The organism is Acinetobacter sp. BEC1-S18-ESBL-01 (assembly GCF_014169935.1).
GTDB lineage: Bacteria > Pseudomonadota > Gammaproteobacteria > Pseudomonadales > Moraxellaceae > Acinetobacter > Acinetobacter pittii.
Genome location: NZ_AP022302.1, coordinates 1149551 through 1610923 on the forward strand (window position 1 = coordinate 1149551; position 461373 = coordinate 1610923).

General features: G+C 38.3%; 415 protein-coding genes, 8 tRNA genes, 7 pseudogenes and 1 riboswitch (2 of these 431 only partly in view). Of the genes and pseudogenes, 247 read left to right on the forward strand and 183 right to left on the reverse strand.

Annotation, left to right across the window (positions count from 1 at the left end):
• From bauE to bauA, 3 genes are all read left to right on the forward strand, one after another.
• Positions 1–710: the 3' portion of a ferric acinetobactin ABC transporter ATP-binding protein BauE gene (gene bauE / locus H7R46_RS05370; RefSeq protein ID WP_005068026.1), read on the forward strand. It extends 61 nt beyond the left edge of the window; only the last 710 of its 771 coding nucleotides appear in the window; its start codon lies beyond the left edge, outside the window; the stop codon is at positions 708–710.
• A gap of 6 nt (positions 711–716) precedes the next feature.
• The gene (bauB, locus tag H7R46_RS05375) at positions 717–1685 is read left to right on the forward strand and encodes a siderophore-binding periplasmic lipoprotein BauB (protein ID WP_005068029.1); all 969 of its coding nucleotides are present in this window, start codon (positions 717–719) and stop codon (positions 1683–1685) included.
• 85 nt (positions 1686–1770) lie between these two features.
• Complete coding sequence (gene bauA, locus H7R46_RS05380; RefSeq protein ID WP_025469794.1) at positions 1771–4071, forward strand: TonB-dependent ferric acinetobactin receptor BauA; 2301 nt, start codon at positions 1771–1773, stop codon at positions 4069–4071.
• Positions 4072–4137: 66 nt separating this feature from the next.
• On the opposite strand, the gene basC is transcribed toward bauA, so the two are convergent.
• Both basC and basD read right to left on the reverse strand, forming a co-directional pair.
• On the reverse strand, positions 4138–5448 hold the full coding sequence (gene basC, locus H7R46_RS05385; RefSeq protein ID WP_005068041.1) for a putative histamine N-monooxygenase: 1311 nt from the start codon (positions 5446–5448) through the stop codon (positions 4138–4140).
• A gap of 47 nt (positions 5449–5495) precedes the next feature.
• Positions 5496–8438, reverse strand: coding sequence for an acinetobactin non-ribosomal peptide synthetase subunit BasD (gene basD / locus H7R46_RS05390; protein ID WP_005068042.1), 2943 nt, complete (start codon positions 8436–8438; stop codon positions 5496–5498).
• 161 nt (positions 8439–8599) lie between these two features.
• On the opposite strand from basD, the gene basE reads away from it, so the two are divergent.
• The 8 genes from basE (at position 8600) to basJ (ending at position 18696) form a co-directional block, all read left to right on the forward strand.
• Positions 8600–10228, forward strand: a complete 1629-nt coding sequence (gene basE / locus H7R46_RS05395; protein ID WP_005068044.1) for a (2,3-dihydroxybenzoyl)adenylate synthase BasE — start codon at positions 8600–8602, stop codon at positions 10226–10228.
• 17 nt (positions 10229–10245) lie between these two features.
• A complete protein-coding gene (basF, locus tag H7R46_RS05400; RefSeq protein ID WP_005068047.1) occupies positions 10246–11115 on the forward strand; it encodes an acinetobactin biosynthesis bifunctional isochorismatase/aryl carrier protein BasF in 870 nt (289 codons plus the stop codon).
• A 115-nt stretch (positions 11116–11230) separates the two neighbouring features.
• The gene (basG, locus tag H7R46_RS05405) at positions 11231–12382 is read left to right on the forward strand and encodes an acinetobactin biosynthesis histidine decarboxylase BasG (protein WP_005068053.1); all 1152 of its coding nucleotides are present in this window, start codon (positions 11231–11233) and stop codon (positions 12380–12382) included.
• 244 nt (positions 12383–12626) lie between these two features.
• Complete coding sequence (barA, locus tag H7R46_RS05410; RefSeq protein WP_005068056.1) at positions 12627–14237, forward strand: acinetobactin export ABC transporter permease/ATP-binding subunit BarA; 1611 nt, start codon at positions 12627–12629, stop codon at positions 14235–14237.
• Positions 14234–15829: an acinetobactin export ABC transporter permease/ATP-binding subunit BarB gene (gene barB, locus H7R46_RS05415; protein ID WP_005068059.1), complete on the forward strand. Its 1596-nt coding sequence runs from the start codon at positions 14234–14236 to the stop codon at positions 15827–15829. The genes barA and barB overlap by 4 nt, the downstream gene beginning before the upstream one ends.
• A gap of 72 nt (positions 15830–15901) precedes the next feature.
• Positions 15902–16636: an acinetobactin biosynthesis thioesterase BasH gene (gene basH / locus H7R46_RS05420; RefSeq protein ID WP_005068061.1), complete on the forward strand. Its 735-nt coding sequence runs from the start codon at positions 15902–15904 to the stop codon at positions 16634–16636.
• Positions 16637–16646: 10 nt separating this feature from the next.
• Complete coding sequence (locus H7R46_RS05425; protein ID WP_005068063.1) at positions 16647–17402, forward strand: 4'-phosphopantetheinyl transferase family protein; 756 nt, start codon at positions 16647–16649, stop codon at positions 17400–17402.
• Between the two features lie 124 nt (positions 17403–17526).
• Positions 17527–18696, forward strand: a complete 1170-nt coding sequence (gene basJ / locus H7R46_RS05430) for an acinetobactin biosynthesis isochorismate synthase BasJ (protein WP_005068065.1) — start codon at positions 17527–17529, stop codon at positions 18694–18696.
• Positions 18697–18814: 118 nt separating this feature from the next.
• Here basJ and H7R46_RS05435 read toward each other — a convergent pair whose 3' ends face one another.
• Positions 18815–20056 (reverse strand): L,D-transpeptidase family protein, encoded by a 1242-nt coding sequence (locus H7R46_RS05435; RefSeq protein WP_005068067.1) that lies wholly within the window; start codon positions 20054–20056, stop codon positions 18815–18817.
• A 301-nt stretch (positions 20057–20357) separates the two neighbouring features.
• Here H7R46_RS05435 and hemE point away from each other — a divergent pair, with 301 nt between their 5' ends.
• The 4 genes from hemE (at position 20358) to H7R46_RS05455 (ending at position 24802) form a co-directional block, all read left to right on the forward strand.
• Entirely contained in the window at positions 20358–21431 is a 1074-nt protein-coding gene (gene hemE, locus H7R46_RS05440; RefSeq protein ID WP_002118698.1) for a uroporphyrinogen decarboxylase, read from the forward strand.
• Between the two features lie 6 nt (positions 21432–21437).
• Positions 21438–22232, forward strand: coding sequence for a DUF817 family protein (locus H7R46_RS05445; protein ID WP_002118932.1), 795 nt, complete (start codon positions 21438–21440; stop codon positions 22230–22232).
• A gap of 145 nt (positions 22233–22377) precedes the next feature.
• Positions 22378–22848, forward strand: coding sequence for a DUF3015 family protein (locus H7R46_RS05450; protein WP_002118800.1), 471 nt, complete (start codon positions 22378–22380; stop codon positions 22846–22848).
• A gap of 61 nt (positions 22849–22909) precedes the next feature.
• Positions 22910–24802 carry a DUF4105 domain-containing protein gene (locus H7R46_RS05455; RefSeq protein ID WP_025469795.1) on the forward strand — a complete coding sequence of 631 codons (1893 nt, stop codon included), beginning with the start codon at positions 22910–22912 and terminating at the stop codon, positions 24800–24802.
• A gap of 67 nt (positions 24803–24869) precedes the next feature.
• Here H7R46_RS05455 and H7R46_RS05460 read toward each other — a convergent pair whose 3' ends face one another.
• Both H7R46_RS05460 and folE read right to left on the reverse strand, forming a co-directional pair.
• A complete protein-coding gene (locus H7R46_RS05460) occupies positions 24870–26021 on the reverse strand; it encodes an extended-spectrum class C beta-lactamase ADC-132 (protein ID WP_005068074.1) in 1152 nt (383 codons plus the stop codon).
• Positions 26022–26181: 160 nt separating this feature from the next.
• On the reverse strand, positions 26182–26730 hold the full coding sequence (gene folE, locus H7R46_RS05465) for a GTP cyclohydrolase I FolE (protein ID WP_002118643.1): 549 nt from the start codon (positions 26728–26730) through the stop codon (positions 26182–26184).
• A gap of 261 nt (positions 26731–26991) precedes the next feature.
• On the opposite strand from folE, the gene xdhA reads away from it, so the two are divergent.
• Genes xdhA through xdhC form a run of 3 tightly spaced genes read left to right on the forward strand, consistent with a single transcriptional unit; the run spans position 26992 to position 31858 of the window.
• Entirely contained in the window at positions 26992–28491 is a 1500-nt protein-coding gene (gene xdhA / locus H7R46_RS05470; RefSeq protein WP_005068077.1) for a xanthine dehydrogenase small subunit, read from the forward strand.
• 1 nt (position 28492) lies between these two features.
• Positions 28493–30868, forward strand: coding sequence for a xanthine dehydrogenase molybdopterin binding subunit (gene xdhB, locus H7R46_RS05475; protein ID WP_005068080.1), 2376 nt, complete (start codon positions 28493–28495; stop codon positions 30866–30868).
• Between the two features lie 6 nt (positions 30869–30874).
• On the forward strand, positions 30875–31858 hold the full coding sequence (gene xdhC / locus H7R46_RS05480; RefSeq protein ID WP_005068082.1) for a xanthine dehydrogenase accessory protein XdhC: 984 nt from the start codon (positions 30875–30877) through the stop codon (positions 31856–31858).
• A 10-nt stretch (positions 31859–31868) separates the two neighbouring features.
• On the opposite strand, the gene H7R46_RS05485 is transcribed toward xdhC, so the two are convergent.
• From H7R46_RS05485 to trpD, 3 genes are read right to left on the reverse strand one after another with little or no spacing between them, the layout of a single operon-like run.
• Entirely contained in the window at positions 31869–32564 is a 696-nt protein-coding gene (locus tag H7R46_RS05485) for a Smr/MutS family protein (RefSeq protein WP_005068085.1), read from the reverse strand.
• 9 nt (positions 32565–32573) lie between these two features.
• Entirely contained in the window at positions 32574–33380 is an 807-nt protein-coding gene (gene trpC, locus H7R46_RS05490) for an indole-3-glycerol phosphate synthase TrpC (protein WP_005068087.1), read from the reverse strand.
• 9 nt (positions 33381–33389) lie between these two features.
• Positions 33390–34439, reverse strand: coding sequence for an anthranilate phosphoribosyltransferase (gene trpD, locus H7R46_RS05495; protein ID WP_080631172.1), 1050 nt, complete (start codon positions 34437–34439; stop codon positions 33390–33392).
• 357 nt (positions 34440–34796) lie between these two features.
• On the opposite strand from trpD, the gene H7R46_RS05500 reads away from it, so the two are divergent.
• Complete coding sequence (locus H7R46_RS05500) at positions 34797–37529, forward strand: TonB-dependent receptor plug domain-containing protein (protein ID WP_005068092.1); 2733 nt, start codon at positions 34797–34799, stop codon at positions 37527–37529.
• Between the two features lie 7 nt (positions 37530–37536).
• Positions 37537–40308 carry a M1 family metallopeptidase gene (locus H7R46_RS05505; protein WP_080631069.1) on the forward strand — a complete coding sequence of 924 codons (2772 nt, stop codon included), beginning with the start codon at positions 37537–37539 and terminating at the stop codon, positions 40306–40308.
• 97 nt (positions 40309–40405) lie between these two features.
• On the opposite strand, the gene H7R46_RS05510 is transcribed toward H7R46_RS05505, so the two are convergent.
• From H7R46_RS05510 to H7R46_RS05520, 3 genes are all read right to left on the reverse strand, one after another.
• A complete protein-coding gene (locus H7R46_RS05510) occupies positions 40406–40990 on the reverse strand; it encodes an anthranilate synthase component II (RefSeq protein ID WP_005068099.1) in 585 nt (194 codons plus the stop codon).
• A gap of 292 nt (positions 40991–41282) precedes the next feature.
• Positions 41283–43085, reverse strand: a complete 1803-nt coding sequence (locus H7R46_RS05515) for an aminopeptidase P family protein (RefSeq protein WP_005068172.1) — start codon at positions 43083–43085, stop codon at positions 41283–41285.
• On the reverse strand, positions 43082–44641 hold the full coding sequence (locus H7R46_RS05520; protein WP_080631071.1) for a peptide MFS transporter: 1560 nt from the start codon (positions 44639–44641) through the stop codon (positions 43082–43084). Before H7R46_RS05520 ends, H7R46_RS05515 begins: the two co-directional genes overlap by 4 nt.
• A gap of 762 nt (positions 44642–45403) precedes the next feature.
• On the opposite strand from H7R46_RS05520, the gene glnA reads away from it, so the two are divergent.
• The 5 genes from glnA (at position 45404) to H7R46_RS05545 (ending at position 50050) form a co-directional block, all read left to right on the forward strand.
• Positions 45404–46819, forward strand: a complete 1416-nt coding sequence (gene glnA / locus H7R46_RS05525) for a type I glutamate--ammonia ligase (protein ID WP_002052696.1) — start codon at positions 45404–45406, stop codon at positions 46817–46819.
• 125 nt (positions 46820–46944) lie between these two features.
• Positions 46945–47454 carry a chorismate--pyruvate lyase family protein gene (locus tag H7R46_RS05530; protein WP_001231788.1) on the forward strand — a complete coding sequence of 170 codons (510 nt, stop codon included), beginning with the start codon at positions 46945–46947 and terminating at the stop codon, positions 47452–47454.
• Positions 47451–48329 (forward strand): 4-hydroxybenzoate octaprenyltransferase, encoded by an 879-nt coding sequence (gene ubiA, locus H7R46_RS05535; RefSeq protein WP_002119072.1) that lies wholly within the window; start codon positions 47451–47453, stop codon positions 48327–48329. Before H7R46_RS05530 ends, ubiA begins: the two co-directional genes overlap by 4 nt.
• 109 nt (positions 48330–48438) lie before the next feature.
• Entirely contained in the window at positions 48439–49746 is a 1308-nt protein-coding gene (locus H7R46_RS05540) for a lipase family protein (RefSeq protein WP_002119060.1), read from the forward strand.
• Positions 49747–49849: 103 nt separating this feature from the next.
• Complete coding sequence (locus H7R46_RS05545; protein ID WP_000082753.1) at positions 49850–50050, forward strand: hypothetical protein; 201 nt, start codon at positions 49850–49852, stop codon at positions 50048–50050.
• Between the two features lie 4 nt (positions 50051–50054).
• Here the strand turns inward: H7R46_RS05545 and H7R46_RS05550 are convergent, their stop codons facing one another.
• The 6 genes from H7R46_RS05550 to H7R46_RS05575 all read right to left on the reverse strand — a co-directional run bounded on the left by H7R46_RS05550 (position 50055) and on the right by H7R46_RS05575 (position 52648).
• Positions 50055–50498: a DUF2726 domain-containing protein gene (locus tag H7R46_RS05550; RefSeq protein WP_005068176.1), complete on the reverse strand. Its 444-nt coding sequence runs from the start codon at positions 50496–50498 to the stop codon at positions 50055–50057.
• A 56-nt stretch (positions 50499–50554) separates the two neighbouring features.
• A tRNA-Asn gene (locus H7R46_RS05555) sits at positions 50555–50630 on the reverse strand.
• Positions 50631–50811: 181 nt separating this feature from the next.
• Positions 50812–50887: transfer RNA gene (locus H7R46_RS05560), tRNA-Asn, on the reverse strand.
• A gap of 8 nt (positions 50888–50895) precedes the next feature.
• Positions 50896–50971, reverse strand: a tRNA-Asn gene (locus tag H7R46_RS05565).
• 146 nt (positions 50972–51117) lie between these two features.
• Entirely contained in the window at positions 51118–51744 is a 627-nt protein-coding gene (locus H7R46_RS05570) for a superoxide dismutase (RefSeq protein WP_000208083.1), read from the reverse strand.
• A 145-nt stretch (positions 51745–51889) separates the two neighbouring features.
• Positions 51890–52648 (reverse strand): Nif3-like dinuclear metal center hexameric protein, encoded by a 759-nt coding sequence (locus H7R46_RS05575; RefSeq protein ID WP_001284932.1) that lies wholly within the window; start codon positions 52646–52648, stop codon positions 51890–51892.
• A 194-nt stretch (positions 52649–52842) separates the two neighbouring features.
• On the opposite strand from H7R46_RS05575, the gene H7R46_RS05580 reads away from it, so the two are divergent.
• Entirely contained in the window at positions 52843–54018 is a 1176-nt protein-coding gene (locus tag H7R46_RS05580; RefSeq protein WP_005068179.1) for a S1C family serine protease, read from the forward strand.
• A gap of 42 nt (positions 54019–54060) precedes the next feature.
• Here the strand turns inward: H7R46_RS05580 and H7R46_RS05585 are convergent, their stop codons facing one another.
• From H7R46_RS05585 to ahcY, 6 genes are all read right to left on the reverse strand, one after another.
• Positions 54061–55299, reverse strand: coding sequence for a multifunctional CCA addition/repair protein (locus H7R46_RS05585; protein WP_005068181.1), 1239 nt, complete (start codon positions 55297–55299; stop codon positions 54061–54063).
• A gap of 91 nt (positions 55300–55390) precedes the next feature.
• A complete protein-coding gene (locus H7R46_RS05590) occupies positions 55391–57661 on the reverse strand; it encodes an NADP-dependent malic enzyme (protein ID WP_002118176.1) in 2271 nt (756 codons plus the stop codon).
• Between the two features lie 236 nt (positions 57662–57897).
• Positions 57898–60750, reverse strand: coding sequence for a putative bifunctional diguanylate cyclase/phosphodiesterase (locus H7R46_RS05595; RefSeq protein WP_005068184.1), 2853 nt, complete (start codon positions 60748–60750; stop codon positions 57898–57900).
• A 135-nt stretch (positions 60751–60885) separates the two neighbouring features.
• A complete protein-coding gene (locus tag H7R46_RS05600) occupies positions 60886–61608 on the reverse strand; it encodes a 16S rRNA (uracil(1498)-N(3))-methyltransferase (RefSeq protein ID WP_002118152.1) in 723 nt (240 codons plus the stop codon).
• Between the two features lie 18 nt (positions 61609–61626).
• Positions 61627–62463 (reverse strand): methylenetetrahydrofolate reductase [NAD(P)H], encoded by an 837-nt coding sequence (metF, locus tag H7R46_RS05605; protein WP_002118150.1) that lies wholly within the window; start codon positions 62461–62463, stop codon positions 61627–61629.
• 70 nt (positions 62464–62533) lie between these two features.
• The gene (gene ahcY / locus H7R46_RS05610) at positions 62534–63916 is read right to left on the reverse strand and encodes an adenosylhomocysteinase (protein WP_005068188.1); all 1383 of its coding nucleotides are present in this window, start codon (positions 63914–63916) and stop codon (positions 62534–62536) included.
• Positions 63917–64137: 221 nt separating this feature from the next.
• On the opposite strand from ahcY, the gene H7R46_RS05615 reads away from it, so the two are divergent.
• The gene (locus H7R46_RS05615; protein WP_005068190.1) at positions 64138–64674 is read left to right on the forward strand and encodes a cysteine peptidase family C39 domain-containing protein; all 537 of its coding nucleotides are present in this window, start codon (positions 64138–64140) and stop codon (positions 64672–64674) included.
• A 37-nt stretch (positions 64675–64711) separates the two neighbouring features.
• On the opposite strand, the gene H7R46_RS05620 is transcribed toward H7R46_RS05615, so the two are convergent.
• The 3 genes from H7R46_RS05620 to lipA all read right to left on the reverse strand — a co-directional run bounded on the left by H7R46_RS05620 (position 64712) and on the right by lipA (position 68957).
• The gene (locus H7R46_RS05620) at positions 64712–65095 is read right to left on the reverse strand and encodes a carboxymuconolactone decarboxylase family protein (RefSeq protein WP_000043120.1); all 384 of its coding nucleotides are present in this window, start codon (positions 65093–65095) and stop codon (positions 64712–64714) included.
• Positions 65096–65201: 106 nt separating this feature from the next.
• A complete protein-coding gene (locus H7R46_RS05625; protein ID WP_005068191.1) occupies positions 65202–67664 on the reverse strand; it encodes an acyl-CoA dehydrogenase in 2463 nt (820 codons plus the stop codon).
• A gap of 279 nt (positions 67665–67943) precedes the next feature.
• A complete protein-coding gene (lipA, locus tag H7R46_RS05630) occupies positions 67944–68957 on the reverse strand; it encodes a lipoyl synthase (RefSeq protein WP_005068193.1) in 1014 nt (337 codons plus the stop codon).
• Positions 68958–69153: 196 nt separating this feature from the next.
• On the opposite strand from lipA, the gene sthA reads away from it, so the two are divergent.
• The gene (gene sthA, locus H7R46_RS05635) at positions 69154–70566 is read left to right on the forward strand and encodes a Si-specific NAD(P)(+) transhydrogenase (RefSeq protein ID WP_002118117.1); all 1413 of its coding nucleotides are present in this window, start codon (positions 69154–69156) and stop codon (positions 70564–70566) included.
• Positions 70567–70808: 242 nt separating this feature from the next.
• Here sthA and H7R46_RS05640 read toward each other — a convergent pair whose 3' ends face one another.
• From H7R46_RS05640 to map, 4 genes are all read right to left on the reverse strand, one after another.
• Positions 70809–72023, reverse strand: a complete 1215-nt coding sequence (locus H7R46_RS05640) for an MFS transporter (protein ID WP_005068197.1) — start codon at positions 72021–72023, stop codon at positions 70809–70811.
• Positions 72024–72193: 170 nt separating this feature from the next.
• Entirely contained in the window at positions 72194–73540 is a 1347-nt protein-coding gene (locus H7R46_RS05645; protein ID WP_005068199.1) for an MFS transporter, read from the reverse strand.
• 405 nt (positions 73541–73945) lie between these two features.
• Positions 73946–75064 carry an OmpW/AlkL family protein gene (locus tag H7R46_RS05650; RefSeq protein ID WP_005068202.1) on the reverse strand — a complete coding sequence of 373 codons (1119 nt, stop codon included), beginning with the start codon at positions 75062–75064 and terminating at the stop codon, positions 73946–73948.
• A gap of 203 nt (positions 75065–75267) precedes the next feature.
• The gene (map, locus tag H7R46_RS05655; protein ID WP_005068204.1) at positions 75268–76095 is read right to left on the reverse strand and encodes a type I methionyl aminopeptidase; all 828 of its coding nucleotides are present in this window, start codon (positions 76093–76095) and stop codon (positions 75268–75270) included.
• Between the two features lie 210 nt (positions 76096–76305).
• Here map and rpsB point away from each other — a divergent pair, with 210 nt between their 5' ends.
• From rpsB to H7R46_RS05685, 6 genes are all read left to right on the forward strand, one after another.
• Positions 76306–77058: a 30S ribosomal protein S2 gene (gene rpsB / locus H7R46_RS05660; protein ID WP_002118204.1), complete on the forward strand. Its 753-nt coding sequence runs from the start codon at positions 76306–76308 to the stop codon at positions 77056–77058.
• Between the two features lie 137 nt (positions 77059–77195).
• On the forward strand, positions 77196–78071 hold the full coding sequence (gene tsf, locus H7R46_RS05665; RefSeq protein ID WP_002118238.1) for a translation elongation factor Ts: 876 nt from the start codon (positions 77196–77198) through the stop codon (positions 78069–78071).
• A gap of 65 nt (positions 78072–78136) precedes the next feature.
• Positions 78137–78622 carry a DUF3465 domain-containing protein gene (locus H7R46_RS05670; protein WP_002118103.1) on the forward strand — a complete coding sequence of 162 codons (486 nt, stop codon included), beginning with the start codon at positions 78137–78139 and terminating at the stop codon, positions 78620–78622.
• 105 nt (positions 78623–78727) lie between these two features.
• Entirely contained in the window at positions 78728–79552 is an 825-nt protein-coding gene (locus tag H7R46_RS05675) for a helix-turn-helix transcriptional regulator (protein ID WP_005068210.1), read from the forward strand.
• Positions 79553–79640: 88 nt separating this feature from the next.
• Complete coding sequence (locus H7R46_RS05680) at positions 79641–80354, forward strand: AzlC family ABC transporter permease (protein ID WP_005068213.1); 714 nt, start codon at positions 79641–79643, stop codon at positions 80352–80354.
• 4 nt (positions 80355–80358) lie between these two features.
• On the forward strand, positions 80359–80676 hold the full coding sequence (locus H7R46_RS05685) for an AzlD domain-containing protein (protein ID WP_005068215.1): 318 nt from the start codon (positions 80359–80361) through the stop codon (positions 80674–80676).
• 43 nt (positions 80677–80719) lie between these two features.
• Here the strand turns inward: H7R46_RS05685 and H7R46_RS05690 are convergent, their stop codons facing one another.
• The 11 genes from H7R46_RS05690 to H7R46_RS05740 all read right to left on the reverse strand — a co-directional run bounded on the left by H7R46_RS05690 (position 80720) and on the right by H7R46_RS05740 (position 89879).
• Positions 80720–81169: a DUF962 domain-containing protein gene (locus tag H7R46_RS05690; RefSeq protein ID WP_002118194.1), complete on the reverse strand. Its 450-nt coding sequence runs from the start codon at positions 81167–81169 to the stop codon at positions 80720–80722.
• 573 nt (positions 81170–81742) lie between these two features.
• Positions 81743–82354: a septal ring lytic transglycosylase RlpA family protein gene (locus H7R46_RS05695; RefSeq protein WP_002118141.1), complete on the reverse strand. Its 612-nt coding sequence runs from the start codon at positions 82352–82354 to the stop codon at positions 81743–81745.
• Positions 82355–82643: 289 nt separating this feature from the next.
• Positions 82644–83645 (reverse strand): lytic murein transglycosylase B, encoded by a 1002-nt coding sequence (gene mltB / locus H7R46_RS05700; protein WP_005068218.1) that lies wholly within the window; start codon positions 83643–83645, stop codon positions 82644–82646.
• A gap of 19 nt (positions 83646–83664) precedes the next feature.
• Positions 83665–84807: a rod shape-determining protein RodA gene (gene rodA, locus H7R46_RS05705; protein WP_005068220.1), complete on the reverse strand. Its 1143-nt coding sequence runs from the start codon at positions 84805–84807 to the stop codon at positions 83665–83667.
• 126 nt (positions 84808–84933) lie between these two features.
• A complete protein-coding gene (locus H7R46_RS05710) occupies positions 84934–85584 on the reverse strand; it encodes a hypothetical protein (RefSeq protein ID WP_005068221.1) in 651 nt (216 codons plus the stop codon).
• Between the two features lie 23 nt (positions 85585–85607).
• On the reverse strand, positions 85608–86420 hold the full coding sequence (queF, locus tag H7R46_RS05715) for an NADPH-dependent 7-cyano-7-deazaguanine reductase QueF (RefSeq protein ID WP_005068224.1): 813 nt from the start codon (positions 86418–86420) through the stop codon (positions 85608–85610).
• Positions 86417–87190: an ABC transporter permease gene (locus H7R46_RS05720; RefSeq protein WP_002118099.1), complete on the reverse strand. Its 774-nt coding sequence runs from the start codon at positions 87188–87190 to the stop codon at positions 86417–86419. The genes queF and H7R46_RS05720 overlap by 4 nt, the downstream gene beginning before the upstream one ends.
• A complete protein-coding gene (locus H7R46_RS05725) occupies positions 87187–88122 on the reverse strand; it encodes an ABC transporter ATP-binding protein (protein WP_002118101.1) in 936 nt (311 codons plus the stop codon). The genes H7R46_RS05720 and H7R46_RS05725 overlap by 4 nt, the downstream gene beginning before the upstream one ends.
• A 117-nt stretch (positions 88123–88239) precedes the next feature.
• Positions 88240–88316, reverse strand: a tRNA-Arg gene (locus tag H7R46_RS05730).
• A 102-nt stretch (positions 88317–88418) separates the two neighbouring features.
• Positions 88419–89048 carry a hypothetical protein gene (locus H7R46_RS05735; RefSeq protein ID WP_080631072.1) on the reverse strand — a complete coding sequence of 210 codons (630 nt, stop codon included), beginning with the start codon at positions 89046–89048 and terminating at the stop codon, positions 88419–88421.
• Between the two features lie 144 nt (positions 89049–89192).
• Positions 89193–89879 carry a putative quorum-sensing-regulated virulence factor gene (locus H7R46_RS05740; RefSeq protein WP_005068229.1) on the reverse strand — a complete coding sequence of 229 codons (687 nt, stop codon included), beginning with the start codon at positions 89877–89879 and terminating at the stop codon, positions 89193–89195.
• 248 nt (positions 89880–90127) lie between these two features.
• On the opposite strand from H7R46_RS05740, the gene H7R46_RS05745 reads away from it, so the two are divergent.
• Positions 90128–91357 (forward strand): alpha/beta fold hydrolase, encoded by a 1230-nt coding sequence (locus H7R46_RS05745; protein ID WP_005068232.1) that lies wholly within the window; start codon positions 90128–90130, stop codon positions 91355–91357.
• Between the two features lie 23 nt (positions 91358–91380).
• Here the strand turns inward: H7R46_RS05745 and H7R46_RS05750 are convergent, their stop codons facing one another.
• Complete coding sequence (locus H7R46_RS05750) at positions 91381–91542, reverse strand: hypothetical protein (RefSeq protein WP_080591596.1); 162 nt, start codon at positions 91540–91542, stop codon at positions 91381–91383.
• A 60-nt stretch (positions 91543–91602) separates the two neighbouring features.
• On the opposite strand from H7R46_RS05750, the gene glyA reads away from it, so the two are divergent.
• Positions 91603–92856 carry a serine hydroxymethyltransferase gene (gene glyA / locus H7R46_RS05755; RefSeq protein WP_005068234.1) on the forward strand — a complete coding sequence of 418 codons (1254 nt, stop codon included), beginning with the start codon at positions 91603–91605 and terminating at the stop codon, positions 92854–92856.
• 62 nt (positions 92857–92918) lie between these two features.
• Here the strand turns inward: glyA and H7R46_RS05760 are convergent, their stop codons facing one another.
• From H7R46_RS05760 to adeF, 3 genes are read right to left on the reverse strand one after another with little or no spacing between them, the layout of a single operon-like run.
• Entirely contained in the window at positions 92919–94394 is a 1476-nt protein-coding gene (locus H7R46_RS05760; protein WP_005068237.1) for an efflux transporter outer membrane subunit, read from the reverse strand.
• A gap of 12 nt (positions 94395–94406) precedes the next feature.
• On the reverse strand, positions 94407–97586 hold the full coding sequence (gene adeG, locus H7R46_RS05765; RefSeq protein ID WP_005068239.1) for a multidrug efflux RND transporter permease subunit AdeG: 3180 nt from the start codon (positions 97584–97586) through the stop codon (positions 94407–94409).
• A gap of 6 nt (positions 97587–97592) precedes the next feature.
• Positions 97593–98813: a multidrug efflux RND transporter periplasmic adaptor subunit AdeF gene (gene adeF, locus H7R46_RS05770; RefSeq protein ID WP_005068241.1), complete on the reverse strand. Its 1221-nt coding sequence runs from the start codon at positions 98811–98813 to the stop codon at positions 97593–97595.
• 200 nt (positions 98814–99013) lie between these two features.
• On the opposite strand from adeF, the gene H7R46_RS05775 reads away from it, so the two are divergent.
• The 5 genes from H7R46_RS05775 to H7R46_RS05795 all read left to right on the forward strand — a co-directional run bounded on the left by H7R46_RS05775 (position 99014) and on the right by H7R46_RS05795 (position 103280).
• Positions 99014–100042 carry a LysR family transcriptional regulator gene (locus tag H7R46_RS05775; RefSeq protein WP_005068243.1) on the forward strand — a complete coding sequence of 343 codons (1029 nt, stop codon included), beginning with the start codon at positions 99014–99016 and terminating at the stop codon, positions 100040–100042.
• Between the two features lie 175 nt (positions 100043–100217).
• Positions 100218–101003 carry an ABC transporter substrate-binding protein gene (locus H7R46_RS05780; RefSeq protein WP_005068246.1) on the forward strand — a complete coding sequence of 262 codons (786 nt, stop codon included), beginning with the start codon at positions 100218–100220 and terminating at the stop codon, positions 101001–101003.
• 91 nt (positions 101004–101094) lie between these two features.
• Positions 101095–101784, forward strand: coding sequence for an ABC transporter permease (locus H7R46_RS05785; protein ID WP_005068247.1), 690 nt, complete (start codon positions 101095–101097; stop codon positions 101782–101784).
• On the forward strand, positions 101781–102494 hold the full coding sequence (locus H7R46_RS05790) for an ABC transporter permease (RefSeq protein WP_005068249.1): 714 nt from the start codon (positions 101781–101783) through the stop codon (positions 102492–102494). Before H7R46_RS05785 ends, H7R46_RS05790 begins: the two co-directional genes overlap by 4 nt.
• 9 nt (positions 102495–102503) lie before the next feature.
• Positions 102504–103280, forward strand: coding sequence for an ABC transporter ATP-binding protein (locus tag H7R46_RS05795; protein WP_005068251.1), 777 nt, complete (start codon positions 102504–102506; stop codon positions 103278–103280).
• Between the two features lie 74 nt (positions 103281–103354).
• On the opposite strand, the gene abeS is transcribed toward H7R46_RS05795, so the two are convergent.
• The 4 genes from abeS to H7R46_RS05815 all read right to left on the reverse strand — a co-directional run bounded on the left by abeS (position 103355) and on the right by H7R46_RS05815 (position 107078).
• Positions 103355–103684, reverse strand: coding sequence for a multidrug efflux SMR transporter AbeS (abeS, locus tag H7R46_RS05800; RefSeq protein WP_003650669.1), 330 nt, complete (start codon positions 103682–103684; stop codon positions 103355–103357).
• 246 nt (positions 103685–103930) lie between these two features.
• The gene (locus H7R46_RS05805) at positions 103931–104182 is read right to left on the reverse strand and encodes a YfhL family 4Fe-4S dicluster ferredoxin (RefSeq protein WP_005068253.1); all 252 of its coding nucleotides are present in this window, start codon (positions 104180–104182) and stop codon (positions 103931–103933) included.
• Positions 104183–104184: 2 nt separating this feature from the next.
• Complete coding sequence (yegQ, locus tag H7R46_RS05810) at positions 104185–105555, reverse strand: tRNA 5-hydroxyuridine modification protein YegQ (RefSeq protein ID WP_005068254.1); 1371 nt, start codon at positions 105553–105555, stop codon at positions 104185–104187.
• 56 nt (positions 105556–105611) lie between these two features.
• Positions 105612–107078, reverse strand: a complete 1467-nt coding sequence (locus H7R46_RS05815) for a PLP-dependent aminotransferase family protein (RefSeq protein ID WP_080631073.1) — start codon at positions 107076–107078, stop codon at positions 105612–105614.
• Positions 107079–107308: 230 nt separating this feature from the next.
• Here H7R46_RS05815 and H7R46_RS05820 point away from each other — a divergent pair, with 230 nt between their 5' ends.
• Positions 107309–108178 carry a PhzF family phenazine biosynthesis protein gene (locus H7R46_RS05820; RefSeq protein ID WP_005068260.1) on the forward strand — a complete coding sequence of 290 codons (870 nt, stop codon included), beginning with the start codon at positions 107309–107311 and terminating at the stop codon, positions 108176–108178.
• 55 nt (positions 108179–108233) lie between these two features.
• Here the strand turns inward: H7R46_RS05820 and H7R46_RS05825 are convergent, their stop codons facing one another.
• Positions 108234–109013 carry a ferredoxin--NADP reductase gene (locus tag H7R46_RS05825; protein ID WP_002118187.1) on the reverse strand — a complete coding sequence of 260 codons (780 nt, stop codon included), beginning with the start codon at positions 109011–109013 and terminating at the stop codon, positions 108234–108236.
• Positions 109014–109114: 101 nt separating this feature from the next.
• Between H7R46_RS05825 and tsaA the strand changes: the two genes are divergently transcribed.
• Positions 109115–109846, forward strand: a complete 732-nt coding sequence (gene tsaA / locus H7R46_RS05830; RefSeq protein WP_005068263.1) for a tRNA (N6-threonylcarbamoyladenosine(37)-N6)-methyltransferase TrmO — start codon at positions 109115–109117, stop codon at positions 109844–109846.
• An 8-nt stretch (positions 109847–109854) separates the two neighbouring features.
• On the opposite strand, the gene H7R46_RS05835 is transcribed toward tsaA, so the two are convergent.
• A complete protein-coding gene (locus H7R46_RS05835; protein WP_086260915.1) occupies positions 109855–111126 on the reverse strand; it encodes an MgtC/SapB family protein in 1272 nt (423 codons plus the stop codon).
• A gap of 255 nt (positions 111127–111381) precedes the next feature.
• Here H7R46_RS05835 and H7R46_RS05840 point away from each other — a divergent pair, with 255 nt between their 5' ends.
• The 4 genes from H7R46_RS05840 to H7R46_RS05855 all read left to right on the forward strand — a co-directional run bounded on the left by H7R46_RS05840 (position 111382) and on the right by H7R46_RS05855 (position 115687).
• Complete coding sequence (locus H7R46_RS05840) at positions 111382–113139, forward strand: GspE/PulE family protein (protein WP_005068266.1); 1758 nt, start codon at positions 111382–111384, stop codon at positions 113137–113139.
• Between the two features lie 80 nt (positions 113140–113219).
• A complete protein-coding gene (locus tag H7R46_RS05845; protein ID WP_002118236.1) occupies positions 113220–113579 on the forward strand; it encodes a NirD/YgiW/YdeI family stress tolerance protein in 360 nt (119 codons plus the stop codon).
• A gap of 108 nt (positions 113580–113687) precedes the next feature.
• The gene (locus H7R46_RS05850; protein WP_005068268.1) at positions 113688–114350 is read left to right on the forward strand and encodes a response regulator transcription factor; all 663 of its coding nucleotides are present in this window, start codon (positions 113688–113690) and stop codon (positions 114348–114350) included.
• Positions 114347–115687, forward strand: a complete 1341-nt coding sequence (locus tag H7R46_RS05855) for an ATP-binding protein (RefSeq protein ID WP_005068270.1) — start codon at positions 114347–114349, stop codon at positions 115685–115687. Before H7R46_RS05850 ends, H7R46_RS05855 begins: the two co-directional genes overlap by 4 nt.
• A 72-nt stretch (positions 115688–115759) precedes the next feature.
• On the opposite strand, the gene hemP is transcribed toward H7R46_RS05855, so the two are convergent.
• Positions 115760–115930: a hemin uptake protein HemP gene (gene hemP / locus H7R46_RS05860; protein ID WP_002118129.1), complete on the reverse strand. Its 171-nt coding sequence runs from the start codon at positions 115928–115930 to the stop codon at positions 115760–115762.
• A gap of 136 nt (positions 115931–116066) precedes the next feature.
• Here hemP and H7R46_RS05865 point away from each other — a divergent pair, with 136 nt between their 5' ends.
• On the forward strand, positions 116067–116963 hold the full coding sequence (locus tag H7R46_RS05865; RefSeq protein WP_005068274.1) for an NUDIX domain-containing protein: 897 nt from the start codon (positions 116067–116069) through the stop codon (positions 116961–116963).
• Positions 116964–116987: 24 nt separating this feature from the next.
• Here the strand turns inward: H7R46_RS05865 and H7R46_RS05870 are convergent, their stop codons facing one another.
• Both H7R46_RS05870 and mrcB read right to left on the reverse strand, forming a co-directional pair.
• Complete coding sequence (locus H7R46_RS05870; protein ID WP_002118198.1) at positions 116988–117536, reverse strand: tetratricopeptide repeat protein; 549 nt, start codon at positions 117534–117536, stop codon at positions 116988–116990.
• A gap of 21 nt (positions 117537–117557) precedes the next feature.
• A complete protein-coding gene (gene mrcB, locus H7R46_RS05875) occupies positions 117558–119954 on the reverse strand; it encodes a penicillin-binding protein 1B (protein WP_005068277.1) in 2397 nt (798 codons plus the stop codon).
• A gap of 185 nt (positions 119955–120139) precedes the next feature.
• Between mrcB and H7R46_RS05880 the strand changes: the two genes are divergently transcribed.
• Both H7R46_RS05880 and H7R46_RS05885 read left to right on the forward strand, forming a co-directional pair.
• Positions 120140–121048, forward strand: coding sequence for an NAD(+) kinase (locus H7R46_RS05880; protein ID WP_005068282.1), 909 nt, complete (start codon positions 120140–120142; stop codon positions 121046–121048).
• Complete coding sequence (locus tag H7R46_RS05885) at positions 121045–121317, forward strand: YeaC family protein (protein WP_002118245.1); 273 nt, start codon at positions 121045–121047, stop codon at positions 121315–121317. The genes H7R46_RS05880 and H7R46_RS05885 overlap by 4 nt, the downstream gene beginning before the upstream one ends.
• A 201-nt stretch (positions 121318–121518) precedes the next feature.
• Here H7R46_RS05885 and H7R46_RS05890 read toward each other — a convergent pair whose 3' ends face one another.
• Positions 121519–122532 carry a glycosyl transferase family protein gene (locus H7R46_RS05890; protein ID WP_005068284.1) on the reverse strand — a complete coding sequence of 338 codons (1014 nt, stop codon included), beginning with the start codon at positions 122530–122532 and terminating at the stop codon, positions 121519–121521.
• A gap of 503 nt (positions 122533–123035) precedes the next feature.
• On the opposite strand from H7R46_RS05890, the gene H7R46_RS05895 reads away from it, so the two are divergent.
• Positions 123036–124394, forward strand: a complete 1359-nt coding sequence (locus H7R46_RS05895; RefSeq protein WP_002118145.1) for a dicarboxylate/amino acid:cation symporter — start codon at positions 123036–123038, stop codon at positions 124392–124394.
• Positions 124395–124557: 163 nt separating this feature from the next.
• Positions 124558–125703, forward strand: a complete 1146-nt coding sequence (locus H7R46_RS05900) for an acyl-CoA dehydrogenase family protein (RefSeq protein ID WP_005068286.1) — start codon at positions 124558–124560, stop codon at positions 125701–125703.
• A gap of 41 nt (positions 125704–125744) precedes the next feature.
• On the opposite strand, the gene H7R46_RS05905 is transcribed toward H7R46_RS05900, so the two are convergent.
• A complete protein-coding gene (locus H7R46_RS05905) occupies positions 125745–126689 on the reverse strand; it encodes an alpha/beta hydrolase (RefSeq protein ID WP_005068291.1) in 945 nt (314 codons plus the stop codon).
• Positions 126690–126872: 183 nt separating this feature from the next.
• Here H7R46_RS05905 and pheA point away from each other — a divergent pair, with 183 nt between their 5' ends.
• From pheA to H7R46_RS05925, 4 genes are all read left to right on the forward strand, one after another.
• Positions 126873–127982: a prephenate dehydratase gene (pheA, locus tag H7R46_RS05910; protein ID WP_002049199.1), complete on the forward strand. Its 1110-nt coding sequence runs from the start codon at positions 126873–126875 to the stop codon at positions 127980–127982.
• A 107-nt stretch (positions 127983–128089) separates the two neighbouring features.
• On the forward strand, positions 128090–130336 hold the full coding sequence (locus H7R46_RS05915) for a bifunctional prephenate dehydrogenase/3-phosphoshikimate 1-carboxyvinyltransferase (RefSeq protein ID WP_025469799.1): 2247 nt from the start codon (positions 128090–128092) through the stop codon (positions 130334–130336).
• A 127-nt stretch (positions 130337–130463) separates the two neighbouring features.
• Positions 130464–130847 (forward strand): hypothetical protein, encoded by a 384-nt coding sequence (locus H7R46_RS05920; RefSeq protein WP_005068294.1) that lies wholly within the window; start codon positions 130464–130466, stop codon positions 130845–130847.
• Between the two features lie 170 nt (positions 130848–131017).
• Positions 131018–132478, forward strand: coding sequence for an aminoacyl-histidine dipeptidase (locus tag H7R46_RS05925; RefSeq protein ID WP_005068295.1), 1461 nt, complete (start codon positions 131018–131020; stop codon positions 132476–132478).
• Positions 132479–132586: 108 nt separating this feature from the next.
• Here H7R46_RS05925 and H7R46_RS05930 read toward each other — a convergent pair whose 3' ends face one another.
• Positions 132587–133543, reverse strand: coding sequence for a ribonuclease Z (locus tag H7R46_RS05930; protein ID WP_005068304.1), 957 nt, complete (start codon positions 133541–133543; stop codon positions 132587–132589).
• A 197-nt stretch (positions 133544–133740) separates the two neighbouring features.
• Positions 133741–134373, reverse strand: coding sequence for an alpha/beta hydrolase (locus tag H7R46_RS05935; RefSeq protein WP_005068305.1), 633 nt, complete (start codon positions 134371–134373; stop codon positions 133741–133743).
• A gap of 125 nt (positions 134374–134498) precedes the next feature.
• Between H7R46_RS05935 and yaaA the strand changes: the two genes are divergently transcribed.
• The gene (gene yaaA, locus H7R46_RS05940) at positions 134499–135278 is read left to right on the forward strand and encodes a peroxide stress protein YaaA (RefSeq protein WP_005068306.1); all 780 of its coding nucleotides are present in this window, start codon (positions 134499–134501) and stop codon (positions 135276–135278) included.
• Positions 135279–135475: 197 nt separating this feature from the next.
• On the opposite strand, the gene H7R46_RS05945 is transcribed toward yaaA, so the two are convergent.
• The 5 genes from H7R46_RS05945 to H7R46_RS05965 form a co-directional block, all read right to left on the reverse strand.
• Positions 135476–136261, reverse strand: coding sequence for a thiazole synthase (locus tag H7R46_RS05945; RefSeq protein WP_001154366.1), 786 nt, complete (start codon positions 136259–136261; stop codon positions 135476–135478).
• A gap of 13 nt (positions 136262–136274) precedes the next feature.
• Positions 136275–136472 (reverse strand): sulfur carrier protein ThiS, encoded by a 198-nt coding sequence (thiS, locus tag H7R46_RS05950; protein WP_002115323.1) that lies wholly within the window; start codon positions 136470–136472, stop codon positions 136275–136277.
• Between the two features lie 13 nt (positions 136473–136485).
• Entirely contained in the window at positions 136486–136851 is a 366-nt protein-coding gene (locus H7R46_RS05955; RefSeq protein ID WP_005068311.1) for a DUF423 domain-containing protein, read from the reverse strand.
• Between the two features lie 110 nt (positions 136852–136961).
• Positions 136962–137828, reverse strand: a complete 867-nt coding sequence (gene rpoH / locus H7R46_RS05960) for an RNA polymerase sigma factor RpoH (protein WP_002115267.1) — start codon at positions 137826–137828, stop codon at positions 136962–136964.
• Positions 137829–137961: 133 nt separating this feature from the next.
• Positions 137962–138207, reverse strand: coding sequence for a sulfurtransferase TusA family protein (locus H7R46_RS05965; RefSeq protein WP_005068314.1), 246 nt, complete (start codon positions 138205–138207; stop codon positions 137962–137964).
• A 372-nt stretch (positions 138208–138579) separates the two neighbouring features.
• Here H7R46_RS05965 and H7R46_RS05970 point away from each other — a divergent pair, with 372 nt between their 5' ends.
• Both H7R46_RS05970 and rhlB read left to right on the forward strand, forming a co-directional pair.
• On the forward strand, positions 138580–138792 hold the full coding sequence (locus tag H7R46_RS05970; protein WP_000126912.1) for a cold-shock protein: 213 nt from the start codon (positions 138580–138582) through the stop codon (positions 138790–138792).
• 109 nt (positions 138793–138901) lie between these two features.
• Complete coding sequence (gene rhlB, locus H7R46_RS05975) at positions 138902–140053, forward strand: ATP-dependent RNA helicase RhlB (protein WP_005068316.1); 1152 nt, start codon at positions 138902–138904, stop codon at positions 140051–140053.
• Positions 140054–140089: 36 nt separating this feature from the next.
• On the opposite strand, the gene H7R46_RS05980 is transcribed toward rhlB, so the two are convergent.
• The gene (locus H7R46_RS05980; RefSeq protein ID WP_005068317.1) at positions 140090–140470 is read right to left on the reverse strand and encodes a hypothetical protein; all 381 of its coding nucleotides are present in this window, start codon (positions 140468–140470) and stop codon (positions 140090–140092) included.
• A 204-nt stretch (positions 140471–140674) separates the two neighbouring features.
• On the opposite strand from H7R46_RS05980, the gene H7R46_RS05985 reads away from it, so the two are divergent.
• The 12 genes from H7R46_RS05985 (at position 140675) to H7R46_RS06040 (ending at position 153030) form a co-directional block, all read left to right on the forward strand.
• Positions 140675–141250, forward strand: a complete 576-nt coding sequence (locus tag H7R46_RS05985; protein ID WP_005068321.1) for a nitroreductase — start codon at positions 140675–140677, stop codon at positions 141248–141250.
• Between the two features lie 34 nt (positions 141251–141284).
• Positions 141285–142358 (forward strand): NAD(P)H-dependent glycerol-3-phosphate dehydrogenase, encoded by a 1074-nt coding sequence (locus tag H7R46_RS05990; RefSeq protein WP_002115297.1) that lies wholly within the window; start codon positions 141285–141287, stop codon positions 142356–142358.
• Positions 142359–142414: 56 nt separating this feature from the next.
• Positions 142415–142870: a SixA phosphatase family protein gene (locus tag H7R46_RS05995; protein WP_005068324.1), complete on the forward strand. Its 456-nt coding sequence runs from the start codon at positions 142415–142417 to the stop codon at positions 142868–142870.
• A gap of 23 nt (positions 142871–142893) precedes the next feature.
• Positions 142894–144033, forward strand: a complete 1140-nt coding sequence (gene gspL, locus H7R46_RS06000; RefSeq protein ID WP_005068325.1) for a type II secretion system protein GspL — start codon at positions 142894–142896, stop codon at positions 144031–144033.
• Positions 144033–144512 (forward strand): type II secretion system protein GspM, encoded by a 480-nt coding sequence (gene gspM, locus H7R46_RS06005; RefSeq protein WP_005068328.1) that lies wholly within the window; start codon positions 144033–144035, stop codon positions 144510–144512. The genes gspL and gspM overlap by 1 nt, the downstream gene beginning before the upstream one ends.
• 89 nt (positions 144513–144601) lie before the next feature.
• A complete protein-coding gene (locus H7R46_RS06010; protein ID WP_005068330.1) occupies positions 144602–145606 on the forward strand; it encodes a quinone-dependent dihydroorotate dehydrogenase in 1005 nt (334 codons plus the stop codon).
• Positions 145607–145612: 6 nt separating this feature from the next.
• The gene (locus H7R46_RS06015) at positions 145613–146200 is read left to right on the forward strand and encodes a CvpA family protein (protein WP_002115251.1); all 588 of its coding nucleotides are present in this window, start codon (positions 145613–145615) and stop codon (positions 146198–146200) included.
• A 25-nt stretch (positions 146201–146225) separates the two neighbouring features.
• On the forward strand, positions 146226–147767 hold the full coding sequence (purF, locus tag H7R46_RS06020) for an amidophosphoribosyltransferase (RefSeq protein WP_005068333.1): 1542 nt from the start codon (positions 146226–146228) through the stop codon (positions 147765–147767).
• Positions 147768–147845: 78 nt separating this feature from the next.
• Positions 147846–149735, forward strand: a complete 1890-nt coding sequence (locus H7R46_RS06025) for a M48 family metalloprotease (RefSeq protein ID WP_005068334.1) — start codon at positions 147846–147848, stop codon at positions 149733–149735.
• 100 nt (positions 149736–149835) lie between these two features.
• The gene (locus tag H7R46_RS06030; protein ID WP_017480785.1) at positions 149836–150483 is read left to right on the forward strand and encodes a hypothetical protein; all 648 of its coding nucleotides are present in this window, start codon (positions 149836–149838) and stop codon (positions 150481–150483) included.
• Between the two features lie 11 nt (positions 150484–150494).
• Positions 150495–151460 (forward strand): 2-hydroxyacid dehydrogenase, encoded by a 966-nt coding sequence (locus tag H7R46_RS06035; RefSeq protein WP_086260916.1) that lies wholly within the window; start codon positions 150495–150497, stop codon positions 151458–151460.
• Between the two features lie 142 nt (positions 151461–151602).
• Entirely contained in the window at positions 151603–153030 is a 1428-nt protein-coding gene (locus H7R46_RS06040) for a M48 family metalloprotease (protein ID WP_080612830.1), read from the forward strand.
• Between the two features lie 90 nt (positions 153031–153120).
• Here H7R46_RS06040 and H7R46_RS06045 read toward each other — a convergent pair whose 3' ends face one another.
• Positions 153121–153567, reverse strand: coding sequence for a GatB/YqeY domain-containing protein (locus H7R46_RS06045; RefSeq protein WP_002115302.1), 447 nt, complete (start codon positions 153565–153567; stop codon positions 153121–153123).
• 25 nt (positions 153568–153592) lie between these two features.
• Positions 153593–153808 (reverse strand): 30S ribosomal protein S21, encoded by a 216-nt coding sequence (gene rpsU, locus H7R46_RS06050; RefSeq protein ID WP_001136722.1) that lies wholly within the window; start codon positions 153806–153808, stop codon positions 153593–153595.
• Between the two features lie 145 nt (positions 153809–153953).
• On the opposite strand from rpsU, the gene tsaD reads away from it, so the two are divergent.
• Positions 153954–154964 (forward strand): tRNA (adenosine(37)-N6)-threonylcarbamoyltransferase complex transferase subunit TsaD, encoded by a 1011-nt coding sequence (gene tsaD, locus H7R46_RS06055; protein ID WP_005068344.1) that lies wholly within the window; start codon positions 153954–153956, stop codon positions 154962–154964.
• 2 nt (positions 154965–154966) lie between these two features.
• Here the strand turns inward: tsaD and H7R46_RS06060 are convergent, their stop codons facing one another.
• Positions 154967–156070: a DUF6670 family protein gene (locus tag H7R46_RS06060; RefSeq protein ID WP_005068346.1), complete on the reverse strand. Its 1104-nt coding sequence runs from the start codon at positions 156068–156070 to the stop codon at positions 154967–154969.
• A gap of 103 nt (positions 156071–156173) precedes the next feature.
• On the reverse strand, positions 156174–157055 hold the full coding sequence (locus H7R46_RS06065; RefSeq protein WP_005068348.1) for an ATP-binding protein: 882 nt from the start codon (positions 157053–157055) through the stop codon (positions 156174–156176).
• Positions 157056–157231: 176 nt separating this feature from the next.
• Between H7R46_RS06065 and H7R46_RS06070 the strand changes: the two genes are divergently transcribed.
• From H7R46_RS06070 to H7R46_RS06105, 8 genes are all read left to right on the forward strand, one after another.
• Positions 157232–158740, forward strand: a complete 1509-nt coding sequence (locus tag H7R46_RS06070) for a DUF3336 domain-containing protein (protein ID WP_005073515.1) — start codon at positions 157232–157234, stop codon at positions 158738–158740.
• Positions 158727–159542: a protein kinase domain-containing protein gene (locus tag H7R46_RS06075; protein ID WP_005068352.1), complete on the forward strand. Its 816-nt coding sequence runs from the start codon at positions 158727–158729 to the stop codon at positions 159540–159542. Before H7R46_RS06070 ends, H7R46_RS06075 begins: the two co-directional genes overlap by 14 nt.
• A gap of 92 nt (positions 159543–159634) precedes the next feature.
• Positions 159635–159719: transfer RNA gene (locus H7R46_RS06080), tRNA-Leu, on the forward strand.
• A gap of 55 nt (positions 159720–159774) precedes the next feature.
• A tRNA-Trp gene (locus H7R46_RS06085) sits at positions 159775–159848 on the forward strand.
• Positions 159849–159875: 27 nt separating this feature from the next.
• Positions 159876–159960, forward strand: a tRNA-Leu gene (locus tag H7R46_RS06090).
• Between the two features lie 66 nt (positions 159961–160026).
• A tRNA-Trp gene (locus H7R46_RS06095) sits at positions 160027–160100 on the forward strand.
• 458 nt (positions 160101–160558) lie between these two features.
• Positions 160559–160768, forward strand: a complete 210-nt coding sequence (locus H7R46_RS06100; protein WP_002115279.1) for a cold-shock protein — start codon at positions 160559–160561, stop codon at positions 160766–160768.
• Positions 160769–161036: 268 nt separating this feature from the next.
• Positions 161037–161507: an AnBLUF65 family BLUF photoreceptors gene (locus tag H7R46_RS06105; protein WP_005068354.1), complete on the forward strand. Its 471-nt coding sequence runs from the start codon at positions 161037–161039 to the stop codon at positions 161505–161507.
• On the opposite strand, the gene H7R46_RS06110 is transcribed toward H7R46_RS06105, so the two are convergent.
• Both H7R46_RS06110 and H7R46_RS06115 read right to left on the reverse strand, forming a co-directional pair.
• Positions 161508–161831, reverse strand: a complete 324-nt coding sequence (locus H7R46_RS06110; protein WP_005068356.1) for a hypothetical protein — start codon at positions 161829–161831, stop codon at positions 161508–161510.
• A gap of 706 nt (positions 161832–162537) precedes the next feature.
• The gene (locus H7R46_RS06115) at positions 162538–163689 is read right to left on the reverse strand and encodes an alpha/beta fold hydrolase (RefSeq protein ID WP_005068359.1); all 1152 of its coding nucleotides are present in this window, start codon (positions 163687–163689) and stop codon (positions 162538–162540) included.
• A gap of 432 nt (positions 163690–164121) precedes the next feature.
• Between H7R46_RS06115 and gltS the strand changes: the two genes are divergently transcribed.
• Together gltS and H7R46_RS06125 are read left to right on the forward strand one after the other, a co-directional pair.
• Entirely contained in the window at positions 164122–165357 is a 1236-nt protein-coding gene (gltS, locus tag H7R46_RS06120; protein ID WP_002115276.1) for a sodium/glutamate symporter, read from the forward strand.
• A gap of 194 nt (positions 165358–165551) precedes the next feature.
• A pseudogene (locus H7R46_RS06125) lies at positions 165552–167387 on the forward strand (monovalent cation:proton antiporter-2 (CPA2) family protein).
• A 148-nt stretch (positions 167388–167535) separates the two neighbouring features.
• Here the strand turns inward: H7R46_RS06125 and H7R46_RS06130 are convergent.
• Together H7R46_RS06130 and H7R46_RS06135 are read right to left on the reverse strand one after the other, a co-directional pair.
• On the reverse strand, positions 167536–167769 hold the full coding sequence (locus H7R46_RS06130; protein ID WP_016806139.1) for a hypothetical protein: 234 nt from the start codon (positions 167767–167769) through the stop codon (positions 167536–167538).
• Positions 167770–168290: 521 nt separating this feature from the next.
• A protein-coding gene (locus tag H7R46_RS06135) for an IS3 family transposase (protein ID WP_085944219.1) occupies positions 168291–169435 on the reverse strand; the annotation gives its coding sequence in 2 pieces (ribosomal slippage) (positions 168291–169171 and positions 169171–169435; 1146 coding nt in all).
• Positions 169436–169485: 50 nt separating this feature from the next.
• Between H7R46_RS06135 and H7R46_RS06140 the strand changes: the two genes are divergently transcribed.
• Complete coding sequence (locus tag H7R46_RS06140) at positions 169486–169959, forward strand: hypothetical protein (RefSeq protein ID WP_182924258.1); 474 nt, start codon at positions 169486–169488, stop codon at positions 169957–169959.
• A gap of 1096 nt (positions 169960–171055) precedes the next feature.
• Entirely contained in the window at positions 171056–171610 is a 555-nt protein-coding gene (locus H7R46_RS06145; RefSeq protein ID WP_005068373.1) for a TetR/AcrR family transcriptional regulator, read from the forward strand.
• Positions 171611–171687: 77 nt separating this feature from the next.
• On the opposite strand, the gene H7R46_RS06150 is transcribed toward H7R46_RS06145, so the two are convergent.
• Both H7R46_RS06150 and aspT read right to left on the reverse strand, forming a co-directional pair.
• Entirely contained in the window at positions 171688–173286 is a 1599-nt protein-coding gene (locus H7R46_RS06150) for a bifunctional aspartate transaminase/aspartate 4-decarboxylase (RefSeq protein ID WP_005068375.1), read from the reverse strand.
• 56 nt (positions 173287–173342) lie between these two features.
• Positions 173343–175028, reverse strand: a complete 1686-nt coding sequence (aspT, locus tag H7R46_RS06155; RefSeq protein WP_005068377.1) for an aspartate-alanine antiporter — start codon at positions 175026–175028, stop codon at positions 173343–173345.
• Between the two features lie 1007 nt (positions 175029–176035).
• On the opposite strand from aspT, the gene H7R46_RS06160 reads away from it, so the two are divergent.
• The 4 genes from H7R46_RS06160 to H7R46_RS06175 are packed head-to-tail and all read left to right on the forward strand — an operon-like array spanning position 176036 to position 179822.
• Entirely contained in the window at positions 176036–176644 is a 609-nt protein-coding gene (locus H7R46_RS06160) for a paraquat-inducible protein A (protein WP_005068380.1), read from the forward strand.
• Positions 176641–177450, forward strand: a complete 810-nt coding sequence (locus H7R46_RS06165) for a paraquat-inducible protein A (protein WP_005068382.1) — start codon at positions 176641–176643, stop codon at positions 177448–177450. Before H7R46_RS06160 ends, H7R46_RS06165 begins: the two co-directional genes overlap by 4 nt.
• Positions 177451–177457: 7 nt before the next feature.
• A complete protein-coding gene (locus H7R46_RS06170; protein WP_031945288.1) occupies positions 177458–179125 on the forward strand; it encodes an intermembrane transport protein PqiB in 1668 nt (555 codons plus the stop codon).
• Entirely contained in the window at positions 179115–179822 is a 708-nt protein-coding gene (locus tag H7R46_RS06175; RefSeq protein WP_005068387.1) for a membrane integrity-associated transporter subunit PqiC, read from the forward strand. The genes H7R46_RS06170 and H7R46_RS06175 overlap by 11 nt, the downstream gene beginning before the upstream one ends.
• Positions 179823–179927: 105 nt before the next feature.
• On the opposite strand, the gene H7R46_RS06180 is transcribed toward H7R46_RS06175, so the two are convergent.
• Positions 179928–180383: an Rrf2 family transcriptional regulator gene (locus H7R46_RS06180; RefSeq protein WP_025469802.1), complete on the reverse strand. Its 456-nt coding sequence runs from the start codon at positions 180381–180383 to the stop codon at positions 179928–179930.
• 105 nt (positions 180384–180488) lie between these two features.
• On the opposite strand from H7R46_RS06180, the gene H7R46_RS06185 reads away from it, so the two are divergent.
• Both H7R46_RS06185 and H7R46_RS06190 read left to right on the forward strand, forming a co-directional pair.
• Entirely contained in the window at positions 180489–181394 is a 906-nt protein-coding gene (locus H7R46_RS06185) for an NAD(P)/FAD-dependent oxidoreductase (protein ID WP_014207182.1), read from the forward strand.
• Between the two features lie 22 nt (positions 181395–181416).
• A pseudogene (locus H7R46_RS06190) lies at positions 181417–181617 on the forward strand (hypothetical protein); the annotation flags it as partial.
• Positions 181618–181675: 58 nt separating this feature from the next.
• Here H7R46_RS06190 and uraH read toward each other — a convergent pair.
• A complete protein-coding gene (gene uraH / locus H7R46_RS06195) occupies positions 181676–182077 on the reverse strand; it encodes a hydroxyisourate hydrolase (protein ID WP_005068395.1) in 402 nt (133 codons plus the stop codon).
• A gap of 10 nt (positions 182078–182087) precedes the next feature.
• Entirely contained in the window at positions 182088–182555 is a 468-nt protein-coding gene (locus tag H7R46_RS06200) for a GlcG/HbpS family heme-binding protein (protein WP_080631176.1), read from the reverse strand.
• A 125-nt stretch (positions 182556–182680) separates the two neighbouring features.
• Here H7R46_RS06200 and H7R46_RS06205 point away from each other — a divergent pair, with 125 nt between their 5' ends.
• From H7R46_RS06205 to H7R46_RS06250, 10 genes are all read left to right on the forward strand, one after another.
• Entirely contained in the window at positions 182681–183352 is a 672-nt protein-coding gene (locus tag H7R46_RS06205; RefSeq protein WP_005068400.1) for a heavy metal response regulator transcription factor, read from the forward strand.
• Complete coding sequence (locus H7R46_RS06210; protein WP_005068403.1) at positions 183349–184752, forward strand: heavy metal sensor histidine kinase; 1404 nt, start codon at positions 183349–183351, stop codon at positions 184750–184752. Before H7R46_RS06205 ends, H7R46_RS06210 begins: the two co-directional genes overlap by 4 nt.
• A gap of 96 nt (positions 184753–184848) precedes the next feature.
• Complete coding sequence (locus tag H7R46_RS06215) at positions 184849–185412, forward strand: lipocalin family protein (protein WP_005068405.1); 564 nt, start codon at positions 184849–184851, stop codon at positions 185410–185412.
• A 119-nt stretch (positions 185413–185531) separates the two neighbouring features.
• Positions 185532–186503 (forward strand): acyl-CoA desaturase, encoded by a 972-nt coding sequence (locus tag H7R46_RS06220; protein ID WP_032012949.1) that lies wholly within the window; start codon positions 185532–185534, stop codon positions 186501–186503.
• On the forward strand, positions 186500–187762 hold the full coding sequence (locus H7R46_RS06225) for an NAD(P)/FAD-dependent oxidoreductase (RefSeq protein ID WP_005068411.1): 1263 nt from the start codon (positions 186500–186502) through the stop codon (positions 187760–187762). The genes H7R46_RS06220 and H7R46_RS06225 overlap by 4 nt, the downstream gene beginning before the upstream one ends.
• A gap of 21 nt (positions 187763–187783) precedes the next feature.
• On the forward strand, positions 187784–188575 hold the full coding sequence (locus H7R46_RS06230) for a DUF1365 domain-containing protein (protein ID WP_005068413.1): 792 nt from the start codon (positions 187784–187786) through the stop codon (positions 188573–188575).
• On the forward strand, positions 188572–189774 hold the full coding sequence (locus H7R46_RS06235) for an SAM-dependent methyltransferase (RefSeq protein ID WP_005068416.1): 1203 nt from the start codon (positions 188572–188574) through the stop codon (positions 189772–189774). The genes H7R46_RS06230 and H7R46_RS06235 overlap by 4 nt, the downstream gene beginning before the upstream one ends.
• 29 nt (positions 189775–189803) lie before the next feature.
• Positions 189804–190583 (forward strand): DUF1295 domain-containing protein, encoded by a 780-nt coding sequence (locus H7R46_RS06240; protein WP_002119679.1) that lies wholly within the window; start codon positions 189804–189806, stop codon positions 190581–190583.
• A gap of 8 nt (positions 190584–190591) precedes the next feature.
• A complete protein-coding gene (locus H7R46_RS06245) occupies positions 190592–191638 on the forward strand; it encodes an SAM-dependent methyltransferase (protein ID WP_005068420.1) in 1047 nt (348 codons plus the stop codon).
• Positions 191639–191670: 32 nt separating this feature from the next.
• Positions 191671–192999: a sensor histidine kinase gene (locus tag H7R46_RS06250; protein WP_005068422.1), complete on the forward strand. Its 1329-nt coding sequence runs from the start codon at positions 191671–191673 to the stop codon at positions 192997–192999.
• Here the strand turns inward: H7R46_RS06250 and H7R46_RS06255 are convergent.
• From H7R46_RS06255 to H7R46_RS06265, 3 genes are read right to left on the reverse strand one after another with little or no spacing between them, the layout of a single operon-like run.
• On the reverse strand, positions 192996–193691 hold the full coding sequence (locus H7R46_RS06255) for a response regulator transcription factor (protein WP_000526530.1): 696 nt from the start codon (positions 193689–193691) through the stop codon (positions 192996–192998). The genes H7R46_RS06250 and H7R46_RS06255 overlap by 4 nt on opposite strands.
• Positions 193692–193708: 17 nt before the next feature.
• The gene (locus H7R46_RS06260; protein ID WP_005068425.1) at positions 193709–194203 is read right to left on the reverse strand and encodes a chalcone isomerase family protein; all 495 of its coding nucleotides are present in this window, start codon (positions 194201–194203) and stop codon (positions 193709–193711) included.
• Positions 194170–194742, reverse strand: a complete 573-nt coding sequence (locus H7R46_RS06265; protein ID WP_005068428.1) for a nuclear transport factor 2 family protein — start codon at positions 194740–194742, stop codon at positions 194170–194172. The genes H7R46_RS06260 and H7R46_RS06265 overlap by 34 nt, the downstream gene beginning before the upstream one ends.
• A gap of 280 nt (positions 194743–195022) precedes the next feature.
• Here H7R46_RS06265 and H7R46_RS06270 point away from each other — a divergent pair, with 280 nt between their 5' ends.
• From H7R46_RS06270 to H7R46_RS06305, 8 genes are all read left to right on the forward strand, one after another.
• A complete protein-coding gene (locus tag H7R46_RS06270; protein WP_005068430.1) occupies positions 195023–195775 on the forward strand; it encodes an aspartate/glutamate racemase family protein in 753 nt (250 codons plus the stop codon).
• 135 nt (positions 195776–195910) lie between these two features.
• On the forward strand, positions 195911–196897 hold the full coding sequence (locus H7R46_RS06275) for a quinone oxidoreductase family protein (RefSeq protein ID WP_005068432.1): 987 nt from the start codon (positions 195911–195913) through the stop codon (positions 196895–196897).
• A gap of 11 nt (positions 196898–196908) precedes the next feature.
• Complete coding sequence (locus H7R46_RS06280; protein WP_005068433.1) at positions 196909–197757, forward strand: TauD/TfdA dioxygenase family protein; 849 nt, start codon at positions 196909–196911, stop codon at positions 197755–197757.
• Positions 197758–197817: 60 nt separating this feature from the next.
• On the forward strand, positions 197818–198870 hold the full coding sequence (locus tag H7R46_RS06285; protein WP_004791385.1) for a 3-keto-5-aminohexanoate cleavage protein: 1053 nt from the start codon (positions 197818–197820) through the stop codon (positions 198868–198870).
• Positions 198871–198987: 117 nt separating this feature from the next.
• Positions 198988–200337 carry an MFS transporter gene (locus H7R46_RS06290; RefSeq protein WP_005068436.1) on the forward strand — a complete coding sequence of 450 codons (1350 nt, stop codon included), beginning with the start codon at positions 198988–198990 and terminating at the stop codon, positions 200335–200337.
• Positions 200334–200990, forward strand: a complete 657-nt coding sequence (locus H7R46_RS06295; protein WP_005068437.1) for a DsbA family oxidoreductase — start codon at positions 200334–200336, stop codon at positions 200988–200990. The genes H7R46_RS06290 and H7R46_RS06295 overlap by 4 nt, the downstream gene beginning before the upstream one ends.
• Positions 200991–201004: 14 nt before the next feature.
• Positions 201005–201313, forward strand: coding sequence for a Rieske (2Fe-2S) protein (locus tag H7R46_RS06300; RefSeq protein WP_080631178.1), 309 nt, complete (start codon positions 201005–201007; stop codon positions 201311–201313).
• Positions 201306–202316 carry a YeiH family protein gene (locus H7R46_RS06305; RefSeq protein ID WP_005068440.1) on the forward strand — a complete coding sequence of 337 codons (1011 nt, stop codon included), beginning with the start codon at positions 201306–201308 and terminating at the stop codon, positions 202314–202316. Before H7R46_RS06300 ends, H7R46_RS06305 begins: the two co-directional genes overlap by 8 nt.
• Before the next feature lie 92 nt (positions 202317–202408).
• Here H7R46_RS06305 and H7R46_RS06310 read toward each other — a convergent pair whose 3' ends face one another.
• A complete protein-coding gene (locus tag H7R46_RS06310) occupies positions 202409–203419 on the reverse strand; it encodes an AraC family transcriptional regulator (protein WP_005068441.1) in 1011 nt (336 codons plus the stop codon).
• Positions 203420–203709: 290 nt separating this feature from the next.
• On the opposite strand from H7R46_RS06310, the gene H7R46_RS06315 reads away from it, so the two are divergent.
• From H7R46_RS06315 to H7R46_RS06350, 8 genes are all read left to right on the forward strand, one after another.
• A complete protein-coding gene (locus tag H7R46_RS06315) occupies positions 203710–204315 on the forward strand; it encodes an RBBP9/YdeN family alpha/beta hydrolase (protein ID WP_080631075.1) in 606 nt (201 codons plus the stop codon).
• Positions 204316–204415: 100 nt separating this feature from the next.
• Positions 204416–206245, forward strand: coding sequence for a DUF1302 domain-containing protein (locus H7R46_RS06320; protein WP_080631179.1), 1830 nt, complete (start codon positions 204416–204418; stop codon positions 206243–206245).
• A gap of 69 nt (positions 206246–206314) precedes the next feature.
• Entirely contained in the window at positions 206315–206725 is a 411-nt protein-coding gene (locus H7R46_RS06325; RefSeq protein ID WP_005068448.1) for a PH domain-containing protein, read from the forward strand.
• 70 nt (positions 206726–206795) lie between these two features.
• Positions 206796–208169: a PQQ-dependent sugar dehydrogenase gene (locus H7R46_RS06330; RefSeq protein WP_005068449.1), complete on the forward strand. Its 1374-nt coding sequence runs from the start codon at positions 206796–206798 to the stop codon at positions 208167–208169.
• A gap of 177 nt (positions 208170–208346) precedes the next feature.
• Entirely contained in the window at positions 208347–209624 is a 1278-nt protein-coding gene (gene salA / locus H7R46_RS06335; protein WP_005068451.1) for a salicylate 1-monooxygenase, read from the forward strand.
• A 42-nt stretch (positions 209625–209666) separates the two neighbouring features.
• Positions 209667–211022, forward strand: a complete 1356-nt coding sequence (locus tag H7R46_RS06340) for an MFS transporter (RefSeq protein WP_005068453.1) — start codon at positions 209667–209669, stop codon at positions 211020–211022.
• Between the two features lie 89 nt (positions 211023–211111).
• Positions 211112–212002 carry a LysR family transcriptional regulator gene (locus H7R46_RS06345; protein WP_005068455.1) on the forward strand — a complete coding sequence of 297 codons (891 nt, stop codon included), beginning with the start codon at positions 211112–211114 and terminating at the stop codon, positions 212000–212002.
• A 122-nt stretch (positions 212003–212124) separates the two neighbouring features.
• A complete protein-coding gene (locus tag H7R46_RS06350) occupies positions 212125–213276 on the forward strand; it encodes a sterol desaturase family protein (RefSeq protein WP_032013134.1) in 1152 nt (383 codons plus the stop codon).
• A gap of 39 nt (positions 213277–213315) precedes the next feature.
• On the opposite strand, the gene H7R46_RS06355 is transcribed toward H7R46_RS06350, so the two are convergent.
• Positions 213316–214518, reverse strand: a complete 1203-nt coding sequence (locus tag H7R46_RS06355) for an MFS transporter (protein WP_005068460.1) — start codon at positions 214516–214518, stop codon at positions 213316–213318.
• Between the two features lie 138 nt (positions 214519–214656).
• Here H7R46_RS06355 and H7R46_RS06360 point away from each other — a divergent pair, with 138 nt between their 5' ends.
• Positions 214657–215217 carry a TetR/AcrR family transcriptional regulator gene (locus H7R46_RS06360; protein WP_005068462.1) on the forward strand — a complete coding sequence of 187 codons (561 nt, stop codon included), beginning with the start codon at positions 214657–214659 and terminating at the stop codon, positions 215215–215217.
• Positions 215218–215674: 457 nt separating this feature from the next.
• Positions 215675–216973, forward strand: a complete 1299-nt coding sequence (locus H7R46_RS06365; protein WP_182924247.1) for a dicarboxylate/amino acid:cation symporter — start codon at positions 215675–215677, stop codon at positions 216971–216973.
• A 159-nt stretch (positions 216974–217132) separates the two neighbouring features.
• Here H7R46_RS06365 and H7R46_RS06370 read toward each other — a convergent pair whose 3' ends face one another.
• The 11 genes from H7R46_RS06370 to H7R46_RS06420 all read right to left on the reverse strand — a co-directional run bounded on the left by H7R46_RS06370 (position 217133) and on the right by H7R46_RS06420 (position 227598).
• Positions 217133–217336 (reverse strand): hypothetical protein, encoded by a 204-nt coding sequence (locus tag H7R46_RS06370; RefSeq protein ID WP_002119766.1) that lies wholly within the window; start codon positions 217334–217336, stop codon positions 217133–217135.
• A gap of 360 nt (positions 217337–217696) precedes the next feature.
• Positions 217697–218428 carry a hydroxyacylglutathione hydrolase gene (gene gloB / locus H7R46_RS06375; RefSeq protein ID WP_005068466.1) on the reverse strand — a complete coding sequence of 244 codons (732 nt, stop codon included), beginning with the start codon at positions 218426–218428 and terminating at the stop codon, positions 217697–217699.
• 152 nt (positions 218429–218580) lie between these two features.
• Positions 218581–219276 (reverse strand): methionine ABC transporter permease, encoded by a 696-nt coding sequence (locus tag H7R46_RS06380; RefSeq protein ID WP_002119707.1) that lies wholly within the window; start codon positions 219274–219276, stop codon positions 218581–218583.
• A complete protein-coding gene (locus H7R46_RS06385) occupies positions 219273–220298 on the reverse strand; it encodes a methionine ABC transporter ATP-binding protein (RefSeq protein ID WP_005068470.1) in 1026 nt (341 codons plus the stop codon). Before H7R46_RS06385 ends, H7R46_RS06380 begins: the two co-directional genes overlap by 4 nt.
• 75 nt (positions 220299–220373) lie before the next feature.
• Positions 220374–221246, reverse strand: coding sequence for a MetQ/NlpA family ABC transporter substrate-binding protein (locus H7R46_RS06390; RefSeq protein ID WP_002119639.1), 873 nt, complete (start codon positions 221244–221246; stop codon positions 220374–220376).
• A gap of 487 nt (positions 221247–221733) precedes the next feature.
• The gene (gene purD, locus H7R46_RS06395; protein ID WP_002119643.1) at positions 221734–223020 is read right to left on the reverse strand and encodes a phosphoribosylamine--glycine ligase; all 1287 of its coding nucleotides are present in this window, start codon (positions 223018–223020) and stop codon (positions 221734–221736) included.
• A 123-nt stretch (positions 223021–223143) separates the two neighbouring features.
• Positions 223144–224718 (reverse strand): bifunctional phosphoribosylaminoimidazolecarboxamide formyltransferase/IMP cyclohydrolase, encoded by a 1575-nt coding sequence (purH, locus tag H7R46_RS06400; protein WP_025465553.1) that lies wholly within the window; start codon positions 224716–224718, stop codon positions 223144–223146.
• 85 nt (positions 224719–224803) lie between these two features.
• The gene (gene fis / locus H7R46_RS06405) at positions 224804–225073 is read right to left on the reverse strand and encodes a DNA-binding transcriptional regulator Fis (RefSeq protein ID WP_001086304.1); all 270 of its coding nucleotides are present in this window, start codon (positions 225071–225073) and stop codon (positions 224804–224806) included.
• A gap of 376 nt (positions 225074–225449) precedes the next feature.
• Positions 225450–226295 (reverse strand): zinc-ribbon and DUF3426 domain-containing protein, encoded by an 846-nt coding sequence (locus H7R46_RS06410; RefSeq protein WP_002119660.1) that lies wholly within the window; start codon positions 226293–226295, stop codon positions 225450–225452.
• A 12-nt stretch (positions 226296–226307) separates the two neighbouring features.
• Complete coding sequence (gene prmA / locus H7R46_RS06415) at positions 226308–227213, reverse strand: 50S ribosomal protein L11 methyltransferase (RefSeq protein ID WP_002119634.1); 906 nt, start codon at positions 227211–227213, stop codon at positions 226308–226310.
• 154 nt (positions 227214–227367) lie between these two features.
• The gene (locus tag H7R46_RS06420; RefSeq protein ID WP_002119672.1) at positions 227368–227598 is read right to left on the reverse strand and encodes a hypothetical protein; all 231 of its coding nucleotides are present in this window, start codon (positions 227596–227598) and stop codon (positions 227368–227370) included.
• Positions 227599–227830: 232 nt separating this feature from the next.
• Between H7R46_RS06420 and mnmG the strand changes: the two genes are divergently transcribed.
• Complete coding sequence (gene mnmG, locus H7R46_RS06425; RefSeq protein ID WP_005068479.1) at positions 227831–229711, forward strand: tRNA uridine-5-carboxymethylaminomethyl(34) synthesis enzyme MnmG; 1881 nt, start codon at positions 227831–227833, stop codon at positions 229709–229711.
• Between the two features lie 378 nt (positions 229712–230089).
• Here the strand turns inward: mnmG and H7R46_RS19285 are convergent, their stop codons facing one another.
• The gene (locus H7R46_RS19285; RefSeq protein ID WP_005068485.1) at positions 230090–231097 is read right to left on the reverse strand and encodes a helix-turn-helix transcriptional regulator; all 1008 of its coding nucleotides are present in this window, start codon (positions 231095–231097) and stop codon (positions 230090–230092) included.
• 225 nt (positions 231098–231322) lie between these two features.
• Here H7R46_RS19285 and H7R46_RS06435 point away from each other — a divergent pair, with 225 nt between their 5' ends.
• The 4 genes from H7R46_RS06435 to H7R46_RS06450 are packed head-to-tail and all read left to right on the forward strand — an operon-like array spanning position 231323 to position 235025.
• Positions 231323–232873, forward strand: a complete 1551-nt coding sequence (locus H7R46_RS06435; RefSeq protein WP_032012647.1) for a circularly permuted type 2 ATP-grasp protein — start codon at positions 231323–231325, stop codon at positions 232871–232873.
• Between the two features lie 22 nt (positions 232874–232895).
• Positions 232896–233492 carry an alpha-E domain-containing protein gene (locus H7R46_RS06440; RefSeq protein ID WP_002119585.1) on the forward strand — a complete coding sequence of 199 codons (597 nt, stop codon included), beginning with the start codon at positions 232896–232898 and terminating at the stop codon, positions 233490–233492.
• A 2-nt stretch (positions 233493–233494) separates the two neighbouring features.
• Positions 233495–234274 (forward strand): transglutaminase family protein, encoded by a 780-nt coding sequence (locus H7R46_RS06445; RefSeq protein ID WP_002119692.1) that lies wholly within the window; start codon positions 233495–233497, stop codon positions 234272–234274.
• A 16-nt stretch (positions 234275–234290) separates the two neighbouring features.
• Positions 234291–235025, forward strand: coding sequence for a proteasome-type protease (locus H7R46_RS06450; RefSeq protein ID WP_002119721.1), 735 nt, complete (start codon positions 234291–234293; stop codon positions 235023–235025).
• A gap of 59 nt (positions 235026–235084) precedes the next feature.
• Here the strand turns inward: H7R46_RS06450 and alr are convergent, their stop codons facing one another.
• From alr to ppsA, 12 genes are all read right to left on the reverse strand, one after another.
• Positions 235085–236155, reverse strand: a complete 1071-nt coding sequence (gene alr, locus H7R46_RS06455; protein WP_002119694.1) for an alanine racemase — start codon at positions 236153–236155, stop codon at positions 235085–235087.
• Between the two features lie 32 nt (positions 236156–236187).
• Positions 236188–237633, reverse strand: a complete 1446-nt coding sequence (gene dnaB / locus H7R46_RS06460) for a replicative DNA helicase (RefSeq protein WP_002119718.1) — start codon at positions 237631–237633, stop codon at positions 236188–236190.
• Positions 237634–237831: 198 nt separating this feature from the next.
• A complete protein-coding gene (rplI, locus tag H7R46_RS06465; RefSeq protein WP_000382591.1) occupies positions 237832–238278 on the reverse strand; it encodes a 50S ribosomal protein L9 in 447 nt (148 codons plus the stop codon).
• A gap of 8 nt (positions 238279–238286) precedes the next feature.
• Positions 238287–238514: a 30S ribosomal protein S18 gene (gene rpsR, locus H7R46_RS06470; RefSeq protein ID WP_000090661.1), complete on the reverse strand. Its 228-nt coding sequence runs from the start codon at positions 238512–238514 to the stop codon at positions 238287–238289.
• A gap of 11 nt (positions 238515–238525) precedes the next feature.
• Complete coding sequence (rpsF, locus tag H7R46_RS06475; RefSeq protein WP_002119610.1) at positions 238526–238909, reverse strand: 30S ribosomal protein S6; 384 nt, start codon at positions 238907–238909, stop codon at positions 238526–238528.
• A gap of 182 nt (positions 238910–239091) precedes the next feature.
• A complete protein-coding gene (cyoE, locus tag H7R46_RS06480) occupies positions 239092–239970 on the reverse strand; it encodes a heme o synthase (protein WP_005068494.1) in 879 nt (292 codons plus the stop codon).
• Between the two features lie 10 nt (positions 239971–239980).
• Complete coding sequence (locus H7R46_RS06485; RefSeq protein ID WP_000094534.1) at positions 239981–240310, reverse strand: cytochrome o ubiquinol oxidase subunit IV; 330 nt, start codon at positions 240308–240310, stop codon at positions 239981–239983.
• Positions 240310–240930, reverse strand: coding sequence for a cytochrome o ubiquinol oxidase subunit III (gene cyoC / locus H7R46_RS06490; RefSeq protein WP_002119759.1), 621 nt, complete (start codon positions 240928–240930; stop codon positions 240310–240312). Before cyoC ends, H7R46_RS06485 begins: the two co-directional genes overlap by 1 nt.
• Before the next feature lie 4 nt (positions 240931–240934).
• Positions 240935–242926 carry a cytochrome o ubiquinol oxidase subunit I gene (gene cyoB, locus H7R46_RS06495; protein ID WP_005068497.1) on the reverse strand — a complete coding sequence of 664 codons (1992 nt, stop codon included), beginning with the start codon at positions 242924–242926 and terminating at the stop codon, positions 240935–240937.
• Positions 242927–242929: 3 nt separating this feature from the next.
• On the reverse strand, positions 242930–243982 hold the full coding sequence (cyoA, locus tag H7R46_RS06500; protein ID WP_002119579.1) for a ubiquinol oxidase subunit II: 1053 nt from the start codon (positions 243980–243982) through the stop codon (positions 242930–242932).
• Positions 243983–244298: 316 nt separating this feature from the next.
• Positions 244299–245054, reverse strand: a complete 756-nt coding sequence (locus tag H7R46_RS06505) for an RDD family protein (protein ID WP_002119677.1) — start codon at positions 245052–245054, stop codon at positions 244299–244301.
• A 64-nt stretch (positions 245055–245118) separates the two neighbouring features.
• A complete protein-coding gene (gene ppsA / locus H7R46_RS06510; RefSeq protein WP_005803576.1) occupies positions 245119–247506 on the reverse strand; it encodes a phosphoenolpyruvate synthase in 2388 nt (795 codons plus the stop codon).
• 147 nt (positions 247507–247653) lie between these two features.
• On the opposite strand from ppsA, the gene H7R46_RS06515 reads away from it, so the two are divergent.
• The 5 genes from H7R46_RS06515 to pgaD all read left to right on the forward strand — a co-directional run bounded on the left by H7R46_RS06515 (position 247654) and on the right by pgaD (position 254847).
• The gene (locus H7R46_RS06515; RefSeq protein WP_002119749.1) at positions 247654–248490 is read left to right on the forward strand and encodes a pyruvate, water dikinase regulatory protein; all 837 of its coding nucleotides are present in this window, start codon (positions 247654–247656) and stop codon (positions 248488–248490) included.
• A 387-nt stretch (positions 248491–248877) separates the two neighbouring features.
• Positions 248878–251319 carry a poly-beta-1,6 N-acetyl-D-glucosamine export porin PgaA gene (gene pgaA / locus H7R46_RS06520; protein ID WP_005068503.1) on the forward strand — a complete coding sequence of 814 codons (2442 nt, stop codon included), beginning with the start codon at positions 248878–248880 and terminating at the stop codon, positions 251317–251319.
• Positions 251319–253145, forward strand: coding sequence for a poly-beta-1,6-N-acetyl-D-glucosamine N-deacetylase PgaB (gene pgaB / locus H7R46_RS06525; RefSeq protein WP_005068505.1), 1827 nt, complete (start codon positions 251319–251321; stop codon positions 253143–253145). The genes pgaA and pgaB overlap by 1 nt, the downstream gene beginning before the upstream one ends.
• Positions 253145–254392, forward strand: a complete 1248-nt coding sequence (gene pgaC / locus H7R46_RS06530; RefSeq protein WP_005068507.1) for a poly-beta-1,6-N-acetyl-D-glucosamine synthase — start codon at positions 253145–253147, stop codon at positions 254390–254392. Before pgaB ends, pgaC begins: the two co-directional genes overlap by 1 nt.
• Positions 254389–254847 carry a poly-beta-1,6-N-acetyl-D-glucosamine biosynthesis protein PgaD gene (pgaD, locus tag H7R46_RS06535; protein WP_005068508.1) on the forward strand — a complete coding sequence of 153 codons (459 nt, stop codon included), beginning with the start codon at positions 254389–254391 and terminating at the stop codon, positions 254845–254847. Before pgaC ends, pgaD begins: the two co-directional genes overlap by 4 nt.
• 40 nt (positions 254848–254887) lie before the next feature.
• Here the strand turns inward: pgaD and H7R46_RS06540 are convergent, their stop codons facing one another.
• From H7R46_RS06540 to H7R46_RS06560, 5 genes are all read right to left on the reverse strand, one after another.
• On the reverse strand, positions 254888–255451 hold the full coding sequence (locus tag H7R46_RS06540) for a hypothetical protein (RefSeq protein WP_005068510.1): 564 nt from the start codon (positions 255449–255451) through the stop codon (positions 254888–254890).
• Between the two features lie 148 nt (positions 255452–255599).
• Positions 255600–256604, reverse strand: coding sequence for an LLM class flavin-dependent oxidoreductase (locus H7R46_RS06545; RefSeq protein WP_005068512.1), 1005 nt, complete (start codon positions 256602–256604; stop codon positions 255600–255602).
• 133 nt (positions 256605–256737) lie between these two features.
• Complete coding sequence (locus H7R46_RS06550) at positions 256738–257244, reverse strand: hypothetical protein (RefSeq protein ID WP_002119687.1); 507 nt, start codon at positions 257242–257244, stop codon at positions 256738–256740.
• Between the two features lie 235 nt (positions 257245–257479).
• A complete protein-coding gene (locus H7R46_RS06555) occupies positions 257480–257899 on the reverse strand; it encodes a glycine zipper domain-containing protein (RefSeq protein ID WP_005068514.1) in 420 nt (139 codons plus the stop codon).
• 192 nt (positions 257900–258091) lie between these two features.
• Positions 258092–258994: a LysR family transcriptional regulator gene (locus H7R46_RS06560; RefSeq protein ID WP_002119752.1), complete on the reverse strand. Its 903-nt coding sequence runs from the start codon at positions 258992–258994 to the stop codon at positions 258092–258094.
• Positions 258995–259113: 119 nt separating this feature from the next.
• On the opposite strand from H7R46_RS06560, the gene H7R46_RS06565 reads away from it, so the two are divergent.
• The 3 genes from H7R46_RS06565 to prmC all read left to right on the forward strand — a co-directional run bounded on the left by H7R46_RS06565 (position 259114) and on the right by prmC (position 262146).
• Positions 259114–259953: a type 1 glutamine amidotransferase domain-containing protein gene (locus H7R46_RS06565; protein WP_005068517.1), complete on the forward strand. Its 840-nt coding sequence runs from the start codon at positions 259114–259116 to the stop codon at positions 259951–259953.
• Positions 259954–260242: 289 nt separating this feature from the next.
• The gene (gene prfA / locus H7R46_RS06570; RefSeq protein WP_002119588.1) at positions 260243–261331 is read left to right on the forward strand and encodes a peptide chain release factor 1; all 1089 of its coding nucleotides are present in this window, start codon (positions 260243–260245) and stop codon (positions 261329–261331) included.
• Positions 261331–262146 carry a peptide chain release factor N(5)-glutamine methyltransferase gene (prmC, locus tag H7R46_RS06575; RefSeq protein ID WP_005068520.1) on the forward strand — a complete coding sequence of 272 codons (816 nt, stop codon included), beginning with the start codon at positions 261331–261333 and terminating at the stop codon, positions 262144–262146. The genes prfA and prmC overlap by 1 nt, the downstream gene beginning before the upstream one ends.
• Before the next feature lie 2 nt (positions 262147–262148).
• Here the strand turns inward: prmC and H7R46_RS06580 are convergent, their stop codons facing one another.
• The 3 genes from H7R46_RS06580 to H7R46_RS06590 all read right to left on the reverse strand — a co-directional run bounded on the left by H7R46_RS06580 (position 262149) and on the right by H7R46_RS06590 (position 265237).
• The gene (locus H7R46_RS06580) at positions 262149–262988 is read right to left on the reverse strand and encodes an ABC transporter permease (RefSeq protein WP_005068522.1); all 840 of its coding nucleotides are present in this window, start codon (positions 262986–262988) and stop codon (positions 262149–262151) included.
• Between the two features lie 3 nt (positions 262989–262991).
• Positions 262992–263966: an aliphatic sulfonate ABC transporter substrate-binding protein gene (locus H7R46_RS06585; RefSeq protein WP_005068523.1), complete on the reverse strand. Its 975-nt coding sequence runs from the start codon at positions 263964–263966 to the stop codon at positions 262992–262994.
• 242 nt (positions 263967–264208) lie between these two features.
• Positions 264209–265237, reverse strand: a complete 1029-nt coding sequence (locus H7R46_RS06590) for an AraC family transcriptional regulator (protein ID WP_005068525.1) — start codon at positions 265235–265237, stop codon at positions 264209–264211.
• A 169-nt stretch (positions 265238–265406) separates the two neighbouring features.
• On the opposite strand from H7R46_RS06590, the gene H7R46_RS06595 reads away from it, so the two are divergent.
• Positions 265407–266177 carry a 3-hydroxyacyl-CoA dehydrogenase gene (locus tag H7R46_RS06595; RefSeq protein WP_005068527.1) on the forward strand — a complete coding sequence of 257 codons (771 nt, stop codon included), beginning with the start codon at positions 265407–265409 and terminating at the stop codon, positions 266175–266177.
• Positions 266178–266196: 19 nt separating this feature from the next.
• Positions 266197–267333: an acyl-CoA dehydrogenase family protein gene (locus tag H7R46_RS06600; protein WP_005068530.1), complete on the forward strand. Its 1137-nt coding sequence runs from the start codon at positions 266197–266199 to the stop codon at positions 267331–267333.
• 92 nt (positions 267334–267425) lie between these two features.
• Here the strand turns inward: H7R46_RS06600 and H7R46_RS06605 are convergent, their stop codons facing one another.
• Positions 267426–268004 (reverse strand): flavin reductase family protein, encoded by a 579-nt coding sequence (locus H7R46_RS06605; protein ID WP_005068532.1) that lies wholly within the window; start codon positions 268002–268004, stop codon positions 267426–267428.
• 173 nt (positions 268005–268177) lie between these two features.
• On the opposite strand from H7R46_RS06605, the gene H7R46_RS06610 reads away from it, so the two are divergent.
• From H7R46_RS06610 to H7R46_RS06650, 9 genes are all read left to right on the forward strand, one after another.
• On the forward strand, positions 268178–268954 hold the full coding sequence (locus H7R46_RS06610) for a HesA/MoeB/ThiF family protein (RefSeq protein ID WP_002119624.1): 777 nt from the start codon (positions 268178–268180) through the stop codon (positions 268952–268954).
• Between the two features lie 58 nt (positions 268955–269012).
• Positions 269013–270311: an ABC1 kinase family protein gene (locus tag H7R46_RS06615; protein ID WP_002119658.1), complete on the forward strand. Its 1299-nt coding sequence runs from the start codon at positions 269013–269015 to the stop codon at positions 270309–270311.
• Between the two features lie 15 nt (positions 270312–270326).
• Positions 270327–270707 carry a dihydroneopterin aldolase gene (folB, locus tag H7R46_RS06620; RefSeq protein ID WP_000338783.1) on the forward strand — a complete coding sequence of 127 codons (381 nt, stop codon included), beginning with the start codon at positions 270327–270329 and terminating at the stop codon, positions 270705–270707.
• Entirely contained in the window at positions 270664–271101 is a 438-nt protein-coding gene (locus H7R46_RS06625) for a 2-amino-4-hydroxy-6-hydroxymethyldihydropteridine diphosphokinase (protein ID WP_000993399.1), read from the forward strand. Before folB ends, H7R46_RS06625 begins: the two co-directional genes overlap by 44 nt.
• A gap of 258 nt (positions 271102–271359) precedes the next feature.
• Positions 271360–273069 (forward strand): potassium-transporting ATPase subunit KdpA, encoded by a 1710-nt coding sequence (kdpA, locus tag H7R46_RS06630; RefSeq protein ID WP_005068537.1) that lies wholly within the window; start codon positions 271360–271362, stop codon positions 273067–273069.
• Between the two features lie 8 nt (positions 273070–273077).
• Positions 273078–275117, forward strand: coding sequence for a potassium-transporting ATPase subunit KdpB (gene kdpB / locus H7R46_RS06635; protein ID WP_080631076.1), 2040 nt, complete (start codon positions 273078–273080; stop codon positions 275115–275117).
• A 13-nt stretch (positions 275118–275130) separates the two neighbouring features.
• Positions 275131–275736, forward strand: coding sequence for a potassium-transporting ATPase subunit KdpC (gene kdpC, locus H7R46_RS06640; RefSeq protein ID WP_032012641.1), 606 nt, complete (start codon positions 275131–275133; stop codon positions 275734–275736).
• A 38-nt stretch (positions 275737–275774) separates the two neighbouring features.
• Positions 275775–278429, forward strand: a complete 2655-nt coding sequence (locus H7R46_RS06645) for a sensor histidine kinase (RefSeq protein ID WP_005068545.1) — start codon at positions 275775–275777, stop codon at positions 278427–278429.
• Between the two features lie 11 nt (positions 278430–278440).
• A complete protein-coding gene (locus tag H7R46_RS06650) occupies positions 278441–279157 on the forward strand; it encodes a response regulator (RefSeq protein WP_000625746.1) in 717 nt (238 codons plus the stop codon).
• A 77-nt stretch (positions 279158–279234) separates the two neighbouring features.
• Here the strand turns inward: H7R46_RS06650 and H7R46_RS06655 are convergent, their stop codons facing one another.
• The gene (locus H7R46_RS06655; protein WP_005068548.1) at positions 279235–280659 is read right to left on the reverse strand and encodes a glutamine synthetase family protein; all 1425 of its coding nucleotides are present in this window, start codon (positions 280657–280659) and stop codon (positions 279235–279237) included.
• A 405-nt stretch (positions 280660–281064) separates the two neighbouring features.
• On the opposite strand from H7R46_RS06655, the gene H7R46_RS06660 reads away from it, so the two are divergent.
• On the forward strand, positions 281065–281613 hold the full coding sequence (locus H7R46_RS06660) for a DUF2799 domain-containing protein (protein ID WP_005068550.1): 549 nt from the start codon (positions 281065–281067) through the stop codon (positions 281611–281613).
• 44 nt (positions 281614–281657) lie between these two features.
• Here H7R46_RS06660 and coq7 read toward each other — a convergent pair whose 3' ends face one another.
• Together coq7 and H7R46_RS06670 are read right to left on the reverse strand one after the other, a co-directional pair.
• A complete protein-coding gene (gene coq7 / locus H7R46_RS06665; RefSeq protein ID WP_005068555.1) occupies positions 281658–282293 on the reverse strand; it encodes a 2-polyprenyl-3-methyl-6-methoxy-1,4-benzoquinone monooxygenase in 636 nt (211 codons plus the stop codon).
• A gap of 3 nt (positions 282294–282296) precedes the next feature.
• The gene (locus tag H7R46_RS06670; protein WP_182924248.1) at positions 282297–283619 is read right to left on the reverse strand and encodes an MFS transporter; all 1323 of its coding nucleotides are present in this window, start codon (positions 283617–283619) and stop codon (positions 282297–282299) included.
• 166 nt (positions 283620–283785) lie between these two features.
• Between H7R46_RS06670 and H7R46_RS06675 the strand changes: the two genes are divergently transcribed.
• From H7R46_RS06675 to H7R46_RS06705, 7 genes are all read left to right on the forward strand, one after another.
• A complete protein-coding gene (locus tag H7R46_RS06675) occupies positions 283786–286521 on the forward strand; it encodes an autotransporter assembly complex protein TamA (RefSeq protein ID WP_005068558.1) in 2736 nt (911 codons plus the stop codon).
• A 26-nt stretch (positions 286522–286547) separates the two neighbouring features.
• Positions 286548–291056 carry a translocation/assembly module TamB domain-containing protein gene (locus H7R46_RS06680; RefSeq protein ID WP_005068560.1) on the forward strand — a complete coding sequence of 1503 codons (4509 nt, stop codon included), beginning with the start codon at positions 286548–286550 and terminating at the stop codon, positions 291054–291056.
• Between the two features lie 271 nt (positions 291057–291327).
• Positions 291328–292563 (forward strand): lactonase family protein, encoded by a 1236-nt coding sequence (locus tag H7R46_RS06685; protein ID WP_005068563.1) that lies wholly within the window; start codon positions 291328–291330, stop codon positions 292561–292563.
• A 134-nt stretch (positions 292564–292697) separates the two neighbouring features.
• On the forward strand, positions 292698–293060 hold the full coding sequence (locus H7R46_RS06690; RefSeq protein ID WP_005068569.1) for a hypothetical protein: 363 nt from the start codon (positions 292698–292700) through the stop codon (positions 293058–293060).
• 253 nt (positions 293061–293313) lie between these two features.
• Positions 293314–295953 (forward strand): bifunctional aconitate hydratase 2/2-methylisocitrate dehydratase, encoded by a 2640-nt coding sequence (locus tag H7R46_RS06695; RefSeq protein WP_005068571.1) that lies wholly within the window; start codon positions 293314–293316, stop codon positions 295951–295953.
• Positions 295954–296182: 229 nt separating this feature from the next.
• On the forward strand, positions 296183–296617 hold the full coding sequence (locus H7R46_RS06700) for a hypothetical protein (protein WP_005068573.1): 435 nt from the start codon (positions 296183–296185) through the stop codon (positions 296615–296617).
• A 115-nt stretch (positions 296618–296732) separates the two neighbouring features.
• Complete coding sequence (locus H7R46_RS06705; protein ID WP_025469807.1) at positions 296733–297716, forward strand: ion transporter; 984 nt, start codon at positions 296733–296735, stop codon at positions 297714–297716.
• Positions 297717–297742: 26 nt separating this feature from the next.
• On the opposite strand, the gene H7R46_RS06710 is transcribed toward H7R46_RS06705, so the two are convergent.
• Positions 297743–298942, reverse strand: a complete 1200-nt coding sequence (locus H7R46_RS06710) for an MFS transporter (RefSeq protein ID WP_005068580.1) — start codon at positions 298940–298942, stop codon at positions 297743–297745.
• 224 nt (positions 298943–299166) lie between these two features.
• On the opposite strand from H7R46_RS06710, the gene H7R46_RS06715 reads away from it, so the two are divergent.
• From H7R46_RS06715 to H7R46_RS06725, 3 genes are all read left to right on the forward strand, one after another.
• Entirely contained in the window at positions 299167–299595 is a 429-nt protein-coding gene (locus H7R46_RS06715) for a hypothetical protein (RefSeq protein WP_017398490.1), read from the forward strand.
• Between the two features lie 152 nt (positions 299596–299747).
• A complete protein-coding gene (locus H7R46_RS06720) occupies positions 299748–300545 on the forward strand; it encodes a DUF4198 domain-containing protein (protein ID WP_032012960.1) in 798 nt (265 codons plus the stop codon).
• A 287-nt stretch (positions 300546–300832) separates the two neighbouring features.
• On the forward strand, positions 300833–301753 hold the full coding sequence (locus tag H7R46_RS06725; protein WP_002122195.1) for a LysR family transcriptional regulator: 921 nt from the start codon (positions 300833–300835) through the stop codon (positions 301751–301753).
• Positions 301754–301813: 60 nt separating this feature from the next.
• On the opposite strand, the gene H7R46_RS06730 is transcribed toward H7R46_RS06725, so the two are convergent.
• Positions 301814–302266 carry a DUF441 domain-containing protein gene (locus H7R46_RS06730; RefSeq protein ID WP_032012958.1) on the reverse strand — a complete coding sequence of 151 codons (453 nt, stop codon included), beginning with the start codon at positions 302264–302266 and terminating at the stop codon, positions 301814–301816.
• A 250-nt stretch (positions 302267–302516) separates the two neighbouring features.
• On the opposite strand from H7R46_RS06730, the gene H7R46_RS06735 reads away from it, so the two are divergent.
• Complete coding sequence (locus tag H7R46_RS06735; RefSeq protein WP_002122273.1) at positions 302517–302735, forward strand: hypothetical protein; 219 nt, start codon at positions 302517–302519, stop codon at positions 302733–302735.
• Between the two features lie 102 nt (positions 302736–302837).
• Positions 302838–303542, forward strand: a complete 705-nt coding sequence (locus H7R46_RS06740; RefSeq protein WP_005068593.1) for a pseudouridine synthase — start codon at positions 302838–302840, stop codon at positions 303540–303542.
• On the opposite strand, the gene H7R46_RS06745 is transcribed toward H7R46_RS06740, so the two are convergent.
• From H7R46_RS06745 to H7R46_RS06755, 3 genes are all read right to left on the reverse strand, one after another.
• Positions 303535–303978 (reverse strand): GNAT family N-acetyltransferase, encoded by a 444-nt coding sequence (locus H7R46_RS06745; RefSeq protein WP_002122286.1) that lies wholly within the window; start codon positions 303976–303978, stop codon positions 303535–303537. The genes H7R46_RS06740 and H7R46_RS06745 overlap by 8 nt on opposite strands.
• A gap of 98 nt (positions 303979–304076) precedes the next feature.
• Complete coding sequence (locus H7R46_RS06750; RefSeq protein ID WP_005068595.1) at positions 304077–304385, reverse strand: type II toxin-antitoxin system RelB/DinJ family antitoxin; 309 nt, start codon at positions 304383–304385, stop codon at positions 304077–304079.
• 110 nt (positions 304386–304495) lie between these two features.
• A complete protein-coding gene (locus H7R46_RS06755) occupies positions 304496–305404 on the reverse strand; it encodes a pseudouridine synthase (RefSeq protein WP_005068597.1) in 909 nt (302 codons plus the stop codon).
• Positions 305405–305524: 120 nt separating this feature from the next.
• Between H7R46_RS06755 and tsaE the strand changes: the two genes are divergently transcribed.
• From tsaE to H7R46_RS06780, 5 genes are all read left to right on the forward strand, one after another.
• Entirely contained in the window at positions 305525–305998 is a 474-nt protein-coding gene (gene tsaE / locus H7R46_RS06760) for a tRNA (adenosine(37)-N6)-threonylcarbamoyltransferase complex ATPase subunit type 1 TsaE (RefSeq protein WP_005068599.1), read from the forward strand.
• Positions 305991–307940, forward strand: coding sequence for a DNA mismatch repair endonuclease MutL (mutL, locus tag H7R46_RS06765; protein WP_005068601.1), 1950 nt, complete (start codon positions 305991–305993; stop codon positions 307938–307940). The genes tsaE and mutL overlap by 8 nt, the downstream gene beginning before the upstream one ends.
• Positions 307941–307946: 6 nt before the next feature.
• Positions 307947–308891 carry a tRNA (adenosine(37)-N6)-dimethylallyltransferase MiaA gene (gene miaA, locus H7R46_RS06770; protein WP_005068602.1) on the forward strand — a complete coding sequence of 315 codons (945 nt, stop codon included), beginning with the start codon at positions 307947–307949 and terminating at the stop codon, positions 308889–308891.
• Between the two features lie 93 nt (positions 308892–308984).
• On the forward strand, positions 308985–309497 hold the full coding sequence (hfq, locus tag H7R46_RS06775; RefSeq protein WP_005068603.1) for an RNA chaperone Hfq: 513 nt from the start codon (positions 308985–308987) through the stop codon (positions 309495–309497).
• A gap of 142 nt (positions 309498–309639) precedes the next feature.
• Complete coding sequence (locus H7R46_RS06780) at positions 309640–310497, forward strand: DMT family transporter (RefSeq protein ID WP_005068604.1); 858 nt, start codon at positions 309640–309642, stop codon at positions 310495–310497.
• Between the two features lie 39 nt (positions 310498–310536).
• On the opposite strand, the gene nfsB is transcribed toward H7R46_RS06780, so the two are convergent.
• A complete protein-coding gene (nfsB, locus tag H7R46_RS06785) occupies positions 310537–311190 on the reverse strand; it encodes an oxygen-insensitive NAD(P)H nitroreductase (RefSeq protein WP_005068605.1) in 654 nt (217 codons plus the stop codon).
• A gap of 138 nt (positions 311191–311328) precedes the next feature.
• Here nfsB and H7R46_RS06790 point away from each other — a divergent pair, with 138 nt between their 5' ends.
• On the forward strand, positions 311329–311559 hold the full coding sequence (locus tag H7R46_RS06790) for a hypothetical protein (RefSeq protein WP_005068608.1): 231 nt from the start codon (positions 311329–311331) through the stop codon (positions 311557–311559).
• A gap of 7 nt (positions 311560–311566) precedes the next feature.
• On the opposite strand, the gene H7R46_RS06795 is transcribed toward H7R46_RS06790, so the two are convergent.
• Both H7R46_RS06795 and H7R46_RS06800 read right to left on the reverse strand, forming a co-directional pair.
• Positions 311567–312286 (reverse strand): UDP-2,3-diacylglucosamine diphosphatase, encoded by a 720-nt coding sequence (locus tag H7R46_RS06795; RefSeq protein WP_005068610.1) that lies wholly within the window; start codon positions 312284–312286, stop codon positions 311567–311569.
• A gap of 15 nt (positions 312287–312301) precedes the next feature.
• On the reverse strand, positions 312302–312811 hold the full coding sequence (locus tag H7R46_RS06800; RefSeq protein WP_002122280.1) for a peptidylprolyl isomerase: 510 nt from the start codon (positions 312809–312811) through the stop codon (positions 312302–312304).
• A 167-nt stretch (positions 312812–312978) separates the two neighbouring features.
• Here H7R46_RS06800 and H7R46_RS06805 point away from each other — a divergent pair, with 167 nt between their 5' ends.
• A complete protein-coding gene (locus H7R46_RS06805; protein WP_005068613.1) occupies positions 312979–314706 on the forward strand; it encodes a glutamine--tRNA ligase/YqeY domain fusion protein in 1728 nt (575 codons plus the stop codon).
• Positions 314707–315306: 600 nt separating this feature from the next.
• Here the strand turns inward: H7R46_RS06805 and H7R46_RS06810 are convergent.
• The 5 genes from H7R46_RS06810 to H7R46_RS06830 form a co-directional block, all read right to left on the reverse strand.
• The gene (locus H7R46_RS06810; RefSeq protein WP_005068616.1) at positions 315307–316029 is read right to left on the reverse strand and encodes a glutamine amidotransferase; all 723 of its coding nucleotides are present in this window, start codon (positions 316027–316029) and stop codon (positions 315307–315309) included.
• Positions 316030–316195: 166 nt separating this feature from the next.
• Positions 316196–317011, reverse strand: a complete 816-nt coding sequence (eutC, locus tag H7R46_RS06815) for an ethanolamine ammonia-lyase subunit EutC (RefSeq protein WP_005068619.1) — start codon at positions 317009–317011, stop codon at positions 316196–316198.
• Positions 317012–317021: 10 nt separating this feature from the next.
• A complete protein-coding gene (locus tag H7R46_RS06820) occupies positions 317022–318407 on the reverse strand; it encodes an ethanolamine ammonia-lyase subunit EutB (protein ID WP_005068621.1) in 1386 nt (461 codons plus the stop codon).
• Positions 318408–318421: 14 nt separating this feature from the next.
• Positions 318422–319858, reverse strand: coding sequence for an ethanolamine permease (gene eat, locus H7R46_RS06825; RefSeq protein ID WP_005068623.1), 1437 nt, complete (start codon positions 319856–319858; stop codon positions 318422–318424).
• Between the two features lie 221 nt (positions 319859–320079).
• Positions 320080–321591, reverse strand: a complete 1512-nt coding sequence (locus H7R46_RS06830) for an aldehyde dehydrogenase family protein (protein ID WP_017385402.1) — start codon at positions 321589–321591, stop codon at positions 320080–320082.
• A 142-nt stretch (positions 321592–321733) separates the two neighbouring features.
• On the opposite strand from H7R46_RS06830, the gene H7R46_RS06835 reads away from it, so the two are divergent.
• The gene (locus tag H7R46_RS06835; protein WP_005068630.1) at positions 321734–322924 is read left to right on the forward strand and encodes a helix-turn-helix domain-containing protein; all 1191 of its coding nucleotides are present in this window, start codon (positions 321734–321736) and stop codon (positions 322922–322924) included.
• Here the strand turns inward: H7R46_RS06835 and H7R46_RS06840 are convergent.
• Both H7R46_RS06840 and mdh read right to left on the reverse strand, forming a co-directional pair.
• Positions 322921–323889, reverse strand: a complete 969-nt coding sequence (locus tag H7R46_RS06840; RefSeq protein ID WP_005068632.1) for an alpha/beta hydrolase — start codon at positions 323887–323889, stop codon at positions 322921–322923. The two genes, H7R46_RS06835 and H7R46_RS06840, sit on opposite strands and share 4 nt — an antisense overlap.
• Positions 323890–324084: 195 nt before the next feature.
• Entirely contained in the window at positions 324085–325257 is a 1173-nt protein-coding gene (gene mdh, locus H7R46_RS06845; RefSeq protein WP_005068634.1) for an iron-dependent methanol dehydrogenase, read from the reverse strand.
• A 230-nt stretch (positions 325258–325487) separates the two neighbouring features.
• Between mdh and H7R46_RS06850 the strand changes: the two genes are divergently transcribed.
• Positions 325488–327200, forward strand: coding sequence for an AAA family ATPase (locus H7R46_RS06850; RefSeq protein WP_002119362.1), 1713 nt, complete (start codon positions 325488–325490; stop codon positions 327198–327200).
• Between the two features lie 43 nt (positions 327201–327243).
• The gene (locus H7R46_RS06855) at positions 327244–327603 is read left to right on the forward strand and encodes a 5-carboxymethyl-2-hydroxymuconate Delta-isomerase (protein WP_005068638.1); all 360 of its coding nucleotides are present in this window, start codon (positions 327244–327246) and stop codon (positions 327601–327603) included.
• Positions 327604–327771: 168 nt separating this feature from the next.
• Here H7R46_RS06855 and H7R46_RS06860 read toward each other — a convergent pair.
• The 4 genes from H7R46_RS06860 to H7R46_RS06875 all read right to left on the reverse strand — a co-directional run bounded on the left by H7R46_RS06860 (position 327772) and on the right by H7R46_RS06875 (position 331440).
• A protein-coding gene (locus H7R46_RS06860; protein ID WP_085944219.1) for an IS3 family transposase occupies positions 327772–328916 on the reverse strand; the annotation gives its coding sequence in 2 pieces (ribosomal slippage) (positions 327772–328652 and positions 328652–328916; 1146 coding nt in all).
• 94 nt (positions 328917–329010) lie between these two features.
• Positions 329011–329838 (reverse strand): hydroxyethylthiazole kinase, encoded by an 828-nt coding sequence (gene thiM, locus H7R46_RS06865; protein WP_005068641.1) that lies wholly within the window; start codon positions 329836–329838, stop codon positions 329011–329013.
• Between the two features lie 35 nt (positions 329839–329873).
• The gene (locus H7R46_RS06870) at positions 329874–331031 is read right to left on the reverse strand and encodes a hypothetical protein (protein WP_005068644.1); all 1158 of its coding nucleotides are present in this window, start codon (positions 331029–331031) and stop codon (positions 329874–329876) included.
• A gap of 151 nt (positions 331032–331182) precedes the next feature.
• Positions 331183–331440, reverse strand: coding sequence for a hypothetical protein (locus H7R46_RS06875; RefSeq protein WP_005068647.1), 258 nt, complete (start codon positions 331438–331440; stop codon positions 331183–331185).
• 318 nt (positions 331441–331758) lie between these two features.
• Between H7R46_RS06875 and pepN the strand changes: the two genes are divergently transcribed.
• From pepN to H7R46_RS06930, 11 genes are all read left to right on the forward strand, one after another.
• On the forward strand, positions 331759–334365 hold the full coding sequence (gene pepN, locus H7R46_RS06880) for an aminopeptidase N (protein WP_005068650.1): 2607 nt from the start codon (positions 331759–331761) through the stop codon (positions 334363–334365).
• A 576-nt stretch (positions 334366–334941) separates the two neighbouring features.
• The gene (locus tag H7R46_RS06885; RefSeq protein ID WP_197697247.1) at positions 334942–335478 is read left to right on the forward strand and encodes a spore coat U domain-containing protein; all 537 of its coding nucleotides are present in this window, start codon (positions 334942–334944) and stop codon (positions 335476–335478) included.
• A gap of 72 nt (positions 335479–335550) precedes the next feature.
• Positions 335551–336255 carry a molecular chaperone gene (locus tag H7R46_RS06890; RefSeq protein WP_002119329.1) on the forward strand — a complete coding sequence of 235 codons (705 nt, stop codon included), beginning with the start codon at positions 335551–335553 and terminating at the stop codon, positions 336253–336255.
• A 9-nt stretch (positions 336256–336264) separates the two neighbouring features.
• Positions 336265–338724 carry a fimbria/pilus outer membrane usher protein gene (locus H7R46_RS06895; RefSeq protein WP_005068653.1) on the forward strand — a complete coding sequence of 820 codons (2460 nt, stop codon included), beginning with the start codon at positions 336265–336267 and terminating at the stop codon, positions 338722–338724.
• Positions 338715–339734: a spore coat U domain-containing protein gene (locus H7R46_RS06900; protein ID WP_005068655.1), complete on the forward strand. Its 1020-nt coding sequence runs from the start codon at positions 338715–338717 to the stop codon at positions 339732–339734. The genes H7R46_RS06895 and H7R46_RS06900 overlap by 10 nt, the downstream gene beginning before the upstream one ends.
• Positions 339735–339962: 228 nt before the next feature.
• Positions 339963–340649: a glutathione S-transferase family protein gene (locus H7R46_RS06905; protein WP_005068657.1), complete on the forward strand. Its 687-nt coding sequence runs from the start codon at positions 339963–339965 to the stop codon at positions 340647–340649.
• A 7-nt stretch (positions 340650–340656) separates the two neighbouring features.
• Entirely contained in the window at positions 340657–341418 is a 762-nt protein-coding gene (locus H7R46_RS06910; RefSeq protein WP_025469809.1) for an SDR family NAD(P)-dependent oxidoreductase, read from the forward strand.
• 9 nt (positions 341419–341427) lie between these two features.
• Positions 341428–342111, forward strand: a complete 684-nt coding sequence (locus H7R46_RS06915; protein WP_005068662.1) for an SDR family NAD(P)-dependent oxidoreductase — start codon at positions 341428–341430, stop codon at positions 342109–342111.
• A gap of 78 nt (positions 342112–342189) precedes the next feature.
• On the forward strand, positions 342190–342747 hold the full coding sequence (locus tag H7R46_RS06920) for a chorismate mutase (protein WP_005068664.1): 558 nt from the start codon (positions 342190–342192) through the stop codon (positions 342745–342747).
• 49 nt (positions 342748–342796) lie between these two features.
• Complete coding sequence (locus H7R46_RS06925; RefSeq protein WP_005068668.1) at positions 342797–343810, forward strand: hypothetical protein; 1014 nt, start codon at positions 342797–342799, stop codon at positions 343808–343810.
• 608 nt (positions 343811–344418) lie between these two features.
• Positions 344419–344970 (forward strand): TetR/AcrR family transcriptional regulator, encoded by a 552-nt coding sequence (locus H7R46_RS06930; protein WP_005068670.1) that lies wholly within the window; start codon positions 344419–344421, stop codon positions 344968–344970.
• A gap of 76 nt (positions 344971–345046) precedes the next feature.
• On the opposite strand, the gene H7R46_RS06935 is transcribed toward H7R46_RS06930, so the two are convergent.
• Positions 345047–347227: a TonB-dependent receptor family protein gene (locus H7R46_RS06935; RefSeq protein WP_005068671.1), complete on the reverse strand. Its 2181-nt coding sequence runs from the start codon at positions 347225–347227 to the stop codon at positions 345047–345049.
• Between the two features lie 497 nt (positions 347228–347724).
• Here H7R46_RS06935 and H7R46_RS06940 point away from each other — a divergent pair, with 497 nt between their 5' ends.
• Complete coding sequence (locus tag H7R46_RS06940) at positions 347725–349959, forward strand: TonB-dependent receptor (protein WP_005068674.1); 2235 nt, start codon at positions 347725–347727, stop codon at positions 349957–349959.
• A gap of 94 nt (positions 349960–350053) precedes the next feature.
• Entirely contained in the window at positions 350054–350737 is a 684-nt protein-coding gene (locus H7R46_RS06945) for a Fe2+-dependent dioxygenase (RefSeq protein ID WP_032013140.1), read from the forward strand.
• A 41-nt stretch (positions 350738–350778) separates the two neighbouring features.
• On the opposite strand, the gene H7R46_RS06950 is transcribed toward H7R46_RS06945, so the two are convergent.
• The 3 genes from H7R46_RS06950 to H7R46_RS06960 form a co-directional block, all read right to left on the reverse strand.
• On the reverse strand, positions 350779–351174 hold the full coding sequence (locus H7R46_RS06950; protein WP_005068678.1) for a Fur family transcriptional regulator: 396 nt from the start codon (positions 351172–351174) through the stop codon (positions 350779–350781).
• A 397-nt stretch (positions 351175–351571) separates the two neighbouring features.
• The gene (locus tag H7R46_RS06955) at positions 351572–352087 is read right to left on the reverse strand and encodes a hypothetical protein (protein WP_031945291.1); all 516 of its coding nucleotides are present in this window, start codon (positions 352085–352087) and stop codon (positions 351572–351574) included.
• 112 nt (positions 352088–352199) lie between these two features.
• The gene (locus tag H7R46_RS06960; RefSeq protein ID WP_005068684.1) at positions 352200–352922 is read right to left on the reverse strand and encodes a type 1 glutamine amidotransferase; all 723 of its coding nucleotides are present in this window, start codon (positions 352920–352922) and stop codon (positions 352200–352202) included.
• A 265-nt stretch (positions 352923–353187) separates the two neighbouring features.
• Between H7R46_RS06960 and H7R46_RS06965 the strand changes: the two genes are divergently transcribed.
• From H7R46_RS06965 to H7R46_RS07010, 10 genes are all read left to right on the forward strand, one after another.
• Positions 353188–353418, forward strand: coding sequence for a hypothetical protein (locus tag H7R46_RS06965; RefSeq protein WP_182924249.1), 231 nt, complete (start codon positions 353188–353190; stop codon positions 353416–353418).
• Positions 353419–353568: 150 nt separating this feature from the next.
• Positions 353569–353943, forward strand: coding sequence for a TonB C-terminal domain-containing protein (locus tag H7R46_RS06970; RefSeq protein ID WP_005068687.1), 375 nt, complete (start codon positions 353569–353571; stop codon positions 353941–353943).
• 262 nt (positions 353944–354205) lie between these two features.
• Positions 354206–354475 (forward strand): hypothetical protein, encoded by a 270-nt coding sequence (locus H7R46_RS06975; RefSeq protein WP_017386729.1) that lies wholly within the window; start codon positions 354206–354208, stop codon positions 354473–354475.
• 306 nt (positions 354476–354781) lie between these two features.
• The gene (locus H7R46_RS06980) at positions 354782–355240 is read left to right on the forward strand and encodes a hypothetical protein (protein WP_005068693.1); all 459 of its coding nucleotides are present in this window, start codon (positions 354782–354784) and stop codon (positions 355238–355240) included.
• Positions 355241–355425: 185 nt separating this feature from the next.
• A complete protein-coding gene (locus H7R46_RS06985; protein WP_005068696.1) occupies positions 355426–355623 on the forward strand; it encodes a hypothetical protein in 198 nt (65 codons plus the stop codon).
• Between the two features lie 183 nt (positions 355624–355806).
• Complete coding sequence (locus H7R46_RS06990; RefSeq protein ID WP_005068700.1) at positions 355807–356316, forward strand: hotdog fold domain-containing protein; 510 nt, start codon at positions 355807–355809, stop codon at positions 356314–356316.
• 16 nt (positions 356317–356332) lie between these two features.
• Entirely contained in the window at positions 356333–356905 is a 573-nt protein-coding gene (locus tag H7R46_RS06995) for a lysozyme (RefSeq protein ID WP_005068702.1), read from the forward strand.
• Between the two features lie 566 nt (positions 356906–357471).
• Entirely contained in the window at positions 357472–357714 is a 243-nt protein-coding gene (locus tag H7R46_RS07000; protein WP_042783342.1) for a hypothetical protein, read from the forward strand.
• Positions 357715–357897: 183 nt separating this feature from the next.
• Positions 357898–359004 (forward strand): minor capsid protein, encoded by a 1107-nt coding sequence (locus H7R46_RS07005; RefSeq protein ID WP_086260929.1) that lies wholly within the window; start codon positions 357898–357900, stop codon positions 359002–359004.
• Between the two features lie 144 nt (positions 359005–359148).
• On the forward strand, positions 359149–359412 hold the full coding sequence (locus tag H7R46_RS07010; protein ID WP_032013260.1) for a hypothetical protein: 264 nt from the start codon (positions 359149–359151) through the stop codon (positions 359410–359412).
• A gap of 56 nt (positions 359413–359468) precedes the next feature.
• Here H7R46_RS07010 and H7R46_RS07015 read toward each other — a convergent pair whose 3' ends face one another.
• A complete protein-coding gene (locus H7R46_RS07015) occupies positions 359469–360323 on the reverse strand; it encodes a DMT family transporter (protein ID WP_032013258.1) in 855 nt (284 codons plus the stop codon).
• A 222-nt stretch (positions 360324–360545) separates the two neighbouring features.
• Here H7R46_RS07015 and H7R46_RS07020 point away from each other — a divergent pair, with 222 nt between their 5' ends.
• The 4 genes from H7R46_RS07020 (at position 360546) to H7R46_RS07035 (ending at position 362909) form a co-directional block, all read left to right on the forward strand.
• Complete coding sequence (locus tag H7R46_RS07020; protein ID WP_005073761.1) at positions 360546–361415, forward strand: LysR family transcriptional regulator; 870 nt, start codon at positions 360546–360548, stop codon at positions 361413–361415.
• A 190-nt stretch (positions 361416–361605) separates the two neighbouring features.
• Positions 361606–361737 (forward strand): hypothetical protein, encoded by a 132-nt coding sequence (locus tag H7R46_RS07025; protein WP_002114618.1) that lies wholly within the window; start codon positions 361606–361608, stop codon positions 361735–361737.
• Positions 361738–362012: 275 nt separating this feature from the next.
• Positions 362013–362300: a hypothetical protein gene (locus H7R46_RS07030; RefSeq protein ID WP_005068707.1), complete on the forward strand. Its 288-nt coding sequence runs from the start codon at positions 362013–362015 to the stop codon at positions 362298–362300.
• Between the two features lie 246 nt (positions 362301–362546).
• Entirely contained in the window at positions 362547–362909 is a 363-nt protein-coding gene (locus H7R46_RS07035) for a NirD/YgiW/YdeI family stress tolerance protein (RefSeq protein ID WP_005068709.1), read from the forward strand.
• 91 nt (positions 362910–363000) lie between these two features.
• Here the strand turns inward: H7R46_RS07035 and H7R46_RS07040 are convergent, their stop codons facing one another.
• Positions 363001–363507, reverse strand: a complete 507-nt coding sequence (locus H7R46_RS07040; RefSeq protein WP_005068713.1) for a GNAT family N-acetyltransferase — start codon at positions 363505–363507, stop codon at positions 363001–363003.
• Between the two features lie 84 nt (positions 363508–363591).
• On the opposite strand from H7R46_RS07040, the pseudogene H7R46_RS07045 reads away from it, so the two are divergent.
• Positions 363592–363678 (forward strand): annotated as a pseudogene (locus H7R46_RS07045) (hypothetical protein); the annotation flags it as partial.
• A 36-nt stretch (positions 363679–363714) separates the two neighbouring features.
• Positions 363715–364143, forward strand: coding sequence for a hypothetical protein (locus H7R46_RS07050; RefSeq protein WP_005068715.1), 429 nt, complete (start codon positions 363715–363717; stop codon positions 364141–364143).
• Between the two features lie 68 nt (positions 364144–364211).
• On the opposite strand, the gene H7R46_RS07055 is transcribed toward H7R46_RS07050, so the two are convergent.
• Positions 364212–365795: an ATP-binding cassette domain-containing protein gene (locus H7R46_RS07055; protein WP_005068716.1), complete on the reverse strand. Its 1584-nt coding sequence runs from the start codon at positions 365793–365795 to the stop codon at positions 364212–364214.
• A 261-nt stretch (positions 365796–366056) separates the two neighbouring features.
• Complete coding sequence (locus H7R46_RS07060; RefSeq protein WP_002115225.1) at positions 366057–366500, reverse strand: universal stress protein; 444 nt, start codon at positions 366498–366500, stop codon at positions 366057–366059.
• Between the two features lie 291 nt (positions 366501–366791).
• Here H7R46_RS07060 and H7R46_RS07065 point away from each other — a divergent pair, with 291 nt between their 5' ends.
• The 3 genes and pseudogenes from H7R46_RS07065 (at position 366792) to H7R46_RS07075 (ending at position 368076) form a co-directional block, all read left to right on the forward strand.
• The gene (locus H7R46_RS07065; RefSeq protein WP_002115208.1) at positions 366792–367019 is read left to right on the forward strand and encodes a hypothetical protein; all 228 of its coding nucleotides are present in this window, start codon (positions 366792–366794) and stop codon (positions 367017–367019) included.
• Between the two features lie 175 nt (positions 367020–367194).
• Positions 367195–367367, forward strand: a pseudogene (locus tag H7R46_RS07070) (hypothetical protein).
• Between the two features lie 265 nt (positions 367368–367632).
• Complete coding sequence (locus H7R46_RS07075) at positions 367633–368076, forward strand: RDD family protein (protein WP_005068725.1); 444 nt, start codon at positions 367633–367635, stop codon at positions 368074–368076.
• A 60-nt stretch (positions 368077–368136) separates the two neighbouring features.
• On the opposite strand, the gene H7R46_RS07080 is transcribed toward H7R46_RS07075, so the two are convergent.
• Positions 368137–369312, reverse strand: coding sequence for a benzoate/H(+) symporter BenE family transporter (locus H7R46_RS07080; protein ID WP_005068726.1), 1176 nt, complete (start codon positions 369310–369312; stop codon positions 368137–368139).
• 186 nt (positions 369313–369498) lie between these two features.
• On the opposite strand from H7R46_RS07080, the gene H7R46_RS07085 reads away from it, so the two are divergent.
• A complete protein-coding gene (locus H7R46_RS07085) occupies positions 369499–369972 on the forward strand; it encodes an Lrp/AsnC family transcriptional regulator (protein ID WP_002115169.1) in 474 nt (157 codons plus the stop codon).
• A gap of 53 nt (positions 369973–370025) precedes the next feature.
• On the opposite strand, the gene leuE is transcribed toward H7R46_RS07085, so the two are convergent.
• The 3 genes from leuE to H7R46_RS07100 form a co-directional block, all read right to left on the reverse strand.
• Entirely contained in the window at positions 370026–370676 is a 651-nt protein-coding gene (leuE, locus tag H7R46_RS07090) for a leucine efflux protein LeuE (protein WP_016803130.1), read from the reverse strand.
• A gap of 74 nt (positions 370677–370750) precedes the next feature.
• Positions 370751–371740, reverse strand: a complete 990-nt coding sequence (gene tal / locus H7R46_RS07095) for a transaldolase (RefSeq protein ID WP_005068733.1) — start codon at positions 371738–371740, stop codon at positions 370751–370753.
• Positions 371741–371870: 130 nt separating this feature from the next.
• Entirely contained in the window at positions 371871–372764 is an 894-nt protein-coding gene (locus H7R46_RS07100; RefSeq protein WP_005068735.1) for a LysR family transcriptional regulator, read from the reverse strand.
• A gap of 90 nt (positions 372765–372854) precedes the next feature.
• On the opposite strand from H7R46_RS07100, the gene aceI reads away from it, so the two are divergent.
• Complete coding sequence (aceI, locus tag H7R46_RS07105) at positions 372855–373289, forward strand: chlorhexidine efflux PACE transporter AceI (protein ID WP_005068736.1); 435 nt, start codon at positions 372855–372857, stop codon at positions 373287–373289.
• Between the two features lie 65 nt (positions 373290–373354).
• On the opposite strand, the gene H7R46_RS07110 is transcribed toward aceI, so the two are convergent.
• The gene (locus tag H7R46_RS07110) at positions 373355–374923 is read right to left on the reverse strand and encodes an acetyl-CoA C-acetyltransferase (protein WP_005068739.1); all 1569 of its coding nucleotides are present in this window, start codon (positions 374921–374923) and stop codon (positions 373355–373357) included.
• A 235-nt stretch (positions 374924–375158) separates the two neighbouring features.
• Here H7R46_RS07110 and H7R46_RS07115 point away from each other — a divergent pair, with 235 nt between their 5' ends.
• The 3 genes from H7R46_RS07115 (at position 375159) to H7R46_RS07125 (ending at position 378810) form a co-directional block, all read left to right on the forward strand.
• Positions 375159–376550, forward strand: coding sequence for a 3-oxoacyl-ACP reductase (locus H7R46_RS07115; RefSeq protein ID WP_005068741.1), 1392 nt, complete (start codon positions 375159–375161; stop codon positions 376548–376550).
• A 74-nt stretch (positions 376551–376624) separates the two neighbouring features.
• A complete protein-coding gene (locus tag H7R46_RS07120; protein WP_005068744.1) occupies positions 376625–377479 on the forward strand; it encodes a MaoC family dehydratase in 855 nt (284 codons plus the stop codon).
• A gap of 71 nt (positions 377480–377550) precedes the next feature.
• Complete coding sequence (locus H7R46_RS07125) at positions 377551–378810, forward strand: serine hydrolase domain-containing protein (RefSeq protein ID WP_005068746.1); 1260 nt, start codon at positions 377551–377553, stop codon at positions 378808–378810.
• 47 nt (positions 378811–378857) lie between these two features.
• On the opposite strand, the gene H7R46_RS07130 is transcribed toward H7R46_RS07125, so the two are convergent.
• On the reverse strand, positions 378858–379436 hold the full coding sequence (locus H7R46_RS07130; RefSeq protein WP_005068748.1) for a TetR family transcriptional regulator: 579 nt from the start codon (positions 379434–379436) through the stop codon (positions 378858–378860).
• 125 nt (positions 379437–379561) lie between these two features.
• Here H7R46_RS07130 and amvA point away from each other — a divergent pair, with 125 nt between their 5' ends.
• From amvA to H7R46_RS07155, 6 genes are all read left to right on the forward strand, one after another.
• Positions 379562–381040: a multidrug efflux MFS transporter AmvA gene (amvA, locus tag H7R46_RS07135; RefSeq protein ID WP_005068752.1), complete on the forward strand. Its 1479-nt coding sequence runs from the start codon at positions 379562–379564 to the stop codon at positions 381038–381040.
• Positions 381041–381298: 258 nt separating this feature from the next.
• The gene (cpaA, locus tag H7R46_RS07140) at positions 381299–383080 is read left to right on the forward strand and encodes a metalloendopeptidase CpaA (RefSeq protein ID WP_005068754.1); all 1782 of its coding nucleotides are present in this window, start codon (positions 381299–381301) and stop codon (positions 383078–383080) included.
• A gap of 22 nt (positions 383081–383102) precedes the next feature.
• Positions 383103–383735 (forward strand): metalloprotease secretion chaperone CpaB, encoded by a 633-nt coding sequence (gene cpaB / locus H7R46_RS07145; protein WP_005068756.1) that lies wholly within the window; start codon positions 383103–383105, stop codon positions 383733–383735.
• A gap of 123 nt (positions 383736–383858) precedes the next feature.
• Positions 383859–385928: a DNA polymerase III subunit gamma/tau gene (locus tag H7R46_RS07150; protein ID WP_086260930.1), complete on the forward strand. Its 2070-nt coding sequence runs from the start codon at positions 383859–383861 to the stop codon at positions 385926–385928.
• A gap of 145 nt (positions 385929–386073) precedes the next feature.
• Positions 386074–386226, forward strand: a complete 153-nt coding sequence (locus tag H7R46_RS19290) for a hypothetical protein (RefSeq protein WP_155237546.1) — start codon at positions 386074–386076, stop codon at positions 386224–386226.
• 26 nt (positions 386227–386252) lie between these two features.
• Positions 386253–388481, forward strand: a complete 2229-nt coding sequence (locus H7R46_RS07155; RefSeq protein ID WP_032012971.1) for a phosphocholine-specific phospholipase C — start codon at positions 386253–386255, stop codon at positions 388479–388481.
• 49 nt (positions 388482–388530) lie between these two features.
• Here H7R46_RS07155 and H7R46_RS07160 read toward each other — a convergent pair whose 3' ends face one another.
• Entirely contained in the window at positions 388531–388965 is a 435-nt protein-coding gene (locus tag H7R46_RS07160; protein WP_005068761.1) for an acyl-CoA thioesterase, read from the reverse strand.
• Complete coding sequence (locus tag H7R46_RS07165; protein ID WP_005068766.1) at positions 388965–390122, reverse strand: iron-containing alcohol dehydrogenase; 1158 nt, start codon at positions 390120–390122, stop codon at positions 388965–388967. Before H7R46_RS07165 ends, H7R46_RS07160 begins: the two co-directional genes overlap by 1 nt.
• A 341-nt stretch (positions 390123–390463) precedes the next feature.
• On the opposite strand from H7R46_RS07165, the gene H7R46_RS07170 reads away from it, so the two are divergent.
• Both H7R46_RS07170 and H7R46_RS07175 read left to right on the forward strand, forming a co-directional pair.
• Positions 390464–390793, forward strand: a complete 330-nt coding sequence (locus tag H7R46_RS07170) for a YcgJ family protein (protein WP_182924259.1) — start codon at positions 390464–390466, stop codon at positions 390791–390793.
• A gap of 289 nt (positions 390794–391082) precedes the next feature.
• Positions 391083–391313, forward strand: coding sequence for a hypothetical protein (locus tag H7R46_RS07175; RefSeq protein WP_005068773.1), 231 nt, complete (start codon positions 391083–391085; stop codon positions 391311–391313).
• A gap of 181 nt (positions 391314–391494) precedes the next feature.
• Here the strand turns inward: H7R46_RS07175 and H7R46_RS07180 are convergent, their stop codons facing one another.
• Positions 391495–391962: a winged helix-turn-helix transcriptional regulator gene (locus tag H7R46_RS07180; RefSeq protein ID WP_005068776.1), complete on the reverse strand. Its 468-nt coding sequence runs from the start codon at positions 391960–391962 to the stop codon at positions 391495–391497.
• A 62-nt stretch (positions 391963–392024) separates the two neighbouring features.
• On the opposite strand from H7R46_RS07180, the gene H7R46_RS07185 reads away from it, so the two are divergent.
• From H7R46_RS07185 to H7R46_RS07205, 5 genes are all read left to right on the forward strand, one after another.
• Entirely contained in the window at positions 392025–392252 is a 228-nt protein-coding gene (locus H7R46_RS07185; protein ID WP_005068777.1) for a tautomerase family protein, read from the forward strand.
• 257 nt (positions 392253–392509) lie between these two features.
• A complete protein-coding gene (locus tag H7R46_RS07190; RefSeq protein WP_005068780.1) occupies positions 392510–393013 on the forward strand; it encodes a low molecular weight protein-tyrosine-phosphatase in 504 nt (167 codons plus the stop codon).
• Positions 393014–393032: 19 nt separating this feature from the next.
• Positions 393033–394067 (forward strand): UDP-N-acetylmuramate dehydrogenase, encoded by a 1035-nt coding sequence (murB, locus tag H7R46_RS07195; RefSeq protein ID WP_005068782.1) that lies wholly within the window; start codon positions 393033–393035, stop codon positions 394065–394067.
• 4 nt (positions 394068–394071) lie between these two features.
• Positions 394072–395196 carry a YdcF family protein gene (locus H7R46_RS07200; protein ID WP_002115205.1) on the forward strand — a complete coding sequence of 375 codons (1125 nt, stop codon included), beginning with the start codon at positions 394072–394074 and terminating at the stop codon, positions 395194–395196.
• Positions 395196–396224, forward strand: coding sequence for an alpha/beta hydrolase (locus H7R46_RS07205; protein WP_002115207.1), 1029 nt, complete (start codon positions 395196–395198; stop codon positions 396222–396224). Before H7R46_RS07200 ends, H7R46_RS07205 begins: the two co-directional genes overlap by 1 nt.
• A 56-nt stretch (positions 396225–396280) precedes the next feature.
• On the opposite strand, the gene H7R46_RS07210 is transcribed toward H7R46_RS07205, so the two are convergent.
• From H7R46_RS07210 to H7R46_RS07220, 3 genes are all read right to left on the reverse strand, one after another.
• On the reverse strand, positions 396281–396775 hold the full coding sequence (locus H7R46_RS07210) for a hypothetical protein (RefSeq protein ID WP_005068785.1): 495 nt from the start codon (positions 396773–396775) through the stop codon (positions 396281–396283).
• Between the two features lie 62 nt (positions 396776–396837).
• Entirely contained in the window at positions 396838–397893 is a 1056-nt protein-coding gene (locus tag H7R46_RS07215) for a linear amide C-N hydrolase (protein WP_005068787.1), read from the reverse strand.
• Between the two features lie 209 nt (positions 397894–398102).
• The gene (locus H7R46_RS07220; protein ID WP_005068788.1) at positions 398103–399776 is read right to left on the reverse strand and encodes an FMN-binding glutamate synthase family protein; all 1674 of its coding nucleotides are present in this window, start codon (positions 399774–399776) and stop codon (positions 398103–398105) included.
• A gap of 387 nt (positions 399777–400163) precedes the next feature.
• Here H7R46_RS07220 and H7R46_RS07225 point away from each other — a divergent pair, with 387 nt between their 5' ends.
• The 7 genes and pseudogenes from H7R46_RS07225 to H7R46_RS07255 all read left to right on the forward strand — a co-directional run bounded on the left by H7R46_RS07225 (position 400164) and on the right by H7R46_RS07255 (position 406678).
• The gene (locus tag H7R46_RS07225; RefSeq protein WP_000743262.1) at positions 400164–401096 is read left to right on the forward strand and encodes an IS5 family transposase; all 933 of its coding nucleotides are present in this window, start codon (positions 400164–400166) and stop codon (positions 401094–401096) included.
• A gap of 54 nt (positions 401097–401150) precedes the next feature.
• Positions 401151–401699 (forward strand): annotated as a pseudogene (locus tag H7R46_RS07230) (fimbria/pilus outer membrane usher protein); the annotation flags it as partial.
• Between the two features lie 74 nt (positions 401700–401773).
• A protein-coding gene (locus H7R46_RS07235) for an IS3 family transposase (RefSeq protein ID WP_085944219.1) occupies positions 401774–402918 on the forward strand; the annotation gives its coding sequence in 2 pieces (ribosomal slippage) (positions 401774–402038 and positions 402038–402918; 1146 coding nt in all).
• A 52-nt stretch (positions 402919–402970) separates the two neighbouring features.
• Positions 402971–403285 (forward strand): annotated as a pseudogene (locus H7R46_RS07240) (FimD/PapC C-terminal domain-containing protein); the annotation flags it as partial.
• Entirely contained in the window at positions 403276–404304 is a 1029-nt protein-coding gene (locus H7R46_RS07245; protein ID WP_005068802.1) for a spore coat U domain-containing protein, read from the forward strand. The pseudogene H7R46_RS07240 and the gene H7R46_RS07245, both read left to right, overlap by 10 nt.
• 548 nt (positions 404305–404852) lie before the next feature.
• The gene (locus H7R46_RS07250) at positions 404853–406019 is read left to right on the forward strand and encodes an MFS transporter (protein WP_182924250.1); all 1167 of its coding nucleotides are present in this window, start codon (positions 404853–404855) and stop codon (positions 406017–406019) included.
• A 155-nt stretch (positions 406020–406174) separates the two neighbouring features.
• Complete coding sequence (locus tag H7R46_RS07255; protein ID WP_005068806.1) at positions 406175–406678, forward strand: hypothetical protein; 504 nt, start codon at positions 406175–406177, stop codon at positions 406676–406678.
• Positions 406679–406725: 47 nt separating this feature from the next.
• Here the strand turns inward: H7R46_RS07255 and accC are convergent, their stop codons facing one another.
• The 11 genes from accC to sbnA form a co-directional block, all read right to left on the reverse strand.
• Positions 406726–408093, reverse strand: coding sequence for an acetyl-CoA carboxylase biotin carboxylase subunit (gene accC / locus H7R46_RS07260; RefSeq protein ID WP_002115704.1), 1368 nt, complete (start codon positions 408091–408093; stop codon positions 406726–406728).
• Between the two features lie 17 nt (positions 408094–408110).
• Positions 408111–408530 (reverse strand): acetyl-CoA carboxylase biotin carboxyl carrier protein, encoded by a 420-nt coding sequence (accB, locus tag H7R46_RS07265; RefSeq protein WP_000354611.1) that lies wholly within the window; start codon positions 408528–408530, stop codon positions 408111–408113.
• 17 nt (positions 408531–408547) lie between these two features.
• Positions 408548–409003, reverse strand: coding sequence for a type II 3-dehydroquinate dehydratase (aroQ, locus tag H7R46_RS07270; protein ID WP_005068810.1), 456 nt, complete (start codon positions 409001–409003; stop codon positions 408548–408550).
• A 235-nt stretch (positions 409004–409238) separates the two neighbouring features.
• Positions 409239–410564: a Y-family DNA polymerase gene (locus tag H7R46_RS07275; protein ID WP_002115586.1), complete on the reverse strand. Its 1326-nt coding sequence runs from the start codon at positions 410562–410564 to the stop codon at positions 409239–409241.
• Positions 410565–410830: 266 nt separating this feature from the next.
• Positions 410831–413080: a TonB-dependent receptor gene (locus tag H7R46_RS07280; protein WP_032012610.1), complete on the reverse strand. Its 2250-nt coding sequence runs from the start codon at positions 413078–413080 to the stop codon at positions 410831–410833.
• A 153-nt stretch (positions 413081–413233) separates the two neighbouring features.
• Positions 413234–414007, reverse strand: a complete 774-nt coding sequence (locus H7R46_RS07285) for an HpcH/HpaI aldolase family protein (protein ID WP_005068816.1) — start codon at positions 414005–414007, stop codon at positions 413234–413236.
• A complete protein-coding gene (locus H7R46_RS07290; protein ID WP_086260931.1) occupies positions 414000–417527 on the reverse strand; it encodes an IucA/IucC family protein in 3528 nt (1175 codons plus the stop codon). Before H7R46_RS07290 ends, H7R46_RS07285 begins: the two co-directional genes overlap by 8 nt.
• Positions 417524–418729 carry an MFS transporter gene (locus tag H7R46_RS07295; protein ID WP_005068821.1) on the reverse strand — a complete coding sequence of 402 codons (1206 nt, stop codon included), beginning with the start codon at positions 418727–418729 and terminating at the stop codon, positions 417524–417526. Before H7R46_RS07295 ends, H7R46_RS07290 begins: the two co-directional genes overlap by 4 nt.
• A 3-nt stretch (positions 418730–418732) precedes the next feature.
• Entirely contained in the window at positions 418733–420373 is a 1641-nt protein-coding gene (locus H7R46_RS07300; RefSeq protein ID WP_080631190.1) for an IucA/IucC family protein, read from the reverse strand.
• A gap of 71 nt (positions 420374–420444) precedes the next feature.
• Entirely contained in the window at positions 420445–421458 is a 1014-nt protein-coding gene (gene sbnB, locus H7R46_RS07305; protein WP_002115662.1) for a 2,3-diaminopropionate biosynthesis protein SbnB, read from the reverse strand.
• 21 nt (positions 421459–421479) lie between these two features.
• Positions 421480–422484, reverse strand: a complete 1005-nt coding sequence (sbnA, locus tag H7R46_RS07310; RefSeq protein WP_005068826.1) for a 2,3-diaminopropionate biosynthesis protein SbnA — start codon at positions 422482–422484, stop codon at positions 421480–421482.
• A gap of 505 nt (positions 422485–422989) precedes the next feature.
• Here sbnA and H7R46_RS19210 point away from each other — a divergent pair.
• Positions 422990–423105: pseudogene (locus tag H7R46_RS19210) on the forward strand (hypothetical protein).
• Positions 423106–423110: 5 nt separating this feature from the next.
• Here H7R46_RS19210 and H7R46_RS07315 read toward each other — a convergent pair.
• Together H7R46_RS07315 and H7R46_RS07320 are read right to left on the reverse strand one after the other, a co-directional pair.
• Entirely contained in the window at positions 423111–424133 is a 1023-nt protein-coding gene (locus H7R46_RS07315) for an ABC transporter substrate-binding protein (RefSeq protein WP_005068828.1), read from the reverse strand.
• A complete protein-coding gene (locus H7R46_RS07320; protein WP_002115726.1) occupies positions 424134–424724 on the reverse strand; it encodes an ANTAR domain-containing response regulator in 591 nt (196 codons plus the stop codon).
• Between the two features lie 384 nt (positions 424725–425108).
• On the opposite strand from H7R46_RS07320, the gene H7R46_RS07325 reads away from it, so the two are divergent.
• The 12 genes from H7R46_RS07325 to H7R46_RS07380 all read left to right on the forward strand — a co-directional run bounded on the left by H7R46_RS07325 (position 425109) and on the right by H7R46_RS07380 (position 440384).
• The gene (locus H7R46_RS07325; RefSeq protein ID WP_017385975.1) at positions 425109–425450 is read left to right on the forward strand and encodes a hypothetical protein; all 342 of its coding nucleotides are present in this window, start codon (positions 425109–425111) and stop codon (positions 425448–425450) included.
• 11 nt (positions 425451–425461) lie between these two features.
• Positions 425462–428008: a nitrite reductase large subunit NirB gene (nirB, locus tag H7R46_RS07330; protein ID WP_005068833.1), complete on the forward strand. Its 2547-nt coding sequence runs from the start codon at positions 425462–425464 to the stop codon at positions 428006–428008.
• 12 nt (positions 428009–428020) lie between these two features.
• Complete coding sequence (gene nirD, locus H7R46_RS07335; protein WP_005068836.1) at positions 428021–429643, forward strand: nitrite reductase small subunit NirD; 1623 nt, start codon at positions 428021–428023, stop codon at positions 429641–429643.
• An 18-nt stretch (positions 429644–429661) separates the two neighbouring features.
• Complete coding sequence (locus H7R46_RS07340) at positions 429662–432442, forward strand: nitrate reductase (RefSeq protein WP_005068838.1); 2781 nt, start codon at positions 429662–429664, stop codon at positions 432440–432442.
• Positions 432439–433068: a molybdenum cofactor guanylyltransferase gene (locus H7R46_RS07345; protein WP_005068841.1), complete on the forward strand. Its 630-nt coding sequence runs from the start codon at positions 432439–432441 to the stop codon at positions 433066–433068. The genes H7R46_RS07340 and H7R46_RS07345 overlap by 4 nt, the downstream gene beginning before the upstream one ends.
• Before the next feature lie 148 nt (positions 433069–433216).
• Complete coding sequence (locus H7R46_RS07350; RefSeq protein WP_032012619.1) at positions 433217–435490, forward strand: molybdopterin-dependent oxidoreductase; 2274 nt, start codon at positions 433217–433219, stop codon at positions 435488–435490.
• Between the two features lie 228 nt (positions 435491–435718).
• On the forward strand, positions 435719–436759 hold the full coding sequence (moaA, locus tag H7R46_RS07355; RefSeq protein WP_080631082.1) for a GTP 3',8-cyclase MoaA: 1041 nt from the start codon (positions 435719–435721) through the stop codon (positions 436757–436759).
• On the forward strand, positions 436760–437014 hold the full coding sequence (locus H7R46_RS07360; RefSeq protein WP_005068848.1) for a MoaD/ThiS family protein: 255 nt from the start codon (positions 436760–436762) through the stop codon (positions 437012–437014).
• A 3-nt stretch (positions 437015–437017) separates the two neighbouring features.
• Complete coding sequence (locus H7R46_RS07365) at positions 437018–437503, forward strand: molybdenum cofactor biosynthesis protein MoaE (RefSeq protein WP_005068850.1); 486 nt, start codon at positions 437018–437020, stop codon at positions 437501–437503.
• Between the two features lie 23 nt (positions 437504–437526).
• Entirely contained in the window at positions 437527–438450 is a 924-nt protein-coding gene (gene moaCB / locus H7R46_RS07370; protein ID WP_000799987.1) for a bifunctional molybdenum cofactor biosynthesis protein MoaC/MoaB, read from the forward strand.
• Positions 438450–439685 carry a molybdopterin molybdotransferase MoeA gene (locus tag H7R46_RS07375; protein WP_005068857.1) on the forward strand — a complete coding sequence of 412 codons (1236 nt, stop codon included), beginning with the start codon at positions 438450–438452 and terminating at the stop codon, positions 439683–439685. The genes moaCB and H7R46_RS07375 overlap by 1 nt, the downstream gene beginning before the upstream one ends.
• 216 nt (positions 439686–439901) lie before the next feature.
• Positions 439902–440384, forward strand: coding sequence for a winged helix-turn-helix transcriptional regulator (locus tag H7R46_RS07380; protein WP_005068860.1), 483 nt, complete (start codon positions 439902–439904; stop codon positions 440382–440384).
• A 16-nt stretch (positions 440385–440400) separates the two neighbouring features.
• Here the strand turns inward: H7R46_RS07380 and H7R46_RS07385 are convergent, their stop codons facing one another.
• A complete protein-coding gene (locus H7R46_RS07385) occupies positions 440401–441789 on the reverse strand; it encodes a PLP-dependent aminotransferase family protein (RefSeq protein ID WP_005068861.1) in 1389 nt (462 codons plus the stop codon).
• A gap of 123 nt (positions 441790–441912) precedes the next feature.
• On the opposite strand from H7R46_RS07385, the gene H7R46_RS07390 reads away from it, so the two are divergent.
• A complete protein-coding gene (locus H7R46_RS07390; protein ID WP_005068864.1) occupies positions 441913–442776 on the forward strand; it encodes a DMT family transporter in 864 nt (287 codons plus the stop codon).
• A 2-nt stretch (positions 442777–442778) separates the two neighbouring features.
• On the opposite strand, the gene H7R46_RS07395 is transcribed toward H7R46_RS07390, so the two are convergent.
• Genes H7R46_RS07395 through tusD form a run of 4 tightly spaced genes read right to left on the reverse strand, consistent with a single transcriptional unit; the run spans position 442779 to position 444174 of the window.
• Positions 442779–443090 carry a TusE/DsrC/DsvC family sulfur relay protein gene (locus tag H7R46_RS07395; RefSeq protein WP_002115694.1) on the reverse strand — a complete coding sequence of 104 codons (312 nt, stop codon included), beginning with the start codon at positions 443088–443090 and terminating at the stop codon, positions 442779–442781.
• Positions 443091–443108: 18 nt separating this feature from the next.
• Positions 443109–443393 carry a hypothetical protein gene (locus H7R46_RS07400; RefSeq protein WP_005068868.1) on the reverse strand — a complete coding sequence of 95 codons (285 nt, stop codon included), beginning with the start codon at positions 443391–443393 and terminating at the stop codon, positions 443109–443111.
• Between the two features lie 17 nt (positions 443394–443410).
• Positions 443411–443761 carry a hypothetical protein gene (locus H7R46_RS07405; protein WP_002115699.1) on the reverse strand — a complete coding sequence of 117 codons (351 nt, stop codon included), beginning with the start codon at positions 443759–443761 and terminating at the stop codon, positions 443411–443413.
• A gap of 44 nt (positions 443762–443805) precedes the next feature.
• Entirely contained in the window at positions 443806–444174 is a 369-nt protein-coding gene (gene tusD, locus H7R46_RS07410) for a sulfurtransferase complex subunit TusD (protein WP_002115623.1), read from the reverse strand.
• Between the two features lie 65 nt (positions 444175–444239).
• Here tusD and galE point away from each other — a divergent pair, with 65 nt between their 5' ends.
• The gene (gene galE, locus H7R46_RS07415) at positions 444240–445247 is read left to right on the forward strand and encodes a UDP-glucose 4-epimerase GalE (protein WP_005068872.1); all 1008 of its coding nucleotides are present in this window, start codon (positions 444240–444242) and stop codon (positions 445245–445247) included.
• Between the two features lie 116 nt (positions 445248–445363).
• Positions 445364–446758: a class II fumarate hydratase gene (fumC, locus tag H7R46_RS07420; protein ID WP_005068873.1), complete on the forward strand. Its 1395-nt coding sequence runs from the start codon at positions 445364–445366 to the stop codon at positions 446756–446758.
• A gap of 97 nt (positions 446759–446855) precedes the next feature.
• Here the strand turns inward: fumC and H7R46_RS07425 are convergent, their stop codons facing one another.
• On the reverse strand, positions 446856–447149 hold the full coding sequence (locus H7R46_RS07425; protein ID WP_005068874.1) for a hypothetical protein: 294 nt from the start codon (positions 447147–447149) through the stop codon (positions 446856–446858).
• 175 nt (positions 447150–447324) lie between these two features.
• Here H7R46_RS07425 and H7R46_RS07430 point away from each other — a divergent pair, with 175 nt between their 5' ends.
• On the forward strand, positions 447325–448026 hold the full coding sequence (locus tag H7R46_RS07430; protein ID WP_005068876.1) for an alpha/beta fold hydrolase: 702 nt from the start codon (positions 447325–447327) through the stop codon (positions 448024–448026).
• Here the strand turns inward: H7R46_RS07430 and H7R46_RS07435 are convergent.
• Positions 448021–448284, reverse strand: a complete 264-nt coding sequence (locus H7R46_RS07435; RefSeq protein ID WP_005068877.1) for a hypothetical protein — start codon at positions 448282–448284, stop codon at positions 448021–448023. The two genes, H7R46_RS07430 and H7R46_RS07435, sit on opposite strands and share 6 nt — an antisense overlap.
• A gap of 228 nt (positions 448285–448512) precedes the next feature.
• On the opposite strand from H7R46_RS07435, the gene H7R46_RS07440 reads away from it, so the two are divergent.
• From H7R46_RS07440 to H7R46_RS07450, 3 genes are all read left to right on the forward strand, one after another.
• Positions 448513–448956 (forward strand): BLUF domain-containing protein, encoded by a 444-nt coding sequence (locus tag H7R46_RS07440; RefSeq protein ID WP_005068879.1) that lies wholly within the window; start codon positions 448513–448515, stop codon positions 448954–448956.
• A gap of 241 nt (positions 448957–449197) precedes the next feature.
• Complete coding sequence (locus tag H7R46_RS07445; protein WP_005068881.1) at positions 449198–449689, forward strand: hypothetical protein; 492 nt, start codon at positions 449198–449200, stop codon at positions 449687–449689.
• Positions 449690–449839: 150 nt separating this feature from the next.
• Positions 449840–449928, forward strand: a riboswitch (glycine riboswitch).
• A gap of 176 nt (positions 449929–450104) precedes the next feature.
• Positions 450105–451349 (forward strand): D-amino acid dehydrogenase, encoded by a 1245-nt coding sequence (locus H7R46_RS07450; protein ID WP_005068883.1) that lies wholly within the window; start codon positions 450105–450107, stop codon positions 451347–451349.
• Positions 451350–451393: 44 nt separating this feature from the next.
• On the opposite strand, the gene H7R46_RS07455 is transcribed toward H7R46_RS07450, so the two are convergent.
• Positions 451394–452038 (reverse strand): hypothetical protein, encoded by a 645-nt coding sequence (locus H7R46_RS07455; protein ID WP_005068885.1) that lies wholly within the window; start codon positions 452036–452038, stop codon positions 451394–451396.
• Positions 452039–452138: 100 nt separating this feature from the next.
• On the opposite strand from H7R46_RS07455, the gene ispF reads away from it, so the two are divergent.
• Positions 452139–452630 carry a 2-C-methyl-D-erythritol 2,4-cyclodiphosphate synthase gene (ispF, locus tag H7R46_RS07460; protein ID WP_005068887.1) on the forward strand — a complete coding sequence of 164 codons (492 nt, stop codon included), beginning with the start codon at positions 452139–452141 and terminating at the stop codon, positions 452628–452630.
• On the opposite strand, the gene H7R46_RS07465 is transcribed toward ispF, so the two are convergent.
• From H7R46_RS07465 to glnL, 5 genes are all read right to left on the reverse strand, one after another.
• Complete coding sequence (locus H7R46_RS07465) at positions 452618–453142, reverse strand: protein tyrosine phosphatase family protein (protein ID WP_005068888.1); 525 nt, start codon at positions 453140–453142, stop codon at positions 452618–452620. The two genes, ispF and H7R46_RS07465, sit on opposite strands and share 13 nt — an antisense overlap.
• Before the next feature lie 192 nt (positions 453143–453334).
• Complete coding sequence (argF, locus tag H7R46_RS07470; protein ID WP_005068890.1) at positions 453335–454255, reverse strand: ornithine carbamoyltransferase; 921 nt, start codon at positions 454253–454255, stop codon at positions 453335–453337.
• A gap of 112 nt (positions 454256–454367) precedes the next feature.
• Positions 454368–455021: a TetR/AcrR family transcriptional regulator gene (locus H7R46_RS07475; protein WP_005803466.1), complete on the reverse strand. Its 654-nt coding sequence runs from the start codon at positions 455019–455021 to the stop codon at positions 454368–454370.
• A gap of 266 nt (positions 455022–455287) precedes the next feature.
• Positions 455288–456781: a nitrogen regulation protein NR(I) gene (glnG, locus tag H7R46_RS07480; RefSeq protein WP_002115702.1), complete on the reverse strand. Its 1494-nt coding sequence runs from the start codon at positions 456779–456781 to the stop codon at positions 455288–455290.
• Positions 456768–457877: a nitrogen regulation protein NR(II) gene (gene glnL, locus H7R46_RS07485; protein WP_005068897.1), complete on the reverse strand. Its 1110-nt coding sequence runs from the start codon at positions 457875–457877 to the stop codon at positions 456768–456770. The genes glnG and glnL overlap by 14 nt, the downstream gene beginning before the upstream one ends.
• A gap of 342 nt (positions 457878–458219) precedes the next feature.
• On the opposite strand from glnL, the gene rimO reads away from it, so the two are divergent.
• The 4 genes from rimO to uppS form a co-directional block, all read left to right on the forward strand.
• Entirely contained in the window at positions 458220–459563 is a 1344-nt protein-coding gene (gene rimO, locus H7R46_RS07495; protein ID WP_002115588.1) for a 30S ribosomal protein S12 methylthiotransferase RimO, read from the forward strand.
• 51 nt (positions 459564–459614) lie between these two features.
• Positions 459615–460343, forward strand: coding sequence for a UMP kinase (pyrH, locus tag H7R46_RS07500; RefSeq protein WP_000852257.1), 729 nt, complete (start codon positions 459615–459617; stop codon positions 460341–460343).
• An 84-nt stretch (positions 460344–460427) separates the two neighbouring features.
• Positions 460428–460982 carry a ribosome recycling factor gene (gene frr / locus H7R46_RS07505; protein WP_002115638.1) on the forward strand — a complete coding sequence of 185 codons (555 nt, stop codon included), beginning with the start codon at positions 460428–460430 and terminating at the stop codon, positions 460980–460982.
• A 5-nt stretch (positions 460983–460987) separates the two neighbouring features.
• Positions 460988–461373, forward strand: partial view of a polyprenyl diphosphate synthase gene (gene uppS / locus H7R46_RS07510; RefSeq protein WP_002115643.1) — the 5' portion only. 367 nt of this gene lie beyond the right edge of the window; 386 of the gene's 753 nt are visible here — the first part of the coding sequence; it begins with the start codon at positions 460988–460990; its stop codon lies off the right edge, out of view.

Sequence of the window (461373 nt, forward strand, 5' to 3'; positions counted from 1 at the left end):
ATGTTGAATTTCCTACAGGTCAGGTGACGTCACTCATTGGTCCAAATGGAGCCGGAAAATCGACTTTGCTCATGATGATGGCACGTTTAATTGAGCCGAATAAAGGCGAGATTTTTCTTAATCATCAAAATATTGCGGATATTAAAACCGCTGTTTACGCCAAGCATGTCGCGACTTTACGTCAAGCACCTGGCTTTAATTTGCGCTTAACCGTAGAAGAGCTGGTGTCATTTGGACGCTTTCCCTATAGCCGTGGTGTTTTAACCGAGCAAGATCATCAGGTGGTTGATGAAGCTATTGAGTTTCTTTCTTTAGAGCCGCTGCGCAAATCTTACATCGATGAAATTAGTGGTGGTCAAAGGCAAATGGCCTTTTTGGCGATGACGATCGCACAGCAAACAGACGTACTTTTGTTAGATGAACCCTTAAATAACCTTGATATGAAACATGCCGTTCAAATTATGCGTGCACTCAGACGCCTATGTGATGAACAAGGGCGCACTGTGATTTTAGTCATTCATGACATCAATTTTGCCACGAATTATTCGGACTATATTGTCGCGCTGAAGAACGGCAAGCTTCATTTCAGTGGGTTAACCGAACAAGTGATTACAGAGGCACAATTAAATGATCTGTACGAGCTTGATTTTGAAATTACATACAGTGAGCGTGGCTGTATGTGTAATTACTTCAACTCATCTGGAGCTTGAATACATATGAACTGGAAGAAAAAGTATGGGGGAGTAGCCCTAATCATAGCGGCAGCTGTCACTCTACAAGCATGTGATCAAAAAGTTGCAGATACCACTCAAGCTTCTCAGAAGCTAGCAGAACCGATTACGGTAAAACATGCGCTTGGAACTACGGTGATAGATCATTTACCGCAACGCGTTGCCGTACTTGATATGAATGAAGCTGACTTTTTAGATCAACTGAATGTCCCGATTATGGGAATGCCAAAAGATTATGTTCCACACTTTTTAGAAAAATATAAAAAAGATGCACAGATTCAGGATTTGGGTGCAATTGTACAGCCCAATATGGAACGGATATATGCATTAAAGCCAGACCTGATTTTGATGACGCCATTACACGTTAATCAGTATCAGGAACTGTCAAAAATTGCCCCGACCATTCACTACGATATTAACTTCAACAATAGCGAGAGTAATCATATTGGTCTGGTTAAAGACCATATGATGACCTTAGGAAAAATATTTAATAAAGAAGATTTAGCCCGCCAGAAAGTTTCTGAACTTGATGAACAGGTGAAGCAAGTACAAGCCTTAACGGCCAATCGCCCAGAAAGAGCGTTAGTCGTTCTTCATAACAATGGGGCATTTAGTAATTTTGGTATTCAGTCACGTTATGGCTTTATTTTTAATGCTTTTGGAGTAAAGCCTGCAAGTGGTGTGATGGATACAAGTCTACATGGGCAACCTATTTCGAGTGAATTCATCAAAAAAGCGGACCCAGATATTCTCTATATCGTGGACCGAACTGCTGTGATGGAACATCGCTCAAACATTAATGCTGCCAGTGTCGAAAATCCATTATTACGTCAAACCAAAGCATGGAAAAACGGTCGTGTCATTTTTGTCGATGCAGATGCGTGGTACACCACGGCTGCAAGCCCAACCTCACTCAAAATAGTGATGGAAGATGTGAAAAAAGGCTATCAATAAATTTTTGGGCACATCACTTAATCAAATTTTACAGCATAAATTTTCACTATTTTGCTATGAATTTTAAGCAGATAGTCAATAAAAAATGAAACACAACATTAAAGGTCTTTCAATGAACAACGTTAGCGATAACCGTAATTTTAAAAGTGGGAATGATCAAAGAATTAATCAACGTTCTTTTGTATTAAATGGTATTGCATCTGCACAAATGGCCCTTCGATTAGGCTATGCATTAGGCACTGTATTTGTTCTATGTGCATCAAATACCTATGCTGCTGTTATTGATAATTCAACAAAAACTCTAGAACAACAGGCTGCTCAAACAAATGTAGCAGCTTTACCCGCAATTACCGTAAAAGCTGAACAAGATGATACTTATGCAGGTGGGCAAGTTGCAACATCGAGCAATGTTGGATTTCTCGGTAGTAAAAAATTTCTAGATACGCCATTTAATACGATTAGTTATACCGATAAATATATCGAAGATAAACAGGCAAAAGATATTACAGAAGTGATTGCAGCAACTGATCCATCGATATATACCAACGGTGCAAGTGGTGGTTGGAGTGAAAACTATTATATTCGTGGATATGCTTCGAGCACGAATGATATGTCAATGAACGGACTTTTCGGTATCACACCATTTTATCGAACTTCTCCGGAAATGTTTAGCCGCGTTGAGGTGTTGAAAGGTCCTTCCGCTTTGTTAAATGGGATGCCGCCAGCAGGATCGGTGGGTGGAACGGTAAATCTAGTGACCAAATATGCGGCTGATGAACCGTTTGCACGATTGACCACAACTTATATGTCGGATGCTCAGTTTGGTGGACATGTCGATGTTGGAAGAAGATTTGGTGAAAATAAAGAATTCGGCGTTCGTATCAATGGGATGTATCGAGATGGAGATGCAGCAGTTAATGATCAGTCGAAAGAAAGTCGTTTATTTTCGCTTGGCTTAGATTGGCAAGGTGAAAAAGCACGTGTTTTTGTTGATGCTTACGATGCCTTAGATCATGTTGATGGTGTAACACGTGGTGTTAACGTCTCTACTGCAGTTGGAATTCCGAAACCACCGAAAGCGGATACCTTACTTAGTCCGGATTGGGGCTCTGTTGAAACCAAAGATAAAGGTGCCATGATTCGTGGCGAATATGATTTTTCTGATCAGTTAATGGCATATGCGGCTTATGGACAAAGTACAACCCAATATAAATATAATGGGGCAAGTGCAGGGACGATTACGAGTAGCACTGGAACACTGAGTTCAATACTTGGACAACTTGCTTTTGAAGTCGATAAAAAATCAGCAGATGCAGGTTTTAAAGGCAAGTTTGAGACGGGGTCTGTGAAACATCAATGGGTCGCTAATGCAACCTACTATAATCATGCACAAGATGATTATGGTTATAGAATTATCCCAGGTTTTGGTGATCCTGTTTTTACGAATATTTATGATCCCAATCCAAATTGGGGGCCTAAACCGGAATTTACACCGCCGTTTCTATTGCATTCGACACTCTCTACCTCTAGCTTCGGTTTAGCCGATACATTGTCGTTTGCTCAAGATAAAGTACAGTTGACTTTAGGACTTCGTCATCAGAATGTAAAAGCAACAAGTTCTGTTAATACATTACCTGAAAATGCTAAATCAGCAACTACGCCTGGTGTCGCCTTACTGATTAAAGCGAATGATAAAATTTCTGTTTATGCAAACTATATTGAAGGTTTGACAAAGGGTGATCAGGCGCCTGCAAATACATCAAATCGAGGGGAAATATTTCCGCCTCAAAAAACCAAACAACAGGAACTTGGTTTGAAGGTTGATTTGGGGACATTTGCGCATACATTGAGTGCATTTGAAATTACCAAACCAAATAGTTATTTAGATCCTTCAAAGCTTGTGAATAACTTATCTACCTTTGTTTCGGATGGAGAACAACGAAATCGTGGTATTGAATGGTCATTCTTTGGTTCACCGATTGAACATATGCGTTTAATGGGTGGCTTTACCTATCTTGATCCTGAACTTACCAAGACTAAGAGTGGAAAAAATGATGGTCATACAGCAGTTGCTGTGCCAAAAAATCAGGCTAAGCTTGGAGCAGAGTGGGATACTCAAGTAGCACAAGGGACTTTAACCTTATCAGGAAATATCAATGCAGTTTCCAAGCAATATATTAATGCAGAAAATACCTTGTCCGTACCAGGGCGTACGCTCTTAGATGTTGGCGCACGCTATAGCACGAAAGTTGAGAACCACCCAGTTACTTTCCGTGCCAATATCTACAACTTAACCAACAAAGCGTATTGGGCACAGCCACAATTGACGAATTTGGCTTTAGGCGCACCAAGAACCTATATGCTATCTGTATCATATGACTTTTAATTTGTTGTAATCTTCAACCGAATAAAAAAACCCGCAATCGCGGGTTTTTTTTATAATATTCATATTTTATTTTGGTAAACCATAGTGCTGGAAAGAAGACTGTTTAGGAATTCGATAAGCATTACGCCCCAGTAATTGATTAATAATCACTGAGTTTCGGGTTGCCCCGATCCCTAAGTCTGGAGAACCTACACCTTGCTGAAAAATCTCGGCATTTTGAATGAAAATTCGACCTTGTCCCTGATCACAACGTAAAGCGGTAAAGTCTTCTTGAACAATACAATCATTTTTATCATCAACAGCTAAAATAGAACCTTTCATATTTTGGAACCATTCAGGCCAATCATGAACATAGCCTGTAGCTGCGACAAGGGCATCAGTTTCTAATTCGCAACGTTGATCGAGTTGGGTGTGCAAACAGGTTAAACGCAGAGAACCCGATTCAAGTTCTTTAACCGATTCAACTTCACAGCTTGTGTATAGGCTTAAACCGGATTTTTCACCGGCCACTGAACGCTCATAAAGTACATCATATATATCACCAATGGTTGAGAAGCTAATTCCTTTATAGATCAGGCCCTGACTAGCAGCAATATCGCGGCGTTTATCTCTAGGCAGGCTTTGGAAATATTGCATATATGCAGGGGTAAAACATTCTTGCCCAAGTTTAGAATATTCCATTGGGTGAAAGCCGGCAGAACGTGTGATCCAACGAATAGATGCACCTGCTTTTACTTGTTCTGGTGTAAGTGAATTAAATAAAGCAAGTACACATTCTGCTGCACTCTGGCCCGAGCCAATAACAGTGACCTGTTTACACTGTTTGAGTTGTTCCTGAATTTTTGCAAACTCCGCAGAATGTTTTACTAAAGGGTGTTTGCATGTTTCAAGCCACGTAGGAATTCGAGGTTTAGTCCCAATACCAATCGCCAGATTTTGGCTTATATATTTTTGTTTTTCGCCCGAAGCTGATTCACTTTCTATAATAAATTTATCGAGCTTGGCATCATATTCCACATGACTTACGTTTTCTCCAAATTGACAATCAGGTAATTGTTTTGAAGCCCAACGGCAATAATGATCATATTCACGGCGTGGAATTAAAAAACTGTCGTAATAATAAAACTGATGTAAGCGATCATGTTGATGTAAATAATTAATATAGCCTAAGGGATGGCAAGGATTGGCCATAGTAACCAAGTCGGCAAAGAAAGGAACTTGTAATGTCGTGCCTTGCAATAGCAACCCTTCATGCCATCGAAATTCTGGTTTACGTTCTAAAAATACGCTTTTGATTTCGGGATGATGAGACAAAAGAGCAGCTAAACCTAAGTTGAATGGCCCAATACCAATTCCGGTAATATCTATTTTTTTCATGTTTATACTTTATCTGTTTCCAAAATGATGAAAGTTCAAAATACGAATTAATGTAGTGTTAGTAGTTTCTCTACATCAGCAATATTGCGACATTGAATAAGTTGAACCGGTGAGAGCTGAATCGCGTATATTTCATTGATACGTTTTGAAACGACCTTTAAATGATGTGGACGCAGCCCGAGATGAGTAAAATGAGTTGAGTTGTCCACTTCCTTATTTGGCGTGTGGCCTATCACTTCTAAATAAATGTCGAGTAGTTGATTTTGCTGTTTAGAATTATTATCAAGTGGTATAGATGAATGATCGGACTCATTATTCTTGAAATATGGTCGTTTATTTTGAAGCTCACTGAAAAAATTGCTGAGATCAAAACTAAACATTTCTGAGTCAATAGTTTGCTTGATTGCTAATTGTAGTGCATCCAAGAAATCGTCAATCATGTGGGGCGGGAATGCTTCTTGGGCATAATCAATATCGAAAATCAAAGCGCCGTCATTTCTTGTGCTAAAGCGAATATCAATTGCAACTTGAGGCGTCTGAGTAAGGCCATCTAGTTGTTGAATAGAATGAGATTCAGATAGTACAGGCCATGACAAACCATTTGTAATTACAATCGGTAATACAGGAGCAGTGCCAACTTTTTCAAATAATAGTCGAGCGAGATCAACGCCTGAAAAGGAAAGATGCTGTAAACCCTCTAAAACTTCAGTTTGCAAACGGTTTGCTTGTTCAGCAAATTGATCTGCAGTTTTCCACTCAACAACAATAAACGTAGAGCTATTGGAAAATGGTCCGGCATAGAGGGGAAGTGTAGGAACAGCAACGCATAGAGATTTGTCAGTGTTCCAATGAGATAGCACTTCCAAAATAATCGCCATGATGACTGAGTTTTTAAACAGTGAATGTTTTGCGCCAATTTTAGACAACTGTTTAAATTGAGCTTTTTCTATAACTAGACTGTTACGTTGATAACGTGAAGTTGGTAAATTCTGTAAGGGTGTTTTCCACGGAAGCGCTGGAATGTTAGATAATTTAGAAAATTTTCTTTCCCAGTAAGCCATATCTGTCTGATGAACAGACAAGCTATTTTCAGCTTCATTTTCTTCTATTTGCGTTTGGATATCATGTTGTTGTCCATCGAATAGCTCTAACATAAGTGAAGCTATAGATCGGCCATCCAAAATTAATGCATCAAAGCGGACAAAAATCGTTAGTAGATTATTTTTTAATAAAAATACGGTGATATTCCAAGGCGACTGATTTAAATCAAATAGCTCATGCGTATAACTATTTTTATAGGACTCGATGTAGTGAGAAGCACGTTCAGGTTCCCATGTAGTTAGGTCTATTTCTTTTAAATTGACCTTCACTTGATCGCTTACATATTGTGCTAACCTATTTTTATCAATATAAGTTCGTAAGCTGTCATGCCGCCGTACCATTTCTGTCAATCGTTGTTTTAATAAAACAATATCCATTTTTCCCTGATACTGCCTAAACTCTTGCATGGCAACACCACCTAAAGGAAGGGCTTGAGTTCGGCCTAATAGGTAGGCTTGCTGTAACGCGTTTAATGATTTTTGAGACGTACGATCTGATGGAGTATTTTGGGCTGGGCTTATAATTTGTGTATTAAGTTGCTCAGGATGTGCGGCAAGATTTTTAAGTAAATGAATGAAAGATTCAAATAAATTTGTGATCCATTCTTTGGGTAGAGCGTCTAAACGGATGTCCCAATTAACTAAAATACCGTCATCTACATGGGCAACCTGTGCATCAAGTGCAACTTGCGGCCCTTGTGAAATGACCCAATTCATTGAACCAAAAACACGGCGGATACGTTCAGAAAGCAAATTATCATTTTCTAAGTCGAGTGCTGCTGTAAATACCACGGGAGCAATCTGTGCACTACCATGATAACGGGACAGGTCACGTAGAACATTAACACCCGAATAATGTGAATGCTCTAATAACTCAAGCATTTGATTTGCTATTTGTTTGCAGAATGCGGCTAAGGTAGTCGTCTCTTTCATATCGACATCAAGGATGACTAAATTAGCAAAATCACCAATAGTGCCTTCGACATTTTTTAAAATCGGCTCACGCCAAAAAGTAGGAATATTTAATCGGAAGCTGTGATCTTTGGTTGCATGACCAAGCGTATATGCAAATAGACCTAATATCAGGTTGGTCACGGTAATGTGTTGTTCTCTAGCAAGTTGTTGTAATGCTTTTCGTTCTTCCGGCGATAACCACGTACTTAAACGATCACTTTTTGCTGTTTTGAATTCTTGATGAATGAAAGGTAGAGACGGAGCAGGGCTAATATGAGGCAGACGTTGTTTCCACCATAAGCGGTCTCGTTGGTTTAATTTTTTTAGGTCAGGGTCTGTCCGTTTTTTTTGATACCAGTCAAAAAAACTAGGCGGACGGGAGATTGATATTTCTGGGTCTTCATAAAACAAAGAAAGATCTTCCATCAAGTTCAAAAAACTGGACGGATCTATAGCAATCATGTCCGTATCTACATGAAAACGGAAAATATTATTTTTAAGAACACTTACAGAAAATCTTGCAGTTTGACCCTGACTTAAATCAAGTTTTTGATGGGTCCATTGCTCGCGTTTTTGCATGAGCATTTGCTCAATTTGATGATCGCTAAGCTTTGAAAAATCATCGACTTCTAATATCTGTTGAGCCTTCTCAGCCATGATGTTTGCGATGCCATCGGCACTCAAACTTAATCTCAAAATAGAGTGTTCTTTATAAAGTCGTTGAAGTGCTAAATGTAATTTTTGTAGATCAATAAATTGACCGTCAAATTCTGCATAGAGGTGGGCAGCAACCCCACCTAAAGTTGCGTTGCCAGAGCGACCAAACCAGCAGGCCGCTTGCATCGAAGTTAATTCACACATTGAACGATAACTCGGTTGACAAATTAATCTTGTTTCAGCATCATACAAACAAATGAAAATGATTACCAGTTGCATTTGTTAATCATTTCCAATTTTGCTGTGAATATATAGCTTGTCCGTCTTAAGAATTTTCTTTTGTCGGTATTCAAATTAAATATTTATGCCGATATGTAAGAAAATTTACGAAGAATCAATAGCTTGATAACCATTAAATTAAATTGAATATTTAGAATGTCATGAAAAAACAGTTGATTGAGTTTGTTCGCTGGTCTCCAGAGAGAGCGCAACACTATCGAAATAAAGGTTATTGGATTGACCAACCTTTGATGCGCATTTTAACGGTAGGGGTTCAATTGCACCCGCACTCGCCGGCAATTATTTGTGGTGAGCGTCAGTTGAGTTATATCGAGCTGGACCAGCTATCAACAAATTTAGCTTCTCGACTAGCTGAAAAAGGCTTGGGCAAGGGTGATACTGCTTTAGTACAACTTCCCAATGTTGCGGAGTTTTATATTGTCTTTTTTGCCTTGCTTAAGGCAGGCGTGGTTGTGCTCAATGCGCTATATAGCCATCGCCAATATGAACTAAATGCCTTTATTAAACAGATTCAACCTAAGCTTTTAATTGGTTCGCGTCAGCATGAAGTCTTTAGCAATAATCAATTTATTGACTCACTTCATGAAGTAAATTTAAGTCCTGAAATTATTTTGATGCTCAATCATCAAGCTACCGATTTCGGACTATTAGACTGGATTGAAACACCAGCAGAGACCTTGGTCGATTTTTCATCTACACCTGCTGATGAAGTTGCTTTCTTTCAACTGTCAGGTGGAAGTACGGGAACACCAAAACTTATTCCACGCACGCATAATGACTATGACTATAGTGTGCGGGCCAGTGCCGAGATTTGCGGTTTAAACTCAAATACCCGGTTATTGTGTGCTCTGCCAGCACCTCATAACTTTATGTTGAGTTCACCCGGTACATTAGGCGTTTTACATGCAGGTGGATGTGTTGTGATGGCACCAAATCCTGAACCGCTCAATTGTTTTTCTATTATTCAAAGACATCAAGTCAATATGGCATCTTTAGTGCCGAGTGCTGTCATTATGTGGCTAGAAAAAGCAGCTCAATATAAAGATCAAATCCAGTCTTTAAAGTTGCTTCAAGTGGGGGGAGCAAGTTTTCCTGAATCTTTAGCCCGTCAAGTTCCTGAAGTCCTCAATTGTAAATTACAACAAGTATTTGGAATGGCCGAAGGCTTGGTCAATTACACCAGACTAGATGACTCCGATGAGCAAATCTTTACGACCCAAGGGCGTCCTATCAGTTCTGATGATGAAATCAAAATTGTGGATGAACAGTATAAAGAGGTTCCAGAAGGTGAAATAGGAATGCTTGCGACTCGGGGGCCTTATACCTTCTGTGGTTATTACCAAAGCCCTGAACATAATTCACAGGTCTTTGATGAGGACAACTATTACTATTCGGGCGATCTCGTGCAGCGTACTTCGGATGGCAATTTACGTGTAGTAGGAAGAATTAAAGACCAGATTAACCGTGGTGGTGAAAAGATTGCTTCGGAAGAAATAGAAAAACTTATTCTTTTGCATCCAGAAGTTATGCACGCAGCTTTAGTCGCGATTGTTGATGAACAATTCGGTGAAAAGAGTTGTGCTTTTATTGTTTCTCGGAATCCTGAACTTAAAGCTGTTGTGCTCAGACGCCATCTCATGGAGTTGGGTATTGCACAATACAAACTTCCAGACCAGATCAAATTAATCGAAAGTTTGCCACTGACTGCAGTCGGTAAGGTGGACAAAAAACAACTTCGCAGCATTTTAAATACATCTACAACATCTTAATAAATATTGAGCAGCATATGGCTATTGCAAAAATTTCTACTTATCTCATGCCCAAACGAGAGAGTTATCCAAATAATAAAACAGACTGGCAGTTAGATCCTTCTCGAGCAGTTTTATTAATTCATGATATGCAGCGTTACTTTTTAAATTTTTACGATGCTGAAAGTGAATTAATTAAAACGGTTGTAAATCATTTAGTTCAACTAAGAACTTGGGCACATCAGAACAATGTTCCTGTTGTCTATACAGCACAGCCTTATGAGCAACCAGCGGCAGATCGCGCATTACTGAATGCCATGTGGGGGCCGGGTTTGCCAGCCTCAACAATCGATCAGCAAAAAATTATTGATCAACTTTCTCCTGCTGAACATGACATTGTCTTAACGAAATGGCGTTATAGCGCATTTAAACGTTCGGATTTGCTTGAAAGAATGCAAAACTGGAATCGTGATCAGCTCATTATTGGCGGTGTTTATGCCCATATCGGTTGTATGGTTACGGCAATTGAAGCCTTTATGAGTGACATACAACCCTTTCTGGTTGGAGATGCAGTTGCCGATTTTTCAGAAGAAGAACATCGCTTAGCTTTGAAATATGTATCTTCACGGTGCGGTCAAGTTGTGGATACCGAATTTGTAGTGGGGCAGGTGGCAACAGGCATTACACGACCTTGGCTAGAGCAAAAGGTCCAGCAGCTTATTGAGGAAGATGAATTAGATCCAGAAGAAAATCTGATTCTTTATGGACTGGACTCATTACGAATTATGCAGTTTTCTTCGGAGCTCAAAGCGCAGGGAATCAATATTAGTTTTGAAGAATTAGGACGCACACCCACTTTATCAAATTGGTGGTCATTGGTGGATGCACGGCAACGGATTGCAGGGTAGAGGGTTGCCTCATAAGGCATACGACAAATCCTGGTCGCTAAATTTTACATAAAATTTATATCTTTGATAGCGACTCCTTAGACGACTTGTAATCGTCATATTAACGGAGAAAAAAATGCTTTTATCGCCTGCTGATCAAGAGAAAATAGAGACATTCTGGAATTACTGTTTAAAACATCAATATTTCAATATTGGATATCCTGAATCTGCAGATTTTGATTATTCCGCTTTATTCCGTTTTTTCAAATTCTCTATTAATAATTGTGGTGATTGGAAAGATTATAGCAATTACGCATTGAATTCTTTTGATTTTGAAAAAGATGTGATGGCGTATTTTGCTGAAATTTTTCAAATTCCCTTTGAAGAAAGCTGGGGATATGTGACCAATGGTGGTACAGAGGGTAATATGTTTGGTTGTTATCTGGCGCGTGAGCTATTTCCTGATTCCACATTATATTACTCAAAAGATACGCATTATTCGGTGGGAAAAATCGCCAAATTATTGCAGATGAAATCTTGTGTGATCGAATCATTGGATAATGGTGAAATCGACTACGATGATTTAATCCATAAAATAAAAACCAATAAAGAAAGTCACCCCATTATTTTTGCAAATATTGGTACGACCATGACCGGCGCAATTGATGATATTGAAATGATTCAAAAGCGCTTAGCGCAAATCGGAATCATGCGCCGAGATTATTATATTCATGCCGACGCTGCCTTGAGTGGCATGATTTTACCTTTTGTTGACCATCCTCAAGCATTTACCTTTGCTCATGGCATCGACTCGATTTGTGTGTCTGGTCATAAAATGATTGGTTCACCGATTCCGTGTGGCATTGTTGTGGCCAAGCGCCAAAATGTAGAGCGTATATCGGTAGATGTGGACTATATCTCTACACGTGATCAAACCATTAGTGGTTCTCGCAATGGCCATACTGTTTTGCTGATGTGGGCAGCAATACGTAGCCAAACCAATTTACAAAGACGACAGAGAATTCAACATTGTCTAAAAATGGCCCAATACGCGGTTGATCGCTTTCAGGCCGTTGGGATTCCTGCTTGGCGAAATCCGAATTCAATCACTGTGGTATTTCCGTGTCCTTCTGAGCACATCTGGAAAAAGCATTATCTGGCAACCTCTGGAAATATGGCTCATTTAATTACTACGGCACATCACCGAGATACACGTCAGATTGATAGCTTAATTGACGACGTTATTTTTGATCTACAAGGTGCCTCTAAACGTACAGTTGGTTTTTAGTCATATCAACCAAAATGATTTAGACAAATCCATATTAATTTTACAGTCTAGAAAATGATCTAAAAATATTTTGATAGGGCGGTTGGGAAGTTTTTGATGCAATTAAAGTTTTTTAAAAAATACTTTTTATATGATTTTCTTGTTCATGCTTTTTTAAAGCCGGAAATGGCAATTCTTGCTGGTCAATTCAAGCGAAATTTTATTTTAAGTACCGCTTTTACTATGAATATAAAGAGAGATAAGCATGTCTGATTTAAAGTTATCTCATCTGATGACAGACTCTTCCTTGGCACCTGCACTCAAGCCAGCATTTCCTAAATTATTTGCAGGAACGTTTGCTGCCGTATTTTCGGGTTTAGCCATTTTAACAGCCCTGTGGGGCATGATTCAGTTGATTGGTTATTTATCTTCTTATTGGGTGATGTTTTCAGCGGCTTTTTGGATAATCGGGGCGGCATTGGCAGCACTGGCTTCATGGCTAGTGCATGATGCAGAGGCTGGATTTTCGGCACGATTACGTCGTCAAATTGCTCATCATTTAATTCGGTTACCTAACACAACCCTATCAAAACAGGGTGACCAAAACTTAAAACGACTAGTTTCAGACGATATCGCAACTTTACATCATATGGTGGCGCATTTACCGTCGGAAATTGCGATTTTTGCTGTAATCCCTTTAGTTTCTATTGTCTTATTAGTTGTGTTGGTTGGCCCGATGGCCCTTTGGGTATTATTACCTGGGGCAATTGCTTCACTCTATTATTTAATTATTGTTCCCCATGTATCAAAACGGGATGGCGCTGCGCGTATGCAGGTCATGTTAGATATTATTGGTTCTGCTGATGATTATGCGCGCGGCATTCGTGATAACCGAATATATGGGCAACAATCTGGCGCTTTAACAGCCTATACTCAATCAGCACAAAATTTCACTCAAAATATGGTGTCTTGGGTGAGTAAAGTCGCAACACTCGCTGCTGTTGCCACTGCATTACTACAAGCTGTTGCAACCTTTGCCATCGCCTATCTCGTGGCTTATCAATACGACAGCATGACCTTGGCTGCAACACTTTTCTTTAGTTTGGCCATCGTGACACCTTCACTACGTTTAGGGCATGGTCTTGATTATGTCGCTGCTGGGCGAGCTGCAGCTAGTCGTTTATCTGCATTCTTAAAAGAGCCAGTACTCTCATCGGGCAATCTACAACAGATTGAGCAAGATGTAACACTCGAAATAGTTAATGCAAGCTTTGCAATCGAAAATCAAAAAGTATTGGATCGATTAAGTTATTCATTTCCAAAAAATTCAATGACTGCAATTACAGGACCGAGTGGAGTTGGAAAAACAACCTTACTGCGAGCACTTGCTGGATTAGCCGTATTGCAAGAAGGTGTCGTTCAATTAGCAAAAACAGATATTTTGCAATTACATGAAAAACTAAGACATGAAAAGGTTTTGTTTATTCCACAAGGTGGAGATGTATTACCGACCACAGTAAGAGAAAACTTGTCCTTATCTGCCATTAATGCAAATGATGAACAACTTGAACAGGCACTACTCAAGGCACAACTAAAAGTAGATTTAAATGCAGATGCAACTTTACTTTCAGGCGGTGAAAAACAGCGCCTAGGAATAGCGCGTGCGTTTTTATCTTCAGCTCCTATTATTTTATTAGATGAGCCAACGAGCGCACTCGACCAGACCAATGCGACAAAAATAATATTGGAATTAAGCCACTTAGCTAAAAACCAGAATAAAACCATCGTCATGGTCACTCATGATCTTGCCTTAGCTGCTCATGCCGACAACAGGTTAGTGCTTAAAGGCCCAACTGACTCAGGGAAATCTTTATGAATACTCCTGCTAAATTAAATAAAGATCAGATTTTTTCGATGCTTCCTCGTGCAGCCAAGCAAAAATTAATTATTGTTGGTATCGGATGGATCATTGTTGCAGCAATTGAAGCAATCGCATATACCGTATTGGCATTTGCAATTGTCAATCAATGGTCACCAAGCTGGGTTCTCATTAGTGCAATTGCAGCAATATTAGTGACAGTGGTGGTCACTCGTGCTGGCTTCCTTACTGGTGTGCGTTTAGCAGGCGACCTATTTGCTGAGTTAGGCAAATCTTTAGCTCGTGCCAAGCTCTCTTGGTTTACCAATGAACAGCGTGCTCAGATTAAGACAATTGCTGGACAGGGAATTCCTGGGTTTATGAGTATTCCTGCTCATCAATTGCAAACCTTTTTACATGCGCCTTTTATGCCTTTATTTCTAACAATAGGAATAGGCCTGCTTGCTGGAGCAGGCGTAGCATTTGTCGCTTTAGGCTTACTTTTACTCTCTTTATTTGCTCAATTCCTAGCACAACGTGCACTCATGCATATTGATAAAAAACGTAATACTGCCGATTTAGCTGCTTCACAAGCAACGTTGGAATTGGTTGATCATGTTGAGTTATTACGCACAGCCGCGGGACCAGAACGTGCGGTCCAAAGGCTAGAACATCGTTGGGAAGAGCAAGAAGAGACATTAGTACGGATTAATCGTGCTGCTGCATTTGCAAGTTTTGTTGCAACCTTGGCAAGTGTTTTACCGATTGCTGGGATGGCAACTTATCTGGTACTTGCTGGTGTCAATCATGCTGCTTTGGTGTTGGCATTACTCGTCTTAATTGGACGTGCAGCAGCGCCATTAGGTGAACTTGCTACCGCAGGGTTGCATATCAATGATTTGTTTGCCGCACTGCGCAATTTTAATCAGATCACCCATCCACCTGAGTTGCCTGAGCCATTACACCCTCAAATTCCTACTGGCCATCATATTTCGATACAAGACGTTAGCTATGCGCCAGCAATTGAAAATATATCTCTCGACATCGCATCGGGGAGCAGAGTATGGGTTACCGGACCAAGCGGTAGTGGTAAGAGTACTTTACTTGAATTGCTTACAAGGTTTGATGATCCACAAAGAGGAAAAATTACCCTTGGTAGCATAGCTCTTGATCAAATGAAATATGAAGATTTGGTTTCGAATATCGCTTATGTCACACAAGAACCTATTTTGTTCACAGGAACACTGGCTGAAAATATCCGTTTAGGAAAACCTGATGCAACTGATGATGAAATAGAAAAGGCTGCAAGAGATGCCGCATTAGGCGCAATGATTGACCGTAGTTCAGAAGGAATTAATCAATCGGTGGGTAAGCAAGGCACCGCATTGTCTGGTGGTGAACGTCAGCGGGTCGCAATTGCGCGAGCATTACTCAAAAATGCGCCGATTTTAATACTTGATGAAGCTACCTCTGCTTTGGATGAAGAGACTGAGCAGGAAATCGTTACAACGATACGTACTCTTTCTTCTACGGTTATTTTTGTGACACATCGTGACTCAGCTATTTGGCAACCGACTCAAACTATCAATTTAGCTTCAACTTCTGTTTAAAAAAATAGCGCAGAAATCTGATTTAAGTATTTTTTATAAAAGAAAAATGCTTAATATTTGGAGAATTCTTAAGTGAATAAACATCAATATAATATGTTCTGTTTACCGCCTGCGGGGAGTAGTGCGAGTATTTATCATCCATGGAAAAAGCAGATCTCTGACAATATTCGTATTATTCCTATTGAATATTCGGGTCATGGTATAAAAATAAATGAACCATTAATTGATGATCCTGATCTATTGGCTATGCAAATTGCCAATGAAATACAAGCTTATTCAGACACACCGTTTATTTTATTTGGACATAGTGTAGGAGGTGGCTTGATTTGGAAAGTACTCAATTATTTGAATGAAAAAACAATGATTGATCAGTTGAGATTAATTGTTATAAGTAGCCGACCTGAGCATCACTATATTCAACATATGCGGTACAAGTATGAGTTAACTGATGAAAAAATTATTGATGAATTAAAACGATACAATAATTTTCCTGATGAAATTTTAAATAATCAGGATGCACTCACATTCTTTCTCAAAATCATTCGTAACGACTTCTATCTTAGTGATCAATTGCTTAGCGAGAACATACACAAAACTGAGGTTCCGATCGTTGCATTTTATGGCAAACAGGACCCTGATATTCCTAATAAGAGAATGATGGATGCATGGCAACAACACACAGAAAATTGGTTAGGAAGTATTGAGTTTGAAGGGGACCATTTCTACTTTCTCAATCCCGAGACCCGAGTAAAGATGCTTAAAAACATTGCTGCCATCGTTGAAACATTGACCGTGAATATTGAATAAAGTACAGGCTATGAATACGGAGAAGCAGTTAAGTAGAAGGGCTAACTCATGTCTGGATGAAATAAATATTCAATATGAAAAGCTAACAGCTTTCGGGCTAGATATACATAAAGTCCAGCTCAGTGAAATCAAAGAAATACCTCAGCTTGATCATATCTATCAGGAGCTGAATATATTTCTTCCACCGAAGATAAAAAGCTCACGCTTCATTCGTCAATTAGAGTTTTTGACGGGACGCTTAGCAGCAAAATATGCATTACAAAGCCTCAATTTACAAGATTCTATTGTCTATCAAGGTAGACATGGGGAACCCCTATGGCCCGAAGGAGTGCTGGGTGGGATTAGTCATGTTGGATCAAAAAAATCATGTCATGCCATCGCATATGCTAGAAATAACACGTTTCAAGAAAAAATATTTGGGATCGATATAGAGTCTCAAAAACATTATATTTTTTTTCAAAAGAAAGATGAGTTTTATGATGTTTTTCTAAATAAAAATGAACAAGCAGAAATTGAAAAGCTGCAAAAAAAACAAGCATATTTATATTTGGTAATATTCTCTGCTAAAGAAAGTATCATTAAAGCAATTTATTTAAAATATAAGCAAATTATTGATTTTAAAAATATAAATTTCAAACAACTAGATGGTGAGTTTCTTTATTTTTACCTTAGTCAAGAAAGTTTAATCGAGGTAAATCTAGAGATTAAAGTTCAATTTTTTTATACAAATAACGAGATAATTACAATTTCTTGCATTGAAAACTAATTTTATTATTGATAATAATAATCATTTGCATTAATGTGTGTTTCAGTATTTTTATACTCCTATATTTAAAAAGAAGTACTACAGAATTTGCTTGAAAAAAATCAATGTGAGAGGTGATATACAGATGATGCAGACTCAAATATCAGTAGAGCAAAATTTAGATCATATCGGTCAAAAGAAATTTTCATGTTTCTCTACGAAGAATTATTATCTCGAAGTCAACGAATTCGTTAAAACGGTAAATACACCTGCAGCAAATACGGCATTATTTAATGATGAGATTGCAAAATGTTTTGAAGAAATTAAAAAGCAAGGCCATCAAAATCCAGTTTTAATTGGTGCTATACCTTTTGATATTACAAAGAAAAGTAGCTTAAATTTTTATGCTGATCATAAAAAAATAACACAAGCATCTTCTACGATTAACTCATTAAAAAAACATAATAACATTGAGGTAATTAATAAATCATTACTTATTCAACGCCAAAAATTTGAAGGTACAGTGCAGTTAGCTTTAGATGCTTTTGAAAAAAAGAAGGTAGAAAAAGTTGTTCTTTCTCAGGCTGTTGAATATGAGTTTAACCATCATCAAGAGCCAGAAAATTTATTGGCTGCTTTATTAAAACAAAATCCAAATGCTTATAATTTTGTGATTCCAGTAGAACATAATAATTATATTCTAGGCGCAAGCCCAGAACTGCTTTTATCAAAACAAGGTCGTATTGTAACCAGTAATCCTTTGGCCGGTTCTAGACCCAAATCTCAAATTTCTGAAAAAAATTTCGTCAGTCAACAAGAATTAAATCATTCTGAGAAAGACCAGCATGAACATCGAATTGTGGTTGAAAATATTATTAAAAATTTAGCCACTCATTGTGTAGAGCTTAAGGTTTCTGAATTTCCAGATATTTTAGAAACATCAACAATGTTGCATTTATCATCAGAGTTCCAAGGTATGCTCAAACAACAGGCACCGAATGCATTAAACCTTGCATTAGAATTACATCCAACACCAGCGGTTTGTGGCTCACCAACCAATGTTGCTAAGCAGTTTATTTTAGATCATGAAGGTTATGACCGACATTATTACACGGGGTTAGTCGGCTGGATGGATGCCGAGGGTAATGGTGAGTGGGTAGTAACGATTCGCTGTGGTCTACTCAGTGAAAATAAAATGCGCTTATATGCGGGTGCTGGAATTGTTGAAGGATCAGATGCTGAAGCTGAATGGTTAGAAACAGAAGCTAAAATGCAAACCATGTTGAATATTCTAAATACAAAAATTGCTGTGTAATTAGTAAACCTAGGCTGGTTTTATTTTTATAATCAAAACAATAACTAAGTATTCTAGTGAGATATAGTAAAAATTTAATAAAAAAGCCTGCGTAAAGCAGGCTTTCTTTTTAGATGGATTACTCAAGGAATTTAACAGTTACGCCTGAACGTACTTTATTACCTAAATCGTTAGCATCCCAGTTCGTTAAACGGATACAACCGTGAGAAGCTGTTTTAGAAATTAAAGACGGGTTTGGTGTTCCGTGAATACCAAAAGATTTTTTACTTAAACCAATCCAGATATTACCTACAGGTGCATTTGGACCAGGTGGTAAAGAAAGAGGTTTCAAGTTTTTACCTTGAATAAAGTTTGATGGTGAGTAGCTATACCAAGGATTACGAGCCACACCAACTACCTTGTAAGTACCGGTCGGAGAAGGCGTATCAGTACTGCCAATTGTTGCAGGAAATGACGCAATCATTTGGTTACGGCTATTGAAGAGATACAATTGTTTTGCACCTTTATGCGCAATAATCAAATGAATGTCTTCTGGTAAATCATTGCGTACGTTTGGAACAATGATTTTTTCACCCGCTTTTTTGAATGTTGCTGTTGGATTGATTGTTTTTAAGAAAGCTTCATCGATATGAAACTTTTCGCCCAACATTTCGCTAACACGAGTGTAATACAAACCTTTCATTTTAGCCTGTAAAGCATAATCAGAAGGAATTGATTGTGCATATGGGCCTTTTAAATCAGCATCAGTAATGGTGTATTCAATAAATGAAGGTTTTGTTTGCTTAGCAACTAATGCATCCCAAGTTTCTTTAGTCAGTTCACCAGTAGGTGATAAACCATTCATTTGCTGGAATGAAGAGATTGCTTTTAAAGTGTTTTTGCCACTCATACCGTCAATTGCACCTGGTGATGCATGTGCATTATTTAGCATGACGTGAGCACGAGCGTAAACTGGAAACTGGCCTTTACCAATATTTTCATACCATTCAGCCGAATTTAAGCTATCTAATGTCCAAGAAACTGCTAGAGCTGAAGTCTTTGCAGTTGTTGTGGTCGTTTTAGCTACGGCTACCGGTGCTGAAGCGGCAATACCTGAATCAGCATTTTGGTCTTCAGTTTTTTGCAAATTTTGTAATGTTGTTGACGCTCGATTTAAGTCACTTTGTTCTTGAGCGGTAATTTGTGTCGAAGCTTGAGCTTTTACAGTTGAAGCTGCATCTACTGCTAAAGGATCAATCGGATCTTCTACAGGAGCTGATACCTTTTTAGGGTTCAGGGGTTGCTCAGTTGTTGAAGCAGCAAAAGCAACATTAGCAATAATACAACTTAAACTCATAGCGAGTAATGAGCGAACAAACATGTAATTCAACCTTAAGAATTTTCATATAAGCAATAGGGGCATGATCTAATCTAAAATTGCATAAAATTACCAATAACTCATCTCTATGAGCCCAAGATTGGCAATTTAGTGGTTAAAAGAATATCAATAGACCCGATGTAACATGTTGCAAGTATTGCAGAAAACCTTGCTGCTTGCAGTAGACTTTTGTGTAAATATGCATTTTTTAGTAGATTGACGAGTTTTTTGTGTGAAATTGAAATTATAAAAATCTCTATGTTTTTGATATGATGCTGCCACATAAAGAATATAGAGATTGGTAATGACGACTTTGAAAAATGATCGTTTCCTACGAGCTTTGTTACGCGAACCTGTAGATACCACACCGGTATGGATGATGCGTCAAGCAGGACGTTATTTGCCTGAATATCGTGAAACACGTTCAAAAGCAGGCGACTTTCTATCTCTATGTAAAAATACAGAATTTGCTTGTGAAGTGACTTTGCAGCCTTTACGCCGTTACGATTTAGACGCAGCAATTTTATTTTCAGATATTTTAACAATTCCTGATGCATTAGGCTTAGGGCTTTATTTTGAAACGGGTGAAGGCCCTAAGTTTCAAAAAACTGTTCGTACTGAACAAGATGTCGCGAATTTACCCAAGCTAAATGCAAAGTCAGACCTTGATTATGTGATGAATGCAGTAAGCACAATTCGCTCTGCTTTAGGTGGCCAAGTTCCACTGATTGGTTTTTCTGGTAGTCCTTGGACATTAGCAACGTATATGGTTGAAGGTGGTTCAAGTAAAGAGTTCCGTTTTACCAAGCAGATGATGTACGCGCAACCAGAAATTTTGCATGCTTTACTTGATCATCTAGCAGATTCAGTTACTGACTATTTAAATGCTCAAATTGATGCAGGTGCTCAGGCTATCCAGATCTTTGATAGCTGGGGTGGGGCATTAGCACATCGTGAATATGTCGAATTCTCTTTAAACTACATGAATAAAATCATTGCTGGTTTGCAACGTGAGAAAGATGGTCGCCGTATTCCTGTTATTGTTTTCACTAAAGGTGGCGGTCAATGGTTAGAGCCAATGATTACGACTGGTGCAGATGCATTAGGTTTAGATTGGACTACTCCACTTAATACAGCTCGTAATATTGTGTCGGGACGTGTAGCGCTACAAGGTAATCTTGACCCTGCTGTTTTATATGGCTCGGCTGCTTCAATTGAAAAAGCTGTAAAAGCAATGTTAGACGATGCTTATGCAAACGGTGAAAAAACAGGTTACGTTGCTAACTTAGGCCACGGTATTACCCAGTGGGTAGACCCTGCGCAACCAAAAATCTTTGTAGATACAGTACATGAGTATAGTGCTAAATATCTAGGATAGTTTTTTGTGCGCCATCTCACTTTACCAATTCATTTTATCGGCAAGGCTGTTTCGGCAGCCTTGTTTGGTATTCTACTTTTAATTGCTTTTGCTTTAACAGCACCGATGGGAAGCCATGAATATATGGGTTTTTATCGTTATGATTATTTACTCATCTATGCAGTGCTGATTCAGATCTGTCTTTTATATTTAAAACTTGAATCATGGGCAGAAGCTAAAGTTATTGCTTTATTTCATGTCATGGCGATGGTCATGGAAATATTTTTAACGCATCCTGCGATTGCATCATGGCAATATCCTCAGCCTGCGGTATTTAAAATTTTAACTGTGCCTTTATTTGCAGGCTTTATGTATTCGGCTGTAGGTAGTTTTTTTGCGCGATCACTCCGATTATTTAAGGTTTCTTTTGAAAAACTTCCAAGTTTTGGAACGATGCTTTTACTCGCATTTTTCTCATATATAAACTTTATGAGTAAATTTTTTGTACCTGATATTCGCTATATTTTATTTGCGATCAGTATTTTTATTTTTTGGAAGACCAAACTTTATTTTCAGCTAAATGAATATAAATTTAAAATCCCGATGTTACCTGTATTGTTGACCCTCGCTTTTCTAATCTGGATTGCTGAAAATATTAGTACTTTTTATAAAATCTGGCTCTATCCAAGTCAGGTAGATGCTTGGCATATGGTAGGTTGGGGTAAACTGGGGTCATGGTATTTATTATTACTTTTAAGTTTGGTTCTCGTGCTTAAAATATTAGGTCATCGAGATAATCAAGGTAACTGGAATCTAAGGTAAATTTTTTCGTTAGCACTTTTCATCATATTATTTATTTTTTAATTGCTAAATCACAGCCTTCTCGCTATCTTTAATATCGTGTAATAAGAATTACACATAACAATACATAAGAAACAATCAATAATGATTTTGGAGATATACATCTATGTTAAAAAAATTAGCTTTAGCTGCTTTGTTAGCAGCTGGTTCAAGTGTTGCTATGGCTGATAACGATGTAGGTTGTGGTGTGGGTACGCAAGTATGGGCTGGCCAAAAAGGAGTGGTGCCTAAAATTCTTGCTGCAACAACAAATGGTATTTTTACTAACCAATTACTAGGGATTACTTTTGGTACTTTAGGCTGCCGTCAAGGCGGAACAGTAACTGCGCAAGTGGTTACATTCACAAATGAAAATGCTGAAGCTTTAGCACGTGATATGGCAGTAGGCCAAGGTGAAAGCCTGAACGTACTTGCTGAGTTAATGCAAATCAAACCTCAAGACAAAGATCGTTTCTTTAAAGTTTCAAAAGCAAACTTTGGTGAAATCTATTCTGCAAATAATCAAAATACGCTTCAAGTTTTAGCATCATTACAAACAGTAATGGCTAAAGATGACGTTTTAAAAGCTTACGTATAAGTTTGAAACTGAAAACCCTGTCGTATGGCAGGGTTTTTCTTATATTTAATGATAAAAATTGATGAGCTTAATGAAGTCAGTTGTTTTAGTTTTTGCCTCTCTGGCAGTGAATATTGCTTATTCAGCAGATATAAATCCATCTATTCAAAAATATTGGTCAATTGCAGAACAACAAAATCTAGATCAAGACATTACATGGCAAAGGCTGATGTATGCCAATAAAAATCAGAAAAGTGAGGTTACTTATTCTGGCTATTTCTTATCAGAAAATGGAAAAAATAACTTAAAAGAAGAACTAAAAGCTGACATTTCAGCATTATTTGTGCCTGCTCAAGATAATCAGTCGATTCGTTGTAAGTTTCCGGCACGTAGTCAATGGCTCATGCAAAAAGTCGGCATTCAAGAAAATGAATTGCCTCAAGTAAAGTGTACCGAATTTGAAAACTGGATTGGGCAGATTAAGCCTCATAAAGCGACCTTAATTTATGCGACCGATTTTATGGGCAATCCTAGCTCAATGTTTGGTCATACGTTATTGCGTTTGGACCCAAAAGATCAACAGCAGTTAAACCTTGTCTCTTACGCCGTAAACTATGCAGCAACTGTGGCAGGCAACGACAACTGGTCATATGCATGGAAAGGTTTAACGGGGCAGTATCCAGGCGAATATTCATTGATGCCTTATTATCGTAAGGTAAAAGAGTATGGTGATTTTGAAAGCCGCGATTTGTGGGAATATGAGTTAAATCTATCACCTGAAGAAACTCGGTTTTTAGTAAGCCATATTTGGGAAATGCAACATGTGAGCTTTCCTTATTATTTTGTGAGTGATAACTGTGCCTATCGATTGTTGGGGTTAGTGGATTTAGTAAAACCTGAATCTAACTTGCAAGAGAAATTCACCTATGCATCGATTCCAATGGAAACCATTAAATCGATGCAGCAGCAGGGGCTCACCAAAGCTCCTGTATATCGACCTGCTTTAGAAACCCAATTATTGGCCCAAGCTCATCAGCATGGCGCCTCACTGGCGAAGGTGGCTCATCAAATTGCGATGCTGCCTATACAGCAGTCTTCTCAGATTTTAAAATCATTTACTGAGCAGGATCAGGCTAAAATCCTCGAGATGGCTTACGATGATTTATATCTACAGTTTATTGGTCGTAAAGTTGAAGAAAGCATTGCTCAGCCGCAGTTACGTCAGCTTTTAGCACTCAGAAGTCAGATTGATTTAGATAAGCAACGTCAAGAACCAAAAAGACCAACAAAGGAGCCGACTCAAGGCCATAACGCACGTAATCTTTCATTAAAAGCTGGTGAGGTTCAAGGCGATAAGTTTATCGAACTTGGTCATCGCCAAGCCTATCATGATTTAATAGATCCTCAAGGAGGCTATCGTGCAGGTACTCAATTACTATTTTTAAATGGTAATGCACAGTGGCGAGATGACCATTTAAAACTAGAACGTCTTGATCTGTTAGAAGTGAACTCTTATAACCCGATTCAACCATTTAAAACACCACTGAGTTGGGGTTTTAACTTAGGTTGGCGTCAAGAAGCTATTCATGATGGAAGCTTTAGTGAAGACAAACAACACGGCGTAGCAAGCTTTAATGCTCAGGTCGGTTACAGTCTTGCAGACTATGGGCGAAAGCATATTTGCTATGGACAAGTACAGACCTACGTACAAACAGGTTCAAATCTAGATAAAGGGTGGCGCGTAGGTATGGGGCCAACTTTAGGTTGTATCAATCAATGGTTTGAGCGTTTCAACTCTGTGGTGCAAATTGAATTGCCATATTGGAAAGATCAAAACCAATGGAATTTGAGAGTAAATACTCAGTGGCAATATGTGATTAATCGCAATAATGCCGTTCGTTTAAATTGGGATTATGAACAACAAAACCATCAGGACTGGATGAAATCAAGTCTAGGATATGTTTGGTTCTTTTAAAGAATAAGTGCATAAAAAAAGAGAAATGATATTATTCATTTCTCTTTTTTGTGTTTAGGCAAGACGATTATTTCTTTATTCCATTTAACACGGCATACGCTGCCTTAATGCGTTCTTCATTTGGAATACGTTTATTGGTTAACATGACTAAGCCAATATTTTCTTTAGGAATGAACACGACATAAGTTCCGAAACCATTGGTTGAACCAGTTTTGTGGAACATCTTAACTGAAGGTTCTTTTGAAATGGCAGTCACTTTATTAGGCTTCATCACAATTTGTTCTGAATTACTGTCTAATAAAGTTTGTAAAGGCGCTGGATAAGAAAATTCTTCCCAACCTAATGCTTGATACATGATGCCGACTTGATAGAAACCTTGATGTGTTTCATTAATTGCACGTTGAATATCTGCTGGATATTTTTGTGGATTTAGGTTGGCATTAATAAACTTAAGCATATCGGGTAGTGTCGATTTGACGCCGTATGCTGGAGCATCTAGCGGACCAGGGTTAACACGAATTGGCTGATTTTCTTGATTATAGCCAAAAGCATAGTTTTGCATCTGGTTCTTCGGTACATTTACATAGCTATGTTTTAAGCCAAGGCCCGGAAAAATTGTTTTTTCTAAGACTTGGTCGAAAGGTTTATTCATAGACAAAGCAACAACTTTTCCAAATAGGCCAATACTTGGATTTGAATATTGTCTGTATTCACCGATTGGGTTTTTAGGTTTCCAGTCTTTGAAAAAAGTTAAAACTTGTTGGTCTGTTTGTACTTCATCTGGGAACTGCAAGGCAAGGTTACCACTTGTATACGTTGCGAGTTGAAGTAAGTTAACTTGGTCAATCGGTGTGTTTTTTAGTTCTTTCCAATATTTACCAGGCGTATCGTCAAAAGAGATTTTTCCTTTATTTTTTGCATATCCACCTGCTGTCGCGGTAAATAATTTACTGACAGAACCTAGTTCAAAAATGGTACTGCTACTTACGGCTTTTTTATCTTGAACAGATTGAAGACCATAATACGTTTCATATTTTTTATTATTCTGAATAACGCCCACGGCCATACCCGGCACATCATATTTATCTAATAAAGGTTTAAAGTTTTGATCTACCAGTTTTTTAATTTCTTGGTCTTTTGGTGTATTGCCCGCATAAATTGAGGTACTAAAAATAAAAAGCGGGGATAAAAGTAGACAAGAAATTTTGTTAAATCGCATGATTAGCTCATAAATTATTTAAAAAGAAAGATGCCTACTTTTATAACAAAAATCACCTAATTTAATTGTTATGTTTTATAGAATTGGATCGAAGTTTATCGCGTTTAGCTATAAAAAAAGCCCAACATTGTCGGGCTCTTATTTTGGCAGTAAAACCGGATTAATAGCTTTCTGGTACTGCACTTAAAAATTCACGGCGTGCTTCTTTGTCGGTTTTAAAATCGCCGACAAATGAAACTGTACGGGTTGTAGATTCTTGTTTACCTACACCACGCATCATCATACACATATGTGCTGAATCGATGACTACAGCAACACCGCGAGCACCAGTCACTTCTGCGACAGCTTCTGCGATTTGTTGAGTCAGATTTTCCTGAATTTGCAAACGGCGAGCAAACATCTCGGTAATTCGTGCAAATTTAGATAAGCCAAGAACTTTGCCTTCCGGTAAATAGGCAACATGAACACGACCGTAGAATGGGAGGAGATGATGTTCGCAAAGCGAATAGAATTCAATATTCTTCACCAATACCATTTCATGGTTATCTGATGGGAAAACAGCATTATTGGTGACTTCTTCTAAAGTTTTACTATAGCCAGAAGTTAAATATGAAAAAGCTTTAGCCGCACGCACAGGCGTATCTTTAAGGCCGGGACGATCAAGATCTTCACCGACGGCAGTCAGGATATTTGCGTACGATTGCTGCATTGACATAAGACGTATAAATTTACTCTATTAGACAAGCTCGGCATTGTATCAGAAACATGACCTGATGTTCATAAATCCTCACACTATATTTATTTTGGTTTTGTGCGAGCTTAATAAAAGATGAATAAATTTCATGTTTTTTATCGTTAATAGTCAAGAGTTTGAACGTCAAATGTGTATTTAATGTTGATAGGTTCTAAATGATCGCGTAATGGCATCATATTTGCACAGAAGCATTATTATAAAGCATAAGGATAAAACATGTTAGAACGTCCAATCACCTTCTTTTTTCGTGGTGGTCAGCAGCAAGTAGAAAATGTAGTACCTACAATGACGGTTTTACAATTTCTGCGAGAGTATATTCAAACTGGTAAGACCAGGCAGACCGCCACAAAAGAGGGCTGTGCTGAGGGCGATTGTGGTGCATGTTCAGTAGTGATTGGTGAGCTGGTCAATGACAACCTGCAATTACGTAGTGTGAATGCGTGTATTCAGTTTTTACCCACTTTAGATGGTAAGGCCCTATTTACAGTAGAAGACCTTCGTAGCTTATTGCCTGTACAAGATGGCACACTTCATCCGGTACAACAGGCGATGGTTGATATGCATGGTTCACAATGCGGTTTTTGTACACCTGGTTTTATCATGTCGTTATGGTCAATGTATGAAAATGAACAAAATTCTCCAAGCAAAGATAAAATCAGTGATTATCTTTCTGGAAATTTGTGTCGTTGTACAGGCTATCGCCCTATTTTAGATGCAGCACAAAAAGCATATGACTATCCGCGCGTTTTATTAAACCGTCAAAAAATAATTGATGTATTAAAAGAAATCAAAGCATTACCTGCATTACATTTAAATGATCATGGTCAACAATTCTTTGCACCAAAGACTTTGCAGGATTTTGCCGCATTACGTTTGCGGTTACCGCAAGCGCGTATTGTTGCGGGTAGCACAGATGTCGGTTTGTGGGTAACAAAGCAGGGCCGCGATTTAGGCGATATGCTTTATATTGGTCAGGTGGACGAACTGAAAAGGATTGTAGTCACAGACCATGCTTTAACGATTGGGGCAAATGTCAGTTTGAGTGATGCACTCATCAAAATTTCAGAGTTTTATCCTGACTTTCAAGAATTACAGCGCCGTTTTGCTTCCATGCCGATTAAAAATGCAGGAACTCTAGGTGGAAACATTGCCAATGGTTCGCCTATTGGCGACTCAATGCCGGCATTAATTACGCTAGGTACACGATTGATTTTGCGTGTAGGTGTGCAGACCCGTGAAATTGCTTTGGAAGACTTTTATTTAGATTATCAAAAAACAGCATTACAGCTCGGTGAGTTTGTTGAGACGATTGTTATTCCACTTCGTGAAGGGCAGACGCGTTTTAAATTTGCCAGCTATAAAATTGCCAAACGATTTGAGCAAGATATTTCTGCGGTATGTGCAGCCATTTCATGTGAGCTAGATAATGATGGTGTCGCTCACAATGTAAGAATTGCTTTTGGTGGCATGGCTGCTATTCCCAAACGTGCAAAATATGCAGAAGCCATATTGGAAGGCCAACAACTTGCAACAGAATTGATCGTTCATGCACAAGAAGCATTGTCGCAAGACTATCAACCTTTAGATGATGGACGTGCTAGCTCGGCATATCGTTTACACGTCGCGAAAAACTGTTTACAGCGGTTTTATATAGAAAAAATCCTGTCTAAAACGATCACTCGTGTTAATGACTTGATTGCTATGGTGGAGATCTAATATGAATCAAACCATTGACTTAAAGATTTCTAAAAAATCAGCTAAAGCAGGTGATTCGATTCCACACGAAAGTGCACATTTACATGTGACTGGGCAGGCAACTTATATTGATGATTTACCCGAGCTTGAAAATACCATGCATTTGGCAGTGGGATTTTCAAGTTGTGCCAAAGGCAAAATCAGTAAGTTTGATTTGGATGCCGTACGTCAGGCTGATGGTGTCTATGCAGTTTTTTCTGCAAAAGATATTGAGGTTGAAAATAATTGGGGGCCAATTGTTAAAGATGACCCAATTTTTGCAGAGGAGCAGGTCGAATTTTATGGACAAGCCTTGTTTGTGGTTGTGGCCGAGAGTTATCAACAAGCCCGTCAGGCAGTTCGCTTAGCAAAAATTGAGTATGTGCCCGAAACTCCAATTTTAACGATTCAAGATGCGATTGAAAAAGAATCGTGGGTGTTGCCGCCTGTTGAATTTAGCCATGGTGAAGTTGAACAAGCATTTCAAAATGCAGCCCATCAACTTTCAGGTGCTATTGAGCTGGGTGGGCAAGAGCATTTTTATTTAGAAGGTCAGATTTCCTATGCGATTCCACAAGAAAATCAGAGCTTAAAAGTCTATTGTTCGACGCAACATCCAACCGAAATGCAGTTACTGATTTGTCATGCACTAGGCATGAATATGCATCAGGTGAGTGTGGAAAGCCGCCGTATGGGTGGAGGTTTTGGCGGTAAAGAGTCACAGTCGGCGCAGTGGGCATGCATTGCATCTTTGGCAGCGAAAAAAACAGGTCGTCCGTGTAAATTACGCTTGGATCGTGATGATGACATGAGTGCTACAGGCAAACGTCACGGTTTTGCTTATGAGTGGTCTGTAGCTTTTGATGACAGTGGTGTTCTGCAAGGCTTAAAGGTACAACTGGCTTCAAACTGCGGTTTTTCGGCTGATCTTTCTGGGCCAGTGAATGAACGTGCGATTTGCCATATTGGCAATGCCTATTATCTAAATGCAGTTGAGCTACGTAACTTACGTTGTAAAACCAATACTGTTTCTAATACCGCATACCGTGGTTTTGGTGGACCGCAAGGCATGTTTGTCATCGAAAATATTATTGATGACATTGCTCGTTATTTAGGTTGTGATCCGGTTGAAATCCGCCAGCGTAATTTCTTTGCCGAACAGCCCGGTGCAGGACGTGACCGTATGCACTATGGGGCAGAAGTCCGTGATAATGTTGCGCCAAAATTGGTAGCTGAATTATTGCAGACTAGCGATTATGCGAAACGCAAACAGGCTATTCAGGCCTTTAATCAGAACAATGACATCATTAAGCGTGGTATTGCGTTAACCCCATTAATGTTTGGTATTTCGTTTAACGCCGTGCATTACAATCAGGCAGGTGCACTGGTCTATGTCTACATGGATGGTACTGTTTCTATTACCCATGGCGGTACGGAAATGGGACAGGGGCTATATACCAAAGTATGTCAGGTTGCTGCGCATGAGTTGGGTTTACCAATCGATAGCGTTCGTTTAATTGCAACCGATACTTCTCGTGTGCCAAATACTTCGGCAACTGCAGCATCGAGTGGCGCGGATTTAAATGGTAAAGCTGTTCAAAATGCCTGTATTAAAATTCGTGAGCGTCTGGCAAAACTTGCAGCAGACATAAGCGACAGTGACGCAGGGCAAGTCCAGTTTGAAGATAGTATGGTTTCAACAGCGAATGGTCACTCATGGACATTTCCAGATTTGGTTCAACGGGCATATATGGCACGTGTACAGCTATGGGACAGCGGTTTTTATAAAACGCCAGAAATTCACTATGATCAGGTCAACCATTTGGGGCGTCCATTTTTCTATTATGCCTATGGTGCAGCAGTCAGTGAGGTCGCAATAGATACCTTAACAGGGGAAATGAAAGTATTACGTGCTGACATTTTGCATGATGTAGGACGGTCGATTAACCCTGCAATTGATATTGGGCAAATTGAAGGTGGTTTTGTTCAAGGGATGGGATGGCTTACGACAGAAGAGCTGTATTGGCAGCCGCATGGACCACACGCAGGCCGTTTGTTTACCCATGCGCCTTCAACTTATAAAATCCCGACCAGTGTAGATATTCCTCATATTTTTAATGTCAAACTGTTCAATAATCAAAATCAGGCAGACACCATTTACCGCTCCAAAGCGGTAGGTGAACCCCCATTTATGTTGGCATTATCTGTTTTCTCTGCAATTCGTCAGGCGGTACAGGCGGCTATTCCCGAAAAAGCTCCGCTAGTGCTCAATGCTCCAGCAACTGCCGAAGAAATTTTACGTGCAATTGCTATTGGATGGGGACAAGCTTTGGCTGCTCGCCCACAGGCTAAAATGTAGAAGATTATGCAACATTTACAATGGTGGACTGATTTTGTAGCGTGGCAAGTTGATGCTCTGCCTATGGTATTGGTCACAGTAGTCCGCGCTGATGGTTCTACACCGCGAGAGGTTGGTGCATCCATGTTGTTGCGGTTTAATTTGCAACAGCAATGGCAGCAGTCAGATACGATCGGCGGCGGGCATTTAGAGTTTCAGGCGATTGATATTGCTAAAGCAATGTTAAAAGAAACGGAAACTAGTGTGAGGCGTATTGAACGCTTTAACCTCAGTGCTCGGTTAGGGCAGTGTTGTGGCGGAGTAATGTGGTTATTGTTTGAAAAAATATCACCCGCTACGGTCACATCGGATTTATCCGTGAGTTTGCAAGCATGGCGAGTTGGAAAGCGTATATCGCGTACCGTCTCACATCAATATGCATCCACTTGGCAGACTATGGATATGAAGCAACAACCAAGTTTCGAGTTTGATTCTGACAGTAGTGAGCAATGGCAATTTAGCCAGCAAATTCAGCCTTATGCCATGCAAGTACTGATTTGTGGTGCAGGGCATGTGGGTGAAGCAATTGTCCGTTGTTTATTACCTATTGGTGTTCGGGTGAAATGGATTGATCCACGTGATGATATTTTTCCATCCGATTTACTGCAACAGGTGCACTGTATAACGACTGATACCTTAGAAGCCGAGATCGAGCATTTTGACCGTTCAGGCGCAATTTTAATATTAACTCATGACCATCAATTAGATTTGCAACTATGTTTTTCAGCCTTAAAACCTACGGCAAAACCATTTGCTTATGTTGGGATGATTGGCTCAAAAAGTAAAAGGGCTATTTTTGAAAAACGCATGCAGGTGCGAGGTTATACTCCGGAAACTTTGCAACGTTTGGTTTGCCCGATCGGGATAGAAGGGATTTCATCGAAACAACCTGCAATGATTGCCATTGCAGTAGTTGCTCAATTATTACAAGTATTTGATGTAAAAAAATGATCCCAAAGGATCATTTTTTTTGTTCGAACTTAGGATTTTTTTCTGCACGTTTAAGCAGTACAAGAACAGCACCTGTGCCACCTTGATTTTCTGGAGCACTTACGAAGGCCAAAACATCGCGGTGTTGACGTAACCATCCGTTGACATATGTTTTTAAGACCGCTTCAGGGCCTTTACCATGCACAATTTTGATGACATTTTGATTTTCATCTTTTGCCATCTGGATGATTTGTAAAACTGCGTCACGTGCTTGTTCAATAGTACAGCCGTGTAAATCTACAGCTTCAAACCAACGCATTTTGCCTGCTTTTAAGTCTTCAAAAACCTTATGTTGCAGAGTCGCAATGCGATAGCTTAACGTTGCTTGGCTTGCGACTGGATTTAAAGCAGCTTGTGTATCTGATAGCTCGGCATGTTCGGTGTCACGACCACCTTCGGCAGCTGCCCGTTTCGCTAACGTTTGTGCGTCGACTTTTCTGGCACGAGGTGTTTTTACATCGGCAACATTGCTATTGTTGATGCGTTTAACACCTGCAACAGCCTGTTGAAACAGATGGGTATCTTCCAATTCTTCAGGCTCAGCCTGAGATTTTTTAGTCTCAGGCTGATTTGTGATTTTGCTTGAATGAGGATTGGAGATTTGCTTTTTAAATTGCTTCAATAACTTCTGTTGCTCTTTAGAAAGCGATGAATCTTTATTACTCATATATCTTCATTAAACCGTTTGAGGTTGTCCAAAAAGGGCAGTAAAAGCTTGATCTGGACTAGGTTGTTTCATAAAACTTTCGCCCACCAAGAAGCTGTGAATATCATGCTCTTGCATCATATGTACATCATCTGGTGTAGCAATACCGCTTTCAGTAATTAGTAAACGTGAGGTCGGAAGTAATTTTTTCAATCGAATGGATGTATTTAAATCTACATCAAACGTTTTTAAATTACGGTTATTCACGCCTAATAAACATTGCTCAGAAAGCTTTAAAGCGCGTTCCATTTCTTCTTCGTCATGAACTTCAACCAATACATCAAGTTGATGTTCAAACGCAGTTTTAGACATTTCTTCGAGTTGCGGGTCAGACAAACATGCAACAATTAATAAAATACAGTCCGCATGCAAAGCACGTGCTTCAACTACATTATATGGGTCAATCAGAAAGTCTTTACGTAAAGCAGGTAGGGCACAATGATTACGGGCAATCGCAATATTTTCATCTGCACCCTGAAAGAAATCCACATCAGTCAGTACCGATAAACATGCTGCTCCAGCTTGTTCATATTGCTGGGCAATTTCGGCAGGATTAAAGTCTGCGCGAATGATTCCTTTTGATGGAGAGGCTTTTTTAATTTCAGCAATTACACCCGGACGTTTATGTTGCAAAGCATTTGCAAAGCCTCGAACTGGTGTTGCCGCTTTCGCTAATTCTTCAACATCTTGTAAATTACGTTGTTTTAAACGCGCAGCAAGTTCCTCATGTTTACGGTCAACAATTTTACCTAAAATGGTATTTTGAATATTAATCATGAGAAGTCCTTAATCTGCCTGAGATTGCTTTAATGTTTTGGTAAATTCAGCCAAAACACTCATTTTTTCTAAAGCCTGTCCGCCATAGATAATATCTTGAGCGAATGTAACAGCCTGAGCATAAGTTTTGGTAATGCCCGCCACATAGATGCCTGCACCTGCATTAAGCGCAATCATGTTTGCTGCTTTTTCACCAATATCGGATTTATTTTTGCTTAAAGCATCTTTAATTAACTTTAGACTTGCTGTTGCATCAGTAACAACCAAACCACTTAAAGTTTGCGACTCAATTCCCACATCTTCAGGATTAAGCGTCCACTCAGTAATTTCGCCATCTTTGAGTTCGGCAATAGCAGTAGGAGCTGCCAGACTGATTTCATCAAGTCCATCTTTTGAATGGACAACCATGACATGTTCAGCACCAAGTTGTTTCATCACTTCGGCAATTGGGCGACAAAGTTCATCGGAGAACACACCAATTACAAAGCGTTTTACACCAGCTGGATTGGTCAGTGGGCCGAGTAAATTAAAAATACTTCGAATACCAAGTTCACGACGTGGACCAGCAGCGTATTTCATGGCTTTATGATGGTTTGGAGCAAACAAGAAACCTACACCCATTTCACGGATGCAGCGTTCGGTTTGTTGCATATCTAAATCAAGATGAATACCTGCTTGTTCAAGTAGGTCTGATGAACCCGATTTACTTGAAACGCCACGGTTACCATGTTTTGCAATGGTTGCACCTGCTGCTGCAATGACAAAGCTTGACGCTGTAGAGACGTTAAATAAATTTTGCCCATCACCACCAGTACCCACAATATCAACTAAATGTTTGATATCGCTAACATCGATCTTAATCGCAAATTCGCGCATGACACGTGCAGCAGCCGTCATTTCGTCAATGCTTTCACCTTTCATGCGTAGGCCCATCATTAAAGCACCAATTTGTGCTTCGGTTGCCTCACCTTGCATGATGCTGCGCATAATTTCTTCCATTTGAGGCTGAGTCAAATGAATGTTCTTGGTAATGTGGTTGAGCGCCTGTTGGATATTCATAGTCATGATTTACAGCATTAATGATTAAAATTTTTAGGTGAAGTTGATCAAGAGTGGGATGTTCAGCTTGTTGCGTTCCATGTTTCACTAGCTACGGGGAGCTATGTTAGCAGAAAATAACCAAAGATTTTTGTTGTTCGATACGAGTTTTAAAAAATTTGCTGGTTTATTACTTTAGTTTGATTAATAAACAGAATTTATTCATTGAAAAAGGTTTTAGTTTGTTGTGAGTTTTTATGATAAATAATTAACCATTTGGTATATCTTAAACATCAATATATCTAGGAAAAATGCGTATAAATCAGTCAAATAAAAGTAGATATAGTAGGGCGATCTTTATTTTGTCTATTAATAAATATGTATTTAAATAACTTGAAATATGTAGGAGCTTTAAAAAAAAAGCGCTCATTTATTTTTGTATTTGTTGCACTGTTTCATCCACTAGAAAGCTATGCGCAAGAAGCTGTAGAGCAACCACAAAAACAAGCTAAAACAGATAAAGTAGTCCGTGTTGCTGTGACAGGGTCTCGGATTTCAAAAGCACAAAAAGATGGCCCGACTAGTGTGACCGTAATTACCGCAGCCGATATTGAAAAACAAGGGTTTAGTAATGCATTTGATGCGCTTAATAACCTGACGCAGAACACGGGTTTTGTACAAGGCGCCGATTATGGAAATACTTTTACGCCTGCGGCTAATGCTATTAGTTTACGGGGCTTAGGACCAAATCATACTTTGACTTTGATTAATGGGCATCGGGTTGCAGATTATCCTGTGCCATACGATGGGTCCGTCAATTTCGTGAATTTAGCCAATATTCCAACCGCTATTATTGATCGTATTGAAATATTAAACGGTGGTGCCTCTGCAATTTATGGTTCAGATGCAATCGCAGGCGTGGTGAATATTATTCTGAAAAAGAAAACAGACGGTACTCAATTTAATATTAAGGCAGGCGGAACAAAAGAAGGCGGTGAAAACTTACGTTTACAGCTGAGTGGTAGTAAAACTTTAGACAAGCTCAGCCTTGTTTATGGGGTTGAACTCAGTGGCCGTGAACCGATTTGGGCAGCCGATCGAGATTTTATGTCGAGCCGAACTCGTTTGGGAGAAAAACCAGATACGGTTGTAGGTCGTAAAAATGCCAATACTGGAAAATATCTTTCCATTGGTGGATGTCAGGCCTTTAATGGTTTATTCAAAGGTTCAGTCAGTAATATAGGACAAGCTGGTGCAGACAATTGTGCTAGTGGTTTGGCACGACCAACCTATTGGACGGTCCAAACCCAAAACCGCAGTCAAAATGGTTATCTCGGTTTAGACTATGAGTTAAATGATAAAACTCAATTATTTGCAGATTTTTTAATTGGGGCCAATCAAATTGAAAACAATACGCATGGTCCGACATGGACTTCTTTAGCTGCAACGAATGGTTATTTCCTCAATCAAGATTCGGGAAATTATGAAATTTGGAATCGTCGTTTTGCACCTGAAGAATTAGGCGGGGTAGAGCGAGTAAATAAAAAATGGAAAGAACTTTCTTCAAACTTAAATTTTGGAATTCGAGGTGATATTGGAGAAACGAGCTGGAGTTATGAGGCGGCCTATAATGGTTCCATCTATACCAGTCAGCTGCGCCGCCAAGGCTTATTACGTTCGAATGTTGATGAATATTTCTTAGGTCAGCAACTTGGCACAGATGCAGATGGTATTCCTATTTATTCACCTCATTTAGATCGTTTAAGTCGACCACTCACAGCAAACGAATTTGAGAGTATTTCGGGTACAACAAAAGAAAAAGATAAGTCATGGGCACAAAGTTTGACCTTAAGTGCGAATGGTGACGTATTTAAGTTACCTGCAGGAACTGCCAAACTTGCGGCTGTGGCTGAAATTGGACGTCAAGGCTTTTCGATTAAGCCGGATCAGGCACTTGAAAATGGTGAGTTTTATAATGCGAGTTCTAGTGGCGAATATAGTGGCACACGTACACGCCAAGCACTTGGTGCAGAATTATTCTTGCCTTTAGCGAAACCATTAAATTTAACCCTGTCTGGACGTTATGATCGTTATGCTTTGTCAGATAACAGCATTGATAAGTTAACTTTCGGTTCGGGTCTCGAGTTTAGACCACATCCGACTTTATTGGTGCGCGGTAACTACGCGACCAGCTTTCGTGCACCAGATATGAACTATCTGTTCTTAAATAAGCAAAAAGGTTATTTCGCAAGTACGACCGATTATTTACGTTGTAGCCAAACGGGACAACCTTTAGATAAATGTAGCTTTAAAGATTACTCGCCTGGGGCAAACTATACTTTAACCAGAAACAAAGAATTGAAACCTGAAGAGGGTAAATCGTATGGTGCAGGCTTTGTTTGGTCACCAACCAATAAATTTGATATCAGCGTTGATTACTGGGATATCAAAATTGATAATCTTGTGACGAATTTAAGTGAAGATAAAATTCTACGTTTAGAAGCAGATTGTCGTTTAGGCAACCAAGATATTAACTCTGCGGCCTGTATTGATGCATTGGCACGTGTAGAGCGTAATCCTGCAAATGCAGTTGTCGATCCAAATGTGATTAAGAATATTAATATTGTTCCGATTAATGCTGCATCAGACCATACTCGCGGGATTGACTTCACTAGCAGATGGCGCTGGAAAACAGACAGCTTTGGTAACTTTCTCTGGACGGTAAATTATAGCCGTGTACTAGAACATGAATATCAACAATCAAAAGATGGCGAGAAAGATGATTACCTAAAAGATTTAACCATTCCTGATTGGCGTGACCGTTTTAATACCAGTCTCAGCTGGAGCTTCGGAGATTGGGCATCAACAGTATTAGTTAATCGTTATGGCAAAATTCCAAACGGTGACCAAACTGTCTACCTAAGCCCAACCTATTTAGTGAACTGGAGTGGTACTTATCAAATCTCTCCAAAAGCTTCTGCTTCAATCATTATTAATAACCTGTTTGACAAAGTGAAACGAGATGACACGGGCGGTTGGCCGTATTATCCAGTAGGATCATATTCACCATTCGGCCGTCAAGGTTGGTTGGAGTTTAACTATAAATTCTAAGAATGATGTGTGGATGCAGCGAAGTGGTACAGCATTTGCTGCATCTTTTTATTTAAAACAACAGAGGATAAAACCCCTTATGCTGGTCAAGCCTTCATTTAAAAAAAGATTGCTACTTACAACATTATTATCTTTATCTGCGACACAGATTTTTGCATCGAATAACAGTGAACAAATCCCGATTGGTAAATTACCCGAGTGGGTCGTACCCGAATCTTATGATTTAGATTTTAAGATTGATCCCGCACAAAAAGGCTATACCGGTAAAACCACTATTCATTTAAAGCTGGCTCAAGCCATAGATCACATTTGGATTCATGGTAAATCTTTGATGGTGAAAGATGTGAGTATTACATCGGCAGAGGGCGTCAAAACCAAAGCAAAATATGAGCAAGCCTCCGAGGTAGATGGGGTGAGTAAAATTAAATTTGCCAAAACCTTGCCCGCAGGACAGTATCAACTCGTTCTAGATTTTAATGCAGCGTATGACCAGCAACTTGACGGTATTTATAAAATTGAGTTTGAGGGTAAACCTTATGTGATGACTCAAATGGAAGCAATTAGTGCACGCCAGTCATTTCCGTCATTTGATGAGCCACGTTTTAAAACGCCGTTTAATATTCGTTTGACGATTCCAAGCAAATATTCAGGTTTTGCCAATACTCAACAAACATCTGAGCAAGCAGATAAGTCAGGTTGGAAAACACTCAGTTTTGCACAAACTAAACCACTACCCACTTATTTACTTGCGTTGGCTGTCGGTCCTTGGCAATTACAAAAAGGGCCTGATATTGGTGCAACTTCATGGCGTAAGCAGCCGATCCAGTTACGTGGTATTGCACCCGATGCAAAGGCTGAAAAAATGCAGCATGCCTTATCTGAAACGCCAGCCATTTTAAAAACTTTAGAAGATTATTTTGCCTTTGGTTATCCATTTGACAAGCTAGATTTACTGGCAGCACCAGACTTTGCTGCTGGGGCAATGGAGAACCCGGGGTTAATTACTTTTAGAGACTACTTGATGTTGCTAGATAAGGACTCGCCAGTCTCTTTTGTACAGAATTCATTTAATGTCAATGCACATGAGCTTGCACATCAATGGTTCGGTGATGTCGTCACGATGCCGTGGTGGGATGATTTGTGGCTAAATGAATCTTTTGCCACATGGATGCAAAGTAAAATTACTCAAAAATTACATCCCGAATTTAATGCTGACCTAGAACGTATTACAGACACTGCAGATGCGATGAAAAGTGATAGCTTGGTGAGTGTGCGCCGTATTCGCCAGCCTATTTTAAGTAATGCCGATATTCAAACTGCTTTTGATGGTATTACTTACCAAAAAGGTGCAGCTGTTTTAAATATGTTTGAAAGCTATTTGGGTGAAGAAAAATTCAAACAAGGGGTGCGCAATTATATTAATAAGCACCAATATGGTAATGCGACAGCTAATGATTTAATTAGCGCTTTAGCAGAGCAGTCTGGACAAGGTGAGCGCTTTACTAGAGCGATGAAAAGTTTTCTTGATCAACCAGGTGTGCCTTTAATTAACACCGCATTACAGCAAGAAGACAATAAAGTCTTTTTAAATGTGAAGCAAAGCCGTTACTTACCTGTTGGCTCAAAAGGTGATGCAAGAAGCCTGTGGGGTGTACCATTATGTGTACGTTATGAAGTTCCAAATGCAGGTAGTAAAGTGCAATGTGAATTGGTAGACCAAGCAGAAACCAAGATTGAACTCAAAGGTGCCAGCCTTGGCAGTTGGTATATACCAAATGCAGATGCGGCAGGATATTACCAATTTAGTTTGCCACAAAAAGAGTTTACTCGTCTGACTGCCGCTACAGAAAAGCTTTCTAACACTGAACAGTTGGCTTACGCCTACGCGATTTCAGCGGCATTTAACCACGGTGATATTAATTTATTGGCTGTCGTAGATGCTGCGAAGAAATTTGCCAATTCAAATAGCCGACAAATTAGTACAGCGCTGTTTTCCCAGTTAAGTACGATTTATCGTCATGTATTGAAAACAGAAGCTGAACGTGAACATTTTAGAAAAGTCTTAGCTAATTTATATTTACCTAAATTAAATCAGTTGGGTTATGTCAGCAAAACAGGTGAACCAGCTGAAGACAGTTTATGGCGTAGTGAGTTGGTTAGATTTCTTGCTTTAGATATTCAAGTTTCAGAAGTTCGTACACAACTGTTAAAACAGTCAGATGCTCTCTTTGCTCAAAAGCAGCTTAATTTTGCGCAAGTAACACCTGAATTATTGCCAACTATTTTGGCTGTACGTGTACAAGAAAAAGGTCAACTAGCTTTTGATCGTTTATCTGGAGAGCTACAACGCGTGACTCAACCGACACAACGTCTTGCAATACTTACAGCTTTGGGTTCAGCAAACCAAGAAGCAACACGCCAACAAGCACATCAGTTGATTTTGAACCCTCGTGTTAAAGTCGGTGAAGTTCATACCGTGATTAACTCCATCAATAATTATGGAGATGAACAAGGTGGCTTATGGTCTTGGTTTAAGGTAAATCATGACGCCGTGTTTGATCGTTTAGGTAAATCTTCGGCTGGGCGTTTTCCTGCAATGTTCAGTGGAGCAGCATGTAGCCAACAAAAAGCGGCACAGTTAAATGACTTTTTTGCACCACGAACTAAAGAATTGGTCGGGGTTGAAAGAGGATTGAAACAAACCAAAGAACGTATTCAACTCTGCGAATCTTTGGTGGCAAAACAAGATGGATCGATTGTGCAGCAGTTAAAGTTGTAATTGATTCAGCCATAAAAAAAGCCAACTGATCGTAGTTGGCTTTTTTTATTAAGGATTCTTATCAAATTACTTTTAAAACAATCTATTTACGGCTGGCTTATGCGTAGATCTCTAAAAAGTTTTTAAAGATTTGATGGCCATGCTGACTCAAGATTGATTCAGGATGGAACTGCACGCCTTCAACAGGCAATGTCTTATGTTTAACACCCATGATTTCTTCTATTGAGCCATCTGCTTCATTAGTCCAGCACGTTACTTCAAGGCAATCAGGCAGTGTTTGCTGATCAATCACCAAAGAATGATAGCGAGTTGCCGAGAATGGGCTAGGAAGATTACTGAAAATACCCTTATTGTTGTGGTACATATCAGATAAACGCCCGTGCATCACCGTTTTGGCTCTTACAATTTTTCCGCCAAAAGCTTGCCCAATACTTTGATGCCCTAAACACACGCCAAGCAAAGGAATTTTTCCGGCAAAATGATTAATTGCAGGAATTGAAATACCTGCTTCACTTGGAGAGCAAGGGCCAGGACCAATCACAAGATATTTTGGTTGCCATCGTTCAATATCCTCTAATGTGACTTGATCATTGCGAACTACTTTTACTTCCTGATTCAACTCGCCAAAATACTGGACGATGTTGTAGGTAAAAGAGTCGTAATTGTCGATCATTAGAAGCATGATGAACTTAACCTCATGATAGTTAATATATATTTAATAAGTGACTAGAGTATTACTCAAAATGTTACTCACTTTTTAAAAAGTACTTTTATTTGATCAAATAAAAAGCCGCTTTCTAAACGGCTAATATAACAAAAAAAGAAGTAACCAGTTTAACTATTTCATTCGTTAGAAATTTGCAGAAAAAAGGCTTTGTGAAGGGGAGCTTTTTAAAATTACAGATAAGTACAAATTAGGCAGAATAAGCTTCTATTGGAAATAAAAATTATTCTGCCTTGGTCACACAAGAAGATTAAATCTTACGTGTGTTATAGATCAGCCAATCTAAAACATCGCCAGACAAGTGTTCAGCGAGCCTTTCTTGAACAGTTTGGTGGTAATCATTTAACCAATCTTTCTCTTCATTCGTTAGCAGATCAACTACGATACAATCTAAATGAATCGGGCAAAGGGTTAGCGTTTCAAACTCTAAGAAATCGCCGTAGGTTTTCTCAAATCCTGAGTGAAGTCTGTTTGCAACCAGATTTTCAATGCGAATTCCATATTGTCCCTCATGGTATAAGCCCGGCTCGTTAGAAATAATCATTCCTTCACGCAACTTACTATAGGCATGTATAGGTGCGTAATAAGAAAGTACTTGCGGACCTTCATGAACGTTAAGTGCAAAGCCCACGCCGTGGCCTGTTCCATGTCGATAATCTAAACCATGTTGCCATAAAGTATTACGACAAATTGAATCGAGTAGAGGAGCAGCTAAACCTTCTGGATAAATCGTTTTTGCCAAAGCAATGTGACATTTTAAAACCAATGTGCAGTCACGTTTTTGTTGCCCTGTTGGCGTGCCTATAGGAACAACACGAGTAATATCGGTTGTTCCATCTACATATTGACCACCTGAGTCAATCAGCAATAGACCATCACCTTCGATAAATGAATAGTGCTCTTCAGTTGCACGGTAGTGAGGTAAAGCACCATTAGCATTAAAGCCAGCAATCGTTGAAAAACTTGGCCCTATAAATCCATATTGCTGAGCACGGAAAGCTGTAATCTTTTCATCAATAGTGAGTTCTGAAATACTTTCACCGTGATGAAGTGCTTTCTCTAACCAGTGAAAAAAGTGGCAAAGCGCGACTCCATCTTTAACCATTGCATGACGGATATGAGCAATTTCGCTTTCATGTTTACGCGATTTAAAAAGTGTACTTGGGTTGATGTCGTAGACAACCTGAATATCTTTTGCGATGGCTTGTTCATGAAAAATCGAGACTTTGGCTGGATCTAAAAGTACTGAGTTATCAGTGATATTCGATAAAAACTTAGCTGTATCTTCGTAGTCACGAATCTCAATGTCATCAGCTTTGAAAGCTTGTTGAGAGGTTGAATCAACTTTGTTGCTATCAATGAATAAAACAGCCTGTTGAGTACTGATATACAAATGTGAAAGGAATACAGGGTTATACTCTACATCTTGTCCACGTGCATTTAAGACCCAAGCAATATCATCTAAAGATGAAATAAAATGACCCGCAATATTCTTGTTAGCTAAGCTCTCGCGAATTGCCTGAATTTTTTCTTTACGAGAGAGGGCATTTAATCCTTCAGGCATCAAATGGATTTTTTCTGATGGAAGTTCTGGACGGTCCAACCAAATCTCTCCAACTAAATCTTGCTGGGTTTCAAGTTTATAGTGATTAAGTCGTGCAGTATGTTCGAGCGCCTTAAATTGTTGAATGGATAATGTTTGGCCATTTACTGAAATGACCGAACCAGTTGGTAGATTTTTCTCAATCCAAGGTAGATGTGTTGAAGTTTCATCACTGGTCAGTTTTTGTAATTGAAAGCCAGTTTCAGCGAGTTGTTGCTCGGCTTGTACCCAATAGCGACCATCCGCCCAGAGACCAGCAAAGTTTTGGGTCACGACGAGTGTACCAACCGAACCACTAAAACCGCTTAACCACTGCCTTACTTTCCAATAGTCTGGTAAATATTCTGACATATGTGGATCGGCACTCATCACAATCAAAGCATCAACATGCTGATTGCGCATGAGTTCACGAAGTTTCTCAAGTTTTTCTGGAACAGTTAAAACGCTCATATAGTTTCCAACTCAGGTTGAACTTTACTGGTACTTTTGTTCATTAATCTATTGATAGGTTTCTTTAATAAAAATAACACGATTGCACCAACGACTAATGCCAAAACGCATCGCATAAAGAGATTTGGTAAATGATCAATATTATCTGCTGATACATGCCCACCAATTAAGCCAGCGATGAGATTACCTAAAGCTGTGCCAGTAAACCATAGCCCCATAATTTGACCGCGTATAACATCAGGTGCAAGTTTAGTCATGGTTGATAATCCAATTGGGCTTAAGCACAGTTCTCCTATGGTAAGTAAAAATAAAGTTCCTACTAACCAAAATGGTGAAACTAGGCCGCCAGCAATTGCGAAACGACTAGCAAAAGACATAACAAGAAAACCACCTGCTGCGAATAACAATGCAATAATAAATTTGCTGATATAGCTTGGGTCTTTATTTGATTTACCCAGTCTTGCCCAAAGCCATGCTGCAATTGGGGCAAAAATAATAATAAATAGGGCATTAATTGATTCAAACCATACAGTTGGAATCTCAAATCCAAAAAACATACGATCTGTATAGTCTTGTGCAAATAAAGTAAAAGTTGTGGGCTTTTGTTCAAAAGCTGACCAGAATAGGGCAGAGGCTGCTAATAAAACAAAGCAAATAATAATTTTAAATTTATCATGTTGTTCTAAATTCAGGAAAAGCAGTAAATATGCAAAATAAGCAATAATCCCAATACCAATCCCAACTGTTAAATAAGTTGCTACCTCGACCGGATTGATATGAATGACACCAAATAAGGTAAGAGCAATAACGACTGCAACAGATAGTAAAAAGGAGAAAGCAATTTTTGGTGCATTTTTGTTTTGCACGACAGGTTTATTCCAATTGTCATTTTCTTGACGTAACTCATTAAAAGTTTGTAGCTGAGGAATAGCCAATACACGAAAAATAAGTAATGCAACTAACATCCCAAGGCCACCAATTCCAAAACCTAAGTGCCAGTTATGATCACGTGCTAATAAGCCTGTAAGAAGAGGAGCAATAAAAGAACCTAAATTAATCCCCATGTAAAAAATGGAAAAACCAGCATCGCGCCTACTATCTTGAGCTTTATATAACGTTCCGACAATCACTGAAATACAGGTTTTAAATAATCCGGTACCTAAAACAATAAGGACTAAACCGAAATAAAAAAAGAATTGATCAAAAATGGTAGTGAGAGCAATAGATAAATGACCTAGTGCAATAATAATAGAACCATACCAGACCGATCGTGCCTGACCTAACCAGTTATCGGCAATCCAGCCACCAAAAACGGTCATCAAATACATAGATCCAGCGAATAACCCAACAATTGCGGCTGCAGTTGGACGGTCAAGACCTAAACCACCGTCATTAACCATTGCAATCATATAAAGAACGAGTAAAGGCCGAATACCATAATAAGAAAATCTTTCCCAAAGCTCTGTAAAAAATAAAGTTTTTAATGGTTTTGGATGGCCGAAAAAAGCTCTGTCATATTGTTCGAGTTCATGCTTCATTTCAAATCCTTTGAACATATTTGTAGTTTAGATAAAACAAAACTTTTAGTTTGTTTAATTATAAAAAAAAGTTATGTTTTATTTTTTAGATTTTTTAAAATGAAAAAGCAAGTTGGTCATGTATAAAAAAGGTATATAACAAATGGTAAAAAATTAGAAAGTTGAAATTATCAGTCGAAAAGATTCCTCTTGGCGCACCAAAGCTGATCAGGCCAGCACTAGCGTAAAATTACGATAAGAAAAATTAAATTAACACTTTAAAACCTCAACCTTTCTATGGATGGGCAGTGAAGAGTGGTAACTGATATTATTTAAAAAAATTGTGTAGAGTTACTTAGAAATCGTATTTATGTTCAAACTTTTTTGGCAAGGGCATATTGTAGATACCATCGTCTAATTTAGAGATTAATAGTTCTATCGGGAATAGATTATTATTTTTAAGCATTACAGTAAGAAAGTCAGATTTCTATATAAGAAAGTATTATGATCACAAATTACTGTTAGATATTGATGCGGTGATTCATATTAGCGCAACAATTTTGCACTAAATTGGGGCGATTGCGAGCTATTCTTGTATGCCATAATTTGAAAATGTCTGAATATGGTGCATTTAACTATGCAAACAGTATAATGGGTTCAAGACAAGGGGCCTAAATCATGGATAGTTATAAGCAATTCAATGTTTTAGGTAAGTCTTATAAAGTTGGTATGAGAATTGCTATATAAATACCAGCAACTAACACGCACTTAACAAGTGCAACAAAATTTCATTGGAGCAAAATGAGCATGGCGAACAAGGTCCTTCAACTCATACAAGAAAGTGGCGCAAAATGGGTCGATTTTCGCTTTACTGATACTAAGGGTAAAGAGCAGCACGTAACTTACCCAGCTGATTCTATTGATGAAGATACTTTTGAAGACGGTAAAATGTTTGATGGTTCTTCAATCGCTGGTTGGAAAGGCATTGAAGCATCTGACATGATTTTACGTCCAGATGCGGAAACTGGTTTTATCGACCCGTTCTTTGCTGAACCAACTGTAGTTGTGACTTGTGACGTTATTGAACCTTCAACTGGTCAAGGTTATGAGCGTGACCCACGTTCGATTGCTCGCCGTGCAGAAGAATACTTAAAATCTACAGGTATCGGTGATACTGCATTCTTTGGTCCAGAACCAGAATTCTTTGTATTTGACGAAGTGAAGTGGGACATCGATATGTCTGGCGCTCGTCATACATTAATCGCTGAAGAAGCTGCTTGGTCTACTGGTAAAGACTACGAGTCTGGTAACTCTGGTCACCGTCCACGTGTTAAAGGCGGTTACTTCCCAGTTCCTCCAGTTGATTCTTCACAAGATATGCGTGCAGAAATGTGTGCAAAAATCGAAGACATCATGGGCCCAGGTCGTGTAGAAGTACATCACCACGAAGTTGCTTCTTGCCAGTTAGAAATTGGTGTGAGCTTCAATACACTTGTACGTAAAGCTGATGAAGTTCAACAGTTCAAATATGCTGTTTGGAACGTTGCACATCAATATGCAAAAACAGCTACGTTTATGCCTAAACCAATGGTAGGTGATAACGGTTCTGGTATGCACGTTCACATGTCTATCTCTAAAGATGGCAAAAACTTGTTTGCTGGTGATGAATATGCAGGCCTTTCAGAAATGGCATTGTATTTCATCGGTGGTATCATCAAGCACGCTCGTGCATTGAATGCAATCACAAACCCATCTACAAACTCATACAAGCGTTTGGTTCCTCACTTCGAAGCACCAATCATGCTTGCTTACTCAGCACGTAACCGTTCTGCTTCTATCCGTATTCCATACGTTTCTAGCCCTAAAGGTAAGCGTATCGAAGCTCGTTTCCCAGACCCAATGATGAACCCGTACTTAGGTTTCGCTGCATTGTTAATGGCTGGTATCGACGGTATCCAAAACAAGATCCATCCGGGCGAAGCTGCTGATAAGAACTTGTATGATCTTCCTCCAGAAGAAGAAGCAAAAATCCCAACAGTTGCTCATAGCTTAGATATGGCTCTTGAAGCACTTCAAGCAGATCACGAATTCTTGTTAAAAGGCGGCGTATTCACTAAAGAAATGCTTGATGCATACATCGAACTTAAAACTGAAGATGTACGTCGTCTTAACACGACTACTCATCCAGTTGAATTCGATATGTACTACAGCTTGTAATACGTATTTCGTAAAAAAGCCTGCATATGCAGGCTTTTTTATTGCCTGGAATGTTGATTGAATTCTCTACGTTTTTTATCAAAAAATTGGAGTAAACTAAGTGCGAGTTTTCATGTGAGCAGATTATGCGTAAACGACAACCAGTACTTAAACAGGAAAAGGCTTTAAATCCTGAGTTGAAAACATGGTTGTATGCTTCTGGTTCTCTGACTCAACAATTAACTGAGCTCGGTGGCGGCCAGTTTAGTGTGAGGCCCTTTAAAGAACACTTTCAGCGTTTAACGTTTGTAGATAGCCAATGGATGAACATGTCTCATGCTCATACTTCATGGGTAAGGGAAACCTACTTATATGGCTGTGAAGCAGAGCCGTGGGTGAAAGCAAAAAGTATTTTTCCAATTCAAAGTTTACAAAAAAAAGCGCGTATATTTCAGCACATCGGTTCTAAACCGATTGGCTTTTTTCTATTTCAAAGAACAACTCCGCTTTGTGACCGTCGTGTCATTCGTTTGCCAGAAGGCTGGACGCGACAAAGTTGCTATACTTGGCATGGATGTAAATTTATCGTCCAAGAAACATTCTTACCGGCTTTTGAAGCTTTTTTAAATCAGCAGCACGACAAGGAATTACTATGACGACTGCAACAGGCACAACATGGCGTCAGCGTTTAGAAGCTTATTATTATCTATGTCGATTTGATAAGCCTGTTGGAACAGAACTGGTGTTTTGGCCAACCATGTGGGCACTTTGGATTGCAGCAGAGGGAATGCCACCTCTACATATTCTTTTGGCGATGGTATTCGGTACAATTTTTATGCGTGCCGCTGGCTGTGCGATTAATGATTTTGCTGATCGTAAAGTAGATGGACATGTAGAGCGTACAAAAACGCGCCCTTTGGCAACAGGGGTAATTAGTCCAAGAGAAGCGGTATATGTATTTTTAGCATTAGTATTTGCCAGTGCTTGTACGCTGTTCTTTTTACCTATCGCGACGTTCTACTGTGCATTAGGGGGCTTGGCGTTAGCATTTATATATCCTTTTATGAAACGTTATACCCATTTACCGCAAGTAGTGTTAGGTATGGCATTTTCTTGGGGGATTCCAATGTCATTTACTGCAATGGGTAAGCCTTTAGATATAACGTGTTGGCTAATTTATTTTGGTAATTTGGCATGGACAGTGGCTTTTGACACTCAATATGCAATTACAGATCGTGAATATGATTTAAAGATTGGCGTGAAATCTACAGCTATTCTTTTTGGCCGATATGACATCCAGATTATTGCTCTTTTACAAGCAACTAGTCTTGTTTTGATTGGTACTGCACTATATTTAGAAAATATTTTATTCCCCTGGGCAATTATTGCTTTAGTTGTAGTGGCCTTTGATTTTGTATATCAAACAGTTAAAACCAAAGACCGCAACCCTCAAGTTTGTTTTTGGGCATTTCGTCACAATCGTTGGGTGGGATTAATCATTTTTCTAGGAATATTTTTAAATTTCATATAGTAAAAATGACCGTGAGGTTGAAAAGTGTTCTATGCAGAGCACTTTTTTTATGTCTTAATATTTGTGCATAAAAATATGCGGAATAAATAACACATAAAAAGGATATTCTATGAAACGGTCAAAAATTGCTTTAGCTATAACATTATCAACTTCAGCACTATTTCTTACAGCGTGTAATGACGATGATGATGACTATATTGGTGTAAATCCTGATAAAACTTATGTTTCTGAAAAATCCTATTCTAAGGATACCTTAAGTGGTGCTTCATCTATAAAAGTGATGACATATAACATGGTGAATGTACAAGGGAAAACAGCTGAAGCAACTGCTTTGGTAATGTTCCCTAAAGTTGCTCAACCAAAAGATGGTTATCGCGTAGTGGTATGGGAGCACGGCACAGTAGGTGTAGGGGATAGTTGTGCACCAAGCAACAATACGATTAATCCACGTTTTAAAATTCTAGCGGATACTTTATTAGCTGCTGGTTATGTGATTGTGGCACCTGACTATGAAGGTTTAGGTACTAGAGGCATGCATCCATACCTTAATTTAGGAAGTGAGGCTAAATCTGCAATTGCAGCAGTTAAAGCTGCTAAAGATCATTACGGTAGTCAGTTAAATAGTTCATGGATGTCAATTGGGCAGTCTCAAGGAGGCCATGCTTCATTAGGAACAGCTGAATTTGCTAATAACGACACTAACTACAAAGGAGCTGTTGCAACAGCACCAGCTTCTAGCCTTGGCGATATTATTTCTAAAATTGCTCCGCAAGCAATTAGAGACATTCTTCAGAAAGAGCAGGCTGGTACCGCACCTGTTGGTACGGCTGTGGAAGTGTATGCCGAGCTACTTGCATATGCTGCATATACCACAGTGGGTATTACTGCTTATGAACCTAAATTTAATTATCGTGCAATCTTTCAACAACGTTCTCAAAGTATAGCTGAGTTTGCAGAAGGCACTACGGGTGAAAATGGAGTCTGTTTAACTGATTTGCATAATAAATTTGCAGATGATATTCGAGATTTTCTTGCGACTAATACTGGTAAAACAGTTCTAGATTATCCAGGCCTAGCTGGTAATTTCCAGGAGAATCCAACGGTACAAAAATTCTTGGTAGATAATCAACCTGCTACCAAAAAAATTAATTCACCAGTCATGATTGTTCAAGGTACTGCGGATATGGCTGTACCATATCCTGTTACTAATGCCTTACAAGAGGGACTTAAAAAAATGGGAACTGATGTGACATTTGTACCTGTTGTTGGAGCTGCCCATACTCAGGCGATTGTATGTAGAAATGCTGAAATTTATCAATTTGTTCAATCTAAGATGCCAGCTAAAACAAATATAGTGCTTGATCCATCAGTAATAGATGCCAGTAAGAATGTTGAATGTACTGGAATAGCACAATAATTTTTTGTATTTAAAATCTTCAAATTAAAAAGGTCCTGAAAAGGGCCTTTTTTGTTATATTGTTACACAGTTTGATTTGATACTATTTGAGTTTGAAGAACTTATGAGCCAGCAACCTGTTGAAAAAAAATCTGTTCCTTGGTTATTAATGGGATTAGGTTTACTTATTCCTTTTCTAATTATTGGAATACTTTTCTTGGCTGCAAAAAGCGATGCTAAGAATAAAAAACAATATGAACAACAGCGTTTAGAGATGGCAAAAAGAATAGCTGAGAAAGAAGCTGCAAATTCTGAATCGAAATAGCTTGTTAATGAATATCCTTTTGTAATTGGCGTACAGTAGGAATATTTGTGTAACGCTTTACAAGGTAGCCTGCTTCAGTAAGCATTTGATCACGAATACGGTCTTCTTCTACTTTTTCAAGATGGGTAGGGTCATCTAGTTCAATGATGGCCATGACTTCCATCTTGTCGTTGAGCACAACAAAGTCAGTAACTTTACGATTGAACTGACTACGAATTTTATAGTCATTACTGGTAATTAATGCGCTAAACGCCACTTGTGCTAACACATGATAATTTGGAAAACTTTGTTTTAAACGTATAAACATTTGAGTTTCAAAGTTTGTAATGACAGGGCGAGCAAAGAATTTTTGTTTTGGAAATAAATAAGGGCGTAAACAAACAAGAAGAAAAATACAGGTGCTTACGCAACCTAAAACAATAAAAAATAAGTGACTCGATTCGAACATGTGAAGGCATCATACAAATAAAAACCCACTCATGATGAGTGGGTTTTTAAGAATCTTGGCTCTCCCACCTGGGCTCGAACCAGGGACCTGCGGATTAACAGTCCGTCGCTCTACCGACTGAGCTATGGGAGAATCTGGAAAAGGATTTTAGGCAGGAAAGAGGGCTGGGTCAAGCCTTAATAACAGAATTAGAGTGAATATCTAATCGTTTGGTTTAAAAATACTCGAAACATTGATTTTATTCAAAATAATGAAAAATTATTAAATCATTAGAAAAGAAAAAACCCGCAATAAATGCGGGCTTTTAGAATCTTGGCTCTCCCACCTGGGCTCGAACCAGGGACCTGCGGATTAACAGTCCGTCGCTCTACCGACTGAGCTATGGGAGATTAGTAGATGGCTCTCCAACCTGGGCTCGAACCAGGGACCTGCGGATTAACAGTCCGTCGCTCTACCGACTGAGCTATTGGAGAATCTGATGCGCATTTTATGGATGAAATCTAAAAGCGTCAATAAGAATATTAAAGAAAATGAATCGTTTGCTTGATTAATATGCTTTTGCTGTATTAAAAATAAAAAAACCACCCCAAATAGGGTGGTTTTTCATAAAGAAATAAAATTATTTCTCTACACCAGCTGGTTGACCTGCAAGTTTTGCATTTGCATAGTCCCAGTTCACAAGGCTTTCTAGGAAAGTTGCGATGTATTTAGGACGTAAGTTACGGAAATCGATGTAGTAAGCATGTTCCCATACGTCAATTGTTAATACAGCAATTTGGCCATGTGCAAGTGGAGTGTCTGCATTAGAAGTTTTAGTAATAGATAATTTACCGTTTACTTCATCAGCAACTAACCAAGCCCAACCTGAACCGAATTGAGTTGTTGCAGCAGCAGTAAATTCTTCTGCAAACTTTTCGTAGCTACCAAAAGCTTCGTCAATTTTAGCAGCGATTGCGCCAGTAGGCTTACCACCACCATTTGGCTTCATGCTGTTCCAGTAGAAAGTGTGGTTCCAAACTTGAGCAGCATTGTTGAAAATACCAGCTTTAGATGCATCACCAGCAGTCGCTTTAATGATTTCTTCTAAAGTTTTACCTTCAAGGTCAGTCCCTTTGATTAAGTTGTTTAAGTTAACAACATAGGTATTGTGGTGTTTATCGTGATGGTATTCTAAAGTTTCTTTACTAATATGTGGCGCTAAATCATCATAGCCATATGGAAGTGCAGGTAAAGTAATGGTTGTCATGTTCCTATTCCTTGCATTTGCTGGGTTATACAATTAAGTGGCTCTATTGTAAATGATTCTGGTCACAATAGGGCATCGTTTTAAAGAACTATACACAATAAAGATCTAATTAATACGCATAACACAGATTGAAAAAAAGACTTAATTAAATCGGATTATTCAATTCAAAATATTCAGCTTCAATTGAAAACTGTTTTGAGATCGCTTGTGCCAAACGCTGAACTCCATAACGCTCAGTAGCATGGTGACCACAGGCGAAATAGTGAACCCCTAATTCTTTTGCTTCATAAAAAGTTCGTTCACTGACTTCACCTGAAATATAAGCATCACAATTTTGCAAAGCAGCTTTAGCAATAAAATCTTGAGCGCCGCCTGTACAGAAGCCTACTTTTTGAATGCTTTGCTTTTCTGCTGGCAAATGAATCACTTTAAAATCAAAACTGTTTTGAAGCTGTGCTTTAAACTCATCTACAGAAACTGCTTGCTCTAAATAACCAATATTACCAATCGGATGTTTCTCGGTTAAATCGAGTGGTTCTAAATTCTTCAAGTTTAGTTTTTCTGCAATCGCTACATTGTTGCCCAAAGTTGGGTGTGCATCTAAAGGTAGATGATAAGCGACTAATGAAATATTATTTTGAATGAGTTTTTTAATGCGGTTGCCTCGCATTCCAGTAATTGGATACGGTTCACCCTTCCAAAAATAACCATGATGTACGAGTAATAAATCTGCATTTTGAGCAATTGCTGCATCAATCGCATCTTCAGAAGCAGTAACTGCACAAACGATACGCTTTACTTCAGTTGAACCTTCAATTTGCAGGCCATTTGGTGCGTAATCTTTAAATTCTGCAGCTTTTAAGGTTTGGTCGCACCACTGAATAATTTCATGCAAATTTGCCATGATATTTCCTGAATTGAGTAGTAAATAATTGCTAAAGCTATAGAAACATATTTTGTTGTGTAACTAAAGCTAGACAAATCTTTTTTGACTTTTTTATGTATATCGACATATTTAATTTAAAATGCTTAACTGAAAACTCTTTTTGTTCAATATATTAATTTAATTAAAAACTTCTTTGCGTAGAGGATATGAACGTGCGCCGCACCTTTACATGGTTACCTTGGGTGTTACTTATTATTGTAATTGCCAGTTTTATTGCATGGCAAAAATACCATCAGCCGAAACCAACTGTTGCAGTTGATGGGGTGCAAATGCCTGCTGAGAAAGTTGAACCACTCGTTGATACTTCGCGAGCGGGCGGGGTGGTATCTTATAGCGCTGCAGTAAAAGTTGCAGCGCCAGCAGTTGTTAATATTTTTACGACCCAGAAAGTTAAACAAAATCATCCTTTATTAAGTGATCCGGTCTTCCGTGAGTTTTTTGGAAATCAGGTTCCAGAACAACAACAGCAAAATGAAAATAGCTTAGGCTCTGGGGTTATTGTACGAGCTGATGGTTATATTCTGACCAATAATCATGTAATTGCTCAAGCTGATCAGATTGTAGTTGCATTACATGACGGCCGTCGTGCAGAAGCAACGATTGTTGGAACAGACCCTGATACTGATTTAGCCGTAATTAAAATCGATTTAGATAAATTACCTGTATTGCCATTTAAGTTGAGTGGTAATGAAGTAGGTGATGTGGTCTTAGCAATTGGTAACCCATTTGGCGTAGGCCAAACGGTAACTCAAGGTATTATTTCTGCGACTGAACGCTCTGATTTAGGCATTAATACCTATGAAGACTTTATTCAAACAGACGCCGCAATTAACCCAGGTAACTCTGGTGGAGCATTAATTGATGTGGCTGGGAATTTAATCGGGGTAAATACTGCTATTTTCTCTCAGTCAGGTGGGTCTTTAGGAATTGGTTTTGCAATTCCTGCAAAAGTTTGCCAACAAGTACTAAACTCAATTTTGAAAGATGGCCGAGTAGTCCGTGGATGGTTAGGGATTAGTTTAGTACCGCCTACACAAGAAGATGTATTAGCACCTAAACAGCAAATTGGTGTTGTGGTTGCAGATGTCTTGAAAAATGGTCCAGCTGCATCAGCAGGTATTAAGATTGGTGATAAAATTATTCAGGTGAATAATCAACAAATCACTTCAGCATCTCATTTGATTAATTATGTTGCATTACAAGCGCCTAACAGCGAAATTAATGTAATGGTCGAGCGAGATGGGAAGCAACAAAACTTTGTGGTGACAGTAGGGGAAAGAAAAAACCAAAATACTCAATCACAATTTATACCGCTGCCTAAACAGTAAAGATAAAAAAGCCTCGTAATGAGGCTTTTTTCTTGGTGTTAATTAAGTATGAGAGAGGGCTTGATGCTGATGTTTGAACTCAGTTAAAGCATCAATACGGTACTGAATGAGCATTTCACCAATCTCAGCACCTTTAATGTTTTCAGGTAAATCCTGAACTTTAATAGAGCGAACGATTTGCATCGCATCCAACATGTACTGAGCTTGGGGGTAGGGACGATCTTCTAAACCGAGTCTTCCTTTAGCATCACATTCACATGCTTGTACAAAAGCTTCCACTCTCTCAGGGCGACGTAGTACGTCTAGACGCTGTAATAGACGCCATACTGTTCCCGGTTTTAACGACATAATCTGATGACATTTTAGATGTTCTTTACACACTGATAATGCCAACTGTCGAGTTTGAGTTGGAACTTTTAAACGTTCACATAATTCGGTAACAGGTTTCACTCCACGTTCTTCGTGCATGATGTGACGAGGGAGTTCGTTAGCTGGAGTCAAGGCTTTACCCAAATCATGTACTAAAACAGCAAATCGAACATCAAGTGAATAGTTTGATTTACAAGCTTGCTGTAACGACATTAAGGTATGTATGCCGCAGTCCACTTCAGGGTGATATTCAGGGCGCTGTGGTACACCAAATAATGCGTCAATTTCAGGGAAAAGATGTTTCAACGCCCCACAGTCACGCAATGTCTGAAAATAAACATCCGCATGATCTTCTAAAAGTGCGCGAGAAGTCTCTTTCCATACACGTTCTGGTGTTAAGGCATCAAGCTCACCTGATTCGGCCATGGTTTGCATAAGCTGCATTGTCTCTGGCGCAATCTGAAAACCATATGAAGAATAGCGAGCCGCAAAGCGTGCAATACGTAAAACACGTAAAGGATCTTCAGCAAAAGCTTCTGAAACATGACGCAAAGTTTTATTTTCTAAATCTGTTTGACCGCCATATGGATCGTATAATTTGCCATCTTGATCCATTGCTATGGCATTGATGGTTAAATCACGGCGGATTAAATCCTCTTCTAAACTTACTGTGGTATCGGTAAAAAATTGAAAGCCGTGGTAGCCTTTACCAGATTTTCTTTCAGTACGTGCAAGTGCATATTCTTCTTTCGTTTCGGGATGAAGAAACACAGGAAAATCTTTGCCTACAGGTTGAAAACCTTGGGCGAGCATGTGTTCCGGCGTTGCACCGACAACAACATAATCTTTTTCTTGATAGGGATGCCCAAGTAAAAAATCACGGACGGCACCGCCTACTAAATACACTTGCATGAAAAAACCTCTATTCTTCAAGCAATCATGCTACAGAATAGAGGTTTTCTCAAGTCATTAGAGATGCTTTTCGTAAAAAGCAGTTTCTAAATTATTTTTCTTGTTGTTGGATTTCAGCAACAGTTAAAGCAGTCATATTGATAAGACGACGAGTTGTTGCTGTCGGTGTTAAAATATGAACAGGTTTTGCTGCACCAAGTAAAATTGGACCAATAGTAACGTTGTTACCAGAAGTCGCTTTCAACAAGTTAAATGAAATATTTGCTGCATCTAGGTTTGGCATAATAAGCAAGTTTGCAGAACCTTTGAAACGTGAACCAGGGAATGCAAATTGACGAATGTTTTCGTCTAATGCTGCATCACCGTGCATTTCACCTTCAACTTCAAGCTCAGGGGCTTGCTCAGATAAAATACGATAAACTTCACGCATTTTTTGAGCACTTGAATCAGTCTGGTCACTACCAAAACTTGAATGAGAAAGTAGGGCTACACGTGGAGTAATACCAAAACGACGTACTTCTTCAGCTGCTAAAATAGTCATTTCAGCAAGTTGTTCAGCAGTCGGGTTGGTGTTTACGTAGGTATCTGCAATAAATAAATTACGATCTTCAAGCATTAATGCATTTAATGTGAAGAAGTTATTCATGCCTTCTTTAAGGCCAATCACATTGCGTACAAAATCAAGGTGAATGTTATAGCTACTGTAAGTACCACATAACATACCGTCTGCTTTACCAAATTTAACCAGTAAAGATGCAATTAAAGTTGAACGGCGACGAGCTTCACGTTGAGCATATTCAACAGTAATGCCTTTGCGTTGCATTGTTTGATAGTAGTCTTTCCAAAACTCTTCATACATCGGGTTTTGTTCTTGATCTACAATCTCAATGTTTACGCCATGTTGTAAACGTAAGCCTAATTTTTTGATATTAGCTTCAATAACAGCAGTACGACCTACTAAAATTGGTTTAGCTAAATCTTCATCAACTGCGATTTGCACTGCACGTAATACGCGCTCATCTTCACCTTCAGCATATGCGATGCGTTTAGGATCAGTTTTTGCTTGAGCAAAAATCGGTTTCATCAAGAATGCAGAGTTATAAACGAACTCAGATAATTTTTGACGGTATGCAGAGAAATCTTCGATCGGACGAGTTGCAACACCTGAATCCATTGCAGCTTTAGCAACAGCAGGGGCAATTTCTAAAATTAAGCGTTGGTCAAGTGGACGTGGAATTAAGTAGTCACGGCCAAATGAAGCAGATTTTTCGCCATAAGTTGCTGCATCTGCTTCTACGTGTGCCATACGTGCAATTGCATGTACACATGCAATTTTCATGTCTTCATTAATCGTTGTTGCACCAACGTCAAGCGCACCACGGAAAATGTAAGGGAAACATAATGCGTTGTTTACTTGGTTTGGATAGTCAGAACGACCAGTTGCCATGATTACATCAGGACGTACTTCATGTGCATGTTCAGGTAAAATTTCTGGATCTGGGTTTGCCAAAGCAAAAATAATAGGGTTCTCAGCCATCTGTTTCACCATTTCTTTGGTGAGAATACCAGCAGCAGAAAGACCCAAGAACATATCAGCACCAGCCATTACTTCATGTAACTGAGTCGCTTTAATGTCTTGAACATAACGTTTTTTCGATTCATCCAAGCCTTCACGTGAAGTAGTGAGTAGACCGCGAGAATCGGCAACAATGATATTTTCTTTATTTACGCCTAAAGCACAAAGCAAGTCTAAACAAGAAAGGGCAGCAGCACCTGCGCCTGAAGCTACAATTTTGATTTCATCAATTTTCTTATTTACAAGTTGCAAGGCATTGAGCAAAGCTGAACCTACAATGATACTTGTACCGTGTTGATCGTCATGGAATACAGGAATTTTCATGCGTTCACGAAGTTTCTTTTCAATATAGAAACATTCTGGCGCTTTAATATCTTCGAGGTTGATACCACCGAAAGTTGGTTCAAGAGAGGCAACAATATCTACAATTTTATCTGGATCGTTTTCTGCAATTTCGATGTCAAATACGTCAACACCAGCAAACTTCTTGAAGAGTACGCCTTTACCTTCCATTACAGGTTTAGACGCTAATGGTCCAATATTACCTAAACCAAGAACAGCTGTACCGTTACTGACTACGGCAACCAAGTTTCCGCGAGCTGTATATTTAGCAGCAGCAGATGGATCACGTTCAATCTCTAAACATGGCGCAGCAACTCCTGGTGAGTAGGCTAGAGCCAAATCTCGTTGGTTGACAAGTTGCTTACTTGGGGTGACGCTGATTTTCCCTGGGTTTGGATATTCATGGTAATTTAAAGCGGCCTGTTTTAAAGATTGATCGTCCATCTGAGTCTCTATTTGATACAAAAAAGCAAACTAGTCAAATTGCTCATTTAGGGAGAGGCAACTCACTTCTTTAACTACGCTTTAATTTTTACCAATTAAGAGAATAGTAGACGAATTGCCAATAGCCCCGTGGTGAGCTAAATGCTAAAGAATATAACACTACTTCTTTATTTCTCACAGTCAAAAACGCTCATTTTTGGAAAAAGCAGCATAGGTAAAGTAGATGATTGGAACAATTAAGAAATATGCGGATTTGTTTGTAGATAAGGAATAATCTGCTCTGCAGGAATAGGGCGACTAAAGAAATAGCCTTGTAAAAAATCACATTGCTGTTTTTGTAGATAGGTGACTTGTTGTTTTGTTTCTACACCTTCAGCAACTAGTTTAAGTCCCATACTTTTACCCATCGCGATCATTGCATTTACAATTGCTTCTTGTTTGTGGTCACCAATTTTAGAAATAAAAGCACGATCAATTTTTAATACATCAATTGGGTACTCTGTCAAATAGGCTAAAGAGGAATAACCCGTACCAAAATCATCTAAAGCAATTGAGATATCTCGTTGTTTTATCGCGTGTAATAGTGTTTTTACATTGGCAGTATTGTCTAAAAGGGCTGACTCTGTAATTTCAAGTTCGAGATCTGAACCTTGAATATTATATTTTTGCAAAACCTCATCTAAGTCGTTGAGTAATAAGCCTCGATGTATTTGTTGAGCGACAATATTTACAGAGACTTGAATATTGATATAACCAGCATTTTTCCACTCTTGGAGTTGCTTTCCAACCTTATCTAAAACAACTTTCCCAATATCTGAGATTAGGCTACTACGCTCAGCAAAAGGTATAAACATATTTGGCAGGATTAATCCTTTTTCAGGATGCTGCCAACGAATGAGTGCTTCAAAACCAATAATTGATTGATCGTGTAGATTAATTTTGGGCTGGTAATAAATGACAAATTCATCATTTTGAATGGCTTTACGTAATTCTTGCTCTAAATCGGCAGTTTTATATGAGTGATTTGTTTTATTGCAGTAATAGCAAATTGTATTACCACCTAAACGTTTTGCCTCGGAAAGAGCTTGCTCTGCATGATTGTTGAGATGATCAATTTGTCTGCCATGTTCAGGAAAACATGCAACACCGATAGATGCGGTAATAAAATATTCGTGATTATCAATGTAAAAAGGTGCATTCAGTGCTTGTAAAATATTTTGGCAATATTGCTCAACATTTGGATGAATTGGCGAAATCTCATAAATGATTGCGAAATCATCACTATTTAAATAGGCGACTAAAATCGCATTGATATTGATTAAGCGTAATCTTTGTGCGAACTGTTTAAGTAATTCATCACCACTATCATTATTTAAAAATTCATTGAAAGCTCGGAAGCGGTCAATATTTACCCGTATTAATGCTAAATTTTTAATGTTATATGAAGGGTTTACAAGATATTGATGTAATTGATTGTAGTAGTAAAGGCGATTAGGCAGGTGGGTGAGGCTATCGTAGTTTTTTAAGTAAGATAGATGTTGCTCTTGGCGCTTTTGCTCAGTGAGGTCACGTGCAAATCCAATATAATTGGTAATTTGATTGAATTCATCTTTGACCACATTGATATGCAACCATAAATATACGCTTTTGCCAGAACTAAACTTTTCATCAAACTGGCCCATATATTCTCCTGTCTCCAGAAGTTGTTGCGTTATTGATGTATGAAACTGTTGTTGCAATTCTTTTTGATTAATTGTAATGCTAAATAGTTCTTTATTCAGAAGTTCTGACTTAGAAAATCCGGTTAATTTTTCGTAGTAGGGATTACTATCAATATAGTTTAGGTGCTCATCTAAAATAAATATTCCTTCCGCAGCTTGCTCGAGCACAATTGCAGATAGTCTTAGATGTTCTTGGTCCTTTTTCTCTTGATGTATATCGCGGGTCATTCCCACCATACGAAGCGCTTTTTGTGTCTTTGGATCTCTAGTGATGACACGGCCTACATCATGAATCCATCTCCAAGAACCATCTCGACGTAAAATTCGAAAGGTGATATTAAAATGATCTGTAACGCCTTCCAAATGTTGTTTTAAACGTTCGTCAAAAAGTTTTTTATCGCTTGGGTGTATACGATCTAATATAGTATTGAGATGAATAACGGCGGTTTGAGTTTGTTTTTGTTGATCGAAAAATGTAATTTCCAATCTTTGACTTTCAATATCCCAATCCCAAGGTCGAATACCCGCAGTTTCATGTGCAAAAGCTAAATTATAGTGATGGCTTTCGAGTTGCTCATTCATTTTGGTGAGGTCATAGGTACGTTCACGTACTTTTTGCTCAAGTAAATGATTATTAAATTGAAGCTGGGCTTCAATATCTTTGGACTTATTCACTTCTTGTTGGAGTTGTACACATAATTCTTCAGCCCATTGGGTATGCTGGTCTGAAATTTGAACAAGCTGTTTATTTTTTAATAATAATTGAGAGATCTTTTTGTAATTGCGTTGAGTTGCATATGCACAAAGCACAGTTGCGACAAAGGTGAGGTTATAGGCGAAATAAAAAGGTAGCTGAGTAATTGGATTATGTGTGAATTGAGCAATTAGTAGAGGGAAGGTGCTAGGAATAAATAAGAGATAAAAATATCGGGGTTGTTGGGTTAAAAAAGTAAGGCCAATGATATGAGCCGAAGTAATAAATAAAGCAATTAAAATATGAGCATCTGGTAGTGCAATTAATTCAGGAGGTAGATAAAAATGAATAATTGTGACATTTATTCCAATTAAAATTCCTGAGAATAAACAAATACTTTGTAAGACACGATCAGCTTTTTTTGTAAAATCAATCGTACGATAGTGAGTCAAAATATTTGGAATAAATAATAAGCTGACAAGAGCAACGACGGTAAGACCAATAGACCAGCTAAATATTGTTATTGTAGATGAAAAATAGTAAGAAAAAATACCATATGAAATGAGGCACAGTAATATCAGGCTAATTAAATACCAGCGGATATATTGAGTTGAAAGTTTCAGCTGTTCAATTTTTGTTTGATGCTGTAGATATTCTTCCTGAAGCCCAGACATAAGATTTTTCTATCCTATTTTTTTTACATATATACAGAAAGAATCTGATTTATCAGTGAAAAAGAATTTGAAATTTTATTCATACAATAAAAGTAAGTTAACTTTAAATAATGATTTAATCAATGTGCAGAGAACTTAGGTGGATAAAAATCGATAATTTAAAATAGACAAGGCAACAACAGGGGCAGTTTCTGTACGCAAAACTCGGTCACCAATGCACCAGTTCATAAATCCAGCTTGATTGGCTTGGGTAATTTCATTTTCACTTAGTCCACCTTCTGGGCCAATCAATAAGGCAAGTTCAGGTTGTATTCCCGCCAATACATCTTTTTGTTCTTTTTCTGGTGCTAAAACAAATTTAGATTGAGGAAGCTCAGAAGAACTTAACCATTCATGAAGAGAAATAGGCGCTAATACTTCTGGAACCAAATTGAGGCCACATTGTTCACATGCTGCAATTGCAACAGCTTGCCAGTGATCTAATTTTTTTTGATCTCGATCGTATTTTAAGCGCATTTCACAACGCTCACTAGTTAGCAATTGAATCTGGCTTACACCTAATTCAGTGGCTTTCTGAATGGCATAATCCATTCGATCGCCTTTACTCATGACTTGACCTAAAACAGCTTTAAAAGGGGCATCACGGTTTGCAGGGTTAAAATTCTCAATTGTGACAAACGCATTTTTTTTATTAATTTCTGTCAAAGTCGCGAGATATTCCCCACCTTGTCCATTAAATAGAGTCGCTTGTTCTTGTAGTTGTGCACGTAAAACACGCACCCAATGATGGAATACTGATTCTGTCAGTTGAATTGTTGAGCCAACTGTAAGTTCAGTTTCGATAAAAAAACGGTTCATTGGGTACGCCTTACAAAATTAATTTAAACCAAGATCAACAACAAGTTGACGAGTTGGTTCGATTTGATTCATTGAATAGAAGTGTAAGCTTGGCGCACCACCTGCAATAAGGCGTTCACACAACTTAACAACAACTTCATGACCGAAAGCTTTAATACTTTCACTGTCATCACCATAGGCTTGTAATTGCTTACGGATCCAGCGAGGAATTTCAGCACCCGTACCGTCTGCAAAGCGAATTAAGTTACTTGCGTTGGTAATTGGCATGATTCCTGGAGCCACCGGAATGTTAATTCCAGCTTGCTCTAAACGCTCTATAAAATAAAAGTAGGAATCTGGATTAAAGAAGAATTGAGTAATTCCTGCATTGGCACCAGCTTGTACTTTTTCAATAAAACGTTGAATATCTGAATCAAGGTTTTCAGCTTGAGGATGCATTTCTGGATAAGCTGCAACTTCAATATGAAAATGCTCACCTGAGTGCTCACGAATAAAACGTACTAAATCCTGTGCGTACGGAAGTTCCCCAAGTCCAACCTGACCAGAAGGTAAGTCACCGCGTAAAGCAACAATACGGTTAATGCCTTGAGCTTTATATAAATCCAGTAACTCGGCAATACGAGCTTTATCATCACCAATACAAGAAAGGTGAGGTGCAACTGGTGTACCTTTACCATTGAAATCATCAATAGCAGCAAGAGTACGTTCGCGAGTAGAACCACCAGCCCCATAAGTAATTGAGAAAAACTCAGGGTTCAGAAGTTGTAATTCTTGGTGAACAATACGAAGTTTTTCAGCACCAGCATCAGTTTTTGGTGGAAAAAACTCAAAAGAAATAGGTGTACGTTTAGTCATGTCAAATCCTTGTAAACAGCGAAACATTTTAGAAAAAAGGGCAGTCGGTTCACCGTCTGCCCTTAAGTTCTTAGTATTTGTAAGCGTCAGACTTGAATGGCCCCTCAACAGCTACGCCTAAATAATCAGCTTGCTCTTGAGTTAACTGAGTAAGTACACCACCGAAACCTGCAACCATTGCAGCAGCAACTTCTTCGTCAAGTTTCTTAGGAAGAACTTCTACACGAATTTTTTCAGCTTTTTCACTTGCAGGAAGGTCAGCAAATTTCTCTTGGAATAAGTGAATTTGACCTAAAACTTGGTTAGCAAAAGAGCCATCCATTACACGTGATGGGTGACCAGTTGCATTACCTAGGTTTACAAGGCGACCTTCAGAAAGAAGGATAAGATAGTTATTTTCATCTTCTGAACGATAAACTTGGTGAACTTGTGGCTTAACTTCAACCCACTTGTAACCACGTAAATAAGCCGTGTCGATTTCCGTGTCGAAGTGACCGATGTTACATACAACTGCACCAGCTTTTAAGCTGTCTAACATTGCTGCATCGCACACGTGGTAGTTACCAGTAGTGGTTACAACAAGGTCAGTATTTCCAAGTAAGTCGTGGTTAATATCTTCTTTTTTGCCTGTTTGTACGCCGTTTTTGTATGGAGATACAACTTCATAGCCGTCCATACATGCTTGCATTGCACAAATGGGGTCAACTTCAGTTACACGAACGATCATGCCTTCTTGACGTAAAGATTGAGCAGAACCTTTACCTACGTCACCATAACCCACTACAAGTGCGCGACGGCCAGACAAAAGCATGTCAGTTGCACGTTTGATTGCGTCATTTAATGAGTGACGGCAACCATATTTGTTGTCGTTTTTAGATTTAGTAACCGAGTCATTTACGTTAATTGCAGGAACTTTCAAAGAACCGTCTTTCCACATTTCGATAAGACGTTGAACACCTGTTGTAGTTTCTTCGGTAATACCGTGAATACGTTCTAAAAGCGCAGGATATTTTTCATGAACAAGAGCAGTTAAATCACCGCCATCGTCCAAGATCATGTTGGCATCCCAAGGTTGACCATTTACATTGATCTGTTGCTCTAAACACCATACATATTCTTCTTCAGTTTCACCTTTCCAAGCAAACACTGGAATACCGCGTGCAGCAATTGCAGCAGCAGCGTGGTCTTGAGTTGAGAAAATGTTACATGATGTCCAGCGTACTTCAGCACCTAATTCAACAAGCGTTTCAATAAGAACAGCTGTTTGAATGGTCATATGAATACAACCAAGAATTTTTGCGCCAGCAAGTGGTTTAGAAGCTGCATAGCGTTTACGTAAGCCGATCAAAGCTGGCATTTCTGCTTCAGCAAGTTTGATTTCTTTACGACCGTAATCAGCAAGAGAGATGTCAGCAACTTTGTAATCTGTAAATGAAGCATTAACCGCGTTCATCAGGATCTCCTAGGAAAAAATAGTATTGATCATTCTGTTCGCGGATGCCGTTGTTGGTTAAAACGAGTGTTTAACCGATCGTCGAGCCTGGCAAATTGATCTTTAGTGCCGATCAATTGTCGCAGCATCCCTCGACTAGCGAAACATTGTACTTGGAAAAGCTTTTAGTGCCAATCCAGTTTTGTTTATTATCTGCGTAATTATCACTTTAGATTCTAATTATGGCATTAAATATTCCCGAGTCGTTGGCAAGCCTAGAGTCAAACTGTGGCGTTTTTGCAGTTTGGATGTTGCTTCAGCATCATGGAGTACAAATTGATGTGGTTGAGCTGATTAATGTTTGCCGACACGATGAAGGAGGCACCTATACTATTGCCTTAGCTGTCGCTTTAAAGAAACTAGGATTTGAGGTGTCATTTCATTCAGATGAGGATCCTAGCATTAGCCAAAGCGAACGAATGAGCTATAAAGAAGCAAAGGTATTAAAAATTCCAACTGGACCAGCACTAAGCTATCAAGATATTCGAGCTGCAATTGAAAATGGAAAAATGGTGATTGTCTATTACGATACTTTAGCAGGTGTTGGAAATCAGTCGCTCATTTATTCTATAGATCAAAATGAAATCTGCTTTTTTGATAGTTTTGAACCGATGTCAGCGGCAGTTTTTGAAAAGCAGCGTCAAGTAGAGGGGATTTGCCGTCAGGCTATTGTGATTGATGATTGTAAGTTTCAGATGCATTCATCCAAATTGAATTAGATAAAAAGAGCCAGTAGTGTGCTGGCTCATATTGAAGTTATTTTTGTTGATATTCTTGAATTACTTCTAAAGCAGCACGAAAAGCTTCTTGTGTAGCAGGGGCGCCGCAATATGGCAGGCTGTGCAATAAAGTTTCTTGAATCTCTTCAACTGTACAACCATTGTTTAGTGCACCACGAACATGGCCTTTGAGTTCGGTTGGTGATTTAAGTGCCGTGAGCATTGCCAAAGTAATTAATGAACGATATTTACGAGGTAGCACACCTTCACGTTGCCAAGTCGATCCCCATGCATGCTCATTAATCCAGTCTTGTAAAGGCTGGGTAAAGGGTACGGTATTTTCTTGGGCACGCTTTACAAAAGCTTCTCCCATCACTTCTGTGCGAACTTTTAATCCATTTTCGTAATCTTGCTTAGACATTAATTTCTCCTAAAAATAAAAGCGTCGATTGACGCTTTTATGGCTGTTTATTAATTAATGCGAATCAAGTGTGATTGCAATAGTGAATTAGTGGAGGCATCGGTCACTAAATTTGATGAGGGTTCGACAAAGGAAGATCTTTATTTAAATCTTCATCAAAAACATCGGTAAGCATGCTGTCGAATCGAATTGCGTTGTATTGCAATAATTGTTGAGCTTCGCTTTCAGAAATAAAGCCTTCTTTTATCGCTTGTGCAATATTTTCTTCAAAAGTAAGACCCGTAAACTTGCCTTTAGATTCAGCTTTTTTAAACTTATCCCAAAGCGGTTCAAGCGTTCGCAGAATTTGGAAAGCATGCTCTAAACGACCAGTTACATCATCGGCTTTGGTTGAATAAAATACGTGATGTTTAAGCTGTTCTCTGAAAGGGTGCTCTTGCATCATAAGTTCAGCGACTTGTTGTTTTAACTCATCATCTGGCTTTGAAATGACACGACCAAAAGGGAAACAGATCCATTTTACAAATGCTGCTGGAAGTTTAGCTGGGAAGTTTTCAAATAATCCCCAAAATGCTTCCTGAATATTCAAGAAAGCTTTTTGTAGCGCTAATTTAGCGTGAAGTTGTTCAGCTTCAGTTTTTTGTCCAGCTTCATAAAATTTTAAAATCGCAGTAGAAATAAACAGGTGCGCGTGAATATCTGCCAAGCGGCCTGATAACATTTCTTTGCGTTTTAGATCTCCTGCAAGTAAACCAAGTGACATATCCGAAACAAGTGCAAAGTTGGCACTAAAACGATTAATCGTTTTATAGTAACTTGCAGTGAATTGATCTGCTGACTGAGGCGTATCGCTTGAGCCACCTGTCCAACCATAAGCAAATGATCTTGCACCACGGTTAAAGGTATAGGCTAAATGTTTAAATAACAAATCATCAAATTTTTTGACTGAATTATTCTTATCTTCAGATTGAAGGAGTTGTAACTCTTCAAATAGATAAGGATGACAACGCATTGAACCTTGACCAAAAATCATCAATGAACGGGTCAAAATATTTGCGCCTTCTACCGTAATAGCAATTGGAATTGCCTGATAGGTAAGGGCAAGGAAATTACGTGGCCCAAGTTGAATTGCACGTCCGCCAGCAATATCCATTCCGTGATTGATAACTTTACGCATCGTTTCAGTTGCATAATATTTTGCCATAGCAGTCATCACGGCAGGTGTTCCACCTTGGTTTAGGCCACATGTCACTAAATAACGGAATGCTTCAAGCATATAGGCATCGCTGGCGATTTCGCTGGTTGCTTCTTGTACGCCTTCAAATTTACCGACAGAAATATTAAATTGCTGGCGAATTTTCGCAAAAGCACCAACGGTTAAATAGCTCATTTCACCTGCGGCTGTTGCTAGAGCTGGAAGGGAAATACCACGGCCCACGCCTAAACATTCCATGAGCATTCGCCAACCTTTACCGGCATTTTCTTGACCACCAATAATCCAGTCAATAGGAATAAAAACATCTTCTCCTTCTACTGTTCCATTCATAAATGGTGAACCAGGATAATGGCGTGCTCCTATTTTTACACCCGCATGACTTGCAGGAATTAAGGCACAAGTAATACCGTATTCTGTTTTGTTTTTATCTCCCAATAGGCCTTCTGGGTCATAAAGTTTAAAGGCTAGACCAACAACGGTGGCAATTGGCGCAAGCGTAATCCAGCGTTTAGAGAAATTCATGCGCAGCCCAAGAACTTGAGTACCTTCATATTCACCGTAGCAAACAACACCCGAATCTGGAATCGCGCCTGCATCTGAACCTGCTTCTGGACTGGTTAAACCAAAGCATGGGATTTCTTCACCTTTAGCAAGGCCCGGTAAATACTGCTGTTTTTGTGCATCTGTACCGTAGTGCATGAGTAGCTCACCCGGTCCTAACGAGTTTGGAACCATACAACTCACAGCTGTGGTGAGTGAGCGGGAAGCAATTTTGCTCATAATACGACTTTGGGCAAATGAGCTAAATTCTTTGCCGCCAAAGGATTTTGGAATAATGAGTCCTAAAAAACCCTTATCTTTAATAAATTGCCAAACTTCTGGTGGTAGATCTTTTAAGTGATGATGAATTTCCCATTCATCTAGCATGTTACAAAGGAGCTCAACTTCATTGTCGATAAAACTTTGTTCTTCTGCTGACAGCGTTGGGTAGGGATATTTTTCAAATTGTGACCAATCGGGTGCCCCCATAAATAATTCTTTTTCCCACCAACTGGTACCTGCCTCTAAAGCCTCTTGTTCAGTCGTACTGATGCTCGGCATTGAGTTTGCTAATGTTTTATATGCAGGTTGAGTAATTAGATTAAAGCGTAATGGTGCAAATAAAATAATGATACTAAGGACAATAAGGGGAATACCTAAAAGGAGAGCCCATGGCGTTAGTATGAGTGCAGTAAGTATGGCTACAGCAATCGTAATAACACTACCAATGGTTCTGTTTAGATTAAAAAAGAAAATTGCCCATATTGCAAAAAGCTGAATGACAACGCTTAAAACAAAGAGTAGGAAAATCATACTTGCTCCTTGCTAGATAAGCCCTCAAGTTAGAAGTTACAAAAAAGCGAGGAGAGATTTAAGGCTTAACTAGCTAATTTTTAATGCTGTTTAAATTTAATTTTTTATGTCGCAATTGATGTATATGCTAGAGCAGGGATATATCGTACTTTTAGGTATAAGATATTTTTAAGTGAAAGTATAATGGGTTGTTTTATCGATTTGTCAAGAAATGTTATTGATTTTCTTATACAAATAAAAAGCCCTCTAACGTAGAGGGCTTTTATAGATATTTAATTTTTAAGCTTCGACAACTTGAACAGCGATTTTTTTAGCTGGATCTACTTTGCGACGAACTTCTGGTACTGGTTCACCGTGGTATTGACGATCAGCAAAGTAACTTGAACGGACCATTGGTGCAGACCAAATATTTCTAAAGCCAAGTTTACGGCCATGCTCTGCATAACGTTCGAACTCTTCTGGCGTTACAAAGCGGTCAATTGGCGCGTGTTGTTTAGAAGGTTGTAAGTATTGACCAATAGTCACATAGTCAACATCATGAGCACGCAAGTCATCAAGCAAAGCAATAACTTCTTCTTCAGTTTCACCGATACCCACCATCAAACCACATTTTGTTGGGATATCAGGGCAATATTCTTTAAACATTTTTAATAAGTTTAAAGAATGTTGATAGTCTGAACCTGGGCGCATCGCTTTATATAGTCGTGGCACAGTCTCGATGTTGTGGTTAAATACGTCTGGCGGACATTCAGTCATAATGCGTAAAGCAATATCCATACGTCCGCGGAAATCTGGTACTAAAATCTCAAGCAATGTATTTGGGCTTAGTGTACGAGCTTCTTTGATACAGTCCACAAAGTGTTGTGCACCGCCGTCAAGTAAGTCATCACGGTCAACCGAAGTAATTACGGCATATTTGAGCTTAAGATTAGCAATTGTCTCTGCCATGTGACGAGGTTCATCTGCATCGAGTGCATTTGGACGACCATGTGCTACATCACAGAAAGGGCAACGACGTGTACAAATATCACCCATGATCATGAATGTTGCTGTACCACCACCAAAACATTCTGGTAGGTTTGGACAAGCAGCTTCTTCACAAACGGTATGGAGTTTTTGAGCACGTAAAGTGGTTTTAATACGCTGAACTTCTTCTGGTGCCGTCATCTTGACACGAATCCAGTCAGGTTTACGCGGCACTTCAACCGTAGGTACAACTTTTACAGGAATTCTTGCGACTTTTTCTGCGCCACGAAGTTTTACACCCTGTTCAGGTTTACGGTGTTCTGACATATTTAACTTTTCCACTCGTTTATAGAGACATTGACATTGTATTATAGCGAACTTCTGCAGTTAATAGCGGAAAATAACTATTCATATAATAAATGTGGTTATTCAGAAATATAGGGTTGAGAAATACATAAATTCACCGCACATTAGCCATAATTTATTATAAAATATGGTCATTCAAGTGAGGAAGGAGCTTTCAATGCCACGTAAAAAAGAGGTCGTTAGTGGGAATTTCGTTAAATACGATGCGGTAGTTCTCGGTTCTGGACCTGCAGGTGAAGGCGCGGCAATGAAGCTTGCAAAAGCGGGTAAGCGTGTTGCAATTGTAGATGTGCGTGATCAACTGGGTGGTAACTGTGCACATGTAGGTACTATTCCAAGTAAAGCATTACGTCAAACAGTTTCTAGTATTATTCGCTATCAGCGTGATCCAATGTTTCAAAAAGTAGGTGAATGGAAACAGTTCACCATGAAACAGGTTTTGCGTAATGCACACAAAGTAATTCAACAACAGGTTGATACGCATACACGTTTTTACGATCGTAACAAAATCGGTGTATTCCACGGCCGTGCATATATTCAAGATAAAAATACAGTTTTAGTTTTTAGCCATGAAGGCATTAAAGAAACAATTATCTGTAAGCAAATCGTGATTGCTACAGGTAGTCGTCCTTATCATCCGCAAGGTTTAGACTTTGATCATCCTCGCGTATTCGATTCGGACAAAATCCTTGATCTTGATTATTCAATTCAAAAAATCATTATTTATGGCGCGGGTGTTATTGGCTGTGAATATGCCTCAATCTTTATTGGTTTAGACCATAAAGTTGACTTGATTAATACTCAGCAAAAATTATTAAGTTATCTAGATGATGAAATTGCTGATGCATTGTCTTATCACTTGCGTGAACAAGGTGTATTGATTCGTCACAATGAGCAAATGGATCATCTTGAAACGTTTGATGACCATGTTGTACTACATTTACAAAGTGGTAAAAAGATTAAAGCCGATGCGATTCTTTGGTGTAACGGCCGTTCAGGTAACACAGAAGGCTTAGGTCTTGAGAATGTTGGGTTAGTACCAAATAACCGTGGTCAACTTTCAGTAAATGATCAATACCAAACTGAAGTTGAAAATATTTATGCTGCTGGTGACGTGATTGGTTGGCCATCACTTGCTTCTGCTGCTTATGACCAAGGGCGCTGTGCTGGCGCAAACATGAGTGGTGAAGATGCGAAGCCAGTACGTGATATCCCAACAGGTATCTATACCATTCCAGAAATCTCATCAATTGGTAAAAATGAACAGGAATTAACGGAAGAGAAAATTCCGTATGAAGTAGGTCAAGCTTCTTTCCGTCATTTGGCTCGTGCGCAAATTACTGGTGACACAGTGGGTGAGTTAAAAATTCTTTTCCACCGCGACACTATGGAAATTTTAGGTATTCACTGTTTTGGCAATAACGCTGCCGAAATTATCCACATTGGGCAAGCAGTTATGCACAGCCCAAACAATACCTTGAAATATTTTGTTGAAACAACGTTTAACTATCCAACAATGGCAGAAGCATATCGTGTAGCTGCGCTTAATGGTATGAATCGTTTGTTTTGATTTTAAATAAGTTTTTCATAAAAAAGCCCGCAAACTTGCGGGCTTTTTATTTTCATTAGACCATAGGTTTTTTATATTTTTATGACAATTTGCAGTATGCGTCTGGCTGTCTATATCTCTAGTGGGCACAAAATGCTTGATTAAAATATACAAATAAATCAGGAGTTTGTTTCCATAAAATGATTGAACAAGCCAGCAGAGTAATCACGAGCAAAGTCATAATTGTTTTCAAAAGTAAGGCATTATGCGTCATGAATAACAGCCTCCTCATTTACAAAGAAATGTACGATTACCCCTAATATACTCAATGCTATTGAACATAGCCAAATCGCATTGTAATTACCTGTTAAGTCATGGTTAACACCGCCAAGCCAACCGCCAAAGAAAGAACCGACTTGATGGGTGAAAAACACAATACCACTTAACATTGAAAGGTATTTAACACCGAACATATTTGCGACAATGCCGTTGGTAAGTGGAACTGTAGAGAGCCATAAAAGTCCCATAATGATGCCAAAAGCATATACCGTATAAGTGCTTAGAGGTAATAATAAAAAGGCGATGATTGCGATGCCACGGCTACCGTAAAGTGCCATTAATAATTTAGGTTTTGAGAATCGATCTCCCAGCCAACCCGCCCCATAAGTCCCCACAATATTAAATAACCCAACTAAAGCAAGAAACACGGTACCTGTAGCAGCATCAAAGCCGTGATCGATTAAATAGCCCGGCAGATGAACACCTAAAAAGACCACCTGAAATCCGCAGACTAAAAATCCTAAAGCTAACCACCAGAATGGCTTATGTTTTCTAGCAATATTCAGTACTTGTTTAAATGTGAGCTGTGGTTGAGCAATTGCTTTTGGTGTTTGATTGCTTGGTCCTTTTAGCATCCACGCTAGGGGAATGATAAACGCAATTAACAGTGCACTCACCATTAAAGCTGACGACCATCCTACCGTTTTAAGCAAGAGAAGGGTGGAAGGTAGCATAATAAACTGACCAAAAGAGCCTGCTGCACTGGCAATACCCATTGCCATACTTCTTTTTTCTGGAGGGGCAGCTCGGCCTACTGCACTCAGTAAAACCGTAAAAGAGGTTGCTGATAAAGCTAAACCAATAATAAGGCCTAAGCTTAAATTTAAAATGAGTACACTTGAACTAAAAGCCATTAAAAGTAGGCCTAGGGTATAAAGTAAGCCACCAACAGCAACCACAACTTTACTGCCATATTTATCTGCAATTGCTCCAGTAAAAGGCTGAACAGCTCCCCAGATCAGGTTCTGCATGGCTATCGCAAGACTAAAAACATGCTGTCCCCAGCCAAATTCATGGCTCATGGGTACAAGGTAGAGACCGAAACCATGACGGACACCTAATGAAAGGGCCAGAATAATTGCACTGCCAATCAGCATATAGATGAGGGACTGAGAAAATTGGTTGCCAGTTTTAGTCATGATTAATGGAAAATTATAATAATGATGATTTATTGTAGAAGATATATCGAAAAATATCGATATAGTTGGAGGGAATATTTAAGAAGAATTAAAAAGTTCTGAAGAATCGTATTTTATGAGAAGAAAATTAAAGAAGCAGACATCATTTTGATCTCTGCTTCTTGTAAAAATTAAGCTGCGGAATTACGTTCAAGTAATGCTTGTTCAAAAAGGACTTGTTCTTTTTCTTTATGTTCAGTCGTGAAGCGAATTAGAATTACGCTACAGCCTGCGACCATAACCAAACCACCTAAAATAAATAGACAAGTTTGAACATCTAGCAAACCTTTTAATAAGAAACCAGCTGCAACAGCACCCACATTGCCACCTGCGCCAATAATGCCTGCAACACCACCTAAAGCATTACGATCAATAAATGGTACGAGAGCATAAGTCGCGCCACAAGCCATGTGAGTAAACAAGGCAAAAATCGTCATAGAAATAATTGCAAGAGCGACCACATTCATTTGAGAGAAAAGAATCAAGAATAAACCTTCACCCAAAATCATGAGTACCAGTACTTTAGTGCGGCCATCTAAACCTTTTTTGAGTGCGACTTTATCGGAAATAATACCGCCAAGTGCACGAGCAAAGAGTGCAAGAAGACCAAATATCCCCGCGGTTAAACCAGCAGTTTTTAAATCCATTTTGAAATGATCAACATAGTACATTGCTGCAACGTTATGGATAAAAATTTCAATCCCGAAACATGCACCGTAAGCCACAAATAAAATCCAGACACGGTAGTTACGGGCAGCTTGCATCAAAATTGCCATGCCACCTTTTTTACCACTGCCAACTTCAATCCCTTGTGCGCGGACTTCTTTGAAGTTTCCTTGAGGACAGTCTTGGGTGAGTTTCCAGTAAAGAATACCAACAATGACCATCATTACGCCTGGTACGATTAGTGCAACACGCCAGCCCATAGTTTGTTCGACACCGAACATGACAATTGCACCAAGTAATAAAGGCATTAGAGCTTGGGTTGCACCGCCACCAGCATTACCCCAACCAGCTGCTGCCGCATTTGCTGTACCTACAACATTAGGTGCAAACATAACGCTTGTATGATATTGCGTAATAACAAAGCTTGCGCCAATTGCACCAATCAGTAAGCGGAAGAATAAAAAAGACTCATAACTGTTAGCAGCAGCAACCCCAAATACAGGAATACTGCCAAGCAAGAGAAGAGCTGTATAGGTAATCCTCGGGCCATATTTATCACAAAGTGGGCCGACAGCGAGTCGTACTAAAATCGTAATTGCAACGGCGGCAATATTGATATTGGCAATTTGGTCTTTGGTTAAGCCGAACTCACCTTTAATAACCGGCATTAATGGTGCGCAAGCAAACCATGCGAAGAAGCACACAAAGAATGCGAGCCATGTCATGTGGAAAGCGCGCATTGCAGGAGTAGAAAAGCTAAATAATTTTATTTCAGTTGCTTTTTTTGCATCTAGATTGATATTTGAAGACATACGCCGTCCCTCTGAACTGAACGAAATTTTAATTTGCATGGCAATTTATTGCCTATCTGCAGACCGATCAGAGCGGACATCGTTGGCCGTCTTGGTTTATTCATTGAATCATCGTTGACTCATCTCGCTATGAATAAAGCAAAGCTTGTGCCAAAAAATTAATTTTACTAAAAAGGAAAAATTACTTTCTAATTCTATTGAGTTAGTTTATTAAAAATAAAATTAATTAAAAAACAGAAATAAATCAGTAAATGCTCATAAGAGAGGAAGGCGGTAAATTTTTTCAATCGGCTTTATAAAAGTGCTCATTTTTTTAGCATTTTGATTTAAAAAGAAGCAAAATATAGAAAAAAAGAAAGCTATAAAAACGTGCATAAGTTTTTATAGCTTTGGGTGACACAAAAATTAGAAGCGGTAACCGACACCAACATATGTAATGAGTGGGTCAATATCAATTTTGGTATTCGCTTTAATTAGCTCTTTACCTGTATTTTGGTCAGTCACATATATTTTTGCTTCACTATTCATTTTGGAATATGAAACTGAACCAACAGCAAACCAGTTTGGGTTGAAGTCATAAGATGCACCTAAAGTCATAATAGGGGCAAAAGTATCGGTTGCTTCTAGTTTAACGATAGGATTTGCTGATGATGTGTTGCGATCTAATGCTGCACCAGCTTTACCATCATGGATATTCTGGATCATGTGACCCGCTTGAATTAAATCGGCCTCAATACCGGGATTCATTTTTAAATCATTAAAGTATGCATACATCACGCCAGCTCCGATATAAGGACGGAACTTATTTACCCCTGATTTACCAAATTGATAATGTAGTTCAACGGCTGGTAACCATGCACGAGCAGTCGCAGCCTTACCTCCCTGAGAAAGATCAGTAATATGCAGGTCTTGTTTTAAAGGAATATCTCCACCCGCCTCGGAAATTCCATCTCCTATGATTCCTCCTATTAAAGATCCGTCTTTTAGAGGAGTCGCTTTTCCAGAAAGGGGAGCATAAATATTACCTTTTCCATTAATATCTACTTTAGGAGGAATACCACCTTTAATTTCTAAAGATAAATTGTCCGTAAAGTTGTAATTAAACATAAGACCAACAGTATCAACATCAGCAGCTTCTAAGCCAGAACCTTGTTGTTGCCATTGAGAAAGACCATTAACTTCTGCTGTACCTGCAAGTGATGAGGGAAGAGTGTCTGTAAACTTATCAAGAAGGCTAATAGTGCTATACCAGAACTTTCCTGAAGTTTTACTTTGGTCGATTGCATCTAAAACGGCTTTTGTAGACACATCTCCAACTTTAGATGTTGTACCTTCTGCAACGCTAGTATTGATATTGACAGGGTTTCCTGAGCCTTGAGGCATAGCATGGAGCCAACCAGCAGAGACAGAAAAACGTTTGAAGCCATCGCCATCTTTAAAACTAAAATATGGTGAAGCGGCATAAGTGAATGTTGGCAGAGCTAAAAAGGCAGCTGTCATACAAAATAATGACTTTTTCATCATAAAAGGACTCCATGTCCGACATTTGTTTACTGATTTTTATTGAGCCCACCATACCTTGTTTTATTGAATAGATTGTGTATTAAAAATTAATAGTTGTAATTTTTTTGAAATATTTGTTTATATTTAGAAAGATTTGTTAATAAAAAGTACATAATAAATAATAAAAGGCTACATAAAGTAGCCTTTTATTTAAGATTTTTAAATTATTGGTTGAAGCGAGATAGGTCTTCTTCAGGACGAGCAGTTAAAACTTCAATGCCTGTTTGGGTGACTAAAATAGTATGTTCATACTGAGCTGAAAGTTTATGGTCTTTGGTTACGACAGTCCATTTGTCACCTAACAATTTAGTTTGCCATACGCCAGCATTTACCATTGGTTCAATTGTAAAAGTCATACCTGCTTCCAGACGCATACCTGTACCAGCTTGACCATAATGGAGTACTTGAGGTTCATCATGGAAAACAGTTCCAATACCGTGACCACAATATTCGCGTACTACACTAAAACGTTCTGATTCGACATACTTTTGGATTGCGTGGCCGATATCACCTAAATATGAACCATCTCTAACAGTTGCCATTCCACGATACATCGCTTCTTGAGCAACTTTGCATAGACGGCTGGCTAAAATAGAAGTTTCACCACCAACGACATACATCATGTTGGTATCGCCGTGGTAACCATCTTTAATGACAGTGACATCAATATTAAGGATGTCACCATTTTTTAAAATTTTATTTTCAGAGGGAATACCATGACAGACAACATGGTTAACCGAAGTACAAATAGAGTGTTGAAAAGCAGGGCGCCCAGGAGCTCCACCATAGCCTACACATGCAGGAATAGCATGTTGCACATTTTCAATGTGATTACGACAAATGGTATCAAGTTCAAGTGTACTTACACCTGCCTTAATATGGGGCTTGATCATCTCTAGAACTTCAGCCGCCAGTCGTCCTGCAATGCGCATTTTTTCAATTTCATCTGGAGTTTTGATTAATCGACGTGGAGCTGTATAAGTACTGTTCATGATCTCTAAAAACTTTTGGTAATTTACAAGCGTCTATGGTATAAATAGCCGCCCATTTTATCAAATGCTTTTCGTGAATATCTTTTACGAACAATTTTGATAGATGGAGTAAAAAATCCGCACATATATCGTCACATTACTCTGGGTGCCCGTAAAAAGGTGGAGAATGCGGATATATGGAGGCCTAACCCAACTTTTAAGGTAAAGAAAATGGCAGATTACAACGTAAGCATGCGCGACCTTCTTCAAGCAGGTGCGCACTTTGGTCACCAAACTCGTTTCTGGAACCCAAAAATGCGTCAATACATTTTTGGCGCGCGCAACAAAATTCACATCATCAACCTTGAGCACACTGTTCCTGCGTTAAATGATGCTTTGAACTTCGCTAACCAATTAGCAAGCAAAAAGAACAAAGTTTTGTTCGTTGGTACAAAACGTGCTGCTTCTAACATCATCCGTGAACAAGCTCAACGCGCTGGTCAACCATATGTAGATCACCGTTGGTTAGGTGGTATGTTGACGAACTGGAAAACACTTCGCCAATCTATCAACCGTTTAAAAGATCTTCAAACTCAATCTCAAGATGGTACTTTTGCTAAGCTTACTAAACGTGAAGCTTTAGAACGTGCTCGTGAGATGGAAAAACTTGAGCGCTCTTTAGGCGGCGTTAAAAACATGGGTGGTTTACCTGACGCATTATTTGTAATCGACGTTGATCACGAAGCGATTGCAATCAAAGAAGCTAAGAACTTAGGTATTCCTGTTATCGGTATCGTTGATACAAACTCTAACCCAGACAACGTTGATTACGTTATTCCTGGTAACGACGATGCGATCCGTGCAGTAACTCTATATGCTTCAGCTATGGCTGACGCAATTCTTGCTGGTAAAGAATACGCTCAATCTCAAGCGAACGCTCAAGCAAAAGGCGATGACGCTGCGAAAGACGCTTCTGAGGCTTAATGCGTTTTGACGCAGGCTTGTCATTTTTGCGACATGTAATGGTGGCAAATTAAGCGTCGAGAGTGCAAACGGCCCAGAGTTTCTTTGGGCCGTTTTTGTTGAAAAGATTTATTTTCTACCGATTTTAGGAGATCAACATGACTGCAATTACTGCAAGCATGGTAAAAGAATTACGTGACCGTACTGGTCTTGCAATGATGGAATGCAAAAAAGCATTAACAGAAGCGAACGGTGACATCGAGCTTGCTATTGATAACCTTCGTAAATCTGGTCAAGCTAAAGCTGCTAAAAAAGCTGGTAACATTGCTGCTGACGGTGCAATCACAATCGTTCAAGAAGGCAACAAAGCAATTTTAGTTGAAGTTAACTGTCAAACTGACTTCGTTGCTAAAGACGAAAACTTCTCTAACTTCTCAAAAGCTGTTGCTACTGCTGCTTTAGCTGCTGGTGAAACTGATGCTGCTAAAATCGCTGAATTAAAATTAGCAGACGGTCAATCAGTTGAAGAAGCTCGTATTGCACTTGTTCAAAAAATCGGTGAAAACATCCAAGTTCGTCGCGCGAAAATCGTTGAAGGCGAAAACTTGGCTATCTACAAACACGGTTTAAAAATCGGTGTTGTAGTTTCTTATACTGGTGATGCTGATACTGGTAAAGGTATTGCAATGCACGTTGCTGCATTCAACCCAGTAGCTGTAAATGCTGAAGCTGTTCCTGCTGACCTTATCGCTAAAGAAAAAGAAATTGCTGAAGCGAAAGCGTTAGAATCTGGTAAGCCAGCTAACATCGTTGAGAAAATGGTAACTGGTTCAGTTGATAAATACTTGAACGAAGTTGCTCTTGATCGTCAAATGTATGTAATCGACAATGACAAGAAAGTTGCTGATGTATTAAAAGCAACTGGTACTACTGTTGCTGAATTCGTACGTTTCGAAGTTGGTGAAGGTATTGAGAAGAAAGCAGAACTTAGCTTCGCTGAAGAAGTTGCTGCTGCTCAAGCTGCTGCGAAGTAATTCGTATCACAATAAAAAAAGCCCCATTGGGGCTTTTTTTATCTCAGTTAAAATAAGGGTATACAATGACAAATAAAAAAAATCTCAGTATTGCTGGTGTGATTATTTTATTGATTGCTGCGTATTTTGGTCTGGATTTATCTGGGCACAAGCAAAGTCAATTACCATCATCAACTATACCCGCAGCTCAGCGTAATGAAACTACACTTTCAAATAATGGGGTGGACACTGTAAAAGCTGCTTATGAGCAGAGACAAAGTAATGTTCAAGTGCAGGGAAGTGGTCGAGTCAAAGCAATTTTAAGAGATGATAATGATGGGTCAAGACACCAGAAATTCATTCTAGTATTAAAAAATGGTCTTTCAATTTTGGTTGCACATAATATCGATTTGGCACCTAAAATTTCTAATCTAAATAAAGGTGACATCGTTGAGTTTTATGGCGAATATGAATACAACTCAAAAGGTGGTGTACTACATTGGACTCATCGCGATCCACAAGGTCGTCATGAAGGTGGATGGCTTAAACATGACGGACAGATCTATCAATAAAGCTCAAGTGAACGTTTAATCAGATTATTTTCATAGAGCAATTTTGTTCTATTCAGTTTATTAAAACGTGCTATGGTTTTTTTATTGAATAGATGAGACGTATTTATGCAGCGGGAGCAAGCCGATTATCTGCATGTGCGAGAGTTGGGCGGTTTAGAGTTATTAAAAGCACATTATCACCAAACACAATTTTCAAAGCATACTCATGAAGGGTACTGTATTGGTGTGATTGAAGAGGGAGCACAGTCTTTTTTTAGGACGGGACAGCTGCATGTAGCTCCTAAAGGCGACATTATTTTAGTCAATGCTGACGAAATTCATACCGGTTCATCTGCGGTAGAGTCAGGGTGGCGTTATCGAGCGATCTATCCAACACCTGAAATGTTAGCAGAAGTTAGCCAAGATTTTTTTGAAAATCCACATGGAGCACCATGGTTTCCTCAAGCCGTGATTCGCGACCTAGGTTTGGCTCAACAGCTTTGCTTACTTTTTGATTTATTAGAACAAAAAGATAATTTCCTACTCAAAGAAACGATGTATTTAACAACGTTAGCTTGTCTTATGAAGAGACATGGTAAATCAAATCATACTTTTTGTGAGTTACCAGAAGCATATTCAAAAATATTAAGAGTTAAAGAATTGCTCGTAGAAATGCCTGAAACAAACTTTTCTTTACAAGATTTGGCTGACATGGTCGGCTTGAGCGCTTGGCATTTCTTAAGGCAATTTAAAAAATATGTAGGTCTGCCACCTCACGCTTGGCTTGTACAAGCACGTTTACAAAAAGCAAGACAGTTATTAAAACAGGGGGACCAAATTGCCATGGTGGCACAACAATGTGGTTTTTCTGACCAAAGCCATTTTAACCGTCACTTTAAAAAAGCAATGGGCGTCACACCCACTCAATATGTAGCAAGTTTGAACATATAAATAAATTAGTTTTAAAGCAATTTTATCCAATATAAGTCGGCACTCATCAAGCATGGTATAGAGATGTTTCTTATATTGGATTTTATATATGAATATTCAGCTTAATCAGCCAGTTGGGTTTTCAAAAAATAAGCCATCCTATTTATTTTTACGTGGCGCAATGGATATTTTGCCCTTATCAATTTCTGTTATTCCGTGGGCAATCTTAGCGGGATCTATGGCAATTCATGCAGGATTATCTTTCTATAAAGCACTAGCAATGTCTGGACTCGTCTTTGCTGGAGCTGCTCAGTTGGTTAGCTTAAGCATGGCTATGGAAGGTGCATCTGTTTTTACAATTTATTTGACTATTTTCTTTTTAACGGCTCAGCACTTTATTTATGCATTAACTTTAAGAAATGACATTTCTATTTTGACCCTACCGAAACGATTGAGTTTAGGCTTTTTATTAACAGATGAATTGTTTGCGGTGAGTGCTCCATTGGAAAAAAGAAGTTCGGAATATCTGTTGGGAGCAGGACTGTGTTTTTATTTATTTTGGGTTGCTTTTAGTTTAGTGGGAATACTGCTGGCGACAGTGATACCTGATCTTTTAAATTACCATTTGGATTTTTCGATCGTTGCTATTTTTATTGCCATGATTGTGCCGTTATGTAAAGGATTTCCGGTCATAGCTGGTGTGCTAACAACTTGTATAAGTGGGTTTTTATTTAAATTTTATCAAATTGAGGGTGCGATTTTACTTTCAGGATTAATGGGAATGTTAATTGCTGTTTTAACTGAAAAAATAGGTAAGGAGTAATAATATGTCTTGGTTTATGATTTTAGGCTTGGCAGCAATCGTCTTTTTTAATCGCTATTATTTTTTAGAACCTCAAGTAAAAATTAAACTGCCGCTTATTCTGAATAAGATGCTTAGCTATTCTGCACCTTGTTTGTTAACTGCAATTTGTATTCCAGTTATTTTTTTCGATGGTAATCATTTAAGAGGCGTGATAAATAATCCTTATATTTATGCAGCAATCTTTTGTATTGTAATCGCTATGTACCAAAAAAAAGTTCTTTTAAGTGTGATAGCAAGTTTAGGGGTTTTTTATTTTATAAATTTTCTAATAAATTACTAACATGCAAAAGCTGAATCGAAAGGATTCAGCTTTAAGTTAATCTTTAAGCAAGAGCTTGTTTTTGTCTGCTTTTCCATTTAGGTAAGATTTTTGAGAGATAAGCATCCATACACCAAACTGGTCCAATTAGTAGGAATTGTAAATCTTTAAAGAACGAGGGCTTTTTGCCTTCGACTTTATGTCCGTAAAATTGTCCAACCCAAGCAATCACAAAAATAGCGATATAAAACCCGACTCCTACAGGTAGGGTATAAATGAGCCATGCCATAACAACAAGTAAAGCAGCCATTGCCACAGCAAGTACAAGATCTAAACGTGCATAAAATACTAAGGTCAACACAAGTAATAAAGCAGTAAGCAATGTGCTGAAATGTGCAATGATTCCAATAATAGAAAATAAAATGGCGGGAACGCAAAGCCAGTGAATTTGTTTATTGGTTGGATTTTGATGACTTTCGCTATATTCATCAAACCATTCAGTAATGGATTTCATTAGTAGCACACTCCTTGTTTTAACTTCGATTTATTTTTGTGAGTATATTTTAGCCTGTTCTTGAGGATCTCGACAAGAAACTAACACTATTCAACTATAGGGAGCGTTGTATTAAAAATACCTAAGAAAGGGCAAACAAAAAAATAATGTGACTGTGGTTGAAAAGGTGGTCAATTCGACCTCAAGAATGGGGCGATTTTTCATAATATTTTTTCTGTGTTGCTAGATGATGAAATCATCTAAAAAAGCGTGATTTTGAGATTGATGGGAAAGTTGTATGAAAAAGCTCTACTCATCTACTCTAAAAACGCCATAAATAGCCTTTATTTTTGAAAAATGGTACTAGGGTAGCGCAAATTTAAAAAAGACGCTCTAAACGCAAATTAGACGCAAAATTGACTTGTATTAAATAAACATGATTTTTTGTTTAAAAAATATTCAAATTCAGAGATAGATAAGGGGCAAAAGAAGAAGATTTTTTAACTTTAAGTTAGGAATTATTTTGATAACTTAAAATATAAAAAAGCCGCAGAAAAAATTGCGGCTTTTTACATGAACTCGAGAGGCTATAACTTATGAAGTTGGGCCATCAACACGCTCAATATTTACTTTAGCTGTACCAGCATTGGTAATACCAAGACGTTTAGCTGCACCGTATGATAGGTCAAGTACACGGTTGCCATGGAAAGGACCACGGTCATTTACTTTTACAACCACACTTTTACCATTGTCTTTATTGGTTACTCGAATGTAACAGTTCAACGGTAGGCTACGGTGAGCAGCAGTTAAAGCATTCATGTCAAATGTTTCACCACTTGCAGTTTTACGACCATGGAATTGGCGGCCATACCAAGATGCCATACCAGTTTGGCTAAACTTACGAACAGTGTTTGAAGCTACTGTGTTAAGTTTTTCAATCACTGAAGGCTCATCTTCAGGGATTTCAATTTTTGCTGCGATAGCTTGACGACGGATTTGATCGCCAGAACGTTCAGTGATTGAAAGACTGTTAATGTTAGAAAAACGAGAATTAAAGTTTTGAGTATCTTTACTCAATACACGTGCTGCTAGATTAGGACCATCTACATCACTGTTTAATGATGATGACTGCACCATTTCAGCGTGCAGTGGGGCCATACTTAAACTAGCCGTCAGTGCAAGAACGTATTTCAGCGATAACTGCATTTGTATAAACTCCTGAGAACATGTACTTTTTTCTTTCAGCCATTGACTGAAATTTAAAGTGAACATGCCTTATTATTCACTTTTGCAATTGCTATATTGGGGTGGATAATATTCATCGGTTACGGAGAGTGTCTAGTCTTTAACGAGAAATCTTTACAAAAAGGGCAAAAACTTACAGTTTTGGGTTAAAAAATAATCAATAATGTAACAAGTTATTAAAAATGTATGTATTGTGATCTATTTAACAAAAATATTTATTGACTTTTACATAAAGTATAAAAAAGCTAGCCTATCGGCTAGCTACTTCGGTGCCTAATAACCATACAGCAGTAGCGTACATGCGGCTCTTGTTATAAGTCGTAATCACTTGAAAATTCGGGTAAGTTAAATAGTAAATTGGACCATTATAGTCTTGTAATTGAATGACATTCACCATATCGAGATCATCAATTTTAACTAAAGGATTCAATGGAGAAATACCGAGTGTCTTTAGTGCACCATATGGGAAAGGTTGCGTTAAATCTTTCGCAATAATGCTTTCTGGATTTGACCCAGTGTAACGAGCCATAAACCCGATCGGTTGATCGCGTTGCCAACCTTGTTTTGCTAAGTAGTTTGCAATTGATCCAATAGCATCTTCTGCTGAGTTTCTTAAGTCGATATGTCCATTACCGTCATAATCCACCCCATATTTACTAATATTGCTTGGCATAAATTGTGGATAGCCAATCGCACCTGCATAGGAACCTACAATACTATTTGTTGGGTAGCCTTCTTTATAAGTCCATGCAATAAGAGCAGCTAGCTCATCACCAAAATATTCAGCACGGCGAGGGTAGCCAAAAGCAAGGGTAGCTAAAGCATCACGTGTAATAAAAGAACCTTTATTTGCGCCATAACCTGTTTCAACGCCCAAAATACCTAAAATGACAGCTTGAGATACGCCATATTGTTGTTCTGCGCGATTTAACGCATCTGCATATTGATTTTTAAAACGGACACCACGTTGAATTGTGCCTTCAACTAAGAACATAGAACGATAATCATACCAAGGCTTACTTTCACCTGGACGAGTCATAATATTTAGAATGTTTGGTAAATTTTTTGCGCCACTCATGGCTGCATCAACTTGATCGCTACTTAAACCATAAGCATTCATCGTTTTTTGTTTAAAATTTAAATAATCAGGATGTGTTGCAAAATCGTTGGCCTGAGCGAAATGACTTGTACTGATTAAGCCAGTACACAAAGCGAGCATTTTTAAAGTTTTATTTAAGTGTTGAGACAACATATCGTTTTAAAATTCCAGATTATCGATGTGTATGAATGGACATGACTAAACCAAAGGTGGCCATTAAAGTAATAATAGCTGTTCCGCCATAACTCATAAAAGGTAAAGGAACACCTACTACAGGTAAAATACCACTGACCATTCCAGCATTTACAAATACATAAACAAAAAAAGACAAACCAAAGGCGCCAGCAACTAAACGTCCATAGTTATGGAAGCTTTGTAAACCGATCTGGAATGTTCTAAAAATAATGGCAAAATAAAGAATTACTAAAATAAGTACACCGATGAGTCCAAATTCTTCGGAATATGCAGCAATAATAAAGTCAGTATGTCCTTCGGGTAAAAAGTGTAAATGTGATTGGGTACCTTCAAGGAAGCCTTTACCTGAAAAACCACCAGAACCAATTGCAGTTTTAGATTGAATAATATTCCAACCCGTACCGAGTGCGTCTGCCTCGGGGTCAAGTAAAGTTAAAACCCTTTGGCGTTGATAGTCGTGTAAAAGAAATTCCCACGCAATTGGAATTACAATTGCTGCACATGCGGCAGCTGCACCAATCATCCGCCATGATAGCCCACTTAAAAATAAGACAAATATACCGCTTGCTAATACTAAAAGTGATGTGCCTAAATCAGGTTGTTCTGCAATCAGTAAAAAGGGAATACCAATTAACATTAATGATAAAACAACTTGTGAAAAACTAGGGGGAAGAGGTTTTCGTGCTAAAAACCATGCAATCATCATCGGCATGCCGATTTTCATGAACTCACTGGGTTGGACACTTCCGAAACCTGGAATATCAATCCAGCGCTGAGCACCCATTCGGACTTCACCGAATACCATAACTGCCACAAGCGAAAATAGGCCAAACAAATAAAAGTAGGGGGAAAACGCTTGATAGACCTTAGGCGGAATTTGGGCTAGACCAAACATTACTAAAAAGCCAATACCAAAACTCATGGCTTGTTTACTGACCAATCCTACATCCTGTGCTGAAGCACTATATAGTACGGTTAAACCTAATAGCGCATTTAACAGCAAAAATAGACATAACCACGGGTCAATGTGGAGTTGTTGCCACCTTGATGGTTGCATAGCGGTGCTAAGACCATCTCGAGGAGCTTGGCGTAAAAACTTATATTGTGGGCTAGGAGACATGCGGCGTTAACTAGGTCAATCAGTGCTTGGCGCATGCTAACATAAACCTGATTAATGGCAATGTATATCAATATTTTGCAATAAAAAAACCTAGCTCTCGCTAGGTTTCCGATAGGCTATTTCTTATTAGTTAAAGAATAGACTTTCGTGATATTCAGCCATCGCTTTTAGTTCAGTGCGATTTAAGCTAGGGATGAGTTTGTCGATCGCAATATGAACTGCTTTTGTTACAGCTGCCGCACCAATATCAGCTGCTTTACGCTTGATCATGCCAAGGTCTAATGTCTTATTAAAATCAGACATAAAATGTTTAACCATAGCATCTCCAAACTGTTTATACAGTTCAGCCAATGCAGCTTTATTGATATCGTTACCCACCTTAAGCTCAGTGAAGTTATGCTGAAGATTAGTGACTAAGCTAGGATCTAGAGTTACACCTACTTTATATTGACCTTGTGGATCTTTAAATAAGCTTTTTTCAGAGAACTCTACTGACTGTTTAACAACATCGTTTGGCGCTTTGCTTAACAATTGTTTTAAAAGAACAGCGACTGTTGATTTGACATAGCCTGCTAGTTTTTCGGCAGTATCGCGCTTTTCACTTGCAGGGAAGTGCTGAACTAACTGAATTAAGACATTATCAATAATCTCTTCATTAAGTTGTAAAGCAATCTTATCGCGAAGTGGATATAAAGGCTCACTAGAATTTTTGTTCGCAATTCCAGTTTGTATATCGTTCAATAAGCCTTCAGAAGGGGTAAAACCAAAAAACGGCATGGTGTATCCTCAAATTATTCGTTTTATTGTCGTGCCAATCGAATCGGTTTTGGCATCCATGAAAGATCCGATACTCGGCAAGGGTTAATATCAAGTCCGCCGCGACGAGTATAAGTTGCATAAACCATCAGCTTCTCAGGCTGCAAATTTTGCCAAATATCAGCAAAAATCTGCTCGACACACTGTTCGTGAAAGCCGTTATGCTGACGGTACGAGATAATATAAGCTAAAACACTACGATAACAAGGTTTTTTGCCCTTAAAACGGATAAAAACTGTACCCCAATCCGGTTGTCCCGTGACTGGGCAGTTACTTCTTAAAAGATGAGAATACAGTTCAATTTCGACTTCTTCATCAGACGCATCTCGTTTTAAAAGAGTCGCATCTGGATGTTGCTCTAAACGCTCTGGATCTAGGTCATCAATACAAATGCCTTGAGGCTTAGAAATCTCTAAATCATCTACTTGAAATAAGGTTAACTCAACTTTTGTACCTGCCGCAGCAGATAGATCCTTTTCAACCGTTTCAATAAACGACTGTTTAGAGTCAAACTGAGTGAAGTTAAGGCTATTGAAGTAAAGTTTTAATGACTTTGATTCAATCAAATTTGGTGAAGAAGCTGGCAGTGTAATTCTGCCAATAGCAACTTGCGGGATGGCATGAGCGTTTAACCATGAAATTTCAAAAACATGCCACCAATCTTTACCTTGCGTAATACCTTCAATATGCGAGTAAGCTTCACGAGACTGAGCACGAGCAATTGGAAATAAAACATCAGGTTGATAGTTAGTTGGATATTGAGTTTCTTTACCCAATAAAGACTGTTCGACACTCATTCACGCATTCCTGAACCACGAGCAAGTAAATAGTAGGCAATTCCGTAAAGTACAGCACAGCATAATGTCACAATGATTAAAGAGAACGTAACGTTCACGTCACTATGACCTAAAATGCCGAAACGGAAAGCGTTAACCATATACACAATAGGATTAATTAAAGAAAGTTTTTGCCAAAAAGGGCCAAGTGCACTAATGGCATAGAACACACCACCTAAATAGGTTAAAGGTGTAAGGACAAAAGTTGGAATAATAGAAATATCATCAAATGATTTTGCATAGACTGCATTAATGAAGCCGCCTAAGGAAAATAAAACAGATGTAATTAAGACTGTATATATAGTCACAAACCAGTTATGTATAAAAAGGTCTGTAAAGAACATGCTCATTGTTGTCACAATTGCTCCGACCAATACACCACGGCAAATACCACCAATGACATAGCCCCACAAAATAATATGTAGTGGCACAGGACTCATAATCAGTTCTTCAATGCTCTTTTGGAATTTCACACTAAAGAAACTTGAAGATACGTTAGCATAACTGTTGGTAATAACCGCCATCATAATCAGGCCGGGTACGATAAACTGCATGTAGCTCACGCCGCCCATTTGTCCAATGCGCGAACCAACCAAATTACCAAAAATGACAAAGTACAAACTCATCGTGATCGCAGGTGGTAACAAGGTTTGTGGCCAAATACGTAGAAATCGGCGTACTTCTTTGCGAACTAGAGTCCAGAGGGCAATTTGCAGTTGGCTAAAATTCATTTTGCCTCTCCTTCAAGATTTTTCTCAACCATTTTGACGAATAGCTCTTCTAGACGGTTCGATTTGTTTCGCATACTACGAACACGAATACCTTGTGATTCTAAAAGTTGGAATAAGTCATTTAATGTATGTGCTTTATCCATCGTCACTTCTAAAGTGCTGCTATCAATTAAGTTGAACTTCACACCAATAATATTTAACTGGAGTGGGGCAATGGGTTCTGCCAAATCAAAAATAAAAGACTCTTCACTCAGCTGGTTTAAGAAACTTTTCATGCTGGTGTCTTCTTTAATGACACCGCGGTCAATGATAGCAATTTGACGACACAACATTTCTGCTTCTTCGAGATAATGTGTAGTCAAAATAATAGAAGTACCGCTTTCGTTCATTTCGGTTAGAAAATCCCACATAGAGCGGCGTAATTCAATATCAACACCCGCAGTAGGCTCATCTAAAATAAGAAGTTTAGGTTCATGCATCATGGCACGTGCAATCATGAGTCGGCGCTTCATACCACCTGATAGCATACGTGCTTGTATATTGCGTTTTTCCCAGAGGCCTAGCTTTTCTAAATAATGTTCGGCACGTTTTTCTGCAATCTTTTTATGAATGCCGTAATAGCCAGCTTGGGTGACTAAAATATCGAACGCTTTTTCAAACTGTCCAAAGTTAAATTCTTGAGGGACAACGCCAAGTTGTTGTTTTGCCAAGGATGGATGAGTGTCGAGATTGTGTCCAAAAATCTCAACTGTTCCTTCGGTTTTTTTCGTGAGGGAACTGATAATACCAATGGTTGTTGATTTGCCGGCACCATTTGGGCCTAACAACGCATAAAATTCACCTTCAGGCACAGTGAGGTTAATACCTTTTAACGCCTGAAAACCATTACGATATGTTTTGGACAAATCTCTTAAAACCAAAGCATCAGTCATGAAATTCTCACATTATGAAAGAGGGGTATATTTTGAGCGATAATGATTAATAAACCAAGTAAAATAGTCGGAATTTTATGAAATTGAGATAAATTTATGAAGTTATTATATATAAACTGGTGCGCTCGGCGGGGATCGAACCCACGACCCCAGGCTTCGGAAACCTGTACTCTATCCAACTGAGCTACGAGCGCGCATGTGTGGGCCACATCATAGGAAAAAAACACCAATAGGTAAAGCACGAAATAGGTAACAAGTGAGTTTAATGCTTAATTAAACAGCAGCTTGTTGTTTTTTTAGATGCGTTGTTGAATAAATTGAATTGAATAATTAATAGAATGAAGCGTACGTGCTAGTTCATTAGGGGGAATACGCGACTCCTGTAAGCTGGTAATCCATTGCATTTGGCACATTTTAAGCTCTTGAAGCGTTTTTATTTGCTCTATTTTCTGAATAAGTGGTTTTGCCATAAGCCCACAATATTGACTCAAGGTTTGCTTCATCAACTGTTGTATTTCTTCAAAAGAGAGCTGTTGAACTTGAATTGGTGGCTGGGTAATTTCAGTAGGTGAAAGTTGAAAAGATGATGATTGAGTAACCTGAATTTCTCCAACTATATCGCCATTTTTATTATCATCAATAGTATTTTTTTGATGAGCTTCTATTGCAGTTACGGATGATTGTGGGAAAGATATTTGTTCATTTAATTCTGAATAATTTTCGCCAGAAGGAGCAATGAGTTTTAAGTCGATAAGCTGTTGAATAAGCTCTGGAGATGCAATACGTTTTTTAAATTCGCTATTTAAATTTTGAAAATCTTCGTGATCTATTAACAGTAGTAAACGTCTTTGTTTTGCATTTAAAGTAATGTTGCGTTGTTGAAGCGCGACTCTTCCTAAATTGGTTCGATAAAAACCAGCCATCATTCTTCCCCGAATAAAAAATAAATCAGACTGTTCAATTTTCTCAGTTGAACAGTACTGTTTTTAATAAAATATAAATGGGGTTAACGATAAAACTCAAAAATGACAATATGATGAAGAATTGATGAATATCATCTATTTAAGTCTTTAAAATGCGCCTTCTAAAGCTTTACGTAAATAGACGTCAAGTTCATCTTGACGTAATAACCATTGAATATAGTCTTTAGGAAGTTCAGCAATTGCTGTGCCTTTATGCTTACCAAAATTAATAGTCGTAGGGATACGTGCTTCTTCAGAAACTCGGTAAAGCTCTTCAATGTCTTGAATATTTAAATGATAGACAATATGCATCAAAATATTAGCAGTCAAAATAATATCCGCATCGGCTCGGTGCGCGCCTTTGAGCAATTCTCGCGCTTTAACGCTGCCTTGAGAAATCATATAGATGAGTGCAGAAATATTATGCGCTTCTGCTTCAGGCCAAGTTTTACGCGCTAAAGCTAGAGTACAAATCGGTTTGATATGAGAGACATCCACGCCACAACGAGCAATCGCGGCAATATCGTAATCAATATTGTGACCAATAATATAAGTTGTAGTCTCTGGCAATTTAAAAGTTTTATAGTGGGGCTGGTTTTCTAAATCTGACTCTAATATATGGTGTACTGCCATAGCCGCGTAAGAGATAGGGGTACCGACTTGATAGAGCTGATCGAACAATTTGCTTTTATCTAAGGTGAGCTTGCCTTCATTAATTTCAATTGGGGCATACGCAATTTCAATTGGCAAACCATTTAGTGTATGTGTTTCTGTATCTAAAATAATGGTTTGCATAACTGGCCCTTTAATCAATCACGAGTAATCAAGAATGTTAACAGTTGGCTACCCACTTTAAAACATGAAGTGAGGCCTGAGAGTAGCGAGAACGTTAATTTATATTAAAAATAGAGTTTTCTGAGATTAATTTCATCCAATAGAACTTGCGGAAAATAAAGATTAGGCGTAAATATTTTAAGACATTAGGAAATGTTGATTAAAAAACTAAAGCAAAACAAAAATGGAATTTAAGGGAAGATATACCAATGAAAATGAACCTATTAATGACGAGCGTTCTTAGCACGAGTTTATTTTTAGTCGCTTGTGGAGGAGGGAGTAGTGATGATGGCCCAGCTCCTACTAATCCATCTGGGACTCCAACTAATAATATTCAAAATCCAGTCGTTAAGGTCGAGGCTTACACAAGCACCAACTTAGGATCAGTTGCCGCAGAAAGTAGTATTTTGACTTATAAAATGTTGGGTCAAAGTGGTCAAGAAGTGCAGGCAACCAGTTTGGTATTTACACCAAACACTCCACCATCAGTAGGCGGTTGGCCAATTGTAGTCTGGGCGCATGGTACTACGGGGGTGGTAGATGCTTGCGCACCAAGTAAAGCAGTTTTAGCAGATAGTACAAAAGATTTAATTAGTAAATTACTAGCCGCAGGTTATGTTGTGGTGGCACCTGACTATGAGGGTTTAGGTACTCCAGGCATACATCCATTTTTAAATGTTAAAAGTGAGGCCTTTTCAATTACAGATGCAGTGGTTGCAACACGTAACTATTTATCACAACGTAATTTATTAACTTCAAAAAAATGGTTAACAGTAGGACATTCTCAGGGGGGGCATGCTGCATTAGGTGCTGCACAATATGCGAGCCGTGCACAACTAGACTATAAAGGTACAGTAGCGGTAGCACCTGCTTCTAATCTAGGGGGTATTTTAGTAGATGGAGAGGTGCAAGTTGCGAATGCACCGATAGATATTAAAATTGCAACCTATGCACAGCTTGATACATATACGGCTTTGGTTACTGCGGGAATTCGTAACACTCAACCTGCCTTTAATTATTTACAAGTCTTTACTTCGCAAGTGTCAAGTATTGCCGCACAAGCAGAAACGATTTGTTCTGGACCATTGGGCCAAGCCTTTGGGGCAGGTATGACTAAGTATGCTACAGATCATAATGGAACACTGGACGGTTATACCCGTACACAACCTAATTTTATGGCTGTACCACTAGTTAAAACGTTTTTGGAAAAAGATTCTCAACCTTTACAGGCCAAAGTCACTACACCAATCATTATTTATCAAGGGGTAGCAGATTCTACAGTACCTAAATTGGCAACTGATCTATTGATATCTAATGCCACTGCTGTAGGCACTAAAATTAATAGTTATGTGACAGGTAACTGGGACCATGGCACGGTGATGAGCAGTAATGTAGATAATATTGTTGGAAATGTTCAGACCTTATTGTCAGCTCAATAGAGTTGTTGATATTTAATAATTTTTTAGTATTGGCGAGAGCTAAAATTAATGATAGAGAAATTTAAAATATAAGCTTTAAACGAGCTTTTTAATTGATTTATAAACAATGGCTCATTTTTTATAAAACTTGAGCCATTTTTATTTAAAACTGAGCTAACTTCATTCTGTTTAATTATAAAGTTCATGCTACAATATGTCGCAATCTTAGCACGGCTTAAAAGCCCTAATTTATAGGACCCCCGCTAATGTTTGCCAATATTTCCATTTCTGAATTTGATCCAGAATTAGCTCAAGCAATTGCTTCTGAAGGTGAGCGTCAAGAAGCACATATCGAGTTAATTGCATCTGAAAACTATTGCTCTCCTGCTGTGATGGAAGCGCAAGGATCAAAACTTACGAACAAATATGCAGAAGGTTATCCAGGCAAACGCTATTATGGCGGTTGCGAGTATGTGGATATCATCGAGCAAATGGCGATTGATCGTGCTAAAGAACTTTTTGGTGCAGATTACGCAAACGTTCAACCACACGCTGGTTCACAAGCTAACTCTGCTGTTTATTTAGCGCTTCTTAACCCGGGCGATACAGTTTTAGGTATGAGCTTGGCTCACGGTGGTCACTTGACTCACGGTGCAAAAGTAAGCTTCTCTGGTAAAACTTATAATGCAGTTCAATACGGTCTAAACGCTGAAACTGGCGAGATCGATTACGAAGAAGTTGAACGTTTAGCGTTAGAGCACAAACCACGTATGATCGTTGCTGGTTTCTCTGCTTATAGCCGTGTTGTAGATTGGCAACGTTTCCGTGACATCGCGGACAAAGTTGGCGCTTACCTTTTTGTTGATATGGCTCACGTTGCAGGTCTTGTTGCTGCTGGCGTATATCCAAACCCAGTTCAAATTGCTGACGTAACAACAACGACGACTCATAAAACACTTCGTGGTCCACGTTCTGGTTTAATCCTTGCGAAAGCGAATGAAGAAATTGAGAAAAAACTTCAATCAGCTGTATTCCCTGGTAACCAAGGTGGTCCATTAATGCATGCGATTGCTGCTAAAGCAATCTGCTTCAAAGAAGCTATGTCTGATGACTTCAAAGCTTACCAACAACAAGTTGTGAAAAATGCTCAAGCTATGGCTGAAGTATTCATCGCTCGTGGTTATGATGTTGTTTCTGGCGGTACAGACAACCACTTGTTCTTGTTATCTTTAATCAAGCAAGATGTAACTGGTAAAGATGCAGATGCTTGGTTAGGTGCTGCTCACATTACTGTGAACAAAAACTCAGTTCCAAATGACCCGCGTTCTCCATTTGTGACTTCTGGTATCCGCATCGGTACTCCAGCGGTAACAACTCGTGGTTTCGGTGAAGCTGAAGTTCGTGAACTTGCTGGTTGGATCGCTGACGTGATTGACAGCAAAGGTGATGAAAAAGTTATTGCTGAAGTAAAAGCGAAAGTTGAAACTGTTTGTGCAAAATTCCCTGTATACGCACAATAAGTTGTAAACATAAAAAAAGCGCCATATGGTGCTTTTTTTATATCAAGTTAATTAGATAAGAATTAACTTTTAGATTTTACCGATGACTCGGCATTATGCCAGCCACCACCTAATGCGCGGATTAAATCTACACTAGCCATCATTCTAGTGCCGTTTAGCTGTGCAGAAAGTTGTTCTTGTTGCAAAATAGTCCGATCCGAATCAATCACATCAAGATAGCTAATAGCACCTTCTCTATAACGTAAATGAGACAGTTGATTTGCGTGACGAGAAGAGGAGAGTGCTTGATTTTGAGCTTGAATTTGCTGATCGAGTATTCTTTGATCGGACAAACCATTTTCAACTTCGCGAAATGCATTCAATACAGTTTGGCGATAGTTTGCGACGCTTTCTTCATAGGCAGCTCGTGCTTGAGCGACTCCAGCCTTACGTTGTCCACCGTCAAATAATGGCAAAGATAAAATAGTACCTGCCACTGGACCAAGTAAGAATGTACGGCTCGACCATTTACCCAACTCACCTAAACTTGATGATTCATAACCGAGTGCACCTGTTAGGTCTAGTTTTGGGAAGAAAGCAGCACGTGCAATTCCAATACGCGCATTATCTGCTGCCATAGCACGCTCGGCAGCCGCAATGTCCGGTCGTCTTTCCAGTAAAGCTGAAGGTAAACCTGCTGGCAGACGGAGGCTGTTTGCAGTTAAAGGTTGAACTGCCAAGTTAAACTCAGCAGGTGTTTTGCCTAATAATACTGCAAGAGCATGCTCTGCATTAGCTCTGTTACGAGCAATATTTAATGCATTGGTTTGTGCTGTAGCAAATTCGGTCTGTGCGCGAGAAACATCTAATTCACTGACTAAACCATTTCTAAAACGTGTTTGAACTAAGTCGAGTGTCTCACCAAGCAGTTTAATAGTGCGATTATAAATTGCTTGTTCAGCATCAAGCTGACGGATCAGGAAATAACCTTGGGCAACATCTGCTTGTAAGGCTAAAAGTGCCGACTGGTATAAAGCTTCTTGTTGCTGTACATCAGCTGTTGCTGCATTGACACTACTGGCAATACGGCCAAATAAATCGAGCTCATATGAAACATTGGCTTGAGCACGCCATAAGGTCTGTGCAGACGTATGGGTATTGACATCTAAACCCAATGAAGCCGGAGAGGATTTTTGACGAGTTGGGCCAAAGCCAGCACCAATATTTGGCAAACGTTCAGCTTGTGCTGCGGAACGTAACGCACGTGAAGCCTGAATATTAGCCGCTGCCACTTTAAGGCTCTGGTTTCCAGAAATGGCTTGTTGTTCGAGCTCATTTAATTGAGCATCATTAAAAACACGCCACCATTCACCTCGAACCTGCTGATCGGCAGGTTGAGCAATTTTCCAGTTATTGTCTTCAAGTTTAGGGTCAGACTCTTTAAATTTGATGGGAACTATCACCTTTGCAGGTTGATATTCCGGTGCCAAAGAGCAGCCTGCAAGCAGCAGGCTTCCCATGAGTGAGGACAATAATAAGCTTTGTTTTGCTGTAGCCATTAAATGTCCTCCTTAATGATCATGTGGGGTAGATAAAGGTGCTTCATGAACTGCTGCCGAATGCAATTTATGTTTGCTGTTCAGTGTACGAATTAGGACATAAAAGGCAGGGGTCAGGAACAAACCAAACAGCGTTACACCGATCATGCCGAAGAACACTGCAATACCCATGGCATGACGCATTTCAGAACCTGCACCTGTTGAGGTAACCAGTGGTACGACACCCATAATGAATGCAATAGAGGTCATTAAAATTGGGCGTAAACGTAGACGACTTGCTTCAACAGCAGCTTTGAATGCAGTCGCACCTTGCATTTCGAGTTCCCGTGCAAACTCAACAATTAAGATGGCATTTTTACAGGCCAGCCCGACAAGCACCATCAGACCAATTTGGGTAAAGATGTTGTTATCTCCGCCTGTTAGCCAAACACCTGTTAGAGCCGCCAAGATTCCCATCGGTACAATTAAAATGACTGCTAAAGGCAAAGTTAGACTTTCATATTGAGCAGCTAAAACCAAGAACACAAGTAATACGCTAATTGGGAATACCCAGAGTCCTGCATTACCAGCCAAGATTTTTTGGTAAGTTAAATCTGTCCATTCAAACTTGATACCACGAGGTAGAGTTTGTGCAGCAATACGTTCAACCGCAGCTTCAGCCTGGCTAGATGAATAACCTGGGGCAGGGCCACCGTTAATATCTGCTGAGGTATAGCCGTTATAACGAACGACCATTTCAGGACCATAGGTTTGAGTTACATTTACCAATGAAGATAACGGCACCATTTGTCCCGCACTGTTTCGGGTTTTAAGCTGCAAAATATCTTCAGGATTTGCACGGAAAGGAGCATCGGCTTGTGCACGAACCTGATAAACACGTCCAAAGCGGTTAAAGTCGTTAACGTATTGAGAACCTAAATAAATCTGCATGGTGTTGAAAACATCTGTCACGGCAACACCTTGCTGTTTAGCTTTCACGCGGTCCAAATCTACATTGAGTTGAGGTACGTTAATTTGATAACTTGAGAACATTGGACCCAGTTCAGGGGCTGATTGTGCTGCTTTCATAAAGTTTTGGGCAGCATCATTTAAGGCTGAATAGCCTAAGGCACCTCGGTCTTCGAGTTGGAGTTTAAAGCCACCCATGGTTCCTAAACCCATCACAGGTGGTGGTGGGAAAACTGCAATATAGGCATCTTGAATGGCTGAATATTTCTGGTTGAGTGCACCAGCAATTGCATTTGCAGATAAGTCTTTAGCCTTACGTTCATCGAATGGTTTTAAGGTTACAAAGACAATACCGGCACTTGAGCTATTAGTAAAACCGTTAATTGATAGGCCAGGGAAGGCAACTGCACTTTCTACACCAGGCTGTTTAAGAGCAGTGTCACTCATTTTACGAATGACTGCTTCGGTACGATCTAATGAAGCGCCGTTTGGTAATTGAGCAAAGCTAATCAAATATTGTTTGTCTTGAGCGGGTACGAAGCCACCCGGAACAATATAAGAAATACCAACAGTTAAGCCCAGAAGAGCAGCATATACACCCATTGCCGATGCTTTATGGGAGATAACACGACTTACGCCTTTACCATAGTTGTCTGACGCACGTGTAAATACACGGTTAAACAGCGCAAAGAAACGTCCGAATACACGGTTCATAAGGCGTGTTAATGCATCAGGTTTAGCGTCATGTCCTTTCAGTAGCATGGCTGCTAAAGCAGGCGAGAGCGTCAGTGAGTTAAATGCCGAAATAACCGTTGAAATGGCAATCGTCATGGCAAATTGTTTATAAAACTGCCCTGTTAAGCCTGTCATAAATGCAAGTGGTACGAACACGGCAACGAGCGTTAAAGCAATCGCAATAATTGGTCCACTCACTTCTCGCATGGCGCGATAAGTTGCATCTCTTGGGCTTAAACCAGCTTCAATATTCCTCTCGACATTTTCGACGACGACAATGGCGTCATCGACCACAATCCCGATGGCAAGTACCATCCCGAACAGTGATAGCGCATTGATTGAGTAACCAAAAGCGAGCATGAGCGCAAATGTACCAATAATTGAAACTGGTACAGCAAGCAATGGAATGATTGAGGCACGCCATGTTTGTAAGAATAAAATAACAACCACAACAACCAGTGCAATTGCTTCAAGTAAGGTGTGAACTACCGCTTTAATACTGGCACGTACGAATTGAGTCGGGTCATAAACAATGTCGTATTTAATTGAAGATGGGAAATCTTTTGAAAGCTCCTTCATCGTGCTGCGCACTTGATCGGAAACTTGTAAAGCATTAGCACCTGGTGCTTGGAAAATTGGAATTGCGACTGCTTGTTTATTATCGAGTAATGAACGCAAGCCATATTGTGAAGCTGCAAGTTCAACACGTGCAACATCACCCAATCGGGTAACCGCACCATCTGGTGCAGTTTTTAAAATGATATCTGCGAATTCTTGCTCAGTCGTTAAACGGCCTTGAGCATTGACTGAAAGCTGTAAAGGGGAATTACTTGGTGATGCACCGATTGTACCCGCTGCAACCTGAATATTTTGTTCACGAATTGCATTCACAATTTCAGTCGCGGTGAGGTTACGCTGTGCTACTTTTTGCGGGTCGAGCCATACGCGCATCGCGTAGTCACCAGAACCAAATAATCCGACTTCACCAACTCCTTGTAAACGTGCCAAACGGTCTTTCACGTTGAGTACCGCATAGTTACGTAAGTAGGTCATGTCATAGCGACTATCTGGTGAGGTCAGATGCACTACCATGGTTAAAGTCGGTGAGCTTTTTAAGGTAGTAACACCTAAACGCTGTACGTCTTCAGGTAAACGAGGCATAGCCTGAGACACACGGTTTTGAACCAGTTGTTGCGCTTTGTCTGGATCAATACCGAGCTTAAAGTTCACTGTAATGGTTAAATTACCGTCGCTGTTTGCTTGAGATTGCATATACAGCATGTCTTCTACACCGTTGATTGATTCTTCAAGCGGAGAGGCAACAGTTTCAGCAATTACTTTCGGGTTTGCACCCGGATATTGAGCACGTACCACCACAGATGGCGGAACAACTTCTGGATATTCAGAAATCGGTAACTGGAATACCGAAAGCAGACCGGCGAGTAAAATCAGTACTGATAACACACCAGCAAAGATCGGCCGATCAATAAAAAATTTAGAAATATTCATATGTGATTAACCTTTTGCCGGAGTTGATGTTTTATCTGTTGGCTGAGGTTGAGGAGTAGTAGCGTTAGCAGTGATTTGTGCATTTGGCATCGGAACGAGGTGCGGGGTCACAGGGTCACCCGGACGAATTCGCTGTAAACCGTTCACCACAATACGATCACCCGCTTGTAATCCGCTATTCACGATTTGCAAGCCATCTTGTTGTGCACCGAGTTTTACTTCACGGTAGGCCGTCTGATTTTTAGCATCAACTACTACGACAAAGCGTTTATCTTGATCGACCCCAACTGCGGTTGGGCTAATCAGAATTGCTGAACGAGGCTGACCTCCGCCTAAACGGATTCGTGCATATAAGCCTGGTAATAAAACACCGTTTGGATTATCAAAAGTCGCGCGAACCCGAATCGTACCCGAGGTTGCATCTAGGTTATTGTCAATTGAGTTGATGGTCCCTTCGCGAGAGAAACCAGTTTCATTGGCAAGTCCCATATAAACAGGAACTTGTGCTGAGTTGCGCTGATTACTGATATATTTCAGATAAGTTTGTTCATCAACATCGAAAGATGCATAGAGGCGAGAGACAGATACTAAACTTGTTAAGACTTGTGCACCGTTACCTGCTGAGACTACATTGCCGACTGTTACTTCGGCACGGGAAATTCGACCACTAACTGGTGCTGTAATACGGGTGTACTCAAGATTTAAACGGGCAGATTGAACGGCTGCTCTAGCGGCTTGTAGGTTGGCACTGGCTGAACGTGCATCATTTTGAGCTAAATCCAGTTCTTGACGTGAGACAGCATTACTTTGAATTAAACGTTGAATACGAGAAAGATTAGAACCCGTATAAGTGACCTGTGCTTCAGCTGAAGCGAGTTGAGCTTGGGCACGATTCAGTTCTGCCTCGAAAGGCCGTGGATCAATTGTAAAAAGTAAATCGCCTTTTTTTACGAGACTGCCATCTTTGAAGTGTACGGCAATAAGTTTGCCGGAAACTTGGGGGCGAATATCGACTTGATCAATTGCTTCTAAGCGACCGGAATATTCTTGCCAGTCTGTAATGGTTTTGCTGATAACATTAGAAATATCAACAGTTGCAGCTTGTTGGGCAGAGGTCGGTGCAGCTTTTGCATCGGCATTTTCATGTAAAAACATAAAACTGCCTCCTGTTGCTAAGAGGGCAACAAAGATGGCAGACAGTGCGAACTGTTTGCTGGAAAATGACATGAGGTGCTCCTAGTTATTTGGATACCTGTTTTCAGACTTTTAGTTTTGGTCCGTATGGGAGAAACAGGGTTTATGGGATGGACGGAGCATAAAAGTTTGTCAATCACGAATAAATATATTAAATTCGATAACACTATTCGTATTTTTATAACAATTGGTGCATTTGATTAAAAAATGCATTGATTGATAGGAGTGTGCGTGTGGATCTATTTCATGCCATGAAAGTATTTAACAAAGTTGTCGAAACAAATAGTTTCAGTTTAGCGGCTGACAGTTTAGGCCTACCGCGTGCTTCAGTGACTACAACCATTCAGGCTTTAGAGAAACATTTACAGGTTCGATTGCTTAATCGAACAACCCGTAAACTTAGTTTGACACCGGATGGTGCAGTTTATTATGAGCGTACTTCACGAATTTTAGCTGATGTGGAAGATGTAGAATCAACTTTTCATGATTCGGAACGTGGGCCACGAGGACGACTGCGTATTGATGTTAAAGCTTCAATTGGGCGGCTGATTCTGATTCCGATGCTTTGTGATTTTCATTCCAAGTATCCTGATATTGATTTGGTGATTGGAATGAGTGATCGTCCGGTCGATTTAGTACAAGATGCGGTGGACTGTGTCATTCGTATTGGTCAACTTAAAGATTCAAGTTTAGTTGCGCGTCGTATCGGAACAATTCAGTGTGTGACGGTTGCTGCACCACGTTATTTGATGGAGCACGGGGAACCCAAAACCATTGAGGATCTACAAAAACATCAGGTCGTGCATTACTTTAACAGCCGTACAGGACGCAATATCGACTGGGATTTCATGGTGAACGGTGAGATTCATAGCGTTGGTGTGAAAGGGCGTGTTTCTGTCAACGATGGTGATTCATATATTGATTTGGCAGTGCAAGGTTTTGGCTTAATTCAATGTCCATATTACATGGTAGCAAAACATTTGGAATCTGGTGCACTTAGGGAAGTATTGACTGAATGGTTACCTGCACCTATGCCAATATCAGTCGTTTATCTACAAAATCGTCATTTATCGCCTAAAGTTCGAGTCTTTGTAGATTGGGTGGCTGAATTATTTGCAGGTTGTCCATTGTTGAGTGGTTGTTCAATGTCATTAGATCAAAAATGTGAATTTGCCAGTGCCAAAGAACATAACCATGAATATACCATTCGGACATTGGTCGAAAATGAAAATATGGCGGAAGCTTACACACTTAAAAACTAGCTTAAAATTTGAGTGATTTTTCAACATTTAATCAGTTAATACAATCCATTGTTTAGACACCTTCATAAATCCTTAATTTACTGGTATAGAAATTGCAATTATTTCGGCAGAAGAGTAATTTAGAAATTGCTCAAGTTTTTATCACCTTATTAGGATTTTAAGGAGAAGCTTCAAGATGGCAAGCTTTATGAAAAAAATGTTCGTTTCAACAACCTTAGTTTTGGCTGCTGTTGCAACGAATGTTCAAGCAAAGGATTGGAAGGTGATTCGTTTTGGTACTGAGTCGTCTTATGCGCCGTTTGAATATAAAACACCAGATGGTAAGTTAACTGGTTTTGATGTGGATTTAGGTAATGCAATTTGTGCAAAACTCAAAGCCAAATGTGTTTGGGTTGAAAACTCTTTTGATGGGATGATTCCAGCACTTAAAGCGAAAAAATTTGATGGCATTCTTTCATCAATGACAGTCACTGATGAGCGTGCAAAACAAATTGCATTTAGTAGCAAAATCTACAATACACCAACCCGTATGGTTGCAAAAAAAGGCTCACCTTTATTGCCTACCGCTGCCTCTTTGAAAGGTAAACGTGTCGGTGTACAACAGGGCACAATTCAAGAAACTTATGCTAAAACCTATTGGGCGCCAAAAGGTGTAACGGTTGTACCTTATCCAGTCCAAGATTTGATTTATCAAGACATGATGTCAGGTCGTTTAGATGCGACTTTACAAGATGCAATTATGGTTGACGGTGCTTTCTTAAAACAAGCAAAAGGCAAAAACTTCAGTTTTGCTGGTGGCAATGTGGTTGATGCAAAAACACTAGGTGTAGGTGCAGCTATTGGTTTACGCAAAGAAGATGCGGATTTAAAAGCCAATATTAATAAAGCACTCGCTGCAATCATTGCAGATGGTACATACAAAAAACTCGAGAAAAAATATTTCTCCTTTAGCATTTACTAATGATGTGAAAAATGTCGGCTTAGTGCCGACATTTTTAAATCTATTCTCATCTCATCAATATTAGATATTGTTTTTAAGGAGAAGATGAGTCATGTTTTTTTCTGGCTTTGGGCCACTCCTGCTCAGCGGGACATGGATGACCATACAGCTTGCGTTGTTGTCACTTTTACTTTCTGTGATTATTGGCTTAATTGGTGCGAGCTCAAAACTCTCAAGTATTAAAATTTTACGTTATATAGCAACAGCTTACACTACGCTCATTCGAAGTGTGCCTGATTTGGTCATTATGCTGCTGTTATTTTATAGCTTGCAGTTGGGGCTTAACCAAATTACTGAAGCACTGCAAATGGACCAAATTGATATCAACCCATTTGTGGCGGGTGTGATTACTTTAGCGTTCATTTATGGTGCATATTTTACCGAGACCTTTCGTGGTGCATTTCAATCGGTTCCAAAAGGCCAAATTGAAGCAGCAATGGCTTATGGAATGTCACCTTGGCAGGTTTTTCACCGTGTATTATTCCCTCAAATGATGCGTTTTGCTTTGCCTGGTATTGGTAATAACTGGCAAGTTTTAATTAAGGCGACAGCACTAGTTTCTATTATTGGCCTGACTGACATTGTAAAAATTACGCAAGATGCAGGTAGAAGTACCATGCAACTGTTCTTTTTTAGCATCGTGGCTGCTGCCATTTATTTAGCGATTACCACCGTGTCGAATCTGATTTTAATGTGGCTTGAACGTCGTTATTCTGCTGGTGTAAGGAAGGGACAATTATGATTGAAATCCTTCAACAATATTGGCAGGCATACCTTTGGACCGATGGTTTGCAAATGACTGGCGTAGCGATGACGACTTGGTTATTGGTGCTTTCTATTGGCATTGGTTTTGTGCTTGCTGTGCCTTTATCACTTGCACGAGTATCAGAAAACCCTTGGTTACGTGGCCCAGTTTGGTTATATACCTATGTTTTCCGTGGCACACCACTTTATATTCAATTGCTGATTATTTACTCAGGTATTTACAGCTTTGATTATATCCATGAACACCAGACTCTTGATGCTTTTTTTCGAGAGGGCATAAATTGCACCATTTTGGCATTCGCGCTCAATACTGGTGCATATACCACTGAAATCTTCGCTGGGGCGATTCGTTCTATTCCCCATGGCGAGATTGAGGCTGCACAAGCTTTCGGTATGTCAAAATGGAAACGGTACACTCGCATTATCATTCCATCGATGTTACGCCGTGCTTTACCGTTTTACGGCAATGAAGTCATTTTAATGTTGCACGCGACAACCATTGCATTTACAGCAACTGTTCCTGACATTTTAAAAATTGCGCGTGATGTGAATGCGGCAACCTATGACACCTTCAATGCTTTTGGAATTGCCGCGGTGTTATATGCAGTGTTGGCTTTTATTTTGATTGGGCTATTTCGTAAGCTTGAAAAACGTTGGTTGGCATTTTTAAAGCCATCGAATCATTAGGAGACATAAATGGAACAAGTTGCAAAACTAGTGATTCGCGATTTACATAAGAAATTCGGCGATCATGAAGTGCTTAAAGGAATATCACTTGATGCAAATGCCGGTGATGTGATTAGTATTATTGGTTCATCGGGTTCAGGTAAAAGTACTTTACTCCGCTGCATTAACTTTTTGGAACAACCGAGCAATGGCACGATTAAGCTCAATGGTGAAAAACTACGCACAGTCTTTGATAAGAAAGGCAATTTAAAAGTAGTTGAACCAAAGCAACTACAAAAAATGCGTACGCAGCTCATGATGGTATTTCAGCATTTTAATTTATGGTCTCACATGACAGTGCTGGAAAATGTCATTGAAGGGCCGATTCACGTACTTGGGGTAAAACGTGCTGAAGCTGAAGAGCGTGCACGCAAATATCTGCGTAAAGTTGGGCTACCTGAAAGTGTTGAAAGTAAATATCCGGCATTTTTATCTGGTGGTCAGCAGCAACGTGTAGCGATTGCTCGTGCTTTGGCTATGGAACCAGAAGTTATGTTGTTCGATGAACCAACCAGCGCGCTTGATCCAGAGCTGGTGGGTGAGGTACTAAAGGTAATGCAGGGCTTGGCTGAAGAAGGACGTACCATGATTGTGGTGACACATGAAATGGGCTTCGCGCGTCATGTATCTAATCAAGTGATTTTCTTGCATCAAGGGAAAATTGAGGAACAGGGCCATCCTGATGAAGTACTCAATAACCCGAAAAGTGAGCGTTTAAAGCAATTTTTGACGGGCAGTTTGAAATAAGCTGTTCATACCGAGTAAGGTGAAATTTTTTATAAAAAGAGTTTCATCGTACTCGGTTTATTTTTATTTATATTTTATAAATGGGTATTTTTAGAAAACACATTAATAATGATAATACCTGCAATCATTAAAGTAAGACCAATACAGGCCGCCAAGTCTAAATGCTGTTTGTAAAATATCCAGCCAATTGCAGAAATTAAAATAATACCCGCACCCGACCAAATGGCATATGCAATCCCGATCGGAATTGTTTTTAGCGTCAGGGATAATAAATAAAAAGCAATTGCATAGCCCACAACTGTAATGATGGACGGAATGGGAACAGTAAAACCTTGAGATGCTTTTAATGCTGAAGTTGCAATAACTTCACAAGCAATCGCAATTGCTAAATAAAGATAAGACATGGGGAGCTACGCCAGAAAGAGTTTTAATCAATCTATATGAAATGTTGAAATGGTTAGACCAGTTTTAACGATTGTGCAATTTTTGGGGTACAAAAATACCAGTAAAACAAACTGAACTGATCATTTGATTTTATATTAGCAAAGTGGCTTAAGCTATTTATTCATTTATTTAATCATTGATCTGTATAGTCATTTAAGAGGATCAGCAACCTTAGCCTGATCCTCTATAGACTTTTTAAAGATAGATTAGCCGAGTAAATTTAACCCTTTAAATTTCTCTAGCAGTTGCTCTTTATTTTCAATATGTGCAGGGTCTGGTTTTATGCAATCGATAGGGCAAACCACCTTACATGTGGGTGCATCATAAAAGCCTACACATTCGGTACAACGGTGTGGATCAATTTCATAAACTTTGTTGCCTTCAAAAATAGCTGTATTGGGGCATTCCGGTAAGCACATATCACAATTGATACAGTCATTCGTAATCAAAAGTGCCATGTTTAACTCGCTGAATAAGCTAATGTTGAGGCAGTAATGTTTTCCTTGGCATGCGGCAAATTGCGTATGAGTAGGGCATAACTAACATCAACATCTTGTGAAAGTGGAATCTCAACAAAATGCCCCGAACCTTTAGCATCGGTAATTGGGTTACCTTTTAAATCGCGCATTTCGGTTAAAGTAAAGGTGATATTACCTTGAGGCGTCATCAGCTCAAGTGAGTCGCCCACCACAAAACGGTTTTTAACGTCAATGCGAATATAATCGCCTTGACGTTCTAAAACCTCTCCACAAAATTGTTGGTAGTCGAAATGCGATGAACCATCAGCATAGTTTTGATATTCGCTATGCACATGACGTCTCAAAAAGCCTTCGGTATAACCACGGTTTGCCAAACCTTCGAGTTGGTTGATTAAGCTTGGGTCAAATGGTTTGCCTGCTAAAGCATCATCAATAGCTTTTCGATAAATTTGGGCGGTACGGGCACAGTAAAAATAGGATTTAGTACGGCCTTCAATTTTTAGTGAGGCAATCCCCATTTTGGTTAAACGATCTACATGTTGTACCGCACGTAAATCTTTAGAGTTCATAAAATAGGTGCCGTGTTCATCTTCTTCGGCAGCAAACATTTCTTCATCATTGCGTTGTACCAGCAGCGTTTGAGCCGAGGTTGTTTCTAATTGTGCTGATGAGCAGCAAGGCTTTTCTGACGCGTTGAGCTGAGTAACTGGAATCACATCACCGTTTGCATCTTCTTGGGCTTCATACAACTTATAGTCCCAACGACAAGCATTGGTACAAGCACCTTGGTTGGCATCACGTTTATTCATATATCCAGAAAGTAAGCAGCGGCCTGAGTAGGCCATGCATAGAGCACCATGTACAAAAACTTCAAGTTCAATATCGGGTACGTGTTGCTGGATTTCTTCTATTTCTTCTAAAGATAACTCACGCGATAAAATCACACGGCTTAGACCGTAGTCTTTCCAAAACTTAACAGTGGCCCAATTAATAGCGTTGGCTTGAACCGATAGATGAATTTGCATTTCTGGAAAATGCTCACGCACCATCATGATTAAGCCCGGATCAGACATAATGAGTGCATCTGGTTGCATCGCTACAATTGGTTCAAGATCACGAATAAAGTTTTTTAATTTGCTGTTATGCGGTTGAATGTTCACCACAACATAAAACTTTTTGCCCAAAGCGTGGGCTTCATCAATTCCGATTTTTAGGTTGTCATGATCAAAAGCATTATTACGCACACGTAAACTGTAACGTGGTTGGCCTGCATATACGGCATCTGCACCATAGGCAAAAGCATAGCGCATGTTTTTAAGTGAACCTGCGGGAGAGAGAAGCTCAGTTTTCATAAAATAAAAGGCATAAAAAATATATGGTTTTATTTTATTAACTCCGGATTTGGGATTCAACCTACTGAATTAGTAGGGATTTGATCATTATCCTTTTGTACGGGCATCATATTTTTTGCTAGCTCTCCTAGGCGCATCAAAGCATTTAACATTTTGGGGTTTAACTCAAAACAAGCTGCAATACGTAAACAATGACTAAATCGTTTATCAGCCGAACACAAAATTCCCGGCATACATAAGATTTTTTCGTCCATTGCTTGGTGAAACAGTTCTAGTGTGTCAATTGATTCGGGGAGCTCTAACCATAAAATAAATCCCGCTTGTGGACGACTCACACGGGTACCGATTGGGAAATAGCGGCAAATATAAGATTTGATGGTGTCAATTTGCTGTTGATAGCGTTTTTTGAGTTGACGTAAATGCAGGTCATAACCACCATTCTCTAAGAAAAGTCCTAAAGTTTCTGTGAGTAAAGCTGGCTCGGCAACAGTGGTTGTAAATTTAAGCTGCTGCACAATATTACGAAAGCGCCCAGCTTCTAGCCAACCAATTCGATAGTCGGGTGCTACAGTTTTAGTATAGCTACCACATACCAAAACCCATCCGTTTTGGTCAAACGCTTTAATGTTGGGCAAGAGGGGCTCGGTGAGTTGCAATTCGGCATACATCGCATCTTCAATAACAGGAACCTGAAACTGATTAGCTAACTCTGCCAAGCGACGGCGGCTGCTCTTAGGCATGCTAAAACCGAGAGGATTGTGTCCTGTTGGAATGGTTAAAATGGCTTGGACACTTTGAGATTTTAAGAGTTCTTCAAGTGCATCAAGGCACATACCTGTATGTGGCGAGGTCGGTACTTCTACAATTTTTCGACCTAAATTATGAAGGAGTGGGTACAGGTTGTGAAATGTTGGAATCTCAAGCGCTATGCTGTCGCCCGCTTGAGTTGTTGCCATAATCGCGAGACTTAAAGCCTCCATCGTGCCATGAGTGAGCACAATATCATCTGCTGAAAGAAACATACCTAACTGTAAGCTTCGCCTAGCAATTTGAGTACGTAAACGTATAGAACCGGGCGGCAAGGTATAGCTTTTAAAAATATCTGATTGAGAGCGCAGCACCTGAGCAGTTAAGCGTTTTAAGCGTTCAATTGGATAGAAATTTTCCCCAGAAGGGCAAGCTAGGGCCAAATTGACATAGTCGGGGTCCATTTGTTTTTTAACAATTTGTGCGAGAAAACAGCTAATTCCTGAAAGAGATACTTTTTCTTCACTGACATAACGCTCTTCGAGTTCTAATAAGTTTGAAGGGGCATGACAAACATAGTAGCCAGACTGTGGACGAACTGAAATTAAACCTTGATCTTCAAGCTGGCGATAAGCTTCTTTTACGGTATTAATACTGACTTGATAATGCTGGGCACAATCTCGAATTGATGGCAACCGAGAACCAATAGGCTGCCTGCCATTCTGAATTTGTAGGGTGAGGTCATCACTCACTTTTTTATATTTGTACATGTCAATTCATTAAAAAGCCAAAGCAATGGATACACTTTATAGTGATCTCTGATTTATCTCAAATATGGTTAGTTTTATATATTTATCCATTTAATCTGAATCTATTTTTAATAACTGTGTCTATTATTTTTTATATTAACTGATACTGTGACCATTAAAAATAAATCAGTAAGATCAAGAAATGGTAAGGACTTAAAAACCATATTTTTAAATTACAAAATCAGTAGGAGAGGTCTATGTCTGTTGTTGCATTTAAACAAGTTGATGTTTTTACTTCACAAGCATTTAAAGGAAATCCTGTTGCGGTCATTATGGACGCCAGCACTTTAACGTCTGAGCAGATGCAAGCCATTGCGAACTGGACCAATCTTTCTGAAACGACATTTGTGCTCCCAGCGACCGATTCTCAAGCTGATTATCAGGTTCGAATTTTTACTCCACAAAGTGAGTTGCCATTTGCAGGCCATCCTACAATTGGTACTGCCTATGCTTTGCTTGAGGCGGGTCTAATTAAATCGAAAGAAGGTAAGCTGGTACAGCAGTGCGGTGCTGGTTTAGTGACTCTGACCGTGAGTGAGTCAAGTCATATTTCATTTGAACTACCTAAGCCTAAAATTACTCCACTAGATGCTATGCATACTGAGAAATTAGCAGAAATTTTAAAATGTGAAATTAATACTCAATGGAACGCTGCATTGGTAGATGTAGGGGCGCGCTGGATTGTATTGCAAGCTGTTAATGCTGAGGCTGTTCTAGATAGCCAACCAGACTTTGCCGCTTTAAAAGAACATGATTTAGAAATGAAAGTTACGGGTGCGACAGTTTTTGGTTTTCATGAAAATAATGATGAACAAAAACACATAGAAGTTCGTTCATTTGCCCCTTCATGTGGAATAAATGAAGATCCTGTTTGTGGTAGTGGTAATGGTAGCGTAGCTTCATTTATTCGTTATTATGGGATCCTTCCTGCTCAAAATGATGTCGTACTTTCTTCACAAGGTGGGGCGGTAGGTCGAGACGGACAGCTTCAACTTGAATTGTATCAAGATAAAATTTTGGTGGGTGGAACCGCTGTCACCTGTATCGATGGCACAATTAAGTTGTGAAAACAGATATAAAAAAACCGAGGACTTTGCCTCGGTTTTTTTATGTCTAGAAAAATTATTTTTCTACGAACGCACGTTCAATGACGTAGTCGCCCATTTCACCCATACGAGGTGATTCAACTAAACCGTGTTGGTCAAGTAATGCAGCCACATCTTTTAAGAATGCAGGGCTACCGCAAAGCATTGCACGGTCAGTTTCACGGTTGAAGCGTGGTAAACCGATTTTTTCGAATAAAGCGCCAGTTTCAATTGCAGTTGTTACACGGCCTTGAGTGTGGAAAGGTTCACGAGTAACAGTAGGGTAGTAAACAAGCTTGTCTTTAATACCTAACTCTTCAAAGAATTCGTGGTTTGGTAATTCGTTTAAGATAAGGTCTTGATAAGCTAATTCAGAAATATAGCGTGTACCATGAACAACGATTACTTTTTCAAAGCGTTCGTAAGTTTCTGGATCACGAATAATTGATAAGAATGGAGCAAGACCAGTACCAGAAGATAAAAGGTATAAGTTTTTACCTGGTAAAAGGTCATCATGAACCAAAGTACCTGTTGGTTTTTTAGAAACTAAGATTTCATCACCAACTTGTACTTTTTGCAAAATCGAAGTTAAAGGACCGTCTTGTACTTTAATTGAGAAGAATTCTAACTCTTCTTCGTAGTTTGCACTTGCAATCGAATACGCACGCATTAACGGTTTGCCATTCACTTCAAGTCCGATCATTACGAACTGACCATTTTTAAAACGTAAGCTGGTATCGCGTGTAGTTTTAAAACTGAAAAGAGTGTCATTCCAGTGGTGAACATGAGTAATGCGTTCAACGTTAAAAGCAGCCATTAAAGGTCTCGATCACGATTAAAAGAAAACAGATTGCTATTCTAATCTAATTTCATTCCCGATAAACTGAATATATTTAATTGTGTTTATAAGAAAAAGTGATGATCAATTCTGTCACCTTCCCCATCATTGGCCACATGTGCTCTCCCTATCGTGAAAAATTCGGTATTCCACGCCAGCCTAATTTGGTCAATATCGAGTCTTATATTGATATGGTAGAACCATATAACGACTTGTTAGCATTTGAGGGAATTGAGCAATTTAGTCATCTCTGGTTAGTTTGGCAGTTTCATGACAATAAAAATCAAGGCAATGCAGCTAAGTTCCGTCCACAGGTTCGTCCGCCACGTTTAGGTGGTAATGAAAAAATTGGAGTATTTGCTACACGAAGTATGTATAGACCTTCTCCAATCGGGCTTTCAGTCGTAAAACTTAATAAAGTGGAAAAAGTGGGGAAGTCTGTGCGTGTCTATGTCACTGGAAGTGATTTATTAAATGGCACCCCAATTTTAGATATCAAACCTTATATTCAATATTCTGATGCAATTGCGGAGGCTCAAAGTGGTTATGCGCATGCAGAACCAGAACGAAAGGCAGTTATTTGGAATGAAACTGCGTTAACAGCTCAAAAATATTTTCTTCAAAATAAAGAAATAGATTCGCAATACATTGATGAGCTTGAGCAAGTGTTAGCTTTAGATCCTCGGCCTGCCTATCAAGAAGATGCTGAAAGAATCTATAAAATGAAATTTTCAGACTTTGATATTCATTTTAAGGTCGATCAATTTGTAGTTACCGTCATTGATGTGGTGAAGACTTCTGCGCTTGCATAATAGATATTTTAAAACCAATGGATGTTGAGCCAAAGTAAAGTAATAAAAATAGCCATATGAATGAGCTGGGCGGGAACGAAAGCAAGGGCATAGCGTAGTCCGCCCGAAATTGCAGAGTTCACACTTTTAGCAAGAGCGTGAACTGCAAAACCTCCTAAAAAGGCAATTAATAAAGGTGTCATATGTGCGCTATCAGGTTCACCTTGCACAATGACCGCCGCTATAGCTGCATGTATTTCAAATAAAGAAGCAAGTAAGGTCCCCGCGATTAATCCCGCATCGCCTAAAGATAGACTTAAACCATAAACACCTGCCTGAATAAGGGTAAGTGTACCCGCAATAATAATGGCTTCTTTTAAGCTGAACATTCTTGAGTCAACCTCGGGCGAAGCCTTACTAGGTTCGGCTTTACGTAATAAAATAAAGGCCCATACTGCTAATACTACTAAGGCAATAAGTGTAGGAAATATAATCAGCTTGAACCAAGCAAAGCTAATACCGATCACAATAATTAAGGTTTGAATCAGTGTTGAAACGCAAGACATCAATGCAGCACCTGCATTTGTTGTTGCGTTGGCTTTGCCAGAGCGTACTTCTAAGCCTAAACTGGCAATAGTTGCTGTACTAGAAACAAATCCAGAAGCTAAAGAAGAAAGCAATAAAGCATTTTTAGATGACAAAAGTCGCTTTGCTATATGGGCAAGGGCTTGTACAAATAAGATTAAAGTCAGTAATTTTAAAATCACATGTGGATTTAAAACTGGACCCCAAAAAGGTTTATTTGGAACTAAAGGCAAAGCAATTAACAGTAAGGCAAGTAGAAAAATACCATCACGTAATTCTGATTCAGTAATCCACTGACTGGCAATACCATGCATAGACTGCTTAGCTATTAAGATAGTTGTCATGATCACAGCTAGGCCGGCAGCGAGCGAAATATTCCAAATACAAAGTGCCCCGATGAAGTAAGTCATAATAAAGGCGAGTTCGGTGGTCACGCCCGGGTCATTGGGTTGATTTTTGAGGGAAACAATACTAATGGCACCAATGAGTAAGGCACCCACAATTCCAATTTCAATGCCAAATAAAAAACAGACCGCTCCTAATAAAGCACTAATTGCAAAAGAACGGAAACCCGCAAAGGTTTTATATTCATGTTTAAGCTTACTTCGTTCTCGTTCTAAACCAATTAATAAGCCACAACCAAGCGCCGCAGCAATCACTGTAATGAATTCTTCAAATGATGCTGTTTGTAATGACATTGTCATTTGAAGTTCCATATTACTTCCTCTTTGCTTATTGTTATATGTAGATTTGAATCATTTTAAAATCATGTATTCATGTTCAGTTTATGCTTTTTATTATAGTGAGCATAGTATCTTTTTTAGACAAAACTAGGCATAAAATATTTCTATAAATATGACCTGTGACACAAAAAAATATTAAGATGAGAAGTGGTTTAATTAACTGATGTTAAAGGATATTTAAATGTAAAACATCTCTGCTATATTATAAAAATATATTGGGGATAACGCATGAATGCACATGTAGAAATAGATACGTATTGGTGTCTAGAACAACTATTACAAGAAGGCCGTATAACAGAACGAGATAAATTACTGGTACAGACAAGTCACCGCCAAAAAGACCAGTTAAAGTGGCATCCATTACAGTGGATAGCACATTTTAATTTAAAAGATCAGCAACACACACATGCGCATTTGAGTTTAAACCGCTTATGTTTATGGTTTGCAGATCGGGTTCAGCTCCCTCTATTTGTGATCGATCCTTTAAAGGCAGATGTCAGTGCTTTAACGCAGGTCATGTCACAAGAGTTTGCCATTCGTAACCATATTTTAGCTGTTGAAATTCATGCTGACCGAATCGTGATTGGAACAGATCAACCATTTCAAACAGATTGGCTTAATAACCTTGAACGTAGTCTAGCGCCTAAAAAAATTGAACGGGTACTGCTTAATCCCGAACAGTTACAACGCTATTTGCGCGAATATTATCAGGTGAGTCGCGCGGTAAACTCTGCTCAAAAAGATGCAGCTCATGACCGTGACAGTAAAAATGTTGAAGCACTTTTGCAGCTTGGCGATAGTCAAAACCCAGATGCTAATGATCAGCATATTGTGAAATTAGTTGACTGGATTTTACAGTTTGCATTTGAGCAGAGTGCCAGTGACATTCACATGGAACCGCGCAAAGATAACGGTAAAGTCAGGTTTAGGATTGATGGCGTTTTGCACACCATTTATAACATGCCTTCAAATACGCTGACCGCCGTGATTTCTCGGATTAAAATTTTAGGACGTTTGAATGTAGCGGAAAAACGTAAACCACAAGATGGCCGGTTAAAAACACGTACACCTAAAGGGCAAGAAACCGAATTACGTTTATCAACCTTACCAACCGCATTTGGTGAAAAACTGGTTATGCGTATTTTCGACCCTGATGTGTTGGTACGTTCTTTTCAGCAATTGGGTTTTGAAGAGCGTTTATTACAACAGTGGCAACAATTAACAAAAAATAGCCACGGTATTATTTTAGTCACGGGTCCTACAGGCTCCGGTAAAACAACTACGCTATATTCATCTTTAAAGCAGCTTGCAACCGAGCAGGTCAATGTCTGTACCATTGAAGATCCGATTGAAATGCTAGAGCCTAGTTTTAACCAAATGCAGGTCAATAATGCAATTGAATTAGGCTTTGCAGACGGTGTACGTGCACTGATGCGTCAAGACCCTGACATTATTATGATTGGGGAAATTCGTGATCAAGATACAGCGAATATGGCCATTCAGGCAGCATTAACAGGTCATTTGGTTTTATCAACTTTACATACCAATGATGCACCGTCTAGTTTGACTCGGTTGCATGATTTGGGTGTACAGCCATTTCTGACAGCTGCAACAATTTTGGGTGTTCTCGCGCAGCGCTTAGTCCGCCAACTTTGTCCACACTGTAAGAAAAAAACTCACATTAATGAGGATGAGTGGGAACACTTAACCTTTGACTACATTATGGAAATGCCTGAAACGGTTTATCAAGCGGTAGGCTGTGAAGAATGTCGTCATACAGGCTATAAAGGGCGAGTCGGTATTTACGAATTTATGCCGGTCAGTCTTGAGCTTAAACACCTTATTAGTAGTCATGTGACATTAAATGATTTAAGAACTCAAACTAAAAAAGAAGGTATAGAACCTTTAAGAATTGCAGGAGCCCGTAAAGTGATTGAAGGACTTACGACATTAGAAGAGGTCTTGAGGCTTGTGCCATTAAATTAAGTTTTTCTTAAGATTCACCTCATTTATGGTTGATTTAATTGCTTTATCCCAAGAGGGAACCATAAACAGAGGGTAATAATATGAATATGCTTAAAGTAATGTTGATGACTGCTGGTATGACTGCTGCTGGCGTAGTTGTCGCGAATACACCAGTGAATCAAGCTGCAATTGCTCCGGCAACTGTCACTACAGTAAAACAGGCATTAACCTCAAAAGATAATACACCGATCAAATTACATGGTCAGGTTGTAAAGTCTTTAGGTGATGAAAAATATCAATTCCGTGACAAGACAGGTAGCATTACAATTGATGTAGATGATGAACTTTGGCAAGGTCGCCCTATTTCAGCCAATACAAATGTGACTTTAATTGGTGAAGTAGACATTGACTATAAACCTTTAAAACGAGTAGAAATTGATGTGGATCAAGTTCAGTTCTAATGAATAAGGTCTGTAGATCTACTACTTTTAGCCGCATTTAAATCATGCGGCTTTGCTTTTTTTATAAAGGCTTGGCAAGATCAAATCAGGATATAACAGGAAAAATAGATGAGAATTTTGCTTGCAGAAGATGATCGCTCTCAAGCTGAAAGCATTCAATCATGGTTAGAGTTAGACGGTTATCAGGTAGATTGGGTCGAAAGAGGTGATTATGCACTTACGGCAATCGAACAGCATGATTATGACTGTATTTTGCTTGATCGGGGACTACCTCAACTGGCTGGTGAAAAGGTTTTAACAACGATCCGCCATAAACAAAAAAATGTTCCTGTTATTTTTATTACTGCACGTGACAGCATTCATGATCGGGTAGAGGGGCTAGATTTAGGTGCAAATGATTATTTGGTTAAGCCTTTTAGTTTAGAAGAATTATCGGCTCGCATCCGCGCTCAATTACGCAAACAAACTTTGAGTCAGCAATCGGTTTTAACATGGGGTGACCTACAACTTGATACACAAGCGAAAGTCGTATTAAGTGCTGGCAAATCTATCGATTTAACGGCAAAAGAATTCCAAATTTTGCGTAAGCTTATGGTGCATCCCGAGCATATTATTACCCGCGATCAATTAGAAGAAGCACTCTATGCATGGGGCGAGGAAATTGAAAGTAACGCAATCGAAGTATTTATTTATCAACTTCGAAAAAAAATCGGAAGCAGCAGTATTAAAACCATACGGGGGCTAGGCTACCGTATGGGAGATATAAAATGAAATCGAATAGCTCATCTTTGCAGTCGCAACTGGTTAAAACTACGATGTGGAGTAGTATCGTGGTGGGATTATTGGCTTTAAGCTTACTCACCATATTTTCTATCTATCACAACATGTCAGTGCAAGATGAAATCATGGATGAAATTTCAGATACTTTGCTGGTTTCCGATCTTTCTGAACACTCCATGAAACAGTTTGATGAGCTGAGTGATGAATTTGATATTCAGTATGAGTTATTAAACACAGGCCAAGTACTTACCCATTCTCATACCTATCAGCATGAACTTTTTGAGCAAGGTAACTTATCAGAAGGTTTTTCGTATTTTTTGTTTGATGGTCAATTATGGCGTAGTCTGGCTGCACAACAAGAAGACTCTCAGCTACAAGTTGAAGTTTTTCAACCAATGAGTACGCGTGTTGAAGAAGTACTTAAAGCACTTGCTGGATATAGTGGTCTTATGGTGTTGTTTTGGTTACTGCAATGGGTCATTGTAAGTTGGCGTACCGAGCATCAATTGGCTGCACTCAATTTACTTTCTAGACGAATTGCTCAAAAAACTGCATCAAATTTAGAGCCAATTCAAGAACCAGATGTCATTACAGAAATTCAACCTGTTATAGATGCGTTAAATCAATTGCTTGCGAGATTGCAAAGGGCTCTTGTTGCTGAACAGCGTTTTACCGCGGATGCTTCGCATGAGCTACGTTCTCCGTTATCTGCCATACAAATGCGTCTTCAGGTTTTACAGCGTAAATACCAACATCTTCCAGAACTTCATCAAGATTTTGAACGCATACAAGAAGACGTTTCTAGAAGTACAAAAATACTTGAGAATTTACTTCTTCTGGCCCGCTTAGAACCTAATGAAGCTGAACAGCCTGAACTTCCTAAGACAGTTATCGATTTAAATTACTTACTGGCTAGAGTGATTGAAACTGTAGATTTAGATGCGAAAGCTAAACAGATGTTGATAGAGGTAAATACCTTATCGGCAGAAACTAAAACATATGCGAATGAAGAATTACTGTTTATTGCTTTTAGAAATTTATTTGATAACGCCATTCGTTATAGCCCGACATTAGGCTCTATTCATGTTGAGATTAGTCAGCATGAACAGCAAATTAAGGTGTCTATTGAAGACACGGGAAATGGAGTAGATGATGAAGTGCTATTACGGTTAGGGCAGCGTTTTTTTCGGGTACTCGGTACTCAACAGCAAGGTTCTGGCTTAGGAATTTCAATTACTCGAAAAATTATTGAATTGCATAATGGCAAGTTACGTTTTATGCATGCTGAACAAGGTGGTCTGAGGGCAGAGATTATTCTTCCTTCATAAAAAATAGCATGGTTACCCATGCTATCCATTTTTTGTTTTCCCACGAATATTATTGAAACGCGAGTATGTTTTTTATTTAGTTAAAATTAGGCGATTGTTGCGAGTGAGGCGTAAACGATATTCCTCGCCAGCATGCATAATGCGAATTTCACGGCCTAATGCAAAGAGGTTATTAGAATGTAACATTGGTAAGGCGTGAGCTGTGTCATTGTTACGGGTAAATAAGCTAAAAGGTGCGTTCATTTGTTGTGCTCCGTGGTATGTTCTTGAACGATTTAAATGATAATCATTATCGAATAGATCTGTCAATGAGATTTTTAAGATTTTATAAAATGATAAAATTTGCTTACACTTGAGAAAAGTTTTAGAGAGTAAAAAGATGCCCAAACCAATAGTCGATGTCGCTATAGCAATCTTGATCCATCGTGGAAAAATATTAGTTGGATGGCGCGAAGAGCAGCAACATCAAGGTGGAAAGCATGAGTTCCCTGGAGGGAAGGTTGAGCAGGGTGAAACACCAGAAGAAGCCTGCCGCCGTGAAATCTATGAAGAAGTGGGTATTGGTTTAAAAGATTGGCATCAGTTTGATTATATTCACCATGAATATGATGACATTATCGTCAACCTTCATTTGTTCCATAGTTATGTACCTGATGAGTTATTAAACCTTATTCACCAGCCATGGGCATGGTATACACGTGATCAGCTACTTCATTTAAACTTCCCTAAAGCCAATAAAAACATCATAAAACGACTCTATTGGCCTCATCTCATCAAAATTAGCAATACGCTTTCAACGGTAGAAAGTAGTGATGCTTTATTGTACTGGCGTATCGAAGAATTTGAGCCGCAATATATAGAGCAATTAACTGCTTTAGATGAAGGGCAACGATCAAATTTAATTATAAATGTAGATATTTGGCGGAAATTAAGCCCTGAATTACAAAAACAAATAAAGACCGTTCATTTAAAACAATCTCAGCTCATGAATTTGCATAAAGGCGATTTAACAGTGGGCGTACGATATATTGCTGCTTGTCATGATGCGGTTTCTTTAAAACAGGCTCAGCAGATTGGTTGCGATGCTGTTTTTATTAGTCCTGTAAAACCAACAACGACTCATCCAGAAGCCGTAGCATTAGGTTGGGAACGTTTTAGTGATCTCGCTCAAAATAGCCAGATTCCAGTTTTTGCATTAGGAGGAGTGCATCCAGACGATTTAGCCACTGCACAGCAGCATGGTGCATATGGCTTAGCTGGTATTCGTAATTTCTAATGAGAAAATAAAAAGCATTAAAAGCTAGAGAGCTTTTAATGCTTGTTGTGCTTCTTGAACAGTTTTTTGATTGTTGCGTTGTTGCCCAGCTTTTAAGATAACCAACCAAAGCTGCTTTTTCATTGGCTGACTTTGGGCAAAACTCAAACCACGTCTTGCTAAAGACTCAGCATTAGAATATTGCTGTTTATGATTTGCCGTAAGTGCAAGAAATAAATAAGTCTCAGCGGCCTGTGGTGCTAAACGCTGTGCTTGAAGTGCATAGCGCTCTGCCTCTGACCACTGTTGATTTTTATAAGCCTGCTGTGTTTTTTGCATTAAAACTTTAAATGCAGGTAGCTGGCTGCCATCATCACTAAAATGTTGAGGCTTTTTCTGTTGAGGAACAATCACCTGTAAATTTTTACGTTGAATTTCTGGGTGATCATAAGGTGTAATTTTTACGCCTGATGGAGTTTCCGTCTTTTTGACTGGAGGAGTAGGTGTTTTCTCTTTGGAGTCAGAATGATCGGGCAGAGTTGTACAGCCGACCATAAGAACAGCACCAATATAAAAAACACCTTTCTTTAACATATCCTAATTTCCTGTTAACGCTTAGTTGTTATAACTACCACTTGAAATTACACGTGAGTTGTTTGACAGATCTTGTTCCATCTGGTTTTCACTTTCACGAATATAACTGTCGGTATTATCATCCTGTGAGTCAGGAATTGTGTTATCACTTTGTGGCGTATATGTTGGATCAACTTGATAATAAGGTGCTCCACATGGCGTAGCACGGTGCGGAACCGTATGCGTTAGCATCGGAATATACATTGCACCATCACATGCCTGAGCAGATAAATCACCCGTTGCACGGTCAATCCACTGCCACTGTACTGTGTCTGGTTGACGTAGATTTACAGGCGTTTGACGTAATTGTTTCATCACATTAATCCATACTGGCAATGCACCAGATGAACCTGTTAATCCTGTTACTTTGTTGTCATCTAAACCTAACCAAACTACAGCAACGTGGTTACCTGAGTAGCCCGCAAACCATGAGTCACGTGTATCGTTAGTCGTACCTGATTTACCTGCCAATTTTAAAGCAGGAGACAAGCTATTATAAGCTGCGCGACCAGTACCCGAAGACATGACCTGTTGTAGACCATAATTCATGATATAACCAACAGATGGATCAATGGTTTGTTGAACATTCAGGCCATAACGGTCAAGCAGGCGACCATTTGCATCTACGACAGATCGAATCGCACGAGTCGGATATTTAAAGCCACCTGTAGCAAAGTTCTCATAAATTCCCAGAACCTCCATTGGTGACATATTGACTGCCCCAAGGAAAATAGATGGGTAGGCAGGAATGGTCGACTCAACACCAAACTTTCTTAAGTTGTTTGTAAATGTAGATAAACCAAACTCTTGACCCAAGCGCACAGCAGAAAGGTTATATGAATTTGCTAAAGCTTCGCTCAAGCTGACTACACCATGTCCACCACCACTGTAGTTTTTAGGTGTCCAACTCTTGCCACCATCTACAGGGACACTAATCGGTGCATCTTCAATTTGGGTTGCCCAGTTGTAACGCCCAGATTCAATAGCACTTAAATAAATTACAGGTTTTAATAAAGAACCGACTTGGCGTTTCGCATCTACAGCGCGGTTAAAACCAGTAAAGTCTTGTGTAGAACCAACAGCGGCAACAAGCTCGCCGTTTTCTGGATGTGCAATCAGTACAGCACCCTGTAAGTTTTTCAAACGTGCTGGGTTGCTGCTTGCCAAGCGGTCTACTGAAGCTTTAAAAGCATTTTGAACTTGAGTTTGAGTAATTGGGTCTAGAGTCGTAAAAATACGTAAGCCCTGATTAGTTAAATCACTTTCTTGATATTCTGTGCGTAATTGACGACGCACGATATCTAAAAAGTCAGGGAATTTTGCAGGACCTAAACTTGGTTTATTTAACACATTTAAAGGACGTGCAATTTCATCTTCGTATTCTGCTTGAGTTAAATAACCCATTACACGCATGTTATTTAACACGGTATCGCGGCGTTTTTTTGCACCTTCAGGATTTTTCCAAGGATTATATAAAGAAGGGCCTTGCACTAAACCAACTAAATAAGCTTGCTGTGCAACGCTAAGCTCACGTAAAGGTAAACCAAAATAAAATTGAGAAGCCAAACCATAGCCATTAATTGAGTAGCTACCATTTTGGCCTAGATTCACTTCATTTAAGTAGGCTTCTAAAATTTCATCTTTGCTGTAATGCAGCTCAATGAGTAAAGCCATTAATGCTTCATTAACTTTACGTTTGAGTGTGCGTTCAGGTGTGAGGTAGAAGTTTTTAACTAATTGTTGAGTCAGGGTTGAACCACCTTGACGTTTACCACCTGTGATATTGCTCACTAATGCACGAGCAGTACCACGAATTGAAATACCGTGATGATGATAGAAATTACGGTCTTCTGTTGAAATTAAAGCTTCAATAAGTGGTTTAGGGACATTATTCAGTTTAATGAGAACACGGTCTTCATTATGTTGAGGGTAGATCCCTCCAATCAGAAGTGGCTCTAGTCGTGCAACACCCGTTGAAGAAGGTTTTGTACTTCTAACTTCAGCAACTTGGTCATTTGCAAAACTTAACTCTAGTACTTGTTCGGGTTCAACACTGTCGCCGTAATCAAAACCACGCGTGTGGATATACATATTGCTACCCTGAGCAACATAGGTTCCAGACTTGTCATAATTACTTGAAGTTTTGTAACCCAAGAGTTTTAATTCTTGAGTGAAATTTGCTTGGGTAATAGGTGCGTTATTATAAATTTCCAAAGGTCGTGCGAACACTTTGGCAGGAATATCCCACCGTTGTCCTTCAAATTTTTCACGGATAATATTATCTAAACGAATCAGATAGATACTAAGAGCAATAAAAGCACCAATGACCAAAATGGAAAAGATTAGTGCAAAGAAACCGATACCACGTTCAAACTTCATAAAAATGAGATAAAACCCTAACAATGCCTGTAATGATGCGATAGCTTGTCATCAATTTGCAATGATAAAACTGTGAATAATTGGAAAACTTAGATTGAATTTTACAGCATCTTGTTGTTATGTTTTTTTAAATTAATCAGGTTAATGTTATTATAGCCAAGTATCGCAGCGGAGCTTACTCATTCGTGCAAATTTCACATAAGTCCTTCAGAAACGTCGGGTTAATCGGTCGACCAGATAAATCATCAGTAGTAGAAACACTATGTTTAATTCATGATCATTTGTTGAACCTAGGCTTAAACCCCATTTTTGATCAGGAAACTGCTGAATTAGTGCCTTATGATCATGCACAAATTGTAAGTCGTCATTTATTGGGTGAAGTTGCTGATTTAGTCATAGTTGTTGGAGGCGACGGTTCTTTACTCCACGCTGCTAGAGCTTTAGTTCGCTACAATACGCCTGTTATTGGTATCAACCGCGGGCGGTTAGGTTTTTTAACTGATATCAAACCTTCAGAAGCCATTTTCAAACTTGACCAAGTACTTCAAGGGCATTTCCAGCTCGACCGTCGTTTCTTACTTGAAATGGAAGTACGAACAAATGGTGAAGTCATTTATGACGCGATTGCCTTAAACGATGTCGTTTTGCATTCGGGCAAATCGGTACACATGATTGACTTCGAACTTAATATTGATGGTCAATATGTTTACCGCCAACATAGTGATGGTTTAATTGTTTCGACGCCAACCGGATCAACGGCTTATGCATTGTCAGGTGGTGGCCCAATTTTACATCCAATTATGGATGCTATTGCATTAGTTCCAATGCATCCCCATACATTGTCATCACGTCCCATCGTAGTCGGTGGTCAAAGCGAAATTAAAATCGTTATTCGCGAAAATCGGGTGTTACCAATGGTGAGTGCAGATGGACAACATAGTGTCTCGCTCAATGTTGGAGACAGTTTACACATCCGTAAACACCCATTTAAACTAAGTTTATTGCATCCACCAGGTTATGATTTCTATATGGCCTGCCGTACCAAACTTGGTTGGAACCAAGATTTTGAATCTTTTCAAAGAGATGAATCATGAATATTGAACAAATGCTATCTGTTTTAAATCCTGAAATTGTAGAGCGATTAAAAACAGCAGTAGAAATTGGTAAATGGCCAAACGGCGTTGTTTTAACTAAAGAGCAGCGTGAAACTTGTATGCAAGCTGTAATCGCTTGGGAGTTGAAGAACTTACCAGAAGATCAGCGTAGCGGTTATATTGACCGTGGTACAAAAGAAGAAGGTGAAGAGTGTGATGATGATCATCACAAGCATGAACCAGAGTTTAAACCGATTCGTTTTGTTTAAAAATTAATAAGACAGAAAAATTATTTTTGGTTATTCCATACAGCCTTATATAGCATGTTTTTCATAAGTTATAGCATATAGGCATTTATTACTTTTGAAGGATCAAAAGTAACCAAAAATCCTCTGTATCACTGACGATACTTCCTGTATCGCAGTGATACGGTCGACATCCATGTCGACCTTCACGATAGCATTTGTTAACTACGAATTAAGATTGCTTAAATTTCGTGTATCCCATAACACTTTTGCTTTTTGCATCGCTTCTTCAAAATTAGCAACAACGCCCATGGTATATAGCGCGATTCCAATGGTTTCTGTTACGGCCATTTCTCCATATTCATGGTGCTGTTGACCAAGCCATACTGCTTTAAACGTTGCTAAATCTAATTCTTCTTCAATTGGGCTTCGTTCAGGTGTGAGCTTTGGCAACTCATGTTCATAGAGCTCACCATTTTTAATACCGCAAATGAGTGTTTTAGCATCTGGGTTTCGTTCAAATTCACCACCTTCGCCTTTAATAACGGCACTATTTTGATAGCCTAAGCGTAATGCGCTATGTTGGTGAGAAGTTCTGTAAGCAGGGTGGAATATTGCTTGTAAGGTAGCCTTAGCGTTAAAAGGATTAATTAAACGGGCCAAAGTATGAATAGGTGAACGCAATCCCATGACATTTCTTAGAGATATCAATTCGCTTAGAACTGGTGAAATCACGTCTAGTGGTAAGTAAGCAAAATTTTGCTCTGCTAATTGTGTACGAACTTCTTGTTCAGAATGGCAAATTTGATAACCAAGATATTCTAAGACTTGCTCAGTATAAACACGGTTAAGCGTGTGACCTGATGCACCATGCATAACAATTTTATGGCCATGCTGGGCAAGCGTAAGAGCGGCTAATAAAAACCATGGATAGTGTTTTCGCTTACCTGCATAAGATGACCAATCTAAATCAACAGCTAAAGGCTCAAAATGAAGCTGGTCTTTAGTCGCTTGAACGAAACCTGCGAGTTCTTCAATAGATTCTTCTTTAACCCGAAGCAGCATTAAAAATGCACCTAGCTGCACATCTAACACTTCACCTTTTAAAATCATGGTAAATGCTTGATAAGCTTCTTCATAGCTTAAAGAGCGAGATCCGGTTTTCCCCTTACCTAAAATACGGACATATTGAGCAAAGGGATGTTCAGCATCTTTATAGATATTACGTTTAGTATTCATCGTAGTTCAAAACAATAAAAATGATGGGATGTAGGCAGCTCAAAATGAAATGTCCACAAGTATTTAATCAATATGACATAAAAAACTGCTGAAAAAATATCAAAAGTGTTTCTTATACTAAAGTCTTAAGGCTACCTGAGTGTTTTTTATGCGTATTAGCTAAAAAATTAACCGAATCGTTATTTAATTCGAGTACACTTTCTCGTGCTTTTTTGAGCATTCATATCATAATTTTATGTGATTCTCCTATATCTTCAGCTTTTTATTGAAAAAGTAAGAGGTTATTTCGAGCTACTCAAAGTGGTTAGAAACTTCAGGTATTCTCCTGTTTTAGAAAACATTGATTTTGTTTTCATTGAGGTAGTAGGAAGGTTTTTTGTTCCCAAAAAACCATTTCCCTTTTGCGGTGTTAATGTGAAAGGTTAGGGCTGTGTATTCGTAAAGAATAGACGTTTCATTTTGGTATTTCCAACGGACTTGGAAATATAGATTGAAGTAAAGTTATGGCTAAAAAACCGATTTATAAATCACTTTATTTTCAGGTGATTATTGCGATTATTGCGGGTATCTTGGTAGGGCATTTTTCTCCAAGCTCAACGCAAATTGTCAATGGTGTCGAACAGCATATTCCGGGGTTAGGTGAAAAACTCAAGCCATTAGGTGATGCCTTTATTCGTTTGATCAAGATGATCATTGCTCCAGTTATTTTCTGTACCGTGGTAAGCGGTATTGCTGGCATGGAAAGCATGAAGTCAGTCGGAAAAACTGGCGGCGTTGCGTTGTTATACTTTGAAATCGTTTCAACAATTGCACTTCTAATTGGCCTTGTTGTAATTAACATTGCTAAACCGGGTGTAGGGATGAATGTTGACCCTACCACTCTCGATACTTCGGGCATTCAAAAATACGTCAGTTCTGGTGAGTCACAATCTACCATTGATTTCTTAATGCACATCATCCCTGATACGGTGGTTGGTGCATTTGCAAATGGTGAAATCTTACAAGTCCTTCTTTTTGCAATTCTCTTTGGTTTTGCTTTACATAAGTTAGGTGATGCGGGACGTCCAGTTTTAAAATTTATTGATCAAGTTGCACATGTGTTCTTTAACATTGTGAATATGGTCATGAAATTGGCTCCGATTGGTGCATTCGGTGCAATGGCATTCACTATCGGTAAATATGGTGTTGGTTCACTCGTACAATTAGGGCAGCTCATTATCTGCTTCTATATTACGTGCTTACTCTTTATCTTCTTAATTTTGGGTACAATCAGCCGTATTAGTGGATTCAGTATTCTTAAGATGATTCGCCTGATTCGTGAAGAGTTATTAATTGTACTTGGTACATCTTCTTCTGAATCTGTTTTGCCTCGCATGTTACGTAAACTTGAAATTGCAGGTTGTGAAAAATCTGTAGTTGGTTTGGTTATCCCAACAGGTTATTCATTTAACCTTGATGGTACGTCAATTTATTTGACTATGGCTGCAATCTTTATTGCTCAGGCAACAAATACACAGCTTGATATTCAACATCAGATTACTTTGTTGTTGGTACTCTTAATTTCATCTAAGGGGGCTGCGGGTGTAACAGGCTCTGGCTTTATTGTTATGGCTGCAACTTTATCTGCTGTAGGACATATTCCAGTGGCAGGTCTGGCATTGATTTTAGGTATTGACCGTTTCATGTCAGAAGCCCGTGCATTAACTAACCTTGTTGGTAACTCATTAGCAACGATTGTTGTTGCAAAATGGGTCGGTGCTTTAGATAAAGATAAGCTAAATGATGCTTTAAATAATCCAGATGAAGTCGACAGAAAAATGATGGAGCAAAAAACTCCTCAAGTTGCTGAAGGTTTAGATTAATTCAAATAAACCTATATAAAAGAGGAAGCTTTGGCTTCCTTTTTTATTGGCTGACTGAAAAGTACAGTTTTAATGAGCAGCTATGTCATGACAGTAGCTTAAAAAATGATTAGCATGCAGAGCAATGAGATTAGATAAAACAATAAAGCCGAAGGAAAATATTATGTTGGCATACGATGCAGATTTAGAATTATTCCGTAATAATTTTAAACGTTTTATGAATGAGCATATTGCACCGCAATACGACCAATGGGAACGCGAAGGAATTATGCCTCGCTCTGTCTGGAATCAACTGGGCGAAAATGGCTTTTTGTGTGTGGATGTTCCAGAAGAATACGGTGGTTACGGCGTACCAACCTATTATTCATTAATGTTGGTTGAAGAATCGGCACGTGCTGGTTTTTGTGCATTATCAACAGCGATTTCTTGCCACTCTGAAATTGCTGCACCATATATTTTACACATCGGGACAGAAGAGCAAAAACAATATTGGTTGCCGAAAATGGTAACAGGTGAAGTGGTTGGTGCAATTGGTATGACTGAACCTGGAGCGGGTTCGGATTTACAATCAATGCGTACTAGCGCCATTTTGCAAGATGACCATTATTTATTAAATGGCTCAAAAACCTTTATTTCAAATGGACAACATGCTGATCTTGTGGTGCTTGCAGTAAAAACTGATCCTCAAGCGCGTGCAAAAGGCGTGTCATTATTATTGGCAGATACGCATCTAGAAGGCTTTAAAAAAGGCACAAATTTAGACAAAATCGGTCTGCATTCTCAAGACACATCTGAGCTATTTTTTGACAATGTTAAAGTTCCTAAAAACCAGTTACTCGGTCAAGCTGGACAAGGCTTTGCTTATTTAATGCAAGAGTTACCGCGAGAACGTACAGCTATTGCATCTACCGCAATTGGCGCTATTCGTGGTGCAATTGATTTGGCAACTGCTTATGTAAAAGAGCGTCATGCATTTGGTCAACCCATTTCACAGTTCCAAAATACGCGTTTTGTTTTAGCACAAGCAAAAATTGATGAGCTTGCTACAGCTGCTTTCTATGAGAGAAATGTTGCTCTATATCAAGAAGGCAAGCTAGATGTGGAAACTGCGGCAGCGCTTAAAAGCTTCAGCACTGACATGCAAATGAAAGTCGCAGATAACTTGCTGCAACTCTTTGGCGGTTATGGTTATATGACTGAATATCCAATTTCACGTTTCTTTGTAGATGCACGTATTCAACGTATTTACGGTGGTACAAATGAAATTATGAAAGAAATCGTGGCGCGTGGATTAATCGGTAAAGCTTAATAATAGCTTCAAAAAAGCCTACCTTTGAGTAGGCTTTTTTATTATTTAGCTGTTTTCTGCGATGGTTCATCGAATAAAGATTTACAGCTTTCTAAATTTTGACATGAAGCAAACATAAGTGCTTTAGGCAAGCTCGCATACAAATTTGTAATGTGTTGTTCAGCAGGGTTATAAAAATGCCAATAACTAAATTGGTTTGAACGTTTATTTTCTAAAGCTTTAAAGAAATCTGCTTCATTTAATTTATTGTTAAGTTGAGTGCGAGGGCCACCTTGCTCATGTGTACCGACTGTGGTCATGAGTAAAGGGGAATGATTTGGTTTCTGACTTTGCCAATGATTTAACTGCTGAAATAACATGCCTTGGTCAAACCAGAGAGAAGGGCTTGCAGCAAAGTAACGCTGAAATGCATTTGGCTTTTGAAAAAAATGATAAAGCACAAATAAACCTCCAAAAGAATGTCCATAAAGACTTTGCTGTTGGCTATTAATCGGAAATTGTTTTGCAATTGTAGGCTTGAGTTCGCGATTTAAAAAAGCAATAAACTGATCAGCACCCCCATATTTATATTTACCTTGTGCTTGAAATTGGGCAGAAGGTTTTGGAGTGTAATCATAAGCACGCTTTTGCACATCAAAGGTTTTTTGCTGAGGGTAACCAACCGCTACTATCATGAGTGGATCTAGTCCTAATTTGGTAGAACCAGCGCCAATCGACTGAGCAATATTGGCAGCACTTGGGAATGTAGCATTTCCATCTAATATATAAAGTACTGGATACCCATGTTGGGGCGGGGCGACAGGCGGTTTATAAATTTGAATAAGATAATCATGGCCTGTATTTTTAGATTTAATTTGAAATTGAGCCTGATTATTTTGAAAAACGATTTTTGGTTGATTTTGTATAGGCGTTTGGGCGAAGGTAGAACAGCTTATTAAAGTACTCAATAAAAAACTAGTAGATAAAAGGAAAAATGATTTTTGCATAATGGGCGATAATAAAATTTATTATATAAATGATAAATGAAAATCATTATCAAATAAAGTAATCAAGAAATGGAAGCAAAAAGGTTAATGAAAAAAGCTCTTACAGCTATATTGCCTAACAAATCAAAGCAGACTATTGTTATACTCTCGTTTAAAAGATGATTTTACTGAGGCTGCATTCTAATGATCAACGATGATCAAAACAAAACGACTTCTCTTAGTTTAGAACAAATTCGTGAAGATATTGATAGTGTAGATCAACAGATTCAAGAATTATTAAATCGCCGCGCAAGCCTTGCTGAAGCTGTTGCTAAAGCTAAATTTGCTTCCGAAGAGAATCCTTTGTTTTATCGTCCTGAACGTGAAGCACAAGTTTTACGCAAAGTCATGGAGCGCAACCAAGGTCCTTTGTCTGATGTCACCATGGCGCGTTTGTTCCGTGAAATTATGTCTGCTTGCCTTGCTTTAGAAGCTCCGCAAAGTATTGCATTCTTAGGACCAGAAGGGACTTTTACTCAATCTGCCGTGCTTAAGCATTTTGGTAAAGATGCAGTTGTTCGTCCACTACCAACAATTGATGAAGTGTTCCGTGAAGTGGAAGCGGGTAGCGCTCATTATGGTGTAGTTCCGGTTGAAAACTCATCTGAAGGTATTGTGAACCATACTTTAGATTGTTTTAAAACATCGAATTTAAATGTGATTGGTGAAGTTGAATTACGTATTCATCATCAATTTCTAGTCTCTGAAAATACACGTAAAGACAGTATTAAACAGATTTATGCACACCAACAAACTTTGGCTCAATGTCGTCAATGGTTAGACGCGCATTATCCGGGTGTTGAACGTGTTGCTTTAAACTCAAATGCAGAAGCTGCACGTCGTATTCGCAACGAATGGCATTCAGCAGCGATTGCATCAGATATTGCAGCAGGTATGTATAACCTTGAAATTTTACATAGCAATATTGAAGATAATCCGGAAAATACCACTCGTTTCTTAGTCATTGGCCGTGAAAAAATTCCACAAAGTGGCAATGACAAAACTTCATTATTAATTTCAGCACATGACCGTGCTGGTGCTTTATTAGAAATTTTAGCGCCGTTTGCAAAACATAATATTAGCTTAACAAGTATTGAGACCCGTCCAGCATTACCTGAAAAATGGGCATATGTATTCTTTATCGATTTAGAAGGCCATATCGATCAAGAAAATGTTGCAGCAGCAATTAATGATATTCGTCCAATGGTAAAAGAGCTTCGTATTTTAGGTTCTTATCCTGCTGCTGTTCTCTAATTACTCATGTTGGAATAATGACATGCATCAAGATGGTCATGTCATTATGCTTAAAAACAAATTGCTCAAAGGTTTAAATCACTTTGAGCAAAAGCAAAGTTGAAGTTATGTCACAACCCCTATTTAAAAAAGTTGCATTTATTGGTTTAGGACTCATCGGGTCGAGTTTGGCACGGGTTATTGTTGCTGAAAAGTTGGCGACAACTATTGTGGCTTCTACACGCTCACAGAAAACTTTAGAAGATGCAAAATCACTTGGCTTAATACAAGAAGGATTTTCTGATCCTGTAGAGGCTGTGAAAGGGGCAGATTTAGTTGTTTTAGCCTTGCCAGTACGTGCGACACAAAAAGTGCTTGAACTAATTAAACCTTATTTGACAGAAACTACGATTGTAACTGATGTAGGAAGTACAAAAGGTAATGTCGTCGATGCAGCAAAAGCTGTATTTGGTGAAGATTTACCAGCAGGTTTTGTGCCGGGACATCCTATTGCTGGTAGTGAGCATACGGGCGTTCATGCAGGTAAGGTCGATTTATTTGCAAATCACAAAGTTATTTTAACGCCGTTACCCACAAGTGCAGAATGGGCAGTTGAGAAACTGATTCAACTTTGGTCTGCTGCTAAAGCTGAAGTCATTTGTATGGACGTTGCCAAGCATGATGAAGTTTTAGCACATACAAGTCATTTACCGCACTTGATGGCATTTAATTTGGTTGAGCAACTTGCGAATCGTGAAGATAATCTTGATATTTTCCGCTATGCAGCAGGTGGCTTTCGTGACTTTTCACGGATTGCAGCTAGTGATCCACAAATGTGGCATGACATTTTCTTTGCCAATAAAACAGCCATATTAAATGCTGTAGATGGCTTCGAGAAGCAACTTACCGTACTTAGAAAATTGATTGAAAACGAAGACTCTCATGCATTAATGGGTTTACTCGGTCATGCTCAGGCAGCACGTCAGCATTTCAATCATATGTTAGCCAAAAAACCTTTAATGGAGAAAAATAAGGTGACACAGCAATTCAGTATCTTACCGGGAAATAAGGCATTTAAAGGTAAATTTACCGTACCGGGTGACAAATCTGTGTCACATCGCTCCATTATGTTTGGTGCTATTGCAGAAGGCACTACGCATGTAACTGGCTTCCTTGAAGGTGAAGATGCTTTAGCAACTTTACAAGCTTTCCGTGATATGGGTGTAAGCATTGAAGGCCCTAAGAATGGGGAAGTGACCATTCATGGCGTGGGTATGCATGGTTTAAAAGCACCAGCGAGTGCCTTGTATATGGGTAACTCTGGAACGAGCATGCGTTTGCTTTCAGGTATGTTATCAGCACAAAAATTTGATTCAGTGATGACAGGTGATGCATCACTTTCTAAACGTCCAATGGAGCGTATTGCTAAACCATTGCGTTTAATGGGTGCGCAAATCCAGACAACAGGTGAGAAAGGTACACCACCTGTAAGCATTACGGGTAGCCAGCAATTAAAAGGCATTCAATACGACTTGCCAATGGCATCTGCTCAGGTGAAGTCGGGTATTTTACTTGCTGGTTTATGGGGTGAAGGTGAAACTTCAGTCACTGAGCCAGAACCAACTCGTGACCACACAGAGCGTATGCTTCGTGCATTTGGTTATGATGTTAAAACTGAAGGCAATAAGATCTCTCTTGTTGGTGGCGGAAAATTAGTAGGTACTGATATTCAGGTTCCATCTGATATTTCATCTGCTGCTTTCTTTATGGTGGGTGCTGCAATTACAGAAGGTTCCGATGTTGTTCTGGAAGCTGTAGGTATTAATCCAACACGTACTGGCGTAATTGAAATTTTAAAACAGATGGGTGCTGACCTGACTGTTGAAAATGAACGTATTGCCGGTGGAGAGCCTATTGCTGATATTCATATTAAAGGTTCACGTACTCTTAAAGGTATTCATATGCCTGAAGACCAAGTACCTTTAGCAATTGATGAATTCCCCGCTTTATTTATTGCAGCAGCTTGTGCCGAAGGTCAAACAGTATTAACTGGTGCGGCAGAACTTCGTGTGAAAGAGTCTGACCGCATTCAGGTCATGGCTGATGGCCTAAAAATCATGGGTATTGACTGCACACCGACTGATGATGGCATCATTATCGAAGGTAAAGGCAAATCTGGCGATTGGTCACCAATCTTTGCTGGCGGCGAAATTGAATCACATCATGACCACCGTATTGCCATGAGTTTTAGTATGGCAGGTCTTCGTAATTCTGGTCCGATTACAATTCATGGTACTGAAACTGTGGCGACAAGCTTCCCGACTTTCACTGAGTTGGCGAATCGTGCAGGCTTAACAATCGAAGTTAGCCAATAACTTTTGACCTGACACATTTTATAATTGCTAACACAATAGCAACGGCAGCAGCGGGCTAAAGGCTTGGCTGCTGTTTGTTTATTGCTTATGCTAAGTGCAGATAATGATAATAGTGTTAGGACAAAGGATGAAAAAATTACAATTTATTGCCAGTTGCCCACAACATGGAGTGCTTGATCATCCACCAAATGAATGCCATATCACTCAAGAATATGTAGCGGCTTTACTGTTTAAACAATTGGGGCATTATGGTTTTGATGCGCAGCACATTGTGCATGAACATGAAAAAGTAGAAGTGAGTATTGATAATCATCTTTTGCCATTATCGATTACTTGCCAGAAAACAGACCATGAAGGGCATTTGATGTGTGAAATCTCTGCCAATCCAGATGAGGAACAAGACTGGTTTGAGAAAATCGAAACACAAAGCATTATTCGTCAGCTTGCACAGGCAGTTGAAAATAGTTTGAAGGCTGATCATAGCTTTTCAGCATTTGAATGGAAAAACTAAGCGCACGGCTGTTAAGAGTTATTCATGAAGTACGGCTTTTTAGAAAAGTCGTACAATCTCTTTAGATTAAATATAAAAATACAAAATCTTTCCCGAAATCCCTACCTATCTTTAATGCATTGTGTATATTGAAATTATTAAGATATTTACATAATTAGAGTGTGGTTTTCATGACACAAGTTGATATTGCAGCGTTATCTCCTCAAGTGGTTTGGCAGCATTTTCAAACACTTTGCACTATTCCTCGCCCATCGAAGCATGAACAGCAACTTCGTGAGTTTTTAAGAAACTGGGCCGAAAGTCGAAATTTAGAAACTTACGTAGATGAAGTGGGGAATTTGATTATTCGTAAGAATGCGACTCTGGGTAAAGAACATGTGTCTGGCGTTATTCTGCAAGGCCATTTAGATATGGTCACTCAAGCCAATACTGGCACAGTACACGACTTCTTTAAAGACCCGATCCAGCCAGTCCTCGAAGATGGCTGGTTAATTGCTAAAGATACTACTTTAGGTGCTGATAATGGCATTGGGGTAGCATTAGCTTTGGCAGTTTTAGACTCAAATGATATTGCTCATGGGCCAATTGAAGTTCTTCTAACAGTTGATGAAGAAGCAGGGATGAGTGGTGCGCGACTTTTACAGGCAGGTGTACTGAAAGGGAAGTGGCTATTTAATATTGATACAGAAGAGTGGGGGGAGTTATATCTTGGCTGTGCTGGAAGTATTGATGTTGAAGTAGAACAACCACTTACTTATGAACGAATCCCTGAAAATCTGAACATTGTGAATATTCAGGTTGCGGGTCTTAAAGGGGGGCATTCTGGCGTAGATATTCATTTAGGACGTGGCAATGCTAACGTTATTTTAGCCCGCTTTTTAAATGAGTATTTAGCAAAGCTTGGTGGACACCTTGTTGAATTTACAGGTGGTACGGCCCGTAATGCTTTACCTCGAGAAGCAGTGGCAACCATTGCAATTTCGTCTAACCAATTACCCGAATTAGAAAAATTACTCGCTGAATATCAAACGATATGGAAAGACCAATTACAGGGTATTGATGATAATCTGCAATTAACTATCCAACCGAATAGTGCTGAAGTGACAGAAGTGATTGCTCAACAACAGCAAAATGAATGGTTGCAAGCTTTGGCAACAAGTCCTTATGGCGTTGCAAGTATGAGTCAAGTTCTACCAGATGTGGTTGAAACCTCAAACAATATCGGGGTTGTAAAATTAAATCGAGAGGTCGGAAAAGCTGTCTTAATGGTTCGTTCAATGGTGAACCAAGAAGCTCAAGACTTTGCAGAAAAAATTCAGGCACATTTTAGTCAATTTAATATCACTTCTTCACTCACACCGTTAGTGTCAGGTTGGACACCAAACCCTAACTCGGCGGCTCTAAAGTGCTTACAACAAGCCTATCAAAATGCTTTTAATATTGAACCAGATATTAAAGTAATCCATGCGGGTTTAGAGTGTGGGATTATTGCTGAACATTACCCACATTTGCAGATGGTTTCATTTGGACCAGATATTCAAGGTGCGCATGCACCGGGTGAACGAGTAAAAGTTGATACTGTAGATAAATGCTGGAAGCTACTGGTAACTGCTTTGGCATCTGTAGAGTAATTTTTTAAGAAATAAGAAGCTCAGTTATGAGCTTCTTAAACTTTGAACTTTACATGAAAATGATCTGGACTCAATTCGGTGAATTCGATTTCACAACAAATATGATTTTTAGTCGATTTTTAAAAGTTGTCCTGTTTCACTTAAAGTAAATTCGTCAAAATCATTCGCTAAATAAAAATGACCTTTATAAAATTGGCGAACTTCTTCGGCAATAGCTTGCTGCCCAGTTTTATCCTGATGTCTAGGGCTAAAGTGCGTCAGAATTAAATTACTCAAAGATTGCTGCTCTGCAAATTCAGCCACCATTTTTGCTGAGCTATGCATTGGACCTTTGCCAACTTTATCTAAAACCGTTTGCAAGTATGTTGATTCGTGAATAAGGAGTTGAGCATCTTTGCAAGCATCAGCTAATAGTTCAGGTTGGTCATTATCACCACCTATAATTGCATGAACTTGTTGATTTTGAATTTTGATAAAGTCTTGAGCTTTTAAAGTTTTTCCGTCAAATTGAACATCGTAGCCTCGTTTTAAATGGCCCCACATATCGCCTTGAGGTACGCCTAACTGAGTTAGAGCTTTGGTATCTAACTTCTTCTGAATAGATTTGATATAAATGCTAAAAGCAAAACTTGGAACACGATGGCTTAGAGGGTGTGCTTGAACAATGAATTCGTCAGTGATCTGTTGTGGCTGTGTTGCTTCATTTACATCAATAAATTGAAGGGAATAGGGCAAATGTAAGTCTGTAAGCTGGGCAGTGATTTCAAACCATTGCTGAATTTCTTTCGGTGCAATCACGATTAAGGGCTTGCTACGGGCATTCATGCCTGCACTTGCCAATAAACCAACTAGACCATAACAATGATCGCCGTGAACATGTGTAATACAAATGGCAACTAGGTTTTGTAATGAAAGTTTAGCTTGTTGAATGCGGTGCTGTGTACCTTCGCCAGCATCAATTAAAATCCAGTCCTTATTTTTGCTGTTGCGAACTGCTAATCCTGAAACATTACGTGTTAGGGTTGGTACACCTGAAGATGTGCCTAAAAAAGTAAAATGAAGCATATTTTTGGAATTTTTTAATCAAATGCGTACCGTATATTATAGACACTTATTAAATTTTTATAAGAATTATAGTGGCCAAATGATAATCACCAACTAAAAACCAGATTCGTTTTGCACTAAGTTGGACTAATTTTCAATAATGACACGGCTTATAAAATGATGGGCGTAGACTCAATCTATACCCATCAAGTTACCATTTATTTCATGATAATAAAGCGTGTAATGATTTGGCGAAGCTGCTTTAAATAGCCTGTAAAGAAGTGGTTGGCACCCGGTAAAATTGTGATTGGATGTTTTTGTGGTTTTGCCCACTCAATTGCATCTGAAAGTAAAGTAATATCATCTTGCTCACCATGAATGAGTAGAATATCACCTTGAATTTCAGGAGTTTTATAGTGACGTAAACCTACTACAGTAGCTGTTGGTAAACCACATAAAATTAACTGTACAGGCCGTAATTCAGGTGCAAGCTGTGCAAAGCATTTTGCTAAAACATGTGAGCCAAAGCTAAAACCGCCTGCATAAAATGGTAGGCCTTCATGAAGCTTACGAACATGTTCAATGACAGCTAAGATATCTTCAGTTTCACCATGGCCTTCATCATGAATGCCTTCACTGCCCCCTAAACCACGGAAACTAGGACGATAAACAATACAACCATATTCATTAAAAATTTGGGTTAAAAGAGCAGGGACTTTATGTTGAGGAGTTCCACCTTGCAATGGGTGCGGATGGCAAACAACCGCAAAGCCTTTGATTTCACCTTCAGGGCGGTCAACGAAAAGTTCAATTTTACCTACTGGACCCTGGATGAAAGTTTGCTCAGACATATAAGAACCGCTAAATAACAATACGTAGTGCTATTTTACCGATAGTCGTCATTGAAAACACGAGTTAGCATTAAAAAATATCTACTGTTATAGTTGGTATTAAGAATAATTTTTTCAGGTTGTCTATGCTTGCTTTAATTTCTCCTGCAAAAACTTTAGATTATGAAACAGCGTTACCTACAGATGAGTTTACTCAGCCTCGCTTGTTAGAAAACTCAGCACAATTAATTGATGTTTGTCGCAAACTTTCTGCTTCGGAAATTGCGAGTTTAATGAGTGTGAGTGAAAAAATTGCCACATTAAATGCAGATCGATTTAGAGATTGGAATCCCGAATTTAATTTCTCAAATGCTCGCCAAGCAATCTATGCATTTAAAGGGGATGTTTACACCGGTTTAGATGCTTATCATTTAAAAGACAAAGATATTGATTTTGCACAGCAGCATTTGCGTATGCTCTCTGGTCTATATGGTTTATTGCGTCCTTTAGATTTAATGATGCCTTATCGTTTAGAGATGGGTACTAAATTAAAAAATACTAGAGGTCATAATTTGTATGAATTCTGGGGTGATATCATCACTAACCAAATTAATGAAGACTTGGCCGCAATTAAATCTGAATTGCTGGTAAATCTAGCTTCAGATGAATATTACAAGTCTGTCAATGAAAAGAAAATTAAGGCTGAAATTGTGAAGCCTGTTTTTCTTGACCAGAAAAATGGCAAATATAAAGTCATTAGTTTCTATGCGAAAAAAGCACGTGGTTTAATGGCTCGTTTTATTGTTGAAAACCAATTAAATAAAGCTGAAGACATCAAAGCGTTTAATACCGAGGGTTATTACTTTGATGCTGATAACTCATCGGCAAAAGAGTTGGTATTTAAACGTGATGAGCAACAGGCTTAGTCTTACTCAACTTAAACTCTCGTAAGCGATGATTATCGTGAAGTGGCATGGATGCCACCGTTTCGCTGTATTACATGGATGTAATATCAGCGAAACAAAAGATTTTTGTTACTTTTCATCTTTGAAAAGTAAAATGCCTATACAAGTCGCATTAAAGTTAAAACGGCAGTTAAAGGCTGTATTCTCACAAGAAATGATTATTTAAAGAAATAACCTGTTTCAGGTGAGCTTGCATTTGCCATGCGTTTACGTGGCATACGACCTGCTAAAAATGCTTCACGTCCTGCTTCAACAGCTTTTTTCATTGCGGAAGCCATCAAAATAGGGTTTTGAGCAGCTGCAATTGCTGTATTCATCAATACACCATCACAACCAAGTTCCATCGCAATAGCAGCATCACTTGCTGTACCAACACCTGCATCAACTAAAACTGGAACTTTCGCATTTTCTTTGATAATTGAAATGGTGTGTGGGTTTAAAATACCTAAACCAGAACCAATCAAACTACCTAAAGGCATAATTGCAACACAGCCCATACTTTCAAGTTCTTGTGCAATGATCGGATCATCAGAGGTATAGACCATAATCTCAAAACCATCATCAATCAAAGTACGGGCCGCTTTTAAGGTCTCGGTTACATTTGGATATAAGGTTTTTTCATCGCCCAAAACTTCAAGTTTTACTAGGTTGTGACCATCAAGTAACTCACGCGCTAACATGCAGGTACGTACTGCGCTATCAGCATCAAAACAACCTGCGGTATTTGGCAAAATTGTATATTTCTCTGGCGGAATGACAGACAGTAAATTCGGTTGATCTGGATTTTGTCCAATATTCACACGGCGGATTGCGACAGTTACGATTTCTGCACCACTGGCTTGAATAGCTAAATCCGTTTCATTTAAGTCTTTATATTTGCCAGTTCCGACCAATAAGCGAGATTGAAAAGAACGTGAACCAATAATGAGAGGGGTGTCTTGCATGGATAACTCCGACTTAGCCGCCGCCAACAGCGTGAATAATTTCGATACGGTCATGTTGAGCAATAGAAATTTGCTCTAATTTGCTTTTAGAAACGATTTGCTGATTGTGCTCGACAGCAAAACGTTTTCCTTCAAGTGCCAACTCCTGAATAAGTTGCAACAGGTTTTGGCTAGGCGTGTCCGTTAATTCGCCATTTAAATAAATTTGCATGATCACATTCCGATTATTTTGCGTATTTGAAAGCATTCCAAGCCAAGATTAGCCATCCCGCAATCATTAAGGCTCCACCGATTGGCGTAATTGCACCTAATATTCGTGGTAAACCCAGCGCCATGATATAAAGCGAACCACAAAAGAATAGAATACCAATTTGGATAAGCAAGAAAGATAACTTGATTGGGAAATGAGGAAGAACCTTACTTAAAATACCAAGAGCTAATAGGCCAAGCGCATGATAAAAAAAGTAGTCGGTTGCAGTCTGCCACCAAGCAAGTTGCTCAGGACCCGCGTGAGCTTTAAGACCATGTGCTCCAAAAGCACCCAACATGACTGCAAAAGCAAGATTAAGGGCTGAAATGGCGATCCACATAACAAAAAACGCAACTGAATAATGAAAGGCAACGTTAACATAGATTGGGTTGGCTAAACATAGCCAGATAAAACAAAAGGGCGAATCGCCCTTTTATTTTTAAATTTATTTTAGCTTGCTGACATGGCAGTTTTAATCTTTTCCATCGCATTCTTTTCAAGCTGGCGAATACGCTCTGCTGAAACATTATATTCAGCTGCTAACTCGTGAAGAGTAGATTTATCATCATCTAACCAGCGGCGTTGTAAAATATTACGCGAACGGTCATCTAACTGGTCCATTGCATCATGCAAGGCTGAAGTGCTTTGCTCTTCCCAGTCTTCGTTCTCGACTAAACGGGCAGGGTCGTAGCGGTTATCTTCAAGATACAACGCAGGTGCTGTGTGTGGAGTATCGTCGTCGTCATCGCCTTGTGCTTCAAAAGCAGCATCATAAGCAGTTAAACGACCTTCCATTTCCAGAACTTGTTCTGGAGTTACATTTAAGTCATTCGCAATCGATTGAGCTTCTTCGAGCGTCAACTTTTTACTCGATTTTTTTAAACTACGCAAATTGAAAAATAATTTACGCTGAGCTTTTGTCGTTGCAATCTTGACGATACGCCAGTTGCGAATAACGTATTCATGGATTTCTGCCTTAATCCAATGGACGGCAAAAGATACTAGACGCACGCCCATATTTGGGTCGAAACGTTTCACGGCTTTCATTAAGCCTAAATTACCTTCTTGAATAAGGTCGCCTTGTGGTAGGCCATAACCTGCATAGCTGCGCGCAATATGAACGACAAAACGTAAATGCGACATTACCAGCATTTTTGCGGCATCAAGATCTTGGTCATAATAATAACGTTCAGCAAGTTCTTTTTCTTGCTCGGCCGTTAAAATAGGAATCTGATTGACAGTACTGATATATGCACCAAGGTTTACACCGGGCGCAGACAATGACAGGGGCATCAATTGATTGCTGCTGTCACTCATGAGTTCTCCTTATAGGATCGAATGGAATAACCAATAAATTCATCTTAATTTGAATCAGCTTCATAATTAAGGAAAATTGGGTAGAGAAATGTAAAATTTTATGCAATTTCTAATCTTTTAGTTTAGCAAAGAATTATTGAGTTTCAATTAAATAGTGAAATTCTCTTTCTGATATGTGTGTGGTTTGACACGTAAAATGATGTAAACCACAGTAACGAGTTACATCAATTTCACTATGAGGATCTGAAGATTTTAATAAAAATTGTTGTTTGCCTGACGCTTTTTTAAGTTCACGTTTTAGCATTAACAATGGCATTGGGCAGGGTTGTCCAAGGGCATTAATTTCAATGGGTGCTGTATTAGAAGAAGTATTGCTCATTCATCATCAAAACAACTGAAAAAAATATTCTAACAAATTTTTAATAAATACAGCATATTTTATGAAAGAAGATGCGGGAATTTCTATAAAAAATATTGTAATAAGCTGTTTAAAAAAAGAACTAAAAATAGGGGAAATATTTGAAAAAAATTCTATTAATTGTCATAAACCCGTGTTAAGCTCGAACCGTTTTAGGATTTACCACACAATCAAATTGATTTAATAACCCTATAACAAATGGATGTAACCGGAAATTGTTGATAGTTTTACAGAATGATTACAAGCTTTAAGATTATAAATATTTTAAAACCTTGTTTGCTCTGCTGTTTGCAACACCGGAAGGTCCTTTTTTCAACATCTGAGGATTGACTTATGACAGCTCGTGAACAAGGCGTAGTAAAGTGGTTTAATGACACTAAAGGCTTTGGTTTTATTCAACGTAACGGCGGCGACGATGTATTCGTTCACTTCCGTGCAATCGTAGGTGACGGTCACCGTTCTCTACGTGATGGTCAACGTGTAGAATTTAGCGTTGTACAAGGTCAAAAAGGTTTTCAAGCTGAAAACGTTCAGCCTTTAGACTAAGACTAATTCATCTTTTTGATGAATGATGGACGCTCCAATTTTTGAATTGGGGCGTTTTTGTTTATAATGATCTTCTCATTCGAGAGATTGTTTGTTAGAGCGCGTATTTATGACATCTGGTTTTGAAACCTTGAATTTACATCCGCAACTTAAAAAGGCGATTGATGCTTTAGGGTTTACTCAAATGACCCCAATTCAGCAAAAGGTTTTAAAATATACATTAGCCGGGCATGATGCAATTGGGCGAGCACAAACAGGAACAGGTAAGACAGCTGCCTTTCTGATTAGTGTAATTAATGATTTACTCAATAATCCGGTTCAAGAGCAACGCTTCCGTGGCGAGCCTCGTGCTTTAATCTTGGCACCTACTCGTGAGTTGGCATTGCAAATTGAAAGTGATGCAAAATTTCTCACAAAATTCTCTAATTTACATTTAGTGACCCTATTGGGTGGTGTTGATTTCGATAAGCAGAAGAAGCAACTTGATGCTAATTTTGTCGATATCATGGTAGCCACACCTGGGCGATTAATCGATTTTGTAGAACAAAAAGAAGTCTGGCTCGATCAAATTGAATTTTTAGTCATTGATGAAGCTGACCGTTTATTAGACATGGGCTTTATTCCTTCGGTAAAACGTATTGTTCGTTATTCACCACGCAAGGAACAACGTCAGACACTCATGTTCTCAGCGACGTTTAGTTATGACGTTTTGAATTTGGCAAGACAATGGTTGTTTGAACCTGTAACTGTTGAAATTGAGCCTGAACAAAAGACCAATAACGATGTAGAACAACGTGTTTATGTTGTAGCTAAACAAGACAAATATCGTTTACTACAAGATATCTTGCGTGAAGAACCAATCGATAAGGTCATGATTTTTGCTAATCGACGTGACCAGGTCCGCCGTCTTTATGATCATTTAAAGAAAGATGGATATAGAGTTGGTATGCTTTCAGGTGAGATTGCTCAAGATAAACGTTTAAAAATGTTAGAGCAATTTAAGCAAGGTAAACATAATATTATGATCGCGACGGATGTTGCTGGTCGTGGTATTCATGTGGATGGCGTGTCGCATGTAATCAACTTTACGTTGCCTGAACAATCTGATGACTATGTACACCGTATTGGTCGTACAGGTCGCGCTGGGTCACAAGGGGTAAGTATTAGTTTTCTTTCAGAAGATGACGCCTTTTATTTACCCGAAATTGAAAAAGCAATTGGTAAAAAATTACCACTGACCAGATTAGATGGTTACTGCTAATAAAAAATCCCAATCATTTGATTGGGATTTTTTTGATTAATTAATTTTACAATAGAAAGTAAGCGTTGTTTGGTAGTCATCATCTTTTGCTAAAGATGCATTTTTACCAGTTAATGTACCAATAACACCTGCTGCTGCTTCAACCATTTGACCGGTTTTTTCACTTACAACATCTTTTAATACACCGTTATATGTTGTTTTTTCATCTACAACGACTGGTGTAGTGCTTTTTGAGCAAGTTTTTTGAGCTGCAGTAATCGCATTATTTTTCGCAATTAAATTGGTTTTGCCAATACCTGTAACTTCAAACTGATTATTTTCTTTTTGAACTGCTAAAGTATTTTTAGGAGTAGTTGCGCAAGCACCAAGTAATAAAACAACACCGCTCATTGCGCTTGCTAAAATTATTTTTTTCATAATGCACCTAAAGTTAATCGCTAAAAGACATAGCTATTTGAACATAAGTTTTCTAGTTGATTTTGAAGACGTTGTATGAGTTTTGATGTTTTGTATTAAAAAATGTCAAAGTGAGAGTTCGCTAATTTTATAAGCTAGATTCAATGGTGGATTAACGGTAGATTATGCTAATCTATTTTGAATTTTTGAGTTAGATCAATATTAATGACGGAATCAGCAATACAAATAATTCACCAAAATATTCATCAGCGTCAGTCTATTGGCCAATTAGTTGAGCCAGCTCCAAGTACAGAGCAATTAGAGTTAGCTTTCCAAGCAGCTTTGACTGCTCCAGATCATCATAGACTTAAGCCAACCCGTTTTGTGGTTGTTTCAGGCGAACAACGTGGTGCTTTTGGTGAAGTTTTAGCAAAGGCTCTAGCAGATTTAGGTGAAACTGATCCCGCTCAACTCGACCGTGTTAAACAACATCCTTTTCGCGCACCATTACTCATTTTAGCGCTTACACAACTACAAGATCACCCGAAAGTGCCGCATTTCGAACAAATCTTAAGTACGGGTGCTGCAGTACAAAATCTTTTATTATCTCTACAAGCTCAAGGTTTTTCGACCATGTGGCGTAGTGGTGCAGTTGTCGAATCAAATTGGTTAAAACAGCATTTAGGTCTGCAACCTCGTGATTTAATTTCAGGTATTATTTACGTAGGCACAGCAGCTAAAGTAATTGCACCGCGTGCAGATATTGAAAGTAAAGAATTCGTAAAAGTTTGGCAGGCTTAAACGTCTGTAGAAGTAAGAAATAGGATAATAAAAGATGGCTGAATTTAAGTTTACAGATTTGGTGGAACCTGTTGCGGTTGATAAAAAAACTGCTTTACGTATTACCGTTCTAGGGGGAGGAAGCTTTGGAACGGCTATGGCAAATTTAGCTGCACGTAACGGTTGCGATACCATGATCTGGATTCGTGACGCCGAAACAGCTGAGGAAATTAATAAAACACACATTAATAAACGTTATTTGCCAGATTTTATTTTAGAGTCATCATTACGCGCTGTGTCTGATCTTGAGCAAGCCGTGTGTGACCGAGATATTATTTTAGTTGCAATTCCAAGTCACTCATTCCGTGATGTCTTAAAACAAATCGCTCCTTATATTACTGCACAAGCGGTTGTGTCTTTAACCAAGGGTGTTGAAGCTAAAACTTTCAGCTTCATGAGCGATATTATTCGTGAAGAATTACCTGAAGTTCCTTATGGTGTGCTATCAGGTCCAAACCTTGCAAAAGAAATTATGGCAGGTATGCCGTCCGGCACCGTGATTGCCAGTGATTCCGAGTTAGTTCGTTATGCTGTGCAACATGCTCTGCATAGTGCTTTATTCCGTGTTTTTGGTAGTGATGATGTACATGGAGTGGAGTTAGGTGGTGCGCTTAAAAATATTTATGCGGTTGCAATGGGAATTGGTGCCGCTTACAAAATTGGTGAAAACACCAAGAGTATGATTTTAACGCGTGCTTTGGCTGAGATGAGCCGTTTTGCAGTAAAACAAGGTGCAAATCCGCTTACATTCTTGGGGTTGTCAGGTGTTGGTGATTTATTCGCGACTTGTAATAGTCCTTTAAGCCGTAATTATCAGATTGGTTATGCTTTAGGTTCGGGTAAAACGCTGGATCAGGCAAGTAAAGAGTTGGGGCAGACAGCAGAAGGCATTAATACAATTGTTCAGGTGCGTGGTAAAGCAGAAGAACTAGATGTTTATATGCCTATCACTAACGCTTTATATGAAGTTATTTTCGAAGGGGCGCCTCCTTTAAATATTGCTTTATCTCTTATGAAAAACGGACACCGTAGTGATGTTGAATTTGTTTTACCTCATCACGAAGTCTGAAGAAGAAATGTCATAAATTGTGGTTATAATGCAGGAATTATTAACAAGGAAAATTTATGCAACTGACATTGGTTCGCCATGGGGAAGCCGCTCCACCTGTAAATGGTAACGACACTAAACGCCCTCTTACTGCTCGTGGACATGCTCAAGCAGAACAGACAGCAACATTTTTAAAAGATATTGTTAAGCCTGATATTTTTGTAGTTAGTCCTTTGTTGCGTGCTCAAGAGACATTGGCACATATTCAAGCGTACTTTAAAGATGTGCCTGTGTTGTTATGCGATAAAATTAAACCGGATGATAACGCCAAAGAGGCAGTCGAGTGGTTGTCTCAGATTCCTTATGAGTCAATTGTGGTCGTGTGTCATATGAATGTAGTAGGGCATATTGCTGAACTGCTGACCCATGAAAACTTTAATCCATTTGCGTTGGCTGAAGCTCGAATTTATGATCAGGCTGTGATTGCAACTGGTTTATCAACACAAAAAAATAGTTTTATACCCACAATATAAATAAAAAGGTTATTTAGCCCATTATGCTGTATTTATGGATGCCTGAAACCAATGGAATATGGCATTGGTCTAACGGAGAAAACTGGTTGCAGGCTGAAAGCCTCGATCAATTAATACAAGACCTACAATTGCACCAAGGAAAAGAGGCTGTTGTCTTTTTTCCTAGTCGTCATGCTCAGGTATTCCAGCAACAAATAGCAAAGTCTCATTACAAGCAACTCGGGGCAGATGGTGTTAAATATTTGCTTGAAGAGTTTGTAACTTTGCCTATTGATCACATGAAAGTAGTTCATCATTTTCATGCTGATCAATTAACAATATTGGGCGTTGCAAAAACTACTGTGGAAACATGGCAACATGCGATGAATTTGTTGCCAATCAAGCTGGTTGCTTTGTTGCCAGACTTTTTGATTTTGCCAGAACCACAAGAGCACCAAGTTATCCTGTGTAATATTGACCAAAAATTACTGGCGCGCGAAAGTAAATGGGTGGGTAACTCACTAGATGATTTGGGTTTGTTTTTGGAATTCCAGCCAGTTGAAACAAACTATCAATATAGTGGATTAACGACAGAACAATTAGAAAGCTTAGAAGCAGCTTCTAGTGTTGAGCAACGTTCAGAATTTTTTTATCAGTTTCAGGGCTTAGATAAACCTAAACAGCATCCTTTTAACGTTTTACCAAAAGCCAAAGGGCAAGAGCAAACGGTTTCTGGGTACTGGAAAGCATGTGCGGTTATTGTTTTAGCAATCATTGTGGTTCAGTTTAGCTATGATTTGTTGCGTTGGGTAAAATTAAGAAATGTAGCAAATCAAACAGCTGAGCAGACAATTGAGCAATATAAATATTGGTTTGGTCCTTCTAGTCGCGTAAATGAACAAAATATAAAAAGCCAATTTGAAAGTCATTTAAGAATGAGTAAACAAGGCGATACACAAGCACTTTCTTTATTGAGTCGTGTTGGACCTATTTTGATGCAAAGACAAATTTTAGCTCAGCAATTAAATTATGATGCTTCTACACTAACCATGGCCTTGAAAGCAAAATCGGCAGATGATTTGCAAGCTTTAACACAGCAGCTTAATCAGCAAGGATTTAAGGCGGAGTTAGGTAATGTTCAAGCCGATGGTGGTGGGGCTATTGGGGTGGTGAAAATACAATAATGAAAATGTTAGCTCAATTGCAAAACCGCTTTGATCAGTGGATCGAACAAGTTAATCAATATTTAGACCGTTTGACTGTCCGTGAACGTATCATGGTAGTCTTTACTACAATTTTTGTTGTAGTGGCTATTATTGGGGCTTCACTTTGGAAAATGCATTCCTTAGCAGAACAGCAGCAACAGCGCTTAAATGATTTAAAAGATTTGATGGTGTGGATGCAAAGTAATGCAGTCACTATGAAACCTGCGAGTGAGCTTGAGCTGGGGCAGGCAGAAAAAATACAACGTGTAGCTCAACAGCAAGGTTTAACGGTTACTTCTCAGCAAAATGGCGAGCAGTTACAAATTATTGTTACTCATCAGAATTACGCAATTTTAGCTAACTTTTTAACCCAACTGGCACAAATGGCCTTAAGTATTGAAAAAATGGAAATGGTTTCAAGTGAAGGTCAGATTAAATTAACAGCGACGGTTCAATAACATATTAAAATATGCTGGTCTTAAGCATGGTGTTTTGTGCTCCCTGTGCCTATAATATGCCTACCTAAAATCAGTATATTGTGATTGGTATGTTATATTCACTTGCTCGCCCGATGTTGTTTAGTTTAGCACCAGAGCGTGCCCATGAATTAACATTATCTATGCTTGATAAAGCGCATAAGTTCGGCCTACTTCGTCAGAGCGTAGAGGCGAAACCGACGACTTGTATGGGAATTGAATTTCCAAATCCAGTAGGTTTGGCAGCCGGTCTTGATAAAAATGGTGCACACATTGATGCTTTAGCTGGGTTAGGGTTCGGTTTTATTGAAATTGGAACCATTACACCTCGTCCTCAATCGGGTAATCCGCAGCCGCGCTTATTCCGTATTCCTGAAGCTCAAGCCATTATTAACCGTATGGGGTTCAATAATGATGGTGTTGATAAGCTGATTGAAAATGTCAAAGCTTCAAAGTTTAAAGGAATTTTAGGCATTAATATTGGTAAGAATGCTGATACTCCTGTAGAAAAAGCTGTTGATGATTACCTGATTTGCCTTGAGAAAGTGTATAACTACGCTTCTTATATTACCGTTAATATTTCATCTCCAAATACTAAGAACTTAAGAAGTTTACAAAGTGGTGATGCATTAACTGAACTATTGCAAACCTTAAAAGAAAGACAACTTGAGCTAGCTGAACAAAATAATCACTATGTTCCTTTGGTTCTGAAAGTTGCACCTGATTTAACAGCGGAAGATGTTGAATTTATTGCAGCGCAGTTAGTGCAGTTTAAAATTGATGGCTTGATCGTTACTAATACGACCTTATCAAGAGAAGGTGTAGAAAATCTTCCTTATGGTAATGAGTCGGGCGGTTTATCAGGCGCACCTGTTTTTGAAAAAAGTACCGAATGCTTACGTTTGTTTGCCCAAACATTAAAAGGACAAATCCCGTTAATTGGCGTGGGTGGAATTTTGTCGGGTGAACAGGCAGCAGTCAAACAGCAAGCTGGAGCAACATTAGTACAGATCTATAGTGGGCTAATTTATACAGGTCCTATTTTAGTGAAACAATGTGTTGCAGCTATGTCTTAAGTGAATATGAACACAATTGATATCATTATTCTGATACTTTTGCTCATTGGGGGGCTAAACGGTTTGCGACAAGGATTTATTAAAGCCTTTGCGAACTTGGTAGGATGGGTCATTGCATTAATTATGGGTGCAAAATATGCTGTCCTTCTTGCTCCGTCTATGTCGGGTTTAAGTCATGATCCAGTTGTTCAGAAAATTGCAGCTTTTGCATTTATAGCGCTTTTGATCATTGTTTTAACATGGATCGTCTCTGCATTTTTAAATGGCCTCTTGAAAAGTCTGAAATTGGGGCCATTAAATCGTTTAGCAGGTGGTGCTTTTGGTTCTTTAAAGGGCTTGTTGGTTGTACTAATTACAATGCAGGGTGTAGGGCCTTGGGTTGAGAGTTCACCACACTGGAAACAGTCCAAATTTATACAGTTTTTATTGCCTTATGCGCCTTTGGCTACCGAGTTGTCTAAAGATGCTGCAAGTGAGGCATTTCATCAAATAACATCTGGAGGTAGTGCATCAGGTACTCCTTCAAAACCAATGGACGAATCGGAAGATTTAGAAAACCGATCCGACCATTCGACAAAGAATCCTTTTTATTAATTCCTAGCTTGTCTGCGAGGTTGCTATGTGTGGAGTTGTTGGTATAGCCGGTAAATCGCCAGTGAACCAAATGTTGTTTGATGCTTTAACGATGTTGCAACATCGTGGGCAAGATGCAGCTGGAATAGTAACCTGCCATGAAGGCCGTCTTTTCCTTCGTAAGGATAACGGTATGGTGCGTGATGTCTTTCATACTCGTCATATGAGAGCATTACTTGGTAATTATGGTATTGGCCATGTACGTTACCCAACTGCTGGTTCTGCGAGCAGTGCTGAAGCACAACCATTTTATGTAAACTCACCTTACGGTATTACGCTTGCACATAATGGTAACTTGACCAATGCAGAAGAAATTCATGATGATCTGTTTAAAACAGATTTACGTCATATGAATACTGATTCTGACTCAGAAGTTCTTTTAAACGTGTTCGCGCATGAATTACAGAAGAAAGGCACTTTAAATCCTACCCCTGACGATATTTTTCACACGGTTTCTCGTGTGCATGAGCGTTGCCAAGGTGCGTATGGGGTAGTAGCAATGATTACTGGTCATGGTTTGGTTGGTTTCCGTGATCCGAATGGTATTCGCCCACTTATTTACGGTTCGCGTGTAACTGAACAAGGTGAGATGGAATACATCATTGCTTCTGAATCGGTTGCTATTACTGCTCTTGGTTTCAAAATTGAGCGTGATATTGAACCGGGTGAAGCAATTTTCATCAATGCAAATGGCGAGTTGTTCTCTAAGCAATGTGCTGCTAATCCTAAATACCGTCCATGTATTTTTGAATACGTTTATTTTGCTCGTCCTGATGCGATTATTGATGGAATCTCAGTTTATAAAGCACGTTTAAAAATGGGTGAAAAGCTTGCTCATAAAATTTTACGTGACTGGGGCGAGGACCACGATATTGATGTGGTGATTCCAATTCCAGATACGAGCCGTACTTCAGCTTTAGAACTTGCAAATATTCTAGGTGTGAAGTTCCGTGAAGGTTTTATGAAAAACCGTTATATCGGCCGTACCTTTATTATGCCAGGTCAACAGCAACGTAAAAAATCTGTACGTCAGAAATTAAACCCTGTTGAGTTAGAATTCAAAGGTAAGAACGTTCTATTGGTGGATGACTCTATTGTACGTGGTACAACGTGTAATGAGATTATTCAGATGGCACGTGATTCTGGTGCAAAAAAAGTATACTTTGCGTCAGCAGCACCGAAAGTAATGTATCCAAACGTTTACGGTATTGATATGCCTGCTAAAGCTGAGCTTATTGCTTCAGAACGCAGCGTGGAAGAGATCCAAGAAATTATTGGTGCTGATCGTTTGATTTTCCAAGAATTGGAAGACTTGAAAAATGCTGTACGTACCAGCAAAGTGCCTGACTTAACTGAGTTCGATTGCTCAGTATTTGATGGAATCTACGTAACAGGTGATATTGATGGTAACTATCTAAATAATTTGGAGCAGAAGCGTAATGACTCTGCTAAGAAGAAAAAAGATGGTTATATTGACGTTAATGTCGATGCTGCTTCTGTAGATTTAACAGGCATCAAAGAAGAATAGAAATAGCCGAAAAAAGCGGGTATTTCCCGCTTTTTTCTTTTATGATGAAACCTAACAATGTAATTGGGAATATTTACATTGAAAGAAGTAAGCCACTATCTCATCGAAAATAAAAATATGGCATGGTCCATCACTATGTGTTTGGTTGCTGTGCTGCTTACTATTTTTATCTTAAATTTAATTTTAGGTTTACTCGTTCATTTTTTTGATTATAGCCAGCCAATTTGGTGGCATACCTTAAGTCCTTACTTCGTTGCCCTATTACTTTTTATTATGGTTTGGTCGGTAGTTACTGAACTTTATATCCTGCGTAAAGGTGGGCACTCTTTAGCAAAACAACTTAAAGCACGTCGTTTGGTAAAAGAGGAGAGTACTCCCGAAGAACTCGCGGCATTAAAAATTACAGAACACTTAGCCCAAAATTTTTCACTTAAAGTTCCAACTGTATATGTATTACCTGATGAAGTTGGTGTAAATGCACTTACGGCAGGTTTTCATCCCAAAGATATCGTAATTATTCTGACATGGGGTGCTTTACAGAATCTGGATAAGCTTGAGTTATATGGTTTATTGGGCCATGAGTTTAACCAGATTTTATCTGGTGAGGCTGTTGAGAATACAAAATTAAAGATTTTATATAGTGGCTTAACAACTTTTAGTCAGTGGGGTAGTAAATTAGCCAAGCAAGGTTTTAAGCGCTATAGCCCGGGTTATAAACATAAATTTGAAACTGTTTTTGTTGCGGTGGGTGGAGTCATTTGGTTGGCTGGAAGCCTAGGTGTACTGATTACTCGCTTTATTAAATATTTGACTTTGAGTGGGCGCACATTTCGTAATGACCAAAAAACAGTACGACTATTAAAAAATAATGCGAATACCCAAACTTTGTTGCGTATTTATGTTCACCATTCTGGTTCGCAAATTCATAGTGCTTATTCTGAATCAATCGCACATATGTGTTTTGCTAACTCCCTTAGCCCACAAAGCTGGATGAATATTCACCCGAGTATTCGTGAACGTATTTATGAGTTAAATCCTACTTTGCTACAAGATTTACAATTAGAAAATTTAAAGAAACTTCGCAACCGTCCGTTGTTTAGCTTATTTCATTTCTTAGAAGAATCTGAGAAAGAAATTTATATTCCGTGGTCATCTCCACAGCCTTTACCTTTATTAAGGTTGTCACCAATTAGTTTTGCATTAAATGATGCCATTAAGCCCCTGAGTAGTGATGTACGTCGAAATAAAAAGCGTCCTGAATTAATTCAGCGAGCACTACAAACTGCGACTGGTTCACGTGAAGTGATGGTTGCTATTTTGATGATTCGCCAATATCGGGAATTCATTCCAAAAGATGCACCTGTGAGTCATGCCATTATCGATGCATTATTGAATTTGGATGGGCGTATTCATATTCAAATATTTCATGATGCTTGTAAAAATATTGGGCATATACCTGCAAGTATTGCGCGGCAATTTCTTACTAAGCTAGCGCTCATTATTCAAGAAGATGGTGAAATTGGATTGTTAGATGCACTTTTATTGGAGCGGGTTAAACATGAATTGAATTTGATGCCGTTACATTTGCCGACTGCATTTGAAGAAGTGAAACCTCAAATTGTTCGTTTGATTGATGCTTTGCTTCATGTTCAGCAAATTAATAGCCCAAATCAATTAGAAGTGCGTGAGCGCATTTTACGTTCGCTGCTCAATCCTGATGAAATGTATATCTATGATGAAATTTCAGATGAGCCATTAGATCTGGCTGAAATTTTAAATGATATTGCTGGTTTATTATTACGTGACCGTCTAAGTATTCTAGCTATTGCAGAAATGTGTTTGTGGAGCGACCGTATTATCACGCAAGATGAACTCGATGTGCTTGAATTGCTTTATTGGCGTTTTGGCTTTGAGACAGAAGAAATTGTGGATCAAATGCAAAAGAGAAATAGTGTGATGATTATTTAAAAGACATATACGATTATAAAAACATCTGAATGAAATAAAACACTGAAAAAAAAACTGAAGCCCGTTAGAATGTAGATAGAGTAGAGGTATTGATTTACAGATGATTGGGCAGCAAAGAAATATATTGGCAACTTTAGGAATTGATGTATGGATTCCTAAGACACAGGTGTGCCAAAAAAATAATGCTCAAAGTCTCTGGCGAGATCAAGCTGCGCCAGAAGGTGAACCAATTATATTGCCTTCTAAGAACAATCCAGTTGTTGAGCAACCGACAAAACCACAAGTCAACGAAGTTCCAAAAGTTGAACCTGAAATTGCGGTACCACTTCCAGTAGAAGTTCCGCCTGTTGTGTCGCCTCGTACTGAAGTACAAGCTCCAGTGGTTACGATTGCTTCATTTGAGTTACAGGCTTTTGCGCTTGAAAAATGCGTTATTTTTTTAGATGTTACCAATTTAAGTGAAGAAGAAAAGCAGCTTTGGAATAACATTCAAAAAGCAAAAATAGGACAATATGCTGAACTAAAATGGCCGTTCCCTTTAGCTAACTATCAAGATCAACGTGGTGCAGGTTCATATATTCAAGGATTTTTAGATGCTGTCGCAGCAGACAAGAAAATCTTGTGCCTTGGGGAATGTTCTTATATTCAACATGCCAATATTATTCATTTGGCGAGTTTAAAAGAGATGTTGGAGAAACCACTCCTTAAAAAAAGGTTATGGCAATTAATGCAAGATAACAACGAGTAGTAGGGATTTACATGAAAAAAGTTGTAGTTTTTAGCCAAATTGATGAAGAAATTTTGTCTCGATTACAACAGGATTATCATGTTGTGGTTCTTAATCCAAAACTGGGTGATATTAATGAGCAAATTCGCCAACAAGTTGTAGATGCTGATGGGATGATTGGTGCTGGTCGACTTCTTAATGAAAGTAATCTTGCGCCTGCTCAAAAACTCAAAATTATTTCATCTGTAACAGTTGGCTATGACAATTATGATGTGGCTTATCTAAACCAAAGAAAAATCTGGTTATCAAATACCCCTCATGTTTTAACTGAAACAACGGCTGATCTTGCTTTTACATTATTACTAAGCGCTGCTAGAAAAGTTCCTTTTCTTGATCATTGGACTAAACAAGGTGAATGGAAAAGAACTGTTGGGCCTCAGCAGTTTGGTTTAGATGTTTTTGGAAAGACCCTAGGAATTATTGGGCTTGGTAATATTGGTGCTGCAATTGCACGCCGTGGTTTTTATGGATTTAACATGAATATTGTTTACCATAACCGCCGTGAAAAACCTGAATTGGCAGAGCCTTTAAAAGCACAATATCTTGGTTTAGATGAGTTATTGCAAGAGTCTGATTTTGTAGTAACCGCAGTTGATTTAAATAATGAATCGAAAGCTTTGATGGGGAAAGCTCAATTTGAGCTTATGCAAAAGCACGCCATTTTTATTAATATTGCGCGTGGTTCAGTGGTTGATGAGCAAGCATTGATTGAGGCTTTACAAAGCGGGGAAATCTTTGGAGCTGGTTTGGATGTATATGAAAAAGAACCTTTACAAGATTCGGAGTTTTTTAAACTGCCAAATGTAGTTACTTTGCCTCATGTAGGATCTGCGACTGCAGAGACCCGTAAAAAAATGGCAAATCTTGCTTATAAAAATCTAGTTGAAGCTTTGGAGGATAAAACTCCTAGATATTTGGTAAACCCAAACTTTGCATAAGTGATTAATAACACTTCATTGCAAAACTAAGCGATCTCGAGTGATATATTAAAAGTCTATTGATTGAACATAATTTTTTATGTTTTATATCAGTAGACTTTTTTGATGGTTTAATTTTACTAGAGAAAAACTTTTGAGATTTTTGCCAATTATTTTAAGTACGGCTTTTATAACAAATGCTTCGTACGCACAGCCTTTCGATCCTCAGCCTTCTGCAAATCAAGTAGAAATTCCAAATATTGGAAGTGGGATTGGTTTGCTTGATCAACAAAAAGAAAAATTTATTGGCGAAAAAGTTTTTCGTGAAGTCCACAAACAAATGCCTGTTATTCAGGATGTTTGGTTAGAAGATCAATTTTTTCAGGTATTTTCTAGTATTTTAAGTGAAACTCAGCTTGGGCAGCCGATTGGTCTAGTCGTGATTAAAGATCCACAAATCAATGCTTTTGCTGTCCCGGGCGGCTTATTTGCGCTCAATACAGGGCTTATTGCCTCAGCACGAAATATTGATGAAATTGCTGGTGTTATGGCGCATGAAATTGCGCATGTATCGCAAAGACATTTTAGTCGCTCTGAAGAAGCCTTTAAAGGTCAAACACTGCTAAGTCTAGCAGGGCTTTTAGCGGGGGTGGCTATAGCTGCGCAGGGTGGTGGCGATGCCGGTGCAGCAGTGATGCTTGGAACCCAGGCTGCACTCATGGATAAGCAATTAACATATAGTCGAAATCAAGAGCGTGAAGCAGACCGTATTGGTATGCAATATATGTATGCGGCAGGTTATAACCCTCAAAGTATGGCTGATTACTTTGAAACAATGCATAGAGCTACAAGTCGGGTAAGTTTTTTACCGGATTTCTGGTTGACTCATCCATTGACGACTGAGCGTATGAGTGAAGCTAGGCTGCGTGCAAACCAGCTGCCTAGAGTTAAAAATCGTATATATGATGCAGATTTTGAAATTTTAAAATGGTACACCATGGTGGTTGCCAATCAGGCCACTGAAAACCAACTACAAAGTTTGGCGTCCCAAAAAAATATTGCTGGTCTGATTGCTTTAGCGGCATTTTACACAAGACAAGGTGATTATGTGCAAGCGCAATCTACTCTAGATCAAGCGAAATCTAGTGGAAAGCCTCTTGTCACATTGTTGCAGACAGATATTTATCTTGGCCAAAACAAGCTAGATCAAGCTTATACTACTATTGCTGCTACACAAATGACGATGCCTGAAAATAAAGCTTTTAGTTATAAGTTGGCTGAGGTGCTGCTACGACAGGGTAAGTTTGCGCAAGTTCAAACCTTGGTTCAAAGATTTATTAATAAGAATCCAAGAGATATACAAGGTTGGCAATTTTTACAGCAAGCTGCAAATTTGGATAAGAATGGACCTTTAAGAGCGGTTAATGTTCTACGCTATCGGGCTGAAGCAGAATATTGGTCAGGTAGTGAGGAAAATGCAATTAAATCAATGTTGCATGCTCAGCGATTGGCAAAAGATAATCAAGCAATGTCGGCAAGAATAGACAGTCGTTTGAAACAAATGCAAGATGAGCGACGAATGAAAATTTAAGGTCTAGGATGACTTAGGAATTTTCACAGGCATAAATATATTTAAACTTACGAGAAAGTTTAATTTAAGGGTATATAAGAAGAGAGGGAATTAAGCTAATTTAGCTTTAATTTTTGCTGAAACTTGAGCAGGATCGGCACGCCCGGCTATGATCGGACGTAGAGAATTCATCACCTTACCCATATCTTTCATGCTAGTTGCTTCTTGAGCAGCAATCGTTTGCTCAATGATAGAATCAAGCTCTTCCTCAGTCATAGCTTCTGGTAGAAACTGAGAGATAATCTCAGCTTCGGCTTGTTCTTTACTAGCTAAATCATTACGACCAGCACCTTCAAAGGCTTTGATCGATTCTTTACGTTGTTTAATTTGCTTTTCAATGACCGCAAGAACCTGAGCGTCGTCAAGCTCTTTGCGCTCATCGACTTCGATTTGCTTAATTGCCGCTTGTAGACTACGCAAAACCGTCACTGTTGCCATATCTTTGGCACGCATAGAAGTTTTTAATGCATCAGTAATTTGGTTTTTTAAAGTAGTCATAATTCAGCAGTCAATCACAAATTAATTAGTAAAGGCGAGTAGTACGTACAGATTCGCGAGCCAATTTCTTTTGGTAGCGTTTAACTGCTGCAGCTTTTTTGCGCTTACGTTCTTGAGTTGGTTTTTCGTAGAATTCGCGTTTACGAACGTCAGCTAAAACACCAGCTTTTTCGCATGAACGTTTGAAACGACGGATAGCTACGTCAACTGGTTCGCCTTCTTTCAACTTAACTTGTGGCATGTAAAATCCTCTAGATTATGGATAAGATCAGGCACACCATTGCGCCGGATCACAAGTGAAGGTCAGTATTTTACTCATTTACAACTCATATCACAAGTCTATAATAGCGATTGCAATATTTTGACTCATATAAAAGGCAGTTTTGATGATTGTTTTAGGCTTGGAAACTTCTTGTGATGAAACAGGGTTGGCACTTTATGATAGCGAACTCGGCTTACGGGGACAGGTTCTTTATAGCCAGATTAAACTTCATGCCGAATATGGTGGAGTAGTACCTGAACTTGCTTCTCGTGACCATGTTCGTAAATTAATTCCTTTAATGAATCAATTACTTGAACAAAGTGGTGTAACAAAACAAGAGATTGATGCGGTTGCCTATACGCGTGGTCCTGGCTTAATGGGAGCATTAATGACAGGTGCATTGTTTGGCAGAACTTTAGCTTTTTCTTTAAATAAACCTGCAATTGGTGTTCACCATATGGAAGGTCACATGCTGGCCCCATTACTTTCAAGTCAACCACCTGAATTTCCATTTGTAGCATTGTTAGTTTCAGGTGGACATACACAATTGATGGCAGCCCACGCTATTGGTCAATATGAACTATTGGGTGAGTCTATTGATGATGCTGCGGGCGAAGCTTTTGATAAAGTTGCCAAAATGATGAGCTTGCCATATCCAGGTGGGCCAAATATCGCAAAACTTGCATTATCTGGTGATCCATTAGCATTTGAGTTTCCAAGACCTATGCTTCATCAAGGCTTGGATTTTTCTTTTAGTGGCTTAAAAACAGCTGTTTCTGTTCAATTGAAAAAATTGAATGGCGAAAATCGTGACGCTGATATTGCTGCTTCATTCCAAGAAGCAATTGTAGATACTTTGGTAAAAAAATCAGTAAAAGCTTTAAAGCAAACTGGACTTAAACGTTTAGTGATTGCAGGTGGAGTTAGCGCCAATTTAAGACTACGCGAGCAATTAGAAACCTCTTTGGCGAAAATTAAAGCGCAAGTTTATTATGCAGAGCCTGCTTTATGTACTGATAATGGAGCAATGATTGCTTTTGCTGGTTATCAGCGTTTAAAAGCAGGTCAGCATGATGGTTTAGCTGTAACGACCACACCAAGATGGCCGATGACTGAACTCACTATTCCTGAGTAAAATTATTCATCGTCAAAGGACTGTTGGCTTTCGATATCAATGTATTCGATATAACCACGGCCTTGTACTTCATTACCAAAATAATGACCTGTAAATATATAGCTACTCGCATAACCTCGCCCATGACCATAACGGAATGGGCAGTCAATTTCTGCCTGAATGTTTAAGATGATTTGCTTTGCCTCATTTCTAGCGATCCAAGAAAAATATTTTGGAAGTCGCATTTTTTGCCCAGTAGGTGAAACAAAGTCATCAACTTGATGCGAAATAATATCAAAGCTTACATCTGTATAAATTTCAGCTGGCTGGTCCAGATGTCTAATATGCAGGGTATATGCAGCTGTTTGTCCTGCAATATCGGCTTTGGTAAGAAGAAGCTGAGTGGTTTCATTTAAATTGATGATTTGATAAGTGAAAAAATCAAGTGGCAGTTTATATACATCAGGAATAAGTTTATTTGTGAGGGAATGAGGACCAACTGCTCGAGCATATTCGTAAGTGCAGAGTCCTTGGCTTTCAATGCGTTCTGCTTGATAGTTTAGAAAACCTTTAAACTTTGCCAATAAACTAAAGTGATCATAGATTGGTGTTTTTATAAACCATGAAACATGTGAAGTGATATCGATATCAAAGTCGAAATCAAATCCATCATAATGACCATTAATGTGAATTTGAGGGAATTTACCTTGAATTGAAATTTCTTGACCTAGTTCTATTAAGCTCCCATCTTTATTAATTTTTGTATCTTCGGGAATGATATAGGCCTTCAATAAAGCTTGTTCCAGAGCAGCTGTGCTTGAAAAGAATGTAGCTGTTTTTCTAGGATTTCCAGTGATGATGTCATCATGGTCAAAAGCGAGTGCACCTGGTGTACCGATTAAAATCATAATATTTAAGTAACGATGCGGCTCTGGTAAAAGCGGGAAAAAGATACCGTAATGTGTCCAGCTATAATATTTTTCGTCAACTCGTGGACTGATGATATGAGCTTGAGTAAAAGGAAGAGTCGAATATTTTTTTGCTTTGTCTAAAACACCTTGTGCAAGTAATAAACTTTTACCAAGCGCTTTACTGGCTGTAGAAATTTTTGGCAATTGTTTTTTCATATATAAACCTAAAGAAGTGCTATCTTTGTTTTAGGTTATGAAAAACAACTGCCAAAGCTAAGCGGTTTATAGGCCAAAGCTAAGGCTTTGCGGGACATTTTATTTAATTGTTAGACAAATCTTTTAAGGCGTTTAAACCAATCCAATGCTTAGAAAACTGATAAGCAGCTCGACCAGAGCGCTGACCACGCATCTGACACCAACGTAGACTTTCTGCACGAACTTCATCATTGAAAGGCATGTTTGCTTTATCAAGATAATGCTCAACGATTTCTAAATATAGGTTTTGATCCATTGGATAAAAAGATAGCCATAGACCAAACCGATCTGACAAAGAGATCTTTTCTTCAATCGCTTCTTGTGGATGTAGTTCAGTATATTGGGGAACGTCCACCTTAGTTACAGGTGTATTTTCATGCATGAATTCTGGTAACAGGTGGCGACGGTTACTGGTTGCATAAATAATGAAATTACTTGAACCTGACTGTAATGAACCATCTAATACACTTTTTAGACTACGGTAATTTTCATCTTCGGCATTAAAAGCCAAGTCATCACAATAGACGATATATTTTTCAGGGCGATTTTGAATGAGTTTCTGGATTTTAGGTAAGTCTGATAAATCATCGCGTTCAATTTCAATTAAACGTAATCCCTGAGGGGCATACTCAGTGAGTAAAGCACGAACAATAGATGATTTTCCTGTACCACGTGAGCCGGTTAACAGCACATCATTTGCTGGTAAGCCATTTAAAAATTGCAAAGTATTTTGAATAATTTTTTCTTTTTGACGCTCAATGCCTTTTAAATCGTCAAGATAAATATTTTTTGGGGCATGGATAGCTTTAAGTTGCTGATTTTCCCATCTAAAAGCAGGTGCAGTAAAATCCGTCTCTTGTCGAGGTTCAGGCAAGACCTGCTGTAACTGATTTAATACAAGTGATAATGTTTGAACTAAATTGTCCGGTAAATCAATGGTAGCCATGGTAAGTCAATCATGTTAAACAGTGTTTGATAGGATACTAACACCGAAATTAATAGGCTGACAAAAACTTATTGCCTATACACTTTATCGGTTTTGCAATTGATTGAAATGTTCAGACCGAGCATAGTGTTGTGATGTCTATTCAGTAAAATCATCTGGGAAGATGAGGACGAAATATGTTTGAAAAAATACGAAGTGATATGAATCCACATCAGGCTTACCGTATCAAAAAATTACAACGTCAATTAGACATGGCTGAATCTTATGAGGAATGGAAGTCTTTTGCATTAAAACTAGATGAAGAAACAGGTGTGCAAGAGTGGAAGTTTGATAATAGTTCACCTTACTTCGATGCCGAACTCATTTCTTATCGATACACTTTGCTTAAAAGATATCGTCAGCAACATCGCACATTAGACCTCATCTATTTACTTAAAGAAGGTCTAACCTACGATATTGCAAATATTGGTCATCCAATGCTTTTTGCAGCAACACATGTCGGTACAAAAAAGTTAATTGAAGACTATATTGAAGAAGTTAGTCAAAGTTTGGCTTATATTGCTTCAAGTGAATGTATTACGTTTCAAAGAAAAGAAAAAATAGAGTTTTTTGAAAACTGTGAAAAGGCGTATGGACAACCTGCACTTATGTTTTCGGGCGGGGCGACTTTAGGACTTTTTCATACGGGAGTATGTAAGGCTTTAATTGAACAAGACTTAATGCCTAAAGTGCTCTCTGGCTCAAGTGCAGGGGCAATTATGACAGGTATGCTTGGAACCTCTGCTAGTGAAGATATCCAAAACTTATTAAATGGTGAGCAATTTTTTAGTGATGCTTTTCATTTTAGGAAATTCCGTGAACTTATTAAAGGCAATGGTGGAATTGCCGATGTTCAATATTTGAAAAAATTCCTCATTGAGAATTTAGGTGATCTTACGTTTGAAGAGGCTTTCAAAAAATCTGGTTTAAACATTAATGTGGCAGTAGCGCCATATGATGCAACAGAAAACCCAAGAATTATGAATGCCATTATGACGCCGAATGTTTTGGTGTGGAGTGCAGTATTGGCTTCATGTGCCGTGCCAATTTTATTCCCACCGGTACGTTTAACCAGTAAACGTTATGACGGTGAACATACACCTTATATGGCAAATACAAAGTGGGTAGATGGAAGTGTAAGAAGCGATTTCCCGCAAGAAAGAATGGCGCGGCTTTATAATTTAAACTACACGATTGCGAGTCAGGTTAACCCACATATTGTTCCATTTATGCAAAATGATGCGGATCGCTTCCGTAAAGACGTTTTAAGTTGGCCTGAAAGAATTTTAAGACGCCAAGGTAAAGTACTATCAATGGGTATTATGGACTTTACGCGTCAACGACTTGGTTCTATTTCTCCCGTCAGAAGATTGTTAGATCATGGATATGGCGTAATGGGACAGCGTTATTATGGTGATGTAAATATCATTGCTAAATATAGCCTAAGTCACTATACCTACACTTTGCAAAACCCGCGTCCGCATCTGTTTAAGCGTTTGCAAAGAGAAGGGGAACGTGCAACTTGGCCAAAAATTTCTTCAATTGAAACCCATGCTCGTATTGGTAAGACAATTCAGCATTGTTTAGAAGTTTTGCGCTTTGAAGAAAAGAAACAACAGCCTGAGTCTTACTATGCTGAGGCATGATTTTGCTTCGCATATAGAAAACTTAACATGTGTAACAAAGCCAACAAGTGCAGCGTTAGGGCGGTGTTTATGGACATGTACCATAGATACCAAAAATTACTGGTTAAAATATCATTTGCCTGAAACCCATGCTCAAAGTGAGCAAGATTTCATGCATGAGCAATTATTTTACGAAGAAATTCACTTTAAAAAACCTGCATGGCTTTTACCTTATAAATTGATTGAGGTCAGTTTAATCCCTCAGCTAGGCCATTCTTTGGGTAAGGTTTTAATTTTACCTGATAGTGAAGTGTGGTTCAGTTCATTGGTTCATGAAAGTGATTTAACTGATGTATACCGTAAGATTTGGTTGGCAATAAATAAGCTTGCAGAGCTTCACGAACTTGGCTGGATTCATGGAGACGTTAAGGCAGAGCATTTTAGAAAGTTTCAGCAAAAGCCTTATTTAATTGATTTTGAGAAAACGAGACCGATCTCAAGTTGCGATACAGTCATGGATGCAACACCTCGTTATATGGCTCCTGAGCTATTTCGAGGAGGGCATAAGGGAATACAAAGCGATTTATATGCTTTTGGCATCATTTTATATGAATGGTTGACTCAAACTCGCTTAGAAGCAGGTAGTTATCGTGATTGGGCAATCTTGCACTGTCAAAATTTAACCATTCAATTACCCGCGCAGTTTTTGATTTTTTATCCCTTACTTGCAGGTTTATTACAAAAACAGCAGCAAAATCGATTTTCAAATGCTGATGAAGCAATAAATTGCTTAAAACAGATTCAAATTGATAAAAATCATTGATCTAGTATCTGTATACAATTTACACGGTTAGTTTTTTTTAGAAAAAAAACACTTGTCACTGTCAGATCTTATCGCTAATATACACAGCCATCGGGGGCGTGGCGAAATTGGTAGACGCACTGGATTTAGGTTCCAGCGCCGCAAGGTGTAAGAGTTCGAGTCTCTTCGCCCCCACCACTTTAAGTTAATAACTTAAAGTTTGATGTAGATGTTAAGTCATCTAGATCTTGGAAGAGGATTGGTGTAATGGTAGCATGACGGTCTCCAAAACCGTTCGTCAAGGTTCGAGTCCTTGATCCTCTGCCACATTTATTTTAAATAAATGTCCCAGATGGGGGCGTGGCGAAATTGGTAGACGCACTGGATTTAGGTTCCAGCGCCGCAAGGTGTAAGAGTTCGAGTCTCTTCGCCCCCACCATTAAAAAAGCAAGATTATGATCTTGCTTTTTTTGTGATTAAATCTTGAGTGTTTAATCATAAATATAGAGGATTGGTGTAATGGTAGCATGACGGTCTCCAAAACCGTTCGTCAAGGTTCGAGTCCTTGATCCTCTGCCATAAAATAAAGCTCCTAATCAGGAGTTTTTTTATTATCTAAAGTTTTTAATTTAAATTATTTCAATTGAAAAAAAATAACTCTTTTTATTTTGAATCAAGCTATTTTCTAAGCAATCTTTTTTTAATTTATGTCTTCAAGAATATTTACTAAAATAAGTTATTATTTAAGCAGGGAATATATTGAATTTGCTGAGATTTTTACCTAACTTATTGGTTTGTATTTATTTACTATAATTTATTGAAATTATTTATAAAAGCCTTGAATACAAATTTATTTCCTGTATTATTCAGTTAACTAGAAAAAAGACTTGTTAGTAAATCTTCTTTTAAGTATCGTAGTTTTAGTCATAATCCTTCGTTTTTTAAGATATTAAGCTCAATTTGTTATTCTTTTTTCAAAGTTATGATAGGGTCATTATTTAATGATTCTAAAATATTAGAAATCAGTAGGATATATCATGTCTAATACAGTAAGTGGTACAGTAAAGTGGTTTAACGAAACTAAAGGTTTTGGTTTCATTCAACAAGACAACGGTCCAGATGTGTTCGCTCACTTCAAAGAAATCGCAGGTTCTGGTTTCAAAACTTTGCATGAAGGTCAACGCGTAACATTTACCGTTACTCAAGGGCAAAAAGGCCCAAATGCTGTAAATATTATTCCACAATAATATACAGCAAACAAAAAAAGCACTCTTTAGTGCTTTTTTTTATTTTAGCTTTTAAAAAATTCATTGTTCTTTTAGAGCGTTAAAAGCCCTCAATAGGAGGGCTTTTTATATTTATATCAAGAATTAATCATCAGTTATATATTAACAATTGAAGATAATTTTTAATATAAACTTAAAAATATCAAAGAAATATAAATTATTAGTAAGAGATGTGTGTTAGATTAAAAATTCTTTAAATAAAGAAATTTTATATTTCACGGAATCGCTAATGAACGTTCGCCTGTGTTATGCCAGTCAACGAAACGAAAAAAATGAAGATTTATTGCAAGATTTACGTGATATTTTGACAGAAGCTAGAGATTTCAATGATTTGAATCAGATCTGTGGTGTACTTTATTATGCTGATAATGCTTTCTTTCAATGTTTAGAAGGTGAAAAAGAGGTGGTTGAAAGATTATTTGAAAAGATTACAAATGATGAAAGACATCATAATGTTAAATGGTTGTGTACATATTCCATTGAACAAAACTCTTTTCAAAAATGGTCAATGAAATATGTACAACGTAATACAAATATTGAATCTTTCTTTCTAAAAATGGGAGAAAGTACTTTTAATCCTATTCGTCTTGATGAGCAAAACTTAAAAGCTTTCATCAATGAATTAGTCATTGCCGAACAAACTAAAATTAACACAGTTAAGAAAGTGGGTATGGTGAATCGGGGGGTGAAACCGTTCTAGCTATTTGGCTATCACGCCAATATGGATGTTCTTGAGTTTAGGTAATATTTTAGTCATGACTAAATATACAATAACTGAAGTTGCGAGCATCCATATCACTTCTAAGCTTTGACTAATGACAAACATGGCCCAATAAAAAAAGCTAAACAAAGCAAGACACAATCCACTGCCTTTGAAATACCAAGTAATAAATATTCCAAACAGTGCAGATGAGAGCAGAAGATTAATCGTCTCATTCATTCCTATGTAATTAAAGAAAATAATCAGTAAGCATAAAGCTAACATTGATAGTAAATATACAAATATATTTTTTGCAATAAACATTTTCTATACCCTATCTGATGATTAAAAAGGAATCTTTCCTCTGTTTCCAGAGGAAAGATAGTACATATTAATTTTTGAGATTCTTTTTCTATTATTAAGAGTTTTTATATTAATAAAGATGACTTTATCATTTTCTCCAGATCTCTTTATTAATATTCAGCTTTCTATTTAATAGTAAAGAGTGCTTATATGTACTGAAATTAATTATAAGAAAAACAATCATTTGAGTTGTAAGCTTTGGCTTACATAATTGTGAGAGATTGCCTACATTTGTATAAATAATGATCAAATTTTACAAAATTAAATTTATAAAAAAATTTGTTTAACAATAACTTAAGTAAATATATTGTTTAGATGAGCTTTACATAAATAACAAAAAGTAACATCAACTTTAAAAGATACTTTTCTTAAAATTTATAAATATTAATAAGAGAAAATTAATCTATTTAAAAAATTTTAACATTTGATAAAATATAGTTTTATTAAGTTGTATTTCCAATAAATAAAATTTATGTATTGAAGGGTTTTAATGTGATTAATAGTGAGGAAATTATATTTATATTTTTGAGTCATCTAGTAATGAGCTGCTTTCGAATTATGAGAAAAAACTACTGCAATATAAATGAAACTAGAATATCAGATTTATAAAATTTAAATTTTGGCCAGCATAGAACTGACTACACTGGCTTTACTGCTTTTGAATTAATTATTCTGAACGAGTAGCTAACCAAGTACTCACTTCTGGCCAGACTGTAGTCGGTGCTTGGCTACCAGAAACTACGCCCATATGGCCACCCGGTACGACTTTAAAGGTTTTGTCTTCGCTACCAATTAAATCCATAAGCGGCTTAACAGCATCAGCCGTCACGATAATATCTGTGTTACCACCGACAGCTAATACTGAACATTTAATGTCTTTTAGATAGGCGGTAAGTTCACCAAATTTAACCACGCCTTTAGACAGCTCATTATCAATCCAGAAGCGGAGAATAATATCGCGCATGACTCCACCTGGGTAAGCCAACATATTATCGATAAATGAGCTTGAGGTTGCATGATCGACAATAAACTCTCGGTTATCTAGATTTTTAAAAAGTTCCCAATATGTTTTCAAATTTCCAATCGGATCCGTTAATTTAAAGCCAAGAGTGTTTTGCCACCCATGAATATGAAATGCTTCACTTGGCACATGATGGCGAATACGAAATGGCGTATGTTTGCGAACCCATTCGGCAGGTTTGGTAAGACTACCGTATAGTTTCCCCATATAACCTGCTTTGTGTGTGTCGATAGGGGACGCAAGAATAATTAGATTTTTAATATCTTTATCTTTAAACAATGCGGTATAGCAGAGCGAAAGTGCGCCGCCCAAACTCCAACCATGTAAAGAAAGCTGTTGCTGACCGCTGTGTAGGCGAACTTGCTTTAACATCTCTGGCATGAAAACTTTAATATAAGTACCGAAGTTATATTTTGCTTGGTGCCGAGTCGGGATGCCCCAGTCAATTAAATAGACATCAAAACCTTGCGCTAAAAAATAGCGTACAAAGCTACGCGTAGGAAACAAATCATAAATGAGCATGTTCACTGCTAGCGGTGGAACAATAACTAGAGGTACGCGGTGTTTAGGAGTAGAGGTATCAGTCTCATTTTTATAATGGCGTAAGGTAATGATTTCATGCTTATGAATCACATCAAAAGGTGTTTTTCCTGACAAAGCTATTTGAGGGCCTCTGAAAAAGAGATCTGATGCATTGATCAGCATGTGAGGTATTTTTTGACCAGCACGTGTCTGAAGAGATTTTTTAATAGATTGTAGCTGTGGAACATTCTGACGAACTTTAAGCAATAAACTCATTGAATATAAAACCTATAAAGATGTTGCCCAGAACAGTAAAGAGCTGGTCTTTGAAGGATATTAAAGTGAATGATGGAGAAGTTCAGTGACCCAAAAGACAGGATTTTTCTTTAAATGTATCAAGTAGAGCTTAGCTTAGCGCAATATACTGTTGCTTAAAAAATGAGTAATAAGATTAAGGCAACCAGATGTCTTGATTTCATCACTTAAGCATTTAAATCTTTAAAAAAACAATTATCAAAGCAAGATAGAAATTTAGGAGAAGATACATTGTGATTTTTTACTAAATACTCAAAATAACAAATTGATTTATATGATTATTATTAAATAAAGATGGTTTTTGTAAAGTTTGTTTGTGTTTTTTTTAAATAATAAAAAATAAAATATAATTATTTTACAATCCATTAGGAATGTAATCAGAAAGTAGTATATATGGAATTTGTTTTTAATGGTTTTTATACACTAATTTCGGCGGTTATCGTCTTATTGTTGGGCCGCTTTCTTGTTAATCGTATTGATTTTTTAAAACGTTATAATATCCCTGAACCTGTAGCGGGTGGTTTGGTTGCTGCTGTAGTTTCTTTACTTGTCCACACTTTGTGGGGGTATAGCATTGTTTTTAGTAGTGAATTACAAACCAGCTTTATGCTCGTGTTCTTTGCTTCAATTGGTTTAAGTGCTAATTTTATGAAGCTTAAAGAAGGTGGCACTGCTTTGGTCATCTTCTTAATTTGTGTAGCCTCATTTATTGTTGTGCAAAATGCTGTTGGTATGAGCCTTGCGACTTTATTGGGCCTTGACCCACTTATTGGTTTGATTGCTGGTTCAATTACTTTAACAGGTGGTCATGGTACAGCTGGCGCATGGGGTGAAATTTTAGAAACCCAGCATGGGATTCAGGGTGCTTTAGCATTAGGTATGGCGAGTGCGACCTTTGGCTTGATTATTGGTGGTGTGATTGGTGGGCCTTTAGCGAAATTGCTTATCAATCGTTACAGTCTTGCTCAACCAAAAACCAATGCTGAAATCCAAAATCGCGACACACATCTTGAACAAAATTCAGATGACCTTGCTCCGTTTGAAAACCCGCATCAAGTCCGTTTAATTACTGCCGATAATGCAATTACTACACTAGGTATGTTTGCAGCATGTTTAGCGTTTGCTGAATTTATGACTGGCTTTAGTAAGGGAACGTGGTTTGAGTTACCAACTTTCGTTTGGGCACTCGGTGGCGGTGTAATCTTAAGAAACATTTTAGAAAGCGTATTGAAAATTGATATTTTCGACCGTGCGATTGATGTATTTGGTAATGCGTCTTTGTCACTTTATTTAGCCATGGCATTGCTTTCGTTAAAACTTTGGCAACTTGCCGACCTAGCTGGCCCGTTAGTTGTAATTTTAGGTGCGCAAACCATTACGATGGCTTTATATGCAGCATTCGTGACGTTCCGCGTTATGGGCAAAAACTATGATGCAGCAGTGTTAGCAGCAGGCCATTGTGGTTTCGGTATGGGCGCAACTCCAACCGCCGTTGCAAATATGCAGGCCATTACTAATATGTATGGTCCATCGCATAAGGCTTTCTTGATTGTTCCGCTTTGTGGCGCATTCTTTGTCGACTTAATTAATGCAACGGTTATTCAGCTCATGTTGAAATTCATTGCTTAATTTGAAAAAAGCCCGTTAGGGCTTTTTTTATGGGTGTTTGTCTATGAATATTTGATTCCTATTTATAGGCTCAATTTTTATTTTCGTATGACTCAAGCCATTTTATTTTTAGGATGCTTTTTCTCAAAACTAATAATCGCCCTTAAACCTCGTTTCACATAGAATAAATTGCAGATAAATAAAATGAGAAATGTATGAGCTCAGAAGCACATTCAATTAGTTTAGTTGCCCCCGTGGTTTTATTGGCGGCTGCTGTCATTGCAGTTCCTATTTTTAAACGTATTGGTTTAGGTTCAGTACTTGGTTATTTAATTGCGGGTCTCATTATTGGCCCATTCGGTTTTGCTTTTTTTCAAGATTCCACCGCAATTTTGCATATTGCCGAGTTGGGAATCGTGATGTACCTCTTTGTGATTGGCTTGGAAATGCAGCCATCACATTTGTGGAGTCTTAGACGCGAAATTTTTGGCCTCGGTACGTTGCAGATCATTATTTGTGCATTGGCTTTAACTGGCGTTGGGCTGTTATTTGGCTTTATATGGCAAGTTGCTTTTATTGGTGCGGCAGGGTTCGTTTTAACCTCGACTGCGATTGTGATGCAGTTATTGGGGGATCGGGGTGATTTAACTCAGCCACGTGGGCAAAAGATTGTAGCCATCTTACTATTTGAAGATTTACTCATTGTGCCATTGCTGGCTATTGTTGCTTTTATGGCACCGAATCATGTGGTCGAAAGCACATCGGTACGTCTAGAAAATATAGGAATTGGTTTACTCGCAATTGCGGGGCTTATTGCGGCAGGATATTGGTTACTGAACCCATTATTTAGGCTTTTGGCTGCTGCTAAAGCCCGAGAAGTCATGACTGCGGCCGCATTATTGGTTGTGTTGGGTGCAGCGTTACTCATGCAAGTCAGCGGTTTGACCATGGCAATGGGTGCTTTCTTAGCAGGTGTGCTTTTATCTGAATCGACCTTTAGACATCAAATTGAAGCTGATATTGAACCATTCCGAGGAATCTTGTTAGGCCTGTTTTTCCTTGGGGTCGGTATGTCTCTGGATTTATCGGTAGTTGCTCAAAACTGGCAACTGATTGTGAGTGGCGTAATTGCCCTGATGCTTGCCAAAGCGCTGATGATTTATATAGTCGCACGAATCACTAAAAGCTCTCATACTGAAGCGTTGGATCGTGCCTTACTCATGGCTCAAGGTGGAGAGTTTGCTTTTGTACTTTTCTCGGCTGCATTAAGCGCACAAGTTATTGATAGTACCGTTAAATCTAACTTAACTGCCATTGTTGTGCTTTAAATGGTGTTGACCCCAATTGTTGGTATTATTTTCAAACGTTTTACTCAAGCAAAAACGAAGGTTTCATTAGAAAACATCGACATTGCTGACGGGCTAAGCGGTAGTGTTTTAATGATCGGTTTTGGGCGCTTTGGACAGGTCACCAGTCAATTATTATTAGCAAGAGGTGTCGATGTCACCATTATTGATAATAATACCGACATGATTCGAAACGCCGAAAAGTTTGGTTTTAAAATTTATTATGGCGATGGCTGCCGTCTAGATATTCTGCATGCGTCTGGCGCCGCAACAGCACAAGCGATTGTGGTGTGTGTAGATAGCAAGGAAACCACCAATAGAATTGTAGAACTCGTGACCCATGAATTTCCTTTAGCAAAACTGTTAGTCCGTTCATATGACCGCGAGCATTCACTGCATTTAGTTAAACAAAAAGTGGACTTTATGATTCGTGAAACGTTTGAATCTGCAATTAAGTTTGGCGGCGTGATTTTGCAAGAACTTGGAGTGGATGAAGATGAAGTAGAAAGAATTACCGAGGAAATTCGTGATTTGGATAATGAGCGTTTTGAAACTGAAATCGCTGCAGATGACGTCAATGCGGGAGTAGGTATGCAATATACACATACTCATCATCCAAGACCTACAGCACCATTGATTCGACCAAAACAAGAAGGGCGGATTTTAAATAAAGAAGATGCCTCAGATAATGAAAGTATCAATTAGTATAAAAATATCCGTAAAAGCTTTGTTTAGCAGAGCTTTTACGGAATGACTATAAATGCTCTAAGGCTGTGCCTTTGACTGGATTGTTACATAAATAAAATCGTAAATAGGGGAGTTGAAGAACTTTTTATTTTGAAATCTTAAAAACTTACTCAAGTTCCAACTGATTATCATCTTTTGTAATTTTAATTTTTAACTTTTTATATTTTCGCTTATTTGGATCTAGGGCGGAGTTCATCACTTCATCGGCGAAAGGCGGGCACTGCATCAGTTTTGCATAAGCTCTGTAGCCGATGCGTATACGAGTAGGCGGGCAATCGGTTCTTTTTGAGTAGTATTCAATGAGTGAGTTCAGTTCTTGTAATAAAGTTTGCTGTTCCATCATACATACTTAACAATTAGATAACTTAAGCATAATGGACTTAAACGCCTAAAGAAATATGTATGTAAAATATTCACTTTCTTAAAATGTGATGTATTTTATCATTATTTACGTTTTTTATACATTGACTTATTTTTGCCTCTAAAACTCTCATAAATTAAATTGGATTAATATTGAAAAACTATAAAAAAGTACATTTTATTTTCAACCATATTCATTACTATGCTTAAGAAAGGATAATAAGATATATATTTATATTATTGTTTTTTATGAAAATAATTTGTGAATGATAACTATTTAGAAAAAATGAAAATTAATTAGAAATATCTATTAATAATAATTGTACAATACTTACCTAATGTTTCTTAATCTTACAATAAGTTACACAACTTAAAGCATACTTACTTTAAGAGCAGTCCAAATACCACTTAATAAATAGGGATACCCTAATGCCTCAATAAGAGGTGGTCCCACATGTTTGAACAACTAAAAGCTTATTTATAAGTGATACTCTGCTCTAGTTAAGCTACCTTATTTTGTTGTGGTAGCTGGTCATAGTAAAACTCATCTGGAGTCATTTTGTCCAGACTCGAATGAGGTCGTTTCAAATTATAAAATTCAAAATATGCGTTTAATTGCTTCTTCGCATCCAAAACATTGCTGTAGGCTTTGAGATACACCTCTTCATATTTAACGCTCCGCCATAATCGTTCAACCATCACATTATCAACCCATCGACCTTTACCATCCATGCTGATTTGGATGTCATTTGATTTCAATACATCAATAAATGCATCACTGGTAAACTGACTGCCTTGGTCTGTATTAAATATTTCAGGTCGACCATATTTTTCAATAGCTTCATTTAATGTTTCTATGCAAAATGTAACCTCCATACTAATCGATACTCTATGCGCAAGTACCTTGCGGCTATGCCAATCAATCACAGCACATAAATAAACAAAGCCTTTTGCCATAGGGATATACGTTATATCCGTAGACCACACTTGATTACTGCGCTGAATAGCCAATCCTTTGAGCAGATATGGATATTTGCGGTGAGCTTGATTAGCCTGGCTTAAATTTGGTTTGCAATATAACGCATTAATGCCCATTTTCTTCATTAAAGTACGTGTATGACGTCGTCCTATATGATGTCCTTGACGATTCAACAAATCACGCATCATACGGCTACCTGCAAAAGGGTATTGCATATGTAACTCATCCATACACCGCATCAGCTTCAGATCTGATGCACTCACAGGTTTTGGGCGATAGTAATAACAACCACGGGAGACTTTCAGCAGCTGAGCTTGCTTAGATACTGAAATCTGAAGTGAGTCATCGATTAACTTTTGTGGTTGAAGCGGCCCAGTTTCTTCAACACACCTTCTAAAAAATCAATTTCTAATGCCTGCTCACCGATTTTTGCATGTAGTTTTTTTAGATCGATGGGTGGTTCTGTTGGAGCTTTTGATTGATCGAAAGCTTGCGAGGAAGCTGAAATCAGTTGATTTTTCCAGTCGATAATTTGGTTTTGATGAACATCAAATTCAGCACTCAATTCAGCAAGTGTTTTTTCTGCTTTAATCGCAGCAAGTGCTACCTTAGCTTTAAAATCATTTGAATGATTTCTTCTTGGTCTACGTGCCATAAAATACTCCATATATTGATGTTTATAACATCATTTGGGGAGCAAAATATCACTTATAAGTGTTGTTCAAATTTCCTGATCCACCTCTATATCTGATTTTTGCAGAAAGTGTGTATAGGAAAGTTGAAGAAAATGAGCTCTTTTCAGATGACACCATTGAAAACCTTAATAATCTGATGACTTTTATTCGTAAAGAAATAGCAGGAACCGTATTTAAACTAAAGTACAACTACATTGATTTCAATGAAGCTTTTAGTAAACCCCTCCATGAATGTAAGGTAAAAATTGATGTAAGTTTAATTCCGCATTACAGTCATGAAAATGAATATATTTTATGGCTCGCAGGATTCATTGAAAAAATTACTGAAGGCGGCCCGAAAACCCCACCTCCCATCAAAAACTTTATTCCTGAATTTATTAGCTTAAGGCTAGAGTTTGACTCAGTCGCTTTACCTTATGAAAAAAATGAAAATCAGGGTGAGGAAATTACCGAGTATTTCAATTCTCAAGCTTTCACCAAAACTTTGAAAAAGTGAAAATGACGAGGTAAATACAAATTTCAACAAGCCGCCTTCGGGCGGTGTTTTTTAATTGAATTGTCACAAAGAAAGGTTAATTTAAAGTCATAACAAAAATTGATGAAGATTGTTGCGAACAATAAAATCAAAAGCAATTTTCACAGACGTGGTCGTGAGGTAATTAGGGCTAATTCGAAAGAGTTGGCTTTTTTGTTTTGATCAATTTTTATTTACAAATCATACTTTGAATCGAATTATTTAGCTTCTTTAAAGCAGAACTTAGCTATTATTAAGCTTTAGTATCTAATTGAATTTTAATAATAATGAAAGAGATATTTTATGTTCGGAACCAAATTGACGGTCTAAAATTTAAAGATTATCCTTCTTTTTTATGGCAAAACGGAAGTAGGACACTTTAGGGTGTGCTAGGGTCTAACTAGTCTGTCAACCTTCTTTCGTCTTGCCACCATTCGTTAGCAGTATTTGTATATCTTTAAATTTAAGTTGAATTAGAATTTAGCTTAACTATCTAATTGAATGAAAAACAATAATTATTTAACTATTTTCTATTCAACCTTACATTGACACTCTAAACCTTGACGATTATCCTTTGCCTGCTGGCCTACATTGCCAGTCGGTTTTAGCAGACCGTCTACAAAAGGCGCACAACAATGCTGTTTTGGTTTTTGTGCGTTCTCTTAAGTCACGCCTTTATGGTGAGGCTAGGAGGGACACCTTCGGGTGTGCTGGTTTCCTTTTGTACCAGTCTGCTAACCCTTCTAGTCTTGCCACCATTATTTAGCAGTAATTGGTAAGACTCTTCTAAATCAAAAGGAGTCCGCCGTTATGCGTACTATTTCTTCTCTCTCGTTGGCAACCTTTGCCAAATTCTTTCTATCCATACCGTTTATACAGTCTTTAAAACGATTTAACCGACTTTAGGTTTCTACATCTTAAGAATCGTTAAGACTAAAACATAGCAACAATAAACCAGAGATAGGTGAGCACACCATTATTGTGCGGCTTTTGCATGCCTGTATTTAGCGCTCATTTTAAGAGTGACGGCATTTCTATCTCTTTTATATACAACAAAAAATTATTTTAAGCGGTATACATGAAAAATTTAGAAGTTTCATTTAGAGCGACGCGAGCGCTTAACACAGCAGCAGATTTATTTAAACAATACGGCTTTAACAAGGTCGGGGTGGACCGAATTGTTAGTGAAACTAAAATTTCTAAAGCCACTTTTTACAACTACTTTCACTCCAAAGAAAGATTAATTGAAATGTGTTTGTTGGTTCAAAAAGAACACTTAAAAGAAAAAGTGAGAGCGGTAAGTGAATCTCGTCAATATTCAGATTTGGCTATTAAGCTTAGACAAATCTACCTTTTACATGCGGACTTAACAGGTGCGTATTATCTGTTGTTTAAAGCGATTTTTGAAATTAAAAAGCTTTATCCAAACGCCTATCAAACCGCAATTCGGTATAGACGATGGCTTAAAAATGAAATTTTCTGGGTCCTGCGAGAATCTAAAAAAAGGGCTACGTATGAAGAATCGGATATTTTTGTATTTATGATTGATGGTGCGATTTTTGGTCTTTTAGGTTCAAGCCAAAATGAAGAACCTGATGAGTTGTTGGATTACTTTTTAAAGATAAATGCTTAAATTGAAAAACTGAAATAGTAAATTAAAGAACAGAAAGGAAAAAGTGAGGCTGCTAGAGCCTCACTTTATATAGGTGCTTATTTGCCTTTTTTGGTTTTTAAATACTCTGCATAAGCTTCATCTGCAAAGCGTCTGAGAGAATCACCAATTGAGGCATATTGGTATTCATTCAGGTTAGCTAAAGATGCACGGGCAGAAGGGTGCTGCACACCAAAGCCAGAACCGGGTAATAAAACCACTCCTGTTTCATCGGCAACTCTAAACAATAGTTCGGTCGGATTTTTATTTTTCATTACCCAATCCGCAAACTCGTCTCCATAGAGAGTCCGTGATGTGTTTTCAAGGTTGACTAGGGTGTAGTAGTCCACAGCATTTGGATCTGTTGGAACCTCGACGCCAAGTTGTCTGTAAAGTGCCGCATCGCGTTCACGTACAACAGACTTAACGGCTTTTTTGTAGCTCTGACGTGAGTCCATTAGATTAAACAAGGCAAATAAAACCATTTGAACTTGTTGTGGGGTAGATAGGCCCGCAGTATGGTTCAAAGCAACATTACGGCTGTCTGCAACTAAACGGTCAATAAACTTAATGCTTGCTGGGTCTGTGGTTAAAGATGAATAGCGCTCTTCAAGCTCTTTCTTTTCTTTTTTTGATAAGTTCGCAATTTGTTTATCAAGCACATTGTTATTTGAAAGCGCAATGACACCAAGTCGCCAACCAGTCGCACCAAAGTATTTAGAGAACGAATAAACCAGAATTGTATTGTCAGGACAGATCGCAAATAGTGATTTGAAGTTATCGGCAAATGTACCGTAAACGTCATCTGTCAAAATAATCAGATCTGGGCGTTTTTTGACGATATCAGCCAAAATCGCAAGACCTTCATCGCTCATTTTTACCGATGGTGGGTTACTTGGGTTGACTAAAAAGAACGCTTTAATAGACGGATCTTCTAACTTTCTAAGCTCCGACTCTGGATATTGCCAATCGAGTTTAGGGTCTGCCGCAATTAATACTTCTTCAAGCTGGTAGTCATTGAGTTTTGGAATCTCAAGATATGGCGTGAAAATAGGGCTACCAATGGCAATACGGTCGCCATTTTTGATAATTTTATTTTCTTTTAATGAGTTAAAAATATAGGCCATTGCGGCTGTTCCGCCTTCAACCGCAAACAAATCTAAGTCTCTTTTTTGCATGCCTTGTACGCCCATTTCTCGTAAGACGTACTCTTTAATAATGGTTTCACTCACTCGAAGCATTCGGTCTGGCACTGGATAGTTACACCCTAAAATTCCTTCAACCATTTCAAGTAAAAAAAGATCTGGGTCTAAGCCTAACTGGTCGCGCACATAAGACACTGCTTTGCCTAAAAAGACCACACCGGGTTTGTCGCGGTTTTCCAAAATGAAGTTATCAAAACGTGATTGGAGTCCAACGGGGCGCGGGAAGCCACCTAGACCTTCCGGCATATAGGAAAATGAAAATTCGGATTCGGTCGCAGAAAACAGACCCAGTTGGAAGAATGCTCGACGTGGGATAGTCGCAAGAAAGTTCGGATTACCACGCCCAGCATTTAGCATCATTCGGTCAGTTCTGCTTTGAGCTAATTCTATTAAATTATCTTTAAGCTCAAATGGGCTGAGTTTTGCATATTTAGAATAATCGACTTTCCCCATGGGACGTCTCCTTAATTATAGTGAGATGAATAAAATTTCTAATTCAATGTATAAAATCAGGCCAAGCCTACGATCAGTGGTCCGAGCAAGGTTAAGAACACATTTGCTAGGGCATAGGTAATTGCAAATGGAACGGTCGGAATCGAGTTTCCTGCTTTGTCTAAAATTGCACCAAATGCAGGGTTTGCACTGCGTGAACCAGATAGTGCACCTGCCATTACTGCAACGTTGTCATAACGCAGAACATAACGAGCAAAGAGCATGGAAAGTAGGAGAGGAACCAGTGTTACCACAACTCCAATCATAAAGAGTGAAAGACCACTTTCTTTAATGGTTTGAATAGCTTGTAAACCTGATTGTAAGCCGACAGCAGCAACGAAGCCCGCAAGTCCCAAATCTTTAAGAAGCTGTGAAGCTGCTAAAGGCATATTGCCATGCACCTGATTTCGACTTCGAATCCAACCAAACAGAAGACCTGATAGTAAAGCACCGCCACCAGCACCCAGAGTTAATGGCACATCACCCAAACGAATCACAAATAGACCAATCACCAAACCAACCACAAGGCCAGCACCATGAAAAATCCAGTCCGTTTTTAAGCTTTCAGGTAAGGCTTTACCTGCTTCTTTCACCAAGCGGTCGAGGTCGCTTTTTGTACCGTATACGGTGACCACATCGCCTTGTCGTAAAACGGTGTCATCACTTAAAGGTTGTGTCTCATCGTTACGCTTAATTGCAAGTACATAAATACCGTGCTTTAAATACGCAGGCGTATTGGCCTTAATGTCTCCTAAGGTGCGGTTGAGATATTTGGAATTTCTTAGGATGACATCGCTGGTATCCATAATCATTTCCATACCTTGCGATGACTGTAATTCGCTACCGATTTGCTCGGCAACTGAAACTACATTGGCACGGCGACCAACCAGTAAAATGACATCGTCTGTTTGTAAAGTTAGCTCGGGAGCGACATCAATAAACTGATCTTTACGTTTTAACCGTTCAATCGTAATACTCGGCTCTTTTGCTTCAATTTCCGCAATAGTTTGCCCATTGGCTTGTTTAACTTTATAAATACGGCCAACAATTTCGGGCATTGCCAGTTCTTGGCCTGGGGCTAATTCAAAAGCACCTTTCAGTCGTTCACTTTGAGCTTTTAAAGCATCGTCGTGAATTTCTTTACCCATAAATTTAGGCAAGATATTCACACAGACAATAATTGCTCCCAATGAACCGAAAATATAAGTGACCGCATAGCCAATCGCGACATTTGCTTGAAGTCTTTGAATTTCTGCGAGTGGGAGATCGAGTCTAGAAATTGCATCTCCCGCAGTCCCAATAATGGCTGATTGAGTCATGCCGCCCGCAGCGAGACCCGCAGCCAAGCCTTTATCGAGATGAAAAATTTTAGCCATCACTAAAACAGTGACTAAACCACACACTGCCATGAATACTGCTAATAAAATTTCTTTTATGGACTGTGGACCCAGTGATTTAAAAAACTGAGGGCCACTTTCAAAGCCTACTGCGTAAATGAAGAGAGCAAATAAAATTGCTTTAACACCGTTATCGACAGGTACGCCAATAAGGCTTAAAACAACTGCGACGAGTAAGGAGCCTGCGACTCCACCAAACTGAAATTTTCCAAACTGGAATTGTCCAATCCAGAAGCCTATTGCGAGTGATAAGAACAATAATATTTCGGGGCTGTGCTTTAAAACACCTTGTAACCATTCAATCATTTTGATCTCACTTTTATTATTAGCTCTATCTTTAATATATAAATTTATTTATTTTTCATTTTTAAAATACAGTATGAAAATTACTTAAGCAAACCTTCAGGTTTAGTGGTTTTCTTAAGTTTAATTATAAAAAATAATGTGCTTAAAATACGTGTGAACTAAGGTCTGGTGGTAATTCTGAGTGTTTAAATCAACTATTAATTTTTTAATGAAAGGTAAAATTTATTTACAATAATATAAAGAATATTTTATGAGATTAAAGCGTCTTGCTTATATCTAATCTTGAAAATAAATTTTTAATATATTGATATTTAAAGAATTAATTTTTAATTGTTAGACTGGTCTTAATTTTTATATAAATTAAAAAACAATCTACTTAAAATTAATTTTTTGATAATTGTGTCGCATAAATTAATTTTTAATATATTTAAATTAATCTTCATAATTACATTTATTTTAAAGAAAAATATAAGATTTGAAATTGCTATTCTTGAATAGAATGTATATTTGAATATAAAAGTGATTAATGTTTTGGTTTTATATTCTAATTAAAATTATCATATTAAAAAGAGAGGGTTATGGGTATTAAAAAAACTTTAGAACTACTCTATGACCGCTCATATTTTTAAGTAAATCTCTGTCCGCCTCTATAACCAACACGCTATTCTTTTGTACTGTTTTCCCAATGACTCACATGTCGTACTGTTCAGAAATGCTAAATTTCTGATGGTTCTGCGCTGTCACATGCTGATCTCAGATATTTTGGTCATAAAACTGTGTTATCTCAGCTTAAGCCTTTGACTTTTAGGTTCTATTTTAATTTGGCCACAGAATTTGTACAGATTATTCAGCAGTTTCAATAATATATTGAACAGTACACGGTAATTTTCATCTCAAAATTTATGATGACTTGGATAGTTTTTCGATTGATTTATATTTTAATTTACCTTAGTAATAAAAAGAGTTTTGTGTGACACAGTTAAAACTATAAATCTCAGAGTATAACTATGAAGCTTAAAGAATTAGCAGGTTGTGAGGAATGCGATACTGTCTATCGTAGAACCCCGCTTGCTTATGGAAAAAGAGCTTATTGCTTATGCTGCGGTGCTGAACTCTATCGGCACACCAAACCTTTTTCGACACTGTTGGCTTTAATCTTAACGGCGTTGATCGTATTTGTTATTGCCAATAGCTTTCCTATTGTAAAAATTGAATTACAGGGCAATATCTCTGAAACCACTTTACTTGGTGCGGTCTGGGTAATGTTTCATTATGATCGGGCTTTTGTTGGCATTCTTATTTTAATCACCACTTTTATTGTGCCACTTTCCTATCTGTTATTACTCTCCTATGTGTTGGGCACAGTAAGCGTATTGAAGAAAAGACCCACATTTTTAGTGTTTGCCTTACGTACACTTTATTTTATGAGAGTGTGGGGAATGGTTGAGGTGTTCTTAATCGGAATCTTGGTCACACTTGTGAAGTTAATGGGAATGGTGCTGGTGATTCCCGAGATTGCGTTATGGGCATTTGCGATTTTAAGTGTATTGTTGGTCTATATCACTTCCATAAAGGTGAGTGATATATGGAATGAAATTGATAGGTCACTGCCATGAAAACGATAAAAAATGTGACCCAAACACAAAGCTCACAGCAAGGGTCAGTGCTTAAGCAATACCCAAGAGCCAAAGATCTCTCATTAATTGTGTGTCACTGCTGTGGCATCGTAAATTCTGCGAAAAATGAAAAAAGACGTCTAGGCCAAAGCCATCAGGTGTTACGTTGTATTCGTTGTAATAGCGTGCTGCATTCACGTAAACCAGCGAGTTTAAACCGAACTTTTGCCTTAGTGGTAGCTGCGACCATTCTCTATATTCCCGCCAATGTACTTCCAATGACGGTGACTGACTCATTGTTGGGTAGCCAGCAAGATACCATCATGAGTGGGGTCATTTACTTTTGGCAAAGTGGAGACTATCTGGTTTCAGTGGTTATTTTCATGGCCAGTATTTTTATTCCCATGCTAAAGCTACTGATTTTGTATTTTTTATTGGTGGCGGTATATCTTCAGCAATCTTCAGCATGGAAATTTTTACCTGAGCAATGCGTTAAATTATATCGAGTTGTCGAGTTTATCGGCCGTTGGTCAATGATTGACGTATTTGTGGTGGCACTTTTAACAGCGCTCATTCAGATTCAATCACTTGCTACCATTTTAGCAGGGCCGGGTTCGATCGCTTTTGGTGCGGTTGTAGTGTTAACCATGTTTGCATCGTTAAGTTTTGACCCACGGCTTATTTGGGATAACTTCTACGCATCTCAAAATACAAATAAACCTTCTATTTTTGCCTCAAACAAAACCAAGATTATTCAGGCTGAACACCCGCCGTTGAATAATGATTCCATTAATCCCAGTCAATAAAAGAACAATGAGTATGTCTGAAAATGAAATAACCCCTGGTAACTCAGATCGTCGTGATCCAGATGTTGAACTGGATAGCGTGAATGATTTGCCAGAACCCCAAGAAAAGAAAAGTCGGTGGAAGCCTCTTTTAATTTGGCTCATTCCATTGATTGCTCTTTTAATCGCGCTTTCATTAGCGATAAAAGCGCTCTTGTCTCACGGCCCGACCATTGACGTATCTTTTAGGACGGCTGAGGGATTGGTCGCAGGTAAAACAACGGTTCGTTATAAACAGGTGGATATTGGCGTAGTACGGCAGATTGATCTTTCAGAAGACCGTTCACACGTGATTGCCAGAATTGATTTGCGTAAAGATGCCAGTAACTTTGCCGCAAAAGATTCACGGTTTTGGGTCGTGCGACCTCGGATTGGGACGAGTGGGGTTTCAGGAATAGACACATTATTGTCAGGTTCATATATTGAAGTGGATGGTGGTAAGTCGGAAGAGAAAAAACTCGAATTTACTGGCTTAGAAGTACCGCCAGTGATTACTTCCGATGTACCGGGCAAAGAATTTTTCTTAAATGCAGATGACTTGGGGTCTTTAGATGTCGGTTCTCCAATTTATTATCGTCGAATTAATGTGGGCCAAATTACAGCCTATAAATTGTCTAACGATGGTAAAACTGTAGAGCTACAAACTTTTATCCGTGCACCGTATGACAAGTTTGTCACCACCGACGCACGGTTTTGGCAGGCGAGTGGTATTGATGTGAGCTTGAATGCTTCAGGATTTAGTTTAGATACTCAATCGCTGGCAAGTATTGTCGCGGGCGGTATTGCTTTTGGAATTCCTGAAAGTTCGCGTGCTACTACAGCGGCAAATCATAGTCGCTTTAATCTATGGGACTCGAAATCTGAGGCATTAAAAGACCCTGACGGGCAACCTCGCGGTGTGATCATGTACTTTGATCATTCATTACGTGGACTGTCTGTTGGCGCGCCAATTGATTTCATGGGCATTGAAATTGGTAATGTTAAATCGATTAATGCAGAGTTTTATAACAACTATAAGCAGATTCGTATGCGTGTTGAGGCGGTTATTTATCCTTCACGTGTTGAAAATGGTCAAGCACTCAATCCAAACAGCAATATTTTCAAAGATTTTGTTGAACATGGATGGCGTGCTCAAATGAGAACAGGCAACCTTCTCACGGGCCAAAACTATATTGCCCTAGATAAGTTCCCTAAAGCTAAGCCAGCCACATTACAAATTTTGAGTGATGACCGTGTAGTGATTCCAACTACACCAACTGAATTGAGTGGCTTACAAGCACAAGTTTCTCAGATTGCTGACAAGTTAACTAAATTCCCGTTAGTTGAGATTGGGCAAGATGTACGTAAAACGCTCAACAATATGAACACAGCCATTGAGTCTACCGACAAACTGGTTAAACAGTTAGATGGAAAAGTTGCACCTGGTTTACAAGCAACCTTAGACGATGTTCGTAAAACTGTAAGATCGTCAGAGTCTATTTTGTCGAGCGATGCGCCGTTACAACAAGACGTACGTAAAGCATTGCAGCAAATGACACGTGCAGCTGCTTCATTACAGTTAATGGCAGACTATATTGAGCAACATCCTGAATCAATTATTCGTGGTAAGACACCAGAGACCGATGATGAAAAATAAAAACACTCTATCTTTTCAACATCCTAAAGCAGCCAAATGGCTGCTTGGGAGCGGCCTGTTTTTAACGGCTGTTGCCATGACGGCATGTTCGAGTTCGCCAACGCCAAATTATTATACGATGTCCCCTAAAATTACTGCGGCTACAAAATCAACTGTGCAGGTGATTGAGGTATTACCCGTCGGGATTCCAGACCGATTGGACCGTGCGCCTTTGGTACTCCAAGACAGTAGTGGTAAGTCTACGGTGTTAAACAATGAGCGCTGGACATCAACCATGGGTACGCAATTACGCGATACCTTGTCGGCGGGTTTACAGCAAAAATTAGGGGCAATTGACAGTTATAGCAGTGGGCTAGCTGGAAACAATCAGCCTTTATATCGAGTTTCTACAGACTTTTCTCATTTTGATATTGTAGATAAAAGCTATATTAATATTGCGGTGTCTTGGGTAGTGAAGCGTCAAATACCGCCCACTCAATTAGAGTCAAATAATGCAAAAGTCATCACGAATGCAGGATCTCAGCTCAATTGTCGAATTGCTTTTAGGCAACCGATTGATCAGAAAGCTAAAAAGATGGAAGGTATTGTGAATGCTTCAAGTGAAGCAATGACTCAAATCATTAATACGGTTTCTTCTTCAATTGTGGCGCTAGATTCAAACAAAAAATCGGTTATTAGCAATGGTGTTTGTTCTTAATATTAAATCTATACACGTTTTATCCGGTTAAATGCCGGATAAAATTTGATAATTCCATCCTGTTTTGAGTTCTTTAGTTGTTAGTTAAAAGCTGTGAGGAAAAATTTACTCATGTGAGTGTTTTAAATCCCATCCTTTTTCAATACAAATTTGATCAAATGATCTTGCAAGATCGGCTAGGGTAGTTTCTTTTAAACGTTGAATCAAAATCGCCTGTGCAGCTTGAATACTTGTATCTAGAGCTGCATTGACGACTTGTTCTACAGCACATTCCGGATTTTTTCTTTCATTGCCGATTGCAAAAATTGTAGGTTCACCAACAGCCTTATAAATATCAAGAAGCGTAATTTTTTCTATATCTCCTATTAAGTGCCAACCACCGCCAGGCCCTTTCTCTGATTGTACAAAGTTAGCCTGTTTTAACCCAATCATGGTACGACGGATAACTACAGGATTAGTTGATAGCATTTTTGCAATTTCTTCAGAAGTAAAACTGCGATTTTGCCTCGCCATATGTAAAAGCACATGAAGTATTCGGGAAAGTTTATTGTCGGTACGCATAAGCACAAAAAACAGCGCGATTAATAGAATATATAAAATGTAACATGAAAAGTTGCAAATTAAAATAAAAAGCATTAATGTAACTTCATAAGTTACTTATTAAGGGTGGACAAAATGCTGTACGACGTTGCGATTATTGGCGGCAGTTATGCGGGTTTATCGGCAGCAATGCCGTTAGCCCGTGCACGTAGAAACATTGCGATAATTGATGCAGGGCAAAGAAGAAATCGTTTTGCTGAAAATTCTCATGGATTCCTTACACAAGATGGAACTCAAGCTAGTGAAATTATTGAAATTGCAAAAAAACAATTAGAAGCATATAGCACTGTTCACTGGCAAAATGGAGGAGTTAAAAAAATCGCAAAAATAGATGAAGGCTTTTGTATTTGTATTGATGGGGTGTATTCCATTCAAACTAAAAAAATTATTATTGCGGCAGGAGTGACCGACCAGTTGCCCGAAATACCGGGTTTAGCTGAAAGATGGGGAAAAACAGTTTTTCACTGTCCATATTGTCATGGATATGAATTAGAACAAGGAAAAATCGGTATCTTGGCCACTTCAGAACACAGCTTACAATTGGCAATGATGCTACCTGATTGGGGCCCAACCACGCTTTTACTTAATGGAAATGATCAACTCATTCATACAGAATGGCATACTTCCTTACAAAAACGTGGAGTGATTGTAGAGCCATGTCTTATTCAGGAAATCAGAGGTGAGGCAGAGATTGTGTTTACCGATGGAAAGGTTATTGCTCTGGATGGACTGTTTATTCCAACACGTACATATATTACTCAACCTTGGCTGGCCGAGCTTGGATGTGAAGTCGAAGACACGCCGTTTGGACAAATAATCAAAACAAACGCGACAAAAGACACCACGGTAAAAGGGGTTTTTGCTTGCGGTGATATTGCACGTTTAGGTGGTTCGGTACCATTCGCAGTTGCAGATGGAATGATGGCAGGGGTAAGCGCTCACCGTTCGCTTATTCTTAATGGTTCATCCTAAATTAGGAAAACTGCATTCTACTAAGATCATTACGAATGCAGGATCTCAGCTCAATTGTCGAATTGCTTTTAAGCAGCCAATTGAACAAAAAACTAAAAAGATGGAAGGTATTGTGAATGCTTCAAGTGAAGCAATGACTCAAATCATTAATACGGTTTCTTCTTCAATTGTGGCGCTAGATTCAAACAAAAAATCCGTTATTAGCAATGGTGTTTGTTCGTAAAACCAAGCGCTTGTAACAAACCCCTTTATTTGTGCAAACAGATAAAGGGGTTTTATTTTTAGTTGCCTCTATAGGTTGAATAACCGTAGGGGCTAAGTAGTAACGGAATATGGTAGTGATTTACGCTTCCATCGACTTTAAAAATTACTGGAACCTCGGAAAAAAAAGTTTGTTGTTTGTTCTTCTTAAACCAGTCTTCAGTTTTAAAGGTGACTTTATAAACTCCTTGCTCTAGTTTTTTATTTTCTGGATAGAGCGCAGTAATACGACCATTTGAATCGGTCACTTGCTGGTTGAGTTTAACCCACTGGTTATTGGTGTTTTTCTCTAAAACGACTTCAACCTGAGAAGAGGGTAAACCCGTTTCTAGATTTAACACATGCACACTTAGCGGATTAGTTTGTGCAAATGTAGCCGAAGCAATAAATAACGAAGATAAAGCAATAAATGATTTAGTCATGGTGAACTCCTTATGAATGAAAAACGGTTTCAATGGCTTTGCTTGCGCATTGATTGTCATTTTGTGCGCCGCCAGCACCTGCAACTCCAATCGCGCCGATCACTTGGTTCTCAAAACGGACAGGTACGCCACCGCCTAACAAAAGTAAATTTGCTACGGTGGTTAAATTTTTTGCGTCGGGGTTTTGGTTACTGTTTTGGCTTAAAACTAAGGTCGATGTTTTGGTAGATAACGCGGTATAGGCTTTTTTCTCGGCAGCCATTAAGTTATGCGGTCCCACCAACTCATGTCGTTCGGCAGTTAATGGATTACCGCCGCGATCTACAACAACAACCGCAATATTTTGATTTAATTTTTTGCATGCCTCTTTTGCACTGTCGGCTAACAGATGGGCAGTTTTTATATCTAACGAATAAACTTGATTCAAAGCAGGGGGCTGTGCAAAAGTACTATTACCGAATAGCACGGTTGCTAACATCAGCCAGTTCAATTTTTTCATAATGATTGCCTCTATGTCGCTTTGAAAATCCTAAACAAATTGCTTAATTTCAAGCATGACAATCACATTACAAAGTTGTCATCTTTCAAATGAGTCTCTACAAAATGCGTATCCTTATTATTGAAGACGAGATCAAGATCGCCACTTATTTGGTCAAAGGATTAAAAGAGTCTGGATATCAAGCGGAGTGTGTTCACTTAGGGCTGCAAGGTTTGGAAATGCTAAAGAGAGAACAATATGACTTGCTTATTCTTGATGTCATGCTGCCAGACATAGACGGCTGGAGCGTATTACAAGTCCTACGCCAGTTTTCAAAAATTCCGGTGATTTTCTTAACGGCGAAAGATCAGGTGATGGATAGAGTGAAAGGTTTGGAGTTGGGAGCAGATGATTACTTAGCTAAACCTTTTTCCTATATTGAACTGTTGGCACGCATTAAAAGTCTGTTAAGACGACAGCAATATCTGCAAGAAAATGAGTTGTCTATTAGTGATCTAAAAATGGATATGGTTGCTCATAAAGTATGGCGTAGTGGCAACTTAATTGAGCTGAGTAAAACCGAATTTAATTTGTTGCGTTATTTGTTGCTCAACAAAGAGCAAATTGTGACGCGCAGACAAATTGGTTCCGAAGTTTGGAATATTAACTTTGACACTGATACAAACTTTATTGATGTCGCTGTACGCCGTTTACGAAGCAAAATTGATGAGGGATATGAATTAAAACTTATTCATACCATACGTGGCTTGGGCTATAAAATTTCGGTTAGCTTATGAACTTTAAATTTGTGCGTTCTCTTGAAGTCCGTATTACATTACTGGTCACGCTCTGTTCTGCCTTAATTTTATGTTCAGTCGGCTTTATGACCTATTTGGGTATTAACCAGATTTTATTAAAGCAACAAGATAAAGCTTTAGCAGACAGAATTAACCGTTTGGAAATTTTGCTACAAGATAGCGAAAATGTAGAGCAAATTATTGCGCGGCCTAAGCTGTATCAAAACATGCTTGGCAATCAAGACAACTTATTTCTGCTTATTCATAAAGACAAAACTTTAATTAATATCAATCCGCTTCACATTCAACTACCTGAACTTGCACAGCGCGACAGTCTTCAATTTCAAGATTTATCTAACAACCCCTATCCAACGCGCATTGCTTGGAAATCCATAAAAATTAATAACGAACCTTATCTGCTCATTGCAGGTAAACAATGGTCGGAACGCATTAATATTCTTTTACCTTTTCAAGAAAGTCTCTTGATGTATGTGGTCGGGGGCGTGTTTGCGATCTTTGTGCTTTGCATTTTAGTGTGTCATTTAGGTTTAAAGTCGCTACAACAGCTTCGCAAGCAAACTCATTCTATTAACGTAAATCAGCTACAGAAACGGTTAAACCTCCCAAATTCACCTTTAGAAGTTGATCTGCTTTCAAAAGATATAAACCACATGCTTGAGCGTATTGAAAAGGGCTATACGCAGCTCAACCGTTTTTCTGAAGATATCGCACATGAGTTCCGCACACCTTTAAATAATCTGATTGGGCAAACCGAGATTGCCTTAACTGGCGAACGTTCGGTTGAACAATATGAAGATTTACTGGTTTCTCATTTAGACGATTACCACAGATTAAAACGCATGATTGATAGCATGCTTTTCTTGGCAAGAGCCGATCAGAAAATGGTGCTTGTAAATAAACAAGAAATAAACCTCCAAGATGTTATGGATAGGCTATGCCAGATTTTTGAATATCAGGCCGAGGAACAAGACTGTCATTTTAGTTTTAACTTAGAAGCTCAAACGTTATTTGCAGATCCTGAGCTTTTTCAAAGAGCCGTTTATAACCTGATTTTAAATGCGTTGGTTCACGGTAGCGACAAGCGAACTATTTATATCGCAACAAAACATAAGATGATTGAGCATAAGCAATGGGTGAGTCTGACTGTGGTAACGGGTGGTATTTCAATTGCTGAACATCAACTTGAGCATCTTTTTGAAAGATTTTACCAATGCCATTCAAGTCGAAGTGATGAGAATCAAACAGGTGGATTAGGTTTGTCGATTGTTGCTTCAATTATGGATCTACATCATGGCCGCTATCGAGTTTATAACACGGTTGAGGGTGTGTGCTTTGAGCTTGATTTTCCAGTTGCAGATGCTCTAAAGAAATACAATTAAATCCTTATTAATGTTGCTTAATTTTTAAAATTCACACTTTGTTCACAGCCCTCTGACGTATGTTTAAACGTATGAAATAAACAGAAGAGGGCAATCATGAAATTATTATTTAAATCATTTGTCATCAGCAGTAGCCTTGCAGCGGTCAGTTTAATGCTTCCTTTGAGCACCTTTGCAGACACCAATACTAAACCTGTCGCTGTTGATTCTATTGATATTAATAAATACGCAGGTAAGTGGTATGAAATTGCGCATTTACCGATGTTTTTTCAGCGTAATTGTGTAGCCAATACAACTGCAAACTATTCTATTAACGCGGACAAAACCGTTGGTGTTTTAAATAGCTGTACGACAAAAAAAGGCGAAATGATCTCATCTGAAGGAGTTGCTTATCCGCAAAATGAAGGCAACAGTAAATTGAAGGTGAGCTTTTTACCTTCTGGTCTTAGATGGATTCCTTTTACAAAAGGCGATTACTGGGTTTTAAGAGTTGACCCAAATTATCAGGTCGCTTTAGTGGGTGGTCCAAGCCATAAATATTTATGGATTCTTTCTCGTAGCCCTCAACTTGATGAGGCGACATATCAATCTTATCTGCAAACCGCGAAAAGCTATGGCTACGACGTTTCTAAACTCGTTAAAACAACACAATCTAAATAGTGAAATGCTGGTTGCGTAGATGCTTATATTTATCTCGTAACCGAGTGAACTTCACATAAAATTCATTGCGCATTTTCTAAATTAGAACCAAAAGAAATGCTTTAGATCAGGAAGAATCAATGTCTAAATTTTTTCTGCGCTGGATCGATAGCTGGTCAGATTCAGAAAATGCGCAAGTGGGTGCTTCTAGCGAATATGTCATTGAAAAGAAAATTCAATGGTTAAGAATTATTCCTTTTATTTTATTACATATCGCTTGTTTAGCTGCATTTTGGGTGGGCGTATCTTGGTTTGCTGTGATCTTCATGCTGGGGTTTTATTTTCTTCGCATGTTTGCAATTACTGCTTTTTTCCACCGCTATCTTTCGCATAAAACTTTTCAGACATCACGTATTGTTCAATTCATTTTTGTACTGATCGGAACCATGAGTGCGCAGCGCGGACCTTTATGGTGGGCAGCCCATCACCGTTATCACCATCACTTTACCGACACCGATCAGGACCCGCATTCAGCAAAAGCAGGCTTTTGGTATTCGCATGTAGGCTGGTTTTTAAATGAGCAAAATTTTGCTACTCGAAAAAAAGTCATTAAAGACTGGTTGAAATATCCAGAGCTGATTTGGCTAGACCGATTTAGTTTGCCTATTGTGATTTTGACGGCCTTAGCAATTTATGGATTAGGTTCATGGCTTGCACAACATTTCCCTGAGTTGGGCACCAATGGTTTACAGCTTTTGGTGTGGGGATTTGTGATTTCCACTGTTCTATTAACACATGCAACCTTGTGTATTAATTCACTCGCTCATAGTTATGGTTCACGTGAGTTTAACACCCCAGATGATAGCCGTAATAACTTCCTACTTTCTTTAATTACCTTGGGTGAAGGATGGCACAACAACCATCATTTTTACGCGGGTAGTGTGCGTCAAGGCTTTTATTGGTGGCAGATTGATATCACTTTTTATGTGCTCAAACTGATGTCTTTATTTGGTTTGGTGTGGGGGCTAAAGCCAGTACCAGACAAGGTTTATCAATACAAAAAGATTAAAAATTTATCGATAGAAAAAATTGAAAACGGTGAAGTGTTATGAAAATTGCCATTATTGGTTCGGGTATATCTGGACTTTACGCAGCTTGGAGATTGTCAGAACAACATCAAGTCACTGTGTATGAAAAAAATAATTATTTTGGCGGTCATACTGACACTCACGAGCTAGAGATAGAAGGCACTAAAGTCGCGGTAGATAGTGGTTTTATTGTGTTTAATGACTACAACTATCCGTTATTTACCGACATGCTTAAAAAATTAGGCGTAGAAACTCAATGCAGCGATATGAGTTTTTCTGTGAATAATCTGGTCAGTGGACTTCAATATAATCCTTCAAAAAAATGGTCGCTCTTTGCCCGTCCGCAGAACTTTTTAAACCGAAAATTTCTGCAAATGCTCTCAGATTTGCTGCGTTTTTATGATGATAATAAAGATATAGATGTGGCGGATATTGATCCAAATTTATCGATTGAAGACTATTTGGACCTTCACAAATATAGTCATGAGTTTCGTTATGAACATCTTTATCCGATGTGCGGTGCCTTATGGTCGGCACCTGTTGAGCAAGTAGGACAAATTCCATATCGATTTGTGGTGAGCTTTTTTCAACATCACCGCATGTTGCAGTTAAAAGACCGCCCACAATGGCAAACAGTTAAACATGGTTCGGCAAGCTATATTCGTGCTATTCAAAAAAAATGCCGATCCATTGAGTGGAAATTTGCAGAAGTAAAAGCTGTGAGTCGTTCACCAGAAACTGTGTTGATCGAAACCGTTGAAGGTAAAGCCCAATATGACTGGGTGATTTTTGCAAGCCACGCTGATGATAGCCTAAATGTAATTAAAGATGCGTCAGAGCTTGAACAAGAAATATTAAGCCAATTTGGTTATCAAGATAATCGAATGGTCGTCCATCGTGATCTTTCAATTATGCCTAAAAGCCGTTTGCAGTGGGCAAGCTGGCATGTACATGTAACACCAACTTCTCAAGTTCAAAACGATGAGTCCGACATACATTATGGTTTTACCTACTGGATGAACAATTTGCAGAATTTACCTTGCGCTACTCAGGTTTTTTGCACTTTAAATCCGAATATGAAAATCAAAGCCGAAGACATCTTGGTTGAGCGGCAATACCGTCATCCCGTATTTGATGCAAAAGCGATTCAAGCTCAATCTCGTTGGCACGAAATTAATGGGCAAAATCGGACTTCGTTTTGTGGAGCATATTGGGGCTGGGGCTTTCATGAAGATGGTGCCCGTAGTGCAGCACGTGTTGTTGAGCAACTCTTAGTGTTATAAGAATAAATAAGGAGCTTTCAAATGTTATTAAATAAACTTGCTATCGCTCCTGCGCTTATTCGTCATCGGCGTTATAGCCCTAAACCGCATGAGTTTACATCGACCTTAAATTATTTATGGTTCGATCCAGATCAATTAGTTGATATCACAAAAGATTGTTCACTTTGGTCGACGGATCACTGGAATGTATTAAAACTATCTAAAAATGATTTTTTAAACATGTATCACGGTTCTATAAGAGATAGAGTAGAGAAAGCGATACTGCAAAATAATCACTTACATCTTCGGCCAGACTGGCAAATTCGAGTGTTGGCTTTGCCTCGTTGTTTGGGTTTTCGGTTTAATTCGGTCGTATTTTATTTTGTTTTAAATAAAGCTGGAAAACCGCTCTTTATTCTTAGTGAAATCACCAATACCCCGTGGAATGAACGAAAAGTCTATACACATGACTGTATAAAACAACAAGGACAGGTAGGTGACTATCAAAGTTTCGATTTTAACTTTGAAAAATCATTTCATGTTTCGCCGTTCATGCCCATGCAGTTGACTTACCGTTGGCGATTTAGTTTTTCAGATCAGCAGAATGTCATTCACATGCAGCTTTTTGAAGAGCAAAAACAAGTCTTTGATGCCACTATGCGTTTTGAGCTTGTGCCCATCACATTTCCTTCACAGCAATATCGATATGCTCTTATAAACAGCCTAGCACCTTTTAAAATGTTGTTTTCAATATATTTAGAGGCATTTAAGTTGTGGCGAAAAAAAGTTCCATTTTATCGTCATCCTAAAAAGATCAAGGTAGATAAGACATGATAAAAACATTTCTATATGGTGAAGATGACTCACTACCGTTATTGCTCAAGAGTCTTCTCAAACTACGTCATGGACAGATCACTTTTCAGGGCGCATGGAATGGGACGGTCGGTGAAGTTTCAGACTTACATGCTGTGATTGAAGTTCACAATCCTTTATTGATGGATCTGATTTTAAAAAATGGTGTTTTGGGAGCAGCAGAAGGCTACATCCGTGGTGACTGGAGCAGCGAGCACCTTGTCGAGTTGATTCAGATCTTGGCACGTAATCGAGCTGTATTGGACCAAATCAACCAGAATGTTATTGCTCAAGCGAGCCAGTTTTTTCTTAAAGCTTGGTATCAAAAAAATCGAAAGAATTCTATAAGTGGTAGCCGTAAAAATATCGCCGAGCACTACGACTTAAGCAACGACTTTTTTAAATTATTTTTAGATCCGTCTTTAATGTATTCGAGCGCCGTTTTTGAAAATGAAAACATGACTCTCGAAGAAGCATCTGATTTAAAAAAAGAGATCATTTGTAAAAAGTTAGATTTAAAACCACTAGATCATTTGGTTGAAATTGGAAGTGGGTGGGGTGGTTTTGCAATTTATGCAGCTCAACATTATGGCTGTAGAGTAACCACCATTACCATTTCACAAGCTCAATATGATGAAGCCGTTACTCGTGTAAATGAAGCTGGCTTGGCACATCGAATTGATGTGCAACTTAAAGACTACCGTTTGCTCGAAGGTAAGTTCGATAAGCTGGTTTCAATTGAGATGGTTGAGGCGGTTGGTGCGCAATATTTATCGACATACTTTGATCAATGTAAAGCACTCTTAAAACCGAAAGGTTTGGCATTTATTCAAGCCATTACCATTGAAGATTTCCGATATAAAAAAGCACTAAATACAGTTGATTATATTAAGCGCTATATTTTTCCTGGTAGCTTTATCCCTAGCATAAGTGTATTGACTCAAACCGCCTCTGAGAGTGGTTTAAGGTTGAAGCATTTAAATGATATTGGTTTAAGTTATGCACAAACACTTCATCACTGGCGAGCGCGTTTTTTAGCAGCGCGGGAACAAGTATTGGCTCTAGGTTTCGATGAAAACTTCATTCGGATGTGGGATTTCTATTTATGTTATTGCGAAGGCGGTTTTAAAGAAGGCGTGATAAGCAATGTTCACTTGTTGTTTGAAAGTACCAGTTACTAGCTCAAACAGCTCAAGTAAGGAGACTGCTCATGTTTTGGAATTTACTGATTCTAGATTTAATGATCATGTTGCTGAGCTGGCTACTTGCCACTCTAAATGGCCGAGCTGGAATAGTAGATGCTGCATGGAGTTTCTGTCTGGCAGTAAACATTATCGTGTCTTCTTTACTCATTTCAGTTGCCCCAGTTGAAGTGCGCCTTTTTATTGGTATTTTTAGCGGCTTATGGTTTTTAAGATTATTTTGGCACCTGTTAAGACGTTATCAATCTGAACAAAAAGAAGATGGCCGTTACGCGAGCATGCGTAAAGCGATGGGTAAGTTTCAGCATATTGGCTTTTTATTCTTTTTTATCTTTCAAACACTTTTAGTGCTTTTGTTCTTTTTGCCGATGTGGATGCTCCTCAATGTAGAGGCAACTGAATGGAGTAGTGGATATAAAGTCGCTTTAGTAATTGCTGCTGTCATCATGGCAATTGCTTTCATTGGAGAGCAGCTCGCTGATCAGCAGTTATACCGATTTAAATTAAATCCAGATCATCATGGCAAAACGATGGATCAGGGTTTATGGCGTTATTCACGTCACCCCAATTATTTTTTTGAATGGTTACACTGGTTTGCCTATCCAATTATTGGTTTAGCGGCAGGCCAATATGTATTGTGGATTTATCCGTTACTGATGTGGCTATTTTTATATTACGTCACGGGTATTCCATTTAGTGAAAAACAAGCAATTAAAAGTCGCGGTCAAAATTATCTTGATTATCAACAAAAAACATCAATGTTTATTCCGCGAAAACCCAAAAAATAGGTGCGCATATGGATTTTATTGTTCATCAGTCTTTGAAAATTGTTGAAAGTGGTGTGATTCCAGATCATGCAATTCGAGCTGCAATTCGTGCTTTAAGTAAAAAGCGCTTAATCCAAGAAGGCCGTTATGACCCTGAACAAGGAGCACAGCGCTACATGGATGTGCTTAATATGCTGAAGAAGAGCGAAATCGCGGTTGAAACGGATAAGGCAAACGAGCAGCACTATGAATTGCCGACCGAGTTTTTTCAGGCGATGCTTGGAAAAAGACTTAAATATAGTGCGTGCTATTTTCCAACTAAAACGACAACTTTAGATCAGGCAGAAGAGTTGGCTCTTCAGCTTTATTGTGAAAGAGCGCAACTTAAAAACGGTCAACAGATTTTAGAGTTAGGCTGTGGTTGGGGATCTTTAACTTTGTGGATGGCAGAAAACTATCCACGCTCACAGATTACGGCTGTTTCAAATTCTGCAACGCAGAAAAAGCATATTCTTCGGCAAGCAGAGTTAAGGGGTTTAACCAACGTTGAAGTGCTTACCTGTGATGTGAATGTACTCGACTTAGACCAAGACAAGTTTGATCGTGTTCTATCGGTTGAAATGTTTGAACACGTCCGTAATTACCAACGTCTTTTTGAAAAAATTCAGGGTTGGTTAAAAGCAGACGGCTTACTTTGGTGTCATATTTTTTGCCATCGCTTTTTACATTATCCTTTTGAAGTGAAATCAGATTATGATTGGATGTCCAAGTATTTCTTTACTGGCGGTTTAATGCCTTCGACTTCGACTTTTTTGCATTTTCAAGAGCATTTAGAGTTGGCTCAACAGTGGCAGTGGTCGGGTGAGCATTATATGAGAACGGCAAATGCTTGGCTTGATAATATGGATAATCAAGAAGTCGAACTAAAGCCACTGTTTAAAAAAATCTATGGAAAAGATGCCAATATTTGGTGGCAACGCTGGCGTATTTTCTTTATGGCTTGTGCTGAGTTATTTGGTTTTGAGCAAGGTCAAGAATGGGTCATTGGTCACTTTTTATTTAAAAAGCGATCATAGTAATTTCTATAGCCTATCCCGGCGATAAAGATATGATAAAAACTCGACATGATGGCAAAACGAGTCATCCATTAGCCCAAATGTTCAATCGATATTACTGGTTGCAAATTGGTCTGATTGCATTATCGATCGTGGTCGGGTTGGCTTGTAGTGCTTGGGTGATTAAGGGGTCTTTACTTAAAACCGCTTTAGAACAGGAAATGGAGCATTACTGGTTACGTATAGAACGTAACCCAAATGCAGACTTACCAGATACTAAAAATTTATATGGATATCGGTGGAATACACAGGTCGCGCCTCAACCTTTTCGGGGCATGCATTTAGAAAGTGGCGTGCACCGAGTATTCGTTGATGGTAAAGAACGAATGACGGTCTATGGTGAGCGTAATGGTCAACATGTTCTATTGGTATTTGGCGAAAGCAATGTTAATAAGCTGATCTGGTTATTTGGCCTTGCTCCACTGATGTTCAGCTTATCTGTTTTATATAGCTTTTTGTGGTGGTCAAACCGAAGAGCAAGACGCTATTTTTCCCCAATTACGCGCTTAGCGAACGCTTTAGAAAATATTGATTGGGCACATCAAGATACTCAGGCATCTCCTTTTAGAGATATTAATACCAATGGCAACATGGAAGCCGAATATCTCAAACAAGCTTTAGAAAAATATCATCAAGTTTTAAGTGATTTTATTCGACGTGAAAGAGAATTTACTGGAGATGTGAGCCATGAGTTACGCACTCCGCTCACGATTTTGAAAGGTAATGTGCAACTGTGTCAGGCGAAATATGGAGACGATAAATCTTTAGTCCGTCTTCATAACACAATTGAAGATATGCAGTTGCTCGTTGATACCTTACTTGCGATTGCACGTAATACGGTACAGAGCTTGCCATCTGAGAAAAATTTATTATCTAAAACAGTAAATGATCTAGTTGAAAGTTTAGAAGTGATGAGTGTGAGTAAAGGAATACATATTAGTATTCATTCAGACTTAGCTGAGCAGCCACGCTGGTTATATCCTTCTATGACTCAAATGGTTTTAGGTAATATTTTACGTAATGCGCTTAACTATTCTCAAGGTTCACAAATCGACATTATTCAACAAAAAAACAGCCTGATTATTGCAGATAACGGAATTGGAATTTCTTTACCTAACGATGTAAAGGTGCAAGAGCTCAGCGACTCACAACTTTCCTTAAAGGCTAAAGGTCATGGCATTGGTTTGCAATTGGTACAAAAGCTTTGCAAGCAATTAGGATGGAGAGTGGAGCTGTTTGATCGACAATATTATTTAACCACTCATCCTGAACTCGATTTGGAGCCAACCACAGGCTTAATTGTTGTGGTCTATTTAAGTTAAGTCGCGGAATCTTCCAAAGCAATTTTTAAACCGACACCTGCCACTGTATGTAATAGTTTAGGGTCGAAAGGTTTATCAACCATTTTTCTTAAGTTATAAATGTGACTGCGTAACGCATCACTTTCAGGCTCTTCATCACCCCATAATTCCATCATCAGTTCTTGCTTGGTTACCACTTTTGGAGACTGGCGCATCAAAATTTTTAATAGTTTAAATTGAATAGGGGGTAACTCGATATTATTTCCGGCACGAACCACGGTTTGAGTTGCGCTATCAAGAATTAAGTCGTGAATCTGAATTTTATGATGGGTGACTTCACCAGCTGCTCTTTTTATTAATGCACGAATCCGCATCACTAATTCATTAAAATCAAAAGGTTTTACCAAATAATCATCTGTGCCAGCAGTAAAACCTTTAAGTTTGTCATCTAAAGTATCTCTTGCTGTGAGCATAAGAACGGGAATATCAACGCCTTGTTCGGTACGTAGCCAGTTACATAGGTCATAACCTGAGCCATCAGGCAAATTTATATCGAGCAACAAAAGATGATAATGCTGAGATTTGAGAAAAGTTCGTGCAGCATCTAAATTACGTGCATGATCGACAACATAACCATGCACTTCAAGAAATTCACAGACTGTTGCTGCAAGTTCAAAATGGTCCTCAACCATGAGGATAAAGTGATTACCCATGAGATTTTATTAAGCCATTAATTTAATAATTGTTGTTTTAATTTAGCATTAAACGGGTCACTACCAAACCAGATTTTAAAATATTGATTTGCATTCGGATTGTTCAAAGAACCGAGTAGCTTCTGGTTTAATTTCAGTTCTAGTTTTTGATTTTCATGTTGATAATAGAGACTATAAAGATCTCCACTCTTAATTGGCCTATATAGTTCATTAATATGATTAAGCGGAGATTTAGCATCAAAGCCGCTAACATTTTTCTTCAAAAAGTGGGTGGCTGCGCGTTTAAATGCCCACTCGGGAATATCGCGGTTATAGCTAAAGTCCATTTTGATGCTTTGGTTCTGCCAATTTTTTAGGCAATCTTCAGCAAAGTAACTGACATTTCCCACTTTCTTGCTCGTCACCATTAAAGGAGCTGAACTGCATTTTTTTAGTTCAGCCGCATTCGCTTGAGATACGATTAAGATTCCCAGAAATATCAAGATTCGACTTTTTTGAACGGCAATATCCATTTATATACTCCTCCAAATATTGGTAAAGAACGGTAAAGGCCATTTGCCGGATCCCAATAATCTTGCTGGAAAATAATTTTTTGTTGCTCATTAATCTTAATTTGACTAATTCCATAAGAAGCCATGGTTTTTGAGCGACCTAACATTTTAAAGTCATAGGTCATGTACCAATGAATGTAGGCTGTATCTTGGTGATGAGTTACACTAATGAGTTTTACCGTGACATTATTCACTCGGGCATTCATGCCTTCAAAATGCTTAATCAGATCTTTCTTTTGAGAGAACTGCGAGAGTGTATCGTTGATATAGAGCTGATCAGCGTAAAGATTGCTAGCATTATTTACAAAAGAAGGAGTGCCGAGCGTATTAAATGCAGCGACAAAACGATTGCCGACATCTAGCGCCTGTTGGTCATCTAATTCTATACCAGTAATTTTTTGTTCAGCTTTGCCATAGTCACCTGAGTAACTAGGCACACTTTTACACGCCGTTAAACCTACCAAAATAATCAACCCTAGGGCTGTAGTTATAATTTTCATGTCGATATCCAAGCCAACTTTATAAGATCAAATTAAAGAGCTGGTCGTGAATTTTGCGTGAATTCTTATGTTTTATGATTTGGGTTTAATGGAGAGCGTTTTCTGTTTTGGAAATTTAATAAACTAGGTTTAATCAACTTAAAAATTTCTATCGACTTCACAGCGTTTAAGATTAATAAATAAGATAAGCAAGAAAAAATTTAAGAAAGCAATTTTATTCTAGCTGCGCTTTACCCATAAGAGATATAGATAAATTTTACATAAATAGAAGGATTCAATAATGAAAGCAATCGGCTTATTAGGTGGAATGAGTTGGGAATCGACAGCGCTTTATTATCAGAAAATTAATAAAATGGTTCATCATAAATTAGGAAAATTGCACTCAGCTAAGGTCATTATTAATAGTGTTGATTTTGAAGAAATAGCAGCCTTGCAAGCGAAGGGTTTATGGCAAGAAGCTGGCACATATTTAGCTGAGCAAGCACAAAATTTAGAAAAAGCAGGGGCAGATTGTATTTTGGTGTGTACTAACACCATGCATAAAGTTGCTGCACAGATTGAAGATTCAATTACGGTTCCTTTCTTACACATTGCTGATGCAACTGCAAAAGAAATTTTGAGTCAAAACATTGGTAAAGTTGCATTGTTAGGGACTGCTTTTACAATGGAGCAAGATTTTTATAAAGCTCGATTGCAGGATTATGGAATTGATGTTGTTATTCCAAATGAAGCCGACCGAAAGACAGTTCATCGCATTATTTATGAAGAACTTTGTTTAGGCGTGATCAACCCAGATTCTCAGCAACAGTACATCGCTATTGTAGAGAGGCTTATAGCTGAAGGCGCCCAAGGCGTTATCTTGGGTTGTACTGAAATTTGTATGTTAATTGGTGAGCTTAAATTCGCGGTTCCTTTATTTGATACGACCACCATTCATGCAAAAGAGGCGGTCAGTTTTAGCTTAAACGAAAATAAAAACTCTAATAGCGCCAATCTACATAAGTCTGCTGCAATTGCTGGGAGTATTCTTTAGCAATATTTGGAATATCCTTTGTCATTAAACGTTAAGCTTGTGTCGTCAAATGTAAAGTGGCCATATCCTAACTGTTGTAATTTTGGTTATTGCTTTTATAGGCACTCAATAAAAAACCAAAATATGGAATAGGACATGATGTTGACGAAAGCTATACGTTTCTATGGAACAGGAACGCCAGAAGTATTGCGCTATGAAGATGTAGAAGTAGGAGATCCAAAAGCAGAGGAAGTACGCCTACGTCATGTGGCAGTCGGTTTAAATTATGCCGATACATATTTTCGTAATGGAACCTATCAAATTCCAATGCCTAATGGCATGGGCGTCGAAGCTTCAGGTGTCGTTGAAGCTTTAGGCGAAGGAGTGACTCAGCTTAAAGTAGGTGATCGAGTTACTTATACAGGTTTTTTAAATACCTTAGGTGCATATAGTACCCACCGTCTAATTCCAGCAAATGCTTTAATTAAATTACCCGAAGAAATTTCTTGTGAAACAGCGGCAGCCATGACCATGCGAGGGTTGACCGCTGCTTATTTAATGCGCCGTATTTATGACTTTAAAGCGGGCGATTCAATTTTATTACATGCAGCCGCAGGTGGTGTTGGGCTGATCGTTTCTCAATGGGCTAAATTACTTGGCTTGACTGTTATTGGTACCACATCTTCAGAAGAAAAAGCTGCCGTAGCGCGAGCTCATGGTTGTGATCATGTCATTAACTACAGCCATGAAAATGTTGCGGAGCGTGTACGTGAGTTAACAGGCGGCGTGGGTGTAAATGTCGTTTTCGATAGTGTCGGTCAAGCTACTTTTATGAGTTCATTAGACTCTCTCAAACGCCGTGGTTTGTTGGTCTGCGTAGGAACAGCATCTGGTCCAATTCCTGCTTTTGACCCAGTATTACTTGCCGTAAAAGGATCATTGTTTGTCACACGTCCAGCTTTGGCAGATTACATTGCAGATCCTGTCGAGAAGAAAGAACTGGCAAATGAATTATTTGATCATGTTCGACATGGACGAATCAAAATTGAAATTAATCAGCGCTATGAGCTAAAGGATGCCGTACAAGCTCATCGTGATTTGGAAGCACGTAAAACAATAGGTTCATCAATCTTTGTAATTTGAAGGGATTTCTTATGCAAATTGAACAGTTAACTTGCAATATTGGTGCAGAGCTCAGTGGCGTCAAACTTGCTGATGCGATTTATGATGATGGATTATTTGCTGAAATTCGCACACAACTACTTAAACATCGTGTGTTGTTTTTACGAGATCAGCACTTAACCCGTCAGGATCATGTCGCATTTGCAGAAAAATTTGGACAATTAGAAGATCATCCCGCGGTAGGCAGCCATCCTGATTATCCGGGTTTGGTGCAGATCTATAAACATCCGGAAAGTCCTGTCGATCGTTATGAAAATGCTTGGCACAGCGATGCAAGCTGGCGCAAGGTTCCACCGATGGGATGTGTGCTGCACTGTGTTGAATGCCCACCTGTAGGTGGTGACACTATGTGGACCAATATGGTCATGGCCTATGCGTCTTTACCCGACGATATTAAGGCTAAGATTGCAGACTTACGTGCTTATCACAGCATAGAAGCGAGTTTTGGCGCGGCTATGCCACTTGAAAAACGCTTGGACTTAAAAGCAAAGTTTCCTGATGCTGAGCATCCAGTGGTACGTACTCATCCTGAGACGGGCGAGAAAATTTTATACGTCAACGCGTTCACAACCCACTTCAGTAACTATCACACCAAAGAGCGCGTCAGATTTGGACAAGATGCCAGTCCAGGTGCAGCTGAACTACTACGTTACTTAATTTCTCAAGCCTATATTCCAGAGTTTCAAGTGCGTTGGCGTTGGAAGCCTAACAGCATTGCCATCTGGGATAACCGCAGCACACAACATTATGCAGTCATGGATTACCCACCTTGCCACCGAAAAATGGAGCGGGCCGGCATTATTGGTGACGCAACCTATTAAGGTTATTGGCTAAATAATTTTATCTATTTGAAAATTCTAAAAATATATGAGGAGATGCACATGCAATTCTTTGACGACTCATTGCACCCGGAAAATATGGAAAAAGTGGTAATCACGGTTGCGCCATATGGACCCGAATGGATGCCAGAAGACTTTCCAGAAGATATTCCTGTGACCATGGATGAGCAAATACAAAAAGCGGTTGAGTGCTATGAAGCAGGCGCGACAGTGCTGCATTTACATGTCCGTGAGCTTGATGGCAAAGGCTCTAAGCGCTTGTCAAAATTTAATGAACTTATCGCAGGTGTTCGTGAAGCTGTGCCTGACATGATTATTCAGGTAGGCGGTTCGATTTCATTTGCACCAGAGAGCGAAGGTGAGGCAGCTCTATGGTTAAGTGATGACACTCGACATATGTTGGCTGAACTTACACCAAAGCCCGATCAGGTTACGGTGGCAATTAACACCACACAAATGAATATTATGGAATTGCTCTATCCTGAATATTTAGAAGGGACTTCATTGGCACATCCTGCGACTCAAGCAGCATATGCAGAAATGACTGTGCCAGCAGGGCCTGCATGGGTAACTGAACACATTAAGCGCTTATGTAAAAACAATATTCAACCGCACTTTCAGTTAACCGGTATGCATGGACTTGAGACGCTAGAACGTATGGTGCGTAAAGGGTTGTACATGGGGCCGTTAAACTTAACTTGGATTGGAATCGGTGGCGGTTTTGATGGTCCAAACCCATTTAATTTCTTTAATTTTATTCATCGCGTACCTGATGGATGTACTTTGACATCAGAATCTCTGCTCAAAAATGTATTGCCTTTTAATACGATGTCGATGGCAATGGGTTTACATGCCCGTGTGGGTAACGAAGACACGATCATTGATCATCACGGACGCCGTTTTTCATCTGTAGAGCAAATTAAGCAAACCGTTCGGATTGCCCATGAATTAGGCCGTGAAATTGCCTCAGGAAAAGAAGCCCGTGAAATTTATCGTATTGGGGTGCAATACAACAGTATTGAAGAAACCCTAATCGCAAATGGTATGGCACCCAATCGTAAAGCAGGGCAAAAGGGCGTGCCGCAACGTAACTAATGTGACAAGGTCTAACGGAACTTAGACCTCAATTGTAGTGCAGCTTATTCGCTTTGATTTTAAAAGTGCGTTGCTGCACTAGCTAAATAGAAATTATAAAAAATACAAGGAGGTCGTATGAATGCACATCAGTATTCAGATCAGATGAGCGATGTTGATACGTCAATCAGTATACCTCGTCGTTATGCATGGCTTGTTTTTGCTTTGACATTTGGTCTGCTCATTTCAGATTACATGTCACGACAAGTCTTAAACGCAGTTTTTCCTTTACTTAAAAATGAGTGGTTGCTCAGCGATAGCCAGTTAGGTTTGCTCAGTGGCATTGTGGCGTTAATGGTGGGTTTATTGACTCTGCCGTTGTCTTTAATGGCAGACCGTTTTGGACGAGTGAAAAGCTTGGCCATTATGGCGACGTTATGGAGTTTGGCGACTTTAGGATGTGCACTGGCTGAAAATTATGAGCAAATGTTTATTGCTCGTTTTATGGTTGGTGTGGGTGAAGCTGCTTATGGCAGCGTTGGAATCGCGGTGGTTGTAGCTGTTTTTCCACGAGAAATGCGTGCAACACTTGCCAGTGCTTTTATGGCAGGTGGCGTATTTGGCTCGTTTTTGGGTGTGGCTTTAGGTGGTGTACTCGCACAGCATTTCGGTTGGCGTTGGGCATTTGGAGGAATTGCTTTATTTGGTCTCATTTTGGCCTTTCTATATCCAATTTTAGTGAAAGAAAACAGAATAAATGCAGCACCTCAAAATAAAATTCGTAGTAAAACCCAGCACATTAAAAGCCCTTTAAAAACTTTATATTCAAGTCGTTCAGTCATTGCCACTTACATTGGTAGTGGTCTGCAATTATTTGTTGGTGGCACAGTGATTGTCTGGATGCCGAGTTATCTCAATCGCTATTACGGCATGAGTACCGACAAGGCAGGCGTGATGGCAGCGGTCATTTTGCTATGTAGTGCAGTAGGCACAATTCTATGCGGCATGTTGTGTGATTATTTGGGCCGTAATTGTCCAGATCGTAAGGTCAGTTTAGCGATTACATACTGCTTGCTCGGTTGTGTTCTTTTATTAATTGCTTTTGCGATGCCTGTGGGACGTAACCAGTTACTTCTCATCTGCCTCGGAATGTTTATTGCCCTAGGAACCAATGGGCCATCTAGTGCCATGGTGGCCAATCTCACACATAACTCAGTTCATGGCTCTGCATTTGCAACACTCACGTTAGCTAACAATTTTCTTGGTTTAGCTCTTGGTCCTTTAGTGGTTGGCAAAGTATCTGATGTGATTGGTTTACATAGCGCATTTCAACTCATGCCATTGGTCAGTATTGTAGCTGCAGCCGTTTTTTTTTATGCCAAACGCCATTATCACAAAGATATCGCACGCTTTGAGCTGCAAGGAATAACTGAGCTTAAAAATCATTCAGGTAACCAAATACAAAAATGCGGGATGAATAACAAATGATGATTCGGCAATTACACATTGATGTATTTTTTGACTTTATTTGTCCTTGGTGTTTGATCGGAAAACGTCAGTTACTGATCGCTATAAATAGATTTTATCAGCTTTACCCTAAAGTCAAAGTTGTCGTGCACTGGCGAGGTGTTCAGCTCATACCTGATTTAGCTGTTGAAGGTGTACCGTTTCAAACGTTTTATTTGAAACGGTTAGGTAGCTTGACAGCAGTTCGCATAAGACAAGAACAGGTCAATAAAGCTGCACATAAAGTTGGGCTCAAGATCGATTTTGAACAGATTAAACGGATGCCAAATACGGCTAAAGCTCATCGCTTATTTGATAAAGCTTTAAAGATCGGGACTCCTGATCAGTGCAATGCGTTGTTAGAACAACTCTTTGCTGCATATTTTTATGATGGGTTAGACATCGGAAATACCACCACTTTATACAAAATCGCGAAACGCTGTGGTTTCCCACGTGAACTGATCAAAGATTTGCTTATTCAAGACCATCAAGATTTTATCTCTGGAAGTACAGGAGGTAATGGCGTGCCTTACTTTATTTTTGATCGGGCTTCTGCCTTAGTGGGCGCGCAATCAGCAGATGCACTTTATAAAGCGATGCAAGAGGCAATGCTGGCACAAGGAGAGTTGATATGACTAACCGATTTGAAGTGCCTTTCGAGAAAATACCGAATTCAGGTGAGCGGGCTTTTTTTAAAATTGGAGATAAAACTCTCGCACTATTTAACGTCGCGACTCAATTTTATGCAATCGATGACAGTTGTCCTCATCAGGGCGCATCGCTATTTAGTGGACGTCTTGAAGGACGAGTAATTCAGTGCTGTGCCCATGGTCTACGTTTTGATTTAACAAGTGGCTGTTTGGTTAATTCCTCTCAGCTCAAAGTTGCAACCTATCCCGTAGAAGTAATCGAGGACAAGGTATTTATTGTGATGGGCTGTGGGGAAAATCATGAGTAGTTTAGTTTTGAAAAATTTTTCCCAGCGTACAAGAGAATTAGCACCAGGTTTTGTGGTCAGTTCGGTCGTTGCAGCGGCTGCCTGTTTTTTATCAGAGCACTATGGCGCGCCAGTCATGTTATTTGCTCTGTTACTAGGCATGAGTGTAAATTTTTTAGCGGCTGAAAGTAAATGTAAGGTTGGTATCGAGTTTACCGCACGTAGTGTGCTCAGAATGGGTATCGCGTTACTCGGCATGCGTATAACTTTGGGGCAAATTACCGCACTAGGTTGGCAACCTGTTGCGTTAGTTGTCACTCTGGTTATTGTCACAATCGCCGTTTCTGTTATTGCCGCTAAAATTTTAGGTTTCCAAAAACTATTTGGCATGCTCACTGGTGGATCAACGGCAATCTGCGGTGCTTCAGCCGCACTGGCACTATCGGCTGCTTTTCCAAATCATCCGCAAAAAGAAAAAGCGACCTTGTTTACCGTGATTGGCGTGTCGGCACTTTCAACATTTGCAATGATTGTCTATCCGATGATTGCGAAGTGGCTAGAGTTATCGCCACAAGCGGCTGGTGTGTTTCTTGGTGCTACGATTCACGATGTGGCGCAAGTGGTCGGCGCTGGTTATAGCATGTCTACTCAAACGGGGGATACAGCGACTGTAGTTAAACTTATGCGTGTGGCCATGCTGCTTCCAGTAATCGTTTGTGCAGCCATGATTACTCGCATGCAAGGTGTAGATTCAACTGGGGAGCGGCCACCATTACTGCCTTGGTTTGCTGTTGGCTTTCTACTACTCGCTTGTATTAACAGTACAGGATGGGTGCCTGCTATGGTTCAAAATGGGATCAATGATTTATCACGCTGGTTTTTAGTCATTGCAATTAGTGCTTTAGGAATGAAAACTCAGTTAAAAGAATTAGCATCTGTCGGCATTAAACCGATTCTTTTAATGATCGGTGAAAGCATCTTTTTAGTGGTATTGGTTCTTGGACTTATGCGCTTGTGGTTTTAATTTTAAAAATTAGATTTTTAAGGAAGTTCTGGAGTCGTTCTCCAGCTTCCTTATATTTTAAATGACTTTATTTGGCTTTAAATAAAGAGAAATTAATTGAGCAGGGCTTTATTGTGACTACGCCACATATTCGGTGACATACCAAATTGGCTAATGAACCAGCGCGTAAAAGAACTCGGCATTGAGTAACCTAAAATATCAGACACTTGAGCAAGTGAATAATTTAGATTTTTTAAATAACGAAATACGAGATCTTTGCGTACTTCATTCATTAAACCACTAAAACTCGTCTGAGCTTCTTCTAATCGACGTTGTAAAGTCCGTACGTGAATACCATGTGTTTGAGCGACTTGATCAATCGTAGCGCGGCCCATTGGCAAAAGAAGATAAATACTTTTACGAATATCAAAAATCATGGTCGATTCATTGCTATTTTGCAAAATATCTAAATAACGCTGCGCATGGTTGGCCATAGCCAAATTTGCTTGAGGGTTTGTTGTATCAAGTTCGGCCGCCGTACAAACAATGCCATTAAAGTCACTACCAAACTCGAGCGCACAGCCAAAAATCCGCCGATGCAAAGTTAAATCACTGGGCGGGTTATGAGTGAAGTGTACACTTAACGGCCGCCATTTTTGCATCATGAGTGCTGCACAAAAACGATGGGTGATTCCTAAAGCAAGTTCCGTCGCTTGGCGACTATATCCGCAAGTTGTGGTTATAACTTCTTCTCGAATAACAACAGTATCGTCAATCTCTTCTATATATATTTCAAGTGAGTTATTGAGTAAATTCCTATAACGAACAATCGTTTGTAGCGCTTCTCTCAAGGTATATTGGTAGCTTAATAATAAGCTCAGTTCACCGAAATCCGCGATTTCGCGTTGCTCTGCCATATGTAAACCGAAAACATCGCAATTACTCATTTGGGCTGAGTCTTCAAGCAAGGTAATGGCTTTATCTACAGGAATACGTTGTTTAAGATCATTCAATTGAGTTTGGCTAAGCCCAACACGTGATAATAAATGGTAGGGATTTAGATCTAATTGCTGAGCAACTGCCAAATAATTTTTTAAAGAGGCGGTATGCGCAAGAGGCACCATTTTATTATCTCCTGTTCTTAATCAGCCATATTCCTTACAGCTCATATCTAGTTATAACTAAAATATCTACATTACAAAAGCTTTTATTTAAAAGCCTAATCGTGATGTCGAATCAATTTTAAATCTGTTCTTTTAATTCATTTGTAATTACACAAACTATTTTAATTAATTTAAGAAATTTTAAAAAGATGTGTCGTCAAATGAAAAGTCCGTGACGTCTTATGTACACCATTAACTGAAATGAGCCTTTATTGTGAGTGGAGTTTTATAAAAATTCTTATGCATCCTAGATGGCAAAATTCACAGGCGTTGAAATGGAAAAAATACAAACCAAAGCAACAATTTTAATTATTCCGGGGTTACGCGATCATGTTCCCGAGCATTGGCAAACAATCTTAGAAACAAAGCTAGCCAAGGTTCGCTCTGTACCACCTGTGCAAACCAATAAACTCAATTGTGAAAATAGAGTTGCTGCTATTCAGGCACAACTCGAACAAATACAAGGGCCTGTCATTTTGGTTGCACACAGCGCAGGCGTGCTGATGATAATACACTGGGCTGCGAAATATCAAAGACCGATTCAGGGTGCTTTACTTGTAGCTCCACCTGACTTAAACAAAAGCTGGCCAGAAAATTATCCAAGCCCAACCGTACTTCATCAAGAAGGATGGAGTCCTTTACCAGATCAAACACTACCTTTCCCCAGCATTTTGGTTGCAAGCACCAATGACCATTTAGCTTGTTATGAAGTTGTAAGTGAAATGGCAGAAAAGTGGGGGAGTCAACTCGTAAATTTGGGTGAAGTAGGACATTTAAACCCTGCATCTGGCTTTGGCTATTGGCCTTTAGCTGAACAATTCATTCAACAGTTAGATCAGGTCGAACAACCAGCCTAGTGCAAAAAAATACCTGCTTATGTAAACCATTTAAAGCCAATGGATGGCTTTGAGTAATAAGCAATAAATAAAAAAATCATATTTATAGGGAGATAATATGATGGGTCAGTACGTCTATTTAAATCAAAGAAATAATCACGTTCTATATATTCAAAAAATAGGTGTTTCATTAAGCCTAATTTTATTCATGTCTAAAGCAAATGCAGCCAGTTTTGATATTGATAAAGACTGGAAGTTCGATACAAAGACGACATTAAGCGTAGGAGCCAGTTGGAGTACGCAAGATCCATCCGTTCCATTACTTTATCGGCCTGACGCAAACAAAATAGGTAAACAAGGCGCTAGCATTGATGTGAATGGTGATGATGGGCGTATGAATTTTAGTAAATATGATGCTATTTCACAGATTATCAGAGGTATAACTGAAGTTAAACTAAATGGAAAACAGCAGGGTGCGGTCATTAGCACTAAATACTGGTATGACCATGCTTATGAGACAGGACACGGAGACTTTAAACCCTTTAATGATTCAGCGTGGCCAAGGCTCGCAAAGTTCAAAGGTATCGATTTATGGAATGCCTATATATGGAAAGATTTTGAATTAGACGATGGAAAAAGCATCAATTTAAAATTAGGCAAACAGACTTTAAATTGGGGGAAATCTCAGTTTTTTCAAAACGGTTTAAATTCGGTGAGTGCCTTTGATTTTGCTGCAATCAATCGACCGGGTGGTGATGCAAAAGAAAGAATTATTCCAACCGAAATGTTTTCATTCGAAACAAGCATTAATAAAAATTTGAAAATAGAAGGGTTCTATCAATTTAAATTTAGACCTTCAGTTGTTGATGGTAGCGGAACTTTCTTTGAGATTTCAGACTTTGTCCCCGAAAACGCAGGTCCAGTTCTGATTGCTGGAGGTGGAGATAAATTATCAGATACCGCAATTCGTTTACGTACCTATATTCCACGTGCAGAAAGTAGAAAAGCAAAGGACAATGGCCAATATGGTATTGCTTTAAAACAGACATTACCAAGTTTAAATAATGCTGAGCTAGGTATTTACTATGCGAACTACCATAGCCGTAATGCAAACTTTGATGGAACCGCTGTAACGGCATCGGGACCTGAACATTTTAATACCGCGAGTTATTTTTCTATCTATCCTGAAAATATCAAAATGTTTGGATTAAGTTTGACTGGGAAAGTTGGAACAGCAACTGTTTTTAGTGAGTTAACCCACAAACCTAATCAACCTTTACAACTAAACGGTACAGACATTGTCTATGCTCAAGTGCTATCGGAAGGAACACCATTTGCGCCGCCGGGAAAAACTGTTGAATTAGGTCAATATATTCAAGGATATGTACGCTTGCCCGTAACACAATTTTCAGTTGGAGCAACTGATAGCATATTCAATATTTGGGGCGCAAACTCGATGACATGGTCTACAGAGTTTGCCTTAAACCATATTGCAGATATTGGTAATCATCGGATTGGACGGACAGGCGCATTTGGCCGTAGTGAGCTTTCAACAGGTGCTTATAATCCTGAAACAGGCGATTTTAAATGTACGCCGTATGGTACAGCTCATCTTACTAATACAGAAATAGACAATTTAAATGAACGCTTTTGTAATAAAAAAGGATTTTTTAATGAATGGTCATTTGGCTACCGATTACGGGGTGCATTAAATTATCAAGATATTTTACCCTCTACAGTGATTACGCCCAGTCTTAGTTTTAGACATGATGTTTATGGATATAGCCAAAACTTTCAAGAAGGGCAAATGAGTGTAAGTGCGGCGTTATCTATGACTTATCAGCAAAAATATACAACAGAGATTGCCTATAATAACTTTTTTGGTTCTAATGAATTTAGCACGATAGATGATCGAGATTTTGTATCATTAACATTTAAAGCTAATTTTTAGTTCAATTATTTTATAAAAAATATATAGAAATACTCGTTATAAATGATATTTAGATGTGGAGGATAACTTTTGAAATTTAGATCAGAAATTGATTGGTGGCTTTTATTAATATTTGTTGTTATCACTGCCAATATCCTTATGAAGATTTATGAAGCAAATCATCATTATTCTTTAGCTTCAAATTTTCCACATCTCGTCATTTATAGTTTAATCATTTTTCTTATTTGGCTTCCCATCTTTAATACCTATTATCTAGTAGAAAACAACACCTTAATTATTAATAGTTTGGTATTCCGATGGAAAATTAATATTGATGATATTACCGAAATAGAGCCTACTCATAATCCACTTTCATCTCCAGCACTCTCATTAGATCGACTCAAAATTTATTATATGAAAAATGGAGAAATTACTTCAGTGATGATTTCACCAAAAGATAAAGAACGTTTTTTTCAAGCCATAAACAAAAGACTCCATTAAAGTTGCTTGTTTAATTGCAAACATAAATTACGCTATTTCCATGACGACAAAAAATAAATGGAGATAACCCATGGCGACACGTTTTTTACTGCCAATTTTTGGCACTACGGTTTTAATTACATTAGCTGGATGCGCTTCATCCTCTCAATATCCAATTACCGACAGTTATGGGCCAGATCCAAAATTACCTGAGCCTAAATCAAGCCTATTACCAACCGTTAATATAGCTCCAGCAGAAGGCTGGCCGAGTGGGGTAATGCCAAAACCAGCAGAAGGTTTAAAGGTCAAAGCATTTGCCAAAGGACTTGAACACCCACGCTGGCTTTATGTATTACCAAATGGCGATGTATTAGTTGCTGAAACGGATGCCCCGCCTAAACCAGAAGACAGCAAAGGGATTAAAGGTAAAATTATGTCTTTTGTGATGAGACGTGCAGGCTCATCTCATCCAAGTGCAAACCGTATTAGCTTACTTCGTGACACCAACGGGGATGGTGTTGCTGACCAGAAAACGCTATTTCTTCAAAACTTAAATTCTCCATTTGGTATGGCATTGGTCGGTAATAACTTATATATCGCCAATACAGATGCACTGGTGCGTTTTCCTTATCATGAAGGTGAAACTCAAATTACGGCTAGTGGAACCAAAGTGTTGGACTTACCGGGTGGCCCTTTAAATCACCATTGGACCAAAAATGTGATTGCTAACCCAGCTGGTACCAAGTTGTACATTACCGTTGGTTCTAACAGTAACGTTGCTGAAAATGGTTTAGATCAAGAAAAAGGCCGAGCACAAATTACGGAGTTTGACATCGCAAGTGGTCAGTCACGCCCATTTGCAACAGGTCTGCGTAATCCAAATGGTATGGCTTGGCAACCTCAAAGTGGAAAACTCTGGACGGTGGTTAATGAGCGCGATGAAATTGGGAGTGACCTAGTACCCGACTATATGACGTCAGTTCAAGATGGAGCTTTTTATGGTTGGCCTTACAGCTACTATGGTCAACATGTTGATGTACGAGTTAAACCACAAAATCCAGCAATGGTTGCCCGTGCAATTAAACCAGACTATGCTCTAGGCAACCATACGGCTTCTTTAGGCCTCACATTTTATGCAGCAGAACTCATGCCGCAATTTAGAGGCGGTGCATTGATCGGTCAGCACGGTTCTTGGAACCGTAAGCCTCACAGTGGTTATAAAGTTATTTTTGTCCCATTTAGAAGTGGTCAACCTTCTGGTCCACCGCAAGATATCTTGACTGGATTCCTCAGCGATAAAGGCAAAGCGTATGGTCGTCCTGTAGGTGTGGCTATTGATTTCTCAGGTGCTGTGTTAGTTGCAGATGATGTGGGCAATACGATTTGGCGCGTTTCGCCAGTTGCAGAGACAAATTATGAAGCTCCAATGAAATATGCTATTGGAACCCCGCCAGGCACACCATAAAGTGTGTTAACAATCATTTATTAGCATGGGCGGCCTTTAGAATTTATAGAGGCTCGCCCAAATGGCTATTATTTAATTTTTAAATAATTGAACAAAAAAAATACTAATTGGACTTTATAAGCCAACTTCTCAAAAATGAATATGTGAAAACGATAATGCTGTTTAAGGAACAAACACATGAATACACATATTCGAATTGCCGTGGTCGGTGGCGGTATTGCTGGTCTGGCTTTAGCAAGTAATTTAAGTAAACACGCCCATTTAGATGTCCAAATGTTTGAATCTGCACCTCAGTTTTCTGAAATTGGGGCAGGGATTTCTTTTGGTGCTAATGCTGTCAAAGCCATTGAACTGTTAGGTTTAGCTAACGAATATCATGCAATTGCAGATAAAGTATCGCCACCATTTCAAGATGTTTGGTTTCAATGGCGCAATGGTTATACCGATGAATATTTATCGGCATCGATCGCGACAGGTGTAGGGCAGTCATCTGTTCATCGTGCTGATTTTCTTGATGCCATTATTCCTCACATGCCTACGCAAAATGTCCATTTTTCTAAACGCCTAGAGACGATTGAAGAACAAGATGATCAGGTGATTTTGCACTTTAATGATGGTAGTCAGCATAAGTGCGATTATTTGATAGGGGCTGATGGTATCCGCTCTGTGGCTCGCCAATATGTTTTAGCTTCTCATCATTTACCACTAGTTCATCCACGTTTTTCAGGAACTTGGGCTTATCGTGGCATTATTTCTCACGCTTCATTTAAAGAAGCTTTGCAACAAGTAAATGGCGATACAGATTTAGCAGATATTCCCCAAATGCTATTGGGTAAAGATAAACATATTTTAACGTTCCCAATTCGTAAGGGAGAGCAAATTAATATCGTTGCTTTCTGCTCAAACCGCGAAGATACAATACTACCAGCCGATACACCGTGGACTAAGCCTGTCGATAAAGCTCAAATGCTTTCCGATTTTTCAGACTGGAGTGAAAGCTGCCAAACATTACTCGGTTTAATTGAACAGCCTACCATTTGGGCCTTACATGAAATTGAAGAACTTTCGACTTATCAAAGTACCTCAGGTCATGTCATTGTCATGGGCGACGCTGCACATGCCATGTTACCTCACCAAGGTGCTGGAGCAGGCCAAGGTCTTGAAGATGCATTAATTCTTGCGGCCTTATTGTCGACAAAACACTTACAAGCAGATCAGTTAACCGATGTGTCTTCGATATATGAAAAGCTCCGTTTAAAACGTGCTTGTCGTGTTCAGCAAACCTCTCGTGAGTCTGGCGAAATTTATGAGTGTTATTCAACTCAGTACCCAACGTTTGCCCAAATTGGCGAACATCTTGAGCATCGCTTTGATTGGTTATGGCAACATGACCTAGAACAGGATGTTGCAGAAGCACAGCAACAATTACATCAGCTAGGAATGGCAACCATTTAAATAAATTTTTGTTTTACACACAATTTGCTAAGGAAAGCAATTATGGAAAAACTAAATGCAAATCAATTGATTGATGATGCAAGATTAACACCATTACATTGGCGGGTGATCTTGCTGAGTGCGCTCATTATTATTTTTGATGGCTATGACTTAGTCATTTATGGTGTGGCATTGCCTAAGCTCATGCAACATTGGCAGTTAGATAGTATGACTGCTGGATTGCTGGGCAGTGTTGCATTATTTGGCATGATGTTTGGTGCAATGATTTTCGGCAGTTTGGCCGACAAATTAGAGTCCTATGGCTTTAGCCGTAAGCGTTTAATTATACTGTGTGTCTTCATTTTTAGCGGTTTTACGGTGTTATGTGGTTTTGCCAACAGTCCTAAAGAGTTTGCCATTTATCGTTTTATTGCCGGCCTTGGTTTGGGCGGTGTAATGCCAAATGTTATTGCCATAATGACCGAGTTTGCCCCAAAGAAATTACGATCAACTTTGGTATCGCTCATGTTTAGTGGCTATGCGATTGGTGGCATGAGCTCAGCGCTTTTAGGCATGTGGTTAGTTCCTAAATTTGGTTGGCAAATCATGTTTATTTTGGCGGGTATTCCACTTATTTCATTACCTATTATTTGGAAATTTTTACCCGAATCAATCGATTATCTAGTTCGCCAGAAAAAATGGAATGAGGTTCGTGATGTACTTCAACAGCTAGCACCAGAACAAAACATAGCTGATCATACAAGCATCGTATTACACCAAGAAAATCAACAAACTGCGGTTCGACCTTTTGTTGCTCTTTTTACCGAAAACCGTGCTTTAGTCACTGTGTTTTTCTGGCTGAGTGTATTTATGGCTTTACTGATGGTGTATGCGCTCGGTAACTGGATACCAAAACTTATGGTCGAGGCCGGATATGATTTATCAACCAGTCTGGTCTTTTTATTGGCGCTAAACTTGGGTGGGATGTTGGGTGCAATCGGTGGAGGATACTTTGCTGATCGTTTTCATTTAGGCAAAGTCATTTGTTCACTTTTCTTGGCGGGTGCAATTTCACTTTACTTGCTGAGCTATGCTTTACCTATGGTCATTTTATATCTCTGTATTGCCATTGCAGGCGCAGCGTCTATCGGTGGGCAAATTTTATTGCTAGCTTATATGGCTCAGTTTTATCCTTCACCAATTCGCAGTACTGGCATTGGTATGGCTTTGGGTGTAGGTCGTATTGGGGCGATTCTAGGTCCGATTTTATGCGGCTGGCTTTTAAGTTTACATCTACCGATTGAATATAATTTTATCGCACTAGCCATTCCTTGCGTACTGGCAACCTTAAGTGTTATTGCCATAAGTATTTGTAATCGAACTAAACGTGTAATGCTAAATTCAAGTATATCTCCATAAGAATTAAGCATTTTTATTCCTATAAAAGGGACTAAACTCTAAACAAAGAAGTTAAAGTCTTTGTTTAGAGTATTTAAAGGATCAGAACCATGGATTTAGGTTTGATTAAAGTTTTTGTCTGTATTTACGAGTCTCGGCATATTAGTAAAGCTGCTGATAAATTGAATTTGAGCCAGCCTTCAGTGACTTATAATTTGAACCGTTTACGCCGTCAGTTAAATGACGAGTTATTTACTCGAAGTCGAGGTGGGGTCGAACCGACAAAAGTTGCACATGAGCTTTATCCAATTTTTCATCAAGCAATTTTTAATATTGAGTCAGCGATTGCTCAAGCACAGGAATTTCATCCTGAAAACTCAAATAAAACTTTTCGAATTGGACTCTCTGATGCAGGGGAGATTTGTCTCTTGCCTAGTCTTATGGCTTTTTTACAGAAAACAGCGCCCTATATTCAAATTGAGATTGAAGAGATTCAGTCATCTAAGGTTGAACAGTGGCTTATTGATGGCTTTTTAGATCTAGCCGTATTTAATAGTACACAGACCATAATGCCCAAAATAGAAACGCGTACTTTATTTGAAGAAAGATATGTATGCATTGCTAGAGCTGACCATCCACGGCTACAACAGCAACTGACGTTAGAGCAATATTTACAAGAAGATCATATTGCTATCAAGTCATCGACAGGGCATATCCAAGTTGAGCAATATTTAAAAACAATGGATTTGAAGCGACGAATTCGTTTAGAGGTTCCACATTTTAGTGTTTTACAAGGTGTTTTGCAGAGTTCAGATATGTTGGTAACTTTACCGTCACGAGCAGCTCGGCATTATCTAGCACATGGTAATGTCCAAATGTTTGAATTACCTTTTGCCATGGATTCTTTTAAAGTGAGCTTGAATTGGTTTAATCGTAGTGATGATATTATTGCCAGAAAATGGCTGATTCAATCTGTCGGCCAAATATTTGAAGTTTTATAAGAACTATTTAAAATTTTATTTTCAGATTAAGGGCTTTGATCTGAGAAGTTAAAGTTCTTTCCAATTTATTATTAAATTTTGATAGCATTCGCGTTATACACAATAAGAATTGTATATGAATTATGACAGATCAATTAAGAGCAAAATTTGAGAATTTAGAACTGAACGCAGGTTTAGGGAAAATCAGCGCCTTTATTTCAATGTCACTCAGCTTACTTTGTCTGTTTGGTGCATTATGTTTTTTATTTCCCAGTGTATTAACGACCCCAGAACTCCGTCCTATTTACGCAAAACACTATAATCTTTTTTATTATGGCCTGATCACAGGCATTATTGTTAGTGCAGGTTTCGGTGCATTTAGTGCCATTATCCGTCAAAACCGATATGGATTTTACGGACTATGTTTTTCACTTGTAGCAGCAGTTTTGGGCTGTGGTGTAATTGAAGTACCCGTTTTGCCAAGTGTACCGTTTTATGCAGGTATCGATTATTTCGTACTGACCTTATTCATTTTAGCGTTCATTTTTATTCCTCTCGAAGGTTTTTTTGCTAAAAATCCTGAACAAAAAATATTAAGAGTAGGGTGGGTGACCGATATGAAATATTTTATGGTCAGCCATATTGGCATTCAATTATTCAGTTTTTTAACGGTTATGCCAATTCAATATTGGATTACACATCTACCTGATAATCCAATTGTACCTTATGTACAAGCTCAGCCGATTTGGCTGCAATTTATCGAATTGCTCATCGTAGTCGATTTTACGGTGTATTGGTTACATCGTGCCATGCATGAGGTTAATTTCTTATGGCGCTTTCATGCGATTCATCATTCGACTGAATATATGGATTGGTTAGCATCTTCTCGTTTACATGTCATTGAAGTGCTCATGACTCGCTTTATTGCAACTTTACCGATTTTCCTGTTAGGTTTTCATACTTCAGCTGTTTTTGCTTATTTAATCTTTATTTCGTTTCACGCTATTTTCATTCATTCCAATGTACGTTTTCGTTTTCCATATTTGCGCTGGATTATCGCTACGCCAGAATTCCACCATTGGCATCACTCTTCAGAAAAACCTGCGATTGATAAAAATTACGCTGCCTTTATTCCTCTATATGATGTCATCTTCAAAAGTGTATATATGCCAAATCATCTAGCAAGCGTGTATGGCACGGTGGGTTATAAAATTCCAAATAGTTTTATAAAACAATTTACGTGGCCATTTAAAAAGTATGTAAAGCGATTTTTAAAACCTTGGCGTGACCAATGAAATAAAAAATAGCCTCTATAGAGGCTATTTTTTATAGGCTTATTTACTTTTAAAGTTTTTAAAAATCAGAAGAAGCGCGACAAACGATAGTAGAATAATAAAACAAATATAACTATTTGCTGTACTCATCAGCCCAATTTTCCCAACAAAATAACCAGCTAAAATTGCAGGAATACTAAATGCCAAGTAACTTTCAACAAAAAATGCAGCCATAAGTCCTGCACGTTCTTCTGGTAAAGCTAGAGGCATTACTGTGCGGATTGCGCCCATAAAAGCTGTACCAAAACCCACACCCGTAATAATAGAACCAAGAAATAAAACTACTGCATTTGTAAGATTAATTGCTAAAAATAAAACAGTTGAACCAATAGCAATTGAAAGAGTACCTATTAATAAAATACGATAATTTGTCGACTTTCTAAGCGTTAATATACCTGCCGCACCTGAGAGTGCTAGCGCTATAAACATAACACCGTTTAGCCATGCAGATGAAGTATGGAAAATTTTTGCCAGTAAAGAGGGCATAAGTGATAGGAAGAAACCACTGACCATCCAAAGAGCAATATTAATAGGGCTAATACTCAATAAAGCACTTTTTGTTTGTGGAGGAATAGCCATATTGGGCTTTAAAGAGGCAAGAGCACCCGATCTCTTTTGGGCTGTTTCAGGAGTAAAAAAACTTAAAATGAGTTCACAAATAAGAAGAAAACATAAAAATTCAAAAACAAGCTGTAACGGTTGGGCAGAGAATTGCAAAATAGAACAAGTTAGAAATATACCAACAGCCATGCCGACCATTGGTGCGATACTATTAATAAGCGAACCCTGAAGCTTACTAAAATCTAAAATTGCTGCGCCTATAGCCGAGACAGCAAGCCCTGTTGCGATTCCTTGTAAGCCCCGTGCAATAAATAACATCGAAACATCTGAAGCAAATAAGAAAAAGCTCATCGAAATAATTTGCAGAAAAATGGCTGCAATAATGACAGGACGACGTCCAATATAGTCAGACAAAGAACCAATAATCAGTAATGAACCCAGCAAAGTAAAAGCATAAGTTGCAAAAATTAAAGTCAAAGTGACAGGTGAAAATTGCCAAAGCTGTTGGTATAGACGATAAAGTGGAGTCGGTGCACTAGACGCTGCCATAAAAGTCATGAGCGTGATTGTATTGAGTGTCAATGCACTTGCACTATCTAACTGAAAAACTGATCCAGACCGTTTTGAACTTGAATTGTTCATATAAGATGAATAACATAAAAGCGAATATTTAGCTTTTATACATTATTTTCACACTAAAGCAAATCTTTAGCTTTAGTGTATTTTGTATATAGATATAAATATTTATAAATTTTTTGATTCCTTTTACAGAGTTTATAAATGGCAAAAGTTGTTACTGGTTTACGTCCTGGCGGTCGTAGTGAAAGAATTCAAACTGCGGTGCACCAAGCGGTAAAAGAGCTTCAAAAAACCTTAGAGCAGAGCCAGATTACCATACCTATGATCGCTCATGAGGCAGGAGTAACACCTTCGACAATTTACCGCCGTTGGGGCGATATTAATCAGCTATTTTCAGATGTAGCCCTAAATGAACTTAAACCTGATATGGAACCAAAAGATTTAGGTTCATTTCAGCTAGATATCACTGCATGGATTGAACAATATTTTGAGGAGTATTCTTCTGAAGTTGGTCAAACATTATTGCGTGATGTGCTATATACAGCCGACTCTTCAAATGCAAGAAAATGTGAAACCTTAATTATTCAACAACTTGATATTATTCAAGCCAGAGCTAAATCGCGTAATGAACCCACTATAAATAATGAAGAAATTATCGAAGCTGTTATTGCCCCTATGCTATTTCGCATCTTATTCACTGAACGTACCTTAAGCTTAGATTACGTCCACATTTTATTGGGACGGTTATTTAACGCTCCCTAATTTGAATTAATTTATCAAAGCCTATTAGTAGGATTTTTTTAACAAAAAAGAGACACTTTATCTTGTTAAAAAATTATATATCAATTTTTCTTATTATTTTTAAACTAAATTTTCATAATTTATAATTTACATGTTTTTTATAAAATCATTTATTTAGTAAATGTTGTGCTGGTATGAGACAATTAAACTTCTACAGCCATTTTTGTGCATGTTTTTACTTAAAATATTAAGATTAAATAATGCTTTATAACGAATTTTGGTTGTTTTTTTATTTTTTAAAACTAGAAAATTAAAATGATTTTATATAATTTATTGCATGATTATTGAATTTGACATTTTTTAAATTTATAACACAGGCCGTTTTTTATTCTTTACAATGGCTTTTCCTTGATAAAGCAGCTTGTGGTGCACGCTTTATATTTTATTTTTTTATCCCCATCGAAAAGGTATTTAGATAATGGATTTCAATACCCTTGACCAAGAAACGGTACAGAAAAAACAGAAGTTTCACCAAATTTTGTATGTACAGGTCATCTTTGCAATTATTTTGGGCATTTTAATTGGTCATTTTTACCCAGAACTTGGCGAAAGTTTAAAACCGCTTGGTGATGCATTCATCAAGATCGTTAAAATGATTATTGCTCCCGTCATCTTTTTAACCGTTGTTACAGGCATTGCCAGTATGACAAACATGAGCCGAGTTGGCCGTGTAAGTGGTAAAGCTATGCTTTATTTCCTTACCTTCTCAAGCTTGGCGCTAGTAGTTGGTATGATTGTGGCAAATATTATCCAACCAGGTAAAGGTCTTAATATTGACCCCGCTACCTTAGTCAACGATAAAGTAAATACTTACGTTGAAAAGGCGCATGCAACAAATATTACTGACTTCTTCATGAATATTATCCCGCAAACTCTAGTTAGCCCTCTGGCAGGTGGCGAGATTTTGCAGGTTCTGTTTGTGGCGGTGTTATTTGGTATTTCTTTGGCTGCATTGGGTGACCGTGCACGTCCAATTACCGACTTCTTAAATAACTTAACAGCTCCAGTTTTTTACCTTGTTGGTATGTTAATGAAGCTGGCTCCAATCGGTGCTTTTGGTGCAATGGCTTTTACCATTGGTGCATATGGAATCGAGTCAATTGGTAATTTATTACTATTAATTATGACATTCTATATTACAGCGGTATTGTTTGTCATAGTGATCCTAGGAGCAGTAGCCCGTTACAATGGCTTCTCAATTATTCATTTAATCCGTTATATCAAAGATGAACTTTGGTTGGTTTTAGGGACAAGTTCTTCTGAAGCAGCTTTACCATCTTTAATGGATAAAATGCAAAAAGCAGGTTGTGAAAAATCGGTGGTAGGTTTGGTGATTCCGACAGGTTATTCATTTAACCTCGATGGTACAAATATCTACATGACTATGGCGGCTCTATTCATCGCACAAGCGTGTAATGTTGACTTATCAATTAGTGAACAAATTGCATTGCTTCTTGTGGCAATGGTAAGTTCTAAAGGTGCAGCAGGGGTGACTGGTGCAGGCTTTATTACTCTGGCTGCAACTCTATCGGTTGTACCGGCGGTTCCTGTAGCAGGTATGGCTTTAATTCTTGGTATTGACCGTTTTATGTCAGAGTGCCGTGCATTAACAAATTTAGTTGGTAATGCTTGCGCAACAATTGTTGTAGCACGATGGGATAAAGCTTTAGATAAAGATCTTTTAGATAAAGCTTTAAAGAATCCTAAAGCAGAATAATCTTATAAAAAATCTGTAGCTGAGGGCAATTTGGGAGAGTAGCCCCGCTACAGATTTTTTGTTTAATATCTAACAATATATTTTAATTAAACCATTCTAAAGTTTTGCAATATTACTTATCTTTCAAAAAGACAATACTGTAAATCGAGTCGTAAAAAATTATGCTTTTAAGTGATCCTCAAACTCTTCACCTAATTGCATCGCTAATGAATTACCTGCTAAATCACAGGTCACTAAACCATATTCTTTTTTAAAACTAAAAGTAAAACCTTTTCCATCAGCAAGATTTTTAACTGAATACCCTAACTTTTCTAACCAAATACGAAACGCAATCAAATTTTTAGCTTTAACAACCTTTTTCACGTGAGAACTCCTTCTATCCGTGGCATTACATCTTATTTATTAATAGGGTTTTAATTAGATTTTTTAAAGGGGGAAAACTTTGTTTTATTTTGCAACTTGTAAAAAAAGTAAGATAGAGAAAGAACAGTTTTCATTTTTATAAAAATATGGTGGTGTTATGTAACTAAAAAATAAAACTTTTTATTTAATGGATTGTTTGTTGGCGTGTTTTTAAGAAAATATAAATTCGAGGGAATTTTTAAAAATATGAATAAATATGAAGATACTAAATGTAAAAAATAATTACGATCAACGTGCACTATGCAAAAAGATACAGTTTTTAAAATGAAACTGTATCTCTTAAAAGGAGAGGCTTTAACTTTAAAAGTTATCTTTAAGTGCACGTAAATGAGCAAAGTCTTCAGCACTTTCTGCACGAAGAAAAGGATTGGTGGCTAATTCGAGTTCAATCGTACTCGGAAGGGTGATTGATCCTTGTTTACGTAGCTCACGAACTTCTTCAGCTCGTTCAGATAAGGCGTGGTTATGCGGCTCTACCGTTAAGGCAAATTCGGCATTTGAAAGCGTGTATTCATGCGTACAATAAACTTTGGTTTGTGTTGGTAGCGCTGCTAAACGACTAAGTGAGTGATACATTTGTTCAGCCGTACCTTCAAATAATCGTCCACATCCCATTGCAAACAAAGTGTCACCGCAGAATACAGCTTCTAACTCTTCAATAAAATACACAATGTGCCCTAAGGTGTGACCTGGGGTCGCGATAATCTCTACTTTTAAATCATTAAATTTTAAATGATCGTCATGTTGTAAGGGGTGAGTAATTCCCGGAATTTTTGAGAGCTCATCACGTGGACCATAGACAGTAATATTTTGGCCAGCCGTTAAATCCGCTACACCACCGATATGGTCTTTATGCCAATGAGTGAGCCAGATTTGTTTTAAAGTGAGTTGATAATTTTGACAAAATTGAGTCACAAGATCAGCTTCTGTTGGATCAACTGCAACAGCCTCTTGGGTTTCAGTATCTTCTAAAATCCAGATATAGTTTTGGAGGGCATTCTGTACATCAATAAAATGAATTCTATAACGCATTGTTTTATCCTAAAACCAAATCCAAAGAATAAGTAATCACTGTTTTCGATAATAACAGAAAATGGTATTAAGCCACTCACTCAACCTTTTTATGAAAACGATGTATATAAAACAAAAAAGCCCCCATTTAGGGAGCTTTTTATATGAGTAATTTAACGGATCTTAGAGAGCCAGTTACCTAGCGTCTGTACAATCTGTACTAAGAGCAATAGAACAATTACTGTTAAAATTACAACGCTTGTATCAAAACGTTGGTAACCATAAGAGATTGCTAAGTCACCAATACCACCTGCGCCCACTGCACCAGCCATTGCTGTTGCACCAATCAAACTGATTGTCGCTGTTGTGAGGTTTAAAATGAGTGAACTGCGTGCTTCTGGCAAAATAAAGCGGTAAATAATTTGCCAAGGTGTAGCACCCATCGCCTGAGCAGATTCAATAATTCCTTCATTTACTTCGAGTAGGGAAGTTTCAATCAAACGTCCCATATATGGACCAACGTAAATTGTTAAAGGGACAATCGCAGCCCATGTACCAATTGAAGTTCCTACCAATAACTTGGTAAGAGGAATCACTGCAATAAGTAAAATAATGAATGGGAGAGAGCGTAACGCATTTACAATTGGGTTGAGTAAATGATAGACGAATCTATTTGGCAAAATACCTTCTGGTCGAGTTACAAGCAAGATAACCCCTTGAATGAAACCCCAAATACCACCAAATAAAAGCGCAAAAAACACCATGTGAAATGTTTCTTGTAGAGCTGTTACAAACTGGTCAATTGAAAGAGAACTGTGCCAGAAAGGTTGAGTAAGTTCAGTTAACCACTGTACGATTAAATCTCTCATACTTGATCTCCTGATTGAACTACACTCACTTCATTTTTCTCTAAAAACTCGATAGCCTGTTTAATCAACTGTGGCTCACCTAGAAGCTGTACAAACATTTGACCAATGACAGTACCGTTAATTTCAGTCATGTTAGCGAATAAGATATTTAAACTAATATCAAATTGTTTAATCAGTGACTGAATTACAGGTTCTTGAGCAGAACGGCCCAAAAACTGTAAACAGTAGATGCTATGGTGATGCTGATTTTCGAGTTGATTTAAAATATTCACAGGCAACTGTTGATGTAACACAGTTTGAATAAAGTTTTTAGTCGTCGGATGTTGAGGATTACTAAAAATATCAATCGTTGAACCTTGTTCAATGACTTTACCAGCTTCCATCACAGCTACATGATCACAAACAGTTTCAATGACATCCATTTCATGGGTCACCATAACGATTGTGATTTTTTGCTCTTGATTGATTTTCTTGAGTAACTCTAAAACAGACTTGGTTGTTTGTGGGTCTAGGGCAGAGGTTGCTTCATCACACAAAAGAATTTTTGGATGATTTGCCAAAGCACGAGCAATACCGACACGTTGCTTTTGGCCGCCAGAAAGTTCATCAGGATAAGCATCTTTTTTATGCTTAAGATCAATGAACTCCAATAACTCATTTAAGCGCTTTTCACGTTCTGCTTTATTGTAATTCAGCAGACGCATTGGCATTTCGATATTTTCAGCAACCGTTTTGGTTTGTAGCAAATTGAAGTGCTGAAAAATCATACCAATATTTGCACGTTCCTGACGTAATGAACGCGCATCCAAAGCAGTGAAGTCCTTTTGATTAATGATAACCTGACCTTCATTTGGTCGTTCAAGTAAGTTAATCAGGCGGATTAAAGTACTTTTACCTGCACCACTATAGCCAATAATACCATAAATACTCCCTTCAGGAATTTCCAAATTAATTTGGTCCAGAGCTCGTATGGTTTGGCCTTTAAGCTGATAGTGCTTTGAAATGTTTTTAAATTGAATCATGTCGTCAAAAACTATGCTAAAAAGAAAAAACAGGCAAAGAGTCTTTGCCTGTTTCGCGTTGCAGCTATTATATTACTATTTAGCTTCCGTGAGGTAGCTGATTGGCTGATTCACGTCAACTTTTGTACCTCCAAAGTGTTGTTCAACGTATTTTTTAACAGCTTCAGTGTGGTATAGCTGACCAACTTTCTGAAGAATTGGGTCATCTTTGCGAGATTCAGCTGTTGCAAGGATGTTTACATTCAGTTTAGTGCTTTGGTCAACAGGCTCATAGTAGATAGAATCTTTAAGTACGTTTAGACCACCTTCTAAAGCTAATGTATTACCTAAAACAATTGCATCAACTTCATCTTTTACGCGTACAGCTGTCGCCATTTGGATTGGTTTGATATCAATTTTTTTACTGTTATCGATAATATCGCTTGGTGTGCCTTTAGCAGGGTCGAAGTCAGCTTTAAGTTTAATTAAGCCAGCACTTTGTAATAACAATAATGCACGAGCTTCATTCGCAGCATCATTAGGAATTGCAATGCTTGCACCTTGTTGGAATTCTTCTACTTTTTTATGTTTACTTGAGTAGATCCCCATTGGCTCAAGATAAGTTGTAGCAACTGGAGCAATTTTATCTTTATTTGATGCATTGAAAGCCACCAAATATGCATAAGATTGGAATGCATTTAAGTCAACTTCTTTATTTGCTACAGCTGTATTCATTGCAACATAATCAGTGAAATTTTTCACCTCAAGCTTAACACCAGCAGCTTTAGTTTCTGGTAAAGTCGAAATATAACGCCAGATATCAGCGTCAGAACCAGTTGAGGCAATAACCACAGTTTGAAGTTGTGATGAATCACCACTCTTTCCAGCTTGTGGTTCACTTTGTTGTTTACCGCAAGCTGCAAGTAATAGTACAGACACGCTTAAAAAAAGACTGATCAGCTTTTTCATGTAAAAAAAGTCCTGATTAAGAGAGATATCAACTATTTAGCTGTCTCTCTAGAAAAGAAAATGAGTTTTGTTGTCACGTCACAAAGTTTTGAATGCTAAAAATTATAACTTTTAGCTCTTTTCTAATTCCTCAGATACTTGTTTTACCGTTTTTGATCTGTACTCAATAAAACTATTTTCACAACAGTTCTATCATAAGTTGACAGTCTTTAAGCGATTTCTAAAAGTATTCAATGTTAAAAATAACTATTATCCCTAACAGAATTAGATGATGAACCTTAATATTTAAAGGCACAATAACTTTGTGGAAAGTTCCAACGCTTTATCTAATCATATCAATAAAAACATATTCAATATAGTGGACATGTTTCGATCTTATTGATTGGACGTGAATAAAAATTGGGGTTTATATAAAATTTTCTGATAAATAAGAACGAAATATAAAAAGCCCTCTGTAATAGAGGGCTTTTTATCAGTTGAGAGTTTTTTACTCAGCTTTTTCTCGTGCAATTGCGCGATAGCCAATGTCACTACGATATTGCATACCAGTAAAGGTCACTTGTCCGCATACTTCAAGTGCATTAATTTGTGCTTCAAGCACGCTGTCGCCTAGCGCAGTTACACAAAGAACTCGACCACCAGAAGTCACGATGTGACCATCTTCACGAGTTGCAGTGCCTGCGTGGAAAATTTTAGTATCTTCAGGTGATTGTCCAATACCTGAAATTACATCACCTTTGCGTACGCTATCAGGATAGCCTTCGGCTGCAAGTACGATACCGATTGACTTACGCTCATCCCATTCAGCTTCTTTTGGTAAATTGCCAGCAATACCAGCTTCTACCAATTCAACAAGAGATGACTTTAAGCGCATCATGATTGGCTGAGTTTCAGGATCACCGAAACGACAGTTGAACTCGATCACACGCGGTTGACCTTGTTCATCAATCATTAAGCCAGCATATAAGAAACCAGTGTAGACATGTCCGTCAGCAGCCATACCTTCAACAGTCGGACGCATGATTTCGGTCATAACACGTTCGAAAATGTCAGAAGTTACCACCGGAGCAGGAGAGTAAGCACCCATACCGCCAGTATTAGGACCTTGGTCACCTTCAAAAATACGCTTGTGATCTTGTGAAGTTGCCATTGGTAAAATGTTTTTACCATCAATCATACAAATGAAAGAAGCTTCTTCACCCGCTAGGAACTGTTCAATTACAACACGTGAACCAGCATCACCGAATTTGTTGCCTGCAAGCATGTCATCAATTGCTGCAAAAGCTTCTTCGTTGGTCATTGCAACGATTACACCTTTACCAGCAGCAAGACCGTCTGCCTTAATTACAATTGGTGCACCATTTTTTTCAACATAAGCTTTAGCTGCATCAACTTCTGTAAATACTTCATAAAAAGCAGTTGGAATGTTATGACGCTTTAAAAAATGTTTAGCAAATGCCTTTGAGCCTTCAAGCTGCGCAGCATATTGAGTTGGTCCCCAAATTTTTAGACCTGCTTCGCGAGCAGCATCTACCACACCATTCACTAAAGGTGCTTCTGGACCAACAATAATAAGTTCAACATTATTTTCTTTAGCAAAAGCGATAATTGCAGGGTTGTCTAAAATATCAAGCTGAACATTAACGCATTTGTCTTCAGTTGCAGTTCCCGCATTTCCCGGTGCAACGAAAACTTGAGTAACTTTGGTATCTTGCGCGATTTTCCATGCCAAAGCATGTTCACGACCACCACTACCTAAAACTAAAATATTCATTTTTAATTTGTTCCTTAACTTTAATCCTTTTCATCCCCCTCTATTCCTCAAGGTGGAGTTTAGCTCCATTATTGTGGAAAACCCTCCTGAATGAAAGGAGGGTTAGGGAGGACTAAATTTAAATTAGTGGCGGAAATGGCGCATACCAGTGAACACCATTGCAATGCCAGCTTCGTCTGCTGCAGCGATTACTTCTTCATCACGCATAGAACCACCTGGTTGAATGATGCATTTAATGCCAGCTTTAGCAGCATTATCAATACCGTCACGGAACGGGAAGAATGCATCAGATGCCATTACAGCACCTTCAACAACCAAACCAGCATGTTCAGCTTTAATGGCAGCAATACGAGCTGAGTTAACGCGACTCATTTGACCTGCACCTACACCAATAGTTTGGCGGTTTTTAGCATAAACAATTGCGTTTGATTTTACATATTTTGCAACTTTCCAAGCAAAGATAAGATCATCAATTTCTTGTTCAGTTGGCGCACGTTTAGTAACTACTTTAAGATCATCTTTAGTGATCATGCCCAAGTCTTGATCTTGAACAAGTAAGCCACCATTTACGCGTTTATAGTCAAGTTGCGGTGCACGTGCATCAATAGCAGGTAACTCGCCACATACTAAAACACGTACATTTTTCTTAGCGCCAGTTACTTCAAGTACGCCATCAGCAATACTTGGAGCAATAATTACTTCAACGAATTGACGCTCTACAATTGCTTGAGCAGTTGCAACATCTAATTCACGGTTGAATGCAATAATACCGCCAAAAGCAGATTCTGGATCAGTTGCATAAGCTAAATCATAAGCAGCTTTAATGCCGTCTAAAGAAACCGCAACACCACAAGGATTAGCATGTTTTACAATTACACAAGCAGGTTTTGCGAATGATTTAACACATTCAAGTGCAGCATCTGTATCTGCAATGTTGTTATAAGACAATTCTTTGCCTTGTAACTGTTTTGCAGTAGAAACTGACGCTTCTTTTGCATTAGCTTCAACATAGAAAGCAGCCGATTGATGTGGGTTTTCACCGTAACGTAAATCTTGTGCTTTGTTCAATTGAGTATTGAATGTACGAGGGAATAAGTCAGCTTCACCTTCGGTCTTACCAACGCGAGCGCCTAAGTAAGAAGCGATCATGCCATCGTATTGAGCTGTATGTTCAAATGCTTTAACTGCTAAATCAAAACGCGTTTCATAAGAAAGTGAACCAGCAGTTTTTAATTCATTAATTACAGTGTCATAATCAGAAGCATTAACTACAATACCTACTGAAGCATGGTTTTTAGCAGCCGCACGAACCATTGTAGGACCACCGATGTCGATATTTTCGATTGCATCAGGAAGAGTACAGTCAGGTTTTGCAACAGTTGCAGCAAATGGATAAAGGTTTACAACAACAAGATCAATCGGATCGATGTTGTGTTCTTCCATAACTGCTTCGTCTAAACCGCGACGAGCAAGAATACCGCCATGAATTTTTGGATGTAATGTCTTAACACGACCATCCATCATTTCAGGGAAGCCAGTATGTTCAGATACTTCTACAACCGCGATATTATTATCTTTAAGCAACTTATATGTGCCGCCTGTAGATAATAGTTCTACCCCTAGAGCTGCAAGGTTTTGAGCAAATTCGACAATTCCTGTCTTATCAGATACAGAAATCAAAGCACGTTTAATAGTCATGATGTTTAATTCAACAATTTCAAGTCTACGGATTAAAACCAATAAGCATAAAAAAATGCCCACGACGTCGTGAGCATTTTATCATTTATTCACTCATTAAACCGTGAGCTTTTAACTTTTTACGTAAAGTGCCACGGTTGAGTCCAAGAATTTCTGCAGCACGCGTTTGATTACCACGTGTATATTCAAGAACTACAGATAAAAGAGGTTTCTCCATTTCTGCTAGCACCATGTCATATACCTGAGATGGTTGCTCACCTTGCAATTGTGCAAAATAATGGCGAACTGCGCGATCCACGTGGATGCGAAGAGCAACATCAGATTGTGCAGTAAAAATAGGAGATTTGCTATTCATGCGAGTTAATCCGAAAATCAAATACTAGCTTGGGTAAAGTAGTATATAAATGTGGTCTAAAAATACGGAGTCCTGTTTTAGATCCTAAAACAGTGACTCTAAAACATAAGAACAATTAGCTTGCCATATTTCTTCGTATTGAATAAAAAATAAGCGTAACAATAATTAAATATTTGTTACAGCCCCCTCAAAAACAAAAAAAGTTAGGCTATGCGCTTAAAGTAGAAAAGCACACATGCTTAACAGTATTTTTTTTGGATTGAGAGCGAGGAGTATATGAGTCAAAGCTTTCGTGGCGCGTATCATACCATTGTCTAGGAAAAAGTGAGCAAATTAACTGCATTTTTTTTTATTTTTTTTTCACTTTTTTTACATTTTAGGGGTGGACAATTTCTAATCGATAATTTACTAGCCTTTTTTTGCTTTTGTTTAGCTCAAATTGGAATCGGAAAGGAGTGTTTGATGGAATGCGTTGAATACCCCGTAGGTTTTCAACTAGATATTGTTGAGGAGTTAATATGATTTCCTCTGTTTTGTCTGGTTCTGTTGCAAAAATCAACTTTAGGTTAGGAAGCTCAATACTTTTATCATTCTGGTTGAGCAATATGCCTGAGAACTGGGTATGGTTCGCATCGATCTTGCGGACTTTTAACTTTTCTATATAGATAAGTTGATAAAGTTCTGCTGACTTGTTGCAGTGTAGTATTTGGCAAACGTAATTAAATGCATGGCTAACGGTTGGGCTTGCATGCATGAGCTTAGGGTTAAACCAGAGAATTTGAAAAGTAAAAACTAAAATTAAAATAAGGTTGGCAGAGCTCCAGAGCGTATAGTAAAGCCAACTATGCTTTTTATTGTTTTCTTGTTCTTGTGGGGATGCTTGCTCAGCTAAATTAAGGTTTGGTAGAGCATTAATAGGTTCGTTGTGAAAGTAATTTAAGTTGTTGAGGTAAGTTAAAAGATCAATATTAGAGTTTTCTACTTTTTGGTCAAAGATATCTAATACGTGAGAATGCGTCATATATCTTGTCTGCATTGAACCATTGGCTAGAGTCGTTGAGTTGACCATAACTGGCTGTTCAATATTGATTAGATGGGTTAGGGCATTAAAGCTTGAATTACATTTAGGGCAACAAACCATACCCTGAGCGACAGTCAATTGAGTAAGAGATACTTTATAAACTGTTAAACACTTAGGGCAGCGGGTTTGTTTTTCATTCATGAGTTAAAAATCTCAATTTATTGTTTTACGTTTTCCTGAAATGCGACACCAGTTTTCTTCGCGCTTTTCGACATCTAATATATCAAAAAATTCAGAATAAACACGTGAAACATCAGCAACTTGCTCTTCAATCACACCAGCAAGTGCGAACTCGCCCTCAGATTTGATTAAATTTGCAAATTCAGGCGCAAGCATCATTAAAGGTCCTGCTAAAATATTTGCAACTAAAACATCGGCTTGTTTAGGTTTGAATTCTTGATCAAACTCTTCAGGAAGACCTACATATAGTCGATCTAATACACCATTAAGCTCTGCATTTTGTTTCGTTGCTAAAACAGCTTGCGGGTCAATATCTGTGGCATATACTTTTTTAGCGCCTAGTAACAAAGCGGCTACGCCTAAAATGCCTGAACCACAGCCATAATCAATCACGATTTTATCTTTAACGTCAGTTTTACCCAGCCATTGTAAGCATAGGAAAGTACTTGCGTGATTACCTGTACCAAATGCAAGACCCGGGTCTAACTTAATGTTAGTTGCATCCGCTTCTGGTGGCTCTAGCCATTCAGGCACGATCCAGAACTTTTCCCCAATCTGAATTGGCTCATAGTAATCCATCCATGCGCGTTCCCACACTTGATCTTCAAGTTCTTCATGACGCATAGGAACATCTGGAAGTTGAGCTTTTAAGAAAGCTTCTAAAGTGTCGACATCAATTGGGTCTTGTTCGTCTTGTTGATAGATGCCTGTCACAATAACTTTGTTCCATAAAGGTGTTTCACCCGGTAATGGTTCAAGTAAAGCCTGATCTTCAGCATCATCCAGCGTTACGCTTACCGCACCTAGAGACATTAAAAGTGTTTCTGTGAACTCAACTTGTTCTTGATCAACGGTAATGTGTATTTGTAACCACTTCACGAAAAGGACCTAAAAATTTTATTTAAAGGCGTATTGTAGCGGACTAGACCATTTTAAAAAAGAAAGCGGCCCATCTTTAATGGACCGTCTTTGAAAATACTGATGAGATATAGCGGAAAATAAATGACTTCTTCTATACCTATGTCAAAACAGATTAAGGAGCAGGGGCCTTAAATTGTAACTTGCCATTTTCGTTTGGTTGGCAAGTACCGTTAAAGGTTACACCGTTGTGATTGTATGAAACCCATTCACCTTGCTGTTTTTTTGCACAGACTCGAATTTGTTTTTGCATTTCAGCTTTGCTCGTGTCAGCAGCATGGGTAAAAGTTACGCCTGAAAAACAAATTAGAGATGCAGTTAAGATTTTTAACATGGTCGTTTTCATTTTGTATTCCTTCTCGTTGCGTTAATTTTAAAGTCATAGAAGTGCTGTACATTTTTTATTCTAAGATGAATTAATTTTAAAAACATTCACTTTGTATTGAATTCATGAAACAAAATGTCAAATCATGTGGCATAGCGTAAATTATGTGAAGACAATTTTGTAATTATGTACATTAATAAGCAGATAATTTTGCTATAATGTTCCGTCTTTTTTTTCTGGTGTTTTTGTACTCATGCACTATCCTAAAGTTTATGATGTTATCGTTATCGGTGGCGGTCACGCAGGTACGGAAGCGGCCCTTGCTGCTGCGCGTATGGGACGACAGACTTTGCTTTTGACCCATAACATTGAGACTTTGGGCCAAATGAGTTGTAACCCAGCAATTGGTGGTATTGGTAAGTCTCACCTAGTCCGTGAAATTGATGCACTTGGCGGTGCAATGGCTCTTGCTGCCGATAAAGGTGGTATTCAGTTCCGTATTTTAAATTCGCGTAAAGGTGCAGCTGTGCGTGCGACACGTGCCCAAGCTGACCGTGTTCGTTACAAAGCTGCCATTCGTGATACTTTGGAGAATCAAGTAAATCTTGATATTTTTCAGCAAGCAGCTGATGACCTGATTGTTGAAGGCGATACTGTTAAAGGTGTTGTTACCCAAATGGGTATTCGCTTTGATGCTAAAACTGTTGTGTTGACTACAGGTACATTCTTGGGTGGTGTCATCCACGTTGGTTTAGAAAAATCAAGCGGTGGTCGTGCGGGAGATCCTCCTTCTATTGCACTTGCTCAACGTTTACGTGAATTAAAATTACCAGTGGGACGTTTAAAAACCGGTACTCCACCACGTATTGATGCACGTTCAGTTGATTTTTCAGTCATGATTCCGCAGCCGGGTGATTTCCCATCTCCAGTGATGTCATTCATGGGTGATGCTTCTATGCACCCTGAACAAGTAAACTGTTATATCACGCATACGAATGAAAAAACCCACGATATTATTCGTGGTGGTTTAGACCGTTCACCAATGTACACTGGTGTTATTGAAGGTGTAGGTCCGCGTTACTGTCCATCAATCGAAGATAAGATTCACCGTTTCGCTGATAAAGACTCACATCAAGTATTCTTGGAACCAGAAGGTCTAGATACACACGAGCTTTATCCAAACGGTATTTCGACCTCTTTACCGTTTGATGTTCAGTTCGAGCTTGTACGTTCAATTCGTGGTATGGAAAATGCTCATATCTTACGTCCGGGCTATGCAATTGAATATGATTATTTCAATCCGCAAGCTTTGAAATTTACACTTGAAACTAAAGCGATTAATGGCTTGTACTTTGCTGGTCAAATTAATGGTACAACAGGTTATGAAGAAGCTGGTGCCCAAGGTTTACTTGCAGGTTTAAATGCTGCGCGTCGTGCGTGGGAGCAAGAAGAATGGACGCCTAAACGTGACCAAGCTTATATGGGTGTGTTGGTTGATGACCTCATCACGTTAGGTACTAAAGAACCGTACCGTATGTTTACCTCACGTGCTGAATATCGTTTGATGTTGCGTGAAGATAATGCGGATCAGCGCTTAACTTCTATTGGTCGTGAACTTGGTTTGGTTGATGATGTTCGTTGGGCTGCTTATTGCGAGAAAATGGAAGCGGTTGAGCGTGAAACCTCTCGTTTACAACATTTATGGGCAGCACCAAATAACCCTATGGGTAAAAAATTCGTTGAAATGACGGGTGCTGATTTGAGTAAGGAATGTAGTGCGATTGATTTGCTCAAGCGCCCTAATATCACCTTCGGTCAAATTGCTGAACTTACTGGTTCTGAAGTTTCAGAACAAGTGGGGGAGCAAATTGAAATTGCTGTGAAATATGAAGGTTACATTAACCGTCAGCATGAAGATGTTGCTCAATTAAAGCGTCTTGAAGAAACCAAAATTCCTGCCGATTTTGACTATGATGTCGTGTCTGGATTGTCACGTGAAATCACGCAGAAGTTAAAAACAGTTCTTCCAGAAACTTTAGCTCAAGCAAGTCGTATTCCTGGTGTTACACCAGCTGCTGTTCAGCTTGTGATGATCACAATTCGTAAGAATAATATGATTAAGAAAACAGCTTAATCATTTAAAATGTACAAAAGGCCCAGTTAAGACTGGGCTTTTTTATTTTCTGTTCAAAAAATATATGGAAACTTCCTAAGGAAGAAAAGAGATTTCGCTTCCTTTTTTTCTTATTTCACATATTTAAAGCCGCCAGTTATATTAAATTCACGTTCAAACAAGAGGGCTTTAATCATGACAATGAAATCAATTCGCTACAATGGATATGAAATGGCATGCCAATGCTCATGTTCAAAATAGCGCAAAAGAAAGAGCAGATCAGTTTTGGTGGGGGAGAACACATTGATCTGAAAACAAGTAAAAATACAAGAACAATATAAAATTAAGAAAATTATAATTCAAAATCTAAAGAGAACCTTATGGTTCTCTTTTTTATATCTATTTATTCTCAGTTTCAATTTCTCGCACAGCATTATGTACTTGTACTGGTTCAATATGCAGTAATTTCTTACCAAAACTACGTAGCCACCATACTAGTTGAGATGTAAAAGGTACAGTCGCTGAAACTTCTACAATATTTTCTTCAAGCGGAGTAATCGTTTGGTCTTTACTTAACTGACTTTCATAAAAGGTTTTCGCAGTTTGCTCTGTCATGGTTAAGGTGAGCTGAATTGATTCAGTTGGTTGGTTATAGTCCACTCTAAAGCCTAAAGCCCCTGAATCAATATAATGATCAATATCAAAATTAACTGGATGCAGTGCTCGACTGTCTAATACTTTTGCTGATTTAAAACGGTGCAGAGCAAATGTTTGTACTTCAGTTTTGTCATGTCGTGTGCAAATTAAATAAATGACTGCACCTTTTTGTACCAAAGCCAAAGGATTTAAAACATAAGTTCTGTCTTCACCATGATTGACTCGTGCCCGATAAACACATTCTATTTGCTTGTCTTGGAGCAAGCCTTCATAAATTGCTTGTTGAGCATTTCGGTCAACTACAGGTGGAATTAACGGTTGGCTTGCTGGAACAATACGTACACGGTTAATCCACTGTCTCACATTATTTTGTGTAGAAAGGCTACGTTTGGCCAAATCGAACCATGGTCCCATCTCATCAAGCAGGCTCGGAGGAAGGAGGTGTTTAAGGTGTTCCTCAACCATCATAAAGGTTACCGCTTGAGAACTTGTCATGTGAGGTAAGCTTTGAATAGGTGCATCTGATTGCCACCGCCAGCCTTGAGGTACGGCTTTATTGCTCTCTATCGGAAAACGCTGAGCAATTTGATTTAAATCACGCTGAATTGTCCTTAAACTGATTTCAATACCTTCACGCTCAAGCATTTCTTGCAATTCTCGAGTCCCGATCCATTTGCCGGTCGGTAGGCGAGACAAGATCTGCCATTGGCGATATAAACTATTCGAAGTTTCTTTTTCTATTACAGACATAAGCGTAATACATCTATATCCAATTGCTTTGGTGTCAACACAATAAAAAATCTTTACAGATTTAGCAAGTTTGTCAGATTCAGTTTATAGCCCATTGGGTAAACGATGATAAGATTTAGAAGAAAGTTATAACAATGATGCCGTACAAGTATTACAGATATATAAGTGGCACTGAAATTGCTTATTTAAAAATGAAATATAGATAAATGATAAGACGAGGTGGTTATGTCAGAACAAGAGCATGAATTACATCTAGATAATGATTTTTTTATACAAGAGCAGACAACAACAGCACTCATTAACCCAACCTCTTTTTTAGAACATATTTCTGTGCAAACCAATTTCTTTGAGCAACTCAAATCACAGTTCTTTAATGAGATGCTTGATGATGTAACATCAAATGGTGCAGCTTCTAAAAAAATTGAACAATGGTTGAGCATCCGTACTTTAGATGAGTTAAAGGAGTTAAATACCCAAGCAAAACAGCATTTTCTTTATCATGGGATTACTTTTAATGTTTATGGCGATAAAGAAGGAACGGAGCGCACTATTCCTTTTGATTTAATTCCAAGAGTAATCGAGAAAAAACAATGGGAAAAAATTGCCTCAGGCTGTGCACAGCGTGTTAAAGCATTAAATTATTTCCTAGATGATATTTATCATGGACAAGATATTTTAAAAGAACAAATCATTCCCGAAGAACAAATTATGGGAAATGATGCTTTCCAGCCCCATATGCTTAAACATTCTTTAAAAGGAAAAATTTATTCACAAATTAGTGGGATCGATATTATCCGTGATGGTGAAGGGGAGTTTTTTGTATTAGAAGATAATTTGAGAACACCTTCTGGGGTGTCTTATATGATTGAGAGCCGAAATATTAGCCAGAAATTAATGCCTGAGCTATGTACAGCCAATAATTTACAGGGGATTGAGCATTATCCAAAACTTTTAAAAGAAATATTGCAAGAAAATTCTTCTGCAGATCAACCCTTTATTGTGGTGCTAACACCAGGGCGTTTTAACAGTGCTTATTATGAGCACGCTTTTCTAGCGCGTGAAATGGATGTGCCATTAGTTACAAATCGGGATTTATTTGTAGAAAATGATCAAGTATTTGTCAAAACTATTCGTGGGCGTCAAAAAGTAGACGTAATTTACCGCCGTTTAGATGATGACTTTCTAGATCCTTTAGCATTTCGACCAGACAGTGCTTTAGGTGTAGCAGGTCTTATGTCTGCTTATTTACAAAAAAATGTTGTGATTGCAAATGCACCTGGAACAGGCGTGGCTGATGATAAATCTATCTATCCTTATGTAGATCAAATGATTCAATATTATTTGGATGAAACACCAATTCTAAAAAATGTACCCACTTATCAGTGCCGTAAAGAAGAACACTTAGACTATGTACTCTCTAATCTTGATCAATTAGTCGTTAAGGAAGCACAAGGTTCGGGCGGATATGGCATGTTGATTGGACCTAAAGCAAGCTCATGCGAAATTGATGAGTTTAGAAAAAAATTGATTGCGATGCCTCATATGTATATTGCGCAGCCTACCTTAGCTTTATCTGTCGCTCCAACTTTAACTACGGGAGGAGTAGCGGAACGTCATATTGATTTGCGTCCATTTGTATTGAGCTCACCTTATCGTACAGAGATTGTGCCTGGTGGCTTAACACGTGTGGCCATGCAGGCGGGTTCTTTAGTTGTAAATTCGTCTCAAGGTGGCGGTATAAAAGATACATGGGTTGTTGAAACATTACATTCCTGATTGTGGGTTAAAGAGGAACTTTATGGTTTTACTCAATTCGAGTGCGCATCAAATATATTGGTTGGGTCGATATTTGATGCGAGTTAAATTTGCAGCCTCTCATTTACCCTTTACAGAAGATGAGAAAGCAACAAGATTTGCAGCAGCATTTGGTTTGGTCATAGAAAATGCTGAATTACTAAATCACTATATGTTAGACAAGAAGCAAACATTTTCATTACTGAACCAGCTCATTATTGCTAAAGATAATATTCAGGAACTAAGAGGTATTTTGTCATCACATGCTTATGCAGAATTAAATAATGTGATTAATACGCTTCAAGCTCAACCTGATGCATTGAGTAAAGCAGTCGAACAATGCACGCAAATACTAGAAGTGGAACATGAAGACGTTCGTTTATTTTTGCATTTAGGCCAAAAAATAGAGCAATTTGATATAGAACTGCGTTTTGGAGAAGATTTATCTGTTCTCATATCAGAGCTAGATATAGTGGTGCAACAGCTCGCTAATTTGAATTGGGAAAATATAAATGAAAATTGGCAAGCGCTAAAGCAGCAACTTATGTGGGACGCTTACTATACTTTTACACAGCAGTTGGAAAATATGTTTGAGGGCTGATTATGAAATTGATGGTTAATCATCAAACGCATTATAGCTATACTGAAACTGCTCGGAACAGCATTCAGTATATTAAAATGATGCCTCAAACATCGCCTCACCAACATGTTATGAATTGGGCAATTAGCGTGCCGGGTGATAAAACAATAAAGAGAGATATATTTAACAATGTATGGATGACGGCTAGTCAGCGTTATCCATACCAACATCTTACATTTATGGCCCAAGGAATTGTTGAGCTTCAAAATATAGAACTAGGTTGTGTAGATCTCTCTACACCTACTAATTTGTTTTTGCAGATGACAGGTGCAACCCGATGTGATACGGAAATGTTGGACTTTGCAAAAAATATTGTGGTGAATAAAGACCGACAACATATTGCATTATTAAGCGAAAATATCTTACAGAAAATACTTTATCAGCCTGAAAGTACTTCGGTTCAGACAACTGCGATCGAAGCATTTCAAGCTGGACAAGGTGTATGCCAAGATCATGCTCACATTTTAATTGCGATGTGTCGTGCGCTACAATTACCTGCACGTTATGTCTCTGGTTATCTATTTGATCAAAACTATCCGCACCTGGCCAGTCACGCTTGGGCGGAGGTATTTTTAGAAAATCAGTGGTATTGTTTTGATGTAAGCAATCAGTTGTTTACACCCAAACATCATATCTACCTTGCAGTAGGACGTGACTATCTCGATGTGGCACCTATTCGTGGCGTAAGAGAGCAAGGTGGAGTTGAGAACATGATGTCTGTGGTTCAAGTGTTGGCATGTTGAATGTAAAGAGAATGAAATGACCTATTGTTGTGCGTTAAGATTGGAACAAGGTTTAGTGTTTATTAGTGACACAAGAACCAATGCAGGAGTTGACCATATTTCTGTGTTCCGAAAACTGCATACTTTCGGCGTTACCGGAGAACGTTTTATTGCCTTGCAAACTGCAGGTAACTTAGCAACAACGCAAGCTGTTATAGGTCATTTGCAAAATGCCCTGACTTTGCAGCAAGAGCCTAATCTATATAGTGTTAATACGATGTTTGAGGCGGCTGAACTAATTGGCAAAACCTTAAAAACTGTTTTAGAGGATATTAGTTCGGACACCCAAGAACAAATGAATTATGCCTGTAGTATTTTGGTGGGTGGGCAGATTAAGGGTGGTGACATGCAACTTTATAATGTCTATCCACAAGGCAATTTCATTTGCGCAACTACAGATACACCTTATTTTCAAATAGGTGAAAGTAAATATGGAAAGCCTATTCTGGATCGAGCTTTATATTATGCAATGCCACTAGACGACGCATTACGTTGTAGCCTGATTTCTTTTGATTCGACTTTGCGTTCAAATGTTTCGGTTGGCTTACCACTTGATGCATTGGTATACATTAAAGATAGCTTTGTTATCCCCATGGGAAAACGAATAACCGAAGATGATCCTTATTTCTCACAGATTAGTAAACAATGGTCAGATACTCTTCGTCGGGGATTACAGGAAATGCCAAAGCCTACAGATGATTACTGGCGATAAATTTTGAATGTTTAAATAAAAAAATCCAAGCATGCTTGGATTTTTTTATATTTTATTATTTAAGTGCTTTTACGAGTGGGGCGATTACTTAAGCGACAGAGTAATTCATATCCTATCGTTCCGTTTGCATCCGCAACATCATCAACTAAGCGATGTGGACCCCAGAGTTCAACTGGAGTGCCTAATTTTACTTTCATGCCTGTCACGTCGATTGCAATCATATCCATACTCACTCGCCCTACAACCGCACAGGGTTGTTTATCAATAGCGACATAGTTCGGTTTAATATAAGCTCGTGGATAACCATCACCGTAACCTATAGAAACAATTGCAATATCCATTGCTTGAGTGGCACAGAAAGTTGATCCATAACCGACATGTTCATTAGTTTGAATATGGTTGAGTGCAATTACTTCTGCTGAAAAAGTCATCACTGGTTTTAAGTCAAGATCATGGACTGTTTGATCTGCAAAAGGTGAGGCGCCGTAAAGCATGATACCCGGACGAACATAATCAAAATGTAACTCTGGCCATTTATAAATAGCAGCAGAATTACAGCAAGAAGCTAACACTGGATCACAAGCTTGTTTAACTTGTAGAAATTGTTGTTTTTGTTGCTCGTTAAGTGGATGGTCTACATCTGCATTTGCGAAATGCATTGCAAGTACACAAGTAAATCCTTCAGATTTTAAAGTCTTAATAACTTCAATAATTTCTGGATTTTTAAAACCTAACCGGTTCATCCCACTATTAAGTTTAACCCAGACTTTTAAACCTTGATTGATGTACGCTTGTTTGTGTTTAATCAACCATTCAAACTGTTGTTGATGGTGAATGATACATTCAAATTTTTGTTTAATTGCAATTGGCATTTCATCTTCAGAAAATACCCCTTCAATTAAAGTGACAGGTTGTTGAAATCCTAATTCACGAATTTCCAAACCTTCTTGTAGGCAGGCGACACCAAAGGCATCTGATGCATTTAAGGCTGCTAAACAGTCTTTGATTCCATGTCCATAAGCATTGGCTTTTACCATACTTACAATTTTTGAATTTGTTGCGAGTTGTTTGACACGGTTTAAGTTATATTGAAGTGCATTGCGGTCAATATAAACTGTTGCTTGGCGCACCCTCATTTACTCCTTTGGGCTAGAGATAGAGCTTATTCTTCATCATCATATTGGCTGTAATACTCAGGAGAGAGATTACTAAATCGAGTATATTGACCTTCAAAAGCAAGACGAACTGAACCAATTGGACCGTTACGCTGCTTACCAATAATAATTTCTGCAGTGCCGGCCTCTTTTGACTCTTTGTTATAAACCTCATCACGGTAAATAAACATAATTAAGTCGGCATCCTGCTCGATCGCACCGGATTCACGTAAGTCGGACATTACAGGGCGTTTATTTGGACGGTTTTCCAGACTTCGGTTAAGCTGAGAAAGTGCAATAACAGGACATTGCATCTCTTTCGCCAATGCTTTTAAGCTACGAGAAATTTCTGAGATCTCGCCTACACGGTTATCACCCATGCCCGGGACTTTCATGAGCTGCAAGTAATCGACCATGATACAACCGATTTTACCATCATGCATTTTGGCAACACGACGAGCACGGGCACGAAGTTCAGTTGGAGGTAGGGCAGATGAGTCATCAATATATAGATGCATTTGTTGAAGCTGCAAAATTGTGCCAGTCACCTTGGTCCATTCATCTGCATCGAGGTTACCAGAGCGTAAATGTCCTTGATGGACTTTACCCATTGCGGAAATAAGACGCATCGCAATAGAGTCTGCTGGCATCTCCATTGAAAAGACCAGAGCAGGTAACTTGTTATATTGCAAAACACTCTCAACCAAATTCATGGCAAAAGTAGTTTTACCCATTGATGGGCGTGCAGCAACGATAATTAAGTCACCAGGTTGCATACCAGATGTTTTATTATCAAGTTCTAAGAAGCCAGTCGTTAAACCTGTAATATTGCCATCTAATTTTGAAAGCTCATCAAGCTTACTAATTACGTCTGCGGTAACAGAACTAATAGATTTAGGACCAGCATCTTTTTTATTGTTATTGTGCTGTTCTGCTAATGAGAAAATACTTGTTTCAGCTAAGTCTAAAATTTCACTTACACCGCGGCCTTTCGTGTCATAAGCATTTTGCAAAATTTCAGTACTAACTTTAATCATGCTACGAAGCGTAGAAAACTCTTTAATTTTAGTGGCATAAGTTTCTAAGTTATAGAAACTTGAAGGTGAGTCAGCCATGAGCTGCATTAAATATTCTTCGCCACCGATAGCATCAAGTAAATTTTGTTTTAAGAGCCAGTCACTTACTAAGACAGCATCATAGGGTGAGTTTTCTTGTGCTAATTTCTCGATTGCACGAAAAATATATTTATGGCGAGTCGCGTAAAAATCATTTTCTTTGAGTACATCATTAACTTGTTCGAAAGATTCTGCAACTGTCATCAGGGCAGCTAGAACAGCTTGTTCAATAGCTAAATTGTGTGGGGGAGTGCGAAACTCTTTAAGTTGGCCTGATTCACTCGTTTTATTTTCTGTTGGAGATGAAAGCGCTAAAGAAGTGGCATTCGCCTGAGACATAATTAGACCTGATGATAAAGAAATGTGTACACAAAGAGGCTGTAAAGCCGAGAACTATCTTAAAACAAAATTAAATAAACTACCTAATTAAAAAACCAATTAAACTGAAGAACTGATCAGGAATTAATATATCTTATTTTAAAATTTGAAACATAAAAAAAGAGCATGCAAAAGCATGCTCTTTTTTTTGATGAGAAATTACTCAGATACGATAGTAACGAGAACTTCTGCAACAACATCATGGTGCAATTGGATTGCGATGTTGAATTCACCAGTGTGACGAAGCGCGCCATTTGGTAAACGAACTTCTGCACGGTCAACTGTAAGACCAGCATTCGTTAATGCGTCAGCGATGTCACGAGTACCGATAGAACCGAAGAGTTTACCTTCGTCACCAGCTTTAGCAGTGATAACGATGTTAACTTCGTTCAATTGTTCAGCACGTGCTTGAGCAGCAGCTAAAACTTCAGCTTCTTGCTTCTCAAGTTCAGCGCGACGAGCTTCAAAAGCAGCAGTGTTAGCTTCAGTAGCTGCAACTGCTTTACCTTGAGGGATAAGGAAGTTACGGCCGTAACCAGCTTTAACTGATACTTTATCGCCTAATTTACCAAGGTTCTTAATGCGTTGTAATAAGATAACGTCCACAGATCACCTCACTTATGGTTGTCAGTGTACGGAATCAAAGACAAATAGCGAGCTTGTTTGATAGCAAGTGCTAATTGACGTTGATAACGAGCTTTAGTACCAGTGATACGGCTAGGAACAATCTTGCCGTTTTCAGTGATGTACTGTTTTAAAGTGTCGATATCTTTGTAGTCGATGTACGCAACATTCTCAGCTGTAAAGCGGCAGAACTTGCGACGACGGTAAAAACGTGCCATTGATGTTCTCCTTATTCAGCTTCTTGAGCAACTTGCTGTGCTTCTTCGCGTTGAGCTTTACGCGCACGCTTTTCTTCAGCACTCTTAGCAAGCAATGACTCTTCAGTGATTGCGTGTTCACGACGGATGATAAGGTTACGAATGATCGCGTCGTTATAACGGAATAATTCTTCTAACTCATCAAGCGTAGTTTGACCACATTCAACATTCATAAGAATGTAGTGCGCTTTGTGAATTTTGTTAATTGGGTAAGCCAATTGACGACGGCCCCAATCTTCTAAACGGTGAATTTGACCTTCAGCTTCTTTGATCTGAGAGATATAGCGTTCAACCATACCTACAACTTGATCGCTTTGGTCTGGGTGTACCAAAAGTACGATTTCGTAATGACGCATTGTCAGCTCCTTACGGTTTAAACAGCCCCTAATAAAAAAAATTAGAAGCAAGGAGTCATAACTTAATAAGTTATGTCGCAAAAATTGCGAAGGCTGAATTATAGGTAAAAGTTCGACTAAAAACAAATCTTTTGATCAGAAAAGTAAAACTTCTTTACTATAAAGAGGAAATCCTCTCTTGTTTAAAAGAGAGGAAGATTTGGAGCAGGGGATTGATAGGTAAAGCTAAAGCTCAAACTTAACAGGGTAATTAATATGACCGAGTACAGGAAAAAACGTTTAGCCCACAATTGATCATTTACGGCTTTAAATCCAATAACTGATAAATATAACCAATATGCAGTCAAAGCATTAAAGGTAATTAAAAAGAATACATTGGTATAGCCAAAACAATATAACCCATTTAAAACAGCTGCAAATAATAGGATATAGATTACACATTCAATTTTCGTACGATAAATAGAACGTGCTACAGGCAAAATTGGAATTCCCGCATTTTTGTAATCATCAAAACGATAAATTGCAATTGCCCAAGAGTGAGGCATTTGCCATAAAGCGTATGCTAAAAACAAAAGCAAGGCTGCCACATCAAATTGATGAGTTACTGCTGTATAACCAATAACAGGAGGGCTCGCTCCGGAGATACTACCAATGACGGTTTGATGGATTGAAGTACGTTTGGTCCACAAGCTATAAAAACCGACATAGACAATAAAACCAATCATTGCAAACAAAAATGCATAACCATTTACACCGAACCACAAAATGCTAAAACCAATTAATCCAAGCACTAATGCATATATCAGCGCAACAGTAGGAGAGATTGTTTTTTTAACAAGTGCACGGTTTTGAGTGCGCTGCATCTTTGTATCAATATCTTGATCTATAACATTATTAACCACACAACCAGAAGCCACAACTAAAGTTGTTCCAAGTAGGGTGAGAAGTAATAATAAGATGTCTATAGAGCCTTGGGCGGCTAAGAAAAAGCCGCCCAAGGTGGTAATGAAATTACCGAAGAGAATTCCTGGTTTAGTCAGGAATAGATATTTTCTCAACATGACAATCAGTTTAGATCATCATATTGTAGTGAAGGTAATTCATAATCCACACAGAACCGATTAAAAGTACGGCGATACATAGGATTGTGTAGATGAATGCAATCATATTCCAACGTTGTTCAGATGATGTATTCATGTGTAGGAAGTACACAAGTTGTACAAGAACCTGAGCAACCGCAGTGATTGCAATCACTGTAACTAAAAGACCACGACTGAAACCACCCGCCATCACCATCCCGAAAGGGATGATGGTGAGGATAACAGAAAGGATAAATCCAACAGTGTATTGCTTAAAGTTACCGTGTGACGCACCAGCAGCATTATGCTCATGACTACTCATTAGAGAACTCCCAGTAAGTAAACGACGCTGAATACACAGATCCAAACGATGTCAAGGAAGTGCCAGAACAAGCTTAAGCAAGCAAGACGACGTGTATTCGGTAAAGTCAAACCTTTAGTTTTGATTTGATACATTAATACTAGCATCCACACTAAACCAGAAGTTACGTGGATACCGTGTGTACCAACCAAAGTAAAGAACGATGATAAGAATGCACTGTGAGTTGGACCATGGCCTTCATGTACAAGGTGATGGAATTCATAGACTTCCATTCCAATGAACGATGCACCAAAAAGGAATGTAATAAATAACCAAGTGATAACTTGATTTACATTCTTTTTATAAGATGCAAGTACAGCAAAACCAAAGGTTACCGATGAAATCAATAAGGCAAATGTTTCAGTTAACACGAAGCCTAATGAGTCATGGAATAGGTCATATGCGCTTGGAGTGCCTGCTGGAACATGACTGCTTAATACAGCGAACGCAATGAAGAGTGATCCGAAAAGAATCAAGTCACTCATCAAGTATGTCCAGAAACCAAAAACCGTTAAGTCGGTATCATCATGTTCATGATGACCGTCATGGCCGTGGTTGTCGTGATGAAGTACTTCAGCCATTTCCTTAGTCCTTCTTCAAGTGTTTTTCAAGTAAAGCATAGCGTTCGTTTTCAATACGCTCAACTTCAGCAGCAGGAACGTAGTAGTCAACATTCTTAGTGAATGAGCTTACGATCAAGCTAACAACAGCTGCAACGAATGAAACAACAACGAGCCACCAAATATGCCAGATGAGTGCAAAGCCAAGAAGAGTAATGAACATTGCAATGACAAAACCAGCAGCACGATCAGTCGGCATGTGGATGTCTTCATATTTAGTGTTACGTGCGTATGCTACACCATTTTCTTTGTCAGTCCAGAAACGGTCGATACCGCTTGCATCTGGTTCATGTGCAAAGTTGTAGAATGGAGCAGGGGAAGAGGTCGCCCATTCAAGCGTACGAGCATCCCATGGATCGCCAGTAAGGTCCATGTTGTCTTTGCGTTGTAAGAAACCAACGATGATTTGCATTAAGAAACATGCAATACCAATCGCAACAAGAACAGCACCAAATAATGCAATCGCAAGGTACGGATCCCATTCAGGGTTGTCATATGTATTCAAACGACGAGTCATACCCATGAAACCAAGGATATAAAGTGGCATGAATGCAAAATAGAAACCAAAGAACCAGAACCAGAACGCAGCTTTACCCCATGCTTCGTTGAGCTTCCAACCAAACATTTTTGGCCAGTAGTAAATGATGCCGGCAAACATACCAAACACCACACCACCGATAATTACGTTATGGAAGTGAGCGATCAAGAATAATGAGTTGTGTACCAAGAAGTCCGCAGGTGGAACAGCCATAAGTACACCAGTTAAACCACCGATACCGAATGTTACAAGGAAGCCAAGCGTCCATAACATTGGAGTAGTAAAGGTGATGCGACCTTTATACATGGTGAATAACCAAGAGAAGATTTTAACACCAGTAGGAATCGCAATAACCATGGTCATGATACCGAAGAACGCGTTAACGTTCGCACCAGCACCCATGGTGAAGAAGTGGTGAAGCCATACAACAAACGCAAGAACAGTAATCGCGATAGTTGCATACACCATAGACTTGTAACCGAACAACGCTTTACGAGAGAAGGTTGCAACGATTTCTGAGTATAGACCAAATGCTGGTAATACCAAGATATATACTTCAGGGTGACCCCATGTCCAGATCAAGTTCACATAAAGCATTGGGCTACCGCCAAGCTCATTTGTGAAGAAATGGAAGCCGAAGTAACGGTCTAGAGTAAGCATTGCAAGTGTACCTGTTAATACAGGGAATGATGCAATGATTAATACAGCCGTACAAAGTGAAGTCCACGTGAAAATAGGCATGTCCATTAATTTCATGCCCGGTGCACGCATTTTGATGATGGTAACGAAGAAGTTAACACCAGATAAAAGCGTACCTAGACCAGAAACCTGAAGTGCCCAGATATAGTAGTCGACACCTACACCAGGAGAATATTGAATGCCAGATAGAGGAGGGTAAGCCATCCAACCAGTCGCAGCAAATTCACCTAACACAAGTGAAAGCATCATCAAACCAGCAGCACCAGCGAATAACCAGAAGCTTAAAGAGTTCAATAATGGGAAAGCAACGTCGCGAGCACCAATCTGTAAAGGTACAGAGATGTTCATCATACCTACAACGAGACCCATTGCTACGAAGAAGATCATGATTACACCGTGTGCGGTGAAGATCTGGTCATAGTGGTCAGGATGTAGATAACCTTCGCCGCCGCCTTTAGCGAGGAAAAGTTGTAAACGCATCATGATCGCATCGGCGAAACCACGCAGAAGCATGACAACAGATACGATGATATACATGATACCAATCTTTTTATGGTCTACCGTAATAAACCACTCATTCCACAAATATCCCCATTTTTTGAAATAGGTGATACCGCCAAGCACTGCAATTGCACCAATTGCCATAAGGACCATGGTGACAAGTACGATTGGCTCTGTCGGGATAGAGTCCCAACCCAGTTTACCAAAAATCATATCCATGTCTTATTCCCCTTGAGCAGCGTGTTCAGCTGCAGCATGAGTGTCAGCTGTTGCGTGTTCAGCAGAGTGGTCAACACCATGATAGTTACTCATATAGTGGTTGATAATTGTTTCAAACAATTTAGGCTCAACAGTAGAGTAATAAGTCACAGGGTGTGGCTTAGTCGGGAACGGTTTCATAGCTTCAGCTTCAGCAACTGCTTTTTCATCACCAGCAGCTTTAGCACGATTTACTAAATGCTCGATCTGATGCTTAGAACGGTTACCATCACGTAAGGTTGCCAATTCAGCTTGGTCAAGCGTAGTTTTTTGAACTGCTTCTGGGTTAATGGTTGAACCATTACCTGCTTTAACCGCTGCTACCCATTCGTTGAATTGTTGCTCTGTAACACTATGCGCCTTGAAACGCATTTGAGAGAAACCGTAACCTGAGTAGTTAGAAGAGAAACCACGATATACACCAGTTTCATTTGCTAACAAATGAAGGTGAGTTTGCATACCTGCCATTGCATAAATCTGGCCGCCTAACTGTGGAATGAAGAATGAGTTCATTGTAAAGTTAGAAGTGATTTTAAAGCTTAACGGAGTTTTTTCAGGGAAACGTACTTCGTTAACTGTTGCAATGTTTTGTTCAGGATAAATAAAGATCCACTTAAACTGTTCAGCAATAACTTGAATAGTTAAAGGTGCTTTATCTGATTCTAAAGGACGGTATGGGTCATACTTGTGGGAACCCCACCAAGTTAACCAAGCTAAAATACCAATAATAATGACAGGGATACCCCATACTACAACTTCAATTGCAGTTGAGTGTGCCCATGTAGGTTTATAGTCTGCATCTTTATTTGACGCGCGATATTTCCAACCAAACCATAATGCCATGATGATTGAAGGAATCACCACAAGTAACATTAAATAGATCGCAGTCATCATAAGGTCACTTTGACCTTGACCAACTGGACCTTTAGAGTTTAGAAGTACCATATCACCACCACACCCAGTCAAAAGTGCGGCAAGCGTTGATAAAGACAATACAGCTAAAATCGTTTGTCTCATTTTACAACCTCGGTGAAGAGTCCCATTCCCTAATTAAATATGGGATAGCGATTAAAGTGTCGCATGATTGAGAACGCTAATCCTTAAATTTAGACTTCTCAATTATATGACACCGCTACGTTGTAGGGCATTATGCCTCATATCGACAAACTAAGCTATACATAAAGTAGGCTGAAATAATTGTTTTAAAACCCGATTTTTTTTGTAGGGTATCGAATCGCAATAGAGCTTTTATTTAAATATCAACTCACTATAGAAAAAAGGAGGCGGGGTGCCTCCTCTTTTTTTAGACATTAAATGAATGAGTCATTCACTATCATTTGATCACTTTTGTTCTTGCAATTTTGTCATGTAAAGCTTGTCGCTTTTGTCCTAATGCAAAAGCGTAGTCAATAATTGTACTGATCGGCATAAACAATAAGTTTAATATGATAAAAACAATACTTCTTAATAAGAAGATGCGAGTTAAATTAACCTTGCTATTGTCCTCAGCATCTACAATTTTAATTCCAACAATTTTCTTACCTATACTCTGACCAAACTTTGTTAAAAGAACGGCTTGAATTGCAAGCATAATTACGACGTAAAGAAGCATTGAATGCCAAGCTTCTATTGGAATTAAAGTAAAAAGTTGCTGTTGCAATTCTGCAGCTTTAGTCGATGCGACTTCGGCAGATTGCATCTGTTTTTGCAGCTCGAATAATTGCTTATATTGAGCTTCATTAAAGAAAAAAGAAGGAATTGCAGCGATTGGTAACCAAAGCAATAAATCAATAATTTTTGCTAAAGCCCGAGCTGGAATAGATGCAAGTTCATGAACTTTAGGTTCTACACGAATTTGACGAATAGTTTCATTAGTTGATGTATTCGTATTTATTGTAGGTACAGAATAACCGATAGGTTGATATACAAGTTTACCTTGGGTTAATTCTCCTAAAGCTTTCCATTCTGTCATGCCTTCATGCCAAGCTAAATCAGTTAACAAAATTTGTTGGCTAGCCAACATTTGATTTACTTGTTCTAAAGTATAAGGCCCAGCTTGTTGATTATTACGTGCCAAGTAAATTTGCATAAATAAAAATTCTCTATTCTAAAGATGAAAAAAGACCCACGGATGGGCCTTTTTTTATAACATATTAGATTTGCTTGATTTTTTCTTCAGCAAGGAAGAACCATGTATCTAAAACTGAGTCTGGGTTAAGAGAGACAGATTCAATACCTTGTTCCATTAACCATTTTGCAAGATCTGGATGGTCTGAAGGACCTTGACCACAGATACCTACATATTTACCTGCTTTACGGCAGGCATGGATTGCCATTGAAAGAAGAGCTTTAACAGCTGCATCACGTTCATCAAATAAGTGTGAAACAATACCTGAGTCACGGTCAAGGCCTAACGTTAACTGAGTTAAGTCATTAGAACCAATAGAGAAACCATCGAAGTGCTCTAAGAATTGTTCAGCTAACAGAGCGTTAGTTGGTAATTCGCACATCATGATTACTTTTAATCCGTTCTCACCACGTTTTAAGCCATTTTGTGCAAGTAATTCAATAACACGTTTTGCTTCAGATACTGTGCGTACAAAAGGAATCATGATTTGAATATTGGTTAGACCCATTTCATCACGAACTTTCTTAAGTGCGCGACATTCTAATTCGAAACAATCACGGAAGTTATCAGATACATAACGGCTTGCACCACGGAAACCGAGCATCGGGTTTTCTTCTTCAGGCTCGTATAACTTACCACCAATTAAGTTTGCGTATTCGTTTGACTTGAAGTCAGACATACGAACGATAACTGGCTTGTCACCAAATGCAGCAGCAAGAGTTGCAATACCTTCAACCAATTTTTCAACATAGAAATCTACAGGTGATGCATAACCTGCGGTACGAGTTAAAACCGCAGCACGAGTTTCACGAGGTAGGCTATCAATATTGAGTAAGGCTTTAGGGTGCACACCGATCATGCGGTTAATGATGAACTCAAGACGAGCAAGGCCAATACCTTCGTTTGGAATTTGAGCAAAGTCAAATGCACGGTCAGGGTTACCTACATTCATCATAATTTTAAACGAAAGCTTAGGCATAGATTCGATTGAGTTGCGTTGAACTTCGAAATCTAAAGCACCTTCGTAAATGAAACCTGTATCACCTTCAGCACAAGAAACAGTTACTTCCTGGCCATCAGTTAATACTTCTGTTGCGTTACCACAACCAACAATCGCTGGTACACCAAGTTCACGTGCAATAATTGCTGCGTGACATGTACGACCACCACGGTTAGTGATAATTGCAGCAGCACGTTTCATTACCGGTTCCCAGTCAGGATCGGTCATATCTGATACAAGAACGTCGCCTTCTTGAACCTTGTCCATTTCTTTAATTGAGTTAACAATACGGACTTTACCAGAACCAATACGTTGACCAATTGAACGACCTTCACAAAGAACAGTACCTCTTTGTTTGAGAAGGTAGCGTTCCATAGTGCCTACATTTTGGCGGCTTTTTACAGTTTCAGGACGGGCTTGAACAATATAAATTTGACCGTCATCACCGTCTTTTGCCCATTCGATATCCATTGGAGCACCGTAATGCTGCTCAATGATAAGCGCTTGTTTAGCTAACTCTTGTAACTCATGGTCATTTAAAGCGAATTGTTGACGGTCTTGTTTTTCAACATCAACAACAACAACAGATTTACCCGCAGAACCTTCTTCACCATAAATCATTTTTTGGTGTTTAGAGCCAAGGTTACGACGTAAAACAGAATGTCTTCCTGCATTTAATAATGGTTTAGATAGGTAAAACTCATCTGGGTTAACGGCACCTTGTACAACCATTTCACCTAAACCGTAAGATGCAGTGATAAATACAACATCACGGAAACCAGATTCTGTATCAAGTGTAAACATTACACCCGCAGCGCCAGTTTCAGAACGAACCATACGCTGAACACCCGCAGAAAGTGCAACGATGTCATGATCAAAACCCTGGTGCACACGGTAAGAAATTGCACGGTCATTATATAAAGAAGCAAACACTTCTTTAATCGCAATAAGTACGTTATCAATACCGCGAATATTCAAGAAAGTTTCTTGCTGACCCGCGAAAGAAGCATCTGGTAAATCTTCAGCAGTTGCAGATGAACGAACGGCAACCGCGATGTCAGGGTTGCCGTTAGAAAGTGCTGTAAAAGCGGCGCGAATTTCTTGTTCTAAGGTTGCAGTGAGTGGAGTCTCTACAATCCATTGACGAATTTTTGCACCTGTTTCTGCAAGAGCATTTACATCATCGACGTTGAGTTGAGCAAGTTCTGCTTGAATTCGAGCGTTAAGACCACTTTGGTCTAAGAACTCACGATAGGCAGCAGCAGTAGTTGCAAAGCCACCAGGTACCGATACACCAGCATTTGATAAATGGCTGATCATTTCACCCAAAGATGAGTTTTTCCCACCTACGAGTTCGACATCGTGTTTCCCTAATTTTTCTAGACCGATTACGCGCGCTTCCAAAGTTTTCACTCCACTTTTGCAGTATTAATGTCTATCTTGGCATGAAATTATAAAAATAAAGTGCTTAGTTGAGAATTATACTAAGCGACAGTCATGTAAGATCAGTTTACTATAAAGATTATATAGCACTAAGACAAATGTTTAAGGAGAATTTTAATGTCAGAAAGTAAACAATTTAAGCGGAGTGTTTTTTTTATTTCTGATGGAACTGCAATTACTGCCGAGACTCTTGGACATTCGTTATTAGCACAATTTCCCAATGTAGATTTTGATATTCACATCATGCCGTATATTACAACTGAAGAGGCGGCAATGGATGTGGTGGTTGAGATTAATCGATGCCAAACCAAAGACGGTTGTCTACCTTTAGTATTTGATACTTTAGTCGATCCGCATGTGCGAGAGATTATTAATACGGCTAAAGCGGTTAATCTGGATGTGTTTGAAGGTTTAATTAGTAAACTTGAACAAGAACTTGGAACACCACCAACAACATTGGTCGGGCAGACTCATGCGGTAACCGATTCTGAATATTATAAAGCCCGTATCGATGCTGTTCATTTTGCGCTTGATAATGATGATGGGGCACGTACTCGTCATTACGATAAAGCGGATTTAATCTTAATTGGAGTTTCCCGTTCGGGTAAAACACCGACTTCTATTTACTTATCTCTTCAATTCGGTATTCGTGTTGCAAACTACCCGTTAACTGAAGAAGATTTAGATGACAACCGGTTACCAGCAGTATTAAGAGCTCATCGTAGCAAGTTATTTGGTTTGATGATTGATGCTGAGCGTTTGGTCGCAATTCGTAGTGAACGTAAAGCGAATAGCCGTTATGCAAGTTTTAGTCAATGCCAAATGGAGCTAAGAGCAATTGAAGGGATTTATATTTCAGAAGGCATTAAATATTTAAACGTAACCGAAATGTCGATTGAAGAGATTTCAACTCGTATTTTGCAAATGACGGGATTAAAACGTCGTATTGGTTAATTTAATCAATTATTTATTTTAACCATTCAATTTTTGTATATTAATTTATAGATAAGTTGAATGGTTTTTTAATATATATCACAGACAAAAATTAAAGTTTTATATATAAAACTAAATATTATTAAATAGTTTTTATTGGTTATAAGCCCGTAGTTATTTTGAAACTCATTTGTAAATTTAAATAACACTATTGAAAAGAAGTGTATGTTTTTTATTGTGCTGAAAAATAGTAATTCTTTATTTTTTATAAATATTTTTTAAAAGCATTCATGAAAAATCCACAATTTATAAAATGTTAAATAGATCACACTTTTTTGGTATTGTGTGATTGGTTTTTGATTTTAATTATAATTTCCCACCTCGATATGGGACTATCCGATTATCAAAATGCTAAAAAAATGTGTTTTTTCATTGGTATATATCTTGCCTCTTAATTTATATGCTGCTCAAGTAGATAAATTGCGAGAGCAAGCTATTCACACTTATAAAGCTGGACAAACTCAACAAGCAATATTGCAACTAGATCAATTGCTAAATAAATACCCGCATGACCAAAAATTACTAGCTGATTATTTAGTTGTCATGTCAAGTGAAAAAAGAGATTTATTAACCTTTTCTTCTCAGTATTTAGCAAATGTTAATTATGTGACTTTTCCAGAATATGGGCAACTACCATTAATACGTAATTTTCGTGATTTTAAACACTTTAAAGATGCAATTGAGTGGTCGAATAAATTTAATATTCAAAAGACATCTGATGGGCAGATTTTATTAGCGGTTCTATATGCTGAGGCTAAAGACCCTGTAAATGCTAAGGTGCATTTATCAGGTATTAAGAGTAAAAATCTTACAGCTGATCAATTTGTTCAAATTGCTTATGCATATCGACTCATTAATTCACCTGTAGATGCTTTATCTGCAATCGAGCAAGCTTATCAACAACAACCAAAATCTTTTGCGGTTTTGCAAGAATATAGTTATGACTTGGCGGCTATAGGCGCTTATAAAAAAGCTCAGCAGTTGCTGCTTGCCAGCGATAAAAATGCGCAAACAGAATCGTTACAACACTGGTTAAAAGTCAGCGAGTTTTCTCAACGTGTAAATAATGCAATTACTCGCTATAAATATTTGAATCGGGAAGGCATGTCGGACAGTGAAGGTTTTGCTGAGCTTGATGCCGTGTTGAAACAAGGTGAGCAAATACAGTCTTTGATTCAACCGTCAGACCCTAATTATTTAAGATTTCATTATGACTATTTATATGCGTTGGACTTTCGTGGGCATAGCCGTACGGTATTAGATGAATTTACTAAATTAAATGTACCGTTAGAAAAGCTACCGGCTTATGTTCGTCATGCGATTGCTGATAGTTATTTAGCTGAAAGACAACCCAAGCAGGCTGAACTCGCTTTTAAAACCTTACTTACCGAAAAAAACTACTCAGATATGACGGTATATACGGGGCTTTATTATTCTTATATTGAACAAGAAAAATATAAACAAGCTGAACAACTTTTGAATGAAGTTGATCGATTGATTCCTACATATAAATATAGTCAAGCCAAAGGGGTGGATAAATCAAGCCATCCTGATCGTGATGATTATATCGCTTTACAAGGCATGCATTTAGCTTACGCCAATCATTTGGATCAATCAGAAAAGCATTTTCAAAAACAAGTAGATCTTGCACCTGCTAATGAAGGTTTAATTAACAACCTTGCTCGTGTTGAGCGCTGGAGAGATAAACCTTTACAGGCAAAGCAAACAATTGCTCGTTTAAATGGTTTAACGCCATTTGCTAAAGATACGCGTATTAACCAAATGCAAAATGCCCAGGCTTTAGGGAATATTCCTGAGTGGCGCAAAAGCACAGAAAGTCTTTTGCAATATTATCCTGAAGATAGTGGCGTAGTTAAAAGTCGAAAAGAGTTGGATGATCGTGATAGAGCAACCATCTCGCATTCTACAACTTGGGGCCAGAGTAAAGCAGAAAATAGCGATTCTGTGAGTGGGCAAAATGGCTTAAAAGATCGAGAAATGGAAACTCGTGTTAATAGCCCTTGGATTAAAGATAATTATCGTCTATTTGCTTGGCATCAAGATCGTTACGGTGAATACCGTTTTGGTGATGTGCATGACCAACGTTATGGTGTTGGTGCTGAGTGGCAAGCAAATCGTAAGGCATTGTCGGCAATTTTGTCGCAAAGTACAGATGGTGGCCAAGCAGGTATTCGTCTGGATTGGTCGCAATGGTTAAACGACCACTGGCAATATCAATTGCAATATGACAGTCAGGCTAATATTCCATTACAAGCAATTGATGCTGGTGAGGATGGACAAGCTTACCGTGCTGCTTTGACATGGCAAAAAGATGAGTCACGCCAAATTGGGGCGAGTTATGGCTTAACCGATATAAGTGACGGTAATAAACAACAAGAATTTTCTACTTTTTGGCGTGAGCGATTATTTGATGCGCCTCACCATATTACTTACGGAACCGTTCGTGGATTTTATGGCAGCAATAGCCAAGATCAGACTGCTTACTTTAGCCCAAGCAATCATTACAGTGCTGAGTTGAATTTAAGCCATGACTGGGTCACTTGGCGAGAGTACGAACGCTCATTTAAACAACATTTTGAAGCTGGAGTAGGGCTTTATAAACAAGCAGATTACTCCGCTCGACCAACATATTCTTTGCAATATCAACATCAATGGCAGCTCTCACGGACTTGGCAACTTAATTATGGAATTGGTTGGCAATACCATCCATACGATGGTCATGATGAACAACATACCTACGGTATTTTCGGATTTGAAGGGCGTTTTTAATGAATAACATGATGTCAAAAATGTTGAGCTGTGTGTTTGCCTCAACATTATTACCCGTACAATTTGCCTATGCCCGCATTGAAACTGAACTACCAAAAAATCATACGGTTTCGTTAACTTTTCATGATGTACGAGATGACGTACTAAAGGAAGGGGACCGTGATGTTTATGCGATTCAGACCAATAATCTGGCACAGTTTCTCGATTGGCTTAGCCAGTCGGACTGGAAACCGATTCGCTTAAAAGACATTGAAGAGGCGCGCAAGCAAGGTAAAGAATTACCTCATAACTCTATTCTACTGACCTTTGATGATGGTGCTTTAAGCAGTTATAGCCGAGTATTTCCTTTGCTGAAGCAATATAAAATTCCAGCAGTTTTTGCTCTTCCAACAAGTTGGTTACATGGTAATACAAAAGCGGGTTATGAAGCCTATGGCCAAGGTAACTTAGTGAACTGGGCTCAAGTTCGTGAAATGCAAGCATCTGGGTTAGCCGAGTTTGCAAGCCATAGTGATGATTTACATCATGGTGTATTGGCCAATCCTCAAGGTAATGAGCAACCGGCTGCAACTTCTTATGCATATTTAAAATCGCAATCACGTTATGAAACCGATGCGGAATATCAACAGCGCATTTTGCAGGATTTAAAAAAATCTTATGCAGTTTTAAAAAAAGAAGTAGGGGTTAATCCTAAAGCAATTATTTGGCCTTATGGTGCCGTGAATGAACAGTTAGAAAAGCTAGCACAACAGGCGGGTTTCCAGTTTTCATTCAGTTTGGGACGTGATGGTATGAATCGCGTGAGTGACTCAACTTTTAAGCGTAGCTTAGTCATTGATAACCCTACAGCCGAACAACTGACAGAAGGCATGTTAAATATTCTGAATTTCGAAGAGTCAGATTTATTTAAGCAACCACGTCATTTTGTGAGTATGGATTTAAAGCATTTGGCAGCACAACAAAATGCTCAAACTGATGAAAAACTTGGGCAGTTGTTATCAAAACTGTATAGCTTAAAAAACAACGCTTTAATCTTAAAGCCTTTGGAAGACAAAGATAGAGATGGGCAATATGATGTTGCTTATTTCCCTACAAATAAAATGTCTGTTCAACAAGATATTTTAAATCGTAGTTTATGGCAGGCTCAAACTCGTGCAGGCCAATCGGTAATATTAGAATTGCCTGCTTATCCGCAAAAAGATAAACCATTTTTAGCTGTAGATTTGGCTAAAGATATTGCACGTTTCAATAGTAATTTAAGCGGTGTTCAGCTTAATGCAGGATCATCTTTAAATTGCGCAATGCAAAAAATAACCGTGCAAGAAAGCAGTTGCATTGAACAATCAAAACAGCTTGAACAACTGAGCGAACTGACTAAGGAAGCGGTCAAACCTTATTTAAATATGAGTAATCAGGCGCAGTTTAGTTTATTGCTTACACCAGATTTAGATCATATTGAAAATCTACCTGAGCTTATAAAAACACTTTTAATGCAACATGACTTAGTCAATTTGAAGTTTGATGTGATTGGTAAGAAAAAACAATTTAATCAGTTGTTAACGCTCTTAAATACACTTGATCAAAATGATAAGCAAAGAATAATGCTGACTTTAGTATTACCAGAAAATTCGCAAAAAAATGCTTGGGAAGAGGTTCAGCAAGGGCTCTTTTCTATTCAGCGAGTAGGAATCCAGAAATTCGGTATTGATGGCTATGACTTTGAAAAATCAAAAGATGTTCATCAATATTTATATAATCCGCTTAGTCTGAATGCTAGCCCTGTGATGTATCAGCCTTTTGCTGGATTGGTAGAGGGGAAAAAGTAATGAGAGTATTACTCGATATTCTATTTGCTTTTGCCTTTTTATATCCCTTACTAATGGCTTGGACATGGATGGTAGGGGGACTCTGGTTCTTCTTTAAAAGAGAATACCGTGAACAAGCGCTTCCTGAACCTACAGATGAAGGATGCAGTATCATCATTCCGTGTTTTAACGAAGAAGCGCAAGTACGCCAAACAATTCGTTATGCGCTACAAACCAAATATCCTAATTTTGAAGTGATCGCCGTTAATGATGGAAGTAGTGACAGAACAGCTGAAATTCTCGATGAATTGTCAGCGCAAGATTCACGACTTCGGGTTGTACACTTGGCAGAAAATCAGGGTAAGGCCGTAGCTTTAAGATCGGGCGTATTGGTGAGTAAATACGAATATCTTGTTTGTATTGATGGAGATGCGTTGTTACATCCGCATGCGGTACTTTGGTTAATGCAACCATTTATTAATTTCCCGCGAATTGGTGCTGTAACGGGTAATCCACGAATTTTAAACCGATCTAGTATTTTAGGAAAATTACAGGTTGGTGAGTTTTCTTCGATTATTGGTTTGATCAAACGTGCACAACGTACATATGGTCGTATTTTTACTGTATCTGGTGTGATTGCAGCATTTCGTAAAACTGCACTCGTTCGAGTCGGGTTTTGGTCTGACGATAAAATTACCGAAGATATTGATATTTCATGGAAGTTACAACTCGACCATTGGGATATTCAGTATATTCCACAAGCGCTTTGTTATATCTATATGCCTGAGACATTTAAAGGTCTATGGAAACAGCGTCTTCGCTGGGCGCAAGGTGGGGTAGAGGTTCTTATAGAATATATTCCACAAATGTTCAAACTGCGTGTTCGAAGAATGTGGCCGGTCATGATTGAGGCGCTAGTCAGTATTATCTGGTCTTATGTGATGATCATGATCTTCACGCTTTTTTTTGTTGGATTATTTGTTGAACTGCCTCAGCAATGGCAGATTAAAACGCTTATGCCACAGTGGTACGGTGTAATACTAGGTGGAACGTGTTTGATCCAGTTTTTAGTGAGTTTGTGGATTGATCAGCGTTATGACCGAGGGCGTTTCTTTAGAAATTACTTTTGGGTGATTTGGTACCCGTTGTTTTTCTGGTTACTGACTTTGTTTACAAGTGTTGTCGCGGTACCAAAAACTTTATTTAACACAAAAAAACGTGCCCGTTGGGTAAGTCCAGATCGAGGCTTCCGTGGAGATAACCCATGAAACTTGAGGAAAATAAGAATATAGAGACTTTAGATATCCCTGAATATATTGATCAGCCGGAATATGTCAAAAATAAAACAGCAAACTATACATTACAAACCATTGGCTGGATTTGTTTAATGTGGTTGCTTTTCCCATTGGTTTCACTGTTTTTATGGGTTTTTGAGGGTCACTTAATTTATGATTACGTCTGGGTAGACCACTTATCAGAAGTTAAGACGTTATTACATTTAGCATTAATGATCGGAATTAGCGCGCTTATTTTAATTTTATGGGCAAGTTATAACTGGATTAGGTTTAGTGGTGAGGATCGACGAGCTAAGGCACCTAACAGTTCAGTTGAATTACTAGCCGCCCAATTTTTGGTTACGCCTGAGATGTTAACTGAGTTGCAAAAAAAACAGCGCATTATTTTGCATTACGATGATCACGGTAATTTGCAAAAATATGAGTAAATAAAAAAGCATGGCTTAAAAACCATGCTTTTTTTTACTTTTATGGCATTGCTCTGATAATAATATCAACAGGTTGTTCTATACCATCCATGCTGTGAACTGATGTATTGGTAATTTTAACAATTGGCCATGTTTGCAATTTACAGTTGGGTTTCTGAAGTGCCGCATAGTAACTGTCGGATTTAAAAAATACTTTTTTCGTGGTTGCAGTATTGGGAGTCAAAAGGCGTTTAAGCCATTGTTCATTTACTTGAGTTTCTAGAAAACGTAATGCCAGAATGCTTTTAACACGATTGTTAAATAACCTGCGGTTTTTAATAATAAGTGGGTGAGTAATTAACTTATGTGTACCCATTTGACTATGGGGCAAAATAAAATGAGGGGTGATTTGGAAGACGGTCACAAATTTTGCTTGCTGACAGATTTTTTCAAGATGAGTCACGCTATCTTGATTTGTACCAATAATCGCGACAGATGAATGTGAAAAGTCAAACTCTTTAATTGATGTTGATGAAATCACTTGACCAGTAAAATCTTCGAAATCTTGAGAAATATTCTGAAAAATTACTGATTTTGAAGTGTTATTTTTAATATTAATACTCATTTTCCAAAAGTCCTTTTGGTTTTTTAAATCATGATGTTTTTATCGTTTTAATATAAATAACCAAGCAGGCAGTTGGGGTAAAGCCTTTTCAGATAGATGGTCATCCCATACTCGAAATCAATTCAAGTATGGGAGCTTGAAGTAGAGTTTAATGTTCTGTTTTTACATTCATGAGTTGTGTAAAGCTTTCTAAACGTTTAGCTGTATCGTATACATCACATGTAAAAATAAATTCATCAACATCATACGTCGCTAATAACTTTTGTAAGCCAGAGCGAACCGTATCTACAGAACCAATTTGCGCCATTGCATAAAAGTTTTCGACAGAAAGTTGTTCTGCTGTATTCCATAATCCCTGCATTGATTCAACTGGTGGTTTCAGCTTCAAGCTTTCACCACGGATTAAACCTAATACGCGTTGGTAAGCACTAGTTGCTAAAAATTGTGCTTCTTCATCTGTATCTGCAACGACAACAGGCACACCCATTGAAACATACGGCTTATCTAGGTACTCAGAAGGTTCAAAGTTCTCCCGATAAAGTTGAATCGCTTGGCCTAACATACGTGGGGCAAAATGTGATGCAAATGAGTAAGGAAGTCCAAGTTTTGCGGCGAGTTGTGCACTAAATAGGCTAGATCCAAGTAACCAAACAGGAACATGGGTGCTTTGCCCTGGTGTTGCAATAATTTTTTGTCCTGCTTGAGGTACATCGAAATATTTTAAGATTTCGACAACATCTCGAGGAAACTGATCTTCTGTTTCTTGATGGCCACGACGTAAAGCTCGCATGGTGAGTTGGTCTGTACCAGGAGCACGGCCTAAACCAAGTTCAATACGATTTGGATATAAAGTAGCAAGCGTCCCGAATTGTTCTGCGACAACTAAAGGGGCATGGTTAGGAAGCATAATTCCCCCTGAACCTAAGCGAATATGCTGTGTATGTGCCGCAATAAAACCGAGTAAGACAGCAGTAGCTGAACTTGCGATACCATCCATATTGTGATGTTCAGCAAGCCAGAAACGTTCATAACCTAGTTTTTCTGCATGTTGTGCCAATTCTAATGCGTGACGTAATGAGAATTCGATGGTTTTATCATTACGAATAGGAGCAAGTTCCAAAATGGAGAACTTGGTATCTTGAAGTGATCGCATGCGATATTCTCGAATAAGGATATATCGAAATAATACGATATATAGGGTGTGATGTATATCGTTTTTTTTCGATATTAATTTTTAGCTATAAATAAAAAAGCACCCGAAGGTGCTCTTTTGATTTATCTGTGAATTAGCGGTTTTTATACCAACCACGGTGTAAGCCATTGTCATGGCGACGGCTACCACCTTTATAATAACGACGGTCACCATCGTAATATCTGCGGTCATCACGATCGTAACGATCACGGTCATAACGGTCATCGTAGTTACGATCTTCAGCAACTTTACGACCTAATGCAGAACCACCAGCTGCACCTACTGCTGCACCAATGTATCCACCGTTGGTACCGCCCATATTTTTGCCGACTGTATAACCAGCACCACCACCTAAAGCACCACCAATTGCAGCTTCTGTACGATTACGACGATCACTTGCTGCAGCTGCGCCACCAGCACCACCTAAAGCAGCACCGATTGTTGCACCTGAGGTACCACCAATACTTTTACCAATCGCAGTACCCACTACACTACCTAAAGCAGAGGTTGCAGCAACACGTGTGCCATTGTCAGCATGTGCAACTGTTACCATTGAAGATGTTGCAATTAATGCACTAGCCAACCAAATATTCATTTTCATCGTAGAACTCCATGTCCTTTTTACTGGAAGGACAGTTATCTTTATCTTGGGGTAAATGTAATAAAAAATTTCGTGATAATTATGGAGAACCCCAAGGGTGATACAAGTGTTTTGTGTCTGTTTGTAGTGTTTGTATTAATTTGTGGATAAATCATGAGCATACGAAATATGAGTGTATAACTTCATCACAATAAAAAAGCACCCGAAGGTGCTTAAAATTGTTTCATCAGCTTAATTAGTGATGACGACGGTGTTTTTTCTTCCAGTGCTTAGAAGATCTGTCTGCATCACGGTCTTTAGAGATTTTATTACCCAAAGCAGAACCACCCGCAGCACCTAAAGCAGCGCCTACATAACCACCATTTGTGCCGCCCATGCTTTTACCAACCGTATAACCAGCACCACCACCTAAAGCACCGCCAATCGCAGATTCAGTACGGTTACGACGATCGCTTGCAACAGCTGCACCACCAGCACCACCTAAAGCAGCACCAATTGTTGCGCCAGATGTACCGCCCATGCTTTTACCAATTGCAGTACCTGCTACGCTACCTAAAGCAGAAGCGGCTGCTACATGTGTTGTATTGTCAGCATGTGCCACAGTAACCATTGAAGTTGCTAGAACAGCGCTACATAACCACGCATTTAATTTCATTTTTGACTCCGTGTCCCTAGTTGCAGGACCCTATATCTTTTGTTACGGCAAATGTAACAAAACACTTCTCCCCAAATATGGAGAACCATCTTTTGATTATTGCAGTTTAGTGTCTGGTTTGTATGTTTTCTATTAAAATAGAATATTTAATACTCATATAGATAAATTAAGCTTTATTTAGTTTTAACGGGGTTACTCATGATCAGAACATAGAAAATTTATTAAAGCTCTTGTCGCAGACGACATATGTTTATGTTGTGCGTACAGTAAAGAAAAGGGCCGTGTGTGACCTGCATAACCCTCAAGTACGGGCTGCAATTTTCCTTGCCGGATCTTTTCATTAACAATAAAGCTATAACTCTGACATATTCCTAATCCACTTTCAGCAAGAGAAACTACTCCCAAAATATCTTCTTTTACTAAAATCCGATTTGATGGTATCCATTGAATTTCATTATCACCATTTTTAAAAAACCATGGAGTGACCTTACCTGTGCTCGGTAATTCAAAGGCAATACATTGGTGATGGTTTAAGTCTTCCAAGGTTTGAGGAACACCCATACGTTTTAAATATTCGGGTGAAGCAACAAGTTGAAGAGGGGCAAGCTCCAAAGGTCTGGCAATGAGAGTGCTACTAGGAAGCTGACCTTGGCGAATAGCTAAATCAAATCCTTCCGCAATTAAATCGACGTTTCGATTAGAAATACTGACTTCAATTTGAATATCTGGATATTGCAAAAGAAATTTTTGTAGTAATTCTGGAAGGCGATAGTGTCCGTAGGTGGTGGGTACACTTAATTTAATTTTGCCGGAAATTTGCAGTTGCTTACCTTGAATAGCACGCTCTGCATGGTCAATTAACTGAAATGCATGTTGCATCTTTTCATAATAAAGTTGACCAGCTTCAGTCAGGCTCAAATGACGAGTTGTTCTTCTAAAAAACTGAATGCCAAGTTTTTTCTCTAGCCGCGTAATTGTTCTACTAATGACTGAAGGAGTTGTTGCTAAATAAATTGCAGCTGCACTAATAGAAAGCTTCTCAGCGACAATTAAAAACACTTCAATATCGGCAAGATGGTCAAATTGACGTGACATTTAGTCCTCAAACGCAAAAAATATTTGCAAAGGTGGTTGTTTATCTACCTGATTGGCAAAAATAGAATATATCCATCCAAAATATAAATCCAGTAAATGGTTGGAATGAAGGTCGAATGATGAAATCTCTAAATAAAATAATGCTTGCAGTAGTTACTGCTTCAGCAGCATTCAGTGCAAATGCTGCTCATGTGTTAGTTGTGTTGTCTGATGAAGCCCAATTAGAGCTGAAAAAAGGCCATATTTTTAAAACTGGTTTTTATTTAAATGAATTGATGCAACCTACAAAAATGCTTTTAGATGCAGGCCATACAGTAACTTTCGCTACACCAAAAGGGAAAGCTCCAACCTTAGATGAATCATCGAATAATGCGATGTATTTTAACCAAGATGAAAAAGCATTAAAGCAATATGCAAATTTATTGCATGATCTAAAATTAACATCTGCTCAAGATTCTCCAGTTGTGAGCCTTTCTCGTATTGAGCAAATTGGTGTGGGTCAGTTTGATGCTATTTATATTCCAGGTGGGCATGCACCTATGCAAGATCTATTAAAAGATAAACAACTTGGAAAAGTACTTACAGCTTTCCATAAAGCTGGTAAACCTACTGCGTTGGTTTGTCATGGTCCTATTGCATTAATGTCTACTTTACCTAATGCCTCGGAAGTGGTTGGTCAACTCGAACAAGGCAAACCAGTAAAAACCGGTTCATGGATTTATAAAAATTATCGAATGACGGTGATTAGTAATCAGGAGGAAGAGCAGGCTAAAGCTTTATTAAAAGGTGGAGAAATGAAGTTTTATCCGCAAACGGCTTTACAGTCACTTGGCGCTGAGTATCAAAGCAATACCACTACATGGACTCCAAATGTAGTGGTAGACCGTGAACTTATTACAGGACAAAATCCAGCGTCGGCTGTTTTGGTGGGCAAAACCTTATTAGAAAAATTAAAATAAGTAGGCTGGCAAAGAGGTTTTTTAAACAAAGCCTCTATTGTCATATAGAGGGAAAATATAACTTATTATTTTCTACAGAACAGCCAAATTATAGGCAAGTAATAAATCTTATTCGAAATCATTATATTTATACGCCTCTACTTATTGGGAAAGTTGATGAATTGGCTGATTATATATGTCATTTAAGCAGCATAATCTGTAAACTATGCGCTATTTTTACGATTTTGCTTATCTTCTATACTTACATAGCGTTCGATAAGCTTTTTGGACTTTTGAGATATTTCCTCTTATGAAAGCGTCACTCCGTTTACGACTTGATCAACTCTGTGATCGACATGAAGAACTTACTGCATTGCTTGCAGATGCTGAAGTGATCTCCGATAACAAACGTTTCCGTAAATTGTCTCGTGAACATAGTGATTTATCTGAAATTACCGAAGTTTGGGGCAAATACCGTCAAGCAGAAGAAGATATTGAAACTGCTGAAATGATGAAGTCTGACCCAGACTTTAAAGATATGGCAGAAGAAGAAATTCAAGCCAATAAAACATTGCTTGAAGAATTAGAAAGCCAGCTCAACATTTTGATGATTCCAAAAGATCCAAATGATTCTAATGCGGCTTATTTAGAAATCCGTGCTGGAACAGGTGGTGATGAAGCTGCGATTTTCTCTGGTGATTTGTTCCGTATGTACAGCAAATATGCCGAGACACAAGGCTGGCGTATTGAAGTCCTTTCTGAAAATGAAGGCGAGCATGGTGGCTTTAAAGAAGTTATTTGCCGTGTAGATGGTGATGGCGTTTATGGTCGCTTAAAGTTTGAAAGTGGTGCTCACCGTGTACAACGTGTGCCAGCAACTGAATCACAAGGTCGTGTGCATACATCAGCTTGTACAGTTGCGATCTTGCCTGAAATTGATGTTGATACTAACGTTGAAATTAATCCTGCAGATTTACGTATTGATACTTACCGTGCATCAGGTGCGGGTGGTCAGCACATTAACAAAACCGATTCAGCGGTGCGTATTACTCACATTCCAACTGGTACAGTCGTTGAGTGCCAAGAAGAACGTTCACAGCATAAAAACAAAGCTAAGGCGATGGCATTGTTAGTATCGCGTTTAGAAAATGCTAAACGTGCGGCAGCAGATGCCGCAACTTCTGAAATGCGCCGTGATTTGGTTGGTTCTGGTGACCGTTCTGAACGTATCCGTACTTATAACTACCCACAAGGTCGTATGACGGACCATCGTATTAACCTAACTTTATATAAGTTAGACGCGATTATGGAAGGTGATTTAACTGAACTACTTGATAGCTTACATCGTGAATATCAGGCAGATCAGCTTGCGATGCTTGCACAGGAAAATGGCGGCTAATGAATATTGCTCAAGCGCTTGCAATTCGTGGTAAGCCTGATAGTTATGAACGACAAGAAAATGCTTGGTTACTTGAGCATTTTCTAAAAATCAATTCGCTTGAATTGAAGTTTAGACTTGAGCAAGAGTTAACAGCCCAACAAGAGCAAGATTACTTGGCTGGTCTTGAACGTATCCAAAATGGTGAGCCTTTAGCTTATGTGACGGGTTCACAGCCATTTTGGACGCTCGATTTAAAAGTAACGTCTGATACTTTAGTCCCACGTCCAGATACTGAAGTTTTAGTTGAAACAGTTTTAAATCTAAATTTGCCAAATATTGCAAAAATTGTTGATTTAGGAACGGGGACAGGTGCAATTGCACTTGCATTAGCGAGTGAACGTCCAGATTGGCAAGTAACCGCAACTGATATTTATGCGCCTACTTTAGAAGTTGCTAAAGAAAACGCAAAAACACATGATTTACAACGTGTGAAATTTGCTTGTGGCGCTTGGTTTGACGCACTTGAACCACAAAAGTTTGATTTAATTGTTTCTAATCCGCCGTACATTGACCCTGAAGATGAACACATGCAAGCTTTGGCTACAGAACCACGCCGTGCATTGGTTGCAGATCATCAGGGACTGGCTGATATTGAAATTATTATTGCTCAAGGTAAAAACTGGTTAAAACCACAAGGCTGGATTGCACTAGAGCATGGCTATGATCAGGGCCAAGCTGTTCGAAATATATTTGTGGAGCATGGTTTTAGTGAGATTAGAACCATTCAAGACTATGGCCAAAATGATCGAGTCACTTTGGCATGCTGGATTTAAAGTTATTTTTGTAGCGTATCACGCCAACGTAAAAACCAGTTTTCGATAAGTTTCATTAAGGTATCGGTTACTTTACCCAATAGCGCCAATAAAATAATTGCAATGATAACAATATCAGGTCGAGACGTTTCTCGGCCATCACTGAGTAAATAGCCAATCCCTTGTGTGGCCGCAATCAGTTCAGCTGCAATCATAAACATCCACGATAAGCTTAAGCTGTTACGTAAACCCGTTAAAATGCCGGGAGAGGCTGCCGGTAAAATAATAGATATAATCCGCTGAAAAGCATTAAGCCGATAAACTTTTCCAACTTCAATGAGCTTTTTATCTACATTATGAATTGCTGCAACTGTATTGGTATAGGTTGGAAAGAATGCTCCGATTGCAATCAATGTAATTTTAGACCCTTCATCAATCCCTAACCAAAGCAATAACAGTGGAATCCAAGCAAGACTTGGGATCGATTTAATTGCTGAAAAAGTTGGTTCTAAATATGCTTCTGCTTCTTTACTTAATCCAACCCAAATCGCAAAAATTAAACCTAAACCGCTTCCTATAATAAAGCCCAACAGAACACGCCATGTACTAATATAAATATGGGCAAATAGGTCGCTATGAGCTAAATCTGAAAAAGATTGCCATAAACTAGACGGTGCAGGGAGTAGATAAGCATCGATATAGCCTTTTCTGACTAAAAACTCACAAGCCGTTAAAAAGATAAGTGGAATGAGTAGCGCTTTAAACCACCGTGTAAATTTATGGTTTAGATGCTTTTTCTGAGATTTTGAAGCCTGCTGAGCTAAGAAGTGATTTAGCTCAGCTTTGTTAAGTGAATCACTCATATACTATTTCACGACTTTTTGAGCAAAACGTGGGTCTAGCAACTGATCAACCACTTGATTGACGTTGGTACCTTTTCTAACCAAATCCTCTTCAGTCAAAATTTTCCCAGAACGTTTTAGCGCTTGTGCTTGAGTTGCTGATGGAATGCTTTGATCGAAGTTGGTTCGGCTCAGTTGTAGTTTAGCCACAGGTAGAGGAAGTTTTGATTCTTGAGCTAAAAGTGCTGCCACTTTATCTGGATTGGCTTTTGCCCATTTTCGGGCTTGTTCGTAGGCTTTAATAACGGCTTCTACCGCTTCAGGGCTTTGCTTTGCAAAATCTTCTTTAACGCTCAGTACGCTATAGCTATTAAATCCAACATTACGATAAAGCAATTTTGCACCCGATTGAATTTGAGCTGAAGCCATTAATGGATCAAGTCCAGCCCAAGCATCTACTTGGCCACGCTCTAATGCAGTTTTTCCATCTGGGTGTTGTAGATGAACCAGTTGTACATCACGTTTACTCAAACCGACTGTATCTAGTGCTTGTAGTGTAAATAAGAAAGGATCGGTTCCTTTGGTAGCTGCAATTTTTTTACCTTTTAAATCTTTTAGGCTTTTAATTGGTGAATTTTTTGCGACAACAAGCGCGGTCCATTCCGGTTGGCTTTGTACATAAACCGTTTTAATTGGACTACCATTCGCTCGACTTAATACAGCAGCTAATCCAGCGGTAGAAGCAAAATCGATGCTGTTACTGTTGAGATATTCTAATGAGCGGTTACTACCTTGACTAAAAACCCATTTAATTTGGGTATTTGGCAGTGCTTTTTCGAGAAGTTTTTGATCTTTAACGATTAAACTGGTTGGTGCATAGTAAGCATAATCAAGTTTAAGTGTAGTCGGAATTGCTGCAAAAGCAGATGAAGCAAATACAAACCCCAATGTTGATGCCAACAAAGTCTTTGGTAGAGAAAATTTTGATTTTAAAGACATGATAAAAATAAAACCGAAATGAAATAGGAGATCATCCTTTCACGTGTTTAGAGGCTTATGAACTTAGTTATTTTGATTTATAAATCAGTTTGAAAGATAAAAGTTTGAATAAAATTATAAATCACTGTTTTTATGACTATTATCAAATTTTAAATAATGCATTTATCTGAAATATTGAATTTAAAATACATAAATATCATAAGCTTAAACTCTAACGCCTTAAGCTTCATTCGATGTATATGTTATTGCTTGTGTCCAGTTAAATTATCTCGATATGCACCTGGGCTGACGCCAGTCCATTTTTTAAAAGCACGGTGAAAGGCACTTGGGTCATGGAAGCTTAAATCTTCACTAATATCTTGAATTGAGTCATTCGTTTTGCTTAAGCGTTGAACAGCAATATCACAGCGGATTTCATTTTTAATTTGTTGATAGCTTACACCTTCATGTTTCAGTCTACGTTGAACGGTGGCTTCTGAAATATTGAGTTGGTGAGCTACATCTTTAAGTTCGGGCCATTGTGCAGGGTGGAGTTTCAATAAATGGCGACGAATAAGTACACTCAGGGCATTTTCATTTTTAAAGCGAACTAAAAGATTTTGCGGAGTTTGCTCTAAAAAATCATAAAGCGCTTTTTTATCTTTCTTAATTTTAATATCTAAATAGTGGGCATCGAACTCAACTCGATTTATCTCAGCATTAAATTGAATATCTTCACCAAAACGAACTAAATAGTCCTGAATATCGTTCGGTTTAGCACAACGTACCATAATAGTATTTAAACCAATTCGCTGGTCTACCAACCAGCACATAAGTCCGTGTACTAATATTAAAAAGGTTGCGTAGGTAAACATACGTTTAGGTTGTTCATGATCATGAATCACTAAATAAGCTTTGTCTTGCTCTCGAATGAGTTCTCCATGCATGTCATCTAGAATAAAGTTAAAAAACTTCAAAATATCATAGAGTGCTTTTTCTAAAGTTTCAGCCGTACTGACGAGTTTAGTCAGTAATTTATAGCTTCCACGACGCATGGGGTGGCTATCCATCCCAAAAAACTCATCGTTCATGGCATTGGCAAGCTCTATCCACAATTGGGCATAGGTTGTAACAGGCACACGTGCCTTTGGCGACATCAGTAATTCAGCGGGGATGCCTGCTTTATTTAGAATTATTTGTGTATTTATGCCTTTGGCATAAGCCGCACTCAGTGCTTCATGTACTAGTGCAATCGAAATTGTGCCTTTACTTAAAGAAGATTGGACAACCATGTCAAAGACTCATATTTTCTTCATATATTTCAAGTGAAATACTGCATATTTAAAATTTGGATTGATCAAAAGCTGAAAACATTTTGAGGCTTTTTGAAATTGTATCGGAAAACAACAACTTTTACTCTCACTACTAAGTTTAAAGAACATTTCTATAGGACATTACATAATGAAAATTCAAGGGAAACATTTCGTAATTACAGGTGGTGGCTCTGGTTTGGGTGCTGCAACAGCTGAGTATTTAGTCCAGCAAGGTGCTTCAGTTACCTTGGTAGACATGAATGTAGAAGCAGGCGAGCAACAAGCAAAACAGTTGGGGCCAAAAGCTGACTTTGTAAAACTTGATGTGACCGATGAAGCTGCTGCTGAACAGTTCTTTAAGGATGTTTTGACAAAACATAGTCATTTACATGGTTTGGTGAACTGTGCAGGTATTGGCCCTTCTGCAAAAGTAGTTGGCCGTGAGGGTGTTCATGACTTGGGATTATTTGCAAAGACTTTAAATATTAACGTCACAGGTACATTTAACATGCTGCGTTTTGCAGCAGATGCAATGAGTAAAAATACACTTGAAGCAGGTGAAGAGGACCGTGGAGTGATTGTAAACACTGCTTCTGTTGCTGCATTTGATGGTCAAATTGGTCAGGCTGCGTATTCAGCATCTAAAGGCGCTATTGTGGCGATGACATTGCCGATTGCTCGTGAACTTGCGCGACATGCCATTCGTATTATGACCATTGCACCGGGAATTATGGAAACCCCAATGCTTAAGGGTATGCCACAAAATGTACAAGATGCTTTGGGGCAAATGGTGCCGTATCCATCGCGTTTAGGAAAGCCAGAAGAATTTGCTCGTTTGGTGGCACATATTGCTGAAAACTCTTACTTAAATGGTGAAGTTATCCGTTTAGATGGTGCAATTCGCATGGCAGCAAAATAATAAAAATAAGGATATTGAAATGATTCTAAATGCTGAACAAAGCATGGTTCAGGAGATGATGCGTAACTATGCGCAAAATCAGTTAAAACCAACAGCCGCACATCGCGATAAAACCCATGAATTTCCTGCTCAGGAATTAAAAGATTTAGGTGCACTAGGTGCTATGGGGATGACCGTGCCCGATGAATGGGGTGGTGCGGGAATGGACTATGTATCCTTAGTGCTTGCAATTGAGGAAATTGCCGCAGGCGACGGTGCTATTTCCACCATCGTCAGTGTTCAAAATTCCTTGATTTGCGGCATTACACTGGCGTACGGTTCGGATCAGCAAAAACAAACCTATTTGCCAAAATTTGCCTCTGGCGAATGGCTAGGATGCTTTTGTTTAACTGAACCACATGTAGGTTCTGATGCAAGTGCGATTTTATGTAAAGCTGAACGCGATGGCGACCATTGGGTGCTCAATGGCGTCAAACAATTTATTACCAGTGGTAAAAATGCCCAAGTGGCTTTGGTGTTTGCGATCACAGATAAACAAGCTGGTAAAAAAGGGATTTCGTGTTTTCTTGTACCTACCAATACACAAGGTTACTTGGTGACTCGTATTGAAGATAAAATGGGCCAACATGCTTCAGATACAGCCACTATTACTTTTGAGGACTGCCGAATTCCTTTAGAAAATTTGGTGGGGCAAGAGGGTGAAGGTTATAAAATTGCATTATCTAATTTGGCAGCTGGACGTATTGGTATTGCAGCTCAATCGGTAGGTATGGCAAGAGCGGCTTTTGATGCAGCGGTGCAATATGCAAATGAGCGTAAAGCTTTTGGAGTCGAATTAGTTCAGCATCAGGCGGTTGGTTTCCGTTTAGCCGATATGGCGACCCAGATTGAAGCTGCGCATCAGTTGGTTTTGCATGCTGCAACTTTAAAAGATGCTGGGCTGCCTTGTTTAAAAGAAGCCTCAATGGCAAAGCTATTTGCGTCTACTATGGCTGAGCGAGTATGTTCGGATGCAATCCAGATTCATGGTGGTTATGGCTATGTGAGTGACTTCCCTGTAGAGAGAATTTATCGTGATGTTCGTGTAAGCCAAATTTATGAAGGTGCTTCTGATATTCAACGCTTGGTGATTGCCCGTGAAGTGGCTGAAGTTTAAGTATTAGATTTTAAAAAAAGAGTCACTGACTGCAAAAAAACCGCAATTGTTATGCGGTTTTTTGCAATTAAATGAAACTCGCTTTTTAATGATTAAATTTGAGCTTTGACTTCCTCACCAATCAAATAAAAAGTTCCACCTGCAATATAGTGCAGGCTACGAAGTTCTTTCGGCGCATCTTGAAAGTGCCAGTGCCCATCTCTAAAAACGCGGCTATCTGCCCATGCACCTACAACAGAACCAATAAATAAATCATGAGCTGATTGGTTATGGGGTTCTGGAATAAGTTTACATACAAGCCATGCGATGCAACCTGATACAAGTGGGCTAGGAAGTTCTTCTTGATAGAATAGCTCAACACCGCAATGCTCAAGTTTTTCTGGATCATCCAACTTACTAATGGTTCCAAGTTGATGAGTTAGATCGAGCTGTGCATAGCAAGGAACTTGTAAGGTGAAATAACCACTTTGCTCAACGAGCTGTCGTGTTTTAGTGCTTTTGTCGAGAACAACTGACACTTTGGCTGGCTTGAATTCTAAGGCACATGCCCAAGCGGCAGCCATCACATTGCGGTCATCACCATGTTGTGCAGAAACAAGCACAGTTGGGCCATGATTTAATAAACGATAAGCTTTTTCTAACTCTACAGGTGCAATATATGATTGCGTCATATTTAGCCTAAGTAATAAAGAAAATAGATATTTCTATTGTTGCAGAAAGCTTGATAGATGCAATGTTGGTAAATAAGCTTTATTAGAATAAAAAAGTTGTTTCTATTTTATAGCTTTCATAATAACGAACTTAGTCATAAAATCATTTCGCTTCTAAGTGAAAGGATTAACGTGTGACCGAGCTTCAAGATATCGATTTTGTAGAGTTAAGTGATGAAGAAATGCATCTCTATAGCCGTCAGATTTTACTTGATGGATGGGATATTGAAGCTCAGGAAAAACTCAAACTTGCTAATGTACTGATTGTCGGTGCTGGTGGAATAGGCTGTAGCAGTGCAGAACTACTAGCGCGAGCCGGGGTTGGGAAAATTACACTGATTGATGCAGATACGATCGAGATAAGTAATTTACAACGACAAATCGCATTTGGTCATGAAGATATTGGTCGTTACAAAGCAGAAATTTTGGCTAAACGTTTACAGAAAATTAACCCTTATATCTGTGTTGAATACTATAACGAACGTTTAGACGAACATAACATTGATAGACTTGTTGAACACCAAGATGTGGTTTTAGATGGCTGTGATAATTTTACAACTCGCTATTTGGTAAACGCAGCTTGTAAGAAACATCAAGTCGCATTAATTAGCGCTTCAGCAATTGGTTTTCAGGCGCAAATGTTCATGGTTGAAGGAGATTCAGCTTGTTATGAGTGCCTTTTTCCGAAAGAACAGCATAGCAATGAAGGGCTGCGCTGTGCAGAGTCAGGGGTACTTGCAACTACTCCTGTAATGATAGCGTCATTACAAGCACATCACACTTTGCTGTATTTAGGTCTAAATCGTGTACCTTTAAAGCAGAAACTATTATTGTGGGATGGTTTAAATATGACACAACGTATTGTTAGTTTTGATAAAGATGTAAATTGCCCACTTTGTCAGGCAAGCTAATCAGTAAATTAAACAAAATTTGCTACACTCAACCTGAATGATTTGGTTTTGAAGAAATATGAAAAAAAATATTTTGTTTGATGGGCTGCGTTCAGTCGCCCGCATTGGTGAAACAGCAGTGGTTGCGGCCAAAGCTGGAATTAAATACGCAACTGAAAAACCAAGTAATGCCAAACTCATGCGAGAGACTTTTGAGTCACTTGGTTCAACTTATATTAAGCTTGGTCAGTTTATTGCGAGTACGCCATCGCTTTTCCCACGTGAATATGTAGAAGAATTTCAAGGTTGTTTAGACCAGACACCAACACTACCATTTAGTTATATTCAAGGTGTGCTTGCATCTGAATTTGAAGGGCGCGATTTAAGCCAGATTTTTAGCTATATCGATGAAAAGCCATTAGCTTCTGCGTCAATTGCTCAGGTTCATGCAGCTAAGCTGACCACAGGTGAAGATGTCGTTATCAAAGTACAAAAGCCTGGTGTTGAAACCATTTTATATACAGACTTAAGTGTAGTACATTGGGCTGCCAAGCTGCTCGAACGTGCTGTACCAAAGATCAAATTCGCAGCTCTTTCTGAAATTGTAGATGAAATTAAAAGCCGTATGGTCCGTGAAGTCGATTTCATTGAAGAAGCACAAAACCTAGATGATTTTGTGGAATATCTTAATATTTCACAAAATAAAGCAGCGACAGCGCCTAAAGTTTATCATCAGTTTTCTACACGCCGTGTCTTAACTATGCAACGTTTATACGGTGTGTCTTTGACAGACTTTAGTGTTGTAAAACAATATGCTAAAGATCCATCGCAAGTATTGATTACTGCCATGAATACATGGTTTGGTAGTCTCATGCTATGTAAGAGTTTCCATGCCGACTTACATGCTGGGAACCTAATGTTGCTTGAAGATGGGCGTATTGGTTTTATTGATTTTGGTATCGTCGGTCAGTTAAAACCTGAAGTTTGGACTGCATGTATTGCATTTATGGATGCCTTACAAAAAACTGATTATCAGGCAATGGCTGAAAATATGCTGAAAATGGGTATGACCCATAACAAAATTGACGTTCAGGTGTTGGCTCAAGATCTAGAGCGTTTGTTTAATGGCGTATTAATGGCCGATCCGCAACAGATATTGTCTTCAAATCCAGCCGATTTAAATGACATTATGATGGATATGGTAGGTGTAGGCGAACGCCACGGTATTAAATTCCCACGTGATTTTGCTTTATTATTTAAGCAAATGCTTTATTTCGATCGTTTTATGCGCGTACTCGCACCATATACTGATATTTATGCAGACCAGCGTTTGAAAATGGTTCAAAATATGGAACCTGCTTCGTTATTAAAGCACTAAGGTCAGTTTAAATTTATGGATGCCATTATTATTGAAGGCTTGAAAGTTGAGACAGTGATTGGCTGTTTCAACTGGGAAAGACAAATCATTCAACCTTTAATGTTGGATTTAACCATCCATAATGATTTGAGCCGAGCAGCAGAGTCTGACAAGCTTGAGGACACTCTCAACTATGCGCAGATTTGTGAGTTATCGGCTCAAACTATTCAACAAGCCAAACCTGAATTAATCGAGCATGCAGCACATTTGGTTTTACAATGTTTGTTTGAAACCTTTCCATCAATTGAAAAAATTACCATAACCATCCGTAAGCCAGCCATCATTGCAGAAGCAAATGCTGTAGGAATTCGTCTTGAACGCACCAGAAACAATTTTTGCGCTCGCCCTAGCGAGTAATTTAGACGCAGATCAGCACTTTACTTTTGCTTATACGCAATTGGCAACTTTGGGGAAAGTGCAGTTTTCATCTGTTTATCAAATTCCATGCCGAGATGGTATTGGAGATGATTATTGGAATTCGGCATGTCTATTAAAAAGCAATTTATCGTGTGAACAAATTGAATCTTTTCTAAAGAAACTTGAGTCAGATTCGGGGCGTGTTCGTCCATCGCATCATATTTCTTTAGATGTAGATTTGATTGCATGGGGAAGTGATCTGGACCATATGCAATTTAATTCTAAAAAGCTACCTTTGGCACTCGATGTAAAAATTCCTTTATATGAACTTTGGCATTGTGAAACCTTAAAGGCTGATAGCATGATTTATCCAGTCGTTAATTTTAAAGTTTAATACCCTTCAAACTAAATTTTACGCAAACTTTACGCGGGCTTTGACTTCCTCAATAGAGAATTTACGGGCATTTTATCGATACTGAAATTCACTAAATTAGTGTTATTTCAGGACAATAAAGATGCTTATAAATTCTCAAATGCGCATCTTGCATCAGTCTGGCATTGTCTTATGCGGACTTAAAACAAATGATATTTCCTCATCTCTCCTTATTTCCAGTTTGGCAAATCAAGCCAAGGGGTATAGAGGAGAATAGCTATGTTAGAACTTATACTTGTTTTATTTATTGCTATTTTTCTAGCATGGTGCCTCAGTAAATATCTATCCAAAGTGATGGCAAATCAGCCGATGTGGGGTGATGGATTATTTCGTTGGATTGAAAATCCTGTATACCGCTTGTTAGGTGTATCTCCACAACGACAAATGAACTGGAAACAATATTCTTTAGCATTTGTTGTGAGCTGTATTTTTCTTGCTGTGGCTATTCTTGCTATTTTTATGACGCAAGCATGGCTACCATTAAACCCAAATCATGCACCAAATATGAGTTGGGATTTAGCGTTACATACGGTTATTTCATTTTTAACAAACACGAACCAACAGCATTATTCTGGCCAGGCTCAGTTATCTTATTTGTCGCAAATGACAGGTATTGTGGGTCTGCAAGTCATTACTCCAATGATGGGGCTGGCTTTGGTTGTTGCGACATTAAGAGCTTTCTTTTATCAGCGTCCAAGCCATATTGCGGCTGATGTTGCCGAGCAGCCAGATCAAATTTTAATTGGTAACTATTGGGCAGATGTAATTCGCCCTACAGTCCGATTCTTGCTTCCGCTCTGTTTTGTCTGGTCTTTATTGCTCAACAGCCAAGGTGTACCAGCAACTTTCCAAGGCGGGCCAGAAATACAGCTGATTGATAAAGCCAATACAGTACAAACCCAAAAAATTCCTTTAGGGCCAGTTGCGCCAATGGTAGCGATCAAGCAATTGGGTAGTAATGGTGGCGGTTGGTATGGTCCAAATAGTTCTGTGCCTTTAGAAAATCCAACACCATTTTCTAATTTACTAGAAATGATTGCGATCTTACTTATTCCAATCACAGTCATTTTTATGGTCGGGCATTTTACTCAGCGTAAAAAGTTTGCTTACTTTGTCTTTGGTAGCATGCTTTTCATGTCGATTATTTCAGGTGCAGCGGCTGTCTGGTCTGAGAGTATGTCATCGACAGCATCTCAATTTGCCGTAATGGAAGGTAAAGAACAACGTTTTGGACCAGCAGCATCAGCAGTTTGGGCAGCGCTTACTACACAGGTAAATAACGGCTCGGTCAATATGATGCATGATTCTTCTGCACCGCTTACCGGTTTAGTCGAACTCATTAACATGCTGATTAATGCGATTTGGGGTGGTGTGGGCTGTGGTCTGCAACAGTTTATGATTTATCTATTACTTGCCGTATTTATTGCAGGTTTAATGACAGGCCGTACCCCTGAATTGTTCGGGCGCAAGATTGAAGCAGCAGAAATTAAATTGCTCGCGATTATTATCTTGATTCAACCTTTAGTCATTCTTGCATTCACCGCATTAAGCCTCAGCGTTCCAGGCATATCTGGAATTAGTAATCCGGGACCACATGGTATTAGCCAAGTGTTCTACGAATATGTTTCTGCATTTGCAAACAATGGTTCAGGTTTCGAAGGTCTTGGAGACAACACTGTATGGTGGAATGTTACTTGTAGTATTGCTCTACTGTTAGGACGCTTCCCGACATTAATTTTGCCATTAATGATTGCAACACGTTTAGCAGCAAAAAGAAAAGCACCCGAAACAGCAGGTAGTCTTCAGGTTGAAACTCCAACCTTTGCTTTAACGCTGATTACGATTATTGTGTTGCTTACCTTATTACAATTTATGCCAGTTCTTGTCCTTGGGCCTATTGCCGATCAACTTTTGTTGGTTAAAGGCTAAGGAGGCGAGTGAAAATGAATACACAAACTCATGTAAATAGCCATAAACAAACCATGGCAGTGCCAAATTTTGAAGTTTGGAAAAATGCATTTGTGAAACTGCTACCGCAGCATGCAATTAAAAACCCTGTGATGGCAATTGTATGGCTTGGAACAGTGGTTACAGCATTTAGTACAGTCTTGGGTTACACCACGCTGTTATTTGGTTTCACGGTTACAGCAATTCTGTTTATTACCATTTTATTTGCTAATTATGCTGAAGCGGTTGCAGAGGCCAGAGGTCGTGGACAGGCATCTTCATTACGTGCAGCAAGAGAAAATTTAACGGCTCGAAGACTCAACTCTTTGACAGACCGTCAAACCAGTCAAGTTGCAGCTACTGAACTTCATTTAAATGATTTTATTGAAGTACATGCAGGTGAGCTTGTTCCAGCCGACGGTGAGATTGTAGAAGGCTTTGCCACTATTAATGAATCGGCTGTTACAGGTGAGTCAGCACCTGTGTTACGTGAAGCTGGAACAGACCGTTCAGGTGTTATTGGTGGAACCAAAGTTCTGACAGATCGTATTGTTGTGCAAGTGACTGCTGAATCTGGTCAAAGTTTCTTAGACCGTATGATTGCTTTGGTTGAAGGCTCAAATCGCCAGAAAACTCCGAATGAGATTGCACTTGGCTTCTTGTTAATGGTGATGACAATCACGTTTTTAATTGTCGTGATTAGCCTGCCATTTATTGCCAAGTATTTGCATATTGAACTTGATCCAGTTGTGCTCGTGGCGTTATTGGTCTGCTTGATTCCTACAACCATTGGTGGTTTGTTACCTGCGATTGGTATTGCGGGGATGAATCGTGCACTCAAAGCCAATGTTTTGGCAAAATCAGGTAAAGCGGTAGAAGTTGCGGGTGACATTGATGTGCTTTTACTCGATAAAACAGGAACCATTACTTATGGTGACCGTCAAGCGACTTCTTTTTATCCTTTAACTTCGGTAACCGAGTCTGAGTTGAGAGCTGCTGCTTGGGTAAGTTCACTTGCTGACCCAACACCAGAAGGGAAGTCGATTGTTAAGTTAGCAAAAGAGCAAGGTTTAAAACAGCAAGAACCTGAACAAGCCGAATTTATCTCTTTTAGTGCTTCGACTCGAATTTCTGGTGTGAATTTACCGAATGGTGATCAAATTCGTAAAGGTGCTTTAGATGCGATCTTGAAGTTTGTAGATGAAGATTATTCTCAAGATTTGGAATTAAAAGCGCGTGTTGAACAAGTTGCCAAAAAAGGGGCAACACCATTGGTTGTCGCAAATCAACACCATGTATTGGGCGTAATTGAACTCTCAGATGTAATTAAACACGGCATTAAAGAACGTTTTGCTCGTTTAAGAGAAATGGGCATTAAAACCGTTATGGTTACAGGTGATAACCCATTAACTGCGGCCGCGATTGCTGCTGAAGCTGGTGTAGATGATTATATTGCCGAAGCAAAACCAGAAGACAAATTGGCTTGTATTCGTACTGAACAACAACAAGGTCGTTTAGTTGCGATGGTCGGTGATGGAACAAACGATGCGCCAGCATTAGCGCAAGCTGATATTGGTTTAGCCATGAACTCGGGTACACAAGCTGCAAAAGAAGCCGGCAACATGGTTGATTTAGACTCTGACCCGACCAAACTACTTGCTGTGGTTGAGATTGGGAAACAGCAGCTGATTACCCGTGGTGCTTTAACAACATTTTCGTTAGCAAACGACGTCTCTAAATACTTTGCCATCTTGCCTGCATTGTTCGCTGCTGCGATTCCACAAATGCAAGTATTGAATGTAATGCACTTAGCAAGTCCAAGCAGTGCGATTTTATCTGCATTAATTTTTAACGCGATTATTATCCCGCTATTAATTCCAATCGCACTCCGAGGCGTGAAATTTAAACCTTCAACGGCAACTCAGTTATTACGTCGGAATATGTTGATTTATGGTGTGGGCGGTGTGGTTCTGCCATTCCTTGCCATTAAAGCGATTGATGTAGTGATTGTTCAATTATTTGGTTTGTAATCTGGAGTTTGAAATGAAAACTTATGTACAAAATTCAGAAGCAAATTTGGGTCAGACCTTAAGAGCATCTTTGGGATTATTAATTTTTACCTTAGTTGGCTGTGGCGCTGCTTATAGTGCAATTGCTACAGGTGCGGGACAGGTGTTATTCAACAATCAAGCAAATGGTAGTTTGATTGAAATAGATCATAAAGTTTTAGGGTCAAAATTAGTTGCTCAGCCATTTGTTGGAGAGGCTTATTTTCATCCACGTCCTTCAGCAGTCGCTTATGACCCGATGGCGATGGCAGGTACAAACTTAGCGCGTACTAATCCTGAGCTACAGCAACAAATTGATGCTCAGATTCTTGCGGTAAAAAAACAAGACCACACGGGCAATACACCTATACCAAGTGATTTGGTGACTAAATCTGGTAGTGGTATTGATCCGCATATTAGTCCTGAATCTGCTCAGTTACAGGTTGCTCGAGTGGCTCAAGCTCGTCATGTAGACCCTAAGGTTGTGGAAGAGCTTTTGCAAAAGTATGTTGAACCGAAGCAGTTTGGTGTACTAGGGCAAGCTCGTGTTAATGTATTACAGCTCAATATTGCTTTAGATCAATTACAATCTACACATTAACTTAAAAATAAAGTTGTTAGTTTACCGGATGATATCAAGTGCAAAGCAATCGCGAAAATCAGGCTGAGGCCTTATTAAATCATGTCAACAGATATCAAGCCGGTCGACTAACGGTCTTTCTTGGTGCGGCACCTGGTGTAGGAAAAACTTATGCCATGCTTGCCCGCGCCAAAGAATTATTTCAACAGGGCACAGATGTTGTTGTTGGTATTGTTGAAACCCATGGAAGAATCGAAACTCTAAAAATTTTGGAAGGGTTGCCTCAGATTGCTAGAAAAGAAATGCAATATCAGGGGCATATTTTAGAAGAAATGGACTTGGATGCTATTTTACTTAGGCATCCGCAAATCGTTTTGGTTGATGAATTGGCTCATCGCAACGTCCCAAATAGTCGTCATGAACGACGGTGGCAAGATGTTAATGAGTTGCTAGACGCTGGTATTGATGTATTTACCACTATAAATATTCAACATTTAGAAAGCCTAAATGATGTGGTCTATCAAATTACAGGCATTCGAGTAAATGAAACAGTACCAGATCGGGTATTTGACCGTATTCGAGATATTCGCTTAATTGATTTACCCGTCAGTGAACTCATTGAAAGGCTCCATCAAGGAAAAGTCTATGTACCAGAGCAAGCAAATCTGGCATTACAAGGCTTTTTTAGCATTTCAAATTTAACGGCATTACGTGAACTGGCAATGCAATGCGTTGCTGAGCATGTCGATTCAGACTTAAAAGAGAGTTATGCCTCAAAGGGTTTGAAATCTATATCGTTACAAAATGAATTGATGATTGCGATAGATGGGCAAGGCTCTTCTGAATATTTAGTGCGAGCAGGCTGCCGCTTAGCAGAACGTAATGGGGCTACATGGACTGTAGTAAATGTTGCTAGAAGTTTGGACTTTGGGCAGAGTTCAGTGAGTTCTTATAAAAAAGAATACATCGAGATTGACCGTGCGTTTGAGTTGGCTCGACAACTAGGTGGTCGAACTGAAGTTTTATATGGGCCGCGAGTTGCATCAGTGTTAATGGATGCCGCCGTTGATCGAGGTATTTCCAATCTTGTCATTGGTAAAAGTATTTCACCGTGGTGGTTAAAGTTATTTAAGAAAAATTTAGCTCAGCAATTATTAAATCAAGAAAACTCAATTGCTTTAACCATTTTGCACCCAGAACAGGGTACTAAAAAGATTAATCAGCTCAAAAAGCCTTCATTTTTATCATTAAAAGAAAGTGTTTTTGTTTTAGCTGTGACGTGCGGTAGCATTTTTCTAGCTCACTTCGCCGAAGTTCTATTTGGTATTGAAGACTTCTCTGTCATTTTTATTATTTCTGTTTTAATTGTTGCAACGAAAACCCGAATGTTAGCTGCAGTAGTGGCTGCTCTTATTTGTTTCTTAGCCTATAATTTTTTCTTTATTGCCCCGCGTTATACCTTTCAGATTTCAGCACACCAAGGGGTAGTCACCGTTGTGGCTTTTTTTGCAGCAGCTTTAATTGCCGGGCGTTTGGCTTCTCAGTTACGCCAGCAAGTTTTATCTTTAAAAGCTGCCAATGCCTACACTAGGGTAATGCAAGACTTGGCACGTAAGCTTTCTAGTGCAGTAAATCTTGAAGAAGTCATGCAAACAGGACGTATGACTTTAGAAACACAACTTCAAACTAAAGTGTGGATTTCTATTCGAGATAAGGTAATTTCATCTGATATTGAGCTAAATGATAAAGAAAAAGTAGCCGCAGAATGGTGTTTGAAACACAAGCAGCCATGTGGGCGTTTTACTGATACGCTGAGTCAATCAAGCTGGTGGTTTTTACCTCTTTTAGAACAAAAAAATAGCCTAGGTATTGTGGGAATTTACTTTAAGGATGAAGTGGTTTCCTTAAATTTTGAGCAAAAAAAATTGACTGAAAGTGTAATTGAGTACATTGCACAGGCAGTACTTCGAACCCAATTGGTCAATGAGCTTGAACAAGCAAAAGTCACCAGTGAAACAGAGCGCTTACGTTCTGCTTTATTATCTTCGGTATCGCATGATTTACGTTCGCCACTTGCTTCTATCATTGGCGCAGCAGACACGCTTGCTAATTTTAAAGCTGATATGTCAGAACAAGACCAACAAGATTTACTCGAAACCATCCATTTAGAAGGTGAGCGTTTAGACCGTTACATTCAAAACTTACTTGATATGACACGCTTAGGTCACGAAGGTCTAACTTTAAAAAGAGACTGGATTGGGGTAGATGAGTTAATTGGTTCGGCAACCCGCCGTTTAAAGCGTTATAAACCAGATACGCAAGTATTAGTCCAGTTACCTGAGCAGCCAATTAGTTTGTATGTTCACCCAGCACTGGTAGAGCAAGCTATTTTTAATGTTTTAGAAAATGCTGCAAACTTTTCACCTCCAGATGAGCCAGTTATGATTCGTACTTATCTTGTGTCAGAAGATGAGGTGAAAATAGAAATTGAAGATAAAGGTGCAGGAATTCCTGAAGACGAAAGACACCGCATTTTCGATATGTTTTACACGATGGAACGAGGAGACCGTGGAAAATTCGGTACAGGTTTAGGGCTAACAATTGTAAAAGCGATTATTGGTGCTCATATGGGTACAATAGAAGCATTTTCAGGGCGCCAAAATAAAGGTACTTTAATTCAAATCAAATTACCCATTCATCCAGTAAAAGAATAAGTTGTAAATTCATGATAAGTTCAGAAACATCACCTGTAGAAACACGTATTGTGATTATTGATGATGAGCCTCAAATCCGTAAATTTTTAGACATTGCTTTAAGAACTCAAAAATACAAAACCACGCTCTGCGAAACGGGTTACAAAGGTCTAGAGGCTTTGGCAACCCAAGGGGCTGATTTGGTTATTTTAGACTTAGGCTTACCTGATTTAGATGGAAAAGAAGTGCTGCAAGAATTACGTAGCTGGTCGAATGTTCCCGTTATTGTGTTATCTGTACGTGCTGATGAATATGAAAAAGTTGCCTTGCTAGACGCAGGGGCAAATGACTACATGACCAAGCCTTTTAGTGTGCAAGAGCTTTTGGCGCGCATACGTGTCATTTTAAGAAATCAACCGATTCAACAAGAAGCTCATGTGTATGACGATGGTTATCTCAAGGTTGATGTCATGCAACGTTTAGTTTGGATCGAGCAACAACCAATTACTTTAACTCGAAAAGAGTTTCAACTTTTGACGTTATTAATGCGCTATCAAGGGCAGCTTTTAACACAACCACAGCTCTTAAAAGAACTATGGGGGCCAACCCATCAGGAAGATACGCACTATTTACGTATTTTAGTGGGCAAGTTACGTAGTAAGTTGGGAGATAACGCGATTCAGCCACGCTATATTGCTACTGAACCTGGTGTGGGATTACGTTTTTTAGCTAAACAGAAAAATCATTAATTAGATATAAAAAAAACCTTAGGGTATTTCTCCCTAAGGGTTTGCAAAGTGGTTTATAGTTTTTTTGCTTTTTTTATTTATATATCCCAATGTTGTTCTGCTTCAGTCATTTGACTATAAATGTTTTGATATTCAGCCTGTTTAACCGTGTACCAATGTTCTACAAAGTCTGCCCCTAAATACCCTTTTAAAATAAGACTTCCTTTAAATATTTTTAAGGCTTCCGGCTGATTGTTGGCTAATAAAATGTGCTCGTCTGGAAACTTTAAAAGATGTGCAGGTTTTGGCAGCGGTAATTTATGAGATAAGCCATAAGATACGCCCGCTAAAATAGTCGCTGTAACCAGATAGGGATTACAGTCAGCTCCAGCAACACGATATTCTAAGCGTTGATTTTGTACATCTGAGCATGGAATTCGGATTGCAACATTTCGGTTGTTAGTATCCCAATTGGCTTCTAATGGCACGTGATGACCAATTTTAAAACGTCTATAAGAATTAATATTAGGCGCTAAAATCGCCATAGATGCAGGCATTAACTCAATTAGGCCACTAATCGCGCTCAATAATTTGACTGAAAGCTCATCTTTTTCTACTTTTGAACTAAATATACTTTCATGGTATTGATTAAGCATGCTCATATGAAAATGCATACCACTACCAGCCTTTGATAAGTTCGGTTTCGCCATGAAACAGGCAGTTAGGTCATGCTTTCTTGCAACTTGTTTTACAATTCTTTTTAAGGCATTAATTTGATCACAAAGCTTCAAGATGTCATGGCTGTGTTGAAGATTTAATTCGTATTGTCCAGGGGATGATTCCGCAACAATAGCGGTAATTTCAATTGATTGTAGTAAGGCTGCTTTTTCAACTTCATCTAGGACTTGTTGGTAGTTATTTGGCGCATCTATATCAAAACATTGGTTTTCTGAACATGTCTCAGATTGTTGTTGAGGTGAGAAAAGGTAAAACTCTAGCTCGGCAGCCATGACAGGGAAATAATTATTAGCATGTAACTGATTTAATAATTTTTTTAATATATTACGTGGTTCATAGCGACAGTCTGAACCATCTTCTTCTTGCATTGATAGGTAAAGCTGAGCATTTAATTCTGGGGATAAGGCACTTGGTTGCAAGCTGCCTAAAATGGGCAGGCAAAGTCTATCTGGTTCACCAATATATTTTCCTAGGCCTGTTTCTTCAATCACTTTTCCATCAAGGCTCATGGCATAAACAGAAAGAGGAAAATAACATCCATTAGATAGATTTTTCAGACTCTTAACGTCAATACGTTTGCCACGAATATGCCCGTTTAAGTCATGTAGACAAATATCAATGTGCTGAGTGTGAGGATATAAACTTAAATATTCATCAACTTCTTTTAAAAAAAGATCTGATTGGAAAGTACCAGATTGTGTCGGAGGAATAAAATTATCTGATATTTTAAATGCCTTAAAGTGAGGATCTTTTAAGTTTAAATTTGGGTAAATAAGTGTACTCATTATAAAAAACCTTGGTGGTTATTTAGCTAAAATCCTACCTTAGCCTTTGAAGGAAATCGCGTAAAAAAAGAGTAAAGATGGTTGAACAATATTTTATGAGTAATTTAATTTTTTATATTTATAATCAATATATTGTAGTTTATTTTGATAATCAATTTTTAAAGTAAAATTAGTGTATAAGAGCAGTCAGCGCATTACAAAATTCTACGGATTTCTCTTTTTTAAATTAAATAAAGCTAAAAATTTAAGCTTCTCATTTGGTGAGATGGTCAAACTGTTTTAAACTTAAATGCTTATCCAGTTAAACATTTATTTATAAATCTTGAATTGAGCAAGGCTTATATAGCACAGGTACTGGAATTTTATTTTTTGCGTTTTTTAATTTTATTTTTGAGTTTTCTTAATATGAAAAATATCGGTTTAGCCATTTTAGCAATCAGCCTTTCAGGTTGTGCTGCAATGAGCGTAGAAGAATGTAAGACTGCGAATTGGTCATTAGTGGGTGAGAAAGATGGTTCAAAGGGGTCTTCGCCACGTTTAGATCAATATTACAAAGCGTGTGGAAAAGCCAATATTGTTCCAGATCAAAAGTCATATGAAAGTGGGTATAAAGAGGGCTTAGGGTATTATTGCCAGCCATCAAATATTTTTTATAACGCTTTAGAGGGTAACGGCAATATTAATGTATGCCCAATCGAGCAGCGTAATCGTTTAAGACCTTATTATCTAACTGCCTCAGATTACTACAATGCAAAAAATGAATATGACCGTTATGATGAAAAGTTTAAGCAATATTCTGATAGTGCTTATAACGAAAAATTAAAGCCAGAAGAGCGTGAGCGTTATCGTAAGCTTTTAAGAGAATTACAAATTGATCGTGACCGTATTAACAGAAACTATTGGAATTCAATTCGAGATATCGAACGTTTCAAATATGATCACGGCTTAAAATAATATTTTAAACAGGATTGATCTGAATGAGATCAATCCTTTGGTTTTTAAAGATAATAACTCGTTTTTGTCATTAACTTTGAAATACCAGTCATCGTAATTTTTACTGCATACGGTAATTCAACACCGCCTGCTTCAAGTGCAGTATGACGGTGATGCAATTCATCTTCATTCATTTGCTCTAAAATTTTACGAGAGCGTTCATCTTGAGCGGGTAACTGGTTTAAGTGATCTTGCAAATGCAGACTAACCTGACGCTCAGTTTCAGCAACAAAACCTAAGCTATATTTATCACCTGCAATACCAGCAAGGGCACCCATGCCATATGACAGCCCGTACCAGATTGGGTTTAACAAACTTGTATGACTGTTTAATTCTTTTAAACGATCTTCACACCAAGCTAAGTGATCTTGTTCTTCAATCGCTGCTTGTTGCATTTCTTGACGTACATTTGGCAATTTCGCCGTTAATGCTTGCCCATGGTAAAGTGCTTGAGCACATACTTCGCCACTGTGGTTAACACGCATTAAACCTGCGACATGGCGAGCATCTTCTACACCAAGTTTTGTTTCTACTGTTTCAGCTGGATTTTGACGCTGTGCTGCTGTTGCACCCGGAACAAGACTACGCAATGCCTGATCAAATGAGTTAATAAGTTGATCAATTCCAGTATAGTGGCGCATAAATTAGTCCTCTAAAGAAAGGTGGGCTGTGGCAAGCATTGGTTTTAGTCTAGCGAGAAGCCAGATACTAAAGATTGCACTAAGTACAGCTGTAATAATAAATAGTATTTTAATATCAATTTTTAAAACACTTAAGATTAAGATTGAAAAAATTGCAGAAGAAACCATAAAAACGGCATTTAGGATGTTATTCGCTGCAACAACACGTGCACGATGTGAACGTGGTGAATAAGCCTGCATCATGGCATATAGGGGAACAATATAAAAACCGCCACTAATACCCAATAAAGTCACAGCAATCATGACATGGTAGTAAACCCAGCCTTGGGTAAAAACATCTTTTAAGGTAAGTAATGCCCCAGTTCTTTCTGGTACAAAAGCTAAACTGGCAGCAAGGTAGAGCGCAAAAACAGTAAGGCCAATTGCACCAATCGGCACCATTTTAATATTAATTTCTGAACCACCAATTTTACGGCAAAGAAGAGAACCCACACCAATACCGACTGAAAAGAAAGTCAGTAACAGACTAACGACATTTTCTGATGCATGAAGGTTTTGCTGGGTAAGCTGCGGAATTTGAGTTAAATAAGTCGCGCCATAAAACCAGTACCATGAGTTGCCTAGCAAAATTGTGAATACTAGCGGTAAGCTTTTGGCATATTTAATGGTTTGAAAGCTTGTACGGATAAAATTCCAGTCAATCTTTAAGTCAGGTGCAGCAACTTTTTGCGGCAAAATGAAGCGACTAAATAAATAGCCTATGCAAGCAATAGCTACTACGGTGATACTAATCCACAATAAATTACCATCTGATGAGGCAATTACGGCACCACCTAAGATCATTCCGAACAAGATCGCCATGGATGTGCCGGATTGAAATAGCGCATTACCAGACATTAACTCGTTCGGTTTTAAGATTTCAGGCAAAATTGCGTATTTAATGGGGCCGAAGAAAGTCGAATGCGTACCCATCAAAAATAAAGCAAAAAGAAGTAGCCATAAGTTTCCTAACAGGAAACCCGCAGTACCGATGAGCATAATGATGATTTCTAAAATTTTAATACCACGGACGAGTTGAGATCGTTGGTATTTGTCGGCGATTTGTCCAGCTGTGGCTGAAAAAAAGAAATATGGCAGAATAAACAAGAGGGCTGCCAAATTATTAAGAGTACTTACGGGAGCAGATTGTTGCTGAATCCATCCATAAGTAATCACCAATAATAAAGCTTGCTTAAAAACGTTATCATTTAATGCGCCAAAAAACTGGGTAAAAAACATCGGTACAAACCGACGTGAGGTCATCAGGTGCTCATCTTGTTTCATCATGTGCAAACTTCATTGTGTTTTATAAAAAAATGTGACCGAGTGTTAATTTGCATCGAAAACCATGTATGATATTTTTAACGCTTGATTAAATGAAAAATCAATGGTTTTGAGTGAGTTTTACACTCACATTGGTGCGTTTTATTAAAAAATAAGTCTAGAGTTTTCTATGCCTTCTAAAATTAAGTTTAAACAGTCAACTCTCTCACATTCTATGCATTTAATTTTAAAAATGCAGGGCATTCCTAAACTTATTTGTAGCAGCTTGTTGTTAAGCGTTTGCGTAACGCCAAGTTTTGCTCAAACTTCTGTTGAGAATAGTTCATCAACAACTTTAAACCAGACAGTATCTGATGAGTCAACTGAACAGTCAGCTCAGGTTAACGAGCAATATACTGCTCCAGTTACAGATATCGCTACACTTGTAACCCAAGCTCAGCAGCAACAAGATAGCTTGGCTATATTGCAACAACAAGAACAATTTCCAAATCAAATTGATGAATTTAAGCCAATTACACTTGATAACCTTGAAGATTTACCCGATATGCCTGTTGATCAAAACATGGCAAATGAAATTTATAGGGTAGCAGAAGAAGCAAAGAATGAAGCACAGAACTTTCAAAATGGGACTCAGAAACTCCCTGAAGTTACTGTAAGCGATGCAACTCAATCTGAATTAAATCAAATTAATCAGGCGCCAGTAAATATTGATCAGCTTATGCAAGAGATTAAGTCTGATAGTAAGATTGTAGTGGAAGCCAATGAGACTGGAAAAACACTACCTGAATTGACACCAGAGGCCGAAGAACCACCTGAGCAAGCTGGTTTCTTTAAACGTATTTTAAATAAAGTACGTCCGCCGCGTGCAATTCCGATGGAACAAGTACCGCGTATTAGCGCAGAGGTAGAAGGCGCTTCAGATGTGTTAGCTAAAAATATTAAAGGTAAGCTTTCAACTTTTACTCAAGAATCTTTTGAAGACTTTAATGCTGCTTTACCTCAGCTTAGAACATTAAGTAATCAGGCTGCTCAAGCTGTTGGTTACTATAATGCTGAGTTCCGATTTGAAAAATTAAGTCCGAGTCGTGTGCGTGTCAGGGTGACACCAAATGAACCAGTACGAATTAATGAGCAAAATATTGAGTTTACAGGTCCAGGCGAAAAGCAGCCGCAATTTCAGGTTATTCGCTTAGTTCCTGATCAAGATGTTGGTGATATCTTTAATCACGGTTTATATGAAACCACTAAAACCCGTATTGTCGATGCAGCATCTGATAACGGTTATTTTGATGCTTATTGGCGATTGCATGATGTAAAAGTAAGTCAGCCAGAAAATAAGGCCGATATTAATTTACGCTACGAGACAGGTGAGCGTTATAAATTAGATAAGGTCGAGTTTCGTATGAGCGATCCTTCGAAACCTTTGCCATTAAATCAAAATATCTTAGAAAGTATGGCGCCTTGGAAAGAAGGTGATGACTATGCTTTCTGGCGTGTAAATGTGCTTGCGAATAACCTAACCAACTCGCGTTATTTTAATTACACATTGGTTGATAGCATTAAACCAGATCCAATTGAAAAGCCACTTGAGCTACCACCAGATTTACAAGCTTTGGTGGATGAACAAAATATTGATGTTGATGAGTCTAATTTACTTTCACCAGAACAACGACAACTTGCGAAAGCACGTCAATTAGCGACATCAAATAAAGAAGTTACGCAAAACGTAGTCGATGAAAAACAGTTTGCCGGAACACAAAATGCAAAACAGGCAGAGCCTCAAACTGCGATGTTGCAAAGCGCCGCAGCTCAGCATGATGAACAGGAAACTGAACAGGATCATTTACAAGCTCAAGCACGTGAAACAAAAAGAATTCCAGTTATTGTGACTTTAAATGCTGACAAGCTAAATAGTTTGGAAACTGGTATTGGTTATGGAACCGATACGGGGGCGCGTTTACGTAGTCAATATCGCCGTTCTATCGTAAATAAATATGGCCATTCTTTTGATGCCAACTTAGAAGTTTCTGAAATTCGTCAATCGATTGATGGTCGATATAGTATTCCCTATAAACATCCGTTAAATGACTATTTCAATATCGTTGGCGGTTATGAGCGTGAAACACGGGATGATATTGGTCCAGATGTAAGCCTGTTAACCGAATCTGCTGTTGTGGGCGGGGAGCGCGTAATCAAACGTCCATTAGGAAATTGGCAGCATACTATTGGGGTCCGCTATCGTTTAGACCGTTTGACCCAAAAAGGTAATGTTGATATTTCTGAATTACCAGATGCTTTTAAAACAGCTGCATCTGAGCAAGAAGCATTATTGTTTAGTTATGAAACATCTAAAACCTCAAGTAATACACGTTTAAACCCAACAAAAGCTTTTAAACAAACTTATAAATTAGAATTAGGCAGCGAGAGTTTACTGTCAGATGCCAATATGGCAATTGCGAGTGCAGGCTGGAGATTTATTTATTCTCTAGGTGAAAATGATGATCACCAATTCGTCGGAAGATCTGACCTCAGCTATATCTTTACAGATGATTTTGACAAAGTTCCATACAATCTTAGATTCTTTACGGGTGGTGACCAAACAATTCGTGGATTTGACTATAAAAGTCTTTCACCAGAAATAGATGGATATAAAATTGGGGGCCAAGCTTTAGCTGTAGGCTCTTTAGAATATAACTATCAGTTCAAAGACGGATGGCGAGCAGCTGTTTTCTCTGACTTTGGTAATGCTTATGATAAAGATTTCAGTAATCCAGCAGCTTATAGCGTTGGTGTCGGAATTCGCTGGAAGTCTCCAATCGGCCCAATCCGTTTAGATGTAGCTTCGGGTATTTCAGATGAGAACCATCCGATTCGTTTACATTTCTTTATAGGCCCACAACTTTAAAAATAAAATTTTATTAGGTTTATTTTATGGCGGAAGTAGAACAGCAGCCCACTTCGGCACCAAGCTCTCCTAAGAAGAAGCGTCGCATTTTGCGTAGCTTCTTGCTGACGATATTGATCATATTGTTATTATTGGCTTCTTCGTTAGTCATCATGATGTCAACGGACCGCGGAAGCCGTTTTTTATTAGATCGGGTTTTAGAAGCTCAGAAAATAATTAAATATGAATACGAAGGCGGCAACTTATTGCGAGGCATTATTCTCAAAAATGTGTTGGTGCAATTAAAAGATGTCGATGTTTCATTAGATCGAGCTGATGTAGGCTTAGGATGGCGTTCTTTATTATTAGAAAAAGAAGTGCATTTAAGCCATGCAGATGTACGCAACTTACGTATTATTAATAAAACTCCGCCCTCTGGTAAACCGTTTGAATTTAAACCAATCAAATTGCCATTTGTTTTACGTATAGATGAAGGTGATGTTGATCATTTAGAAATTAAGTTGGCAACCTCAGATGTAAGTTTTCATGACGTTCATTTGCAGGATGCACTTTGGTCAGAGACCAAACTGGAATTTGAAAAATCTAGTATGGATATGGGCTATCTTTCAGTCCATAACGCAACAGGTAAAATGGATTTCAGGGGTAAATATCCATTAGATGCCACAGCAGATTTAAGAATCCCATCTTTAAAAAGTCTAAATATTCAAAATATTAAAGTGGCTGCTCGGGGAAGTTTAGATACTATAAAAGCTGGGGTTGCAACAACCACTCCCGATCTATTAACAGGTTGGGTAATATTGCATCCTGTTCGCGATGAAGTTCCAATGCAAGGTGAACTATTATTAAAAAACTATCATTTACCTTTGCTACAAGAACAAAAACTATTTGCAAAAAATGGTGTGATCAAGTTTCAAGGTGATATTAAACAGCTTAATTTGGCACTTGATACAGATTTAAAGGGTGAGAATTTACCTGAAGGTCAGTACAACGCTTTAATGAATACTGATTTAGTTCATCAGCTTAATATTACCGATTTCAATGGCCAAGTTATGAAAGGTGCCGTTAATCTTAAAGGTCTGGTGAATTGGAAAGATCATGTGACTTGGGACATCAAAGGTCGTTTAGATCGCATTAATCCTAAAGACAAAGCGATTCCTCAGGTGGTTCAAGACTTTTTACCGCCAAGTTTAGATGCTGCTATTGCTTCAACTGGTTCTTTGGAAAAAGGCACAGAAGTATTTGCTAACGTTGATTTTGACCGTTATGAGTCTTGGAAACTCAAGCTTAATCAGGCGCCTGAAAAAAATAATAAACCTCAACCAATGCTCATGAATGTGGCGTGGGCGAATATAGACCGTGCAATGCCTTATATTGGATGGTTAAGTAGTGATAATGGTCAAGTCGATTTAACATTACGTGACGGTCAACAAGATATTAAGGTTGCTACAAAAGTATATCAGCATGAAAAAACTTTATTGCCAGCAGGACAATATCTAGCCAACCTGAATGTTAAAGATAATATCTTAAATGTTCCTAATTTTAGTTTTGCTGCTGAAAAAGGTAGCTTAACAGGTCAGGCTAAAGTTTTATTACCTACTGAAAAACGACAGCTGGCTTGGAATGCTTTATTAAATGCAAAAGATTTTAATCCGCAAAGTATTCATGCAGCAGCGCCAGTCAATCTACTAAATGGTTCGATTAAGGCAAATGGTTTTGCTAAACCAAACCAGCAAATTATTCAGTTTGAGAAAATTGACTTAACTGGTCGATTGGCTCAAGCAGGTCAAGAAACTGTAAGTTTAGGCGGGAAAAGTACAGCAGCATTGTTATTTCATGACGTGAAAGCTGGTGGTGGCTTTAAAGGCTTTGCGGTTAATTATGACGGGTCTTTAAAAGCCTTAAAACAGGCAAATGGTTTGTTGAAGTTTTCTATAGCGGGCACGCCAGATTTTATTCGAATTAGCCAATTACAACACGATGGTGTGGCTGGAAAAATCTATGCTACTGGTTCTGTCAATTTAAAAGACCGCATTGCATGGGATATTAATAGTTCATTAGTTCGCTTTAAACCTCAATATTTTGCCTCAACTGTTAAAGGTGAAATTTCAGGAAACCTGAAAACTCAAGGGGTTTGGTCTGATCACTTGAAGCGAATTAATATTCAGCAATTGAATCTTGCAGGCTTTTTAAATAATAAACCTGTTCGGGGTAAGGGTAATCTATCTCTATTGATGGATTCTAATCAAAATGGCTTTTTACCTCAGCAATTTGAAGCGAATAACTTATTTTTAGTGTATGGACAGAACCAGCTACAAGCTACTGGCAATGCACAAAATCTAAAAATTAAGCTGAATGCGCCAGCACTCTACGAGTTATATCCGGGACTGCGCGGTCGAGCTTATGGTGATTTGAATGTTCAATCACAACCACGTTTAAAAGCAACAGCCAATATTGCCGTAGATAATTTTGCTTTTAATACACTCGTAAGTGTGAAGAGATTGAGTATTCAAGGTGAGCTTCCAACATCGGAAACAACACCGACTCAATTAACCGCAAAATTAAATAATCTACGTAGCGGAAATAGAGAAATTCAGTCCGCTGAAGTGAATTTGACAGGAACAAGGAAAGCACATTTATTGAAAGTACTTGGCAATAATAGTGTTTCCAAGTTCTATGTTCAGTTGGCAGGTGGATTTAATCAAAAGAATGATTGGTTAGGTCAAATCCAAAAAGGAAGTTTTGATTCACGACGAATTCGTCTGGCACAAAATCAAAATGCTCCGGTAATTTTTTCTTCGGCGAAATCTGAGCTATATGTGGGCCAACATTGCTGGCAAAGTACCAATAGTCAGCTCTGTTTTGATCAGCCTGTAAGAGTGAGTAAAGCACGAGGGAATATTTCCTTTGTAACTCAGAACATGGACTTAAGTGATTTCGCGGCATTTATGCCAGAAGGCTTAGCGATGACTGGACAATTAAATGGTTACGCTAAGGCATCGTGGGTAAATGGTGGTAATCCAAAACTTGATGCACGTTTAATTACGCGTAAAGGTGAAATTGGTTTAGCTGCTGAAGATCCACAAGATCCTGCAACGACTTTGGCTTATGATGAGTTAGGGGTGATTGCAAAAAGTGTATCAGAGGGTTTGTTATTCCGTATTGATGTGAAAACACCGGATATTGGTACGGGTTATGCGAATGTTATTATCAACCCATTCCAGTCTTCAATGCCAATGCATGGTGAAGTGGCCTTTAATGATGTTCAATTAAAAGTCTTGAAACCATTTATTCAAGATGTTCGCTCAATGAGTGGGACGTTAGCCTTGGCTGGTAAAGTCAACGGTACATTAACTCAACCTCAATTTACTGGTGAAATGCGCCTGAAAAATGGTGCGATCAGTATGATTTCTCTGCCAGTAAATCTAACCAATGTTCAGGTGTATTCATCAATTCGTCAGGATATGGCAACAATTGATGGGGCATTTAACAGTGGGCAAGGTGTAGGCTTGCTTAAAGGTAGTTTTGAGTGGAAAGATGCCCCACGCCTTCAATTAAATCTTAAAGGTGATAATTTACTGGTACGTCAAGCGCCATTAATTACCGCAATTGCCAATCCGAATCTGACACTTGATATGTATCCTTTTGATAAGCGGTTAAGCTTAAAAGGATCTGTAGATGTTCCTCGTGCACGTATTTCAATGCCAGAAACAACTGCTCCAATTATTAATACCTCATCAGATGTTCGTATCGTGCGCCAAGGTCAAGACCCACTTGCAATTTTACGGGCCGCTAAACCTTGGGATATACGAGCTGATATTTCTGTTAATATTGGAAAACAAGTTATCTTCCAAGGCTTTAACAGTAATATTCCGTTAGTTGGTCGTCTCAACTTAAGCCAACGTGGCTATGAGACTGCAATGAGAGCTAACGGGGCGATTGGTGTTAGCCAAAAAGTGAAAATCGAAGCCTATGGACAAAGTCTAGACTTGAACCGAGCAATTGCCCGTTTTAATGGACCATTGGCTAACCCGACTTTAGATATCGATGCGAATAAAAATGTTCAGGGAAGCATGGTTGGGGTACGTGTTACGGGTACTGCGACATCACCAAACATTCAGGTTTATAACGATGCAGGTCTATCTGAGCAAGAAGCATTGAATGCGCTTGTGACTGGTCGTATTAATGAAGGTTCGAGTGGCTTGAGTAATGCAGAAGGTTTTAAATCTGATGTAAACAACACCATTGCTGCTGCGGGTATTAGTATGGGCTTGGGTGGTACACGTGCTTTAACTAATCAGATTGGGCGTACGTTTGGTTTGAGCGGCCTAGCTTTAGATGCTCAAGGTACAGGTGATGATACGCAAGTGAGTTTAACTGGTTATATCACACCGGATCTGTTTATTCGTTATGGTGTTGGGGTGTTTACTCCTGTAAACAAACTCACTTTACGTTATCAAATGAATCGACGTTTATACTTAGAAGCAAGTCAATCTTTAGAAAGAGCAATCGATCTTTTCTACAACTGGCGCTTTTAGTTAGTTGAAACCAACAATGAATGAATTAAGAGCTCACTATTGTGGGCTTTTAATTTAATAACGCCTTCATAACATTTAAAAAAGTTGATTATTTATCATCTAAAGTATCGCTTCTCTTAAGAGTAAAGAAGCCTTGGATAGGTATTGATTAAAGAAAATTCACTTGAAAATTGCTGTTTTATAAATTAGTTTTCAGAAACATTAAATGAAATTAGATTGATATACCTTGTTGATAAATGCAAATAAGGTGGGTTTTTTCAAGGATATAGTAGTGAATATAGATACTTATGTTGAAATTAAAAATGGCAAGGAAAACGATATCAACGTTAAATATCGTGGCCTAATTCAAAAATTAACAGCAACATTGTCATTGACGCTCTTGTCATTTGGATGGTGCTCCACCGTAAATGCTGCACAACAACAAATTGCTTTAGTAGGAACATGGACATCAATTCCTAATGCACCGCTTGCGCAAAAACCAAAACAAGCCAGTGAAGGTTTGTATCAGCTTCAAGTAAATAGCGATGGAACTTTAACTCCAGTTAATGTGTTGAAAATGAAAAGTCCTTCTTGGATTGTGAAGTCGAAAGATGGACGTTTTGCATATACCACTAATGAAGAAAACGAAGGTGCGGTGACCGCATTATCTATTCAAAACGGAAAGGTGGAAGTGTTGAACACAGTGGACAGTCATGGTGGACATCCAACACATGCAACAATCAGTTTAGATGGTAAGTTCCTGTTTGTGTCGAACTATTCAGCGTTCGATAAAGGCCGTGGTGGTGTGGCTGTTTTGCCAATTTTACCAAATGGCCATTTGGGTGAAAAAGTACAAAATATTGTTTTTGAGGAAGGTTCTGGCCACGTTAAAGGTCGCCAAGAAAGTGGACATGCTCATTCGACAACTTTTAGTCCAGATGGTAAGTATTTATATGCTAGCGATCTCGGTAATGACAAAGTCTATGCATTTCGTTATAACCCCAACAAGGCTCAGCCACTTGAAGCGGATACCAACCGCGATGTAAGTTTTACGCATGGTTCTGGTCCGCGTCATATGGTCTTTTCACCCAATGGTAAACATGCGTATGTTACCGCAGAAATGCGAAGTGAAATTGTGACATTTAACGTGCAAGATGGTCATTTGAAAAAAGTGGCTGAGCTAAAACTGATCCACGAGGACAAAACACCTGAATTTAAGAGTGCGAGTGGAATTATCCTTAGCCCAAATGGTAAATATGTGATTGCTGCCAATCGAGGTGCAGACAACAAACTTTTAGTATTTAAAATCCAAAAGAATGGATTGCTAGCTAAGCCAGTTGTTTATAAAGCGAATGGTATTGAACCACGTGCTTTCTCATTCGATGCATCTGGTAAGTATCTATATGTAACCAATGTTTATAGTAACAATATTAGTTTATTCCGTTTTGATGCAAAAAATGGCACCTTAAAACCAGCTGGCGATGCAGCAAAAATATCAACACCTACGGATATCAAATTCTTTAATTAATTCAAATCATGAAACAGGCATGTCTAATGCTTAATACAAAAGACCGAGATTTTGTGATCTCGGTTTTTTATAGCAGTTTTGGCAAAAACGATGATTTTCCGTATGATATGGACAGCAATAATTAGTGTAGTGAAATGATGAAAAAGATTTTATTGATTGCAATGAGTTTGCTCTTTGTGGGTTGTTCAGAAAAGAAACCATTAACACCAGAAGAGCAGTGGCATGGCTTTTGTACTAGCGTAGGAAATGCTGCAAGAAGTATTGTTTTTGATCGTCAGCAAGCAATTGAAAAAACGCAGGCAGTTGAGCATGCAAATAAAATTGAAGATGAGATAACTAAAAAATTCATTCTTAATATTATTGAAAAAGTTTATGCAATTCCAAAAGAGGAACTGACAAAAGATCCTCAAGCAATTCAAGAAAAAGTTAGAAAGCAAATGATGGATGAATGTTTGGCAACACCTCATGACAAAATGCCAAAATATAAATCGTTCTAATTGCGGTTGAGATTATTGAATTTTCATCTAGCAGAAGCTCTTTTTGTTTAAAAAAAGCTCAATTTAGCCCAGTATGCTCATTATTTAGACACTGGTATTTAGATACAAAATAATGGGCATCACGGAGAAACACCCCGCGCTCATTAACTTTTACCTTGAACTCTAGTAAACTTTTGTAGTCCATATTACTTGTGAAGCTTTTAAGAAAGCTGGAATTTGCAAGTAATTTTTCAAAAAAAGAGGAATGAACACCGTGCTAGAAGCTTACCGCCAACACGTTGAAGAACGTGCCGCACTCGGAGTCCCACCGAAGCCACTTGATGACGCTCAAACAGCTCAGCTTGTTGAACTATTAAAAAATCCACCAGCAGGCGAAGAAGCGTTCTTGGTAGATTTGCTTGAAAACCGTGTTCCTGCAGGTGTTGACCAAGCAGCTTACGTAAAGGCAGCATTCTTGGCAGCGATTGCAAAAGGCGAAGCAACTTCACCACTCGTTTCTAAAGAACGTGCAGTTTACTTACTTGGTACTATGCTAGGTGGTTATAACGTAGCACCACTTGTTGAGCTTCTTGACAATGCTGAACTTGCAGGCTTAGCTGCTGAAGCATTAAAGAAAACTCTTCTTGTATTTGATGCATTCCATGATGTAGCAGATAAAGCAAAAGCTGGTAATGAAGCTGCTAAAGCTGTTTTACAATCTTGGGCTGAAGCAGAATGGTTCACTAGCCGTCCTGACGTTCCGGAAGAAATCAAAATCACTGTGTTCAAAGTAACTGGTGAAACAAACACTGATGACTTGTCTCCAGCTCAAGATGCTTGGAGCCGTCCAGACATTCCATTACATGCAAATGCAATGTTGAAAAACGAGCGTGATGGTATCAACCCTGAAAAACCAGGTGAAGTTGGTCCATTAAGCCAAATTAAAGAACTTATCGCGAAAGGCAATCAAGTTGCTTACGTTGGTGACGTTGTTGGTACAGGTTCAAGCCGTAAGTCTGCAACTAACTCTGTTCTTTGGTTCTTTGGTGATGAACTTCCACACATTCCAAACAAAAAAGATGGTGGTGTGTGCTTAGGTTCTAAAATCGCTCCAATTTTCTTTAATACAATGGAAGATGCAGGTGCATTACCTGTAGAAATCGACGTTGCTAACATGAACATGGGCGACGAAGTAGTATTGAAAATTGACCATGCTGCTGCAAAAGTAACTGCTTTTAAAGATGGCGTACAAATCTCTGAAGCAGATCTTAAAACTCCAGTACTTTTAGACGAAGTACGTGCGGGTGGTCGTATTAACTTGATCATTGGTCGTGGTTTAACTGCTAAAGCACGTGAAGAACTAGGTCTTGCACCTTCTACATTGTTCCGTACTCCAGTACAACCTGCTGACACTGGCAAAGGCTTCACACAAGCTCAAAAAATGGTTGGCCGCGCATGTGGTTTACCAGAAGGTCAAGGTATCCGTCCAGGAACTTACTGTGAACCTAAAATGACTACAGTTGGTTCTCAAGATACAACAGGTCCAATGACTCGTGACGAGTTAAAAGACTTAGCATGCTTGGGCTTCTCATCTGACTTAGTGATGCAGTCTTTCTGTCACACTGCTGCGTATCCAAAACCAGTTGACGTAACAACTCACCATACATTACCTGACTTCATCATGAACCGTGGTGGTGTATCTTTACGTCCAGGTGACGGTATTATCCACTCTTGGTTAAACCGTATGTTACTTCCAGATACAGTAGGTACTGGTGGTGACTCACATACTCGTTTCCCAATCGGTATTTCATTCCCAGCGGGTTCTGGTCTTGTTGCGTTCGCAGCAGCAACTGGTGTTATGCCACTTGACATGCCTGAGTCTGTACTTGTTAAGTTTAAAGGTAAAATGCAACCTGGTATCACTTTACGTGACCTTGTACATGCAATTCCTTACTACGCAATTCAAGCGGGTGATTTAACTGTAGAGAAGAAAGGTAAGAAAAATATCTTCTCTGGTCGTATCCTTGAGATCGATTTATCAGAAATGGAAAATGACTTGACTGTTGAGCAAGCATTCGAACTTTCTGATGCTTCTGCTGAACGTTCTGCTGCTGGCTGTTCAATCACACTTTCTGAAGAGAAAGTTGCTGAATACCTACGTTCTAACATCACGATGTTGAAGTGGATGATCGCAGAAGGTTATGGCGATGCACGTACACTTGCGCGTCGTGCTGAAAACATGCAGAAGTGGTTAGATAACCCAAGCTTGTTAAAAGCTGATGCTGATGCTGAATACTTAAAAGTTTACGAAATCGATCTAGCTGACATCAAAGAACCAATTCTTTGCTGCCCGAACGATCCAGATGACGCGAAACTTCTTTCTGACGTTCAAGGCGACAAGATTGATGAAGTATTCATCGGTTCTTGTATGACTAACATCGGTCACTTCCGTGCAGCTGGTCAGTTACTTGACAAAGTACCTGGTGGTTCATTATCTACTCGTTTATGGTTGGCTCCACCAACTCGTATGGACGAGCACCAATTAATGGAAGAAGGCTTGTACAACATCTATGGTCGTGCTGGTGCGCGTACAGAGATGCCAGGCTGTTCATTATGTATGGGTAACCAAGCACGTGTAGCACCGAACACAACATGTGTATCGACTTCTACTCGTAACTTCCCGAACCGTTTAGGTCAAGGTGCAAATGTTTACTTAGCGTCTGCTGAGCTTGCATCTGTAGCTGCGGTTCTTGGTAAATTACCAAGCCCAGAAGAATATCAACAGTACGCTTCGCAAATCGACAGTGCTTCTGCTGACATCTACAAATACTTAAACTTCGACAAGATGAGCGAATATACTAAAGAAGCTGATCAAGTTGATACTAAGAAGATCCAAGCTGCTCAATTGACTTAATACGTCGATTTAGTACAAAAAAGGAGCTGATTATTCAGCTCCTTTTTGTTTTAAATGAGACTTTGTACATTATTAGACTTAGAAAATAATAAATAGATCAAATTTTATTTAATGAAAATGTAAAAATAAATATTACTCTAGATATTAAATTGATTTTTGTTTTAAAATATTTGAACGAACTTGAAAATAATTAAAAAAAATATGAGTATTTTATATAGGGAACTTAAGAATGCTAAAGACAATTGTTGAATTTAAATTTGATGATTATCAATTATATGACCAAAAAACTTATGCTGATGAAGGTGGTATTTTAGTTCAAAAAACTGAAGATATTGCACAATATATTTTTAGTATATTAAAGAATAGATATCATTTAAATGTAGAGTTATATAGTGAAAGCTGGGGGTGGGAAATTGAGATTCCCTTAGCTGAAATAACAATGTATCTCGGAATTAGTGTTTATGAAGAATATAGTAATGGATTCGCAATTTTTATTTCTCCAAATACTCCGATTTTAAGAAAATTTCTATTTAGAAAAATTGATATTACTCATCATATTATGGTGTTGCAAAATTATATAAATATTATTTTAAAATCGCATCCAGGCATCTACGATGTGATGTGGTGGGAAGAGAATGAATTTCGATGTGTAGCCACGAATTGATGAAAAAATTAAGGCTTAAATCTTGGGGTAAGTAAAACAAAAATTGTTAGAGACGATATTGGTGAATAGAGGCGATGAGCTTACTATATCTACAATATTAAGTGGTCAGATCAATATGCCTAATTCAGTTTGGAAGAGATTACGTAAGTTTTTTTATAATAATCTTCACAACCATGACTATGAAACGACGGTAAGTAAATGCATTAACTATTTTTTAGTTATTTTAATTATTGGTAACGTTGCTGCTGTTTTATTGGAAACAGTAAATGATTTGTACTCAAATTATCGTATTTGGTTTGACTACTTTGAGAATATTTCAATCGCAATTTTTAGTATTGAGTATTTATTAAGGTTGTGGAGTGTTGCAGATCGAGATACGACACAATCCGTATGGAAAACCCGCTTGAATTGGATGAAAAGTGGGGAAGCAATTATTGATTTGATGGCAATTTTGCCAGCTTATCTGAATTTCTTTGTACGAATCGATCTTCGTATGCTTCGGATTTTACGTCTACTTCGTTTATTAAAATTAACACGGTATTTTATCTCACTACAGATATTGTTATGCGTGATCAAACGTGAGAAAGGTTCTTTTCAAGCAGTTATCTTTATTTTAATTATCATGATTATTATGACTGCTTCTGGAATTTATGTGGTTGAAAACAAAGCTCAGCCAGAAGCTTTTAGTTCAATACCTAAATCTATGTGGTGGGCAGTGGTTACCTTAACTACAGTGGGGTATGGCGATGTCACTCCAGTAACTAGTCTAGGAAAGTTATTAGGGGCGCTTATTACTATTTTGGGTGTGGGTATTGCAGCATTACCAGCTGGTATTTTGGCGTCTGGACTTGCAAATGAGCTTAATCAACGGAATCAGAGACTAGAGCAAGAGTTTCGTGAGCTACTTCAAGCACGAGGTATTGATATTTTACATGATGAAATTGAAATAGAGCGGGTCCGTCAAAAAGTAGGATTGCCAAAAGAGCAAGCGCATAACCTGATTATTCAAATTATGCGTGAAAAAGTATTAGAGGAAGAAGAGTCTGTCCGAGAGAAAAAATGTTATTGCCCGCACTGTGGTGGAAAGTTAACTGATTAGAAGTAATAAGTTAGTCTTTTCTTTAATTAAGCTTTTTTGTTAGCTTTTTCTACTGCAAATGCGATAAGTAAAATAATCAGACCGCCAAGGCTTAAAACAAAACCTACCCAGATTGGAGCGATCCAACCCATTTGGTGGCTGAGTACCCAGCCTCCTAAAAATGCACCTAATGCATTGGCCATATTAAATGCAGAGTGGTTGAGTGAGGCAGCTAAAGTTTGGGCGTCACCTGCGACATCCATTAGACGAGTCTGTAATGCTCCACCTAACCCCATTACCGTGAGACCAATTAAAAATAAAGATGCGATGGCAGTATAGATATTACTCATTAAAAAACTAGCGACAACAAAAGCGATAGCTGAGCTAATTAAGACACCCACTATAGTTTTGTTGAGGTTCTTATCTGCAAGCCATCCTGCTGCTAAACCACCAATAACCATACCAATACCCCAGATAGCTAAAGCGATAGGAACGATTTGGATATTAACTTCTGTGTATTCAGTCAAAATTGGTGAGACATAGCTATAAACTGAAAACATGCCTCCAAAACCGATTGCACCCACTGCTAGTGTTAACCACATATTGATATTTTTAAGGCCAGCTAATTCAGTTTTTATACTGGCAGTAGCTTGAACTGGGATATTGGGTACAAAGAAGCCAACAGCAATTAAAGTGATGAAAGCAATAGTTGCTGAAAACTCAAAACCTGCTCTCCAACCAAAGTTTTGGCCTAACCAAGTTGCTAGAGGAACTCCAATTACTGTTGCCACCGTAAGGCCCATCATCATTTGGGCAACTGCAGAAGCTCTTCTTGACGGACCCGCTAGTTCAGCTGCAACTAACGCACCGACTCCAAAATATGCTCCGTGTGGTAAACCTGCAATGAAACGTGAGACTAAAACAGTTTCAGGTGTATGAGCTAAAGCAGTACAGGCATTCGCAACACCATAAAACAGCATTAAGCCGAGCAATAAAGTTTTCCTAGGTACTTTAGCTCCAAGAATTGCGATGATAGGAGCACCAATAACTACACCCAATGCATAGGCACTAATAAAGTGACCAGCTTCAGGTACTGTAATATTTAAATTATTTGCAATTTCCTGAATCAGTCCCATTGCGACGAATTCAGTGGTTCCAATACAAAAACCACCTACAGCGAGTGAGAAAATTGCTAAAAAGAGAGAGTAATGTTGAGGTGTGGAAAGAGGAGATTGCGGGGACGCCATAATAAGTTAAAGCAAGACTCAAAAAGAGAAGTATAAGGGAAAAGAGAACAGAATAATAAAAAACTAAAATATTGAGGGAATGATTACATATTCAAATGAAGTAAATTTAAATTTTATATAGATTAATTCATCGAAAAACTTTTAAAAATTATATATGATTACTGAGTAATACTTTAAGCATTACAACAATTTGTATAAATATCTAAAAATAGAGATGCTAAAACGTGAGAAAATTATTTATTACCTGCCTTATGGGTATGGCCATGTTATCTATGTCTGGTTGCGCAGTATTTATGGCGGGTAATCAACCAAGTAAAAAAAATTTAAATGTTCTAAATCCAGGCAGTTCTCGTAATTATGTGATTGCCGAGTTTGGTGCGCCTGTACTTTCAGAATACCGTGATGGAACACGCGTTGAGATCTATACTTTTCAACAAGGTTATTCAAAGTGGGTGAAAGTCGGCAGAGCTTTTGGTCATGGTGTAGCAGATGTGGCTTCAATCGGCCTTTGGGAAGTATTTGGGACTCCGACAGAAGCATATTTTAATGGTAAAGAAACTTCATATGAAGTATCTTACGGACCAGATGATTTAGTAAAAAGCTATAAGCTAATTGATTTCGAGCAAACATTTCCAAAGATGAAGCAGCAATAAAATCAAATTAAATAAGGAAAGACCTTCGGGTCTTTTTTTGTATAAAATTAAATTTATTAATGATAATAAGAATTATTTTTACTTGTGTATACTGTATCCGCTTATATTTTGTCTGAAATTTTTAACTTTGCGTATAACAGGATTTTGTAATAATGAATAGATTTCTAATGACCTCACTTGCATTGATATGTACAACAGGCTTTGCTCATGAACCTTATGTAGCTCCTGTAGCTTATAAAACTGAACAGACTCAAGTACCCGTAATTGCTGGTTATGCGGAAGAAGCATTAAATAGTGAATATGCTTTAAAGGATGCTAAGCTTACTGTAATTACACCTAAAAATGAGCTTAAAACCGTCAATTCAGAAGCCCTGAATAAGTCTGCTACTGTTTTTGATGTAGATCTACCTGAAGAAGGCACATACATTGTTCAAACTCAGGCAAATTATCCTTTGAAATATGTATATGACCAAAAAGCATGGCATTTATTTTTTGATATGCCAGCTGATAAAGCTCCGTCGAAAGCAGAACGTGAATATTTGATTCCGACTGACCTTAAAACAAAAACAATTAAAACAGAACAAGTAACACGTGAGTGGATATTGCAGAGTTATCTTTCTAAAGGAAAAGTTTCAGATATTCAGCTTCCGAATATACCGATTAAAGTTAGTTTCTCTGTACATCCAAACCAGATTAAAGCTGCTCAACCTGTTAAATTAACCATAACTGAAAAAGGACAACCTTTAGCTTATGCTGAAGTGAATTTAAGAGAAAAGGGTGCAACTGACAAGCAAGCGCAGCAGTTCAAGGCGGGAGGCAACGGTCAAGTCGAACTTACGTTTCCAAAAGTTGGAGAGTACCTAGTAGAAGTAACAGCTCCTCTAAATTTGAAATTAAAACCTAAAGATCAGAGCTATACGATTATTAGCTTAAATGTTTTAGCACAGTAGTTTTTAGTGTTTTAAAAAAATAGGCCTTTATTGGGCCTATTTTTGTCTTATAGTTTTTAACTACTTTAAAAATTTTTATAGAATCGTTTTAATTTTCCTTCATTTTTGAAGATGTTTAAATTCATGCAAGTAAAAGATAGTGAAATAAAATTCATGTTGAGACAAACTAACTAATTTTATGTTAAAGTGAATAAAATTCATTAATAAAGATTTGTCGAAAGTTTTATGGAAAAGCAAAGATGAGCTTTATCCATTTATAGATAAATCTGTTTTTTAGGCTTGGGCCCATGTTAGAAATACGCCACCTTAAAACTTTAGTTGCTTTACGTGAACATGGTTCATTAGTTTCCGCAGCTAATGACCTTTGTTTGACGCCATCTGCTATTTCCCATCAATTAAAAGAATTAGATCATTGGTACGGGGTGGAAGTAGTTAATCGTCGAAGTAGACCTGTTAGTTTTTCTAATGTTGGACAGCGCTTATTAAAATTGGCTGATGATGTTTTACCACAAATCCAGATTACACATAGTGATATCACACGCATTGTGCATGGACAGACAGGTAGAATTATTTTTTCATCGGAATGCCATAGTTGCTTTGACTGGTTAATGCCTTTATTAAATCAGTATCGCCAGCAATATCCTGACGTCGATTTAGACTTTGCATCAGGTTTTGAAGCCAATCCGCATGAACTCTTACAAAATGCAGAATTTGATTTACTGATTACAGCTGATCCAATTGCGTTAAAAGGAATTGAGTATTTTCCGATTTTTGAATATGAGTCACGGTTAGTCTTATCAAATACTCACCCTTTGGTGCGGGCTGAAAATATTACAGTTCAAGAGTTGGCCGAAGAAGTTTTAATTACTTATCCGGTTGATAAGCACCGTTTAGATATTATGTCTAAACTTTTCATCCCCGCGAATATTCAGCCTAAACAAATACGGACAACAGATTTAACTCAAATGCTTATTCAACTCGTTGCAAGTGGACGAGGTATTGCTGCTTTACCTGATTGGGTAGTCAATGAATATGAACAAAAGGGATGGGTTACTAGTCGTCGTTTAGATTGTGTTTCTCCTACAGGTTTAAGACGAACTTTATATGCAGGCTACCGAACTGAAGAAAAAGAGAAAAGTTATTTTGAAGGCTTTTTAAAGCAGTTGGAAAAGTTCTCTTTAAAACGAAACGCCTATTATTCTGGCTAAAAAATAATTTAGCCTAAGTCTTAAAAAGGTGCTTTATTGCACCTTTTTCATGTTGATTTTTTATTTGCCAATAAATAAAGAGAGTAAGCCTGCTGCAATTAGAGGACCGACTGGTACACCACGGAGTAAGGCGACGCCAGCAACTGTACCAATGAGTAAACCTGCAACCACGTCAGGTTGGCTCGACATTAGTTTTACTCCGCGACCACCTAGCCAGGCGACTAACAGGCCAATTGCGATAGCCATAATAGACTTAACACTAATAAAGGATTTTAAAATACTCTCTCCACTGAGTTTCCCACTGGCAATTGGAGTGAGTACGCCAATGGTTAAAATAAGAATTCCTAAATTAAGACCATGAGCTTGAATATAAGGGAAAAACTCATTTAATGGTGTGATTTTAACGACAATCAATACACCTGCTGCAATAGTTACAGCTGCATTTTGACTTAATAAGCCGCAGACAAGCAGAACGAGTAGAACAATTAAATTAACATCAAATTGGGCAAGCATGGCGAGCGGAGGGCATTATAAATAAATGGAATTGTATAATATTTAAGAGTTGGAATGTGAAAGCTTTAAAAGATACAGCTGATTTCGGCTCTTCTTAATTAAAAATTGAGTGTATATCTCTCAATGATAAGGAGTTTTAATTTTTAGTTACGCATGGACACAATGTTATATAAATTAACAAGTTAAAAATTATCGCATTTAAAAATTATGATATAAAAATAATCATTACTCATGAGTACGGGATATTTTTATGGACATTATAGATATCAAGATCAAAGATCAGTTTGATAAGATTCATGATGCAAAAGCACAACTAAAGAAAAATTTAGTGGAACATGAAAATGAATCTTTAAAACTAAGCCAACGAATTGAGCATATTATTGTTGATAATGAAATTATTTTGCCTACTACAGAATTATTATTTGAAAGCGAACAGAACGAAAATATTTATCGAGTCGTTGAAGAGTAAGGGTGCGAACTAGTTCAAGTAGATGAAAACAGTAGCGAGTAGTGTTTAGTAAAAAATGGAAACTACGTTAAAATAACAGCTTAGTTCTAATGAGAAAACTTCATGCTGCTGGAAAAAATTTTACAATCACAAGGGTTTGGTTCTCGTAAATATTGTCAGCAGTTAATAAAAAACGGATCTGTAAGTGTTGATGGAGAGATTGCAGATGATCTCAAAAAGCAATTCTCTCCAGAAAATTTAGAATTTTCTCTTTTTGGGGAAACTTATCAATATCGAGAAAAAGTTTATCTTGCGCTAAAAAAACCGAAAGGTTTTGAATGTTCACACCAACCTCACCATCATCAAAGCGTGTTTAGCCTTTTACCGGAAATCATGATTCAACGTGGTGTGCAAGCCATTGGCCGTCTAGATCAAGATACAACTGGCTTACTTTTGCTTACCGATGATGGTAAATATCTTCAAGCTTTAACTCATCCCCGTAAGCATGTTCCAAAGGTTTATCATGTTACGACCATAGATCCGGTTACACCTGAGCAAATTGAGATGCTGAGCCAAGGTGTGAGCCTACATCAAGAAAAAGGCCTTTTCGCTGCAACGGATGTAGCGATATTAGAAACGCATCAATTAACCATGACGATTCATCAAGGTGTTTATCATCAAGTAAAAAGAATGATTGCAGCTGTGGGAAATAAGGTAGAAGCATTACATCGCCATCAAGTCGGGCAATTGGTTTTACCTGAACTTGAAGATGGAGAATGGGTTTATTTATCTGAACAACAAAAACAGCTCGCGCAAAATATCATTTGAGAAAACAATGGAAGGTTTGGAACTCACTATCTCGAATAAATCCCATTTGTTCATATAAACGATGAGATTCATGGTTGTTACTTTGAGTTTCCAAACTAATCCGCAAAGCATTTTCTTGTTTTGCAAATAAGATTGCTGTATCGATTAGCTGTTTAGCAGAACCTTGACGACGAAAAACGGGCGTAACATATACATCATCTAAAATATAGTAAGTTGAACAAGCAACCGAAGAAAAACCTAAATAGAGTAAAATAAAACCCGTAATTTTATCGTCTTTAATATGAATGAAGAACACACTTTCTCTATTCTCAAAACGTTGTTTTAGAAAGTGAAGTGATTCATTAAAATTAGAAGAGGCCCCATAAAATTGGCGATATTCATCAAATAAAACGGCGAGTTGCTCTAAATCTTCAAAAGTCGCTCGTCTAACGATCATTTGGCACTCCTTGTAACTTATCATTATGTTTTTACAAAGAGAGCATAACGAAAAAAAGAGCTTTTTGACGTTAAAACTTGTTTATAAATGCAACAGTGTTAAGTTTTGTCGCTTTCACCAAGCAGTGCATTCAACTCTTCAAATAAATCTTCATGGTCATCATCTTCAGCTATAGTTGATGAGTTTTGGTTTAATGAAGATGCTTTTGCTTTTCTCAGTTTTAATAATTGTTCCATATTAATATTCTGATTTTCGATAGCAAAAGGAATAGATTTAGTTAATACGACCTGTTTAAAAAAAAGTCGTACTGCTTGGGCAGGGGTAATTCCCAGTTGTTTAAAAACAGCAAAAGCCTGCTTTTTTTCTTGGGAGTCAAGTCGAACCTGATAAACTTCTGTTTTTCGCATGAATAACAAAACCAAATGATTTTAATTTTTAGGAATTTATTTTAAACCATCGCAATGTAATTTCAATGCTTTTTGGCATAAAAAATAATCTTTTTGTCATTACGATTACATTACAATGTCAATTCAAACTCGGAATTAAAAGACATTCCCTCTTTTGTGAGGGGGTCTGTAAATGAAATATGCTTAGCCAGAAGCTGTAATGGTTCCGAGAAGTCATCTTCAGCTTTGTGCTGAACTATTGGATAAAATGGATCATTTTTAATCGGAATTTCTAAGTAATTAAGATGTACTCGAAGTTGGTGCTGTTTCCCCGTTGTAGGAGTTAAGCGATATTTTGCCCAAATCTGGTTGTGCTCGATAAGCTCAATATCAGTCTGGGTATTGGCTTTCGTATTTTCTATAACCTGCATCGTGTAAAAAGGATGACCTTTATCTAAATGCAAATATAAGGTTTGAGGAAAATTTAAATCTTTTCTATAAGCTGCAATAGCGTGATAAATTTTATTGACTCGGCGCTCTGCAAATAATTGTTGATAAATACCACGCGACTCAACCCGCTTGCAAAATAGAACAATACCCGCGGTTTCGCGGTCTAAGCGATGAATGGGGGTTAAAAATTCATTGCCTGTTTGTTTTTTTAGCCGCACTAAAAGCGTTTCTTGAACATATTGTCCTGTCGGGCTAATTGTTAAAAAATGTGGTTTATCGACCACTAATAAATCATCATTTTCAAATAAAATTTGATGCTCAAAAGGTACATGTGGTTCATATGCAAGAAAGCGATAATAAAAAATATGGGTGTTGCCGACATATGGACTGGTTACAGTTAATTTTTCCCCATTTGCTGCATATATAAGACCATCTTGAAATCTTTGTTCCCATTCTTCAGTTTTAATATGTGGAAAGTGACCACAGAGATACTCATAAATAGTTTGAGCATCTGTTTGCATAGGAAGATAGACTTGACTCGCACTTACTCCATCAATCATGGGTGGCAGAAATTCGTTTGGACTAGACATAAGAAAGTGTGAATATTTAAGAAAATTGATATAAAAAAAGCCAACTTCTAGGGCTTAAGTAGGCTTTTAAGGCAGGGCAATGTTATCATATCGATTATTTTGAATCATGTTATGTGTGCTATGTCGTATTCATTGAAATTGGTCTTAAATCATGAAGAAGATACTGAGCGTCTAGCTCGAGCTTTGGCGCAGCATGTTCAGTCGGGTGTAATTTATTTAATCGGGGACCTAGGTGCGGGTAAAACCACACTTACGCGCTATTTCTTACAGGCTTTGGGCCACAAAGGCTCTGTTAAAAGCCCAACTTATACGCTTGTTGAGCCGTATAAAATTAATGATAAAGAAATTTTTCATTTTGACTTATATCGTTTGAATGATCCCTATGAACTTGAATTAATGGGAATTCGTGATTATTTAGATATTACAGATGCATTATTTTTATTTGAATGGCCCTCTAAAGGTGGTGATGAGATTCCACAAGCGGATATCATCATTGACATTCAAAAGTCAGATGATGAGTTGACTCGTTTAGTAACGTTAACTTTACCAACAGAAAATTTATACCAGACTTTGCAGGAACAGCTTCATGACTGATGAAAAGCTAACACAACGTCGTATTCATACATTAGACGCAGCGTTAGCGAACCAGATTGCAGCAGGTGAGGTGATTGAGCGTCCTTCTTCTGTGGTCAAAGAATTATTAGAAAACTCAATTGATGCAGGTGCAACTGAGCTGATTGTACGGATTGCTCAAGGTGGTTCGACTTTAATCGAAATCATTGATAATGGGCATGGTATTCATCCGGATGATTTGGCACTTGCTGTCATGCGTCATGCCACAAGTAAGATTAAAACTGCTGAAGATTTACATGCAATTGTGAGTTTGGGGTTCCGTGGGGAAGCCTTAGCTTCGATTGCTGCGGTTTCAAGATTGACTTTGACCAGTAGCCAAGATGAAAGTGGTATTGGTCATCAAGTTGAAGTAAACGGTACAGCATTTGATCATCAAGAAGTACAAGCTGTTGCTGCTCAAAAGGGAACCCATATACGTGTTCAGGACTTATTTTTTAATGTTCCTGCGCGCCGTAAATTCTTAAAAAAACCAACCACTGAATTTGGGCATATCGAAGAGATTGTTCGCCGTCTGGCCCTAACACATTTCGATATACGTTTTGTGCTTGAGCATAATGATAATATAAGAATTAATTTACCTATAGCGGATAGCGGAGAGCTACGTTTTCAGCGAGTTCAGCAATTATTAGGCTCACAATTTGTTCAAAATGCATATTGGATTGATGCTGAAAGTATTAGTATGCGTTTATCAGGTTGGCTTGGTCATCCTTCAGATGCACGTGCACAGGCTGATATGCAATATGTCTATGTAAATGGTCGTATTGTCAAAGATAAAACGATTTCGCATGCGCTACGCATGGCCTATGACGGTATTTTACATGGTCATCAACATTCATCTTATTTACTTTTTTTAGAAGTTGACCCTGAAAATATTGATGTCAATGTCCATCCTACTAAACATGAGATTCGATTTTTAAATCAAAGAGAAGTGCATGAGTTTGTAAGACATTATGCAAAAGAAACTCTCGCACAATTTCAGACAGCGAGTGCTGATCTAGCTCAAGCGATGAAAGCGGATGAAAGCTCAGATTATTCAGTACAACCTCAGCCCAAATATCAAGAGCAATTTTCATTGCACCGTGCAAATGAAACTTTAAATTCTGACAGTGAAGCACGAACTCAGCCTGCACCGACAGAATTATTAACTGATTTTAACGCTAGTCGTCCGCAAGCTGTTCACTATGCAGATCAAACACCAAAATATAATGGTTCTGCTCAACTAAATAATGCTTTAAAAACTTATTTAGCCCCACTTCGCGACCAACCTACTAGTTTTTCGGTAAATGAGGATATTGAGCCAGTTGCTAAAGTAGATGAATTTCCATTAGGTATCGCAATTGCTCAACTGCATGGAATTTATATTTTAGCGCAGAATACCGAAGGGCTTATTATTGTTGATATGCATGCGGCACATGAACGTATTTTATTACAGCAAATGAAAAATGCTTGGGATAAACCTGAATTTTGGACATCTCAGCAGTTGCTTATACCTAAGGTAATTTCCATTAGCCGTATGCAAGCCGTTAGGGTCGAAGAATTAAAACCTCAGCTTGAGCGTTTAGGCTTGGAAATTGATTTATATGGTGATGAGCAAGTTATTGTTCGTGGTGTGCCCGCCATATTACAAAAAGCTGATTTTGAAAATCTTATTCCAGAGCTTTTAAATGATTTAGATCCAAATGATGAAGCACAAGGATTACTTCAAAAAAGAGATGAGTTGTTAGCTGGAATGGCATGTCATGGAGCCGTACGTGCACATCGACAACTTAGTCTTTCAGAAATGAATGCTTTACTTCGTCAAATGGAACAAACCGAATTTGCGAGCCAATGTAACCATGGGCGGCCAACTTGGCGTGCATTCCCATTATCTCAATTAGATAAATTATTTGCTCGAGGAGAGTAGTTTTACATGTCAAATCAATTGCCCGTCATCAATTTAATGGGACCAACTGCGAGCGGAAAAACCGCTTTGGCATGTGAATTATACGAGCGTGGAAATTTTGAGCTAATTTCTGTTGATTCCGCTCTTGTCTATAAAGATATGGATATTGGTACGGCTAAACCAACTCGTGAAGAGCAAGAACTCTATCCTCATCGTCTTATTGATATTATTACTCCTCTGGAAGTCTATTCAGCTGCTCAGTTTGTTGAAGATGCATGTAAATTGATTGATGAAATGCATTCACGTGGCAAAACTCCTATTTTAGTAGGAGGGACAATGTTATATTTCAAGGCACTGTTAGAAGGGTTATCTGGTAATTTACCAAGTGCTAATGCTGAAGTTCGAGCTGCAATTGAAGAAAAAGCTCTAAACGAAGGATGGCAGGCAGTTTATGATGAGTTGGTTTCTGTAGACCCTGCTGCCGCTATAAAGTTTAATGTAACTGATAAGCAAAGGATTATTCGTGCACTTGAAGTTTATAAAATTACTGGTGAACCAATTACTAAATTGCAGGCAGAACAACCAAAAAACGTACCATATCGATACATATTTCATAACTACGCTTTACTTCCAGATCGGGTAGAATTACATCAACGCATTGAGCAAAGATTAAGCAAAATGTGGGATATCGGTTTTTTGAGTGAAGTTGAAGCTCTAATTGAAAAATACGATTTAGATGAAAATTTACCCTCAATGCGTTCGGTGGGTTATCGACAAGCACTAGAATTTCTATTAAAAAGTGACCTAAGTCTCAAAAGTAAACGTGAAATGGAGGATAAAGCTTTATTTGCAACACGACAACTTGCCAAACGTCAATATACGTGGTTACGTTCTTTGCAAGAAATACACGATTTTAAAACTTACTTGACGATAAAGCAGGCGAAAGAAGACTTGCGAAACTCTTATGGATAAAGCAAAATTTGCACACTGTCTTTTTATAATTTTTAGTTGAAAAATAAAGATAGTTTTTTTGCGCTGATTTAAAAATTTTTTTTGGAGTTAAAAATGTCTAAAGGTCAAACTTTACAAGATCCGTTCTTAAATTCTCTCCGTAAAGAACGTATCCCTGTTTCTATTTTCCTTGTGAACGGTATTAAATTACAGGGTCATATTGAATCTTTTGACCAATATGTTGTTTTATTAAAAAATACTGTAAGTCAAATGGTTTACAAACACGCGATTTCAACTGTTGTTCCAGCACGTAACCCTCGTCCAGCAGGCGCTCAAGGTACAGGCTTCCCAGCACAAGGCGGCCCTCAAGGCGGTTTTGGTGGTCAAGGTAGCGGCTTTGGCGGCGGTCAAGGCGGTGGCTTCGGTGGCGCTCAAGGCGGCTTCGGTGGCGCTCAAGGTGGCTTCGGTGGTCAAGGCGGCTTCGGTGGTCAAGGTGGCTTCGGTGGTCAAGGTGGCTTCGGTGGTCAAGGCGGTTTCGGTGGTCAAAGTGGTTTCGGTGGTCATCAAGGTGGTTTTGACAACGATTCTAAATTTGAAGATGGTCAAGAAGACGAAAATAATCGTTAATTGAAATCTTAAAAAAGAAACCAGTCAGACAATGGCTGGTTTTTTTATGTGTATTTAAAAGTTGATTCATAATATTTAACTGGTCATGGAGAATGATTTGCCATGATGACTAATTTTATTTAAATAAATAGGGCTTTAATGAATGCTATTAATATTAGCTGCTGCTTTTAGCAGCGTCTTGGTATCTATTCTATTAAAAAATTTAAAGAGAAAAGGTTATCAACCACTACAAATGATTGCGTGCAACTATGCAAGCGCAAGTCTTCTTTGTTTTTGGTGGTTTCAGCCTGATATTCAACATGTTTCAATACAACATACTCCTTGGTGGTTAATCTTTGCTTTAGGAATAATTTTACCTAGTATTTTTTTATGTCTTGCTAAATCATTAGAATATGCAGGAATTGTGAGAACCGAACTTGCACAGCGTCTTTCAGTTATTCTTTCCTTACTTGCGGCATATTTCTTTTTTCATGAACAATTTAATACCTTAAAACTGTGGGGTGTAGGCCTAGGGATTTGTGCGGTCTTACTCGTATTATTTGGGCAAATCAATTCTTCAGCAAATCATCAATCTCGAAAAGCGATCTTTGCTCTTTTAAGTGTATGGTGTGGTTATGCAGCAGTAGATATTCTCTTGAAATATACAAGTAGTTTAGGTCTGCAGTTTGCACTCACTTTAAATCTTATTTTTATTACTGCTTTTATATTGTCGATTTCATATTTATTGCTACAGAAGACTCAAAAGTGGCAGTTTAAAAGTACGATAGCTGGGTTAATATTAGGAATACTTAATTTTTCAAATATTGCTTTATATGTAAAAGCTCATATTCTTTTAAAAGATTCTCCTGCTATTGTTTTTGCGAGCATGAATATTCTTGTTGTGTTATTGGGAATTTTAAGCGGAGTGATTTTATATAAAGAAAAATTAAAATGGCCTACTATTTTGGGGATCCTTTTAGGAATAAGTGGGGTAGTTTGTTTAGCTAGCGCAATGGCTTGATAGTTCAAGAGAATAGAATCTCTTGAACTATAGAGATTTTTATAAATATGTGAAAATCACTTCATCTGGCAGACGTGATTTAGGAAGCTTAGCATTAAAGTCATTTTCACTGCGATAGCCTAGAGAAACAATCACAGAGCTTCGTAAGCCTTTTTCAGTTAAACCTAGCTCAGTATTTAAAATTTCTTCATCAAAGCCACCCATTGGAGTTGCATCAATGCCTTCTAAGCCAGCAGCAAAGAGTAGCTGTCCTAAAGCAATGAATGTTTGATTTTCCATCCACCCAAATAAATTTTTCTGTTCATTTCGGTAGAACTCGACGTAGCCATGGCGAGTATCTTTTTGACCTAATTTTGCTTTTTCATCTTTAAAACGGCCACTTAGATCATCTTGCTCAAGTAGTTGATTTAAGTACTCAGATGTAATATCCGTTTTTGTACAGAATACAAGTGTATGCGATGACTCAAGCACTTTAGGAGCATTGTAAGCATACTTTCCTGTTAATGCTTTTGCGATTCGTTCTTTCGCTGCAAGATTATCTGCAACTACAAAATGCCAAGGCTGAATATTTACTGAAGATGGGGTAAAACGTAAAATTTCTAATAATTTCTTAATTTTTTCTTGAGAGATTTTCTTTTCAGAATCATACGCTTTTGTTGTATAGCGACTTTTAACCGTATTTAATAAATCCATACTTTACTCCATATCAGTTTTATAGCAATTGAGAGAATTTAATCTTTGCCATCATACGCTATTTTATTCAAAAACATTTCGTATGTAGTTTGATAAAGAAATATAATGTTTATATAAAGTTTTAGTAATCTATTGAAAATGATTGATTTAATGCCAACAGATGCGAAGAGGAAGTTGCGGGAAATTAGAATTTTGAAAGCTTTTATCATTTTTGCATTTGTTTTGAGTCTTTTGATTTTATACATTGAGTATCACAATCATGCACATATAAGCTGGAAATTTGTATTTATTGCCAGTCTATGTGCGATTTACGATTTTGATTTAAATAACAAAATTAAAGACTTGAAAGTTGAAATAAAAAGTAACTAATTTTTAGTTAATAATTCCAGGTAACCAATTCAAGCTGTTGCATATTTGAAGAGGGATCAATTTCTAAAATATAAGCTTGATCTTCACGCCAATCGCCAAGAACAATTCGTTGTTTAGCTTGTACTTGGTGAATTGCAGGGCGATGGGTATGCCCATGAATCAGTATATCTGCATCTTCTAAAGCAGAAATAACAGCTTGTTCATTCACATCCATAATTTCATAGCTTTTTTGCTGTTTATCTGCGGAGCTTCTTTTTCGAAAGCCATTAACCAGTTTGGTGCGAAAACTCAGGGGTGTACGGCGTAAAAAAGCCACTAAAAGTGGATTTCGAATAATTTTTCTAAATCTCTGGTAGGAAACGTCATCTGTACATAGTGCATCACCGTGTTCTAAGCGGTACTGATGTCCAGCAATATTAAGATAATAAATGTCAGGTAGTAATACACCGTTAAATTTATTGAGGAAAATCTGATTTAAAGCAAAATCACGGTTGCCTACTTGGAAGTAAATCCGATTTCCTTTTTTGTTAAAGTCTTTTAATGCCTCAACAATTTCATCGAGCCATGGTGCTGAGTAATCATCGCCAATCCAAGCGTTAAACCAGTCACCTAAAATATAAAGCTGTGTTTGTTTATTTTGATAATGCACCAATAAATCTAAAAACCCTCGAACAAGTCGAGGGTGTTCAGGTGACAAGTGTAAATCAGAGATAAACAGATAAGTCACAGCTTATTCCTAAAATTATTCAGAAATAATTTTAGCAGATTCGATTACAACGTTTTCTAAAGGAACGTCAGCGTGGTAACCACGGTTGCCAGTGCGAACGCCTTTGATCGCTTCAACAACATCCATACCTTCAACAACTTTACCAAATACAGCATAACCCCAACCTTGAGCAGTTTTAGAGGTATGGTTTAAGAAAGAGTTGTTTTTTACGTTAATGAAGAACTGTGCAGAAGCAGAGTGAGGTGCTTGAGTACGTGCCATAGCAATCGTACCAACATCATTGCTTAAACCATTGTCAGCTTCGTTTTCGATAGAATCACGAGTTGCTTTTTCTTTGAAGTTTTCATCCATCCCGCCACCTTGGATCATGAAACCATCAATGACACGGTGGAAAATAACGCCGTCATAAAAACCGTCACGTACATATTCTAAAAAGTTTGCTACTGTTTTTGGTGCTTTTTCAGTATTTAGTTCAAGAACAATACGACCTTTATTGGTGTTTAATTCGACTTGAGGAAAACTCATTACATTAATCTCCTAAACATGGGCTTATGACCATGGGTTTTTGGTTGAGAGAAGCATAAGCAAACTGTAAACTACAAGGCAAGTAAAAAACGTTAAAATCTTTGTGAAAAATGAAGATAGCGTTTAAATTTTTCGAAATTTATCTACAAAGAAGTGATTGATACACTATGAAGCCTAATGATGTTGTCTCGAGCCTGCCTAATAACCCGACACCGAATACTCATGCCTCTGTCGATTCTGCGCAGCAAGAACAACAGGCTGGCTTAGATTTTGTTCGCCAAGTCATTACTGATGATTTGGCTACGGGACGTGCAAAGCAGATCGTAACGCGTTTTCCACCAGAACCAAATGGTTATTTACATATTGGCCATGTAAAAGCGATTTGCTTGAACTTTGGTGTGGCTGAAGAGTTTGATGGTTTGTGTAATTTGCGTTTTGACGATACAAACCCTGATGCTGAAGAACAAGAGTATGTTGACGGTATTGCGAATGATGTGAAATGGCTTGGTTTTAACTGGAATGGTGAACCACGCTATGCATCAGGTTATTTTGATCAATTATATGCATGGGCAGTTCAACTTATTGAACAAGGCGATGCATATGTAGATTTACAATCTCCAGAAGAAATTAAGTTAAACCGCGGTAGCTTTGTTGAGCCAGGTAAAAACTCTCCATACCGTGATGCTTCTATTGAAGAGAATCTTGCTCGCTTTGAAAAAATGCGTAGCGGTGAGTTTAAAGAGGGTGAAGCGGTTTTACGTGCCAAGATTGATATGGCAAGTACAAATGTACATATGCGTGATCCGATTTTATATCGCGTATTACATTCAGAGCATCATCAAACTGGCGATAAATGGAAAATCTACCCAATGTATGACTATGCTCATCCATTGTCTGATGCCATTGAAGGAATTACCCATTCGCTTTGTACATTAGAGTTCCAAGATCACCGTCCGTTTTATGACTGGATTGTTGAAAAAGTAAAATCTAAAGCTGTTCCACATCAGTACGAATCTTCACGTTTAAACGTGGATTACACCATTACGTCAAAACGTAAATTACGTAAATTGGTGGAAGGTGCGTATGTAAATGGTTGGGATGACCCACGTATGCCAACCGTAGTCGGTATGCGCCGTCGTGGTTTTACTCCTGAAGGCTTACGTGATTTTTGTAAGCGTGTAGGCGTGTCAAAAACTGACGGTATTGTTGATGTTGCAATGCTTGAGTTCTGTATTCGTCAATCTTTAGAAAATACTGCTGCGCGTGGTATGGCTGTTTTAAGTCCACTTAAAGTGACTTTAACTAATTTACCTGAAGATATGGATCTTACGCATGCTCGCCATCCTAATGTTGATATGGGTGATCGTGTGATTCCTTTAACTAAGGAAATCTATATTGATCGTAAAGATTTTGAAGAAGTACCGCCAAAAGGCTTTAAACGTTTAATTCCTGACGGTGAAGTGCGTTTACGTCATGCTTACGTGATTAAATGTGATGAAGTCATTAAAGATGCAAATGGTGAAGTGATTGAACTGAAATGTTCAATTGACCCTGAAACTCTAGGAAAGAATCCGGAAGGCCGCAAGGTTAAAGGCGTGATTCACTGGGTATCTGCAACTAAAGGGATTCCTGCTGAAGTGCGTATTTACGATCGTTTGTTTACTGAAGCCGCACCTGATGCAGATGATGACTTCTTGGCAAATCTTAATCCTGAATCATTAAAAGTGGTACAAGCTGTCATTGAGCCAGCTTTGGCACAAGCGAATCCTGAAGATCGTTTCCAATTTGAGCGTGAAGGCTATTTTGTCGCTGATCAATATGATCATTCATCAGAGAAACCAGTTTTCAACCGTATTCTTGATTTGAAAGATAGCTTCAAGCCTGAGAAAAAGTAAGAGATTGATTATCTCTTACTTTTTCGCAAGACGAACAACATGTTGTGAGTAGACAGTAGAGATTGATTATCTCTTACTTTTTCGCAAGACGAACAACATGTTGTGAGTAGACAGTAGAGATTGATTATCTCTTACTTTTTCGCAAGACGAACAACATGTTGTGAGTAGACAGTAGAGATTGATTATCTCTTACTTTTTCGCAAGACGAACAACATGTTGTGAGTAAACAACAAATATAAAAAAGCCCAACTCAGTTGGGCTTTTTATTTAGATGTCTTCTCATATTTTCTTTTTCTTTATGATTAATATCCTTGGCAAATTAGCTTAGGTTGGATTAATCACATAAAAATAAAGAACCAAGATTATAAGGAGAATACATGAAAGCAATAAATAAGTATTGACCGTATTAAAGCTTTTAAGAAATTTCCAGATATCCATAGTAAATCAACGTATATTTTGTGTTACAAATTAATAATACACTGAAAATTTTATTAAATGTTTGTTAAAGGCGAATATAGCATTCTCTTTGTTTGAAAAATAAGCAAGCAATCATACTAAATGGTAAAATTTAATATTCGCGCACATTATAGTCTTTATAGTTTATCCACTATAACCAATTCTTTTTAAGAATTTTTGAATAACTTCAAATGCAGCATGTTCAAGTGCTTGAGCATATTGTAAGTTTTCTTCGCGTAGTTTCTGAATCGAAATCTTAGCATTACGAAGTTCACATGTATGGCCAATTAACCATTTCTCAAAATTTTCTTCTGTTGTTTCAATATGAAACTGCAACGCGAGAATATTATTTCCAACTTCAAATGCTTGATTAGTATAAATCTCTGAACTAGCTAATAACACCGCGTTTTCAGGGAGGTCGAAAGTGTCACCATGCCAATGTAGAACATGGACATTATTAAGCAAAGCAGATAATACCTGATTAGAACGTAAACTTAAGCTCAATGGACCCCAGCCAATTTCTTTTTGATGTCCTGCATATACTTTTGCACCAAGCGCATGAGCAATAAGCTGTGCACCCAAACAAATACCAAGTGTAGGTTTATCTGCTGCTAGACGTTGTTTAAGTAAAGTAATTTCGTCTTTTAAAAATGGATAATCTTCAGTTTCATAAACTCCGATTGGGCCACCTAAAATAATAGTTAATCCATCGTGTGCAAAAGCAGCAGTTAAATCATCTACACCTGCTTCAAAATAACGGACGCGAAATCCAAGTTGATAAAACACATCTTCTAATGAACCTAAGTCTTCGAAAGCAAGATGCTGAATGGCATAAATAGTTTTAGGGAAGGCGTTTGTTGTGTTCATACAAATGATTCATAGAAGATCAATAGGTGGAGTATAGCGATAAATATAAAGAAGAAAATATCTGTATAAATCGTCAATACCTGAAAATTGATATTTTTCGTTAAGATAATATTGTTATGCAAAGGATTATCTATTTTCCAATAAATCTCTTTGCATATTCCATTGCTTAAAATAATAGCTTTTGAGTTTCTTCAAAATCTTTATTTGAAAGTTGATGCTCATCTTTTAGATTAACTCCTGAGAAACCAAGTTGTTTGGATTTTTTCATTAAAGCGATTAAACGTTGTACTGCAACTGGAATACTTAAACCTGCTGAGCGAACATTAGAAATACAATTACGTTTGGCATCGAGGCAGCCTGAATATGCATTCCATGTGTAGTAAATTCCCATACTGTCAGGAGAGCTTAAACCAGGGCGCTCACCGATGAGCATCACAAGCATGGATGCTTTAAATATTTCTGCGACTTCATCACCTAATGCAACCCGACTGCCTGTCGCAATTGCAATTGGTGCAAGGCTCCAGTTTTCTTGCTGAATTTGTTCATTCAGCATTGTAATGAATGAGATAGCATTCGCTTCAATCGCTCTTGCGGAGAGACCGTCACCGACCACAATACAAACATCATACTGTTGCGTGTTTTCTGCATACTTCTTAATTAAGGCTTCTTTTGATGGGTTTGAAAGCTGACGACCTAAATCTGGACGTTTAAGATAAATTTCCATATTAGGAGCATTACTTTGGACATGAAGACTTTGCAGCTGCCGTTGTGCTAATTGCTCCGAGAGGTAGGAAACATCCATCTCTTGATAAACCGCATCTTTTGCTTGCGCATGAGACAACTGGAACTCAAGTAAGGCACGTGTTGGGATGCTACAACCAGCGCGTCCTAATGCAATGCGGGCATCAGTAAATTGTTTAAGTTTTTCCCACTGATCTTGATGGGTAGAGGATGGATATTGAATATCATGGTTCAGTTTCATGGTGTTCTCCCTAGTTCATGAGCAGACGAGAGAATTGGTCGGGCATGTGGTCTGCCCAACATATTTGGGAGTTTTGTTGTTTAAAAATACCTTGCTGTTCAAGCCATGTTGAAAACTCAGGAGCGGGTTTTAAACCGAGGAGTTGTCTTAAATAGAGGGCATCATGGAATGAAGTGGTTTGATAGTTGAGCATGACATCGTCTGAACCCGGAATCCCCATTATAAAGTTAATGCCCGCGGCACCAAACAGAGTAAGGAGAACATCCATATCATTTTGGTCAGCATCGGCATGGTTGGTATAGCAAATGTCGCAGCCCATTGGCACACCAAGCAACTTACCGCAGAAGTGGTCTTCTAGACCTGCACGTATAATTTGTTTGCCGTTAAAAAGATATTCGGGACCAATAAAACCAACGACTGTATTTACTAAAAGCGGATTGTATTTACGGGCGACTGCATAAGCACGCGTTTCTAATGTTTGCTGGTCAACGCCGTGATGTGCATTGCTGGATAACGCACTGCCTTGACCCGTTTCAAAGTACATGACGTTTTGTCCAATGGTTCCGCGCTTGAGTGCAAGTGTGGCTTCATATCCTTCTTGTAGTAAATCGAGCGATATTCCAAAGCCTTCGTTAGCCAGTTGTGTACCAGCGATTGATTGGAACATTAAATCAATTGGCACATTTTTTTCAGCAAGTTGAATGCCTGAGCTGATATGGGTAAGTACACAAGATTGCGTTGGAATTTGATATTCCTGAATGACATGATCAAGCAATTTTAGTAGCTCTGACAAATTATGTAGGTTATCCGTCGCTGGATTGATGCCAATTACGGCATCACCATTGCCATACATCAAACCATCTAAAATACTTGCAGAAATACCAAGCACATCATCGGTAGGGTGGTTCGGTTGTAAACGGGTAGAAAGATGGCCTTTTAAACCGATCGTGTTGCGAAATTGGGTAATTACCTCACATTTGCTGGCGACATAAATTAAATCTTGATTGCGCATAATTTTGCTGACAGCAGCCACCATTTCTGGAGTTAAACCTGATGCTAAAGCTTTTAAGCTTTGTGCAGTCGCTTCTTCACCAAGTAACCAATTTCGAAAATCGCCTACTGTAAAGTGTGAAATAGGGGCAAAGGCTGCCAGATCATGTTCATCAATAATTAAACGGGTAATCTCATCAGTTTCGTAATCGACCACAACCTCATTTAAAAAAGTTTTAAGCGGTACATCGGCCAAAGTCATTTGTGCCGCAACATGTTCGGTTGCATCTCTGGCAGCTACACCTGCTAACTCATCGCCTGAACGTAACGGCGTTGCTTTTGCCATCAAGGTCTTCAAGTCAGCAAAGTGATACTGTTGATTGGCGACAATATTCCGATAACTCATAGTTGCATCCTTTTTTATAGTTTTTGTTCTGCGGCTTTAATATTTGCAAACTCTTCTTCTGGTGTACCTTTCACTAAATGATAACGGCTATAGAATAAAAAGTAAGCAATAAATACGATATAAATAGCGGCAGCAATAAACCAAACTTTCGGATTAACAACAAAGCCTGCGACCACAGCAGCGACTGCTAAAATCAGTGCAATGCTTGAAGTGAGGATTCCTCCAGGAGTTTTATAAGGACGAGGCATGTCGGGTTTAGATAGGCGTAGTTTGATGTGAGATAAAAGAATCAATACATAGGAAATGGTGGCACCAAAAACAGCGATTAAAATGAGTGAATCACCTTCTTTGGTGAGTGAAAGCAAGAACCCAATAATACCTGGAATAATAATTGCGAGATAAGGGGCTTTATTTTTATTGGTTAAAGAGAGTGAAGTAGGTAAGTAACCAGCACGAGAGAGCGCAAAAATTTGACGCGAATAGGCATAGATAATTGAAAAGAAACTCGCGATTAAACCTGCTAAACCAACAAAGTTAACAAAAGTCGCAAGCCAAGTGTTGCTGCCATACACTTTAACCAGAGCATCGACGAGGGGAGCGCCAGAGTTTTGTAAAGTACTTGCACCCGCTGCACCTGCACCTAAGAATAAAATGAGCATGGCAAAGGCCGTTAAGATGAGCATTGCTCCGATTAAACCGCGTGGCAGGGATTTGGCTGGATCTTTTGCTTCTTCGGCGGCTAATGGCACACCTTCAACTGCAAGGAAAAACCAGATTGCAAAGGGAACTGCGGCCCAGATGCCTAAATAGCCATGAGGTAGAAAACGACTTGCACCAGCTGCTGTGCCAACAGGAATATCTAACAGGTTTTGTGTATTAAAATGTGGAATCATTGCCCCAATAAACACGACAAGGGCAACAGCAGCGACAAGTGTAATTGCGAACATGATTTTTAAGGCTTCGCCGGCACCTTTGAGGTGTATGCCCATAAAAATGGCATAGCAGGCGAGGTAAATCACCCAGCCATTAATACCAAATAGAGATTCGCAATAACCACCAATAAACACAGCAATCGCAGCAGGGGCAATTGCGTATTCAATTAAAATAGCTGTTCCTGTTAAATAGCCCCCAAAAGGGCCAAAGGCAGCACGTGCAAAACTATAACCGCCACCTGCTGTCGGCATCATGGTGGACATTTCTGACATAGAAAGACACAGGCACAGATACATGATTGCAGCAAGGGCAGTGGCAATAAACATCCCGCCCCAGCCACCTTGGGCTATGCCGAAGTTCCAGCCAGCAAAATCACCTGATATCACATACGCTACGCCTAAACCAATCAGGAGTAACCAACCAACGGTACCTTGTTTAAGTTGACGCTGAGCAAAATATTCTGCTGACGAGACTTCTGTCTTTGAGGAAATAACGGAAGCTGTTTCTGGTTGATTCATACAATACTCCTGCGAGTTAGTTTGTATGAATTAATGCAAAAGCAATGCCTAAATAAATTGCTTTAAATATTAGGTGAGGGTTTTTTATTCCACATAGTAAAAACTTGAGAACTAACAGTACAAAATAAAGAAGCCAGTAATCTAAATTACTGGCTTCTTGTATCATGAATGACCTTACTTCTTTCTAGTGTTGATAGTTTGGTATCAACTTGGTGCGAAACTTAGAAGAAGCCCATTGGTTTAGTTGAATAACTCACTAACAAGTTTTTAGTTTGTTGATAATGATCTAGCATCATCTTATGATTTTCACGGCCAATACCAGACTTCTTGTAGCCACCAAATGCAGCATGTGCAGGGTAGATGTTGTAGCAGTTTGTCCAGACACGACCCGCCTCAATAGCACGACCAGCACGATAAGAAATGTGAGCTGAACGTGACCATACACCTGCACCTAAACCATACATGGTGTCATTAGCAATTTTAATTGCATCGTCAAAGTCTTTGAACGTTGTCACAGCAAGTACAGGTCCAAAAATTTCTTCTTGGAAAACTTGCATACCGTTGTGACCTTTAAAAATAGTCGGATCGACATAGTAACCATCGCCTACTTCTTTACGGCCGCTACCGCCAAGTAAGAGTTCTGCACCTTCTTCACGCCCCGTGTTAATACAACGTAAGATTTTCTCTTGCTGTTGTAGAGATGCTTGAGCACCAATCATCGTTTCAGTATCAAGTGGATGACCAGTTTTAATACGTTTTACACGTTCGACAGCCATCTCTAAGAACTGATCAGCAATGCTTTCTTGTACTAAAGCACGAGAAGGGCAAGTACATACTTCACCTTGGTTTAAGGCAAACATAGCAAAACCTTCAAGTGTTTTTTCTAAGAAGTCATCTTCTTTATCCATGATATCTTCGAAGAAAAGGTTCGGTGACTTGCCACCAAGCTCTAGCGTGACTGGAATAATATTTTCGGTCGCATATTGCATCACCATTTGTCCAGTTTGAGTTGAACCTGTGAACGCGATTTTTGCAATACGTGGGTTTGTCGCTAACGGACGGCCGACTTCTGAACCGAAACCATTGACAATATTAAGGACGCCCGGCGGTAAAATGTCTTGGATGAGTTCAGCCACCAACAAAATACCCACTGGAGTTTGTTCAGCTGGCTTAATCACAACACAGTTACCTGCTGCTAAAGCAGGTGCAAGTTTCCATGCTGCCATCAAAATCGGGAAGTTCCATGGAATGATTTGACCAACGACACCGAGTGGTTCGTGGAAATGATAGGCAATGGTATCTTCATCAATTTCAGAGATGCCACCTTCTTGAGCACGAATACATCCAGCGAAATAACGGAAATGGTCGATCGCGAGCGGAAGGTCAGCTGCTAAAGTTTCACGTACTGCTTTACCATTATCCCAAGTTTCGGCAACAGCAAGCATTTCAAGATTTGCTTCTAAACGATCAGCAATTTTTAAAAGTATATTTGAGCGTACCGTCGGTGATGCTTTATTCCATGTTGCTTTCGCTTTATGTGCTGCATCTAGAGCGAGTTCAATATCTTCGGCACTAGAGCGTGGAATACGTGTGAAAGCTTTTCCATCAACAGGAGATACATTGTCAAAATATGCACCCTTTAAAGGTGCCACCCATTCACCGCCAATAAAATTTTCGTATTGTGATTTAAATTGAACTTTTGAGCCTGGTTGATTTGGATCGATATAGCGCATATAAATATTCCTTTGCTTTTTAGGACTAAAGACTAACAAGAACCCTGTCAGTAGGTACTTTCGTACTTTGTATAATTAGGATATAAAGAAGAAGGTTGGAGAAAGGTTGGAATAGAAATGTGGATATATAAGGAATTTACAAATGTTCACAAAAAAGGATTTATTGCAGCAACGGACGTTGATTGATCAACTGCGCACGCAAAATAGTCTCTCTCCTCAGAACGCTGCCAAACTCGGCCAAAGTATTGCAAGCTCGTGGGAACGATCGGCTTCTGCCGCGATTCCTAAAGAGCGTTTTGCTGCTCCATTAGTCGAGAAAAAAACTGCTTCACAAAATGCTTTAGATATGGCTTTAAGCCAATGTGCCGATGACTTACGTCATATTGCAGAGCAATCTTCAATGGTAATTGCTGTCGGTGATATCGGCAGTACGATTATCTGGACGGCACCAAGTGCTCAAATGCAAAGTGCTGCTGAGCGTGTACATTTCGTACAAGGTGGTCAGTGGCGTGAAGAATTTGTGGGCACCAATGCCTTGGCTTTATCTTTAAAAACTCAACAATCAAGCTGTGTTTTTTCAAACGAACATTACATGGAGTCGATTCATGATTGGGTGTGTTATGCCGCGCCGATTATCGATCCATATTCAAAACAAACCCTTGGTGTTGTTGATTTATCAACCACATGGAAGAACCATAATAGTTTAGGAATTCTGGCTGCTGAACGTTGTGCATCTATTATTCAATCTGCTTTGCTAGAGCAGCAGCGCCAGCAATTACATATCCGTGCATTTTCGACGCCGCAAGTTAAATTTAACGGCAAAAGTTTATTATTAACGCCGCGTCAAATTGAAATTTTAACCATATTGGCACTATGTCCCCATGGTTTAACTTTAGAGCATCTTTATCAGGCGCTCTATGGCGAACGTAAAGTAAGCATGGGCACACTTAAAGCTGAAATGTCTCAACTACGAGATATTTTGGGTGGTTTACTTGGTTCACGTCCATATCGTTTGCTGGTGCATGTTGAAGCCGATTTTTTACAAGCTGAACAAGCGCTCGATGCGGGATATGCAGCCTCGGCTTTACAGCTTTACACAGGTGTATTTCTGGCAAAAACTGAAAGTCCATTTTTATGCGCATGGCGTGACTGCCTTGAGTCACGCTTGAGCGATGCGATTTTTAAAACTCAAGAAACAGATTTATTACTTAAGCATTTAGCTCATTTCCCTGAAGCAATTGATGCGGTAGAACGCCTTATGGAGCTCTTGCCGAGTGAACATCCTGCGCATCAACTGCTTGTGAAATACCTTGACTCACCTAAGCTTAGTTAAGTAATTTTTTGATCCAGCCACTGGAACAATTGTTGATAGACTTGTTCTCGTACTGGCTGGGCCGAAAGGACTAAGTCATGCAATCCATTGTGAATAGAGACAACCGAGACATCGCCTTTAATTTTTTTACCATGTTTTTCAATGTCTTTAACATCTAAAATCACATCACTTTGAGTCGCATCTATTCCCCATTTTTTTGGATTTTTAGTTTGATGCGAATGCATAATCAGTGCGGGAACGTTCAGTTTAACTCCGCGGTGAATCTCTTTTTGCGCCGTATGAATCGCATGTACAAAGCTGAGCTGAACTGTAGGGGCAGAGGTCGGTTTCCAGTCAAGATTGAACTCCCATTCGCCTTTGAGCTGCTTGTGAAGACTGGTGGTGTACCATTTGTTTAATTGGCTTGGAAATTTAACTTTTGGCAGATATTTTCCTACTCGACTGAGCATTGGAATGCCAAATTTCTTTTCAACTAGACTTAAATTAAAGTCGTAAAACGGACTATTTGCCCAGAGTGCTTTAATAAGAGGATGATCTGGATGATGGGCAGCATAAAGCGTTGCTGTCAAACCACCAGTTGAATGCCCTGCGAGTAAGACTTGGGTGTGCTGTTCTTTGCCAATAATCTCTAATGCTTGAGTAATTTCGGCGTCGTATTCATTTAAATCAAGCACATTATAGAAAATTTGATGAGGCAGTTTTGAGCGGCCATATTTTCTTAAATCAAGTGCATAGAAGTCGTAACCATGAGCATTGAATTGCTCAGCCATTTCGGTTTGAAAGAAATAATCTAAAAAACCATGAATATACAGCACGGCTTTTTGAGTAGATTGAGCAGCTTTTTTACGCACTAAGGTGGCTACAACTTTCCCTTCATAATCATCAGGAAAACTAAGTGTGAGCTGTTCGTAGCCCGTGCCTAAAATATCTGGAACATAAGTTTGATTAGCTAAAGATGTATTCATTTTTATCGAGCTATTGTAATTAAGACATGCTGAGTATCCTTCAATGAAATGGGCGAATTGTCAATCAGGTTTAGAGAAGGTTGGAGTATAGGTTCTAAAAAAAGGGAATACCGCTGGAGCTAAGTATTCCCCAAAAAAGTAAGTCAACGGTCGGAGGGATTTGACTTACTAGAGGGATATGCCATTACATCAGTATTAAAGTGCTGCTTTGAAAATCTCCACAACTTGCGCATGATTTGCTTTACGAGGGTTGGTGAGCATACATGCATCTTTTTGAGCATTATCTGCCATCACTGCAAGGTCTTCAGTTTTTACACCAAGCTCGGTTAAACCAGATGGAATACCAATTGATGAAGACAGTTTACGAATGGCATCAATTGCAGCATAGGCAGCTTCTGTTACGGTGAGTCCGTGAGTTTTTACACCCATTAACTCTGCGATTTTTGCGTAGCGATCTGGGCAAGCAATTAAGTTAAATTCACAAACGTGTGGTAACAAGATTGCATTACATACGCCGTGAGGTAGGTTGTAGAAACCGCCTAACTGGTGCGCCATTGCGTGAACATAACCTAAAGATGCGTTGTTAAACGCCATGCCAGCCAAGTATTGTGCATAGCTCATTGCATCACGTGCTTCGATGTTTTCACCATTTGCGACCGCAGGTTGTAACCACTGGCTAATCATCGTAATCGCTTTTTCTGCACACGCATCAGTAATCGGGTTCGCCGCCGTAGAAACATATGCTTCAACTGCATGGGTTAATGCATCCATACCTGTTGCAGCGGTTAAACCAGCCGGTTTTGCAATCATGAGTTTCGGATCATCGATCGCGATAAGTGGAGTACAACGCCAGTCAACAATCGCCATTTTTACGTGAGTATCTGTATTGGTAATAATACAGAAACGAGTCATTTCAGATGCCGTACCAGCTGTGGTGTTCACTGCAATCAATGGCGTCATCGGGACTTTACTTTTATCAATACCTTCGTAGTCGCGAATATGACCACCACCAGCAGTGACTAAACCAATCCCTTTTGCACAGTCGTGAGATGAACCGCCACCTAGAGAGACAATAAAGTCACAGCCATTTTCGTTATAGGCATTTACGCCATTATGCACATTAATATCGGTTGGGTTAGGTTCTGCGCCTGGGAATATATGGCTTGCAACGCCTGCTTCAGTTAAATAGTTTGCGATAAGATCTGCAACACCAAATTTAAATAAGCCTTCATCGGTCACAATTAATGCTTTTTTTGCGCCGAGGTTTTGTGCCTTTGTACCAATTTCTTTAGCACATCCTGGTCCAAAGAGTGATACGCATGGAATATAAAAACCGTTTGTTTGATCTGCAATATTTTTAAAAGCCATGGAGTGATTCCTTCTTCCATAAATCCATTGTTTGTTATTACAGGTGAGCCTCACCATGGCCTTAGTATTGTGATGTGAAGTTTATTTTCCTACCTACCAAAAACCTACCAAATATTATTTTGCTTTTAATTTTTGATTTATAAGTACTTTTTAGAAAGTTTGGCACATTCATTTAATTTTTTCGGGAAAATCGTTAAGCTATGGGCTGTTGAAGATGTACATATGAGATTATGAAACAGGAAACTGCGCTTAAACTGCTTAAAGCAGGTGAAAATGTCTTTTTAACCGGTTCGGCTGGTGCAGGGAAAACCTATACACTTAATCAGTACATCCAATACCTCAAAGCACGTAAAGTGCCTGTGGCAATTACGGCTTCTACAGGTATTGCAGCAACACATATGAACGGTATGACCATTCATACATGGGCTGGCATTGGCATTAAAGATCTGTTAACTGATGATGATCTAAAACGCATGAAAGAGCGTAAATATCTCAAGGAACATCTTGAAAATGCGCAAGTTCTTGTGATTGATGAAATCTCAATGCTACATGCGAAACAGCTTAATCTGGTCAATCAAGTTCTAAAATATTTTAAAGAAAGCGATGAAGCCTTCGGTGGTATTCAAGTCATTGTGGCTGGAGATTTCTTCCAGTTGCCGCCTGTAGGCCGTAATGGTGAAGCCAACCGTGATAAGTTCTGCTTTATGTCTGATGCATGGGTCGAAGCTAAATTCCGTGTATGTTATTTAACAGAGCAGCACCGTCAAGACGATGAAATTCTGAACCAGATTTTAAATGCCATTCGTGCGCAAAATATTCAACCCGATCATTTACAAGCACTGCGTCAATCACGCTCGCATGATATTGGTGAGACCTTTACTCGTCTTTATACACACAATATGGATGTCGATAACATCAACTATCAGCACTTAAATGAAATTGATAATGAAGGGCATCAATTCAATGCTGTTTTAGATGGTAATGAAAAGTTATTAGAAACTTTAAAATCTTCAGTGCGTGCGCCAGAAGAACTCACACTTAAAAAGCATGCCAAAGTCATGTTTGTAAAAAATAACTTTGATATGGGCTATATCAACGGAAGTTTGGGTGAAGTCATCGGCTTTGAGGAAGATGACGAAAATGGCTTACTGCCGAAAGTAAAACTGACTGATGGCACGACTTTGCTGGTTGCTCCTGAAACTTGGTCCGTTGAAAATGAAGCAGGCAAAGTGATTGCAAGTTTTCAGCAAATTCCACTTCGTTTAGCGTGGGCGATTACTATTCATAAAAGCCAAGGGATGACTTTAGAAGCCGCTGAAATTAACCTCATGAATACCTTCGAGAAAGGTCAGGGTTATGTTGCATTGTCGCGCTTAAAATCTTTAACTGGTCTAAAATTATTAGGTATCAACGAGCAAGCTTTAGAGCTAGATAGTTTAGCTGTCAAAGCGGATCGCCGTTTCCAAGAGCTTTCAAAAGAAGCCGAAGATAACTTTGCAGATGTAGATTTAACGGCTCAGCATAAAGCGTTTATTCGTCACTGTGGCGGCACCTTGAATGAAACCGAGATTTCTCGTAATGAGAAGAAACTCGCAAAAGGTGGCAAGCAAAATTACGCTACGGCAACTTTAGATGAGACACGTGTTTTGTTTGAAGAAGGCTATGAGATTGAAGACATCGCGCATGAACGTGGTTTAACCCCAGCGACAATTATTAATCACTTGGCTCGACTTCATAAAGAGCAAAAGCTAGATATTTCGGTTGCTCATCCAGGTGAAGAAGTGGTCGAAGAAATTCGTAAAATTTATAAGAAGCTGAAAAAGCGCCAAAATCCAGATCATTTTTCTGATGATGGTTCGATCAAACTAAGACCAATTGTTGAAGCAACCAGTCCTCGAATGGGATATGATCAGGTCCGATTAGCTTTATTATTTATTGAATAAAGTTTAATTCGCTTAATGACTTATTATATAAATTGAGGTGGCTATGCCGCACGTTGTAGTTGATTATTCAGAAAATTTAACTGGATTAAACGCAAAACAATTACTTGAAGAAATTAATACCACACTGATTGAAACAGAGCTATTTAGTCCAGAAGACATTAAAAGCCGTGCGCGTAAAGATGATGTTTTCCTAATAGGCTTGGGAGCCGAACAGGCTTATATTCATGCAAAGGTCTATATTTTGTCGGGAAGAACGGCTGAACAAAAACAGCTTATGGGTGAGCAGTTATTAGCGGTGCTTAGTAATAAAAAATATCTACAACAAGAGTTTAATAAAGAAATTCAATTGTGCGTTGAGCTTGTCGATATGCCAAGAGAAGATTATTTCAAGCAAGTTGTATAACACTAAAAAGCGCAATTTCGATCAAGAATAGCGATTAGCACTATGTAAAAGTAGTGCTATCGAATGGACAGAAATCTACTTACTTTTAAAGTGAGTCTAGCGTGATAAGAGGTGGTCCCACATGTTTGAACAACTAAAAGCTTATTTATAAGTGATACTCTGCTCTAGTTAAGCTACCTTATTTTGTTGTGGTAGCTGGTCATAGTAAAACTCATCTGGAGTCATTTTGTCCAGACTCGAATGAGGTCGTTTCAAATTATAAAATTCAAAATATGCGTTTAATTGCTTCTTCGCATCCAAAACATTGCTGTAGGCTTTGAGATACACCTCTTCATATTTAACGCTCCGCCATAATCGTTCAACCATCACATTATCAACCCATCGACCTTTACCATCCATGCTGATTTGGATGTCATTTGATTTCAATACATCAATAAATGCATCACTGGTAAACTGACTGCCTTGGTCTGTATTAAATATTTCAGGTCGACCATATTTTTCAATAGCTTCATTTAATGTTTCTATGCAAAATGTAACCTCCATACTAATCGATACTCTATGCGCAAGTACCTTGCGGCTATGCCAATCAATCACAGCACATAAATAAACAAAGCCTTTTGCCATAGGGATATACGTTATATCCGTAGACCACACTTGATTACTGCGCTGAATAGCCAATCCTTTGAGCAGATATGGATATTTGCGGTGAGCTTGATTAGCCTGGCTTAAATTTGGTTTGCAATATAACGCATTAATGCCCATTTTCTTCATTAAAGTACGTGTATGACGTCGTCCTATATGATGTCCTTGACGATTCAACAAATCACGCATCATACGGCTACCTGCAAAAGGGTATTGCATATGTAACTCATCCATACACCGCATCAGCTTCAGATCTGATGCACTCACAGGTTTTGGGCGATAGTAATAACAACCACGGGAGACTTTCAGCAGCTGAGCTTGCTTAGATACTGAAATCTGAAGTGAGTCATCGATTAACTTTTGTGGTTGAAGCGGCCCAGTTTCTTCAACACACCTTCTAAAAAATCAATTTCTAATGCCTGCTCACCGATTTTTGCATGTAGTTTTTTTAGATCGATGGGTGGTTCTGTTGGAGCTTTTGATTGATCGAAAGCTTGCGAGGAAGCTGAAATCAGTTGATTTTTCCAGTCGATAATTTGGTTTTGATGAACATCAAATTCAGCACTCAATTCAGCAAGTGTTTTTTCTGCTTTAATCGCAGCAAGTGCTACCTTAGCTTTAAAATCATTTGAATGATTTCTTCTTGGTCTACGTGCCATAAAATACTCCATATATTGATGTTTATAACATCATTTGGGGAGCAAAATATCACTTATAAGTGTTGTTCAAATTTCCTGATCCACCTCTATATAGGCATAACCTAGATTATGCCAGTATCTCTAAAAGCTTAATATCTGCATATTGCTCAATCAAGTTGTCATCTAGCATGTGGATGTAATCCATAAAGATGGTGCTAAAACTTCCCATAGTTTGCGCTTGATTTGCAGCAAGTTTACCTGCAATCGCAAAATGAACATGAGCTGAAAGAGCAGCAATGGTTGGCGTCGTCACAGCGCTATATGCTGCAGTTAACGCACCTAAAGCACAGCCTGTTGCAGTAATTTTTGGTTGTAAAGGACTTCCGCCGTTCACTTGAATAAAGACGTCTAATTCTTTAGATAAAATATAATCTGACTCACCTGAAATAGCGATACAGTCCGCATGTGCTAATAGTGTATAAGCCTGTTGATAGGCTTGATCACTACTTAGAGTACTATCGACACCTTTAGATTGAACTTGGTTGCCTGCAAGTGTACTAATTTCTGAAGCATTACCACGAATAATGCTTGGCTTGAACTGTAAAAGCTCGTCTGTCATTTGACTACGCCAAGCTAAAATTGGGCCATAGCCGACTGGATCAAGCACCCATGGAATGCCATTGAGCTGTGCAGTCTTGGCAGATATTTGCATGGCTTGCATTTGCTCTGAAGTCGGGGTGCCTAAATTGATGCTTAAAGCCGATGAAATTTTGGTAAAACTTTCTGCTTCATAAGGATTATCGATCATGGCAGGTGAAGCACCAGAAGCAAGTAAAACATTGGCTGTATAGTTGGCCGCGACGCTATTGGTAATGCATTGCACAAGAGGCGTCTTTGCCTGCATGTTTTGCCAAGCGTCAATTACCTGCTCAATCAAAGTCGATGCTGATGTCATGTTATTATCCTTATTAAGCCAAAGTAATTGTAGATTTAGTGAGTAAAATAATGATCTTGATGCTTACATCTTTGGCAAATTAAAGAAACATAATCTGCCGCATCATAATCAACACTTAAATCGTTTGAACCACAGTGCATACAACGTTTAACTGAATAAAAGTTTAATCGAGGTTCAATTTTTCGCCATGCTTTCCAGACAGGTTGTACAAAGATTTGTTCGTCGTAACCTAAGAAGCGGTTAAGTAAAATATAACTCATTTTACTGTAGGGAATATTGTGAGGACGAGGCAACATTGAGGTTTCCCACTTTTCAGCTAAGGCTCTCTCGCGATATTGCTCTAAGGTTTTCTTCAACAAATTGGTGTTAATAAATTTTTCATTACGCGGCTGTAGGGCTTTCTGTTTATAAAGATACTCGAGTGCGGTTTGAATTAAATAATAAATCTGCCCAATTGCTAGTGAATCCATTAAGCGATAACAAAAAGTTTGGAAATTAGAGCTTCCTGCAATTTGAATGCCCCAAGTTCGGCAATAGAACTGCATAAACTGAATAATCTCTTGATAGAGCACCTGAAAAAGTACGTCTTTTACTTCATCGGCACTACAAAATGGAATACCAAGACTTAAATTTTCATAAAACCAGTGGCGTAGTTGCTGGGCTACACTAAATAAACTTGGGTCACTATAACCATCCAAGCGAATGTTTAAATAAAAGCACTGAGGTTCATCAGCTTGGTCTTGAGCGTTTAAAATTCCATCTTTATGGAGTTGCTTAATCAGATAGTTTTGAAACATCCAGTTTGGTGTAATGGACTGATATTTAATTTTGTCCCAGTGAATGTATTCGTCATGAGCAATATCGTCTCGTGCATAGTCATCGAGCAGGCTAAGTAAAAAAAGTTTATGCAAAAAACTGAGCTGTTCCAGACTACGTTGTGGTTGCTCTTTTGACTTAAACTGGCGTTGTTCTTGTAGGCGTGTTTGCTGTAAAAGCTTTTTTCGTTGTTTTGTGCATGTTTCACAATGGCAAGTCATTTTTGTGTCTTTAAAAACACGGTGCTGACAATGACTGCATTCATGAAACTGAATGTCTTGTTCAAATTGCTCGGCATCTACCCAATACATTGACGCTTGGCAGAGAGGACAATGGCTACTTTCATCTAGCTGTTTCTGTAGAATTTGTAAGACCATTTTGCTCCGAACGCTTAAATCTATCATGACTGACTTATTATACACAGCCACATTGCCGATAGCTGAGATTGTCTTTTTGTTTGGTGCAAAAATAGAAAACCTAAAGTCTTTGTTTTAACTTTAGGTTTTCATAAGAGGTTAAAATTTAAAATTAAACAGGGCACGGCAAGCTCTCATCATTCTGTCCAAGCTTTTTGGCATTAATAAGTGCCTGCACTTTTTTACTTGGTAATTTTACTTTACCTAAAGCATCATAAGTATTGACGATAGAGGTTACCTCCTGAGCTGTAATAGAAATACCTTCCGCAGATAAAAACACCGCAATCACATGGTGATCGAGTCCTGCTGCGTCTAGATCATGAATTGCTTTAATATTTTCTAAACGATGAAAATGTGCTTTTAATTCCATACTGACACCTCTTGTTCTGATTGAAATATTTATATTGGTGTATTAATGAAGGCAAGAACCATGCCCAAAATGTAAGCTGACTCTAAAAAATGTTAAAAGCTGAAGTTGTTTTATTTTTATTGTATAGATTGATTATATAAGCAACGATTATCGTAAATTTGGTCTAATCTGTGCTAATAAAAGACGATTCTAATTTGAAATGTATAAATGAAGTCCCATTAATTTTATAAAGGTAAACAAACACGGTATGTATGAATGTATATGATCAAGTTCATAAAATTCGTACTACGGTTTCCGAAAAGTATATAAGGAATAAAGATGAATATTGCGGCGCAGCCTCCAGTTCAGGCAGATCAAACAGTTTATTTAAAAGATTATCAAAAACCTTCATTCTTGGTTGAATCCATTAATCTTGATATTCAAGTATATGATGACAAAACAATTGTTGATTCAACATTAGTCATGAAGCGTCAAACAGCTGGGGACTTGGTGTTATTAGGTCGTGATCTTGAGTTGCAATCTATTCAGCTCAATGGTCAAGATCTTACTCCTGCACAATATTCACTCGACAGTGAACAACTGGTGATCACTGATGCACCAGATGAAGTCATTTTGCAGACTCAAGTGATTATTCATCCAGAAACCAATACTCAGCTTGAAGGTTTATATAAAGCAGATGAGTTGTTTGTAACCCAGAATGAACCTGAAGGCTTCCGTAAAATCACCTTCTATCCAGACCGTCCAGATGTACTTTCAGTCTTTACGACACGTGTAGAAGCAGACAAAAAATATCCAGTGTTACTTGCCAATGGTAATTTGCTTGAAACAGGTGAGGTAGGTGAAAACCGCCACTTTGCGATCTGGCAAGATCCGACTAAAAAACCAAGCTATTTGTTTGCTTGTGTTATTGGTGATTTAGCTGTTCTTAAAGATCGTTATACGACTTCGGAAGGGCGTGATGTTGCTTTAGAAATCTATGCCATTGAGAAAGATATTCCAAAATGCCATATCGCGATGGAAGCCTTAAAGCATTCAATGCGTTGGGATGAAGAACACTACGGCCGTGCTTATGACCTCGACAACTATATGATTGTTGCGGTGAGCCAGTTCAACATGGGTGCAATGGAAAATAAAGGTTTAAATATCTTTAATACTTCATGTGTGCTTGCCGATGAAGAATACACAACTGACGCAGCGATTATGCGTGTACAGTCTGTGATTGCCCATGAATATTTCCATAACTGGACAGGGAACCGCATTACTTGCCGTGACTGGTTCCAGCTGTGCTTAAAAGAAGGTTTAACGGTATTCCGTGATCAATCTTTCTCTGAAGATTTACAATCTGCTGCGGTTCAACGTATTGACGATGTGGCTGTACTTAAATCGCATCAATTCCCTGAAGATGCAGGTCCATTGTCGCATCCACCGCGTCCAGATCACTTTGTCGAAATTAATAACTTCTACACAGCGACAGTCTATGAAAAAGGTGCGGAAATTAACCGTATGATGTCGACCTTACTTGGTAAAGAAAAATACCGTAAGGGGACAGATGAATACTTCCGCCGTCATGATGGACAAGCTGTAACGGTAGAAGACTGGGTTGCTGCATTATCTGCAGGTTCAGGTGTCGATTTATCTGTATTTTTAACTTGGTACAACCAACCAGGTACGCCAAAGCTTGAAGCAAAAGGTGAATATGATGCAGCGATGCAAACTTACCGTTTAAGTTTTAAACAAAGCCTAAAAGCACATCCTAAATATCCAAATTTAAAAGCTGTTCCAATTCCTGTTGCTTTAGCGCTTTTTAACGCTAAAACAGGGGAGCAATATACATTGCACAGTAACAGTCTATTCGTAAATGATGTTAAAGATGGTGTGTACTTGTTTGATCAAGACGAAGCAACCATTGAATTCACAGGTATGACTGAACAGCCAGTTGTGTCGTTACTCCGTAATTTCTCTGCGCCTGTAAATCTTGTATTTGACTATACCGATGCTGAATTAGCATTCTTAATTCAACACGAAACCAACGGCTTTAACCAATGGCAAGCAACGCAAACCTTGCTTGAGCGTATTTTGCTAGAAGACCATTCTGCAGATGCGTACATTCAAGCTATTCAAAGCACTTTGCCGGAGTTGGTTGGTCGTGACCCGCTTTTAGCATCACGTTTGTTTGATGTACCAAGTGAAGGTTATTTGGGTAGTCGTATTGATCAGAACTATGCACCAGCAGATATTCATGTAAAACGTGAAGCCTTGCTTAATCGTTTAGCACAAGAGTTGGGTTCATTCTGGAAAGATACTTATCTTACCCTTGACCCAGACTTGCAAAAAGAATTCTCGTTAGCCATGGGCGTTCGTGCATTAAAGAATATCATGCTCATGATGATGACTCGTCAAGGCGATCAAAGTGCATTTGAATTAGCACATGTTCAATACCAAAACACAGGCAATATGTCTGAACGTTTAGGTGCGTTACGTGTATTAGTTTGGCAAAATGCACCTCAAGCTCAAGAGGTACTTGCTGATTTCTATGATCGCTTTAAAGATGAAGCCTTGTCTTTAGATCAGTGGTTTATGATTCAAGCTGCAAACCCAAATGCGACAACAGAAACAATTGAGTACCTTACTCAACATCCAGACTATGATTTAACAACTCCAAATCGTATTCGTGCGGTAAGTGGTGGCTTGTCAAATAATCCTGAAAATACTTGGGGTTTTGGTGTAGCTCACTTTATTAATCTTGCAGAGTATCTAGACGAGAAAAACCCGATTTTAGGTTCACGCCTGTTACAGGTGTTATCTCGTTGGTATACTCTTGCAGAGCCTCAGCGCACTCAAGTACAACAAGCTTTACAAGCATTGCAGCCTAAAGTGAAATCGAAAAATGTTTCTGAAACTTTAAATAGCATGCTGAGCGTTTAATTATTTAAATTTACTAAATAAAGGTCTCTAAAGAGGCCTTTATTTTTTTATATCTCATAGCTCTTCAATATTTAAAATAAATAAAACTATCCTTGTTATAGTTCATCTGTAGATCATTTTTATCATTTTATTTTTATATAAATTATAATCTTTAATAGTTTTCTGAAGGTGCACTTTTAAGAAATAATATAAAATGAAAATTAAAGAGATAAATAATATAAAAATAAATTGACTCGTAAAAATTATTTAATTTTTTAAAGTTAGCTAAATTTTGAAATATTTATTTAAATTTATCTTAATATTTTTTCTAGTGTTTTTATTAAAATTATTTAAATCAAATATTTATATTTTGTAAATATTGTTTTTTTGTATCCGTAAGATAGGTTTAGGTAAATTTGTTTTATTGATTAGAAATTAAAATAATAACGTGAACATGCATTTTATTTATTTTTATGTATTATGTTGGAAAGTAGGATAAAAAAATAAGCTTTAAAAGAGCAGTCAAATAAAAATGATTGTAAGAATAAGGGTTAAATTTTTTATATCTATTAATTCGACAATTTAGTTTAAAAGGTTTTGGCCATGAAAAAGACTTTTATTTATTTATCAGCAGTTGTTGCAGGAGTATTTTCTCTCAATGCGGCAAATGCAGCTACAGCAACAGGTACATTAACTGTTAGAGCAACAGTAACGAATAGTTGTGTATTGAATACCTCTGCAACTGGCACGACAACAAATGCCGTTTTAGACTTTGGTACTTTAAGTTCACTTGCTGGCAATGTTGATGCAGATACCACAACGACTGGTGGTACCTCAATTAAAGTCCTTTGTAATAATACTGTGCCATGGACTTTGTCATTTGATGGTGGTCAGAATGTTTTATCAACACAACGTCGCATGATCGGTGGGGCGACTAGCAATGAATATATTCCTTACAACCTTTTCTCTGACACAGGACGTGCCACAGCAATTGGTATTGCAACGACTGCCTACAGTGGAACCGGAACGGGTAATGTTCAAACTATAAATGTATATGGTCGTATTCCTGCAGGAACAACTTTACCAAGTGCAGGTAGCTATGTTGACAGTGTGACTGTCACGGTAACTTATTAATTTGCATAAATTAGAATTACGTTAGCCCTTTTGAAAGGGCTAATACATTAAAAAGTTATATTTGAGCAAATCATGAAAAAAAATATTTTTATTATTATGGGATTATTCTTATCTTTATCTAGCTCTATTAACGCCGCAACAATCCGTCTTTCACCTGTAAATGTAGAAATATTAAGTAATCAAAATGCTGCTTCAATTAGTTTATATAACCAGTCAAATGAAAGTGCTGATTTGCAGGTGCGTGTATTTGAGTGGAGACAAAATGCTGGGCAAGATCAACTAATCCCTACGGATGAGATTGTAGTTAGTCCACCATTTTTAAAACTACAACCTAGTGACTCTTATAACTTACGTGTAGTTAGAATTAACCCAGAACCTATTTCTGGTGAAAAAACCTATCGTATTATTATTGATGAGTTACCCAAACCAATTGATAGCCGTAAAGCAGCTCAGGGAGTAAATGTATTACTTCGCTCATCATTACCTGTATTTGTAGTAAATAAAGATGCGATTACCAAACTGAGTTGGAAAATTGATGTTAACCAGAACACACCTTCTTTAAATATTAGCAATATAGGTAACCGACATGCGCTGTTAAATAGTCTAATGCTTATTGATACAACAGCAAATAAAAGTTATCCCATTAAAGTAAATACTGTGAATGGTTATATTCTTGCAGAGAAGTCGAAAAGTTACTCGATTAGTAACTTTACCTACCAACCAAATCATAAATACAGCGTATCTCTAACAGTTAATGGTAAGAAAACCACACTTTAAGAGGCTTATATGAAATACATTATAGGTGTCTTATGTGTTGCGTATTTTCCTGCATATTCTTTTGCCGAACAGTTACTAGATCATACGAATACTGCAGTTCCCAGTGTTCCTAAATCTGTAGGTAGCAATGGTGAATATACACAAGTAGGAGCGAATGAGCAGGAGCAAGATATTAATTTCATTCATCTATTTTTAAATGTTTCGATTAACTCAAATGCTAATGAAGATTTGGTTGCAGTAAAGCAATCTAAGGATGGAAAACTATATATTCGATCTAGCACTTTAAAAACTTTAAGACTAAAAATGGATGAACATATCCCAGATAATCAGTGGGTATGTATTAATGATCTAAACGGAATCCAGTTTAAATATCTAGAGAATGAGCAGTCTTTAAACTTAAAAGTTCCGTCGAACATGTTAACGGGTTATTCAGTTGACTTAAGTAGTCAGCAGGTCACTAGCCCGCATTTGCTAAAGATGAAGCCCTTAAACGCGGCTATTTTGAACTACAGTCTGTATAACACCATAACCAATGATGAGAATGTTTTCTCAGGTACGGCAGAAGGGATCTTTAATAGCGCAATCGGTAACTTTTCTTCAGGCGTTTTATATAACGGTAGTAATGAAACTAGCTATAGCCATGAAAAGTGGGTGCGCCTAGAAAGTAAGTGGCAATATGTTGACCCTGAAAAGATCAGGATATATACCCTAGGGGACTTTATTTCTAATAGCCCGGATTGGGGAAGCAGTGTCCGTCTGGCCGGTTTTCAGTGGTCGAGTGCTTATAGCCAACGCGGGGATATTGTCACTTCGGCACTCCCTCAATTCTCTGGCTCGGCAGCATTGCCTTCAACCCTAGATTTATACGTCAACCAGCAAAAGATTTATTCAGGTCTAGTGCCATCTGGTCCCTTTGATATTAAACAGCTTCCGTTTATTTCAGGAAATGAAGTCACACTGGTGACCACAGATGCAACGGGTCAGCAGAGCATTACCAAAAAGCCGTACTATTTTTCATCCAAGATTCTGGCAAAAGGTATTAATGAGTTTTCAATAGATGTTGGTATTCCGCGCTACAACTATGGACTCTATTCAAACGATTATGATGATGCCACCTTTGCATCAGGTGCGATCCGATACGGTTACAGTAACTCACTGACCTTAAGTGGTGGAGCAGAAGCTTCGACAGATGGGTTATCGAATCTCGGCACAGGATTTGCCAAGAATGTTTTGGGTATTGGCGTGATGAATGCCGATATTGCAGCGAGCCAGTATAAAGATGAAAACGGCTATTCTGCCTTGCTGGGTTTAGAAGGGCGTATCAGTAAGAACATTTCATTTAACACCAGTTACCGCAAAGTATTTGATAACTATTTTGACCTAGCCCGTGTATCTCAAGTGAGATATTTAAAAGATAACCAGATCAATGCCGAGTCACAGAACTACCTGAACCACAGCGCACTGGCAGATGAGATTTTCAGGGCAGGGATTAACTATAACTTTTATGCAGGCTATGGGGTTTATCTGGGCTATAACCAGATCAAATATAGTGACAACTCCTATAAATTACTGTCTACCAATTTAAGTGGAAGTCTGGACAAGAACTGGGGGTTTTATGCATCAGCGTATAAAGATTATGAAAACCACAAGGATTATGGAGTTTACTTTGCGCTGAGATATACACCGTCCAGTAAGGTGAATGCGATCACGAGTGTATCTAGTGACAGCGGTAGCCTACGGTATCGTCAAGAAATATTCGGATTATCAGAACCGCAAATTGGTTCATTTGGCTGGGGTGGTTATGTTGAGCGAGATCAGGATGCCAATGAAAACAATGCCTCGATTTATGCCTCTTACCGAGCACGAGCAGCTTACCTGACGGGACGCTATAACCGATTTGGGGATAATGATCAGGTTGCACTTTCGGCGACGGGATCATTGGTTGCGGCAGCGGGACGTATCTTTGCGGCTAATGAAATTGGCGACGGCTATGCGGTCGTCACTAATGCAGGGCCACAAAGTCAAATTATAAATGGCGGGGTCAATTTGGGAGAAACTGACAAGTCTGGAAGATTTCTGATTCCTAGTCTCATGCCATATCAAGTGAACCATATTTATTTAGATCCATCGTATCTTCCTCTGAATTGGAATGTTAAATCTACAGATCAAAAAACAGTCGTGGGTTACCGTCAAGGAACTTTGGTCGACTTCGGTGCTCATCAGGTCATTTCTGGATTAGTGAAACTGGTTGATGAAAATAATTCGCCGTTAATGCCAGGTTATACCGTTCGAATTAATGGTCAGCAAAATGGGATGGTTGGGTATGATGGTGAAGTATTTATTCCAAACCTATTGAAGCAAAACAAACTTGAAGTTGATCTTCTGGATCATGGCTCCTGCCAAGTTGACTTCACATATAACAGTAATCAGTACTCAACTAAAAAATTGGGACCTTATGTATGTCATTAAATATTATGAATAAGGCTCAAATAGAGAGCTATAAGTTTTTTCCATTGTTTTTAAAATACTTTGTAGGTATTTGCTTATTTTATCTTGTTTATGCATTTTTTAGTCCGGCACATGCAGCTTGTACGGTAAGTGGGACCACAAATAACACCTTTATCTACACAGCAGCAAATATCAATAGTGATGCAACCGTAAACCTTTCAGGAACAATTACTTGCACGAATTTAGGGCTTCCCCAGATTTCTAATTTCATGTGTATGAAAACCGTATTTACGGGAACCACAAATGCAATTAACAGTGTTTCATTACCCTATACAGTTACTGCAACTGTAGGCGGAGCTGGGTCTTCTACCACAAACCAAACCTCCAATGTGTGGTATGGCCCAGTACCAACAGTCGCATCAAATAATATTGTGAGTTTCTCGGTAAATATAAAAGTACCAGCTCGAACAGGGTCTCTCATTGCATACCCTCAAGGAACATATACGGCTTCGGTTCGGTTGTATTGGGATATGGATCTTTTGGGTTTGTCATGTGGTGATTTACTTGGTGGCTGGGATTCAGGCGATACATTGCTAACAGCAAACTTTGTGGTCCCAAGCCTGTGCCAATTAAACTCAACCTCAACTGTTGATTTTGGAAATATCAATGATATTAGTACAACGAGTCGTGATTACACAGCGCAAGGAGCAGTGAATACGACCTGTAATTTTGGAACGCCATATAGTATTTATTTAGGGGATGGTAATAACCGTATAGCTGGGGGCTTTAGGCGTATGATCAATAGTAATAATGAATTTATTCCCTATCAGCTATATAAAGATTCTAACTATAGTACGGTATGGGATGCCACGGGAGGCGTAACCAATGTTGGGGGAACAGGGGGAGTCTCAAAAACAGGTACAGGAAGCGCTCAAACGACTACAGTTTATGGAAAGATTCCGCAAGGTACCGCCATCGCAAGTAGACCTGGCGTCTATTCTGATAGTGTTGTTGTTACAGTGACTTATTAATTTTCTAATCTATTATATAGGAAGTTCTTTTTAAGGCAGAGCTTCCTATAATTCAAATTATATCGCTTGAAAAATGTTCTGAAATAAGTAGTAAAAATCAAATAATTCTTAGCTTTCGGAACTTATTCGTCATCAAAAATAGTTTGACTTAAAAAAACATTCTGTATATTTATTGATTAGTTCTAAAAGAGAACTAGATAAAAGGCAATTAAAAATAAAGGTGAATAAATGTCGAATATTATTTTACATCAATGGGAAATTTCTCCATTTTGTCAAAAAATTTCAAGGGCTTTGAGATTTAAGGGAATTCCATTTGATACAGTTAACTACAACGGCATTCTTGGAGCGAAAGTTCCTCTGCTAAGTAAGGTGGGTAAAGTACCTGTCATTGACCATAATGGTCAGCGAATTCAAGACAGTACTCGGATTGCACGCTATCTAGATGAAGCTTTTCCAGACACACCTCGGCTTTACCCTGAAGATCCAAATCAAAAAGCTCTTGCTGAACTTTGGGAAGATTGGGCAGATGAATCTCTTTATTTTTATGAAGTCTATTTACGCGTAAATGACTCAGAAGCTTTAGAAGAAGCGATTCGCATTAGTAGTATTGGTCGTCCAGCTTATGAAAAGCCTATGGTAAAAGGTTTTATTTTAGCCGAGTTGAAAACACAGCTTTTCTTTCAAGGCTTAGGACGTATGAAAGCTGAAAATGTTGAAGAAGAATTTATACGACATCTCGACCGTATTGAGCAGGTTTTGTCACAAAGTGAATGGTTAGTTGGAAACAGCCAAACCATTGCAGATATAGCTGTAGTTGCTCAACTCGGTGAAGTGATTCGTACCAGTAAAAAATTTAGTAAAGAAATTTTGAATCGTCCGTTTATTGCATTATGGTATAAAAAACAAACAGGGTGAAATGTCTATGACATCAGCAACACTAGATAAAAAACAAGATTGTGCGGTTGTTATTGGCGTCGGGGCATCACAAGGTATTGGTGCAGCGGTGTGTCGTCTTTTCGCCAAAGAAGGCTTAAAAGTCTATGTTGCTGGACGTACTTTCCAGAAAATTGAAGCAGTGGCTGCCCAAATCCATTCCAATGGTGGAGATGCTGTAGCGTTTCGTTTAGATGCAGAAGATATACACCAAGTACAAGCCCTATTTGACACCATTACAAGTCAAAATGAACGCATTACTGCTGTAATTCATAATGTGGGAGGGAATATTCCTTCCATCTTTTTACGCAGTCCATTGTCGTTTTTTACTCAAATGTGGCAATCCACTTTTCTATCGGCCTATTTAGTTTCTCAAAGCTGTCTAAAAATCTTTAAAGATCAAAATCACGGTACGCTTATTTTTACAGGTGCGAGTGCGTCTCTACGCAGCAAACCTTTTTTCGCAGCTTTTACAATAGGAAAATCTGCCTTAAGAGCTTATGCCTTAAATCTAGCCCAAATCTATAAGTCACAAGGCATACACATTGCTCATGTGATTATTGATGGTATGGTCGATGGCGATAGAGTGAATAAAGCATTATTTGGTCTGGGGCGGTTAGCTCGTCTTACGCGTGGCACTGGCGGACTTAATATTGATGCAATTGCAGAAAATTATTGGATGCTTTACCAACAAACACCTCAGCTCTGGACACATGAGTTGGATTTACGCCCTTATCAAGAAAAATTTTGAGAGACTAAAATGCTAAAAAAAATATTTCAAAAATTTCAAAAAAAGCAGGGCTGTGTTGTAGTGGCTGGTCATGACCTTCAACTGATTGAGCGTGATTTTGTAATTCTAGATAAAAACGCACATTTTCCATTACATCTTTATCAAGTTGTGCATGATTCAACCGCGCAAAAGATGAAAATACATTCTATAAATGATGGCGTGACAGCAGTACATTTAAATTTAGTGAATGCAGATCACTTAAAATGCTTATTGCGTTATATTTCAAAACACGGGCATACCATTGAACTCTGTGTATTTCAGCCGAGTTTTTCATCTTCGCCCAATATTGAAGCTTTATCTTTAGAAGAGATTGAACACAGTTGGCAGACCACAGGTTTAAGTGCAGTAAGTGTCGCTCAAGCTGTGATTAAACCTATGCTTAAACAACAGCGGGGCACGGTTATTTTTCTTGGCGCACCCTCTAATCACTCGACCCATTACGATGTGTTAAGCCAAAGCATGTTTGCAAGCATCCGTGCTTTATCGCAGTCATTGGCGAGAGAGTTTCAACCCAAAGGCATTCATGTTGCTTATTGCATGATTGAAAAATGGGAAGGGCAAAACCAGCACTTTACCTCATCTCTCAAGCAAGTATGCCAACACATCTATCAACAACCTAATTCTGCATGGAGCCAAGAACTTAGCCTATCTTAAAATTTTACTTTCACATGTTCTTGAAATACAGTACTGATCTGAAATGATCATAGAACAATAATTTCGGTAGGTTTTTAAATGGTGAATATAAAGAGTTTTCAGCGAACGGTTCAAGTAGTGTCGACCTTGGCAGCTTTTATGTGTTTTTCTTCACTCGCGCAAGCTTCACAATACACTCAAACTGCTCGTTTAGTTAACGAACGCTTATCTTATATGAAGGATGTTGCAGGTTATAAAGCAGAGCAGCATTTACCTATTGAAGATTTAACTCAAGAAAAGAAAGTTCTGGATCAATCACTTTCTGAAGCCGAATCTTTTGGTTTAAATAGCGAAACAGTAAAGCCATTTATTGTGACGCAAATGAATGTTGCCAAGGCCATTCAGTATCGCTATCGCGCAGATTGGTTATCGAGTCCAGAAAGCAATTGGAAGCCACAAGATTTAGCAGAAGTACGTTTAAAAATTAGTTCTTTGAACACTGAGCTTCTAAAAAATATCGCTTATGAACTTAAGAAAAATCATAACAAAGCACCTCATGGCTGTAGCTATATGTGGCCTGTTCAGCATCCACAACTTAAAGAAGCCGACAAAAAAGCTTTATGTGAGACATTAAATAAAATCAAGTTAAGAAAATGAATTTATTTAAGATAATTAAAGCATTGAATTTTTTATCAGGAGAGTTTTTATGAAAAAAACCTCTTCAATATCTTTCCTTTTTAAGAAGAGGTATTTACTGATACTTTTGTTAGTTGCACTCTTTGGTTATGGCAAATACCACAATTACAAAGAAAAGATTTTATTTAGAGAATATTATTTACATCCACCATTGTATAGAGAGATTTGGCCATCTGAATTTGACCCTAATGGAGTCACATTAGATATTCCAGCAAATTATCTTATGGATGCAACTGCTATTTCTGAATCTTCACGAAAGAAAGATCTTGAATTCAGAGAAAAGCAACGATATGAGAGTAATAAGCCCTTATGTGATAGATTTCAATGTACTGAACTTTTTCAAGTTCTTTTACCTGATTACAAAGGAAAAACATTAGAAAATTTACATATTTTTAATCCTGAATCAATAAGAGCTGAGTATGAAATACCTAAGGACTGGCAAGAGTTTCATAAGTATGTAATTTGGTTTTCCTTAAATAGTTGGATATATAAGAACATAAATGCTAGTGCCGCAGAAATTAAAATGGGTATAAATTTAAGTTCAGTGTTTCATCCGAAGGATTATTTTGAAACACCAAAATTAATTAAATATATACAAACTAAACCAGCTCCAGAATTAGGCTTAACAGAAGTTGTATCACTAGATCCTAATTTACCAGGCGGGTTCTATAAAGTTCTTGTTTATAAGGATTGGCGAAAGAAATATCCTGATGATGTAACAGAGGATTATAATCATTATAAGATTTATTTTAAAAAAGACGCTGATGGAAATATAGTCTCTTATATTAGTTGTAGTACTTTTGCTCGAACTTATTTATTAAGTAAACCAGATCCTGAACAGGCTATTCTAGAGGACTATGCTAAACCAAATCAGCAATACTATTGTAGTCATACTTTTAATGTGAAGGGACTGCCGCTGAGTATTACCGCACATTACAGTGATATGCATTTAGCTGATTGGCAGAATATAGAAAATAATTTAACTCGGCTTATACAGTCATTTCATGTAAAAGAGACTAAGTAAGTTTCAATATTTAAAGCTCTTGTTATTTAAAGAGCTTTTTTATATTCAATACTCTTACTTCTGCAGTTTAGAACATTGACACCCAAAACCTCTCCGATTATCCTTTGCCTGCTGGCCACATTGCCAGTCGGTTTTAGCAGACCGTTTTCATCTAGATCATCAAAAGAGCAATTTTTTGGTGTCGAACTCGTTCGTCTCCCTTCGTAGCGGTAGGACGGAGGAGGGACGCCTTCGGGCGTGCCGGTTCCTAGATGACTGGTCTGCTAACCCTTCTTCGTTCTGCCACCATAATCATTTAGCAGTGATTTGGTAGAACTTCTATTTCATCTAGGAGTCCGCTATGCGTACTATTTTTTCTTTATTGGCCTCTGCCAAAATCTCTCTATTCATTCCATTTAAACAGTCTTTAAAACGGTTTAATCGGCTCTAGGTTTTCTACATCTTAAGAATCGTTACGACTAAAAAATCATAGCAACAATAAACCTGAGATAGGCGAGCACACCTTTTTTGTGCCGCTTTTGTATGCCTGTTTTTAGCGCACAATTTAAGAGTGACAGCATTTCTATCTCATTTACTTACAAAAAAAAATTATTTTAAACGGTATAAAAATGCCAAATTTAGAAGCATCATTTAGAGCACTTTGCGTGCTACATGCGGCAAGAGATTTGTTTAATCAATATGGGTTTTACATTGGGGTTGACCGAATTATTGAGGAGGCCAAAATTCCCAAAGCCACTTTTTATAACTACTTTCACTCCAAAGAAAGGCTCATTCAGATGAGCTTAACTTTTCAAATAGATGCATTAAAACATGAGGTGTTTTCAATTATTCATTCGTACCGTGAACTTATGATGTTTGATAAGCTCAAGAAAATTTACTTTTTACATGCAAACTTAGAAGGTTTTTATCGTTTGCCATTTAAAGCCATTTTTGAAATTGAAAAGCTTTATCCAGTGGCCTATAAAATCGTGATTGACTACCGAAACTGGTTCATTAAAGAAATTCATAAACTGCTTGTAACCGTAAAAGCGACTGCTACAGTTGAAGATGCCTACATGTTTTTGTTTGTGATTGATGGGGCAATGGTCCAGCTTTTAAGTGCAAATAAGATCGATGAAAGAGATAAGTTATTAGAATATTTTATGTCGACGCTCGCTTAGATTGGTTAGTACTCTAAGGTTTAATTCTTATAAAAAAGCCCTCCGAGGAGGGCTTTTTATTCAATTTGGTTTAGCTTTAAAAATCAAAAGAGGTTTGTAGATAGAACGTACGTGGCAGTCCTACATACTTACCGCCAGTAGAGTCTGTTGAGCGAGTAAAATATTGCTTATCAAAGACGTTTTTGATTCCGCCCGCTATTTTTAAACCTTTAACTTGTGAACTTAAGTCATAAGAGGTACGTAGCGCAAAAGTAGTATAACCCGGAATATCTCCATATTTACCATCAGCGGTTTCTTCTGTTTGATAGACATTACTATCTGGAAGATCTGGTGAATGCTGCTTTGACTGCGCAAACATGTCAGCATTTAAAGACCATTTATCTACTGTATAACCTAACCCAACATTACCGACATGACGCGAGTAAAACGGTAGGTCTTTATCTTTGAATTGACCAGCTTCAGCGACTGCTTTGGTGAAAGTATAGTTGCCATATACTTTTAAGCCTTCCAGTGCATCAGATAATTGACCGAAATCATAGCTAATACCCGTTTCGACACCTTTATGGCTGGTTGCCCCTAAGTCTGTCCAGATCCCGTTATTAGCAGCATCACGAACCAATGAAAGCTCTTTATCAAAGTCTAAATAGAACACGGTAAATTCGGCATTTAAACCATTGCCCAAATATTTGGTTCCAATTTCATAGTTATTCGACTTTTCAGGATGTAAGCCTTCGGTTGTAGCCGTTGCGGTTGTTCCTTCAAGACGCGCTAATTGGCTGTATTGCTGTGGCCCGAAAGATACACCTGCATTTGCAAATATATTCCAGTTTTCATTTGCCGAGTACATCACAGATAAACTTGGCAAAAATTCGTCTGAATCAATTTTTGGATAAACAGTATTAGGTTGTCCTTTGTTATAACCCGTGAAGTTATTATGGGTTTCAATTGATTCGAAACGAACACCCGGTGTAATCGTCCAACGGCCGAGTTCCATACGGTTGTCGATATATACCGCATGTGCTTTAGTACCGCCTTCGCTACTACTACGCGGAGCAAAATCTGGCACTGATGAACCTGCTGCATAAGAAGCAGTACGTCCAGCAAATTCAGAGCTTTCTTCTTTTAAGTAACGATATCCCACCGTCACTTCGTTTTGAGTATTACCTAGTTCATAAATACGTGAGTAACGTGGTTCAATTGCATAGACTTTATAATCACGTGGCGCAGAATCGAGGCGCTTGTCACCACTTGCTAAAGTAGTTTCAAGATTACTGGTACGGAAAGAGTCGATATAGTAACTCAGAACTTCGAAGTTATTTTTTTCATCTTTATGGTTATAACGTAAAGAGACATCTGTACGTCGACCTGCAAAATAGTTTTTTTCACCAGAAGACTGATAAGGGTTTTCAGCATATTGCGCCTGAGTTAAACCCTCTGGCATTTCGCCTCGACCTTCATAATGATGCAAATTTAAAGCAACCGAGTCTTTATCATTAAATTGATAAGCAGACTTTAGCATTACGTCATCGATATCAATTTTGTTGTTAGCTTCTCGATAACCGTTTCCTTTAGTCCCTGAATATAGAAGGGCAAGACCTAAGCCATTATCTAAAGTTCCACCCACAAATAGATTAGGGCTGAGCTTTACTTGGTCAGTACCAGAAGCATATTCTGAAGTTAGGCTAACAGTTCCGCTAAAATCTTGAGGAATTGATCGAGTAGCAAAGTTAATAATTCCGCCTACGTTTTGAGGCCCAAAACGAACTGATCCCGCACCACGTACAACGTCAACTGACTCAATATTACCAATTGAAACAGGTGCCAAAGATAACTGTGGCTGACCATACGGTGCAAATGAAAGTGGAACGCCGTCTACTAGAACTGTTGAGCGAGGTGATAGGCGAGATGCTAAACCACGAACCCCGATATTGAGAGAAACATCACTACCACCTGTGCCACTACTGTCTTGAGCCTGAACTCCAGGAACTTGCTTTAGAGCTTCGCGCAATGAAGTTGCTGCCGTTTCATCTAAACGCTTACGGTCAACAATAGTTCGAGCGCCAGCATGTTTGTGAACGGTTTCAGTATTAGCTTCTTCTAGCCAGTTACCTTGCGCCTTAATGGTAATGGTCGGTAACGTTGTATCTTCAGCATGTGTAGGAAGTGCGAGATAAGTACAAGCAATTCCGATTGCATAGCTAAGTGTAGAAACTTTGAACTTAAAATTTGGGAGTGAAAGAGGGGTTGAGCGGTCCATGTTGATGTATCGAAATCCTAAACGATAATTATAATCATTATAGCGAAAAAGTAACAAAATTTTATAAAATGGTTTATGTTTTTTTTAAGAATTTTAAACTTTTTCTAAAAGATTGCTTTTGATAATAATTTCAAATAGCTGACTATGATTTAGATATAAATAATAAGATTCTAGCTAGACATTGGCTGTTAAAAGATCGAAGCCCTCTTATGTGCAGCCACGTATAATTTCTATTTAAAGACACAGTAAGTATAAGAGTGGTAGGGGGCTCAAAAGTACACTATTACAAACTTAGAGTAGATAATCAGGTAATAAGTTGAGTTTAAAGGCTATTTGTGTGAAATTGAAAATAATTTCATAAATATTTTTAATTAAAATCAAAGAATTATTAATTTTTATTGAACATTTGTTATAGGATTTTTATATTAAATTATTGTTTTAATAATCAATAATCATTATTATTCGCGCTAATATTTACATGAACACACAAAATACATATGGAATTTATTAAGTCTCGCAAGAAGATCGCTAAATCAGCAATAGCTTCTTCATTATCAATTGTAGCTACAACTGCAATGGCTGCTCAGGAAAATTCTGTAGCGCTTCCATTAATTCATGTTCAAGCAGATGCAGAAGTTGCACAGAGCCTTAAAGTTGATAAATCGGCTAACTCTAAATTTGTCGCACCTCTGTTAAATACACCAAAATCAGTTTCAGTAATTTCAAAACAACTTATTGAAGATACCAAAGTAAATACATTAAGCGACGCACTTCGTACGTTACCAGGCATTACCTTAGGTGCTGGAGAAGGCGGTAACCCGAATGGGGATCGACCATTTATTCGTGGTTACAATTCAGAAAGTTCGATGTACGTTGATGGTATTCGTAACTCATCATCACAAAACCGTGAAATGTTTGCTATCGAGCAAGTTGAAGTGACTAAGGGGTCTGCTTCTTCTATGGGTGGTGCAGGTTCTGTTGGCGGTAGCATCAATATGATTTCTAAAGTTGCTAAAAAAGGTGACTTTTTAGAAGGCTCTGTACAAGCAGGTACCGATAATTATCAACGTATCACATTAGATGGTAATAAAGACTTCGGTAATGGTACTGCTGGTCGCGTTGTTCTTATGGGGCATAAAAATGAAAAAGCGGGTCAAAGCGATGGCGCTGAATACAAGCGTGTAGGTATCGCACCTAGTATTACATTTGGATTGGATACACCAACACGTGCAACTTTAAGTTATTACTACTTAAGATCTGATGACACTCCAGATTCAGGTGTTCCATATAATTACGATACGGCTAAAAAGGCAACTGTTGGTAAGCCTGTTGATGTTAAACAAGGTATTTACTATGGTTTAAAAGGTCGTGATTTCCAAAAACAAGAAAATCATATTGGTACTTTTAAAGTAGAGCATGATTTAAATGAAAATCTTACTCTTGCTAACACCGTACTCTACAGCAAATCAAAAAATGATTACCTTTGGACTCAGCCAGATGATTCAAAAGGTAATGTAGCAAACGGTAAAGTTTGGCGTCGTATTAATTCTCGAATTACTGACACTGATATTTTCACCGATCAATTATCTTTAAGAGGTAAGTTTAATACTGGAGCTATCAAGCATAGCTTTAATGTCGGTGCAGAATACAGTGATCAAGAGTCAGATAAAGGTAGCTACACGACAACATATCCGGGGTATGCAGGTTCTACAACGGGCGGTTTTAATAGTGATTGTGCTATTAATGATGCATGGTGTACTTCATTAACTAATCCTAATTCTAAAGATGCGTGGTTAGGTGGTCGTATCGCCAATAAAGCAACTACGACAACGACTACAAAAAATACTTCTGTCTATTTATTAGATAATATTGAGTTTAATCCTCAATGGTTACTTGATTTAGGTGTTCGTTGGGATAAATTTGATACCGAACAGGTGACAAATGCCACTGGCGCTAAAATCGAGAGTAATAAAGATTTTGTTACTTACAATGCAGGCGTAACTTTCAAACCTACTGAAAATGGTAGTATTTATGCAAGTTATGCAACTTCTGCTAACCCTGTAGGTGTTGATGGCGGTGATGGTTCTGAGTCAATCGGTCAAGCTTATATGGACCTTAAACCAGAAGAAAGCCAAACCATTGAATTGGGTACAAAGTGGAACGTTCTAAACGAAAAACTTAATTTAACTGCTGCCATTTTCCGTACAGAGAAACAAAATACACGTATTCAAGTTGACTCAAGCACTTATACGAATGGCGGCGATAGTAAAGTTGACGGTATTGAACTTTCAGCAAACGGAAATATCACTGATAAATGGGCTGTGAGTGCAGGTTACACCTACTTAGATAGTGAAAATACTGATCCAGGGCCAAGTTGTAGTCGTGCTGGTGTATGTAATCCAGAAAATGCAGCTAAGGGTAAGCAACTTCCAAACGTACCTAAAAACTCTGCAACTTTATGGACTACATATAAAGTATTGCCTCAAGTTACTGTGGGTGCTGGCGCTTTCTATGCTGACAAAGTATATGGTGATGCAGCTAATACAAAATGGGTTCCTTCATATGTTCGATATGATGCAATGGCTCGTTATAACGTTAACAAGAATGTTAACTTGCAACTTAACTTAAATAATCTTTCTGATAAGCGTTACTTTACTAAAGCATATGCTTCACACTATGCAACTGAAGCAGAAGGCCGTAGCGCAGTATTATCAGTTAACTTTAAATACTAATAAGTTTAAAAATTTATTAGTTTGAATAAGTAATCTAAAATAGCCTCAATATGAGGCTATTTTATTAATTAAAGCTATTTTTAAAGGTATCGCCGTGATTCACCATATTCCAAATGTACTTAATAAAGACCAAGTCCAGTTTTTCCGTCAAGAAATGGACAAAGCAGAATGGGTTAATGGAAAAGTCACTGCTGGTACACTTTCAGCTACAGTAAAACATAATCAGCAATTGCCTGAAGAAGATCCTCTAACTCATCAACTGTGCAATATCATTCTTGATGCTTTAGGAAAACATCCATTATTTCTATCTGCCGCAATTCCCCTAGATATAATCCCACCATTATTTAATCGCTATGAAAATCATGAGTCTTTTGGTTTTCATGTAGATAATTCAATACGGCTCATACGTGGTAGTAATCAGCGTTTAAGAACAGATTTATCGTGTACGGTTTTTTTAAGTGAGCCAGAAGAGTATGAAGGTGGGGAACTCGTAATTGAAGATACGTATGGATATCATGAGATTAAATTACCTGCTGGTGATATGATTTTGTATCCATCTACCAGTCTACACGAAGTCACCGCTATTACTTCAGGCTGTCGTATAGCGTCTTTTTTCTGGGTTCAGAGCATGATTCGTGATGATGCAGAGCGACATATGTTATTTAATCTAGACCAAACTATTCAAAATTTACGTATGCAACTAGGTGATGATCATAAAGAAGTTTTGAACTTAACCAATACTTATCACAACTTAATTCGTAAGTGGGCTGAGGTTTAAATAACAAGGCGAGTAATTAAGTAGCGTAGATTATTTATAGGCTACTTATAAATATTTACTTCAATATTTAACGCTTTTTCATCAATTTTTTTCAACAAGCATTCTAGTAGTTCTTCTACTTTTTCATCATATTCAAAAGGATGAGATTTTCCAGTTTTGGTATTAATAAGATTTAAACTAATTTTATTAGAGGCTGGTCTATAAATCCCTCTATTACTTTTACCTAAAACAACTCTTTTAATTAATTTTCTATGTTCGAGTTCCGCTAAAGTACGATATATCGTGGCTAGACTAATTTTTAAATTTTTCTTTTGAGATAGTAGATATATTTCTTCTGCAGTTATTCCCTTATCGTTCTCATGTAGAAAACGAAAAATAGCAACTCGCGAAGGTGTAGCTGATAAACCCATTTCCATTAACGCTTGATGATAATCCATTTAGTTCATCTGCTAATGGCTTCTTTACATTTAAATTGATTACTAAGGCTTTTTAGTAGTAGGTAAAAAAATCTATTTGAAAACCAATGATATTAGTCTTAATTGTAAACCATTTGGTATAAAAAGTATTATGATAAAAAGTAAAAATACTAATAGAAATAACAAAAGTTAGCAGTCGATTCTTTTTTAGAAGCTCATATTTACCATACCATTAAATTTTTAGACTCTCATGACCTGAGTTCTATTTTGCTCAATGATCTCTGTTAGCTTTTCACATGATTGATTTACTTTTGTTATAGGTGAGGCGGCAATACCTATGAATTGAGAGTTGTAAAGATGAAGGAAGTGGCATTCCTAAAAGTAACATTTAAAAAGCCCTCCGAAGAGGGCTTCAAATTTATTTAAAGTTAGGTTGATTTAAGATTTTGTAGACCTTTTCTTTATATACATCATTAGAAATAACACCTTTATCTCGCTGTTGTTTTAGCGATTTAAACTGTTGGCCACGAATTTCTCTTTGAATACCCACATTATCATGATGTCTAATGTAGTAAAGACTACGCTCATGATCGCTCATATTCACTGTTTCATCAGTAAACGAAGAAGGCTTTGCTTCATTTTCTTGATATTGTTTTGCAATTTCAAAAAAATCTACGTTTTGAGAATGAGGAGAATTAAATGAATTTTGTTGTTCAGTCAGCTGATAGTTCTGAGTGTTAGAATTTACTTCAAGCATACTTTTATGCTGATTAAATCTAGGGCGGTTATATTCTTGTTTGGTTTGAAATGTGTTTGTTTCAGCAAAAGTGGAAGAAGAAAAAAGCCCAATATTTAAAGATAAAAAAGTTAATAAAAATCTATTCATTTCTTTGGGAGTCCAATTGAAATTGAGTAAATCACTGTATTGTAACATTAAAATTTGATTTTTGAAGGTTTGACTTCAAGTATGCTTGATCAACTGGTAAATAATAAGATCTGTAGCGGAGCGTAAAAGCCAATTTAAAAAGGCTTTTTACACTCATTTTTTAAGATCCTTTTGAATATTCTTCTTTCAATTTATCCAGAAAAATAAAGAGGTTTTGATTCATTTCTTGATAGTCATGCTTCCGTAATTCTTCACGAGTATTCACAAATTTATAATTGTGAGCATCATTTAACTCGACTTCTGAATGTTGAATCAATAATTCAACTACTTCTGAAGTTAATTCCATATGACATTGTAGGCCATAAACTAATTTGGAATATTCAATAATCTGTCTTGGACAGCCTGCGCTAAAAGCAATAATTTTTGCGTTGGGAGTTAAGCCTGGCATGTCGTTATGCCAATGGCCAGCTTCGGCCATTTTTCCTAAGTGAGAAAACTTAGAATGTGTTATTCCATATTCTGTAAGCATAATTGGAAACTTACCAATTTCTCGCTCAGGGCTGTGTTCAAACTTGGCACCTAAAGCTTCACCGATCAATTGAGATCCTAGGCATACCCCAATAACCACTTTATTTGCTTCAATTGCTTTTTTAATGATTGCTTGTTCTGCTATTGAATTAAAGTGAGGGCACATATCTAATGTAGTATCAGGACTTTGTGGACCACCCATTACAATAAGAAAGTCAATATCTTCAACAGAAGTTGGCAAAACTTCATTTAAATACACTCTTGAATAGGTAATTTTGAAGTTATTCATTTTGCCCCAAATTTCATATGCGCCAGGCGCTTCAAAATCTTCATGAACAATAAAATGTAACCGCATAACAATCCTTAAAATCTAAACATTAATAGGTAGATCATTGGTTAAAAATCAAGGAAATATTAAAATTAGAATAGGGTCTTTAATACATCCAGTTTTGAAAACTTATATGGGCCAGCTTTATTTTTTTTATCGAAGTTGAAATTAATTATTTGTTTTTAAAATACATACGATATATTTATTGTTAAGTTAAACTAAATTATTCTGGTGTGACAATAGCAGTTCAATTTGTTAAATTGTGTAGCTTTTATCAAAGTGGACAAAATTTATGAAGACATTTTTAGTTATATCTTTATTGGGTTTTGGGCTGATTGGTTGTGCTTCATCTCCATATAATTCTCAAGGAAATTATTTGAATAAACCTCCAATAGTTCCAGAGAATAAAGCTTTTAATAGTTTTAAAACACCTGAACACGGGATTTTTACTGATCGAGATGTCTATAATATAAATATATCAGAAAATTCGAATCTAAATTTTCGTTATGAAGTTCCTTTTTAAAGAAAAATAAAATATTAACTAAAAAGGACGGAGCAAAGGTGTTATGCCACCTTTGCTAACTCATAATAATCAATGATTAATACAACCTTTTGGGTGGTTTTTTAAATTCTAAACTGTTAAATTTTAGTTATTGAAAATAAGGTATTTTAAATGAAAAACTTCACTATTGTTGCTTCTTTATTTTTGTTAGTTGGGTGTGCCACAGGTCACAAACAAGTCACTCCTGCGCCAGTGGCTGATAATAAAATTATTTCAGAGGCTGAAAAATATAAAAAACAATATCAAAAGAAAATTTATAAAACATGGGATATTCCCAAGTCTTCTACAGGTATGAGTGCAAGCGTTAAAGTCTTTTTAACGGATACTGGCGAAATCGAGCAAATTATCTTTTTAGATAAAGAAGAGCAAAAATTTAAAACAAGTATTGAAAAAGCTATCTGGCGTTCAAGTCCATTTGTTTTACCATCTAATCCGGAAGTAAGAAAACAAGCAAGAAAATTCAATATTAAATTTCAGGTAAAATAAAAAAAGATCTTACTAAACATAAGGAGCGGATTTAAAGGCTTTTCATTTATATTAAATTCGCCCCTGTCGTTATAAATATCTGTGATATTATTTGCTTTAAAATGTAGAGGCTGTAGAAATATTAAATATACTAATTAATATTTTTTGATAACAAAATATAAAAATTAATAACATTTTTTTAAAAGTAAAGAAATAAAACTTTAAATACATAGCGAATTAATATAAAAGAATATATAAATATAGAAGTTTATCAAGAAAAATTATGAGTGAAGTGAAGAAATCTTTTAAAGAAAGTAAGACAACATCAGTTGTAGCATGGGTTGTGATTTTGTTTGGAATTGTCTTAGGCTTGGCTTTTATTTTGTCATATGGGCAAGTTGAAACTCGAAATGATAATTTAGATATTATTCAAGTGTGGTCTAAAGAAATGGTGACTGTTGGTCTTTTTATTATATTTAATGGACTACTTTTCGGTTACTTGTTTTTAAAAATTAGTAGTATTTTGAATCACCTTGAAAACAATAAAAATTAAAAAATATCTTAGTAAATTAATATCTTATATAAGCATATTTCATATTAAATGGATGGTAAGTTAGTATTGGAAGCATTGCTCATCTATAAAAATAAATTGAAAGAAAATTTTCAAAATCTTCTTTTATTTTGGTATTTTTTGTTGCATGTTTCACATTTTTAAATGTTTTTGATAAATACCTTACTATTAACTTTCAAAAACCTTGTATTTCTTACATTTAGTTGATGAGTTTTACCCTATCTTACATAAAAAAATAATAGTTTAAAGAAGTATATAAATATACGCATGAGAAGATAGGAGGTTAAGATGCCAAGATATCTAGCTATAGCAGATAAGGTTTATAAAAAAATTAAAAATGACAACTTGTTTTCTGATGATGTAATAGAAAATTTAAATTGTTTGGTTGGGCTTATTCGTAATGCGATAAAAGGTACTGAATTCAAATTAAAGTATAATTTTATTAATTTTGAAGACTGCTTAACCAAGCCCATCGAGCAATGCTCGGTAAAAATTGATTTTAGTCTTATGCCTAAGTTTGAAAATGAAGGTGAGTTTATTTTATGGCTTGCAGGATTTATTGAAAGAATCACTGAGGGAGGTAAAGCCAAATTTCCTCCTATTTCTCAATTGGTCCCTCAAGGCTTTAGTATGGGAAATGAAAATATTCCAGTAACTACTTTACCTGTAAAAGAAGAAAATGCAGAAATGATTGTTAATTATTTTAAATCAGATGATTATATTAAAAATAATAAACTACCTTCTTAAAATATATAAAAGTTATAAGCCAATTATCCTATCAATTTAGAGCTTAGTAACCGCCTTCGAGGGCGGTTTTCTTTGTTATATGTATCTTAAAGTGTCTGTTACATAAATGATGATTGTTTCATGTTGAATGTATCTGTTAATTATTTGAGCATGGTATGAGACAAGTGAAGTAAAGGATAAATCTCATGATAGATGAAGAAAAACCCTTAAATTTTGATGATGAAGAGCCTCTTGATTTTGCAGATGAAGAATTTATCGATGATAAAAAAGAGGATGAGTTGTATAACAGTATTACCAAAGATGGCTCTAGTGTCGATCCGGCAGATGATGGTGAGCGACATATTCGACCTGAAGATGGCGATCCCATAGAAGTCGAAGAATAATCTATAGCCCAATTTTATATTGGGCATTTTAATTTTTAGCTTATTTGGTTGAACAACAACAAACCCTAGATGTTATTCAAAAATTATCATTAATGACTTAAAAAACATGAAAGTTAAGCAATGAGTCTAGAGATATGAGGCTATATATTTATTAAATTCTTATTCTCAGCCAGAAGTAAAACTATGAGTAATTATATTTATAAATTTGCCAACCAAATCAAACATAACGCTGTACCATCAATTAATGACGTTTTGCTCGCTTTTAGAACATTGAAAGCAATACCAGGTGGATTAACGTTGTTGTCAAAAGTTGTTAGCCGTGTTGCTCCATATTTTCAAACAGTAAATCCAATTATTCAAAAACTAGATGCTGACGTGTGTGAAGCTTTCATCAAAAAGAATAAATCAGTCGAAAATCACATAGGAACAGTTCACGTTATTGCCATATGTAATGGATTAGAATTTGTTATGGGTGTACTAACCGAAGCATCTATTCCTCAACATTTAAGATGGCTACCTAAAGGGATGAACGTAAATTATGTCGCCAAAGCCGATTCTGATATTAAAGTCGTCGCAACAATTGATGAAGAATGGAAAGTTGGCGATATGCAAATAAAAGTAAATGCCTATAGAGCAGATGGACAGCCTGTAGTTCAAGGGTATATTACACTTTGGGTTACAGAGAAAAAGTAAGATGACAGAGGATTAGATGCAAAAAATATTGGATTATCTTTGCAAGCTTTTTACTACCAAGTCTCGGTCACGTGCCGCTACAAATAATCCGATTGCTACCGCAACAGACAATGGCGATGAGGAAATTGGTTTTGCGGTAGATGAGATGTCTATGAGTCAGGAAGGGGTAAATCATATTTGTAATTTTGAAGGATTAAGTCTCAGTGCTTATGATGATGGCATAGGTGTCTGGAGCATTGGTTATGGCACAACCAGATACCCAAACGGTTTGAGCGTTCAAAAAGGTGACACATGTACTCTTGAGCAGGCCAAAGCATATATGCAGCATGATTTGAAAATATTTGAGCGTGCAGTCAATGGCGCTGTAAAAGTTCCTTTAAAGCAAAATCAATTCGACGCATTAGTCTCACTAAGTTATAACATCGGGGCAGGAGCCTTTAAAAAATCGACCTTATTAAAAAAATTAAATTCAGGTGATTACAAAGGGGCCGCAAACCAATTTGATGTATGGGTAAACGCAGGCGGTAAGCGTTTGGCTGGATTGGTTAGACGCCGCGCTATTGAAAAGAAATTGTTTTTAGAATCATAGTCTTTTAATTCTTTATAGGGTTTGATCAGAAAAGCCATTCCGATCTTTATAAAATCTAAGCATAAAAAAAGCCTGATGCTACGAATCAGGCTTCAGTATTCATCGACAATAGGAGTTGATGAACAAGACCAATCTAACAGACCTGTTTAGTAAAGGCAAACCAAGGCTTGAATCGCTGAGTCAGATAAAAGTAATTTTTCCAAATTACACGCATTAAAAAAGCCCTTGCTCGAAAGCGAAGGGCTTAGTCATTCATTGATCTACCAATGAACTATATAAGGCTCATCTCATACTAAGTTCAGTATATCTGAAATTGGAGCAACTGAGAAGAAAACCTTATAAATACCTTTTTCATTCTATTTAAACTTAATTTATTTGAGCGTATAGCAAGTTACATCATTGGTAAATCAATACACAAAACTTGCACTTTGCATTTTTAAGGGTGTGGTATTTGTGTAGGCTCTGATTGGCTTAGGAAATAAAACAATAGCTATCTTTTAACGGTTCAATATAATGTTTGAACATGTTGAAGACATCAGGAGCTAGATATAAGCAAGGAAGTAAATATGAACTTAATTAGATTAGAAGAACTTTCATTGATGAGTAATGCGGTTTTAACACCTCAATTAAACAATTGGCCATGTATACAATCATCAAATACGGGTACTACATATGCTAATAAGAATACAGACAGTTTTTCTGGACAATCTGATAAAAAATTTTATAAAGAATGGAGTAAAGCACAAAAGAAAATACTTAAAAGTATTCCGAGTAATGCTGTTTTACTCAGCATTAAAGAGATTGTGTAGTTTAGACACGAGCCAAGTTTATAAAGATATAAATTACAAGGATAAGCTATTAGCTAAATAACTTTACGTAGGTACACTTGTTAGTCATAACTTATTCTAGAGATATTAATAATAAGCAAATTACATAAGGTAAGACAGAAAATAGAAAATAACAAAAAAGGCAATTCTGTAGAGGTAATTTTTATGGTTAATCTTCATCAGAAATCACTTTTTGATGTTCTGACTCAACATCAAGCTTATCTATATCGAGCATCTTCAAGATCGGTCAATGAACTTCTTAATTTATTTAATTCCGAAACGGTTAATATGCTTACCAAACTAAGTAACCTGTTAGATGAGCTAAATGAAAAGGAAAAAACCGCATTGGCGGGTGGGCTTTACTCAACAGCCCTATTAAAAGAAATACGTGCACTGATTTCTCAGTGGTTTAATACTACTAACGATATGCTCATTGAAACTTTTACCATCTCTGCTGTGGCATTGGCTGTCTATGAAGCCAAATATATGTCAAAAGTTTTTGGTGGCAAACATAAAGAGTTAAAAGGTGAACAGCTCTATAAAGCTGCTAAACGTGTTCCTTTAGCGGGTGGAGCATTGGTGGATGAGTTACTTTCTACAATTGCAGAGGTCGCCCGTCAAAGAGTGGAGTATGCAATTCGGGATGGCCTCAATACTGGTGTGACGAATCAAGAAATTATTCAAAGGATTCTAGGAACTAAACGCCTTAAATATGAAGATGGACTACTAAATAGCTCTAAGATTGATATTGAACGAACTGTGCGTACGATTCGAAGTCATATATCCAATCAGGCCTATTTAAACAGCTATAAACAGTTAAAGTTTGAACATGTCAGATTTGTAAGTGTTCTTGATGGCAGAACCTCAAAAATATGTGCAGCCCTTGATAGTAGTGTGTGGAATATCAATGATCCTACAAAAAAAGTTCCGCCTTTACATCCTCATTGCCGCAGTATTCTAGTTCCAACTCATGAAAATGGTCAGCTAGTTGGCAGCCGAGCCTTCATTATGGATGAGAGAAAATTTAGGGATATTCCTAAAAATGAACGTGAACAATTAATTGGCCAATTAGATGCAAATATGTCATTTAAAGAATTTTTTAAACTAACAGATGATTTCTTTCAAAAAGAGTGGTTAGGGCCTAAAAGATATCAATTATATAAAGAAGGACAATTCGACTTTGATAAGTTTTTTGATCCAGAAGGACGGTTGTATACACTTGAGGAGCTTAAAGAACTTGATGAGCGAGCTTTTAAAGTATTGGGATTGTGAGATAGAGTAGAAATATTAGAGATAATATTTTTAGTTTTAACTAAATACACACACTTAAACAATTAGTTGAAAAAAGTTTCAATAATCTAGCCAGATAGCATGTTAAGTTTTTCTCAATCATAAAAATTTAGAAAGGATCAAAACATGAAATTTTCCTACCAAGATCTTGCTGGAAATAATATTGAAGTGGAATGTGAAAGCTATATCCATATTCCATCAGGTGCAGCTGTAAAATCTACAGAAGCCGGCAATTACCATATTACTGAAAATTTCAGCTTCTATAAAAAAACTCAAGCTGATTCTGTGCCCATCTATCGATTTGCTATTGATCGTAATTCTAATGTTTTTAATAGCGATGAACTGCCAGCATTAGCTCAAATTGGTAAAGATTGGAAAAACTTAGACTAGTCTTTAACTCAGCATAAAGCCCTCAGTCGAGGGTTTTATAATGTACTTTAAATGAGTTATTTCTTTTTAAATACAAGTGTTAAGCCTATTAAAATCGCAATCATTCCTATTAAGCCTGCAAGCGGTAACTTGTTTTTTAAAATTAAAAAATCTAAAAGTGCAGTAACAACAGGGACTAAATAGAATAGGCTTATCACATTTACAAGATTGCCCTGATTTAGAAGTCGGTAAAGTAAAAGTTGAGCAACTACAGAAATTAAAATTCCAAGAAATAAGACCGAAATAATGAGTTGTGAATTCCAAGTTATTTCAAAATGTTCAAACGGAACTATAAATAAACAAACTAGAAGGCTAACTACATATTGGAGCGGTAAGACATCTGTTGGAGCTTGTTGAATGTTTTTTTGCATGATGGCACCAAAAGTTATACAGATCAGTGCTGCTAAGGCAAAGAATATTCCGATTGGAGCGATAAAAGACATAGTTAAGCTTTTCCACACTAAAAGTATGAGTCCGGCTAAAGCAATCAATAGACCTAATAATCTCTCTTTTTGTAAATTCTTTTCTAAAAGACATAGCGTCAAGATTGGCTGTATTCCCATGATTGTGGCCATTAAACCAGGGGTGACTCCGTGAGCCATGGCTTTAAAATAACAAATTGAATAACCTGCAATAATAAGGAGTCCAGTTAATAAAACTTGCTTTCGAGTTCCATGCTTAGGTAAAAGTCTTTTTGTAAAAATAGCAATTAACAATAAAACAAACAAAGCTGTGGCAAAGCGCAGAATTAATAATGCTATAGGTGAGGCACTGTCGAGTCCCCATCGAGTAAAAATCGCAGCACTCCCCCAAAGCAAAACGAAAGTGGATGTCGCACTTTGTGACACAAGCATCTGTTTATTTAGGCGCATAAAACCTCCTCCTAGTGCGTAATACCTAAGAAATACGAAGTGATAAAATTGTTAGTAAGGACAGTGATTAACGAGTTATTCAGTTGTTAATCAATTCACCGTTAGCGACGTTAAAAATAAATTGTTTTAACTTCTTATAAGCTCAGTATGAAAGAGACAATAAATAAAGAAAAGCGCATAATTCTTTTATATACTATTTGAAAATCGAATAGATAAATTCTAATGACTTTAAAAAATTTACAGATTGATTGGCTAAAGTGTTTTGTCACCGTAGTAGATACAGGCTCTTTATCAAACGCAGCACCTGAGTTATATCGGTCACAGTCAGCTGTTAGCATGCAACTAAAAAAACTTGAAGAAGCCCTACATTGCCAACTTTTAATACGAACGCACCGACAAATTGAATTAACGTCTCAAGGACAGCTACTTTTAGGTTATGCGCGCCGTATTCTTGACTTACATGCAGAAGCCCAAATGGCATTTCACGGAGATGAGCTGAAGGGGCGTATACGCCTTGGGGTGCCCGATGACTATGCTGCAAAATATTTAACTCCTGTGCTTAAGCGTTTTGCTCCACGTTATGGAGGTGTTGAAATTGAATTAATTTGTGAGCAGTCTACTTCGTTAATACCACGGGTAGAAACTGGGGATATAGATTTAGCATTAATTTCGAGAGATAACGCTCGTCAAGGAACACTTTTATTTCATGAACCAATGGTGTGGGTAGGCTCTCCACAATTTGAACTCTGGCGAGAAGATCCACTCCCAATTGCAGTTTATGAAAGTACAAGTCAAGCCAAAAAAAGTGCTATTAATTCTTTGGCCTTACAGGGACGCCGTTATCGGGTGGTATACAACAGTTCAAGTTTAGCTGGTCAAATTGCAGCGGTGGAAAGTGGTTTAGCAATTGCCGTGTTCACACAGTGTAGTGCACCTGAGCATTTAACTATTTTAAGTGCTGATCATGGCTTAGGACCTTTAGAACCTATGGAGGTCGCTGTGTACCGAAGCCGGGCATCTTTGGAGTCTAAAGCTGTAGATCACTTATATGACTTACTCCTCAAAACGCTCAGGCATTCAGTTAATATTTAATTTAAGTTTATTTTAGGTACTGGGCTCTGAACGTGGTGAGTTAAATTTTAAATGGGCACTTAAAGTTAAAACTAAATAGCTTTACATTTTTGCGCTAAATCTACAAAAAAGCCTAGAAACCTATGCTGATCGTAAAACTAATAAAAAGTATTTATTAACTCATCAATCTAAACAATTCATGAGGTGAAACATGACAAAAATTATAGCGACCTTGGGTTTAGCCGCCTTTATTTCTTTGAGTGTGAGTGCTTGCCAAGGTGAAAACGACACAAAACAGCAAGATAAAACCACAACTCCTCATTCAATGGATAAAGATTCATAATCTAGTTGAATGCTCAAAGCCCATCGTAAGATGGGTTTTTTTTATATCTTTTTAATTTTGTCTTAAAGCGTGATTTGTAACACAAAATATTTATTTTTAATGGTGCTGTTCAAAATATGTTGACTAATACACTTGGTTTTAAATATATTTAAATTAGAAACTCATTATTTTAAATAGAACTCTATATTTAAAATAAATTGGTTCAAATATCCTCAGATCAGAAATTTAACCTTTAAGTTTGATTATAAAAATATTAACTAATCAAGGAGGTAAGTATGGACGCTAAATTTCATTCTGAAAATGAATATGGTTTTATTTTAAATATATTGAACAACTATGTTGTTATAAAGAAGACATTAAAAGATGATCATTATCCTTATGATTCATTTGGTTATCTTCTTGCTCTTTATCAACCACTAAAAGTCTATATCCCTCAGCTTCCACATCCAAAAATTTATATTGAGGTTGGTGGAATTTCTTATGACAGAATGATTGTTATGCAAACCGAGGATGAGGCAAAAGCCATAAATATTTTATTGAATTTAGGACAACTTGTTGCTTAACAATGAAGTGATATTTAAATGCTGAGTTTAATTTACTTAAGAAAAAGCTTTCTTAAGTAAATTCACGAAAAAATAAAGGCCATAAAATAGTTGTTGGAAAAGAGAACTTAAAGAATTTTTTAATGTTACTATTTATTCTCATTAAACAAAGACCCTAATAAGATACAAAAAGCCACAAAAGCTAAATCTATAACTTTAAAAGAATTTGTTTATATAACTAAGAATATTAAAAAGTAGGTAATTGTCATGAAAAAAATACTTTTAACAGCATTGGCTGGATTTGCTTTATTAGGAAGTAGTGCTGTGATGGCTAAACCAGATGCTGTTTTATTAAAAGAGGCAACAAAAAATGTAGTTACAGTATCCAAAGTAAAAACTTTGGCTGATGAATCTGGAGTAACTTTAACTGGTACGATCGTAAAGCATATTGCTGGAGATCATTTTGAGTTAAAAGACGCAACTGGTTCAATCATAATTGATATTGATGATGATTTATGGAAACCTCTTGAACTAAAAGCAGGGGATAAAGTACGTGTCGTTGGTGAGGTAGATAAGCATAGAGTTAAGCCTACCGATATTGAAGTTTTCCAAATTGAGCGTGTTAAATAAAAGCTAATGTTTTAAGTAAATATTGTTCAAAATCAATGAAAAAGAAAACTCCTATTTTTAAGAGTTTTCTTTTGAAGATAGTAATTTTTTATTATTGCGTTGCATTAAAAGCCTCATGGTATTTGACATTAGCTTTTGGAATATTGCCCGAGAAAGTTAGAGCCTGAAAATATTCACTCGGTACATCAGGCAAAATTAGCTGAGGATAATTTTTAAAACCAAATCGGCTGTAATAATTTGGATCACCTAATAAAACACATCCTTGAGCGCCAAGTTGTTTTAATTTTTCTAGTGATTTATTGATGAGAAGAGAGCCAACACCGCATCCTTGTTTATTTGGATGAACTGAGATAGGACCTAAACCATACCAACCTATTTCGCCTGAGCTAATCTCAACCGGAGAAATAGCAATATGTCCAATAATAGACTCATCTTCAATTGCAACTAGAGAAATAGTAAGTTGTCCGTGATCTCTTAGACTATTAACAATAAAATGCTCGGTATGACTTGTATGCTCAGCATTTTGAAAAGCTGCTTTTGTCAATTTTTCAATGGCTTCAATATCTTCGGCTTGCTCATCACGAATAATAATATTCATTAAAAATTCTTCCAGACTTATAGATTATCCATATACTTTAACTTTTAAATAATTATTGAAAAGAAAGATAATTAAGATTTCTAAGATACTTTATTTGTTACTGGTTATAAAAAGCAACTACTACTCATCAAAATCATACATAAAGTAAAATTTTATAAAAATTATTTTTAATATAATCACTTTAAAATAATTTTGAGGGTCAATAAGTTGAGAAAAATCATTAAAACATTATTACTATCTACGCTTATTTCAGCTACTTCGTTCACTATCTATGCCAAAAATAATGAGCAAAAAGTTAATTTTTTACAAAGTTCACCACATACCACTTTAACTGGAAAATTTCAGGGCTATGATGATGTAAAGTATAGAATTTATGGAAAAAAAGGCCAAATATTAAAATTCGATATCAATAGTCTGGGGAATTTAGCCTACATTAATATTTTTGCACCTGGTAAAAAACCAGGTAAAGATAATGCATTGTTGATTGGCTCAACCATAGGTTTTAAAGGAGAGCTTACTTTACCAGTTGACGGCGATTATATTATTCAAGTTTATCAAATGCGTAATAGTGCTCGTAAAAATAAAACTGTGAAATATAATTTAGATCTCGAATTATTAAATAACGTAAAAAAATAATAACTGATGAAATTTACTAGCTCTCAAATGAGAACTAGTAAATTTGAAAATTGGTATATTACTAACTATTACATTAAAGAAAATGACTCATGAATGCCCGAGCTTTCAACAAACAGTTGATCGTGTGAAACGAGCAATACCGTACCTTCATAACTCTGAATAGCATTAGCAAGTAGCTCTCTAGATTCAATATCCAAATGATTTTCTGGTTCATCTAATAACAGAAGTTCAGGTGCAGGGTTTAACTGGCTAAGAGCCAATAAAGCTACTTTTAATTTTTCACCACCACTTAACTGAGACAATAGTTGGGTACCTTTATCCCCACGAATTCGAAGTTGACCTAGCAAATTTCTCCATTCGAGTTCTGAAAGTTCATTATTCATGTGAGATAAATTTTCAATAACAGTCATTTCATCACACAAAAAGCTAAAGTTCTGGTCGAGATAGAAACACTCTACAGATAAGTGAATGCTGTCACAGGGTTGATTGTTCTCTGCATGAATTGCCTTAAGTAAAGTTGATTTTCCAATACCATTTTCTCCTGTTATGTGAATTTTTTGAGCTGCTTGTACAGCTAGATCGATGGGTTTTTGAGTACCATGTTTCAGTTTCAATTTTTTAATCCGCAGAATTTCACCAGATTTCTTATGAAAAGACGGGAAGACAAACTGTTGAGGTTTAACAGTTTCGTGAAGCAATTTCTTATCTTTTAAATCATTTTGACTGTTCGAAATCTGACGTTGGTGTTGAGACTGTATAGCAGCAATGCTTTGGCCTGCTTGTTCCTTTTTAAAGTCGAGCAAAATCTTGGCTTGAGAATTTGATTCTCTTAATTTATTGCCAGCACGCTCTCGTTTTTGAGCTTTCATTAATACATCATGTTGCTTTTGCTTCATGTGCTTAACTTCACGTTGACTCTGTTGAATAGATTGCTCTAGAGCTGCAATATTGGTTTGATACTGCCCATAAAATTTTTCATAGTTTCCGGTGGTGTGATGTAGACCATGTTCATTTAAATGATAAATATGGTTGGCTTCATTTAATAAAATCCGATCATGACTAATGATAAGACTACCTGCCAGGTGTTTTTTTAAATGATCGATTAACCATTGTCTAGATTCCTGATCTAGATGATTACTAGGCTCATCAAGTAATAGATAGTGATCTGATTTTAAAAATAAACAGCTTAGAGCCAATTTGGTTTTTTGACCTTCACTTAAATTTTTAACTGGGAAATCTAAATCTGTTGGTAGACCAGCAGATTCTAAGAGGTTGTTCCATAAAGTGGGCAGGTCCCATTTACCTTCCAATAAATCATAATCATCGAAGTCGGCATTACCTTGTTCAACTCTTTTAAAAGCATCGTAAATATCTAAGATATCTAAGGCTTCAGCAATCGTCAGTGCTGTCAAACGATGCAATTGAGGTAAATACGCATGTTTTACATGCCAGGATATTTGCCCTGATGTAACAACTGAATCTAATGCAAGCGTCTCATTTAAAAATTGCATAAGCAAAGATTTGCCTTGGCCATTACGACCAATTAGGGCAGATACCTGATTCGATTCAAGACTAAAATTTAGATGCTTAAACATTACCTTTGAAGGGAACTCTAAGGTAAGTTGCGATATTACACATGCCTGCTGAGTCATAAAAAAACCTCATAAATACAGGATGTACAAAATAGGAGAATGATAATTTTTAATAGAGACGGTAAATCACAAAAATAGTCTATTTTGCACATCAAAAAAAGAAAAAATTGATGAGAAAAAAGACTTACTTCATTGGCGTGACTCACGAAATTGATGGAATAGTGAACTATTCTATAGGGTTTTTTAGTGGGTGTAAAATTTCTATAAGTTATTTTATTAAAAAACCCAATCATAGGATTGGGTTTTTATCTTTCAAGAATTTTACTCTTTTACGACTAAAACTTGAATCTTGGTGCTATTTAAAACATCTTGAGCAAAGCTACCCAAAATTAGTTTTTGGAAACCTTTACGACCATGCGAACCAATCACAATCAAATCAGAACCTAAGTCTTCTACGGCTTTCAAAATACCATCTGAAGAAATTTCACCTTGGATGATTTGAGTCTCTGCATCAATGCCTTCTTCAGCACATAAAGCTTTAACTTTTGCGAGAGTTTTTTCTGCATTAGCACGTGCTTCAACAAAATAATCTTTTACAACAGGTGAGATGTAATAAAAATCTACGCCACTAAAAGGATCTACCGCAACCAAACTAATGGCGGTCAATTTACTACCAAATGCTTTTGCAATGTGAGCTGCTTGTCGAGCTGCTGCTAAAGAAATCTCAGAACCATCTACTGGTACAATAATATGTTGGTAATTCATGATGTTATTCCTCTTATTTACAGTTGTTATATGTATGAAGCTTTTATTAATTAAAGATTAACATATTTCATTCTGTGGAGACATCTATTCAATTAAAAGTAATTGAAATTAAAACAAATTATATATAAATCAAATATTTGAATTGATTGCTTTGCTGATTTTGAACTGATAAGTATGCTGTAGACCAATAATTGTTAATATTTACATGAAAATTACAAAAAATTACGGTTCATATTTCTGTCATAAAGAAGCCGTATAACAAAATAGTAAATTAAAGGGGGGCTAAGAAAGATGGCAGATTTAACAGCAAAGAAAGTCAATAAACTCATTGAAGAGTTTAGTCAAACAGGTAAAGAACCTCAAAAGTTAATCATTGGCTACAAAACTTATGCAAGACTGATGACTGAAGATAAATTTGCAGAAAAAGTTGTTCCTTCACTAGAAGACTCAAAAGAACGCTTATATAAAAACTTAAAAATTAAACTTGTGACTGAAAAACATTATTTTGAAATTAAATAAAACTTATGTGAACTTCATCACTGTCTATTAAACTAAATTAACATTAAATAAGTTTAATAACATTATTAATGTATGATGATACAAATTAATAGTGTAATCAACATTTGAAAACAGCAATCGTTTATAAACTCGATAGAATAAATTGCTTTTATTTTAAGTAGTGGAATAAATTGAAATGCCAACAATCAGTGTAATTATTTTTTATATTTTAGCTATATTAGGCGGTATAACAATTGTTTATGGATTAATCAGTTTAAGTGTTTTTTTAATTACAATCGGATTGGCTCTATTATTGCAGCACTTTTATTAAAAAAAGAATTTAAAATAGATATTTTATTTTGGCAATAAATATAATATTTATTTGTAATTTAATTTATATAAACGTATTTCGATATAACTGACATAAAAAAATGTCAGTTTTTAAAAGATTAAATTAAGTTTTTGTAGAGATATGTGGTTAATAATGTTTTTTGATCAAAATAATTACAATAAACTATAAAAGTAAGAAATTTAAAATTTATTTAAGTATTTAAAAATAAAAAAGTTTCAATTAGGATAAAAGTAAAGTAGTAAGACCATTTTAGCTATTAAACAATAACAAAGTGAGGTAGGCATGACTTATAAGTATGAGTATGCAGGGTTCTGGTTAAGATTTGGCGCAATGATTATTGATAGTCTTATTCTTTGTTTGGCAATTATTCCAGCCGCATGGATTTTTTATCGGGGAGATTACGACTTAGTATTTGCTACAGGCTTAAGTAGTCAGCCACAAAACTATTGGTTTGACCTGATTGTGAACTACGCATTTCCTTTTTTATATTCAGTTTTATGTTGGTTGTATTTTGCAGGTACACCCGGCAAACGTTTGATGCGCTTAAAAGTTTTAGATGAAAAAACAGGTAATAAGCTCACAGTCATGCAAAGTATTATTCGATATATTGGCTATATTCCATCAATTTTAGTATTTGGTATTGGTCTTTTTTGGGTGGCATTTGACGCTAAAAAACAAGGCTGGCACGACAAAATGGCAAAATCAGTTGTAGTAAGAGAGTTATAAGAAACCATCCTAAAAAGCGTTCATAGCATTGAAAATAGGGAGCTATGAACGTTTTTTTTATTAGCTTTTTTGGGCTTTAAATTTGAGCACAGCAAATACAATAATTCCGACCACCAATCCCCAAAATGCTGAGCCGATCCCGAAGAATTGAATACCCGAAGCGCTACATAAAAAGGTAAATAATGCAGCTTCACGTTCTTCAATTTGAGCAAAAGCAATCGCAATGTTGTGGCTGATCGTACCAAGTAATGCAATACCCGCTAAAGCTACAATAAAAATATGAGGGAAAGACATTAATAAACTTGTAAGTGTTGCGGCAAACAAACCCATTAAGATGTAGAAAAAACCACAGCTTATACCTGCAATATAGCGTTTGTTTGGGTCAGGATGAACTTGGTCGTCTAAGCTTACGGCAGCACTAATCGCAGCAATATTTACGCTATAACAGCCAAACGGTGCAAGCACAACTTGGGTTAAACCTGTCCAGCCAATGAGTTGATTCACGTGTGGTTTGTAGCCATAACTTTTGATCATGGCAATACCCGGTAAATATTGAGAAGCCATACTAATCACAAACAGTGGCAGTGCTAAGCCCAAAAGTGCTGACCAGCTAAAGTCAGGTCTAATCCAAGCAGGTTTTGCTAAAGACCACTGAATTGTAGGCATATGAAATTCTAAAAAGACAGGACACAGGGCTATACCTGCAATTACGGTAAATACAATGCTATAACGCGGCCATAATCTTTTTGTAATGACATAAATGCTAAGTAAGGACAAAACAAATACCCAATCATTTTGTAAACTTGCGAAAAGTGTAATACCAAATTTGAGTAGGACGCCTGCCAGCATGGCACTTGTTAAACTTTGAGGAATGTATGACAGCGCTTTTTGAAAAATACCTGAAAAGCCTAAAATCGCAGTGAGTAAACCACCAACTAAAAAAGCACCAATCGCTTCATTTAAACTATATCCACTACCTGTTGCCATAATTAAAGCAAGACCTGCGGTTGACCACGCCGTCGCTACAGGATATTTAAATTTCCAAGAAAGAATGAGTCCTGATAAGCCAATACCCAAACCCAAAGCCCAAAACCATGAAGTGATTTGTTCAGGTGAAGCACCTAAAGCTTGAGCCGCCTGGATCACTAAAACGGCCGAAACACTAATACCAATGAGAAAGGTAATAAAACCAGCAAATACTGCTGGAATTGAAAAATCTTGAAGAATTTTTTGCATGATACGTGTTCTAAATCCAAGAAAAATTAATAGGCTTCTGCCATTGCTTCCAGTTGGGGTGAATTTAACAATTTTTTTTAAGAAGGTGCTTTCTATTTTTAGGTTAAAAAATAAATAATATTTTTAAATTCTTAAATAATGATATTATTCGTTCCATAAATAACAATGAATCAAGAATATTATTTTATGGACGAGAAGGCTGAAAATTTAACACCACTAGAACTGAAAATTATGCGTGCCTTACAGGAAAATGGGCGTTTAAGTAATGCTGAATTGGCAAAACTAGTAGGTATTAGTACATCATCTTGTTGGAATCATACTCAGCGTCTTTTTAAGATTGGAGCAATCTTGGATGTCCGTGCTCGGATCAATCCCAATACGGTTCAACGTGGTACTGTGGTGTTAGTTGGTGTGGTTTTGGACCGTTCAACTCCTGACAGCTTTCAAGCATTTGAACAAGCGTCGGGTGATTTGGAAAATGTTTTAGAGTGTTATCTGGTGGCGGGAGAAGTCGATTATTTTCTAAAAATTCGTGTTAAAGATTTAGCTGCGTTTAACCGATTTCATAGTGAAAAGATTATTGCCTTACCCGGAGTAAGACAAGTCAGAACTTTTTTTGTACTTAATGAAGTTAAAACAGATGGCATGCTGGACTTTTAGCAGTTCATGATGTTTTAACTTTCTAATGTAAAAGCTTATTAGAGTAAAAATAATTAAATCGTTGAGGTTGCTAGTTTTAAACCAAATCCAAAAAATAGAATTCCTACTAAAAAGATTCCGCTTGCAGCAATTTTATGGTTTTCTTTAAAAAATGCCGAAAGTTTAATTCCAGAGAAGATTAATGCAGTTAAATAACTAAAGCTAATGATCTGTAAAATAATCGCTAAAATTAAAAAGCTCAGAGCAGGATAAGCATAATCCGGCTCAACAAATTGAACAAAGAAAGAGAGGAAAAATAAAATCGCTTTAGGATTGAGTAAACTAATACTGAGTGCTGTTTTATAAGGATGAACTTTATCTAAAGCAGGTAAATCAGCCATTTCTGGTTGAGTTTGATTACGTTGTTTCCAGCGTTGAATACTGCCTTGTAACAGTTTAAAGCCTAAATAAGATAAATAAAGTGCACCTGTTAATTTAAGAATGACAAATACCCATGGGAATGCCTTAAGTAAAGAAGCAGCTCCGAGTACTGTACATAGCATTAAAATAAGGTCACCGGTGAAAATACCGAATGCACCCATATATCCGGTTTTAATTCCGTAACGTGAAGCAATTGACATCACATAAAGAGAATTGGGCCCGGGCAATAACACAATTAGGAATGTACCAATAATATATGTTGTTAAATCTGTTATGCCGAACACGAGAAACCCAATAAAAAAACCGATTTTTGTCATGATAACAAAAATCGGCAATTTTGTATGAAAAGTGCATTTTTTTAAGATTTTATTTCCGCATCAATTCCAAAAGACTGACGTAACAAAAGGCTTAATTGGTCACGTGCTTTAATAAAACCATCAACACCACCTTGTAAAAGCTGGAATGCCATCAAGTCATGGTTAAGTTCATCTTTAAAACTTTGCTCATCTTGAGCTGGTCTAACAATCGCTTCTGCTTGTTTTGCTTGAGATGCATCAAGGGCCGCATCAACTGTACGAGTATCTTGCTCAAGCTGGGTAAGTAAGCTTGGCGAGATCGTAAGCAAATCACATCCAGCTAGACCAAGCACTTGATCAATACTACGGAAGCTCGCACCCATCACTTGAGTTGGAATATTTTGCTGCTTGTAGTAAGTGTAGATTTTCTTAACTGAAACGACACCTGGATCTTTTTCGATTGGGTAAGCGTCTACACCTTCAGCTTTTTTATACCAGTCTAAGATACGACCTACAAATGGTGAGATTAAAGTCACTTTTGCATCTGCACACGCTTGGGCTTGATGCAAACCGAAAAGGAGAGTGAGGTTACAAGCAATTCCTTCAGCTTCGAGCACTTTGGCAGCTTGAATACCTTCCCAAGTCGACGCGATTTTAATCAGAATGCGAGACTGATCAATACCATAACCTTTGTAAAGTTCACATAATTCATGGGCTTTTTGAATGGTTGCGTCAGTGTCATATGAAAGAGCAGCATCAACTTCCGTTGAAACACGGCCTTCAATCAGTTTTAAAATTTCTACACCAAATTTTACGGTTAAAATATCAATGGTTCTTTCGATTAACTCATCGTTGCTATAGCCTTCTTCTTTGGCTTGATAATAAGCATCTTCAATGAGCTCTTTACTTTCTGGTTGTTCTGCTGCTGCCGTAATCAATGAAGGATTAGTCGTTGCGTCTAATGGACGGAATTTACGAATTGCATCAAGGTCACTACTGTCGGCAACAACGGTCGTTAATGTTTTTAATTGGTCAAGTGCTGTATGAGTCATTGATATTCAACATCTTCGGTAATAAATCTTATCTTTTCTTTATAGCACAAAGTCTATTCATGCTGTCGATATATCAATTGTTATATTTCAAAGAAAAACGTTTAGGTTCTGCATCTAATTTGAAATATTTTTAAGGTAGTGGTTGCATTCGTTGCTTACGGATATGTTCAATCAAAAATCTAGCAGCGGCACCGAGTTCACTTTCTCGACTCCATACCAAGTCGACATAATATTCAAATCGGGGAGTGAAATCTAATAAATCCAATATTTTAAGTTTATTTTTTAATTCAGGATTTTCTTTAAACATTTCTTGAGGAAGTACACCCCAACCTAAATTGCGCAAGATCATTAAACAAGCAGAGTGGTGGTTGTCGGTGCGCCAATAGTGTTTTGAAAATAATAATTCTGGTTTTAAAGTCTCATCTCGGCTTGCAACTACTATTTGTCGTGTAGTGAGAATCTGCTCATAAGAAACCTGATTTTGGCTTGCGAGAGGATGGCTATTTGAAATAACTGGAATTAGAGCCTCACGTTTAAGTTCTACAAATTGTTCTCTGTTATCTAGGTGCTCGCGTTCAAACATGAGTGCAAGTTGAGCAGAGCCATCTAATAACATTTGCAGAGCATCTTCTTGGGGAGCAGACACAATATTGATTTGTAGGTCAGGGAAACGACTCTCTAAAAGACAAATATAGTCGGTCCAATTGGTGTGTAAAAGTTCAGACACAATCACAATAGTTAAATTAGCTTCTAACCCTGTACTTAAGGCGTGAGCATGCTGTTTCCATTGATTCATCTCAATCAAAAGCTGAGAGGTCTTTTCATATAAAACCCGTGCTTCATCAGTAGGGATAGGTTCGCGGCCTTTACGGTCAAATAAAGTTAAGTCCAAATCAATTTCTAAGTTGGCAATAGACATGCTGACAGCCGAAGGAACTTTGCTAAGTTTACGTGCTGCTGCTGAAAAGGATCCTGTTTCAATCACGGCCTGAAACATGAGTAGTTGTTCTTGATTAATATTCATCTGTCAAAAAAACTGAAAGAACCTGATTGGATTAATCAATATTATAAAAATAAAATGCACATTATCCAAGTTATTATTGAGTATTTAAAAATGTTGATTTCCAAGAGAAGACTCATTCATGCAATCAGTTATGAAGGAATTTTATTGGTCATCATTGCGATTGCATTAAGTTTTATTTTTGATATGCCGATGGACGTAACAGGAACACTCGGTGTGTTTATGGCAGTGGTTTCAGTTTTCTGGAACATGATTTTTAACCACTATTTTGAAAAAGTAGAGCATAAATATAATTGGGAAAGAACGATCCCTGTACGGATTTTACATGCGATTGGTTTTGAAGGTGGGTTATTGCTTGCAACAGTACCGATGATTGCCTATATGCTCCAGATGAGTGTCATTGATGCACTTATTTTAGATATTGGCTTAACCTTATGTATTTTGGTTTATACCTTTATTTTCCAGTGGTGTTATGACTATATTGAAGATAAATTTTTCCCAGATGCAAAAGCTGCATCACTTCATTAAGCCAATATACTGAAATGAAAATAAGCACCCAAATGGGTGCTTATTTTGTTAGTTCATTATAGAAATTATTTTTCTACAATCGCAACCACACCTTCACCACCTGCTGTACAGATAGAGATTAATGCACGGCCTGAACCTTTTTGATTAATCAATTTAGCAGCAGTTGCTAAGATACGACCACCAGTTGCAGCAAATGGATGGCCTGCACCTAAAGATGAACCATTTACGTTTAGTTTAGAGCGGTCAATTGAACCCAAAGGTGCGTCTAAACCAAGACGTTCTTTACAGAATTTTTCATCTTCCCAAGCTTTCAAAGTAGATAACACTTGAGATGCGAATGCTTCATGAATTTCGTAGAAATCGAAATCTTGAAGTTTAAGGTTTGCACGCTTAAGCATACGAGGTACTGCATAAGCAGGAGCCATTAACAAACCTTCTTTAGGGCCGCTCTTACCAATAAAGTCAACAGCTGCTGTTTCAGAGAAAGAAAGATAAGCTAAAACTTCATGACCGTTTTCTTTTGCCCATTCTTCAGAAGCAAGCAATACAACAGAAGCACCGTCAGTTAACGGAGTTGAGTTACCTGCTGTCATTGTTGCAGTTTCGCCTTTACCGAAAACTGGTTTTAATTTAGCAAGTTTTTCAACTGTACTGTCAGGACGTAAGTTGTTGTCACGGTTAAGACCTAAGAATGGAGTCATTAAATCATCAAAGAAACCACGCTCATAAGCAGCAGCAAGTTTTTGATGGCTGCTTGCAGCTAGCTCGTCTTGTGCTTCGCGAGTGATACCCCATTCTAAAGCAGTGATTGCTTGGTGCTCACCCATTGAAAGGCCAGTACGCGGTTCACCGTTGCTTGGTGCATCAAGAAGCTTTTTAAAATCAATTTTTGTTAAAGCTTTAAGGCGGTCTTTACCTGTTTTAGCTACATTGAGCTCAAGTAAAACTTTACGTAAACCATCACCTACAGCGATTGGTGCATCAGAAGTTGTATCTACGCCACCTGCAATACCTACATCGATTTGACCAAGCGCAATTTTGTTTGCAACTACAAACGCTGCTTGTAAACCTGTACCACAAGCAATTTGAATGTCATAAGCAGGAGTTTCAGGAGCAAGATCTGTGCTCAATACAACTTCGCGAGTCATATTAAAGTCACGGCTGTGTTTTAAAACAGCACCAGCAACGACTTCACCAATACGCTTACCTTGTAAGTTAAAGCGCTCAACCAAACCATTCAATGCTGCTGTCAGCATGTCAGAATTAGACGCTTTAAAATAAGCAGTATTTGAACGTGCAAATGGAATACGGTTGCCACCAATAATTGCAACGCGGCGAACAGTGTTTTGGCTCATGGTTTTATCCTGTTGAACAGAAGTTTTGGTTTTTGTTGCTTTTGGTGCTGCAGCTACATTTGAAGATGTAGACGAGGTTTCTGAAGCAGCGCTCTTGGTACGAGGGCTACGTGCAGGTGCAGTCGTTGAACGAGTACGTGTCGTTTTTGATGTATTAGTTGCTGCTTTAGGAGTAGTGCTGTTACGCTTAGCCGTGTTAGAAGCCGACTTTGATGTATTTGACACTTTTTCCTGAGCAGAATTCTCGACTGCTGGATTTTCTTGAGTTGTTTTGCTCATAAGGCTTTTCCAAGCATAATAACGATATTCTTGTAAGCTACCTTAACACAATTCAAATAGACCTGTATTGACTAGAATGACATTGTAGATAGCATTCAGGTCAAGACATCCAAAGATGAAGTCAAGTATGATTTGGAGTAACTCTAATGAACGACTGCTTTCATATTGTTGCTATTCATCTCATAACATAATGAAGCCTGTCGTAGAAAATTCATTTCTTTGAGAGATAATAATCATGACTGATCAATACCAAGCATTTACACAATCTCCTATTGGTAAATTCGTTGTTAAAAATCTGGGTTTACCATCGCCAGTTGTATTAGAGCGTTTTGAAAGTGCTCAGCCAGTAGTGAATGGTGCAGTATTGGTTGGCGCAGCGCCGTCAAGTGTATTATCTGGTGCGATTGCACAAGTACTTAGCAATGTTCATGCTGACAGCTATGTAGGCAATAATGTTGCATTACAACAAGAAGCTGCAAAAGTTGGTTTAAATTTACGTCCATTCAATGCGGGCGATAAAGAATCAAAATTCAAAGCAGTTGTATTTGATGCATCTGGTATTCAAAACTCAGAACAGTTAAATGAACTTTATAAATTCTTTAACCCGATTGCACGTCAAGTTGCGACTTCTGGTCGAGTGATTGTGATTGGTACAACTCCTGAAACTGCAAAAACTGTAAAACAAGCGATTGCTCAGCGTGCACTTGAAGGCTTTATCAAATCTGTAGGTAAAGAATTTAAAAAGGGTATTACTGCTCAAGTTGTCTATGTTGATGAAGGTGCTGCTGCAAACCTTGAATCAACATTACGTTTCTTACTTTCTCCACGTTCAGCTTATGTATCTGGTCAAGTGATTCGTGTATCTAAAGCAGATGTGGTTGATGTTGATTGGGCAAAACCACTTGCTGGAAAAACTGCATTAGTAACTGGTGCAAGCCGTGGTATTGGTGAGGCAATTGCACATGTATTGGCTCGAGACGGCGCGCATGTTATTTGTTTAGACGTACCACAACAACAAGCTGACCTTGACCGTGTAGCAACTGACATTGGTGGTTCTACATTGGCAATTGACATTACAGCTGCTGATGCGGGCGAAAAAATTAAAGCTGCTGCGGCAAAACAAGGCGGTTTAGATATTATCGTTCATAACGCAGGTATTACACGTGACAAAACTTTGGCAAACATGAAGCCGGAGCTTTGGGACCTAGTAATTAACATTAACTTGTCTGCTGCTGAACGTGTAAATGACTACTTGTTAGAAAACGATGGTCTAAATGTAAATGGCCGAATTGTTTGTGTATCATCAATTAGCGGTATTGCTGGTAACCTTGGTCAAACCAACTATGCTGCGTCTAAAGCAGGTGTAATTGGTCTAGTGAAATTTACTGCGCCTATCTTAAAAAATGGTATTACCATTAACGCAGTAGCACCTGGCTTTATCGAAACTCAAATGACTGCTGCGATTCCATTTGCAATTCGTGAAGCTGGTCGCCGTATGAACTCAATGCAACAAGGTGGTTTACCTGTTGATGTAGCAGAAACAATTGCATGGTTTGCATCAACTGCGTCTACAGGTGTAAACGGCAACGTTGTGCGTGTATGCGGTCAAAGCTTGTTGGGCGCTTAAGCACTTTTAGCTAAATAGGGGTGCTTGTGCATCCCTTTTTTATTCAAAAATCTATAAATTATAAAAGGTTAGGTATGAATACTCGTCATTTTAGCCAGCTACCAAAAGCGGCATTGGCTTATCCAAAAGTAGTGCAAGGTTTAATTTTTAAAAAGCCGAAAGGTCCAAAAATATTACCGCAAGTTGAATATGTGGTAGATACTTTAGAAATTGATCAGAACCACCTCAAAGCTTATAACGAAGTATGTGGCTTTCAAAATAATGGCTTTGTACCAGCAATTTATTTAGCGGTGCTTTCTCAAAGTTTGCAAATGCACATGATGACAGCAGAAGCCTTTCCATTTCCAATTTTAGGTTTAGTGCATATCCGTAATCAGATTAAACAGACCAGACCAATTGCTGTGACTGAAAAATTAACTTTGTCATGTAAATTTGGGGAACTAAAACCGCATGATAAAGGTGTTCAGTTTGATTTTATTACCACGGCAAAAGTTGGCAATGAAGTGGTGATGGAAGGCTTAACGACTTATTTATCTCGCCAAAAAGTCGAGAAAAGAGTAGGTGAGAAAGCCAAAGAAGAACAAGCACCAGTTTATGTTCCTAAGGCAGAGTGGGATATTTTAGAAAACACAGGCCGCCGTTATGCGAAAGTGTCTGGTGATTTTAACTTAATTCATATTCATGCCATTACTGCTAAAGCATTTGGCTTTAAGCAAGCCATTGCGCATGGTATGTGGAGCAAAGCTAAAGCATTAGCAAACCTTGAATTACCAAATGCTTATGAAGCAGATGTATGGTTTAAGCTGCCAATGTTCTTGCCATCAAAAGTTGAGTTTTTAACTGCAAATGCAGATAAAAAGACTGATTTCTTGATTCGTAATGCCAACTCACAAAAACCGCATGTTGCAGGAACTGTAAAAGCATTATAAAAATATTAGCAGCCTGAACAGAGGTTTGGGCTGCTTTTGAGCAAAATAACAAAAAATGCAAGGAACTTCATGTGATTAAAGAGATTTTACTGGCCGATACCCATAACTATCACGGTATTTTGGATGAACGTTTTATTGATTTAGCTCACCAGTTTAGCCGTCTTCAAGATGCTAGAACAGGACAAGGTGGAGCTGCTTTAGCGGTTTATTTTAGAGGTCAGAAAGTTGTAGATATCTACACTGGTCTAAAATCACAAACCGAAGCTTGGCAACCTGACACATTGGCAGTTTGCTATTCTACAGGTAAGGGCATACTTGCAACTTTAGCGCATATTTTAGTAAGTGAATGTTTTTTAGAATACGACAAACCGATTGCGACTTATTGGCCTGAGTTTGCTCAAAATGGAAAAGAGCAAATGACATTGCGTCATGTGCTAAGCCATCAAAGTGGCATGTTTGATGCGCGAAATATCATCGAAAGTGCGCGAGAAATGCTCGACTGGTCACACATGTTAGATGTGGTCGCGGCGACTAAGCCAAGATTCCTTGCAGGAGAGGGTAATGCTTATCAAGCTTTAACATTTGGTTGGCTTGTCGGTGGTGTACTTGAAAAAGCAACTGGTCAATCTTTAGATCAGCTCATGCAAAAATATCTTGTTGAACCGTTGCAGTTAGACGGCGCTTATTTTGGGACGCCTGCAAATGAGTTGGATCGTGTAGCACGTTTAATTATTCAACCAAAACCAGAAAAACCAGCGTCTACTCAAGTTGAAAAACCTAAAAAGCCACAGACGCGCAAGAGTTCACTCTCTGAAAAAATGATTACTTGGACTGGACAAGACCCTCAAGACTTTCAAGATGCCATGATTCCAAAAGGAATGAAACATCTTAGTTTCTTTAGTGACGAGGGGTTGCAAGCAGTCATTCCAGCAGCAAACGGCACATTTACTGCAAATAGTCTTGCTAAAATTTATGCGATGCTAGCAAATCAAGGTGAATGGGATGGATATCAAATTATTCGCCCAGAAGTATTTAAAGAGCTTAGCACCATCCAAAGTTATGCACGTGATCGTGTTATGCCAATTCCGATGAATTGGCGTTTAGGCTATCACCGTATTATTACCATGGGTAAACGCGCTAAAAATGGATTTGGGCATATTGGTTACAATGGTTCAGGAGCGTGGTGCGATCCTGAGCGTGACCTCAGCTTTGCTTATACCCATAACTTCCAGATTGGTTCAATCACAGGTGATTATCGTTTGTGGGGACTGACTCAAGAAGCCTTACGTTGCACCGACCAAATTTTAAAAGGTCGTAAAGGCTGGTTCTAATTTTAGTATTTTAAAGCTGGCATTCTAATCAATGCCAGCTTCTATATTTATAATAATTCTAGGCGAATAATCGCTTCGGTATGGCGCTTGAAGTCTTCTTCAGCTAAACCTTGTAAACCAAGTTTATAAATACCTTCTAAGCCGCAAACAAAGGCAATGAGTCGCCATGCAATGTCTGTGGAATTTGATCTGTTTTTAAATTCGCCTTCTTTTTGGCCACACTCAATCGCTTGCACAATTGTTTGATGCCAACTTTGCATAGCAAGGTTATAAGCCTTTTGTATTTCAATATCTTGCTCAATCAAGAGTTCAGCTTCATTCCATAAACGTAAGTAGGGCTGAAGTCTGTCTATGTTTTCTGCACCCAATAGGATGAAGAGTCTTTGAAATTGGCTGGTTGTTTGGAGAGTTTGTTCAATTTCATCGAGCTGTTCCATCAGCTTTAAAAAAGCTTCAGCTTTTAAATGAGATGCCGAAGAAAAGTGGTGGTGAACTTGTCCGGTAGAGGTTTGCGCTTCTGTTGCGATTCGGCGTACCGTCATGGCTGTAAAACCTTCAGCCAAAGCGACTTGCATGGCAGCTTGCAGAATCATTTCTCTACGTTGATCGCGATTAAGATAGGCCATGTTTCTTTCACCTGACTGAATTCGACACAAATTACATTAAAACTAAAAGTTGGACAAGTGTCCAATTGTGTATATAATAACCATGATTTGAACACATGTCCAAGTTTTGGATATTGAAGAGCGTTATGCAAAAAAAATGGTTAATCCTGACAATTATCGTCCTTATTTATTTACCGGTTACAATTGATGCAACGGTGATGCATGTTGCAACACCATCTTTAAGTGCAGCATTGAATTTAACTGCCAATCAGCTTTTATGGGTTATTGATATTTATTCACTGATTATGGCGGGTTTGATTTTGCCAATGGGCGCACTCGGTGATCGTATTGGCTTTAAAAAATTATTATTTATTGGAACTGCAGTTTTTGGTGTCGGTTCTCTAGCTGCTGCCTTTTCTCCAACAGCTTACGCGTTAATTGCTTCCCGCGCTGTTTTAGGTTTAGGGGCAGCCATGCTTATTCCAGCCACTTTATCCGGCATCCGTAATGCCTTTACCGAAGAAAAACAGAGAAATTTTGCACTTGGTCTTTGGTCTACAGTGGGTGGTGGTGGAGCAGCTTTTGGTCCATTAGTCGGTGGTTTTGTACTAGAACACTTCCATTGGGGAGCTGTATTTCTTATCAATATCCCGATTATTTTAGTGGTTCTGGTCATGATTGTGATGATTATCCCTAAACAACAAGAGAAGACTGATCAGCCAATTAATTTAGGGCAAGCTTTAATTTTGGTTGTAGCCATTTTAAGCCTGATCTATTCAATCAAATCGGCTATGTACAGCTTGTCGATACTTACAGTCGTGATGTTTGTAATTGGTATAAGTACTTTAATCCACTTCATTCGAAGCCAGAAAAGAGCTATGACGCCAATGATTGATCTGGAATTGTTTAAACATCCAGTGATTTCTACCAGCATTGTCATGGCTGTTGTTTCCATGATTGCTTTGGTTGGCTTTGAATTACTTTTGTCTCAAGAGTTGCAGTTTGTACATGGTTTTTCTCCATTACAGGCAGCCATGTTTATTATTCCATTCATGATCGCGATTAGTTTAGGTGGTCCATTAGCCGGAATTTGCTTGAATAAGTGGGGACTTAGACTTGTATCTACTGTTGGTATTTTAATAAGTGGATTTAGTCTATGGGGGCTTGCCCAGCTTAACTTTTCAACTGACCATTTTTTAGCATGGACATGTATGGTCTTTTTAGGCTTTAGCATTGAGATTGCCTTACTTGCTTCAACTGCTGCAATTATGTCATCTGTACCTCCGCAAAAGGCGAGTGCAGCAGGTGCCATTGAAGGGATGGCTTACGAGCTTGGGGCTGGTTTGGGCGTTGCTATATTTGGGTTAATGTTATCTTGGTTTTATAGTCGTTCAATTATTTTGCCAGAACAGCTCCCAACGGACTTAATTGAAAAAGCGAGTATCTCGATTGGAGAAACCATGCAATTAGCGTCTAACCTTGAAAATCCTTTGGGAGGACAATTAATTGCAGTTGCGCAGCAAGCTTTTAGCTATGCCCATAGTTGGGTGCTTACCATTTCTGCTATTTGTTTCTTCCTTTTAACTGTATTTGTCTGGCTGAGCTTTCCAAAGAAAGTAAATTAAAACTAAAGGATAAAAAGAGAGACTACCTTTCTTTTTATCCTTAAATATCTTTTTAATATTTTCTACATATTAAAAATTGGTTATTTAATTCTCATAAATAAACTATTCTTTAAAAAGGTTTATATTTTTATTTCAAAATGATTCAGTAGTCATGTAATTGAAATTTAATGAAAAATTACTTGTTGTGAAATTGACTGTGTAAAAATGGTTTGCTAACCTGCTATTCGAAAAATCTAAAAACAAATAAAAGAGGTTGCTGTGAATTTTAAATTAAAAACATCACTCATTATTGGAGCAATTGTTGCGTCTTCACTTGTATATGCCGCAACTGTACTTTCACCAAATCAGAATAATAATAGTGGATCAATTCCATCCGGTTATTCAGATTTAGAATTTAATCTGGCAAATGGGAATTGGGTCAAAAACCTCACTTTACCCACAAGCGCTAATAATTTAGACAAAATTACAATTCGTTCTAGTGCTGCCTATAGTAGCTATTTAGATACTTCTAATACCAATATTCCGTTAGAAGTATTAAAGATAAATAGTGGAGATGTTTATCAATTTATCTTTAATAGCAGTCAAAATAAATGGATCGCTCAGTTAGCAACAGTGAGTCCTACCAATGGTGCGACTTATGAAGTCGTTCCATTAACAACTGCATCTATGCAAAAAGTACTTATTCAAAATGAAAAATGGGCACAAACCATTGCATTACCGAGTGACGTACGTGACGGAACAACCGTACAAGTTGTTTCTATAGCAAGTGCAAGTTCGGACATTGATAAAACAAATTTACTATTCCCGAGCAGTTTTACATTAAAAAATGGCTCTGAATATTGGTTTAAATATTATTCTGCTTTAGGAAAATGGGTTCCTGAATATATAAAGCCTCAAAAGCTAAATGTGCAGCAAATTGGAACGTCATTAGCGACAGTTAATAGTCCACTTACAGAAGTTTCATTTGGAGATGGAAACTGGGTTTCCAATTTCACTTTGCCGACTACTGCAAGTGATCGGGATAGAATTATTATCAAGTCTACTGCAACTTGGTCTGCAAAAATTAATAATACAAATATTAATAGCCAAGCGACCCTAACGCTTAAAACGGGCGATCAATATGAGTTTATGTATGTAAGCGACAAAGGATATTGGCAACTGATCTCTTCACCTACAAAGGTTATTGATTCAACGGCAATAATCCCTGCAACTTTACCGAATATGACTCAGCCCACTTTAAAAGTGAAACTGTCTACCTCAAATTGGCAGCCAACCTTGCAACTACCTGCTAAAGCTCAAGTCGGGGATAAGGTGGTTATTGTGTCAAATGCATCGGCAGACACCTATATTAATGCTGCTAATGGCTTGTCTACCGCAATTAAAAATGGTGAAAATCGCCGTTTTATATACACCGCTCAAGGCTGGACAGTAGATAGTTATACAATTGATATGTTGTTGGTTTCTAGCCCAGAGGTAAACTCAATTTTAGGAGAGAGCGCTGCAAAACTTAGAATGATTGAAGGTGTGAACTTAACGAATTTAACTGCTGACAATTCGAATGCACGTTTTTACTTAAGAGATGTAGGTTATCTAACTTATAAAATTCCTGCTGCCACTTTAAAAGAAGCAATTTCTACTGGACGAGATGACACCACGGTACAAAATGAGCGAAAACGTGTATTGGCAGACGGTGTCTATTATCAGGGTAATGAACCAGGTGATGGCGGTTGTGGTTGGGCTTGGATTAATGCTTCTGCATATAACATGATTGGCGCAAATGATATTGCAGGTTGTTCTTTCGCTGCTATGCGTCATGAAGTCGGGCATAATCTTGGCCTATACCATAATGGTTCAACCAATATTGGTTCAGGCTTTGCTCATCCGTTAGGAAGTACAGCAATGGGTGGTAATAATATTAATTTTTATTCGAGTCCATACCTATACAACCCTAAATATGGTGTACGTTTAGGTGTAGAAGGAAAAATTGATGCTGTCAGTGTCATTAATCTGAATGTACAGAAAATTTCTCTATATAACTAATTTCTATTTCTAGCTGTAAATAATGAAGAAAAATAAATTGTTAATAGGAACTGCTATCGCTTGTGTGGCATTAGCAGTTTTAATCTGGTTTGCCTTTCCACAGCAAAGCTCTTCTGCTTTAACGTCTTCTTTAGAAAAGGGGCAAGGGACTGGGCAAAAAATGGCAGAGAATCAGAATGAATTGGCTCGTCAAAATATACTGAATTTGAGTCCGTCCGAAAAAGAAAGATTGTCTCAGCAACAGATTATTTTTAATGAAATAGAAAAGGATCAACTACCTTCTAATATTAATTTTCCACTGATTAAAAATGCAGAAGGTATGGTCATTAAATATGATCCAAATGTTATTGAACTTAAAAAAGTGGGCGACACTGTTAAGTTCCAAATGTTGGAATATGGCATTAATCGCACGGGTAAAATTGTAGAGATTGAACCTGTTGACCAAGATATTGTTCGGTGGACCGGTAAATTTGATCAGGGCGATCCGAATCAAAATTTCTTTACCATTACTCAAAGTCAAAAAGACCACTATACTATCATGCAAATTTTTACCGAGAAGGGAAATTATTCGGCTGAAATTAAGGATGGTGTGGGGCTCGTGCAAACGATGGATGAGGGGGTTACAGATCAGGAGTTACACCATGATCATCCTTAGACAAATAAACGGTTCTGGTAGAGAAAAGAAGCCAGTTCGCAGTTTATCTGTACGGATATGAGCTTTATGCGTTCACACTCTTTTAAAAACAAAGTATGCTTATGCCTGTAACAAGGAGCATACATGTATCAAGTACTTGCTAGAAAATACCGTCCACGTAATTTCAATGAGTTAGTGGGACAAAACCATGTTTCTCGTGCATTAAGTAGTGCATTGGAACGCGGTCGTCTACACCATGCTTATTTATTTACAGGAACGCGTGGTGTAGGTAAAACTACAATTGCACGTATTTTAGCCAAGTGTTTGAACTGTGAAACGGGTGTGACTTCTACGCCATGTGAAGTTTGTGCAACGTGTAAAGCGGTAAATGAAGGCCGTTTTATTGACCTGATCGAAATCGATGCTGCTTCAAGAACAAAAGTAGAAGATACGCGTGAACTTTTAGACAACGTTCCTTATGCGCCAACGCAAGGACGTTTTAAGGTTTACCTGATTGACGAAGTACATATGCTATCGACGCATTCTTTTAATGCGTTATTAAAAACATTAGAAGAACCACCGGAACACGTTAAGTTTCTGTTTGCTACGACTGACCCACAAAAGCTACCGATTACGGTTATTTCACGTTGTTTGCAATTTACTCTACGACCTTTAGCTGTCGATGAAATTACCAAGCATCTTGGCGCTATTCTCGAAAAAGAACAGATTACTGCTGACCAAGATGCAATTTGGCAAATTGCTGAATCTGCTCAAGGTTCACTGCGTGATGCATTATCTTTAACTGACCAAGCCATTGCTTATGGTCAAGGTTCAGTACATCATCAAGATGTTAAAGAAATGCTTGGTTTGATTGATCGTACGATCATTTATGATTTGATTTTGGCGATTCATCAAAATCAACGTGAGAAAGTTAGTCAGCTTTTATTGCAATTTAGACATCAAGCGCTAGATGTTTCACTTGTGCTTGATCAGCTCATTTCGACATTGCATGAATTGGCAATTTTGCAATATCTACCTGATTTGAGTTTGAAATATAGCGATGAAATCAATCGCAAAATCATGCAATTGTCTAAGCTGATTTCTGCTCAAGATTTACAGCTTTATTACCAAATCGCATGTAAAGGACGTTCAGACTTGCAACTTGCCGTGACGCAAGAGCAAGGCTTTGAAATGTGTGTTTTACGCTTATTGGCATTCCGACCTTTAGCGCCTAATGAAATTGTGGTATCAGAGCCTGTTCAACAAAATGAGCAAGCAGTGGTGAGTTTGAGCCAACAAGTTCAGCAAAAAGCTCAGGAGATTACTCCAGTAAATACGGTTCAACCTGTTGAAGTTATTAACCAGCCAACTATGGTTGAACCTGAACCTGAACCTGAACCTGAACCTGAACCTGAACCTGAACCTGAACCTGAACCTCAGTCTAATCAGGATTTAATGGTATTTGACCCAAATCATCATGAGTTGATTGGGCTTGATTCAGCAGTTGTTCAAGAGACTGTTAGTGTTCTAGAGGAAGATTTCATTCCTGTACCAGAACAAAAGTTAGTACAAGTGCAAGCAGAAACACAAACTAAAAATATTGAACCTGAACCAGCTTTCACTGCTGAACCTATGGGTTTATTTGAAACGCCTAGCGCTGAATTTTCGCTGGCCCAAGATACGCCTGATCTTGCCTCTGAACCTGTTATTGAGCAGCAATCATTGGTGCAGGCTGAAGTTGTTGAAACAGTTGCCGTTGTAGAAGAGCCTAGTGCAACTGATCACGGTCAGTTGATGCCTCAAGATATCTTGAAGATTTCTCCTCAAGTTTTAGAAGGTGAATGGACACTCGAAAAGTGGGAATATTGGTTTAGAAATAGTCAGCTTTCTCCAGCTGTTCAAGAACTTGCTCAACATGGTGTGATGACTGGCGAAATTGGTGGCAATACTATTTTCCATATTCCTCAAGAATATGAAAATATGCTGACCCAATTACAACAAGGCCTTATTGATGCATTAAATGAGCAATGGCCGAATACTCAATTTACAGTTGAATATGGTGCTTTGAATACATCTACCCCTTATACCATTCAAAGTGCACGTAAAGAAAAAGCCTTTCACCGAGCAGCTGAGCTATTACAGCAACAGCCAGTTATTAAGAGTCTCATAGAAACTTTTGATGGCGAACTACAAAATATTCAATTAAAGCCTTAAATTCATCTGATTTTTGATCTGGTGCAGAATATGAAAATAATAGAATTTTCATATTTTTCACTGGATTGAAATATTTGGGTCATGTCACTGTCATTGTACTTTTCTATGTTAGCCATTTTAGATTTTAAATGGACTATATATCGTCATGAAAAGGCAATGCACTGGAATAAATAGTTTTAAATATTCATATTTTTTATTAATCGGCGCGCTTCTGCTGAGTGGTTGTAACGACTCGGCAAATGATAATTCAAATACACCAGATACAGGTAAAAAGCCTGTAATGCGCTGTGCCCCATAAACTTAAATAATAAAAAGAACCTGATCATGATTACACGTCGTAAATTTTTAAATTACTCTTTAAATATGGGTTTTGGTGCTGCGGCATTGGCAGCTTTCCCATCTAGTATTCAAAAAGCTTTAGCAATTCCTGCAAATAATAAAACTGGAACCATTCAGGATGTCGAACACGTTATTATTTTAATGCAGGAAAACCGATCTTTTGACCATTACTTCGGAACATTAAAAGGCGTCCGAGGGTTTGCCGATCGTTTTACGATTCCTTTGCCAAGTGGCCGCCGTGTTTGGGAGCAGCTTAGAAGTAATGGGCAAGTTTTAACGCCTTTTCACTTAGATGGTACAGCCAATAATGCACAGCGTGCAGATGGTACGCCACATACTTGGAACGACAGTCAGCTGGCTTGGGACAATGGGCGCATGGCGAACTGGCCAACTCATAAAACTGATATCTCAATGGGTTATTTTAAAGAAAAAGAAATTCCATATCAGTTTGCGCTTGCGAATGCTTTTACGATTTGTGATGCCTACCATTGCTCTATGCACACTGGAACAGATGCAAACCGTTCTTATCATTTAACGGGTACAAATGGCGCAACACCGACCAAGCGTTCATTTGTAAACAATGAGTGGGACTGGATTGATGGTAACCCAGCGACGGCAGACCGTGGTTATACATGGAAAACTTATGCCGAACGCTTAGAAGAAGCAGGGGTAAGTTGGATTTGTTATCAAAATATGCCAGATGAATGGGGCGATAATATGTTGGGTGCATTTCATTCGTTTAGAAAGGCCAACATTGCATCTGGCTATCCTGTTTCAAGTGGCGGCGAACCGAATAAACCATATGCTGATACGGGTCAAAAACTACCTTATAAAGCCTATGATGCTGCGACCGATAATGCCAAAAATCCACTTTATAAGGGCATTGCAAATACGCTACCGGGCAATAAACCAGAAGAATATCTTGACGCTTTTAAACGCGACATTCGTGAAGGTAAGTTACCTCAAGTCTCTTGGATTAACGCGCCATCGATTTACTGCGAACATCCAGACCCTTCAAGTCCTGTCCAAGGGGCATGGTTTATTCAAGAAATTATTGATGCTTTAACTGCTGTGCCAGAGGTTTGGAGTAAAACAGCACTTATTATCAATTTTGATGAAAATGATGGTTACTTTGACCATGTACCGTCACCATCAGCGCCATCACGACTTAAAAACGGCCAGTACGCGGGTAAATCGACATTAAGTAGTGCCGATATGCAGGACGAATACTTTGACCATGCCGCGCCTGAAGGAAGCCATTCACAGCCTACACCGGATGGACGAGTTTATGGACCAGGCCCTCGTGTTCCGTTATATGTGATTTCCCCATGGAGTCGTGGTGGTTGGGTGAACTCACAAGTGTTTGATCATACTTCTGTGCTCATGTTTTTAGAAAAACGTTTTGGGGTTAAAGAGCCGAATATCAGTCCATATCGCCGCGCAGTGTGTGGTGATTTAACTAGTGCATTTAACTTTAAAACGCCAAATGCAGATATTTTACCGCAGCTGAATGGTAAACAAACACGTGTACAAGCAGATGAGTTAAGAGAAAATCAAGAAGCTTTACCAGCTGTACCTGTACCCACGGATACAAAGTTACCGATTCAGCAAAGTGGTATACGTCTTTCACGTGCGTTACCTTACGAGCTACACACCAGCGCACGCTGTAATACTGATGGCAAAGTGCAATTGATTTTCTCTAATACAGGTACGCAAGCAGCGGTTTTTCATGTATATGACAAGCTCAACTTGGACCGTATTCCAAAGCGTTATATTGTAGAGTCGAATAAAACTTTAGATGATGAATGGGATGTTTTAAAAGATAACTTGGGCCGTTACGACTTATGGGTACTCGGTCCAAATGGCTACCATCGTCATTTCAAAGGGGATACTCAACGTATTGTTGATAGTGGGGTTAAACCTGAAATTCGAGTGTGCTATGACATTGCCAATGGTGATGTTTATGTCGAACTTATGAATGATGGTACTAAGGATGCAATATTGACGGTAAAACCGTGTGCATATCGACAAGATGCGCCGTTACAACTTACCGTAAAAGCGGGACAGGTTGTTAAGCAACATTGGGCTTTAGCTGATGTAGGGCATTGGTATGATTTTGAAATCACCAGTCAGAGTGATCCATATTATTACCGACGTTTTGCTGGTCGAGTCGAAACGGGTGAAGATTCCTTTAGTGATCCTGCAATGATGTAAGTCAAGACGAGGCAAAAAGAGCTGTTTATTTTCTTTTTTGCCTCATTTTTTATAATAAGAAATTCTCTAAAACCTCACGAACTGTCTCGGAAATTGGCACAGTCTTACGCGTTTCGCGATCAACAAAAACATGCACAAAATGTCCTTGAGCTGAGGCTTGGTCCTGACCTTGTTTAAAGATTGCCAATTCATAGCGCAATGAAGTCGTACCGATTTTACCAATCGCAACACCTACTTGAATAATTTCTGGAAATGATAATTCCTGAAGAAAACTACAAGCTGAATCGACCACTAAGCCAATTGCTTTTGCTTCATGAATATCAAACCCTGTTTTTTGGATGAGCAAAGCATTGGCCGCTGTATCAAAGTAGCTATAGTAAGTCACATTATTCACATGACCATAAATATCGTTATCTGCCCAACGCGTTTGAATGTCTAAAAAGAACTTAAATTGATCTCGATTTTTTAAAACTGGTTTAGTCATTAATGAATCGCCTGATAAATAGCCAAAGCAGCGGCTTCTGTCATGTCTCGTGGGTTATTTTGTAGTAAGCGAGTTTGCAACATAGCATCTTGAGCAAGCCGAGGTAAGCTCAACTCATCAATACCCAAATCTCTAAGTTTTAAGGTCAAGCCACTACGGTCTAAGTGGTTCTGCATATGGTCAATAAATAAATCACACAAGCCATCAGTGCTGCCATTGCTGTATGGATCGAGCCATTGCATAAGCTCTGCATAGTATTTTTTTGCATTGGGCGCATTAAATTTTAATACTTCAACCAACACTAACGCATTGGTATGCCCATGCGATAAATGAAAATGACCGCCCAATGGGTAAGCTAAAGCATGTACAGCGGCAACAGGCGAGTTTGCAAATGCTTGACCTGCTAGCATTGAACCGAACAGCATGTTTTGACGTGCTTCTAAATTATTACCATCTTTAAGAACTTTCGGTAAGTTATGGTTTAGTAGCTTCAAAGCATTCTTAGCTAAAATATCGGTGTATATATTCTTCTTGTGTTTAGAAGTATATGCCTCAATGGCATGTACCATCGCATCGATACCTGTTGCAGCGGTAATATGTGCTGGAAGGTTTTGAGTAAAAGTAGCATCAAGAATTGCAGTGTCGGCGTATAGTACTGGAGAGACAATCCCCATCTTTGTCGTCTCACCTGTAGTGACAATTGAGATTGGCGTTACTTCTGAGCCTGTACCAGCTGTAGTAGGAATCAAAATAAGCGGAAGACGAGCTGTAGTGACCTGATTCACGCCGTACATCTCTTGCAAACTTTGGGTCTGGTTAGGGTGGGCGAGTAAAGCAATAACTTTTGCAACATCTAGAGAACTACCACCACCAAAACCAATAATGGCATCAACATTTTGCTGTTTTGCATAATTGGCTGCATCTAGTACTACTTGTTCAGGCGGATCAGCTTGCACATCGGCATAGATGACATATTCAATATTGAGGTTATCTAAAATTTGCAGAATGGGACGGTGTAATTGATTTTTAACCATGCCTGCATCGGTGACTAGCAATAACTTACGGTAAGCTTTTGACGAAAAAACATTTTGTAATTCTTGTATAGAGCCTAAGCCAGAGATGATATTTGGAACAGTTTGAAATTGAAAATGGCTCATATACATTATTTCCTTATTTTTGAACATTATTGTTGAATGGTTCTATAAGATTCAATCTCCAAATAAGTTAGCATAAGAAACTTTAAAATAAAGTAGTTCTGAAGTGACTATGCTTTTCTTAAGCCTTGTGCCCCCCATAGATAAATACTTTTTTGCAATGTTGGGTCCGACATGTAAGTGAGGATTACCAAAATATTTAAACCCTCGTCGAAAAGTGGGCTTTTTGTTATTTATAGGGTTCTGTAGATTTTCTGACAAGCTTCTAATTTATATAATGCCTTAACAATTTATAATTTTATCGGTTCTAAAAAGTGAAAATTTCTAAAACTTTTCTTAGTATTATGGGATGTACGTGTTTGATGCTTAGCTCGGCAGCAATCGCGAAAACCAGCTCTAGTGTATATTCGCCTACAAAAGGTGTAATTTGTGACAAATATATTTGTGCTGACAAAAAAGGTGTTTCTAAAAAGCTTACAGCTAAATATTTAGGTACTTATAAAGCGAATAAAGCCTTCTCTCAAGGTGATTTTGATACTTCAGCGTTTACGCTCTCAAACGGTGTGTTCTGTGATACTAAAACAAAACTATGCCATGTCGATCGATACTTTGAGAATGGGCATCGCAGTAAAATTGATAGAACTATGACAGATAAGCTTTTTAAAAATAAATGATTTTTCTATTGCAGAAATGAGGTAAATATCTCTGATAGATGAGTCTATCAAAGTAAAATTAAATCGCAAAAGACCCCGCTAACTATCGACTAATGGCGGGGTTTTTTATTATTAAGTATTTCTGTAATATCAATTTAATAGTATAGGGTGAAAAAATACTAAATGATCAGGGGTAATAATTAATAAGGGAGGGTTTAGTTTTCGGTAGGATCTTTTCTGATTGGGAAGGGAAAAAGGATCTTTTTATTATTAAGAAAAAACATAATTTTTAGGTGGAATTTAAATAGTGATGTACACAATTAGATATGTTCATCGGAACAACACTTACTATATTGCTTCGAACAATGAAGGAAATTTTATTATTCTTGAGTCACTTGATTCAGAGTTTCGTATGGGCCATCAAATTTCATATGATGGTGAAAAAGTATTTAACCTGACACTAAATGATGAAACAGATGCAGTCATTAAACTGGAGAGTAACGAAAAAGGAGCCTATGAGTACTTACATTCAGTTAAGTAAATTGGCTTTTTTATTCTTAAGTATTTCTGTAAGATCCTTCCGTTGCTTTAAACAACAATAAACCTGAATGATCAGCGCAAAAGTCATAAGGGGAAAGCCTACTTGAAAGAGTAGGCTTTTTTTATTTCTTTATAAAAGCATACTGAGGACTTTATGATCAGGGTAGCTGAGTTATAAAAATTTATTTTTTGCTATGAATGAGCTTAAGTTCCAAATTCTTAAAATCTATAACTTGATTAGAAGAATCAACAAGTTTTAATTTAAGTTCATCATCAGTACACTTATTAAAAACTTTCACCACATCTTTACCAGCTTCAATAAAATTACCGCCAGATTCAAGCATGGCGAGTAAGACAATATTTAGACTTTTGCCTTTTTTAGTAAGTAAGTATTCTTTACGTTCTCGCTCACCAACTTCTTTATAAATTGACAGTTCAAATATTTCTAATTGGATGAGATGCTTTAGACGATTAGATAAAATTTGCTTTGATATACCTGTATTTTCTAGAAAATCATTAAACTTTGTTACCCCATAGAAGGCTTCTCTTAACAAGAGAATCGTCCATCTGTCATTCAATATTTCTGTAATTTTGAAGATCCCACATACATCTACTGGAAATTTATGATCTGGAATAATTTGATTTGACATCAGCGGGAGCTCCAATTAGTATGAGTCTATAAATTAGACCTAGCTTTGATTCAGGTAGCATTATGCCATTTATAAATATACAAACTATAGAAGGTTTACTAGATAAAGATAGTAAGGCTGAGCTTTTCAAGCGAATAACGGATTTATTTGTAGAAATAGAAGGAAAGGGAAATCCTGCTTTTCGAGAACATGTCTGGATAAGAATTGATGAGCATCCTGCTGAGCATTGGCAATTAGGCAGCTTCAGGCCTACGAAGGAAATGATTGAATTAATCACTGCATCCAAGTGATGTTTGTAAAGCCCTATAAATTAGGGCTTTACTTTTATTTAATTACTACAAGAAGTACAAGATTAGCTAATTTATCGCCTGATTTATCAACTTTTAATCTATTGATAAACATTATTTTCCTTTTCAACCCAAGTGAGTTTTGACAAAATGCAACAAGTCACAATGGTCAATTCGGTTCTCGCAAGCTTATAGTTTGTTAAGATTGTGCATGACCCTATTTATTTTTATGTAATTCAAATGTTTGGAAGTAATTTCTAATGGAAACACAATATAAGGTGTTATGTGTCTGTTTAGGAAATATTTGCCGTTCTCCCACGGCTGAAGTGGTTTTCAGACATTATTGTGACGCGCATCAACTCAATGTTATTGTCGATTCAGCTGGAACGAGTAATTATCATCCAAATAAATCGCCTGATCAGCGTAGTCAGTTACATGCCAAAAAAAGGGGTTATGACTTATCACCTTTACGTGCAAGACAACTTTCAACTCAAGACTTTTTAGAGTTTGATTTGATTTTGGCAATGGATCATCAAAATTTTGAAGATATACATGACGTGTTGCAAAGAGCCGTTTCCCAATTTGGCGCACATCAAATTCGTGCAAAAGTAGCTTTAATGAGTGAGCATGATCCTGAATACCCACAACAAGCGTTGCCTGATCCTTATTATGGCGGTGCTGATGGTTTTGAACGTGTACTCAATCAATGTGAATCCAGTAGTTTGGCGTGGGTTAATATTTTAAAAAAACAATTGAATGTTTAAGAATAGGTTTTTCAATACAATGCAAATTCAGAATCAAGTACAGCTTAAGCCATTCAATACTTTAAGTTTAGATGCAACTGTTTCTCACTATACTAAAGTTGGCAATATTCAAGATATTGAAGTAGCTTTAGAGTTTGCTGAGCAGCATCAGTTAAATGTACTTGTATTATCGGGCGGTAGTAATATGTTATTACCCCAGCAGATCAATGCTTTAGTGATTCATCTTGATATTCAGGGAATTGAAGTTTTATCAAACGATGATGATTTTGTGCGGGTTAAAGTAGGCGCAGGCCAAGTCTGGCATGATTTTGTTTTATACAGCACTGAACAGAACTGGTTTGGTTTACAAAATTTAGCCCTTATTCCAGGTTTAGTTGGTGCTTCACCCGTACAAAACATTGGGGCGTATGGAGTAGAGGTAGGCGAGTTTATTGAGTCAGTACAAGTGTATGACCGTAAATTAAAGCAAACTCAGACAATTTTAGCGGCCGAATGCCATTTCGCCTACCGCCATAGTATTTTTAAAGATGATCCGAACCGTTACATTATCACGCATGTTACTTTTAAATTGCTTAAACAGCCGCACTTAAAACTTAACTACGGCGACTTGAAACAAGCAGTTGGAGACAATCAGACTGCCGAAAATTTACAAAATCAGGTCATCCATATTCGACAAAGTAAACTTCCTGATCCAAAAGAGTATCCTAATGTCGGGAGTTTCTTCAAAAATCCAGTTATTAAACCTCAAGAGTTTGATCGCTTAGTCACACAATTCTCAACAATTCCACATTATCCTCAAGCTAACGGAAACGTTAAAATTGCAGCAGGATGGTTAATTGATCAGGCGGGTTGGAAAGGGAAGCAACTCGATATGGTAGGGATGTTCCATAAACAGGCATTAGTTCTGGTGAATTATGCCAATGCATCTCTAGCTGATGTAAGGAAAACTTATCAGGCTGTACAACGTGATGTTGATCAGCTTTTCCATATTATGTTAGAACCAGAACCTGTGCTTTATAACAGTTTAGGTTTAATTGAAAATCATACGGAATAGTTTTATGCCAAAAGTACACTTAATGGTACGTTTAGTACAAGTAGTCACCGTGCTATTTGTACTATTAGGCTGTTTCGTGGTTTTTTTATATTCGCCATTTTATTCAAAACTTATTGTAGCTGGGCTTAACTATTTTGTACCTGTTGATGTTAATCAAGTCGCTGCTGAGAGCCAGAGACAGGCTGCATTAAGTGAGCATGATAATTTAGAGCCGGGTTCAAATTTATGGATCGCTCGTCAGGCTTATTTAAAACTGACAGAGCAAGCGTTACGTGAAAAAAGAACATCTGATCTGACCTATATTCAAGAGAATTATAAAGCCTTGCAGCAAATTATTCTTTTAGAAGAAAAGGAGCAGGATTCGGAAGAGCAAGCAGCATCTGTAACGGTTCCTTTAGTCGCTAAAAACTCAGAAATTGATGCCGCAGATGAGGCGAGTAGTCCTGTTGACGAAGCACTTTTTATTAATAGTTCTGAAAATAAAGCGCTTACTGAGCAATATACAGAGTTTTTAGCAAGAAAACCTGTGGTGCCAGAGCATCAGAAAGCTGTCAGTGAACCTGAACAAAAAGTCGAGTATGTGCGTAAAAATCCATTACCAGTACAACCTAAAAAGTTATCAGAACCTTATGCAATTGTTGTGTTGGGTGGCGGATTAACCTTAGATAAAAATGGTAAGGATATTGTTGTTAATGGCTATACGCGTTTGCGATTAGAAAAAACTTTAGAAGTTGAAAAACAAAATCATCTGCCTATTGTACTTAGCGGTGTAGAAGCACCTTATATGCAAGCTTGGTTAAAAGAGCGCGGTGTTGATGCAAAGCTATTAGAAAAGCGGAGTATGAATACATGTGAAAATACCCGTTTTAGCTCTTTATTGCTTCAGAAAAAAGGCGGAGCACCGACAGTCATGTTGGTTACAGATGAATATCATATGCCGCGTACACGCCGACTGTTTGCTTTAAATGGTATAGAAACTATTCCTGTTGTAGCTCCAATGCCAACTCCACTGACACGCTGGCAACCAAGTGTGCAAAATTACGATCATAGCCGCCGTGCAAACTATGAATTACTTGCGACAATTCGCGACATGTTGTTTGGCTCAAGTGATTGTCGAGAGGTTCCTTAATGTCAGATATTCCATTTCTCAATCCTGCCGTATTAAAACAATTAGATTTACCGGTTCCTAATCGTGATCTTACGCCGCAGGTTTTGAGTCCACTCAATTTAAACACATTAGAAGAACCTTCTCGTGATTTGCTGGCCTATCGCAAATTGTATGGTTTACATTTACTTGAATGTGACCATTGGCAAGGCTATGTCCAAATGCCTTTATTCCGTTTGCATGTGCAAGTTTTCAAACCCAAAGTAGAAAAAATACAAGGTACAGTTTGTCTATTGCATGGCTATCTTGAGCATAGCGGTATTTACCAGCCAATTATTCGTGAAATTCTTGAGCAGGGCTTTAGTATTATTACTTATGATTTGCCGGGGCATGGATTAAGTGATGGTTCACCAGCCAGCATTAAAAACTTTGATCATTACCAGCAAGTTTTGATGGCTGTTTATCAATATGTGAAACATGCAGATCAGTTACCTAAACCATGGGTCGGTATTGGTCAAAGTACAGGTGGAGCAATTTGGATGCATCACTTATTAGAATATGCTGAAAAACGCCAAGATCCGATTGTAGATCGAGTACTTTTACTTTCTCCGTTAATTCGCCCTGCAAAAACCGCATGGTGGCATAACCCCGTTGGATTAGGCATTATTCGCCGTATTAAGCGTCAGGTACCAAGGCATTTTAGACGTAATAATCATAATCCTGAATTTTTGCGTTTTATTCGTTTAAAAGATCCTCTGCAACCTCGAATGATGGGCATGGACTGGATTTTGGCAATGTCAAAATGGATGCAAGAAATGGAAGAGCGACCTGCTTGCCGTATCCCAGTCTGGCTTGCACAAGGTGCTCTAGATCAGACGGTTGATTGGCGTTACAACATTGAATTTATTCGTCGTAAATTTAGACTCCAGACATTGTTAATGCTTGAAGAAGGCTCTCATCAATTAATTAATGAACGTGCAGATATACGTGCGGCATTAACAGGATTGATTCCAGCCTTTTTGCATGCAAAGCCAAAACATTTTTATTATTAGAAAAGTCATGCATCTATCCAAAATTCTAGATAGATGCATTATTTAATCTTTGTAGTTTATTTTGAATTCTGATAAAGCTGCATAAAGTTTTTATAAACCGAAGACTGCTTTTGTGGACTATACATATTGCGCTCGATTGTTCCTTTATCTGTTTTGATTAAAACATTCACATTTTGAGCATTTTTAAATTCTTGTAGAAATTGACTTGGAATAACAAAGTAAGTGGTTGAATGTTTAGGTACTAATCGGCTCACATTTGTCTTTTCAGTGGCTTGAGCTGGTTCGTAATTGAATCGTTTACCATCAATATCAAAGGTCAACGCGTTAATATCATAAAAGTTATAACTACTACTTAAATGAACATCTACACGAAGCTGATTTTTTTGATTTTCGTTCCATTTAACCAATAGGCTTGGGCATAGTTCAGTTGGTGAGCAGTTTAGCTGACCAGCTGTCTTTACCTCTTTAGGAGCTGTTGTACTAACCTGTGTGGTGCTACAAGCCGCAGTAAGTAGACATGAACTCAATAAGAGTAGAGATTTCTTCATCATATAAATTCCAAGATCGTATGTTTAATATTATTTATGTTAAGAGTAATAAATTTTGACATAATTTAACGCGTAGTTGGACCTAAAAATACAAATGGTTTTGCAATTTTAAAGGAAGAGGTGGCATCACCTGCATAGATATGGCTTTGATCGGGTCCTAAATCAAGTCTACGTGTTTTACCATCTTTAAAGTTAATCTTTTTCAAGTCGACCCAAAATACATTTGGTGAGAGAGCGGATTCAAAAAAGTAGAGCATCTGTTTGTGGTCGGCAACAGTTCGCCAGCGAGTCGAAGAGATATTAGGTTCTTCTTGAGTATTTAATCCATAGGGAACAGATGCATTGCGAATCACACTAAATACAGATGCTTGTGCTTGTTTTGTATTATCATTTTTAGGAATAGCATTAATGTAAAATGATGCACGTGCAAAGCGATCAGATGCTCTGTTAGTACCGGGAAGCATAGTCGTTCCGCCAATTTGCTTCCAATATTCAACAAGTGCAAGTTGTTTATCGAAAGTAGGTGAATTGGTCATGACTTGATAGCTTCGACTATGGTGAATCACTTGTTTTCCACCAATATATTCAATAATTGCGCTATCACCTGTTTTATCAGAAATAGATAAATGTAAGGTGGTGAGCCGTGTTTCACCGGGAACATTGTCTGTAATAATAGTATAGGGTTCTTTTTCTAAGGCCTTAACGGCTTCATCTACAGTTGCAAAATTATCGAGTACATATTGAGCCCATGCTGCAATACTTAATAAAGGCTTATCTGTCTTTTTTGCATCTGGGTATTCAGACTCTACTAACCATAAAATATTAGCAACTAAACCTGCTTCATTCATCCCATCTGTTGTTGAAACTTCATAACCTGTTGCAATTACACTTCCATACTTCGACGTCCATTTTATTGAGTTGGGACCAGCACTACCGTCACGGCTAACTCCGCTTGGCATAATCCATAAGTTGGTCCCTGTATCAACTTTCCAGTCCATTGAGCGAGCAGTAATAATATGTTGGTTATTACCTAAATATACGGCACGTGTACAAGCAACAGCATAGCTACTTAAGCCTACAGCGATTGCAACAAAAGAAGAGATGAATGTTTTTTTCAACATGATGAGGTACCTTCTTGTTATAAGCATAAAAATTTTTATTAAATAAAATTAAAATGTGTACGTTATTTATACTTTTATATTAGGTGAAAAATCTATTAAATACAAATTAAAAGGGGAGTGAAATTTAAGCAAAAATCACATATTAGGTTTAAATATGGAAGGGCATCACACTATAAAGGTGATGCTCAACTTATAAAAATTAATATAAATTAAAAATGATTGGCATCAGCCATATTCCACATTCGATAGTAGAAATTATCATCGTCATTATTAAGTTCAGATTGTAAAAGTTCACCTTCTTTCAAGAAAAAATGCAACTGAGCATAGTTCTTAATTTCACGGTCATTTACTCGCTGAGCCAAATGATGAGCTTTAATATCAGAAGGATGGCGTAAACCCGCAGCAGCGATCATTTCTGATAATGCATGCAACGTATTTTTATGAAAATTAAATACTCGTTCTGCTTTGGTTGGTACATCAATTGCTTTTTGACGATCTTTGTCTTGAGTCGCTACACCTACAGGGCATTGGTTGGTGTGGCAGCTTTGTGCCTGAATACACCCAACGGCAAACATGAAACCACGTGCTGAGTTAACCCAGTCAGCACCGAGTGCAAAAGTACTAGCAATATCAAAAGCACTAATGATTTTACCACTAGCACCAATTTTAACTTGATCTCTTAGCCCTGCACCCATAAGAGTGTTATGGACAAAGCGTAAGCCCTCTCGTAATGGCGTGCCAATATTATCGCTAAACTCAATTGGCGCTGCGCCTGTACCACCTTCAGAACCATCTACAACAATAAAGTCAGGAACAATTTTTGTTTCAAGCATTGCTTTAACAATACTCATAAACTGCCAAGGTTGGCCAATACACAGCTTAAAACCAACTGGCTTGCCGCCAGATAATGTTCGCAGCTTCTGTAAGAAATGCATCATTTCAATTGGGGTAGAAAAACTAGAATGCTTAGCAGGAGAAATACAATCATGATCGCGTGAAACGCCACGGATTTGGGCAATTTCTTCGGTAATTTTATGCTTAGGTAAGATACCGCCATGGCCCGGTTTTGCACCTTGTGAAAGCTTTAATTCGATCATTTTGATCTGTGGCAATTGAGATTGTTTAGCAAATTTTTGCTCGTCAAATTTTCCATCTAGGGTACGGCAACCAAAATAACCACTGGCAATTTGCCAAACAATATCTCCACCATTTTCGAGATGATAAGGGCTTAAGCTACCTTCACCAGTATCGTGATAAAACCCACCTAATTGCGCTCCTTTATTGAGTGCTCGAATTGCATTAGCACTTAAACTACCAAAGCTCATGGCAGAGATATTCATAATGGATGCACTATAGGGTTGAAGGCATTGTGCATTACCTACCTGAATGCGGAAGCTCTTTGGATCAGCTGGTGGGCAAGGGCTTATTGAGTGGACAATAAAGCGGTAATTCTCTTGATAGACATCAATAATTGAACCAAAAGGTTTATCTGCATTTTCGTTTTTAGCACGTTGATAAACTAAGCTTCGTTGCATGCGAGAAAAAGGTAGAGCATCTTGATCTGCTTCTATAAAGTATTGACGAATTTCGGGGCGTATATCTTCAAACAAAAAACGAAAATGTCCCATAATTGGGTAATTTCTTAAAATAGAATGTTTATTCTGTAAAATATCATAGAGGCCTAATAGGCTTAAAGCGCCTGTAACTACCCATAAACCATTAAGGAGAGTATCAGAAATAAAATAATAGATACTATGAGGGGTATAGACGGTTCGAAACCATGTGATGCTGAGCGCAGTAAAAATACATAAAAACCAGAGAGAATGACGTGAAAAGAATGTATTGAGAAATTTATGTCGAATGATTTGTGCTGGACTCGCCATATTGGAACAAATTCCTAATGTTTTACTGGTACATACCTTGCCAAGAAGCAAGTCAAACTACAAGTATGGAATTGTTAGTTTTGGAGAATAAGAGAATACATTCATAAATTGGACTTAATTTGGAGTTTATTTTTTTGAACTGAGATAAATTAAAATATTTATCGGATGGGGGATTTTTTATTAAGTAATTTTAATTTTTATAGGTAAAATTTAATTTTAGATTTATTTAATAATAAAAAATTATTTTAATTTAAATTGGTTTTTTTACTATTTAATAATTTTTGATAATATAAACGAATTGAAATGATATTTTAATAGATATAAATACAACTAGGCTTTGTTGCACAAACCTATCTGTAAAGGCTTTTTCAGCGATATAATTTTCAAATGAAGAAGCCTACACACAAAATCTACCGCACAACCAATTGGCCCGCATATAACCGAGCACTCATTAATCGCGGAAATATTGCCCTTTGGTTTGATCCTGCTACGCAATGGTATGCTCCATCAAAAGGCAAACAAGGGCGAAATCAAACCTACTCCGACGCAGCCATCCAATGCTGCTTAATGATTAAATCCTTATTCCGTCTATCTTTACGTATGGTCACTGGCTTTGTGCAAAGTCTGATTAAACTTTGCGGATTAAATTGGACCGCACCAGATTACAGTACGCTTTGTAGAAGACAAAAGCATATTGATATTGCAATCAGCTACCAAAAAAGTAGCGATGGGCTGCATCTACTCGTAGACTCTACAGGGATGAAGTTTCTAGGTGAGGGCGAATGGAAACGCAAGAAACATGGAGCTGAATATCGTCGCCAATGGCGTAAACTACATATTGGTATAGATGCCAAAACCCTACAAATACGCGCTATTCAGCTCACAACCAATAATGTCTGTGATTCACAGGTGCTTGGTGATTTACTTAATCAGATTCCACAAGATGAGCAGATTGACTCTGTTTATACCGATGGAGCTTATGACACCAAGCAATGCCGTCAGGTCATTGCAGATCGGCAAGCACATGCGGTGATTCCACCTAGAAAAAATGCGAAACCATGGAAAGATACAAAGAGTAGCTCGCTAGAGCGAAATGAATTACTTCGAACAATTAAACGTTTAGGTAGGACACTATGGAAAAAATGGTCAGGCTATCATCGCCGAAGTTTGGTTGAGACTAAAATGCACTGCATCAAATTATTAAGAGATAAACTCAGTGCAAGGAGCTTTGATAGCCAAGTCAATGAGGTTCATGCACGTGTAGCAGTCCTCAACAGATTTACGGAATTAGGTCGACCACTTACCCAAGTTACGCCTTAAATTTGGCTCAATTAGGGGCGCTTTGCCTTTCAAATCTTTGTGCAACAAAGCCCATCAGCGTATAAAGATTATGAAAACCATAAGGACTATGGGATTTACTTTGCACTGCGATATACCCCATCTAGTAAAGTTAATGCGATCACGAGTGTATCTAGTGACAGCGGTAGCCTACGGTATCGCCAAGAAATATTCGGTTTGTCAGAACCACAAATTGGTTCATTTGGCTGGGGTGGCTATGTTGAAAGAGATCAGGATGCCAATGAAAACAATGCATCGGTCTATGCCTCTTACCGTGCCCGAGCAGCTTACCTGACAGGGCGATATAACCGATTTGGGGATAATGATCAGGTTGCAGTTTCGGCGACAGGATCACTGGTTGCGGCAGCGGGACGTATCTTTGCGGCCAATGAAGTTGGAGAGGGCTACGCAGTTGTGACCAATGCTGGGCCACAAAGCCAAATTTTAAATGGTGGGGTTAATTTAGGTGCGACCGATAAGTCTGGCCGATTCTTAATTGCAAATTTAAGGCCCTACATGTCTCATCATATCTATCTAGACCCATCATATTTACCTTTAGAGTGGGAAGTTAACTCTACGAATCAGAGGTGGATCAGGAAATTTGAACAACACTTATAAGTGATATTTTGCTCCCCAAATGATGTTATAAACATCAATATATGGAGTATTTTATGGCACGTAGACCAAGAAGAAATCATTCAAATGATTTTAAAGCTAAGGTAGCACTTGCTGCGATTAAAGCAGAAAAAACACTTGCTGAATTGAGTGCTGAATTTGATGTTCATCAAAACCAAATTATCGACTGGAAAAATCAACTGATTTCAGCTTCCTCGCAAGCTTTCGATCAATCAAAAGCTCCAACAGAACCACCCATCGATCTAAAAAAACTACATGCAAAAATCGGTGAGCAGGCATTAGAAATTGATTTTTTAGAAGGTGTGTTGAAGAAACTGGGCCGCTTCAACCACAAAAGTTAATCGATGACTCACTTCAGATTTCAGTATCTAAGCAAGCTCAGCTGCTGAAAGTCTCCCGTGGTTGTTATTACTATCGCCCAAAACCTGTGAGTGCATCAGATCTGAAGCTGATGCGGTGTATGGATGAGTTACATATGCAATACCCTTTTGCAGGTAGCCGTATGATGCGTGATTTGTTGAATCGTCAAGGACATCATATAGGACGACGTCATACACGTACTTTAATGAAGAAAATGGGCATTAATGCGTTATATTGCAAACCAAATTTAAGCCAGGCTAATCAAGCTCACCGCAAATATCCATATCTGCTCAAAGGATTGGCTATTCAGCGCAGTAATCAAGTGTGGTCTACGGATATAACGTATATCCCTATGGCAAAAGGCTTTGTTTATTTATGTGCTGTGATTGATTGGCATAGCCGCAAGGTACTTGCGCATAGAGTATCGATTAGTATGGAGGTTACATTTTGCATAGAAACATTAAATGAAGCTATTGAAAAATATGGTCGACCTGAAATATTTAATACAGACCAAGGCAGTCAGTTTACCAGTGATGCATTTATTGATGTATTGAAATCAAATGACATCCAAATCAGCATGGATGGTAAAGGTCGATGGGTTGATAATGTGATGGTTGAACGATTATGGCGGAGCGTTAAATATGAAGAGGTGTATCTCAAAGCCTACAGCAATGTTTTGGATGCGAAGAAGCAATTAAACGCATATTTTGAATTTTATAATTTGAAACGACCTCATTCGAGTCTGGACAAAATGACTCCAGATGAGTTTTACTATGACCAGCTACCACAACAAAATAAGGTAGCTTAACTAGAGCAGAGTATCACTTATAAATAAGCTTTTAGTTGTTCAAACATGTGGGACCACCTCTAATCAGACAGTGTTTGTAGGTTACCGTCAAGGAACTTTGGTTGACTTTGGTGCTCATCAGGTTATTTCAGGATTAGTAAAACTGGTTGATCAAAACAACTCACCATTAATGCCAGGTTATACCGTTCGAATTAATGGTCAGCAAAATGGGATGGTTGGGTACGACGGTGAAGTATTTATTCCAAATCTATTAAAACAAAACACACTTGAAGTCGATCTTCTAGATCATGGTTCATGCCAAGTTGATTTTGCGTATGAAAATAAGCAATACAGTGCTAAAAAATTGGGGCCTTATGTATGTCGATAAATACTGCTAGCTTTAACCAGCCGACAACTTTTAAAGCTCTTTCATTTATTCTGAAATATTTTTTGGGAATGAGCTTGCTATGCCTGATCTTTACATTTTTTAACTCTGCCCATGCAAGTTGTACAGTTACAGGGACAACTTCTGGTACATACACATACACTGCCGCAACAATTAACAATGATGCAGTTCTGACATACACGGGAACAATACGTTGTTATGGGGGACGTACAACACCAGAAATTTCAGGTTATATGTGTATGAAAACCGTCTTTACTGGAACAACGAGTAGTAATAATAATGTTTCATTACCTTACACCGTCACAGCAACTGTAGGTGGGGCTGGCTCTTCTACCACTAATCAAAATTCGAATATCTGGTATGGTCCAGTAAGAACAGTCGCTTCAAATAATGTTATTAGTTACTCTGTAAATATAAAAGTACCAGCCCGTACAGGGTCGCTCATGGCATATCCTAAAGGAACCTATACCGGTACGGTTCAGCTATTTTGGGACATGCAAGCAAGCTCTAGCACTGTGTGTGAGGGGGATAGTGGTGGAGGTTGGGACTCGGGTAATACCACTATAACTGCTAATTATGTTGTGCCAAGTTTGTGTCAAATAGATTCAACATCAAATGTCGATTTTGGAAACATTAATGATATTGGTAAGACTACTCGTGATTATACAGCTCAAGGAGTGGTAAATACGACCTGTAATAATGGACTGCCATATAGTATTTATTTGGGGGATGGAAATAACCGTATTGCTGGTGGCTTTAGGCAGATGACAAATGGTAGTGGTCAATACATCCCGTATCAGTTATATCAGAACTCGAATTATAGTGCGGTATGGGATACTACTGGTGGTGTAAGCGCAGTTGGAGGTTCTGGAGGTGTTTCTAAAATAGGTTCGGGCAATTCTCAGGGCACAAATGTCTATGGAAAAATTCCGCAAGGTACCACTATTTCAACAGCTCCGGGTAATTACTCAGATGCGATAGTTGTTACAGTAACTTATTAAGAATTTATGGGAATTTTATGTTGAGTATATTTTTAGGATTTGAGTTGAACACTTAGCATTTAAAAAGTGGTCTATAAATTTGGTGTTTAATTGTTCTAATTTAAAAGAAGCAGCTAGGTTTTTAAAAAGTAGGGGTGATAAGTGGTTAGCGGTAATGTTGTTTCAAGATGAGTAAAAACAGAAAAAGACAAATTAAAAAAATAAGAAAAAACATCTGATAAATATATACCTTATGAATATTAAATGTATTTTTACACAAGTTAACAGATTGTACAAATTAAATTACAGTTCTCTTTTCTTTATTTATTCTTTCTTATCAATAAAAAATACTTATAGAGATAAGTCGATTCTCAATAATTTAATGATTTGTATTGGAAAACAAAGTGTTAAAATTGAAAGGCTGAGATGCTCTGATATGTTTAATTGTATTTTATTCGGTGAATCTACGAATCGAAATTTGTGGATGCTTAGTAGTACTAAAGACAAATGGCTACATGCGTGACAGCTATCCCGAATTTTAACCTCATGAAAATACAAAGGTTTATAAATTGTTTCAACCACTTACTATCCAAACTCGACTTGGTGGATTCTACTTTTTCTACTATTCCATCGTAGGCACATTCATGCCTTATTGGAATTTATATCTTCAAGATCAGGGATTTAATTATCAAGAAATTGGTGTTTTATCATCAATTGCGATTGTAACTCGTTTTTTTGCGCCTTTAGTTTGGGGTTGGATTGCTGATAAATCTGGTAAGCGGATGTTGCTTGTTCGGATAGCAACTTGGATGGAGTCATGTATATGGTTGGCTATTTTTATAGTGCCAAATACTTTTCAATCAGTTGCTTTGCTTATGCTTATTTTTAGTTTCTTTCAAAATGCGATTTTAGCTCAATTTGAGGGAGTGACTTTATTTTGGTTGGGTGATCAAAAAGCTAAACTCTACGGCAAAATTCGTAAGTGGGGATCGGTTGGGTTTATTGTTGGGGTATTCACTATTGGGGCTATTTTAGAAATAGTACATATTTCAATGCTCCCAATTTTACTATTAATTATCGCGTCTCTAGCGTTTATTTGGTCTTTCACAATCCGCGAACCTGATAGCGCGCCTACTTCCCAAAAATATTTAGAACCTTTACTTCCTGTTCTTAAGCGCCCAACAGTGGCTGCATTTTTTGCAATTGAATTTATTCTACTTTTTTCACATGCGCCTTTTTATAGTTTCTATAGTAATTTTTTGAAATCTTTGAATTTCAGTACAACTGAAATTGGATTTTTATGGGCCATGGGCGTTTTTGCTGAAATTTTTATGTTTTCAATTGCCTCAAAGATTTTTCAACGTTTTTCGTGGCGTAGTTTAGTCATTGTCTGTTTGCTTGTGACGAGCATACGTTGGATGCTTGTTGCACTATTTTCACATTACTTTATTGGTCAGCTTTTTGCACAGTGTTTGCATGCTTTTAGTTTTGGTTTATTTCACTTAATTGCAATGAGAGTTATTTTTCAAAACTTTTCTGCTGGACAGCAAGGGCGTGGACAAGCTCTTTACAGTACCATGTGGGGGCTGGGTGTAGCTTTGGGTAGTGTGCTGGCTGGGCATTTCTGGAAAATTCTTTCTGGTGAACTCATTTTTATGTGTGCCAGCGTGGTTGTACTCTTAGGTTTGTGCTTTGTAATGTGGCTTCCGAAACAAGTCGATTCTTCAGCTGCCTAAGCTTGAGATAATATAAAACAAAGAATTTATATTGAAAAAAGCAAGTAAATATAAAATTGTTTGATGACTTGTTGTAGCACGTTACAGTTGAAAAATATTGTTTTTATATGGTTATGGAGCAGTGTTTTTGTCAAAAAATATGCTAACTTAACTTCATGCGTTTAATGATTAATAAATCTATGAAAAATATTTATATTATTGGATTATTGTGGGCTTGTTCTGGTTTAGCTGTGGCAGAAACGGCTACTCAACAGACAGCTGAACAACCCGTTCGGACCGCAAGTAATCCTAATGCTATACGTATTGTTACGCGCCCTGAAATTATGGGATTGTGGGGAATGGAAATTCCAAATAATAAGAAATGTGTGGAATATTATAACTTTCGTAGTAGTAATGATGTAGTGATCAAAAGCGGTCAGGAATGGTCTTATGGTATTTATGAATATCAACCATCTGATGACCCTAAAGAGCAGCTAGCCGCTTTAGTAATGCAAATTAAATTTGACAATAATAAAGTAGATTGTTCTGGTCAGAAACAAGACCAAACAGGTGATGTCTCACAGTATTTTGTACAATGGAAAAACGACCATACAATCAATTTCTGTTCAACAGCTAAAGGTGAGCAGTGCTTTGCGACTTTACGTCGGGTATTACCATAAAATTATAGATATAAAAAAAGCCTCTTAAAAATAAGAGGCTTTTTTTATTATGCAGTTTCAGCTTTCTTTTCTTCGACTTGCTTTAACAAGTGTTTTTCAAGGTAATGGATATCCATTGCTTGAGAGCAGAAGCTCTTATCTTGCAAAATAAGATCTTTATGTAGAGGAATATTTGTTTTAATTCCCGTAAGGATCATTTCATCTAGCGCTTGACGCATACGAGCAATTGAAGTTTCACGGTCTTTACCATGAGAAATCAGTTTAGCAATCATAGAGTCATAGTAAGGTGGAATGCTGTATTCTGGGTAGATATGAGAATCTAAACGAATACCAGCGCCGCCTGGCGCATAGAAACTTTCAATTTTACCTGGTGAAGGTAAGAAGGTTGTAGGATCTTCTGCATTGATACGGCATTCAATTGCATGTCCTTGAACTTTGATATCTTCTTGTTGAAGCTCTAGTCCTAGGCCACCAGCAATACGTAACTGTTGTTCAATAATATCGACACCGGTAACCATTTCAGTTACAGGGTGCTCAACCTGAACACGAGTATTCATTTCAATAAAGAAGAATTCACCGTCTTCAAATAAGAATTCAAACGTACCAGCACCACGATACTGCATCAACTGACATGCATGAACACAAGCTTCTAAAATATCAGCTCGAGCTTGTTCTGGTAGGTTTGGTGCAGGTGCTTCTTCTAGTACTTTTTGATGGCGACGTTGTAATGAACAGTCGCGGTCATATAAATGAATTGCATGACCATTACCATCACCAAGAACTTGAACTTCGACATGGCGAGGTTTTTGTAAGAAGCGTTCCATGTAAACGGTATCGTCACCGAACCACATTTCTGCATCGCGCTGTGCTGCTTGAACTGATTCAAGTAGTGTATCTACACGTTCAACAATACGCATACCACGACCACCACCACCAGAAGCCGCTTTAACAATAAGCGGGAAGCCGATTTCTTTTGCTTCTGCCAAGGCATTGTGGATGGTTACTGCGTGGTCGCAACCTGGTACAGTAGGTACGCCAGCTTTTTTCATGGCAACAATCGCAGAAACTTTATTCCCCATAAGGCGGATATGTTCTGGACGTGGGCCAATAAAAGTAAAGCCTGAGCTTTCTACAATTTCAGCAAACTCAGCATTTTCTGAAAGGAAACCATAACCCGGGTGAATAGCATCAGCACCGGTAATTTCTGCAGCAGTAATAATTGCCGGGATATTTAAATAGCTATCACTACTTGCGCCCGGACCAATACATACTGCTTCATCAACAAAACGTAAATGCATCAAATCCTTGTCGGCATCTGAATAGATACCAACAGTCTTGATTCCTAATGTTTTACAAGCCCGGGTAATACGTAAAGCGATTTCACCACGGTTTGCAATTAAAACTTTTTGCAACATAGACGTCCCCGGGGTAATTACGCGCGATAACGGAATAAAGGTTGACCGAATTGGATAACTTCACCATTTTTCACTAAAATTTCTTCAATCACGCCGCTTTGAGTTGCTTCAATTGGATTCATGATTTTCATTGCTTCAATAATACCCAAAGTTTCACCAGCAGATACTGTTTGACCTACTTTAACAAATGGTGCTTCGCCTGGGCTTGGAGCAGCGTAGAACACGCCAACCATTGGAGAAGTTTCAACTGCTCCACGCGGTGTTTTTGCAACTGGTGCTTCTGCAACAGGAGCAGCCGGAAGTGCTACACCAGCCGCAGCAACGACAGGATTGCGACGAGTTAAAGCGATTGATTGATCACCTTCTTTAACTTCGATCGCTTGCAAGTCAGACTCAATCATTAAATCGATGAGTTTCTTAATTTTGCGGATATCCATGGGCGACTATTCCTAAACTAGTTTGGGTTAGATGGTTGAATTTTTTCAATAGCGTAATCGAGCGCAAAACGATAGCCTTTTGCACCTAGACCACAAATCACGCCAATTGCTTTATCAGATAAATAAGAATGATGTCTGAATGCTTCTCTTGCATGGACATTAGACAAATGAACTTCAATGAATGGAATCGCAACGCCAAGTAGGGCATCACGTAGAGCAACTGAAGTGTGGGTGAGGGCAGCAGGGTTAATAATAATAAGTTCTACGCCTTCAGTTTGTGCCTGATGAATACGATCAACAATGGCACCTTCCCAGTTGCTTTGAAAAGTATCTAATGTGATTGAAGCTTGTTGAGCTTGGCTAATAAGTTGTTGGTTAATATCATCTAAGGTAAGATGACCATATACTTCTGGTTCGCGTTTTCCCAGCAAATTCAAATTCGGTCCATGAATCACCAAAATGGTCGAACTCATTCAGATTGCTCCAGCTCTAAAGTTGCAAATATTCTTTGCAAGATGTCTGCAAAGTTTGCTTATTATGGCATATGTTTCTACAATTTTTTTATAATTTGTTTTCATCGTCGCAGAAAGGGTATACCAAATTCGGCTTATATATTGTAAATTTTGCGATGATTTAGCAATGTTAAAAAATGACAAAATTTCAAGTAATTTAATGGAGCTTATTTTAAACTGAATTGACAAAAACAGTTCATGTATTTTGTGTAACGGCTATAGAGTTCTCTCCAATCACTAATAGTTCATTCCATCGAGTTAGATAATTTTTTGAACGGTGGCATTGTTTCATGTGCCAAGATGGATTGCGGGAATGATAACCGACTTGTAAATAGTGACTACCGAATCGGTTACGAACTGTGCTGAGGGTTTGCATTAATTGTTGTCTTTGCTGAATCAACTCAAGAGGTTGCCATAAATCATCAATATGATGTTGACGAGGATGCAAACCACAAAATAAAACTCCAATCTTTATGTATTTTTTATTTTCTTTATATAAAACATCTATTTGCTGCATGGCTGCTTTTGTTAATATGCATAAATCATCTGTTGCATAATTTAAGCCTATCGCTTGAGAAGATGCTTTTTTATAAGGTGGTTTATCTATTTTTTCATAAAGCATGACTTGAACGCAGGCACAGAGCTGTTCTTGTTTCATTAAACGGCGATGAGCTCGGTTAAGATGAAAAATAAGTGCTTGCTTAATAATTTCAATACTGGATAAAGCTTGAGCGAAACTACGTGATGCTAAAATTCGTTTGGTGACAATTGCAGGATCGTCGAGTTGAATACAGGATTGGCCTTTTAGCTCACGAATGGTACGTGCCATAACCACAGAAAAAGCTTTTGCTAGATGATGCTCATTGGCAAAAGTTAAGTCTAAGCATGAATAAATCTCATAGCTACCTAATTGTTTGACTAATTGATAGCCAATTCCCCAGACTTCTTTGACTGGAGTGTGTTGCATGAGGTCTTCAAGAAGCAGAGGATCTAAAGTAGTGAAATTACAAATTCTATTAAAGCTTCTAATTTTTTTAGCATAGTGATTGGCTAATTTTGCTTGAGTTTTTGAATATCCGATGCCAATACAACAGGGTAAGCTTAGCCATTCTTCTAAGGTTTCTACGACTTTGACACAATAAGAATGAATATCTAGAGATTGAAGGTAAGGGGTAAGGCGAATAAAACATTCATCTATAGAATAAGCTTCTAAATCATCGGGCGAGAAAAACTCACCAAGAACTGAAAAAAAGCGACGTGACATTTCAGCATACAAAGTGTAGTTGCTTGAATAGACGTGTACACCTGCTTGAAGAGCTTCTTGTTCGATTTGATACCATGGAATACCCATTTTGATACCCATATTTTTTGCTTCTTCACTACGTGATACAACACATCCGTCGTTATTAGAAAGTACTACGACTGGTAGGCCAATAAGTTTGGGATTAAATAGTCGCTCACAACTCACATAACAATTATTAATGTCTACGAGGGCGTAAATTTCGCGGTGTGAGATTTCCATTATGATTTGCCCCATGAAAAATATTGGTAAAACTACATATTGATATTGTTTTCATAAACACAGCGATGAGGGGTGTTGGATGAAAAAGTTGCATCTTGAATATGTAACAAAATCAAGTTAACAAAATTTTTAGCAGAATGCTAGGGTGGTTCTGTGGGTTTACCTCAGGTTAATAATGGAAAAAATAGATAAGGAATTAATATTTTTAATAAAAAAGGAGATCCCATGGATCTCCTTTTTGTGACACATTCAATGTCAGTTTTTGATTACCATTTATGGCTATAAGAAACTTTCAGCGTTGCACCATTTGCTACTAAATGGCTAGTGTTATTACCAGATCTTAATAATTGGCTATAGAGAGGGTAGTACTTGCGGTTAAACATGTTCTCTAAACCAATCGTCACAGTGTCTTTTTTGTTAAGCGCAAAGCTACTGATTAAATCTGCTGTTGTATAAGATTTTACATCATAGCGACCAAAACTATTTACACCGTTTAAGCGGTAGTCTTCTGAACCGAAGTAAGTAGCTTGTAGACGATTCGTCCAAGTTTCAGTTGGACTATAAGAAACGTAAGCTGTGAGTTTTAATGGTGGAATACGGAAGCCTGTCATGTCTTGTTCTGTACCGTTTTGCGGTTTTTCACGGCCTTTCATCCAAGTAACGCTACCACCAGTTCCCCAAACATTGGAATCGTCAAGATAGTCAAAAGTTGCTTCAACACCAGTGACTTTCTCTTTCGTTCTAGTCATATCCAAACTATTACTTACTGGTTGCACAGCACCAAGGTCAGAAGTAGAGTGGAATACAGCTAAACTTGAAGAGAAGTTATTGAAGTTTCCTTTCCAGCCTAACTCATAGTTATCAACTTTTACAGGTTCTAAGAATGACGAACCAAGGTTAAAACCTGTGCTGGCATTGCGAATGACTACACCGACATCAGGCAACTGGAAACCTTGGTTGAATGATGCATAAATCGAGTGTTGATCATTTGGAGAGAAAGTCACATTAGCATTGTATAACCATGCATCAGCTTTTACTTTTCCGCCCTCAACGGTGTAAGGGTTAGGCTTACCTAATTGTGATAATGGAACAAAGCTATCAATTTGGGCATAGCTGTCTTCATAACGCGTACCAGCTTCTGCTGACCATTGGTCATTAAAGCGGTGTTTTAACTGTACAAAGCCACCCAAACTTTGCGTGGTAAGTTCAGGTAAATAAATAAGTTTGCCAATTTTTACAAACTCTAAGCCACCAGATTGATCATAAATATCAGGATCGAAAATATCTAAAGGCATTTCGCTTTTTTCGCGGCTAAAGTCACCACCCCAAACTAGGGATGTATCACCTAAAAACTCAAGCGGTGTGGTCACAGTTAAGCGGCTACCGAGTACGTTATTTTCTTGATAAACCTGATCCACTTGTCCACCACGTGGGCTGACTTTACCTGGAGCAACACGTGCGTCAAATGGTGAAAAACGGGTAAAGAAGTCACGGTAATAAATTTGAGCATCAACTTTATTGCCAAAAAAGTCTTTATGGTTATAGGTTAAATTGTAGATTTGGTTTTCGTTTTTAGTCTGGTCTTTAAGCTTTAAGCCTTTAATGGCTTTGGCTGGTACAGTTCCGGCAGGGGTATTCTTAACACTTGTGTCAGATGCATAATCTGAGTCTTGCTCGGCATTATAGTAGTTTGCAGCAAATTGTAAGTATTGATTGTCATCAATATGATAACCAAGTTTACCACCTACGCTGTAAGCATCGGCATCATATAAATCGCCCTGACTAGGTTCAGGTGCAACACGGTCACCACTTGCATCGTACGGGCTACCAATACGTTGGTAACCAAAGTCGAGTGCATAGTCAAAAGCGTTAAAGCTGCCTGTGAAATATTGATGAATATCGCCACTTAAAGCATTAGAACGGAAATTTGTTAAAGGTGTTTGAAGCCCAACGACTGTTTTTGCTGTAGGTTCGCCACCCGCAGCTTTTGTGGTAATTGAAATAATACCGCCAGAAGCACCGCCACCATAAATTGCGTTGCTGCCTCGAATCACTTCAATGTTGGCAATGCTTTCAGGGTCAATTGCTGAAAGTCCTCTTGATGTGTCTCGTGTCAGGTTCATTGGAACGCCATCCACCAAGATGAGAGCATTACGACCACGTAAAGTTTGACCATAATCGGTAATGGTGCGGCTTGAGTCTGATAGGCCCGGTACGGCTTTTGCTAAAACGGTTGCAATACTGCCAGATGAACCATTTCTTAAAAGTTCAATTTGTTTTTCATCTAGCTTGGTCACTTGCTTGGCAGAAGTAGAAAGTTCATCTGCACGTGAAGCGGTAATTGTAATTGTAGGAAGTGCCTCAGGCTTTTTTTCAACATCTGTTGTCTCAGAGGTTGAGGCTGCAAAGGCCGAGTTTGAGAGAAAGATGGCCCCACCAAGTGAAAGGAGTGGAATGATATTTTTTACTTCAGACTTCCTCGTAAAAAGTTTGTGACTTTTTATCTTATTTCCCATTGTCTCGCCCTGAGAGTGATTTTAAATTTGTCGAATTATAAGTGAGAATGATTGTAATTCACAATATCGTTGTTGGACAAAAAATAATAAAATTTATTTTTATTAATTGTTGTGTAGAGAAAGGTGCATCCATCGCTCTACACAACTGAAAATTTATGAGATTTCTTTATAAGAATTCAAATGATTTTGATGGGCACGGCGAATAATGCTTCGGTCATCGCCCAGTACAAACAGCTGAACGGATTGTTGTTTCCATGCCGCAATATCTTCAGGTTGTCGGGGAATAGCACAGAAATGCTTTTGACTATTTTTAGTCTTTGCATACATCTCTTGAACTTTTTCTTTCACTTTTGGATGGCTAGATTGCCATGGCATTCCCATAGATTGAGAAAGGTCGGCAGCACCTTCTAGAATAATATCAATACCTTCAACTTTTAATATTTCATCTAGTTGTTCTAGTCCTTCCAAGCTTTCAATCATGGCAACGACAACAGTTTCGTTTGCTGCGTATTGAACAAAACTAGCTAAATCATCCATGCCATATCGATTTAACCTTGTCGAGTTGAGACCTCTTTGCCCAAGAGGCATATAGTGACAATAGTTCACGGCTTCTTGTGCTTGCTGAGCATTTTCTATACGCGGAAAAACAATACCCGTTACCCCTGCATCGAGCAGAGGTAGAACTAAATGGTTGGCGTTTAACGGCACCCTCACAAAGACATCAAGACTCATGGCTCTAGCAGCTAAAATCATGGTCTCGACTTGAGACGTACTAAATAAAGTATGTTCCAAGTCGATAATAATAAAGTTGTAGCCCGCAAGTGCCATTTGCTCGACATTAATCGGAGAAGCTACGGAACAAAAGATTCCGTAGAGCGTCTCGCCATTTGCTATTCGTTTCTTAAAAGAAATCGAATGCTTATTCATATTCAATTTCCTTAATCAGGCTGAGCGGGTTCGGCGTGGTTTGTACTCTTAAGCGAATTTCTGGAAGGAAACGGCGGCTTGCGAGTTGTTCAATATCGATGGTGTCATCTGTAAAGTTAAACAATTCATATCGCTCGGCAAACTCTGGGTGAGCTTCTTTATGCTGATTAATAATGGTTCTTAACATGGTCCAGAATTTGATTTCATCGAAGTCATAATGTTCATTTAAGAAAATCGCTAACTCAGCTAGATTTACAAACCAAAGCGCATCTTGAGTAAAGTCTCTTAACTCATTTGGAGAGTGGGTTTCCAAGAACGAGTTCGGGTTAATCTTGGCGTGCTCTTTTGGCGCATCTTGTAAGTTGGGTAAAAGGTTCGGCTCACGTAAAAGATGACGACTAAAACGAATTCCATCGTGGAAATCTTTCAAAGCCGCTTTAACGGGTAAACCATTTTTATGAATTAGTACCATATTTTGTGCATGTGACTCTAAAGCCAGACCGTGGCACCATAAAATATGCATGATAGGTAAATAAGCGTTGGTAAGTAATTTTTCTAACCAGAACTCAATACCGTACTCTTGGATCCATTCATCAATGAGAGGTTTTTGGTCCATATCAACTTGCATTAGACCGGTTACTGGCGTTGCTGATTCACCTTCTTTTAAGTAGCTGTAAATACTTTCGCGCCAAATGCAAGCTAGTGCGCCGTATTGAACAGGAAGGGCAATCGGCTGGTTAACTGAAAGACCGCCAATCTCTCTTAAAATAACAGGCTTGCGCTGTTTTTCTAAAATATGATCTTGCTCAACAATGTTATAAAGCCAGTCACTCATTTTTGCCGCATTTTGAACGGTATGTGGTGCCAATACACGAGATGTAGAGGTATTAACCAAGTTCATTGCCAATTTGAGAGAAAGCGCCGAGATATCACTAATATTTGATAAGGTTCGAATTGACTGCTGTGGTAAATAAGTCGGACCTTCAATATCTAACGGAATGATCAGTTGGTTGCTGATTGCATCTTGATAATATAATTCAATAATTTTATCCCACTGCCATGGGTGAATTGGGGTGAGGATATAATCTTTAAAATCTATATTTTGCTCTTTCAATTGATTGTTAATGGCTTGTAGATCTTTTTCTGAAAAATGCTGTTTATAAAGCTGCTCTAAGTTAATGGTTTCACTTAAAACCAGTTTGCATAAACTGTTATGAGTTGCCACCCATTGAACCGTAAAACCTTGAGAAAGCTCTGGTGCATATTTTTGATTTTCTTTTAAATCGAAGCCGATACGAGACTTAAAACTTGGGTGATATAAATGTGCATTGGTAATCCGTGCTTCTTGTTCTAAATAAGGCAAGGTTCTTAAAGGTTGAGCAGGGGCTTGGCTTAAAGTCTGCGCATGCTTAACGTAAGTTAAATTGAGTTCATCATTAAAGTTTTGCCATTTAACGGGGTCAGCTTCAATAATATTTTTTAGATCGGCAAGTAATGTCTTTAAGTTAGGGCGAGTTTCAGTACCTAAAGTAATATCAGAACGGACTAAGCTTGAAGGATCTAACTTAATTCGTTTAAAACTAAAGTGTCGTTTGGCCGCGCAGGTATAAAAAACGGTATCGGAAATATAGAACTTGATTTGACCTTTAGAAAACTCGTATTTAAAAGTATTTTCAAAAATGAGTGCTTCTAATAATTGGCCCATCACGCGATTTTCCGCGAGGGTTTTATAATTGGTTTGTTGTGTAGGTTGAAGAGGACAAAGCGCTTCTGCACCGCGATATTTATACATAGGGTTTTCAACTTCAATCCAGATAGGATTGCCACCACTTTGGTAGAGCGTATTTAACATATTTGCCTTAATTGGTAATGTGAGTGAATTAATTAATAAATCCCGATATTGCTGGCCTTTGGCGCTAAAATTTTCTTGCGTGAGCGTAAGGCGTGTGGCTTGCCAAAGTTCAGATTCTTCAATGGCCGTAACTCGTGCAATTGCACTGATGAGATGAGCAATGTGATTGATCACGAGGTAATATTTTAAAAAGATCCATGCATCTTTCTGAGAGAACCAAACGGTACTATCTTCAGAAATAGATGAGTCATCTTCTATCATTTCTGGAACAATGCTAATGCCTTCCATGTCTCGAAGAATAAGGCGATGTGGATAGCCGTTTTTAAATTCCATTAAACTGTTTTGCATGTGCGCTTCTACGCTAATGCCTTTATTTGCAAACAATTCAATTAATGGAATGAGTGAAACTTTAACGTACTGTTTCCACCAGAAAGTAATGAAGTCTTTCGCGTCTTTCGATTGTAGATTTTGGTTGGGTGCCGCTTGCTGAATAATGCTTAAAAGCGGGATTTCATGGTTTTCATTTTCTTCAACCAAGCCACCTAGCATTCTGGTATTTTCTAATACCTCTGGCGTGAGTCCTGCTCTATAAAGAATGCCAAATGAACTTTCAAGCTCTGGAATTTTGACTGTTTTTGCCTCTAATTCCGGCAGAATCATAAGGTCTGGATATTGCTCATTAATCTTGTGATTAATAATAATTTTGCTCGCATCAATCGCGCGTTCCATTTCATCCATTGGGTTATTACGAATGAAACTGGTAATTCGTACATCAATTGATAGCTTTAAGAATAGATTCGATTGAGGCAACCATACTGTACGAACGGATGAGGTCGGCCATACGGTTTGACCTAAAGCTCCCAGATAGATCACGTCTTGGTTATCTAAATATTTCTTCAAAGATGGATGTTGACGTAAGAAGTTAGCTTGCCACGGATGGGTTGGCATTAGCTCGTAATTTGCTAAGTTTTCTTGCAAACGCTCTTTTGCAGTTTCTACAACTTTATCTTCAATACAGTGAGAGGGCTGTTTCTCACTTACAAGCTTTTGGATTAAAGAAGAATGGATTGCAAAGTAATGAAGTTGGAAACTTGCGCCTAACTCAGGGCTATACTTTTTCATGTCTTCTTTAGAGAAACCTAAATTGGCTTTAGAGGTCACATGAAAAGGGTGCCCATATAACATGCCTTGTTCGGTTGCCTGAAAACCACTTAACGCTTTAGTTACTGTTTGGGAAGGCTTATTTTCTAAAAAGAATTTTGTATTTTCGATACTATTTACAATATCGGAGTACAGGTTCTTATTTTGATTTTTATCTTTAAATAAGCTATTCAGTTCATCTGTAATCAGCTTCACTAATTTTTTAGGGTCGGTGAGTGAGTCAAATGTATTGTCACTTAAATTTTGCAAGGTAAAACCACGTTGATATCTATGGTAGCCAGTGGTGGATAGATGCTGAACTGCACCATAAACAGTCGTGTTAGACGCATTAAACGTATAAGCAAAATACAGGGTGTCTGGTTGCTCCGCATATAGGGTGAATAAAGGAGAATCTTGAGCTGGGATAATGTGCTTTTCAAGATTTACTTTGAGTTCACGAAAGAAAGTATTCAGGTACTGTTCGAAAAGTTTATAAGACCATGCATCGGTTGTAATAATTGAGTTCATTCTTGTGCCTCTTCTAAAATTGTATCCATTAAGAATCTGTTCAAAATCACCACTAATCCCGCACCGATAAAAAATAGTGAGGTGCAGATTAATGCAGCAGTAATATTGAAAAATGAGTAGGTGAGCGTGATCGTGATTGGGCCAATAAGTTGTCCTAAGACAAAGGCACTGTTAGAAATACCAATCACTTTTCCTTGGCTTTGAGCGCCGGCTTTTAGAGAAATTGTGTGTAAGATCGAAGGAATAAGGGCTGCAAAGCAGAAGCCTTGTATGAGTCGTAATACAAGAATCAGCCAGAGATTAGAAACCCATATCAATGCGAATATCGTGATGCCGCAAATTAAAGATGCGTAAATGAAGTTATTAAAAGAATCTCCTTTATCATCATTTCTTTTCCCCCAATAGGTTGCAGCAATAAAGGCTGCTCCCCATGAAAGCGCATGAATGGTGCCCGTTAAACTCGCAGCAGATAACGATGAGTGAGTGCTTTGGCTTATTTCACTAATGTATAAAACGAAGCAGGACACCAAACCAAAACCGCCGGCTTGAACCAAAATGCCGGCGCTTAACCATGAAAAAATCGTTCTATCAAAGAAAGCCGGAAGCTTGGATTTCTCTTTGGTTTTTGTGACCTCTGCTTTAACGGGATTGGTTAATACAAATGACGCAATCAAAATTAAGGTCATCACAACAAATGCTGTCGCGTTGAGTAATACTTCAACCCGCCATTGATCCATAAATATCCCGCCGAGCACGGGACCACATAGGCAAGCGAGCGCAACACTACTTTGTAGTTGCCCAAAAGCGGCACCACGTTGTTGTTCATTAGAAAGATATGAAACATAGGCATTTAAAATCACGGAAAGACCGCAAAAACCCAGTAAAATTCGCGCGAAAATAAACAGGTATAAATGCTGGGCGCTCGCCATGAGCAGTATTGAAATACAGAAACCAGCCAGAGAAAGTAACAAGGCTTTTTTATGGCCGAATGTGTCGGATAGATGACCCACAATTGGTGCTGTAAATAAGCTGCCAATAGCTGGAGCTGCGAGTGCCAAACCTGCCCAGATAGTGGGAGCACTCATATGCGCAGTCAGTTTTTCCATATAGAGCGGCATGATTGGAATCAGCACCATGAGCCCGAAAGTGGAAAAAAACTGACAGAGCAAAATAATGAAATGATCTAGGCGAGATGAGCGCATGATTTAGATGTCCATGGTCTCATAGCTAGAAACAGATAAGCTCTGATAAGGGTTTGGCGTACTTCCGATTTTACTTGGCATACCTGTTGAGTCGCTTTCTTGCGCAAGTAGAGGAGTAAGTAGCTGTTTGAATGGCCAAGTCTTATTGTCAAAAAGATAAGTTTGAATTTGAGATTTTGTTTGTTCTGAAATAGATTGGGTTTCTACAAAATCTTGAATAATGTCTTGAACCATTTCCCAGAAATCGCTTTCTGTACGATCCGTATATTTCAAAGTAGCTAAAGCAATCGGGTAGAGGTTAATTTGAATCCCTAGGGTAATGAAGTAATTAAATAAGTCTTCATTTTTAGTAAAGATAAGATTGTTCGGTGTGCTGGTATCGATGGTATAAATCGGAGGGGTAAAACCACTTTCTTTAATGGCTGTGGTACATATTCTTAAGGTATCGTGGTCACGCAAAACAAAGCATTTCAACTTATTATTTTCATAACACACCATGGTGTTTTGCCCGTGGCATTCAGGCATGATTCCTTTTGCCCAAAGCGTTAAGAATGTTTGAATAAAATGAACACTTAAGTCTTTTAGTAATGACCATTTGTCACCTTCAACGCCTAATGTTTCCCATGGGTCAACATAGGTACAGCTTAAAGCCGACATAGTGATTGGCGTGACATTTTTATCTTGGCAAAAGTCGGGCAAATGTCGGACTTGGCAACCGATTACACCTAAATTTTTTACAATCGGCTCTTGTTTACCCAGCACCCACCAGTGGGTTTCATTGCTCAAAAAGAGACGATTTTTTATTAGAGCAGTTTCATTAATGACGTCATTTAAAAAATCATAAGCCGTATGACCATTCATTAAATAACGGCCTGGCATAGAGCGGATTGCACCTAATGTTTTGGCGTTGGTCGAGAGTTTTAAGTGCAGAGTAGGGTTTGTGTTGTGAATAAGAGTTCTTAAAGAAGAAGTCGGTAAACCAATTGTGGTGACATGGTTTAGGTCAATACCTTCGTACTTATTTTCTTCAAACTTTAAATAGCGATGTTGCGTCTCTAACAAAGGCAGGGCTAAGTAATCATCTGAAAGCTGAGCCATTTTGTGAGCAATATGACTTTCCTCAACTTCTGATAACAGAAGCTCTTTATGAGGAATCGACTCCATATTGTTGATGACGTCATCCTTCTTAAATGCCCACCAATACACCTCAATTTCTTTTTGAGTTGTGAGTGGTGTAAGTTCACCTTTTGAGTGAGCGAATGGATGAAATGGACGGTCAGCTACCAGCGATAGCAATTCACTAGTAATCAAAGGTGAAGAAAATGAAAGGGCTGTCTGTAAAATTTGAGGAATTTTTTCAGCCGTTACTAAGTTATCTAGCCAATAATCAATCGCTTTTTGGTGGTGTGGAGATGGCCACCAAGATGCTTTGGTTAAATAGTTAAAAACTTCAGAAATAGAAATTTTAGAAGTTCTATTGCTCAAAAGGTTATGAAGCAAAACTTCGGGTTGGGTAACATAGAAAGGATTTACACCATCTACTTTTAAACAGCTGAAATAGAGTTCCAACTCATCATTGAGAGTAATTGCCATATAAGGCTTTTTATAGGAAATATAATCTTTAAAATCTCCATAATTCTCCATGTAGAGTGCATCTATCGTTTTTTGTAGTTGTGCTGTGTAAATCCGATCTAACATTTTAGTTATTCCTATTCTTATAAAAGCGGTAGAACCGTGCCAACGTTTTGTTCTTGTGCAGCATTGAAGAACCATTTAGCGCAGACAATATCGTCAATCGCCATGCCCATTGGGTTTAGCAAAATGATTTCATCTTCGTGTTCGCGGCCGTTTTTATGACCAATAATGATGTCGCCAAGTTCAGCATGTAGTTTTTCACGGCTGAATAAGCCATCTTCAACCAGTACATTGATGACTTTCTTTTCTCGGTTTGATTGGTCCCAGTCATCTACAATCACTTTGTCGACTTTTAAGAAGACTTCAGGCTCGATATCCATAATTGAAATATTTGAAACAAAGCAGCCTTTTTTAAGCCACTCAAACGGAATGTAAGGTTTATCTGAAACTGTGCAGGTAATGAGGACATCGGCTTGTTGAATCGCAGACTTAGCACTGTCATGAATTTCAATTTCTAGATTCGGATATTCTGATAAAAACAACGCTTTGAGTTTTTCAGCTGCTTCAGGGTTTACATCAAATAAATGGATTTTTTTCACTTGAGCATATTGTTCAAGCACAGTCTTAATCTGCATTTGAGCAATTGGTCCGCAGCCAATTACAGTAATGTCTGAAAAGTCTTTTTTTGCTAGATATTTAATTGAAACACCAGTAATTGCCGCAGTTCGCATGGCACTAATTAAGCTGCCTTCCATCACTGCAACTGGATAATTTGTTTCTGAGTCATTTAAAACAATCAGTGCGCTGGCACGCGGAATATTGAATTTTTTAGGGTTATGTTGTCTTGAACCAATCCATTTGATTCCGGCAATCGGGTCGTTGCCGCCTAAATAACAAGGCATTGCGATAATACGGTCGGCAATATGGTCTGCACCTTGCCAGCGAAGATAAGGTTTTAAAGGTTGAACAAACTGTTTATTTGCATGCAGGGTTAAACCTTCAGTAATTGCTTCAATAAATGAATTACTATGATTTGCGCCAAGATTTAATAAATCTGATTGACTTAAGTAGCGAAGGGTAGCCAAATTGCTCATGAATATTTCCTAAGGAGAAGGTTAAACAACATTTTGTAAAGTAAGGTTTTCTTGGCGTCGTAAGTTTCGATTGAAGTGACGCTTCTTGATCATTTCGAACCATTCATCTTCATAAACAAGATCGAGATAACGATCGCCACGATCGGGCAACAGTGTTAAGACGCACGATCCATCAGGAATGGTTGGAATCAGTTTTTTGATGGCTGAAATTGATGAGCCACTTGAACCGCCAGCAAAGATTCCTTCATGCTCAAGAAGTTCTCGGCAACCGAGTGCCGACTCATAGTCATCTACATAAATGACATCATCAATTTCATCGGGGGAGAGTAGCGGTGGGACAGTACTTGCACCAATGCCAGGAATTTCGCGTGGACCAGATGTGCCACCAAACAACACAGAGCCGACGATATCGACTGCGATCACTTTTAATTCTGGAAATCTTTCTTTAAGGCGACGAGATACGCCCATAATCGTGCCAGAGGTACTTGCCCCAATCACGAGGTAATCAATCTTGCGATCAATTTGATTTAGGATTTCTTCTGCTTCTCCAAAATAATGGCTTTTCCAGTTATTTGGGTTTGCATACTGATTAATCCAAACAGCATTTGGAAGCTGTTGGCAGAGTCGTTTTACAGTGTCAATTCTGGTTTTTAAATAACCGCCGTTTTGGTCTTTTTCAGAGACCATTTCGATATTAGCCTTGTAGAGCTTCAACATTTGTAAGTTTGCTGAGGCAATTTTCGGGTCAATAACGGCAGTAAATTTTAATCCATATATTTTGCAAGCCATTGCAAGCGCAATCGCTAAGTTCCCTGATGAGCTTTCAACAATATGACTATCTTTATTAATCACTCCAGATTTCAGGCCTTCCTGTAGCATGAATAATGCTGGACGGTCTTTAATACTTCCTCCTGGGTTTAACAATTCCATTTTCGCAATCACTGAGATCGATTGATGCGTGAATAGCCTTGATAATTGTAGTAGTGGCGTTTTACCTATGCAGTCGAGAATATTTTCATGGATCATGGTAGATCTTCTCAGGTTTTTATGTGGTGTGAATGATAATGATTATTAATTAAATTATTATTACCATTTGTGCCATGATTGTTGCGGTTTGTAACTCAAAAAGGCAGGGACTTAGAGGATTTTTCACTAATTTTTTTTGTCTAATTATTTGAATCGTAATATTTAAGTTTTACAAAAGGATTAATAAATAAATCTTTTTAAATATAATGACATAGGCAATAAATTACTTTATGGCTAAAAAAATTAATTTAATTAAGACAGATGCGAGAAATTATTTTGAAGAAATAAAATGAAATTTATGACCTCACCCGCGTAATTGATGCATCACTATTCTGTAGTGAGCATGGGTAGATTTAAGGCTTAAAGAAGAGAGGTATTTAAAGACTGACTTAAGATGGTTTGAATAATGAACTGAAATTGATCAAGTGGCAGTTATTGATATGAAAATGTCTGAAAATGATACGTTTAGATAGATATGATCATTTCCATAAGCGCTATATTTTCAATGGATCAGTTGAGCCTAGAAAATATAGGAATGCGTGTTTCGCATTTTGTCTTATGGGTCTTTCAAGCTGTCTTTGTCATAAAAGACAGCTTTTTTTATGGCGATTTAATAAGTAGAAAAGTTATGAACGATAGCGTTGTTTAGCTTGTTCATAAGCCTCAAGATTAATGCATTGAGCACCCAAGCTTGTGATTTGTGCTTGGTCGAGTTGAAGTTCATCCCATTTTTGCATTTGCTCGAGCAGCCAATAAAAGTCTTCTACTTTTGGAAGTGCACTTTCTTTTACTAAATGACGGACAATATCCTGAATCATATAGTATTTGTCGACATGTACTTCTTCTGAACAATGGAAGCGCACAATTCCAAACTCGACTAATAATTTTAAAATTGGAGCAAAATCGTCTAACGCACTCAATTCTTGTTGGGCTTTCATAATTGCCGTGGTGAGTGCAACTAGTGTTTGTGGATGCTGTTCAGCCCATTCTTGAGTTACGGCTAGAACCTTATCAGCCACAGGTGGAATAATGTTTTGACTTGAGCAAATCATTTTACTTAAGCCTAAAAGCTCGCCTTGAGTATTCCAAGGTTCTCCGACACAAAAACCATCAATCACATGTTTGTCTAATGCTTCGACCATATAAGGTGGTGGTAATGTTTTGAGCTGGATAGATTGAGCAAGTTCAGGGTTTGCTAAGGCGAGCCACTCTCTTAAACAATAATGATGAATAGAATGCTTAAATACATGCGCTAAAGAAATGGAGTGACCTTGTTCGAGATAATCTGCCACTTTTTGCGCTGTTACTTGAGCCGTATCATTTTTTTGAATTGCAAGTTGATGAGTAAGTTTTTGACTTAAGCTAATGAAAGCACGGTTTTCACTTAAAACGAGTGATGTTTGTAGTGGCGTGCCAATTTGATCCGTGCCTACAGCCGCCGCAGGTAACATTGCAGATAAGCAATGCGCTGCATCTAATAGACCAAAAGCAAGACGGTCTCGAAGACTTGCCCATGATGCTTCTTTAACTAAAGTGACATCTAAACACACCTCTTCAAAGAAGCCTCTTTGTTTTGCCCAAAGCAATGCAAGACAATCAAGCAAAGGAATATAGCCGAGTTGTAATTGAGTCTTTTCTAATGTGCTCATTTATTCATCCTTTAGTTGATTGTTGAGTAATTTTTGGGCATCAAGTAACCGCCGTGCCATTTCTCCAATCGTTATACGGTGACTCATGGCATTTTTTCTAAGAAGTTGGAAAGCTGTATCTTCAGGTAAGCCATGCAGTTGCATGAGCAATACTTTGGCCTTTTCAACATCTTTACGGTCAGCCAGTTTGGTTTGAGCCTCTTTTAAGTCACCTTCGAGTTTTTTGTGTTTTTTATATTGCTCAATCGAGATTTCTAAAATGGTATGTAAACGGGCAGGGTCTATGCCATCTACGATATAAGCCGTTACTCCCGCATCAATGGCTTGTTTGATGGTGTCTTTATCTGAATTTTTAGTGAACAGGACAGTCGGTAGGTCATAGCTACTCACACAACTTTCAATAATGTCACGATGAGGATGATCCATATCGAGCAAGATCACATCGGCTTGTAAATGCTCGAGACGAAAAATATTTAAATGGTCCAAAGTAAGACAAGCGACCACTTCAAAATCATTTTCAAGCAGACTTTTTCTTATATAGTCTGCTCGCGCATGATCATCATCAATAAGGGCTATTTTGAGTTTTGGCATAAGTTCAGAAAATCAGGCTAAGAAAATGCGCCAATTCGACGCGTTTTTTGTTATCAGGTTTTAAGCAAGATTAGTGCCATCCAAAACTAAACAAAAAATCCAGTTTAAGTGGCATTTCAGCGAGCTAAAGAATTAATGTGGTCAGTCTTGGTGCAAAAATACGATTCATTTTGTGGCAAGACATATTTTTATCTTAAGCATTTAAGTGTACAGCGATGGGGCAAATAGAATAAGACATTATTTTTATAAGATAGCTGGCGAAATTATATCTATATGAAATTAAAAATAAAAAATTTTTAAATTAAATTTATATAAGGATTGGCATGCAAAATGCTTACTTAATTACAGGTCGAAGACGACCATAAGTTTTAAAGACGGCCAACGATGTCCGTTCTGATCGAATTTGTGAGTGCAACTGTGCACACAAAGAATTTACGTTCAGTCGGAGTGAAGGCCATGTCTTTATTTTTATTGCATAAAAAAGTTACATCTGAATTATCTAATTTTTCAGTTCCAGCGATGCGAGCCTTCTCTATGAGGGGGCTCGCTTTTTTTATTTCTTTTTATGACTTTGCTGTGCACTGGGTGTCATTAACGAGTGGGAAAAATAGATTCCAAGCAGCTACATGCTTTGTGAGATTGATTCGCTTCTCGGTAGAACACAAGGCAAAAAAACAACGTCTATTTGAGAACGCAATAACGCAGCTTAAAAGCAACGTGATTTGAGGAGAAACACTATGAAATTGGTAATGATTGGTCATGGTATGGTGGGCCACAAATTCATCGAAGCCATTTTAGAAAAAGCAGATGATGAACTGGAAATCACGATTCTCGCGGAAGAACCTCGTATCGCCTATGACCGTGTACATTTGACAGAATATTTCTCTGGGAAATCAGCAAAAGATTTATCTTTAGCACGTTTTGACTTTGCTGATGCTCATGGCATTGACTTACGTCTAAATACAAAAGCAACTGCAATTGATACAGCTGCACAAACAGTCACAACCAATCATGGTGATGTCATCAGCTATGACAAATTGGTGTTGGCAACTGGTTCGTATGCATTCGTTCCGCCAATTCCGGGTAATGACCGTGAAAACTGCTTCGTTTACCGTACGATTGAAGACTTAGACGCGATTCGTGCAGCGAGTCTTAATGCAAAAACAGGTGTAGTCATTGGTGGTGGTTTACTTGGACTTGAAGCTGCAAAAGCTTTACGTGATTTAGATCTAGAAACGCACGTTGTTGAGTTTGCGCCACGTTTAATGGCAGTTCAAATTGATGATTTGGGCGGTAAAGTTTTACGCCGTAAAATTGAAGACCTTGGTGTAAAAGTTCATACACAAAAAGCGACACAATCTATCGAATGTGGCAACAGCACTACACATGTAATGAAATTTGCAGATGGTAGCGAGCTTGAAGCAGATGTCATTTTATTCTCTGCGGGGATCCGTCCACGTGATGAGCTCGCACGCAATAGTGGTCTGGCGATTGGTGAGCGTGGCGGTATCGTCATTAATGATTATTGCCAAACTTCAGATAACAATATTTATGCCATTGGTGAATGTGCGCTTTGGCAAAATAAAATTTATGGTTTGGTTGCACCGGGCTATGACATGGCGCGTATTGCAGCAAAACACATTTTAGATGAAGAGTGTCATTGCTTCGCCGGTGCAGACATGAGCACCAAGTTGAAGTTGATGGGTGTGGACGTTGCCTCTGTAGGTGATGCACATGCCATGACTCCGGGTGCATTAAGCTATTTCTATGCAGATGAGCATGCGCTGGTTTATAAAAAGATTGTTGTAAATGCAGATAAAACCAAATTGCTGGGCGCAGTTTTGGTGGGCGATGCCAAAGAATACAATGACCTTTTACAAATGATGTTAAACGGTCTAGCTTTACCGGAAGTACCTGAAAGCTTGATTATGCCTGGCTTTGAACAATCAGCAGGTAAGTCTGGTGGTAGCGGTGTAGATTTACTTCCAGACAGCGCGACCATTTGTTCGTGTAACAACGTATCAAAAGCAGACATCTGCCAAGCAATTAGCGATGGTTCGACCTCTTTAGGTGCATTAAAGAAATGCACCAAAGCAGCAACAGCATGTGGTGGCTGTGCACCATTAGTGACACAAGTGTTGAAGTCAGAGTTACAACGTCAAGGTGTGACTGTAAATAACCACATTTGCGAACACTTCCCGTACTCGCGTCAAGAGTTGTATCACTTGGTTCGTGTCAATGAAATCAAAACTTTTGATGATTTGATTCATCAACATGGTCATGGTTTAGGTTGTGATATTTGTAAACCGGCGGCAGCAAATATTTTGGCATCTTGCTGGAACGATTTCGTCCTTGAGCCAAGCCATGCAGGCTTACAAGACAGTAATGACTACTATTTGGGTAACATCCAAAAAGACGGTTCTTACTCGGTTGTACCGCGTATGGCAGGTGGTGAGGTGACTCCAGATGGTTTAATCGCGATTGGTCAAATTGCGAAGAAATATAACTTGTACACCAAAATTACTGGCGGTCAACGCGTTGACATGTTTGGTGCGCAAGTTCACGAGCTTCCATTCATTTGGGAAGAGTTAAATGCTGCTGGTTTCGAGTCTGGTCATGCTTACGGTAAATCATTGCGTACCGTGAAATCATGTGTGGGTAGCACATGGTGCCGTTACGGGGTAGACAATTCCGTTGGTTTAGCGATTGAGCTTGAAAACCGCTACAAAGGTTTGCGTTCACCACATAAGTTGAAAATGGCGGTGTCTGGCTGTACGCGTGAGTGTGCGGAAGCGCAAGGTAAAGATGTGGGTATTATCGCGACCGAAAAAGGTTGGAACCTTTATGTATGTGGTAACGGTGGTATGAAACCACGTCATGCCGAGTTACTTGCATCTGACCTTGATAAAGCAACGCTCATCCGTTACATCGACCGTTTCTATATGTTCTACATTCAAACCGCAGACCGCTTACAACGTACCAGTGTATGGCGCGACAACATGGAAGGTGGTCTAGATTATCTTAAATCTGTAGTTGTGGATGATTCACTTGGTTTGGCTGCCGAGCTTGAGCGCCGTATGGAACACATTATTGGCACATATCAAGACGAATGGCGTACTGCGGTGGAAAATCCTGAAGTTCGTAAACGCTTCCAAACGTATATCAACGCAGGAGCAAATGAACAGGCCGATCCACACATTCAATTTACAACTGAACGTGGTCAAATTCGTCCATTAACCGAAGCTGAACGTTCAGAAGACCGCATTCCAATGGTTGAAGCATAAAGGAGAACTTATATGAATATTGTACAAGACAAAAATATGCTTCCTGATGATCAATGGATTGACGTTTGTGCACTCGATGATTTAACCCCAAACACTGGTGCAGGAGCGCTAGTGGGCGGTCAAGCGGTTGCAATCTTCCGTGTAGGGCATGAAAAACGTGTTTACGTGCTGAGTAATAAAGATCCGTTTAGCCAAGCGAATGTGATGAGCCGTGGGATTATTGGTGATTTACAAGGCGAACGCGTCGTTGCATCTCCAATCTATAAACAACATTTCAGTTTAGCTACGGGCCGTTGTTTAGAAGATAAAGACCAAAAATTGGCAGTTTATCCGAGCAAAATTGTTGATGGCCGTGTCTGGGTCAACGCGGTGCCGCAAAAAACTTATATTACCAATACAGGTGTATCACAAGACAAACTTAAACTGGTGCTGATCGGGAATGGTTTGGCAGGGATGCGTTGTCTGGAAGATTTACTTGATATGGCGCCAGATCGTTATGAAGTTACGGTGATTGGTGAAGAACCATGGGGGAACTATAACCGTATTATGTTGTCTCCGGTTTTATCGGGTGAAAAAACCATTGAAGACATTATGTTGCATCCACCAAAGTGGTATGACGATAAAGGCATTAAATTTATTGCCGGTGATAAAGCCGTAAAAATTGATCGTCCGCGTAAAGTGGTTTACACCGAAAAAGGCCAGACAGTTGATTATGACCGTTTGATTCTGGCAACAGGCTCGGCACCATTTATTCCACCAGTTCAAGGTGTTGACCTAAAAGGGGTGTTAACTTTTCGCGATATTTATGACGTTAACACCATGATTGAATACTGTGGTTCAAAAACTAATGCAGTCGTGATTGGTGGCGGTTTGCTGGGTTTAGAAGCTGCCTATGGATTAAAGCAACGTGGTATGAATGTCACAGTTCTACATTTGATGGACCGTATTATGGAACGTCAACTTGATGGGCGTGCGAGTCAATTACTTCGTCATAGCATTGAGCAAAAAGGCATTCAAATCATTACCGAAGCCAATACCGAAGCGTTAATCGGTGATGAAAATGGTCATGTCAAACAAATCCGTTTGAAAGATGGCACAGTGTTAGATGCTGACCTTGTGGTGTTTGCTGTAGGCATCCGTCCGAATATTGCTTTGGCGCAAAGTGCTGGTCTACGTTGCAATCGAGGGGTGTTGGTGAATGACACCATGCAAACATTTGACCCAAGTATTTATGCCGTGGGTGAGTGTATCGAACACCGTGGTCAAACTTTTGGTTTGGTTGAACCACTGTGGGGCCAAGCTTTTATTTGCGCGACCCATTTAGCAGAGCACGGCAGCTTAACTTTTAAAGCGCCAACCGTACCGACTCAGTTAAAGGTGAGTGGAGTCGATGTATTCTCTGCGGGCAATTTTGAACCGAAAGATGATTATGAAGACATTATCCTGAACGATGAAAAACGCCAGATTTATAAGCGTATTATCATTCAAAGCGATCGAGTAATCGGTGCAGTATTGTTTGGTGATACTGAAGATGGCATGTGGTATGCAGAGTTAATTGCAGACCAAACACCTGTTTCTTCATTTAGAAATAAACTGCTATTTGGTCGAGATTTTGCATTAAAAAATGCAGGCTAAATAGGGAAAGGAGCAGTTATGAATAGTATTCCAAGCGTTGAAGTCGATAGCTCCGATCATGTTGCAAAAACAATCAAAACAACATGTCCATATTGTGGGGTGGGTTGCGGTGTTAGCGTAAACGTCCAACAAAAACCTCAAGGACCTCTGGTACAAGTTGAGGGGGATGCTGAGCATCCTTCCAACTTTGGACGCTTATGTATTAAAGGTAGCCGTCTTGCGGATACTTTAGGGTTAGAAACACGTGTTTTACAACCAATGATGGGGCGCAAAGCTGATCGGGTGGTAACGACATGGGATGCGGCAATCAATAAAATTGCTGATAAATTCCAATCTTGTATCGATCAATATGGTCGTGACAGCATCGCATTTTATGTTTCAGGTCAGCTTTTGACTGAAGACTATTATGTGGTGAATAAGTTTGTAAAAGGCTATTTGGGTACTGCAAATATAGATACCAACTCACGCCTTTGCATGTCATCTGCGGTGGCAGGCCACAAACGGAGTTTCGGTGAAGATATTGTGCCTGCAAGTTATGAAGATTTTGAACATGCAGACATGTTGGTTTTGGTCGGATCTAATACTGCATGGTGCCATCCGGTGCTGTATCAGCGGATTATGCAGGCTAAAAGCCAAAATCCGGATATGTTTGTGGTGGTAATTGACCCACGTTTTACCAGTACCTGTGAACAAGCGGATTTACATTTACCGATTTTACCGGGCCAAGATGTCGCATTGTTTAACGGTCTATTCCAATATCTATATCAAAATGGTCATGCCGATCAGGCATTTGTAGAGGCTTATACCGAAGGTCTGCAAGATGTTTTGGAAAGCAGTGAGCCAGAAACTGATATTGAATATGTGGCAAAACGTACGGGAATTGCACTCGATAAATTACAGCAGTTTTTTGAGAAATTTGCTCAAACTGAAAAAGTAATTACCCTATTTTCAATGGGTGTGAATCAATCAAGTCAGGGCGTAAATAAGGCCAACAGTATTATTAATTGTCATTTACTAACAGGCAAAATTGGTAAGCTCGGCGCCGCACCATTTTCAATGACAGGCCAACCCAATGCGATGGGTGGTCGAGAAGTCGGTGGCTTAGCCAATATGTTGGCTGCGCACATGGACTTAGATAATCCACTACATCAAAAAGTTGTTCAAACTTTCTGGGACAGCCCATTTATTGCAACTCAAGCTGGCTTAAAAGCAGTGGATTTATTTAATGCGGTTGAAGCCGGAAAAATTAAAGCCATCTGGATTATGGCAACCAATCCAGTCGTGAGTTTGCCAGATGCCGATCAGGTGAAACGTGCATTAGAGAAATGTGAATTGGTCGTTGTGTCAGATATCTGTACCGATACGGATACTACAGCTTACGCCGATATTTTGCTTCCAGCTTTAGGTTGGGGCGAAAAAGATGGAACCGTTACTAACTCTGAGCGTCGTATTTCACGTCAGCGCGCATTCTTACCTGCGCTGGGTGAAGCAAAAGCAGACTGGTGGTCTGTTAGCCAAGTCGCGAAAAAATTAGGGTTTAATGGTTTTGATTTCACCACTGCTGTTGATATTTTCAATGAGCATGCAGCGTTATCTGCACAAGACAATGCAGACATAGATGCTCGTGAACAAAGTAATAATTTCCGTTATTTTAACTTAAAAGGCTTAATGAATCTGAGCGCTGTGGAGTACGACGCTCTACAACCAATTCAATGGCCAGTATGGGATAAAAACCAAGACGCTAAAGCCGTTCAACAATTGTTTGGCAAGGGCCAGTTTAGTCATAAAAATGCCAAGGCAAAATTGATTCCGACTGTTGCAATTGATCCGGTACATGCAGTTTCAGAAGATTATCCGCTCATTTTGAACACGGGACGTATTCGTGATCAATGGCACACCATGACGCGTACTGGTTTGTCACCAAATTTGACCAGTCACCGTGCCGAACCATTTTGCGAGATTCATCCGAGTGATGCCTTGAAATTTGGTGTACGTGATCAAGGCTTAGTAGAAGTTCGTTCGAAATGGGGCAGTTGTGTACTACGTGTGACCTTCTCATCGGGGGTGCGTCGTGGGCAAATTTTTGCACCGATTCACTGGACTGAACAGGTTGCATCCGACGCCCGCATTGGTAAAGTCGTTAATCCAGAAGTTGATGCAATTTCAGGTGAACCTGAGTTCAAACATACGCCTGTAACTATTCAGCCGTTCTATACCACTTGGCAAGGTGTGCTCTATATTCGTGAAGGATACGATTCGCATATTCAAGAATCGCTACATCACTGTGCATGGTGGACCAAAGTCAAAATGGTGAAAACCAATCGTTATGAACTTGCAGACCGCCAAACTTTTCATGATACTCAAAAGAATCTGAAAAGCTTTTTACCATTTGCCGATGAAACCTTTGAATGGTTAAGCATAGAAGATATCTCTTCACAACTGAGCCATAGCGTTATTTTGAAAGATGGCATTGTAATTGCAAGTCTATATATTGCACCGCCAGATTTATTGCCAGACCGTGATTGGGTAGCGAGTCTGTTTAAACGAGAACGTTTGAGCGCCTTGCACCGAAAAGCTTTACTAGCGGGTATGCCAATGTCGGCTACTAATAATGATGGGCCTTTAGTGTGTAGTTGTTTTAAAGTAGGTAAGAATAAAATTATCGACGTGATAAAAACACAAAACATTACCCATGAAAAACAGGTTACTGCATGTTTAAAAGCAGGTGGGAACTGTGGTTCATGTTTACCTGAGATTCGTGGCTTGATTAAAGCTTGCCAACAAGAGGTGGAAGTGTGAATAAGGGATATCCCGTAACTGATCTGGTCATTTTGGCGGGTGGACAAGCCCGCCGTATGAATGGTTTAAATAAGCTGTTGCAGCAATTTGATGGCGATACGCAACTACTCAAAATTCATCAAAAACTAAAGTCATCTGTATCTGAAATTTGGGTAAATAGTCATCGTGATTATTCGATTTATCAAAGTATTGTGCCTGATATTAAGTGTTTTCAAGATGATGCTTCCGGTTTTTTCGGCCCACTTATGGGCATGAAAAGCGCATGGTCACATGTAAAAGCAGATTATGTTTTGTGTATTCCCTGTGATGTGACGTATATACCTACGCAAGTCGTTGCGAAATTACACAGCGCACTTCGCAAAAATAAACAAGCTCAGGCAGCCTATGTTTCAATTAATGGGGATGCTTTATACCCATTTTGCTTATTAAAGCGTGAAAGCCTGATTACGATACGAGAGCAAATTGATAAACAACGATTAAGTTTAAAAGAGTGCTTTAAGCTTTTACATGCACAAGTCGCCGTATTTCAAAAACAAAACTTATTTTTTCATAGCATTAACTCTTTGGATGAGCTCCAACAATATAAACAAATCAATGCTTTTAAAGAGATATTTACCGCGAGTTAAACATTAGATTCTATCAATTTACAAACTAAAGTGATGTTATAAACAAATTTTAAATGATGCGTTCTTGACTATCTAATATATAAGTTCTATTTTGGAACTTGTTATTTTAATTCTAGCTAGATGTATAAAAATAAACGGAGCCAGAAAAATGATGGACGCAGCTCAGCAAAGTAAAACAGATGTGACCGCATGTATCTTATGTTCTAGAAATTGCGGTTTAAGTGTTGAAATTAAAGATAACCAGTTTGTCAAAATTAAAGGTGATCCCGAACATGCTTTTTCTCAAGGTTACATTTGTCAAAAAGCTGCCAGATTACAGCATTACCAGCAACACGCAGACCGTTTGACTACACCTTTAAAACGTCAGCCCGATGGATCATTTCAAGAAGTGAGCTGGGACGTAGCCATACAAGAAATTGCTGATCGATTAGTGCAGATTAGAGATGATTTTGGTGGGACTGCTTTTGCTTCGGTTGGGGGTGGTGGCCAAGGCAATCATCTTGGAGCAGCGTATGGTCGGCAGCTTTTGTTGGCCATGAAAAGTTATTATGCCTACAACTCACTTGCCCAAGAAAAAACGGGTGATTTCTGGCTCAATGGCCGCCTATTCGGTAGTCAGGCCTGCCATACTACAGAAGATGTTGAACACGCCGACTATGTACTTTTCATTGGAACAAATCCTTTTCAGGCCCATGGCATTCCCAACGCTCGAGACACGCTAAAACATATTAAGAAAGATCCAAATCGAACCATGGTGGTGTTTGACCCGCGTGTTACCGAAACAGCCAAACAAGCAGATATCCATGTACAATTAAAACCAGGGACAGATGCTTTTTTAATGTCAGCCATGATTGCGATCATTATTAAAGAAAAGCTTTATGATGTAGCGTTTATTGAGCAGCATACGCACGGTTTTGAAGACGTAAAAACAGCATTTAGCCGAGTTCCAATTGAAGACTATATTACCAAAGCAGATGTAACTGTCGATTTGATTTATCAGGTTGTTCGAGACTTTGCTAAAGCAAAAAGAGGCTGTGTACGTATCGATTTAGGTATTCAACATACTTTGAATACGACTTTAAATGGATATTTAGAAAAACTACTGTACTTACTGACAGGGAACTTTGGAAAGCAAGGTACTAATAATTTGCATACCATGTTTATTCCCATCTTAAGCGATACAGATGAAAGAAAGCCGAAATATCGACGTAGCGTTTACCATAAAATGTTCCCGATTTCCGGGTTTTTCCCGCCTATTATTTTACCCGATGAAATCTTAAAAGCAGGGGAAAAGCGAATTCGCGCAGTTTTTGTAGATAGCTGTAACCCGTTATTAACTTATCCTGATACACCAGCCTATGAGGAAGCATTTAAAGCATTAGATTTATTGGTTGTGGTCGATGTTGCGATGACGGAAACCGCTAGGCTTGCGGACTACATTTTGCCAGCGCATACCCAGTTTGAAAAATGGGAATTTACGGGCTTTAATCTTGAGTTCCCTAAGAATGGCTTTCATCTCAGACATCCTGTATTGACCGCTCAAACGAATACTTTGCCAGAAGCAGAAATTTATACTCGATTACTGGAAGCTATGAATGCTATTCCTAAGAATTTTCCAATTTTAGAAAAAATAGCTTCAGTCGATTCTAAAAAAACAGTTTATTTACCGTACTTGTCGGCATTAGGGCTTACTTTTGCACGAAATAAAAAATATATTCCTTTTGCTGCTTCAATTATCTACCGTACTTTAGGTAAGCAGTTAGAAAACTCAGCTGGTTCAGTTGCTTTTTTATTGCCGCTATCTATTCAATATGCTGTGTTACACAGCAAAGCGGTACGCCGTGCAGGTTATAAGGGTAATCCGTTAACACAAGGTGTCAAATTATTTGAGCAGATATTAAAGCAACGTTCAGGTATGGTGTTATCGCAACATGAATATGATGAAGTCTGGAAACTGGTGGGTTATAAAGATAAGAAAATACGTCTTGCGATTCCCGAGATGTTAACTGAGCTTGCAAATTTAAAAAATCATCAGGTTAACGTTGAAGAATTTCCATTCATACTTTTATCAGGTGAGCGACGTAGCTATAACGCCAATCAAATTTACCGTGATCCAGCTTGGCGAAAAGTAGATGCTGAAGGGGCTTTACGAATTCATCCTGAAGATGCAGAAGCCTTAAGTGTAGCTGTGGGTGATCAAATCAAATGTATCTCACAACATGGAGAAATTCAGGTTACTGTAGATTTTGATGAGGGAATGCGAAAAGGAGTTGTTTCGCTTCCACATGGTTATGGCATGCGCTTTCAAGGTGGGGAACCTATTGGACCACAATTAAACATGCTCATTTCTGGTGAGCATTGTGACCCTTTATCTAAAACACCGTACCATAAATATGTACCCATCCGTTTAGAAAAGTGCTAGAAATAAAGTAGGGCATATAAAAGGTTGACGCCGCACTGATTTTGTAAAGCTTTAAAGTTTAAACTAAAACGATACGGCCGAAATTTCAAATACACCCAAAAAGTTATGGATGATAAATAGAATTGGAACAAATTTTGCAATAAAGATCAAAGCACTACTAAGGCGCAATTTTAAAAGTTTAATTGCTCTTAATGAGTGCTTGCAATATTTGAACTGTTCTCGATATGAGTGCAAATAATGAAACAATATCACTCTGAAACTGCGCCAATGCTTTTGCAAGATCAATATGGGCGTATCAAGCGAAAGTTACGTATTTCAGTAACTGATCGCTGTAATTTTAAGTGTGTGTATTGCATGCCTGAACATCCTGAATGGCTAAATAAACAAGATTTGCTTAGTTTTGAAGCGCTCTTTCAGTTTTGCAGTTTTATGGTGCAACAAGGTATTGAAAGCATCCGTATTACGGGTGGTGAACCATTAATGCGTCAAGGTATTGTTCATTTCGTTCGCGATTTACAAGCTTTAAAAGCATTAGGTTTAAAGCGTATTTCAATGACCACCAATGGACATTATCTTGCAAAATACGCTCAGCAATTAAAAGATGCTGGTCTAGATGATTTAAATATTAGTTTAGATAGCTTAGATCCTGTTCAGTTTAAAGAGCTCACTAAGAAAAAGTTAGAACCAGTTCTTGAGGGTATTCAAGCTGTAAAAGATGCAGGGTTACCTTTTAAAATTAACTGCGTGTTAATGAAAAATAAAAATGACGATCAAATCCTACCTATGGTGAAATGGTCAATCGCCAATCATATTACGCTACGTTTTATTGAATTCATGCCACTTGATGGTGATGCACTCTGGTCAAATAAAGATGTGGTAAGTGAAGCTGAAATTCTACAAGCGTTGCAACCACATTATTCAGTACAAGTGATTGAGCAGCAACATGAGCCAGCGCGTCAATATCTACTTAACAATAGTTACGCGCTAGGCATCATTTCTACCATTACTCACTCATTTTGCCATCAATGTGACCGTATACGACTAACGGCACAAGGTGAACTCTATAACTGTCTCTTTGCGCCGCAGGGTTTAAATATTAAGCCACAGCTTCAAACGCTGGTAAGTAAACAACGTACACCAGAATACGATATGTATATCCAAAATTTAAAGAATTTGGTCCATCCTTATATTTGGCATAAAGCTAAAGGCTTTCATGCCTTACAACATCAACAAACCCGTAAAATCAGTATGCATATGCTTGGGGGATAAATGCAGCAATCTATCCAAATTAAAATCGAATCATTCGGTGCAATTGAAAAATTGCTTCCCCAAAATCTTTCGATCGTTTGTCCTACCAATATTTTAGTGAAAGATATCTTAGATCAAATTGTGACTTTACATCCGGAATGCACACAGGCTATGGAAAAATGTGCATGCGCTATTGGCGATAATGTCATAACAAGACAATTTGCCTTAAGTGAACCGTGTACTTTGGTTTTATTATCACCAGTTGCAGGAGGCTAAGCTATGCGAGATTTTGCACGTATACAAGAGCAGGCTTTAAGCCTTGATACCTTTGATCCTATTGAATCATTTCCTGAATGCGGTGGAATTGATATTTTTATGGGTACGGTTCGTAATCATCATGAAGGTAAAGCTGTTAAAGCACTGAAATATACCTCGTATAAACCGCTTTCTGAAAAAATGATACGTGAAATTGAACTGGAAATTGAGAAAAAGTATCAGGTATCTTATGTGCGAGTGGTTCATCGGATTGGGCATCTAGATGTCGGTGAAACAGCCATTATTGCAATTGCTTATGCAGCCCACCGCCGTGAAGCTTTTCAAGCATGCGAAGAAGCGGTTGAGCGGGTAAAACATGAAGTGCCTGTTTTTAAAGAAGAGTTCTTTACAGATGGCACGAGTCATTATGTAGAGGGCTGCTGTATTCGTAAGGATGCACCGCACGAACACAAGCATCACCATCATGCCGGCCATGAACACTCACACTGAAATAAGTTCGACTAGGATAAATAATGAAAAACGTAGGAATGAAGCCGGAAAGTTATCGTGTTGCTGAAGCACAAGCTATTTTATATGCACCACCGCACTGTATTGAATTATTAAGACAAGGGAATACGGAAAAAGGTGATGCATTAAAAACTGCACGTGTTGCAGGAATTTTGGCAGCAAAACGTACTGATGAGCTGATTCCTTTATGTCATCCACTGCCGATTTATCGGGCAGATGTTGAATATGAACTAGAACATGATTTTGTAAAGATCGTTGCTGTAGTTGAAACCATTGGTCCAACTGGCGTAGAGATGGAGGCCTTAACGGCTGCCAGTCTCGCAGGTTTAACCATTTACGATATGTTAAAACCACATTGTGAACCAGAAGAACTCTGGATGGACCAATGTAAATTGCTTAAGAAAAAAGGTGGTAAATCACACTTTAAGCGAGTTCTTCGTCAGCCTGTTTCGGCTGCGGTTATTGTGTTGTCAGACACCGTAGCAGCGGGTAGAAAGCCCGATACTGCCGGAAAATCTGTGGTTGAAACTTTAACCGAAGCAGGATTCGATCCAATCCATTACCAAATTTTACCAGATGAAGCGGATACTTTAAAAAACTTAGTGCTTGAGTTGAGCAAATCATATGCTTGCATTATGACGGTTGGTGGAACAGGAATTGGTAAGCGTGACATTACGGTTGATACGCTAGAACCACTTTTAGAACGAAAGCTAGATGGCTTAATGGAAGCTGCTCGTTCATTTGGACAAAAACGCACGCCATACGCTGCAATGTCGCGTGGAGTAGCTGGTTTTATTGATCGTTCTTTAGTGGTGACTTTACCGGGAAGCCGTGGTGGAGCAAGCGAATCAATGGCTGCTATTTTACCTGCCTTAGTCCATATTTTTGATGTTTGCCGTGATCTACCACATCCGGGAGGCTATGAGTAATGACTGGTTGTGGTGCAGAACGTGGATTGATTAGCGTAGATGAAGCAATTGAACTGATGAGTAACCGACCTAAAAAATTAGGTTCAATTCAGCAACCTCTTCAAAATAGCCTAAGTAGGTATCTTGCTAAAGAAATTTATTCAGAAATTAACCTACCAAGCTTTTCTCAAAGTGCTGTGGATGGCTATGCACTTTGTTGTCATGCCGAAGATTTAAATAATCAAAAGTTTCAGGTTACTGGCGAGATTCGTGCTGGAAGCGAAAGTCATGACATTTTGAGTGAAGGTCAAGCAATTCGTATATTTACGGGCGGCAAAATTCCTGAAGGGACAACGCATGTAGCGAGGCAAGAAATCGTATCGGTTGTTTCACCTCAAGAGATTTGTTTAACGGAGCATATACGCCCTCAAGCTGATATTCGTTTTACTGGCGAAGAAATCCAGCAAGGGCAGTTACTTGCGCAAGTTGGACAATTTTTGAATATTGGAAGTTTGGCTGCCTTAAGTATGACGGGTGTGCAAACTGTTGAAGTCTATCGTGCGCCGAAAGTCGCTGTTTTGATCACAGGTGATGAAGTTGCCGAAACAGCAGAAGATCTAGCTGAAGGTAAAATCTTTGATGCGAATGGCCCATTGCTAAAAGCTTGGTTTCAAGATTATGGTTTAGATGTTGAACTCACTCATGTAGCAGATGAGGCAGCACAGGTCACACAATATTTCGACCAATTAAAAGATACACATGATGTCATCATAACCACAGGTGGAGTCTCTGTAGGCGACTATGATTTTGTTCGGCCATGCGCTTTTGAAGTTGGTTTTGAACAGATCTTTTGGAAAGTAAAACAAAAGCCGGGTAAGCCACTCTTTTTTGCTGAATATTCTCAGCCTGAATCTGATCACCACTGTTATTTACTTGGGTTGCCCGGTAATCCTGCTGCAGTCTATGTGTCTATGCAGGTTTACGGTAAAGCATTGCTTGACACTTTACAGGGAAACTCGGCAGGACCAGATTGGTTTAGTGCGATTTTAGATCATAATTTAAAAGAAGATGCACGTGAGCGTTTTCTACGAATGCATGCCTATTTTGACAATGGACAACTCAAAGTTAAAAGTTTGGCAAAACAGCAATCACATATGCTCAGTAATTTAATGCAAGCCAATTGTCTGGTTCGAATTCCGGCAAGTGCAAAATTGGAAGCGGGTTATATATTGAAGGGCGTATTTATTTCAAATTAATAACCAGTAATGATAAATATAACTCATTATATAATTGAGTGAATTATATTTATTAAGCAATTTTAAATAATAACTTTTAATTTTTTATAATGAAAATTCGTTCCTAAGCTTGATAAGAAGTTATTTTAAGAATGAATCTTGCATAAATCGTATTAAGTGGTTTAGGGTATAAACAATAGGGCCATTAGGCTAGGAAATATCGAGGAACGCATAAAGATGAAATGGGACGACATCGGTGATCAACCTTGTTCGGTTGCTCGTATGCTATCAGTGATTGGCGATCGATGGACGATGCTAATTTTACGTAATGCTTTTATGGGAATACGCCGTTTTGACGATTTTCAAAAGTCATTAGGTGTCACTCGTCATGTCCTTTCGGATCGTTTAAAGCGTTTGGTTGAATATGAAATTTTAGTCAAAGCCCCTTATTTTGATCGTCAGGAACGCTTTGAATATAAATTGACTGATAAAGGTTTTGAACTTTATCCAATTATTTTATCTATGGCGAATTGGGCAGATAAATGGATGGATCAAGGTTTAGGCAAACCTTTAGAATATCGTCATAAAACTTGTGGTCATAAATTTGAACCAGTCATGGTATGTTCGGTTTGCCGTGAACCTTTACATGCAAAACAAGTTCAGGTTTCAGCTGGGCCGGGTTATTTTGCATATATGCAGCAAAAACAGAAACAAGCTTAATTTCTCTTATTGCCAACTAAGACTCTTGTTGAATTGCATCAGCTAGAGTCTTATAGATATGGTCATGATTTGACTGTGTTACATTAAAGCGTATGAATTGACCAGCATTGGAAGCTTGGCTAAACGCATTTCCTGGCGCAAGAATAACCTGATGATTAATACAATATTTTGCAATTTCTGAAGCTTCAACTCCCTTTGGCAAATGACACCAAACAAAAATTCCAGCTTGAGGCTTAATCCATGGTTTTATACCCATTGGTTCTAACTGAGTAATGGTATCGTGCATCGCTTTTGCTAATCGGACCTTTAATAATTCTATATGTTTACGATAAGATCCATCTGTTAAAGCACTTAATAAAACTTCAGCTGATACACCATTGTGAGAAAAGCTTGTGGCAATTTTCAGGTCAGTGAGCTGATCAATCCATTCTGGTTTAGCAATAACATAACCACAACGAATAGATGCGGATAACGTTTTAGAAAAACTTCCAATAAAGATTACACGTGAAAGATTATCCAAAGCAGCAAGCCGAGGAGCAGGGCTATATTCAAAATCTGAGAAAATATCATCCTCAACAACAATCAAATTTGATTGTTCAATAAGTTTTAATAATTGATGCGCCGTTGAAAGAGAAAGTACTGCGCCAGTTGGATTATGAATTCCTGAGTTGGTGATATAAAGACGTGGATTATAAGTTTCAATTGCTTCTTTAAATGCTTCTAAGTCTGGGCCAGTTGGTGTGTAGGGAACACCAATAACCTTGACTTGATGAACTTTAAGTAATGCATGAAAGTTAAAATAACAAGGATCATCAATGAGAACGACATCATCGGGCTTTAATAAAAATCGGCATACTAAATCAATTGCTTGAGTTCCTGAGTCTGTTAAAAGCACTTGATTAAGATTTGCATTGATACCTTTTGCTTGAGCGCGTCTTGCCAGTAAGTCACGTAGAGCGGGTAATCCTAATGGCGTTGAATAACCCATCAAACAATCATCTGGGCTTCTTGCAGCCGACCTTAATGCTTTACGAATACTATCTAATGGCATCCAGTCATCAGGTAGCCAACCGCAGCCAGGCTTAAAAACATCTGCTTTTGCTTCCAAGGATTGACGTGAAATCCATAATGGGTCGACTGAGCGATCTAATTTAGGGCCTAATTCGCTTAAAGAAAGAGGGGCAAGCGGACCAACAATATAAAAACCAGACCCAGTTCTTGATTCGATTTTGCCTAGAGCAATTAATCTTTCATAGGCTTCTACGACGGTTGAAACCGAAAAGCCAAGATCATTCGCTAATTTGCGTACAGATGGTAAGCGTGCTCCAGGCATTAAAGACCGATTTTTTATTTGTTGCTCAATCTCTGAAATGACAATTTCAATTTTGGTTTTGTTCTGTTTCACTGGCTTACAATCCGAACTGTACTGGTTATTAATGCATTACAGTTCTTTTGAATTGTACTGCTTTGTATCTGGTTTATTCACCTTAGCACAGCTTAAATTCTTCGTATAGTGACGGAGAAAATTATGAATAGGTTTATGAATGGCTGGGTGAATGGTTTTATTGGCGTGGCTATTTTTGCTGGGTCACTACCAGCAACACGCGTAGCCGTAATGGGGTTCGAACCGGGTTTTCTAACTGCGGCACGTGCGGCAATTGCAGGTATTTTAGGTCTTATTCTTATTTTGGTTTTAAAACAAAAGAAACCAGCCAAGCAAGATTGGTGGCCTCTTGCCATCGTCTCTTTAGGCGTGGTGATAGGTTTTCCTCTATTTACAGCGCTTGCCCTCCAATACATGAATGCAGCCCATTCAATTGTATTTGTTAGTCTTTTGCCGCTTGCAACGGCAATATTTGCTGTGTTGAGAGGTGGCGAAAAACCTAATCAATTTTTCTGGATATTTGCAGTCTTAGGGAGTGCGGTTGTCTTCGCTTATATGTTTTTGATTTCTGGTGATACCTCACTTGGGATAGGGGACTTTTATATGTTGATGGCGATCATTTTTTGTGGCTTTGGCTATGCAGAAGGCGGTGTACTTTCAAAAAAAATTGGTGGATGGCAGGTCATTTGTTGGGCGCTTATTTTGTCACTACCTTTTATGCTATTTCTGACTATTTTCTATATGCCAGCTTCATTTCAGAACATATCTACATCAGCTTTAGTAGGTCTTATTTATGTGTCTTTATTTAGTATGCTGATTGGTTTCTTCTTTTGGTACAAAGGGCTTGCGCAAGGAGGAATTGCTGCGATTAGCCAACTACAACTTTTACAACCTTTAATGGGATTAGGTATTGCTGCGGTCTTGTTACACGAACAAGTAAGTTGGTCAATGTTGGTGGTTACAGCAGCAACGATTTTATGCGTCGCTGCTGCTAAAAAATTTACTTAATTTTATAAACAATTTGCTGGTTTAGGGATTCCAGCTAAACGACTTAAATGACGCGCCACTAAACCAGTATTAAATTGTTGCTGTAAAACCGCATTATTAATCTCTGGACTGACCGTTTTCATTAAAAATTTAATGAGAGGACGAGTTGCTGGAGAGTGTCCAAACTGCTGATAAAACTGACGTACAGCCGCTAAAACTTCAAAATGCCAATCGGTGAGTTCAAGATCAAGCGATTTGGCAAGTTCTTGCGCAACTTCAGGATTCCAGATTGTGTAATCAACCAAATGACCATCTTGGTCTAATTCTAAATTCATGAAACCAGCCTAAATATATTATTTAAGAGAAATACAGCGATTAAACGTTAAAACCAGATCAGCAAATTGATCATAATCTAATACCTTCACCTGAGCTAAAGTATCCGTATCGATTAAATCTTTTTCGATGCTTAAACATGAAACAGATTCAAATGGTTGAATCATTTCAGCAGAAAGGTGTGCAGTTGCATCACCCATAAAAACAATTTGGTCACCTACCTGAAAAAGATTGCGTAATTCATCAATAATTTTCGGCGTAGAATGGTAAGAAGATTGCACAAGATAAAGTGTTGACGGATTCATTAAACTTACACCTTAATCTACCAATATAGAACATGATCAAAAGATTGAATAAACTCAGCATTCAACTGAACGAATTCAATTTCTTGTTCGGTTTTTTGTACAAGAGGATGCTGCTGATTTTTACATTCAATCAGAATAGGGCTCAAGTCATAGAACTCAAAACTTTCGACCATATTTGAGGCCACTTTGAAAGCCTGACGAAACTGATCAAAGCTCAAATCATTTTGCAAAAGACTAAGAGCTGCATCTTTCAATAATACTTTGACTGGTGAGCCAAAGGTTGCTAAAACCATAGTAGCAGAAAGGCTTTCATTGATTTGAAGACTGGTTAAATTGGCTTGGCTTAAAATGACGAGTACAGATTTCACACAATATACCTTTTAAAAGCAACAATCTAAGCAAACAAAGTAACTTAAAATTGAATAAGACGAGATGCTGACTGTACTGCATCAGCAAGTTCACCTAACCCGACAAGTTCAAAGTCTTTGGCAAGGTTGTGATGAGTAAGGTGATGACGACTGGCATTTTCTGCATCTGTAATACCACGAGCGAGGGCAGCACTCACACAAACAGGAAGACGAATCGCAAGCTTTTGCCATTCATGCGTTAAATTACGCTGGTCGTCAGGAACCCATTGAAAATCATTAGCAACCTGCACGCCATCTTGGTAAAAGAATACACGGAAGTCTTCATTTTTACTTTTGAGTGCCTGAGCAAGTCCTAACGCATGCCAAGCATGAATGGAAGTAGGAGCAGAGGTAATTAGTAGTAATGTACTCATTGAGAATTCACTATGGTCATACGTCTAAATGGGCGTAGATACATTAAGAGAAAGGTAAGTATACAATGATTTTAGTGACAGGTGGTTTAGGCTTTATCGGTTCACACATTGCGTTGAGTCTAATGGCTCAAGGGCAAGAGGTGGTAATCGTCGATAATTTGGCTAATTCAACCTTGCAAACTTTGGAACGGCTAGAGTTTATTTCTGGTATGTACGTTCCATTTGTCAAACTTGATGTACGTAATACACCAGCGCTAAATAAGGTGTTTGAGCAATATTCAATTGATGCAGTTATTCATACTGCCGGATTCAAATCAATTGAAGAATCTAACCTTAAACCTCTTGAATATTATAATGATAATGTTAGTTGTATCATGAGCTTGCTTCGTGCCATGCAACGTACGGGTGTTCGTCACTTCATTCATCTGTCTAGCCTTGCAGCTTATGGGAAATCTGGCTTGCAATTGAGTGAAACAGAAGAATTTAATTATGCTTATCCTAATCCCTATATTAAGTCTCAACAGATGATTGAAGAAATTATCCGTGATACTTATAAAATTGACCATGAGTGGAAAATTGCGATCTTACGATTGTCTAATATCGTAGGTGCATTTGAACATGGAGTACTCGGAGAGTATGTCGCTCAGCTCCCTAAAAATATTGTTCCGCTTGCGATGCAAGTCGCGGCAATGCAACGTGATTTAATTGAATTACAAGATCAAGCTGAAACGTCAGATCATACGACTGAACGTAGTTTTTTACATGTTTTAGATTTATGTGAAGCCGTCATTGCGAGCTTACATTGGCTGCGTGAACAAGCGCATTGTTGTGAAGCATTTAATATTGCACATGACCAAGTTCATTCAATTCGTCAATTACTCGATGAAATTTCACAAGTTACTAAAGCTGAAGTTCCTACACAATCAGCAATTTATAAACATGTCGAGTTAGATCAAGTTGGGGCTAATATTGAGAAAGCAAAAACCTTATTGCAATGGACACCGAAGCGCCCATTAAAACAAATGATCGAAGATGAATGGCGTTTTTATCAAAATACTTTAAATGGAAGATAGGATAATGATTCTTATTTACAATACTGGTATGCTTGAGTACGATATTCAAAATTAACTAGCCAGAGCAAACACTTGCTTCAGCCCGTGAGTTCTTTATTGAGATAACCGAGGTTTCTATGCAAACACGAATTGAACATGACACTATGGGTGAGATTGAAGTTCCAAATGAAGCATTGTGGGGGGCACAGACTCAACGCAGCTTACAGAACTTTAAAATCGGGCAGGAACGATTACCCCGTGCCATGATTCGAGCGATGGGTTTGGTAAAAAAGGCTGCTGCAATAACCAATGCTGAACTTGAACAACTACCACAAGATTTGAGTCAATATATTGTGGGTGCTGCTGAAGAGGTCATTGATGGCAAGTGGGATTCCCAATTTCCTTTAGTGGTCTGGCAGACGGGTTCTGGTACGCAAAGTAACATGAACTGTAATGAAGTGATTGCCAATATTGCAAACCAGAAATTAGGGCAAGCCTTAGGTGCCCAAAAACCAGTACATCCAAATGATCACGTTAATCGTGCTCAATCAACAAATGACTCATTTCCAACGGCCATTCACGTGGCAGCAAGTTTGCAAATTAATGAATTACTCATCCCTGCTGTAGAGCAGCTCAAAGCGACTTTGCAAAAAAAGTCAGATGAGTTTCAGGATATTGTTAAAATTGGCCGTACCCATTTGCAAGATGCTACTCCATTAACCTTAGGTCAAGAATTTAGTGGTTACGTATCGCAGCTTGAGCATGGATTGGTTCGACTACAACAAGCTTTGAGTGGCTTATATGAGTTGCCATTAGGTGGCACAGCGGTAGGTACAGGATTAAATGCACATCCTGACTATGCAGTAAAAGCAGCAGCTCAGCTTGCGCTACTTACAGGTTTACCTTTTGTAACTGCACCCAATAAATTTGAAGCTCTAGCAGGACGGGACGCCGCTGTTTTTGCATCAGGTGCATTAAAAACTTTGGCTGTAAGCTTAAACAAAATCGCGAATGATATTCGTTGGTTGGCAAGTGGACCACGTTGCGGTTTTGGTGAAATCCGTATTCCAGAAAATGAGCCTGGTTCAAGCATTATGCCTGGGAAAGTAAACCCAACACAAAGTGAAGCAATGACCATGGTTGTTGCGCAAGTGCTTGGAAATGATACGACCATTAACGTAGCTGGTGCTTCAGGTAACTTTGAATTAAACGTATTTATGCCAGTAATTGCTTATAACTTATTGCAGTCTATTCAATTGCTTGGTGATGCATGTAATAGTTTTAATGATCACTGCGCGGTGGGAATTGAGCCTAATCGCGATAAGATTGATCACTTCTTGCATAATTCTCTAATGCTAGTTACAGCTTTAAATCCGGTAATCGGCTATGAAAATTCTGCAAAAGTTGCAAAGACTGCGTATAAAGAAAATAAAACTTTGAAGCAGGTTGCTGTTGAGCTTGGTTTGGTCACAGCAGAGCAATTTGATGAAGTGGTAAAACCTGAAAAAATGGTTTCGCCAAATAGTAAGTAATTACTAAAAACAATGTAAGCGCTAATATTTATATAAAAGCCCTCATCTGAGGGCTTTTATAGGTAGAGACTAACTTATAGCTTGTATCTTGAAATTATCAAAGTAAGCCGTCTATGTATTCCCAACCATGAGATTTCATAGCTCCAAACTTCATTTTTAGCTCTTCTTTTTCGTACTCATGTATATCGCGTGCTAAAAGAACATGATACGAGTTAGATTCTGGTTCTATAGTTACTTCAATAATCTCTACTGGTTCAATCACTCCACTCTCAGTTAAACCAGAGTCTATAAAACACATTCCTTTTACAGGAATAACAGTACAATCATATTCCTTAGAAATAAAATAATTATTTGCTGAAGCGGAATACGTACGTGATGCTCTAACTTTCATATGTACCTCCTTCTCAAGCATAAAAAGGGAATGTTTTAGTCTGGCGTGCTTCCACAGTTATTTCTGTTTAATTTATATAGTGATTTTATTTTTTACTTCAATATTCTAATTATAGATTTTTTATTAGCATAAAATGCTGTTAGTTATAATTTACAAGTAAGGTATTAAAAAACTTATGAATCAAAAGCCAATTTCAGTTGTTTTAATTCCTGGTTATATGCTTGATGAATCTCTCTGGAATGAACTCATAGATGAAATGCCTAAAGAGTGGAATATATATAGAGCTACTTTAAAACAAGGGCAAACAATCAAAGAAATTGCTCAGAATATTGTTGAACATGCGCCACAAAGCTTTGTACTAATTGGATTCTCACTTGGAGGATACATTGCGAGATCTATAGTGGAGCAATTTCCTGAAAAAGTTAAGGCACTTATTTTAATAGCGTCTTCACTACGCTCGGATACAGAAGAACAGAAGAATCAAAAGTTAACTGCAATTAAATTTAACTCTGAGAAAACTTTTCATGGGCTAAGCTCAATATCGATTGAAAAAACACTTCATCCATCAAACGTGCATAATCGCGCTCTTGTAAAAAGAATCCAAGAAATGGGGAAAACTTTGGGTTATGAAGAGTTCGTCAAACAATCTATGTTAGATAGAAGCTCTTATGATATGAGCAAAATCACATGCCCAACTTTAATTATTTCTGGCGCTGATGACCAACTGCGCTCTAAGGAAGAAGTTATAGAATTATTGGATCAGTTACCCCATGCAAAGCTTGAGATAATTAAAAATACGGGTCATATGATTCCGATTGAACAGCCGAAAGCATTGGTTTCAGTGATTTTAACTTGGTTAAGTACTTATCTTTCATGAGGGCCTAGCTTTCGTTTTCTTCGTCAGAATCTTGATAATCTTGAAAACTTGATTGCCAAGTTTGATCTTTTGATGAATGGTTGCATTATCAAGCTGATCCCATAACTCAAATGGAAAAAACTCTGAACTATGATCAAATATCCATAACCATTGGTAGCTATTGTTAAGCGTATTCTTATCAAAACGAACATCTTGGACTTTAATAATCTTAAACTGTTTATGATGTTCGTCTTGAAGAATAATTTCATGATTCTCCATTAGACATCCATACATTAAAGATAATTTTCAATTGTACTAAAATTAATAGTGTCTAATTAACTTGTTAGGTTGGCATTAATTTACAAAAGATTTCGGGTTGTTAAAGTTTGTCACTTTCAAAAAGAAAATAATCTTTACTTTTGAAATACAAGGTTTTAAATAGGTTACATTGTAAGAAGAGGGGGGAGATGTCAGAATGGATATTAAAATCTATCTTCGAGTATCGCTATGAGTTTAATAGGCTTTATGTATGCAAGTAAAACCAATAGTGAACATAGTCAAATAAAACAAGATTTAATTGATATTCTCACAGAAGCTGTCAAATTCAATTCACATAATGATATTACAGGAGTACTTTACTATGGTAATGGATACTTCTTGCAGTATTTGGAAGGTGAGAAAGAACAGGTCGAATCGCTATTTTATAAATTAATTTTAAAAGATTCGAGACACCAGAACTGTGAAATCATCTTTTCAGAACCATCCGAACAACGGCTATTTAAACATTGGAGTATGAAATTTGCTCCCATTAACACGAAAATAAAAGAGTTCTTTCATCATCATCATGTTGATGAGTTTAATCCTTATTTACTTAACACTACATCTATTCCGTCTTTTATTGAATTGCTTGTAGATCAACCAAATTATAAAGTTGATCCATATCAAGGTTAATCGAAATCAAGAATTACAACGGTTTTTTGATACTCTATTTAAATTTAAGCTCTCTTCGGAGAGCTTTTTATCACAAAGACTGAAACTTTCACTAATTAATGGCGAATTGACGTTGAATAAGCCGTCATAATTGTTAAAATGCCCACCTTGTCCTGTTTTTATATTGTTTTTTGTTTTGCATTTATTTCGCAAAGTTAGAGATAAAATTATTAAAAACAGCTGCTTAGTTAAGGATTTTTGAATGCTCTCTATTTATTTAACAGATACCCAACAACACGTGCAATTTAATGATTATCCTAGTGATCAGCCGGTTAAGTTTCTGTTAAATCTTAAAAAGATTTTCCCAAGTACGGCGGATTTATTATTACCAGTTTTACCTGAAGATAATGATCTAGAAAACGTAACGTGGGAATCAACCTCAAAAGATTTTGAAGTTTTTAAAAAGCTATTAGCGGGATGGGGTGTTATTGAGCTTCGTTTAAATGCAATTACTGCTTATAAAGATAAAAACTTTGCAAATGAGCTAGTGAAACAAGCTCAAGCGAAACGTAAGAAAACAGCGCAAAAAAATCATCAGCTTTCTTTAGTTGCTTTGGATTATATTTTTATGCACGAAGTTCATGCATTGATTGATGCTGAGCTGGTCACTATTGGTGAAAAATTCTACTTACCAACCTTGCGTGAGCAATGGAAGGGTACGGTTTCAGACCAAGTGCTTAACGGTAAACTCTAATTTAAGTGTAAAAGGTGGATTTATAAAAATTCACCTTTTTTATTTTCTAATTAAATCAGTATTTTATAATTTTAAGATTGCTTATACAAAAGTTTACAAGAAAAGAATGCGTTTTTTTCAATGTGGCAGATACATTGCTTATATAAATACAAAATTATTGCGGGAGAGAGGTTCATTAAGAACCCGCCGAAGGAGCAACAAGCCCGGAAACTCTCAGGCAAAAGGACTGTAATAATTAAAAAATCTGGAGAGAAGCTTAGATTTATAAGAATGGAAAACAATAACTTATAAATTATAAACTCACCGAAGGGGAAGATCTAAACGTTAAAAGGTAACGTTGGGGTCGAAACTCTCAGGTACCAATGACAGATGGGCTGTACTGATGAAATGTTCTTACATTTCTGAGGAGTCTGTTATGCCACATGTTATTGTGATAGGTGCGGGAATCACAGGGGTTACCTCTGCTTATGAATTATCGCAACTGGGTTATCAAGTCACAGTGATTGATCGACATTTATATCCTGCAATGGAAACATCATTTGCCAATGGAGGGCAATTATCGGCTTGTAACGCCGAAGTATGGAACCAAAAAGCCACCGTCATTAAAGGCTTTAAATGGATGAGACAAAAAGATGCTCCTCTACTGTTGAACCCTTCATTTAGTTTGCATAAATATAGTTGGTTAGTTGAATTTCTATCACATATTAAAAACTATGAAGCGAATACGATTGAGACGGTGCGTTTGGCATTGCTGGCTCGTAAGCGTTTGTTTGAAGTTGCTGAAAAAGAGCAGCTTGAGTTTGATTTGGAGAAACGTGGAATCCTCCATATGTATCACAGTAAGGCTGACTACGAGATTGCTAAACAAGTTAATAACGTATTGAACAAAGGTACATTGGAACGCTATTCGGTTTCACCTGATGAAATGAAAACAATAGAACCATCTTTGACGGGTGACTATTTCGGTGGCTATTACACACCAAGTGATGCGACGGGTGATATTCATAAATATTCAACCTCTTTGGCTGAGAAGACTAAAGAATATGGCGTTCAATATAAGTTCGGCCTAGAAGTTATGGATATTAAGTGCAGCGCAGACAAAGTAGTTGTAACTTGTCAACCAAGTGCTGAGCATCCTTATCTGGTTGAGTCCGATAACATTCAGCTTGAAGGTGATGTACTTGTTGTTTGTGGTGGTGTAGGGAGCTATCAACTTGCCGATATGATTGGTGAGCGAGTAAATGTGTATCCAGTAAAAGGTTATTCAATTACCGTGCAATTAAAAGATGAGCACAGTGTGAAGAATGCTCCTTGGGTGAGTTTGCTAGATGAAAGTGCAAAAATTGTGACTTCTCGTTTAGGTAAAGATCGACTGCGTGTGGCAGGGACTGCTGAGTTTAATGGCTATAACCGCGACATACGGGCCGATCGTATTCAACCATTAGTGAATTGGGTTAATCGTAACTTTGATATTTCAACTGAGCATGTGGTGCCTTGGGCAGGGTTAAGACCAATGATGCCAAATATGCTGCCTGTTGTTAAGCAATCTAAACAACCTCGTGTTTTTTATAATACAGGGCATGGGCATTTAGGTTGGACTTTGTCTGCGGCAACGGCAGTTTTAGTCGGTCAGGATATTGCGCAAAAATATCCAGCGTAGAAAGTAAAAAGCCAGTGTTCAAACACTGGCTTTTATTTAAAGCATTAGTCATATAAGCGGTAGATTCCGCTAAAACGTTCACAGCCTTTTTGCTGGGTTTTCACATTAAGTAAAGCTTTTTGAAAATTAAACTGGTATTTACAGTTGTGCTCATTGTCTAAAATTTCACTTTTTTGTTCAGGCGAACTATAGGCCATCAATGAGACCATTTGCGTTTCTTTGCGATTATTTGGATTGCGGTATGCTATCCCTTCAATCTTAATTTTATCTTTCGCGAGCTGATGGACTTGAATGTGTACAGGCTGAGCTGCTATATGTCCATTTTCAAACTTAAGATAATGCTGGGTAAGCGTTTGCTTAAGCGAGGCATAAAAATTTAAGTCATCAGTACGTAAATCAAACTGTTGTTGAATACATGTATTACTCTTGCATTGCTGAGTATGTTTAGACCATAACTTTTGTGTATCCTGTAAAAGCTGTAAGGGGGCATCAGTAACTAAATATGCAGAAAGATATTTATTATTGAGTTCTTTTCTTGATTCACTAAATGTTTTTGAGCAGATTTTAAGCTCAGCTCCAGTATTGGAGCAGCCTATTGATTCTGCAAAGACAAAAGGTGAACATAAACAACTCAGTGTCACGACAAAACTTAATCTTTTCAATTGATTCATATCAGTATTAGACAGCATGATCGCTTATACTTTCAGTCTACTTTGCTAGGTGTACTATAGCGAAACAGAACGGCTGAATACAAGATTTCTTAAGTTTTTATGGAAGGTAATAATTTATATGGTTGCTCAGATTCGTATTGGACAAGGAATGGATGTACATGCCTTTGAAGAGGGGAACTTTGTTACATTGGCGGGTATTCAAATTCCACATACACATGGTTTGAAAGCACATTCTGACGGTGACGTTGTACTTCATGCGCTATGTGATGCTTTATTAGGTGCTTTAGCGCTTGGAGATATTGGACAACATTTTCCTGATACTGACCCAGAATACAAAGGCGCAGATAGCCGAGTATTGTTAAAGCATGTTTATCAATTGATCTTAGATCGTGGTTATCAGTTAAATAATGCCGATATTACGGTGGCTTGCGAACGTCCAAAATTAGCTAAGCATAATCTGGAAATGCGTCAAAGCATTGCTGACGTTCTAAATGTAGATATTAATCAAATTAGTATTAAAGCAACGACAACCGAAAAACTCGGGTTTACCGGTCGTCAAGAAGGAATTTTGGCTACAGCGACGGTTTTAATTTCTCATCACACCAAGTGATCTGCCTGTTGTAAAGACTGTTGAAGTTCTAAAGTTGCCTTACGGCCTTGTAGCTGTAAGGTAATACTATGAATGAGTCCAGTCCAAGTCTCATTAGGTTCCCAAATTTCGTGCAATAAATCCTGAGAAGTCGGCATATCCATATTCATATAAAACTGTCTATAGACATACATCAGGCAACTTACGCGTTTATTTTTGGCGCAATGTATCCAAATAATTTCATTTTGCACTAAATGATCAATCAAATCTAAAACTAATAAGCACTGCTCAGCAGAAGGCATCTCCCAATCAATTGGAATATGAATATAATTTAAACCAAGGTCTAAACAAATACGATCTTCATTTTCAAGATGATTTGAAGCATTAGTTAAAGCAAGGTTAATGACTGTGCTACACCCATACTCTTTAATCAATTTTAGTTGTTCAACAGAAGGTTGGGCTGAACTAAATAAATGTTCATGAATAATCGAAAATGTGGGAATTTGGGATAATGATTGTTCAAGGGTTGTCATGATCGCACTCTACAAGAGTAGGCTTAGCTTATTGTGTAGAATGTTATACACGATTCTAGAGAATAGTTGAAATACAGCCTGCTTATATATTCGGCAACGTTATCAAATTTTTAAAAATAATTAACTGGAAGAGTACAAGTCTTATAAAATAAAAAACAGCATCATTAAGATGCTGTTTTTTTAACTCAAAATTTAAGCTTTTTTTAGATTTTCATTCAATAAAAATTCGACTAAAGCTTTTTGAGCATGGAGACGGTTTTCTGCTTCATCCCATACGACTGCATTTTTATAATCGAGCATGGTTTCAGAAATTTCTTCGCCGCGATGAGCAGGTAAGCAGTGCATGAATAAACAATCTGGGTGAGCAAGGCTCATTAATTTTTCGTTAACCTGAAAATCAGCAAAGGCTTTTTCACGAAGTTTTTGCTCTTCTTCTTGGCCCATACTTGCCCACACATCAGTCACAATAAGGTCAGCATTTACTGCGGCATCTTCCGCATTATCATAAAGCTCAACGCAATGACCAAACTCGGCTAAAAATTCAGGTTTAGGTTCATATCCTTTTGGCGATGCAATTTTGAGTTTGAAACCCATCATGTGTGCAGCTTCAATATATGAATTACACATATTATTACCATCACCAATCCAAGCAACGGTTTTGCCTTCAATGCTGCCGCGGTGTTCAATATAAGTTTGTAAGTCAGCAAGTAACTGGCATGGATGATGATCATCAGTTAAGCCGTTAATTACAGGAACTTTTGAATAAGATGCAAAACGTTCAACAATGTCATGACCAAAGGTACGAATCATCACAATATCAAGCATACTTGAAATTACACGTGCTGAGTCTTCGATTGGTTCACCACGGCCTAATTGTGTGTCACGAGGCGATAGAAAAATCGCACTACCGCCAAATTGGTTAATACCTGCTTCAAAAGAGATACGTGTACGCGTACTTGATTTCTCAAAAATCATTCCCAATACTTTACCGACAAAAGGCTGGTAGACCTTATTGTCATGTTGCATTTTTTTAAGTTCGCTTGCGCGTTCTAAAATGCGATTAAGTTCTAGAGTGGATAGATCACGTAAAGTCAGGAAATGTCTTAGAGCCATGTAGCTACTCCATAATAATTGTTTTGAAATACAACAATTATCTGTTGTTGGCTGGGTGGATGTGGGAAAAAAGAAGTCTACTATACTATAAGCATTTTAAAATGCAAAAGAATTAGACTTTATGATGGCCTTTTAAGAAAATATCTACACAATATTCAATATAATCAAAAGCTTCTTTCTCATCTGGAAGAGCTGGCATACCCATAATCATACGCCATTCAATATCTCGTAAAATCCCGAAATACATGAGTGAAGAATAATACGGAGAATTACAGGTAATTTCGCCTGATTTATCCGCAAACTCTAATGCTTGAGTAAGTGTATTTTGTAAATTATGTACCCATTTGTCATATAAGTATTGTATGAGGACAGTGTTACATTCAGTCTGTTCAATAATAAGTCTTAAAAATGCAACATGTTCGGGCTGAATAATATGAATATATACACGATTAAGTGTTTGAATCAGATATTCTCTTAAAGTGCTTTTCTCTGGTTGGAATGGAATGCAAATATCTTTAAAAAACATTTCACGTTTATGATCACATATAGCCGTAAAAAGTCCTTCTTTATTGCCAAAATATTTATAAATAGAAGCCTTAGAGCCACCTGCATGATTAACAATATCATCGAGAGATACAGCATCATATCCTTTCTCTAGGAACAGCTCGGTCGCGCTTAACAATAGAGCTAAACGACGTTCAATACCGCGGCGTGTTTGAGGTTTCTCACATGCAAGGTGATGTGAATCCAGGACTGAATCATGCATAAAATTTAATAACAACAACTGACTTTGCTTATCTAGTATAGCAAAACTATCTTTAGTGATGGTCATAACCATTTTTTTAGATCATATGCTGAACAGTAAGTGGCTAATTCAAAAAATAAACTAATAGAAAATATAAGCTTAGTGTAGGTTGTAGAAGGGTTTAATGATGTAACCTTATGTTTGCATTATATTTTAATCAAAAATCTGATTGAAAAACAAAGCGGCTAAGAATGACTTAACCGCTTTGAAGTTAAATAATGAGATTTCTAGGCTTCAGTTTGAGTAACCTTGTGCTCATCTTCTTCGTCATCATCTGCAGAATCCATTCCAAGTTCCTTTAACTTGCGTGTTAAGGTGTTGCGACCCCAACCTAATAATTCCGCTGCGTGACGTTTGCGTCCACGTGTTTGTTGCAAGGCTGCGTTAATCAATGTGCGTTCAAACATTGGTGTGGCAATATCTAAAATTTTCATTTCACCATTTTTAAGCTTTTGAATAGCCCATTGATTTAGTAGTTCATCCCAATGGTGTAGAGAAATACGCTCAAAAGAAGGTGCCGGTTGACTAGAATCACTATTCTTTTGCAATGGAACTTGTTTGAGCTCAGAAGGTAAATCTTCAGGATAAACTTCGCGGCCAGTAATCATTACGGTTAGCCAGCGGCAAGTATTTTCAAGTTGTCGTACGTTACCCGGCCATGGTAACTGTTGCATATAGTCTGTCGTCTCGGTACGTAAGATTTTTGGACTTACGCCAAGCTCTTTACCTGCACGCGCAAGGAAATGCTGCGCAAGCATTGGAATATCTTCACTACGGTGGGCAAGCTTAGGAATGTGAATACGAATCACATTTAAGCGGTGATATAAGTCTTCACGGAAGCGACCTTCATTTACTAGCTTTTCTAAATCTTGATGTGTTGCCGCCACAATTCGAACATCTACTTTAACTGGAATGTGTCCACCTACACGATAGAACTCACCGTCAGCGAGTACGCGAAGCAATCGAGTCTGAGTTTCAAATGGCATATCACCAATTTCATCAAGGAACAGTGTTCCGCCATTTGCCTGTTCAAAGCGGCCTTGATGCTGAGTATTTGCCCCTGTGAAAGCGCCTTTTTCATGACCAAATAACTCGGTTTCAATCAAGTCTTTTGGTATCGCAGCCATATTTAAAGCAATAAAAGGCTTGGCACGGCGTGGGGAGTGCTTGTGTAAAGCATGAGCAACTAATTCTTTACCCGTACCCGATTCACCATTAATTAAAACAGTAATATGAGATTGCGATAAACGGCCGATAGCACGGAAAACCTCCTGCATTGCCGGAGATTCACCAATAATTTCTGTTGATTGAAGAGGTGAGGCTGTTTTTGTAGCTTCTTGCTGTTGTAGTTTATTAATATGCAGGATCGCACGATTGACTAAAGCTAAAGCTTCATCAATATCAAAAGGCTTTGGTAAATACTCAAACGCGCCTGTTTGATAGCTTGATACAGCAGACTCTAAGTCAGAATGTGCTGTCATAATAATGACAGGTAAATCTGGATGAGTGTTTTTGACTTTAGATAAAAAAGTTAAACCATCAATTCCAGGCATGCGGATGTCAGTTAAGATGACATCGGGAGCATCATGGTGCAAACGTTCAAGCGCAGTTTGAGCTTCTTCAAAATTGGTAACATCAAAACCTTCCTCTTTAAAGGTCTTTTCCAATACCCATCGCATGGCGCGATCATCATCAATAACCCATATTTTATTTCGCGACACGGTCTGACTCCCAAGGTAAATATAAGCTAAAAATTGTTTTTCCAGAAACAGATTGGCATTCAATCATTCCGTTATGTTGATGCATAATATTCTGTGCAATACTCAGGCCAAGCCCAGTACCTTTTGCTCGTCCAGTAACCAATGGATAGAAGACTGACTCCAAAATACTTTCAGGAATGCCTGGTCCATTGTCCTCTATATCGACTCGTACGGTAGATCGATTTAGTACACCGTTAATCGTGACAAGACGTTGTATGCGTGTACGTAGAATTAACTCCGGTTCGTGATCTATAAAGAATGCTTTGTTTTCTGTTATGGCTTGAATTGCATTTACACTAATGTTGAGCATGACTTGTATTAACTGATCACGATCGGCATTAACATCGGGTAAAGACAAATCATAATCCCGTATAATTTTAATTTTCTTCTTTGTCTGGTTGGCGATAAGTGAACGCACTCGCTCCAAAGGCTCGTGTACGTTAACATTTTCATAACTTGGGAGTTGTCTAGAACCCAACATGGTATCTGCCAAGTTCGTTAAGCGATCTACTTCATTAATAATGACATCTGTAAATTCAGCATAACTCTTATCGTTTAAACTGCGAGCGAGTAATTGAGTTGCACCACGAATACCTGCAAGTGGGTTCTTAATTTCGTGCGCAACGCCACGTACAAGCTGTCTGGCTACCTGATGTTGTTGTACCAGATTTTCTTCTTTAGAAATCTTTAACATACGATCAATCGGGTTGAGCTCAATCAAGAGTAATGGGTGATAACTTTTACCTGCATTTAATTGAGACACTGTGTAATCAACATGAAGGTCTTTAAAGTTGACATTAATAACCGCTTCTCGACGAGTATAAGGTTGACCGGTTTTTATAGTGTTTAATAACGCTTCATGTGTATTAAAAGTATCATCTGGTGCATGAAGTAAGTTCAAAACCGGCTGTCCTGAAGCTCGAAGCAAACTAATGTCAAATAGTGCTTCGCAGGCAGAATTTAAGTAAAAAATATTCAAGTTACTATCGATCAATAAAATCGCAGTAGTTAAGTTGTCTACCAATAGGCGATAGTCGATAGGGTTGTGTTGATCCATTAGCGAATCGTTCCTGTCTTAAAATAGCGCAATGGCATCTTCATTGGTTATCGGATTTTCACCGTTATAGAACATGAACGATGCAAAATATACGCCAACTTTGTTTATGGGTTATTTTAAAGTTTTAAAGTATTTAAAAACGCGCTGAAATCGGTCTTTATATCGGTTGATCAAAACTGATGGCTTGAATATAGATAATAACATGATCCAACTTGGTGCAAAGGTGAGTTTTGGTGCAAATGTTGGTCGTATTTTGGTGCATTACACAAAGAGTAGGCTTTCCACCTATGCTTGAGACAAGAAAAGACATACAATACGCGCATTCAAGTGGAGCGCAGATTCATGAAGACCCCCAAAGTCGGTTTTGTTTCTTTAGGTTGTCCTAAGGCATTGGTAGATTCTGAACGAATTTTAACTCAGTTAAAGACTGAAGGTTATCAAGTTGCATCAGATTATGATGGTGCTGATTTAGTTGTTGTTAATACCTGTGGTTTTATCGAATCTGCGGTACAAGAGTCGCTAGATGCAATTGGCGAGGCCATGAGTGAAAATGGTCGAGTAATCGTTACTGGATGCTTAGGTAAAGACGAAGACAAAATTCGTCAAATGCATCCAAATGTTTTAAAGGTTACTGGTGCAGCAGCTTATCAAGATGTAATGGAAGCTGTACATGAATATGTCCCAGCACCACCTAAACACAACCCGTTTGTTGATTTGGTTCCTGAACAAGGAATTCGCTTAACACCAAAACATTATGCCTATTTAAAAATATCTGAAGGATGTAACCACCGTTGTACCTTCTGTATTATCCCAAGTATGCGTGGCGATCTAGTATCGCGTCCAGTTGGAAGTGTACTGGAAGAAGCCGCTGCGCTTAAAAGAGCAGGTGTTAAAGAAATCTTGGTTATTTCCCAAGATACATCAGCATATGGTGTAGATACCAAGTACAAACTTGATTTCTGGAATGGCCAGCCTGTTAAAACAAAATTCTTTGATATGTGTGAAGCACTAGGCCAACTTGGTATCTGGGTGCGCTTACATTATGTTTATCCATACCCACATGTTGATGCGGTTATTGACTTAATGGCACAAGGTAAAATTCTGCCATATCTTGATATTCCATTCCAACATGCAAGCCCGCGTATTCTTAAGTTAATGAAGCGTCCGGCTCACAGTGAAAATACACTCGAAAAAATTAAATTGTGGCGTGAAAAATGCCCGGATCTTGTGATTCGTTCTACATTTGTAGTGGGTTTCCCAGGCGAAACTGAAGAAGATTTTCAAATATTGCTCGATTGGTTAGTTGAAGCTGAACTTGATCGTGTTGGCTGCTTTACCTACTCACCAGTAGAAGGCGCTACGGCAAATGATTTACCCGATCATGTGCCTGAAGAAATTAAGCAAGAGCGTTACGAGCGCTTTATGCAAGTGCAGCAACAAATTTCTGCTGCTAAGTTGCAAAAACGTATTGGTCAAACGATGACTGTATTAGTCGATAGTTTGGAAGATGAATATCCTGTTGCTGTTGCACGTTCTTATGCCGATGCTCCGGAAATTGACGGTAATGTCTTTGTAGAAGATATCGATAAGAGCACTATTCAACCAGGCGATATGTTGGAAGTCGAAATCACCGATGCGGATGAATACGACTTATTTGCAAAGTTAATTAAAATTAAGTCGGTTTAATCGATAACGATTCAAAAAAGCATTCAGTTTAAGAGGTTTTGGAGCAAACTCATGGCGGAAACAATTAGCCCCCGTTATTCACGCATTTTATTAAAACTATCTGGTGAAGCATTATCAGGTAACAAAGACATGGGTATTGATGCCCAAGTTCTTGATCAAATGTCCCTTTCAATTGCTCACTTAGTTGGCTTAGGTGTGCAAGTGGGTATCGTTGTTGGTGGCGGTAACTTGTATCGTGGTAGTCAGTTGCAAAAGGATGGCTTGGTTGGTCGTGTAACAGGCGATCAAATGGGTATGCTTGCAACTGTAATGAATGGCTTGGCTATGCGTGATGCATTGGTTCGCCGTAATATCAGAACTCGCCTTATGTCTGCATTACCAATTGGTACAGTAGTAGAGTCTTATTCAAGTCGTGATGCGATTCGTCACTTGAGTCAAGGTGAAGTTTGTGTTTTTGTTGCTGGTACAGGAAATCCATTCTTTACGACTGATACGGCAGCTTGCTTACGCGGAATTGAAATTGAAGCAAATTTAATTCTAAAAGCGACCAAAGTAGATGGCGTATATAATAAAGATCCAAGTAAATACGAAGATGCGGTTAAATATGATCATTTAACCTTTGATCAGGTATTGGACGAAAAACTTGGTGTTATGGATTTGACAGCTATTTGTTTATGTCGTGACCACAATGTGCCATTACAAGTTTTTGATATGAATAAATCAGGCGCGCTATTGTCAGTAGTCATGGGCGAAAAAGAAGGTACACGCGTTACTAAATAATGTACGTGTTGACGAAAGCTCTTTATACTAGCGCTAAATTAAATTTGTTAAAACATCCTTGAATAAATAAGTAAGGTAGATCATATGATTAACGATCTGAAAAAAGACAGCGAACAGCGTATGTTGAAAACTCTTGAGTCTTTGGAACTCGGGTTTGCTAAAGTTCGTACCGGCCGTGCACACCCATCAATCTTAAATGGGGTAATGGTTCCTTACTACGGTTCTGATGTGCCTTTAAATCAAGTGGCAAACGTTGGTGTTGAGGATTCTCGTACACTTCTTGTTCAGCCATTTGAACGTACAATGGTTTCAGCTATTGATAAGGCAATTCGTGAGAGTGATCTTGGTTTAAACCCGATTACAGCGGATGCAATTCGTGTACCTTTACCTGCATTAACTGAAGAAACACGTCGTGATATGCAAAAAATTGCGCGTAGCGAAGCTGAAAATGCAAAAGTTGCAATTCGTAATATTCGTCGTGATGTATTAGGTGATATCAAAGCATTGTTAAAAGAGAAAGAAATCTCAGAAGATGATGAGCGCCGTGCAGGTGATGATATCCAGAAAATCACTGACAAATATGTTGCAGAAGTAGACAAGCGTCTTGCAGCGAAAGAAGCAGAATTGATGAAGGTCTAAATTTTATGACCGATTCAGAAGAGTATCATCTTCCTAAGCATGTTGCCATCATCATGGATGGCAACAACCGCTTTGCAAAAAAAAATCAAATGCAAAAAGGTGATGGGCATCGAGAGGGTAAAAATGTTCTTGATCCTATCGTTGAACATTGTAAAAAAACAGGTATTCGTGCTTTAACGGTGTTTGCATTTTCAAGCGAAAACTGGAATCGACCACAATTTGAAGTCGATCTGCTTATGAAGCTTCTTGAAGAAACTATTCATGAGCAAATACCTCGCATGAAGAAATTTAATATTGCTTTGCGTTTCATCGGTGATCGTTCCAGATTACCGTCACACCTAGTTGCCTTAATGGAAGATGCAGAGCAACAGACAGCACACCATAACACTAT

Excerpts from the sequence above, each read along its gene's own strand:
- bauB (WP_005068029.1), top strand. The coding sequence starts at position 717 with ATGAACTGGAAGAAAAAGTATGGGGGAGTAGCCCTAATCATAGCGGCA.
- bauA (WP_025469794.1), top strand. The coding sequence starts at position 1,771 with ATGAAACACAACATTAAAGGTCTTTCAATGAACAACGTTAGCGATAAC.
- basC (WP_005068041.1), bottom strand. The coding sequence starts at position 5,448 with ATGAAAAAAATAGATATTACCGGAATTGGTATTGGGCCATTCAACTTA.
- basD (WP_005068042.1), bottom strand. The coding sequence starts at position 8,438 with ATGCAACTGGTAATCATTTTCATTTGTTTGTATGATGCTGAAACAAGA.
- basE (WP_005068044.1), top strand. The coding sequence starts at position 8,600 with ATGAAAAAACAGTTGATTGAGTTTGTTCGCTGGTCTCCAGAGAGAGCG.
- basF (WP_005068047.1), top strand. The coding sequence starts at position 10,246 with ATGGCTATTGCAAAAATTTCTACTTATCTCATGCCCAAACGAGAGAGT.
- basG (WP_005068053.1), top strand. The coding sequence starts at position 11,231 with ATGCTTTTATCGCCTGCTGATCAAGAGAAAATAGAGACATTCTGGAAT.
- barA (WP_005068056.1), top strand. The coding sequence starts at position 12,627 with ATGTCTGATTTAAAGTTATCTCATCTGATGACAGACTCTTCCTTGGCA.
- barB (WP_005068059.1), top strand. The coding sequence starts at position 14,234 with ATGAATACTCCTGCTAAATTAAATAAAGATCAGATTTTTTCGATGCTT.
- H7R46_RS05425 (WP_005068063.1), top strand. The coding sequence starts at position 16,647 with ATGAATACGGAGAAGCAGTTAAGTAGAAGGGCTAACTCATGTCTGGAT.
- basJ (WP_005068065.1), top strand. The coding sequence starts at position 17,527 with ATGATGCAGACTCAAATATCAGTAGAGCAAAATTTAGATCATATCGGT.
- H7R46_RS05435 (WP_005068067.1), bottom strand. The coding sequence starts at position 20,056 with ATGTTTGTTCGCTCATTACTCGCTATGAGTTTAAGTTGTATTATTGCT.
- hemE (WP_002118698.1), top strand. The coding sequence starts at position 20,358 with ATGACGACTTTGAAAAATGATCGTTTCCTACGAGCTTTGTTACGCGAA.
- H7R46_RS05450 (WP_002118800.1), top strand. The coding sequence starts at position 22,378 with ATGTTAAAAAAATTAGCTTTAGCTGCTTTGTTAGCAGCTGGTTCAAGT.
- H7R46_RS05455 (WP_025469795.1), top strand. The coding sequence starts at position 22,910 with ATGAGCTTAATGAAGTCAGTTGTTTTAGTTTTTGCCTCTCTGGCAGTG.
- H7R46_RS05460 (WP_005068074.1), bottom strand. The coding sequence starts at position 26,021 with ATGCGATTTAACAAAATTTCTTGTCTACTTTTATCCCCGCTTTTTATT.
- folE (WP_002118643.1), bottom strand. The coding sequence starts at position 26,730 with ATGCAGCAATCGTACGCAAATATCCTGACTGCCGTCGGTGAAGATCTT.
- xdhA (WP_005068077.1), top strand. The coding sequence starts at position 26,992 with ATGTTAGAACGTCCAATCACCTTCTTTTTTCGTGGTGGTCAGCAGCAA.
- xdhB (WP_005068080.1), top strand. The coding sequence starts at position 28,493 with ATGAATCAAACCATTGACTTAAAGATTTCTAAAAAATCAGCTAAAGCA.
- xdhC (WP_005068082.1), top strand. The coding sequence starts at position 30,875 with ATGCAACATTTACAATGGTGGACTGATTTTGTAGCGTGGCAAGTTGAT.
- H7R46_RS05485 (WP_005068085.1), bottom strand. The coding sequence starts at position 32,564 with ATGAGTAATAAAGATTCATCGCTTTCTAAAGAGCAACAGAAGTTATTG.
- trpC (WP_005068087.1), bottom strand. The coding sequence starts at position 33,380 with ATGATTAATATTCAAAATACCATTTTAGGTAAAATTGTTGACCGTAAA.
- trpD (WP_080631172.1), bottom strand. The coding sequence starts at position 34,439 with ATGAATATCCAACAGGCGCTCAACCACATTACCAAGAACATTCATTTG.
- H7R46_RS05500 (WP_005068092.1), top strand. The coding sequence starts at position 34,797 with ATGTATTTAAATAACTTGAAATATGTAGGAGCTTTAAAAAAAAAGCGC.
- H7R46_RS05510 (WP_005068099.1), bottom strand. The coding sequence starts at position 40,990 with ATGCTTCTAATGATCGACAATTACGACTCTTTTACCTACAACATCGTC.
- H7R46_RS05515 (WP_005068172.1), bottom strand. The coding sequence starts at position 43,085 with ATGAGCGTTTTAACTGTTCCAGAAAAACTTGAGAAACTTCGTGAACTC.
- H7R46_RS05520 (WP_080631071.1), bottom strand. The coding sequence starts at position 44,641 with ATGTTCAAAGGATTTGAAATGAAGCATGAACTCGAACAATATGACAGA.
- glnA (WP_002052696.1), top strand. The coding sequence starts at position 45,404 with ATGAGCATGGCGAACAAGGTCCTTCAACTCATACAAGAAAGTGGCGCA.
- H7R46_RS05530 (WP_001231788.1), top strand. The coding sequence starts at position 46,945 with ATGCGTAAACGACAACCAGTACTTAAACAGGAAAAGGCTTTAAATCCT.
- ubiA (WP_002119072.1), top strand. The coding sequence starts at position 47,451 with ATGACGACTGCAACAGGCACAACATGGCGTCAGCGTTTAGAAGCTTAT.
- H7R46_RS05540 (WP_002119060.1), top strand. The coding sequence starts at position 48,439 with ATGAAACGGTCAAAAATTGCTTTAGCTATAACATTATCAACTTCAGCA.
- H7R46_RS05545 (WP_000082753.1), top strand. The coding sequence starts at position 49,850 with ATGAGCCAGCAACCTGTTGAAAAAAAATCTGTTCCTTGGTTATTAATG.
- H7R46_RS05550 (WP_005068176.1), bottom strand. The coding sequence starts at position 50,498 with ATGTTCGAATCGAGTCACTTATTTTTTATTGTTTTAGGTTGCGTAAGC.
- H7R46_RS05570 (WP_000208083.1), bottom strand. The coding sequence starts at position 51,744 with ATGACAACCATTACTTTACCTGCACTTCCATATGGCTATGATGATTTA.
- H7R46_RS05575 (WP_001284932.1), bottom strand. The coding sequence starts at position 52,648 with ATGGCAAATTTGCATGAAATTATTCAGTGGTGCGACCAAACCTTAAAA.
- H7R46_RS05585 (WP_005068181.1), bottom strand. The coding sequence starts at position 55,299 with ATGCAAGTGTATTTAGTAGGCGGTGCCGTCCGTGATTTTTTACTTGGG.
- H7R46_RS05590 (WP_002118176.1), bottom strand. The coding sequence starts at position 57,661 with ATGGACGATCAATCTTTAAAACAGGCCGCTTTAAATTACCATGAATAT.
- H7R46_RS05595 (WP_005068184.1), bottom strand. The coding sequence starts at position 60,750 with ATGTCTGGGCTTCAGGAAGAATATCTACAGCATCAAACAAAAATTGAA.
- H7R46_RS05600 (WP_002118152.1), bottom strand. The coding sequence starts at position 61,608 with ATGAACCGTTTTTTTATCGAAACTGAACTTACAGTTGGCTCAACAATT.
- metF (WP_002118150.1), bottom strand. The coding sequence starts at position 62,463 with ATGACTAAACGTACACCTATTTCTTTTGAGTTTTTTCCACCAAAAACT.
- ahcY (WP_005068188.1), bottom strand. The coding sequence starts at position 63,916 with ATGAACGCGGTTAATGCTTCATTTACAGATTACAAAGTTGCTGACATC.
- H7R46_RS05615 (WP_005068190.1), top strand. The coding sequence starts at position 64,138 with ATGGCATTAAATATTCCCGAGTCGTTGGCAAGCCTAGAGTCAAACTGT.
- H7R46_RS05620 (WP_000043120.1), bottom strand. The coding sequence starts at position 65,095 with ATGTCTAAGCAAGATTACGAAAATGGATTAAAAGTTCGCACAGAAGTG.
- H7R46_RS05625 (WP_005068191.1), bottom strand. The coding sequence starts at position 67,664 with ATGATTTTCCTACTCTTTGTTTTAAGCGTTGTCATTCAGCTTTTTGCA.
- lipA (WP_005068193.1), bottom strand. The coding sequence starts at position 68,957 with ATGTCAGAACACCGTAAACCTGAACAGGGTGTAAAACTTCGTGGCGCA.
- sthA (WP_002118117.1), top strand. The coding sequence starts at position 69,154 with ATGCCACGTAAAAAAGAGGTCGTTAGTGGGAATTTCGTTAAATACGAT.
- H7R46_RS05640 (WP_005068197.1), bottom strand. The coding sequence starts at position 72,023 with ATGACTAAAACTGGCAACCAATTTTCTCAGTCCCTCATCTATATGCTG.
- H7R46_RS05645 (WP_005068199.1), bottom strand. The coding sequence starts at position 73,540 with ATGTCTTCAAATATCAATCTAGATGCAAAAAAAGCAACTGAAATAAAA.
- H7R46_RS05650 (WP_005068202.1), bottom strand. The coding sequence starts at position 75,064 with ATGATGAAAAAGTCATTATTTTGTATGACAGCTGCCTTTTTAGCTCTG.
- map (WP_005068204.1), bottom strand. The coding sequence starts at position 76,095 with ATGAACAGTACTTATACAGCTCCACGTCGATTAATCAAAACTCCAGAT.
- rpsB (WP_002118204.1), top strand. The coding sequence starts at position 76,306 with ATGGCAGATTACAACGTAAGCATGCGCGACCTTCTTCAAGCAGGTGCG.
- tsf (WP_002118238.1), top strand. The coding sequence starts at position 77,196 with ATGACTGCAATTACTGCAAGCATGGTAAAAGAATTACGTGACCGTACT.
- H7R46_RS05670 (WP_002118103.1), top strand. The coding sequence starts at position 78,137 with ATGACAAATAAAAAAAATCTCAGTATTGCTGGTGTGATTATTTTATTG.
- H7R46_RS05675 (WP_005068210.1), top strand. The coding sequence starts at position 78,728 with ATGCAGCGGGAGCAAGCCGATTATCTGCATGTGCGAGAGTTGGGCGGT.
- H7R46_RS05680 (WP_005068213.1), top strand. The coding sequence starts at position 79,641 with ATGAATATTCAGCTTAATCAGCCAGTTGGGTTTTCAAAAAATAAGCCA.
- H7R46_RS05685 (WP_005068215.1), top strand. The coding sequence starts at position 80,359 with ATGTCTTGGTTTATGATTTTAGGCTTGGCAGCAATCGTCTTTTTTAAT.
- H7R46_RS05690 (WP_002118194.1), bottom strand. The coding sequence starts at position 81,169 with ATGAAATCCATTACTGAATGGTTTGATGAATATAGCGAAAGTCATCAA.
- H7R46_RS05695 (WP_002118141.1), bottom strand. The coding sequence starts at position 82,354 with ATGCAGTTATCGCTGAAATACGTTCTTGCACTGACGGCTAGTTTAAGT.
- mltB (WP_005068218.1), bottom strand. The coding sequence starts at position 83,645 with ATGTTGTCTCAACACTTAAATAAAACTTTAAAAATGCTCGCTTTGTGT.
- rodA (WP_005068220.1), bottom strand. The coding sequence starts at position 84,807 with ATGTCTCCTAGCCCACAATATAAGTTTTTACGCCAAGCTCCTCGAGAT.
- H7R46_RS05710 (WP_005068221.1), bottom strand. The coding sequence starts at position 85,584 with ATGCCGTTTTTTGGTTTTACCCCTTCTGAAGGCTTATTGAACGATATA.
- queF (WP_005068224.1), bottom strand. The coding sequence starts at position 86,420 with ATGAGTGTCGAACAGTCTTTATTGGGTAAAGAAACTCAATATCCAACT.
- H7R46_RS05720 (WP_002118099.1), bottom strand. The coding sequence starts at position 87,190 with ATGAATTTTAGCCAACTGCAAATTGCCCTCTGGACTCTAGTTCGCAAA.
- H7R46_RS05725 (WP_002118101.1), bottom strand. The coding sequence starts at position 88,122 with ATGACTGATGCTTTGGTTTTAAGAGATTTGTCCAAAACATATCGTAAT.
- H7R46_RS05735 (WP_080631072.1), bottom strand. The coding sequence starts at position 89,048 with ATGATGGCTGGTTTTTATCGAACCAATTTAGGAAGAGTCGCGCTTCAA.
- H7R46_RS05740 (WP_005068229.1), bottom strand. The coding sequence starts at position 89,879 with ATGCAAACCATTATTTTAGATACAGAAACACATACACTAAATGGTTTG.
- H7R46_RS05745 (WP_005068232.1), top strand. The coding sequence starts at position 90,128 with ATGAAAATGAACCTATTAATGACGAGCGTTCTTAGCACGAGTTTATTT.
- H7R46_RS05750 (WP_080591596.1), bottom strand. The coding sequence starts at position 91,542 with ATGAACTTTATAATTAAACAGAATGAAGTTAGCTCAGTTTTAAATAAA.
- glyA (WP_005068234.1), top strand. The coding sequence starts at position 91,603 with ATGTTTGCCAATATTTCCATTTCTGAATTTGATCCAGAATTAGCTCAA.
- H7R46_RS05760 (WP_005068237.1), bottom strand. The coding sequence starts at position 94,394 with ATGGCTACAGCAAAACAAAGCTTATTATTGTCCTCACTCATGGGAAGC.
- adeG (WP_005068239.1), bottom strand. The coding sequence starts at position 97,586 with ATGAATATTTCTAAATTTTTTATTGATCGGCCGATCTTTGCTGGTGTG.
- adeF (WP_005068241.1), bottom strand. The coding sequence starts at position 98,813 with ATGTCATTTTCCAGCAAACAGTTCGCACTGTCTGCCATCTTTGTTGCC.
- H7R46_RS05780 (WP_005068246.1), top strand. The coding sequence starts at position 100,218 with ATGGCAAGCTTTATGAAAAAAATGTTCGTTTCAACAACCTTAGTTTTG.
- H7R46_RS05785 (WP_005068247.1), top strand. The coding sequence starts at position 101,095 with ATGTTTTTTTCTGGCTTTGGGCCACTCCTGCTCAGCGGGACATGGATG.
- H7R46_RS05790 (WP_005068249.1), top strand. The coding sequence starts at position 101,781 with ATGATTGAAATCCTTCAACAATATTGGCAGGCATACCTTTGGACCGAT.
- H7R46_RS05795 (WP_005068251.1), top strand. The coding sequence starts at position 102,504 with ATGGAACAAGTTGCAAAACTAGTGATTCGCGATTTACATAAGAAATTC.
- abeS (WP_003650669.1), bottom strand. The coding sequence starts at position 103,684 with ATGTCTTATCTTTATTTAGCAATTGCGATTGCTTGTGAAGTTATTGCA.
- H7R46_RS05805 (WP_005068253.1), bottom strand. The coding sequence starts at position 104,182 with ATGGCACTTTTGATTACGAATGACTGTATCAATTGTGATATGTGCTTA.
- yegQ (WP_005068254.1), bottom strand. The coding sequence starts at position 105,555 with ATGAAAACTGAGCTTCTCTCTCCCGCAGGTTCACTTAAAAACATGCGC.
- H7R46_RS05820 (WP_005068260.1), top strand. The coding sequence starts at position 107,309 with ATGTCTGTTGTTGCATTTAAACAAGTTGATGTTTTTACTTCACAAGCA.
- H7R46_RS05825 (WP_002118187.1), bottom strand. The coding sequence starts at position 109,013 with ATGGCTGCTTTTAACGTTGAACGCATTACTCATGTTCACCACTGGAAT.
- tsaA (WP_005068263.1), top strand. The coding sequence starts at position 109,115 with ATGATCAATTCTGTCACCTTCCCCATCATTGGCCACATGTGCTCTCCC.
- H7R46_RS05835 (WP_086260915.1), bottom strand. The coding sequence starts at position 111,126 with ATGGAACTTCAAATGACAATGTCATTACAAACAGCATCATTTGAAGAA.
- H7R46_RS05840 (WP_005068266.1), top strand. The coding sequence starts at position 111,382 with ATGAATGCACATGTAGAAATAGATACGTATTGGTGTCTAGAACAACTA.
- H7R46_RS05845 (WP_002118236.1), top strand. The coding sequence starts at position 113,220 with ATGAATATGCTTAAAGTAATGTTGATGACTGCTGGTATGACTGCTGCT.
- H7R46_RS05850 (WP_005068268.1), top strand. The coding sequence starts at position 113,688 with ATGAGAATTTTGCTTGCAGAAGATGATCGCTCTCAAGCTGAAAGCATT.
- H7R46_RS05855 (WP_005068270.1), top strand. The coding sequence starts at position 114,347 with ATGAAATCGAATAGCTCATCTTTGCAGTCGCAACTGGTTAAAACTACG.
- hemP (WP_002118129.1), bottom strand. The coding sequence starts at position 115,930 with ATGAACGCACCTTTTAGCTTATTTACCCGTAACAATGACACAGCTCAC.
- H7R46_RS05865 (WP_005068274.1), top strand. The coding sequence starts at position 116,067 with ATGCCCAAACCAATAGTCGATGTCGCTATAGCAATCTTGATCCATCGT.
- H7R46_RS05870 (WP_002118198.1), bottom strand. The coding sequence starts at position 117,536 with ATGTTAAAGAAAGGTGTTTTTTATATTGGTGCTGTTCTTATGGTCGGC.
- mrcB (WP_005068277.1), bottom strand. The coding sequence starts at position 119,954 with ATGAAGTTTGAACGTGGTATCGGTTTCTTTGCACTAATCTTTTCCATT.
- H7R46_RS05885 (WP_002118245.1), top strand. The coding sequence starts at position 121,045 with ATGAATATTGAACAAATGCTATCTGTTTTAAATCCTGAAATTGTAGAG.
- H7R46_RS05890 (WP_005068284.1), bottom strand. The coding sequence starts at position 122,532 with ATGAATACTAAACGTAATATCTATAAAGATGCTGAACATCCCTTTGCT.
- H7R46_RS05895 (WP_002118145.1), top strand. The coding sequence starts at position 123,036 with ATGGCTAAAAAACCGATTTATAAATCACTTTATTTTCAGGTGATTATT.
- H7R46_RS05900 (WP_005068286.1), top strand. The coding sequence starts at position 124,558 with ATGTTGGCATACGATGCAGATTTAGAATTATTCCGTAATAATTTTAAA.
- H7R46_RS05905 (WP_005068291.1), bottom strand. The coding sequence starts at position 126,689 with ATGCAAAAATCATTTTTCCTTTTATCTACTAGTTTTTTATTGAGTACT.
- pheA (WP_002049199.1), top strand. The coding sequence starts at position 126,873 with ATGATCAACGATGATCAAAACAAAACGACTTCTCTTAGTTTAGAACAA.
- H7R46_RS05915 (WP_025469799.1), top strand. The coding sequence starts at position 128,090 with ATGTCACAACCCCTATTTAAAAAAGTTGCATTTATTGGTTTAGGACTC.
- H7R46_RS05920 (WP_005068294.1), top strand. The coding sequence starts at position 130,464 with ATGAAAAAATTACAATTTATTGCCAGTTGCCCACAACATGGAGTGCTT.
- H7R46_RS05925 (WP_005068295.1), top strand. The coding sequence starts at position 131,018 with ATGACACAAGTTGATATTGCAGCGTTATCTCCTCAAGTGGTTTGGCAG.
- H7R46_RS05930 (WP_005068304.1), bottom strand. The coding sequence starts at position 133,543 with ATGCTTCATTTTACTTTTTTAGGCACATCTTCAGGTGTACCAACCCTA.
- H7R46_RS05935 (WP_005068305.1), bottom strand. The coding sequence starts at position 134,373 with ATGTCTGAGCAAACTTTCATCCAGGGTCCAGTAGGTAAAATTGAACTT.
- yaaA (WP_005068306.1), top strand. The coding sequence starts at position 134,499 with ATGCTTGCTTTAATTTCTCCTGCAAAAACTTTAGATTATGAAACAGCG.
- H7R46_RS05945 (WP_001154366.1), bottom strand. The coding sequence starts at position 136,261 with ATGCAAGACACCCCTCTCATTATTGGTTCACGTTCTTTTCAATCTCGC.
- thiS (WP_002115323.1), bottom strand. The coding sequence starts at position 136,472 with ATGCAAATTTATTTAAATGGCGAATTAACGGACACGCCTAGCCAAAAC.
- H7R46_RS05955 (WP_005068311.1), bottom strand. The coding sequence starts at position 136,851 with ATGTGGATCGCCATTTCAGCCCTTAATCTTGCTTTTGCAGTCATGTTG.
- rpoH (WP_002115267.1), bottom strand. The coding sequence starts at position 137,828 with ATGAGTGACAGCAGCAATCAATTGATGCCCCTGTCATTGTCTGCGCCC.
- H7R46_RS05965 (WP_005068314.1), bottom strand. The coding sequence starts at position 138,207 with ATGAGCAATACTTCTTCTAATACAGCACCCATTGAAATTAATGCCCTT.
- H7R46_RS05970 (WP_000126912.1), top strand. The coding sequence starts at position 138,580 with ATGACAGCTCGTGAACAAGGCGTAGTAAAGTGGTTTAATGACACTAAA.
- rhlB (WP_005068316.1), top strand. The coding sequence starts at position 138,902 with ATGACATCTGGTTTTGAAACCTTGAATTTACATCCGCAACTTAAAAAG.
- H7R46_RS05980 (WP_005068317.1), bottom strand. The coding sequence starts at position 140,470 with ATGAAAAAAATAATTTTAGCAAGCGCAATGAGCGGTGTTGTTTTATTA.
- H7R46_RS05985 (WP_005068321.1), top strand. The coding sequence starts at position 140,675 with ATGACGGAATCAGCAATACAAATAATTCACCAAAATATTCATCAGCGT.
- H7R46_RS05990 (WP_002115297.1), top strand. The coding sequence starts at position 141,285 with ATGGCTGAATTTAAGTTTACAGATTTGGTGGAACCTGTTGCGGTTGAT.
- H7R46_RS05995 (WP_005068324.1), top strand. The coding sequence starts at position 142,415 with ATGCAACTGACATTGGTTCGCCATGGGGAAGCCGCTCCACCTGTAAAT.
- gspL (WP_005068325.1), top strand. The coding sequence starts at position 142,894 with ATGCTGTATTTATGGATGCCTGAAACCAATGGAATATGGCATTGGTCT.
- gspM (WP_005068328.1), top strand. The coding sequence starts at position 144,033 with ATGAAAATGTTAGCTCAATTGCAAAACCGCTTTGATCAGTGGATCGAA.
- H7R46_RS06010 (WP_005068330.1), top strand. The coding sequence starts at position 144,602 with ATGTTATATTCACTTGCTCGCCCGATGTTGTTTAGTTTAGCACCAGAG.
- H7R46_RS06015 (WP_002115251.1), top strand. The coding sequence starts at position 145,613 with ATGAACACAATTGATATCATTATTCTGATACTTTTGCTCATTGGGGGG.
- purF (WP_005068333.1), top strand. The coding sequence starts at position 146,226 with ATGTGTGGAGTTGTTGGTATAGCCGGTAAATCGCCAGTGAACCAAATG.
- H7R46_RS06030 (WP_017480785.1), top strand. The coding sequence starts at position 149,836 with ATGATTGGGCAGCAAAGAAATATATTGGCAACTTTAGGAATTGATGTA.
- H7R46_RS06035 (WP_086260916.1), top strand. The coding sequence starts at position 150,495 with ATGAAAAAAGTTGTAGTTTTTAGCCAAATTGATGAAGAAATTTTGTCT.
- H7R46_RS06045 (WP_002115302.1), bottom strand. The coding sequence starts at position 153,567 with ATGACTACTTTAAAAAACCAAATTACTGATGCATTAAAAACTTCTATG.
- rpsU (WP_001136722.1), bottom strand. The coding sequence starts at position 153,808 with ATGCCACAAGTTAAGTTGAAAGAAGGCGAACCAGTTGACGTAGCTATC.
- tsaD (WP_005068344.1), top strand. The coding sequence starts at position 153,954 with ATGATTGTTTTAGGCTTGGAAACTTCTTGTGATGAAACAGGGTTGGCA.
- H7R46_RS06060 (WP_005068346.1), bottom strand. The coding sequence starts at position 156,070 with ATGAAAAAACAATTGCCAAAAATTTCTACAGCCAGTAAAGCGCTTGGT.
- H7R46_RS06065 (WP_005068348.1), bottom strand. The coding sequence starts at position 157,055 with ATGGCTACCATTGATTTACCGGACAATTTAGTTCAAACATTATCACTT.
- H7R46_RS06070 (WP_005073515.1), top strand. The coding sequence starts at position 157,232 with ATGTTTGAAAAAATACGAAGTGATATGAATCCACATCAGGCTTACCGT.
- H7R46_RS06075 (WP_005068352.1), top strand. The coding sequence starts at position 158,727 with ATGCTGAGGCATGATTTTGCTTCGCATATAGAAAACTTAACATGTGTA.
- H7R46_RS06100 (WP_002115279.1), top strand. The coding sequence starts at position 160,559 with ATGTCTAATACAGTAAGTGGTACAGTAAAGTGGTTTAACGAAACTAAA.
- H7R46_RS06105 (WP_005068354.1), top strand. The coding sequence starts at position 161,037 with ATGAACGTTCGCCTGTGTTATGCCAGTCAACGAAACGAAAAAAATGAA.
- H7R46_RS06110 (WP_005068356.1), bottom strand. The coding sequence starts at position 161,831 with ATGTTTATTGCAAAAAATATATTTGTATATTTACTATCAATGTTAGCT.
- H7R46_RS06115 (WP_005068359.1), bottom strand. The coding sequence starts at position 163,689 with ATGAGTTTATTGCTTAAAGTTCGTCAGAATGTTCCACAGCTACAATCT.
- gltS (WP_002115276.1), top strand. The coding sequence starts at position 164,122 with ATGGAATTTGTTTTTAATGGTTTTTATACACTAATTTCGGCGGTTATC.
- H7R46_RS06130 (WP_016806139.1), bottom strand. The coding sequence starts at position 167,769 with ATGGAACAGCAAACTTTATTACAAGAACTGAACTCACTCATTGAATAC.
- H7R46_RS06145 (WP_005068373.1), top strand. The coding sequence starts at position 171,056 with ATGAAAAATTTAGAAGTTTCATTTAGAGCGACGCGAGCGCTTAACACA.
- H7R46_RS06150 (WP_005068375.1), bottom strand. The coding sequence starts at position 173,286 with ATGGGGAAAGTCGATTATTCTAAATATGCAAAACTCAGCCCATTTGAG.
- aspT (WP_005068377.1), bottom strand. The coding sequence starts at position 175,028 with ATGATTGAATGGTTACAAGGTGTTTTAAAGCACAGCCCCGAAATATTA.
- H7R46_RS06160 (WP_005068380.1), top strand. The coding sequence starts at position 176,036 with ATGAAGCTTAAAGAATTAGCAGGTTGTGAGGAATGCGATACTGTCTAT.
- H7R46_RS06165 (WP_005068382.1), top strand. The coding sequence starts at position 176,641 with ATGAAAACGATAAAAAATGTGACCCAAACACAAAGCTCACAGCAAGGG.
- H7R46_RS06170 (WP_031945288.1), top strand. The coding sequence starts at position 177,458 with ATGAGTATGTCTGAAAATGAAATAACCCCTGGTAACTCAGATCGTCGT.
- H7R46_RS06175 (WP_005068387.1), top strand. The coding sequence starts at position 179,115 with ATGAAAAATAAAAACACTCTATCTTTTCAACATCCTAAAGCAGCCAAA.
- H7R46_RS06180 (WP_025469802.1), bottom strand. The coding sequence starts at position 180,383 with ATGCGTACCGACAATAAACTTTCCCGAATACTTCATGTGCTTTTACAT.
- uraH (WP_005068395.1), bottom strand. The coding sequence starts at position 182,077 with ATGACTAAATCATTTATTGCTTTATCTTCGTTATTTATTGCTTCGGCT.
- H7R46_RS06200 (WP_080631176.1), bottom strand. The coding sequence starts at position 182,555 with ATGTTAGCAACCGTGCTATTCGGTAATAGTACTTTTGCACAGCCCCCT.
- H7R46_RS06205 (WP_005068400.1), top strand. The coding sequence starts at position 182,681 with ATGCGTATCCTTATTATTGAAGACGAGATCAAGATCGCCACTTATTTG.
- H7R46_RS06210 (WP_005068403.1), top strand. The coding sequence starts at position 183,349 with ATGAACTTTAAATTTGTGCGTTCTCTTGAAGTCCGTATTACATTACTG.
- H7R46_RS06215 (WP_005068405.1), top strand. The coding sequence starts at position 184,849 with ATGAAATTATTATTTAAATCATTTGTCATCAGCAGTAGCCTTGCAGCG.
- H7R46_RS06220 (WP_032012949.1), top strand. The coding sequence starts at position 185,532 with ATGTCTAAATTTTTTCTGCGCTGGATCGATAGCTGGTCAGATTCAGAA.
- H7R46_RS06225 (WP_005068411.1), top strand. The coding sequence starts at position 186,500 with ATGAAAATTGCCATTATTGGTTCGGGTATATCTGGACTTTACGCAGCT.
- H7R46_RS06230 (WP_005068413.1), top strand. The coding sequence starts at position 187,784 with ATGTTATTAAATAAACTTGCTATCGCTCCTGCGCTTATTCGTCATCGG.
- H7R46_RS06235 (WP_005068416.1), top strand. The coding sequence starts at position 188,572 with ATGATAAAAACATTTCTATATGGTGAAGATGACTCACTACCGTTATTG.
- H7R46_RS06240 (WP_002119679.1), top strand. The coding sequence starts at position 189,804 with ATGTTTTGGAATTTACTGATTCTAGATTTAATGATCATGTTGCTGAGC.
- H7R46_RS06245 (WP_005068420.1), top strand. The coding sequence starts at position 190,592 with ATGGATTTTATTGTTCATCAGTCTTTGAAAATTGTTGAAAGTGGTGTG.
- H7R46_RS06250 (WP_005068422.1), top strand. The coding sequence starts at position 191,671 with ATGATAAAAACTCGACATGATGGCAAAACGAGTCATCCATTAGCCCAA.
- H7R46_RS06255 (WP_000526530.1), bottom strand. The coding sequence starts at position 193,691 with ATGGGTAATCACTTTATCCTCATGGTTGAGGACCATTTTGAACTTGCA.
- H7R46_RS06260 (WP_005068425.1), bottom strand. The coding sequence starts at position 194,203 with ATGGATATTGCCGTTCAAAAAAGTCGAATCTTGATATTTCTGGGAATC.
- H7R46_RS06265 (WP_005068428.1), bottom strand. The coding sequence starts at position 194,742 with ATGAAAATTATAACTACAGCCCTAGGGTTGATTATTTTGGTAGGTTTA.
- H7R46_RS06270 (WP_005068430.1), top strand. The coding sequence starts at position 195,023 with ATGAAAGCAATCGGCTTATTAGGTGGAATGAGTTGGGAATCGACAGCG.
- H7R46_RS06275 (WP_005068432.1), top strand. The coding sequence starts at position 195,911 with ATGATGTTGACGAAAGCTATACGTTTCTATGGAACAGGAACGCCAGAA.
- H7R46_RS06280 (WP_005068433.1), top strand. The coding sequence starts at position 196,909 with ATGCAAATTGAACAGTTAACTTGCAATATTGGTGCAGAGCTCAGTGGC.
- H7R46_RS06285 (WP_004791385.1), top strand. The coding sequence starts at position 197,818 with ATGCAATTCTTTGACGACTCATTGCACCCGGAAAATATGGAAAAAGTG.
- H7R46_RS06290 (WP_005068436.1), top strand. The coding sequence starts at position 198,988 with ATGAATGCACATCAGTATTCAGATCAGATGAGCGATGTTGATACGTCA.
- H7R46_RS06295 (WP_005068437.1), top strand. The coding sequence starts at position 200,334 with ATGATGATTCGGCAATTACACATTGATGTATTTTTTGACTTTATTTGT.
- H7R46_RS06305 (WP_005068440.1), top strand. The coding sequence starts at position 201,306 with ATGAGTAGTTTAGTTTTGAAAAATTTTTCCCAGCGTACAAGAGAATTA.
- H7R46_RS06310 (WP_005068441.1), bottom strand. The coding sequence starts at position 203,419 with ATGGTGCCTCTTGCGCATACCGCCTCTTTAAAAAATTATTTGGCAGTT.
- H7R46_RS06315 (WP_080631075.1), top strand. The coding sequence starts at position 203,710 with ATGGCAAAATTCACAGGCGTTGAAATGGAAAAAATACAAACCAAAGCA.
- H7R46_RS06320 (WP_080631179.1), top strand. The coding sequence starts at position 204,416 with ATGGGTCAGTACGTCTATTTAAATCAAAGAAATAATCACGTTCTATAT.
- H7R46_RS06330 (WP_005068449.1), top strand. The coding sequence starts at position 206,796 with ATGGCGACACGTTTTTTACTGCCAATTTTTGGCACTACGGTTTTAATT.
- salA (WP_005068451.1), top strand. The coding sequence starts at position 208,347 with ATGAATACACATATTCGAATTGCCGTGGTCGGTGGCGGTATTGCTGGT.
- H7R46_RS06340 (WP_005068453.1), top strand. The coding sequence starts at position 209,667 with ATGGAAAAACTAAATGCAAATCAATTGATTGATGATGCAAGATTAACA.
- H7R46_RS06345 (WP_005068455.1), top strand. The coding sequence starts at position 211,112 with ATGGATTTAGGTTTGATTAAAGTTTTTGTCTGTATTTACGAGTCTCGG.
- H7R46_RS06350 (WP_032013134.1), top strand. The coding sequence starts at position 212,125 with ATGACAGATCAATTAAGAGCAAAATTTGAGAATTTAGAACTGAACGCA.
- H7R46_RS06355 (WP_005068460.1), bottom strand. The coding sequence starts at position 214,518 with ATGAACAATTCAAGTTCAAAACGGTCTGGATCAGTTTTTCAGTTAGAT.
- H7R46_RS06360 (WP_005068462.1), top strand. The coding sequence starts at position 214,657 with ATGGCAAAAGTTGTTACTGGTTTACGTCCTGGCGGTCGTAGTGAAAGA.
- H7R46_RS06365 (WP_182924247.1), top strand. The coding sequence starts at position 215,675 with ATGGATTTCAATACCCTTGACCAAGAAACGGTACAGAAAAAACAGAAG.
- gloB (WP_005068466.1), bottom strand. The coding sequence starts at position 218,428 with ATGCGTTATAGAATTCATTTTATTGATGTACAGAATGCCCTCCAAAAC.
- H7R46_RS06380 (WP_002119707.1), bottom strand. The coding sequence starts at position 219,276 with ATGAGAGATTTAATCGTACAGTGGTTAACTGAACTTACTCAACCTTTC.
- H7R46_RS06385 (WP_005068470.1), bottom strand. The coding sequence starts at position 220,298 with ATGATTCAATTTAAAAACATTTCAAAGCACTATCAGCTTAAAGGCCAA.
- H7R46_RS06390 (WP_002119639.1), bottom strand. The coding sequence starts at position 221,246 with ATGAAAAAGCTGATCAGTCTTTTTTTAAGCGTGTCTGTACTATTACTT.
- purD (WP_002119643.1), bottom strand. The coding sequence starts at position 223,020 with ATGAATATTTTAGTTTTAGGTAGTGGTGGTCGTGAACATGCTTTGGCA.
- purH (WP_025465553.1), bottom strand. The coding sequence starts at position 224,718 with ATGACTATTAAACGTGCTTTGATTTCTGTATCTGATAAGACAGGAATT.
- fis (WP_001086304.1), bottom strand. The coding sequence starts at position 225,073 with ATGAATAGCAAATCTCCTATTTTTACTGCACAATCTGATGTTGCTCTT.
- H7R46_RS06410 (WP_002119660.1), bottom strand. The coding sequence starts at position 226,295 with ATGAATGAAAAACAAACCCGCTGCCCTAAGTGTTTAACAGTTTATAAA.
- H7R46_RS06420 (WP_002119672.1), bottom strand. The coding sequence starts at position 227,598 with ATGAAAACGACCATGTTAAAAATCTTAACTGCATCTCTAATTTGTTTT.
- mnmG (WP_005068479.1), top strand. The coding sequence starts at position 227,831 with ATGCACTATCCTAAAGTTTATGATGTTATCGTTATCGGTGGCGGTCAC.
- H7R46_RS19285 (WP_005068485.1), bottom strand. The coding sequence starts at position 231,097 with ATGTCTGTAATAGAAAAAGAAACTTCGAATAGTTTATATCGCCAATGG.
- H7R46_RS06435 (WP_032012647.1), top strand. The coding sequence starts at position 231,323 with ATGTCAGAACAAGAGCATGAATTACATCTAGATAATGATTTTTTTATA.
- H7R46_RS06440 (WP_002119585.1), top strand. The coding sequence starts at position 232,896 with ATGGTTTTACTCAATTCGAGTGCGCATCAAATATATTGGTTGGGTCGA.
- H7R46_RS06445 (WP_002119692.1), top strand. The coding sequence starts at position 233,495 with ATGAAATTGATGGTTAATCATCAAACGCATTATAGCTATACTGAAACT.
- H7R46_RS06450 (WP_002119721.1), top strand. The coding sequence starts at position 234,291 with ATGACCTATTGTTGTGCGTTAAGATTGGAACAAGGTTTAGTGTTTATT.
- dnaB (WP_002119718.1), bottom strand. The coding sequence starts at position 237,633 with ATGTCTCAGGCGAATGCCACTTCTTTAGCGCTTTCATCTCCAACAGAA.
- rpsR (WP_000090661.1), bottom strand. The coding sequence starts at position 238,514 with ATGGCACGTTTTTACCGTCGTCGCAAGTTCTGCCGCTTTACAGCTGAG.
- rpsF (WP_002119610.1), bottom strand. The coding sequence starts at position 238,909 with ATGCGTCATTACGAAATCGTACTTTTGGTACACCCAGACCAAAGCGAT.
- cyoE (WP_005068494.1), bottom strand. The coding sequence starts at position 239,970 with ATGTTGAGAAAATATCTATTCCTGACTAAACCAGGAATTCTCTTCGGT.
- H7R46_RS06485 (WP_000094534.1), bottom strand. The coding sequence starts at position 240,310 with ATGAGTAGTCATGAGCATAATGCTGCTGGTGCGTCACACGGTAACTTT.
- cyoC (WP_002119759.1), bottom strand. The coding sequence starts at position 240,930 with ATGGCTGAAGTACTTCATCACGACAACCACGGCCATGACGGTCATCAT.
- cyoB (WP_005068497.1), bottom strand. The coding sequence starts at position 242,926 with ATGGATATGATTTTTGGTAAACTGGGTTGGGACTCTATCCCGACAGAG.
- cyoA (WP_002119579.1), bottom strand. The coding sequence starts at position 243,982 with ATGAGACAAACGATTTTAGCTGTATTGTCTTTATCAACGCTTGCCGCA.
- H7R46_RS06505 (WP_002119677.1), bottom strand. The coding sequence starts at position 245,054 with ATGCAAATTTACTTGGCACGTAATAATCAACAAGCTGGGCCTTATACT.
- H7R46_RS06515 (WP_002119749.1), top strand. The coding sequence starts at position 247,654 with ATGTCAGAAAGTAAACAATTTAAGCGGAGTGTTTTTTTTATTTCTGAT.
- pgaA (WP_005068503.1), top strand. The coding sequence starts at position 248,878 with ATGCTAAAAAAATGTGTTTTTTCATTGGTATATATCTTGCCTCTTAAT.
- pgaB (WP_005068505.1), top strand. The coding sequence starts at position 251,319 with ATGAATAACATGATGTCAAAAATGTTGAGCTGTGTGTTTGCCTCAACA.
- pgaC (WP_005068507.1), top strand. The coding sequence starts at position 253,145 with ATGAGAGTATTACTCGATATTCTATTTGCTTTTGCCTTTTTATATCCC.
- pgaD (WP_005068508.1), top strand. The coding sequence starts at position 254,389 with ATGAAACTTGAGGAAAATAAGAATATAGAGACTTTAGATATCCCTGAA.
- H7R46_RS06540 (WP_005068510.1), bottom strand. The coding sequence starts at position 255,451 with ATGAGTATTAATATTAAAAATAACACTTCAAAATCAGTAATTTTTCAG.
- H7R46_RS06545 (WP_005068512.1), bottom strand. The coding sequence starts at position 256,604 with ATGCGATCACTTCAAGATACCAAGTTCTCCATTTTGGAACTTGCTCCT.
- H7R46_RS06550 (WP_002119687.1), bottom strand. The coding sequence starts at position 257,244 with ATGAAAATGAATATTTGGTTGGCTAGTGCATTAATTGCAACATCTTCA.
- H7R46_RS06555 (WP_005068514.1), bottom strand. The coding sequence starts at position 257,899 with ATGAAATTAAATGCGTGGTTATGTAGCGCTGTTCTAGCAACTTCAATG.
- H7R46_RS06560 (WP_002119752.1), bottom strand. The coding sequence starts at position 258,994 with ATGTCACGTCAATTTGACCATCTTGCCGATATTGAAGTGTTTTTAATT.
- H7R46_RS06565 (WP_005068517.1), top strand. The coding sequence starts at position 259,114 with ATGAAATCTCTAAATAAAATAATGCTTGCAGTAGTTACTGCTTCAGCA.
- prfA (WP_002119588.1), top strand. The coding sequence starts at position 260,243 with ATGAAAGCGTCACTCCGTTTACGACTTGATCAACTCTGTGATCGACAT.
- prmC (WP_005068520.1), top strand. The coding sequence starts at position 261,331 with ATGAATATTGCTCAAGCGCTTGCAATTCGTGGTAAGCCTGATAGTTAT.
- H7R46_RS06580 (WP_005068522.1), bottom strand. The coding sequence starts at position 262,988 with ATGAGTGATTCACTTAACAAAGCTGAGCTAAATCACTTCTTAGCTCAG.
- H7R46_RS06585 (WP_005068523.1), bottom strand. The coding sequence starts at position 263,966 with ATGTCTTTAAAATCAAAATTTTCTCTACCAAAGACTTTGTTGGCATCA.
- H7R46_RS06590 (WP_005068525.1), bottom strand. The coding sequence starts at position 265,237 with ATGGTTGTCCAATCTTCTTTAAGTAAAGGCACAATTTCGATTGCACTA.
- H7R46_RS06595 (WP_005068527.1), top strand. The coding sequence starts at position 265,407 with ATGAAAATTCAAGGGAAACATTTCGTAATTACAGGTGGTGGCTCTGGT.
- H7R46_RS06600 (WP_005068530.1), top strand. The coding sequence starts at position 266,197 with ATGATTCTAAATGCTGAACAAAGCATGGTTCAGGAGATGATGCGTAAC.
- H7R46_RS06605 (WP_005068532.1), bottom strand. The coding sequence starts at position 268,004 with ATGACGCAATCATATATTGCACCTGTAGAGTTAGAAAAAGCTTATCGT.
- H7R46_RS06615 (WP_002119658.1), top strand. The coding sequence starts at position 269,013 with ATGAAAAAAAATATTTTGTTTGATGGGCTGCGTTCAGTCGCCCGCATT.
- folB (WP_000338783.1), top strand. The coding sequence starts at position 270,327 with ATGGATGCCATTATTATTGAAGGCTTGAAAGTTGAGACAGTGATTGGC.
- kdpA (WP_005068537.1), top strand. The coding sequence starts at position 271,360 with ATGTTAGAACTTATACTTGTTTTATTTATTGCTATTTTTCTAGCATGG.
- kdpC (WP_032012641.1), top strand. The coding sequence starts at position 275,131 with ATGAAAACTTATGTACAAAATTCAGAAGCAAATTTGGGTCAGACCTTA.
- H7R46_RS06650 (WP_000625746.1), top strand. The coding sequence starts at position 278,441 with ATGATAAGTTCAGAAACATCACCTGTAGAAACACGTATTGTGATTATT.
- H7R46_RS06655 (WP_005068548.1), bottom strand. The coding sequence starts at position 280,659 with ATGAGTACACTTATTTACCCAAATTTAAACTTAAAAGATCCTCACTTT.
- H7R46_RS06660 (WP_005068550.1), top strand. The coding sequence starts at position 281,065 with ATGAAAAATATCGGTTTAGCCATTTTAGCAATCAGCCTTTCAGGTTGT.
- coq7 (WP_005068555.1), bottom strand. The coding sequence starts at position 282,293 with ATGCGCCACTATACTGGAATTGATCAACTTATTAACTCATTTGATCAG.
- H7R46_RS06670 (WP_182924248.1), bottom strand. The coding sequence starts at position 283,619 with ATGATGAAACAAGATGAGCACCTGATGACCTCACGTCGGTTTGTACCG.
- H7R46_RS06675 (WP_005068558.1), top strand. The coding sequence starts at position 283,786 with ATGCCTTCTAAAATTAAGTTTAAACAGTCAACTCTCTCACATTCTATG.
- H7R46_RS06680 (WP_005068560.1), top strand. The coding sequence starts at position 286,548 with ATGGCGGAAGTAGAACAGCAGCCCACTTCGGCACCAAGCTCTCCTAAG.
- H7R46_RS06690 (WP_005068569.1), top strand. The coding sequence starts at position 292,698 with ATGATGAAAAAGATTTTATTGATTGCAATGAGTTTGCTCTTTGTGGGT.
- H7R46_RS06700 (WP_005068573.1), top strand. The coding sequence starts at position 296,183 with ATGCTAAAGACAATTGTTGAATTTAAATTTGATGATTATCAATTATAT.
- H7R46_RS06705 (WP_025469807.1), top strand. The coding sequence starts at position 296,733 with ATGCCTAATTCAGTTTGGAAGAGATTACGTAAGTTTTTTTATAATAAT.
- H7R46_RS06710 (WP_005068580.1), bottom strand. The coding sequence starts at position 298,942 with ATGGCGTCCCCGCAATCTCCTCTTTCCACACCTCAACATTACTCTCTC.
- H7R46_RS06720 (WP_032012960.1), top strand. The coding sequence starts at position 299,748 with ATGAATAGATTTCTAATGACCTCACTTGCATTGATATGTACAACAGGC.
- H7R46_RS06725 (WP_002122195.1), top strand. The coding sequence starts at position 300,833 with ATGTTAGAAATACGCCACCTTAAAACTTTAGTTGCTTTACGTGAACAT.
- H7R46_RS06730 (WP_032012958.1), bottom strand. The coding sequence starts at position 302,266 with ATGCTTGCCCAATTTGATGTTAATTTAATTGTTCTACTCGTTCTGCTT.
- H7R46_RS06735 (WP_002122273.1), top strand. The coding sequence starts at position 302,517 with ATGGACATTATAGATATCAAGATCAAAGATCAGTTTGATAAGATTCAT.
- H7R46_RS06740 (WP_005068593.1), top strand. The coding sequence starts at position 302,838 with ATGCTGCTGGAAAAAATTTTACAATCACAAGGGTTTGGTTCTCGTAAA.
- H7R46_RS06745 (WP_002122286.1), bottom strand. The coding sequence starts at position 303,978 with ATGATCGTTAGACGAGCGACTTTTGAAGATTTAGAGCAACTCGCCGTT.
- H7R46_RS06750 (WP_005068595.1), bottom strand. The coding sequence starts at position 304,385 with ATGCGAAAAACAGAAGTTTATCAGGTTCGACTTGACTCCCAAGAAAAA.
- H7R46_RS06755 (WP_005068597.1), bottom strand. The coding sequence starts at position 305,404 with ATGTCTAGTCCAAACGAATTTCTGCCACCCATGATTGATGGAGTAAGT.
- tsaE (WP_005068599.1), top strand. The coding sequence starts at position 305,525 with ATGTCGTATTCATTGAAATTGGTCTTAAATCATGAAGAAGATACTGAG.
- mutL (WP_005068601.1), top strand. The coding sequence starts at position 305,991 with ATGACTGATGAAAAGCTAACACAACGTCGTATTCATACATTAGACGCA.
- miaA (WP_005068602.1), top strand. The coding sequence starts at position 307,947 with ATGTCAAATCAATTGCCCGTCATCAATTTAATGGGACCAACTGCGAGC.
- hfq (WP_005068603.1), top strand. The coding sequence starts at position 308,985 with ATGTCTAAAGGTCAAACTTTACAAGATCCGTTCTTAAATTCTCTCCGT.
- H7R46_RS06780 (WP_005068604.1), top strand. The coding sequence starts at position 309,640 with ATGCTATTAATATTAGCTGCTGCTTTTAGCAGCGTCTTGGTATCTATT.
- nfsB (WP_005068605.1), bottom strand. The coding sequence starts at position 311,190 with ATGGATTTATTAAATACGGTTAAAAGTCGCTATACAACAAAAGCGTAT.
- H7R46_RS06790 (WP_005068608.1), top strand. The coding sequence starts at position 311,329 with ATGATTGATTTAATGCCAACAGATGCGAAGAGGAAGTTGCGGGAAATT.
- H7R46_RS06800 (WP_002122280.1), bottom strand. The coding sequence starts at position 312,811 with ATGAGTTTTCCTCAAGTCGAATTAAACACCAATAAAGGTCGTATTGTT.
- H7R46_RS06805 (WP_005068613.1), top strand. The coding sequence starts at position 312,979 with ATGAAGCCTAATGATGTTGTCTCGAGCCTGCCTAATAACCCGACACCG.
- H7R46_RS06810 (WP_005068616.1), bottom strand. The coding sequence starts at position 316,029 with ATGAACACAACAAACGCCTTCCCTAAAACTATTTATGCCATTCAGCAT.
- eutC (WP_005068619.1), bottom strand. The coding sequence starts at position 317,011 with ATGAAACTGAACCATGATATTCAATATCCATCCTCTACCCATCAAGAT.
- H7R46_RS06820 (WP_005068621.1), bottom strand. The coding sequence starts at position 318,407 with ATGAGTTATCGGAATATTGTCGCCAATCAACAGTATCACTTTGCTGAC.
- eat (WP_005068623.1), bottom strand. The coding sequence starts at position 319,858 with ATGAATCAACCAGAAACAGCTTCCGTTATTTCCTCAAAGACAGAAGTC.
- H7R46_RS06830 (WP_017385402.1), bottom strand. The coding sequence starts at position 321,591 with ATGCGCTATATCGATCCAAATCAACCAGGCTCAAAAGTTCAATTTAAA.
- H7R46_RS06835 (WP_005068630.1), top strand. The coding sequence starts at position 321,734 with ATGTTCACAAAAAAGGATTTATTGCAGCAACGGACGTTGATTGATCAA.
- H7R46_RS06840 (WP_005068632.1), bottom strand. The coding sequence starts at position 323,889 with ATGAATACATCTTTAGCTAATCAAACTTATGTTCCAGATATTTTAGGC.
- mdh (WP_005068634.1), bottom strand. The coding sequence starts at position 325,257 with ATGGCTTTTAAAAATATTGCAGATCAAACAAACGGTTTTTATATTCCA.
- H7R46_RS06850 (WP_002119362.1), top strand. The coding sequence starts at position 325,488 with ATGAAACAGGAAACTGCGCTTAAACTGCTTAAAGCAGGTGAAAATGTC.
- H7R46_RS06855 (WP_005068638.1), top strand. The coding sequence starts at position 327,244 with ATGCCGCACGTTGTAGTTGATTATTCAGAAAATTTAACTGGATTAAAC.
- thiM (WP_005068641.1), bottom strand. The coding sequence starts at position 329,838 with ATGACATCAGCATCGACTTTGATTGAGCAGGTAATTGACGCTTGGCAA.
- H7R46_RS06870 (WP_005068644.1), bottom strand. The coding sequence starts at position 331,031 with ATGGTCTTACAAATTCTACAGAAACAGCTAGATGAAAGTAGCCATTGT.
- H7R46_RS06875 (WP_005068647.1), bottom strand. The coding sequence starts at position 331,440 with ATGGAATTAAAAGCACATTTTCATCGTTTAGAAAATATTAAAGCAATT.
- pepN (WP_005068650.1), top strand. The coding sequence starts at position 331,759 with ATGAATATTGCGGCGCAGCCTCCAGTTCAGGCAGATCAAACAGTTTAT.
- H7R46_RS06890 (WP_002119329.1), top strand. The coding sequence starts at position 335,551 with ATGAAAAAAAATATTTTTATTATTATGGGATTATTCTTATCTTTATCT.
- H7R46_RS06895 (WP_005068653.1), top strand. The coding sequence starts at position 336,265 with ATGAAATACATTATAGGTGTCTTATGTGTTGCGTATTTTCCTGCATAT.
- H7R46_RS06900 (WP_005068655.1), top strand. The coding sequence starts at position 338,715 with ATGTCATTAAATATTATGAATAAGGCTCAAATAGAGAGCTATAAGTTT.
- H7R46_RS06905 (WP_005068657.1), top strand. The coding sequence starts at position 339,963 with ATGTCGAATATTATTTTACATCAATGGGAAATTTCTCCATTTTGTCAA.
- H7R46_RS06910 (WP_025469809.1), top strand. The coding sequence starts at position 340,657 with ATGACATCAGCAACACTAGATAAAAAACAAGATTGTGCGGTTGTTATT.
- H7R46_RS06915 (WP_005068662.1), top strand. The coding sequence starts at position 341,428 with ATGCTAAAAAAAATATTTCAAAAATTTCAAAAAAAGCAGGGCTGTGTT.
- H7R46_RS06920 (WP_005068664.1), top strand. The coding sequence starts at position 342,190 with ATGGTGAATATAAAGAGTTTTCAGCGAACGGTTCAAGTAGTGTCGACC.
- H7R46_RS06925 (WP_005068668.1), top strand. The coding sequence starts at position 342,797 with ATGAAAAAAACCTCTTCAATATCTTTCCTTTTTAAGAAGAGGTATTTA.
- H7R46_RS06930 (WP_005068670.1), top strand. The coding sequence starts at position 344,419 with ATGCCAAATTTAGAAGCATCATTTAGAGCACTTTGCGTGCTACATGCG.
- H7R46_RS06935 (WP_005068671.1), bottom strand. The coding sequence starts at position 347,227 with ATGGACCGCTCAACCCCTCTTTCACTCCCAAATTTTAAGTTCAAAGTT.
- H7R46_RS06940 (WP_005068674.1), top strand. The coding sequence starts at position 347,725 with ATGGAATTTATTAAGTCTCGCAAGAAGATCGCTAAATCAGCAATAGCT.
- H7R46_RS06950 (WP_005068678.1), bottom strand. The coding sequence starts at position 351,174 with ATGGATTATCATCAAGCGTTAATGGAAATGGGTTTATCAGCTACACCT.
- H7R46_RS06955 (WP_031945291.1), bottom strand. The coding sequence starts at position 352,087 with ATGTTACAATACAGTGATTTACTCAATTTCAATTGGACTCCCAAAGAA.
- H7R46_RS06960 (WP_005068684.1), bottom strand. The coding sequence starts at position 352,922 with ATGCGGTTACATTTTATTGTTCATGAAGATTTTGAAGCGCCTGGCGCA.
- H7R46_RS06965 (WP_182924249.1), top strand. The coding sequence starts at position 353,188 with ATGAAGACATTTTTAGTTATATCTTTATTGGGTTTTGGGCTGATTGGT.
- H7R46_RS06970 (WP_005068687.1), top strand. The coding sequence starts at position 353,569 with ATGAAAAACTTCACTATTGTTGCTTCTTTATTTTTGTTAGTTGGGTGT.
- H7R46_RS06975 (WP_017386729.1), top strand. The coding sequence starts at position 354,206 with ATGAGTGAAGTGAAGAAATCTTTTAAAGAAAGTAAGACAACATCAGTT.
- H7R46_RS06980 (WP_005068693.1), top strand. The coding sequence starts at position 354,782 with ATGCCAAGATATCTAGCTATAGCAGATAAGGTTTATAAAAAAATTAAA.
- H7R46_RS06985 (WP_005068696.1), top strand. The coding sequence starts at position 355,426 with ATGATAGATGAAGAAAAACCCTTAAATTTTGATGATGAAGAGCCTCTT.
- H7R46_RS06990 (WP_005068700.1), top strand. The coding sequence starts at position 355,807 with ATGAGTAATTATATTTATAAATTTGCCAACCAAATCAAACATAACGCT.
- H7R46_RS06995 (WP_005068702.1), top strand. The coding sequence starts at position 356,333 with ATGCAAAAAATATTGGATTATCTTTGCAAGCTTTTTACTACCAAGTCT.
- H7R46_RS07000 (WP_042783342.1), top strand. The coding sequence starts at position 357,472 with ATGAACTTAATTAGATTAGAAGAACTTTCATTGATGAGTAATGCGGTT.
- H7R46_RS07005 (WP_086260929.1), top strand. The coding sequence starts at position 357,898 with ATGGTTAATCTTCATCAGAAATCACTTTTTGATGTTCTGACTCAACAT.
- H7R46_RS07010 (WP_032013260.1), top strand. The coding sequence starts at position 359,149 with ATGAAATTTTCCTACCAAGATCTTGCTGGAAATAATATTGAAGTGGAA.
- H7R46_RS07015 (WP_032013258.1), bottom strand. The coding sequence starts at position 360,323 with ATGCGCCTAAATAAACAGATGCTTGTGTCACAAAGTGCGACATCCACT.
- H7R46_RS07020 (WP_005073761.1), top strand. The coding sequence starts at position 360,546 with ATGACTTTAAAAAATTTACAGATTGATTGGCTAAAGTGTTTTGTCACC.
- H7R46_RS07025 (WP_002114618.1), top strand. The coding sequence starts at position 361,606 with ATGACAAAAATTATAGCGACCTTGGGTTTAGCCGCCTTTATTTCTTTG.
- H7R46_RS07030 (WP_005068707.1), top strand. The coding sequence starts at position 362,013 with ATGGACGCTAAATTTCATTCTGAAAATGAATATGGTTTTATTTTAAAT.
- H7R46_RS07035 (WP_005068709.1), top strand. The coding sequence starts at position 362,547 with ATGAAAAAAATACTTTTAACAGCATTGGCTGGATTTGCTTTATTAGGA.
- H7R46_RS07040 (WP_005068713.1), bottom strand. The coding sequence starts at position 363,507 with ATGAATATTATTATTCGTGATGAGCAAGCCGAAGATATTGAAGCCATT.
- H7R46_RS07055 (WP_005068716.1), bottom strand. The coding sequence starts at position 365,795 with ATGACTCAGCAGGCATGTGTAATATCGCAACTTACCTTAGAGTTCCCT.
- H7R46_RS07060 (WP_002115225.1), bottom strand. The coding sequence starts at position 366,500 with ATGAATTACCAACATATTATTGTACCAGTAGATGGTTCTGAGATTTCT.
- H7R46_RS07065 (WP_002115208.1), top strand. The coding sequence starts at position 366,792 with ATGGCAGATTTAACAGCAAAGAAAGTCAATAAACTCATTGAAGAGTTT.
- H7R46_RS07075 (WP_005068725.1), top strand. The coding sequence starts at position 367,633 with ATGACTTATAAGTATGAGTATGCAGGGTTCTGGTTAAGATTTGGCGCA.
- H7R46_RS07080 (WP_005068726.1), bottom strand. The coding sequence starts at position 369,312 with ATGCAAAAAATTCTTCAAGATTTTTCAATTCCAGCAGTATTTGCTGGT.
- H7R46_RS07085 (WP_002115169.1), top strand. The coding sequence starts at position 369,499 with ATGGACGAGAAGGCTGAAAATTTAACACCACTAGAACTGAAAATTATG.
- tal (WP_005068733.1), bottom strand. The coding sequence starts at position 371,740 with ATGACTCATACAGCACTTGACCAATTAAAAACATTAACGACCGTTGTT.
- H7R46_RS07100 (WP_005068735.1), bottom strand. The coding sequence starts at position 372,764 with ATGAATATTAATCAAGAACAACTACTCATGTTTCAGGCCGTGATTGAA.
- aceI (WP_005068736.1), top strand. The coding sequence starts at position 372,855 with ATGTTGATTTCCAAGAGAAGACTCATTCATGCAATCAGTTATGAAGGA.
- H7R46_RS07110 (WP_005068739.1), bottom strand. The coding sequence starts at position 374,923 with ATGAGCAAAACAACTCAAGAAAATCCAGCAGTCGAGAATTCTGCTCAG.
- H7R46_RS07115 (WP_005068741.1), top strand. The coding sequence starts at position 375,159 with ATGACTGATCAATACCAAGCATTTACACAATCTCCTATTGGTAAATTC.
- H7R46_RS07120 (WP_005068744.1), top strand. The coding sequence starts at position 376,625 with ATGAATACTCGTCATTTTAGCCAGCTACCAAAAGCGGCATTGGCTTAT.
- H7R46_RS07130 (WP_005068748.1), bottom strand. The coding sequence starts at position 379,436 with ATGGCCTATCTTAATCGCGATCAACGTAGAGAAATGATTCTGCAAGCT.
- amvA (WP_005068752.1), top strand. The coding sequence starts at position 379,562 with ATGCAAAAAAAATGGTTAATCCTGACAATTATCGTCCTTATTTATTTA.
- cpaB (WP_005068756.1), top strand. The coding sequence starts at position 383,103 with ATGAAGAAAAATAAATTGTTAATAGGAACTGCTATCGCTTGTGTGGCA.
- H7R46_RS07150 (WP_086260930.1), top strand. The coding sequence starts at position 383,859 with ATGTATCAAGTACTTGCTAGAAAATACCGTCCACGTAATTTCAATGAG.
- H7R46_RS19290 (WP_155237546.1), top strand. The coding sequence starts at position 386,074 with ATGAAAAGGCAATGCACTGGAATAAATAGTTTTAAATATTCATATTTT.
- H7R46_RS07155 (WP_032012971.1), top strand. The coding sequence starts at position 386,253 with ATGATTACACGTCGTAAATTTTTAAATTACTCTTTAAATATGGGTTTT.
- H7R46_RS07160 (WP_005068761.1), bottom strand. The coding sequence starts at position 388,965 with ATGACTAAACCAGTTTTAAAAAATCGAGATCAATTTAAGTTCTTTTTA.
- H7R46_RS07165 (WP_005068766.1), bottom strand. The coding sequence starts at position 390,122 with ATGAGCCATTTTCAATTTCAAACTGTTCCAAATATCATCTCTGGCTTA.
- H7R46_RS07170 (WP_182924259.1), top strand. The coding sequence starts at position 390,464 with ATGGGATGTACGTGTTTGATGCTTAGCTCGGCAGCAATCGCGAAAACC.
- H7R46_RS07175 (WP_005068773.1), top strand. The coding sequence starts at position 391,083 with ATGTACACAATTAGATATGTTCATCGGAACAACACTTACTATATTGCT.
- H7R46_RS07180 (WP_005068776.1), bottom strand. The coding sequence starts at position 391,962 with ATGTCAAATCAAATTATTCCAGATCATAAATTTCCAGTAGATGTATGT.
- H7R46_RS07185 (WP_005068777.1), top strand. The coding sequence starts at position 392,025 with ATGCCATTTATAAATATACAAACTATAGAAGGTTTACTAGATAAAGAT.
- H7R46_RS07190 (WP_005068780.1), top strand. The coding sequence starts at position 392,510 with ATGGAAACACAATATAAGGTGTTATGTGTCTGTTTAGGAAATATTTGC.
- murB (WP_005068782.1), top strand. The coding sequence starts at position 393,033 with ATGCAAATTCAGAATCAAGTACAGCTTAAGCCATTCAATACTTTAAGT.
- H7R46_RS07200 (WP_002115205.1), top strand. The coding sequence starts at position 394,072 with ATGCCAAAAGTACACTTAATGGTACGTTTAGTACAAGTAGTCACCGTG.
- H7R46_RS07205 (WP_002115207.1), top strand. The coding sequence starts at position 395,196 with ATGTCAGATATTCCATTTCTCAATCCTGCCGTATTAAAACAATTAGAT.
- H7R46_RS07210 (WP_005068785.1), bottom strand. The coding sequence starts at position 396,775 with ATGATGAAGAAATCTCTACTCTTATTGAGTTCATGTCTACTTACTGCG.
- H7R46_RS07215 (WP_005068787.1), bottom strand. The coding sequence starts at position 397,893 with ATGTTGAAAAAAACATTCATCTCTTCTTTTGTTGCAATCGCTGTAGGC.
- H7R46_RS07220 (WP_005068788.1), bottom strand. The coding sequence starts at position 399,776 with ATGGCGAGTCCAGCACAAATCATTCGACATAAATTTCTCAATACATTC.
- H7R46_RS07225 (WP_000743262.1), top strand. The coding sequence starts at position 400,164 with ATGAAGAAGCCTACACACAAAATCTACCGCACAACCAATTGGCCCGCA.
- H7R46_RS07245 (WP_005068802.1), top strand. The coding sequence starts at position 403,276 with ATGTCGATAAATACTGCTAGCTTTAACCAGCCGACAACTTTTAAAGCT.
- H7R46_RS07255 (WP_005068806.1), top strand. The coding sequence starts at position 406,175 with ATGCGTTTAATGATTAATAAATCTATGAAAAATATTTATATTATTGGA.
- accC (WP_002115704.1), bottom strand. The coding sequence starts at position 408,093 with ATGTTGCAAAAAGTTTTAATTGCAAACCGTGGTGAAATCGCTTTACGT.
- accB (WP_000354611.1), bottom strand. The coding sequence starts at position 408,530 with ATGGATATCCGCAAAATTAAGAAACTCATCGATTTAATGATTGAGTCT.
- aroQ (WP_005068810.1), bottom strand. The coding sequence starts at position 409,003 with ATGAGTTCGACCATTTTGGTGATTCATGGACCGAATTTGAATTTGCTG.
- H7R46_RS07275 (WP_002115586.1), bottom strand. The coding sequence starts at position 410,564 with ATGGAAATCTCACACCGCGAAATTTACGCCCTCGTAGACATTAATAAT.
- H7R46_RS07280 (WP_032012610.1), bottom strand. The coding sequence starts at position 413,080 with ATGGGAAATAAGATAAAAAGTCACAAACTTTTTACGAGGAAGTCTGAA.
- H7R46_RS07285 (WP_005068816.1), bottom strand. The coding sequence starts at position 414,007 with ATGAATAAGCATTCGATTTCTTTTAAGAAACGAATAGCAAATGGCGAG.
- H7R46_RS07290 (WP_086260931.1), bottom strand. The coding sequence starts at position 417,527 with ATGAACTCAATTATTACAACCGATGCATGGTCTTATAAACTTTTCGAA.
- H7R46_RS07295 (WP_005068821.1), bottom strand. The coding sequence starts at position 418,729 with ATGCGCTCATCTCGCCTAGATCATTTCATTATTTTGCTCTGTCAGTTT.
- H7R46_RS07300 (WP_080631190.1), bottom strand. The coding sequence starts at position 420,373 with ATGGAGAATTATGGAGATTTTAAAGATTATATTTCCTATAAAAAGCCT.
- sbnB (WP_002115662.1), bottom strand. The coding sequence starts at position 421,458 with ATGAGCAATTTGGCTACCCTTCGCTACTTAAGTCAATCAGATTTATTA.
- sbnA (WP_005068826.1), bottom strand. The coding sequence starts at position 422,484 with ATGATCCATGAAAATATTCTCGACTGCATAGGTAAAACGCCACTACTA.
- H7R46_RS07315 (WP_005068828.1), bottom strand. The coding sequence starts at position 424,133 with ATGAGCACATTAGAAAAGACTCAATTACAACTCGGCTATATTCCTTTG.
- H7R46_RS07320 (WP_002115726.1), bottom strand. The coding sequence starts at position 424,724 with ATGCCAAAACTCAAAATAGCCCTTATTGATGATGATCATGCGCGAGCA.
- H7R46_RS07325 (WP_017385975.1), top strand. The coding sequence starts at position 425,109 with ATGTCCGTTCTGATCGAATTTGTGAGTGCAACTGTGCACACAAAGAAT.
- nirB (WP_005068833.1), top strand. The coding sequence starts at position 425,462 with ATGAAATTGGTAATGATTGGTCATGGTATGGTGGGCCACAAATTCATC.
- nirD (WP_005068836.1), top strand. The coding sequence starts at position 428,021 with ATGAATATTGTACAAGACAAAAATATGCTTCCTGATGATCAATGGATT.
- H7R46_RS07340 (WP_005068838.1), top strand. The coding sequence starts at position 429,662 with ATGAATAGTATTCCAAGCGTTGAAGTCGATAGCTCCGATCATGTTGCA.
- H7R46_RS07350 (WP_032012619.1), top strand. The coding sequence starts at position 433,217 with ATGATGGACGCAGCTCAGCAAAGTAAAACAGATGTGACCGCATGTATC.
- H7R46_RS07360 (WP_005068848.1), top strand. The coding sequence starts at position 436,760 with ATGCAGCAATCTATCCAAATTAAAATCGAATCATTCGGTGCAATTGAA.
- H7R46_RS07365 (WP_005068850.1), top strand. The coding sequence starts at position 437,018 with ATGCGAGATTTTGCACGTATACAAGAGCAGGCTTTAAGCCTTGATACC.
- moaCB (WP_000799987.1), top strand. The coding sequence starts at position 437,527 with ATGAAAAACGTAGGAATGAAGCCGGAAAGTTATCGTGTTGCTGAAGCA.
- H7R46_RS07375 (WP_005068857.1), top strand. The coding sequence starts at position 438,450 with ATGACTGGTTGTGGTGCAGAACGTGGATTGATTAGCGTAGATGAAGCA.
- H7R46_RS07380 (WP_005068860.1), top strand. The coding sequence starts at position 439,902 with ATGAAATGGGACGACATCGGTGATCAACCTTGTTCGGTTGCTCGTATG.
- H7R46_RS07390 (WP_005068864.1), top strand. The coding sequence starts at position 441,913 with ATGAATAGGTTTATGAATGGCTGGGTGAATGGTTTTATTGGCGTGGCT.
- H7R46_RS07395 (WP_002115694.1), bottom strand. The coding sequence starts at position 443,090 with ATGAATTTAGAATTAGACCAAGATGGTCATTTGGTTGATTACACAATC.
- H7R46_RS07400 (WP_005068868.1), bottom strand. The coding sequence starts at position 443,393 with ATGAATCCGTCAACACTTTATCTTGTGCAATCTTCTTACCATTCTACG.
- tusD (WP_002115623.1), bottom strand. The coding sequence starts at position 444,174 with ATGAGTACATTACTACTAATTACCTCTGCTCCTACTTCCATTCATGCT.
- galE (WP_005068872.1), top strand. The coding sequence starts at position 444,240 with ATGATTTTAGTGACAGGTGGTTTAGGCTTTATCGGTTCACACATTGCG.
- fumC (WP_005068873.1), top strand. The coding sequence starts at position 445,364 with ATGCAAACACGAATTGAACATGACACTATGGGTGAGATTGAAGTTCCA.
- H7R46_RS07425 (WP_005068874.1), bottom strand. The coding sequence starts at position 447,149 with ATGAAAGTTAGAGCATCACGTACGTATTCCGCTTCAGCAAATAATTAT.
- H7R46_RS07430 (WP_005068876.1), top strand. The coding sequence starts at position 447,325 with ATGAATCAAAAGCCAATTTCAGTTGTTTTAATTCCTGGTTATATGCTT.
- H7R46_RS07435 (WP_005068877.1), bottom strand. The coding sequence starts at position 448,284 with ATGGAGAATCATGAAATTATTCTTCAAGACGAACATCATAAACAGTTT.
- H7R46_RS07440 (WP_005068879.1), top strand. The coding sequence starts at position 448,513 with ATGAGTTTAATAGGCTTTATGTATGCAAGTAAAACCAATAGTGAACAT.
- H7R46_RS07445 (WP_005068881.1), top strand. The coding sequence starts at position 449,198 with ATGCTCTCTATTTATTTAACAGATACCCAACAACACGTGCAATTTAAT.
- H7R46_RS07450 (WP_005068883.1), top strand. The coding sequence starts at position 450,105 with ATGCCACATGTTATTGTGATAGGTGCGGGAATCACAGGGGTTACCTCT.
- H7R46_RS07455 (WP_005068885.1), bottom strand. The coding sequence starts at position 452,038 with ATGCTGTCTAATACTGATATGAATCAATTGAAAAGATTAAGTTTTGTC.
- ispF (WP_005068887.1), top strand. The coding sequence starts at position 452,139 with ATGGTTGCTCAGATTCGTATTGGACAAGGAATGGATGTACATGCCTTT.
- H7R46_RS07465 (WP_005068888.1), bottom strand. The coding sequence starts at position 453,142 with ATGACAACCCTTGAACAATCATTATCCCAAATTCCCACATTTTCGATT.
- argF (WP_005068890.1), bottom strand. The coding sequence starts at position 454,255 with ATGGCTCTAAGACATTTCCTGACTTTACGTGATCTATCCACTCTAGAA.
- H7R46_RS07475 (WP_005803466.1), bottom strand. The coding sequence starts at position 455,021 with ATGCATGATTCAGTCCTGGATTCACATCACCTTGCATGTGAGAAACCT.
- glnL (WP_005068897.1), bottom strand. The coding sequence starts at position 457,877 with ATGGATCAACACAACCCTATCGACTATCGCCTATTGGTAGACAACTTA.
- rimO (WP_002115588.1), top strand. The coding sequence starts at position 458,220 with ATGAAGACCCCCAAAGTCGGTTTTGTTTCTTTAGGTTGTCCTAAGGCA.
- pyrH (WP_000852257.1), top strand. The coding sequence starts at position 459,615 with ATGGCGGAAACAATTAGCCCCCGTTATTCACGCATTTTATTAAAACTA.
- frr (WP_002115638.1), top strand. The coding sequence starts at position 460,428 with ATGATTAACGATCTGAAAAAAGACAGCGAACAGCGTATGTTGAAAACT.